Source organism: Streptomyces sp. NPDC008238, from assembly GCF_042956445.1.
Taxonomy (GTDB): Bacteria; Actinomycetota; Actinomycetes; order Streptomycetales; family Streptomycetaceae; genus Actinacidiphila.
Window position 1 is genome coordinate 1 of record NZ_JBIBGK010000005.1, and the last position, 378,429, is coordinate 378,429.

At 71.2% G+C, this 378,429-nt stretch carries 341 protein-coding genes, 17 pseudogenes and 1 riboswitch; of the genes and pseudogenes, 164 read left to right on the top strand and 194 right to left on the bottom strand.

Features of this window, described 5'->3' with window-relative positions; translation table 11 throughout:
• Positions 1 to 183 precede the first annotated feature (183 nt).
• Positions 184 to 393 (top strand): hypothetical protein, encoded by a 210-nt coding sequence (locus ACFZAU_RS14050; RefSeq protein WP_500552328.1) that lies wholly within the window; start codon positions 184 to 186, stop codon positions 391 to 393.
• A gap of 76 nt (positions 394 to 469) precedes the next feature.
• On the opposite strand, the gene ACFZAU_RS14055 is transcribed toward ACFZAU_RS14050, so the two are convergent.
• Entirely contained in the window at positions 470 to 2,773 is a 2,304-nt protein-coding gene (locus ACFZAU_RS14055) for a SpoIIE family protein phosphatase (protein ID WP_500552329.1), read from the bottom strand.
• 39 nt (positions 2,774 to 2,812) lie between these two features.
• On the opposite strand from ACFZAU_RS14055, the gene ACFZAU_RS14060 reads away from it, so the two are divergent.
• A complete protein-coding gene (locus ACFZAU_RS14060) occupies positions 2,813 to 3,718 on the top strand; it encodes an aminoglycoside phosphotransferase family protein (RefSeq protein WP_500552628.1) in 906 nt (301 codons plus the stop codon).
• On the opposite strand, the gene ACFZAU_RS14065 is transcribed toward ACFZAU_RS14060, so the two are convergent.
• Both ACFZAU_RS14065 and ACFZAU_RS14070 read right to left on the bottom strand, forming a co-directional pair.
• On the bottom strand, positions 3,702 to 5,666 hold the full coding sequence (locus ACFZAU_RS14065; protein ID WP_500552330.1) for a SpoIIE family protein phosphatase: 1,965 nt from the start codon (positions 5,664 to 5,666) through the stop codon (positions 3,702 to 3,704). The two genes, ACFZAU_RS14060 and ACFZAU_RS14065, sit on opposite strands and share 17 nt — an antisense overlap.
• Before the next feature lie 439 nt (positions 5,667 to 6,105).
• On the bottom strand, positions 6,106 to 7,617 hold the full coding sequence (locus ACFZAU_RS14070) for a dihydrolipoyl dehydrogenase family protein (protein WP_500552331.1): 1,512 nt from the start codon (positions 7,615 to 7,617) through the stop codon (positions 6,106 to 6,108).
• Positions 7,618 to 8,722: 1,105 nt separating this feature from the next.
• Between ACFZAU_RS14070 and ACFZAU_RS14075 the strand changes: the two genes are divergently transcribed.
• From ACFZAU_RS14075 to ACFZAU_RS14095, 5 genes and pseudogenes are all read left to right on the top strand, one after another.
• On the top strand, positions 8,723 to 9,052 hold the full coding sequence (locus ACFZAU_RS14075; RefSeq protein ID WP_500552332.1) for a hypothetical protein: 330 nt from the start codon (positions 8,723 to 8,725) through the stop codon (positions 9,050 to 9,052).
• A 95-nt stretch (positions 9,053 to 9,147) separates the two neighbouring features.
• Positions 9,148 to 9,288 (top strand): annotated as a pseudogene (locus tag ACFZAU_RS14080) (IS5/IS1182 family transposase); the annotation flags it as partial.
• Between the two features lie 136 nt (positions 9,289 to 9,424).
• Positions 9,425 to 10,597: an MFS transporter gene (locus ACFZAU_RS14085; protein ID WP_500552629.1), complete on the top strand. Its 1,173-nt coding sequence runs from the start codon at positions 9,425 to 9,427 to the stop codon at positions 10,595 to 10,597.
• 976 nt (positions 10,598 to 11,573) lie between these two features.
• The gene (locus tag ACFZAU_RS14090; RefSeq protein ID WP_499605961.1) at positions 11,574 to 11,813 is read left to right on the top strand and encodes a hypothetical protein; all 240 of its coding nucleotides are present in this window, start codon (positions 11,574 to 11,576) and stop codon (positions 11,811 to 11,813) included.
• 9 nt (positions 11,814 to 11,822) lie between these two features.
• Complete coding sequence (locus tag ACFZAU_RS14095; RefSeq protein ID WP_500552333.1) at positions 11,823 to 12,071, top strand: hypothetical protein; 249 nt, start codon at positions 11,823 to 11,825, stop codon at positions 12,069 to 12,071.
• A 257-nt stretch (positions 12,072 to 12,328) separates the two neighbouring features.
• On the opposite strand, the gene ACFZAU_RS14100 is transcribed toward ACFZAU_RS14095, so the two are convergent.
• Positions 12,329 to 12,976 (bottom strand): TetR/AcrR family transcriptional regulator, encoded by a 648-nt coding sequence (locus tag ACFZAU_RS14100; RefSeq protein WP_500552334.1) that lies wholly within the window; start codon positions 12,974 to 12,976, stop codon positions 12,329 to 12,331.
• A 297-nt stretch (positions 12,977 to 13,273) separates the two neighbouring features.
• Here ACFZAU_RS14100 and ACFZAU_RS14105 point away from each other — a divergent pair.
• The 4 genes and pseudogenes from ACFZAU_RS14105 (at position 13,274) to ACFZAU_RS14120 (ending at position 17,126) form a co-directional block, all read left to right on the top strand.
• Positions 13,274 to 14,040, top strand: a pseudogene (locus tag ACFZAU_RS14105) (oxidoreductase).
• Positions 14,041 to 14,510: 470 nt separating this feature from the next.
• Positions 14,511 to 14,810 (top strand): hypothetical protein, encoded by a 300-nt coding sequence (locus ACFZAU_RS14110; protein WP_500552335.1) that lies wholly within the window; start codon positions 14,511 to 14,513, stop codon positions 14,808 to 14,810.
• Positions 14,811 to 15,426: 616 nt separating this feature from the next.
• Entirely contained in the window at positions 15,427 to 15,948 is a 522-nt protein-coding gene (locus ACFZAU_RS14115; RefSeq protein ID WP_500552630.1) for a glycine-rich domain-containing protein, read from the top strand.
• A gap of 227 nt (positions 15,949 to 16,175) precedes the next feature.
• Positions 16,176 to 17,126: a glycine-rich domain-containing protein gene (locus tag ACFZAU_RS14120; RefSeq protein WP_500552336.1), complete on the top strand. Its 951-nt coding sequence runs from the start codon at positions 16,176 to 16,178 to the stop codon at positions 17,124 to 17,126.
• Between the two features lie 614 nt (positions 17,127 to 17,740).
• On the opposite strand, the gene ACFZAU_RS14125 is transcribed toward ACFZAU_RS14120, so the two are convergent.
• From ACFZAU_RS14125 to ACFZAU_RS14135, 3 genes are all read right to left on the bottom strand, one after another.
• On the bottom strand, positions 17,741 to 19,477 hold the full coding sequence (locus ACFZAU_RS14125) for a DMT family transporter (RefSeq protein ID WP_500552337.1): 1,737 nt from the start codon (positions 19,475 to 19,477) through the stop codon (positions 17,741 to 17,743).
• 25 nt (positions 19,478 to 19,502) lie between these two features.
• Positions 19,503 to 19,826: a PaaI family thioesterase gene (locus ACFZAU_RS14130; protein WP_500552631.1), complete on the bottom strand. Its 324-nt coding sequence runs from the start codon at positions 19,824 to 19,826 to the stop codon at positions 19,503 to 19,505.
• A 130-nt stretch (positions 19,827 to 19,956) separates the two neighbouring features.
• Positions 19,957 to 20,577: a LysE family translocator gene (locus ACFZAU_RS14135; protein WP_500552338.1), complete on the bottom strand. Its 621-nt coding sequence runs from the start codon at positions 20,575 to 20,577 to the stop codon at positions 19,957 to 19,959.
• 116 nt (positions 20,578 to 20,693) lie between these two features.
• Between ACFZAU_RS14135 and ACFZAU_RS14140 the strand changes: the two genes are divergently transcribed.
• Positions 20,694 to 21,146, top strand: a complete 453-nt coding sequence (locus tag ACFZAU_RS14140) for an Lrp/AsnC family transcriptional regulator (protein ID WP_500465856.1) — start codon at positions 20,694 to 20,696, stop codon at positions 21,144 to 21,146.
• A 260-nt stretch (positions 21,147 to 21,406) separates the two neighbouring features.
• Here the strand turns inward: ACFZAU_RS14140 and ACFZAU_RS14145 are convergent, their stop codons facing one another.
• Positions 21,407 to 21,952, bottom strand: a complete 546-nt coding sequence (locus ACFZAU_RS14145; RefSeq protein ID WP_500552339.1) for a hypothetical protein — start codon at positions 21,950 to 21,952, stop codon at positions 21,407 to 21,409.
• Between the two features lie 945 nt (positions 21,953 to 22,897).
• On the opposite strand from ACFZAU_RS14145, the gene ACFZAU_RS14150 reads away from it, so the two are divergent.
• Both ACFZAU_RS14150 and ACFZAU_RS14155 read left to right on the top strand, forming a co-directional pair.
• Positions 22,898 to 23,140, top strand: a complete 243-nt coding sequence (locus ACFZAU_RS14150) for a hypothetical protein (RefSeq protein WP_500552340.1) — start codon at positions 22,898 to 22,900, stop codon at positions 23,138 to 23,140.
• Complete coding sequence (locus ACFZAU_RS14155; protein WP_500552341.1) at positions 23,140 to 23,691, top strand: glycine-rich domain-containing protein; 552 nt, start codon at positions 23,140 to 23,142, stop codon at positions 23,689 to 23,691. Before ACFZAU_RS14150 ends, ACFZAU_RS14155 begins: the two co-directional genes overlap by 1 nt.
• A gap of 45 nt (positions 23,692 to 23,736) precedes the next feature.
• On the opposite strand, the gene ACFZAU_RS14160 is transcribed toward ACFZAU_RS14155, so the two are convergent.
• The 5 genes from ACFZAU_RS14160 to ACFZAU_RS14180 form a co-directional block, all read right to left on the bottom strand.
• The gene (locus tag ACFZAU_RS14160) at positions 23,737 to 23,901 is read right to left on the bottom strand and encodes a hypothetical protein (RefSeq protein WP_500552342.1); all 165 of its coding nucleotides are present in this window, start codon (positions 23,899 to 23,901) and stop codon (positions 23,737 to 23,739) included.
• Between the two features lie 273 nt (positions 23,902 to 24,174).
• Positions 24,175 to 24,378 carry a cold-shock protein gene (locus ACFZAU_RS14165; protein ID WP_319139601.1) on the bottom strand — a complete coding sequence of 68 codons (204 nt, stop codon included), beginning with the start codon at positions 24,376 to 24,378 and terminating at the stop codon, positions 24,175 to 24,177.
• Positions 24,379 to 24,921: 543 nt separating this feature from the next.
• Positions 24,922 to 25,257, bottom strand: a complete 336-nt coding sequence (locus tag ACFZAU_RS14170; protein WP_500552343.1) for a DUF4333 domain-containing protein — start codon at positions 25,255 to 25,257, stop codon at positions 24,922 to 24,924.
• Between the two features lie 238 nt (positions 25,258 to 25,495).
• Positions 25,496 to 27,310, bottom strand: a complete 1,815-nt coding sequence (locus ACFZAU_RS14175) for a copper resistance CopC/CopD family protein (RefSeq protein ID WP_500552344.1) — start codon at positions 27,308 to 27,310, stop codon at positions 25,496 to 25,498.
• On the bottom strand, positions 27,307 to 28,083 hold the full coding sequence (locus ACFZAU_RS14180; protein ID WP_500552345.1) for a YcnI family copper-binding membrane protein: 777 nt from the start codon (positions 28,081 to 28,083) through the stop codon (positions 27,307 to 27,309). Before ACFZAU_RS14180 ends, ACFZAU_RS14175 begins: the two co-directional genes overlap by 4 nt.
• Positions 28,084 to 28,846: 763 nt before the next feature.
• On the opposite strand from ACFZAU_RS14180, the pseudogene ACFZAU_RS14185 reads away from it, so the two are divergent.
• Positions 28,847 to 29,448, top strand: a pseudogene (locus ACFZAU_RS14185) (sigma-70 family RNA polymerase sigma factor).
• Positions 29,449 to 29,457: 9 nt separating this feature from the next.
• Complete coding sequence (locus ACFZAU_RS14190) at positions 29,458 to 30,264, top strand: anti-sigma factor family protein (protein ID WP_500552346.1); 807 nt, start codon at positions 29,458 to 29,460, stop codon at positions 30,262 to 30,264.
• A 351-nt stretch (positions 30,265 to 30,615) separates the two neighbouring features.
• Here ACFZAU_RS14190 and ACFZAU_RS14195 read toward each other — a convergent pair whose 3' ends face one another.
• The 4 genes from ACFZAU_RS14195 to ACFZAU_RS14210 all read right to left on the bottom strand — a co-directional run bounded on the left by ACFZAU_RS14195 (position 30,616) and on the right by ACFZAU_RS14210 (position 32,734).
• Positions 30,616 to 30,840 (bottom strand): hypothetical protein, encoded by a 225-nt coding sequence (locus ACFZAU_RS14195; protein ID WP_500552347.1) that lies wholly within the window; start codon positions 30,838 to 30,840, stop codon positions 30,616 to 30,618.
• Between the two features lie 132 nt (positions 30,841 to 30,972).
• Positions 30,973 to 31,428 carry a hypothetical protein gene (locus ACFZAU_RS14200; protein WP_500552348.1) on the bottom strand — a complete coding sequence of 152 codons (456 nt, stop codon included), beginning with the start codon at positions 31,426 to 31,428 and terminating at the stop codon, positions 30,973 to 30,975.
• Positions 31,425 to 32,354, bottom strand: coding sequence for a metallophosphoesterase family protein (locus ACFZAU_RS14205; RefSeq protein WP_500552349.1), 930 nt, complete (start codon positions 32,352 to 32,354; stop codon positions 31,425 to 31,427). Before ACFZAU_RS14205 ends, ACFZAU_RS14200 begins: the two co-directional genes overlap by 4 nt.
• A gap of 68 nt (positions 32,355 to 32,422) precedes the next feature.
• The gene (locus ACFZAU_RS14210; RefSeq protein WP_500552350.1) at positions 32,423 to 32,734 is read right to left on the bottom strand and encodes a cupredoxin domain-containing protein; all 312 of its coding nucleotides are present in this window, start codon (positions 32,732 to 32,734) and stop codon (positions 32,423 to 32,425) included.
• A 1,285-nt stretch (positions 32,735 to 34,019) separates the two neighbouring features.
• Here ACFZAU_RS14210 and ACFZAU_RS14215 point away from each other — a divergent pair.
• The 7 genes from ACFZAU_RS14215 (at position 34,020) to ACFZAU_RS14245 (ending at position 39,035) form a co-directional block, all read left to right on the top strand.
• A complete protein-coding gene (locus ACFZAU_RS14215; RefSeq protein WP_500552351.1) occupies positions 34,020 to 34,799 on the top strand; it encodes a zf-HC2 domain-containing protein in 780 nt (259 codons plus the stop codon).
• A 529-nt stretch (positions 34,800 to 35,328) separates the two neighbouring features.
• Entirely contained in the window at positions 35,329 to 35,757 is a 429-nt protein-coding gene (locus tag ACFZAU_RS14220; RefSeq protein ID WP_500552352.1) for an ATP-binding protein, read from the top strand.
• Positions 35,754 to 36,143, top strand: coding sequence for a hypothetical protein (locus tag ACFZAU_RS14225; protein ID WP_500552353.1), 390 nt, complete (start codon positions 35,754 to 35,756; stop codon positions 36,141 to 36,143). The genes ACFZAU_RS14220 and ACFZAU_RS14225 overlap by 4 nt, the downstream gene beginning before the upstream one ends.
• A 234-nt stretch (positions 36,144 to 36,377) precedes the next feature.
• The gene (gene tatA, locus ACFZAU_RS14230; RefSeq protein WP_500552632.1) at positions 36,378 to 36,662 is read left to right on the top strand and encodes a Sec-independent protein translocase subunit TatA; all 285 of its coding nucleotides are present in this window, start codon (positions 36,378 to 36,380) and stop codon (positions 36,660 to 36,662) included.
• Positions 36,663 to 37,025: 363 nt separating this feature from the next.
• Positions 37,026 to 37,928 carry a twin-arginine translocase subunit TatC gene (gene tatC, locus ACFZAU_RS14235; RefSeq protein WP_500552354.1) on the top strand — a complete coding sequence of 301 codons (903 nt, stop codon included), beginning with the start codon at positions 37,026 to 37,028 and terminating at the stop codon, positions 37,926 to 37,928.
• A gap of 70 nt (positions 37,929 to 37,998) precedes the next feature.
• Entirely contained in the window at positions 37,999 to 38,451 is a 453-nt protein-coding gene (locus ACFZAU_RS14240; RefSeq protein ID WP_500552355.1) for a hypothetical protein, read from the top strand.
• Positions 38,452 to 38,666: 215 nt separating this feature from the next.
• Positions 38,667 to 39,035: a profilin family protein gene (locus tag ACFZAU_RS14245; RefSeq protein WP_500552356.1), complete on the top strand. Its 369-nt coding sequence runs from the start codon at positions 38,667 to 38,669 to the stop codon at positions 39,033 to 39,035.
• A 412-nt stretch (positions 39,036 to 39,447) separates the two neighbouring features.
• Here ACFZAU_RS14245 and ACFZAU_RS14250 read toward each other — a convergent pair whose 3' ends face one another.
• Positions 39,448 to 39,828, bottom strand: coding sequence for a MerR family transcriptional regulator (locus ACFZAU_RS14250; protein ID WP_500552357.1), 381 nt, complete (start codon positions 39,826 to 39,828; stop codon positions 39,448 to 39,450).
• A gap of 76 nt (positions 39,829 to 39,904) precedes the next feature.
• Between ACFZAU_RS14250 and ACFZAU_RS14255 the strand changes: the two genes are divergently transcribed.
• Positions 39,905 to 40,633 carry an SDR family oxidoreductase gene (locus ACFZAU_RS14255; RefSeq protein ID WP_500552358.1) on the top strand — a complete coding sequence of 243 codons (729 nt, stop codon included), beginning with the start codon at positions 39,905 to 39,907 and terminating at the stop codon, positions 40,631 to 40,633.
• Between the two features lie 405 nt (positions 40,634 to 41,038).
• On the opposite strand, the gene ACFZAU_RS14260 is transcribed toward ACFZAU_RS14255, so the two are convergent.
• Positions 41,039 to 41,170 (bottom strand): hypothetical protein, encoded by a 132-nt coding sequence (locus ACFZAU_RS14260; RefSeq protein WP_500552359.1) that lies wholly within the window; start codon positions 41,168 to 41,170, stop codon positions 41,039 to 41,041.
• 250 nt (positions 41,171 to 41,420) lie between these two features.
• Here ACFZAU_RS14260 and ACFZAU_RS14265 point away from each other — a divergent pair, with 250 nt between their 5' ends.
• The gene (locus ACFZAU_RS14265) at positions 41,421 to 42,509 is read left to right on the top strand and encodes an AraC-like ligand-binding domain-containing protein (protein ID WP_500552360.1); all 1,089 of its coding nucleotides are present in this window, start codon (positions 41,421 to 41,423) and stop codon (positions 42,507 to 42,509) included.
• 111 nt (positions 42,510 to 42,620) lie between these two features.
• Here ACFZAU_RS14265 and ACFZAU_RS14270 read toward each other — a convergent pair whose 3' ends face one another.
• The 7 genes from ACFZAU_RS14270 to ACFZAU_RS14300 all read right to left on the bottom strand — a co-directional run bounded on the left by ACFZAU_RS14270 (position 42,621) and on the right by ACFZAU_RS14300 (position 53,635).
• On the bottom strand, positions 42,621 to 43,262 hold the full coding sequence (locus ACFZAU_RS14270; RefSeq protein WP_500552361.1) for a hypothetical protein: 642 nt from the start codon (positions 43,260 to 43,262) through the stop codon (positions 42,621 to 42,623).
• Positions 43,263 to 43,664: 402 nt separating this feature from the next.
• Positions 43,665 to 44,228 (bottom strand): SLATT domain-containing protein, encoded by a 564-nt coding sequence (locus tag ACFZAU_RS14275; RefSeq protein ID WP_500552362.1) that lies wholly within the window; start codon positions 44,226 to 44,228, stop codon positions 43,665 to 43,667.
• 51 nt (positions 44,229 to 44,279) lie between these two features.
• Positions 44,280 to 45,638, bottom strand: coding sequence for a hypothetical protein (locus ACFZAU_RS14280; RefSeq protein WP_500552363.1), 1,359 nt, complete (start codon positions 45,636 to 45,638; stop codon positions 44,280 to 44,282).
• Positions 45,639 to 45,664: 26 nt separating this feature from the next.
• Positions 45,665 to 46,948 carry a nucleotidyltransferase family protein gene (locus ACFZAU_RS14285; RefSeq protein ID WP_500552364.1) on the bottom strand — a complete coding sequence of 428 codons (1,284 nt, stop codon included), beginning with the start codon at positions 46,946 to 46,948 and terminating at the stop codon, positions 45,665 to 45,667.
• A complete protein-coding gene (locus ACFZAU_RS14290; protein ID WP_500552365.1) occupies positions 46,924 to 48,546 on the bottom strand; it encodes a hypothetical protein in 1,623 nt (540 codons plus the stop codon). Before ACFZAU_RS14290 ends, ACFZAU_RS14285 begins: the two co-directional genes overlap by 25 nt.
• 22 nt (positions 48,547 to 48,568) lie before the next feature.
• Positions 48,569 to 52,063, bottom strand: a complete 3,495-nt coding sequence (locus ACFZAU_RS14295) for a WD40 repeat domain-containing protein (protein WP_500552366.1) — start codon at positions 52,061 to 52,063, stop codon at positions 48,569 to 48,571.
• A gap of 870 nt (positions 52,064 to 52,933) precedes the next feature.
• Positions 52,934 to 53,635 (bottom strand): DUF6058 family natural product biosynthesis protein, encoded by a 702-nt coding sequence (locus ACFZAU_RS14300; protein WP_500552367.1) that lies wholly within the window; start codon positions 53,633 to 53,635, stop codon positions 52,934 to 52,936.
• Positions 53,636 to 54,348: 713 nt separating this feature from the next.
• Here ACFZAU_RS14300 and ACFZAU_RS14305 point away from each other — a divergent pair.
• From ACFZAU_RS14305 to ACFZAU_RS14325, 5 genes are all read left to right on the top strand, one after another.
• Positions 54,349 to 55,287 (top strand): hypothetical protein, encoded by a 939-nt coding sequence (locus ACFZAU_RS14305; RefSeq protein ID WP_500552368.1) that lies wholly within the window; start codon positions 54,349 to 54,351, stop codon positions 55,285 to 55,287.
• Positions 55,288 to 55,402: 115 nt separating this feature from the next.
• A complete protein-coding gene (locus ACFZAU_RS14310) occupies positions 55,403 to 55,849 on the top strand; it encodes a hypothetical protein (protein WP_089228656.1) in 447 nt (148 codons plus the stop codon).
• Between the two features lie 210 nt (positions 55,850 to 56,059).
• Positions 56,060 to 56,857: a helix-turn-helix domain-containing protein gene (locus ACFZAU_RS14315; RefSeq protein ID WP_500552369.1), complete on the top strand. Its 798-nt coding sequence runs from the start codon at positions 56,060 to 56,062 to the stop codon at positions 56,855 to 56,857.
• Positions 56,858 to 57,108: 251 nt separating this feature from the next.
• The gene (locus tag ACFZAU_RS14320) at positions 57,109 to 59,064 is read left to right on the top strand and encodes a WD40 repeat domain-containing protein (protein WP_500552370.1); all 1,956 of its coding nucleotides are present in this window, start codon (positions 57,109 to 57,111) and stop codon (positions 59,062 to 59,064) included.
• 151 nt (positions 59,065 to 59,215) lie between these two features.
• Complete coding sequence (locus ACFZAU_RS14325; RefSeq protein WP_500552371.1) at positions 59,216 to 60,100, top strand: C40 family peptidase; 885 nt, start codon at positions 59,216 to 59,218, stop codon at positions 60,098 to 60,100.
• 89 nt (positions 60,101 to 60,189) lie between these two features.
• Here ACFZAU_RS14325 and ACFZAU_RS14330 read toward each other — a convergent pair whose 3' ends face one another.
• Positions 60,190 to 60,831, bottom strand: coding sequence for a hypothetical protein (locus ACFZAU_RS14330; RefSeq protein ID WP_500552372.1), 642 nt, complete (start codon positions 60,829 to 60,831; stop codon positions 60,190 to 60,192).
• Between the two features lie 373 nt (positions 60,832 to 61,204).
• Positions 61,205 to 61,429: a hypothetical protein gene (locus ACFZAU_RS14335; protein WP_500552373.1), complete on the bottom strand. Its 225-nt coding sequence runs from the start codon at positions 61,427 to 61,429 to the stop codon at positions 61,205 to 61,207.
• Positions 61,430 to 61,548: 119 nt separating this feature from the next.
• On the opposite strand from ACFZAU_RS14335, the gene ACFZAU_RS14340 reads away from it, so the two are divergent.
• Positions 61,549 to 61,953: a hypothetical protein gene (locus ACFZAU_RS14340; protein WP_500552374.1), complete on the top strand. Its 405-nt coding sequence runs from the start codon at positions 61,549 to 61,551 to the stop codon at positions 61,951 to 61,953.
• A gap of 236 nt (positions 61,954 to 62,189) precedes the next feature.
• Positions 62,190 to 62,618, top strand: coding sequence for a hypothetical protein (locus ACFZAU_RS14345; RefSeq protein WP_500552375.1), 429 nt, complete (start codon positions 62,190 to 62,192; stop codon positions 62,616 to 62,618).
• Positions 62,619 to 62,826: 208 nt separating this feature from the next.
• Here the strand turns inward: ACFZAU_RS14345 and ACFZAU_RS14350 are convergent, their stop codons facing one another.
• From ACFZAU_RS14350 to ACFZAU_RS14370, 5 genes are all read right to left on the bottom strand, one after another.
• Positions 62,827 to 63,345, bottom strand: coding sequence for a hypothetical protein (locus tag ACFZAU_RS14350; RefSeq protein WP_500552376.1), 519 nt, complete (start codon positions 63,343 to 63,345; stop codon positions 62,827 to 62,829).
• 337 nt (positions 63,346 to 63,682) lie between these two features.
• A complete protein-coding gene (locus tag ACFZAU_RS14355; protein WP_500552377.1) occupies positions 63,683 to 65,776 on the bottom strand; it encodes a HEAT repeat domain-containing protein in 2,094 nt (697 codons plus the stop codon).
• A 110-nt stretch (positions 65,777 to 65,886) separates the two neighbouring features.
• Positions 65,887 to 66,990, bottom strand: coding sequence for a Gfo/Idh/MocA family protein (locus ACFZAU_RS14360; protein ID WP_500552378.1), 1,104 nt, complete (start codon positions 66,988 to 66,990; stop codon positions 65,887 to 65,889).
• 148 nt (positions 66,991 to 67,138) lie between these two features.
• On the bottom strand, positions 67,139 to 68,338 hold the full coding sequence (locus tag ACFZAU_RS14365; RefSeq protein WP_500552379.1) for a cysteine desulfurase-like protein: 1,200 nt from the start codon (positions 68,336 to 68,338) through the stop codon (positions 67,139 to 67,141).
• Between the two features lie 202 nt (positions 68,339 to 68,540).
• Positions 68,541 to 69,155, bottom strand: a complete 615-nt coding sequence (locus tag ACFZAU_RS14370) for a TetR/AcrR family transcriptional regulator (protein ID WP_500552380.1) — start codon at positions 69,153 to 69,155, stop codon at positions 68,541 to 68,543.
• Positions 69,156 to 69,254: 99 nt separating this feature from the next.
• Between ACFZAU_RS14370 and ACFZAU_RS14375 the strand changes: the two genes are divergently transcribed.
• The gene (locus ACFZAU_RS14375; protein ID WP_500552381.1) at positions 69,255 to 70,205 is read left to right on the top strand and encodes an NAD-dependent epimerase/dehydratase family protein; all 951 of its coding nucleotides are present in this window, start codon (positions 69,255 to 69,257) and stop codon (positions 70,203 to 70,205) included.
• Positions 70,206 to 70,393: 188 nt separating this feature from the next.
• On the opposite strand, the gene ACFZAU_RS14380 is transcribed toward ACFZAU_RS14375, so the two are convergent.
• Positions 70,394 to 70,684, bottom strand: coding sequence for a hypothetical protein (locus tag ACFZAU_RS14380; protein WP_499605903.1), 291 nt, complete (start codon positions 70,682 to 70,684; stop codon positions 70,394 to 70,396).
• A 309-nt stretch (positions 70,685 to 70,993) separates the two neighbouring features.
• Here ACFZAU_RS14380 and ACFZAU_RS14385 point away from each other — a divergent pair, with 309 nt between their 5' ends.
• Positions 70,994 to 71,614, top strand: a complete 621-nt coding sequence (locus tag ACFZAU_RS14385) for an SMI1/KNR4 family protein (RefSeq protein ID WP_500552382.1) — start codon at positions 70,994 to 70,996, stop codon at positions 71,612 to 71,614.
• Between the two features lie 134 nt (positions 71,615 to 71,748).
• On the opposite strand, the gene ACFZAU_RS14390 is transcribed toward ACFZAU_RS14385, so the two are convergent.
• Both ACFZAU_RS14390 and ACFZAU_RS14395 read right to left on the bottom strand, forming a co-directional pair.
• Positions 71,749 to 73,659, bottom strand: a complete 1,911-nt coding sequence (locus ACFZAU_RS14390; RefSeq protein ID WP_500552383.1) for a hypothetical protein — start codon at positions 73,657 to 73,659, stop codon at positions 71,749 to 71,751.
• Between the two features lie 403 nt (positions 73,660 to 74,062).
• Positions 74,063 to 74,862 (bottom strand): IS5 family transposase gene (locus tag ACFZAU_RS14395; protein ID WP_500552633.1). Its coding sequence is split into 2 segments (ribosomal slippage): positions 74,063 to 74,521 and positions 74,524 to 74,862, totalling 798 coding nucleotides; the frame shifts between segments, so codons are not numbered across the junction.
• Positions 74,863 to 74,918: 56 nt separating this feature from the next.
• Here ACFZAU_RS14395 and ACFZAU_RS14400 point away from each other — a divergent pair.
• Positions 74,919 to 75,203: a hypothetical protein gene (locus tag ACFZAU_RS14400; RefSeq protein ID WP_500552384.1), complete on the top strand. Its 285-nt coding sequence runs from the start codon at positions 74,919 to 74,921 to the stop codon at positions 75,201 to 75,203.
• Between the two features lie 244 nt (positions 75,204 to 75,447).
• Positions 75,448 to 75,930 (top strand): annotated as a pseudogene (locus tag ACFZAU_RS14405) (IS5 family transposase); the annotation flags it as partial.
• A gap of 9 nt (positions 75,931 to 75,939) precedes the next feature.
• On the opposite strand, the gene ACFZAU_RS14410 reads toward ACFZAU_RS14405, so the two are convergent.
• Positions 75,940 to 76,338: a hypothetical protein gene (locus ACFZAU_RS14410; protein WP_500552385.1), complete on the bottom strand. Its 399-nt coding sequence runs from the start codon at positions 76,336 to 76,338 to the stop codon at positions 75,940 to 75,942.
• 244 nt (positions 76,339 to 76,582) lie between these two features.
• Between ACFZAU_RS14410 and ACFZAU_RS14415 the strand changes: the two genes are divergently transcribed.
• From ACFZAU_RS14415 to ACFZAU_RS14465, 11 genes are all read left to right on the top strand, one after another.
• On the top strand, positions 76,583 to 77,515 hold the full coding sequence (locus tag ACFZAU_RS14415; protein WP_500552386.1) for an alpha/beta hydrolase family protein: 933 nt from the start codon (positions 76,583 to 76,585) through the stop codon (positions 77,513 to 77,515).
• Positions 77,516 to 77,853: 338 nt separating this feature from the next.
• Positions 77,854 to 78,384, top strand: coding sequence for a GNAT family N-acetyltransferase (locus ACFZAU_RS14420; RefSeq protein ID WP_500552387.1), 531 nt, complete (start codon positions 77,854 to 77,856; stop codon positions 78,382 to 78,384).
• A gap of 239 nt (positions 78,385 to 78,623) precedes the next feature.
• Positions 78,624 to 78,950 carry a CPCC family cysteine-rich protein gene (locus ACFZAU_RS14425; RefSeq protein WP_500552388.1) on the top strand — a complete coding sequence of 109 codons (327 nt, stop codon included), beginning with the start codon at positions 78,624 to 78,626 and terminating at the stop codon, positions 78,948 to 78,950.
• Between the two features lie 62 nt (positions 78,951 to 79,012).
• Complete coding sequence (locus ACFZAU_RS14430; protein WP_500552389.1) at positions 79,013 to 79,540, top strand: SMI1/KNR4 family protein; 528 nt, start codon at positions 79,013 to 79,015, stop codon at positions 79,538 to 79,540.
• An 83-nt stretch (positions 79,541 to 79,623) separates the two neighbouring features.
• Positions 79,624 to 79,842: a hypothetical protein gene (locus tag ACFZAU_RS14435; RefSeq protein WP_500552390.1), complete on the top strand. Its 219-nt coding sequence runs from the start codon at positions 79,624 to 79,626 to the stop codon at positions 79,840 to 79,842.
• A 144-nt stretch (positions 79,843 to 79,986) separates the two neighbouring features.
• On the top strand, positions 79,987 to 80,991 hold the full coding sequence (locus ACFZAU_RS14440) for an RNA polymerase subunit sigma-70 (protein WP_500552391.1): 1,005 nt from the start codon (positions 79,987 to 79,989) through the stop codon (positions 80,989 to 80,991).
• Between the two features lie 130 nt (positions 80,992 to 81,121).
• Positions 81,122 to 81,577 carry a DUF6069 family protein gene (locus tag ACFZAU_RS14445; protein WP_500552392.1) on the top strand — a complete coding sequence of 152 codons (456 nt, stop codon included), beginning with the start codon at positions 81,122 to 81,124 and terminating at the stop codon, positions 81,575 to 81,577.
• Between the two features lie 983 nt (positions 81,578 to 82,560).
• On the top strand, positions 82,561 to 83,511 hold the full coding sequence (locus tag ACFZAU_RS14450; protein ID WP_499605885.1) for a hypothetical protein: 951 nt from the start codon (positions 82,561 to 82,563) through the stop codon (positions 83,509 to 83,511).
• Positions 83,512 to 83,605: 94 nt separating this feature from the next.
• Complete coding sequence (locus ACFZAU_RS14455) at positions 83,606 to 84,574, top strand: sugar phosphate isomerase/epimerase family protein (RefSeq protein WP_500552393.1); 969 nt, start codon at positions 83,606 to 83,608, stop codon at positions 84,572 to 84,574.
• A 140-nt stretch (positions 84,575 to 84,714) separates the two neighbouring features.
• A complete protein-coding gene (locus ACFZAU_RS14460; protein ID WP_500552394.1) occupies positions 84,715 to 88,011 on the top strand; it encodes a PQQ-dependent sugar dehydrogenase in 3,297 nt (1,098 codons plus the stop codon).
• Positions 88,012 to 88,293: 282 nt separating this feature from the next.
• The gene (locus ACFZAU_RS14465; RefSeq protein WP_499605880.1) at positions 88,294 to 89,460 is read left to right on the top strand and encodes an ROK family protein; all 1,167 of its coding nucleotides are present in this window, start codon (positions 88,294 to 88,296) and stop codon (positions 89,458 to 89,460) included.
• Between the two features lie 127 nt (positions 89,461 to 89,587).
• Here the strand turns inward: ACFZAU_RS14465 and ACFZAU_RS14470 are convergent, their stop codons facing one another.
• The 3 genes from ACFZAU_RS14470 to ACFZAU_RS14480 all read right to left on the bottom strand — a co-directional run bounded on the left by ACFZAU_RS14470 (position 89,588) and on the right by ACFZAU_RS14480 (position 91,894).
• Positions 89,588 to 89,977: a hypothetical protein gene (locus tag ACFZAU_RS14470; protein WP_500552395.1), complete on the bottom strand. Its 390-nt coding sequence runs from the start codon at positions 89,975 to 89,977 to the stop codon at positions 89,588 to 89,590.
• A 125-nt stretch (positions 89,978 to 90,102) separates the two neighbouring features.
• Complete coding sequence (locus ACFZAU_RS14475) at positions 90,103 to 90,759, bottom strand: TetR/AcrR family transcriptional regulator (protein ID WP_500552396.1); 657 nt, start codon at positions 90,757 to 90,759, stop codon at positions 90,103 to 90,105.
• Between the two features lie 199 nt (positions 90,760 to 90,958).
• Positions 90,959 to 91,894, bottom strand: coding sequence for an SDR family NAD(P)-dependent oxidoreductase (locus ACFZAU_RS14480; protein WP_500552397.1), 936 nt, complete (start codon positions 91,892 to 91,894; stop codon positions 90,959 to 90,961).
• A 220-nt stretch (positions 91,895 to 92,114) separates the two neighbouring features.
• On the opposite strand from ACFZAU_RS14480, the gene ACFZAU_RS14485 reads away from it, so the two are divergent.
• Positions 92,115 to 93,254: an NADAR family protein gene (locus ACFZAU_RS14485; RefSeq protein WP_500552398.1), complete on the top strand. Its 1,140-nt coding sequence runs from the start codon at positions 92,115 to 92,117 to the stop codon at positions 93,252 to 93,254.
• Between the two features lie 92 nt (positions 93,255 to 93,346).
• Here ACFZAU_RS14485 and ACFZAU_RS14490 read toward each other — a convergent pair whose 3' ends face one another.
• The 12 genes from ACFZAU_RS14490 to ACFZAU_RS14545 all read right to left on the bottom strand — a co-directional run bounded on the left by ACFZAU_RS14490 (position 93,347) and on the right by ACFZAU_RS14545 (position 105,410).
• A complete protein-coding gene (locus tag ACFZAU_RS14490; protein ID WP_500552399.1) occupies positions 93,347 to 93,577 on the bottom strand; it encodes a hypothetical protein in 231 nt (76 codons plus the stop codon).
• Between the two features lie 130 nt (positions 93,578 to 93,707).
• Positions 93,708 to 95,093 (bottom strand): dihydrolipoyl dehydrogenase, encoded by a 1,386-nt coding sequence (lpdA, locus tag ACFZAU_RS14495; protein WP_500552400.1) that lies wholly within the window; start codon positions 95,091 to 95,093, stop codon positions 93,708 to 93,710.
• Between the two features lie 201 nt (positions 95,094 to 95,294).
• On the bottom strand, positions 95,295 to 95,942 hold the full coding sequence (locus ACFZAU_RS14500) for a nitroreductase family protein (protein WP_500552401.1): 648 nt from the start codon (positions 95,940 to 95,942) through the stop codon (positions 95,295 to 95,297).
• A 57-nt stretch (positions 95,943 to 95,999) separates the two neighbouring features.
• Positions 96,000 to 96,824 (bottom strand): isocitrate lyase/PEP mutase family protein, encoded by an 825-nt coding sequence (locus ACFZAU_RS14505; RefSeq protein ID WP_500552402.1) that lies wholly within the window; start codon positions 96,822 to 96,824, stop codon positions 96,000 to 96,002.
• Between the two features lie 114 nt (positions 96,825 to 96,938).
• Positions 96,939 to 97,493, bottom strand: coding sequence for a carboxymuconolactone decarboxylase family protein (locus ACFZAU_RS14510; RefSeq protein WP_500552403.1), 555 nt, complete (start codon positions 97,491 to 97,493; stop codon positions 96,939 to 96,941).
• A gap of 511 nt (positions 97,494 to 98,004) precedes the next feature.
• Positions 98,005 to 98,892 (bottom strand): SDR family oxidoreductase, encoded by an 888-nt coding sequence (locus ACFZAU_RS14515; protein ID WP_500552404.1) that lies wholly within the window; start codon positions 98,890 to 98,892, stop codon positions 98,005 to 98,007.
• Between the two features lie 52 nt (positions 98,893 to 98,944).
• Complete coding sequence (locus ACFZAU_RS14520) at positions 98,945 to 99,328, bottom strand: MmcQ/YjbR family DNA-binding protein (RefSeq protein WP_500552405.1); 384 nt, start codon at positions 99,326 to 99,328, stop codon at positions 98,945 to 98,947.
• A gap of 131 nt (positions 99,329 to 99,459) precedes the next feature.
• Complete coding sequence (locus ACFZAU_RS14525) at positions 99,460 to 100,377, bottom strand: NADP-dependent oxidoreductase (protein ID WP_500552634.1); 918 nt, start codon at positions 100,375 to 100,377, stop codon at positions 99,460 to 99,462.
• A gap of 115 nt (positions 100,378 to 100,492) precedes the next feature.
• Positions 100,493 to 101,116, bottom strand: a complete 624-nt coding sequence (locus ACFZAU_RS14530; RefSeq protein WP_500552406.1) for an RNA polymerase sigma factor — start codon at positions 101,114 to 101,116, stop codon at positions 100,493 to 100,495.
• Positions 101,117 to 101,418: 302 nt separating this feature from the next.
• Entirely contained in the window at positions 101,419 to 101,880 is a 462-nt protein-coding gene (locus ACFZAU_RS14535; protein WP_500552407.1) for a DUF5709 domain-containing protein, read from the bottom strand.
• A 163-nt stretch (positions 101,881 to 102,043) separates the two neighbouring features.
• A complete protein-coding gene (locus ACFZAU_RS14540) occupies positions 102,044 to 103,894 on the bottom strand; it encodes an AfsR/SARP family transcriptional regulator (protein WP_500552408.1) in 1,851 nt (616 codons plus the stop codon).
• A gap of 277 nt (positions 103,895 to 104,171) precedes the next feature.
• Positions 104,172 to 105,410, bottom strand: a complete 1,239-nt coding sequence (locus ACFZAU_RS14545) for an MFS transporter (RefSeq protein WP_500552409.1) — start codon at positions 105,408 to 105,410, stop codon at positions 104,172 to 104,174.
• Positions 105,411 to 105,941: 531 nt separating this feature from the next.
• Between ACFZAU_RS14545 and pdxR the strand changes: the two genes are divergently transcribed.
• Complete coding sequence (gene pdxR, locus ACFZAU_RS14550; protein WP_500552410.1) at positions 105,942 to 107,339, top strand: MocR-like pyridoxine biosynthesis transcription factor PdxR; 1,398 nt, start codon at positions 105,942 to 105,944, stop codon at positions 107,337 to 107,339.
• Positions 107,340 to 107,411: 72 nt separating this feature from the next.
• Here pdxR and ACFZAU_RS14555 read toward each other — a convergent pair whose 3' ends face one another.
• The 10 genes from ACFZAU_RS14555 to ACFZAU_RS14600 all read right to left on the bottom strand — a co-directional run bounded on the left by ACFZAU_RS14555 (position 107,412) and on the right by ACFZAU_RS14600 (position 114,498).
• A complete protein-coding gene (locus tag ACFZAU_RS14555; protein WP_500552411.1) occupies positions 107,412 to 107,885 on the bottom strand; it encodes a GNAT family N-acetyltransferase in 474 nt (157 codons plus the stop codon).
• A 142-nt stretch (positions 107,886 to 108,027) separates the two neighbouring features.
• The gene (locus ACFZAU_RS14560) at positions 108,028 to 108,333 is read right to left on the bottom strand and encodes a DUF427 domain-containing protein (protein WP_500464938.1); all 306 of its coding nucleotides are present in this window, start codon (positions 108,331 to 108,333) and stop codon (positions 108,028 to 108,030) included.
• A 212-nt stretch (positions 108,334 to 108,545) separates the two neighbouring features.
• Positions 108,546 to 108,914 (bottom strand): GNAT family N-acetyltransferase, encoded by a 369-nt coding sequence (locus ACFZAU_RS14565; protein WP_500552412.1) that lies wholly within the window; start codon positions 108,912 to 108,914, stop codon positions 108,546 to 108,548.
• A gap of 193 nt (positions 108,915 to 109,107) precedes the next feature.
• Positions 109,108 to 111,360: an FUSC family protein gene (locus tag ACFZAU_RS14570; RefSeq protein ID WP_500552413.1), complete on the bottom strand. Its 2,253-nt coding sequence runs from the start codon at positions 111,358 to 111,360 to the stop codon at positions 109,108 to 109,110.
• Positions 111,361 to 111,379: 19 nt separating this feature from the next.
• Positions 111,380 to 112,009 (bottom strand): cysteine hydrolase family protein, encoded by a 630-nt coding sequence (locus ACFZAU_RS14575; protein ID WP_500552414.1) that lies wholly within the window; start codon positions 112,007 to 112,009, stop codon positions 111,380 to 111,382.
• A gap of 220 nt (positions 112,010 to 112,229) precedes the next feature.
• Positions 112,230 to 112,841, bottom strand: coding sequence for an SMI1/KNR4 family protein (locus ACFZAU_RS14580; protein WP_500552415.1), 612 nt, complete (start codon positions 112,839 to 112,841; stop codon positions 112,230 to 112,232).
• Between the two features lie 113 nt (positions 112,842 to 112,954).
• Positions 112,955 to 113,392 (bottom strand): hypothetical protein, encoded by a 438-nt coding sequence (locus ACFZAU_RS14585; RefSeq protein ID WP_500552416.1) that lies wholly within the window; start codon positions 113,390 to 113,392, stop codon positions 112,955 to 112,957.
• A gap of 151 nt (positions 113,393 to 113,543) precedes the next feature.
• Positions 113,544 to 113,735 carry a hypothetical protein gene (locus ACFZAU_RS14590; protein ID WP_500552417.1) on the bottom strand — a complete coding sequence of 64 codons (192 nt, stop codon included), beginning with the start codon at positions 113,733 to 113,735 and terminating at the stop codon, positions 113,544 to 113,546.
• A gap of 189 nt (positions 113,736 to 113,924) precedes the next feature.
• The gene (locus ACFZAU_RS14595) at positions 113,925 to 114,296 is read right to left on the bottom strand and encodes a fic family toxin-antitoxin system, toxin component (RefSeq protein WP_499605835.1); all 372 of its coding nucleotides are present in this window, start codon (positions 114,294 to 114,296) and stop codon (positions 113,925 to 113,927) included.
• Complete coding sequence (locus ACFZAU_RS14600) at positions 114,280 to 114,498, bottom strand: hypothetical protein (protein ID WP_499605833.1); 219 nt, start codon at positions 114,496 to 114,498, stop codon at positions 114,280 to 114,282. The genes ACFZAU_RS14595 and ACFZAU_RS14600 overlap by 17 nt, the downstream gene beginning before the upstream one ends.
• 119 nt (positions 114,499 to 114,617) lie before the next feature.
• Between ACFZAU_RS14600 and ACFZAU_RS14605 the strand changes: the two genes are divergently transcribed.
• Positions 114,618 to 115,457 (top strand): SMI1/KNR4 family protein, encoded by an 840-nt coding sequence (locus ACFZAU_RS14605; RefSeq protein WP_500552418.1) that lies wholly within the window; start codon positions 114,618 to 114,620, stop codon positions 115,455 to 115,457.
• Between the two features lie 40 nt (positions 115,458 to 115,497).
• On the opposite strand, the gene ACFZAU_RS14610 is transcribed toward ACFZAU_RS14605, so the two are convergent.
• Positions 115,498 to 116,838 (bottom strand): helix-turn-helix domain-containing protein, encoded by a 1,341-nt coding sequence (locus ACFZAU_RS14610; protein ID WP_500552419.1) that lies wholly within the window; start codon positions 116,836 to 116,838, stop codon positions 115,498 to 115,500.
• Positions 116,839 to 117,170: 332 nt separating this feature from the next.
• On the opposite strand from ACFZAU_RS14610, the gene ACFZAU_RS14615 reads away from it, so the two are divergent.
• The 3 genes and pseudogenes from ACFZAU_RS14615 to ACFZAU_RS14625 form a co-directional block, all read left to right on the top strand.
• Positions 117,171 to 117,716, top strand: a complete 546-nt coding sequence (locus ACFZAU_RS14615) for a hypothetical protein (protein WP_500552420.1) — start codon at positions 117,171 to 117,173, stop codon at positions 117,714 to 117,716.
• Between the two features lie 445 nt (positions 117,717 to 118,161).
• On the top strand, positions 118,162 to 120,264 hold the full coding sequence (locus ACFZAU_RS14620) for a glycosyltransferase family 4 protein (protein ID WP_500552421.1): 2,103 nt from the start codon (positions 118,162 to 118,164) through the stop codon (positions 120,262 to 120,264).
• A 144-nt stretch (positions 120,265 to 120,408) separates the two neighbouring features.
• A pseudogene (locus tag ACFZAU_RS14625) lies at positions 120,409 to 120,990 on the top strand (transposase family protein); the annotation flags it as partial.
• A 91-nt stretch (positions 120,991 to 121,081) separates the two neighbouring features.
• Here ACFZAU_RS14625 and ACFZAU_RS14630 read toward each other — a convergent pair.
• A complete protein-coding gene (locus tag ACFZAU_RS14630; RefSeq protein WP_500552422.1) occupies positions 121,082 to 121,558 on the bottom strand; it encodes a nuclear transport factor 2 family protein in 477 nt (158 codons plus the stop codon).
• Positions 121,559 to 121,646: 88 nt separating this feature from the next.
• Positions 121,647 to 122,345, bottom strand: coding sequence for a DsbA family oxidoreductase (locus tag ACFZAU_RS14635; protein WP_500552423.1), 699 nt, complete (start codon positions 122,343 to 122,345; stop codon positions 121,647 to 121,649).
• Between the two features lie 269 nt (positions 122,346 to 122,614).
• Here ACFZAU_RS14635 and ACFZAU_RS14640 point away from each other — a divergent pair.
• The 6 genes and pseudogenes from ACFZAU_RS14640 to ACFZAU_RS14665 all read left to right on the top strand — a co-directional run.
• Positions 122,615 to 123,991: pseudogene (locus ACFZAU_RS14640) on the top strand (aldehyde dehydrogenase family protein); the annotation flags it as partial.
• Between the two features lie 95 nt (positions 123,992 to 124,086).
• A complete protein-coding gene (locus ACFZAU_RS14645; RefSeq protein ID WP_500552424.1) occupies positions 124,087 to 124,908 on the top strand; it encodes a helix-turn-helix transcriptional regulator in 822 nt (273 codons plus the stop codon).
• Between the two features lie 609 nt (positions 124,909 to 125,517).
• Entirely contained in the window at positions 125,518 to 126,360 is an 843-nt protein-coding gene (locus ACFZAU_RS14650) for a GNAT family N-acetyltransferase (protein WP_500552425.1), read from the top strand.
• Between the two features lie 221 nt (positions 126,361 to 126,581).
• Positions 126,582 to 127,325 carry a GNAT family N-acetyltransferase gene (locus ACFZAU_RS14655; protein WP_500552426.1) on the top strand — a complete coding sequence of 248 codons (744 nt, stop codon included), beginning with the start codon at positions 126,582 to 126,584 and terminating at the stop codon, positions 127,323 to 127,325.
• 33 nt (positions 127,326 to 127,358) lie between these two features.
• Positions 127,359 to 127,568, top strand: a pseudogene (locus ACFZAU_RS14660) (IS5/IS1182 family transposase); the annotation flags it as partial.
• Between the two features lie 115 nt (positions 127,569 to 127,683).
• Positions 127,684 to 127,914: a DUF2283 domain-containing protein gene (locus ACFZAU_RS14665; protein ID WP_500552427.1), complete on the top strand. Its 231-nt coding sequence runs from the start codon at positions 127,684 to 127,686 to the stop codon at positions 127,912 to 127,914.
• A gap of 77 nt (positions 127,915 to 127,991) precedes the next feature.
• On the opposite strand, the gene arfB is transcribed toward ACFZAU_RS14665, so the two are convergent.
• Positions 127,992 to 128,423, bottom strand: a complete 432-nt coding sequence (gene arfB / locus ACFZAU_RS14670; protein WP_500552428.1) for an alternative ribosome rescue aminoacyl-tRNA hydrolase ArfB — start codon at positions 128,421 to 128,423, stop codon at positions 127,992 to 127,994.
• Between the two features lie 178 nt (positions 128,424 to 128,601).
• Positions 128,602 to 128,778, bottom strand: coding sequence for a 50S ribosomal protein L32 (rpmF, locus tag ACFZAU_RS14675; protein ID WP_500552429.1), 177 nt, complete (start codon positions 128,776 to 128,778; stop codon positions 128,602 to 128,604).
• Positions 128,779 to 129,516: 738 nt separating this feature from the next.
• Here rpmF and ACFZAU_RS14680 point away from each other — a divergent pair.
• The 4 genes from ACFZAU_RS14680 to ACFZAU_RS14695 all read left to right on the top strand — a co-directional run bounded on the left by ACFZAU_RS14680 (position 129,517) and on the right by ACFZAU_RS14695 (position 134,302).
• The gene (locus tag ACFZAU_RS14680; RefSeq protein WP_500552430.1) at positions 129,517 to 131,151 is read left to right on the top strand and encodes an ABC-F family ATP-binding cassette domain-containing protein; all 1,635 of its coding nucleotides are present in this window, start codon (positions 129,517 to 129,519) and stop codon (positions 131,149 to 131,151) included.
• Positions 131,152 to 131,431: 280 nt separating this feature from the next.
• A complete protein-coding gene (locus ACFZAU_RS14685; RefSeq protein WP_500552431.1) occupies positions 131,432 to 132,016 on the top strand; it encodes a TetR/AcrR family transcriptional regulator in 585 nt (194 codons plus the stop codon).
• Between the two features lie 110 nt (positions 132,017 to 132,126).
• Complete coding sequence (locus ACFZAU_RS14690) at positions 132,127 to 133,476, top strand: MFS transporter (RefSeq protein WP_500552432.1); 1,350 nt, start codon at positions 132,127 to 132,129, stop codon at positions 133,474 to 133,476.
• A 67-nt stretch (positions 133,477 to 133,543) separates the two neighbouring features.
• Entirely contained in the window at positions 133,544 to 134,302 is a 759-nt protein-coding gene (locus ACFZAU_RS14695) for an SDR family NAD(P)-dependent oxidoreductase (protein WP_500552433.1), read from the top strand.
• Positions 134,303 to 134,422: 120 nt separating this feature from the next.
• Here ACFZAU_RS14695 and ACFZAU_RS14700 read toward each other — a convergent pair whose 3' ends face one another.
• Positions 134,423 to 134,695, bottom strand: coding sequence for a hypothetical protein (locus ACFZAU_RS14700; protein WP_500552434.1), 273 nt, complete (start codon positions 134,693 to 134,695; stop codon positions 134,423 to 134,425).
• Positions 134,696 to 134,910: 215 nt separating this feature from the next.
• Here ACFZAU_RS14700 and ACFZAU_RS14705 point away from each other — a divergent pair, with 215 nt between their 5' ends.
• Positions 134,911 to 135,570 (top strand): hypothetical protein, encoded by a 660-nt coding sequence (locus ACFZAU_RS14705; RefSeq protein WP_500552435.1) that lies wholly within the window; start codon positions 134,911 to 134,913, stop codon positions 135,568 to 135,570.
• Positions 135,567 to 136,562 (top strand): nucleotidyl transferase AbiEii/AbiGii toxin family protein, encoded by a 996-nt coding sequence (locus ACFZAU_RS14710; RefSeq protein ID WP_500552436.1) that lies wholly within the window; start codon positions 135,567 to 135,569, stop codon positions 136,560 to 136,562. Before ACFZAU_RS14705 ends, ACFZAU_RS14710 begins: the two co-directional genes overlap by 4 nt.
• A gap of 165 nt (positions 136,563 to 136,727) precedes the next feature.
• Here ACFZAU_RS14710 and ACFZAU_RS14715 read toward each other — a convergent pair whose 3' ends face one another.
• On the bottom strand, positions 136,728 to 137,393 hold the full coding sequence (locus ACFZAU_RS14715) for a GntR family transcriptional regulator (protein ID WP_500552437.1): 666 nt from the start codon (positions 137,391 to 137,393) through the stop codon (positions 136,728 to 136,730).
• A 358-nt stretch (positions 137,394 to 137,751) separates the two neighbouring features.
• Here ACFZAU_RS14715 and ACFZAU_RS14720 point away from each other — a divergent pair, with 358 nt between their 5' ends.
• Complete coding sequence (locus ACFZAU_RS14720) at positions 137,752 to 138,498, top strand: SDR family oxidoreductase (protein WP_500552438.1); 747 nt, start codon at positions 137,752 to 137,754, stop codon at positions 138,496 to 138,498.
• Positions 138,499 to 138,603: 105 nt separating this feature from the next.
• On the opposite strand, the gene ACFZAU_RS14725 is transcribed toward ACFZAU_RS14720, so the two are convergent.
• From ACFZAU_RS14725 to ACFZAU_RS14745, 5 genes are all read right to left on the bottom strand, one after another.
• On the bottom strand, positions 138,604 to 138,990 hold the full coding sequence (locus tag ACFZAU_RS14725) for a nuclear transport factor 2 family protein (RefSeq protein ID WP_500552439.1): 387 nt from the start codon (positions 138,988 to 138,990) through the stop codon (positions 138,604 to 138,606).
• 426 nt (positions 138,991 to 139,416) lie between these two features.
• Entirely contained in the window at positions 139,417 to 140,046 is a 630-nt protein-coding gene (locus ACFZAU_RS14730; protein ID WP_500552440.1) for a TetR/AcrR family transcriptional regulator, read from the bottom strand.
• A 13-nt stretch (positions 140,047 to 140,059) separates the two neighbouring features.
• Positions 140,060 to 140,401, bottom strand: coding sequence for a GNAT family N-acetyltransferase (locus tag ACFZAU_RS14735; RefSeq protein WP_500552441.1), 342 nt, complete (start codon positions 140,399 to 140,401; stop codon positions 140,060 to 140,062).
• Between the two features lie 99 nt (positions 140,402 to 140,500).
• Positions 140,501 to 141,415 carry an NADP-dependent oxidoreductase gene (locus tag ACFZAU_RS14740; RefSeq protein WP_500552442.1) on the bottom strand — a complete coding sequence of 305 codons (915 nt, stop codon included), beginning with the start codon at positions 141,413 to 141,415 and terminating at the stop codon, positions 140,501 to 140,503.
• Positions 141,416 to 141,703: 288 nt separating this feature from the next.
• Positions 141,704 to 142,747, bottom strand: a complete 1,044-nt coding sequence (locus ACFZAU_RS14745) for a zinc-binding dehydrogenase (RefSeq protein ID WP_500552443.1) — start codon at positions 142,745 to 142,747, stop codon at positions 141,704 to 141,706.
• Positions 142,748 to 143,271: 524 nt separating this feature from the next.
• Between ACFZAU_RS14745 and ACFZAU_RS14750 the strand changes: the two genes are divergently transcribed.
• Positions 143,272 to 143,901 carry a TetR/AcrR family transcriptional regulator gene (locus ACFZAU_RS14750; protein ID WP_500552444.1) on the top strand — a complete coding sequence of 210 codons (630 nt, stop codon included), beginning with the start codon at positions 143,272 to 143,274 and terminating at the stop codon, positions 143,899 to 143,901.
• A gap of 61 nt (positions 143,902 to 143,962) precedes the next feature.
• On the opposite strand, the gene ACFZAU_RS14755 is transcribed toward ACFZAU_RS14750, so the two are convergent.
• Complete coding sequence (locus ACFZAU_RS14755) at positions 143,963 to 144,268, bottom strand: hypothetical protein (RefSeq protein ID WP_500552445.1); 306 nt, start codon at positions 144,266 to 144,268, stop codon at positions 143,963 to 143,965.
• 426 nt (positions 144,269 to 144,694) lie between these two features.
• Between ACFZAU_RS14755 and ACFZAU_RS14760 the strand changes: the two genes are divergently transcribed.
• Positions 144,695 to 145,711 carry a PP2C family protein-serine/threonine phosphatase gene (locus ACFZAU_RS14760; protein WP_500552446.1) on the top strand — a complete coding sequence of 339 codons (1,017 nt, stop codon included), beginning with the start codon at positions 144,695 to 144,697 and terminating at the stop codon, positions 145,709 to 145,711.
• A 28-nt stretch (positions 145,712 to 145,739) separates the two neighbouring features.
• Here the strand turns inward: ACFZAU_RS14760 and ACFZAU_RS14765 are convergent, their stop codons facing one another.
• The 7 genes and pseudogenes from ACFZAU_RS14765 to ACFZAU_RS14795 all read right to left on the bottom strand — a co-directional run bounded on the left by ACFZAU_RS14765 (position 145,740) and on the right by ACFZAU_RS14795 (position 149,837).
• Positions 145,740 to 146,672, bottom strand: coding sequence for an alpha/beta fold hydrolase (locus ACFZAU_RS14765; protein WP_500552447.1), 933 nt, complete (start codon positions 146,670 to 146,672; stop codon positions 145,740 to 145,742).
• A 508-nt stretch (positions 146,673 to 147,180) separates the two neighbouring features.
• The gene (locus ACFZAU_RS14770; protein ID WP_500552448.1) at positions 147,181 to 147,504 is read right to left on the bottom strand and encodes an AMP-binding enzyme; all 324 of its coding nucleotides are present in this window, start codon (positions 147,502 to 147,504) and stop codon (positions 147,181 to 147,183) included.
• Between the two features lie 199 nt (positions 147,505 to 147,703).
• Positions 147,704 to 147,934, bottom strand: a pseudogene (locus ACFZAU_RS14775) (acyl-CoA synthetase); the annotation flags it as partial.
• On the bottom strand, positions 147,931 to 148,401 hold the full coding sequence (locus ACFZAU_RS14780; protein WP_500552449.1) for an AMP-binding protein: 471 nt from the start codon (positions 148,399 to 148,401) through the stop codon (positions 147,931 to 147,933). The gene ACFZAU_RS14780 and the pseudogene ACFZAU_RS14775, both read right to left, overlap by 4 nt.
• Positions 148,402 to 148,660: 259 nt before the next feature.
• The gene (locus tag ACFZAU_RS14785; protein ID WP_500552450.1) at positions 148,661 to 149,296 is read right to left on the bottom strand and encodes an IS3 family transposase; all 636 of its coding nucleotides are present in this window, start codon (positions 149,294 to 149,296) and stop codon (positions 148,661 to 148,663) included.
• Positions 149,242 to 149,532: pseudogene (locus ACFZAU_RS14790) on the bottom strand (IS3 family transposase); the annotation flags it as partial. The pseudogene ACFZAU_RS14790 and the gene ACFZAU_RS14785, both read right to left, overlap by 55 nt.
• Positions 149,529 to 149,837, bottom strand: a complete 309-nt coding sequence (locus ACFZAU_RS14795) for a transposase (protein ID WP_500552451.1) — start codon at positions 149,835 to 149,837, stop codon at positions 149,529 to 149,531. The pseudogene ACFZAU_RS14790 and the gene ACFZAU_RS14795, both read right to left, overlap by 4 nt.
• A gap of 1,549 nt (positions 149,838 to 151,386) precedes the next feature.
• Here ACFZAU_RS14795 and ACFZAU_RS14800 point away from each other — a divergent pair.
• Both ACFZAU_RS14800 and ACFZAU_RS14805 read left to right on the top strand, forming a co-directional pair.
• Entirely contained in the window at positions 151,387 to 152,190 is an 804-nt protein-coding gene (locus ACFZAU_RS14800; protein ID WP_500552452.1) for a histone protein, read from the top strand.
• Positions 152,191 to 152,195: 5 nt separating this feature from the next.
• The gene (locus tag ACFZAU_RS14805) at positions 152,196 to 153,188 is read left to right on the top strand and encodes an SRPBCC family protein (protein ID WP_500552453.1); all 993 of its coding nucleotides are present in this window, start codon (positions 152,196 to 152,198) and stop codon (positions 153,186 to 153,188) included.
• Positions 153,189 to 153,264: 76 nt separating this feature from the next.
• Here the strand turns inward: ACFZAU_RS14805 and ACFZAU_RS14810 are convergent, their stop codons facing one another.
• Positions 153,265 to 153,780 (bottom strand): TspO/MBR family protein, encoded by a 516-nt coding sequence (locus tag ACFZAU_RS14810; RefSeq protein ID WP_500552454.1) that lies wholly within the window; start codon positions 153,778 to 153,780, stop codon positions 153,265 to 153,267.
• 318 nt (positions 153,781 to 154,098) lie between these two features.
• On the opposite strand from ACFZAU_RS14810, the gene ACFZAU_RS14815 reads away from it, so the two are divergent.
• On the top strand, positions 154,099 to 154,695 hold the full coding sequence (locus tag ACFZAU_RS14815; protein ID WP_500552455.1) for a hypothetical protein: 597 nt from the start codon (positions 154,099 to 154,101) through the stop codon (positions 154,693 to 154,695).
• A 517-nt stretch (positions 154,696 to 155,212) separates the two neighbouring features.
• Here the strand turns inward: ACFZAU_RS14815 and ACFZAU_RS14820 are convergent.
• From ACFZAU_RS14820 to ACFZAU_RS14850, 7 genes are all read right to left on the bottom strand, one after another.
• Positions 155,213 to 155,668: an HD domain-containing protein gene (locus tag ACFZAU_RS14820; RefSeq protein WP_500552456.1), complete on the bottom strand. Its 456-nt coding sequence runs from the start codon at positions 155,666 to 155,668 to the stop codon at positions 155,213 to 155,215.
• Between the two features lie 624 nt (positions 155,669 to 156,292).
• A complete protein-coding gene (locus ACFZAU_RS14825) occupies positions 156,293 to 156,733 on the bottom strand; it encodes a CBS domain-containing protein (RefSeq protein ID WP_500552457.1) in 441 nt (146 codons plus the stop codon).
• A 522-nt stretch (positions 156,734 to 157,255) separates the two neighbouring features.
• Positions 157,256 to 157,864, bottom strand: a complete 609-nt coding sequence (locus tag ACFZAU_RS14830) for an alkaline shock response membrane anchor protein AmaP (protein WP_500552458.1) — start codon at positions 157,862 to 157,864, stop codon at positions 157,256 to 157,258.
• Positions 157,865 to 157,876: 12 nt separating this feature from the next.
• Complete coding sequence (locus tag ACFZAU_RS14835) at positions 157,877 to 158,512, bottom strand: DUF6286 domain-containing protein (RefSeq protein WP_500552459.1); 636 nt, start codon at positions 158,510 to 158,512, stop codon at positions 157,877 to 157,879.
• A 56-nt stretch (positions 158,513 to 158,568) separates the two neighbouring features.
• On the bottom strand, positions 158,569 to 158,958 hold the full coding sequence (locus ACFZAU_RS14840; RefSeq protein WP_500552460.1) for an Asp23/Gls24 family envelope stress response protein: 390 nt from the start codon (positions 158,956 to 158,958) through the stop codon (positions 158,569 to 158,571).
• A gap of 5 nt (positions 158,959 to 158,963) precedes the next feature.
• Positions 158,964 to 159,155 (bottom strand): hypothetical protein, encoded by a 192-nt coding sequence (locus tag ACFZAU_RS14845; RefSeq protein ID WP_500552461.1) that lies wholly within the window; start codon positions 159,153 to 159,155, stop codon positions 158,964 to 158,966.
• 92 nt (positions 159,156 to 159,247) lie between these two features.
• Positions 159,248 to 159,733, bottom strand: a complete 486-nt coding sequence (locus ACFZAU_RS14850; protein WP_500552462.1) for an Asp23/Gls24 family envelope stress response protein — start codon at positions 159,731 to 159,733, stop codon at positions 159,248 to 159,250.
• Between the two features lie 154 nt (positions 159,734 to 159,887).
• Between ACFZAU_RS14850 and ACFZAU_RS14855 the strand changes: the two genes are divergently transcribed.
• The 9 genes and pseudogenes from ACFZAU_RS14855 (at position 159,888) to ACFZAU_RS14895 (ending at position 166,961) form a co-directional block, all read left to right on the top strand.
• Complete coding sequence (locus ACFZAU_RS14855) at positions 159,888 to 160,511, top strand: RNA polymerase sigma factor (RefSeq protein ID WP_500552635.1); 624 nt, start codon at positions 159,888 to 159,890, stop codon at positions 160,509 to 160,511.
• Entirely contained in the window at positions 160,502 to 161,158 is a 657-nt protein-coding gene (locus ACFZAU_RS14860; protein ID WP_500552463.1) for an Asp23/Gls24 family envelope stress response protein, read from the top strand. Before ACFZAU_RS14855 ends, ACFZAU_RS14860 begins: the two co-directional genes overlap by 10 nt.
• A gap of 776 nt (positions 161,159 to 161,934) precedes the next feature.
• Positions 161,935 to 162,351, top strand: coding sequence for a hypothetical protein (locus ACFZAU_RS14865; RefSeq protein WP_500552636.1), 417 nt, complete (start codon positions 161,935 to 161,937; stop codon positions 162,349 to 162,351).
• Positions 162,352 to 162,560: 209 nt separating this feature from the next.
• Positions 162,561 to 163,163: pseudogene (locus tag ACFZAU_RS14870) on the top strand (universal stress protein); the annotation flags it as partial.
• A gap of 568 nt (positions 163,164 to 163,731) precedes the next feature.
• On the top strand, positions 163,732 to 163,872 hold the full coding sequence (locus ACFZAU_RS14875) for a hypothetical protein (protein ID WP_500552643.1): 141 nt from the start codon (positions 163,732 to 163,734) through the stop codon (positions 163,870 to 163,872).
• A 765-nt stretch (positions 163,873 to 164,637) separates the two neighbouring features.
• Positions 164,638 to 164,766, top strand: a pseudogene (locus ACFZAU_RS14880) (DUF5670 family protein).
• A 260-nt stretch (positions 164,767 to 165,026) separates the two neighbouring features.
• A complete protein-coding gene (locus ACFZAU_RS14885; RefSeq protein WP_500552464.1) occupies positions 165,027 to 165,782 on the top strand; it encodes a GvpL/GvpF family gas vesicle protein in 756 nt (251 codons plus the stop codon).
• A gap of 348 nt (positions 165,783 to 166,130) precedes the next feature.
• A complete protein-coding gene (locus tag ACFZAU_RS14890) occupies positions 166,131 to 166,463 on the top strand; it encodes a GvpL/GvpF family gas vesicle protein (RefSeq protein WP_500552465.1) in 333 nt (110 codons plus the stop codon).
• A gap of 24 nt (positions 166,464 to 166,487) precedes the next feature.
• A complete protein-coding gene (locus ACFZAU_RS14895) occupies positions 166,488 to 166,961 on the top strand; it encodes a hemerythrin domain-containing protein (protein WP_500552466.1) in 474 nt (157 codons plus the stop codon).
• Positions 166,962 to 167,124: 163 nt separating this feature from the next.
• On the opposite strand, the gene ACFZAU_RS14900 is transcribed toward ACFZAU_RS14895, so the two are convergent.
• Entirely contained in the window at positions 167,125 to 167,964 is an 840-nt protein-coding gene (locus ACFZAU_RS14900; protein WP_500552467.1) for an RNA polymerase sigma factor SigF, read from the bottom strand.
• Between the two features lie 1,009 nt (positions 167,965 to 168,973).
• On the opposite strand from ACFZAU_RS14900, the gene ACFZAU_RS14905 reads away from it, so the two are divergent.
• On the top strand, positions 168,974 to 169,921 hold the full coding sequence (locus ACFZAU_RS14905; protein WP_500552468.1) for an MIP/aquaporin family protein: 948 nt from the start codon (positions 168,974 to 168,976) through the stop codon (positions 169,919 to 169,921).
• Between the two features lie 462 nt (positions 169,922 to 170,383).
• On the opposite strand, the gene ACFZAU_RS14910 is transcribed toward ACFZAU_RS14905, so the two are convergent.
• The 3 genes from ACFZAU_RS14910 to ACFZAU_RS14920 form a co-directional block, all read right to left on the bottom strand.
• Positions 170,384 to 171,304, bottom strand: coding sequence for a MurR/RpiR family transcriptional regulator (locus ACFZAU_RS14910; protein WP_500552469.1), 921 nt, complete (start codon positions 171,302 to 171,304; stop codon positions 170,384 to 170,386).
• 62 nt (positions 171,305 to 171,366) lie between these two features.
• Positions 171,367 to 173,154 (bottom strand): serine hydrolase domain-containing protein, encoded by a 1,788-nt coding sequence (locus ACFZAU_RS14915; RefSeq protein ID WP_500552470.1) that lies wholly within the window; start codon positions 173,152 to 173,154, stop codon positions 171,367 to 171,369.
• Between the two features lie 583 nt (positions 173,155 to 173,737).
• Complete coding sequence (locus tag ACFZAU_RS14920; protein ID WP_500552471.1) at positions 173,738 to 174,727, bottom strand: helix-turn-helix transcriptional regulator; 990 nt, start codon at positions 174,725 to 174,727, stop codon at positions 173,738 to 173,740.
• A 91-nt stretch (positions 174,728 to 174,818) separates the two neighbouring features.
• Between ACFZAU_RS14920 and ACFZAU_RS14925 the strand changes: the two genes are divergently transcribed.
• Positions 174,819 to 175,217: a VOC family protein gene (locus tag ACFZAU_RS14925; RefSeq protein ID WP_500552472.1), complete on the top strand. Its 399-nt coding sequence runs from the start codon at positions 174,819 to 174,821 to the stop codon at positions 175,215 to 175,217.
• Positions 175,218 to 175,594: 377 nt separating this feature from the next.
• Here ACFZAU_RS14925 and ACFZAU_RS14930 read toward each other — a convergent pair whose 3' ends face one another.
• Both ACFZAU_RS14930 and htpG read right to left on the bottom strand, forming a co-directional pair.
• On the bottom strand, positions 175,595 to 175,951 hold the full coding sequence (locus ACFZAU_RS14930; RefSeq protein WP_499605770.1) for an STAS domain-containing protein: 357 nt from the start codon (positions 175,949 to 175,951) through the stop codon (positions 175,595 to 175,597).
• A gap of 439 nt (positions 175,952 to 176,390) precedes the next feature.
• Positions 176,391 to 178,340, bottom strand: coding sequence for a molecular chaperone HtpG (htpG, locus tag ACFZAU_RS14935; protein WP_500552473.1), 1,950 nt, complete (start codon positions 178,338 to 178,340; stop codon positions 176,391 to 176,393).
• A 440-nt stretch (positions 178,341 to 178,780) separates the two neighbouring features.
• Here htpG and ACFZAU_RS14940 point away from each other — a divergent pair, with 440 nt between their 5' ends.
• The 5 genes from ACFZAU_RS14940 to ACFZAU_RS14960 all read left to right on the top strand — a co-directional run bounded on the left by ACFZAU_RS14940 (position 178,781) and on the right by ACFZAU_RS14960 (position 185,747).
• Positions 178,781 to 179,515 (top strand): D-Ala-D-Ala carboxypeptidase family metallohydrolase, encoded by a 735-nt coding sequence (locus ACFZAU_RS14940; protein WP_500552474.1) that lies wholly within the window; start codon positions 178,781 to 178,783, stop codon positions 179,513 to 179,515.
• Positions 179,516 to 181,478: 1,963 nt separating this feature from the next.
• Positions 181,479 to 182,066: a hemerythrin domain-containing protein gene (locus ACFZAU_RS14945; RefSeq protein WP_500552475.1), complete on the top strand. Its 588-nt coding sequence runs from the start codon at positions 181,479 to 181,481 to the stop codon at positions 182,064 to 182,066.
• Positions 182,067 to 182,190: 124 nt separating this feature from the next.
• Positions 182,191 to 182,445: an acyl carrier protein gene (locus tag ACFZAU_RS14950; protein WP_499605762.1), complete on the top strand. Its 255-nt coding sequence runs from the start codon at positions 182,191 to 182,193 to the stop codon at positions 182,443 to 182,445.
• Between the two features lie 271 nt (positions 182,446 to 182,716).
• A complete protein-coding gene (locus ACFZAU_RS14955; RefSeq protein WP_500552476.1) occupies positions 182,717 to 183,559 on the top strand; it encodes an MBL fold metallo-hydrolase in 843 nt (280 codons plus the stop codon).
• A 94-nt stretch (positions 183,560 to 183,653) separates the two neighbouring features.
• Positions 183,654 to 185,747 (top strand): SpoIIE family protein phosphatase, encoded by a 2,094-nt coding sequence (locus tag ACFZAU_RS14960; RefSeq protein ID WP_500552477.1) that lies wholly within the window; start codon positions 183,654 to 183,656, stop codon positions 185,745 to 185,747.
• 498 nt (positions 185,748 to 186,245) lie between these two features.
• Here the strand turns inward: ACFZAU_RS14960 and ACFZAU_RS14965 are convergent, their stop codons facing one another.
• The 3 genes from ACFZAU_RS14965 to ACFZAU_RS14975 form a co-directional block, all read right to left on the bottom strand.
• Positions 186,246 to 186,626 (bottom strand): DUF2267 domain-containing protein, encoded by a 381-nt coding sequence (locus ACFZAU_RS14965; protein WP_500552478.1) that lies wholly within the window; start codon positions 186,624 to 186,626, stop codon positions 186,246 to 186,248.
• 121 nt (positions 186,627 to 186,747) lie between these two features.
• Positions 186,748 to 187,137, bottom strand: coding sequence for a DUF2267 domain-containing protein (locus ACFZAU_RS14970; protein WP_500552637.1), 390 nt, complete (start codon positions 187,135 to 187,137; stop codon positions 186,748 to 186,750).
• Positions 187,138 to 187,243: 106 nt separating this feature from the next.
• Positions 187,244 to 187,678, bottom strand: coding sequence for an Hsp20/alpha crystallin family protein (locus ACFZAU_RS14975; protein ID WP_500552479.1), 435 nt, complete (start codon positions 187,676 to 187,678; stop codon positions 187,244 to 187,246).
• A 126-nt stretch (positions 187,679 to 187,804) separates the two neighbouring features.
• Here ACFZAU_RS14975 and ACFZAU_RS14980 point away from each other — a divergent pair, with 126 nt between their 5' ends.
• Together ACFZAU_RS14980 and pstS are read left to right on the top strand one after the other, a co-directional pair.
• Positions 187,805 to 188,479, top strand: coding sequence for an HSP18 transcriptional regulator (locus tag ACFZAU_RS14980; RefSeq protein ID WP_500552480.1), 675 nt, complete (start codon positions 187,805 to 187,807; stop codon positions 188,477 to 188,479).
• A 724-nt stretch (positions 188,480 to 189,203) separates the two neighbouring features.
• A complete protein-coding gene (pstS, locus tag ACFZAU_RS14985) occupies positions 189,204 to 190,352 on the top strand; it encodes a phosphate ABC transporter substrate-binding protein PstS (RefSeq protein WP_500552481.1) in 1,149 nt (382 codons plus the stop codon).
• On the opposite strand, the gene ACFZAU_RS14990 is transcribed toward pstS, so the two are convergent.
• Positions 190,289 to 191,284: a hypothetical protein gene (locus ACFZAU_RS14990; protein ID WP_500552482.1), complete on the bottom strand. Its 996-nt coding sequence runs from the start codon at positions 191,282 to 191,284 to the stop codon at positions 190,289 to 190,291. The genes pstS and ACFZAU_RS14990 overlap by 64 nt on opposite strands.
• A 230-nt stretch (positions 191,285 to 191,514) precedes the next feature.
• Here ACFZAU_RS14990 and ACFZAU_RS14995 point away from each other — a divergent pair, with 230 nt between their 5' ends.
• The 9 genes from ACFZAU_RS14995 to ACFZAU_RS15035 all read left to right on the top strand — a co-directional run bounded on the left by ACFZAU_RS14995 (position 191,515) and on the right by ACFZAU_RS15035 (position 196,463).
• On the top strand, positions 191,515 to 191,847 hold the full coding sequence (locus ACFZAU_RS14995) for a DUF6233 domain-containing protein (RefSeq protein WP_500552483.1): 333 nt from the start codon (positions 191,515 to 191,517) through the stop codon (positions 191,845 to 191,847).
• Positions 191,848 to 191,993: 146 nt separating this feature from the next.
• Positions 191,994 to 192,386: a hypothetical protein gene (locus tag ACFZAU_RS15000; protein ID WP_500552484.1), complete on the top strand. Its 393-nt coding sequence runs from the start codon at positions 191,994 to 191,996 to the stop codon at positions 192,384 to 192,386.
• A gap of 78 nt (positions 192,387 to 192,464) precedes the next feature.
• The gene (locus ACFZAU_RS15005) at positions 192,465 to 192,632 is read left to right on the top strand and encodes a DUF5670 family protein (protein WP_018561957.1); all 168 of its coding nucleotides are present in this window, start codon (positions 192,465 to 192,467) and stop codon (positions 192,630 to 192,632) included.
• Between the two features lie 159 nt (positions 192,633 to 192,791).
• Positions 192,792 to 193,181 (top strand): hypothetical protein, encoded by a 390-nt coding sequence (locus ACFZAU_RS15010; protein WP_500552485.1) that lies wholly within the window; start codon positions 192,792 to 192,794, stop codon positions 193,179 to 193,181.
• Between the two features lie 190 nt (positions 193,182 to 193,371).
• Complete coding sequence (locus ACFZAU_RS15015; protein WP_500552486.1) at positions 193,372 to 194,115, top strand: alpha/beta hydrolase; 744 nt, start codon at positions 193,372 to 193,374, stop codon at positions 194,113 to 194,115.
• 234 nt (positions 194,116 to 194,349) lie between these two features.
• Entirely contained in the window at positions 194,350 to 194,931 is a 582-nt protein-coding gene (locus tag ACFZAU_RS15020; RefSeq protein ID WP_500552487.1) for a dihydrofolate reductase family protein, read from the top strand.
• A 73-nt stretch (positions 194,932 to 195,004) separates the two neighbouring features.
• Positions 195,005 to 195,568: a dihydrofolate reductase family protein gene (locus ACFZAU_RS15025; RefSeq protein WP_500552488.1), complete on the top strand. Its 564-nt coding sequence runs from the start codon at positions 195,005 to 195,007 to the stop codon at positions 195,566 to 195,568.
• A gap of 204 nt (positions 195,569 to 195,772) precedes the next feature.
• Positions 195,773 to 196,318: a hypothetical protein gene (locus ACFZAU_RS15030; RefSeq protein ID WP_500552489.1), complete on the top strand. Its 546-nt coding sequence runs from the start codon at positions 195,773 to 195,775 to the stop codon at positions 196,316 to 196,318.
• A gap of 13 nt (positions 196,319 to 196,331) precedes the next feature.
• Positions 196,332 to 196,463 (top strand): hypothetical protein, encoded by a 132-nt coding sequence (locus ACFZAU_RS15035; protein WP_500552490.1) that lies wholly within the window; start codon positions 196,332 to 196,334, stop codon positions 196,461 to 196,463.
• Between the two features lie 104 nt (positions 196,464 to 196,567).
• Here ACFZAU_RS15035 and ACFZAU_RS15040 read toward each other — a convergent pair whose 3' ends face one another.
• Both ACFZAU_RS15040 and ACFZAU_RS15045 read right to left on the bottom strand, forming a co-directional pair.
• Positions 196,568 to 196,765 (bottom strand): hypothetical protein, encoded by a 198-nt coding sequence (locus tag ACFZAU_RS15040; RefSeq protein ID WP_499605732.1) that lies wholly within the window; start codon positions 196,763 to 196,765, stop codon positions 196,568 to 196,570.
• A gap of 291 nt (positions 196,766 to 197,056) precedes the next feature.
• Positions 197,057 to 197,992 carry a LysR family transcriptional regulator gene (locus ACFZAU_RS15045; RefSeq protein ID WP_500552491.1) on the bottom strand — a complete coding sequence of 312 codons (936 nt, stop codon included), beginning with the start codon at positions 197,990 to 197,992 and terminating at the stop codon, positions 197,057 to 197,059.
• Positions 197,993 to 198,130: 138 nt separating this feature from the next.
• On the opposite strand from ACFZAU_RS15045, the gene ACFZAU_RS15050 reads away from it, so the two are divergent.
• Positions 198,131 to 199,375 (top strand): MFS transporter, encoded by a 1,245-nt coding sequence (locus tag ACFZAU_RS15050; RefSeq protein ID WP_500552492.1) that lies wholly within the window; start codon positions 198,131 to 198,133, stop codon positions 199,373 to 199,375.
• A gap of 67 nt (positions 199,376 to 199,442) precedes the next feature.
• Here the strand turns inward: ACFZAU_RS15050 and eno are convergent, their stop codons facing one another.
• The gene (gene eno / locus ACFZAU_RS15055) at positions 199,443 to 200,768 is read right to left on the bottom strand and encodes a phosphopyruvate hydratase (protein WP_500552493.1); all 1,326 of its coding nucleotides are present in this window, start codon (positions 200,766 to 200,768) and stop codon (positions 199,443 to 199,445) included.
• Positions 200,769 to 200,930: 162 nt separating this feature from the next.
• On the opposite strand from eno, the gene ACFZAU_RS15060 reads away from it, so the two are divergent.
• The 4 genes and pseudogenes from ACFZAU_RS15060 to ACFZAU_RS15075 all read left to right on the top strand — a co-directional run bounded on the left by ACFZAU_RS15060 (position 200,931) and on the right by ACFZAU_RS15075 (position 204,016).
• A complete protein-coding gene (locus ACFZAU_RS15060) occupies positions 200,931 to 201,356 on the top strand; it encodes a MarR family winged helix-turn-helix transcriptional regulator (RefSeq protein ID WP_499605725.1) in 426 nt (141 codons plus the stop codon).
• A 128-nt stretch (positions 201,357 to 201,484) separates the two neighbouring features.
• Positions 201,485 to 201,691, top strand: a pseudogene (locus ACFZAU_RS15065) (helix-turn-helix domain-containing protein); the annotation flags it as partial.
• A 195-nt stretch (positions 201,692 to 201,886) separates the two neighbouring features.
• Positions 201,887 to 203,359: a DEAD/DEAH box helicase gene (locus tag ACFZAU_RS15070; RefSeq protein WP_500552494.1), complete on the top strand. Its 1,473-nt coding sequence runs from the start codon at positions 201,887 to 201,889 to the stop codon at positions 203,357 to 203,359.
• Between the two features lie 195 nt (positions 203,360 to 203,554).
• Positions 203,555 to 204,016, top strand: a complete 462-nt coding sequence (locus ACFZAU_RS15075) for a hypothetical protein (RefSeq protein ID WP_500552495.1) — start codon at positions 203,555 to 203,557, stop codon at positions 204,014 to 204,016.
• 80 nt (positions 204,017 to 204,096) lie between these two features.
• On the opposite strand, the gene ACFZAU_RS15080 is transcribed toward ACFZAU_RS15075, so the two are convergent.
• Together ACFZAU_RS15080 and ACFZAU_RS15085 are read right to left on the bottom strand one after the other, a co-directional pair.
• Positions 204,097 to 204,660, bottom strand: coding sequence for a hypothetical protein (locus tag ACFZAU_RS15080; protein ID WP_499605723.1), 564 nt, complete (start codon positions 204,658 to 204,660; stop codon positions 204,097 to 204,099).
• 35 nt (positions 204,661 to 204,695) lie between these two features.
• A complete protein-coding gene (locus ACFZAU_RS15085; RefSeq protein ID WP_500552496.1) occupies positions 204,696 to 205,142 on the bottom strand; it encodes a hypothetical protein in 447 nt (148 codons plus the stop codon).
• Positions 205,143 to 205,491: 349 nt separating this feature from the next.
• Here ACFZAU_RS15085 and ACFZAU_RS15090 point away from each other — a divergent pair, with 349 nt between their 5' ends.
• Both ACFZAU_RS15090 and ACFZAU_RS15095 read left to right on the top strand, forming a co-directional pair.
• A complete protein-coding gene (locus ACFZAU_RS15090; RefSeq protein ID WP_500552497.1) occupies positions 205,492 to 206,085 on the top strand; it encodes a hypothetical protein in 594 nt (197 codons plus the stop codon).
• Positions 206,086 to 206,276: 191 nt separating this feature from the next.
• Positions 206,277 to 207,062 (top strand): tetratricopeptide repeat protein, encoded by a 786-nt coding sequence (locus ACFZAU_RS15095; protein WP_500552498.1) that lies wholly within the window; start codon positions 206,277 to 206,279, stop codon positions 207,060 to 207,062.
• Positions 207,063 to 207,069: 7 nt separating this feature from the next.
• On the opposite strand, the gene ACFZAU_RS15100 is transcribed toward ACFZAU_RS15095, so the two are convergent.
• Positions 207,070 to 207,627 (bottom strand): class F sortase, encoded by a 558-nt coding sequence (locus ACFZAU_RS15100; protein ID WP_500552499.1) that lies wholly within the window; start codon positions 207,625 to 207,627, stop codon positions 207,070 to 207,072.
• Positions 207,628 to 207,695: 68 nt separating this feature from the next.
• A complete protein-coding gene (locus ACFZAU_RS15105; protein ID WP_500552500.1) occupies positions 207,696 to 208,343 on the bottom strand; it encodes a DUF4142 domain-containing protein in 648 nt (215 codons plus the stop codon).
• Between the two features lie 472 nt (positions 208,344 to 208,815).
• Between ACFZAU_RS15105 and ACFZAU_RS15110 the strand changes: the two genes are divergently transcribed.
• Complete coding sequence (locus ACFZAU_RS15110; RefSeq protein ID WP_500552501.1) at positions 208,816 to 209,109, top strand: DEAD/DEAH box helicase family protein; 294 nt, start codon at positions 208,816 to 208,818, stop codon at positions 209,107 to 209,109.
• A gap of 146 nt (positions 209,110 to 209,255) precedes the next feature.
• Here ACFZAU_RS15110 and ACFZAU_RS15115 read toward each other — a convergent pair whose 3' ends face one another.
• From ACFZAU_RS15115 to ACFZAU_RS15125, 3 genes are all read right to left on the bottom strand, one after another.
• Positions 209,256 to 209,900, bottom strand: coding sequence for a dihydrofolate reductase family protein (locus ACFZAU_RS15115; RefSeq protein WP_500552638.1), 645 nt, complete (start codon positions 209,898 to 209,900; stop codon positions 209,256 to 209,258).
• A 182-nt stretch (positions 209,901 to 210,082) separates the two neighbouring features.
• On the bottom strand, positions 210,083 to 210,484 hold the full coding sequence (locus tag ACFZAU_RS15120) for a hypothetical protein (protein ID WP_500552502.1): 402 nt from the start codon (positions 210,482 to 210,484) through the stop codon (positions 210,083 to 210,085).
• 166 nt (positions 210,485 to 210,650) lie between these two features.
• Positions 210,651 to 211,940 (bottom strand): TolB-like translocation protein, encoded by a 1,290-nt coding sequence (locus ACFZAU_RS15125; RefSeq protein WP_500552503.1) that lies wholly within the window; start codon positions 211,938 to 211,940, stop codon positions 210,651 to 210,653.
• A gap of 816 nt (positions 211,941 to 212,756) precedes the next feature.
• Between ACFZAU_RS15125 and ACFZAU_RS15130 the strand changes: the two genes are divergently transcribed.
• The 4 genes from ACFZAU_RS15130 to ACFZAU_RS15145 all read left to right on the top strand — a co-directional run bounded on the left by ACFZAU_RS15130 (position 212,757) and on the right by ACFZAU_RS15145 (position 217,570).
• A complete protein-coding gene (locus ACFZAU_RS15130) occupies positions 212,757 to 214,838 on the top strand; it encodes an NPCBM/NEW2 domain-containing protein (protein ID WP_500552504.1) in 2,082 nt (693 codons plus the stop codon).
• Positions 214,839 to 215,189: 351 nt separating this feature from the next.
• Positions 215,190 to 216,479: a tachylectin-related carbohydrate-binding protein gene (locus tag ACFZAU_RS15135; RefSeq protein ID WP_500552505.1), complete on the top strand. Its 1,290-nt coding sequence runs from the start codon at positions 215,190 to 215,192 to the stop codon at positions 216,477 to 216,479.
• 182 nt (positions 216,480 to 216,661) lie between these two features.
• Positions 216,662 to 217,231: a helix-turn-helix domain-containing protein gene (locus tag ACFZAU_RS15140; protein WP_500552506.1), complete on the top strand. Its 570-nt coding sequence runs from the start codon at positions 216,662 to 216,664 to the stop codon at positions 217,229 to 217,231.
• Positions 217,232 to 217,240: 9 nt separating this feature from the next.
• The gene (locus ACFZAU_RS15145) at positions 217,241 to 217,570 is read left to right on the top strand and encodes a DUF1707 SHOCT-like domain-containing protein (RefSeq protein WP_500552507.1); all 330 of its coding nucleotides are present in this window, start codon (positions 217,241 to 217,243) and stop codon (positions 217,568 to 217,570) included.
• An 81-nt stretch (positions 217,571 to 217,651) separates the two neighbouring features.
• Here ACFZAU_RS15145 and ACFZAU_RS15150 read toward each other — a convergent pair whose 3' ends face one another.
• The 3 genes from ACFZAU_RS15150 to ACFZAU_RS15160 form a co-directional block, all read right to left on the bottom strand.
• Positions 217,652 to 218,863, bottom strand: a complete 1,212-nt coding sequence (locus tag ACFZAU_RS15150; protein ID WP_500552508.1) for an aggregation-promoting factor C-terminal-like domain-containing protein — start codon at positions 218,861 to 218,863, stop codon at positions 217,652 to 217,654.
• 69 nt (positions 218,864 to 218,932) lie between these two features.
• On the bottom strand, positions 218,933 to 219,133 hold the full coding sequence (locus ACFZAU_RS15155; protein WP_500552509.1) for a hypothetical protein: 201 nt from the start codon (positions 219,131 to 219,133) through the stop codon (positions 218,933 to 218,935).
• 173 nt (positions 219,134 to 219,306) lie between these two features.
• Positions 219,307 to 219,615, bottom strand: a complete 309-nt coding sequence (locus ACFZAU_RS15160; protein WP_500552510.1) for a hypothetical protein — start codon at positions 219,613 to 219,615, stop codon at positions 219,307 to 219,309.
• A gap of 162 nt (positions 219,616 to 219,777) precedes the next feature.
• Here ACFZAU_RS15160 and ACFZAU_RS15165 point away from each other — a divergent pair, with 162 nt between their 5' ends.
• Complete coding sequence (locus ACFZAU_RS15165; RefSeq protein WP_500552511.1) at positions 219,778 to 220,779, top strand: helix-turn-helix domain-containing protein; 1,002 nt, start codon at positions 219,778 to 219,780, stop codon at positions 220,777 to 220,779.
• Between the two features lie 144 nt (positions 220,780 to 220,923).
• On the opposite strand, the gene ACFZAU_RS15170 is transcribed toward ACFZAU_RS15165, so the two are convergent.
• Complete coding sequence (locus ACFZAU_RS15170; RefSeq protein WP_500552512.1) at positions 220,924 to 221,775, bottom strand: D-alanyl-D-alanine carboxypeptidase family protein; 852 nt, start codon at positions 221,773 to 221,775, stop codon at positions 220,924 to 220,926.
• A 353-nt stretch (positions 221,776 to 222,128) separates the two neighbouring features.
• Positions 222,129 to 222,737 (bottom strand): hypothetical protein, encoded by a 609-nt coding sequence (locus ACFZAU_RS15175; protein ID WP_500552513.1) that lies wholly within the window; start codon positions 222,735 to 222,737, stop codon positions 222,129 to 222,131.
• A 157-nt stretch (positions 222,738 to 222,894) separates the two neighbouring features.
• On the opposite strand from ACFZAU_RS15175, the gene ACFZAU_RS15180 reads away from it, so the two are divergent.
• Positions 222,895 to 223,272, top strand: coding sequence for a hypothetical protein (locus tag ACFZAU_RS15180; protein WP_500552514.1), 378 nt, complete (start codon positions 222,895 to 222,897; stop codon positions 223,270 to 223,272).
• Positions 223,273 to 223,292: 20 nt separating this feature from the next.
• Here the strand turns inward: ACFZAU_RS15180 and ACFZAU_RS15185 are convergent, their stop codons facing one another.
• The gene (locus ACFZAU_RS15185) at positions 223,293 to 224,012 is read right to left on the bottom strand and encodes a sensor domain-containing protein (protein WP_500552515.1); all 720 of its coding nucleotides are present in this window, start codon (positions 224,010 to 224,012) and stop codon (positions 223,293 to 223,295) included.
• Positions 224,013 to 224,272: 260 nt separating this feature from the next.
• Between ACFZAU_RS15185 and ACFZAU_RS15190 the strand changes: the two genes are divergently transcribed.
• Entirely contained in the window at positions 224,273 to 224,929 is a 657-nt protein-coding gene (locus ACFZAU_RS15190) for a maleylpyruvate isomerase family mycothiol-dependent enzyme (protein WP_500552516.1), read from the top strand.
• Positions 224,930 to 224,963: 34 nt separating this feature from the next.
• Here ACFZAU_RS15190 and ACFZAU_RS15195 read toward each other — a convergent pair whose 3' ends face one another.
• The 4 genes from ACFZAU_RS15195 to ACFZAU_RS15210 form a co-directional block, all read right to left on the bottom strand.
• Positions 224,964 to 225,707 (bottom strand): VOC family protein, encoded by a 744-nt coding sequence (locus tag ACFZAU_RS15195; protein WP_500552517.1) that lies wholly within the window; start codon positions 225,705 to 225,707, stop codon positions 224,964 to 224,966.
• Between the two features lie 47 nt (positions 225,708 to 225,754).
• Positions 225,755 to 226,174 (bottom strand): CoA-binding protein, encoded by a 420-nt coding sequence (locus ACFZAU_RS15200; protein ID WP_500552518.1) that lies wholly within the window; start codon positions 226,172 to 226,174, stop codon positions 225,755 to 225,757.
• Between the two features lie 187 nt (positions 226,175 to 226,361).
• Complete coding sequence (locus ACFZAU_RS15205) at positions 226,362 to 227,072, bottom strand: class I SAM-dependent DNA methyltransferase (RefSeq protein WP_500552519.1); 711 nt, start codon at positions 227,070 to 227,072, stop codon at positions 226,362 to 226,364.
• A 186-nt stretch (positions 227,073 to 227,258) separates the two neighbouring features.
• On the bottom strand, positions 227,259 to 228,899 hold the full coding sequence (locus ACFZAU_RS15210; RefSeq protein ID WP_500552520.1) for an alkaline phosphatase D family protein: 1,641 nt from the start codon (positions 228,897 to 228,899) through the stop codon (positions 227,259 to 227,261).
• Positions 228,900 to 229,210: 311 nt separating this feature from the next.
• Between ACFZAU_RS15210 and ACFZAU_RS15215 the strand changes: the two genes are divergently transcribed.
• Positions 229,211 to 229,339 carry a hypothetical protein gene (locus tag ACFZAU_RS15215; protein WP_500552521.1) on the top strand — a complete coding sequence of 43 codons (129 nt, stop codon included), beginning with the start codon at positions 229,211 to 229,213 and terminating at the stop codon, positions 229,337 to 229,339.
• Positions 229,340 to 229,430: 91 nt separating this feature from the next.
• Here the strand turns inward: ACFZAU_RS15215 and ACFZAU_RS15220 are convergent, their stop codons facing one another.
• Entirely contained in the window at positions 229,431 to 230,186 is a 756-nt protein-coding gene (locus ACFZAU_RS15220) for an SDR family NAD(P)-dependent oxidoreductase (protein WP_500552522.1), read from the bottom strand.
• Positions 230,187 to 230,408: 222 nt separating this feature from the next.
• On the opposite strand from ACFZAU_RS15220, the gene ACFZAU_RS15225 reads away from it, so the two are divergent.
• Positions 230,409 to 230,939, top strand: a complete 531-nt coding sequence (locus ACFZAU_RS15225) for a hypothetical protein (protein WP_500552523.1) — start codon at positions 230,409 to 230,411, stop codon at positions 230,937 to 230,939.
• Positions 230,940 to 231,093: 154 nt separating this feature from the next.
• Here ACFZAU_RS15225 and ACFZAU_RS15230 read toward each other — a convergent pair whose 3' ends face one another.
• Both ACFZAU_RS15230 and ACFZAU_RS15235 read right to left on the bottom strand, forming a co-directional pair.
• Complete coding sequence (locus ACFZAU_RS15230) at positions 231,094 to 235,155, bottom strand: carboxypeptidase regulatory-like domain-containing protein (protein ID WP_500552639.1); 4,062 nt, start codon at positions 235,153 to 235,155, stop codon at positions 231,094 to 231,096.
• Between the two features lie 700 nt (positions 235,156 to 235,855).
• Positions 235,856 to 236,887 (bottom strand): methyltransferase, encoded by a 1,032-nt coding sequence (locus ACFZAU_RS15235; protein ID WP_500552524.1) that lies wholly within the window; start codon positions 236,885 to 236,887, stop codon positions 235,856 to 235,858.
• A gap of 611 nt (positions 236,888 to 237,498) precedes the next feature.
• Between ACFZAU_RS15235 and ACFZAU_RS15240 the strand changes: the two genes are divergently transcribed.
• Positions 237,499 to 238,101, top strand: coding sequence for a hypothetical protein (locus ACFZAU_RS15240; protein WP_499605674.1), 603 nt, complete (start codon positions 237,499 to 237,501; stop codon positions 238,099 to 238,101).
• A gap of 84 nt (positions 238,102 to 238,185) precedes the next feature.
• Here the strand turns inward: ACFZAU_RS15240 and ACFZAU_RS15245 are convergent, their stop codons facing one another.
• Together ACFZAU_RS15245 and ACFZAU_RS15250 are read right to left on the bottom strand one after the other, a co-directional pair.
• Positions 238,186 to 238,884, bottom strand: coding sequence for an SDR family NAD(P)-dependent oxidoreductase (locus ACFZAU_RS15245; protein ID WP_500552525.1), 699 nt, complete (start codon positions 238,882 to 238,884; stop codon positions 238,186 to 238,188).
• On the bottom strand, positions 238,881 to 239,885 hold the full coding sequence (locus tag ACFZAU_RS15250) for a helix-turn-helix transcriptional regulator (RefSeq protein WP_500552526.1): 1,005 nt from the start codon (positions 239,883 to 239,885) through the stop codon (positions 238,881 to 238,883). The genes ACFZAU_RS15245 and ACFZAU_RS15250 overlap by 4 nt, the downstream gene beginning before the upstream one ends.
• A 174-nt stretch (positions 239,886 to 240,059) precedes the next feature.
• On the opposite strand from ACFZAU_RS15250, the gene ACFZAU_RS15255 reads away from it, so the two are divergent.
• Positions 240,060 to 240,497, top strand: coding sequence for a nuclear transport factor 2 family protein (locus ACFZAU_RS15255; RefSeq protein ID WP_500552527.1), 438 nt, complete (start codon positions 240,060 to 240,062; stop codon positions 240,495 to 240,497).
• Between the two features lie 20 nt (positions 240,498 to 240,517).
• Here the strand turns inward: ACFZAU_RS15255 and ACFZAU_RS15260 are convergent, their stop codons facing one another.
• From ACFZAU_RS15260 to ACFZAU_RS15290, 7 genes and pseudogenes are all read right to left on the bottom strand, one after another.
• Positions 240,518 to 241,621, bottom strand: a complete 1,104-nt coding sequence (locus ACFZAU_RS15260; RefSeq protein WP_500552528.1) for a hypothetical protein — start codon at positions 241,619 to 241,621, stop codon at positions 240,518 to 240,520.
• 81 nt (positions 241,622 to 241,702) lie between these two features.
• A pseudogene (locus tag ACFZAU_RS15265) lies at positions 241,703 to 241,867 on the bottom strand (enoyl-[acyl-carrier-protein] reductase FabV); the annotation flags it as partial.
• 27 nt (positions 241,868 to 241,894) lie between these two features.
• Entirely contained in the window at positions 241,895 to 242,548 is a 654-nt protein-coding gene (locus tag ACFZAU_RS15270) for a class I SAM-dependent methyltransferase (protein WP_500552529.1), read from the bottom strand.
• Positions 242,549 to 242,721: 173 nt separating this feature from the next.
• Positions 242,722 to 244,314 carry an MFS transporter gene (locus ACFZAU_RS15275; protein ID WP_500552530.1) on the bottom strand — a complete coding sequence of 531 codons (1,593 nt, stop codon included), beginning with the start codon at positions 244,312 to 244,314 and terminating at the stop codon, positions 242,722 to 242,724.
• 645 nt (positions 244,315 to 244,959) lie between these two features.
• Positions 244,960 to 246,075 carry a hypothetical protein gene (locus ACFZAU_RS15280; protein WP_500552531.1) on the bottom strand — a complete coding sequence of 372 codons (1,116 nt, stop codon included), beginning with the start codon at positions 246,073 to 246,075 and terminating at the stop codon, positions 244,960 to 244,962.
• Positions 246,076 to 246,088: 13 nt separating this feature from the next.
• Positions 246,089 to 247,288, bottom strand: coding sequence for a bifunctional class I SAM-dependent methyltransferase/NUDIX hydrolase (locus ACFZAU_RS15285; protein ID WP_500552532.1), 1,200 nt, complete (start codon positions 247,286 to 247,288; stop codon positions 246,089 to 246,091).
• Positions 247,289 to 247,321: 33 nt separating this feature from the next.
• Entirely contained in the window at positions 247,322 to 247,870 is a 549-nt protein-coding gene (locus ACFZAU_RS15290; RefSeq protein ID WP_500552533.1) for a hypothetical protein, read from the bottom strand.
• A 677-nt stretch (positions 247,871 to 248,547) separates the two neighbouring features.
• Between ACFZAU_RS15290 and ACFZAU_RS15295 the strand changes: the two genes are divergently transcribed.
• The 3 genes from ACFZAU_RS15295 (at position 248,548) to ACFZAU_RS15305 (ending at position 252,771) form a co-directional block, all read left to right on the top strand.
• A complete protein-coding gene (locus tag ACFZAU_RS15295; RefSeq protein ID WP_500552534.1) occupies positions 248,548 to 250,911 on the top strand; it encodes a glycosyl hydrolase family 95 catalytic domain-containing protein in 2,364 nt (787 codons plus the stop codon).
• Positions 250,912 to 251,068: 157 nt separating this feature from the next.
• The gene (locus ACFZAU_RS15300) at positions 251,069 to 252,124 is read left to right on the top strand and encodes an MBL fold metallo-hydrolase (protein ID WP_500552535.1); all 1,056 of its coding nucleotides are present in this window, start codon (positions 251,069 to 251,071) and stop codon (positions 252,122 to 252,124) included.
• A gap of 191 nt (positions 252,125 to 252,315) precedes the next feature.
• Positions 252,316 to 252,771 carry a VOC family protein gene (locus tag ACFZAU_RS15305; protein ID WP_500552536.1) on the top strand — a complete coding sequence of 152 codons (456 nt, stop codon included), beginning with the start codon at positions 252,316 to 252,318 and terminating at the stop codon, positions 252,769 to 252,771.
• A gap of 22 nt (positions 252,772 to 252,793) precedes the next feature.
• Here ACFZAU_RS15305 and ACFZAU_RS15310 read toward each other — a convergent pair whose 3' ends face one another.
• Complete coding sequence (locus ACFZAU_RS15310; RefSeq protein ID WP_500552537.1) at positions 252,794 to 254,104, bottom strand: MFS transporter; 1,311 nt, start codon at positions 254,102 to 254,104, stop codon at positions 252,794 to 252,796.
• Positions 254,105 to 254,495: 391 nt separating this feature from the next.
• Here ACFZAU_RS15310 and ACFZAU_RS15315 point away from each other — a divergent pair, with 391 nt between their 5' ends.
• Together ACFZAU_RS15315 and ACFZAU_RS15320 are read left to right on the top strand one after the other, a co-directional pair.
• Entirely contained in the window at positions 254,496 to 258,320 is a 3,825-nt protein-coding gene (locus ACFZAU_RS15315; protein ID WP_500552538.1) for a S8 family serine peptidase, read from the top strand.
• 203 nt (positions 258,321 to 258,523) lie between these two features.
• Entirely contained in the window at positions 258,524 to 261,961 is a 3,438-nt protein-coding gene (locus ACFZAU_RS15320) for a phosphocholine-specific phospholipase C (RefSeq protein ID WP_500552539.1), read from the top strand.
• Between the two features lie 108 nt (positions 261,962 to 262,069).
• Here the strand turns inward: ACFZAU_RS15320 and nhaA are convergent, their stop codons facing one another.
• The gene (gene nhaA / locus ACFZAU_RS15325; protein ID WP_500552540.1) at positions 262,070 to 263,386 is read right to left on the bottom strand and encodes a Na+/H+ antiporter NhaA; all 1,317 of its coding nucleotides are present in this window, start codon (positions 263,384 to 263,386) and stop codon (positions 262,070 to 262,072) included.
• A gap of 491 nt (positions 263,387 to 263,877) precedes the next feature.
• Between nhaA and ACFZAU_RS15330 the strand changes: the two genes are divergently transcribed.
• From ACFZAU_RS15330 to ACFZAU_RS15340, 3 genes are all read left to right on the top strand, one after another.
• Positions 263,878 to 265,185: a molybdopterin-dependent oxidoreductase gene (locus tag ACFZAU_RS15330; RefSeq protein WP_500552541.1), complete on the top strand. Its 1,308-nt coding sequence runs from the start codon at positions 263,878 to 263,880 to the stop codon at positions 265,183 to 265,185.
• Positions 265,182 to 265,685, top strand: a complete 504-nt coding sequence (locus ACFZAU_RS15335) for a hypothetical protein (RefSeq protein WP_500552542.1) — start codon at positions 265,182 to 265,184, stop codon at positions 265,683 to 265,685. The genes ACFZAU_RS15330 and ACFZAU_RS15335 overlap by 4 nt, the downstream gene beginning before the upstream one ends.
• A gap of 278 nt (positions 265,686 to 265,963) precedes the next feature.
• Entirely contained in the window at positions 265,964 to 268,078 is a 2,115-nt protein-coding gene (locus tag ACFZAU_RS15340) for a SpoIIE family protein phosphatase (protein WP_500552543.1), read from the top strand.
• Positions 268,079 to 268,112: 34 nt separating this feature from the next.
• On the opposite strand, the gene ACFZAU_RS15345 is transcribed toward ACFZAU_RS15340, so the two are convergent.
• Together ACFZAU_RS15345 and ACFZAU_RS15350 are read right to left on the bottom strand one after the other, a co-directional pair.
• Positions 268,113 to 269,570 carry a dihydrolipoyl dehydrogenase family protein gene (locus ACFZAU_RS15345; protein ID WP_500552544.1) on the bottom strand — a complete coding sequence of 486 codons (1,458 nt, stop codon included), beginning with the start codon at positions 269,568 to 269,570 and terminating at the stop codon, positions 268,113 to 268,115.
• Positions 269,571 to 269,733: 163 nt separating this feature from the next.
• On the bottom strand, positions 269,734 to 270,282 hold the full coding sequence (locus ACFZAU_RS15350; protein ID WP_500552545.1) for a carboxymuconolactone decarboxylase family protein: 549 nt from the start codon (positions 270,280 to 270,282) through the stop codon (positions 269,734 to 269,736).
• A gap of 129 nt (positions 270,283 to 270,411) precedes the next feature.
• On the opposite strand from ACFZAU_RS15350, the gene ACFZAU_RS15355 reads away from it, so the two are divergent.
• From ACFZAU_RS15355 to ACFZAU_RS15370, 4 genes are all read left to right on the top strand, one after another.
• Positions 270,412 to 271,035: a CGNR zinc finger domain-containing protein gene (locus tag ACFZAU_RS15355; RefSeq protein WP_500552546.1), complete on the top strand. Its 624-nt coding sequence runs from the start codon at positions 270,412 to 270,414 to the stop codon at positions 271,033 to 271,035.
• Positions 271,036 to 271,144: 109 nt separating this feature from the next.
• Positions 271,145 to 272,281 (top strand): molybdopterin-dependent oxidoreductase, encoded by a 1,137-nt coding sequence (locus tag ACFZAU_RS15360; protein WP_500552547.1) that lies wholly within the window; start codon positions 271,145 to 271,147, stop codon positions 272,279 to 272,281.
• Positions 272,278 to 272,679 (top strand): hypothetical protein, encoded by a 402-nt coding sequence (locus ACFZAU_RS15365; RefSeq protein WP_500552548.1) that lies wholly within the window; start codon positions 272,278 to 272,280, stop codon positions 272,677 to 272,679. The genes ACFZAU_RS15360 and ACFZAU_RS15365 overlap by 4 nt, the downstream gene beginning before the upstream one ends.
• Before the next feature lie 82 nt (positions 272,680 to 272,761).
• Complete coding sequence (locus ACFZAU_RS15370; RefSeq protein ID WP_500552549.1) at positions 272,762 to 273,814, top strand: NAD-dependent epimerase/dehydratase family protein; 1,053 nt, start codon at positions 272,762 to 272,764, stop codon at positions 273,812 to 273,814.
• Between the two features lie 53 nt (positions 273,815 to 273,867).
• On the opposite strand, the gene ACFZAU_RS15375 is transcribed toward ACFZAU_RS15370, so the two are convergent.
• Positions 273,868 to 274,983, bottom strand: a complete 1,116-nt coding sequence (locus ACFZAU_RS15375; RefSeq protein ID WP_500552550.1) for a sensor histidine kinase — start codon at positions 274,981 to 274,983, stop codon at positions 273,868 to 273,870.
• Positions 274,973 to 275,689 carry a response regulator transcription factor gene (locus ACFZAU_RS15380; protein WP_500552551.1) on the bottom strand — a complete coding sequence of 239 codons (717 nt, stop codon included), beginning with the start codon at positions 275,687 to 275,689 and terminating at the stop codon, positions 274,973 to 274,975. The genes ACFZAU_RS15375 and ACFZAU_RS15380 overlap by 11 nt, the downstream gene beginning before the upstream one ends.
• A gap of 117 nt (positions 275,690 to 275,806) precedes the next feature.
• On the opposite strand from ACFZAU_RS15380, the gene ACFZAU_RS15385 reads away from it, so the two are divergent.
• The 4 genes from ACFZAU_RS15385 to ACFZAU_RS15400 are packed head-to-tail and all read left to right on the top strand — an operon-like array spanning position 275,807 to position 279,492.
• Complete coding sequence (locus tag ACFZAU_RS15385) at positions 275,807 to 276,547, top strand: glycosyltransferase family 2 protein (protein WP_500552640.1); 741 nt, start codon at positions 275,807 to 275,809, stop codon at positions 276,545 to 276,547.
• Positions 276,544 to 277,203, top strand: a complete 660-nt coding sequence (locus ACFZAU_RS15390) for a TIGR04282 family arsenosugar biosynthesis glycosyltransferase (protein WP_500552552.1) — start codon at positions 276,544 to 276,546, stop codon at positions 277,201 to 277,203. The genes ACFZAU_RS15385 and ACFZAU_RS15390 overlap by 4 nt, the downstream gene beginning before the upstream one ends.
• Positions 277,200 to 278,045 (top strand): methyltransferase domain-containing protein, encoded by an 846-nt coding sequence (locus tag ACFZAU_RS15395; protein WP_500552553.1) that lies wholly within the window; start codon positions 277,200 to 277,202, stop codon positions 278,043 to 278,045. The genes ACFZAU_RS15390 and ACFZAU_RS15395 overlap by 4 nt, the downstream gene beginning before the upstream one ends.
• Complete coding sequence (locus ACFZAU_RS15400) at positions 278,038 to 279,492, top strand: glycosyltransferase 87 family protein (RefSeq protein ID WP_500552554.1); 1,455 nt, start codon at positions 278,038 to 278,040, stop codon at positions 279,490 to 279,492. Before ACFZAU_RS15395 ends, ACFZAU_RS15400 begins: the two co-directional genes overlap by 8 nt.
• 70 nt (positions 279,493 to 279,562) lie before the next feature.
• Here the strand turns inward: ACFZAU_RS15400 and ACFZAU_RS15405 are convergent, their stop codons facing one another.
• A complete protein-coding gene (locus tag ACFZAU_RS15405; protein ID WP_500552555.1) occupies positions 279,563 to 280,090 on the bottom strand; it encodes a hypothetical protein in 528 nt (175 codons plus the stop codon).
• Between the two features lie 211 nt (positions 280,091 to 280,301).
• Here ACFZAU_RS15405 and ACFZAU_RS15410 point away from each other — a divergent pair, with 211 nt between their 5' ends.
• On the top strand, positions 280,302 to 280,778 hold the full coding sequence (locus ACFZAU_RS15410) for a cupin domain-containing protein (protein WP_500552556.1): 477 nt from the start codon (positions 280,302 to 280,304) through the stop codon (positions 280,776 to 280,778).
• Positions 280,779 to 280,872: 94 nt separating this feature from the next.
• Here the strand turns inward: ACFZAU_RS15410 and ACFZAU_RS15415 are convergent, their stop codons facing one another.
• A complete protein-coding gene (locus ACFZAU_RS15415) occupies positions 280,873 to 283,401 on the bottom strand; it encodes a CehA/McbA family metallohydrolase (protein ID WP_500552557.1) in 2,529 nt (842 codons plus the stop codon).
• A gap of 325 nt (positions 283,402 to 283,726) precedes the next feature.
• On the opposite strand from ACFZAU_RS15415, the gene ACFZAU_RS15420 reads away from it, so the two are divergent.
• Positions 283,727 to 284,353, top strand: coding sequence for an isochorismatase family protein (locus ACFZAU_RS15420; RefSeq protein ID WP_500552558.1), 627 nt, complete (start codon positions 283,727 to 283,729; stop codon positions 284,351 to 284,353).
• 86 nt (positions 284,354 to 284,439) lie between these two features.
• Here ACFZAU_RS15420 and ACFZAU_RS15425 read toward each other — a convergent pair whose 3' ends face one another.
• Positions 284,440 to 285,615 (bottom strand): alpha/beta hydrolase family protein, encoded by a 1,176-nt coding sequence (locus ACFZAU_RS15425; RefSeq protein WP_500552559.1) that lies wholly within the window; start codon positions 285,613 to 285,615, stop codon positions 284,440 to 284,442.
• 276 nt (positions 285,616 to 285,891) lie between these two features.
• Between ACFZAU_RS15425 and ACFZAU_RS15430 the strand changes: the two genes are divergently transcribed.
• Complete coding sequence (locus ACFZAU_RS15430) at positions 285,892 to 286,368, top strand: MarR family winged helix-turn-helix transcriptional regulator (RefSeq protein ID WP_500552560.1); 477 nt, start codon at positions 285,892 to 285,894, stop codon at positions 286,366 to 286,368.
• Between the two features lie 59 nt (positions 286,369 to 286,427).
• On the opposite strand, the gene ACFZAU_RS15435 is transcribed toward ACFZAU_RS15430, so the two are convergent.
• Positions 286,428 to 287,222 carry an SDR family NAD(P)-dependent oxidoreductase gene (locus ACFZAU_RS15435; RefSeq protein ID WP_500552561.1) on the bottom strand — a complete coding sequence of 265 codons (795 nt, stop codon included), beginning with the start codon at positions 287,220 to 287,222 and terminating at the stop codon, positions 286,428 to 286,430.
• A gap of 171 nt (positions 287,223 to 287,393) precedes the next feature.
• Between ACFZAU_RS15435 and ACFZAU_RS15440 the strand changes: the two genes are divergently transcribed.
• A complete protein-coding gene (locus ACFZAU_RS15440; protein ID WP_500552562.1) occupies positions 287,394 to 287,897 on the top strand; it encodes a winged helix-turn-helix transcriptional regulator in 504 nt (167 codons plus the stop codon).
• A gap of 117 nt (positions 287,898 to 288,014) precedes the next feature.
• The gene (locus ACFZAU_RS15445) at positions 288,015 to 288,557 is read left to right on the top strand and encodes a DUF302 domain-containing protein (RefSeq protein WP_500552563.1); all 543 of its coding nucleotides are present in this window, start codon (positions 288,015 to 288,017) and stop codon (positions 288,555 to 288,557) included.
• A 52-nt stretch (positions 288,558 to 288,609) separates the two neighbouring features.
• On the opposite strand, the gene ACFZAU_RS15450 is transcribed toward ACFZAU_RS15445, so the two are convergent.
• Positions 288,610 to 290,160 carry an FGGY-family carbohydrate kinase gene (locus ACFZAU_RS15450; protein ID WP_500552564.1) on the bottom strand — a complete coding sequence of 517 codons (1,551 nt, stop codon included), beginning with the start codon at positions 290,158 to 290,160 and terminating at the stop codon, positions 288,610 to 288,612.
• Positions 290,161 to 290,507: 347 nt separating this feature from the next.
• On the opposite strand from ACFZAU_RS15450, the gene ACFZAU_RS15455 reads away from it, so the two are divergent.
• The gene (locus ACFZAU_RS15455; RefSeq protein ID WP_500552565.1) at positions 290,508 to 291,257 is read left to right on the top strand and encodes a lysophospholipid acyltransferase family protein; all 750 of its coding nucleotides are present in this window, start codon (positions 290,508 to 290,510) and stop codon (positions 291,255 to 291,257) included.
• 52 nt (positions 291,258 to 291,309) lie between these two features.
• Here the strand turns inward: ACFZAU_RS15455 and ACFZAU_RS15460 are convergent, their stop codons facing one another.
• From ACFZAU_RS15460 to ACFZAU_RS15475, 4 genes and pseudogenes are all read right to left on the bottom strand, one after another.
• Positions 291,310 to 292,293 carry a tetratricopeptide repeat protein gene (locus tag ACFZAU_RS15460; RefSeq protein WP_500552566.1) on the bottom strand — a complete coding sequence of 328 codons (984 nt, stop codon included), beginning with the start codon at positions 292,291 to 292,293 and terminating at the stop codon, positions 291,310 to 291,312.
• Between the two features lie 254 nt (positions 292,294 to 292,547).
• Entirely contained in the window at positions 292,548 to 292,979 is a 432-nt protein-coding gene (locus ACFZAU_RS15465) for a DUF5958 family protein (protein WP_500552567.1), read from the bottom strand.
• Between the two features lie 362 nt (positions 292,980 to 293,341).
• Entirely contained in the window at positions 293,342 to 293,557 is a 216-nt protein-coding gene (locus tag ACFZAU_RS15470) for a hypothetical protein (RefSeq protein WP_500552568.1), read from the bottom strand.
• Positions 293,558 to 293,912: 355 nt separating this feature from the next.
• Positions 293,913 to 294,293 (bottom strand): annotated as a pseudogene (locus tag ACFZAU_RS15475) (winged helix-turn-helix transcriptional regulator); the annotation flags it as partial.
• 38 nt (positions 294,294 to 294,331) lie between these two features.
• Between ACFZAU_RS15475 and ACFZAU_RS15480 the strand changes: the two are divergent.
• The 3 genes from ACFZAU_RS15480 (at position 294,332) to ACFZAU_RS15490 (ending at position 296,525) form a co-directional block, all read left to right on the top strand.
• Entirely contained in the window at positions 294,332 to 294,637 is a 306-nt protein-coding gene (locus tag ACFZAU_RS15480; RefSeq protein ID WP_500464585.1) for a putative quinol monooxygenase, read from the top strand.
• Positions 294,634 to 295,686, top strand: a complete 1,053-nt coding sequence (locus ACFZAU_RS15485; RefSeq protein WP_500552569.1) for an NADP-dependent oxidoreductase — start codon at positions 294,634 to 294,636, stop codon at positions 295,684 to 295,686. Before ACFZAU_RS15480 ends, ACFZAU_RS15485 begins: the two co-directional genes overlap by 4 nt.
• A gap of 71 nt (positions 295,687 to 295,757) precedes the next feature.
• Positions 295,758 to 296,525 (top strand): SDR family oxidoreductase, encoded by a 768-nt coding sequence (locus tag ACFZAU_RS15490; RefSeq protein WP_500552570.1) that lies wholly within the window; start codon positions 295,758 to 295,760, stop codon positions 296,523 to 296,525.
• A 78-nt stretch (positions 296,526 to 296,603) separates the two neighbouring features.
• On the opposite strand, the gene ACFZAU_RS15495 is transcribed toward ACFZAU_RS15490, so the two are convergent.
• From ACFZAU_RS15495 to ACFZAU_RS15520, 6 genes are all read right to left on the bottom strand, one after another.
• Positions 296,604 to 297,731: a DUF4190 domain-containing protein gene (locus tag ACFZAU_RS15495; protein WP_500552641.1), complete on the bottom strand. Its 1,128-nt coding sequence runs from the start codon at positions 297,729 to 297,731 to the stop codon at positions 296,604 to 296,606.
• Between the two features lie 262 nt (positions 297,732 to 297,993).
• Entirely contained in the window at positions 297,994 to 298,677 is a 684-nt protein-coding gene (gene thiE / locus ACFZAU_RS15500; RefSeq protein ID WP_500552571.1) for a thiamine phosphate synthase, read from the bottom strand.
• A 2-nt stretch (positions 298,678 to 298,679) separates the two neighbouring features.
• The gene (thiM, locus tag ACFZAU_RS15505; protein ID WP_500552572.1) at positions 298,680 to 299,489 is read right to left on the bottom strand and encodes a hydroxyethylthiazole kinase; all 810 of its coding nucleotides are present in this window, start codon (positions 299,487 to 299,489) and stop codon (positions 298,680 to 298,682) included.
• 97 nt (positions 299,490 to 299,586) lie between these two features.
• A complete protein-coding gene (locus ACFZAU_RS15510) occupies positions 299,587 to 300,993 on the bottom strand; it encodes a purine-cytosine permease family protein (protein WP_500552573.1) in 1,407 nt (468 codons plus the stop codon).
• Positions 300,984 to 301,076: riboswitch (TPP riboswitch) on the bottom strand. (Overlaps the previous gene by 10 nt.)
• 249 nt (positions 301,077 to 301,325) lie before the next feature.
• A complete protein-coding gene (locus tag ACFZAU_RS15515) occupies positions 301,326 to 302,351 on the bottom strand; it encodes a C40 family peptidase (RefSeq protein ID WP_500552574.1) in 1,026 nt (341 codons plus the stop codon).
• A gap of 435 nt (positions 302,352 to 302,786) precedes the next feature.
• Complete coding sequence (locus ACFZAU_RS15520) at positions 302,787 to 304,034, bottom strand: phosphodiester glycosidase family protein (RefSeq protein WP_500552575.1); 1,248 nt, start codon at positions 304,032 to 304,034, stop codon at positions 302,787 to 302,789.
• A gap of 264 nt (positions 304,035 to 304,298) precedes the next feature.
• Here ACFZAU_RS15520 and ACFZAU_RS15525 point away from each other — a divergent pair, with 264 nt between their 5' ends.
• Complete coding sequence (locus tag ACFZAU_RS15525) at positions 304,299 to 304,727, top strand: DUF6210 family protein (RefSeq protein ID WP_500552576.1); 429 nt, start codon at positions 304,299 to 304,301, stop codon at positions 304,725 to 304,727.
• Between the two features lie 17 nt (positions 304,728 to 304,744).
• Here ACFZAU_RS15525 and ACFZAU_RS15530 read toward each other — a convergent pair whose 3' ends face one another.
• The 20 genes from ACFZAU_RS15530 to ACFZAU_RS15625 form a co-directional block, all read right to left on the bottom strand.
• Entirely contained in the window at positions 304,745 to 305,719 is a 975-nt protein-coding gene (locus ACFZAU_RS15530) for a GNAT family N-acetyltransferase (RefSeq protein ID WP_500552577.1), read from the bottom strand.
• A 67-nt stretch (positions 305,720 to 305,786) separates the two neighbouring features.
• Positions 305,787 to 306,566, bottom strand: a complete 780-nt coding sequence (locus tag ACFZAU_RS15535) for a class I SAM-dependent methyltransferase (RefSeq protein ID WP_500552578.1) — start codon at positions 306,564 to 306,566, stop codon at positions 305,787 to 305,789.
• Positions 306,567 to 306,637: 71 nt separating this feature from the next.
• Complete coding sequence (locus ACFZAU_RS15540) at positions 306,638 to 307,930, bottom strand: RNA polymerase sigma factor (RefSeq protein WP_500552579.1); 1,293 nt, start codon at positions 307,928 to 307,930, stop codon at positions 306,638 to 306,640.
• Positions 307,927 to 308,274, bottom strand: coding sequence for a YciI family protein (locus tag ACFZAU_RS15545; protein WP_499606806.1), 348 nt, complete (start codon positions 308,272 to 308,274; stop codon positions 307,927 to 307,929). The genes ACFZAU_RS15540 and ACFZAU_RS15545 overlap by 4 nt, the downstream gene beginning before the upstream one ends.
• Positions 308,275 to 308,454: 180 nt before the next feature.
• On the bottom strand, positions 308,455 to 309,051 hold the full coding sequence (locus ACFZAU_RS15550) for an NADPH-dependent F420 reductase (RefSeq protein WP_500552580.1): 597 nt from the start codon (positions 309,049 to 309,051) through the stop codon (positions 308,455 to 308,457).
• Positions 309,052 to 309,226: 175 nt separating this feature from the next.
• Complete coding sequence (locus ACFZAU_RS15555) at positions 309,227 to 309,979, bottom strand: SDR family NAD(P)-dependent oxidoreductase (protein WP_500552581.1); 753 nt, start codon at positions 309,977 to 309,979, stop codon at positions 309,227 to 309,229.
• 307 nt (positions 309,980 to 310,286) lie between these two features.
• Complete coding sequence (locus ACFZAU_RS15560) at positions 310,287 to 310,880, bottom strand: TetR/AcrR family transcriptional regulator (RefSeq protein WP_500552582.1); 594 nt, start codon at positions 310,878 to 310,880, stop codon at positions 310,287 to 310,289.
• A 135-nt stretch (positions 310,881 to 311,015) separates the two neighbouring features.
• A complete protein-coding gene (locus ACFZAU_RS15565) occupies positions 311,016 to 312,245 on the bottom strand; it encodes a L,D-transpeptidase (protein WP_500552583.1) in 1,230 nt (409 codons plus the stop codon).
• A 26-nt stretch (positions 312,246 to 312,271) separates the two neighbouring features.
• A complete protein-coding gene (locus ACFZAU_RS15570) occupies positions 312,272 to 313,069 on the bottom strand; it encodes a L,D-transpeptidase family protein (protein WP_500552584.1) in 798 nt (265 codons plus the stop codon).
• 440 nt (positions 313,070 to 313,509) lie between these two features.
• Positions 313,510 to 314,739 carry a CU044_5270 family protein gene (locus ACFZAU_RS15575; protein ID WP_500552585.1) on the bottom strand — a complete coding sequence of 410 codons (1,230 nt, stop codon included), beginning with the start codon at positions 314,737 to 314,739 and terminating at the stop codon, positions 313,510 to 313,512.
• Positions 314,736 to 315,350 carry an RNA polymerase sigma factor gene (locus ACFZAU_RS15580; RefSeq protein ID WP_499606799.1) on the bottom strand — a complete coding sequence of 205 codons (615 nt, stop codon included), beginning with the start codon at positions 315,348 to 315,350 and terminating at the stop codon, positions 314,736 to 314,738. Before ACFZAU_RS15580 ends, ACFZAU_RS15575 begins: the two co-directional genes overlap by 4 nt.
• Before the next feature lie 343 nt (positions 315,351 to 315,693).
• Positions 315,694 to 316,140, bottom strand: a complete 447-nt coding sequence (locus tag ACFZAU_RS15585) for a nitroreductase family deazaflavin-dependent oxidoreductase (RefSeq protein WP_499606798.1) — start codon at positions 316,138 to 316,140, stop codon at positions 315,694 to 315,696.
• A gap of 137 nt (positions 316,141 to 316,277) precedes the next feature.
• A complete protein-coding gene (locus tag ACFZAU_RS15590; RefSeq protein ID WP_500552586.1) occupies positions 316,278 to 317,006 on the bottom strand; it encodes a helix-turn-helix domain-containing protein in 729 nt (242 codons plus the stop codon).
• Positions 317,007 to 317,125: 119 nt separating this feature from the next.
• Positions 317,126 to 318,427 carry an MDR family MFS transporter gene (locus ACFZAU_RS15595; RefSeq protein ID WP_500552587.1) on the bottom strand — a complete coding sequence of 434 codons (1,302 nt, stop codon included), beginning with the start codon at positions 318,425 to 318,427 and terminating at the stop codon, positions 317,126 to 317,128.
• Positions 318,424 to 319,575 carry a PLP-dependent cysteine synthase family protein gene (locus tag ACFZAU_RS15600; RefSeq protein WP_500552588.1) on the bottom strand — a complete coding sequence of 384 codons (1,152 nt, stop codon included), beginning with the start codon at positions 319,573 to 319,575 and terminating at the stop codon, positions 318,424 to 318,426. Before ACFZAU_RS15600 ends, ACFZAU_RS15595 begins: the two co-directional genes overlap by 4 nt.
• Positions 319,576 to 319,685: 110 nt before the next feature.
• Positions 319,686 to 320,129, bottom strand: coding sequence for a hypothetical protein (locus ACFZAU_RS15605; RefSeq protein WP_500552589.1), 444 nt, complete (start codon positions 320,127 to 320,129; stop codon positions 319,686 to 319,688).
• Between the two features lie 62 nt (positions 320,130 to 320,191).
• Entirely contained in the window at positions 320,192 to 322,591 is a 2,400-nt protein-coding gene (locus tag ACFZAU_RS15610) for a glycoside hydrolase family 65 protein (protein WP_500552590.1), read from the bottom strand.
• Positions 322,592 to 322,754: 163 nt separating this feature from the next.
• On the bottom strand, positions 322,755 to 322,988 hold the full coding sequence (locus ACFZAU_RS15615) for a ubiquitin family protein (protein WP_499606792.1): 234 nt from the start codon (positions 322,986 to 322,988) through the stop codon (positions 322,755 to 322,757).
• An 84-nt stretch (positions 322,989 to 323,072) separates the two neighbouring features.
• Positions 323,073 to 323,306, bottom strand: coding sequence for a metallothionein (locus ACFZAU_RS15620; RefSeq protein WP_500552591.1), 234 nt, complete (start codon positions 323,304 to 323,306; stop codon positions 323,073 to 323,075).
• A 236-nt stretch (positions 323,307 to 323,542) separates the two neighbouring features.
• Positions 323,543 to 324,331 carry an SAM-dependent methyltransferase gene (locus tag ACFZAU_RS15625; protein ID WP_500552592.1) on the bottom strand — a complete coding sequence of 263 codons (789 nt, stop codon included), beginning with the start codon at positions 324,329 to 324,331 and terminating at the stop codon, positions 323,543 to 323,545.
• 675 nt (positions 324,332 to 325,006) lie between these two features.
• Between ACFZAU_RS15625 and ACFZAU_RS15630 the strand changes: the two genes are divergently transcribed.
• Both ACFZAU_RS15630 and ACFZAU_RS15635 read left to right on the top strand, forming a co-directional pair.
• Positions 325,007 to 328,612: a S8 family serine peptidase gene (locus ACFZAU_RS15630; RefSeq protein WP_500552593.1), complete on the top strand. Its 3,606-nt coding sequence runs from the start codon at positions 325,007 to 325,009 to the stop codon at positions 328,610 to 328,612.
• 473 nt (positions 328,613 to 329,085) lie between these two features.
• Positions 329,086 to 332,517, top strand: coding sequence for a CARDB domain-containing protein (locus tag ACFZAU_RS15635; RefSeq protein WP_500552594.1), 3,432 nt, complete (start codon positions 329,086 to 329,088; stop codon positions 332,515 to 332,517).
• On the opposite strand, the gene ACFZAU_RS15640 is transcribed toward ACFZAU_RS15635, so the two are convergent.
• The gene (locus ACFZAU_RS15640) at positions 332,479 to 333,288 is read right to left on the bottom strand and encodes a class I SAM-dependent methyltransferase (protein WP_500552595.1); all 810 of its coding nucleotides are present in this window, start codon (positions 333,286 to 333,288) and stop codon (positions 332,479 to 332,481) included. The genes ACFZAU_RS15635 and ACFZAU_RS15640 overlap by 39 nt on opposite strands.
• 234 nt (positions 333,289 to 333,522) lie before the next feature.
• Here ACFZAU_RS15640 and ACFZAU_RS15645 point away from each other — a divergent pair, with 234 nt between their 5' ends.
• Positions 333,523 to 334,740, top strand: a complete 1,218-nt coding sequence (locus tag ACFZAU_RS15645) for a lycopene cyclase family protein (protein ID WP_500552596.1) — start codon at positions 333,523 to 333,525, stop codon at positions 334,738 to 334,740.
• Positions 334,731 to 336,302, top strand: coding sequence for an FAD-dependent oxidoreductase (locus ACFZAU_RS15650; RefSeq protein WP_500552597.1), 1,572 nt, complete (start codon positions 334,731 to 334,733; stop codon positions 336,300 to 336,302). Before ACFZAU_RS15645 ends, ACFZAU_RS15650 begins: the two co-directional genes overlap by 10 nt.
• 37 nt (positions 336,303 to 336,339) lie before the next feature.
• Here the strand turns inward: ACFZAU_RS15650 and ACFZAU_RS15655 are convergent, their stop codons facing one another.
• From ACFZAU_RS15655 to ACFZAU_RS15675, 5 genes are all read right to left on the bottom strand, one after another.
• A complete protein-coding gene (locus ACFZAU_RS15655) occupies positions 336,340 to 337,356 on the bottom strand; it encodes a Rieske (2Fe-2S) protein (RefSeq protein ID WP_500552598.1) in 1,017 nt (338 codons plus the stop codon).
• Positions 337,353 to 338,354, bottom strand: coding sequence for a phytoene/squalene synthase family protein (locus tag ACFZAU_RS15660; RefSeq protein ID WP_500552599.1), 1,002 nt, complete (start codon positions 338,352 to 338,354; stop codon positions 337,353 to 337,355). Before ACFZAU_RS15660 ends, ACFZAU_RS15655 begins: the two co-directional genes overlap by 4 nt.
• The gene (crtI, locus tag ACFZAU_RS15665; RefSeq protein ID WP_500552600.1) at positions 338,351 to 339,868 is read right to left on the bottom strand and encodes a phytoene desaturase family protein; all 1,518 of its coding nucleotides are present in this window, start codon (positions 339,866 to 339,868) and stop codon (positions 338,351 to 338,353) included. Before crtI ends, ACFZAU_RS15660 begins: the two co-directional genes overlap by 4 nt.
• 43 nt (positions 339,869 to 339,911) lie before the next feature.
• Positions 339,912 to 341,012, bottom strand: a complete 1,101-nt coding sequence (locus ACFZAU_RS15670) for a polyprenyl synthetase family protein (protein WP_500552601.1) — start codon at positions 341,010 to 341,012, stop codon at positions 339,912 to 339,914.
• Positions 341,013 to 341,376: 364 nt separating this feature from the next.
• Complete coding sequence (locus tag ACFZAU_RS15675) at positions 341,377 to 342,831, bottom strand: MFS transporter (protein WP_500552602.1); 1,455 nt, start codon at positions 342,829 to 342,831, stop codon at positions 341,377 to 341,379.
• A gap of 164 nt (positions 342,832 to 342,995) precedes the next feature.
• On the opposite strand from ACFZAU_RS15675, the gene ACFZAU_RS15680 reads away from it, so the two are divergent.
• The 6 genes and pseudogenes from ACFZAU_RS15680 to ACFZAU_RS15705 all read left to right on the top strand — a co-directional run bounded on the left by ACFZAU_RS15680 (position 342,996) and on the right by ACFZAU_RS15705 (position 348,128).
• On the top strand, positions 342,996 to 343,436 hold the full coding sequence (locus tag ACFZAU_RS15680) for a MarR family winged helix-turn-helix transcriptional regulator (protein ID WP_499606779.1): 441 nt from the start codon (positions 342,996 to 342,998) through the stop codon (positions 343,434 to 343,436).
• A gap of 175 nt (positions 343,437 to 343,611) precedes the next feature.
• The gene (locus ACFZAU_RS15685; protein ID WP_500552603.1) at positions 343,612 to 344,307 is read left to right on the top strand and encodes an SDR family oxidoreductase; all 696 of its coding nucleotides are present in this window, start codon (positions 343,612 to 343,614) and stop codon (positions 344,305 to 344,307) included.
• 110 nt (positions 344,308 to 344,417) lie between these two features.
• Positions 344,418 to 344,567, top strand: a pseudogene (locus ACFZAU_RS15690) (ClpX C4-type zinc finger protein); the annotation flags it as partial.
• Positions 344,568 to 344,955: 388 nt separating this feature from the next.
• Complete coding sequence (locus ACFZAU_RS15695) at positions 344,956 to 345,426, top strand: cation:proton antiporter regulatory subunit (protein ID WP_500552604.1); 471 nt, start codon at positions 344,956 to 344,958, stop codon at positions 345,424 to 345,426.
• A gap of 2 nt (positions 345,427 to 345,428) precedes the next feature.
• A complete protein-coding gene (locus tag ACFZAU_RS15700) occupies positions 345,429 to 346,694 on the top strand; it encodes a cation:proton antiporter (protein WP_500552605.1) in 1,266 nt (421 codons plus the stop codon).
• A gap of 210 nt (positions 346,695 to 346,904) precedes the next feature.
• Complete coding sequence (locus tag ACFZAU_RS15705) at positions 346,905 to 348,128, top strand: MFS transporter (RefSeq protein WP_500552606.1); 1,224 nt, start codon at positions 346,905 to 346,907, stop codon at positions 348,126 to 348,128.
• Between the two features lie 106 nt (positions 348,129 to 348,234).
• Here ACFZAU_RS15705 and ACFZAU_RS15710 read toward each other — a convergent pair whose 3' ends face one another.
• A complete protein-coding gene (locus ACFZAU_RS15710) occupies positions 348,235 to 349,122 on the bottom strand; it encodes a LysR family transcriptional regulator (protein ID WP_500552607.1) in 888 nt (295 codons plus the stop codon).
• A 74-nt stretch (positions 349,123 to 349,196) separates the two neighbouring features.
• Here ACFZAU_RS15710 and ACFZAU_RS15715 point away from each other — a divergent pair, with 74 nt between their 5' ends.
• The 5 genes from ACFZAU_RS15715 to ACFZAU_RS15735 all read left to right on the top strand — a co-directional run bounded on the left by ACFZAU_RS15715 (position 349,197) and on the right by ACFZAU_RS15735 (position 352,080).
• Positions 349,197 to 349,439 carry a helix-turn-helix domain-containing protein gene (locus ACFZAU_RS15715; protein WP_500552642.1) on the top strand — a complete coding sequence of 81 codons (243 nt, stop codon included), beginning with the start codon at positions 349,197 to 349,199 and terminating at the stop codon, positions 349,437 to 349,439.
• Between the two features lie 77 nt (positions 349,440 to 349,516).
• The gene (locus ACFZAU_RS15720; RefSeq protein ID WP_499606770.1) at positions 349,517 to 350,053 is read left to right on the top strand and encodes an NUDIX hydrolase family protein; all 537 of its coding nucleotides are present in this window, start codon (positions 349,517 to 349,519) and stop codon (positions 350,051 to 350,053) included.
• 170 nt (positions 350,054 to 350,223) lie between these two features.
• Positions 350,224 to 351,246, top strand: coding sequence for a baeRF2 domain-containing protein (locus tag ACFZAU_RS15725; protein WP_500552608.1), 1,023 nt, complete (start codon positions 350,224 to 350,226; stop codon positions 351,244 to 351,246).
• Positions 351,247 to 351,308: 62 nt separating this feature from the next.
• Positions 351,309 to 351,758 (top strand): ATP-binding protein, encoded by a 450-nt coding sequence (locus ACFZAU_RS15730; RefSeq protein WP_500552609.1) that lies wholly within the window; start codon positions 351,309 to 351,311, stop codon positions 351,756 to 351,758.
• A gap of 97 nt (positions 351,759 to 351,855) precedes the next feature.
• Positions 351,856 to 352,080: a DUF6479 family protein gene (locus tag ACFZAU_RS15735; RefSeq protein ID WP_500552610.1), complete on the top strand. Its 225-nt coding sequence runs from the start codon at positions 351,856 to 351,858 to the stop codon at positions 352,078 to 352,080.
• A gap of 111 nt (positions 352,081 to 352,191) precedes the next feature.
• On the opposite strand, the gene ACFZAU_RS15740 is transcribed toward ACFZAU_RS15735, so the two are convergent.
• Positions 352,192 to 352,923: an SDR family oxidoreductase gene (locus tag ACFZAU_RS15740; RefSeq protein ID WP_500552611.1), complete on the bottom strand. Its 732-nt coding sequence runs from the start codon at positions 352,921 to 352,923 to the stop codon at positions 352,192 to 352,194.
• Positions 352,924 to 353,101: 178 nt separating this feature from the next.
• Here ACFZAU_RS15740 and ACFZAU_RS15745 point away from each other — a divergent pair, with 178 nt between their 5' ends.
• Together ACFZAU_RS15745 and ACFZAU_RS15750 are read left to right on the top strand one after the other, a co-directional pair.
• Positions 353,102 to 353,947 (top strand): helix-turn-helix transcriptional regulator, encoded by an 846-nt coding sequence (locus ACFZAU_RS15745; RefSeq protein WP_500552612.1) that lies wholly within the window; start codon positions 353,102 to 353,104, stop codon positions 353,945 to 353,947.
• A 110-nt stretch (positions 353,948 to 354,057) separates the two neighbouring features.
• Positions 354,058 to 355,104, top strand: a complete 1,047-nt coding sequence (locus ACFZAU_RS15750; RefSeq protein WP_500552613.1) for a DUF4331 family protein — start codon at positions 354,058 to 354,060, stop codon at positions 355,102 to 355,104.
• Here the strand turns inward: ACFZAU_RS15750 and ACFZAU_RS15755 are convergent.
• On the bottom strand, positions 355,083 to 357,596 hold the full coding sequence (locus ACFZAU_RS15755) for a helix-turn-helix domain-containing protein (RefSeq protein ID WP_500552614.1): 2,514 nt from the start codon (positions 357,594 to 357,596) through the stop codon (positions 355,083 to 355,085). The two genes, ACFZAU_RS15750 and ACFZAU_RS15755, sit on opposite strands and share 22 nt — an antisense overlap.
• Before the next feature lie 178 nt (positions 357,597 to 357,774).
• Here ACFZAU_RS15755 and ACFZAU_RS15760 point away from each other — a divergent pair, with 178 nt between their 5' ends.
• Together ACFZAU_RS15760 and ACFZAU_RS15765 are read left to right on the top strand one after the other, a co-directional pair.
• Positions 357,775 to 358,230: a carboxymuconolactone decarboxylase family protein gene (locus ACFZAU_RS15760; protein ID WP_500552615.1), complete on the top strand. Its 456-nt coding sequence runs from the start codon at positions 357,775 to 357,777 to the stop codon at positions 358,228 to 358,230.
• Positions 358,231 to 358,435: 205 nt separating this feature from the next.
• Positions 358,436 to 358,786 carry a hypothetical protein gene (locus ACFZAU_RS15765; RefSeq protein ID WP_500552616.1) on the top strand — a complete coding sequence of 117 codons (351 nt, stop codon included), beginning with the start codon at positions 358,436 to 358,438 and terminating at the stop codon, positions 358,784 to 358,786.
• Between the two features lie 70 nt (positions 358,787 to 358,856).
• On the opposite strand, the gene ACFZAU_RS15770 is transcribed toward ACFZAU_RS15765, so the two are convergent.
• The 3 genes from ACFZAU_RS15770 to mmsA form a co-directional block, all read right to left on the bottom strand.
• Positions 358,857 to 359,975: a substrate-binding domain-containing protein gene (locus ACFZAU_RS15770; RefSeq protein ID WP_500552617.1), complete on the bottom strand. Its 1,119-nt coding sequence runs from the start codon at positions 359,973 to 359,975 to the stop codon at positions 358,857 to 358,859.
• A 79-nt stretch (positions 359,976 to 360,054) separates the two neighbouring features.
• Entirely contained in the window at positions 360,055 to 361,353 is a 1,299-nt protein-coding gene (mmsB, locus tag ACFZAU_RS15775) for a multiple monosaccharide ABC transporter permease (RefSeq protein WP_500552618.1), read from the bottom strand.
• Positions 361,350 to 362,897, bottom strand: coding sequence for a multiple monosaccharide ABC transporter ATP-binding protein (mmsA, locus tag ACFZAU_RS15780; RefSeq protein WP_499606758.1), 1,548 nt, complete (start codon positions 362,895 to 362,897; stop codon positions 361,350 to 361,352). The genes mmsB and mmsA overlap by 4 nt, the downstream gene beginning before the upstream one ends.
• 265 nt (positions 362,898 to 363,162) lie before the next feature.
• Between mmsA and ACFZAU_RS15785 the strand changes: the two genes are divergently transcribed.
• A complete protein-coding gene (locus tag ACFZAU_RS15785) occupies positions 363,163 to 364,353 on the top strand; it encodes an ROK family transcriptional regulator (protein WP_500552619.1) in 1,191 nt (396 codons plus the stop codon).
• Between the two features lie 36 nt (positions 364,354 to 364,389).
• Here ACFZAU_RS15785 and ACFZAU_RS15790 read toward each other — a convergent pair whose 3' ends face one another.
• From ACFZAU_RS15790 to ACFZAU_RS15810, 5 genes are all read right to left on the bottom strand, one after another.
• Positions 364,390 to 364,998 carry a TetR/AcrR family transcriptional regulator gene (locus ACFZAU_RS15790; RefSeq protein ID WP_500552620.1) on the bottom strand — a complete coding sequence of 203 codons (609 nt, stop codon included), beginning with the start codon at positions 364,996 to 364,998 and terminating at the stop codon, positions 364,390 to 364,392.
• Positions 364,998 to 365,882, bottom strand: a complete 885-nt coding sequence (locus tag ACFZAU_RS15795) for a class I SAM-dependent methyltransferase (protein ID WP_500552621.1) — start codon at positions 365,880 to 365,882, stop codon at positions 364,998 to 365,000. The genes ACFZAU_RS15790 and ACFZAU_RS15795 overlap by 1 nt, the downstream gene beginning before the upstream one ends.
• 103 nt (positions 365,883 to 365,985) lie before the next feature.
• Positions 365,986 to 366,825 carry an MBL fold metallo-hydrolase gene (locus ACFZAU_RS15800; protein ID WP_500552622.1) on the bottom strand — a complete coding sequence of 280 codons (840 nt, stop codon included), beginning with the start codon at positions 366,823 to 366,825 and terminating at the stop codon, positions 365,986 to 365,988.
• Positions 366,826 to 366,832: 7 nt separating this feature from the next.
• Positions 366,833 to 367,348, bottom strand: a complete 516-nt coding sequence (locus tag ACFZAU_RS15805; RefSeq protein ID WP_500552623.1) for a DUF302 domain-containing protein — start codon at positions 367,346 to 367,348, stop codon at positions 366,833 to 366,835.
• A gap of 94 nt (positions 367,349 to 367,442) precedes the next feature.
• Positions 367,443 to 368,444 (bottom strand): LuxR family transcriptional regulator, encoded by a 1,002-nt coding sequence (locus tag ACFZAU_RS15810; protein WP_500552624.1) that lies wholly within the window; start codon positions 368,442 to 368,444, stop codon positions 367,443 to 367,445.
• Positions 368,445 to 368,695: 251 nt separating this feature from the next.
• On the opposite strand from ACFZAU_RS15810, the gene ACFZAU_RS15815 reads away from it, so the two are divergent.
• On the top strand, positions 368,696 to 372,445 hold the full coding sequence (locus ACFZAU_RS15815; RefSeq protein WP_500552625.1) for a S8 family serine peptidase: 3,750 nt from the start codon (positions 368,696 to 368,698) through the stop codon (positions 372,443 to 372,445).
• A 109-nt stretch (positions 372,446 to 372,554) separates the two neighbouring features.
• On the opposite strand, the gene ACFZAU_RS15820 is transcribed toward ACFZAU_RS15815, so the two are convergent.
• From ACFZAU_RS15820 to ACFZAU_RS15835, 4 genes and pseudogenes are all read right to left on the bottom strand, one after another.
• Positions 372,555 to 375,833, bottom strand: coding sequence for a GH92 family glycosyl hydrolase (locus ACFZAU_RS15820; protein WP_500552626.1), 3,279 nt, complete (start codon positions 375,831 to 375,833; stop codon positions 372,555 to 372,557).
• Between the two features lie 306 nt (positions 375,834 to 376,139).
• Positions 376,140 to 376,639: pseudogene (locus ACFZAU_RS15825) on the bottom strand (DUF4240 domain-containing protein).
• A 384-nt stretch (positions 376,640 to 377,023) separates the two neighbouring features.
• Positions 377,024 to 377,074: pseudogene (locus tag ACFZAU_RS15830) on the bottom strand (hypothetical protein); the annotation flags it as partial.
• Positions 377,075 to 377,736: 662 nt separating this feature from the next.
• A complete protein-coding gene (locus ACFZAU_RS15835; RefSeq protein WP_500552627.1) occupies positions 377,737 to 378,249 on the bottom strand; it encodes an SUKH-4 family immunity protein in 513 nt (170 codons plus the stop codon).
• Between the last annotated feature and the right edge of the window lie 180 nt (positions 378,250 to 378,429).

Sequence of the window (378,429 nt, forward strand, 5' to 3'; positions counted from 1 at the left end):
ATAGGCCACATCCCACCCGCTGAATACGAAGCCCGCCACTACCTCACAACCACGAAACCCCAGGTCACACACAACGTCTGAGATCTCTATCGAACCCGGAACGGTTCAGTCCTTGCCGCACAACGGACGAAGTGTGCTCGCATCCGCAGCCAGAAGCGTCTGCGTGGCGTGGCTGGAACAACGGTGCCCGACCACGATCTCGACGCCGCCGTCTCCCACGCCCACCATGCCCTCGACACTGCTTTGAACACCGGCGCGGCCCGGTGCCGAGGGCTGGTCACCAGCCTGCTCCCCCGGCTGGAGGCCCACCGTGCCAGCCACACCGCGGCCAGCGCCTCTCTCGATGCAGCCCGCCACCGGCTGGCCTCGGCCGCCTGCCAGCCCACATCCTGATTTGGGTCATATGGGCACCACGTTTTCGGTGACGACCGGCGTCAGAGTTGGGCGCCGTCGGTGGCGCCGATTGTGCTCAGCACACGCCCGCCCACGACTGCGCCCCACTCAAACCGCTGACCGACACCTCTGCCCAGACAGACTTCCCGTCAGCGTGGTAGCGGGTGCCCCATCGGTCGGCGAGACTCGCGATGATGAAGAGCCCCCGCCCGGTCTCATCGCTGGTACGGGCATGCCTGACATGCGGAGAAGTCGGCGCACCGTCGCTGACCTCAAAGGTGAGGGTCTGGTCAAGGATCAAGCGGAGGCGCAGCGGGGCACTCCCATAGCGGACGGCGTTGCCGACGAATTCGCTGACGAGGAGTTCGCTGGTGTAGACGATTTCCGCGTCAAGGCCCCATGCTTCCAGCTGCCGCCGAGCCGCCGCTCGAGCGATCGGCGCCGCCTCAGGGCCCTCCGGCAGAGCAAGAGTGAGAACCCGATCCGCGGGCAGTGCCTTGGTGCGGGCAAACAGCATCGCGGTCTCGACGGGAAGTGGGCCATCTGCGAGTTGGTGAGCGAGGGTGTCTGACAAAGCCACGAGCGGTCCCGAACCAGCCGATTCCAGCAGCGGGCGCAGAGGGCCGGCCGACGTCGACACCTCGGCGGTCGTACTCATCACGATGGTGCTTCCCTCAGGCAGTGCGAAGGTCGCAGCAGGAAAGGGCGCAGTGTCGCGTGCTGCAAGCTGAGGTCCGGACTGCGCCACGAGACCGGTCGAGGTGCCGTCGGGAAAGATTGCGAAGGATTCAGGAAGTCCCGCACATGCGGTGGTGCAGGTGCGGTCCACGGGGTCGTAGATCGCAATGGCACAGCCGGCGGTGAGAGGTTCGCGATGTAGCGGATCCACAGGCGGCAATGCGGCGCGCGCGGCGACGAGACGCGCCGTTGTATCGCTCAACCGGGCGAGCAGTTCGTCGGGCTGCAGGTCCAGAGCGGCAAGGGTGTGGACGGCTGTTCGCAAAAGCCCCATGGTGATGGCCGCAGGGATGCCCTTGCCCGCCACGTCTCCGACGATCAGTGCGGTGCGCGCGCTGGGGAGTGCGATTGCATCGGACCAGGCGCCGCCACCTTCTTCGCCAGGGATGTGCAGATGGCGGACCTCGAGGGTGGCCTGGGTGTCGGGCTGTGGTGGGAGGATCCTGCTCTGGATGGTGGAGGCGATGATCCACTCGCGCATGTACCGGCGGGCGTTGTCGATGCACAGTGAGGCATGTGCGCCGATCGCAGACGCCGCGTCAAGGTCGCCTTCGTCGAAGGGTGCTTCCCCCTCGTGACGGAAGAAGGTGACCATCCCGAGCAGCTGTCCTCGAACCGTCAACGGGGCCACGATCAGAGAGTGAGCACCAGATCGCCGGATCTCGTCCGCCTGTTCCGGCTCCGCCCACGCACACGCTTCCTCGACCGACATCAGGCGGGCTTGCGGGGCGCACAGGATGCGGGCGGTGGGAGTGCCGGCAGTGAGGGAGCGAAGTGTTCTACGTGCCGAGATCCGGCCCAGTATGGCTGCTTGGCGCAGGGAAACGGCCTTCTTGACCGGCGTTCGCGGAGGGTCCTGTCCGCGAACCACCTCTTCGACCACCTCGACAGCTGCGGTCCCGGCGAAGGCGGGCACCACGGCCTCGACGAGCTCCCAGCTGACGTCCGTGACGCTCAGACGGTGTCCTACGTTCGCGCGAATCCGCTCCAGTAGGGCTCGGTGTTCCCTGGCTCTCTCTCGCTCGGTCACATCAAGCGTGCAGGCCACGAGCCCCTGCACGCCTCCGGACGAGTCTTGCAGACGGAAGTACGACACGGCGTAGATGCCGTAATCGGGCCGGCCCGACGGGTGCCTCCTGCGGACGAGTCGGTTCACCGCAGCGTCCCCGCTGTCGAGGACCCTGCGCGCCACGGCGGCTTCCTCCTCGACACCCGTGAACGCCCAGGCCTCGGGGAAAAGGGCGCCCAGCGAGCTTTCGGTGGACGTGTCGCCCACCGCTTCGGCGACCGCGCTCGTCCGGACGATGCGCAACTGCTCGTCGAGGATGTACAGCGCCACAGGCAGATGATCGAACACAGCCCTCAAGATCGCGGTGTCCCGGGTTGCCGACGGACACCCGGCTGCGAGGACCCGCCACACCACAGCCGTACCCCGCACGACGGGCTTGACCACGACCGTGGCCGCTTCCGCCGCGCCTCCGTTCCGCCCTCCCTCGTCCGTGGAGATGTCGTGCATGAGAGCAGCCACGGACCGTCCGACGGTGTCCGTTGCGGAGCGCCCAAACAGCTCCTCAGCTGCACGTTCCCACTCGATCACCCGGCCCGCCTCATCGACGAGGGCGAGCGCCTCACCGCTGGGCATGTGAGCACCTCCGACCTATACCTGCCCGCATCGCAAACGATGCAGCCGCACCAGCCGATAGCTACACCAATCGGCTCAGACCGTTTGACCGCCGCTGAAAGGCTGCGGGTCTTGGTGAAGGCGGTTGATACGTATCAGGCGCTGGTTGTCAGCCGCGCGGTGGCGCCCCGCGTATGGCGAACGAGGACGTGCTGCAGGACCAGCCTCACCTCACCGGAAGGTGGTACGGTCGGAGACACCATTCGCCGCCCCGCGCAGTCTTGGACACCGACGGTCCACGCCTTGCTCAGGCATCTGGAATCCGTGGGCTTCCCCTACGCTCCCAGGCCCCTGGGCTTCGATGAGCAGGGCAGGGAGGTGCTCACCTTCATCCACGGCGAGTCCGGACCGCAGGGTTGGGCCAAGGTGGTGGAAGACCAGGGCCTGTCCGCCTTCGCCCAGCTGCTGCGCGACTACCACGACGCGACCGCAGGATTCTCGCCCCCGGCCGAGGCAACCTGGTCCGACAGCTCAATCGCGCCCAGCGAGGGCGAGGTGATCTGCCACGGCGACTTCGGCCCGTGGAACGTCGTATGGCAAGGCAATCGCCCCGTGGAGATCATCGACTGGGACTTCGCCCGGCTGGCGCCGCGGATGCACGATGTGGCCTACGCGCTGCATTACGTCGCCGCATTTCGCGATGACGCCGAGTGTCTGCGCTGGTGGCACAGAGCCGCCCGACCGCCACCGGCGTCTGGAGCGCTTCTGCACGGCCTACGGTCTCACCACCACCGCTGGGGTCGTGGATGCAGTGATCGACAGGCAACAGGAGGACATCCATCTCGTGCACCGGCTGGCGTCCCAAGGGCGCGAGTGGCGGATTCGCCCCCACCGGGTGCGACGAGGCGTGTGGCCCGCGCAGGGCGGTCGAGCGGGAGTCGCGGAGCCGTCACGCACGCCGGATGATCAGCACAGCCGCGTCGTCGATGTGGTCTACCGCGACCATGGTGTCGAGGATTCGATCAGCGATCTCATCGGCGTTCAACCCGTCGTGGGCGGATTGCGCCGCTAGCGTCGCGACTCGCTCCAGCCCTGCTTCCAGCGTCAGGCTCGGGCCTTCGACCACACCGTCGGTAACCATGATCAGCGCGGCATTCTTGTCCAGGGTGAAGATTCCCTTGTTGTACACGGCGTCGGGTAGGACTCCGAGCACTGGGCCGCCTGGCAGTTCACGGACACTGTGCCTGCCGTCGTCGCCCACGTACAGCAACGGCACATGCCCCGCGCTGCAGCCCGTGACCTGTCCGTCGGAGGGGTCGATGTACAACATGGTGCAGCTGGCGAATCGCGCCGCGTCCATCGTGACGAGCAGGTCGTTCGTGCGCGTCAGCACGGTTGCCGGGTCCGGTTCGCAGGCGGCGATGGCACGCATGGAGGCACGCACCTGTCCCATGGCTGCGGCGGCGTTCACATCGTGCCCCTGGGCGTCGCCGATCTCGAAGGCGACCGCGCCGTCGGGCACGACGAAGGCGTCGTACCAGTCTCCGCCTATGTCCAGCCCGTCCCGGCTCGCACGGTAACGGGCGGTGACCTCCAGGCCCGGGAGGTGCTTCGGGAGCGTGGGAAGCATGGTCTCCTGGAGCGCCACGGCCAACTCCACGCGCACTTCTCGCGACCTGACGCGTCGCAGCGCCTGGCCCGCGAGGTCGGCCAGAGTGCTCATGAGGGCCCGCTCGTCCGGGGACGAGTCGTGCTCGCCGTCGTAGGTCACCGCCCAGCCCCCGAGGGGCTCACCGCCGACCGGGCTGAGGGAGGTGATCGAGACAGCGCAGCCGGATTCGAGCTGGTCGAAGTACGGCACCATGGCGCCGTCCGGCCAGCGGCGTACGTACTCCTCCTGGTTGCGCATGAACTGCGGCTCGCCGGTCCGGATCGCATGGGGCAGCGGGCTCGGATCGTCCAGCGACACGCCGTGTACAGCGGCCACCAGCCTCGGGATCCCGGCATCGGAGGAGACGCACAGGCGGCCTTCGGCAACGAGTGCCAACGCGGCGCCGGTGCCACCAAAGGTCGCGGCAAGGCGTGTCAGGAGGACCTGCTGCACCTCTTGCTCTGTCGCCGCAGTGATCAAGGCGGAGGAAAACGCCGCTATCTCGGCGGCTCGCTGCCGCGCGGCACTCAGCGCGACCAGAGCTTTGCGTCGGCGCGCTTCGCGCTTGGTGTCGTCTCGGATCAAGCCGAAGACCCGAAGCGGGCCGCCATACCCCAGTTGGACTCGACGGGCCTGGCAAGACAGCAGGTGCCAACCATCACGCTCGGTGAAGAACCTCAATCTGATCCAGGGAGACTGAGTGGAGGTCGACCGCACGAGCCGCCGTAGAGCCCCCCGGTCATCAGGGTGTACTCGCCGGACCACGCTGGACAACGGTACGGAGGCCTCCGGGAACAGCATTGCCAAGGCCGGTGCACCGCCCAGCCACTCCAGCTGCTGCTCCTGGGGTGAGTACCTGCACACACCGAGGTTGGCGGCCTTGGCCGCCAACCGGAACGGGATCACAAGGCCGCCCAGGTCGTTCCCCGCGTTCAACGAGTGCAGCCACAGCAGTTGCTCGCCGTCCGCAGGATCCCTCGTCAGTCGTGCCTCGACCAGGCAGACCAGCGGTGCCGCACCCGGCCCGGGGAACTCCAGCACTCGCATCACGACCGTCATCGTCGTGGCGGCGTGGGCCACGAGGCTTTCGACCGCAGTCAGCTGGGTCGCGGGCAACAGATCAGCCATGTTGCGACCCACGCACTGCTCCGCCGGCCTGTCCAGTGCCTTCGCCATGGCTGCGTTGAGGCTGCGGACGGCACCGTCCAGGGTCACGAGAGCCGAGGGGGTAGCCCTTCGGAGAAGCTGGTCCGAGGCGTCCATCGGTCACTTCCTGACAGATAGCGAAATCGCTTCTTCAACCAAATTCAGGTGTTTTGTTCCATGATCTCAGCAAAGGGATCCTTCGGCCGCGACGTCGAGCGACGTCAGTGAGAAACCTGCCGGGAGCGCGGCGTCACCGTGGCACTCAGCGGGAGACGACGGCCGGCAGGCCCACCACGGCGGCCGAGCGAATCGTCGGGTGACAGAGCGAGCGCCGTGACGTCTGAACCGCGGGATGCGGCCGGCTCATCATCGTGGCATTCCTCGCGATCAGCCCGGGATCGGACGGCGGTGGGACGCCCCCATGCGCACGGTCTCCCTGCGGGGGCTTGGTCGCTCTCGCCGCAGCAGACCAGTAGTAAGTAATCGAGTAGGCACAGCCCGTAGCGGCCGGGCGGCGGCGAGCAAGTCGGCACCGTTGGAGGCGAAGAGGCCCTCCTCACTGATGGGTACCACCCGCCCGTGCGCGGTCAGCGACCGCACGTTGACCCTCCCTCTCCTGATCGCGCTGGTATGCGGCGAGAAGGAAGAGCCAGATCTCGCTGACGGTCGGAAAGGAAGCGACCGCGTGCCTCAGTCGTTTGAGCGGGACCTCGCCGGCGACCGCAATGGTCGCCGAGTGCAAGAGTTCGCTGACACCGGGGCCGACAAAGGTCGCTCCGATGAGGATCTCCCGGTCGAGGTCGACGACCAGCCTGGCGTGACCCTGGTAACCGTCGGCGTAGAGCTTGGCGCCCTGGGCGACGTCAAAGTCGAGATCAACAGTCCTGATGCGATAGCCGGAGCGTTCCGCCTGCTCGGCGCTCAGGCCCACCGCGGCCGCCTCGGGGTCGCTGAAGAACACCTGGGGTACGGCGCGCTCGTCGGCGGTGGTGGCGTGGTCGCCCCAGGGCGCGTCGTCCAGCGGGCGACCCGCAGCGCGGGAACCGATCGCGTCACCGGCGGTCCGGGCTTGGTACTTACCCTGATGAGTGAGCAGGGCACGATGGTTGACGTCACCCAGGGCGTACAGCCAGTCGCCGTCGACCCCCTGCACCAGACAGGTGGTGTCCACATCGAGCCAGGCCCCGGGGGTGAGTCCGACCGTGTCCAGGCCGATGTCGTCGGTGGCGGGCGCGCGGCCCGTGGCGCACAACACCTCCTCCGCCTCCAGCTCTTCGCCGTCGTCGAGCGTAAGGGTGACCGGCCCCTCCGGGTCCGGACGGCGCAGGGCGGTCACCTGGACGCCGGTCCGGACATCCGCGCCCGCCTCTCTCAATCCCTGAGCGACCAGTTCGCCGGCGAAGGGTTCCATGCGGGGGATCAAGCGGCGCCGGACGAGCAGCGTGACCTGGGAGCCGAGGCCCTGCCAGAGAGTGGCCATCTCGATGCCGACTCCGCCGCCGCCGATGACGGCGAGGCGGGTGGGCATGCTGCTGGATTCGGTGCCCTGCCGGCTCGTCCAGGGACGGGCCTCGGCGATACCCAGGATGTCGGGCAGCGCAGGCCGGCTGCCGGTGGCGATGGCCACCGCGTGCCGGGCCGTGAGGGTCTGCCGGGTGCCGTCGTCACGGGTGACGCTGACGCGTCGAGGCCCGTCGAGACGGCCGTGGCCACGGAAGAGGTCAGCTCCCATGGACTTGAGGAACAGAGCCTGTCTGGTGTCGTCCCAGTCGCGGACAGCGCGGTTGCGACGGGCGAAAACGCCATCGGCGTCGACCCGACCGGTGACGGCCTGCCGGGCACCGTCCACGCGCCGGGCGTCGGCGATCGCAAGGACAGGACGCAGCAGCGCCTTACTGGGCACGCACGCCCAGTACGCGCAGTCACCGCCGACCAGTTCCCGTTCCACCACCGCGACGGAGAGACCGGCGGCACGGGCGCGGTCGGCGACGTTCGCACCGGCCGGGCCCGCGCCCAGCACGACCACGTCGTAACAGGCGTCTACCTGGGGGTCGCGCGATTCGCTCATGTTCTTCCTCGCATTCCTGGGAGTGCCCGACGGCGGTCGAGGGTGTGGTGGCGCGCCCGGTCGGTTGCGCCGGTCGGGCCGTCCGACAGGCGTCGGCGTGCGGGGTGACGAGCGACCGGACAGTGTCACACGGTTGGCGAGGACATGGCCGTAGGTCGTTCGGTGTCCAACGCCAGATCGCCTACGATCCCGGGGGCGCGCTGACGCCCACGGCCTTGGGACCCTTGAGCTGTGACTCGCCGATGTCGGCTCGGGCAATGCGGGGGGCCCGGGCCGGCGATGTGTCGGTGTTGGTCAGCGGGCTCCGCACGGCAGGCAACTCCCCCGCACCGGCCTTGGCGACGCACACCCCTATGCAGGTGTGGGCGGACAGGCAGTAGGTGCAATTGTTGTACTCTGCGCCGGCGATTGCCAGCCGTTCCCGGACCGAGGGCCGGAATCATGGACGCTGGTCCGCCGCGTGGGCAGCATCAGCGCGACGATCAGCACGAGTAGCCGGAGACCATCACCCAGACCGGCGGCCGGTTCGTGCCGCGTATCAGCCGACGCATCCGCTCGGCGATGTCGGCGGGCAGTACCCCGGCACCTTTTGCCGCGAAATGGTTGCCTCAGGAACCACAAGTCGCTGACTGCGAAGTCCTCCCGGCCGGTACCGACGCAACCGGGCAGGCAGCCGTTGTCCAGATGTCACAGACCGCAGTCGACACCCAGCGTAACGTCGCACTGGGCCTTCACCCGCAGTCCGCCCACCACAGCAGCACGGTAAGAGTTCGGGTGGTGCTCGACGCAAATAGAGCACAAGAAACTCCAGCACCCTCTGAGAGGTAGGCATGCCGGAGTGCAGCAAGAGCCGTTTCCCGACGGGCCCCACGCCGGCGGAGGGCTGCGGTACTCCCCCAACTCCGCCCTCCTGCGCTTCTGTTCTGGAGCAGGAGGGCTACCGCCAGTACCTGAGCGACTTCGCGGCGACGGGAGAGGCCGCGACCGAGAGCCGAATGACGGCAATCAGGGCGGGACCCCCGAGCCCGAACGGCACAGAGCCCCGTCTGCAGCACGAGGCCCAGCAAGGCCCCGCCCATACGTACACAGCAGTAAGGACCACACAGTGACCAGGGACATCGACATCCTGCACCCGGAAAACGGCGCGATCGTGCCGCCCGACCAGATCCCCACCGCTGTCACTGCGGGCCCCCTGGGCTACGGCGATGGCACGACCCAGACCTTCCGACCCGACGGAAGCACCTCCTACTTCGAGACAGGACGCCAGACGGAGGGCACCTGGTCCGTCGACGAGGGTGGCCGCTTCTGCTCCTTCTGGCCGCCCTCCTACCAAGCCTCCTACGATCTGCGATGGGTGGTGGAAGACGGAACGGTCGTCGGCCTTCGGTTCACCGACCCTAGGAGCGGCACCAGCTTCGACGGCCGTTTCCAGTAACCCCACGTTCCGCCCGAGCCGGCAAGCCCGAGAGGTGGCCGACCAGCTTGGAACGGCAGATCGCTGTGAGTCTGCTGGAGGAACTCAGCACAGCCGGGGTGAAGCCGATCGTGGACAGTCACCGAACGAGACACGACCCTCGCCGCGGCCGGTACCTCAAACCCTGGTGCCTACGTACAGACAAGGCCTACGACCGCGCTGACCTGCGCAGGTGGCTCCAGGGCAAGAGCCGCGGGAGAACGCATGACCGGAATCAAACACAGCGCGGCCACACACCGCGCACCGCAGATGCGCGTCGTCACTGCGTCGTCGTGTGCCGCAGCGGTCCCGACCCAACCTGCGGCCGCACGAGCTTCCAGCCGAACCCCTGTCATGGAGCCGGGCAGCAGGCGCGGCTGGGCGTCCGTGGGTGCCGTTGCACTCGGTGCGTTCGTAGTCGTCATGACGGAGACGCTGCCCGTGGGGCTGCTGCCAAGAATCGCCGAAGGACTGCATGTCTCGCTCGGTCTGGCGGGGCTGATGGTGCTCGTACCGGGTCTCAGTGCCGCCGTGTCGGCGCCGCTGTTCTTCCTTGGCTCCGGTCGCCTCAACCGGCGCCCGGTCATCCTCATCCTGGGTTTGACAGTGCTGGTATCGAACGCAGTCGTCGCGGTGGCCCCGAGCTTCGCCGTGGTGCTGATCGCCCGTATGCTCCTCGGCGCCACCATCGGAGCCTTCTGGACCGTGGTCTCACCGGTCGGACCCAAGTTGGTGGGGCCGGCCGGCGGCACTCGTGCCATCACCATCATCGCGGCGGGTATCTCGGGTGGCACGGTAGTGGGACTGCCTGCCGGGCAAATCCTCGGCAGTCTGATCGGCTGGCGTCTCACCTTCGCCACCGCTGCGGCGGCCACACTACTTGTCGTAGTTGCCCAGACAATCCTCCTGCCGAGCATTCCACCGGACAAGAGTACGCACGTGCGCGATCTCCTAAAGACCGTGTCACGCCGAGCCGTTCAGTTCGGGATGGCGGCAGGCGCCGTGCTGTTCATCGGTCAGTTCGCCGCGTGGACGTATATCACTCCGTTCCTGACAGGCCACACCCATCTGTCCAGTGGCGTGATTACCCTGCTGTTCGTCATCTACGGCTGCGGCGGCATCGTCGGCTCTCTCATTGCCGGATCGCTGTTCAAGCGCGGGGTGATCGGCAGCTTCGTCGGATCGACGACGGCGGTGGCCGCAATGCTCATTGGGCTGGCGAGCGCGGGAACCCTACCGTGGCTGACTGGCCTGCTGCTCGCACTCTGGGGCCTGATCTGGGGAATCGCGAACCCGGCAACCTTGGTCTGGCTACTCGACGCGGCGCCGGAAAACCAGGAGGCGGCATCGGCGGTGAATGTCACAAATTTGCAGGTCTCGCTGGCGTTGGGATCTGCGCTCGGCGCGATTCTCGTGTCAACCACAACCCTGCAAACATTGTTCTTCGTGGCGGGCTTCACCGTCCTCGGCTCTGGCATGCTCGCCGCAGTGGCGGGGCGCTTCGTGACACTCACACGGAGGAAATGAAGGGGCTTGAGCAAGACGGGGGTCAAGTGCCCGCGGACCGGGGTAAAGAATGCTCCTCGCGGCCGTATAGGGGCAATGGCATTGCGTTACGCGGGCGGTTCGATGGCGAAGGCCTGTGCTGGTGTTTGGGTAGGTTGCGGCCAGTTTCGGTGCCGGCATCCGCCGCCTGTGGCGGTCCCTGGGCCTGCCCTTCTCTCGGTCGAAGCCGCCGCGGGCTCACCCTTGTCAAGGCCCTGCCACGGCAACCAGCCTGTGCCAGGTTGTCGAGGACGGGTACTTGTCCGGCCCCCGCCGCTGACGAGATGGTCATCGCATGTGGATCTTTTGGGTACCCCTCGTACTTGTCATCGCACGTGCCTCTTGGGTCGGTTGGAGGGCACGTCGGCATGGCGAGCACCCCTTCCGGGACGGCGCCGCCATGTCGCAGGACGTCCGGGATGCTCGCCGCGACATGCGTGCCTGGAAATCGGGCTCGTTGGGGCACAGCGGCGAGGACCTGTCCTGGATGAAGAAGCGTCACTGACCGAGGTCGCCGATGCATGCACGTTACCGGCGCCGTGCGCTTCGCCTCCTGTTGCGAAGCGACTGAAGACACTCGTTCGCTGCCGCCCCCTTTCAGTCACTGCCGCGGGTACTTGATCAGCGGGTGGGACCGCTTCCGCAGCACAACCGGAACGACTTACGCGACCCGTGACAGGGAAAGCGGTGTTTCTCTGTCTGCAGGTCGGAAGCCAGCCCATGGTTCGGTCGCTTCGGTCGCTTCGGTCGCTGCGCCCGCTCCTCGGCAGGGTTTTCGAGGACGGACCACAGTACCCCTCAGGACGGGCCGCTTCGCTCGAACGGTCAGTGCGCTGGTCCCCAGCCGATGCTCCCGATACCCTCCAATGACGAATGGTCTTTCCACTCGGAGGACAGCATGAGCGCCCAGCCCGCGGACACCGGTCCTGCCCCCCAGGCCGCGCCTACGATCCGCAGCGTGCGCGCAGCCCTCCCCCCGGAGCACCGGGCCGGCTTCAACGAGCAGATCGACAACACTGAGCTTCACATGATCGGTACGGTCCTGGCCGACTGGGATGCCCGGGCTCGGGCCCTCGCGAGTCCGGCCATGCTCGCCATGGCGCGGCGCATCGCCGACGAGCGGGCCGGCAAAGCCGAAGCTCCCCCCACGGCGTCCGATGCCGAGATTCGGGCCCTCGCCCCGTCCATGCGCCCGTAGTCTGGCTCCGTGCCGTATGAGATCGACCTCAGCTCCGAGGTCGTCGCCGAATTCCAGCTTCTCCAGCCCTGGGCACGCCGTTCTCTCGAAGCGGCCCTCCTGGTGGCCTCTGGCGACCCGCACCGGCTTCCTGCCATCCCCCAGCAGTCTGAGCACGCCCGAATTCTGAGCTTCGCCGACGGTCGCGGACTGTGCATGGTGGAGATCGACGACGACACCAAGCGCCTGGCCGTCCGGCTCATCGAACCGCCCCGCTGACCGGCAACGGTCAGTGGTCGTCCTCGGATGCGGCCGACCGTGGTGCCGGCCGGTCGGACCTACTCGTCGCACACCATTCGTGGGCATCCGCGCAGCCGCGGTGTCCGTGCCGTAGTGCAGCAGCCAACCCCACGAGCGCAAGAGTCCGCTGCCGCCTCGGTCACCGTCGACTCACGGACACCGACTCGCTCGATTGCCTTGGTCAGAACTGAGGTCAGCTCGCACGGCGACCCGGGCAACTCGCCCAGGCGCTGTCGTCAGGTGAGCAGTTCGTGGTGCAGAGCCCGGGCAAGCCAGTCGCAGAATTCCTCGTACGCCCAATTCCGGTCACCGACAAGATGGCGGTGGAGACCTGGGTCGTTGTAGACCGTGATCACGTCGGCGGCGCGCTCCGGAGTGAGCCGGGGGGCGAGGGCACCGACAGTGGTGAGGAGCCCGACGATCTGTCGTGCGCCCTCACGCCGTTGGCGTCCGATATCGGCCCACAGCGCGGCGACGTCCGCGTCCAGGTCAGCGGCGGTGCGGACCACCTCGTACAGAGCCGACAGTCCCGCCATGATGCGGGCAAGGATGGCGGCGTATGCCGCGATGATCTCAGCGCCGTCGTCCAGCGATCGCATCTTCTGTGCCTCGGGCCGGTCGGCGAGGGGTACGGGGGCATCGTCGCCGATCAGGGCCTGGTCGTAGGCGGTCTTGAGCAGCCAGGGCTTCCCTCCGGCCGCAGTGAAGACGGTCGACCGGCTGACTCCGGCAGCCTCGGCGATGGCGTCGATCGAAGTGGCCGCGTATCCCCGTGCCGCGAAGAGGTCAGATGCGGCGGTGACGACGGCGCGCCGGGTCTCCTCCGCCTGCCGGGCCCGGATGCCCGAGCGGTAGGTCCCCTTGGCCGGCGGCTTCGCACTCATGCCTTGCTCCTGATCCGATCCGTGGTCGCGGCCGACCGCGTGGTGGTGCGCGCTCGCGGCGTGTCGAGCCTACCTGCCGCGGCGTTTCGCCTCGGCGGACCTGGGCTGGACGAGCGGCGCCAGGTGCTCGTGACGGTGCCGGCGATGGCTCCGCATATTTTGATCAGACTCTGAGTCTGATACTTTTGACTTCAACAACATGGGTCGAGTCGCGACCTCCACAGCTTCTGCGCGCCTGCAGAAAGGACGCCGCACCGCCCCAAGAACCCGACCAATCACCACCGGAGGAACATCTCCATGTCCGTCACACAGGCATTCATCCCGACCATCCCGATCCCGGGCGAGTTCGCAGGGCGGCGCGCCCTGGTCACCGGCGGGTCGCGCGGCATCGGCGCGGCCGTGGCACAGCAGCTCATCGACGGTGGAGCGACAGTCGTCACCAGCGCTCGCAACCGCGCCGAGGACACCCCCAAGGAGTCCACCTTCATCAGTGCCGACATCCGCAGCGCAGATGGGGCTCGTCGCCTGATGGACGAAACCCTCGACACTCTCGGCGGCCTCGACCTCCTGGTGAACAACGCGGGCGCCGCCCGCGTCCACCTCACGGGCGTTCCGGACGAGGAGTGGGAGGACTCCCTCGCGATCAACTTCTTGTCGGCGGTGCGGGTCACCTCGGCTGCCTTGCCCGCCCTGAAGCAAAGCGATCGGGCGGCCATCTCAACGTCTCTTCGGCCGTCAGCGCCAACCCTCCCGCACCCGTCCTGCACTACGGCGCGGCCAAGGCGGCACTGGAAAGCTGGTCGAAGGGCCTTGCCACCCAGCTGACGCCCTCCGGTATCCGGGTCAACACCGTCGTCCTTGGCATGGTGCTCACCCCAGGGGGCACAGAGGTGCTTGAGACGGTGGCGGGGGCCATGGGCGCCACGGCGGAGCAGGTCTACGCCTCGGTTCCGATCGGCCGAGGCGGCGACCCCCGTGACGTCGCCGAGGCAATCGCGTTCCTGCTGTCCGACCGGTCCCAATGGATCGCCGGCAGTTTCCTTCACCTCAACGGCGGGGCCTGAGGTCGCGTCTGCCGGCGCGGCGTAACGATGGCCACTCGGGATCCCTTCTCCGGGGTCAACTCGGTCACCGTGTACGGCGAGTACCGGGGACCAAGTACGAGTACGGCCAGTGGACGCCGCGGCTCTACACGGTCTGCACGGGATAGAGATCGTTGAGCAGCAGCGGCGGGACTCACGGCCACGCTCTCCGCACTACGGAAGGCCGTGGCGGCGGAGGAGCCGTTACGCCACAAGTGCGCCGCCATGCGGCGAGAGCATAAGGGCGCATGGCGTCACCAATCCCATGGTGGCCGAGCACGGGCTTCGGACCGAGGAGATCGCCCGGGAGTGCGGCGCCCCCCGAGCGCGAGCCGACCGCATCAAGGGCCGCACCCGCAGGGGTGCGGCCCTTCGTCGTACAGCGAGGGGAGCGGTTTGCCCTCCCGGTGCAGCGGTAACAACTCCGGCGCGGCAGGCGCTTCGAGGGCCGAATGCGCGTGCTCCTGCTGACCAGCGTCGAACGCGACTGCCAGGGGCGAGTGGGTCCGCTGCTGGACCAGGACCAACTACAGGGCCTCGAGACGGCCCGACCGCGGGTGGTGCGCATCACCGTCTGGGCCGTTCTCACGGCCGGGGGCGTGGTCGCTGTGTCCTTGGAGGGCATGTCCGAGAGCGCCGAGCAGATCGGCACGGGGCTCGTCGTGGTTGTCGTGGCCGCCGCGCTCTTCCAGCGCAACATCTGGCGCGTCTGGACCTCGTCGGCCTCGTCACAGGCGGGCCGTGACCGGTGACCCGGCGACGTGTAGCGCGCCGGGCAAGGTCACCCGGTCGGCTACTCAATGTGCATGAATCATTACCCACGGCGATTCTTGCTGTGGGCTCGCCGCTGTCTCCGACAGCTCTTCTCTCCTGGTGAGCGGCGTCCGCCGGGCGTTGTGGGCCCCTTGCTGTGGAGGTGACGTGTTGTCCCGAATAGCCGTACCTCGGTCGTGGTGGGCGGTGGTCGCGGGAGTGACCCTGGCGTCCAGTGCTTTGGCAAGCCCGGCGTACGCCGACGGCGGTCAGGCTGCGAATCCCGGCGTCGAAACCGGCCTCTCCAACCCGTGCTTGCTGTTCCCGTACTTCCCCGGATACTGCCCCAGCCGTCCGGGGTACCACGGCCATCCGGGACGCCCCGGGATTCCCGGACCCCCCGGGCCGCCTGGACCTCCCGGGCCACCGGGATCCCCAGGAGCGCAGGGCCCCGCCGGTCCTGCGGGGCCCGCTGGGCCTCAGGGCGAGACCGGCCCGCAGGGGCCCGCTGGGCCCGCAGGGTCTCAGGGACCCGTCGGACCCGCGGGGCCTCAGGGGCCGCCGGGCACGTCCCCGGCACACGGCCTGGTGGACTTCGACGACGCCGGGGCCTTCGTGTTCAACCCGCCTACAGGGGTGACCAGTGTGTTCGTCCAGGCATGGGGCGCCGGCGGGGGCGGAGCCGTAGGGGGCGGCGCGATCACCGGTGCCGGTGGCGGCGCCGGCGGCTTCGCCTGGTGCGTCCTCCCCGTCCAGCCGGGTACACCGGTCGCGGTGGACGTCGGCACCGGTGGCGCCGGTGGCGCCGGCGCGGCCAACGGGGCTCCGGGCGCGCCGACCGCAGTGGACAACAACCTGGGCGGCGTCGCGTCGGCCGGTGGCGGCGGGGGCGCGTCGCTGCTCATCGGGGGCAGCGGTGGCACAGGCGTCTGTCCCGGGCAGGGAACCGTCCGCACGGGCGCGGACGGTCAGGAGGGCAACCCGCTACCGGGCGCCCCGGGTCAGGGCGGTCGTCCTGCGGTGGACGGAGTCGTCCAGCCGGCGCCAACCGGTGCGGGCGAGGGCGGCGACGGCGGCGGCGACACCGACGCTCCAGGTACGGCGGGTGGCGACGGATACGTCGTCATCTGGTGGTAAACAGCGGGCTGGCCCGGCGCACACCTGGCGCGTCAGACGCCGCGTCTTCCGGCGGCTGTAGGGGCACTCGGTCGGCTACTGAAAATGCACCCCGAATTACGTAAGGCGATTCTTGCCGTGGGCTTGCTGGGGTCGACGACAGGTAGCGGCGGTTGTCCCCCATGGCGGGCCCTTTTCCTGGAGGTGATGTGTTGTCTCGAATAGCCATACCTCGTGCGTGGTGGGCGATGGCCGCGGGAGTGGCCCTGGCATCCAGTTCTCTGACGAGCCCTGCCTACGCCGTGAACGCCGACAGTGCTCAGGCTGACGCTGCGAAGCCCGGCATCGAAACCGGCTTTGCCAACCCGTGCTTGCTGTTCCCGTACCCTTCCGGGTACTGCCCCAGCCGTCCGGGGTACCACGGTCATCCGGGACGCCCCGGGATTCCCGGGCCCCCCGGGCCGCCGGGGCCTCCCGGGCCACCGGGAGCCCCAGGAGCGCAGGGCCCTGCCGGTCCAGCCGGTCCAGCCGGGCCTCAGGGCGAGACCGGCCCGCAGGGGCCCGCCGGACCTCAGGGACCCGTCGGCCAGCAGGGGCCTCAGGGGCCGCCCGGCACGTCCCCGGCACACGGCCTGGTGGACTTCGACGACGCCGGGACCTTCGTGTTCGCCCCGCCCGCAGGAGTCACCAGCGTCTTCGTCCAGGCATGGGGCGCCGGCGGGGGCGGCGGCGGATCAGACAGCACCCACACAGGAGGAGGTGGCGGCGCCGGGGGCTTCGCCTGGTGCGTCCTCGATACGACCACGGTCCCAGCGGTCACGGTAATCGTCGGTGCGGGAGGGTTTGGCGGCGCGCTCGGGGCGGGACTCGGTGGTACAGGCGGCAACACCGTTGTGGGCGACGGCGTCGATAACGTGACCGCCCTCGGTGGTGGGGGCAGCACGGGATTTACGGCCGGTGGCGCCGGCGGCATGGCCACTTGTCCTGGTCAGGGCACAGTCAGGCAAGGCGCCAACGGCGGGACCGGCACGACTGGCGTCCCGAACGCTCCGGCGACCCCCGGCGGCCGGCCGGCAGTGGACGGCGTGATCCAGCCCGCGCCGCCGAACGCGGGCACCGGCGGAGACAGCGGTCCGAGTGAGGTCCTCCTCACTGAGGGCCGGCCCGGCGGCAACGGATACGTCGTCATCTGGTGGTAGACCGCGACAAGGCCCGGCACGCGACCCGGCGCGCCGGGCCCGTCTGGTCAGGAGCCGACGGCCGCGGCGTCGGCGGTCTTGGCACCATCCTTGGGCCGGACCTCGCCGCCGGGTAGCGCTTGGTCACCATGTCGGCCGTGGCCTTGTTGCGGAGGTGAACACCACCTTCCCGTTGAAGGCGACCACCACAAGCGCCTGGCGCTTGGAGTGGCACGAGTACCGGACCGCTCGGGCCCTTCGCTGGTGATTGACAGGCCCAGCCACGAGATTGACGCCTCGGCGACCGCGGAGGTGACCGAGCGGCAAGCGACAGGGCTCGGCTGATCCAGCAGCACCCCAGCGCGCCCTCGGTTGGTCGACAGGCCCGCTGCGACTACGAACACCGGTGCCGCATCACCGGACTGCGGATCGGGTCGGTAGGCGACGGAACCGTATTCGTGGCCGAGCTGGAACTGCAGGGAGAACGTGGTGCCGTCCCGCGGAGGACCTGGTCGACCGGCAGTTTTAGCGGCTCTGCTGTTCGGCCACCAGGTCATGCCAGGTTTGTGTGGAGCCAGCGTGGAAGCGAAAGCCTCCGCCGGCACGTGATGGGCCAGGTGGTCGGGCTTTCGACGTCACCGGCCTCCCCGCTCACGGCCGTGCGAGCGGTGGTGCTCATCGGGTGCTGCCTCATCTGGGACGGCCTGCCGTCGCCTATGACCACTGAAGCCTGCCCGACGGCGGTGGCGGTCGAGGGAGGCAAGGGCTACACCAGTGACGCCCAGGAGCGTGCCGACGAGTTCCTGCCATGGGAATCCGCTGGTGCGCGGGGCGGGCCAGATCAGGTCGATGGCCAGGGCGCCGAGCAGTTGGCCGGCGATCAGCCCGAGGGAGGTCAGCAGCACGCCGAGGTGTTTGGCGAGGTAGGCGGACTGGCCGACAATGACCACGCCGAGCGGGCCGCCCAGATACAGCCACGGCTCCATGGGGGGCGCGGACCAGTCGCCGTCCGCAATGCTGCGGACGGTGACGGGGACGGCCAGGACGAGGACGCCGACGATGAAGTTGACGAGCGTCGCGGGCACGAAGTTGCCGTAGTGGGCGGTCTGGAGGCCGTTCATGACCGTCTGCACGCCGTTGGCCAGCCCCGCGGTGAATGGCAGCAGGAGCAGCAGCATCGTGCCCGTCGAACCGGTGACCGGGCCGCCAGGGGCGACGCTGAGGACGACAGCGGCGACGATCACCACCGAACCCGTGGTGCGTGGCCAGGTGATGTGCCGTCGGCCTGCCGGTCCGATGCCCCACACGTCGACGCCGATCCCGCCGATGGTCTGCCCGGCCACGAACGCGATGGTGAACAGGGCGATTCCGGTCACCCCGGCCACGACGCTCTGGGCGAAGATGAAGTAGGCGGCCGGTATGCCTGCCAGTAGCGCCCACCTGGGGAAGGCCGCTCGGCGTCGCACCGCGGCCGGGATGCGCGCCACACAGCGGCGCGCCGAGGGGACGGCCAGGGCGATCACGGCGACGAGCAGCAAGCCTGCGGTCGAGGCAAGAAGTGCGGCCTGTGGCCCGTCCTTCAGCCGCACCCCGAGAGCCCCGGTGATGCGTCCCTGCGCCGGCAGCAACATTCCGACGGCGAGAGCGGCCAGCAGGTGTACGGGCCTGGTGCCCGCGGGCGGGTCGGTGGGTCGTTGTGCGGCAGGGGACGGTGTCGTGCGGTGGTTTCTGTCCGCGAGGCGGGGTCGGCGTGCTGTACGGGGTCGCTGTCGTCGTGGGGGTCCGACGGGGATGGTCGTGGCAACCGCGACTTTTGAGGCGATCTGGGCAACGCGGTGACGGGCGCCCCTGACACGGCCGGCGGCGTGGCCGAGGGGGAAGTGCGCCCCGGCGCAGATCAGGACGTAGACGCCGCCCAGCGCGGCCATTGGCACGGCAGCGGCCGACCCGCGGTGGGTTGGGTGAGCTGCGACAGGAGGATCAGGAGGCCTTTGAGGGCCAGGGCGCTGACCCTGGCGCCCCGGGCCGGGGAGACGTCGCGTGGAGCCGGCTGGGGTGCTGCCGGTATGGACGGATACCGGTTCGGCTGGGGCGGTGGGGACGCGGACGCCGAGGTGTACCAGGTAGGAGGCGCCGCTCACGGTGAGCGCGCCGAACGCGCTGAACGCCAGGGGGTGGGCGGTGACCAGGGGGCCGACGCCGGGGACCACGATCGTGGTGATCAGGGCGTAGCCGATGGCGATGCCGCTGACCACGGGCAGGACGACGAGGTAGCGGGCGCCGGCCGCCAGAAGGTAGGCCCAGTCGTGGCTGGGCACCGCGATCAGGGTGAGAGCGATCGCCGCGCAGGCGACCGCTGCGGACAGTTCCATGGGGGCAGTTCTTTCCTCGGAGTGGTCAGTGGGCAGGAGCGGTGACGCGGATCCGAGTCCGCTGTCCGGTGGCGACGAGGGTGCGCTCACCGTCGCCTGAACGCCGCGCCTCCTGCCGGCAAACGGTCACGGTCCGCCCGGACTTCAGGACGGTGTCGATCGCTTCGATGTGGTCGCCGACGGCGGGCGCGATCGAATTGATCTTGATTTCGACGGTGAGGACCTCACTGCCCTCTCCGCACAGGGTCCGGGCCGCACGGCCGCCGGCGTTGTCGGCGATGGCGCTGCCGGCGCCGTCGTGGATGCATCCGTCCTGCCAGCAGGCCTCGGGCTGGGCGGGGAGCGCGATGTAAGGCGGGCGCCGAAGTGGGTCACCATGCCCTGCCGGCCGAAGCTCATCTCGACCCGCTGGTGGGCCGCGTTGCTCGGCTGCTGCATCTGGATCGGGGTGTTCACGGGGTTGTTCTCTTTCGGGCGGGTCAGGTGGCCACGCGTTCGGCGATCAGGAAGAGCCCGATGAGGATCATCAAGACGCCGGAGGTGCGGATGACCGCCCGGGCCACGGAGGGTCGGGTCTTGAGCACGGTGCGGGCCAGGACGGCGACGGTGAGGTAGACGGCCGCGCAGGCGGTCATGTGCAGGGTGCCGAACAGGCCGGTCTGCGCGGACACAGGCCAGCCACCGCCGGTGGTGTCGATGAACTGCGGGAACAGCGAGACGTACAGCAGCAGTGCCTTCGGGTTCAGACCGCTGATCCCGGCCCCCTTGAGCATCATCTGCATCAACGAGGTGTCGGCCGTCTCTTCGGAGGCCGCCAGCTCGGCGGGCCGGCGCAGTACGTTCGAACCCAGCCACACCAGGTAGCCGGCACCGGCGACGGTCAGCGCGGTGAGAGTGGTCGGCGAGCCGGCCACGATCACGGCCAGGCCCGCGACGGCCAGAAGCGTGTAGCCCGCGTATCCGGCGATCAGCCCGGCCACCGCAGGGAGTATCGCGCGTTCGCGCAGGCCCGCCGAGATCGCGAAGGCCCAGTCCGCGCCGGGGGTGAGCACCAGCAGAAGATCTACCGCCGCAAAGGCCACCAGCGTGGTCGTGTCCATGGAATCTGTCCTCGCCCTCTCCCATAGTTACTACGTGAGGAAGGCTAGGCCGAATTCGCCCGAAAATGTTCCCTTCTTTACCCCTGAGCCGGGGCGTCTGAGGAAGAATATTCTCCATGGATGCCACAGACCGGAAGATTCTTGCCGAGCTGCAGCAGGACGGCCGTCTCACGATCACCGAACTCGCCGCCCGCGTGCAGCTGAGCGTCTCGCCCTGCCACCGTCGGCTGCGCGACCTCGAACGTGAAGGCGCGATCCGCGGCTACCGCGCCGCCGTGGACCCAGCCGCCGTCGGGCTCAACTTCGAAACCCTTGTCTTCGCCACCCTGCGCTGGGAGGACGCCAACACCGTCGCCGCTTTCGAAGAGGCGGTCACCGCCATCCCCCACGTCCTCCAGGCTCAGCGCTTGTTCGGCGAACCCGACTACCTCCTACGGGTCGCCGCCACCGACATCACCGCCTACCAGCGCCTCTACGACGAACAGCTCGTCCGCCTGCCCGGCGTTCAGCGCCTGACCTCCACCCTCGTGATGAAAAACGTCATCGCCGACCGTCCCCTGCCCGCATAGCCACCGCACAACCGGACGTACAGGCAGCGGCCACCTGCGTCACGTCGTGTCGACGCAGCTGCACCACCTCCATGTCCCACGCCCAGGAGGCCGACCGACGCCACCACCTCACCGGCGGACGGCTCACGCAGGACGCACGCGCCCGACGTCACAATCCGGCTCCAACTCCTCGCAAGAGACCGGAATGCGCACCCGGGAACTGCTGGCGGTCCTGAGAGCGCGTCACGAGTCCGAAGGCCCTTGCCTGCATCGTCCCCGGGTCACAACACCGCCGCAGCCTCGCCTGCCACCCAGGTCTGCCAGACACGACGGGTGTTCGGAATGTCAGGACGGTCGAGGAGCCAGAGCACATACCCCGCGTGGCACCGGGCCCACGGACTGTCCGAATCGGCTGCCCGATCGAGTCTGCCCCGCAGGTCAGCGCTGTCTACAGCTCGGGCTACCCGCACGTATTCGCGGTCCTTGCAGCGATACGCCCGGTGGACGACGAGCTCGACCAGGTCGGTGAGCTTCGCCTTGAGCGCCTCCTCCTGGGGAGCACGGGCCACCTTACGGATCAGGGTCTCCTTCGTACCCCACGCCTTCGCATGCTGCGTCCACTCCAGCGGGTACCTCGCCTCCCACTCCAGGAAGAGCAACGCGTAGGGCAGCCCCGGCCACGTCGCAAGATCCCCGCCCGCAGGGCCGTTCCACACCCCGTCAGGCAGTGAACGCCTCTGGACTTGCCAATACCTCTCGAGTGCCTGTCGAAAGACCGGCTCCCGGTACTGCTCGTCCGCTCCCAGAGGCCGCGTCAGCAGCCACATCTCGTTGGACCGGTCGAGCGCGTCCCTGACCTCCCTTTGGGCCTCGGCCAGCTGGACGAGCGCTGCACCTCTCTCAGCCGGATCCTCCGCGATGAGCCCGAACGCCCAGCCCAGTCGCTCAGTTCATGCACAAGCGTCGTCCGCATCTGCACCTGCCTCTTCAGCCACGCACGGGATCATCTCCTAGCGCAATCGGCTCGCTCCACCCGACGGTGAGGGGGGAGACGCCATGGCTCCGGGACGCTCGCCGGTGGCGCCGGCGGCACGTACAGCACGTGTCCGGGCCAGGGCACAGCCAGGCAAGGCGCGAGCGGCGGGGCCGGCACAGCTGGCCCGGTTGTTCCGGTGTCCCCGGGTGGACGGCCGGCGGTGGACGGTGTGGTCCAGCCTGCGCCGCCGAACGCCGGCACCTGTGGGGACAGCGGTGCCGGTGGTGGTCTCCTCAACCCCGGGCAGGTGGCGGCAACGGATACGTCGTCATCTGGTGGTAGGCCGTGACGACGACGCCCGGCGCACCATCTGGCGCGCCGGGCCCACCCGGTCAGGCGTCAGGCGCCTCTTGGCCGAGATCACCCGGTCGGCTACTTAGTGTGCACAGTCCGACACGTAAGGCGATTCTTGCTGTGGGTCCGATGCTGTCTCCGACAGCTCTTCTCTCCCGGTGAGCGGCGTCTGACGCGCGTTGCGGGCCCCCTGCTGGAGGTGACGTGTTGTCTCGAATAGCCCTGCCTCAGGCGCCTCTGCGGCGACGCCGAGTCGGTGTGCGGATGTGGACGGTGGCCGCGAGCGTGGCCCTGACGTCCAGCGCTCTGACGGGCGCCGCGTATGCGGGAAGCGCCGAGGGTGGCGAGGCTGCCGCCTCGAAACCCGGCAATGCAACCGGTCTCGCTGACCCGTGCTTCCTCTTCCCCTACTTCCCCGGCTACTGCCCCAGCCGCCCGGGCCATGGTCACCCGGGCCGCCCCGGCATTCCCGGCCCGCCCGGACCTCCCGGCCCGCCCGGACCGCCTGGGCCTCCCGGACCGCTGGGACCTGCCGGACCTGTCGGACCTGCTGGACCCGCTGGACCCGCCGGGCCGCAGGGACTTCCAGGTGAGGCCGGCCAGCAGGGACCTGCTGGGCCCGCCGGACCTGTCGGGCCGCCCGGACCCCAGGGACCGCCCGGTGTCGCCCCGGCTCACGGCCTGATGGACTTCCAGAGCGACGGTCAATTCATGCCGCCCGCCGATGTCAGCACGGTCTTCGTGCAAGCATGGGGCGCCGGCGGGGGCGGTGAGGGAAGCGACTTCGCTCGCACCGGATCCGGTGGCGGCGCCGGGGGCTTCGCCTGGTGCGTCCTTCCTGTCCAGTCGGGTACACCGGTCGTGGTGGACCTCGGCACAGGAGGAGCAGGCGGGCTCTTGGGTGGCTTCCCCGGCACCCCCAGCATGGTGGACAACGGTCTCGGCGCCATCGTGAATGCCGGTGGCGGCGCGCCGGGGATCATATCCGGGGGCGCCGGCGGCACAGCTTCCTGCCCCGGCCAGGGCACAGTCCGCCAAGGCAACGACGGCGCAAGCGGCACGATCAGTGGTCCGGTCGGTGAGCCGGGTGGCGTGGGAGGCCGCCCGGCGGTGGACGGCATCATCCAGCCGGCTCCCCAAGGCGCTGGCATCGGCGGATCAGGCGGCGCACGCACCAATGGCCTCCCGGTCCTCGGCGACAACGGCGGCCCCGGATACGTCGTCATCTGGTGGTAGCCCCGCGTGGCCCGGCGCCCCATCCGGTGCGCCGGGCACGGTCGGTCAGGCGCCAGGCTCCTTCTCGGCCGTCCCGTCGGCCGGCGTCTTGCCCTTCTCGCGGACCTCGCTGCCCTGGTGCCGCTTGCCGACTGCTTCGGCGGTGGCCTTGTTGCCGGTCGTGAAGACGACCTTGCCGTTCGGGGTGACGACCTCGAACTGTTGCTTCATGGACTGGCACGAGCACGCCACCACTGGGCTCCTTCGATGGTGGTTGCACGACCAGCCACGAGATGGACGCCTCGGCGACCACAGACGCCGTGAGGTGGCCCCGGCCGTCCTGCCTGGTCGAGGTCACTGTGGCTGAGCACGTACCCACGTACCTGACGGGGCACCCGGGGTGTAACCCCACGCGTGGGGACGCGCCTCCTGGAAACGCGGAACGGGGCCGCCTCAACGTACAAGGCGACCCCGCTCCAACGTGCGTGCGCTGGACGCGAGGCGTCAGCCGCGGACGATGTTCTCCGCCTGCGGGCCCTTCTGCCCCTGCGTCACGTCGAACGTGACGTGCTCGCCCTCCTGGAGCTCGCGGTAGCCGTTGCCGGCGATGTTGGAGTAGTGGGCGAACACGTCCGGCCCGCCCCCGTCCTGCTCGATGAAGCCGAAGCCCTTCTCGGCGTTGAACCACTTCACGACGCCAGATGCCACTGTGTTCGTCCCTCACATACCGCTGATGCAGCGCACCCTGCAGGGCACGCCGGCAGACCGTTCTTCCGGCCGCGGGCACATACATACCCGATGAGGCGACGCCTTAGCCAGCACATTCGCCCGCGCCGGTGCCGACACCTCGTTCGGGTGGTCTCTCGCCGCGCAAGGGCCCGCGCAAACCGTGATCCTCGCTACCAAGAAGCACTGCGAAGATCAAGCAGCACCCGCTATGACGTCCGCGACTTGGTCTGGGCCGCACGCCGCGGCCACTGCCGCCACCTGGTCGTGGCGGCACGGCCTCCCCGACCACCCGCCCTTCACCGGGCCCACCCGCCGCGGCCTCCTGGGACGGCTGAGCAAGCACACACGCCGGGACCGGTGATCCGCCGCGCGGTGCCGGTGCCGGGGGCCGCCCCAACGTGAGCCGCGGCGCAGCGCCGACTCCACTCGTTGCTGGGGCAGTCCGGCAACCCTGCCCCAGACCAACACCCCCCACACCACACTCCGAACGAGGCCTCTTCCAGTCCAGATGGCGAAGCGTTGCTAGTCGGACGTCATCAAGAGCTCGCCCTGATCGCTGGTGATCTCGACATGCACAGTCGCCGGGTTGGTGTCTCCCCAGACGCGGCAGTCGAACTTGGTGCCTACCTTGACCACGACGGACACGGGGCAGGCCACGAAAGCGCCGGGATTGTTCTTCTTCATGCTGCCGACTTCACCCGCCACCCGCTTCTCCAGCGCTGTCTGGTCCAACACGCGTGGCGGTTCGACTGCGATGGGGCCAGTGGTCACCTTGATCGTCACCACCACTGCGCAGGCGGCGAGCACAGCCAAGGACAGCGCTATGACGGTACGTGCAAAGCTTCGTTGATCAGTCACCGGAGCAGTCCTACCGAACCCCAAGTCGGCTGACAAGAGGAGCAGTCAGCCAGCGGCGCGTCCTGCACCGGGCACGCTGCAGGCAGGCCTCCGCTAGGACGCTGACTCGGCAAGAGGCGCTGGCGGAGGTGGGCATCGTCTCCCGGTGTGAGGAGTGCCGCCCTGAGGCGGAGCTGCGGGCAGGGCAGTCCACTGTGCACCGGACGCAAGGGCTGTCCTCTGCGGTGCCCACGCCCCTTCAGCCGATCCTGACCCGGGCGCGCACCGTGGTCTGATCGATCTCCGACGTCCGCACGGTCACCGCCAGGTCCCAGGTGCCGGAGACGGGCACGTGGAAACCCGAGGTGGTCCAGCAGCCCTCGGACAGCCGACGCACCGGCTCCCGCAGCGGGCCGATCCCCTGGGCTTTCAGGGTCAGCGCGACCTGCACCTCGGGGACGTCGAGCATGCCCCCGCCCCGCCGGGTGACCGACATGTGCACCGCGTTCGTCCCGCTGCGGCCGGGATCCACCACGGCGGCCACGGTGCCCCGGCCGCCTGTTCCGTGCGTGTCGAAAGGCAGCTCCACGGCTGGCGGCGCGGCCGCCGCGGCGGGCCCGGCGGCCGTGATGGACTCCTGGGTGCGGGCCGGTTCGGTGGAGGTGAGGACCGCGGTGATGGCGAGTACGCACACGCCGATCAGGGTCTCGGCCGCTACCCAGCGACGCAGCGCGGACCGTCCCGGTTTGGTGACCGAGGGTGTCGGCGGGTTCTCCTGGCTGGTGGCCCGGCGGGATGCTCCGGCGCGGGCGGGGACGGCCGAGGCCATCCGGGCCAGGGCGGTCGTGGTCCGGGGGGCCGCGGGGGCCTGGGCGAGGCGGCCGGTGAGGCGCCGGGAGAAGAACGCCAGGCCCAACAGCAGCCCCACGGCGGCCACCTTGGCCGTCAGCAGGTGACCGTAGCGGGTGTCGGTCAGGGCGGTCAGGGTGCCTACCTGTCGCCAGGACTGGTAGAGACCGGTGGCCACCAGGACGGTGATGCCGGTGAACGCCAGCCGTGAGAACCGGGCCACCGACCGGGCGGGCAGCTCGGGGCTGGTGAACAGGGCCAAGGTCAACAGGGTCACACCGCCCAGCCAGACCGCGGCGGCCAGCAGGTGCACCACGTCGACCGGCACGGCCACTGCGGACTGCAGTCCCACCGAGGCGTGCTCCGCGGCCGCCCAGGTCGTGGCCAGCGCCGCGGACACGGCGGCCGCGGCCGTCGTCAGCAGCGCCCGCCGGCGCCCCGCCGGCAGCGGCCGGCTTCCACGCCAGGAGGCCCAGGCCGCTGCGCAGCCGGTCAGCAGCACCAGGCGCGCCCACAGCATCACGCCGGCTCTGGTCTGCGCGACCTCGGCCAGCCGGGAGAGGTCGGCGACCTCGCCGAAGCGGCCGGAGCCCGTGTACGCGCCGCGCAGGAGGAGCAGCGCGGCGGTGCCGGCGGTCACCAGCGCCCATCCGGTGATGACGGCGCGGCGCAGGAGGCGTCTGCTGAGACCGAGCGGCCAGCAGACCAGCAGGAAGCAGGCTCCGCCGACGAGGAGCAGCAGTCCGGCGTAGGCGCCGAAGCGGCCGGCCAGGTAGGCGTGTGCGACCGGTCCGGAGTCTGCGCTGCCGGTGCCGGCGGCGGACACCGAGGTGGTGGAGGGTGCGCCGACGGAGAAGGTGTAGGCGCCGGCCACGGGATGGCTGTCGGCGGAGACCACGTGGTAAGAGACGGTGTAGGTGCCGTGGGCCGGTGTTCCGGGCAGGCGGACGGCGTAGGCCGTGCCGCCCTGTGCGGCGGGGTGGGCGTCGTCGACGCGTTTGCCGGTGGGGTCCAGGACACGGATGGCGTCGCTCTTCAGGGCGATCTTCTCGGAGAAGACCAGGACGACCCGGGTGGGTGGCCGGGCAGTCACCGCTCCTTGCTCGGGCGTGCTGTGGGTCAGCGCGGCGTGCGCGCCGGCCGGAGCGGTGGTGCCCAGCAGCAGGCCGATGGCGGCCAGGAGCGCGAAGGCGCAGCTGCGCAGGCGTGGAGCGCTCACCGTCATCGGTACTCCCCCAGCCTGGTCAGGCGGCTGCGGCGGTGACCTGCCAGGGCGCCGAACAGGATTCCGGTGGCCCCTACGACCAGTCCCGCGATGCCCAGGCCGCAGGCCGTGCCGTTGGTGGTGTCACCTGCTGCGGGGGTCGTGTTCTTCTCAGCGTTGGCGCTTGGGGCGGTGTCGGAGTCCTTGGTGGCCGGTGCCTGGTCGGCGGCGTTGTCTTCGTGGTGGTCGGTCTGCGTGGCGGCGGCCAAGTGCAGGGTCGGGGCGGGATGCTCCGGCTCCGCCTGGCCCTCGGCCTGCGGCTCGATCCACCGCACAACCTCCTTGTTGCTGTACGTCTGCAGGACCTTGAACACCAACTTGTTAGTGTCCTTGGGCAGTTGCCCCAGCGACACGGGAAACTTGCGGTAAGCGCCGGGCGCGATGCCCTTGCCGGTGGCGGTCCAGGTCACCTTGGTGACCGCCTCGCTGACGCGGTCGCCGTGCGGCGTCCGCGGCTGGTCCGGCTTCGACTTGGTGATCTCGACGTCCCAGCCCGCGATCGCCTGCGGCCGGACCGACGCCAGCGGGTGGTCGGCGGGGAAGACGACCTCGAGCTTGGTGGTGGAGGCGTTGTCCCGCTCGTTGGGGACCTTGAAGTCCACCGCGGCGTGGCCGCCCTTGGCGGCCGGGCTCTCCGGCTGGACGGAGACATGGGCGAAGGCGGGCGTCGAGGCGAGCACGACGCCGGCGGCCGCGGCAACCGCGGCGACGCCGATACGGAGGGAAGAAGGCATGGCAGAACTCCTGTGGTGCGGGGGTGCCGCGCGCGGCGCAGTGGCGACGCGGAAGGGGACCGCAGGGGTGTGTGGGGTGGTACGCGCGGGGCGCGGTGATCGACGCGGTCCGGCCAGCGCACTGGGGGCGCGGCCGGCGGGGCGTCAGGCGGCGTCTGGCGTGGACGGCTACCTCGGCCGGAGGTCCTGGGCGTGTCAGCGCGTACGTCAGCGGCACGCCATCCCGCGGGCGGAATCCGGGGTCCGCCAGGAACGTGGGCAGCAGTCGCGTCATCGCTCGCGGGCGGCAGTCCCCTGGCGCGGGTTCGGGCACAGCTGGGTGCTCATCTGCCGCCTGTCCGTCGAAGGCAACCAGTGCACCCTCCGCTGGGACTCCAACCCCGCCCCGTAGACGTCTACGCCGCGGTCAACCACCGGCTGGACGCCGGCGCGTCTGTTGCGACGGCATAGCCGTTGTACGCGATGGCAGGAGAGCCCGGTAGGACGTGGGCGGTGCATCCGCCGTGCTCATCGAGCGCGTCGTGGAGCCGCAGCACCAGCTCGTCTTCGCATGCGCTTGGGCCGCACGGTGCGGGAGGCCCCGAGGGGCGGCGGAATCTTCTGGGTCATCTTGGCTCACTCCTTGTGGGACGGGAAAGCGATCCCGGGGGTCGGTGCTCATAGGCACTTATCGGGCTTCACGGGTGCCGGAGGTGGCATGGTTCAGTGCGTAAGCACCTTTTATGGAATTTCGATGATTTGCACGATATGGGATCCTTGTTCTATGCCGTGGAGACTTCCGAAGCGCGATCCGACGAGTCAGCCGGATCGCCCCGGGAACCGCGTCTCCGACAGGGGCAACATCTCCTCCGCGGACGAGGAACTGCTCCGCACGCTGTACGCCGAGCACGCCGGGCCGCTGTTCCACTTCGTCCTGCGACTGACCTCGGGAGACTGGCAATGGGCCGAGGACGTGGTGCAGGAGACACTGCTGCGGGCCTGGCAGCATCCCGCGGCGTTCGACCCCGAACGCGGTCCGGCCCGGGCGTGGCTGTGCACGGTTGCGCGGCATCTGGTCGTCGACGCCCACCGGGCCCGCCGGGCCAGGCCGACCGAGGTCGACGGCGAGGCGCTGGAACAGGTCGCGGAGCGGACGGCCGGGGAAGACGAGATCGAGCAGGCGCTGCAGAGCTGGGCGGTGGCCGACGCCCTCCGGACCCTGTCCCCGGACCACCGGGCCGTGCTGCTGGAGACGTACTACAGGGGCCGGACGATGGTCGAGGCGGCCAAGTGCTCAACCTACCCGTGGGCACCGTGAAGTCGCGGACGTACTACGCCTTGAAGGCACTACGGCTGGCGCTGCAGGAACGGGGCATCGAGCCGTGACAGAGCTGCATGGAGGAGGTGCAGGCCATGACTGGCGGCCATGACGCCATCCGGTTCTCCCTGGGCGGGTACGTGCTGGGCACGCTGTCCGCGGCGGAGGCGGAGCAGGTGCGCGCCCACCTCGCGGAATGCGACGAGTGCCGCGCCGAGCATGCCGAGCTGGCAGGACTGCCCGCGCTGCTCGCGACGGTCAGCGTGGCCGAGGCCGAGGCCTCGGCCGGGCCCGCGGCAAGCGAGGACCTGGCCGATCGGCTCGTACAGCGGGCCGCCGCAAGCGCACCGCCGCAGCCCGCAGCCGCTGCCGTACCGGGCACTCCGCAGCGAACCGAACGAGGGCGGCTCGACGGGTTGCTCCAGCAGGCCGCGTCCCGACGTCGTACAGCCTGGCGGAGGCAACTGGTCGGGGTCGCCGCGGCCACGACGCTCATCGCGGCGGCGGCGTCGGGTGGCACGTGGCTGGCTGTCGTCGCGTCCACCGGCAGCGAGGTGGCACAACCGGCGCCGACGTCACCGGCCCCGGTCCGCACCTTCTCCGGAACCGACCCCACCACAGGCGTGTCCGCCTCGGTGAAGGTCTCGCCCGCCGCCTGGGGCAGTGCCGTGCAGGTATCGGCGAAGGGAGCACCCCCCGGGATCACGTGCAGGCTGCAGGCGGTCGGGGCCACGGGTACCACGGCGACCGCCGCCACCTGGCAGGCCGGCGCGTACCCGGGCGGCGCCAAGATTTCCGGGACGGTACCCATGTCCCCGGGAACGATCAGTCACTTCGCCATCTACGCCGACAGCGGCGAGAAGCTTCTCACCATCTCGGAATGAGGCCTCGCCCCGGCTCGTATCTCGTGGCCGGCGGTGACCGGTCCGCCATCAGCTCGCGTTCGCCACGGCGGCCCTCGCGGAGGGGGATGTGTGCGGCTTCGACGCGGTTGGCGGTCCCGGGCCGTGCGTGCAGCTGGAAGGCACGGTTTTTGACGGCGCCTGTCGGTCATGTGCTACGCGACGGCTGGATCCGCGCCGCCGCCTGCACCTGGGGATCGCCGCCACCTGGGCCTGTCGTGACGACCCGGCGGCCGCCTTCCCCCGGCCGCCGGGTTTAGGGGCGGTCCGCGTCGGCTCAGGTGGCGGGCCGGCCCTCGGGATGCCCCGCGACCGCGCACGGCCGGCAGGACATCACCGACGCCGTCGCCCCAGCTCGGCCGGAGCCGACTGAAAAGCGGCGGCCAGGTCGTGCTCGGTGATCTCGCCGGCGGGGCGGTGGAGCGTCCAGCGGTGGACCCCGCCGTTCATGGGCAGCACCTCGACGACGGTTTCCCACGGTGGGCAACCGAGTTCACCGCAGCTGAACTGGCGGATCATGACGGCGGTGTCGTCGTCCAGGCCGAGCAGGACACGCACGGCGTCCCTCAGTTCGCACAGGTGCGGACTCGGCCAGGCGATTCCTGGGCGTGGTTCCGGATGCATGGGAGATACCCCCTTGGTTCGGGGAAGAGTGGCAGGTGGCGTGGACGGCGGGCTTCGCCGTGGTGGTCAGTCGGGTGGTGTGCGGGTGGTGGCCCGGTCCCGGACCGGGGGCGTGACGGGTGGCCCGGCAGCGTGGTGTTGCGCGGTGGCCGTCATCTGCCAGACCGCCAGGAGCAGCAGCGTTCCGGTTTCGGCGAGGAGACTGAGGACGGCCTGTGGTGCCGGCTGCAGACCGCGCTCGGTGAATCCGAACACGCCTACGGTGCGCGAGGCGATGAAGCCGCCGAGGGCCCCGAGCGCGACGCCTGCCGCGGCTGCCCTCACCAGCAGGGGTGGCGTCCCCCACAGCAGCAGGGCGGCCAGGGCGAAGGAAGCGCCGGCTTGGAGGAGGAACATCGGGCCGACGAGATGGATGAAGCGGTACTCGGCGACGTAGAGCTGGGCGTGGATGTATCCGCCGGCGGCGAGGGTCGCGGCGGTCGCACACCGCAGGACGGGGATGAGCAGCCTTCGGGTGGTCATGCCAGCCTCTGATCCTTGATGGCCAGTTCGCGGTCGCCTTGGCGGTAGCCGACGCTGCGGATGCCGAGTGCGTCCTTGAGCTGCCGGGCCGGGACGACCTGCGGGGTGGGCGCGGGCGCACGGCCCGGCTTGGGCAGGGGGTAGGCGGTGGTGGTGGCGGAGTGGAAGGTGATGTTGCCCTCCGTCTTGGTGAACAGCTGGTGCACGTGCCCGTTGAGACAGGTGACGGAGGAGAAGCGGCGCAGGAGCGCGATGACCTTGAGGGCGTCGTCGGTGCTCCAGCCCCACTGCGGGTACATCGCGAACAGCGGGATGTGGCTGAAGACCACGATGGGGGTGTCCGACGACAGTCCGGCGACGTCCTTGCGGACGAAGTCGACCTGCTCGTTGCCGAGGTGGCCGAGCTTCTCCAGACTCAGGGTGTTGACCAGGGCGATGAAGTGCACGCCGTGGGTGTCGAAGCTGTACCAGCCGTCGCCGAGCGTGCCCGTCCCGAAGGTCCGCCGGTAGGCGCGGCCCGCATCGCCGATGGAGTCGTGCTCGCCCGGTACGGTGAAGACACGGTCTGTCTTCAGTCCGGCCATCATCTGCTTGACCTGGTCGAACTGTCCGGTCGTGGACAGGTGGGTCAGATCCCCGCTGTGCATGACGAAGTCGGGCCTGAATCCGAGCAAGTTGACCTGGTTGATCGCTTCGGTGAACGAGCCGGCCACGTCCGTGTTCGCAGGGCCCTGGAACCCGATGTGGCTGTCGGAGACCTGCACGAACCGCAGCGTGCCGCTTCCCGCGGCGACGGCACCGGCACTGGCCCCGGCGTTGGTGTCCCGGGCTTCGGCGATGGAGCTGATCACCTCTCCGCCGGCCACGGTCAGTACCACCGCGCCACCGAACCATCCTGCGTGGCGCATGAGTTGCCGACGCGTCATGCCGTGTTCCGTATCGGACCGGCCGGGGTCGTGGTCCGGCGCTGTGCCGTGACTGTCGTAGTACTCGGTCATCGGGTCACCTCCACGGTGGCGGTCATGAACGGATGGATGGTGCAGAGGTAGGCGTAGGTGCCGGGTTTGGTGAACGTGTAGCGGTACGTGCCGTGGGTGGCCAGGGCGGCGGACTGCAGCGGGCCGCCCGCTCCGGCGCTGGTGACCGTGTGGGCGTCGGTGTCCTGGTTGGTCCAGGTCACCGTCGTGCCCACCTTCACCTTCAACGTGGCCGGGGAGAAGGCGAAGTTCTCGATGGCAACGGCGTTCCCGGTCACCGGCGCGGCGGCCTGCGCGCCGGCGCTCGAGTGACTCGGGGGCATGCTCATGCCGGGCATCGACGAGGCGCCGGGAGGGGTGCCCGCCGCCTTCCCCGACCCCGTGGCACCGGGCATCCCGGCCATCCGGTGCTGGCCCGGACCGGGTGTGAGGCTGCCGGCTCCGGAGGACGTGGGATGCGACGGCTGCGCGCATGAGCTGAGGAGCCCGAGCGCGCCGACGCTGGCGATGGTGGCGACGGCCAGCCCAGCCGCGACGCGTGATCGCCGGTTCGGTGTGCGGAAGTTCAGATGCATGGTGCGGGTTCCTGACTGGTCGGGCGGAGACGGGGGCTGCGACGGACGGGAGGGGCGCGGGCACCCGCGGGGATGTGTGGTGGATGCCGGGTTCCTGACCGGTCTCGACCGCTGCACGCGTCCAGCGCCGCGCAGAGCCGTCGCGTGGCGTGCGCCGGGCACGGGCCGAGGCCACACGGTGGCGCCGGTTCCGATGTGCGAGGGCACGGCCTGCGGGGGCGGCGCCAGAAACGCATGCGTCGCGTAGCTGCGTCCGGGCCGCTTCTGATCCGTCCTTTGGTACGTGGGGAAGTCATGAGGAACTGCGTGAAAATCGACTCCTGCCCGGCTCCACGGACGGCGGGGGTCCTACGGTTCGACGTATAGGCACTTTTGTGAAGTTTCTTGGCATGTCGCGGGAGCAGCCGCCGACGCATGCCCGAGGCCCTCACTGAGTGCTGTCAGCACCCGCCTGTGCGTTACAGAAGACGCTGTTCATATGCGCGGTCATCGACTTATGTCGCGGAGTTCCGAAAAGGCTTCCCGAAAACCGATCCGGATCGCACCGCGCGCCGTGTCTTAGGTACAGGGACTCCTACGGCCACGGATCGCGAAGTGCTTACGCACTGTGTACGCGGAGAACGCAGAGCCCCGGTTTCACTACGTGCTGCGACTGACCTCAGGAGATCGGCGATGGGCGGAGGACGTGGTACAGGAGACGCTGCTGCGGGTGTGACAGCGTCCCGCCGCATGCGATCCCGCACGCGACACCGCCCGGGCATGACTGTGTACGGTCGCCCGGCTTCCGTCATCGACGCCCACCAAGTCCGGCAGACCAGACCCGCCAAGGCCGGCGGCGACGTACGCGAGCGACCCACCGAGACCACACCGGGCGAGGACAGGATCGTGCAAGCTCTGCAGCTGAGTGGTCGCCGACGCCGTACGGACGTCCCGCCAGGCACCGCGAAGTCACGGCCGCGCCACGCCCTGCACGCCCCGCGGCCAGCGTTCGAGGAGCGGGGGGTCGAGCCATGACCGTCGGGTGCAGGAGGTGACGACCATGAGTGCGGAGCACTACGCCCTCCGGCTGGCGCTGGGGGGATACGTCCTGCGCACACTCCCCCCGGCAGAAACTGAACAGGTGCGCGTCCACCTCACGGAATGCGACGAATGCCGGGCCGAACTCGTCCGGCTGTCGGGACTGCCCGCGCTGCTGGCGACGGTGGCCGCGGCCGAAGCGGCGGGCCACACCGCGCCGGCGGCGGACGGGGAGCCGGCCGACCGCCTGGTGGCACGGGCAGCGAGGAGCACGCGAGGCTCTACACCGACACGGCCTGCGGTGCTGGCACCACAGGCTGGCGTCCTAGAGAGGCTGCTGGGGCAGGCCGCGGCCCGGCGCCGCAGGACCTGGCGTCTGCAGCTGGCCGGCGCCGCCGCCTCCCTGACGTTCATCGCGGCAGCGGCCGGCGGCACATGGCTGGCGGCTGTCGGATCCCTGAACAGTCAGGCGACGCCGCCCGGGCCGACCGCGCCGGCTGCCTGGCGTACGTTCTCCGGGCGCGATGCCGCCACCGGCGTCTCGGCCACGGTGAGGGTCTATCCCTCCGCGTGGGGCAGTGTCCTGCAGGTCGCCGCCAAGGGCGCGCCCGCCGGAATCACCTGCCGGCTGCAGGCGGTGGGGCCCGGTGGCGCCAGGACGGACGGCGCCACCTGGCGGGCAGGCAAGTACCCTGCCGGCACCACGATCCCCGGGGCGGTTGCCATGTCCCCGGGTGCCATCGAGCACTTCGAGATGCTCGCGGGCAACGGTCAGAAGCTGGTCACCATCCGATCGTCGTGAGGCATTGACGACCGCCGCCATCACACCGTGGCGCCGCTTCGCCCGCGCCACCTGCCATCAGGGGGAACCGTGCCGGCACCGGGGCAGTTCAGCGGCTCGGCCGCCGAGCCGTAGGCCAGCTCCCATCACGCTGCCTCCGCAGTGGCGGGCCGGCAACCCCGGGCCGGGACCTCCCGGCAGCCGGGCACCCTCACCGTTGACTCCCCCGAACCGGCCCGAGCTTGGGCCGGCTTGACGGGTCGAGTGCGCCGACGATCGTGCCAGGAGACCGAGCCACCGGTGTCCTGCCCCGGCCGGGTACGGCATCGACCAGGCCCTGACGCAGGCGCGTGGGTCCAGCCAGGCCGCCTTATTGATGCGACCCGCAAGAAATCCACCAAAAGGTGCGAATAACTCGAACCGATCGGCATGAGCCGTCCGTGGAACTGAATGAGCACGCCCCTGCAGGACCGGCCCACCGACCGCCGCGACGTTGCCGGCGGTCTCCCCCGATCCGAGCTCCACACCTCCACGGAAGAGCCACAAGACCATGTTCGTGACCGATTCCCCCCGCCCGAGTTCGCTGCCCGCCCAACCCTGCCGCCACCAGGCGTTGCTCACCCTGCCCGCACAGGAGGCGCACGTCTCCGCCGCTCGTCACTTCGCGGCCGATCTGCTCGAGACCTGGAGCGTGCCCACGAGCGAGCGGGACTCCGCCGTTCTCATCGTCGACGAACTCGCCACCAACGCCGCCCAGTACGGCCGCGAGTGCATGACCCTGGTGCTCGTCCTCGACAACGGCACTCTTCAGATCGTGGTCACCGACTCCGGCATGACCGTGGAGCGCCCTCCTCGCGACATCGCCGCCGACGAGCACGGCCGCGGCACCGGCATCGTCCAAGGCCTTGCCCAGTCGACCGAGGTCCACCAGACGCGCAGCGGCCGCGAGGTCCGCGCCTGCCTGAGGTGCTCGGCATGACCGGCCCGAGCCTTCCGTGCGAGGCGTACACCAATGCGCCCGACCTGCACCGCGAGATGCACCAAGTACTCGCCCTCGAGGCCGAACGCGACGGCCGCCAAGCACGGCCCGTCACCGGCCCCCCGGTCGACGCGACGGCCGCCGAGCGGGCCCGGCTGCTACGCCGGGCCGCCCTGATGGACCGGATGGCCCTGAACGACCCCCGCCCCGGGCCCCTCGCAGCAGCCGCGGAAACCGCCGAACAGCTCCTCCTGCACGACCGCCGCCATCCCGACCTCGTGGCGGGCCCGCACCACACCGACGCAACCACGCCCGCCCCCAGCGGCCGCTTCTACGTCCGCCAGGAGTACGCCGCCTGGACGGCCGCCGGACGCCCCGGAACGTAAATCGGCACCGACCCGACAACAAGAAGGACACATGACTCGCAACGGCATCGACACCCGGCACACCCCCGCAAGAACCGAACGGCTCCACTCGCCTCGACTCCCACGCCCGACCGCCACGCGTGAACATCGCGCCGGCCGGCGACAGGAACACTCACACCAGGGACAGCCGATGAACGCACCATGGCCGAACGCGAAGGCACACCGGGCCGACACGTTCGAAGGGACGGTGTGACGATGTTCCGCAACGCGCTGGAGCCCTGGCACCTGCTGATCCTGGTCGCGGTGGTGGTCTTGATATTCGGCCCGACGAAACTACCCGACACGGCCCGGGCGCTGGGCAAGTCCATGCGAATCCTCAAGAGCGAGACCAAGGCCATGAAAGACGACGACGCCTCCAACGAGCCTCGCCCCGAGCCTGAGCAGCCCGCACCGGGACCGCGGACAACCCGGGACGCTCCCGAAGACACCCCCTCCGCCCGCACCGCACCCACGGACAGCACGACCAGCCGCCGAGACTGAGCCCGATCGTGCACCAGCCGGCTGACCGAAGCCTTGCCGGCCGACTCACCTCTCGCGCTGCCGGGCCGCCCGCCATGATGCCTGCGGCCCCCACCGGCGTCCGGGCCGGAGCACCGTGGATTCCCGGCGCGTGACAGCGGACGGTCCGAGGACCTCGTGAACCGCCCACCCTCGCGCCAGGCAAGGCAGGTCAGACCACGGCAAGTGGTGCCGACCCGGACCAACGGCTCCCCCTGCACCGTTAACGACCGCAACCGGCGCCACGGCCAGTTGTAACGCAGGTGGTCTGCGCTCCGCCGCACGAGACTAGGACGTGGCGTGCCCCAATCTGCCCGCACCAAGGCAAAGGATCCCGAACGACGGATGTCGCTCGCGGAACACCTTCGTGAGCTCCGCAACCGGCTCGTCAAGGCCCTCCTTGCCATCCTGGCCCTCACGATCGCCGCCGCCTTCCACTACAAGGGCATCGTGAACTTCGCCGCCAAGCCGGTACTGGACTCGGTCGGCTGCCCGACGTCCTTCGCCGATCTCGCCAGGCACACCACGCACACCACCTGCGCGCGGATCACCATCAATGGTCTGCTCGCGCCCTTCACCCTGACGCTGAAGGTGTCCCTCATGGCCGGCGTCGTGCTGGCCTCGCCGGTATGGCTGTATCAGCTGTGGGCGTTCGTCGCACCCGGCCTGCACAAGCACGAGCGGAGATACGCCTACGCATTCGTCGGCGCGGGCGTCCCGCTGTTCTACGGCGGCGCCCTGTTCGCCTACAAGGTGCTGCCCACGACCGCGAAGGTACTGATCGACTTCACCCCGCACGGGGTGGACAACCTACTGCCGCTGGACGATCTGCTCGACCTCGTCACCCGCATGGTGGTCGTCTTCGGCCTCTCCTTCGAGATGCCGCTGCTGCTCGTAATGCTGAACCTCACCGGAGTGCTGTCCGGCCGGCGGATCATCGGGTGGTGGCGCGGCATGATCATGGGAATCACCGCCTTCTCGGCTGTGGCGACGCCGAGCACGGACCCGCTGACGATGCTGACGCTGGCCGCGCCGATCTGGGTGCTCTATTTCGCCGCCGCCGTCTTCTCGCTCCTCCATGACCGGCGCAGGGCCCGAAGAGAGGCAGAGGAACCCGGCGACCACGAGATCTCCGACCTCGACCTCACACCTCAGGACATCGGCAACGTGGAATCAATGTCAGCCAGTCAGGCCGCGCCTGCGCAGCCGGACGCTGCCCACGAGCGCCTCGAAGGTGACACGACGTAACCTGAGGGCCCTTCACTAGGGTCAGGGACTGCCGCGGTGACCTGTCAGAACGTTGCCCATCAGATGGGGTGTGACCGCCCTCCGATTCGCGGCGATGTTCTTCTGCACGAACACGCTTGCCGCGGGGCTGCCCGTCACACTCGACAAGCGCAAGAAGCAGTCAGCGCATCGCTTTAAGAGGAGCTGTGCAGACCGTGGTTGCGAGGGCGCCGCCTGCTCGCTCGCGGCCGTCGCACGGCTTCTGGCCATGATCAATACAGCGTGCCATCATCAGCCGGTGCACGAACATTGGATTGGATCGATCATCTATGGCCTCGGCGCTATCGGATGCGCGACAATCGCGGCCCGCGAGGCATGGACACACAACTGGATCGAGGTGGTCCAGTTCGGCTGCGGCTCGCTGGGCGCGGCCTGGATTGTCGCCGACTATGCCGGGTACGGGGTCGCCCCGCGCGGCGCCCTGTTGTTCTTCGGGATCTTCATGGCGGTGACGTTCTGGCGGGCCCACCGAGAGCGGCTCTGACATCTCGCGAGCCTACGGGGCCGTCGCGTGTGCGTGCACGACCGTGGCATGCCCGATTGACGGCGGAATCAGCGGGTCCCTTTCGTGTGCGCTGGTCACTGACCCGGAGCAGCATGCCGCGCGGGGAACTGTCTCGGGTCGCACGCTGACGGTATGCGCGAAGTCTTGGCGGCGCGTGCGACCGCCGTCGGCTCCCCATCGGAAAGGAGCGGTTCATGAGCTGGGAACCGTCCTGCGAGGGCATCGTCCGCAGCACTCCCGGCGTGGATGCGGTGTTCCTCGCCGATCCCAACGGGAGCTTCTACGGCACCAGTGACGCCGCGTATTGGCGCCCCTCGCCCCAGGAAGCCGAGGAGATCGTGCAAACGGTCCGCGATCCCGAAGCCACTCCGCGCCTCACGGTTCAGGGCGAGAACTACGCCCTCACAGCCCGACACGACGACACCGTCATCGGCAAGAACGCCGAAAAGGCAATCATCGCGGTCGCCACCAGCAAGATGGTCATCGTCGCCCGCGCCGACGAGAGCGCCGCGCCTCAAGCCCTGCGCAAACTTCGGGCCTACGCCGCCGAAAACGCCAGTTGACAGCCGGCAGCAGGGCATCAACCGTCTTCACCCGCAGACAGAGCATCGTCCCCAACTTCCAGGCTTCCTCATCCTGGGATGCGCTCTGCCGCCGACGCCTGTCACGGCCGATCCGAGCCCTCGCCCTCCCTCAGTAGCCATTCCCTGACCGAAGGCGCACGGCCGAAGAGTCTGCTGACCTGCGTGCTTCTTCGCATGAGGTCAGTCACCCGCGGCAGCGGGGAGAAATTCGTCCGAAAGCACGTCCAGCAAACTCATTACACGGTCTCCTGCACACAGAGTGATCAACAGCTCGCACCGAAGCTGACGCGGAACGTCCGGGCGGTCTGGCTGTGCGACAGGCTCGACCACAAGTAGTGGGTGCCGTCGGGCGCCGCGTTCGCTCGCACCCGACCCGGTTCCAAGCGCTGGCTCAGGCCGGGTGCGTGTCCGTGATCGCGATGACCTCGTCGAGGCGGTCCAGGGCGGCCTGCAGGTCGTCGATCTTGCCCTGGATGCGTTCGCGCTCGACGCGCAGCATGGCTCGTTGCCCGGCGTCGGTGTGCCCGGAGACCCAGCACGGAAGGAGTTCGCTGATCCTTCGGCTGGTCAGGCCGGCGGCGAACATCTGCTGGAAGAAGCGGACCAGAACGATGGCGTCCTGCCGGTACAGGCGCTGGCCGGACGGGCTGCGCTCCGCGATGAGCAGCCCCTGCTGCTCGTAGTAGCGCACGGCGCGGACCGAGACGCCGGCACCCCGTGCCACCTCGCCGATGCGGATCAGCCGCTCGGCCGCGGCCCCTGTGACGGACATGGTGATTCCTCTCACCCATGGCTCTGACGACCAGCACTTGCCTCTGACGTCAACGTCAGGTTTTAGCGTACCGGACATGGACATCAACAACTGCGTAGCCCTTGTCACCGGAGCCAACCGCGGTCTGGGCCGCGCCTTCGCCCAGCGCCTGCTCGAACGGGGTGCCCGCAAGGTCTATGCGACGGCCCGCCGACCGGAGACCGTGGGCCTGCCGGGGGTCGAGGTGCTGACCCTCGACATCGCCGATCCCGCATCCGTGAGGGCCGTCGCCGAGGCGGCCCCGGACGTCTCGCTGCTCATCAACAACGCGGGAATCTCCACGGGGACCGACCTTGTGACCGGTTCGCTGGACGTGGTGCGGCACGAACTGGAGACCAACCTGTTCGGCCACCTCGCGATGATCCGGGAGTTCGCACCGGCGCTCGCCAGGAACGGCGGGGGCGCGATCGTCAACGTCCTCTCTGCCATGTCATGGTTCGGGAGCAAGGGTGCCAATGCCTACCACCTGTCCAAGGCCGCTGCCTGGGCCATGACCAACGGCGTCCGCCTGGAGCTCGCCGAGCAGGGCACGCTGGTGACCGCGGTGCACCTCGGCTTGGCCGACACCGACATGGCCACGGGCTGGCCGGTGGACAAGATCGCGCCGTCGGACCTGGCCGATGCGGCACTCGACGGGGTTCAGGCGGATTCCGCCGAGGTCCTCGCCGACCAGTGGAGTCGGGACGTCAAGTCCCGTCTACCGCTGACGCCGGAAGAGTTCAACGCCGCGATGGACCGCGCCATGGCGGCACTGATGGCGGCCTGAGGAGCCCTTCGAGCCGCCCGGACTTCGGTCAGCTGCTTCTCGGCTTCGGCTGGCGCCGCCCTGACGTCGGGGGCGGACGCTGTCGTCCAGACCCCGGGATGTCTCCGTCACCTGGTCCTACCGGGCGCGTAGCCGTCGTTCGGCACAGCCGGCTCAGCCACTCCCCCACCGGTGGCCGGCCGCACCCCGCGTTCGCCCCAGCGCAGGTCGTCCACCGCCAGGTCCGGCTCAGGTGGATGAGCTGATGCATACCCCCGGGAGAGCTGGGCAGGCGGGTCTGTGGCCGCGCCGCTCACCCCTCCCTGGCGGCGCGGCCAGTGGCGTCACGGCCGCCGCGGCGATGGCCTCCTCTCGCACGCGGCGGCTGGTCGTCCCGCTCCACCGGGTACGTCGCCAGCGGCGTGCCTAGAGCTCGAACACCATCTGGCGGTCCGGCCCGCGCATGCGGAGCTCCGCCGGGTCCGCGAGCAGCAGCAGCGGGTGATCCTGCAGCAGAAGAAGGGGGCAAGCATCCTGGTAGCGCTGTACCGGCTGCACGTGAAATATCGCGGGGTACCGGGCCACCCGTACCCGCGGGCCGACCGTGAGCACTCATGTGCCGGATCGCGGGGATCAGAGCGAGAAGTTGCTACGGCTACGCCTGTGGGGTGCGGCCGCCGAGCCGTGACCCTCGAGGAAGTCATCTGCCGACTGGTTCAGCCGAGGCAGTGATACGAACCGGGCCAATCTATTGACATGATCACCTAATCTTTCGGAGCGGAGGGTACCCACGGCTCACAAGGGGGAAATGATGCTGGTGGTGGAGGCGCGGACGTGTGACTTGCCTGCCGACGAACGGTTCGACTATTGGTGCAACCTGACCGCCGAGTCTCTCCTGCCGAGCACGCTGTCGAGCGCGCACACGGCGAACTTTGAGGCAGAACTGCGGCTGGTGGATCTCGGCAGCGTGCAACTGACGAAACTCCGGTATCCGCCGCTGCGATCCCTACGGACCCCGCAGCTGGTCCGTAGGTCTGATCCCGAGTGCTACCAGGTCATGCTCACCCTGCGCGGAGGTCACCTGCTCACCCAAGGCGGACACGACGTCGTCGGCGCGGCAGGCGAGTTGCTGCTCTACGACACTTCGCGGCCCTGGCACGGCGCCGCCTGGTCCGACTGCGGACACATCAGCAGCATCATGCTGCAGCTGCCCCGGACGCTGCTTCCTCTACCGGAAGGGAAGGTCCGTTCCCTCAGCGCCGGGCGGCTACCGGCAGGCGACGGTGTAGGGGCACTCCTGGCCGGGTTTCTACAACAGTTGTCGGCCGATGCCCATACCTACACGGCGTCGGACGCTTCTCGGCTGGCCGCCGTCACGGTCGATCTGCTGGCAGCCGTGTGCGCCCACCACCTGGACGCTGAGACGCAGTTGCCGCCTCAGACACACCACCGAGCCCTGATGCTGCGGATCCGTGCCTTCATCGAGCAGCACTTGGCCGACCCCGGCCTGACGCCGGCCACGGTCGCCGCCGCCCACAACATCTCCACCCGACAACTGCACCGTCTCTTCCAGGCGCAGAACATGGCCGTCGCCGGGTGGATACGTCGTCGTCGGCTGGAGAACTGCCGCCGCGACCTGGTCAACCCCCGGTACGGGCAGCACACGGTTCAGGTCATCGCCGCCCGTTGGGGGTTCACGGACAAGGCACACTTCAGCCGCCTCTTCCGGGCCACCTACGGCATGCCCCCCGGAGACCTGCGCCACCTGGCCCAGCACCAGCACGGTGGACGGGCAACGTCCACAGCGGGGCACCCACGCACAATGATCCGGCGCCTCCCCGGAACCGGCACCGCGCGCGCCGGCACACCAGGACCACCCACCCATGATGAGTGGTGATCGTCGTGGCTGCCGGCGCACGGCACCCGAGGGCTGACCCTGGTGCACACGTTGCGGAGCGAGGGCAGACCTGTGGCAGGCGTGCTCAACGAACCGCGTCACGGCCTGGTGTCAGCAGGTGATGGAGTCGATGTAGACATGGTCCACGTCGAAGAGCTTGAGCCAAATGCTGCTCTTGCCCCGGCGGTCGGTGGTCTGGCCGGGCAGTCCCCAGTAGTGCCACTTCGTGACGCAGCCGCGGTAGAAGCGGACAGCATCGGTGTCGTAGTAGGAGGCGTGGTTGCTGGACCAGTCACCCGGCGGAAGTTCGACGTCGGCGGGCCATCCCGACCACGTGCCGGGCTTCGTGACGCAAGGCAACTTGTCTTCGCCCTCATGCCACCACCCGGAGGAGACTCCCCAGCACCAGTTGTTCGCGATGCGGACGTTCATACGTGAGTTGTTGCTGACCTCTCCCCCACAGCCCTGCGTGCTGCATGTTCCCGCCTGAGCGGAACCCGGCATGGCCAGCAGTGCTCCCGCCCCGAGCACTGCCGCCAGTGCGGCCCGAACGAATATCCCTGCTGTCGGCCTCATGACTGAAAACCCTCCCCGTTCACCTGAGCCTGATGAGCCCAGCGCCATCGGAATGAGGCTGCGCCGGACGCCAGCCGACGTGCTGGCGTACAGAGTCTCGGGCTTGACGGTCGCACTGTCGTTGACCGCCGGCGCCAGGCCGTTGACGATAAGTGCCCGCCCCGTGGTCTTCGCCATGCGAACGGCCGGTTGCCGTGGTCTGCCCGGTCAGTGGAGCACGTATCATCCGGGGTGGTGCTCGTGCCGGTGATCCGACCGCCGTGCCCGGCTGATCGAGTCGGTTGACGACGTCCTCCCGGCCTTGCGCGGCCTGGAGCGGCGCTGAGGACGCGTTCCCGCGCCGTTTTCGCCGTCCGCAGCCTCCACCTGACGGCCATCATCCGGCACGCGACCTCAAGGAGTCCCAGGACCCGAGCGTGAGGCCCTTACGCCATCGGCCCACGACACCGAGGCCGGGACACCCCGTACAAGGGCACCCAGAGCGGAGCCGTGGTCTGGGATCCGCCTCGCGCCTGACCTGACGGGCCGTTCTCTCTCGCTGTGTTCTCCTGCGGTGCGGGGCGTCCGGTGATGTCGGGATCAGCCGGACCCTTCGTCCACCGCGTAGGTCTGGGAACCCGCTCGCAGGTTGGCCTGCGCCCTGCGGTAGGCGCGGCGGCTGGGTACCTCTGCCTGGGTGTTCTGCGCGTCGCGGCGGGTGGTCAGTGCGGCGAGTGCCTCACGCGCCTCCCCGAGGGGCCAGTCCGGCAGGTCGATTTCGCGGTGCTGCCGTGCGGCCGTCTGGATCTCCAGGAAAGCGTTGGCGGAGGCTGCCGCCTGCCCCGCCCGCTGTGGCGCGTTGACCGTGGTGAGTACCGCGCCCAGGCCTGCCGAGACCAGCGCGAGGATGCCCGCGGGAGTGCCGCCTGTGGACTCCACCAGCGCGGTGGTTCCCGCGACCGCAGCGAGCAGGGTTGCCGGAATGCCCAGCAGCCAGTGCAGCGCCCTCCAGCGCTTGGCCTCCTCGAACTGCGTCTGGGCGCTGTACATCGCGCTCTCCTCCAGGCGCCGGAACTCCGCTTCGAACGCGCGGCGGCGGGCGTCGCCACCGGCGGTCACGTCCGTACCGGAGGGGGGATCTGGTTGAGCGTCAGCGGTGTCCACCTGTCCACGGTAGCCGCCTGGCCCGGTCCCCCGAAGCCCGTACGCCACGGCCTATGTGGGGAGTTCGGCGTCGTACGCGGCGAGCGCCGCGTGCGCGGGGTGGTGCCGGTGCAGTCCGTCGATCATCTCGTGCCAACGGGTGGTCCCGATCAGCTCGTTGGCGTGCAGCGAAGCCCGGAGTTCCGCGGCTGGGACCCGGTCGAGGAAGGGCAGGGCGAGGGGCGGCGCGTCCAGGCCGATGTCGAACTGCCCGTCCGGGACGGGCACGGTGAGGAAACCGTTCCAGCCGGAGCCGACCCGGTCAAGCACCATCCAGTACCGGGAGGGGGCGCCCGCCCCGGCGGTTCCCCGGACGGGGCTTACCCGCACCGGGTAGCAGAGCGGCCCGTCCTGCGCCGCGGATCGGGCGGTCGCCCTCCCGTCGTCCTCGATCGCCAGCTCGACGTCCACCATGCCGTCGCGCGTCACCGCCACCTCAGCGGCCAGCGGTCGTTCGTGCAGGGTGACCACCCCCTCGTCCTCCTCCCCCGAGGAGGCGAGCAGGACGAACTCGGAGTCGAGACGCGCCGTCAGGGACAGATCCACGAGGACCGTCGAAGGGCCGGGGGTGGGGCTGGTCAGCCGGGTCCGGGCCAGCCGGGCGCCGTGACGGAGCACCGGGTCGGCGCCGAGCCGTTCGGCCAGCGCGGCAAGCGCGGACCTGGCGGAGGCCGGGAGGCGCGCCGGGTCCGCCGTGAGCAGCCCGGTGAGCAGCGCAGCCGCCTCGCGCCCGAACCAGAGGTCGTCCCGGTCGCCGCGCAGTCCGGCTTCGAGCACCGAGAGCGGACCGGCGAGCGAGGTGGCGGCCGGCGTGAACCAGTGGCGCAGCTCCCCCGCCTGCGGCGACCCCACGACGCCGGTCGCGGACGAGCGCGGGGTCCCCGCGGGATCAAGGAGCGCGGCGGCGGAGTGTGCGGCGGCCTCGACCCGGCCCCAGGGCAGGCAGTGGAAGAGGGCTGCGGGGGCCGCGGTCTCCCGGTCGAGGCGGTGCAGCAGGAAGTAGCGCAGCTCCAGGCTCTCCGCCCGCAGCCGTTCCACGGTCCGGGGATCGGCCGGGACGGCGGTCCAGGACTCCTCGAGTGCCGCGACCAGGCCCACGCCGTCCTCGGTGACGGACAGCGGCCTGCCGAAGTCGTCGAGTTCGACCACCAGGGACCCGTCCGGAGCCCGCAGGGCGAGGGCCGGGACGGGTGGTCCGTACCGGCCGACGGTGACGCTCGTCCGCGTCCAGGCGGCGGTACGGAACCGGCTCATCTCCCGGGCGTCGGCCCGCTCGTTGCCGTCGTTGATCCGTCCCAGGGACGCGGGGGCGCCCGGCGCACCCGGTACGAGGCGAGCGATCCAGCTGCTCAGTGGACGGTGCACGGCCATCACGCCCTCCTCCTGGGCCGCGCCCATCATGCTCCGGGCCCGGTGATCCGCGCGAGCAGCTCGGCGACGACCGGCCCGTAGGCGCGGACCGACTCGGCGGGGAGGCTGTCCGACCCGCCGGGAAGACACGTGCCGGCCTGCTCCCGCAGACGCTCCCAGGCGAACTCCCCGCGCTCGTCCAGCCGTGCCACGAGGTCCGCGGGGAGGGATACGGCCCAGGCCCGCACGGCGCTGTCGTCCAGGCCGTGTTCTTCCTCAGCGCCGCGGTCCAGGAGGGGCCCGCCCTGCCGTCGGGCCGTGCGTTCATCGCCAGGCCGCTGCCAGCGCAGCAGGAACTTCAGCGCGCGCAGCAGCAGTTCCGCGCAGGTCTCGGGGTCCTCCGGCGCACCGGCGAGAACGAGTCGGCGGGGTCCATCGCCTCCATGCGGGAGGTCGCGGAGCGCCCGCCCGAGCGGATCGACGACGACGCGGTGCAGCGGGTCGTACAGCAGGGTGTTGACGGTGAGGTCGCGCTGCCGGCCGTCCTGGTCCAGGTCCGTACCGGTGGCGGGGTAGGGCAGCCCGCGCACGCCGAGGCCCCGGTAGTCCAGGACGCGGACGTCGCGCTGCGGGGTGAGGACGGAGCAGACCAGGCTGTCGGGGCTGAACCGCGGGGGGCACTCGGCGCTGAACCCGTCCCGTTCGAGGACGTCTTCGGCGAGGTCGCAGAAGGCACCGGCCGGGGCGGTGCCCGTGGCGTCCAGGTCGCCCACCTCGTCCGGGCGGAAACCCGACAGGAGGTCGCGCGGGGCGCCCCCGGCCAGCCAGAAGCCGTGCCCGGACGCGGCGAACCGGTCGATGAGGGGCGCGAGGAAGCGGGGGCCGCGCACGCCGTGGATCAGCTCGTCGAAGGCTCGGGTCAGGCCGGGAGCGAGGTCGTCGACGCAGTGGATCCGGTCCCGCTGCAGCCGTGCGTAAGGGAGGTGGCCGACGCGCTCCAGCGCCGGGTGCCGGGCGGGGTCGGTGCTGCGTGACGGCGGCTCGCTGTGCTCGTCGCCTTCGAGGAGCAGCCGGTCGTCGGCGGAGGTCGGCGCGGCGGGGGCCACGCAGCCGAAGCCGACGACCCGCCTGCCGTCGAGGACGTCCCCCGTCATGATCGGGCCGTCGGCGGCCCGCGCGTCGGCACCGAGCCGTGCCGCGGCCCCCGGGTCAGCGCCGGCTCCGTCGTCCGGCGACGCGTCGCCGGCCCGGCACGGCGGGATCTCGTGTTCCGTGCCCGCCTGGGATCCGGCGGCTCCAGGGCCGGTCATCCGGCGGCCAGTCCGGTCCATCGTGCCTCCCCGTTCTCCATGCGCATGATCAGCGGCACGGGCACGGACTCCCACACCGAGTACGTCGACCCGTAGTAGTCGGTGTCGGAGCGGTCCGGTTTCAGGCCCAGTACGGCGATGTCGTGCAGTTGCTCCGGGGTGCAGGTGATGTCCTGCTCCGGCTCGTCCACACACATGGTGAGACCCGGATACATCAGCCCCTGGGGCCCGTTCTTGCCGGGGTGGGCGCGGATCGCCCGGAGGATCTCCGACGGCGCCTCGCTGCGCCGGACCCACTGCAGCACTCCCTCGCCGCAGCCGGCGCAGAGCCGTACCAGTGCCTCGGTGTCGCCGTCGGCGGCGGCTCGCTCGATGCGGCGGGCCAGCCGGACCATCGCCTCGGGCAGCGCCTTCCCGTGGTTGTCGACCTCCGTCACCGCCGCACCGGGGGGTTGCGGCCGGGCGGCGGGCGCGGCCGCGGCGGCGCTCTCCGCCGGGGTGAAGACGAAGGTGGAGACACCGTCCGCCAGTACGCGTTCCCCGGCGCCGGAGGTGAGGCTCAGGGCACCGGTGGGCAGGCTCATCCCGTTGGCGACGTGGGCGTCGCCGCGCAGCCGCGCGACCCGTCCGTCCGCCCCGAGAGCCAGTCCGAGCAGGCCGGATCCGAGGTAGGTCCACTTCCCGTCGCGTACGTAGTAGGTGACGGACCGGCCGGGGTACCGGGCCTGGCAGCTCTCGATGCCCGCGTAGGTCACGGTCAGTCCCGCGCCCGCCCAGGCGGCCGAGGCGATCGAGCGCTGGTCCCCGATCAGCGCCTGACGGAACGCGGTGTCGCTCGGCAGCAGGCGCGTCGGCCGGCCGGACGTGCCGGAGTGCTCGAAGAGCGTGGAGACCGTCCAGCAGGCCCCGCCGCTGTCCGCGCTGCCCCAGGCCACGCCCTTGCCGTCGGGTGCCCGCCACGCCTGGGTGAGGGTGGACGGCTGCTTCGGCGGCAGGAGCGGGCGGACGCGTCCCCGCCGGTCGACGGCGTCGAGTGTGCCCTGGCCACGGAAGACCCCCGGACCTTCGGGCAGAGGGGTGAACAGGGTGACGTCCTCGGCCCCTCCGGTGACGAGACTGGCGAACGGTCCCTTGGACCGGCTCAGTGCGATCCGCTGCGGATCGCCGGTGGCCGGGAACACCAGCAGCGCGCTGCCGTCGCTCGCGAGACTCACGGCGTCCTCACCGAGGAAACCGGCCCCGCTGCAAGGGCAGCCGTGGGAGACCTTCTTGCCGGTGGTGACGTCGAGGACGTGCAGCCGTCCGGTGGTGTCACCGTCCTTCGCCGGGTCCGTCCAGACCAGCCGGCGGCCGTCCGGTGACCAGGTGAGCCGGTCCGGTACGAGTGCTCCGGTACGGTCCGCCTGCCAGGTACGGCCGGCGGCGTCGGCCACCATCACCGCCTGTTGCTTCGGCCGGACGTAGGCGAGAACGGGCCGTTGACGATCCGCCGCCGAGGAGGAGGGGCCGGTGCCCCGGGCACCCGCGGCCTTGTCGTCGGTGTCCGCCGAGCACGCGGCGGTGGCCACCAGGGCGGCCGACAGGAGGAGGGCCGCCAGGGTGCGGACACGGAAAGGCATGGATAAGGGAGTCATGCGTCGGTCACTTCTCCTCGGCGCACAGATCGATGTACGGATGGCGGTCGCCTACGTGCTTGGCCCACTCCTCGCGGGAGAGCCCCTTTCCGCCGGTCCATCGGCAGATGCTCCGTTGCCAGTCGATGCCGCCCACCTTCCAGAGGTTCAGCGGCCCGGCGGCGTTGTCGGTACGGAACGAACGGGTGACACCGACCAGCATGCGGTCGTCCGGCGACCAGTACAGGTGGATGATGTCCCCGGCACCGTTCCGGTGCAGGGCGGGCATCGACAGCAGTCCTGTCGCGGTGTTGTGGACGAGGACCTGGTCGGCGAAGCCGACGGCCGTCCGGCTCCCGTCGGGTGACAGGGCCACCGTCCTCGCCCCGGTGCCGACGTCGGGCACGCGCAGTGGGGACCCGGTGGCCCGCAGCTCCGCGTCCAGGTACCGGACGCTGTCGCCGTCGACGAGGAGGGCGAGGCGGGAGCCGTCCTGGCTCCAGTCCAGCCGGTACGCGCCGGGCGTCCTCACCGTCCGGGTGGTGGCGTCCCGCGGCGTGGTCAGGTCGATGGCGACGAGCCGGGCATCGTCCTCGCCCGGCCGTTCCAGGACGACCGCACGGGTCCCGTGCACCCGCAGGTCGATGCCGTCGGCGAGGGGAACGGTGTCCAGTTCCTTCCAGGTCCGGGTGGACCAGACGGTCACGGGGCCGGTGACGTGCCGGGCGATCAACAGGTGGGCCTCGGGCACGAACGCGACGTCGGTGACGATCCGCTCGGCGCTGGGACGGTCCGTCTCGTCGACGCCGGAAGGCCGCAGGTCCCGCAGCCAGGTGCCGTTCCGCCGCCACACGGCGATCGTGCCCCGCCCGTTGAACTGTCCGGCGCCGGCAACGTACTCCGCGCTCATCGCGACGTCGTTGACGAAGAACGTGGCGGAGCGGTAGGTGGTCTCGTGCGGCCAGTCCGTCCGGGCGGAGAGGGAGGGGTTGTCTCCGGTTTCCGGACGCACCGTGTACAGCCCCTCGGCGGCGTGCACGAGGTCCGAGAACGAGGAGAGGAGCAGCCGTCCGTCCGTACCGAAGGCGGCGGCGGTGGTCTGCGATGCCGTGCTGCGGCCCAGCGGTCCGGGCTGCTCGTCAAGGACGTTGACGCGACCCCCGAGCCCCGCGGAGACCACCGTGAAGTCAGCCCCCACGGCCACGGCGGTCGCCGCACCTCCGCGGGGCTCGTCGAGGCCCCGGCTCGCGGCGGCGTCGTCCCCGGCGCCGACCGGTACGAGAGCGGTGCCCGCGTCGCCGGCGATCGCCACGCTGCCGCTGTGCTCGACCATGGCGCGGGGGGCCGTGGGCAGATTGCCCACCGCGAAGGTGAGCTGACGGCGCCGGGCCCGGTCCCATGCCTGAACGCCCTTTGGGCTGGCGAGGACGATCAGCTCGTCGGTCGCCCCGATGTGCGTCGGCGTGTCCTGGACGTCCTCCTGATCGATCTCCACCGCCACCTTGTGACTGTCGAGGCCGACGGAAACCACGCGGTTGTTCGTCAGCAGCAGGACCACCCGCTCCTCGGCGGGCTCCCGGTCGGCGCGCTGATTGGGGCTGGTGGCCACCGAGGCGTCCACCACCACGCGCAGGCCGCCGGGCAGCCCCGGGACACTCATCGAGCCGAGCCGCCGGCAGTCGGTCTGCTGACGGGTGGTGGTGTCGTACTGGGCCATCGTGCCGTCGTCCCGCACTTCGACGAGCCGCACTCCCCGGTCGGTGAAGGCGATCGCCGCGGTCCGGCTCTCCGCCCGTGCACAGGTCGGCACCGGCAAGGTGCCCCGCAGGACGGGTTCGTCGTCCAGCACCTCGTACAAGGAGACGACCGAGGAGCCGCGGGCGGCGAGCAACCCGCTCACGTCGTTGAGCACCAGGCCGCCCACCTCGCCGGGCGCCTTCCCCAGGAGCTTCCCCGTGCGCAGGTCCCAGGACTTGACGCCCGAGTCGTTGCCCGTGGTGTAGACGCGGTCGCGTTTGTCGTCCACGGCGACGCTGTCCACCCGGGTGGGGCTGGCCTGCCAGGACAGCCGTACGCCGGAGTTGGTGTCGAGCACGTCGCGCATCGCCTGGACGGCCCGCGGGGTGTCCGGTGCGATACGGCTTCCGGCGAGGCCGAGCAGGCCCGCGAGACGGGGGTCGGTCTGCCGGAGTGACAGGGCCTCCGCGGCGAGATCCGCCGCGAGCGCCTTGTCCGCCTCCTGCTCGCCCGCCTTGGCCAGGAAGACCGCCAGGCCCGTGACCATCGCGAGGACGACCAGGAGGGCGGGCCCGGTCACCTTGGCCCAGCGGGCCAGGGCCGGCCCGTCCCACGTCCGGGCCAGGCGGGCGGCCTCGGAGACGGTGGAGGCGACCAGCAGGTTCGCGGACCTGTCGCCGTGCCACGCCTGACGTGCCTCGTCCTCGTCGGTCTTCGGGACGATCACGTTCTGTCCGTTGTCCGCCGCCTTCAACTTGCTCGCGTAGCCGCCCACGCTGACGAGTCCGCCCGCCCGCGTCCCGTCGAGCCCACCGACCAGCGCCGTACGGGAGTTGAGACGACGCAACGCCGGCAAGGAGAGCCGTTCCCTGAGGCTCCTGGAGGAAGGTGGGCCGGACCGGTTGCCGGAGCGGCGACCCGCCTCGCCGATGAGCACGCCGAAAGCACAGCCCAGCGACCGGTCGGCCACCATCCCCACGACCCCGTCCGCGCCGGTGAGGGACCACAGCACCGTCCCGGTCGCCTCGTGCCCGGCCGCCGTCCAGGCGTCCCGGAGGGACTGCTGGAACCGCGCGTCGGCACGGAAGCCGGACATCGTCCGGGGGTCGGGCACCAGCGCGGGCGGCCCCTCGGGCAGCACAGCGACCGTGAGGATTCCGCGTGCTCCGCCCCGCCCGGCGTCGAACAGCACGCCTGCCTCGGTGGCCTTCTGCGGCTCGGGCAGCGCCCCGTCCAGAGTCAGCAGCCACAGCAGGACCGGCAGGGCGAGGTCCCGCTCGTCCTCGCCGAGTCCCGCCGTCAGCCGTTTGATCCGTGCCGCGTGTCCGGGTGCCGCCCGCTCCAGCAGGCTCGTCGTCTCCAGCCCGTCGAGCGGAAGGTGCGCCTGGCAGTGCCGCAGCCACAGCATCCCGGTCCGTAACTGACCCGGCGCCTCCTCCGCGTCGCCGACCAGAGCGAGTGCCATGGCGGCGGAGGCCCGCAGGGCCTGGGCGGCGGCCGGTTCGTCCGCGCGGTAGGGGCCGTGACCCGCCAGGGCCCGGACGCTGGTCGCAGCCGCGGCTCTGGGGGCCAGCAGCCGGTGGACGGCCGTATCCGCGTCGCGGAGGGTACGCAGGACGTCGGTGTCCTCGGCGGCGACGCGTTCCTGCAGGTAGGTGAGGGCGGGCTGCTCAGGTGAGAGCAGGGCGTGCCGCACGCGCCGGGCCGTTGTCCGGTCGGTGACCGACAGCTCCGACGTCAGTAACGCGCGGACGTCCAACGCGGCTGAAGGCTCGTCGGCCACCATGTCTCCCCATGCCCCCGCCGGCGGAAGCGTGCGGTCCGCCGGTCCATCGGCACATGATGGCAGCCGCGACGTCAGGAGAGGGGGGACTTGGGGAGATCCAGACGCTCTTGTCGGTTCTTCCCATCACCTTCACAATCGCTGTCGCGTCCCGGCCGTTGGGTCGCCGAACGTACGGTCGATGCCGAGTGGGGCAGCCGCACCGCCCAGTCGCGGAAGCCGTTGACCACAGCGCCCGGGCCACGTTCCGTCGTCGACGCCCGCCCGGCGCATCCGTTTCCACAGCCTCATCGGACGGACTCCGAAGTCGGCGGCCAACCGCTCGACCGTCGCACTCCAGTCACGCGGTTCCTCGAGGCACCGCTCGGTGGCCGCGGCGGGAGACGCCCGAGCGGACGTCGGTATTCCCTCCCCCGGGCTGCTCGGCTGACGTCGGCTCCCCCGCCGCGTTCCCCCACCTCGCCCGGTTTCCCGGAACGGCAACCGGTGAGCAACGGGAAATGAGACGTGCGCTCATGTCGTTGTGCGCGGTGAGCGCGCTCGGCACCGCAGCGGGAACCGGCTGCGGTGACGACGCTGGCGACGCCCGCGGCTCGAGCGGTGAAAAGCCGGCCGGCGGCGTGCACTCGTAGCGGACTCGCCGACCGCCTCAAGGGCCAGCCCACCGACATTCGAACTGCGATCAAACACTGTGCGCCGGGCAGCCTCCCGGCTTCCGACGGCATTTCTTGCGGTCGCAGCGACGACGGCCTCCGTCCTTCGCGCCCCGTCGTATCCGCACACCGCCCGGACACGTCCGTAGGCGAGTGATCGTCAAGACGTGTCGATCATCCCTGTTCGCTCTGTCTGGGAGGCCGCGGAGCCAGCACTGGGTCAGGTTGTCATTCCGGTGCGAACCGTGAAGGCCTGCGGGAAGTACGCACGCAGGTAGGCGCCGTACCACTGCGGTGACATCGGGCCGCCCCAGCGCGGAGGATCCAAGGGCGAGCCGGGCCGCTCGATGGCGGCCAGCGCGTCCACGGCGGAACGAAGCTGCTCGGACCAGGACGCGTCGTCCGGCTGGGGGCTGACGAGAAGACGATCGATCGTGGTGATGTACAGAGCCTTTTCGGCGATCGACTCCGGCGTGGCCTGCAGCAGGCAAACCCCGTAGCCGCCGGAGAGGTATGTGGTCCACTGCTCGTCTGCCTCGGCAGGGCCGTCGGATAGGCCCAGATGGCGCGCGGCCTGCAGGTAGCGGTCGCGGAACCACTCCGGCAGCGCCTCGACCCCGCCTGCGGCATCGACCGGAGCGAAGAAGTCGACGGCGACCATGTCAGTACCGTCGTCCAGCCGATAGGCGGGTTGGGGTAGCCGACCATCGGCTATCAGCTTCCGCGCGGTTTCCGCACCTTCCTCCCGAGAGGCGGCCAGTTCGTCGAGTTCGACGAACTGGGTGCGGATGTAATGCTCGTCCAGCTCGGCCAACCGGCGTGCGAGGTCAATTGGACCGGTCAGGCGCGGGCATGGCCGTCCGGCGAGGTCGGTAACGTGCTGATCTGCAGCCGCAGCCGAATACGTCGTGGGATAGGGCATGCCCGGAACTATCCCAGGTGGCACTGACATTGACGCGGAGCTGGCGGCAAGGAGCGAGGCTCCAGCTGTCGGACGACGCGAGCTTCGGGACGTTCGACAAGTCGTCGAGGTTGGAAGCGCGCGCCGGCCGGAATAGGTGGGGCGGTGTGCTCACCGCGCGCCACCGGTACTGGGCGGACTCCACGATCTCGAGGGCTATCACCAGGACGGCCGTGCGGGAGCCGACGCCCTTGGTGGCCCTGGTCCGCGGGCGTCTCGCCTGGCTGCACCACCAGGCGGGACGCAATCCTGCAGGCTTTGATCGCCCCCGTTTGACACGTAGAGGTGCAGTTCCTCTTGCAGTGCCCTCGATCCGCACCGGAGGCCCTACGAGCGCAGTGCGCGGGAACCGTGGTCCGCGCGCTTGAGGCACCGCCCGGTGGCCGCAGCGGGAGGCACCTGAGCGGACGTCGGCACTCCCCCCAGCTGCTCGGCTGACGTTGACTCCCCCGCCGCGTTCCCCCACCTCGCCCCCGGTTTCCCCGTCCGGCAGCCGGTGGGCAACGGGAAACCCGTCGACGCCGGCCGGGCGGCGCCACAAGTCTGTGTCCCGTCGGCACACGGCACGACCGTGGCCGGCGGCAACCGAAGGGGGCGCCCTCTCCGGTACCGCACGGGGAACCGGGCGGCACCGGGGATCCAGGGCCATGAGGCGGCAGGGGGAATCGGGGTCCATGAGACGTGCGCTCATGTCGTTGTATGCGGTGACCGCACTCGCCACCGCCGTGGTGACCGGCTGCGGCGACGGCGGTGACGACTCCGGCGACGCCGGCGGACAGACGCGCCAGGACACCGGCGTGCGCACACCGGCGCTGACCTGGCGGCAGGAGCTCCGCGTCAACGACGCCCTCCAGCGGCTGACCAGCCGGTGCATGGAGCGCCAGGGCTTCACCTACCAGGAGGAGCGCGAGTTGACGCTCCAGGAGAACCGGCCCGTGCGCTTCGTCCAGGACGACCCGGCGTGGGCGCGGACCTACGGCTACGGCAGCCGCATCGAGGCGAAGAGCACGAGGCTGCACGAGCGCAACGTCAACGGGACCTACCGCCAGGAACTGCCCGCCACGCGCCGAGCCCTGTTCGACGAGGCCCTGGACGGCGGCGACGGCGCCCGCTTGCTCACCGCCCCCATGCCGAACGGCGGCGAGATCCGCAAGCGCATCGGCGGCTGCACCGAGGAGGCCGAGCGCACGCTCTACGGCGATCCCGCCGAGTGGTTCCGCACCAGCAAGATCGCGCTGAGCGCCAACGCCCTCTACGCCGGGCAGCTGATGAAGGACCCGCAGCTCACCGCGACCGTCCGGGCGTGGTCCGCGTGCATGCGCGAGGCGGGCGAACCCTACCCCGACCCCCGGGCCGCCCAGGACGGCGTGCGGGCCGCGGCCGTGCGGCTGGGCGCGGCACGCGCCGACGAGGCCTTCGCCGCCGAGCGCAGGACCGCCGTCGCGGACGCCGACTGCGCGCGGCGCACCTCCCTGCGGGCCGTGGCCACGGCCCGGGAGAAGCACTACCTGGACCGCCTGCCCGACCGGTACGTCAAGGACATCGACACCTACCGCCGTCTCGGCCGGCAGGCCTACGACCGGGCGGTGCGCATCGTTCCGGAGCGCGACTGACCATCGCGCGCACGGAAGCGCCCCGTCCACCGGCGCGGGCACACCACGGGCACCCGACGCCCCGCCCCGCCGACGCACCACCACCGGGCACCATCGAGAAACGAGGGAAACCACCATGCGCAAGCTCACCGTCTCCGCAGCGCTCATCGGGCTCACCGCCCTGGGCGTGGCCGTCCCGGCCGCCACCTCGCAGGCCGCTGAGAGCAGCGCCGCCGGCGCCGTGTGCGACAGCAAGTGGGGGGCGCGCAACGGCAACATGTACGCCTGGGACGGCTACGACTGCAACGGCAGCCCGATCATGGTCGCCTCCGGCGACAGCTCCAACTGGGGCGCCGCGAACGACCGGGCGTCCTCAGTGATGAACCGGGGCTTCACGGGCAACCTGTCCATCGTGAAGTTCTTCTACTGGCAGGACCACCAGCTCGGCCACACCTGCCTGTACCCCGGCGAGCTGTACGCCGACAACCTGTCGGACAACTACTTCACCGACGGCAACGTCGTGGACAACAACATCCGGTCGCACCAGTGGGTCAACGGCGGCTGTGGGGCCACCCTGACCTGATCCGCCCGGCCGGCCGACTGCCCGCGGGCCACCGCCCTCACCTGGGGACACGCCCCGCCCGGGCACCGCAGCGACGCACGTCCGGAGCCGTCGACCCGGCTCCGGACGTGCGTCTTTGCGCCACAGCGCACGAACGCCGGGATGTCCCAGCCGTCCCCCCAGTAGCCTTGACGTGCGCCGTTGCACGGCCGTACCGCCCGGGGGGACAACGTGGTCAACCCACACCACGCGACCGAAGCAGACCACCACGACGCGGGGAAACCGGATGCGCCGACCACGCACTCGTTCCCCGAGCGATTACGACGACTCCGGCAAGAACGCGGCCTGTCGCTCGCCGACCTGGCCCGCAGGACCCACTACAGCAAGGGCTACCTGAGCAAGATCGAGACCGGCGCGAAGCGGGCGACCGTCGACGTCGCCCGGCTCTGCGACCAGGTACTCGGCGCCGAAGGGAAGTTGCTCGAGCTCGTCGAGCGCGCGCCGCAACGGCCGCCGGGGTCGCGCGAGGAGGCGGACGGCACCGGCGCGCAGTCCCAGGGAGCGTGTCCCTACCGGGGGCTGTCGGCGTTCGGTCCGCAGGACTCGGCGTGGTTCTTCGGCCGGGAGCGGGCGACCGCCGTGCTGATCGAGCGGATCTTCGAACGGCTCGGCAGCGGGCCGCTGATGCTCGTCGCGCCGTCCGGCGCGGGGAAGTCGTCCCTGCTGCACGCCGGTCTCGTCCCGGCGCTGCGGCGCGGTGACTTCCCGATGCCGGGGGCCGACCAGTGGCCGATGGTGAGCCTCACCCCGATCGCGCGGCCGCTCGAGGAACTGCTGGAGCGCACCTCCAAGGCCCTGGGCGAGGACCTCGGTGTCACCGCCGAGCAGCTCCGGCGCGAGCCCAGCAACTCGCCCACGCAGCCGGCGCATGGGAGAGCGAGGGCCACGACCCCTCCGCGCTGTACCGCGGGACCCGGCTGGACGTCGTACGCACCTGGGCCGACGAATCGGACGGATGGAGCCGCCTGAATCCGGGCGAGGCGGAGTTCCTGCGGGCGAGCCAGGCCGCCGAGGACAGCCACCGCCGGCAGCTCGGACGCCAGGCCCGGCTGCGGCAATATCTGCTGGCCACCCTCGCCGTCCTGCTCGGGCTCGCGGTCACCGCCGGAGGCCTCGCCTACCAGCAGCGCGAGAGTGCCCGCAGCCAGGAACGCGTCGCGCACTCCCAGGCCCTCGCCGTCCGCTCGGCCTCCCTCGCCGGCGGCCGCCCCGAGGCGTCGATGCTGCTGGCGGAGCAGGCCTTCCGCACCCACGACACCCCCGAGGCGCGCGGCGCCCTGCTGAGCACCCAGTCCCAGCCGTTCGCCGCCCGGCTCGACGAACACCGCGGCCCCGTCAACACGGTGGCCTTCGCCCCGGGCGACAAACTGCTGGCGACGGGGAGCACGGACGGCACGGTGATCCTGCGCAGCGTCCCCGGACACCGCACCGTCGCCGTGCTGCCGGTGCGCGGGCCGGTGCGGTCCCTCGCCTTCAGCCCCGACGGCCGCACCCTCGCGGCGACGTCGACGAGCGGACCCGTCCAGCTCTGGGACGTCACCCGCCGCCGCATGACGGCGACCCTCCCCGCAGCCACCCGGGCCGCCCGCGCGGTGGCGTTCGCCCCGCACGGCCGCGAGGTGGCCGTCGCCACCTCGGGCGGCACGATTGAGGTGCGCCGGAGCACGGGCGCCCACCGCGTCACCGCCTCGATGCCCGGTCACCGGGGGACCGTGCACGCGCTGTCCTACGCCCCCGACGGCCGCACCCTCGCCTCCGCCGGCACCGACCGCACCGTACGCCTGTGGGACCTGCGCCGCGCCCGCTCCCTCGACGTGCTGCGCGGCCACACCGACGGGGTGCTGGGCGTGGCGTTCTCCCCGGACGGCCGCGCAGTGGTGTCCGGCGGCATCGACCGGACGGTGCGGCTGTGGGACGTGCGCACCGGCCGCCTCACCGCGACGCTGTCCGGCAGCAGCGACGACATCAACGCCGTCGCCTGGACGCCCGACGGCGCCACGGTCGCCGGCGCGGTCGGCGACGGGACGACCCGACTGTGGGACGTGCACAGCGGGCGCCAGACGGGCGTGCTCGCCGGCCACACCGACTACGCGCTCGGCGTCGCCGTCACCTCCGACGGCGCCCTGCTCGCCACGGCCGGCTTCGACCAGTCCGTGGTGCTGTGGAACCTCGCCGGCCGGACGCTCACGGCCCGCCCGTTCACCGAGGTGTGGCAGGCCCAGTACAGCCCCGACGGCAGCCTGCTGGCCACCGCCGACACCGACCACACCGTGCGGCTGTGGGACGCGGGCCGGCGCCGGCTGGCGGCGACCTTGCGCGGCCACACCGAGACGGTCTTCTCGGTGGCCTTCGCGCCCGACGGCCGCACCCTCGCCTCCGCCGGCTCCGACGGCACCGTCCGGCTGTGGGACGTGGCCGGGCACCGACTGCTGGACACCCTGCCGGGCCACACCGGGCAGGTCTTCGCCGTCGCCTTCGCGCCCGACGGCCGCACCCTCGCCTCCGCCGGCAGCGACCGCACGGTCCGGCTCTGGGACACCGCGGACGGCCGCCCGCTGGCCGTGTTTACCGGCCACGAGGACTACGCCAACGACGTCACCTTCAGCCCCGACGGACGCCTCCTCGCCAGCGCGGGCGACGACCTGACCGTCCGGCTGTGGAACGTCACCAGCCACCGCCGGCTGGCCACCCTCACCGGCCACACCGGCGCGGTGCGCGGCGTCACCTTCGCGCCGGACGGCCGCACCCTGGCCAGCAGCGGCAACGACGGCACCGTCCGGCTGTGGGACGTACGCCGCCACCGCACCGAAGCGACCCTGACCGGCCACGTCGGCTCGGTGCGCGGGGTGGCCTTCTCCCCCGACGGCCGCACCCTCGCCAGCAGCGGCAACGACCGCACCGTGCGCCTGTGGGACGTCGACGGTCGCAGGGCGTGGGCGACCCTGACCGGGCACACCAACTCGGTGTGGAGCGTGGTCTTCGCCCCCGACGGCCGCACCCTCGCCAGCAGCAGCACCGACGGCACCCTCCGGCTGTGGGACCTCGACCCGCAGGCCCGGCTGGCCGCGATCTGCCGACTGCGCGCGGGCCTGGACACCCGCGAACTCGCCGCCCTGCTGCCCGGTGTCCCCACGTCCGAACTGCCGCGGACGGCCGCCTGCCCCCGCCAGGGGTGACGGCCGCCTCTCCAGGTGGGCGCGGGTTTCCCGAAGGTTTCCCGTTGCCCACCGCAACGGGGCGACGCCCGCACCTCGACGGGCCCGGGGCGCGGCCCACAGGCTGCTGTCCGACCAGTTCCGCACACCACCAGAAAACGGGGATCCCGGCATGGCCTACCGGACCAGAGTCGTCCACACACTGATCGCCTTGCTCGCCCTTCTCCTCGCCGCGCCGGCCGCGACCGCCGCCGCCGGCCCGCCGAACGCTTCGGGGCGGGAAGCCGCCGCGTGCGGCGCCCTCGCCCCGGGGGCCTCCGCGGCCGCCGAAGCCGCCATCGCCGCCGCATGCGCCGAGGTGACGGCCGGCACCTGGTACACCTGGGGCGGCGGCCACGGCGCCCAACCCGGCGCCACCTACGGCCAGATCGACCCGACCGACCCCGACAGCGCGCACGACCCCGAGCGGCTCGGCTTCGACTGCTCCGGCCTCGTCCGCCACGCCTACGCCCGTGCCGCCGGCTCGGACATCCTCAACGGCACCGCCAGCACGCAGTACTACACCCACCGGGCGGCGAACCGCTTCACCGCCGCCCAGGGCCTGGCCCCGCTGCTCCCCGGCGACCTGCTGGCCTGGGGCCGCTCCGACGACCTGCACCACATCGCCATCTACCTCGGAGCGGGCAAGATGGTCGAGGCCAAGGAGTCCGGCACCCGCCTCATGGTCAGCGATGTCCGCCTGGGCGGCGACTACTACGGCGCCGTCCGCGTCAACACCGGTACGGTGACCGGCAACATCCACCGCACCTGGGGCAGCGGCGTGTGGACCAAGCAGGCGCCCTCGCTCAGCGCCGGCCGCGTCTACGCCTTCCCCGGCCCGACCACCATCCGCGTGCAGTGCCAGAAGCACGCCGAACGCGTCGATGCCGAGGGCTACTCCAACGACGTCTGGGCCTACCTGCCCGACTACAAGGCCTGGATGACCAACATCTACATCCAGGGACCCGCCTGGCTCGTCGGGGTCCCCGACTGCAACACCGCACCGCCCAAGCCGTGACGCACCGGGCGCCGGTGGCCGCTGCCAAGCGGCCACCGGCGCCCGCACCGTCGTGCGCCCGCTCGTGGTCGCTTGCTCGCGTTCCGAGGTCAGGTGGCCGGGACCGGCACGGCCACCGGTTCGTCCTGGCCTTCCCAGGTCACCCAGACCTGCGCCGGGATCCGGCTGCCGGCCACGCCGGCCATGATGAACTCGGTGGCCTCGCCGGGGTGCACGACGGCGTCCTCCGGAACGTTTCGCACGATCCGGTTCATCCGCGCACGGTCCATACGGACGCCTGTCGCGATGGCTGTGCCGGTGTTACGGAGCCGGTACAGCGACTTCCCGACCTGCTCGACCTGCCACGCGACGTCCTGGCCTTCAGAACGGGTGCGCCGCGGTGGGACCACGATGCCGCCGGGGACGCCACCCCCAGGCCGGCCACCCGGTCGGCCTCCGGGGCGGCCGCGGCCGTCCCGGCTCTCATACCCGCCGCCGGGCCGCACGGCCATCTGCCGCACGATCTCCTCGATGGCGTCCGCCCGGCGCTCGGCCGCGGCCGCACGGCGTTCCGCGGCCTCGGCGGCCCGCTGGCTGATCTGCGCGGACTCTTCGTTGAGCGCCGCCTGCTGGGCGGCCTCCGCCGCTTGCCTTCGGTCGCGGCGCTTGGCGTCCAAGACGGCGTACGCGGTTCCCAGGACCGAGATGAGGATGGCCGCCCAGGCCGGGGCGTCGCCCCAGTCAATGCTCATGGCCGGAGCGTATCTTTCGGAACGGACACGTACGGGGGCCGGGGCACGCTGAGCTGCCCACGGCCTCGAGCGCCCCGCAGGCCCGGCTCTCGTGCAGGTGGGCGCCGAATTCCGTTTCACCGGGTGAAAAGGTGCGGATCAGTGTCTGCCGGCCCCGTCGAGGGTGCTTGGGGAGTAGCCGTTCAGTCGCCAGGGTCCGCTGCTTGCTGCCAGCAGGTGCGAGCTCGCTCGGTGTCACCCTGATCGTGCAGGAGCGCGGTCAATCCGGTGGGGATTCCGGCGTTGGCCGGCCCCACCCTCAAGCCCCGGCGACGACGGCGTGACTCTTCACCTCACCCCCCGCCATCGCCTTCCCGGCGGCGACGGAACAGGATCAACGATGTTGCCGCATTGCTTCCTCGACCCTTCTCCTGGCCCGCCGCATCGCCCATGGGCCGGCCATCAGGCCCGCAAGAGCAATCACACCCGCACTGACCAAGGTTTCGGTCCACGGTGTCCCGCTCTGCCTGCACACCACGATCGTCGACGTAGCAACCACAGCATTGAGCCCGAGCAGGATCGCCCAGAGGCGCACCTTAGGCGTGGACATATCAGACATAGGCCGTACCTTAGAACTCGAACACGATCATGCGGCCCGGTCACCATAGTCCTGTCGTGGTGGGACCTGGGAGCGTGGCCCTGGATCACGGGCGACGGCTCGTGTGGGGAGGGGGCACGATGAGCGTGATGTGGGCGGCTACAACGTCGGAATCTGGACTGTTCCATCCGGAAGAGAGACGTTCAGAGGTGCAGGATCTGTCGGATCGCTTCAACAACCTGCGTTCCCGTGGCCAGGGCTACCTCGAGGTTCGGTCGCCGAACACGGAGTTCCCGGTGCTGACATTGGCCTTCCGAGGCAACCACGCGGTCGTCCACCTGATGAGTGACCCCGAGCGGATGTCTCTGCTCGTAGGAGACGGCACTGCGCCCTCGAGTGCCGAGGTCGAAGTCCCGATCATGGACGACCTCGGACTGTTCACGGGGCACTTTGTCCTGGACATCGATCGCGCGTGGGAGCTGGTACACGACTTCACGCACACGTGGGGGGCGGCCGATCCTGTGGGCGAGTGGTGTGAGTTGTAGCTTGTTGATTCTGCGTCTGACGATGTTGTGGGGTTCGTAGGCCCTGCGGTCGAGGGCTGGTGGTCTGCCGCCGTGGCTGCCCTGCCATGTGCGGTGGGCGGCCTGGTCGGTGGTTGTGGGATCACCGCCCGGATCCCGCGCCGCCACAGATGCGAGCGGATCGCCTTCGATGAGCCGGGCTGCCGGTCACCGCCAGCGGGTCGTACTCCCTCTGCGGCGCCAGCTACGCTCCGGTCATGACCAGCAACAACAGCGAGATCACGGCGGGCGATCCAGTGGGCGGCCGCCCGTGGGATGTGGCTGCCGAGACGGCTTCACTTCAGCTCGTCTATCTCGTTCCCTTGGGACTTTTGCTACTCGTTGCGTGGTTCTTCGGCCAGCTCCACGACGCTCTCAAGCCGCTCACCATGGTGGTGGTTGTGGGAGCGAGCCAGCCGGTAGTTGACCTGTGCCGGAAGCGCCCCCGTGGCTGGCGCTCGGGCATCGCCACAGTCTTCGCCATCGTGGTGGGCCTGTCGGTGCTCGGCAGCATGCTCGGGGCACAGATCTCGACAAGCGGCGAAGATTTCGGAGACAGCCTGGGCTCCATGGCAGGTCTACCCATCGGGGCCGCTGTTCTCGCGTGGAGGGTGAACCGCGCCAGCACAACTCCCTCGGGGGCATGACACAGCCCCGTGGGGCCACGATCCACACGACGGCGCTCGTATCACCGGTGGCGTCGTTCTTGCCGCGCAAGCAGGCGGGGCGGAAGCCGCCGGTAACCAAGAGACGAACACCCCGGCCGCTGCCCTCGATTGCCGCGCAGCATGGCAATCCGACATCCCCCGTCGGCGCCGGCACAAACCGGAACCAGCGAACGAGGATGGCGGCCAGTCAGCTGCGGGGGCCGCGGGCGTCGTGGTAGCCGAGTTCGAGGTAGCGGGTGCGAGTGCTCCAGGAGCCGAGGTCGGGCGTATTCGCCAGGACGTCGTGCCAGGGCTCGGTGCCGGGAACGGCCGCCCCCCTGGAGCCCGCAACCTTGCCCGGGGCCGCCTTACCGGAAGCGCCCCTCTCCGCGTTCGCGGGGAGCAAATGTGCGGGACGCCCGGCCCAGAGCCGCAGTCTGGACCGGGCCCTGGACTCCGGAACCGGCTCCCACAGACCCGCCGAGAACATGCCGGCGAGCTGGTTTATCGCGATGAAGCTGGCCAGGCCCCCCTCGGGGTCGGTGCGGTCCGGGCGCTCGGTCAGGGCGTGCCACAGGATGTACAGGTTCGGTATCCGCACCTCGGGCTGGAATCGGTACACCAGCCGCTCCAGCCTGATCGAGCCGATTCGCGGCAGCGGTACCTTGGTGAGCGGGACCACCTCGCGCTCGCCGCCGGTCCAGGTCAGCGTCTCGTTGCGCCCCATAAAACCGGGCTCGGCGAAGACCGTGACACGGAGGTGCTCCCGGCGATCAGGCCTGCGGTTGTGCAACACGCCCGCGCCAACGACCGCGCCACTCACGGTGGCCAGACCGGCCAAGAACATTCTGGTCTTACGGTTCATGGCGACGGGGCACCTCCCTCTCGGCAACACAGCCGCCTCAATCATGCGCCATGCATGTTGTGTTGAGCTACCGTCAAGTTCACTACCACGGAAGAGCGTTCCTCATCGATGACCGCACCCGCAGGGATGAGTACCGGCTGCCGGACTGGGGCGCGAGGTCCCTCACCGGCCACCAGGCACCGGCGGTAAGGCCTGAGGGTCAGGCGAGGCGCATGACGACGGCGCGGCAAAGGCGCTGCAGTTCCTCGTCTTTGGCGACACCTGTCAAACGGCGGGACAGTGCCAGTTCCGCCCGGATGCGCGGCAGGGCTGGTGCGGTAGCCGGCCCCATCCGGTTCAGACAGCGCAGAACGTGGTTCGAGGTCGCGCCGTTCTTCTCCCAAGCAGCCAGCAGCGTCGGCACGACGACGCCGGCCTCGGCCTCGCCTGCGATGTCCCACAGCGCCGCCGCGGCGTGGATGCGGGTCCACTCGTATCCGCTGTGCAGCATCTCCCTCAGGCGCGGCACCGCGGGCCGGGCGGGCGGACCGATCCGGCCGAGGACATCGGCCGCCTCGTGGCAGCGGTGACTGTCGAGCAGGGCTTCCAGGTGTGGCAGGACGCCGGCCGCGTCCCCTTCCAACTCCCACACAGCGGCGGTGGCCGCTGTTCGCAATGCCACGTCCTGCGCGTCGGTCAGCGGGCGGACCACATCCAGCGCCGATGCGGCCTCAGGGCCGAAGGACGCGAGCGCCTCCACCGCGGAGACGGCGACAGGCCACTGCTCGTGTCGGACCGCGGCAGTGACAGCGTCCGTGAGTGCCGGAACGGCAGCCGAATCGCCCAGTTCGGCCATGGCGGACATCAGGGCGCCGGTGCTCATGCCGGACCACTCACCCGAGAAGTCCGTGTCGGTCAGGCGCCGGGTCAGCCGAGGCACCAGCTCGGCGGCCCCGGAACGCAGATCGCCTGCTACCTGTATGACACGCCAGGCGTCGCTGTCGGTGTCCAGCGCCGTCAACAGGTCCGGCAGGGCCCGCACGTCTCCCATTCGCGCGAGCGCCATGACGGCTTCCTGGTGGGCGCGGCGCAGCAAAGGATTGGGCGTCGCCCATACGTCGGGTCCGTGAACGGTGCGTTGTGCGATGACATATGCGGCGAGGGCTTCGCGGGCCGGCTCCGAGACGGGCAACATGCCTGCCAGGCTCTCCGCCGCTGCGGCGGCGGTGTACGGGTCCTCAGGCAGCAGACACTCTGCGATGAGCATGACGAGGCCGGCGTGGTCTCCTCTGAAGGAGCCGACCAGCTCCTCGGCCATGCGAATCGCGTCGTAGCGGGTGGCGGGATCCGGGTTGCGCAGCTGTTCGCCGAGCAGGGCCATGCGCTCGGGCAGACGCTCGTCCAGTATCCTGTGGAAGCTGCTCAGCAGGGATGTGGTGGGCGCGTGGGTGCGGTTGTGCCGTTCGAGGTCGGCGAATGCGGCGGCTATCTGCGGTGGGACGTCCTGGGCTGCCACAGTATCGGCAGTACACGCGCAGGCCCCGGAACCGGTTCGGCATCTTGCGTCATCAGTCCCGGTGCGCGGTGCGGGGGTGAGCCGGCGCAGCAGATCGATCACCGTGGAAATGGTGCTGTCGGTGATGCCCGCCGGGGCGAGGCGGGCCCGGTAAACGAGGCCCGCAAGACGGATGTCGGGGGCCCCGCTCGTGTCGTCGGCCAGGGTGTCGAGCCATGCCGTGACGGAGTCCAGTGTGGCGGGCAGGCGCCGCGCAAGATGTGCCATGGTCCGGACGACCAGCACCCGCTCGGCCATCCCGCTTTCCGCCCGCAACCGGTCCCGCAGGATCGCGACCGCGCGGTGGGCGTCGTCCAGGAAAAGACCCAGGCCCTCGATCGCTGCCTGCCGCACGCGCGGATCCGGATCGGACGCGTAGGTGACGAAGGCGCCCGCGCGTTCACGCATCATCGCCGCAGCGTCCTCGCAGGCCGTCGACGCGGTGCCGTCCGGCGCGATGCGGATGCCTTCGCCGCGGTCGAGGGCTTCTCGGCCGATGCTGAGCAACAACTCGACGACCGAGGCACGGTCGGGAGTCGCGGGGTCATCGGCCATGTCGAACAGGAACGGCAGGCTCGCGACCGTACACGGATACACGTCCCCCTGGTGGTGGGCCGCGCTGTAGAAGGCGCCGAACGCCTTCTCCCTGACCTCGGGATCGGGCGAGGTCATCTCCCGAAGCCACACCGGAACATCACCGGCCGACCCGTAGGCGGTGCCCATCGACGACCAGTCGACGCTGTCCAAATCGTTGATCATGACCGGCACTATGCCCGAGCGCACTGACACCGGGCCCTCGTGAACGAGGCTGGTTGCCATCGGTCAGTGCGCCGTGGGCGGGCGCGAAGGGAGCGGGGCGCCCGGCGGGATCAGCGGGCCGCCCACGCCTCCACCGCGGTCGTCACCGGCGCCCCCGTGAGCGCCGACTCCTCGACGGCCAGTGCCAGCAGATGGTCCTGGCAGGCCTCGGCCAGCGGATACGGTTCCGGGCCGGCGTCCCGGACCCATGCGCCCGTCCGGCACAGCAGGTCCACCACGGCGAGGTCGTCCTCGGACAGGCTCGCGCCCAGATAGTCGTTGCGCCACACCACCCGTCCGTCGAACGAGATGTGGTGCACCTCCGCCCCTTCGAGGTTGAGGTCGGTGCCGGTGCGGCGCCGCAGCAGCGGGGACTCCACCGGCGTACGCGGATCGGCCATCCGCACCACCGTGTCGTCCACGATCTCGCCGAGCGAACCGCGCACCACCATCCGGCGCGCGCGCAGCGGATTCCACCACTGGTTGTCCGTGAAGTCGTACAGGCCCGTGCGGGCCCCGCCGAAGTCCAGGAGGGCGAGCGTGGTGACGGCGTCCTTGGGCGTGAGGTCGTCCGACCAGCCGCCCGGGGACAGCGGGTCGGCGAGCGGGGCGGTGAAGGCCCGGGCCGTCACCGTCACGGGCCCGAAACCGACGCCCAGAGTGTGCCGGAGCAGCGACATCGCGTGGTACATGTGCGTCGAGGACACCTGGACGGACGTGACCTCGCCGATCACCCCTTCTTTCGCGAGGGCGATACGGGCGGCGTGGCCGGGCATCAGCGTGTACTGCTCGGCGACCTGGACGAGTGCGCCGCCTCCGGCGCGCGTCGCGCCTCCCACGGCATCCCACAGACTCCGAAGCCCGTTCACGTCGGGCGCCGGCGGTGTCTCCGCGAGGACCGGCACCCCGTGCTCGACGAGTTCCCGTACGACCTGGGGCGTGACGTCCCACGGCACCGACGGGATCACGAACTCCGGTCCGCTGCCGCACAGTTCGGCGACCGTCCGGAACGCGGGCACCCCCCACTCCGCCTCCACCTGGGCGGCTCGTTCGGACGAGCGCGTCACCACGCCGGCCACCGCCAGCCGTTCGGGCAGCGCCTTCGCCAGCCGGGTGAAGAACTCGGCCCGCCATCCACTGCCGACGATGCCGAACCGTATGGGTGCTGCGCTCACGTGTCCGCTCCTTCGCGCGTCCGGGGCGCGAGTCTAACCCGGCGACCTGTACCACGCGCCCCCGTGGCCCCGCACCTGCCCAAGGCGTACGGGACCCGGGTACTCCGGTCCACGGGGACTGTGCTGCCCCGGGCCAGCACCCCACCGTTCAGCCGGCCAACTCCGCGACACCGTCGATCAGCCGCTGCACGTCCTCGCCGTCGACGTACACGGCGAGCCCCGCACGCACCGCGCCGGTGTCGCCGAGCCCCAGCAGCCGCGATGCCTCCAGCGCGTAGAAGTTGCCCGCGGGGGCGTTCACACCGCGCCGCGCCAGCCGCTCGTAGACCTCCCGGCCGGGCACCCCCTCCACGGAGAAGAACACCGTCGGCGTACGGCGTGCCGGCGCGCCGTACAGCCGCACCCCGCCGATGCCCGACAGCCCCTCCAGCAGCCGCCCCAGCAGCTCCTGCTCGTATGCCTCGACCGCTCGCATCGACTCCAGCACCCGGCTGCGCCGGTCGCCCGCGGAGGACGCCAGTGAGGCGATGTAGTCCACGGCCGCGGTGGTGCCGGCGAGCATCTCGTACGGCAGGGTGCCCAGCTCGAAACGTTCCGGCACGGCATCGCTGGAAGGCAGCAGCTTGTCCGGTCGCAGCTCCTCCCACAGTCCGGGATCGGCGACCACGACACCGTGGTGGGGGCCGAAGAACTTGTACGGCGAGCACGAGAAGAAGTCGGCGCCCAGGGTGGCCAGGTCGACCGGCGCGTGCGGCGTCAGGTGCACCCCGTCGACGTACAGCAGGGCTCCGACCTCGTGGACGGCCGCGGCGATCGCCGTAACGTCGGGGCGTGTGCCCAGCAGGTTCGACGCCCCGGTGACGGCCACCAGCCGGGTCCGGCCGGACAGCTGTTCCCGCACGGCGTCGACGTTCAACTCACCGCTCCGGGGGTCGAACGCGACCCACCGCACCACGGCACCGGCGGACTCCGCGGCCTGGATCCACGGCCGGATGTTGGCGTCATGGTCCAGGCGGGTGACGACCACCTCGTCACCGGCCGTCCACTGCCGCGCCAGGGCACGGGAGACGTCGTACGCCGCCTGCGTCGCCGACCGGGTGAAGACGACGCCGCGCGGCTCGCAGCCGAGAAGGTCCGCCATGGCCTGCCGCGCTTCCTTCACGACCTGCTCGGCACGGCGCTCCGCGGCTGTCACCGCCCCCCGGTTGGAGATGCCCGAGCACATCACCGCGGCCATCGCCTCGGCGACCTGGCGGGGCACCTGTGAGCCACCCGGCCCGTCGAAGTGGGCCACCTTTTCCCTCAGCGCGGGGAAGTCGTCACGGATTCGCAGGACGTCGAGATGCATGCACCTATCCTGCCGGAGCGCGGATCCCACATGGGGCCGGGTCGCACGGGACGGAACCGACCCCGGGGCAACCGGCTGCATCTGCGCCTGGCGCATGGGCGCCTCGAACTCCAAAACCGGCAGCAGCTGAGCCCTCCCGGGCGCGAGAGCATGTGCCGCTGCGACAGGTGCCGTGGCTGCGGCCATGGGTACGTCAGGGTCGTCACGGTCCGTCGGTGGTGGGGGGTTGGCGGCAGCCACGCAAGTTGTTCTCCAGGGCGATGCGCCAGTGGTGGTCGGCCTGCTGAGCCGTTCCCAGCGCCCCACGCAATTCCAGGCTCGCCAGGCCGTGGACCAGGGCATTGAGCTGGACGGCGATGTCGTACGGGTCGGCCGGGATGAACCGGCCAGCCTCCATGCACCGGGCTACGGCACGGGTCAGGGTTTCGAAGGTGCCCTCAATTTGGGCCAGGGCGGCCTCGTCGGGCCGGAAGTCCGCCACGGGCCGACTGAACATGAGTTCGTACAGGTGCGGATTGGCCTTGGCGGCGGCCCGGTAGGCGTACCCGAGTGCCATGAGCTCGGCTTCCGGATCGCCGTCGGAGGGCACCCCGGCAAACGCTTCGGCCAGCCTGGCGAACCCCTCCAGGAACATCGCCTGCAGCAGGCCCGCCTTGTCGCCGAAGAGGTTGTAGACGGCAGTCGTCGAAACGCCCACCTCCTGCGCGACCCGCCTGGTACTCAGGGCTTGCGGACCCTCTTCTGCAAGCAGGTGGCCCGCCGCGTCCAACAGGTGTCGGCGAAGCTCGTCGTAGTCGCGGATGCGTGGGCGGCCCATGTTGACAAGGGTAACGCAACGATGTTTCATAACACCGTTACTAAATATCCTGTCTCCCTGGCGAAACCGAGCCAGGAGGGCGAGAACAGGAGGGGCTTCATGTCCGCGGGATCCGAACTGCACGTCGTTCTCGGCGCCAGTGGCGCCGTAGGCGGCACCGTCGTCAAGGAACTCATCGCAAGAGGCCGCCGTGTCCGTGCGGTGAACCGCAGCGGCCGGCTCGCCGTGCCGGACGGCGTCGAGGTCAGGCGCAGCGACATCGCTTCGGTCGACGGAGCGGCGACAGCGTGCGCCGGCGCCTCCGTCGTGTACCACTGCGCCGCGCCACCCTACGACCGGTGGGGTCACGAGTTCGCGGCACTGACCGACACGGTCCGCAAAGGCGCGGCGGCTGCGGACGCCAAGCTGGTGTTCGCGGACAACCTGTACATGTACGGACCCGTGACCACACCCATGACCGAGGAGATGCCGTACGCGGCCGGCAACCCCAGAGGGCGCGTCCGCGCCGAGATGGCGAACTCGCTGCTGGCCGCTCATCAGGCGGGCGAACTTCGCGTCGCACTGGGCCGGGCCTCCGACTACTACGGTCCTGGCGGCGAGAACAGCATTACGGGCACGAACGTGTTCGCCGCAGCCCTGCAGGGCAAGGTCGCACGCTGGGTGGGTTCCCTGGACCAGCCCCACTCGCTCAGCTACCTGCCCGACTTCGCCAAGGGCCTGGTGACCCTTGGCGACGATGCGCGGGCCGACGGCCTGGCCTGGCACATCCCCACGGCGGACCCCCTGACGGGCCGCCAGTTCCTGGAGCTTGTCTTCGCGCAAGCGGGCCTGCCCGAGAAGTTCGCCGCCGTCAGCCGCACGATGCAACGAGGTCTTGGCCTGGTGAACCCGACCGTCCGTGCCCTCGGAGAATCCTGGTACCAGCGCGACCGTCCCTTCGTGAGCGACGCCACCAGGTTCACGGACATCTTCGGCCCACTGCCGGCGACGCCCCACCCACAGGCCATCGACGCCACCCTCGCCTGGTTCCGGACCACGCTGGACCGCTGACACCCGTCTTCATGAGCACGGCCCAGCACCAGGGGCAGCCACCGGACGCACGGGATGTGGTGGGTCACCGCATTCCGGCAGCACGGCCACCTGTGGCCTGCCTGGTCGGCGCCGCCGACCAGGCAGGCCACACCAGTCCATGGGTCGGCCACGAGACGACCCGGGCGCAGGAGGCTTCATGAGCATCCTCAGTGCTCACGGATCCTCGACCACCACCAACCGCCCACCGTGAACGCGTTCATCGGAGCAGGATTCGGCAAGGTGCGACGCTCGAACTCGTCATCAATGCGGGCAACCAGCCGACCGAGGTCGCGCCGGGCACCGCAGGGGAGGTGAAGCATGACCTCTTCCAAGTCATCGCGGGCATACTCCACCTCCAGTCCGGGCTGCCAGACCTGGGACGCCTTCAGATAACGGCCGGTTTGCCTGAACGCCCACTCGAAACGGGCGAGCGCATCAGCAACTGCACCAGGCCACATCCGCTCATCCTCGACACGGCGGACAGCTGCACGAGTCCTCGCGGAAACGCCCCGAATCCGCCGAACCACAACGTGTCTGCGAGGCCGCCACCGCTCAGCGCGGACGGCCCCCGGGCGCTTACGCGGCATCGCCCTTTCTGATCAACATGCCGTCATCCTGCCACGCACGAGGCCGGCCCCGCAGGCACCATCGAGACCCCGCTACCCGGAGGCGCTCCTGTGCCCTCCGGCAGCCGTTCTACCCACCCTCGGATGTGGCTCGGCGGGCCCGATGGGTAGGGTCTCGGAGACGAGAGAAGAGATCCTCCGATGGACTCCCGCATACGCCGCATACGCTCCGAGCTGGCGAAGATGCCGTACCAGGCACGCCGTAGTCACTCTGTCTTCGAGGAACGGCACCAGTTCCGCCTCGGCCGGCGCATCAGCCCTTCAGAAGCCGAGGCCTTCGAGACCGAGCACCACGTTGTGCTGCCGGCGGCCTACCGGGCGTTCCTCATCGAACTCGGGGGCAGTGGTGCCGGCCCCTTCTACGGTCTTCTTCCGCTCGAGAGGTGCAGGCTGTTCACGATGAACCCTAAGCCTACGGGTGGCGGCCCTCGCGGATTCACCCATGCGGACCGCTCCGACCCGATGCACGGTGACCTGTTCCTCCACATCATCGAGATGGGCTGCAGCGATCTGTGCCTCATCGCGGTGACCGGTCCCCTTGCCGGCCGTGTGGTCACCGGCAACGCGGACGGCTTCTGGCCTCCGAACGTCTCCTCGGCACCGGACTTCCTCAGCTGGTACGAACGCTCGCTCAACCACATGCGGGATGGCAAGGACAACGCCGCGCTGGGGCTGGCCTCCCCCGGGATCGTCGCGAGCGCCCCATGGGGCCCCCGGGCCACAGCCCAGAAGGTTCCGCGTTCGCGCACGCCGGGTCGTTGACGGCACGCCGACGCAGCGCCCGGACCACCACACCCCGCACGTACAGGTCATACGCGAGCGCTCGGCCGGCAGACCCGCGCACGGCCATGGCAAGGGCATCGGACCGGCATGGCCTGCGTGCGGGGCGCCGGTGTTCAGCGCCGGGCTGCCGCGGCCATGGCAAGGATGCGGTACAGGACGGGGACCGGGATCGCCGGGTTGGTGACCGCCTCGCTCGCCGTGTCGCGGTCGTGCAGCAGCCCGGCCAAGACGCGGGCCGGCAGCCGCGGACTGCGCACCGCCGCGCCGCGGACGTAGCCTTCCGGGTCGTTCAGCAGCCGCACCGCGTCGGCCGGTGACAGCCGGGGGTCCTCAGCCGCGCGGCGGCGCACCTCGGCCTCGGGGTCCCGGGCCAGGCGTGCGACGTCGGCCGGTGTCGACTCCGGATCGTCCAGGGCCAGGCGGCGCATCCGCGCGCTGGGGTCGGTGATGTGGCGCAGCAGGCCCGTACGGGGGAAGTTGGGGTGGCTGCGGGGCGGGCCGGGGTGGCTGAAGCTGCCGTCCCACCAGCGCCAGACCTCCAGCAGCAGGTCGGCCGGCGCGTCCTCGCACGATTCGGCGAGGAACAGGCGGACCACCCGGTCCTCGTCCTGCGCCAGGCGCGCCAGGACGTCCGGCGGGAGGTGCCGGGCTCGGGCCACGCTGCGCCGGACCAGCGGGTGGGACGACGCGGCGAGGCGGCGCATCGCGTCGGCGTCACCGTGCAGGTCTGCCACCCAGGGCAGGGTGTGCGACAGCAACGCCGGGCCGAAGTCGTGGCGTACCGCGGCACGTTGCTCCTCGGCGAGGTCGGGGCGCACTGCCACCGCGGAGCGGATGTCGTCCTGCGGATCCTCTGCCAGCAGGGCGACGCCGCGCGCGCTCAGGCCCGGGTTGGCGGCCAGCGCCCGGCGTACCTCCGCGTCCCCGTCCCGGATCAGCTCCGCCTCCAGTCCGGGCGCCAGGCGGCACCGTTCGAGTGCGCGTCGCGGGTCGGGCAGGTCGGCCAGGACCTCACGAGGCATGGGTACGCCCGTGTGGTGGGCGAGCAGCGCGGCCGTTCGCACCACGGAGTCGGTGTCAGCCAGGAGCCGCTCCCGCAACGGCACAGCGAGGTCCTTCCACCGGGCACAGGCCGCCGCCCGCACCCGGGGATCGGCGTCGGTCACCAGGCCGGGAAGGTGTCGTGCGGGAAACCCCGGGAGTTCGGCGGCTCCCGCGCGGGACGGGCCGGCGAGGAAGTCGTCGTACAGGTCCTCGGGGAGTTCGGCGCCCCAGACGCAGGCGTGCTCCGCCCAGAGCACGCGCCGGTTCGGCGACGGCTCGGCGCGAATCAGGCGTACCCACTGGTCGGAGGTGAGCTTGGGCCGGAAGGTGTCGGCGGGCCTTGACCGCACCCGCGGATCGGGGTGCGCCACGGCGGCGTCGAGGACGGCGGGCCGGTCGCATCCGAGCAGGAAGCCCTCTTCCACATCCAGCAGCCGGATCAGCAGGTCGTCCGTCGCGGCCGGATTGGACCCCATCCGCTCCGCCCAGTGCAGCGGCCACGCAGGCCGGCCGGGCACCGCCGCCCACACCTCGGCGCGCTCGGCCTCCGTCTCCAGCCCGGCGACCACGGCGGCCTCCTCCAGCCGCTCCGGCAGCCGGTCAAGGGCGGTCACCCGAGGCCCTTCCTCGCCTGGAACCTCCGCCAGCAGAACCTGCCCGTCGAGGGAGAGCGCCACGAACCCGGGGTCACCGGTCAAGCCCGGCACGCCGCTCCCGGCGTGCCGGACCCGCGTCCACCAGGAGTCGTTGCCGCCGATCCGGTGCCTGAGGACGGCCACCAGGAACTCACCGTCGGCGTCGCGAAGACGGCGCCACCACGCGGCATCGAGTGCTTCGCGGGCCCCTGCGTCCGGCACCACGATCCCTCGCGCGATCCGCCAGCAGGCCTCCGGCGGGAACAAGCTGCCCGGGCGCACGTCCTCAACGACCGTGAGTCCGGCGCGTACGAGCAGATCGTGGAGTTCCTCCTGTCGTTGCACCCGGTCATGATCCCCGCCCACTCCCGGCGAGACAAGGTCCCCACCCTCGGGCCCAGCCCGCCCGCGTCCACCCACAAGTCACCGACCGCGAGTTCGTTCCACGGGCCCCGCCCGAGCAGCCGGATCCGGACCACCTCGAGCACCGGCGGCCCTCCCGAAAGAGGCGAACCACCCAGAGGTCCTCGCGCCGGCAGACCCATTCCAAGATCCGCAGCGCGGGCCGCGTGGGGACGGTGATCGACCAGGCCTCCTCGCCGGGGCTTGCCTCCGTGGCGGCGTCGCGGACCGGGTGGGCAGGACTGTCGTTCATGAAGCGGGTGCTCCTTCCCGGTCGGGGCCGACGCGAGGTGCCCGTCGGCAAGGTGGTGGCATCACAGTCACGGGGATCGGATAAGAAGTCGTCTCATTTGGTGAGTCTGCGGTAGCAGATGAGGGTGCAGGCGATGCTGGTGAAGGCCAGGAAGTGGTCGGCTGAGCGTTCGTAGCGGCGGTGGAGACGGCGGCATCCGGCGAGCCAGGCCATGGTGTGTTCGATCTTCCAGCGATGCCGGCCCAGGCGTGCGGAGGACTCGATGCCCTTGCGGGCGATGCGGTGGGCGATGCCTCGTTGCCGTAACCATCGTCGCAGGTGAGCGGAGTCATAGGCTTTGTCCGCGTAGAGCTTGGAGGGCTTGCGTCGGCGTGGTCCGCGGCGGGAGCGGATCGGAGGTATGCCGCGGATCAGGGGTATCAGGGCCTGGCTGTCGTGGGTGTTCGCTCCCGAGATCCCGATGGAGACGGGCAGACCGGAGCCTTCGGTGATCAAGTGAATCTTCGACCCTTTCTTGCCCCGGTCGACAGGATTCGGGCCTGTCAGGTCCCCCCTTTCAGGGCCCGCGTGTTCACGGAGTCGATCGCGCACCGGCTCCAGTCCAGCTCACCGCGTGCGCCTAGCTCGTCGAGCACCAGGCGGTGCAGCTTCGCCCACACCCGAGCCTTGGTCCATTCCGTGAACCTGCGATGGGCGGTCGCTCCAGACGGTCCGAACGATGGCGCGGGCAGCTGCTGCCACGTGCACCCCGACGTCGCCACGAACACGATGGCCGCCAGCACTTCCCGGTCCCCGTGCCGTCGCCGGCCACCGCCTTGCGGCCTCGTCGGCGCAGGCGGCACCACTCGCTGGAACAAGGCCCACAACTCATCCGGCACAAGCCGCTCAACGATCCCCACGGCCGCAGCCGACCGAACCGGCCAATTGAGATGACTTCTAAGTTGCCCCGATGAGTGACACGGACCCGCTGGTGCCCGTCCTTGCCGGACTCGTCGTCGACGTCGTCTGGTTCCTCGACAGTTGCGAGGACGACGAAGTCGACCCCGACTCCGCCGTGAAGATGATGGAGAGCGTGAGCTGGGTGCTGGGGCAGCTGCCGCCGGACCAGCGCGATCGCTTCCTGAAGGTGCTCGCCGACCTGGCCGAGGCCGAGCAGGACCCGGGCCGGAGGGAGTTCTTGGATGCTTTCCCCTTCGCCAGCGGCCTGGTCGGCGACCAGGACGACTCAGGTTGAGCCGAAACCTGACCAGGTAAAGGTGCCGGGTTGAAGGCCCTGGACCTCGCCGCGGCGAACCGGTTCCTCCCGGTAGTGCTCGCCCTTGTGCTCCAGAGCCCAGAGAAGGTCACCCTCGGCGAACCGTCCGACCGTCGCCGCGGTGCGCATCGCGCGGGCGAGGTCGGCGGCCCTGTGAGGCTTGGCGAGCGCGACCGCGTCGGCCGTCTTCGGCCTGAACCGGTGGCCCCCACTCGCTGCGGACGACCAGGGCCTCGGGCGTTCACGCGGAGGACTGACCACCAAAATCCATGTCGCGGTCGAGCAGGCACAAAGGCCGATGCCCCTGGTCGTCACCTCCGGGCAGCGCGGGGACTCTCCGCAGTTCCAGGCTGTCCTGGGCCGCATCCGAGTGCCCCGGCTCGGCCTGGGACGGCCACGCACCAAGCCGGACAAGGTCCGTGCGGACAAGGCCTACGGCTCCCGGGCGAACCGTGCTTACCCGCGGCGACGCGGCATCCGATCCGCGATCCCGGAGAAGCGCGACCAGATCGCCAACCGCAAGAAGCGCGGCTCACGCGGAGGGCGAGCACCGAAGTTCGACAAGGACGACTACAAGGAGCGCCACGCGATGGAGTGCGGGATCAACCGCCTCAAGCGCCACCGCGCGGTGGCCACCAGGTACGAGAAGCTCTCCGTCCGCTACGAGGCAACCGTGCCGGTGGCGGCTGTCAACGAGTGGCTGTGACCCTCGGCGCTACGGGAAGACCGGATTCCCGTCAGCACCGATCCATGCGGGCTGATCCGGCTCGCGGCCGACGGCTTGCCAGACCGAGTGTGCCGCAGCGAACTTCACGTCGCCCGGCCCTGTGTCTGCTGGCGCCGTAACGATCTCGAGGACGGAAACGAGCACTTCACGGGCCGATTCGGGAAGTCGCATGAGCGCGTACCAAGCACCCTCCCGTGCTTCGGCCTGGCTCTGTTCATCACCGACGCGGCCGGCGCACACCGCGGTGCCATAGGACCGGTCGCGCCATCCGAACACATCGGCGCCCATCCTGACGTCCGGCTCGCCGGCCACGGCTACGTGAACCGTGACCTGGGCAAACCGTGCCCACTGACTTGTCTGGCGTTGCAGCCTGTACTGCCCCTCCACAGTCCACATTCTCCCAGCACGCACCCCTGGATCGCGACGCCGCAGAGATCACTTTCACAACACGCCCTGGCCTGACCGGCGCCCGGCGGAGCGAGAGCGACGCCGTGTCCCTTGATGAAGGAGGCCGTGTCCTCCGTCACATCCTCCAACCTCATGGCGGCTCCGGCGTCTCTAGGCATGAACGGGTCACCGAGCCCGCGGACAACGCGTCCGCAGAACGACATCGCACCCTCAGGAGGACTCCTTGCCCTGGAATCGCCGCGCCCGTCATCGCATCGCAGCGCTGCCGCTGATTGCTGCTGCCGCGGCAATCGGCGGTTGCGCCTCGACTGCCCCAGTGCCGGCGGCGGACAGGAGCCCTTCCCCATCGGAGTCCGTCGTCGTGCACCCGCAGGCACCTCGGGCCGCCGTCACCGAGAAGCCCGCCGTCACCGAGAAGCCGGTGCAGTACCCGGCATCGGCCCCCGAGTTCACCGTACGAACGCGGTCAGGGCATCTCGTCAACGACTGTGTTCCCAAGCGCCTGCACCAGTACGTCACCACACTGACCACGAAGGACGGCAAGCATCTCTCCACCCTGATCCTGGGAAAGGGGCCCGACGCCGTCTACTTCGGGCACCAGTACGGAGGTCAGATCTGCAACTTCCTCGACCTCGCCGAGGAGTTCGCCGGGCGCGGCTACCGGGTGATGCTTCCGGAGTTCCGCAACCATGTGGCCTCCGAGAAGTCCGCCGCTTCCAGCTCCCTGGACGCGAAGGCCGCCTTCGACAAGCTGAAGGCCCTCGGAACGAAGCGCGTCTTCCTGGCGGGAGCCTCCTGCGGCGGAACCACCGCGGCCACGCAGGGTGTGGCAAGCGGCATTCCCATCGTCGGCCTGACTCTGCTCTCCTCACCTGCACGTTGCGACGGCGACGCCGTGGCGGCGGTGAAGAAGATCAAGAAACCCTCCCTGTTCATGGTCGCGCACGACGACATGCAAGGAGGGCACGAGCGGCAGATCCGGGAACTCTACGAGGCATCCGCCGCACCGCAGAAGCGCCTCGTCGCGATCGACGGCGAAGAGCACGGCACGTTGATGCTGTACGGATCCAAGGAAGACGACCAGCGGCGCACCTTGGTCATCGACTTCATCGTGAACGCCTACGCGGCCGATGACGAGGCCGACGTACACGACTGACACGCCAACTCCCGGCACTGGCCGTACGGGACCTCACCGGACTCCCCCGTCGCCACTCGCGTCGCACGCCAGGAAGGCCCGACCGTACGATGCGCACCAGAGCGAGCGGTGAGCGACGGGGAGCCCCGGGTGGTGGCCTCAGATGAGCGATCCGGCCGCGGATGCACCTCGACGGGCGGGCCGGACCCTGACCTGGGACGCTGCACGGCTGAGCACGCGGGCGAGTAGGCCCGCAAACCGTCGTGCGCGATCACCGGAGCCCACCTGGTCGCCCTGGTCCGCTCCGGCGCGGAGTTCGAGAACGGCGTCCTGGTCGAGCGTTCTGAGAGGATCGCCGCATGACCGGCCAACGCCACACCGCCACCGAATCCCACCAGCCCTCTGCTGAACCGGTCCGGCTCGACCTGTCCGATCCCGACACCCTGCGTCATCTGTGGGAACTTCAGCGGGCCTCCTACGCGGTCGAAGCCCGGCTCATCGGCTTCGACGGCATACCGCCCCTGCACGAGACCCTTGAGCAGTTGCGGGCATGTGACGAGTCCTTCCTCGGGGTTCGCGACGAGTTGAGGCTTGTCGGAGCGGTCGCCTGGACCCGCTTGCCGAACGGTGCTCTGGACATCTCCCGTCTCGTGGTCCATCCAGTCGCGCATCGCCGCGGCGTGGCAACGGCACTGCTCGACGCTCTGGACTCGATCGAGCCCGCGGAACTGACCGTCGTCTCCACCGGAACCGCCAACCTGCCTGCGGTCGCGCTCTATCGTCGGCGCGGATTCGTACCTGTCGGCGAGCGCCAGGTCGCGCCCGGCGTGACGGTCACGTTGCTGGAACGCAAGAACCCGTCAGCATCTCAGTCACTCCACGATCTTTGACGGTTGCTCAACTTGCCGCCCGCCGGCACGCCGAGTGCGAAGAACACCTCAACGTGCCCCGCACCCGAGATCGAGACCGCCGGGGGCACCGACGGCACCCGCAGCATTACCCGCTCAGCGTGGCGGACGCGTCGGCCTCACCTCAGAGCGGGGCGCCGGCCTCTCCGTACTCGCATACAAGTGATGGTTTCAGAATGAGGTTCGCAGGACGCGACCAGCCCAGAGTGTCCTCGCGGATCATGCAACACTCGAGCGTGACAACACCCGAAGAACCACCCAGAGCAGTCCCGCCCGGCGGTCCGTATGCCTGTCCCTGCTGCAAGCTACTGACGCTGGAAGCCCGCGGACACTTCCAGATTTGTGACGAGTGCAGCTGGGAGGACGACGGGCAGGACGACCCGGACGCCGACGAGGTCCGGGGCGGCCCCAACGGGGCGGATAGCCTGACCGACGCACGTCGTCGCTACGCGCAGTACGTCACCACGACGAGGGCAACAGATCCGAGATCGGCAGCCAATGGCGGCCCCGGCAGGTGGCGTTCGCGCCCGAAGCGTCGTCGTAGCTGACTGCTTTGTCCACGATCAGTAAGTGGGCAGAGGTGTCCGCGAGGCGTGGCATGATCCGCCCCATGAGTGAGCGTTCGCTGTCGCCGCGCTGGGTCTCGTCATGGGCCAGCACCGTCTCAGATGCCCTCACCCAGGTGACGGAAGGCTTCGAACGCAGGCACGGCTGTCCTCCCGGCCTCAATCTGGTGCGGCCGGCTGACCACGACGACCGCGAGGCAGCGCGCGCACTGGCCCGTGGGATACAGGCGCCCGATGATCTGATCACCTTCTACAACACCGTAGGCGAGGTCGTGTGGGACGACGTCGTAAACGGCTACTTCATCCACCCCGCCCCGGAGGCCCTCCAGATGCTGACGGCGTACGGGACCATCCCCGTCGGCAACAATCCCCAACCCGGGCTCGTGTTCGGCAGCGACGGCGGCGGCCGCAGCTACGTCACCAACCGCGAAGGCGCCATCTGGCGTACCCGGACGGCGACCCTGGACGAGCCCGAACTCGACCACGTCGCAGACGACCTACAGCACTTCCTCGAACAACTCGCAGAGATCCTGGCACGGTTCATCGACACCGGCGAACCAGGTCGCTTCTGACCCGTGGGGAGCGGCTCTTGGCCGCCTGCCCTCTGCACGCCTTACGATCGTCCACTGTGCTGCGACGGTCGGCGGGGGGCTCGATGAGGCAGAAGCTTGTGAAGCGCATTCGAGCCTGGACCACACAGCGCAAGATCACGGTCTATCTGATCGCGCAGGCGATTCTGCTCATCCTGATCATCACGGCCGTCCGAACCTGGGACGTCGATGTCCCCGCCCTCGCCTACCTCGCTCCATGGCTCAGCACAGCCACCGGCGGACTGATCGGCATCATCCTCGGAACGAAGAAGTCATCCCCGTAACCGGGGCATCCCTCTGGAACAGGATGACCGCAGCGGCCCGCTCGTCGAGGACGGCATCCCTTCCCGGGCGGCCCTGGTGATGAGTTGTCGCGCCCGTACCCGTCACACCTACAGCGGGACTCCACGAGACGGAAGGATCACGTGATGGGTGCGGACATACGGCCTCAGGAGCCGGGCGGGAGCAGTCTGCTCGGCGAGGCCGACACGGAGCCGGCGTTCTCAGGGCTGGCGGAGCGGCACCGGCGGGAGCTGCACGTGCACTGCTACCGGATGCTCGGGTCGCTCGAGGACGCCGAGGACACCGTGCAGGAGACGTTCCTGCGTGCCTGGCGGGGGCGGGCGACCTTCGAGGGGCGGTCGACGTTCCGCGCCTGGCTGTACCGGATCGCCACCAACGCCTGCCTGGACCTGCTCGCCAAGCGCCGGCCGGAGCCCGCGACCGGCGGCGAGGTGCCGTGGCTTCAGCCCTACCCGGACCGGCTGCTCGACGAGTTGCCCGCGGCCGGCGCCGACGAGCCGGAGGCCGTCGCCGTCGCCAGGGAGACGATCGAGCTGGCGTACCTCGTCGCCGTCCAGCACCTCGCGCCACGCCCGCGCGCCGTACTCATCCTGCGCGACGTGCTCGACTGGCCGGCGAAAGAGGTCGCGGAGCTCCTCGGTGACTCCGTCCACTCCGTCAACAGCGCGCTGCAGCGGGCCCGCGCCGGCATGCGGGAACACCTGCCCGCCGAGCGGCAGGACTGGAGCGGCGGCATCGAGGACTCCGGGACGCGCGAGCTGGTGCGCCGATTCACCGACGCCAGTGTCGCCACGGACGTGGCCCGGCTCGCCGGCATGCTCCGTGACGACGTCCGCTGCTCGATGCCGCCCACGCCGGGCCTGTCCGTGGGGCGCGACGCGGTGGTGACCGGCTGGATCGAGGACGGCTTCGAGGGCATGCAGGGACTGCGCGGCGTGCCCACGTCGGTCAACCGGCAGCCCGCCGTCGCCTTCTACCTCTGGAACGAGCGCGAGAGCGCCTTCCTGCCGTTGACCCTCGACGTCCTGCGCATCACCGGCGGGCTGATCACCGAGATCGTCATCTTCCACGCCGACCGGTTCCCCCACCTCGCACTGCCGGACCGCCTGCCGGCGGACGGCACGCGGTAGCACCGGGTCAGACGCCGCCACGGTGACGCTTGTGTCGCCGTGGTACCGACTCCCGCGCCCTGCGCAGCCCAACCGTCACATGCCGGTCAGCACACGCCGTAGGCCACTCACCGGATGAGGGAGAAGCGAGTTGAACGACGCCCAGGACACCGGGGCCGTCACAGGCCGGGCACCCGGCCGGACCAGCCGCACCCGTCGGCTCTGCAAGCTCGCCCGAACCGGCCTCATCGCCACACTCGCGGCAACGGTGGCCACCACGCTCGCCGCTGCGCTCGCCCGGGCCGCCGGCGTCGACTTCGAGGTCCCCGACGGAGGCCAGGCAATCCCCCTGCCCGGGTTCGCCGTGGTGACCGGCTTCTTCTCCGCCGTGGGCGTCGTGCTGGCCGCCGCTCTTCTTCGCTGGAGCGCCCGCCCCGCCAAGCGGTTCGCGTGGACGACAGCGTCGCTGACCGCGATCTCCCTGGCCCCACCCCTGCTGTCCGGGGCGGACACCGCCACCGCCACCGCCCTCCTCGGGCTCCACCTCGTCCCCGCGGCGGTGATGATCCCCACCCTGGCACGGACCCTCCACGCCCGGACGGATTGACGGACCGGCAACACGACAACGCACGGCACAAGGCACACGCGAGCGCGCCTACACCCGCCGGCGCGAGTAACCGGGGTCTGCATGACCCGGGTCCGCACGCTGTTCAGGGGGCGGCGGGCTCTCACCCCAGCGGGTCCGGCCGATGCCGCCGCGATGCGTCCACGCCGCGCCGGCAGCTGCGCCGGCACCCGTCCAGCGACCCGACTCACGACGAGCCATACGGGTCCGCGGGTCGCGAACAGGATCGTCCGCCGACCGCACTGAAGGCCGCAAGCGGCGGCACGACAGGGGCTTCGCACGGTCCGGTCATCCCCTACGGAGGCCGCCGGGCGCGGATCGGCTACGCCGAAGCCGCCCACGACCAGGTCGGACCAGCCAGGAAGGCCCGCATCGGCGGAGGGGAGGCCCGGTCGCGCCTCCGGTGGGTGCGGCCGGTCCGGCTTGCACACCCGAACAGGCCGGCAGTCGCCGTGGTGGCGACGCAGCCACGGGCGCCCGTCATCCACACTGCGGTCGGCATGCGCGCTCCTGTCAGGGATGACGGTGGTGCGTCGTGGATCCGCTCGCCGCGTGGCGAAGCGTCACGAGCGTGGTGCAGAGCGTCACCCCTGTCAAGGTGCTATCCACCTTTCATTGGATTCAATTCGCGAATGACGGCGATCTTTTGACGGTTCGCCAAAAAGATTTTGGTGACTGCGTCCAAAGCTCTGGACACCACTGGGGACCCCGGTTTAGCGTTCCAGCCGATCGACACGATGTTGCGCCGATGTAACGACAGTGCGGCCTTGCAACCCACCCGCCCCGCACGCCGGGGCCATACGTGACGCGTCCTCACCTCCGACGAGCAGCCGACCTCCACCCGCCCGCGAGCGGCGGCCTTCCCTCGTCACAGATGTCCCGCACTCCGCAGCACCCCGCCCTGGCGGGGGTTCCCGGCCGCGGCATGTCGCCGTGGCCGTAACCGCAGCAGAAAGGGAAGCCCCATGAAGATCCGTTCGTACCTCGTCGCAGCCTCGCTGGTGGCCTCGGGCGGGCTGGTCACGATTGCGGCGCCCGCGCAGGCGGCGCTCACGACCACCTGTGTGGGAGAAGGCGGGGCCGTCACCGTGAGCGGCGCCCTCGTGGTGCCGGCCGGTGCGTCCTGCACGCTGACCGGTACGAAGGTCAAGGGCACGGTGACGATCGAGGCCGGCGCCGACCTCGTCGCGAAGGGCGTCACCTTCAGCAGCACCGTCGCCGTCGGGAACAACGCCTACCTGGACATCACCGACAGCAGCGTCAAGGGCGCGGTGACCCAGCAGGGAGCCTTCGGCGTGCACGTGCAGAACACCACGGCGAGCGGCGGCATCTCAGCCGTCGACGGCTTCCTCTACAGCGTCGACGCCACGGTCAAGGGAGACATCAGAGCATCGTCCGGCGAGCTGTACATCTCGGGCACCACCGTCTCCGGCGCCGTCGCCGGTGACGCGAACCTCTACACCGACGTGTACGACACCACGGTCGGCAAGACGCTCACGGTGAGCGCCAACACGCTCGGCGGTGTCCTGTGCGCCAGCGAGGTCGAGGGCGACACGGTGTACAAGGACAACTCCGACAACCTGCAGCTCGGCGGCGACGGCCCGCTCAGCTCCTGTGCGCAGGCCACCTACCTCGGCGGCGACCTCGCGGTCACCGGCAACAACGCGAACGCGGTCCTGGACAACACCATCGTCCGCGGCAAGCTCACCGCCACCGACAACAGCCCCGCACTCCAGGTGGGCCCGCTGGCCCGCGTGCGCGGCGGCATCGCCGCGACCACCACCGCCCCCTCGGCGTCGCTCGCCCGGGCCGCCAAGGCGGCCCCGCAGGACCGCGGCGCCGACCTCGCCGCGAAGGTGGCGGAGCGTACCGCGCAGGCGAAGACCGAGGCGGCCGCCGCGGGCAGCGGGCTGTGATCCCGGCCCGTCCACGGACGACCAGCGCTCGGCAGCGTCACCACAGCACACCTCACACCCCACTCTTCTTCGCCGCATCCCCCAAGGAGTGACCGTGGGCCACCTGGACAAATCCTTCGACCGCAGAGACTTCCTGCGGGCCACCGCCGGCGCCACCGTGGCGCTCGCCGCCGCCTCCGTCGTCGGCGCCGCGACGGCGTCGTCCGCCGCCGCCGCGCCCAGCATCCTGTCCATCCCGAAGGACCGCATCTCCCTGCAGCTCTACAGCGTCCGCGACAAGGTCACCTCGCTGGGCTTCCGGGTCGTCCTGGAGGAGATGGCACGCATCGGCTACAAGGAGATCGAGTTCGCGGGATACACCCAGAACACCTCGATCCTCGGCCGGCAGATCACTCTCCAGGAGATCCGTCAGCTGCTCGACGACAACGGCCTGAAGGCGATCGGCAGCCACGTCGGCATCGGGGACTTCCGCTCCAACCTCCAGGGCCAGCTCGACGCGGCGCAGATCCTGGGCATGCCGCACGTCGGCACCGCCAACGCACCGTCGAACTCCAACACGGTCTCCGGCTACCTCGCCGCCGCGGAGGAGTTCAACACCTGGGGGCAGGCCGCCGCCGCCCGCGGTCTGAAGCTGTACCAGCACAACCACGCCGGCGAGTTCGCCTTCGCCACCGACCAGCCGTCGGTCCGGCTGTACGACGTCTTCCTGCGCAACACCGACCCGCGCTACGTCTACTTGGAGATGGACGTGTACTGGGCCTACGTGGGCCAGCACCGCTGGCCGGGCTTCGACCCCGCGGCCTACGTGCGCAACCAGCCCTACCGGTACCCGCTGTTCCACATGAAGGACGGCGCCGCCAACTCGAGCGCGGACGGCTACTCCATCGTCGAGTTCGGCGCCGGCGTCCTGCCGTACCAGCAGTTCATCCGGGACATCGGGGCCCGCGGCAGCCACGTCGGCATCTGGGAGCAGGACACCGCGCCCAACACCCAGCCCAACCCGCCGGGTTCGTTCGGCGCCGCGCAGCGCAGCTTCACCGCGCTGAATCAGCTGCTGGCCTGATCGCAGGCACCCCACCGGGCCCGGCCCGCCGGTGACGCGCCGCTCCCACGGCGCAACCGGCGGGCCGGCCCGGCCGCGCACCTCCTGACCGGCACAGACCAAGGAGACGCATCACTGTGTACCGTACCCTGAGAGGCCTCATGGCCGGGGTGCTCCTCGCATCGCTGCCCATGCTGAGCGGTCTCGCCTTGGCACCGGCCGCGCAGGCGCACCCGGACGACGCGCTCGCGACCGCGGCTGCCGACCCCGCCGTGGACTGGTCGAACTACGAGAAGGTCACGCTCAGCAAGAACACCGGCGAGCCGATCGACCTCGCCGTGCTGCCCGATCTGCGCGTCCTGCACACCGCCCGCAACGGCGACCTGCGGATGACGGACCCCGGCACCGGGATCACCAAGGTCGTGAACCACCTCGACGTCTACCAGAACTCAGAGATGGGTCTGCAGACCGTCACCCTCGACCCGGACTTCGCCACCAACCACTGGGTCTACCTCTACTACTCGCCGCCGCTGAGCACTCCCACCGGTTCGGCCCCCGAGCGGCTGCCGGCCGGGCAGACCGACGCCTACTGGAAGCAGTGGGAGGGCTACGACACCCTCACCCGCTTCAAGTGGACCGGTGACCAGCTCGACCTGTCCACCGCCCAGGAGATCATCCGCGTCACCACCAACCGCGGCCAGTGCTGCCACGTCGCCGGCGACGTCGACTTCGACGCGCAGGGCAACCTCTACCTGTCCACCGGCGGCAACACCCCCGCGTCCGGGCCCAATGTGAACGGCTACACGCCGATCAACGACGCGGCCACCTACAACCCCGGCCTCGACGAGCGCCGCGGCTCCGGCAACACCAACGACCTGCGCGGCAAGATCCTGCGCATCCACGTCCAGGACGACGGGTCCTACACGATCCCGTCGGGCAACCTGTTCCCCGTCGGCACGGCCAAGACCCGTCCCGAGATCTTCGTGATGGGCCTGCGCAATCCGTACCGGATGACGGTGGACAAGGCCACGGGCGCCGTGATGTGGGGCGACTACGGCCCCGACGCCGGCAACGCCGACGCCAACCGCGGGCCGATGGGATACGTCGAGTGGGACACCACCACCACGGCCATGAACAGCGGCTGGCCGTTCTGCACCGGTGACAACACCCGTCCCTACCGGGACTTCGACTTCGCCACCCTCACCCCCGGCCCCGCCTTCGACTGCGCCGCGCCGGTCAACGACTCCCGCTGGAACACCGGCCTCACCGAGCTGCCCCCGGCGAGGGCGGCCACCTTGTGGTACGGCGACCGCGACACCGACCAGCCCTGGCCGGAACTGACCGCCTTCCGCGGTCCCGGCGGCCCCGGCGGCCAGGCCCCGATGGGCGGCCCGGTCTACCACTACGACGCGTCCAACCCCGCTCCGGGCAAGTTCCCGGCCTACTGGGACGGCAAGGCCTTCTTCGGGGAGTTCTCCCAGGACTACGTCGCCGCGCTGACCCTGGCCGGCCCGGACGGACCGGTCACCAAGCTGGAGAACGTCCTGCCCAACAGCGAACGTTCCGCCAACGGCATCCCGCAGTGGGACAACCCGATGGACCTGGAGTTCGGCCCCGACGGCGCGCTCTACGTCCTCGACTACGGCGACGGCTTCTTCCGGCAGAACCCCGACGCGGGCCTCTACCGGATCGACTACGCGGAGGGCAACAAGGCCCCCACCGCGGTGATCAGCGCCAGTCCCTCCTCGGGCCAGGCGCCGCTGACCGTCTCCTTCAGCGCCACGGGTTCCAGCGACCCGGAGGGCAGCACCCTCACCTACCAATGGGACCTCGACGGCAACGGCACGTTCGAGACCACCGGCCCGACGGCCAGCCGCACGTACCCCGACAACGGGCAGCTCCAGGCCCGCCTCAAGGTCACCGACCCCGAGGGCAAGACCGGCCTGACCAGCAAGCAGATCACCGTGGGCAACACCGCCCCGACGGTCACGTTCACCTCCCCGCCCAACGGTGGCTTCTTCACCTGGGGCGACGTGGTGCCGTACGCCACCCGGATCGACGATCCGGAGGACGGCACCAACGTCGACTGCACCAAGGCCGCCTGGACCCTCGGCCTCGGCCACAACCAGCACGGCCACCCGGTGACCAGCGGGACCGGCTGTTCGGGGGCGATCACCACCCCGGCCGACGCCGGCCACGGTGACACGGAGAACGTCTTCGGCGTCCTCGGTCTCACCTACACCGACCGGGGTGCCGGCAGTGTGCCCCCTGCCACCAGCGACGCCCAGGTCGTCCTCAACCCCGCGCTCATGCAGGGCGAGCACTACGACTCGGCCCAGGGCGTCACGATCACCGATGACACCACCGCCTCCGGACAGCGCAAGCTGACCGCCTTCGACGCCGGAGACTGGATCGGCTACGACCCGGTGTCCTTCTCCGGCATCACCGGGGTGCAGACCCGCGCCACCGGTGCCGGCACTCTGTCGCTGCGCTGGGGCACGCCGCGGTCCGACCCGTTCGCCACGATCACGGTCCCGGCGGGCGACGGCTGGCAGACGGTCAACACGGCGCTGGGTTCGGCTCCCACCGGCACAGGGCAGCTGTTCGTCACCTCCTCGGGCGGTGTCGACGTGGACTCCTTCACCTTCCAGGGGTCCGGTATCGCCGACAGGACCCCGCCGACGGTGACGGCCACCCTCAACCCGGCCCAGCCAGGCGGCAGCAACGGCTGGTACACCGGCAACGTGTCGCTGACCGTCAACGCCACCGACAACGGGGCCATCAAGAGCCGGGAGTACTCGCTCAACGGCGGAACGACCTGGCTGAGCGCGAACAGCACGGTCACCCTCTCCACGGAGGGCATGAGTTCCATCCGGTACCGGGCGACGGACACCGCCAACAACATCTCCGCCGTGGGCACCGTCGCCGTTCGCATCGACAAGACCGGACCCGCGGTGACGGTCACCGGTGTGACGGCCGACACCGCCTACGGGGACTCCCAGCGCCCGACGCCGGTGGTCTCGGTCACGGACGCCGTCTCCGGTGGGCCGACCGCGACGGCGACGCTGGACGGTACGGCGGTCACCCCGGGGCAGCCCCTGCTGCTGTGGCGGTTGCCGCTGGGCGGCCACGACCTGGTGGTCACCGGTCGTGACGCGGCGGGCAACACCACCACCCGCACCGTGCACTTCACCACCACCACCTCCTTCGACGAACTGGACACGCTGATCACCCAGCTGCGTGCGGAGAACCGGCTCACCGAGCAGGGCCGGCAGCGCCTGACGGTCCGGCTCGACCACGCCCGGGCGCACGCCGACGCGGGCCGCACCAACCAGGCGGCCGCCGTCCTGGACCAGGTCGCGCAACTGGCGGCGGACACCAAGCTGGTGACCGACGCGACCGCGCGGACCGCGCTGGCCCGCGATGCCCTCGCCGTGAAGGGAGGCCTGGCCGGCTGATGCGAGGGGGTGCTGCCCGGCCGTCACGGCGCCGGGCAGCACCCCGCCGGTGGCTCCAGGGCTCTCCGGTGGCCGTCGCGGGACGGCGGCCGCCCGCCCTGGAGTTCGTCCACATGCCCGGCCGTCCCAACTGGGGTTCCCATCGGGCGTCTTCCCGGCACACCGGCGCTTTCTTCGTTTCGGATTTAACTTTCGGCGATTCGCGTGAAAGCCATTGACGCTTATTAAGTGACGCCTCTAACGTTTTGTCATACATTCGGCCGATACCCAGGAAGTGGGCCCGTGAGCATCCAGTACCGCGTGCTGAGCCTGTTGCGCGACCTCGGGCCGCTGTCGCGCGCACAGCTGTCCGACGAGCTGGAAGTGGCGAGGCCGAGGCTACTGGCGGAACTCGAAGCCCTGATCGCCGCCGGAAAGGTGCTCGAGGCAGGGCGGGCCACCTCTCGCGGCGGCCGGCCTTCCACCCTCGTCCAACTCGATCCCGACATCCGCTTCGCGGCGGTGGACCTCGGGGCCAGTTCGATCGACATCGAGATCACCGACGGAGGGCTGAACCCGATCGCCTCCTACGCCGAGGCCGCCGACATCCGCAAGGGCCCGCGTGCGGTCCTGGACAGGGTCAACGAACTCCTGAACAAGATGGCGGACCAGGCCGGTTGCGCGCGGTTCAACTCCATAGGCATCGGGCTGCCCGGGCCGGTCAGCTTCAAGGAGGGGATCTCGGTCTCCCCGCCGATCATGCCGGGCTGGGACCGCTTCCCCGTCCGGAACACCCTCACCCGCGCGCACGGCTGCCCGGTCGTGGTGGACAACGACGTGAACGTGATGGCCCTCGGCGAGGGGTACGCCGGCGTCGCCAAGGCCGTCGACAACCTGCTGTTCGTCAAGATCGGCAGCGGCATAGGCTGCGGCGTCCAGGTCCACGGCCACATCTACCGCGGGTCGGAGGGATCCGCGGGCGACATCGGCCACATCCAGGTCGAGGCCGAGGGACCGGCGTGCGCGTGCGGCAAGACCGGCTGTCTGGAGGCCTTCTTCGGCGGTGTGGCCCTCGCCCGGGACGCCACCGCCGCCGCCCGTTCGGGGCAGTCGCCTGCGCTGGCCGAACGCCTCGCCGCGGAGGGCCTCCTCACCGCGGTGGACGTGGCGGAGTGCGCGGCCGGCGGCGACGTCACGTGCGTCAACCTGATCCGGGACGGCGGCCACCGGGTGGGACAGGTCCTCGCCACGCTGGTCAGCTTCATCAACCCGTCGATGATCGTGATCGGCGGGGGCGTCTCCGGGCTCGGCCACCTGCTGCTCGCCGAGATCCGCAGCGTCGTCTACAAGGGCTCGCTACCACTCGCCACGGGGAACCTGCAGATCGTGCTGTCCGAACTCGGCCCGCGGGCCGGAGTGGCCGGCGCGGCATTGCTGGCCAGCGAACTCGACTTCGAGAACCATCTCTGACGACCGGGGCGAGTCCGTCGGCCACCCCACGGGGAACACGAACTGCCCGCGGCGGGAGGCCGACGAGCGGGGGTGCCCGGCAGCCAGGCCAGTGCCCTACCCACTGCCCATCCGGCGCAGCGGTCGGTCAGACGTCAGGGTCGACTTCGGGGTGCGTGAACCGCACGGGCTTGCCCAGCGACCGGGCGTAGGCGATTTCGGCCCGGGTGCTGTCTCCGATGTAGTCGCCGACCACGAGCACCTCGTCAGCGAGCCGGATCTTCGCCCGGTGCAGATCGTCGAGTCGGACCTTCAGCGCCTCGGCCTCGACAGGATCGGACCACAGTTCGTGCGGCGACTTCACGTCACAGCCCGGTTTGACGACGATCCTTCCGGCCGCGGTCTCGCGCAGGTCGGCCTCGGTCATCTCGGCCATGAAGCGGGTGGAGCCGCAGATCACCACGATACGCGGGAGGCTCAACAGCTCCTTCGCGTCGGCGAGTGTCTCCTCGGGGGTCAGCCGTTGCGGGTATGACACCGGTTCCTCCTGGTCGTGTGGTCCGAGGGGTGCCTGCGGAGAAGAGGACGAGGATCTCCAGGATCGATTTGCGACGAATGACGCGGCGCCCCTCGCGCCGGCACCCTATGTGACGCTTCTGTACTTCAGTCGGGCCGCGTGCCGTGTCCGCCTTGGGCGGGGCGGCGGTAGGCGCCGTACCACCAGATCCGGGCGAGTTCCCGGGCGAAGGCGGCGTCACGGCTGCCGTCGTCGACGCTGATGTGGTGTGCGATCGCCTGGGAGCCGCCCCAGACGATGATCCGGCTCGCGGCGCCAGCGTCGACGTCGGCCGGCGTCGTGCCGGCGGCCTGCTCGGACAGTACGGTGCGCAGCGTGGTCTCCTCGAACCCTTCGAGGTTGGCCGTGTAGAAGTCGCCCACCGCGGAGTCGTAGGCCGCCGCCTCCCGGACCGCGGTGAGCACGCCCTGATGGGTGCGGTGGATCCTGATGACTTCCTCGAAGAACCGGGCGAAACGGTCGGCCCCGTCCTCGCCGGCGGCGGGGTCCCACTGCCGTGCCAGCGCGAGCAGTGACTCCCGCAGACCGTCGGCAAGCCGCACCAGGACGTCCGACTTGCTCGGGAAGTGTGCGTAGAACGTGGCGCGGGACACACCCGCCTCTTCCAGGAGCCTCTGGACGCTGATGTCGGAGAAGGCCGTGCCGGAAGCGAGCATGCGCTCCAGGGTGGACGTCACCTGCGCCCGGGTCGCGGCCGAACGCGCAGCGTAACTGTCGGCCTGGCGGCGGGTCATGGGTCGCATCAGGCGTCCTCCAGTGTGTGTCGTGCCTCGCATCCACCGGGCTCGTGCGAAAGAGGTCCGCGATGGTGACAGGGATCCCCCCACAACTGCTCGCCCCCACCTTCCCCGAGGTGGAAGCGGACCCGTGCCGATGGGGGGCCTGCCGGCGGCTTCGTGCTGCCGCGAGGCCGGCCCCCCATTGTGCCCGGAGGTTTCCTGATCAGCGCACCACGGGCAGGGCGTAGTCCCACAGCCGGTCCGCGGCGGCCGGGTCCACCGACCACTTCGCGACGCCCGCCATCACCTCGGGGCCCCCGTCGACGACGGGCGATTCCTGGTTGTCCTCGAAGTACCGCCCTGTCACACCGTCCAGGAGCGGGGAGGCGGCCAGCAGCACCGTGGTGGCTGCTCCCTGGGCCGGGGTCTTGAAGTAGTCGGGGGTGACCAGGTTGCCGTCCGCGTCCATGGCACCGAGGGCCTGCATGGTCGCCTGGTCCATGTGGCGAGTCAGGTTGGTGTGGATCCACCCCGGCGCGCAGGCGTTGGCGGTGATGCCGTGTTCCGCCCACCGGCGGCTGATCCCGACGGCGAGCAGCACGTCCGCGGTCTTCGACTGCGCGTAGGCGACGAACGCGTCGTAGGGGTGTCGCTCGAACTGGGGGTCGTCGAAGTCGAACCCGGCCCGCAGCTGGGCACCGGAGCTGAGCACGACCACGCGCGGCTTCTCGGCGGCCCGCAGGGCGTTGTGCAGACCGACCGCGAGGGCGAAGTGGCCGAGGTAGTTGGTGGCGAGCTGCATCTCCCACCCCTGTGCGTTGACCTGATGCGTGGGGAGCATCATCACGCCGGCGTTGGCGATGAGGCCGTCGAGCGGCCCGCTCCAGTCGTCGCAGAAGGCGCGGACGGAAGCCAGGTCGGCAAGGTCGACTGCCACGGCCCGGGTGCCCGGCAGCTCCTTGACCAGCGGCTCCGCGTCAGCGGGGTTCCGCGTGGCGATCGTGACCTCCGCTCCCGCGCCGGCCAGCGCGCGCACCGTCTCGACACCGAGACCGGACGCCCCTCCGGTCACGATCATCCGGCGCCCGCTGAGATCGACTCCCTCAAGTACCTCAGCAGCGGTGGCCCGCATGCCGAACGACGTGGTTGTCAGTGTCATGGCTGTGCCCTGCCTTCACGAAGAGCTGGTTCCTTGCCCGGCCGGTGGGGTCCCCCACGGCTTCGGCCGAGGCATCACGACCAAAACCATACATGGTGTTCAGACTCGCGTTCTGGTCCGGCAGGGGCGGGCGGCACGCGGTCCGGACCCCCCTGACGTGATCCGCGTCACACGGCGGTCCGCCCGATCGGGTGAAGATCGATCGGGCTACGCTGCGGGGATGGCATGGACGAGGCCGACGTACCGCTTGGTGGACGGGGAACGGGTCGACGGGGCGTGGTGCCACGTGTGGACCACGTCGTACGGGGGCTACCACCTGGCTGATCTCTTCGTCTACGCCGACGGCGCGATCCGCTGCGGGGGCCAGATGGATGTGCAGGGACTCCGGGAGCGGCTGGCGTCCGGATCGATCGCTCTGAGCGACCCCGAGCGTCCGGCCCCAGCGCCGACCCGGGAGGGTCCCCGGTGGTCCGCCCGCTATCCGGAACCGCTGACGGACGAGGGCTTCGTCGGCGAGGTGCGGGACGAGATCGAGTCGCTGAGCGGGCGGCCGACCAGTTCGGACCGGTGCTGGGAGGCGATCAGGCGCTACCAGCAGGAGCCCACCGAGGACAACCGGAAGGGTGTCCGGGCGGCGTATCTGACCATTCCGGCGCATCGGCGGGTCTACGTACTGGGCGACATGGACCGGCAGGACATCCCCTTGCGGCAGCTGGTCACTGATCTCGGCGAGCCCGTCGGCGGCGACGGCCCGATCGCCACGGCGGAGATGCACCGCGAGGTGCTGGAGTACTTCCGGGCCGGCGACCGGGGCGAGGAACGAAGCCGTGAGCTGCGCGGGGTGCTGCATGCCGATGATGCGCAAGAGGCGGGGACTCCCGCGATCACGTCGAACGAACGGGGCAACCCACCGAGCGAGCCGCCCGAACGACTGGACCTGTTCGTCCTGCGCAACGAGTTCCCGGCGCCGTTCCTCTACCGAGGGCAGCGATATCCGACGGTGCTGCACGGCTACTGGGCCCTGGCTGCGGCCGACCGCTCCGACCACGATGCCATCCGCGATGCGACCACGGTCGGCGAGGCTCACGAGACCGGCGGCCGCATCCCACTACGGGCCGAGTGGGCCCTCGTCCGCACCGCCATGATGGCCGCGCTGTTGCGCGCGAAGTTCACCCAGCACCCCGAACTCGCCGAGGTGCTGCTGTCCACGGGCGACGCCCGGATCAGCTACACCGGCATCTCGGAGTCGCCGCACTGGACCGACCGCGGTCCGCGGGAAGGCCGGAACTGGGTGGGTCGCCTGCTCGAACTCACCCGAGCGGAACTCCTGGCGGATCGGGTGGTCGACGAGGGAGAGTAACCACACCCCGGCGACCGCGCAGGCATCATCGGGGCGGGCGTGCCGATGCGGTGAACCCTGGGCGGACGCCCGCACGGCGGCACGATATGTGACTATGCTTCGGAAAGTCCCGGCCACTCGTCCGGCCCACCCCCCTGCCACTCGATGAGGTCACTCTCCTCGACCGCCATCCGGTCGAGGTCGGCGAGTCGCAGGATCTCGATGACGTCATCCAGGTGGGAGGCGATGCCCACGATCACGTCCCCGTTGGTGACCCGGCGGGAGCCGTCCAGTGCCGGGCTGTGCACCACGATGTGCGGACGCCTGGGTGATGGCTGCGGCATGACTGACCTCGCGGTATCTGTTGTCCACGGCAGCCGGGAATGGTCTGCCTGCCTGTGACGGTGGCCTTGCGAAGGCGACGCCATCCGCCGGGCCGGCGGGGCCCCAGGACCTGTTACGCCCCGTCCGGCTTCAGTCGTGCGTGAAGAGGGGCTTCCCGGCCAGGGCAAGGTGGGCCTCGCCGAGCGCCTGGTTCTGCGTCGGGTGGGCGTGGATGAGGTGGGCGACCTCGGCCGGCAGCGCCTCCCAGTTGTAGATCAGCTGTGCCTCGCCGACCTGCTCGCCCATGCGGTCGCCGACCATGTGGACGCCGACCACGGCTCCGTCCTCGACCTGGACGAGCTTGATCTCACCCGCGGTCCTCAGAATCCGGCTCTTGCCGTTCCTGCCGAGCGGGACCTTCGTCGAGACGACCTTGTCCGCGCCGTAGACCTCCTTGGCCCTGGCTTCGGTGAGGCCCACGGAAGCGACCTCGGGGTGGCAGTAGGTCACCCGCGGCACACCGTCGTAGTCGATCGGAACGACGTTCAGGCCGGCCAGACGCTCCGCCACCAGGATGCCCTCGGCGAAGCCGACGTGTGCGAGCTGGAGCGTGGGGACCAGGTCGCCGACGGCGGATATGGTCGGGACGTTCGTCCGCATGTACTCGTCGACCAGGACATGACCCCGTTCCATGGCGACGCCCTGCTCCTCGTAGCCCAGGCCACGCGAGACCGGGCCGCGGCCGACGGCCACGAGCAGGATCTCCGCCTCGAACTCCTTGCCGTCGGCGAGGGTGACCTTGACACCCTCGTCGGTGTACTCGGCCTTCGAGAAGAAGGTGCCCAGGTTGAACTTGATGCCGCGCTCGCGGAACGCGCGCTCGAGGAGGTCCGAGGAGTTCTCGTCCTCGAGCGGCACGAGGTGTCCGAGCCCCTCGACGACCGTGACGTCGGCTCCGAAGGACTTCCAGGCGGAGGCGAACTCGACACCGATGACGCCGCCCCCCAGGATGATCGCCGACTTCGGCACCCGGTCCAGGACGAGGGCGTGATCCGAGGAGATGATCCGGTCGCCGTCGATCTCCAGGCCCGGCAGGGACTTCGGTACGGACCCGGTCGCCAGCACGATGTGGCGGCCCTCGATGCGCCGGCCGTTGACGTCGACGGAGGTAGGCGAGGACAGGCGGCCCTCGCCCTCGATGTAGGTGATGTCGCGCGCCTTCACCAGTCCTGTCAGGCCCCGGCAGAGGCCGTCGACCGTCTCGTCCTTGAAGCGCTGCACGGCCGCCATGTCGATGCCCGCGTAAGAGACCTTCACCCCGAACGACTCTGCGTCGCGGGCCTGGTCGGCGATCTCGCCCGCGTGCAGGAGGGCCTTGGTGGGGATGCACCCGTTGTGCAGGCAGGTGCCGCCCAGCTTGTGTCTCTCGACCATCGCCGTGCGCAGGCCGAGCTGGGCACCGCGAAGAGCGGCGGCGTAGCCCGCGCTGCCGCCGCCGAGGACGACGAGATCGAAACTTTCGGTGGCTCCCGACATGAGGGCCCTCCCTTTCGCATTGACTGTGTGGATGGAGCCGACCACTGCGCGGCATGTCACGGCCCGCCCGGTCACGGGCGGGTCGTCATGACCGGCGGCCCCGGTCGGCGGCCCGGTGGTCCGGGGCAGGCCGGCATGAACGACCGAGGTGTCCGCGGGTCTTCGCACGTCGGCCACGGCAGGTCCGGTGGCCGGGGCTGATCAGACGAAGGTGAACAGCTGGTCGTGCTCGAACCGGGAGACCGGGCTGGTGTACACCTTTGCCGGATCGGGGTAGCCGAGCGCCATCAGCACGGTCGTGGTGTGCCCGGTCTCACGGATCTTGAAGGCCTTGTCGACACTGGTCGGGTCGAACCCTTCGAGCGGCATGGCTTCGACGCCGAGCTCGGCGGCCGCCATCATGGTCAGACCCATCGCCAGGTAGGTCTGCTTCTCCATCCAGTGGTTCAGGTCCTTGTAGCCGTAGTTGCGCAGGTTGAGGAAGTCGCGGGTCATCGACTCCCACATCGCCTGCTTCGCCGGGTCGGGGAACCGTCCGTCGCCCCGCTCCTTGGCGAACACCGCCTCGAGGTGGCTTTCGGGAAGATCAGCCCTGGTGGTGAGGATGACGGTGTGTGAGGCGTTCAGGATCTTCTCGCCGTTGTCCTGGAACCGTTCTCCCAGGTTGGCCGCCAGCCGCTCCTTTCCTTCGGGCGTCGCGAGGACGTAGAAGTGGTTGGGCTGCACATTCGTCGACGACGGCGTCGAACGCAGGAACCTCAGCAGTTGCTGGAGGGTCTCCTCCGGGATGGTCCTGCTGGGGTCGAAGTACCTGGTGAGGTGCTTGTTCATGAGCTTGTCGAGATCCATTGCGACGTTCCTTCTTCTTGTGAGCGTGGGCGAGGAGCCGGTGACTGTGCGGGTGGGTTAGTTCGTGGTGCCGGAGAGCAGTTCCTGGATGCGGTCGAAGCTCATGCCTGTCGTGGCCGAGGCGAGGTCGCCCGCGACCAGCGCCTTGGTGGCCTGTTCGAGTGCTCCCATGGCGTGGGCGTAGAGCGCCGGTCCCAGGCTGATGCGCTTCACCCCGGCCTTCCGCAGTTCGGCGACGGTCAGCACCGCGTCGGACGGTGAGACGAGGACGTTGACCGGTGTCGGCGCGACCGCGGTGACGATCGCGACGAGTGCGTCGAGGTCGGGCGGGTACGGGGCGTAGAGCACATCGGCGCCGGCGTCGGCGAAGGCGGTCAACCGACGGATGGTGTCGTCGAGGTCGGGCCGGCCCTGGATGAAGTTGTCGGTGCGGCCGGTGACGACGATCCGCCTCTTGGCCGCGACGACGGCGCTGCGTACGCGACTGACCGCTTCGTCGAAGTCACGGATGGGCTGTTCGGGACGGCCCGAGGTGTCCTCAATCCCGATACCGGCCAGTCCGGACGCCACGGCGGCCTCAACGGTGGCGGCGACGTCTTCGGGCGAGTCGCCGTAACCGTCCTCGAAGTCTCCGTTGACGGGCAGTCGCGTGAGTCGGCCGAGCAGCCGCGCGTGCTCGAGGTGCTCGTCGCGGGTGACTTCGTGACGCCCGTCGAGGCGGCCGAGTGAGAAGGCGAGCGCCGCCGACGATGTGGCGATCGCCTCGAAGCCGGCGTCGGCCAGCATCAGCGCCGAGAGGCCGTCCCAGGCGTTCGGCATGACGAGACCACCGTCGCGGGTGTGCAACGCCATGAAGTTCTCGTAGAGTTCGGAGCCCGTCATGTCGAGCCTTCCTGAATCATCGTCGAGTCGGTGAGGGATCTGCCGACCGGGTGGGCGGGGTGAATCGCGCCCCCGCCTGCCGTGTCGGGCGTCGTCCGCGCCGGGTGCGGGTGTTCACGGCGCCACGGCCGTGCCGACCGAGTCGACGGTGGGGATGTCGAGGTCGGTCTGGTTGACGTTGTTGATGAAGTTCGTGAGCAGGAATTGCACCGCCACAGCGACGATCGCCAGGATCTGGGAGTCGGTGTACCCGGCGCCTCGCACCTCCTCGAGCTCGGCATCGCTGACTCGCCCGCGGCTGTCGACCACCCGCTGCGCGAAGCGAGCGGCTGCGGCGCGCCGGGGATCGACCGAGCTGCCGCTGCGCCCGAGCTCGATGTCGGCGCCTGACATGCCGCCGAACGCGGTCGCGACGTGGCTGTGAATCGCCAGGCAGTAGTCGCAGCCGTTGGCCTGGGACACGGCAAGCGCGATGCTGTGCCGGGTCTTCGCGTCCAGAACCCGGCTCAAGGTGCCTTGCAGGTTCGTGACGCCCTCGAGAACGGTCGGGTTCGACGCGATGGCCTGGAACATGTTCGGGACGAAGCCGAGTTGCGCACCGACGTTGTCGAGTATCCGCTGCGCGCCGGCAGGGACGTCCTCTGGTGCGGGAGCTTTCAGTCGTGACACGGCGAACCGACCTCCGGTCGGGGTGTGAGTAGTCGTTGTCGAGTCCACGTCGGGCTCGGAGGGCTTCCCCCGCTCCGTCGCGGGGCCTCTCCTGCACCGGCCGTGACGTGGCCGGTTGCGCCGAGCGCCGGGCGACCTGACGTGTGAGGGATGACGCTGTCGGCCTCGCGTTCCGGATCGCCTCACCCGGGACACCGCCCTAAGAAGGACTATACAGTCCAATAATTACGGCGCCAAACCCCCCCGACGAGTCGGGCAGACCGCGCCGACTACACCTGGGTCGACGTCGCACCGCAACAAGAATGTGCAGCTAATCGCCGTAATTCGACCGCACCGTGAACTGATCGATCAGTAGGGGCGAGCGACGCTCGCGCCGCATGGAGCCAGGGATGCCTCCGTTGCGATCAACCGCTCACATGGTCTCTTTGGTCCACTCTTCAGATGGGAGACGCTGCAACCCCGGACAGCGCCTTGCGACTCCCCCGCGTCCGGGCCACCCGGGCCCCGGCCCTCAGCCCAGTGCCGGGTAGTCGCCGGCAGCGAGGTCGTCGATCAGGCTCGGGTGGGTGGGCTTCCAGTCGAACCTTGCCCGGGTCAAGGCACTCGACGACGCCATGTCGAGGGCGAACACCTGTCCGATGAGGCCGAAGCGCTCCGCCGGCACCGATTCGACCGGCACCTCCAGAACGCCGCCGATGGCGTCGGCCAGCGACCTCATGGTGTCGCCCTCGTCGGCCACCGCGTGCAGGACCGTGCCCGGCGCGGCGTCCTCGAGTGCGCTGCGGAACAGCGGGGCGGCGTCGAGCAGGTTGACCGCCGGCCATCGCTGGGTGCCGTCGCCGACGTACGCGGACACGCCCGTCTCCTGCGCGGCGGCGATGAGCACCGAGCAGAAGCCGTACGTCGTCCCGCGCTGGTGCACGGAGCGCGGCAGTCGCACGACGGAGGACCGGATGTCCTGGGCGGCCAGGCTCAGCACCTCCTGGGAGGTCCGGCCGCGGCCGCCGACCGGACCGTGGGTGGTGTCGGGGTCGTCCTCGGTGGAGGTGTGGCCCGGCTGCATCGGCGTGAGGCCGGCGTGCACGAACGGCTTGCCACTGCCCGCGAGTACGGCGGCGAGGGTCTTGACGGCGCGTGCCTCCTCCTCGATGCCCGGCTCGATGTTGCTCCAGTCGTTGCTGAAGGCCAGGTTGATGACGCCGTCGGCCTGCGTGGCGCCGGCGCGGAGGCTGTCGAGATCGGTGAGGTCGCCGCGGAGCGGCGTCCCGCCGACGGCGGCGACGGCCGTGGCCGCGGCGTCGGAGCGGACGAGACCGAGCACCTCGTGACCTGCGGCGATGAGTTCGGGAACGACGACCGAGCCGACGGTGCCACTGGCTCCGGTGACGAAAACGCGCATGGGAGGCTCCAATACTCCTGTGACGCTGCGTCGCAGGATGGCAGGCCGAGGGTCAGGCCTGCCGGTTGTAGGTGTGTGGGTCCACGGGTTGCCTGGACTTGGGAAGCCCGCCGACCACCAGCCGGTAGGAGTCGGTCACGAGTTCCTTCACCAGCTTGTCGTCGACGGCGTCCCCGCCTTCGACGGTGATCCAGTGCCTCTTGTTCATGTGGTAGCCCGCGGTGATGCCCGCGTACTGCTCGCGCAGGGCTGTGGCGTCGTCCGGATCGGCCTTCAGGATCACGACGGGGCGGCCGGGCATGTCGGTCATGAGCATGAAGACCTTGCCGCCCACCTTGTGCAGCTCCCAGTCGGGGCCGAAACGAAGCTCCTGGTCGGTGCCGGGGAGTTCCGCGGTGCAGTCGCGGGCGATCTTCTGCACTTCCTGTCCATCCAAGGTGATCAACTCCTCTGCCGGTCCGGGTGTCCGGCGTGTGTCGGTTCGGGTCCTTGCGCCGGTCGGTGGCCGATCGCCGTGGCGTGGACCGGGACCACGACCTGCGGGGTCGGACGGTGACCGTCCACTGCCTACGGGACGACGCGGATGACGGTCTTCCCGAGGCGTCGCGTGGTCGGGTTGAGGGCACCGACGGCATCGTCGAGGCTCGCGACGTCACCGATGTTGGTCCGCAGCCGTCCGTCCCGCACTCGCTGCACGATCTCACCGAGCGCGGCGCGATCGGCTTCGACGACGAAGTCGACGGCCAGACCGTCGGTTGGCCGTGCTTCCACCGGGCCGACGACGGAGACCAGTGTTCCTCCGGCCTTGATCAGGGCGGCGGACTGCTTCTGCACGTCGCCGCCGATGACGTCGAGGACGAGGTCGACGCCGCCGACGTCCTTCAGCGAGTCGTTCACGAGGTCGACGAACTCGTGCGCGCCGAAGTCGAGCGCCTTCTCGCGGTCGGCGGCACGTCCGGTACCGACGACGTAGGCGCCGGCCTCACGGGCGAGCTGGGTCACCATCGTCCCGACCGCGCCGGCCGCGCCATGGGCGAGGACGGTCTGGCCGGCCTGGAGGCGGCCGTGCTGGAACAGGCCCTGCCAAGCGGTCAGCCCTGAGATCGGCAGGGACGCGCCCACCGTGAAGTCGACGTCGCCTGGCAGCGGTGCGAGGTTGCGCGCCTCGATCGCCACGTACTCCGCAAGGGTGCCGTCGCGGTGCCAGTCGGCGAGGCCGAACACCCGCTGTCCGACCGTGAGCCCCGTCGTTCCGTAGCCGAGGGCGGTGACCACTCCGGCCAGCTCGTGCCCGGGGATCGACGGTGTCTTGTCACGGCCGGCGCGATCGGCCCAGGTGGACGGCCACTCCATCTCCGTGGGGACGAAGCCCGACGCATGGATCCGGACGATGACGTCGTTGATGGCCGCGAGCGGCTCGGGCCGCTCCGTCAGCGTCATTCCGGACGTTCCGGCGGCCTGGTCGGTGACCACAATGGCTTTCATCGACATGCCTCTTCCTCGTAGGTGTGGGGGTTGTGGCGACCGGGCTCCGGTGACCGGGTGGGTGTGCCACGCCCGTCCGAGCCCCCCTGGTCAGCGGGCCGCCGTCGCCGCTGCGTCAGCCCGCGGCGTTCAGATGCCCGCCGGCTATCAGTTGAGCCCGCAGTTTCTTGCGGGCGTCGAACATCGTCTTGTAGAGCGCGTTGCGATTCGTCTCCAGCTCGCCGGCCAGCGTCTCCAGGGGGACCCCGTTGACGACGGCGGTGAAGACCTGCCGCTGGCGGGCGGTCAGCGCTGTCTCGACCGCCCGGCGCGCGGCTTCGACCAGCTCCCGCGCCTGCCAGTGGCTGACAGGGTCGCTACCGGAGCGGTCGGGCACGTGCGCCAATTCGTCGACGTCGAACCCGGTATGTGAGACACGCCAGAACTGGCGGCCCAGCGCGTTGGAAACCTCGAGCACGACGAATCGGAACGCCCACGTCGTGAACCTGGCATCGCCTCGGAATTGCCGAATCTTCTTCGTAATCCTCATCAGCGCGTCGGCTGCCGCCTGGTGGGCGAGATCGTTCAGCTCAGGCCCGGTAATTCGGTAACGAGGGCCCCGGCGGAACACTTCGTCCAGGGCAATCCGCACCAGCAGTTCGTGCAGCCGCGTGCAGGCCAGCTCGTACTGGGGCCCGCGGCCGCCCTCGAGTGCATCGACCCAGGCGGCGGACTCCGGGTCGAGTTGCCCCCGGATCACGGCGGGTGCTGCTGCCGGGGCACTTCCGCTGGTTCCGGCCTGTTCATTCAGGGCCGGGCGGCACGTTTTTCCAACATCTGCACAGCGCATGGTTCTCAGTCCCCAGGTTATCTCGTGTGAACAATCCCAGCACGAGACCATCTACCGGCCGTCTACGCGAAGTCGCTGTTTTCTCTCTTGCCGGGCCCCTCATCCCCGGGAGTTCCGGGACGGGGTCCCCGCGGATTCCGGCAAGCGACCCATGCGCCGCCGGGGGTGCCGTTCCGTCGAGGCTTCCCGGCCCGGGCGGTGCCCGCGGTCCCTCAGAAGCCTTCCTGGGTGTCGGGCACCACGTGGACGGCCGCCTCCTCGGCGGAGGCGGCGCCGTTGTCGATGCCCACGTCCCGCGCCCAGTAGTCGTCGCCGTCGTATCCGGCGGTGAGAACGTCCGTGTCCCAGCCGACGAGGCGTCCCGCCCGCTCGTCGCCGACCTGGTCGTCGATGAGCTCTCCGTCCGTGCCGATCGTGTCGCCCAGTCCGTCGCCCTCCTCCGGTGCGCTGACGTCCGGCAGCTCGCGCCTGAGCCGATGGGCGAGGTCCTCGTGGGAGGCGCCCTCTCTCGCGGTGACGCCCCAGTCGTTGACAGCGAGGGGCGCGTCGGCGGGTGAATAGCCCTGGTCCAGCACGTCCTCTCCCAGCTCGTCCTCGTCGTACTCCTCCTGCGAGCGCAGGGGATTGGATTCGGCCAGGTCTTCGTAGGACGGGAAATCATCTGGTGAAGTCATCACGGCCTCCATGCCGTCGGATCCCACGGCATCTCGGTGCCGGCGCCTCGACGGCGCGGCGGGTGACGACCATCCAAGCGGCCGGGTGTCGACTCGGCGTCTATCCGGCGTGGTCTCCCGGCAGGCACGTCGTCGGCCCCGGCCGACGCCGGCCCTGCTCGCGCTACAACCGGGCCGGATTGCCCTGGTCCAGGAACCATTGCCCCGCCTGCTCCACCGCGTATGCGGCCACCAGCCGGTTCCAGCTGTACCGACCGGGGCCGATCTCCGAGACGAGGTGCGATCGGGTGAGGCGCGACAAGACCTGCCGGACGCGGCCCTCGGGCCGTCCGGCCAGGTCCGCGACCTGCGATGCCGCGAACATGGGGTCCGGACAGGCGCTCAGGTCGCGAAAGAGCGCGGCTGTCTCCGTGTCGAGGAGGCGGTACGAGCGCGTGATGGACTCGCGGACGTCGAGCGCCTGGTCCTCCTCGCTCGCGAAGGCGTCGAGAGTGCTGTGTTCCGGCACCTCGTACTCGTCGGCCAGGCCCGCCAGACGCAGCTGCGGACGATACGCCGCGCGGGCGGCGACGTTGGCCAGGGCCAGGGGGAGCTGCCCGGCCAAGCGGATGATGCGGTCGACGGCCTCCGGTTCGGCTGCCGTCCTCGCCGCGCCGAGCCGGTGCGCGAGGAGGGTGCGTGCGTCGGACACGCTCAGGGGCATGAGTGTGAGAGGAAGTGCCTGGTAGGCCGCGACGAGCGCGTGCAGTTGCATGCGGCTGGTGACCAGGGCCATGGAGCCGGCGCTTCCGGGGAGGAGATGCTTCAGCTGCTCCGTGCTCGACGCGTTGTCGAGCACGACAAGCACGCGCCGCTTGGCCAGCAGGCCGCGGAACATCAGACCCCGTGCCTGCGCGGTCTCGGGCATGTCCTCGAGGCGGACCCCCAAGGCCTGCAGGAAGTCCTCGAGCACGTGCGCCGGGTCCCTCGGCTCCGGCTCCGGTCCGACTCCCTGCAGGTCCGCGAAGAGCTGGCCGTCGGGGAAGCGGTCGGCCAGCCGGTGGGCGACGGTGATGGCGAAAGCCGTCTTCCCCACCCCGGCCAGCCCGCCGACCGTGCAGATGGCCACGGAGGACGACGCCTCCGCCTCGGCGGCCAGGCGTTCGACCTGTGCCTGCTCGCTGCCGCGACCGACGAGGCTCGGCAGGGCAGCCGGGAGCTGAGCCGGGACGTGAGGCCGAGGGGTGCGTGCCGTGTCCTTCGGGCGCTCGGTGCTCCGTGGGAGCTGGAACCGCCCGGAGAGGATGCGTTCGTGGACCTGCTGCAGTTCCGTCGACGGGCTGACGCCGAGGCGCTGACGCAGCAGGTGGCTGGTCGTGTGGTAGATCGTCAAGGCCTCGGACTGCCGTCCGGCACCGTAGAGCGCGGTCATGAGGAGGCCGCACACGCGCTCCCGAAGCGGGTGCTCCGCCAGCAGGGCGGACAGTTCCGCGGCCGCCTCGGTGTAGCGCCCTCTCTCCACCTCGCACGCGAGCTGCTCCTCCGCACAGGCGAGGCGCAGCTCGCCGAGGACGCTGCGTTGCTGGTCCGCGAACGGCCCCGGGACCCCCGCGAGGGCCGCTCCCTTCCACATCTCGAGGCCCTTCGCCAGCAGGCTCGCCGCGACCTCCAGGTCGCCGGTGCGGCGGGCCTCCCTCGCCTTCGCCATCGTCTCCTTGAACCTGTTCAGGTCCAGGGCGTCCGGTGGTATGCGCAGCAGGTAGCCCCCGTCGACCCGGCTCACGGAGCTGTCGCTCTTCTCCCCCAGGGCCTGCCTGAGCCGGTAGACGTAGGTGCGCACGGAGCCCACGGCCGACGGTGGGGCGTCGTCGCCCCACACGTCCTCCACCAGCCTCGAAAGGCTCACGGGCTTGCCCGCCCTGAGCAGCAGCGAAGCGAGCACGGCGCACTGCCTCGGCTGGCCGGCTGCGGCCTCGACGCCCTCTTTGTGGAGCCGGACCGGGCCGAGCACGGAGAACTCGACGCCTGCATGCATGGTGCCTACCGCCTTGGAGATCCTTGTGACGCTTGCGTGGCTGTCCGCGGGGAACTGCCTTCCTCAAACGTACCTCAGATCGACCACTTTTCAGGACCAAATAGTCCTCGCATGCCCTGGCCGGGAGATGTGACTTCCGTGCAGGTGATGGTCGCGTGCGGCGACCGCGCGCTTACGAAATTGGACGAAGTCGTCCTCCCGCGGTTAACGCACCCCACTGGGCCGCCATCGCCCGTCTGGGGCAGCCGCTCCGCAGTGACGGTGGGCCCGCAGGTGATCACACCATGTGTTCCGTGTTCGGGGTCGTGCCGGTGCGCGGGTTGCGTGCAGCGAGGACGGTGAACACGGTGGCGACGAGAGCGAGTGCGCCGTACCCGAGGGCGATGTCCGGTAGCGCGAAGGCGTTCGAGAGTTGGCCGGAGATGAGACTGGGGAAGGCGGCGCCGCTATAGCAGAGGAGGTAGATCGCGCTGAAGATCGGCGCCCGGTCGGCCAGGGCGCTGTCGTGCAGCAGGCCGCGGGTGGCGGCACTGATCGCGATGCCCTGACCGCCGCCTGCGACGATGGTCGCGGCGATGAACAACGCCAGACCGCCGATGGTGATCGCCGTCATGATGCCGATCCATCCGGCCAGGAAGATCGTCATGCCGATGCGCTGGGCCGCCGCGGAGGTGAACCGGCCGCCGATGGGGGCGCCGAGAACGCTGGGGGCCATGTAGGCGGCGAACACCAGCCCGAGGACGAGCGGGCTGTGGGTCCGGAGTCGGTCTGCGACCAGTGCGGGCATGAAGGCCTGGTAGAACGCCCCGGTCGCCCACGTGGCCAGGTACAGCGCGGCGGCGACCGGGAGCAGGTGCCTGACCCGGGCGGGTACGCGGACGCGGGGTATCAGTGATCGCCAAGCGCCCGGCGTCGGCTTCGCGGTCTCCGGGCTGATGCCGATGAGTGCGGCGGACAGTACGAGGAGACCGGCACACACCAGGTAGACGAGGTCGCGGGGCCAGGGGCCGAACTGGACCAGGGCGCCGGAGGTGACGGCGCCGAGCGTGAGGCCGAGCATGGGCCCCTGGCTGGAGGCGACGGAGGCCAACCACTCCGGCCTGGCCGGTGCGGTGTCGACGATGTAGGAGGTGAGGCTGCTGCTGGCCAAGCCCGCGCCCACGCCCATCAGCAGCCGACCGGCCATCAGGGCTCCGATGTCGTGCACCTTCAGCAGCAGCAGGCAACCCAGCAGAAGCATGCCCAGGCTGGCGATCGCGGTGGGCCGTCGACCCAGATGGTTGGACAGCCGGCCCAGGGTCAGCAGTGCGGCGATCGTGCCGAAGGAGTACGAAACCACGGCCAGCGAGACGCCGGCGTTGGTGAACCCGTCCTCGGCCCGGTAGGTGTTGAACAGGGGGATCGGTGCGGCCGACGCGGCGAACGAGGCCACCAGGGAGACCACCGCGGAGGGGAATGCGGGCCTGAGCGACCTGCCCCGGCGGGCGAGCTGGGTCACCGGTGCCACGTCGTGCATCGAGCAGTACCTTTCCATCGTTCTGGATCACCAGGAGGTTCCTGGGTGTCCTGTCCGGGCTGGGACTCCGCGCAAGGGGCCGACCCCGAGCAGGGGCAGGCCGGCGCACCCGGTCACACGGCGCAGCAGGCGACACGTGTCAGGGAGGAGGCACAACAGTGCCCCGCTGCGTGTGATTAGCGGCGCTCAGCGGCGCCGCCTTACCAACGCGGCCTCCCCTGTTCCTCGTCGCCGTCCCGCTCGACGTCTTGCCACGCTGATCCACAGGCGTGAGGGCCGCGAGGAACAACCGCGACAGCGTGATGTCGGTAAGACGGCACAACGGATCGACGCACATAAGACAGGTGCAACCGCCATCCGATAGGCCTGGTGCGCCATGGGGCGACGGAGAGCCCATCCCGCACATCCCCGAAGGGAACCCGAAACCATGCCAGTTGGGCTTGTCGGCACGACCGCACCGATCACTGGCTCTGCCCGCTCGTGATGCCGGCCCGTGACGACCACCGCGGTTCGCAAGCACTGCACACGCCCATGTCGGTGTTCTGGGCTGCTTCGGGTATCGCCCCTGGTGCGATACGAGCGGGACGAGGTGTGCGCCGTTCGGTGGTCGAAGGCGTACGCGAAGCTGTCCGCACCGGCCGCCTGGCACCAGGAACGCGGCTGCCCTCCTCCCGCCGGCTCGCGGGCGACCTCGGACTCGCCCGCAACCCGGTGGCCGACGCCTATGCCGACCTCGTCGCGGAGGGATGGCTCACCGCCCGCAGGGGCTCGGGCACGGTGGTTGCCGACAGGATGGTCACCCGGCCGATCGTGGCGCGCCCGGCCGTCGATCAGTCCGACAGACCTCGTCACGACCTGATCCCGGGTAACCCCGACCTCGCCGCCTTTCCCCGCGCGGCGTGGCTGAAGGCCGCACGCCGCGCCTTGGCCGCGGCCCCCGACGACGCGCTCGGCTACGGCGACCCCCGCGGCCGGCCGGAACTACGGGCCGCACTCGCCGAGCATCTCGCACGGACCCGCGGGGTGTTCGTGAGTCCGGAGCACATACTGATCTGCGCCGGCGTCTCTCACGGCCTGCGGATCCTGAGCCGAGTGATGACCGGGCGTGGGGCGTCGGACGTCGGCGTCGAGTCCTACGGCCTGCCCCGGTACTGGGACCTGCTCACGGCGGCCGGGCTGGAGACCCGGCCGCTTCCCTTCGATGCCGACGGGACGAAGCCGGTACCGCCGGCGGGCACGGACGCGGTCCTGCTCACCCCGGCACACCCGTTCCCTGTCGGCACGGCGCTGCGCGGCGATCGCCGGACAGCCGTCGTGGACTGGGCCGAACGGACCGGCGGGCTGGTCCTGGAGAACGACGACGACGGTGAGTTCCGGTTCGACCGCCAGTCCGTCGGCGCGCTCCAGGGACTCGACCCCGACTGCGTGGTCTACCTGGGTGCCGCCGGCAAGACCCTGGCTCCCGGCCTGCGGCTGGGGTGGATGGCGATGCCTCCCGCACTCGCCGAGGAAGCCGTGGCGGCCAAGGGGCAGATCGACTCGTGCGAGGTACTCAGCCAGCTGACGATGGCGGAATTCCTCACCTCCGGCGCCTACGACCGTCACGTACGCGCTGTCCGCCGGCGCTACCGCGATCGACGGGAGACCCTCGTGACGGCCCTGGCCCAGCATGCCCCAACGGTGCGCGTCATGGGAGCGGCGGCCGGCCTGCACACCGTGCTGGGTCTGCCACCCGGAGCCGAGCAGCGGGTCCTTCAGGAGGCTGCCCGGCAGGGCGTCGCGGTGACCGGTCTGTCGCGATACCGCCACGAGCGGTCCCCGAACGCCCTGGCCGATGCCCTCGTCGTGGGATACGGGGTGCCCACCGACGCCGCGTGGCCTCAGGCACTGTCGGCACTCGTGGGGATCCTTTCCCGGCACTCGGACTGATCCCTTGGTGAGTCCGGCGCCCCCTCACGCCCGGTCTCGTGCCGAGTGACCCGTGTCCGGGATGCCGGAGAACTACGCCAAGTCGTGCTCGATCGCGGTGATCTCGCGTTCGTGACGGTCTTTCACGGGCTGGTGCCCGGGGTACGCGCCGACGCCAGGATGGACCTCGTCGATCAGGTCGGCGTACTCGCGGTTGCGGTCGATGAACTCACCCACCACCGGGCAGATGACGGTGATCTTCTTCCCGCTCTCGCGGATCTCGTCCAGCACACGAGAGATGAGCTCCGTGGCCACCCGGTTCTTGCGGTAGGCGGGGTCGACCCAGGTCGTCAACAGCACGACGCGGCCGCCCACGAACCGGTACGAGAGTTCGGCGATCCCCACATCGCCGAGCGCGGCGACCCAACGGCCGTGCTCCGCGTCGTTGAGGACGTCGAGCACCCAGCGGGACTCCGCCTCGCCCGGGCTTGCCTCGTCGAACGCAGCGATGAGCGCGGCGTTGTTCTCTTCACGGGCGGACGCCTCGGCCTCGAAATCGAACGTCATTGTCACACTTTCTGTTGTGGACATCGCATGGGAGGACCGCGCCGCCGGCCGTCCGGTGGCGGTGGGCCTGGCGTCCGCCGGGCCGGCGGCCCTCATGCGTTGCGACCTTCATCTGTCCTGTCAGGTGCGATCGGTGACCGCGTCAGACCTCGATCCGGACCTGGCGTGCGTCGAAGGCGACGTAACCGCTGAAGTCGCGACCGACACGGCTCACCGCCGACTCCTTGATGTCCGGGTAGGACCAGGCCCCGTCCCGAACCTCGGTCTCACCGGCCACGACGTCGTGATACTGCGCCCGCCCCTTCCAGGGACAGGTGTAGGGGGTCGGGCTCTCCCGGAGCGCGCCGGCCGCGATCGAGTCCGGAGGGAAGTAGACGTTTCCCTCGATGCGGATGACCGCCTCACTCTCGGCCTCGGCCACGACGGTCTCCCCAACCACTGCCTTCATCGGTCTTTCCCCTCGTCGATCCCTTTGACTGGGCCTGATCCGCCCTCGGGTCCGCCCGAAAGCACATCCGTCGCGCGCCGTGACGTCACGTCGGTGCGGTCAGCCGGCTCGCGCATACGGCCAGAGGTTGGCGTCGGGCGCGACCCGCTCCTTACCAGTGTGCGCTCATCGGTGTTGGCCGGCCGCGCGCCGTTTCGCCTGGCCTGATCGTCTCAACCGCCGGCCGCTGTCAGCGCCGCCTCGGCAGTGGCACGATCGGAGTAGCCCGGGTGGCGGGCGTCGACCAGATCGGCATGGGCGGTCGTCCGCGAGAGGTAGTCGACCACGAACGGGCAGATCGCGGTGATCGTGCCTCCGCGGGCGCGAACCTCGTCGAACACCCGCCGCACCAGCGCGCCCCCCACGCCCTGGTGCTGATGACCCGCCTCGACCTCGGTGTGCCGGAGCGCGTACCGGTTGGGCTTCAGGCGGGTGTAGTAGAGCCAGCCGGCCAGCCCGCCGTCACGGCAGAGCTCGAAGCGGCCCAGTTCGATGTTGTCGATCAGCTGCTCAGTCGCCGGCACGTGCTCTTCGCTGCTCATCGCTGCACCTCTCCAACTGTCGTCACGTCGAGTATGCGAACAAGAAACATTGGACCTTATAGTCCGGAATACCGCCATCTCCCAATGGGACGCACGGCAAGTTGGACTATACAGTCCCTTCTCGTGTGGACGTTGAGTACCGGCAGCAGCGCGCTGCGGCCGGCCCTACCGGACGGCCACCGCAGCGCCCGCGTCAGGCGGTCTCGCGGACGGGCAGGTCAAGGGTCCGACCGAGGTTCTGGATGCCCTCGTCCACGTGTCGCAGGTGCCGGAGCACACGGCGCGTCATGTGGACGTCCACGGCACGCGCCCCGCCGGGACCCACCGCGAGCTCGGTGGGAACGCCCCGACCGCGCTCGAGGGGGGTGTCGTCCTCGCCTCCGACCTGGCCGATCAGGGCCGCCACGTTGCGGTCGATCCGACCGACCTCGTGCACGAGGTCCGGATCGGTGCCGATGCGCACGCCCGCCGGCATCGCTTCCACCGTGACGGCCAGGCTGCGCGTGTGAAGGGCCACCGTCTCCAGCAGCCCCAGCACGCGAAGCGCGTCGCGCCGCCGGGAACGCAACGGGCTGAGCGGGGTGATCAGCGGCTGCACCGACAGGCGCAGCCCGTCCACGGCCGAATCCAGCGCACGGGCCTGACCGAGGAGGTCGCGGCCCGGCTCGCCGCTCAGCCGCGCCAGCGACTGGGAGAGCAGCGCGCGCAGGCGCTCCAGCGCGTCCCGCAGCAACTGGTCCGTGCGTTCCCCGGTCCGCACCGGAAGGACGAGCAGAGCGGCGGCCAGCCCGCAGGCGATCCCGAGTGCGGTCTCCTCGATCCGCACGATCAGCACACCCGGGGTGAGGGCGTGGAGCAGCGAGTACAACATGCCGATCATGGTGGTGACGAAGAAGGACATCAGCATGTAGGACACCGCGGTCGTGTAGTACATGCCGAAAACGCTGAGGATCGCGAAGGTGAAGGCAAGCACAGGGTCGTCGCCGATCAGGGCGGCGAGCGCGAGACCGGCGACGACGCCCACCACCGTGCCGACCAGCCGCCGGTAGCCCCTGACCAGGACCTCGCCGGTGGAGGTGGTGCTGATGAAGACCACCCAGCACGTGAACACCGCCCAGTACCAGCGTTGCGGCGACAACAGTTCACCACCGACGACGGCCAGTGCCGACCCGGTCGCCACCTGCAGCGCCGTCCTCGTGGTGGGCCGGATACGGGGGCCGTCCCGCAGGGGTGCACTGTCCTCCGGCGGGCCGGAGCGCTCAGCCGTCGGTTCCTCCCGCGATGCGGCCTCGACGGTGCCCTGCGATGTGGGGGTGTTCCCGTCCAGTGCCTGGCGCAGGCCGAAGAGGGCGCCGGCGAAGTCCCCGGCGGAGCGGAAGACGTCCAGCATCGCCGGGGACGCCTCGGGCAGGTCCTCGTCGTCGCGGTAGCCGAGCAGCCGGTCGCGCGTCTCAGGGTCGGCACCCGCCGGCCGGAGCCGGTCCGGGCCGATCACCGTGCGCAGTGCGCGCAGCTCCGAGACCAGTACGGGAAGCGTCATCGCGTCGCGGGGGTCCTTGAGGGGTCCCGAACGCCGGAGCTTCGTCAGATGGGGGGTGAGGCTGTCGACGCCGGCACCGGGCCACAGGACCCGCAGCACGAGGACAGCCAGCCGTTCCACGGCCGTCTCGGCTTCCGCGACGCGTCGCTGGATCGCGCCGGCGGTGGGCTCGTCGGGCGTTCCGGTTCCGAGCCGGGTCTGGATCATCAACGCGGCCGTGTGCAGGCGGGCCACGTACCGGCGCAGATCGTCGACCGTCCGCTCGGCCCGTGGAGCCGGCGGTCCTGCCTCGGCCACCTCGATCAGCGCGTCGAGCACCAGCACCAGACGCAGCCGGAAAGACCGCAGCAGCCGTTCCCACGTACGCTCCAGCGGCGTGCGCAGGACGACGAACCGGACCAGGGCGCAGCTGCCGAACGCCACCAGAACGGCCAGGGACAGCTGCGGCAGCTGCTCCACGCGGGTTTCGGCGAACTGGGTCACGAAGAAGAGCTGGAAGGCGAAGATGCCCAACGTGGTCGCGCGCCGGCCCAGCCGCCGGATGTAGATGGCGCAGAAGATCAACAGCACGAACACCACGTCGGCCGCGATCCGGTACGGCGTCAGCGCACTGCCGACCGCCATGGTCGCCAGCGTGACGGGCACTCCGGCCGCCAGGGTCAGCGCCTGGTCGTGCGGCCGGGACTCGGTGACCGCCACCGTGCTGACGATCGCGGTCAGGGCACCCGTCACCAGGACGGGAACGGGGGCGTGCAGGGCCGCGAGGACACCGAGCGTCAGCAGCACCGCGCAGACCGTACTCAGCGCGGACACCAGCCGGATCAGTCCGGGGTCGGATGCCGCGAACCGGTCCCGGACATCCGCGAAGGCCGTACGGGCCCGCTGCATCCCGGCTGCCCTCCTCATCGCACGGATGGTGGGAGGCTCAGTGGCCCAGGGCGTCGAGCGCGGACACGAACTCGTCGACGCCGACCACACTGTGCGAGATCATGTTCAGGCCGCGCATCATCGCCTGGTACGTGACCAGGCCACCGGGAGCGGCGATCGCGTCGGTGAACGTCGTGACGTGGAAGGCGCGCTCCATCGCGGTGCGAGCCGTCGACTCCACGGCCATGATCCCGGAGACGCCGGCGATCGCCAGGTACTCGACGCCGCGCTTGCGCAACAGGAACTCGAGGTCGGTGTGAAGGAGGACGTCGAGGCCCTTGTGCGGGGCGAGGACCACGTCTCCCGGCCGGGGCGCCAGATCCTCGTAGAAGTCGGTGTTCCAGGTCCCGGCTTCGAACATCCGGCGGTCGAACATCGCCCGGTGCACCCCGCAGACGTGCTTCCACGTCGAGTAGTCCTCGCCGGTGAACGCCGTCGTCGAGTAGAAGACGGGCACGTCCTTGTGCCGTCGCACCCCGTCGATGAGTCTGGCCAGGGCGTCGATCGTGCCCAGCCTCTCGTATTCCGGCGCGTAGATGGCATAGGCCTTGCCGTCCCTCGCGAAGTTCTCGTTGACGAGGTCGATGAGAAGCAGTCCCACTCGGCCGCGTTCATAGCTGCTCGCCATGATCAACCTCCAACGCAGAGGTCATCGATCGCCGGACCCCGGATCCCGAAACCACGGCCCCGGACCACGGACCCGCGGTTTCCACGATGCGCCCCGTCCGACCGCACAGCGCGTCGAACGGCCGGCCAGGGGCCCGGCGACCTCGCCACCACGTCCTCACCGCGCCAGGCGCGCCATAGCCTCGGGAATGATGACGGACGTTCCTCGGCAGGGGCGTGTGCTACTGGCGTTCTGCCGCATTCCAGTCCAGATCGCCTGCGTCGTCCACGGCGGCGACGCAGGCTTCTACGGTCCCGCCGAGTGAAGCGTGCCGGAGCAGGGCCGGCGTCCCCGACTCGAGAGCAACGGCGACGTCCCGGAGCATGTCGGCCACCGAACTCCACAGCTCCGTTCCAAGGACCCAGGTCTCGTGGTCCCACAGGAACACTGCGCCGTACGAATCGCCAGGCCGCAGGTCGACGATGAGATTGTCACCGCCGGGGCTCATCGCGATCGGCAGGAACGACGGCAGGAAACGCTCTTCCGGCTCGTCGTTCACGTCCGATGGGCCCCCTTCCTGTTCCGCGACCAGCAACAAGATCTCTCTCGTCTTCAGAGCTTCGTCCCAGCACATCGGTGCGAACGCCCCGGGAATCCAGTAGTCCGCACGGACTCGGTCCAGGGTCCACCACGCGAACACGTCAACGGGAAGTGTCACCGCGAGCTCCGCCTCGGCCGCGCGCAGTCGGCCCAAGTCCGCAGCCGGTCTTGCGGGGGTCTTGTGGAGATGGTCCTGGAACCAGGCATCGATGCGGTCCCACAACCGGTGCACTTCATGATCAGTCGAGGTCATGCCCGTGAGTCTGTCAAGGTGACGCCGATCCGGTCGACGGGGGGAGGCAAGTCGACCACCTGGTCCACCACGCACAGGTCCTCACGCTCCCCGGAGACGTCCGCCGGGGGCTGTCACAGCGTCCACCAGCAGTAGAGGCGCAGGTCCGCGGCGCGAGCCCGCCGGGCCAGGCCGACCAGGGCCTCCAGGACCACCGCTGCCATGGGCGCGTCGAGTCCGACGACCCCACCGGCCCCGGACCAAGCCTCGGCCGCGGCCACGACGTCATCCCCGGAGGCGGAGACCAGGGCATCGCACAGCGTGTCCGACACGGTCAGGACGAACGGATTGTCGAGGTCCTCAGAGGACAGCAACTGTCCCACTCTCGGGCGCCGGCTCGCCTCTTGGTGACCGCAGCCGGTCATCACCGCCTCGACCTGGGCGATGGCATCGACCGGATCGATGTCCTTGAGGAAGATCACGTCCAGCCCGGCACGCGACGGGCCGCCGGCCTCGATCACGGCAACGGCGGACTCATCATCGGCGGCAGAGAAGTAATCGGCGTCCGCCACGCCACGGATTCTGACATCCGCCACCGACGATGGCCCTCAGTGGGTCACTTCCCGCCAGGGACATAGAGGGCCGAGCAGGCTTGTCATTCCACGCGTCCGGGCCGGCGGTGGTACGACCGCGGTCCCGGGGTTCCATCGCGTCCGGGGACTCCTAGTCGTCGCCGCCAGCCTGGCTCATGCTCCGGCGCCGGCTCCTGTCCGACCGGCGGAGCAACTCGCCCGCGGCAAGCGTCACGGTCGCGACGACGCGGGCCCAGCGGGGCCCGCCGCGTTCCGCCCACACCACGCATACGCACCCACCGACGACGAGCGCCAGCACGCCGAGCAGCACCAGAACGACCATGTCTCTCCTTCTCCGGAAACCGAGGGGCCCGCCGACCCGTCATCTGGCGGACGCGCCTCACGAGCTGCCGGTTCCCGACGGCGCCCCGGCCGCGGGCCCGCGGGCTCCCGCGTGACCGTCGCTTCGTATCACGACAAAAGGCAGAGGACCCCGGCCTTCTCTGGGGCCGGGGTCCTCTGCAGGGCTACGTCAGGCCGGCCAGGCGCGCAGCACCGCCGCGATGCTCTGTACCGTGCACGCCTCGTCGCGCAGCTCGTCGACCAGGGCCCGCACCTCGTCCCAGGTCGGTTTCACCTGGCGGCCGGCGGCCTGCAGATACGCCACGGTCACCGCCACGGCGACCGTCATGTTGGACCGCTCCAGCCATCGCAGCCGCCCGAGCGAGTGCGCCAGCGCGGCCGCGCGCGCCACCGGCCCGTCGTAGACGTCCCGCTCGAACAGCTGGGCCTTGTGCCGCTCCACCGCCGACAGGGGCACCCCGAAGTCGTCCGGGGCCGGATCGTCCTCCCCCGCCTGAGCCGCGACGCTCAGGATCCAGCTGAGGTCAACCGCGAGGTTCACGCACGTGCTCCTCGATGAGGTCCCCGAACTCCTCGATCACGTTCGTCGCGGACGCGAGGAACGTGTTCCGAATGGGATCGGTGTCGGACCGGACCAGGTGCTCGATGTACTCCTGCAGGGACATGTGCCGGTTGCCCGCCGCCTGGCGGGCCGCCTCCACCGTGTCCTCGTCCAGGCGGACGTTCAGCTGTGTCTTGGCCATGCAGCGATGCTAGCCCTCGCTAGCCGCTGATGGGTAGTGGTTCCCACCGAGGGACGGGCTGCTGCCCGCTCGGCACGCGTTGGCAGCCGACCTTCCCGGCGCTCGATAGCCTCTCGGCCATGACGCCGATCGACGACCTGGTGCGCCTGGTCCCGCCACCCCCGGCCCCCGTCGACGCAACCGGGGACTGGCATCAGGTCGAAGCCGCCCTCGGTTTGGCGCTCCCCTCCGATTTCAAGGCGCTCATCGAGCACTACGGGCTGGGTCAGTTCGTCGACTTCATCACTCCGCTGACCCCGTTCGGCACCCGTGACCTGCTGGTCCGGTCCGCCCGACGGCTCCTCGACGGTGAGCGCGCCTTCCGTGATCAGCACCCGGACGAGAGCCCTTACCGTTACTACCCGGAGCCCGGCGGGCTGCTCGAATGGGCCGGAACCGACAACGGCGACCGCCTCTGCTGGGTGACCGAAGGACAACCGGACGACTGGACCGTCGTCGTATGGAACCCACGCGGGTGGCATTACGACGCCCACGGGGTGGGTGCGGTCGAGTTCCTCGTGCGCTGGCTGAGCGGTCGGCTCACGACCACGGTCTTCTCCGACAACACGTACGGCACCGCACCGTGGTTCGAGCCGTTCCGCGATCTCCAGCACGTCTCCATTAAGCTGACCGACGGCGAACTGCCGTACCCCGAGCGCTTGCAGATCTTGCGCGAGGCGCTCGCTCCGACCGCCGATCGAGGCGGGTACGCCAGAGGAGATCGGCGGAAGGACCATTTCGCCGCCACAGCCCACGGCTGGAGGCTCACCTACGAGACGGCCCGCGGGCACCGGATCCGGGTCGCCTTCCCGCACGCGGACGAGGACCAGGTCCGCTCGACCCTCCTGGACGCGGTCCGACGGATGGGCTGCGACGTGCTCTCCACCACGACACACCCTGGGCGACCCGTGACGACCTGAGCGGCCTCGAAGGGGGCCTGCCTTCTTGGCGGTCGCGACACTACGCGCTGTAGGCGACCCAGGCACGCTCCCCCGCGTCGTTGGTGCCGTACCAGTAGTGCGGCACGGCCGTGATGCCGGTGGTGCGGAACGGGCGGCCGTGGTCGTCGATGCGGATCGTGCCGGTGCGGCCCTGGGAGGACCAGTCGAGTTCCAGGTACCAGCGGGCGTCGTGGGTCAGTGTCGTAGCGTCGACCAGCAGCACCTCCGGGTCCCCGGCGGAGACGCGGTACGGGAAGTGCGCGGCAGGGATGACGTGATCGGCGTCGGCGCCGTCCTTCGGGCGCGTGACCGGGCGGTCGACGTCGAGGTCCACGGCGAAACGGCGGGGGGTGAGGTCGCTCCCGCAGCCCTGGCCCATGGCGTACGCATTCCCGGCGGCCGGGCCGCCACGGCTGACGATGCGGACGTGGAGCGCCTCGAGGACCACCGCCGTGTCCGAGCGCCCCTGTACCGAGATCTGCACCCTCGTCTGCCGCCCGTCCACCGCGCCCTGCGTCGCCGCCCACGCCCGGGCGTCCTGCTCCACCGGCGGCGCGGGTACCTGGGCGGACGGCTTGGCGATGACGTAGTCGTGGCCGCAGCCCTTGTCCCAGACCAGGGAGTCGGCGCTCCAGGCGAGGGGCAGGCCGGTGGTCTGCCGCCCGGCCGCGGCGGGACCGCTGCCGGTGGCGGACGGGGCGGGGTCCTTGCCACGGCGGCCAGGCGACGCGGCGCTCCCAGAAGGGGAGGGGAATGCGGTGGCCGGCGTCGCCGAGCGGTGGGGTGCGCCGGGGGCGGTCGTCCGCGAGCCCGCGCTGCGGGAGGTGTCCGCCTCGGAGGAGTGCCTGCCCGACAGGGCGGAGGTGGTGCTCACGGCGGCGACCAGCACGCAGGCGGCGGCGAGGTACGCCAGAACCCGTCGGCGGTGCCAAGGACGGGGAGCGGGCTCGTCCGGGGCCGGGCCGTCCCCCGACTGCTCCGCGGGGCTGCCCTCCTCGACGTACGTCCCGTCCCCGCCCCCGTCCCCCTCCGGAGCCGGTGCCGCCGCCTGCGCTGACCCGGCGGTACGCCCGTCCTGCCGAGCGGCCGTCGCCGACAACCACAATCGGTGCAACTCGAGCCGCTCCTGCGGTCCCGCCCCGCAGAAGGCCGCGAGCCGCTCCACGGGTGCGAAGTCCTGCGGTAGCGCTTCGCCCGCGCAGTACCGGTGCAACGTGGAGGTGTTCATGTTGATGCGGCGGGCCAGAGAGGCGTAGCTGCGGTCCGTGCGGTCCTTCAGCCGGCGCAACAGCGCCGCGAACTCCTCGCCGTCGTCGCGCATCGACACCGCTCCCCCGTCGTCCGACCGCTGGTCCTGCATCCCAGGCACCCATATCCCTGCACGTCAGATGGGCCGGGATGGTTCCACCGTCGCCAGACGGGCGCGGGTCATTGCCCCGCACTCTGGTGACCGCCGATGCTCTTCGTATCGCACCCCGCCAGGGCCGGACGGCCGGGCGGCGGCTGCGGCTCATCCACTCACCGCAATCACCGCACTCACGGGGGACACCCATGCCCGAAAGCACGGCTGCACCAAGGACGTGACGTCCTGCGCGGCGCAGCAGGGCCCGGCCGACACGGGCGGGCACGTGGCCGGCACCGACGACCCCAGCACCGTCACACCGCTCGATCACTCGTCAAAGGAGAACCGACATGAACAGCAGGACCCGCACCGCCCTGACCGCCGGCGTCCTCGCCACCGCACTCGGGCTCGGCGCCACCATCCAGGCCACCGCCCAGACCCCGAGCGGGATCAGTGGCAAGCCGACCGCGTCGGCACAGGCCGCCGTCCACGCCTCCGCGAAGGCGTCCACCGCCGCGGTGCAGTCGGTCAGCGGCACGCCCGGCCACGTGGTGACCCGGGTCGCCGACTTCTACGGCGCGTACATCGACGCCAAGGGCGACTACGCGGACCCGGACGCCGCGCTGGCCACGGCCCTGCGCAAGCACTACCTGACGGCGGACTTCGCCCTGCGGCTGGAGGCCTGGGAGGAGGAGAACGGGGCGGACGGCGTCCTGCGCGCCCAGAACGTCCCGGCGCAGTGGAAGGTGACCGACAACGGCGCCGTGGGACACAGCCGTGAGGTCATCGTCACCCTGACCTTCGGCAGCGGGGAGACGACGCAGAAGATCAAGCTCTATGTGCTGGTCGAGCGGTACGACCACATCGTCGACATCGAGACGACGAGCGCCCGCTGACGGCGGAGCACGACCGCCCACGAGCAGACCGCCGGCAGGGCCGCGGCCGGCCCTCGGGCGGCCGCGACCCCGCCGGCCCGGCCGGCGGGGTCACCGGCCGGCGCAGTCCGGGACCCGTGATGACCTCGCCCTGCCGGCCAAGGCCGTCCGCGCGGAATCAGGGGACCACCTTCACCGCGACCTGGGGTATCCGGTTCGCTACCCGAAGTAGCTGCGACGGGGCCGCGAAGACCCTCGTCACGACCCTCGGGAACGCCGCCCGCCACGTGACGCCGCCCAGGTGAGGCCGCTGCGCCCGGATCCACGTTCCGAAGTCGTTCGGAAATGCCAATGTGGGCCTCTTCGTGGAGCGATGCTCTACTCTTTGACAGCTCCCGAATGGCCATGGACTCGTGGCCCGGCGTTCACGGACCGTTTGGTGCGGGGCAGCGACAAGGGTGGACGGATGAAGATCTCGTTTCTGATCAACAACGCGTACGGCATCGGCGGCACCATCCGCTCGACCGCGAACCTCTCGGCCGGCCTCGCCGACCGGCACGAGGTGGAGGTCGTGAGCGTCCACCGCGTCCTGGACGAACCGCCGCTCGCCCTCGACCCGCGGGTCAGGCTCGAGTCGCTCATCGACATGCGGCTGGACAGTCCGACGTACGAGGGCGAGCACGAGCTCACCCACCAGCCGAACAGCATGTTCCCGGAGTCGGGGGTGGACTTCGGGCGGCTCCGCTACACCGGGCTGCACGACCGGCGAATAGCCGAGTACCTGGCGCGGACCGACGCCGACGTGGTGGTGGCCACCCGCCCGATCCTCAACGGGTACCTGTCCCGCTACGGGCAGGGCCACTACCTCAAGGTGGGACAGGAGCACCTGACCCTCCACTCCCACAGCGATCAGCTGCGCAACGACCAGAACGCCGCGATATCCGGCCTCGACGCCTTCGTGACCGTCTCCGAAGCCGACGCCGCCGACTACCGCACCGCCCTCCCGGAGCTGGCCGACCGCGTCCTGTGCGTCCCCAACGGAGTGCCGGCACCCGCTGTCGAGGCGTCCGCCCTGGACAGCAAGATGATCATCGCGGCGGGTCGGCTGGTGCGGGTCAAGCGCTACGACCGGCTGATCGACGCCTTCGCGAAGGTGACAGCCGAGCGCCCGGAGTGGACGCTGCGAATATACGGGCGCGGCCCGATGCGGGCCGCGCTGCGTGAGCAGATCGACGCACTCGGCCTCTACAACCGCATCTTCCTGATGGGCCCGGTCTCCCCCATCGAGACCGAGTGGGCCAAGGGCGCGATCGCGGCCGTCTCCTCCGACAGCGAGTCCTTCGGCATGACCATCGTCGAGGCCATGCACTGCGGGGTCCCGGTGGTCGCGACGGACTGCCCGCACGGCCCGGGAGAGATCATCACCGATGGCCAGGACGGGCTGCTGGTGCCGCTGGACGGCGGCCCCGACGCGTACTCCCGGGCCCTGCTTCGCCTCATCACCGACTCCGACCTGCGCGGGCGGATGGGCAGCGCCGCGCAGGCGAAGGCCGCGACCTACGCCCCGGCCGTGATCGCCGGACGCTACGAGGAACTCTTCGAGCGTCTCCAGCGCGAGCGCCGCGGCCGGGGCTCGCTCGCCACCCGGCTGCGCAGCTCGCTTCGATCCCTCGTCCCGTCCGGGGGCAGGAAGGACAAGCCGCAGCCGGCCGACGTCGAGCGGCCCCCCGTCCCCCGCGGCCACGCGGCCGCGACGGCGGACGGCGGATTCGTGGTCCGGCTCGACCTCGACACCATCCCCCGCACCAAGCCGCTGGACTTCGTCGCACGCCTGCGCCGCGACCCCGAGCGCCGGCAGATCCGGGTACCGCTGGAGCTCGCCGCCACGGGCGAGCAGCACGCGACCACACTCGTCCAGCGTGCCGCCCACCAACTGCCCGAGGGCCGGTGGGACTGCTACGTACGCGTCCGCGGCACCAAGGAGCGCCACCGCATCACCGCCGACCTCGTCGAACAGGCCCGGCTGATCCCGCTCGCGCCGGTGGTCGGCACCGACGGCGTCTCCTCGTGGATCCCCTACACCACCAGTGACGGCTTCCTCGCGGTGCGGAGCTGGCTGCGCCCGGCACACGGCGAGGTGGAGTCGGTCGCCATCGGTGAGAACCAGGCCACCGTCACGGTCCGGCTGCTGGGCGACGCGGGGCTCGCGGACACCGCCGCCGCCACCGTCCGCGCCGTCTCCCGGGAGAACACCGACCACAGCTTCGAGGTACCGGTGCACCCGCTGGACGACGTCCGCTTCGAGTTCGTCCTGCCGTACGGCGAGACCATGGAACGGCGCAGCGCCGAACACGACGTGTGGGACCTGCAGCTGAAGCTGGCCGACCGGAGCGTGCCGATCGGGCGGATCACGGGCGACATCGTCGAACGCAAGAAGACCGACGCGTTCCCGCCGGTCCTGCTCGACCACGCCGAGCGCGGCAGCACCCGCATCAAGCCGTTCTTCACCGTCAACAACGACCTGGCGCTGAGCGTGAGGGACGCCGCCGCCGAGAACGCGGATGCCTGAGAGGTCGTCGCACCGGTGAGCTTCCGGTAGCCGGAGAGGGCTGCCGCCGTGCGGGAGTCCAGCCGGCAGGCAGGCCATGACGCGGTTCCTCGACCACGCGCAGCACGGGCATCGAGTCCTCCTCCAGGGTCGGGCGGGCTGGCCATGCGGTCAGTGAGCCTTTTCAGCGGGGCCACCGATCGGGTGGTTGAGTGGGTGCCGATGCTGATCATCACCCAGGAGGCTGACCGCCGCTGCAAACTCCGTCCCTCGCAGCGGGCCCTGGTCGCGCTGGAGTATCTACGCAAGCACGACACCCTCGCGCAGATCGCGGCCGGCTTCCGGATCAGCGTGGGCACCGCCCACTCCTACGTGCACGCGATCATCGACCTCCTGACCCTCCGCTCGCCGGGCCTGCCTGACCCCCACCCTGCGCGAGGCGGACACGGAGTACGTACTCGTGGACGGCACCCTCGCCGAGCGCGACCGGGTCGGCGACCAACGCGCCGACTACTCCGACAAGCACCGCCGCCACGGCGTGCACCTGCAGATCATCACCGACCGGCGAGGGGAGACCGTATAGATCTCCCGCGCTCTACCCGGCCGCACTCACGACCTCACCGCGGCCCGCACCCATCGCATCATTGCCACCTGCGTCCGCCTCGGCATCCCCGCCCTGGCAGACCTGGCCACCTCGGCGCCGGCGGCACCTTCGCCACCCCGACCCGGCGCCCACCCCGCAAGGAACACTCCGCCCGGCACGACCGGTGGGTACTGGCCCGTCGCAGCTTGGCCCGCCCCGACGAGATCGCCTACTACCTCGAGTTCCGCCGAGCCCCTACTTCTGTGTTCTGCCGCTTCTGATGTCTGCCAGCATATTGGCGTTTCCGGTGTTGTGGACGCTGGCGAGGCGTGTCGACGTTATCTTCCATATTCCCGCCGTGCGCTGAAGGTGAAATTCCCCTCGCCCGTAAAGAGTCCATGTGTTGACGTCCTCTCTTTTTCCGAGAGCGGGGTGGTAGTGGAGGGCCTGGAGATAGAACGCCACGTCGGCGTCGTCGTCCAGGACCGTCACCGTGTGACTGGTCAGCATGTGTTGCGTGAGCTCCATCGACCCGATCAGCCGCTCCCAACTCTCGGCCAGTGCGTCTGCTCTGACCGTTCCTTCGATGTCCGGCGCAATGCCACCCAGGTCGACAGTCAGCTCATCTGCCCATAGAGAGCGCGCTGATGCGAAGTCCTTGATGTCTGAGTACTGGAAATGCTTATGAACAATGTTCAAAACATCGATGTAGTCCTGGCTGCTCGTAGACATCGAACTGCTCCGTTTCGCCTTGGACAGAAAAACCTGCACAAAGGTTTATAGACCTGACATCCATTGACTCAAGTCATAAATGACTCGCCTAGACGGCGCAGGCTCCACCGGGTCCGCACTGATCGCCTTCTCCGAAAGGCATGCTCAGAGCTGGATGGTTCTCGTCCCAGACCTGCCGCATGGCGCGGACGAAGGTCGCCTTGTCAACGCCGCCACCGATAGCGTACTTCTCGTCGATCACGACAAACGGGGTTCCGTGGGCTCCCATGCGCTGACCTCGCGCTTGCTCCTGCTCGACCTGATGCTTGTAGCGGCGCGAGCCCAGCACTTCACGAGCATCATCCGCATCCAGGCCAATCTCGCGGGCGAACTCGACGAGTTGCTCAAGTGTCCAGAGCTGTCTGTTGGCCCTGAAGTGAGCGTTGAACATCGCAGTCCATGCCTCGTGGTGCCTGCCCTGGTCAGTAGCGTAGGCAAGCAACTCATGGGTTAGATCGGTCGGACCCAGAGTGCGGTCAATAGCATGGTAGCCGCCGAACCCCTCCTCGTCCGCCGCGATCTCTACGGGACGCAGAATCGAGTTCATCTGCTTTCTGGTCATGCCCGCGTTAAGGCTCAGTTGGGTCTGGGTGATGCCCTCTGGCGCAATCCCGGGGTGCACTTGGAAGGATCGGTGGATGACCTCGACCTCATCCGCGTGCTCGAATTCTGCCACTGCGTTGCGTAGGCGCAGCTGAGTCATCCCACAGATAGGGCAGATGATGTCCGACCACATCTCGATTTGCATGCCTCTCCTCTCTTACAACTTGTCTGTGACCCAATCTTGCGTCAGAGACAGAGGCTCTGCAAAAGGCACATTGGTGTGCGTAAGAAGGCTGACTGAGCGTGCACTTGCCCGCAGGGAGGCAGGCGCTGGCTCACTTTGTGATGCCGCATTGCCCGGGCCACCCGCAGGTGGGGACAGCCCGGGCAGGCTCCCCCGTGCCGGTGGAGTGACGCGGATCATGGGTATCGCCGGGCATGGTTGCCGTGCCGCGGCCGCTGTTTCCTGGCGGCATGAACGAAAACCCCGATGTTCCCTTCCCCGCCCCGACGCACTGGATCGCGGGCCGCGCGGTCCCCGGCTCCGGGCCGCTGCTCGACGTCGTGAACCCCGCGGACGACTCCGTGGTCGCCTCCGTGGCCCAGGGCACGCCTGAGGACGTCGACCAGGCCGTGGGGGCGGCGCTGGCCGCGTTCCCCGCCTGGTCGGCGACCTCACCGGAGGACCGCATCGCCGTACTGCGACGGGTGGCCGAGGGCATGGCGAAGCACGCCGAGGAGATCGCGGCGACGATCACCGTGGAGATGGGCGCCCCGATCTCCTTCTCGCGCCAGGCTCAGGCCGGCTTCCCGTTGGCCGCGACCGAGGCCGCGATCGTCGCGGCCGAACGGTTCCAGTGGACCGAGACGGTGGAGAACTCGCTGGTCGTTCGGGAGCCCATCGGCGTCGTGGGCGCCATCACACCCTGGAACTTCCCTCTCCAGCAGGTCGTGACGAAGGTCGTCCCGGCCCTGCTGGCCGGCAACACGGTGGTGCTGAAGCCCTCGGAGCTCTCCCCGCTCAGCGCCCGGATGTTCGCGGAGATCGCTTCCGAGGCCGGGCTCCCGGACGGTGTGCTGAACGTCGTGCAGGGCACCGGCCCGGTGGTCGGCGAGGTCCTCTCCCGCCATCCGAAGATCGACATGGTGTCGTTCACCGGCTCCACGGCCGCCGGCAGGCGCGTCTCGGCGGCGGCGTCCGGGACCGTCAAGCGGGTCGCCCTGGAACTCGGCGGCAAGGCAGCCCACATCGTCCTTCCCGACGCCGACCTCGACTTCGCCGTCAACCGCGGCCTGGGTTACGCGTGGGCGAACGGCGGCCAGGCGTGCGGCGCCTACACGCGGTTGCTGGTGCCCGACCACCTCCAGGAGACGGTCGTCGAGAAGCTGCGCGTCGCCGCCTCGGCCTACGCCGTCGGCGACCCGGCCGACGAGGCCACACGCATCGGCCCCCTCGTCTCCGAGACCCAGCGGCAGCGCGTGGACGGCTACATCCGGCGCGGCATCGCCGACGGCGCCACCCTCGTCGTCGGTGGCGCAGGCCGCCCGGACGGATTCGAGGCCGGCGCGTACGTCAGGCCAACGATCTTCTGCGACGTCGACCCGGACTCGGTCATCGCGCAGGAGGAGATCTTCGGCCCCGTCCTCGTGGTGATCCCGTACACCGACGACGACCACGCCGTCGAGATCGCAAACGGCACGATCTACGGCCTCAACGCCGCCGTCACCGGTGACGAGGAGCACGCCATGGCCATCGCCCGGCGCCTGCGGGTCGGCCAGGTCGACGTCAACGGAGGGCCGCACAACTTCCAGGCCCCGTTCGGCGGCTACAAGCAGTCCGGCAGCTGGCGGCGCGGAGTTACCCTGCCCAACGGGGGTGACCCGCGCCGCCGGGCCGGTCCCGGGCGGCCGGAACCCCGGAACACAGACACGAGAGGACGGAACGGATGGCGGACCGAGCCGGGCTGGCGGCCTTCCTCCGGGCACGCCGACAGGCACTGCAGCCGGAGGACATCGGGCTCCCGCGCGGACGGCGCAGACGTACCGACGGACTGCGCCGCGAAGAGGTGGCGGCCCTGTGCGACATGTCGGTCGACTACTACAGCCGGCTGGAGCAGCCCAAGGGCCCTCACCCCTCGGAGCAGATGCTCGCCGCGATCGCCCGCGGCCTGCGCCTGTCGCTGGAGGAACGCGACCACCTCTTCCGGCTCGCCGGGCACGCCCTGCCCCACCGGGTGCGGCGCGGCGACCACATCAACCCCGGCATGATGCGCATCCTGGACCGCCTGGAGGACACACCCGCCCAGGTGATGAACCACCTGGGCGAGACGCTGCGGCAGACCCGCCCGGCCGTGGCGTTGCTCGGCGACCAGACCGCCCACACCGGGTGGGCCCGCAGCGCGCACTACCGCTGGTTCACCGACCCGGCCTCCCGCCTCGTGCCCGACAGCGACGCCCCGGAGCAGAGCCGGCTCATGGCAGCGGACCTGTACGGCACGTACACCCGCGACGGAGCCGACTCCCGCACCGGCGAACTCGTGGAGGAACTTCTCCGGGTCAGCCCCGAGTTCGCGGCGCTGTGGCGCGAACACCCGGTACTCGGCCCTGCCTGCGCGCCCAAACGGTTCCACCACCCGCAGGTCGGGCTGCTCGAGCTGCACTGCCAGACGCTTGTCGACCCCGACCAGTCCCAACGACTCCTCGTCTACACCGCGGTACCCGGCACAAACAGCCACACCAGCCTCCAGCTCCTCTCCGTACTCGGTTAGTACTCGGCGACCGGCGTCACACCCCATGGGCCCGTCAGCCCTTCCGTCCGGCACCAGAGGTACTGCGCGAGGGCATGGGGTGACGCCAGGCAGCGGATCTTCTTAGGGACGCCGAACAATCCCGGAGTCTGCTCGGTCAGCCGCCCCCGCGCTGCCAGGCGCCTGGCTTTCGACCGCACTCCTTCGACCTTCGCCGGCACCGGCCTGCGGTCGCCTGGCTCCGCCAGGACCCGTCCGGCTCTCACGGGCGATCACGAACCGCTCCCGCCCGGCCTTCGCCCCCCGCCACTCGGCGCGCAGCACCTCGACCCGCTGCCGGTCGAACCACGGGTACGCCCAACACCCGCCCACAAAGCCGAGCCGGCCGCTGGAAGAACCGGCGGACTGCCACACATGAGCGTGGTTGAACAGCGCGGAATATGTTGCACGGACAGGCAATTCGGCAGGCGAATCCTTGCACGGATGAGCAAGATGACGATCACTGTGCTGCGCACCGTGAACTAGAGTGATCCTCGACGCCATTGGGCGGAATCCCGGTCCCACATCCTGGAACACCCTGATGCGTTGTGCATTTCTACCGCGCCCCGGGCGAGCAGGAGACAGATTCTCGTGACCTGGTTCATCACGGACGAACCTGAAGTGTTTCGTTCCAAGGCGGGGGCGTTTCTCGCCGCCCGGCCCGACTGGCACACCATGCTGCTGTCCGGTCTCGACACGATCGAGCGACTGCGGTCCGAGGGCAAGACCCCGCCCACGGTGCTGGGCTGGTGGCGCGAAGCGGACGGGACGGCGACGACGGCCGCGTTCGTGTGGATGCCACCGCACCTGCTGGCAGCGAGCCGTCTGTCCCAGGACGCGGCGGCACAGCTGGCCGATGTCCTGTCCACCGGAACCCAGCCGTTCACACAGCTCGTGGCCGACGACTCCTCGGCCCGTGCCTTCTCCGAAGCGTGGCAGACGACCACCGGCTCCCAGCCGAAGAGCGGGCCTCACCTGCGCCTCTACCGCCTTGACGGGCTTGTACGCCCTGCCCTCGCACCACCGGGGGCACCGCGGACGGCCACCGACGACGACCGGGTGCTCCTCCACGACTGGTGTACTCGCTTCGTCACCGAAGCCGGCTCGCTCGGGGCCGATCTCGACGCATTCATCGACGAGCGGCTGAGCCGGGGCGGCTGGCGGTTGTGGATGGTGGAGGACGAACCGGTGGCCATGGCCGCCATGACGTCGGTGGTGGCCGGCGCGGCTCGCCTCACCCCCGTCTACACGTTGCCGGAACAACGCGGCCGGGGCTACGGCGCCGCTGTCACCGCAGCCGTCTCCCAAGCGGCGCGTGACGCCGGTGCGGAGCACGTGCTCCTCTTCACCGACCTCGCCAATCCGACGAGCAACAGCGTGTACCGACGCGTCGGATACCGCACCGTCTCGGACTTCCGCATCGTGCTGTCCTGACACCGCAGATCCTGCGCCGTCGACGGCCGCAGGCAACGGCCGGGCGCGGAGACAACGACCCGACGGCTGGATCACACGGTGGGAAAAGCGTGCCTGTGAAACCGGCCCGACAAGCAGAGGTAACATCCATGACGAACGTACCAAGCGGAGTCGGCGAACCGTCCGTGGCAGGCCCGATGCCGGGCAAGCGCGAACCGCATGGCCTTTGGCATCCCGGGAGCATGGCCGACGTGACCGCGAACTTCCGCCAGTACTTGACCGGATGGGGCGTGGCGGAACCCAGTGACAGTGACACCGACTGGTTCCGCAGTGGGCTGGCGCAACCGCAGTTCAACGGAGTGGTGAGGGTGCGCTCCTTGGACAGGGTCGAGCAGATCACTGCCACCGCGCGAGAACACCTCGCCGGAGTGGCCTGGTGGTGGTGGGTCGGCCCGGACAGCCCTACGGGCACGTCGGCAGCCCTCGCCGAGCACGGCGCGGAGGAGCTCACGACGATCCCGGTGATGGTCAGACCGCTCGACCAGGTGGTGGAGCCGGTGGAACCGTCGCCCGCCCTGCGGATCGAAGTGGTGACCGGTGACGACCGCTTGCGGGAGCTGGTCCGCACCTACAGCGCCTCGATGGGTGTCGCCCCGGGCCTCGAGTCCGACATCGTTCGGATCGAGTCACAACGTCGGGACAACGCGGACATCGTCCGCCTGGCGGCGGTCCTCGAGGACCGTGTCGTCGGGACGACCGTGGTGATCACGGCCCACGACGTGGCCGGGATCTTCATCGTCCATGTGGCCGAGACGCACCGCCGACTCGGCATCGGCACGGCGTTGACCGCGGCGGCGCTCCGCGTGGGACAGGATCGTGGGATGCGGCTGGCAGCACTTGCCGCGAGCCCGGCCGGCGAACCGCTGTACCGGCGATTCGGCTTCGTCGAGGTTTCGCAGTACCGCCTCTTCACCTGTCCCGTTTAGCGTGACTGCCCCTGCACGGAAGAGCAACAGTGGTACCAGGCAGCACCGGGGACGATCCGGGTGCCCTATCTGGGCCGATGGAGCGCGCGCCAAACCGGCAAGCAGGCGGTGACCTCCTCCCGTGCCAAGGTCCGCGCCGTCGGCGAGCGGGCCGACGCCGCCCCGGAGAGTTGGCGGCTCCTTAGCGAACTCCGTTGCAGCGCCACCCACATCACCGACATCATCAGGGCCGTCCCGGCCGTCCTGGCCCTACGCTTCCGCCCCGTCAGCCTGCGCAGGGTGCGGCCTGGAGCCCTCGTCCAGGACAGCGCCGCCAGTAAGCGACAGCAAGGGAGTTCCTCGCGTGGCAGATGTCAGAGTGACCTACGACAAGACCGTGAACGCAGCGTACGTGTACCTCACCGAACCGCGGGCCCGCGTGAAGTCCGCGCGCATGTATCCCTGCGATCCGCTGGACGTCGACGGCATGATCAACCTCGACTTCGACGAACAGGGTCGCCTCATTGGCATCGAGGTACTGGCAGCCAGTTCGAAATTGCCCGCGTACCTGCTCCAGTCCGCGGAGCGGCTGGACGCCGAAGGCTCCTGAACAGGCTGGTACCGCCCTGGCGGGGACCGCGGTGCGAATGGCGGCAGGTCGAGCCACAGCAGCTTCCGGAGGGCGCGTCAGATCCAGTCGCTTCCTGTGCGGCCGCGCTTCGTCGCGCCGCGTCGCTTCTTCTGCAGCAGTCGGCGCTCATTGACCTCCGCCGGTACCTTCACCGTCCGGCGCGGTGGCGGTGGCGGGGCCGTCGCCACCGTGAGCAGGGCCGCGAGCCGCTTGGCCGCAGTCTCCCGGTTGCGCCATTGAGAACGTTGCTCCTGCGAGCGCACCGATATCACCCCGTTGATGAGCCTGCCCGCGAGTCGCTCCAGGGCCAGCGCCTTCCACTCCGGTGGGAGCGCCTCAGTCCTGGCGAGGTCGAAGCGCAGTTCCACCTTCGTGTCGCTGCAGTTGACGTGCGCTCCCCCGGGGCCTGAGGAATGAGAGAACCTCCACACAAGTTCGTCCTCCGGAAGAAGCACCGAACCGCGGATGGCATAAGGATGTCTGGTCATGTATCCGTAGCCGTTCTTTCCAGCCTTCTCGTCATTCGTTTCCCGCCGCGGATCACCACCGGTGAAAGGAACGCCACCACCGCGAAAACCCCGACCGATGCGGTGACCAGGTCAGGCGGTGGGGTGGACGCCGTCGAGGGCACGGCGTCCACCCAGGATCCGATCACGTCATGGGCGATCAGTCCGTCGGGCGACAGACCTCTCGCCCGCGGTAGAAGCCGCAGTGCCGGCAAGCCTGATGCGGTGGGGTGGGCTTGGCGCACTCGGGATTCGTGCAGGGTGCGAGTACCGGCAAGGCGGCTTTCCAGTGGGCACGACGGTGACGGGCCCGGGAACGTGAAGTGCGGTGCTGCATGGCCTGAGGGCCTTTCGTGAAGGGTTGTGGACGCCGGCGGCGCTGACGGGACAACCGACCACGGACCGTGGGGAGACGCGTCGAGGGGTGCGGTACGACGCACCGAGCGGGCCTGCTCGCGACACCACGGCCAGGCGGCCACAGGCAGAAGCGCGCGGTGGCAGGCGAAGGCACGGCGAGGCGGGAAGGAACGCGGAGGACCGAGGTCGGTACGGTACGAACGTGCCGATGAGGGCACGTAGAGCGATCAGCACCCCACAGGATGGATTCGTGCCCTACGCGAGACAGACGGCTGGTCACCGATGCGGGCCATGGCCCATCCGGCTGAAAGCCACCGGCAGTTCGGTGGCTAGAGTCTGTCGACCTCGATCATGTCGCCCACCCTAGCAGCATCGATTTATCACGCACGCACCAACTGTCGCTTCGGCAACAAGCGCACCGCACGGCAAGCCGCGAGCGATAACAGCGACATGAGCGCCGGTCGCGATCACGGGGAGGGCGACGGTGGACAGAAGGCGCGAGCGTGTTGTTAAGCTGATCGGTGACCGAGGAACGTATCCAGAGGAGTCATAGACGTGGTGGGTGAAGACGACATCTCCGGGTGAGATCCGGATCTGACGGCCGCCGGCCTGCGCTCGGGAGCGCTGCCGATGTGGCCCTTTTCGTCGTCCCCTCTTCTTCCATGTCTGCCCAGGGCAGAGGTCTACCCTCTGCCCTCAGCACTCCGAGGTTTCTCCCATGTCCGACGCTGCCGTCGTTTGCTCGAACGTCTCTTTCGCCTGGCCCGACGACACCCCGGTCTTCAACGACCTGTCCTTCTCCGTGACCCCCGGCCGGACCGGCCTGGTCGCACCCAACGGCTCCGGCAAGAGCACCCTGCTCAAGCTGATCTCCGGCGAGCTGAAGCCCGTCGCCGGCTCGGTGTCGGTGAACGGCACGCTCGGCTACCTCCCCCAGACCCTGCCCCTGACCGGCGACCTCACCGTCGCCGAGGTGCTCGGCGTCGCCGCAGTGATCCGCGCCCTGGACGCCGTGGAATCCGGGGACGTCGACGAGAAGCACTTCGCCACCATCGGCGACGACTGGGACATCGAGGAGCGCACCCGCGCCCAACTCGACCGTCTCGGCCTGGCCGACCTGACTCTGGACCGCACCCTGAGCACGCTCAGCGGCGGGCAGGTCGTCTCCCTCGGCCTCGCCGCCCAGTTGCTCAAGCGTCCCGACGTCCTCCTGCTCGACGAGCCGACCAACAACCTCGACCTCCAGGCCCGGCACAAGCTCTATGACGTGCTGTCGGACTTCAACGGCTGCCTGCTCCTGGTCAGCCACGACCGTGCGCTGCTCGACCGCATGGAACGGATCGCCGCACTCGGCAGCGACGAACTACGCCTGTACGGCGGTAACTTCAGCGAGTACGAGGAGGCCGTCCGCGCCGAGCAGGAGGTCGCCGAGAAGAACGTCCGCAACGCCGAGCAGGAGCTGAAGCGGGAGAAGCGGGAGCTGCAGCAGGCACGAGAACGTGCCGAGCGCCGGGCGAGCAACGCCGCCAAGAACCTGAAGAACGCCGGTCTGCCCAAGATCTTCGCGGGCAACATGAAGCGCGGCGCGCAGGAGGCCGCGGGCAAGTCCGGCACGATGCACGCTTCCCGCGTCAGCGAGGCCAAGGCACGCCTCGACGAGGCCGGACGGGCGCTGCGCGAGGAGCAGCGCCTCACGCTGGAACTGCCCGGCACCCAGGTGCCCGCCGGCCGCAACCTGTTCCTGGGCACAGGCATGCAGGCCCGCCTCGGTGACAGGGACGTGTTCGCGGCGGGCGGCGTCGACCTCAGTGTCCGCGGTCCCGAACGCATCGCGCTGACCGGTCCGAACGGCGCGGGCAAGACCACGCTGATGCGGCTGGTCACCGGTGATCTCACCCTGCTCGACGGGGAGATCAAGCGCAATGACGGCAGGATCGCCTACCTGTCACAGCGTCTGGACCTGCTGGACCTGGACCGCACCGTGGCGGAGAACTTCGCCGCGTTCGCGCCGGAGCGGCCCGAGGCGGAGCGGATGAACCTGCTCGCCCGGTTCCTCTTCCGAGGCCCCAGGGCCCATCTGCCGGTGGGTGTGCTTTCCGGCGGCGAACGGCTGCGCGCCACCCTGGCCTGCGTCCTGTGCGCGGAGCCGGCCCCGCATCTGCTGCTGCTCGACGAGCCCACCAACAACCTCGACCTGGTCAGCGCGGGGCAACTGGAGAGCGCGCTCAACTCGTACCAGGGCGCCTTCATGGTGGTCAGCCACGACGAGCGATTCCTCGCCGAGATCGGGATCAACCGTTGGTTGCGGCTGGCCGACGGGGCGCTCGAAGAGACGGCGGCACCGGCGGTGTGAACCGCCACCGCGTGAAGCGGCTCCGTCACCGAGGCCGTGCGCCGAGCAGGTCAGGCACCCATGCACGAGCAAGAATCCCCTTCGCCCGCCCCTTGGGTTGGGCGAAGGGGTTCGGGGCGCGGCCGCACGGCGCGCCGGAAAACTCCCGCAGCGGAGGTGGAGCCAAGTGCCTGGCCCACCGTCCCCGATCCTGAGGTCGAGCGCTCACGGCGGTCCCGCCAGATCCAGTCACCACCCCAGCTATTTGACCGATCGTTCCAGACAGGTCTACTTTCGGAGTGTGGGAAGGACCAAGGAATTCGATCCGGACGCCGTGCTGCAGTCGGCTCTTGAGCTGTTCTGGAGTCGCGGCTACGAAGCGACGTCGATGGCCGACCTGGTCGAGCATCTCGGCATCGGCCGCGCGAGCATCTACGCGACCTTCGGCAGCAAGCACGAGCTGTACCTGAAGGCGTTGGACCGGTACGTCGAGATGCGCGACCCGCCGGTCATCGAGGAGCTGTCCCAGCCGGGGCCGGCGTTGCCGGCGGTGCGCGCCGTGGTGCGCCGATTCGCCGCGGAAGCCACCTCACCGGAAGTACGGCTGACCGGCTGCTTCGTGACCAACACTGCCGCAGAACTGGCCCCGCGCGATCCCGCGGCCGCCCGCCGGGTGGAGATCAGCTGGGAGCACGTGGAGACCACGCTGTACTCCGCCCTCGTACGGGCCCGGGCCCAGGGCGAGCTCCCGGAGGACCGTGATCCGCGCGCACTGGCCCGGATGCTGCTCGTCCTGATGCAGGGCATGCGGGTCGTCGGCAAGGCGTCGAACGATCACACGCGGGTGCAGAGCGCGGCCGAACAGGCGTTGACGCTGTTGGACTAGGTCGACCCGGGTCGAGTGCGTCAGGACGGTCCGTCGCCGAACGTGTCGCCCGACTCGTTCGACGCACGCCCGCAAATTGAACCGATCGGTCAAATATTCAGGGAAGATCCATGAGCGCCCCCAGCACCTCCCGCGCCCCCGCCTCGTGGAACCGACGAGCCTTCGTGCTCCTGGCCGGCGCGCAGACCACGCTGATATACACGCTCTCCGCCATCGCCGTGCCCCTGCCCGAGATCGGCCGCGAGTTCGGCCTCGGTCACGCCGACCTGATCCTGCTGAGCGCCGCCTACGGGTTGTCCTTCGCGGGACTGGTCCTCTTCGGCGGAAACCTCGCCGGCCGCTACGGCGGGCGGCGTGCTCTCACCGCGGGACTCGTCCTCTTCACCGCGGCCTCCGCCGTCGCCCCGCTCGCCCAGAACGTCGGGGTCCTGCTCGTCGCCCGCTTCGCCCAGGGCGCGGGCGCCGCGATCGTCGCGCCGGCCGCCATGGCCGTGCTGCGCACCATCTTCCCCGCACCCACCGCCTACGGCAGGGCCATGGCGACCTGGGGCGGGCTGTCCGTGCTCGGGGCGACGGCGGGCAACCTGCTCTCCGGCGTCATCGCGTCCCAGCTCTCGTGGCGCTGGGCCCTGGGCGTGCCCCTCGTGGTGGCGGTCGCGGCGCTCGCCCTCGTCCCCAAGCTGCTGCCGGGCAACACACCGAACCTCGGCACGGCGCTCGACCTGCCGGGCGCGCTGCTCGCCACCGCCGGGATCACCCTCGCCAGCTACGGATTCGTCGTCACCGACGCCCGGCCCTGGCTGTCGGCGGGTGTCCTGGGGCCGCTGCTGGGCGGGACCGCGCTGGTGACCGCGTTCTGGTACGTCGAGCACCGGGCCCGGAACCCGCTGCTGCCCCCTGGCTTCCTCCTCGACCGCCGGCGGGCGCTGGCTCTGACGGCCACCGCGCTCAGTGCGTGCGGCACCGGCATGACGTTCGTGGTCCTCTCCTTGCACCTGCAGCAGGACCGAGGATGGTCGCAGCTGCAGACCTCCGCCGCCTTCGTGCCGTTCGCCGTGGCGCTGATCGCCTCGGGACGCGCGGCACGTCCGCTGATCAACCGGTACGGGCCCCGAACCGTCGCGGCCGCCGGTCTCGGCACAGCCGCGGCCGGGCTCGTCCTCCTCGCCCTCACCGGGTTCGAGGTGCACGCTCCGTACGCATACGGACTGCTGCCCGGCCTCATCCTGCTGCCGCTCGGGGCTGCCGCCTCTTTCGCCGGATCCGCCGTGCTCGCCACCGACGGTGTCCCTCACCAGCAGAGCGGACTCGCGGGCGGCGTCCTGAACACCGCGATGGAACTGGGCCCCACCGTCCTGTTCGCCGTCCTGCTCACCCTCCGCACCGACGCACTGTCCCTGGCCGCGACCGGCGCCCTGCTGGCCGTCGTGGCCCTCCTGCACCACCACCGCACCATGTAGCCGTTCGAACGAGCCACCCACCCCTCACCCACGACCCTGTGTCCTCACATCCCAAGGAGTCACCGAAATGAGCCGCTTCACCGGCAAGACCGTCCTCGTCACCGGCGCGGGCTCCGGCCTCGGCCGGGCGATCGCGATCGCCTTCGCCGCCGAAGGCGCGTCCGTGGTCGCCGCGGGCCGCACCGCGGCCTCCCTCGACGAGACGGTCGGCCTCGTCGAGGCCGCAGGCGGCACCGCCGCCGCCATCACCACCGACGTCACCGACTCGACGCAGCTCCGGGACCTCGTACGCGAGACCGTCGCCCGCTTCGGCAGTCTGGACGTCGCGGTCAACAACGCCGGCACCTTCCGCGGCGCCGTACCCGCCGGCGACATCGAGGAAGACGACTGGGAAGCCGTCCTGCGCACCAACGTCACCGGCGTGTGGCTGGCCATGAAGCACGAGATGGCCCACATGAAGGACAACGGAGGCGGCGCCATCGTCAACATCTCCGCCAACCTGGGCGCACACCGGAGGATCCCGAACGCCGCCGCCTACATCGCCTCGAAGGCAGCGGTCTCCGCGCTCACCCGCGCCGCCGCCCTCGACCACATCCACCAGAACATCCGCATCAACGCGGTCAGCCCGGGCGCCTCCGACGCGCCCATGTCCCTGCGCCCCGGCGAGACCGAGGCCGGCCGCGCGGAACGGATGAAGACGGAGAACCCCCTCGGCCGGCTCGCGGAAGCCGATGAAGTGGCGGCCGCGGTGCTCTACCTCGCCTCCCCCGCCGCCGGCTCGGTCGTGGGCAGCGACCTGGTCATCGACAGCGGAGCCTCGGCCTGACGAACATTCGCCCGTCGACGCCCGGCCACGGCAACGACGCTCCACGCCACTCGGTCGGGCGTACGGACTCTGGACGTCCCTGCGGCTGCACCCACTTTGGCGGAAACACCCCATCAATGGTCACTCGTATCCGAGAACTTCTTCGGACTGCAGGCGCCACCCGCCGTCCCGCTTGACCAGGACGAAGGCGGTGCGCTCAAAAACGTCGTAGTACCCGGAGTCCGGAGCGTGGCCATAGGCGAACCAGAGCGCCTCGATCCGCGCCGTGTCCGGCGTTTCGCTGACGACGGTCACCTCTTCCAGTGTGGACACGGCGCCGGATTCATCGGTTCTGTCGCGGTCGTGCGCTCTGGCGTATGCGGCGCAAAAGTCAGCAGGGCTCTGGTAGAGCATCTGAACCTCTTGGGTACACGTCGCGGCCGGTTCGTGTGAACGACCGTACTGGGAAAAGCCCCACCTGGATCCCCCGACGCGGATGCGGCCGCCGAAGCAGGCCGGCACTCGTCGGCGGTGACCGGCTCCAGTCGTGTCCGGCCGGAACCCGGGGTCCCAGGTCCGCCCCACCGCATCCGCCGGGCGCCGTCGGCTGACCGCCCCGGGAAACGCGGATGCCGCGCACGGCCACGGTCTGGCAGGATCCGTGGGTGTCCGCTTCCCTGTACGAATCGCATGTGACGGTCCGCTGCGCCAACCCCGACGAGTGGGTACGGCTGCGCCGGTGGGCGGCTTCGGGTGGCCTGAAACTGACGCACATCGTGCTGGCGCGCGGCCGGATGCGCGAGCAGCCCATGCTCACGCTGTCCGGTTCCTCGTCGTACGTCGAGCAGACGGCGCGCATACGCGACGTCGTGGCAGCGCTGCGAGCGGACGGCTTCGAACCGGTCCGGGTGAAGACCGAGTCGACGCCGTGGGCCGCGGAGGTACCGGCGCGGCTCGCCGAGGACGACGAACGGTACTTCGAGCACCATGTGAAGCTGCTGCTCGACGCCGACACCGACCTGGCGGCGCTCGCGGCGCAGGTGGTGCCGCACGGCGCCCATCTGTCGTGGAACGCCCTGCGGGTGCGGGACGGCGCGCGGCACGAGCGGTTCGTGACGCAGCGCTGCCGCTCGGTGGGTGCCGAGGCGGCCGGGCAGGCGCTGGAGCGGTTGCTGACGGAACTGGACGCCTTCGTCGTGCTGAGCGTGGAGCGGGAGTTCGTCCTCCACGACAGCGACCTGTCCGTGGACGACGGTTGGATCGAGGAGCCTGTGAGGGCACGGACATGAGCGGGACGGCATGGGACGGATTCGGCTGGCAGAGCACCGAGTTGCCCCGCGAACCCTTGGACGAGGCCACCCGCATAGCCGAGGACCTGCCGAAGACGCTCGCCTGGGTGCCGGGAGACGACGTGGTGCAGCGTCCCGTCTTCGACCCGTCGCTGAAGCACCACCAAAACGCCTACCGCGCGACCGACCCGCGGTTCACGGATCCGACGCGGGGCCAGGCCTGGCGGGCGGCCCGGCGTGAGGCCCTGCACCTCGTGCTCGACGCGATCACTTCATCGCCGTGGGTGGACGCCCTGGTGCTGCGGGGCAGCGTGCTGATGTCGCTCTGGTTCCCGGACGCCGCCCGCGAGCCCGGCGACCTGGACTTCGTCGTCGTCCCAGACACCCGGCGCATCGACGACGGCCGCACGGACCGGATGCTGCTCGGCATCGCCGCGGCGGCGCAGTCGCTGGCCGACGCACGCGGCCGTGAGGTCGGGATCTCGGCACGGGGCACGGTCGTCGAGGACATGTGGACCTACGAGCGGGTACCGGGCCGCCGCATGGTGCTGCCGTGGGGCTCACCCGGGCTGCCCGGCGGCCACGTCCAGCTCGACTTCGTCTTCAACGAGCACCTGCCCCAGCCACCCGAGCCGACCGAACTGCCCGGCGGGGCCGTCGTGCAGGCGGCCACACCGGAACTCTCGCTGGCCTGGAAACTGATGTGGCTGATCAACGACATGCACGCCCAAGGCAAAGACCTCTACGACGCCGTACTCCTGGCCGAACGCCACCCGCTGCCCTACGAACTCCTCCACGAAGTGTTCCGGCTGTCCGGCGAATGGCCGTACCACCGCGACACCATCCGCCTCGAAGACGTCACCGAGGCCGTCGGGTACGTGGAGTGGAGACACTTCGTCACCGAACACCCGCAGTACAAGAACGCCGAACGAGAATACGCGGACCGGCTCGTCCGCGCTGTCACGCGCACCTTCGACAGGGCCACCGGCTGAGAGCCCGCCCGGGCGGTGGACCCCAATCCGAGACAGCGTGTCACCGGACCGTGACGGACCGCTGCGGGGTACCGGGTGTACGGCGCGGACGCCGTGGAGCGTCTGGCATTCATCTCCTCGGCGAAGCTGCCGGCCTTGGCGCTGGAGGGGCAGGGACCCTCTTCGTCAGCGGACCGGCCGCGGGGGGAAGCGGATCCTGGCGTCCTCGGTGTGGGCACGCATGACCTGCTGGGCGCGGGTGTCGTCGCGGGCGGCGATGGCCGCGATCAGTTCCCGGTGCTCCGCCCAGGCCTGATGGACGACGGGCGTGTAGTAGCGGCGCACCTTGTTCTCGACGCGTGCCGCCAGTTCCGCGAGGACCGCGTTCCCTGCCAGTTCCATGACACAGGCGTGGAACGTGGCATTCGCGGCGACCACCCCCTCCACGTCGTCGGCGGCGACAGCCGCCTCGCCCGTCGTACACAGGTCGTCGAGCCGCTCGAGCCCGTCGGCGGACGAGCCGACCGCGGCCAAGCGTGCCCCTTCGGTCTCCAGCAGGGCACGGACGACGAAGAGCTGGTCGGTCTCCGCGCCGGTCGGCTCGTGGACGAAGGCACCCTGCGCGGGGCGAAGGTCCACCCACCCTTCGGTGTTCAGCCGTTGCAGCACCTCGTGCACGGGCTGCCGGGAGACCCCGAGACGGGCCGCGAGCTCGCTCTCCACCAAGTGCTGGCCCGGATGCAGCGACCGTGAGCTGACCAGCTCCAGCAGCGCCTGGTACACCTGCTCCCGCAAGGGCCCGGGGCGCTGCAGCCTGGGTACGGATCCTTGCGGCAGCCCGTTGAACGGCATCTCGGCCTCCACTGGTTCCCTGGACGCTCCTACTGCGTCGACCTCACCGGACGTTGGGCAGAGTATCGACCTGTCGGCGACACGTGAGAAGTGGATCCGGCCCGCTTCCATCTCACCGTCGTCCCAAGCACGGGCCGCTGAGTGGCTCGGCGCACCGTCGGTGGACATGCGCCGCCGTACGTCTGCCACCAGGATGAGGGGACGGTGGACGGGGTTTCGGCAGCGTGCACAGCGGTGCTCCCACCAGGGCGGCGCAGTGGCCATGAGGAACGGGCTTCCCCCCGGCGGCCCGCGTTACCGACCGTTGACCGTGCGGGGCCGCCGGCGGCCCCGCACAGGAACGAGAGGCAAGCACGTCATGAGTGAGACAGGACAAGGCGCGGGCCGCGTGGTCGTCGTCACCGGTGGTACGCGTGGCATGGGCCGGGAGACGGCGGGCTACCTCGCCCGTCTCGGCTACCAGGTCGTGGTGAACTACGCCGGGAACGAGGCGCAGGCGAACGAGACCGTCGAGGAGATCGCCGCCAGTGGCGGGACGGTCGTGGCGAAGCGCGCGGACGTCGCGGACGAGGTCGCGGTCGCGGCCATGTTCGACGAGGTGGAGACCGAGTTCGGCGGCGTCGACGTCCTGGTCCACGCGGCAGGGATCATGCCGGTCGGCCCGATGGTCGACTTCGACCTCGACCAGCTCGACCGGCTGCTGCGCGTCAACCTCCGCGGTACCTACGTGGTGAACCAGCAGGCCGCGAAACGGCTACGCTCCGGCGGCGCGATCATCAACTTCTCCAGCTCCATCACCAGGTTCAGCCGGCCCGGCTACACCGCGTACGCAGCGACCAAGGGCGCGGTCCAGGCCATGGCCCTGATCCTCGCGCGCGAGCTGCGGGGGCAAGACATCACCGTCAACGTCGTGGCCCCCGGCCCCATCGCCACGCCGCTGTTCTTCGAGGGCAAGAGCCAGGAGGTGGTCGACCGGATCTCCGCCGAGCCGCCGCTCGGGCGTCTCGGTGAGCCGGACGACGTCTCCGGGGCGGTCGCCTTCCTCGCCGGGCCCGGCCGCTGGATCAACGGCCAGACCCTCTTCATCAACGGCGGAGCGATCTGACGGCATCGCCGGCAGCTGTCGAACCGCAGCGCGACGCCGGCGTGACCCTGCCGGCGGAGCCGGTGCGGCAGGTTGCCTCGCGACAGCCTCGACCGCGTAGTCGGCTCAGGTGCCCGGGGCGATCGCACAGGCGGAGACGCAGACCCAGCCGCCCTCACGCTTCTGGTACGTGTCGGTGTAGAGGGCTTCCTGAGCCGCTCCGTCGGTGAGCATGGTGTACGTGGCGCGGCCGTGGATCAGGGCGACGTCGCTGAGGATGCGGATCTTGACGTCGTGGACGGCGAGGTCCTTGAAGGGCCGCGGCTCGGCGATGTAGTCGAGGAACTCGGCACGGTTGCGCGTGACACCCGGGGTCTGCACAACGAAGTCCTCGGCGAGCAGCTCACTGAAGCGCTGGACGTCGTTGAACTGGTCGGAGTGGACGTAGTCGTCGTTGAGCTGCTCGAGGATCGCCAGATCCTCACTGGACTGCTTGATGTCGGTGTAATTCACTTTCTTGTTCCTTCTCTGCGTGTTGCGGCGTTCGCTGCAGGTGGGCTGCTGCTCTAATGCCGTGTACGCGCTGTCGGCGAACGAGGCCATCAGAGGGAGCACCGCACGTGGGAACGCTTCGCGTTCGCCGTGGAATGCAACAGCCGTCGCGATCTGAACAAGTGGGTAGCCGGCATTCGACTGCCGCCACACGGGGGCCCGGACGCCGGGAATCAGCCGGGCAGCTCCCGCTCCGGGCGAAAGCCACCCATTACGGCCGAACTCCCATCAAGCCTCGCAAGCAGGAACGGGACTGTCAAGTCCTCTTAAGATGGATTTGTGAATAGCGAGACGACCGCGGTCGGCATACCCCCTGCGTGGCTGCCCCGGCGCCTTTGCCGTGCTGGGACCACGACCGAACGGGGCCGGCGAGTCGACGGGCTCGCATCAGCCCACGGTGTACGTCTTCACGTGAGCCAACGCCATGTCCATGGCGATCCGCATGGGTTCGACGTCGCGTGCCATCTGGGCGAGCAAGTAACTTCCTTGCAGCGCCGCCATCACGGACAGTGCGAGCTTCGCGGGATCGGCTTCCTCCTTGAGCGAACCGTTCTCCTGCATACGGCGCAGGCCGGCGGCGATCAACTCCTGCCATTCGCCGAACTTCTCGGCGAGCAGGTCTCGGGCCGCGGGATCTTGAGCCGCGCGGGATCCGACAAGTGCGCCCAGAGCGCATCCGTAGGCCCCGTCCTGGAGGGAATTGAAGCGGATGATCGAATCGCTCCAGCGTTCCAGGGCAGGGAAGGAGTTCATCCGTTCCAAGTACTGTCGGTCGCGTTCGAGAATCTGTTGGGCACGCAACTCGATCACACTGTGCACAAGCTCGTCCTTGTCTGCGAAATGACGGTAGAACTGGGACTTGCTGGTCCCGCTCACCGCTCGCACGTCGTCCAAGGTCACCGAGTTGACACCCTTGACGTAGAAGAGGTCTGCGGCGGCCTGGATCAAGCGATCACGTGTTACCGCTCCGCGCGCCGTGAGGCGCCTCTTCGGCAGAGCGTTGTCATCTTCGGCCATAGGCTCGGGCGCCTCACTCGTGGACGTCGTCGACGGCCTGCCGCCCGCGGTCGAGCAGCTCGCAGAACTGGGGGTGCTTCGCGATGAAGCGATCCACGACGGGGCAGCGGTTGGTGACTGCCGCGTGCTCCTTCACCAGGTCGCACAGTGCCTCACGGATCAACGCGGTTCCCAGGCCGCGGCCACGGTAACCCTCCTGGACGTACGTGTGCGTCAGGCTGTACTGGGTGCCCTTGCGCTCGTAGGCGAGCAGCCCCGCGTAGTCGCCGTCCTCTTGAACCTCGTAGAACCTGTTGTCGCCGTCCTTGAGGACTCTGATCGAGCCGCTCGCGTCGGTCCACAGCACCTTGGGCATCGCCGTTCCTGTCACCTTGTGCCGGCCCCGCCTGGTCGACGGGGCACTCCTCTCGCTCACCAGTGGACCAGATCGTCCTCTTTGAGGGCTGGTGAGCCTTCAGCGGACGCGGATGACGGTCTTTCCCTTGACCCGCTCCGTCGGATTGAAGGCCGCGACGGCGTCATCGAGCGTCGCCACGTGGCCGATGACCGTGCGCAGCCGCCCGTCCCGCACCCGCTGGACCAGCTCGCGCAGTTGGACGCGATCAGCCTCGACGACGAAGTCGATGGCCAGACCATCCGCAGGTCGCGCATGGGGCGGGCCGGCGATGGTCACCAGCGTTCCTCCGGCGCGGACCAGGCTCGCGGACCGCTTCCCGATGTCGCCGCCGATGACGTCGAACACCAGATCCACTCCTCCGACGTCTTCCAGCGTGTCGCCGTCCAGGTCGACGAACTCCGTCGCACCGAGGTCGAGCGCCGCCGGACGATCGGCGGCACGACCTGTGCCGATGACGTAAGCACCCGCCTCGCGGGCGAGCTGCGTCACGATCGATCCGACGCCACCGGCCGCGCCGTGCACGAGGACGCTCTGCCCCGGCTGGACCCGACCGTGCTCGAACAGCCCCTGCCACGCCGTCAGGCCCGAGATCGGCAGACTCGCGCCGACCGTGAAGTCGACATCGCCGGGCAGCGGCGCGAGGTTGCGTGCTTCGACGACCGCGTACTCCGCCAGTGTGCCGTCGCGGGTCCAGTCCGTGAGGCCGAAGACTCGCTGCCCCACGGACAGTCCTCTCGTTCCGTAACCCAGGGCACTGACCACTCCGGCGAGCTCATGGCCGGGGATCGACGGTGTGCGGTCGCGGCCGAGCCGGTCCGTCCAGTTCGAGGGCCACGTCAGCTCCCCCGGGGTGAATCCGGACGCGTGAACCTCGACCAGCACATCGTTCCCCGCCGCCTCGGGTGTGGGGCGCTCCGCCAGCCTCATCCCGGCCGTCCCCGCGGCCTGATCGGTCACAACGATCGCCTTCATCGGGTTACCTCCCTGCATCTCGTCGTCGAACGCTCCGCATGCGGGCGCTGAGAGCTTTCAAAAGTGAACTTAATAGTCCATAATATGGTTGCCATCTTGCACTCCAACAGCATACTCAAGCCATCGACTGGACGAGATGGTCCCCTACTGTTCTCTGCGTTCGTCATCCCAGGAGAGGGCCGGCCACTCCGGCGTCTGCAGATGGGCCTCCGGGACGCGGGTGATGACGGACCGTCCTTCCAGGAGGTGGGGTGGCGGACGGGCCACACCCCACCCCCGTAGTCCGGGTCAGGGCCTGATGAGCACCTTCAGGCTCCTGCGGTCGGCCATGTCCTGGTAGCCGGTCGGGACGCCGTCGAGGTCGGTGGTGGCGTCGAAGACCTTCCCGGGTTCAATGGCGCCGCCGAGGACGTCGGGCAGAAGGTCTTCGATGTAGGCGCGCGCCGGTGAGGGGCCGCCGGCAAGGCGGATGTTGTGGCGGAAGAGGCTGGCGATGCCGATGGGGGCTTCCTCGTACTGAGGGGCGCCCACGCGGCTGATGACCCCGCCCGGTCGGATGATGCCAAGGGCTTGGTCGTAGGCGGGCCTGGTGCCGACGGCCTCCAGGACCACGTGCGGGCCGTACCCGCCGGTGAGCTCACGGACCGTTTCGACACCTTCTGCCCCGCGGGCGGAGACGACATCGGTCGCACCGAACTCACGGCCGAGGTCGGTGCGCGCCTGATGGCGGCCCATGAGGACGATCTGCTCGGCGCCCAGCCGCTTGGCGGACAGGACCGCCAACAGACCGACGGCGCCGTCGCCGATCACGGTGACACGGGTTCGCTCATCGACTCCGCCCGACACGGCAGCGTGGTGGCCGGTGCAGAAGACGTCGGAGAGCGTCAGCAGGGAGGGAATGAGCGCCGAGTCCGCGGCGACGGGGAGCTTGACGAGGGTGCCGTCGGCCAGAGGGACGCGGATGGCCTCGGCCTGGGCGCCCTCCTCCGCCTCGCCGTCCCAGAAGTTCGCCTGTGGGTGGATGCAGGAGCTGGACAGACCTTGACGGCAGAACTCGCAGGTGTTGTCGGAGGTACTCCAGGGTGAGACGACCAGGTCGCCACGCTCGACGGTGGTCACCTCCGCGCCGGTGTCCTCGACGATGCCGATGAACTCGTGGCCCATCCGTGCTGGACCGTCCTCGGGCTTCAGCGAGGCGTACGGCCACAGATCCGTGCCGCAGACGCAGGATGCGGTGATCCGCACCAGGGCGTCGGTCGGGTGCTTGATGACGGAGTCGGGCACGTCCTCGACGCGGACGTCGCCGGCGCCGTACATGAGTGCTGCACGCATCGTGATACTCCCTTTCCAGGTGGCGCCGGCGGGAATGACAGTGCGTATCGGGCGGCCATGCAGCGCCACCGCGTCACGCACAGTGGAAGCGCCGATTGCGGAAACAGAGCCGTTCGGTGTTCCGACTGATGTCGCGGCCGGGCTTCTCGACGCGCACTTGTCGGTGTCGGAGTGCCACCGTTGATCGCCGGTTATTTGCTGCATCAGACGTGGAGCAAGCGTCTCCTTCCGTAATAGCACATATGAAGGGACCATGTAGTCCATATGGTGGTCCCCTACGGATGTCGCCATCGTTAAGGTCCTCACCGTGCTCACGGGAACCCGATGCGGCGCGGGCCGCCACCCCAGAAGTCGTGGCGGTGGTTCACGTGACAGGCGAGTCACGCGCACCCGCGAAGGCCACGCCTCATGCGCTCGACGCCCGCGCGGGCAGGGGGCAGTCGACTCATCCGCCCAGGCGCGGGGCGGCACCGCTCTGCGACACTCCGACAGCCGCGGTGATCGCGCGTAGTAATATCGGCTACATGTCCGTAGATGATGCTCCCAGGCAAGAGCGGCGCCTGACCTTGCGTGGGGCTGTCACCCGCGACCGCATTGTTCAGGCCGCTGCCGACCTGTTCTACGTGAGGGGCGTCGACGCGGTCTCCCTCGACGACGTGCGAGCGACAAGCGGGACGAGTAAATCCCAGCTCTATCGCCACTTCGCGGACAAGGACCAGCTTGTCCACAGTGTCATCGCGCTGCGGACCGATCAGGTCCTGAACCGTGATCGCCAAATGCTGGAGCGGATGAATTCCCTTCGCGCGCTCGAACGATGGAGCGACAAGCTCATCCAGCTCAACTCCCTGCAGAACGGCGCCTACGGGTGCGCGCTGGGTTCGCTGGTCAGCGCGCGGGCGGCACAGGACCCGACGTCGAGGAGCAAGCTCGCCGACACGTTCGCCGAGTGGCAGCAGCTCATCTCGGCAGGGTTGAAGCGCATGCAGGAGAACGGCTCGCTGCGCGAGGACGCCGACCCGGAGCAGCTCGCCACTGCCGTCATGGCCGCCTTGCAGGGCGGCTACCTGCTCGCGCAGACCGCGCAGAACGTCGAGCCGATGCGCCTCTCCATGCAGATGGCGCTGACCTACGTACGCTCCTTCGTCGTGGACTGAGCCGGCTCCGCGGCTCGATGCCTCACCACGCGGGCGGACAGGCGGGCAGGCGGCCGGTTGGTCAGCTCCATGAGGGCGAGAGCCAGGTACCTGAATATTTCGCGTCGACCAGGTCGATGTATTCGGATTCTTGCGGATGAACCCGTCGACGATCGGACGGTAATTTGAAATGCTGTTTCCGTTGATGCACAGAAAGTCCAGAATGCTCTTGATGGGGACGCTGAAAAGACCGCGCCCCCGGAAAGCGTCGCAGATGACCGTGTAGATCGATACGTGCCGAAACGCCAATCACCCGATGACCCATACGGCCGGTCGCCTCACCGGCAACGGATATCTCGTGCCGACGCTCCTTCTCGTTGTTGCTCACCACCACTGACGATTCCGTGCCTGAGAATATGCACGTCGGCTGCCGTCAAGAGGTTTCGGCCACCCGCAGATTCGGCGTGAACACCCGCCGGCCCCGGCCCCGGCTTCGGGCGCGGCACGTTCAGACGAAGTGGACGAAACAGTCCAGCGAGAGTCGCTCGCCATCCTGAACGCACACACTGTGACCCGCAAGGGAGAATCGTGGGTGCGCGGACTGTGGACGCGCGACCCGCCCCATGACAGATAGGATTGTTACGTCTATCGGGGTCATATCGCTCGATGACGGTCAGGGAGCGGCAGATGGACGCCTCGGACGAACTCCTGCAGAGGGCCACGCCGTCGGCACTTCTGGCCCTGGACGGTGTCATCCGTTCTCTCAACTCCGCGATGACCTCAGCGCTGGGCCGGCCCGCGGACCTTGTTCGGGATGTCGCTGGACGAGGACCGGCCGTTGCCCTGTGCCATCCGTACGGGTCAGCCGCAATTCATCGCCAACCAGGAGGAGTTCGCACGGTGTTGGCTGAGTGACACCAGTGTCGTCCAGGCACCCTCCGGACCCGATGTCGCCATGTCGATCACTCCTCTCAGCCCGCCGGGCGACCGGCCACTCGGGGCCTGGGCAGTGACGCACGACTGTGAACGCCCTCCATCCCTGGAGAAGCGCGCCTTCATGACCACTCTGGCCGATCTGGCCGGCCAGGCCCTCAGGCGCATCAGGTTGCAGCAGGCGCACGTCGAGCTGTCCACCGCGGTCCAGCAGAGCATGCTCCCCACGCTGCCCGAGCGTCTGCCGGGCCTGGAGGTAGCCGTCCGCTACCAGCCCAGCAGGGACGGGCTGGACATCGGCGGAGACTGGTACGACGCGTTCTTCCTGCCCGACGGCGCGGTCGCCCTGGAGATCGGCGACGCCCAGGGGCACGACGTCGACGCAGCGGTCTTCATGGGTCAGGTGCGCTCGTCCATGCGCGCGATCGCCGCCCACGAACCCGCGCCAGGAACAGTGCTGACACGCACCAACACGTTGCTGAACACAATGGACGCACAACGCTTCGCCAGCTGCACCATGCTCCATATCGATCCGCGCGACGGTCAGGTCATCGGTACCAGCGCGGGCCACGTCCCGCTGCTCCACGCACGCGACGACGGCAGCCACTGCATCCGCACGCTACCCGGTGGGCCGGTCCTCGGAGTCCTGCCCGATGTCGACTACCCGGAGGAGACTTTCACCCTGGAAGAGGGCACCGCGCTGGTCATGGTCACCGACGGTGTGGTCGAAGGGCCGGGCCTGACACTGGAAGCCGGACTGGAACGAGCGGGAACGCTGGCGGGCCGCGCCCTCCACGACCGGCTCGACGCCGAGGCGATGGCGGACGTCATCCTCGACGCCGTCGTCGCCGTGGACCACCTCGACGACGTGGCCGTGCTGGTCATCCGGCGCGCGTGATCGCACGACGTCTTCCGGCTCGAGAAAGCTACACCTGCAGGAAGGATTGCAGCATGGCTGTCACTTCCTGTGCCTTCTCCTCCGTCACGAAGTGTCCCGAATTCTTCAGGACTCGTCCGTCCACGTTCTCGGCGTAATCACGCCATTGGTCGACGACTATTCCACCGAAGGAATCCTGCGCGCCGACGGCGAGGACGGGCATCTTCAGTTTGCCGCGGGCCAGGAATTCCTTGTTCTGCTGAATGTTCGCACGGAACTCACGGTATACGCTCATCCAGGCCTCCGTGCGACCGGGCTCCTTGAGGAAGTGGGCGTAGTAGTCGAAGTCCGACGGCGTGAACGGTGACTCGTTGCCCACCAGGTACGCGGTGATCATCTCCTCGACGAAGACACGCTCGTGACCGGCGATGAGATGCTCGGCGAGAGGCATCTGGAACATGCCCCAGTGCCACGGTGAGGGCCGCTTCGGGTCAGGGCTCAGGGCGGGGAAGCTGTAGGCACCGCCATCCGCGATGGGGGCTTCCATCACCGCCATGCGACGCACCTCCGACGGCCACTGCGCCGCGTACGCGTAGGCGACCCACACGCCGACATCGTGGCTGACCACCTGGATGCCGTCGTTGATCCCCAGCTGCTTCAGCAGTTCGTGCACGTCCTGAGCCAGTTGCACGGCCTGGTAACCACTCTTCGTGACCTGTGACTCGCCGGTGCCACGCAGGTCGACGGCGATCACGGTGTGAATCCGGGAGAGCGGGCCCATCTGCTGCCGCCACTCGGCCCAGGTCTGCGGGAATCCGTGGATCATCACCACGGGCGAGCCATTACCGCCCTGCACGTAGTGCATACGGAAGTCATTTACTTCCGCGTACTTCGAATGAAAGCCGGCGGGTGGTTGAGATTGCGGATAATTCGACGGCGCCGGCTCCACCCTCGAGCTGCTCTTTCCTGTTCCGATGCCCATTGATGCACCTACTCGGAGTCGCGCTCTCGTCATTCCACACTAGACGTGCGGGTACGGCGAGGCCACCCATCTGTCCGGCAGCACGCCTTCATGACCACTCTGGCCGATCCGGCCGGCCAGGCCCTCAGGCGCATCAGGTTGCAGCAGCCGCGCGTCGAGCTGTGACCCAGCAGCCCGCCGCCCGCGCCCTGTCTCCCCTCTTGGACGCGCAGTTGAAAGACCTGATGCGGACCACCACTGTGCGCGGGACGGCCGCACAGGTCATGGCGAACCTCGACGGAGGTGCCAAAACCGGGACCGCAGAGGTCGGAACCGTCGCGGACAGCTGGTTCACTGCGTATGCCGTTGATGTCGCAGCCGCGGCCATGGTCGAGGGCGGCGGGCACGGTGCAGACACCGCCGGTCCGGCGGTGCGTGCCGTTCTGACCGCTGGACGACCCTAGTCATCAGTCCCACCCCCGGCGGGCCCGAGCGCCGGAGGACCCCCGTCACCCGGCGCCTGCGCCGCTCATCGCTGTTCAGCCGGCCGTCCGGTCGTGAGCGACTCCCGGAGCGCACGCTTGTCGGCTTTGCCGAGGCTCGTCGTGGGGATCTTTGATACGAAGTAGACGTGCTGGGGAGCTTGCCGGTCGCCCTTCCGCTCCGGGACGTACTGCGTCAGGGTCTCGGCGTCAGCGGTCGCCCCGCGGTGCAGAACTACGGCCGCATTGACCGCCTCGCCCGTAACCGAGTCGGGCGTACCGAACACCGCCGCGTGGGAAACGGCCGGGTGCTCGGAGAGGACATCCTCTGCACCGCGCGAGAAGACGTTCGAGCCGTTCGTGATGATCATGTCTTCTTGCGGTCGACGATGAAGAGGTATCCGCGATCGTCGAGCCTGCCGATGTCCCCGGTGTGGAGCCATCCGCCGGCCAGAGCTTCTTCCGTAAGGCCTGGCCGACGGTGATATCCGTGCATGACGAGCGGGCTGCGGACACAGATCTCCCCGACTCATCATCCACGATGGCCACATCGCACGCCGAAACGGGTCTTCCTACAGAGGTCAGCAGTTCCGGTCTGCGCGTGTTGTGATCGGCGCGGCGAAGCAGCGAGATGGGGTAGCACTCCGTTTGGCCGTAGAACTGGGGGAAGACACCACCCATGCGATTGAGCCCTTCAATGAGGCGGTCAGGGGTGATGGCGGAGGCGCCGTACAAAAGCAGTTCCAAGGAGGACAGGTCGGCGGTGCGCAGAGCGGCGTCATCGAGGAGCGAGTAGATCATTGTGGAGCCAGTAGGGCGACATTGACCCGTTCCCGCTCGATCGCCGCGAGAACAGCCTCCGGGGAGAAGCCCTCGAGAAGGTGCACCGTGCCGCCGCGAGAGAAGGTCGGCACAATATTCGAGCCCGCAACATGGCTGATGGGACCGACTTCCAAGTACCGCGGCCGATCCGGCAGCTCGCGACCAGCACTGTCCGCGGCGGCGTCGTTCAACTGGTGGACATGATCTTCCAGGGATGACAGGGGGTGCAGCCAGGTGATGATGGTGAGCCCGAAGGCTTGTGCGGCAACGGCTGCGCACCAATTTTCAGCCCGGTTGCCGAACAGTAGCGCCGCGCACTGTCCGGGCCGTAGACCGTAAGCAGCGAACACGGCCTGCATCCTGCCGATCAGATCGAGGACGCCCGCATACGTCAGCGATCCGCCGTCCCAGCTGAACGCGATGCGATGCGGGTACCGGCGCAGCACCCGCAGAACGAATCCGCCAGCGGTTGGTCTACCTACTGCGACATTGCGCATAGCCGTCGGGCCCCGTGTGCGCCCGGACCGCCACACCTCGGCATCGCGTACGACCTCGGTGACCTGATGGGGTTCATGCGGCGCACTCGCCTGAACCCCGATTTGTTCCACCTGGACGACGAGCTGTTCGACTGGGGGGTGCCGGCCCGACGGTGCGGTGAACGATCGTGAGCTTGCTCCGCTTTGACGGACACGTTCGGTGTGTTGATCAAGCTGCCAGGGCGGCCTCGAACTCGGCGGGGCTGCGGTAGCCGAGGCTGCTGTGGAGCCTACGTATGTTGTACCAGCCCTCGATCCACTCGAAGATTGCGGAGTGGGCTGCCGCCCGGCTGGGCCAGGACCGGTCGTCGATCAACTCGCGCTTGATGGTTGCGAAGAACGACTCGGCGAGGGCGTTGTCCCAGCACTGGCCGGTGCGGCCGACCGACAGGTTGATGCCCAACTCGCTTGCGAGAGTGGCGAAATCGCGGCTGGTGTACTGGCATCCGCGGTCCGAGTGAAAGATCACCGGGCCCCCGGGTCGGCGGCTGCGGCAGGCTGCTCGCAGGGCCTCGGCGACCAGTTCGGTGCGCAGGTGGTCGGCGGTGGCCCAGCCCACCACGCGCCGGGAGGCGATGTCGATCACGGTGGCCAGGTAGAGCCAGCCCTCTTCGGTCGGGATGTAGGTGACGTCGCCGCACCAGCGCACATCGAGTTTGGCAGGGTTGGGCTGGAAGTCGCGCAGGACGAGGTCGGGCCGCACGGCCGCGCGCGGGTCGGGGATGGTGGTGCGCTGGCGCGTCGTCGGTGTTGCCCCTGAAGGCCGCGTTGACGCATGAGGCGGGCAACGCGACGCCGGCCGCACCGCTCGCCCTCGCGCTGGAGGGCGGCGTGGATGCGCGGGGCGCCGTAGCTGCCGCGTGAGACTGCGTGGACCTCGGTGATCTTCTCGGTCAGCTCGGCGTCGCGGACCGCGCGGGGCCCCGGAGCGTCGGTGCGGCGGGCGTAGAAGGCGGCACGGGAGACCTGCAGCAGCTCACAGGCGCGCTTGACGCTGTGGCCGCCCTGCTTCTCCGCCTCGATGAACGGGTCCACCGTCACCGGGTCTCCTTCGCGAAGAAAGCCGTGGCACGCTTGAGGATCTCCACGTCCTCGCGCAGGCGGCGGTTCTCCCGCCGCAGGCGGGCCAGCTCTTCTCGTTCGTCGCTGGTCAGGCCGTCCCGCTCGCCGGAATCGACCTCGGCCTGCTTGACCCAGTCCCGCACCGCGGTCTCGGTCAGGTCGAAGTCCTTGGCGACCTGACCGACCGAGCGGTCACCGCGACGGCACAGCTCGACGATCTCGGCCTTGAACTCCGGCGTGAACGAGCGGCGAGGACGCGGCTTCTTCTTCCCCATGCTCTCCATGACAGACATCTTCCTTCCGGGGCGCAAACCCCTGATCTCAGGTGTCCGTCAAAGAGGATCAAGCCCATCGCAGCGTGCGCATCGGCCGTATGCTGAAGAGCCCTCGCCGGCGGATCCGGCGGGGCTGCCTCAGGCCCGAAGGCATACGGAGCAGGTCGAAGCTCTCGGGCGCACAGGGCAGCATCGCGCTTAGTCGCCTGATCTTCAAGCTGGGGGCGCATTCGAGTGACGGGCGGCCCCACCACAAGTCAGGGAAGGACGGTGGCGAGGCCGCGCATCCAGCATGCGCCACGCGTCGTCATGAGGTGGCGCGCATCCTGGAGACGCGGCCCGCCTGAATCTTTCTTAGCTCTGACCGGGGGGCCGCTCAAGCGCCTGCCTGGCCGTCCAGGGCCGATTTCGGCTGGGCGGGCCCACGGACGCGGCCCCGTCGATCCTGCCGCACACAGTCGACGGGGCCGCTTGGAACACAAGAGGAGGGCCCCGTGTCGCAAGCGGGGCCCGGTGCTGCGAGCTGACAGCAGCACGAGCGTATGTACGCGCAGGCGTCACCGGGGAGCGACGCGCCACAACGTCACCCGGCTGCACCGCTGACTGGTAGCCGCCGCACTGGTTGGGACACGTAGGCGGCGCTTGTGATGTGTGCGCACCACTCAATTTGGACCGCCGGCTGGGTGATGGCGCCCCGTCGGAGTGAGCCTGGCCGCAGTGCATGAGGGGGCCGTCCACCCCCCGACGCCCCTGGCATGCGCTGGCCCCCGCTGCGGCCCTGTGGCGGGGCCTCGCCATGCTCCGGCCGCAGGCGCATGCTGGAGGTGTGGCCCTGTCCACCGCTTGCCAAAGCTGCCCCCAGGGCAGGGCCACGCGTCTGCCCGTCCGGCCATGCGAGTGGTCCACGCGGCTGGCCGGATGGGCTCACCTCGGTCCTTGGGTCGCGGACAGACAACCATGTAGGTCTCACTGAAACAAGCATGATCGGTTAAGAGGCCGACGCGCGCTGGGCGCAGGCCGCGGCGGGTCGGCAAGGGTCAACCGATACACCCACCTACGCACCCAGGACAGGTCGCAGGGCTTCGACGGGACTGTACAAAGAACGGCGCTGGACCATGCGCTGGAAACCCGCACTCCAAGCCTTCGACATCGCCTTCGACGGCCGACTCACCGCCGGCTGCCGATAACCCACCCGAGTTACACCGTTCGATGGACAACCACCACCAGCCGGAACGTCGTCCGCCGGCTGACCCCACAACAGCGGAGATCAATCGCCCACCAGGGACATCCATTGTTTCCCAGTGGGGAGGTCAACTGTCCGCCCTCGGGGAGGCCCTACTGTCCCTTGCGGCGCCGAGGGCTGCGGCGGCCACTCGTCGTTCCGCCCTCCCGAATGCGCCTGCTGACACCACCACCCAGACTTGAAGGAGGGGAACTATCAGCGCGGCAACTGCACGCTACCGCAGCCGGCCGCTTCGCCATACGAGCGAACGCCACCATTCGGGACGGGGGGCACATCCGGGCGTGTGCTCGGGAGCCCTTCCAGAAGGGAGTTCTGATGGCTGATGTACCTAAGATCGCTCTAGGAACCGCGGTCCTCGGCGGGTATGTCCTGGGCCGGACGAAGAAGGGACGGGTCGCCTTCGCGATGGCGACCTACCTGGCCGGCCGTCGGTTCGGACTGGAACCACAACAGCTGCTGGCCGAGGGGTTCAAGAGGTTGCGCGAGCTTCCTCAGTTCGCCGACCTCAACGAGCAGCTTCGCGGGCAGGCCCTCGATGCAGGGCGCAAGGCGCTGAGCGCGGTGGCAGACCGCAAACTCGCCGATCTGGCCGACTCCCTGCATCAGCGCACGGAGCGCATAGGCAAGGGCAAGGAGGAGCCACAGGACGAAGACGAAGAGCCGGAGGACGAGTATGAGGAAGAGGAGGAGCCGGAGGAGGAAGAACGAGACGAAGAGGGGGAGGAACCTGAAGACGAGCACGAAGAGGACGAGGAAGGAGAACCTGAAGAGGAGCAGATAGAGGAAGAGGAGCCGGAGGACGAACAGGAACAAGAAGAGGAAGAGCCTGAAAAGCCAGCGTCCCGTCGCCGAGGTGCGGCCCGGAAACCGGACGAGGACCAAGATGCGGGGGCCCGGCGCGGACGCGGACGTGAACGTCGTCCCGAGAAGGCCACTGCTCGCAAGGCACCTGCTAAGAAGGCGGCTCCCGCCAGGAAGACGGCGGCGAAGAAGACAGTACCGGCGAAGAAGACATCAGCGGCCAGGAAGTCCGCGGCTCCGCCGAAGCGGACCGCCGCGAAGAAGACCGCAGCCAAGAAGACGACGGCACATCGGGCATCTCCCCGGCGGCAGAGGTAAGAACCATGACCAACACAGCGCCTGACACCGGAACCAAACAGGGCTCAGGACTTGACCAGCTGCGCGGCGCGTTCAAGGGCTTTCTGGGCGCGCAGGCAGAGCACCTGGCCGACAAGGCCGGCGGCAAAGTGAGCGACGTCACCAGCGGACTTACGGGCGTGGCGGAGAACGGCGGCGTGCTTCCCAAGGCAGGGCTGCGGATCCTCCAAGGCGACACGCCGGCCAAAGCGTTGATCGGTGAGAAGACGAAAAGTGTCAAGGACAGCGTCGTCGGCAAGGTCAAGGGGGTATTCGGCGGCGGACGCGGGAAGGGCCGCAAGTCCGGCACCCCCAAGGTCATGAACATCGTCGAAGTGCTGGATGTCGGTGTGCCGCTGCGCTTCGCCTATGACCACTGGACCCAGTACGAGAAGTTCAGCAGCTTCACCAAGGGCGTTCGCAGTGCGTCACGTGGCGAAGACACGGACAGCGACTGGAAAGTCAAAGTGGGCCCGTCGACCCGCGGGTGGAAGGCAACCACGCAGGAGCAGGTGCCGGACGAACGCATCATCTGGACCTCAGAGGGCGCCAAGGGCACCACACGCGGATGTGTCAGCTTTCACGAACTGGCACCCAGCCTCACCCGCATCGTGCTCTTGGTCGAGTACTACCCCTCCGGCTTCTTCGAAAAGACCGGCAACCTCTGGCGCGCCCAAGGGCGTCGGCTGCGACTCGACTTCAAGCACTTCCAGCGTTACGTGACTCTCACCGACGAGGAACCGGACGGATGGCGCGGCGAAATCCGCGACGGCGAAGTGGTCCGCAGCCACGAGGACGCCATAGAGGAAGAGGAGCAGGCCGCCGAAGAGGAAGACTCGGAGGAGCCCGACGAGTACGAAGAGGAGGACGAGTACACCGAAGAGGAGGGGGGCGACGCAAAGGAAGGCGAGTACGACGAGGAGGACGAGGAATACCCAGAGGAGGAAGGCTACGAAGAGGACCAGGAGGAGAGGGCGTGATCGCTCCTCCCGGCCAGAACCGCAGCCACGGTAACCCTCCCCTGCTTCTCGTGTAACCGCAGACGCGTCGGCACTTTCAAAGGCGCGGGTTGAGGTGAACGATCTCGGCGTTGAGTGCTGTGGCAAACCAGCACCATGCCGCGTAGGGCAAGAGCCCGGTGGCCGCACAAGGATCGCTGCTGGACGCGCGACGAATGAGGTGCAGGTTGCTGACATTGAGGAGTGCAGTCCCAGCCAATCCGGCACGTGGGCTGCGGGCAGCGAAGAACAGCCAACTCCAAGCTGCGTTCAGACAAAGGTTCACCGCAAGTGCGGTCGCCAATTTGCTGCGTTCCCCGTCGTCGGCCTGGCTCCAAGCTCGACCCACCGACCAGGCGAGGCTTGCGTACAAAGGTGTCCACGAGGCACCGAACACCCACGGCGGGGGCTGCCACCGCGGCTTGGACAGCTGTCGGTACCACGTGCTCCGGGAGTCCGTTGCCGCACTCCCTAGGGCGGCAGCCGCCGCGACCACCGCCGCAGCACCGGCGTAGGGCTGCCACCGGATCCGAGCCTGCCCGCCACGTTCGCTGATCAGCCTCACCCCAACCATCCTTCCCCGAGCGGCTCACTGCGGCATCTCGCGCCGGCCCAGCAGCACCGTGGTCGCCCGTTCCGTGAGTGTCTGACCGGTGGTCCTGCCCTGTGACCAGGTCCGGCGTCAGGCGGAGCCTGCCAGACGGGTGCCTATGAGCACCGTTGCTCGGCCGGTCGGCCAAGGTCTGGGTCCCATGAGCACGCCAGGCGCATGGATAGCTCGCTTGCGTGGCCCGTTCGTACTACCTGGAATGGCAGAAGAGATCTCCAGCGGGAACGGTGGGATACACCAGCTGGCCTTCCGAGCCCTGCACCTTCACCGAGGAGTCGAGCGATGCCCGAACGCAATACCGTGCTGCGCAGCCTGCATGACCTGGGCCTTGCCGCTTGGTTCGGTGGTTCCCTGATGGGCGCGGTCGGGCTGAACGGCGCGGCTCGCTCGGAGGGCAGTACGTGGGAGTCGACCACCCGGATCGCCTCTTCCGGCTGGTCCAACTGGAGCCCGGTGAACGCCACGGCGATCGGCACCCACCTCGTCGGCAGCAGTGGCTTGCTAGCAGTCAACGCTGCCCGGGTCGTGGCACAGCAGGGGGTAGCCGCTTCGACCCTGGCCAAGACCGTCCTGACCGGAGCGGCACTGGCGGCCACGGTCTACAGCCGCGTCCTGGGCAAGAAACTGGAACTTGCCTGCTCCGACCGTCCCGAAGATGCGGAGAAGGCGGCCAAGCACCCCATCGAAGTCGACAAGGCACAGCGGCATCTCGCTCTGATGCAATGGGCGGTCCCGGCCCTGACGGGAGGACTCCTGGTCCTCAACGCCGTACACAACGAACAACAGCGCCCCGCCCAGCAAATCCAGGGAATGTGGCAACGCGCCCTATCGCTTGCTCCCCACCTGCCCGCCACCCCGGACTGGCACCTGCATCACTGACGGAGACCGCAGCCAATGGCTAGGCGGCCGCCGGCCCTGTTCACGAGACAGACAGGGGGCTCGCGGCACGCGAGTCTGCCGTGCGAGCGCCCGGCTGAACTTGGGTACGGGCAGCCGAACCTTCCGAACTCATGTGCATCGGTGCGGCGTAGGGCCGGCCACGACGGCAGTTCGCGGCACAGCCTCTGTGCTTGGCGTGGCGGATGCCACTCGACCACAGGTGTCGCCCTTCTTGTACCGTCGGATCCGGGTGGCCGTCCGCCGCATGAGCCTTCGCGCTGGCGGGCGATCTTCTCAGGGATGCCGTGTCGGATGCCTTCGGGGACACCACGATGCGTGACTGGGTCAAGGAAGCCAAGGTCGTCGACACGGGCCGGCGAGACGGCCTGACCAGCAGCGAACGAGAGGAACTGGCCGCGCTGCGGCGGGAGAACCGCCGGCTGCGAGAGGACGTAGCGGTCCTCAAGCGGGCTACGGCCTTCTTCGCTAGTCACGTGGATCGGGCGGACAAAACCAATCAGACATCACCCGCGGTAAGGCCTAGCAGCCGCCTCAGCCTCGCGTACTTGTCACTGAGCTGGCGCCGGGTGGGTTCGTCGATCAGGGCGAGCCGGTCTGGATCAGCGTTGTGCGCGAGGTCGGCTTCCTTGATGAGGCGAGCACCCGACACTGCGAGGATCCGCTGCGTGTAGGCTTCGTCGCTTTCCCCCGGTCGCTTGGTCATGGCATCGACCAAGTCCTTCACATGCTGAGGAAGCTCCGCAGAGGCAAGCCATCCCCACGAGAGCTTCTCATCTTCGATCGTGTCGTGCAGCCAGGCGGCGGCGATTTGCTCTTCCGAGCCGCCCCGCTCCCTGACTCCGGCGACCACCGCCTGCACATGTTCCACATAGGGCCGTCCCGACTTGTCCTTCTGCTGAGCGTGGGCTTTGCGGGCGATCCCCTCGATCTGCTCGAGCGTAAGGTCCGGCATATGTTCGACTCTACGAGCACCGGGCCAGGGATGCCCGAGGACAACCCGCCCGCCTATCCTTCGCCCAACGGCATGTGAATCTGTACGTGCCGGTTTGCGAGCTTCTTTTGGACCGTCTACCACGGCCTTCTCCAGTAGTCGGCACTCAGCGCTACCATCGATTACGCAACGGGGTCGATCGTTGGCCCTGCACGTTCCCAAGGGTGCCTATGCAGGACATGTGGTGCGGCTTGCCCTCCCAAGTTCCTCGGGCATCGCAGAAGCCCCCGCCGCGGCGAAGCGACGGGGGCCTGCCTCTTTCCTCCGGCCGGTGCGCCCGCTTCACTGGAGGGGGCCTTCCTCCGTGGCTGCTCGGGCACTGCGGTCACCGCTCATCGAAGGCGGTAGGAGAATCATTCGACTCCCCCAGGATGTCCCGGCTCGGTCCAAGTCGCACCTTGAGCAGGTGGCTTCGAGGCTCGTATCCACACACCCACGAGGCTGGGCACAGCCGGGGTCCGAGCGCTGACTCACACGCCGGCGTGACCCGCACGGCAGCCAGCCTTGACGCTGGCGTGCCCCTCCCCCCAGGGCGATCCACTCGGGGACTTCGAAGGTCCAGTGCGGAGTCAGCGGCCGCCCGCTTCAGGAGTGGACGTACACCCGGGTCACAAATTCGGCTATCTGGGTGTCCGTGAGGTTACGTGCGAGGTCGGCTTCGCTGATCATGCCGACCAGTTGATGGCCCTGCTCAGTGTCGATCACTGGCAGGCGCTTGATCTGATGCTGTTCCATCAACTGCAGTGCCTCATCGGCACCGGCGCTGGCGTCGATCCACTGCAGGTCACCGGCAAGTGTCCCTGCTTGTACCGTGGCGGGGTCGATGCCTTCTGCGTCGCACTGGACTACGATGTCGCGATCGGTGATCAGTCCAGTGAGCCTGTTGTCGTCCCCGCAAATGGGCAGACATCCGACGTTCAGATCGCGCATCATCACAGCCGCCTCCTTGAGCGACTGGTGCGCGCCAACGCACTGGACTCCGCTCGACATGATGTCCCTCGCCGTGAGTTGGTCGTTGCTCGTCATAGATTCTCTCCTTCACCTGCTGGCGGCCCGTGCTTCGGGCTGGACGTGCCTGCGGTCTGCGGTTCTGGCTGCCGGGTCGGGTGTGAGAGCGAATGCTTGCGAGGGTGCCGAGAGACTCGTCGATCGTTTCGGCGCCCCAGCGTGTACCTGGCCCGTTGCGACCTGTCTTTGTTGCAAAGTGCGCCCTATAGGGCGTCCCCCTCTATCCAGGATCGGCTTCGTACCCGCGGCCCGCATCTACAGGAGGTGCCGGGGACGTCCGGCCGTCAGCCGTACAGGATGCCCGTCTCTGCATCTCGCCGTCGTCAAGCCGGGCGTGGACGCGGCAGAGCGGCCTTCGCCGGCCGAGGGTCCCTTGCTGCGGCTGCAGCCCGACTTTGCAGTCGGCCGGGTAGGTCGCTGGGAACGCCACCGCCCATTACTCGTTCGACCCTACAAATATCCGACGGAACTGCGACGGCGATAGCGATCTTGGGTGCGTCAACCGTCAGTTCATCCGCACAGTTTCGACAGCGCTTGGGTCTAGGTGACGCGGCGTGCCTTGTGGCGATCGACGTCCATGCGCGCGCGGGTAGGCAGGTGAGTCAGGCCGGTGCAGTCGCGGGCGTGCGCAAGAGGGCCGTGACACAGAGCGCGCAGTACGGGGGCGGGCTTGGCGTCGGCGCTCAGCTTGAGGGCCATGTGGAGGCAGGGGTGGGCGGGTCGTCCGGTGATGTGTGCGCTCGCTTCCGCGATGCCGGGCACCGTGCGTACTTCGGCGGCCACCGCGTCACTGAGGGCGCCGGCCCGCAGTTCGACATCGTCGGGTGGGGGCGTTCCACCCAAGTGCACCGTGCGGGTGCGGTGGCGACGCGCCTGGGTGACCAGCCAGAGCAGTGCGAGGACGGTCGCCAAGGTCAGTGCGGCGATGACAGCGGGCCACCACCACCAGCCTTGGCCGCTCCAGCGGATGCGGTCGCTGTTGCTCAGCAGGACATCGTGCGGTGTGGTGAGCGGCCAGTCGGCGGGCGGGTCGAGGTTGAGCCGGCGGTAGAAATCGAATCCGGCGGTCAGGATCAGCAGTCCGCCAACCACTAGCACCAGGCCTGTGACGGCCAGCAGGATGCGGTTGAGGGTGGATCGGCCGTTCATGGCGTGCTCCGGTCAGCGGGAGTGGTGTCGGGCTCGGACGGTCAGTCGTGGGGCGCGGGCAAGCGCGAGCTGGCGGCACTGGTCGTGCAGAGCGCTGGTGAGGTCGTCGCGGACGGTCTCGGGGTCCCGGAAGTGGACGTCCGCGTGGACGGTGATGCGACGGCGTCCGACGGTGGCTCGGGCACGGCCGACACCAGGTACCCGTATCGCTGCGTCGCGCAGTAGCAGTTCGGCGCCACGGCGATTGAGCCAGACTTTCGTGTCGGGGCAGTCGGCAGGCGCCTTGAGCGGTAGCAGTCGGCGTCGGCCGGGGGTAAGGGCGAGGATGAGCAGCCACAGGCCGAGAATGACGGCGACGGCACTGCCAACCACCATCCACAGGTCGTCGAGTGGGCGGGTGGCCATCTCCTCGGCGAGGCGAGTGCGCCACGCCCCGGCCCTGCGTCCGGCGCGTACCACGATGATGTCGTAGAGCAGCGCTCCGCTGACGCAGAGTGTGACCAGGGCGACCGCAGCGGCGGCAACGCGGCGGTCCGACCAGAGGCGGTGGGTTTTGCCCTCGTGGTCGCCGTGGGGCTGGGGCGGGGGCTGGGAAGCGCGTACTTCGGGTCGGCGCGCTTGGGAGGCTTCCTCAGTCTTGGACGTCATGGCTGCCGTCCTTCGTGGCGATGCGGTGGCAGGGCTGATGGTTGTGACTGGAGGGATCACTTGACGCGGAGCGGCCTGCCGGTGGTCGTCAAGCGCCTGATGGTCAGCGTGACGGCGCTGATGTCCAGTCCGGTCAGCCGGGCCACACGTTCGCTGATCTCGCGTTGAAGCTGTTGACACGTAGCGGCGATGTCCGTGGGGTAGGGAAGGTCCACTGACAGCGCCAGCGAAGCCGCTCCGCCATGCCTGGTCGCGCGGGCGTCGGTTGCCGCCAGGTGCTCGAGCGGGTGGTTGAGCCGTTGGAGAGCCGTTCCAGCGGCCCGCGCGGCGATGCGCGCCACGACGCGGTCCGGTATGACCGTCACGCCGCGCTCGGCGGGGGCCAGGGGGCGCCGGGTTCCGTTCGCGTCGCGGCGGGCGTGCTCCGGTGATGCGGTGCCCGGCATCGATATCACCGTTGCCGCCGAGCGGAGACGTCCTGCTGCCGCTTGTGGAACAACTCCACGTCGCCTTGGAGCACAAGTCCGGCTACCAGGCCCACCGCTCCCAGGACCGCGACGAGGAGAAAGGCCCAGAATCCTCCGAAGTAGCCGGCGAATCCCAAGGCGATCCCGGCTGCCAGACCGACTATTGCTGCATTCATCGCTCATTCACCTGTCTCACGGGAGGGTCCATGGCGGCGCGGGTGACGCACTCCGCCCGTGCCGGAGGGAACACTGCCCTTGCCGCCGATGGTCATCGGACGCGGCCTTCGGCCGGCTCGGTCTCGTCTTCCTCATCAGGCAGGTTCACGTCATCGACGACGAGGTTCACCTCGACGACTTCCAGCCCGGTCATACGTTCCACGGCAGAGATGACGTTGACGCGGACCTCTGCCGCCACCTCGACGATGGGGTAGCCGTACTCGACGACGACGTCGAGATCCAAGGCGGCCTGGCTTTCGCCCACCTCGACCTTCACGCCACGGCTGACGCCGGTTCCTCCCCCGGGGACGCGTTCGCGCATCGCGCCGATGGCACGGGCCATGCCCGCGCCGAGGTTGTGAATGCCAGGTACCTCGCGGGCGGCCATTCCCGCGATCTTGGCGACGACACCGTCCGCGATGGTGGTCTGACCCCGCGTTTCAGGGCTGGTGTCGGCGCCCGTCGGTCCCTTCAGCAGGGTCCCGGTCCTGTCGGAGCCGTCCTGTCCAGTGGAGGGACGGTCAGTGGTGTCCGTCATGGCAGTCGCCTCGATCGGTTGCTGCGGACACCCGCACGGTGCCCGTCACAAGTTGGACACACCCGCAGGGGACATCGTCACGCCTCTTCGCGAATGTGCATCAGAGTGCACATATGGGGCACATGTAAGACCGCAGGGAGGAGGCGTGGCCATCATGCACAGCACCAGCGCTTCCCCGCACCGAGAAGCAAGCCCGGACCTTGGACCTGGTTTCCCGGACCCCGCCGACGGCCTGCCGTCGGCGCCGGACGATCTGCTGGCGACACGTGCCAGCGAAGGCGACGAGGAAGCCTTTTCCATCCTGGTCCGACGCCACAGCGGCCCCTTGCTGGCCCTGGCCTTCCACACATTGGGCAACGTCCAGGACGCCGAGGACGCCGTTCAGGACGCGTTCATCAGCGCCTGGAGGCGGCTGCCGGAATTCCGTCACGCCTCGTCGTTCAGCACATGGATCTACCGCATCACCGTCAACCGCTGCCTGAACCTTCTGCGCCACCGGCCGGCGCCGGTACCGTTGAACTCGGTGGCCGAACCCGCGGCTGCGGGCATAGGCAGCTCTCCCGCGCGGGCTGCCGAACAGGACGCCTTGTCCGGCGCCCTCGTGATCGCGCTCGGCGCCCTGGAACCGCAGCAGCGGGTCTGCTGGATTCTGCGTGAACTGCACGGACTGCCTTACGCACAGATCGCCACCGTGACCGGCGCCACCGAGCAGACGGTCCGCGGAAGGCTGTACCGGGCACGGCGAACCCTGAAGGAGGCGATGGGCCCATGGCGCTAGACGGCCACACGCCCCCGCCTCCCGAGCCCGGCTGCAGCCTCGACGCGGTCCGCCGGTACACCGGCGACGAAGTACTCACGTGCGGGCGCACCCTGAGCTACGCCTGGGAACAGGCTCGGGACACCGCCCCGAACGGCGACCTCCACCTCGCCGCCTGCCCCTACTGCCGGGAGGCAGTCGAAGGCCTGGCCGCTCTGAACGCAGCGACGAAGGCCCTTCGGGGAACGGAGCCCCCGAGCACGCATGACCTGGTTTCCCGAGTCATGGACATCGTCCGGAACGAGGTACGTCTTGGTCCCATGCTCCCGCTGAACGATCCGGCACGTGCCCTTCAGATCGCGGAGAACACCGCGGCCGCCGTCCTGCGGCGCGCGGCCGACTCGATACCCGGCGTCACCACCGCAAGCTGCCGCCTGAGCCGTTCCGACGGCCCGGCGGGCATACGCGTGAGCGTCACCATGGCGGCAAGTCTGCTCCGGCCTCTGCCGGAAACAGCCGAACTTGTGCGCTGCGCGATAGAAAGCGCCGCCAACCGCGCCTTGGGACTGGAGCTGACTGCCGTGGACGTCACCGTGATCGAGATACAGGAAGCGGTTGGCGCGCCGCCCGCTGCTGTCACCGACGGCAGGCAGGCAGGCATCCCATGACCGCCTGCGCTCCCGCCGACATCCGCCGCACCGCCGCAGAGGCCGCCCTCGGCGTCAGCGGGATACTCACCCTCCAGCCCACCCTCGCCAGCCGTCTCGCTCACGCCGCCTCACGCCCAGTTACCAGCCTTGCAACCGACAGTTGCGACGCACTGCTGTCCGGCATCCGTGTTGCCCGCCAGCCAGGAGACGCCGGCTGGCACGTGGAGCTGCGCTGCGTCATGGCCCAAGGGCATCGAGCACTCGACGTCGCCCGCACCGTGCACGACCGGACGACAGAAAGCCTCCGAGCAGTCCTGACAACCCGCGAGTCGCAGGCGTTGAGCGTGACCGTCACGATCACTCGCATCGTGCAGCACCTGGCTACCAAACCGCCCGCCGCAGTGGCACACGGCCGGCCAGCGGTCGGTTGGTCCTGACGGTGAGCTGACAACCCGCAGGCTTCGCTGTGATGGCCGTGGCGCTGTGCATACTGGCGGCCGCCGAGTCGCTGCTCGGTGCGGGCGACGCCTTCTGCCCATGGTTTCGGGGGCTTCGCACTGCTCGGCACCTCCATGAGCCGGGCCCAGCGCACTGGCTTTCATCGCCACGTGGACATTCCGCATCGAGCCCCGCGGCTGCTCCCTCGAGGCCCTCCGGCGCCTCAACGGCAACGATCGCACCGCGTGTCATCCCGCCATGACGCCCAAGGCGCCAGGGCGACGGAACCTCCTTGTTCCACCGCTCAGCTTGTTCAGCTCCGCTTTTCGGGGCAGTACACATACGAGGTGAGAAAGATGGGCGAAAGCGGATGTAATAAATCCTCTGCCGTGAAGGAGATGGTGACGCATCCCCTGGACACCATGAGCTCCACGGCGCAGCGACTGCCCGGAGCCGGCGCGATCAAGGGGGCCTTCGACAGCGTGCTGGACACTGTAGGCGTGGTCTCGCCGCGCACACGACGGGTGGCCGCCTACACCGGAGCCGGTCTCCTGGGCATCACCGGAGTCGTCGACTGGCCGGTGGCAGTAGCCGGGGCAGCCGCAGCGTGGCTGACACAGCAGCGGCCTGAGGCGAAGCAGACCCAGGCAGTCCATGATCAAGCCGAGGCACCGACGCCCCCGGCGACGGGCATGGCCGGGCGGGAGGCACCGGAGACCGCGGGCTCGATGGTTCCGCCGGAGACGCAGGTACCGGCCGCGCCGAACAAGTAGAAACCGGCGCCCGCGCCGCTGACACGGCGTGCATCCATGACCGAAGGGGACAGCAAGAAGCCACGGCGGATGAGCCTCCGAGTCCCGAGACCGGTCACAACGACACGAAGCTCGAGGAGAAGACAGAAAGAGCTGAGCAGCTTGACGGTGCGGAGGTCGCCGGCGCCGAGGTCGCGGCGCGAACTCCGCGTCTAAGGGAACCGCAGCAGATGGGCCGTTGCGGTACGAGACACGGAAACGTTGCCAGCAGCGTAAACCCACCACCGCCGCTTTCCAGAGAGGCATCTGTGCGCCTCTTCACGCGCCCAGAGTGCCTCGGCTGCGTAGTGGACGCATCCTGGAACCCTCGGCCGCAAAGCCATCGAGTACCGGCTGCTTCCCTGCTGCCGGCCCCTGACGCGCCCTGCCTGGAGGGGGCAGCGAAGTCGACCTGGCCGCCGCCCAGTGTGCGAGGAGTTGTCGTGCCGCAACCCGTCGTCGTCGGAATCGACAGTACGTCCGACAGTCTGCTCGCGGCCGACTGGGCGGCCGCTGAGGCACGACGGCACGGGGCACCGCTGGTCCTGCTGCACGGTTATGTTCCGGTGTCCGGGACTCCCCGGCTGCTCCTCGGCGACATCGACCGAGAACACCGAGCGGCCGAGCAACTGCTCAACAACGTGCTGGCCTGGGTTCGCGAGCACTACGGCGACCTCGAGTTGAGCGCCGACCTGGCTGTGCAGCCGGAGGCAGACCTGCTCTCCGAACGCGGCGCCAACGCCCGGATGATCGTGCTCGGCTCCCGCCGGCCGGGGCCGGTGACCGGTTTCCTTCTCGGATCGGTCGGACTGCGCGTTCTGAGCCGGGCCGTCTGCCCGGTTGTGATGATCCGCGGCGACACCGTCAGCCGCCGCCCCCAAAACGGTGAGGTCGTAGCCGGCGTCCCCCGGCACAGGGAAGAAGCCGAGGCGATTCTGAACTTCGCCTTCGGGGCTGCCGCCGCACGCGGCGTCCCGCTGAGGGCCGCGCGCGCCTGGAACCTGCCCACCCTGTTGACCTACGAGCCCGGACTGGTGCGCCGCTCGGACGAATACGGCGGGCTGGAGGAAGTCCACCGGCATGACCTGCGCACCCTTCTGGAGCCGTGGCGTCTGCGTCATCCCGAGGTGAAGGTCATCGAGCACATCGAGCTGGGGCCGGCCGGCCTCGGAAATGCTGGTGACCCTGGCCGCTTCGGCCGAGCTCCTGGTGGTCGGCCGCCGCAGCAAGCCCGGCAGCCGCTATATCGGGCACATCGCCCACGCAACACTCCACTTTGCCGACGCCCCCATCGCTCTCGTCCCCACCCGATAGCGCACAGGCCGCAAACAGGCTCAGCGTCCTTCCCCATCCGCCGCACCAGTGACACCGGCTCAGTTCCGCGAGGCGGCCCGCATCGCCGCGCGGCTGCGGATGCCCGGCACGCGGCCCGCCGACGAACTCGGATACCGCCCCTACGCCGCGGCCCGGGGCATGCGCGGCCAGACGTACAAGGTGGGGTGATGCTGCCCCACATCCGCAACCCCTTCTTCCCGAGATCCTCGACGGGATCACCGACGCCCTGTGGGACTCCGACTACCAGGTCCTCATGGCCCCGGGACGCAAGGAGAGGAGGCGGAAGCGAAAGTCACCGAAGCCATGATCGACCACGGAATGGACGGCATGATCCTCGTCGCACGCGTCTCAACGCATACCCACCTCGAGCACGGTGCCGACCGTGGTCGTCGGCCGCCACGGCCAGTCCGCCGCCTACGACACCGTCTCCGACGACGACCTGGCCGGCGCCGCCCTCATCGTCGACCTCGGACACCGACGTATCGCGCACATCGAACATGACGAGACCGACCCCCGCCGCATCGCGGAGATGCCAAACGCCATCCGCGCCGACGGCTACCGGCGTGCCATGCGGGCCCGCGGCCTCGAGAACGAGCTCGACATCGTCTCCACCACCTACCCCCAGCAGGGCGGCAACCTCGGCGCCCGGCAACTACTCGCCCACACCCCGCGCCCCACCGCAATCTTCGCCGGGCGCGGACATCGTTGCCATGGGCGTCCTCCAAGCCGTCTCCGAAGCCGGCCTCAAGGTCCCCGACGTCGCAGGCTACGACAACACCAGCTTCGCCGCCCTCGGACCCATCTCACTGACCAGCGTCGACCAAGCCGGAGAAAACGCCCCGTGAGTGGCGGTCCGGTATCGCCACAGCCTTTCACCATCGTGGTGGGCCTCTCCGGGCTCGGCGGCACGCTCGTGGCGCAGATCCGGGATCCCTGTTCGGAGCCGGGTTGGCTCTCAAGGCGCGGTGACGTATCGCCATCATCGTGCTGGTGGTGTGGCTCCTCGGCTTCCTGTTCCACAGCGCCGAAGGCAGCGGACGCCGCCGCTGGTACCGAAGGTGACCTGACCTCTCCCCCACCCCGCGCAAGGGCGGGGGTCGTGCCGCCCCAAGGCCCGCGAACCCCCACCCTTCGCACTGCCCGCACCCATACCGGGTAGACGCCACCATAGGCGGCTCGCCGGCGACGCGTTCGGCACCGACGCGGGACCTCACCGGCGTACCGCCACCCTTACCCGGCTCAGCGCACGCGCCATGACAGGGAGCTGGAGGGGGCCCAGACGCGGCATCACTCGAGGGGAGCCCGGGTCGTTGAGTACCGTCTTGTACAGCTACGCCGTGCTGCTGCCCTTCCCCGGGCAGGACAAGGCCCTGCAGCATCTTCGCGGCATAGCCGGTCGCCGCGTGCGCATCGTCCACACCACGGACCTGGCGGTCGCCGTGAGCAAGGTGCCGCGAACCGAATACAACCCCAAAGCGCTCCGGCGACGTCTGGAAGACCTTTCCTGGCTTGAAGCGACCGCTCGCATCCACCGCAGCACCGTGGATGCCTTGGCGCGGCACACCAGCGTGCTGCCACTGAAGTTCGCCACCGTCCACCAGAACCAAGAACGGCTCGCGGCGAAGGTCGCCGAGCACCATCAGCACTACACCGACGCGCTGACCTCACTGGCCGGCCTCCAGGAATGGGAAGTGACCGTTTACGCGATGCCCCCCGAGCACGCGTCCACGCCGATGTCCCACCAAGGCACTGGCCTCAACGGTACCTTCCTGCCGGTGCACGCTCAGTTCGCCGAGGCCGGGGACAACCAGCACGATGCGCTGAAGGTGGCCGGCCGGCTCCACGAGGCTCTGACAGCAGTGGCCACAGCCTCACACCAGTACCCGCGACGCAGCACACGACTCACCGCCGAACCCGGAACGACCGTTACCAGCACCGCCTACCTGGTGCCCTGCGACGAGGCAGAAGTCTTCACGCAACTGGTCAAGAACGCCGCAGCCGGAATGCCCGGAGTTCAGATCGAGCTCACAGGGCCCGGCGCCTGCTACTCCTTCGACCCGACCGCGGAATTTTCCTGACCCAGCCGCAGGAGCGCACCCCCTGGCGATCAATCCACGTTCGCAGCGCAAGCAACGGTCATCGCCGCATTCTGACCTGTCACACGAGACTGGCGGGCGAGCTTCTCAAGGCTGTGCAGCGGACGCGAGCGAACGAGTCGTTGTGCATCGAACCGGCACTTGACTGGGCCGCACCCAGCGCCCCGTGACGGTTCGGCCGCCCCCGAAGAAGACGAAGACCTCCAGAAGGGCCGGCCGAGTGAACGGGCCCGACGAGCCGAGGAGCGACCGGTGTCATGACGCAGCCCAGGCCGCCGACCTGTTCGAGGGCGCTGCCGAGGGTGGCGGGGACGACGTCCACGCCCCGCAGTGCCGCCCGCCACGGCAGCGACCTACGTCTTCGCCATCTGCCGCCACGTGGACGAGGACGTCCTCTCCCGGTTGCCAGGGATCACCACCGCTCCTGTGCGGGCGTTGCCATTCGAGCAGTTGGACGCCGTCGTCCAAGAGGTGCCGGCGGCCGAGGCCGACCGCGACTCCTGGACCGAGCGACTGTCCGACCCCTATGAGCGGGACGGCTTCCCCGCCCGCGGGTCACATGCGCGTGGGGCGCGCCTGTTCGGGTGCTGTCGCGGCCCTGGCGTACATGAAGGCTTCGGGGCGGGTAATCCGGAGAAGGCAGGCACCCGCCGGTGCCCATGAGCACCGCGACATCGAGGAGGCGCCGTGGATGGCATTGTGCTGCTCCGGGAAGACCACAAGACGGTCGAGAAACTGTTCAAACGCTTCGAAAAACTCGCCGAGGACGCCTACGCCGAAAAGCGCGCAATCGCCGATGAGGTGATCGAGGAGCTCACGAGCCACGCGTGGATCGAAGAGCAGATCTTCTACCCCGCCGCCCGGGAAGCCGCCCCCGACACCAGCGACCACGTCCTGGAAAGCGTGGAGGAGCACCACGTCGTGGTGTGGATGCTGTCGGAACTGAAGGACCTCGACCCCCACGACGAACGCTTCACGGCCAAGATGACCGTGCTGATGGAGAACGTCCGCCACCACGTGGAGGAGGAAGAGCAGGACTGGTTCCCCGAGGTCCGCAAAGCCATGGGCCGCAACCGACTGACCGAACTGGGCGCACGGATGCAAAAGGCCAAGGAGGAGGCCCCACGGGACCCCTTGAAGATTCCCTCAGCCACCAAGTAGCCGCCGAGGGCGGCGGGCCGCAAACACTCGCCCAGCACTGCTGGTGGGCCGCGGCCCGGTCGGGACGCGTGGCAAGGGTGCGGCGCAGTGTCCTCACCGTCGCCCAGACCCGACAACTGCGTGCGGCCCCCACAGGAGGTCAGCGCGCTTGCTTGCGGTGGCATCAGTCCTGCGGCACGAGCTGGGCCCGCAGACGTGTCAGGATGCGCGACAGCAGCCGTGAGACGTGCATCTGGGACACGCCCAGCTCCCGGCCGATCTGGGCTTGTGTCATCTCCTGTCCGAAGCGCATGTCGATGATCCTGCGGTCGCGTTCGGGCAGCTCGCTCAGCAGGGGCTTCAGAGCATGCAAGTCCTCGACCTTGCCGTAACGGGATTCCTCGTAGCCGAAACGGTCGGTCCAGGCCGTGCCGGAACCGGCACTCTCCTGCGGGGGCGGCGCGTCCAGCGAGGCAGCGGAGTATGCGTTGGCGGCCACCAGCGCCTCCCGCACATCATGCTCCCCGAGGTCCAGGTGCTCGGCCAGCTCCGTGACGGTCGGGTCGCGGCCGAGTTCGGCAGCCAGCGCGTCCGAGGCCTTCGCCACGTCGATGCGCCACTCCTGCAGTCGGCGCGGCACATGCACCGACCAACTCGTGTCACGGAAGAACCGCTTCATCTCCCCCACGATGGTGGGCACCGCAAAGGTGACGAACTCCGCCCCGTAGTCCGGATCGAACCGGTCGATCGCCTTGATCAGCCCGATCGTGCCGACCTGCAGGATGTCCTCCATCTGCTCAGAACGCTGGGAGAACCTCCGCGCCGCGAACCGCACCAGCGAGGTGTTCATCTCGATCAGCGTGTTGCGGACGTACTGGTACTCCTCTGTGCCCTCCTCCAGCACCGCCAGCCGGGCGAACAACGCCGTGGAGACCTGCCGGAGCTCCGCCGTCGAAGTACCTTCCACCACGGACTGCGGCCCCGGCCCGGCAACCAGCCTGTCTGCGACCTGTGCGACCGTCATGTCAGCGTCCCTTCACTCAACCAAGCAAGCAGAGTTCGGTCCGCCTACCCGGGCTCATGCGACACATGGGCCGGCGTCGGCAAAGAAAACCCCGGGAGGGCAAAGCCGGACGAGCGCGCGCCCTTGCGTCCGGGGGTCCCGCTACGGCGTCGCGCTCACTCAGAGGATCCGGCGTGGTTCTTCGCAGCTCCGACCGCACTCACGACCGTCCTGGAGACGACAAGACGGGTCACGCCCACCAGCACAAACGCAGCTACCGCCCGAGAGTCAGTTGGGCCGCATGCCCTGTTCGCCCTGGGTGGGGCGACGGTAGGCGCCGTACCACCAGATCCGGGCGAGTTCCCGGGCGAAGGCGGCGTCAAAAGAAGCTGGTTCCTTGCCCGGCCGGTGGGGTCTCCCACGACTTGGCCGAGCAAGAAACCATACATCATGTTCAAACTCGCATTCTGCGGCGGGCAGGCGGCTTGCGACGCAGCCTCGCCACGACGCGGCGGCCCTGAGGGTGGTCGTGAGCGGTGGTGTCGACGTACAGGGGTGAGGCAGCAGTCAGTGGCGTGGCGCCGTGGTGTGGCACACGAGCCGGACCGGGACGGGCGGCACGCCGCGGTCCTGGTGAAGGTGACGTTTCTCTGAGGGAACCCTGACGCGATCGGAGTCATTCGGGGCCGATCACTGGCGCGCAGCAGCACCCGGCGCGGTGGACCGCCCCGGGCTGCTCCCCTCGGCCGGCGAGGAGCACGGCACGGGCTTCCAGCAGGTGCACGCACCGACGGCTCCAGAGCAGGCACCGGAGGGTGCGCGAGAGGGAGGAGGTGGAGGTCCCGCAGTCGAGATCGTGCAGAGCGTGGAGCGTCCGGACGGCCGTACCGTCGAGCTGACAGGCACGACGTCCGGCCATGGGTGACGGTCCGGGCGGTCCGGGCGCCCAGACGTGGCTTGCGGGGGGTGCATGAGTCGGGCCACCACGGAAAGAGGAGGAGAAGGAGGAAAACCTAAGGGGGCCAGCACCATGGCCACGGATATTTCCCCTCTCATCAAGGGTTCCCGGCTGAAGAGCCGCGGCGGGCTGTGGGGGGAATGCCTCGCAGAATTCCTGGGGACCTTCGTTCTGATCGCCTTCGGCTGCGGTGTCGTCGCCACGGCCGTCGCCGCGCTGCCCGGGTCCGGACGCGCGCAGACTCCGACGACCATCTTCCTCGCCGCCGGCGACTGGTTGCTGATCACCTGGGGGTGGGGGCTGGCGGTGGTGCTCGGCATCTACGTCGCGGGGGGCGTGAGCGGGGCGCACATCAACCCCGCGGTGACCCTCGCGTTCGCCGTCCGCCGCAAGTTCGCGTGGTACAAGGTGTTGCCGTACTGGATATCGCAGGTGGCGGGCGCGTTTGCCGGAGCTGCCCTGGTCTACCTCGTCTACCACGACGCGATCTCGGCGTTCGACGCCGCCAGCAAGGGACCCAAGACCAACGGGCACACGGTCGCCTCGCTCTCGATCTTCGCCACGTTCCCCGCGCCCTACTTCCACGGTGGTGTCTGGGGGCCGCTCATCGATCAGATCGTGGGCACCGCCTTCCTGGGCATGCTGATCGTCGCCGTCATCGACCTGCGCAACACCGCCGTCAAAGCGAATCTCGGGCCCCTGGTGATCGGCTTCGTCGTGGCCGCCATCGGCATGTCGTACGGTGCCAACGCCGGCTACGCGATCAACCCGGCACGGGACTTCGGCCCGCGCCTGTTCACCTGGATCGCCGGCTGGGGAGAGCTGGCGCTACCCGGCAGCTCACCGGGTGCCTTCAGCGGCTACTTCTGGATACCGATCGTGGGCCCACTCATCGGGGGCGTGATCGGGGTGCTGGTCTACGACCTGTTCATCGGCGACGTACTCCACATCCGCGCGCAGGAGGGGGCGGTGCGGGAAGTCGGACGGGCCCGGCCCACGAACCAGGACCACAAGGGGTAGCTGCGGTCATGCAAGGGGGCGGTCGCTCCAGCCACGCGCGATCTCCGAATGCGGCATTGCGGCATCCTCAAGCCGCACGCGCGGCTGGCTGATGCGGGCGTGCACCTCGTAGAAGCCGGCACCGTGCTCTTCGGTCGCGGAGTCGCGGAGTAGAGCTGCGTGTGGATCGTGACCAGTCGTAGCCGATGTAGCCGGTCCGGAGCGGGCGCATAGGCCGGCGTGCGACGCGGGGCCCTGAGCGCGCATCCTGGAGATGTGGCGCGCCCGAAGCGGAGGGTTCAGCCCTCTCGGGCGGCGCCGCCCACGAACGCGGCCCCGCCTTGATCCCCTCGGCTCTGGACGGGCGGGGCCGCTTCACGCAAGAGAAGGCCCCGTGTCGCCGGCGGGTCCCGATGGTTGCCGCCTCGAGAGGCGCGTTCGCTGCGCACCGGAGCCGCGGTCCCTTTCATCGTGGCCGCGGGTTCAGCCCGGCCGCCTGCCTCCTGGCGGGCGGGCGCCGAGACGCTGCCCGCTGACGGCCTCGTACGTCGCCGCCAGGGCCTTCCCCGACTGCTCCGGATGCCGCTGGGCGATGCCGATGAACAGGCAGTCGATGACGGTCAGCTGTGCGATGCGGCTGGCCATCGCGCCCGAGCGGAACGTGGTCTCGCGCGCGGCGGTGGTCAGCACGAAGTCGGAAACCTCGGTGATGGGCGAGCGGGGAAAGTTGGTCAGGGACACCGTGGTGGCACCGTGCCGCCGGGCCACGCGCAGCGCCTCGACCGTGTCGGCGGTGGCGCCGGTGTGGGAGAGGCCGAAGGCGATGTCCCCGGGGTGCAGCACCGCCGCCGACGTCAGCATGATCTGCGTGTCGCTCCAGGCGAAGCCGACGCGTCCGATCCGGTGGAGCTTCTGCTGGAAGTCAGCGGCCACGAAGGCGCTCGCGCCCACTCCGTACACGTCGATGCGTCCCGCGGCCGCCATCGCGTCGACCACGTCGCCGAGGACCGCCACGTCCAGCTGCGCGCCGGTCTCCTCCACCGCGCGGGCGTCGGCGAAGGCGACCTTGCCGACGATGCCGGCCAGGTCGTCGGCAGGGGTGATGTCGTCGCCCAGGTGGCTCTCGGCGCGCGTCCCGGCGCGGGCGGCCTCGGCGGCCATCGCGATCCGCAGTGCGGGGTAGCCGTCCAGGCCGATCGACTTGCAGAACCGGATCACCGTGGTCTCGCTGGTGCCCGCCGCCGCGGCCACCTCGGAGATGCTGCGGCGGGCCGTCCGGGCGGGGCCGTCCAGCACCGCCCGGGCGACCCGCTGCTCCGCCCGGGCGAGGCCGGGCAGGAGCGAGCGGATGCGCACCAGGAGGGCGCTGTCCTGCAGGTCGTCGGCCGTGTTCTCGGTCACCACGCGGGAAACCTACTGAGGGCCTTGCCGCAGGTCAACGTGGAGCCGGCGCCCCGGCGCGGGGATCAGTGCCCGCCGCCCGCCGGGAGTTCCCGCCAGCCGGCCGAGGTCAGTGGGGCGTCCTGCTTGTCGCCGTTGACCAGGACGTGCCTGCCGTCGGTGATCCGCAGCCCGCTGAGGTTGACCCCACGCCCCTCGTAGACCGAGTCGGTGGTGTAGCGCCAGCGCAGCTCGAGACCGGACGCCGCGTTCGGGACCTCGGCGTGCACCCGCCACCAGGCGCGTACGGCCTGTCCGGACAACGAGGTGACGCCGTCGGCGGGCGCGCCGGTACCGGTGACGTGGAGCGCCACGGGCTGCCAGGTGGCACCGCCGTCCGAGCTGGACTCGAGGCGGAGACGATCCGTCGACTCGGTGTTGACGAAGGACCTGAAGTCGACGTCGACCGTCCCGGAGGCGTCCAGCGGACCGGTGGTCAGCGTGCTGGTGGCACCGCCGCCCTGTCCCGAGAACCACGAGCGGCCGCCGCCCGGTGCCTTGACCGGCATCGCCTGGGCGAGGGCCCCGGCGATGCCCCGCCGGGCGGGGTTGGTGGAGGGGGTGGTGCGCGTGGCGTGGACCCGGTTGGTCAGCAGGATGGCGAACGACCGCGACTCGGGGTCGATGACCAGGGACGTGCCCGTGAAGCCGGTGTGGCCCAGCGTGCGCGGGCCGGACAGACCGCTCATGTACCAGATCTGGTCCAGCTCAAAGCCGAGGCCGTGGGAGTCGCCGGGGAAGGCCTGGTTGAAGTTCTCCTCCAGGAGCGAGACACCGTGCCGGCTCAGGATCCGGTGGCCGCGGTAGGTCCCGCCGTTGAGGATGGCCTGGGCCAGTACGGCGAGGTCGTCGACGGTGGAGAAGACGCCCGCGTGCCCGGCGACGCCGCCCATGGCCCAGGCGTTCTCGTCGTGCACCTGACCGTGCACCAGGCCCCGTGCCGGGGTGGCCTCGTACTCGGTCGCGGCGATCCGCGGCAGCTTCGAGGCCGGCGGGTTGTATCCGGTGTCCGTCATGTGCAGGGGCGCGGTGACGTCCTCGCGGACGAGGGTGTCCAGGCTGCGCCCGGTCACCTTCTCCAGCACCAACTGCAGGGTGAGCATGTTGAGGTCGGAGTAGGTGTAGGTGGTCCCCGCCGGGTTCACCGGCGTGGTGTCCAGGATGGCCTTCACCCGTGACGGGATGTCGGGGTAGCCCTGCCACAGCGCGGGCTCGGGGTCGGGCGCGAGCCCGGAGGTGTGGGTGAGCAACTGCCGGACGGTGATGGCGCCCTTGCCGTTCACCGCGAACTCGGGCAGGTAGTCGGCGACCGGGCTGTCGAGCCCGATCCTTCCCGCCTCCAGTTGCTGCACGGCCACCAGGGAGGTGAACAGCTTCGACAGCGAGGCCAGGTCGTAGATGGTGTCGGTCCGCGCGGGCGTCCACTGGTCCCTGGGCAACTCGGTCTGCGGGGCGGAGTACCGCGTGGCGTAGCCGGTGGCGCTGCGCTCGACGACCCTGCCCTCGTGGACCATCAGACTGGTCGCACCGGGGAAGAGGTAGCCGGCGCCGCTCGCCGGGTCCGTCCACGCGGCGACCTGTTCCTCGAAGGCGGCGATCGGCTCCGGGGCGAGCCCGGCGGCTCGCGGGGATGACGGCCGCAGGACAGTGCCCGCGGGCGCGAACCCGGTGTACGGCTGGTCGAAGCGGCGGCCGCCGCCGTCGGTTCCGGCGGTGCCCGAGGTCGTGGCCGTGGCGGCCGTGGCTCCGGCCGGCAGGACGAGGGCGGCCACCATGGCCGACGCCGCGGTGAGTGCGAGTACAGGAATCCGCATGGGTACCTCGTGGGTGAGGAGTTGGTTTCGCTGCTCGGCACGTCTCCGTCCTGGCCGCGTCGCGTGGACGGCGGACGGTCAGGCGGCGGAGCCGTGGTCGCCCGCCAAGCCGGCGGAGAGATCCGACCCCCGGGAGTCGAAAATCCTTAACCAACTTGGGGCGACGTCCGTAAGTTAGTAACCGAACGGTGGTCGTCAACATGCTGATCGATGTCGGCGGCCGGACACACGGTCACCGACCGTTCGCGCCCGCCGACTTCACGCGATGCGTGCACCGTCCATACCTGACGGGCCGTCGGCAACGATTGCCGCCTTCGGCCACGGTCGGCGCTGCGACCCGGCCCCTACAGGCCACCCGCGGCGATCCCGGTGCCTCGGAACCCGGTACTCACACGGTGCGGGGTTGCAGACCGCGTCGATTGAGTGCGTACGGCGAGGCACTGGCATGACGGGAGGAGGGGGCTGTGGGGCCTCGTGACATGGCCGGCGAAAATACCTCAGATGTCCTGGAGGCCGTGCTTCCTGCCGTGATCCTGGAGATCGCGTAGCCGGCGAAGTCGGCGGACACATGGGTTCGCCGCTGTCAGACCTGACGGGCGTAGGCCGTGAGGCGATCGGCGAGCGCGGTGACGAGGTCGCGCAGCTCGGCGGGTCGTTCGATGACGAACGGCCGGTCGAGTGAGGCGAGTACCGGGGGCAGCCAGTCGAGCCGCTCCGCCCGCAGCTCGACGCGCAGCCAGCGCTCGCCCGCCTGGTCCTCGCCTGCCACGGGTGAGTACTCCTCCAGGCTCGCGACACTCGCGGGAAGGCGGGCGCGGATCTGCGCGACCGTGCCGTGGATCCGCAGGGTCACCTGGTGCCGGTACTCGGCGGTGGCGAACGCCGACAGCACGCGCTGTGCCGGATCCGGGCCCTCCGGTGCTTCGAATGAACCGGGCAGGGCCCGCGCGTCCGCGATGCGGTCGAGGCGGAGGGTTCGGTCCTCGTCGATCAGGGCGTCCTTGCCCGTGACGTACCACCGGCCCGCATGGGCGACGATCCCGTAGGCGTGCAGGGTGCGTTCGCTGCGCCGGCCGTCGCGGTCGGTGTAACGGATCGAGACCGGCCGGAGGTGGCGCACCGCGTCGGCGAGGGTGAGCAGGACCTCGGCGTCCGGGGTGTCGAACTCGCCGGGCTGATCCGTGAACGCGAGGGCTTCGAGGAGCGTGTCGAGCCGGTGGGCGATGTGCTGGGGCAGCACCCGGCGGATCTTGGCCGACGCCGTCTCGCCGGCCGTGCGCTCCGTCGTCGTCAGCCCTGCCCGGCGGCCGGCGACCAGGCCGAGCAGCACGGCCAGCGCTTCGTCGTCGCTGAGCATGAGTGGAGGCATCCGGTACCCGGGGGCGAGCCGGTACCCGCCGTAGCGGCCGCGCACCGATTCCACGGGCACGTCCAGGTCGAGCAACTGGTCCACGTACCGCCGCACCGTGCGCCCTTCGACGCCGAGCCGGTCGGCGAGCTCCGCCACGGTTCGGGTGCCGCCCGACTGCAGCAGCTCCAGGAGGGTCAGCACGCGGACGGTGGGGCGGGACATGTCCACAGCCTAACGCGAATACGGGACCGATTCTGTCCTCTATTTCTCCTAGCCTGCGACGTGCACGCCCAGCACAGCCAAGGAGATTCCCATGGACTTCGTCTCGATCCGCATCATCACCGGCGACGTCGCTCGCCTCGTCGCGTTCTACGAGCGGGCCACCGGGGTGCGGGCGACCTGGGCCACCGACGACTTCGCCGAGCTCACGACCTCGGGTGCCACCCTCGCCATCGCCGGCACCCGAACCGTCCCGCTCTTCGCCCCGGGCTCGGCCCGACCGGCGGACAACCACAGCGTGATCACCGAGTTCCTCGTCGACGACGTGGACCGCGTCCACCAGAACCTGACCGGCTTCGTCATCGACTTCGTCGCCGGGCCCACCACCATGCCGTGGGGCAACCGGTCACTGCTGTTCCGCGACCCCGATGGCAACCTCGTCAACTTCTTCACCCCCGTCACCCCGGCAGCCGTCGCGAAATTCGCACGCTGACACCGCGCCCACGGCCCCTCCCCGGCGAACGCCGCCACCATTGATGCACGGCGGGCGGCACTGCGGAGGGGTCCACGCCGAGACGGCGATGGCCACCAGGGAACGTTCGCGCCGTAGGATGCGGTCGATCAGCACCGCGCGGTACATGAGGAACCGTTCCCGCATCAGGTCGCGTACGCAGGCGGTCCCCGTCACGTCCAGGGGCCGGGCCGTGCCCACGGTGACGGCTGCGCCGGCGGGGACCGTGCCGTTCATGCCGCGGGGCGCGAGAGTGACATGAGGGTTGTTGCGGATCCGCTTGACCCTGCGACGGCGCACCGAGGTACGGATGACCGCGCTGGGCCGCCGCCCCGTATGACGGGGTGCAGGCGCTCGGCTCAGCCGTCGGAGCCGACGAGCCTGATGGAAGGTACCGGCGGCACGCAAGGCCGGATCCGGAAGAGTGGGCGGGCGCCGGTAAGCGCGAGAACGCGTTCGGCCTGGTGCTGCAGACCGGTGAGTTCCAGGGTGCCTTCCTCCACTTCCGCTCGCTGACGGAGGCGGAGCAGCAGGTTGAGGAAGGTTGATCCCATGAAGGTGACCTCTGAGAGGTCGATGCAAAGGGTCCTGCCGCGCAACTGGAAAGCGTCGGTGACCTCGGCGACCGGGGGGCACGTCTCAAGATCCAGTTCGCCCGTCAGCTCGATCGTCGTGAGGCCGGGCGCTTCGCTGACACGTATGCCTATCTTCTGCACGGGACATCACCGTTCGGGTTCATAGCCCCTCACGGTCAGCTGCCGGATCGGAAGCGGCCGTAAACCGGGCGACATCGCGTCGCCCGCAGTCGAGTAAGACCACCCGCACCTCCCGCCGGCCACGAAGCGTGACCACTTGGTAGCGCGGGGTCCCTCGCCAGACCAGGCTGGTTGGTTAAACCGTTGCACAAATACGTCCGGCGCGCCAGCCCCTCCGCCCCGTCCTGCCAGGCGAGAGCGGGGCGCGTCCGAGGACGACCGTACGGGGCTCAGCGGGCCTCGGCGGCGCCTGCGAAGGGGATTTGCGCCGAGGGAGCCGCCCGCATGCCAAGGGTGTGTTGCCAACGTACCGGGGTGGGAGCGCACCGTGTGCCGTGGTCGGTGGGCCGCGACGCGTCGTCGCGCGCGGGTCACGGCCCACCGACCAGGTGCGGCCTGCTCAGACGGCGAGGTGGTCCGCCATCAGCTTGGCGAAACGTGCCGGGTCCTTCAGCGCCCCGCCCTCGGCGATCAGAGCCATGCCGTAAAGGAGCTCGGCGATTCCCGCGAGGCCGGTACCGGCGTCGTCGCCGCGTTCGGCGTGGGCCTTGTTGAGGCTGCCGACGAGCGCGTGACCGGGGTTGAGTTCCAGGATGCGCTTGGTGTGCGGGACGTCCTGACCCATGGCCCGGTACAAGTTCTCCAGGGCCGGCGTGATGTCGTGGGTGTCGGAGACGAGACAGGCCGGCGAGACCGTCAGGCGGGCGGACAGCCGGACCTCCTTCACGTCGGCGGCGAGCACCTCGGTCATCCACGCCAGCAGGTTCGTGTACTCCTTCTGCCGGCTCTCGCGCTCGCCGCCGGTCTCGGCGTCCTGATCGCCGTCCTCCAGGTCGACCGTGCCCTTGGCCACCGACCGCAGCTGCTTGCCGTCGAACTCCGGCACGGTGGTGACCCAGACCTCGTCGACGGGGTCGGTCAGGAGCAGCACCTCGATCCCCTTCGCGCGGAAGGCCTCCATGTGCGGGGAATTCTCGATGGCCTCCCGGGAGTCGCCGGTCAGGTAGTAGATCTCCTCCTGCCCGTCCTTCATCCGCTCCACATACTGCGCCAGCGTCGTCAGCCCGTCCGCGTCGTGCGTGGAGGCGAAGGACGACAGGCCCAGCAGGGTGTCGCGGTTGCCGCCGTCGTCCAGCAGGCCTTCCTTCAGGGCGGGGCCGAACTCCCGCCAGACGGTGGCGTAGCGGTCGGGAGCACTGGTCATGAGGTCCTTGATGGTGGTGAGGACCTTCTTGGTCAGGCGCCGGTGGATCATCTGGATCTGGCGGTCCTGCTGCAGGATCTCGCGGGAGACGTTCAGCGAGAGGTCCTGGGAGTCGACGACGCCCTTGACGAAGCGCAGGTAAGGGGGCAGGAGCTCTTCGCAGTCGTCCATGATGTGGACGCGCTTGACGTACAGCTGCAGGCCGCGCCGGTGGTCGCGGGTGAACAGGTCGTGCGGGGCGTGGGAGGGGATGAACAGCAGGGCCTGGTACTCGAAGGTTCCTTCCGCCTGCAGCCGGATGGTCTCCAGCGGGTCGAGCCAGTCGTGAGCCAGGTGCTTGTACAGCTCGTGGTACTCCTCGTCCGTCACCTCCTCCCGCGACCGCGCCCACAGCGCCTTCATCGAGTTCACCGTCTCCAGGGCCGCCGGAGCCTGCCCGGTGCCCTCGCCCTCGTCGGCGGTGTCCGTGTCGCTGCCGGCCGCCGGCGTCGTGGCGCGCGCGGGCATGCGGATGGGCCAGGTGATGAAGTCCGAGTACCGCTTGACGATCTCCCGGAGCTGCCGGCCGTCGGTGTAGTCGTGCAGCTGGTTCTCGACGTCGACAGGCTTGAGGTGAAGCGTCACCGCCGTGCCCTGGGGCGCCTGGTCGACGCCCTCGACCGAGTACGTGCCCTCACCGCGCGAGGTCCAGCGGGTGCCGTGGCTCTCACCGGCCCGCCGGGTCACCACGGTGACCTCGTCGGCGACCATGAACGCGGAGTAGAACCCGACGCCGAACTGGCCGATCAGGCCGGCCGCCACGTCCGCGTCCTTGGTGTCCTTCAGCTCCTGCAGGAGCCTCGCCGTCCCGGAGCTGGCGATCGTGCCGATGAGTGCGACGACCTCCTCGCGCGACATGCCGACGCCGTTGTCCCGCACCGTCAGCGTGCGCGCCTGGGTGTCCGCCTCCAGAGCGATGTGCAGATCGGACACGTCCGCCCCGAGCGCGTCGTTGCGCAGCGCTTCCAGGCGCAGCTTGTCCAGCGCGTCGGAGGCATTGGAGATCAGCTCCCGGAGGAACACATCCTTGTTCGAGTAGATCGAATGGATCATCAGCTGCAACAACTGACGGGCTTCCACCTGGAACTCGTGGACCTCAGCCGACATGACGAGCGAACCCTCCAAAGATCAGATAGCCGACTACCGGATGCACTCTAAACCGATCGCCGCAGGCCGCCGGCAGGCCCCGCCACCGAACCCGCAGATGTTCAAGCGCCCGGCTCGGCCGACTACGAGGACCGTCCGTGGATACCCGTATCGCCCCGCCACTGCCACAACAGGATCCCGCCTCGGCGCATCACCAACAACCCCAGCTCACACCCCTGATCGCCCCTCCAGAGCCACTGCACCCGGCGCCTCACCGAGGCGGCGGCACACAAGCACGGCCAGTCCCGCGCGCCAACCAGGCCCCGCCTGGCTTCACGGGGACAACCTTTCGTCACCCCAGCGTGGTTGACGCGCGTAGCGGACGGGCGCCACCCTGGGTGCGCCCGCTGTTCCAACGGCGGCGCCACCCCCCATTCGATCCAACGGGCCGGGAGGTCGGAATGATCCGACGTACAGCACGAATGCTCGTCGGGATTGTCATGCTCATGGCGGGCGTCCTTGTCGGAATGGGCGCCACCTCGGGCACCGCTCATGCCGACGAGTGCTACACCTGGAGCCGCACCCTTTCCCAGGGCTCCTCAGGCGCCGATGTGACGCAGCTGCAGATCCGCGTCGCCGGCTGGGTGGCCTCGGGCGAACGGCTGTCGTACGACGGCGCCTACGGCGCGCGGACCACCGCCGCGGTCAAAAAGTTCCAGTCCGCATATGGCCTGCCGGCCGACGGCGTGGCGGGCTCGCAGACCTTCAGCAAGATCTACGCGCTGCAGGACGCGGATTGCACACCGATCCACTTCGCCTACTCCGAGCTGAACAAGTGCAACTCCGACTGGTCCGGCGGTGCCGTCTCGGCCGCCACCGCCAAGGCGAACGCTCTGAAGACCATGTGGAAGCTGGAAGCGATGCGGCACGCCCTCGGTGACGTGCCGATCACCATCTCGAGCGGCTTCCGCTCCTACGCCTGCAACAGTGCAGTGGGCGGCGCCTCCACCAGCCGCCACCTGTACGGCGACGCCGCCGACCTGACCGGCTCACCGAGCCTCTGCACGCTCGCCCAGCAGGCGCGAGTGCACGGCTTCTCGGAAATCCTCGGTCCGGGCTACCCCGACCACAACGACCACGCCCACGTGGCCCTCGACCCGTCGCCGTACTGGTCCGCACCCAACTGCGGGATCTGACGACGGACAGCGGGCCGCACAGCCGGGCGGACGGGGTCCCTCACTGAACCGCCCCGGGTCGATGGAGGGGCGCGCGTACGGAAACACGTCGTGGCGCGGCCCTCCCCACCTTGCCCGCGACGGCCGGAGAGCCGTCCCGGGGGACTCACGGGTGCGCGGCGCCCCCTCCCATGTGGGCGGCCCCGCGGGACGCAGGGGGGGAGTACGTCGGGCGGGGCCTCCTTTTCAGTCTGCTCGTGAAACTCCTGCCGCGCGCGCTGAAGCAAGCACCACTGGTACAACAGCGGCGGCCGAGTCGGGGCATGACCGCGTCCGTACGCCCCCTGCCGCAGCCTTCGCCCAGCAGCAGTCAGCAGCCGGGGAAGCGTTCGGTGATCTCCTGAAGGCAGGTCGACGTAGCCGCGTACATGGGCCCGCCCGACGGGTCCCGTACCACGGAAGAATCGCCGGGCGAGCGCTTCTTGGCCAACGGTGTCTCACGGACGGTTACCGGATGACGACGATCACGTCGTTGTTGTCGTATCCGTAGCCGCAACCGTAGTAGCCACCGTGGCCGCAGCCGCCCTGGGCAGGGTAGCCCCAGCCGTAACCTCAGTTCCCGTAGCCCCAGCAGCATCGTGGTCGATGACGGACTGCCGCGAGGCGGGGGCGGTCTGTGGCGGCGCGGCGGCGGTCGTGCCGGCCCCGAGGATCGCGAGGACGGGCCGGCGGCGACGACGCGGCGGACGGTGATGCTGTCGATCTGCACGGTCATTCCCTGGGTGTGGCGGTCCCGCCCGGCCGCAGCTTCGCCCCGCACGGCCAGGCGGGCGTCTGGGTGGTCCTACGGACTCCGCTCCGCGTGAGCGGGTGCCAAGAGGTTCCAGCCGATTCCGGAGCAATCTCGCGGGACGGGCGGGAAGGTGTGGCCCAGCACGTCGCTGCTGGTGAAGCGGTGCCCTTGACCGCAGGTGCACTCGTAGATGCCGATGACCGGGACCTCTTCTCCGGGCCGGTGCATACGACTCTGTTCATCCATGACGATCTCCTCGGCGGACGGAGCCCGAGGAGGGCTCCGGCATACAAGGCTGATCGCGAGGGCCGGTAGTTCCTCGGAAGCCGCCGGAACCACTGCTGTGGAGTGCGGCGGCTCGTGAGGTCACCTACCCCCCGGCGCACCGCCGGAACCAGCGAAGGAGTGGCTGGACGCGAAGCTTGGGCCCGCCCGGCTGGGGCCCGGGCCTCGTGGGTGATTCACACGACCAGTCGGGCGGACGTACAGCGGCCTCGACCCGCTTCAGGGACGGCGACGAGGCCGCACTTCCATGGTGCGCCCACTCCAGGAATGGGGCGAGTTCCGCCACGCAGCCCACGGACCGTGTGGACTTCTCGCCCGGACGACCAGCAGATGTGTCGAGGCGCATCGACACGACACATGCAGGACGCACGTCTGGAGCGCGCGTCGGTGCTTGTCCTTCCGCCGTCGACAAGCGTTGCCGGGACATACGGCGGGGCCGGGAGTGGCCTTCCGACGCCTCCTTCGGCGCGTCGGGCTGGACACCGCGCGACCGGAAAATACACTCGCACCGTTGTCTGTGGCCACCTCTGCGGACACGGCCCGAGGGCCCCGTCGGCGACGCGGGGCCCTTCTTCGTCGGCTGGGGTGATCCGCCCCGGTCGAGCGGCGAAGCGCTTGACCGGGGCCGACAGACGATCACGTTCGAGTCCGCGAGCACCGGCGCATCCTGAAGGACCTCCCGCAGGTCGCAGCTGGTCACGATGCCGGCCGACAGACATCAGTCCGCTGACTGACGGTGGCGAGGGCGGGGGCGCGGGCGATGGTCGCAGGGCGCCCGCTCTCCAGCTTGATCGCAGCCGAGGGCGCTCCGGGCGGGGCGTTTCGTTTGGGGCGGCCCGTCACGGTCAGGTGCTCCATCGGGTGGGTTCGAACGATGGACCGACGTCGGGTAAGCGGGTGGAAACCATGGGTGACGCGAAGACCGAACGCGAACAAGCCGACGAGCTGCCGGGAGGCGATGTCGTACGCATCCTGTTGCAGCAGCACGCTCACATCAGGGATCTGTTCTCGAACGTCAAGAAGACGCGGGGCCATGAGAGGCAGCACTGGTTCGACGAGCTGCGGGCCACACTCGCCGTCCACGAGACCGCGGAGGAGATGATCCTGCGGCCGGTCGCCAAACGCACCGCCGGTGAGGCCGAGGCCGAGGCACGCAATCTCGAGGAGAAGTTCGCCAGTGAGACTCTGGCCGAGCTCGAGAGGATGGATGTCGACAGCGACGAGTTCGACACGAAGTTCGGCTACTTCGAACGAGCCGTCATCACGCATGCCGAACGCGAGGAGCAGCTGGAGTTCCCCGCCGTGCTTGCGGGTTGTGACCGGGACCAGTTGAGGACCATGGGCTACCACCTGCAGTCGGTCCTCTCGATGGCGCCCACACATCCGCATCCGAAGGTCGCCGGATCGACTACGGCGCAATGGACGGTGGGCCCGTTCGCCGCACTCCTGGACCGGGTCAAGGACGCGGTCGAAGCGTCCCGCAGCCGTCACTGAAGGAGCGTGCCGAGGCGTGCCGCTCCACCCTGGCAGACCGACCGACGGAGCGGGAGGGAGTGGACTGTTTGTGCCGTTTTCGCACGGGCAGGCGTGGGGTGTCCTCACGAAACGGAGGAAAACCATGGCGACAGGTGAGACAGGATTCAAGGACGTCGCCTACGACCTGGTCTCGGTCCAGTACCACTCACTGAAGTCGGGACACGACTACGGTCAGTACGTCCGGGACGCGATGAACGCCGGGGAGACCGAGATCGCCGACTTCTTCCAGGGCGTGATGCGCGAGGACTCCGAACGGGCCGCACGCTGCCACGACTTCCTGGGCGAACTGGCGAAGAAGGGCGACATCGGCCCGGCAGCCTCCCGACCGACACCCTGAGACCGCGGCTGCGATGTCCGGGAAGGGCCCCACGCGACGTCGCGGGGGCCCGTTCCCCGTTCCCACAGCTCGGGGACCTGTGGTTCGGCACGAGCGGAGAGACCATGGAGCACGCCGGCCGTAGGGGCCGCACGCCGATCTGGTGGCCCACCAAAGCACGGACGCCCTCAGCGGCTACGCCGACCGGTCACAGCCGAAGCCGAAACACAAGCGCGCACGGCGATCGAGGCACATCGCGTCGCGCGGCACCGCCTCGCGCAAAGGAGGCACCATGACGCTGCCCTCCGACACATCACTCCACGTGCACTTCATCGGCAACGCGACCGTCCTGCTCACGTACCAGGGGCTGACGGTCCTCACCGACCCAAATTTCCTGCACCGCGGGCAGTACGCCTACCTCGGCTACGGGCTGTTCACGCGCCGCCTCACGGAACCCGCCGTGGACCCGAACCACCTTCCGGCCGACATCGACGCCGTGGTGCTCTCCCATCTCCATGGTGACCACTGGGACCGGGTGGCCCGACGGCGTCTGCGCAGGTCGCTGCCGGTCCTCACCACACCGCACGCCTCGAGGCGCCTGCGCGTGCTGCACGGTTTCCCCCGGGCCCTGGGCCTGCGCACGTGGCAGGACCACACCGTGACCACCCGCGAGACCCAGGTACGGGTCACCGCCCTGCCCGGCAGGCACGGACGCGGTGCGCTGGGGCGGCTGCTTCCCCCGGTGATGGGCAGCCTGCTCGAGTTCGGCCCGAAGTCGGGGCCGCCGGACCTGCGCCTCTACATCTCGGGAGACACCTTGATGGTCGACTCCTTGGAGGAGATAGGGCGGCGCTACCCCGACGTGGACCTGGCCCTGCTGCACCTCGGCGGGACGACCCTGCCGGGCGGCTTCCTGGCGACGATGGACGGTGCCCAGGGAGCCGAACTCGCCGCACGCATCCGTCCACGCCTGGTCATGCCGATCCACTACGACGACTACACGGTGATGAAGTCGCCGCTGGCCGGGTTCCTGTCGGAAGCAGGCAAGCGCGGCCTTTCCGAGCGCGTCGTGCACTGCCACCGCGGCCAGGAGGCGATCGTCCCGGCGGCCGGCCGGCCCGTCACAGTCGTGTGATGACGTCGAGTCGCCGAATCGGCCGCCGAAACGGTGCGCGCGAAGGGAGTGACGAGCGGTGCAGCCGTCGCCGCGTTCCGAAGGCACTCGGGGCTTGAGGGAGCTCGAGCGCCTGTTCGGGCATGCGATGCGCGACAGCGGAGCGTCGGTGGGCATGGTGTACCTGATGCCGCCGCGGGAGCGGGTGCTGCAACTTGCCGTTCTGTCGGGCGTGCCGCAGAAGATGGCGGCGCCTTGGGCACGGCTGACGCTTGAGGACCCGATGCCACTGGCGGAGGCGGCACGCCGGCGGTGCCTGGTATGGGTGGCCAGCCAGGAGGAGATGGCTCGCCGCTTTCCCCGGCTGGGGTTCGTCGTGCCGTACGACTTCATGCTCGCGGCCGCCCCCCTTGCCCACGGCGGAGCCGTATGCGGCGGACTGGTACTTCTGTGGCCGGTGTGGCATCCGCCCACACTGAGCGTCAGCGAGCGGGACGTGATCGACGCCTTCTGCCATCGTGCCGGGTTGCTGCTGCAGGAAGCCGCCGACGCCGGCGCTCCGGTGCTGCCGGAACGCGAACCGCGGACGCTGGCGCCGCCCCGGCCACAGATCCCCGACCGGACCGCGGCCCTTGCGGCGCACGACTTCACGGAACGGCTGCCCATAGGCTGCTGCTCCCTCGATCTCGACGGCCGCGTGACCTACCTCAACGCGGCAGCAGCAGAACTCCTGGATGTCGGCGCCGCCCGGCTGGTGGGTGCAAGGCCCTGGGAAGTGCTGCTGTGGCTGGACCAGCCCGCTTTCGAGGACCGCTACCGCGCCGCGGTCATCAGCCGCCGGCCGACTTCGTTCACCGCCTTGCGCCCACCGGAGACGTGGCTGTCCTTCCAGCTGTACCCCAGCGCTTCCGGAGTCAGCGTCCACATCAGCGCTGTCCCGCGGGAGCTCCACGGCGCCGGCACGGACCCCGCGGCGCAGGCACCGCGGGGGTCGGCAGAGCCCCCAGGCGTCAGCACGCTCTACCACTTGATGCACATGGCGGCGACCCTCAGTGAAGCGGTAGGGGTCAAGGACGTGGTCGACCGCGTAGCCGACCAGCTCGTACCGGCCTTCGGGGCTCAGGGCCTGGCGCTGATGCTGGCGGAAGAAGGGCGACTGCACATCGCCGGCCACCGCGGCTACAGTTCCGAGTTCATGGCCCGCTTCGACGGCCGGCCCCTCAGCGACCCGACTCCTCCCGTCCGAGCCCTGACCAGTGGCTCCCCCGGCTTCTACTCCAGCTTCGCCGACTTCCGGAACGCCTACCCTCACGCTCCGCGTTACGAGCAGCGAGACGCCTGGGCATTCCTCCCCTTGATCGCCTCCGGCCGCCCCATCGGCCTGCTCACCCTGTCCTACGACCGCCCCCGCGCCTTCTCCACTGCCGAGCGCGCCGTCCTCACCTCACTGGCGGGACTGATCGCCCAGGTCTTGGACCGCGCCCGGCTGTACGACGCCAACCTCAACCTCGCCCGCACTCTGCAAAGCGGCCTGCTCCCGCAGGCCCTGCCCGACATCCCCGGCCTTCAGGTCGCCGCCCGCTACCTGCCCGCCGGCCACGGAACGGACATCGGCGGAGACTTCTACGACCTCATCCGCTGCGGCCAGCACTGCGCAGCCGTCACCATCGGCGACGTCCAGGGCCACAACGTGCAAGCTGCCGCTCTCATGGGCCAAGTCCGTACGGCCGTTCACGCCCACGCCACCGCCCACACCGCACCCGGCGCCGTTCTCGCCCGGACCAACCGTCTGGTAACCGACCTCAACCCCGGCCTCTTCACCAGCTGCCTGTACGGCCACCTCGACATGGTCCGCCACCAGGCAAGGCTGGCCACCGCCGGCCATCCCCCACCCCTGGTCCGCCACCCCGACGGCCACACGGAAAGCCTGTCCGTGCCCGTCGGCATCCCGCTGGGCATCACACCCGACGCCCGCTACCCCAGCACCGACAGCCCCCTGCCGCCCGGCACCGTCATGGCTCTCTACACCGACGGACTCGTCGAAGCCCCCGGCACCGACATCGAGCACGCCACCGCGCGCCTGGCGGAACACTTCAGCGAAGCGGGAGACGAGGACGCCGACGACCTGGCCGACGTACTCCTGCATCACGCGATGCAGACGGGTCCCGGCACCGACGACATCGCGCTCGTCCTGGTCCGAGTCCTGTAGCCACAGCGAATCAAGACATGCCGCGCAGTCGCTGACGCCCTACTTCGCGTGTGGGCCGATCGGTCGAGCAAACCCGCAAGCACCGGGTGCCTCGAGCGCAGCAGGGGCGCTGATTTCACCTCGCCATCGAGGACGACGACCGTTCGCGCCGTCGGCGAACGAGGCCAGACGCATCCGCATGCCGCGACACCCCACCCTGCGGCACGGGCGAACAACCCGGTGGTGCGTGAGCAGCCGGACGACAGGCACCGACAGGTGTACTCCCGGTTCGCCGCAAGGGAGCGGGGCGTGGGCCCCTCTTGCCTGAAGGCCGCTGGCCCCGCTCCCTGTAACGGCCGACCCGCACGGACATCGGTGCCGTGACCGGCTGCTCGGCGATCTCTTTCTCCGTGCTGCTCACCATGCCCGTTGCGGATGCCTGACGGCACGGAACTTCCGCCCGGCGCCTGCACCACCTGGCGGGCCGGATCCGCCCGGTGCTCGCACGGATGGCCGCCTCTAGCCGGTCGGCGCCAGTTCGGCCCGGCCGAAGAGCAAGGCGTACCCGCTGGGCAGTTGTGTGAGCACCCTGCTGATCAGGTCCTCCCCGGCCAAGCGCCCGAGTACCGCGAAGACGGTCCCGGCGTCCCAGCGGGCGGTGGCCGGTGTTCCGCCGGTGCGGACGGCCAGGTCGCTGACGAAGGCGAAACCGGTGAGCGGTTGCCGGCAGGGAATCTGGGCGGTGAACTCGAGAGCGGCCTCGACGGGAAGCCGGGCGGCGAGGGCGACGCGTTCTTCGCCGACGAGCTGGCGGCCGAGGCCGGCCAGCACCTCACGAACGGCCTGTTCGGCCCGGTCCCGGTTCGGATAGGCGCCTTCGTAGCGAACGTGCTCGACCATCGCGTCGAATGTCGTCGCCGTGGTGTGGGAGTCGTCCACTTGGCGCTGCGGGGACATCGTCGTGCCTTTCTCTCTGTGTTGTGCTGCGGGCGGGGTGCTCCCCGCCCCTCGGTCGCGAAGGTCAGGCCGGCGCGAGGTTGCCGAACAGCAGGTCGTAGCCGGGCGGCAGCTGCAGGAGCAGCCGTTGCAAGATGTCCGGTCCGGCCGCGTCTGCCGCCACGCTGAGGACCGCGCCGACGTCCCAGCGCGCCGTCGCTTCGGTCGCGCCTTCGATCCAGGCGGCGGTGGCTCGCACGAACCGCTCCGCGTCCAGCGGCTCGACGGCCTGGAGTGGGTTGAGCAGGATGAGTGCGTAGGTCTCGGGCAGCCGGGCGGCCAGTTCGACGCGTTCCTGGCCGACCACGTGTGCGCCGAGCAGTCCGAGCACCACACGGGCTGCCCGGTCCGCCTCCTGCGGTGTGGGGTATTCGCCGCGTTCCTGTACACGCGCCAGGAACGCCTCAGGTCGCATAGCCACAGTTCCCCCTTGGGTGATGCGGAGGACGGAACCGAGGAGGGAGGGGAACGGTGTCCGTCCTCCGCCGCCGGCACGCCGGGTGTGTCGCCCGGCTCGGGGCTCAGCCGCTGATCTGCCTGCGGTCGCCGGTGGACGTGATCTCGATCTTGCGGGGCTTGGCCCGCTCGGCGATCGGGATGCGCAGGGTGAGGACACCTGCGTCGTAGTCGGCCTCGATGTGTTCGGTGTCCAGCGTGTCAGCGAGCACGAGCTGCCGTGAGAAGACACCCAGGGGTCGCTCGGACAGCTCCATCTGCACATCGTCGGCCTTGGCCACGGGCCGGCGTTCGGCCCTGACCGTGAGCATGTTGCGCTCGACGTCGATGTCGATCGCGTCCGGCGTCACGCCGGGCATGTCGAGGGCGATCACGTAGTGCTCGCCCTCTCGGTAGGCGTCCATGGGCATCGCCTGGGGCCTCGACCAGGTGCCGGACGTCCCCAGCAGCTGCTGGGTCAGCCGGTCCAGCTCACGGAACGGGTCGGTGCGCATCAACATCGTGAAACACCTCCAAGGGTTCGGGCAGTGACTGCCAATGCGCTTCACCTGGTTCCCTTGTAGCATGTCGTCGAAGCGATGACAAATCTTGAGTCGTCAATCGGATGACGGAGAGGATTGGCCGCCATGGATGCCGCCGAGCCGGCCGCGCAGATGAGTGCCGATGACGGGCCCGTACCGCTTCTGGCTGCGGCCACTGCTCTCGGGGCAATCGAGCAGGCCTTGCGCGAGGCCCGTGCCGCAGTCACGAGCGCGGCACCTGTTTCCGACGACGCGGAAGACGCGCTCGCCTCCCTGGTACTCCTGAGGGAGGTGCGCGAGCAGCTCGCCGGCTGGGAGAGGGGCCTGATCGAACGCGCCCGAGCCGCCGGTACCAGCTGGGCCGACCTCGCCGGCCCTCTGGGGGTCGCCAGTCGTCAAGCTGCCGAACGTCGCTACCTTCGGCTCCAACCGGGAGCAGCGGGCAGCACCGGCGAGGAGCGCGTGAAGGCAACTCGCGACCGCCGTGCCGCCGACCGCACCGTCACCGCCTGGGCACGCGACAACGCCGCCGACCTGCGCCGCCTGGCCGCCCATGTCACGGGGCTCACCGACCTCCCTCCCGGCGCCCGCTCAGCCATCGCCGACATCGACGAAGCCCTCGCCCACGACGACGCGGCGCTCCTGATGGCCCCCCTCGAAGCCACCCGCAACCATCTGCAGCCGGGCCACCCGGAGGTCGCCGCACGCGTCGAGGCCCTCACCCGGCACGCCGAGCAGCTGCGGCAGGACAGCAACGAGCAACGACGCGGCGGCGATTGACTCTCATGAGCCGGCAGCGATCCACGCCGTCTCCGCGGGCCGGTCGGCGGCCCGGTCCTTGCACTCCTCGGTGTGGGCGCCAACGACAGCGCCGTGTCCAGCCCCGTCCGACGAGCTGTTAACCCGCCCGTCGGCGGGCCGAGACCCTTCTGTTACCCGACACCAACAGTCGCGGGTAAGATTCCAGTTGCTCGCTCACCTGAAGAGTGCCTTCGGCCGGCTTGGTGGACACTGTTGTGCCGGCCGGGGGCACTCTTCGCATCGCTGACCACCTACGGACGCCCGGTCGCGTGAGAGCCTTACCCCCCGTGCAGGCCCTGAAGTCCCGCCTGCGGCAGGGGTACGCAGAGCATGTGCCCTCGCGTCGGCGCGCACGGACGGCATCACCGTGCGAACCGTCAGTCCAACGCGTAACCCAGTGGGCGGACGACAGAGGGCTCCTTCGCCCCCAACCGCGAGGTCGACCGGAGGGTCCGGCTGCCGCCGACCGCCTCGGGCAACGGGCATGTGACCCCGCCACGCTGAGACGTACGCCACTCGGTATGGGCTACAGCACCGCACTGATATGCGAGGTTCACCCCGCATTTACCATCGGCCTTCGACCACTTCACCTGATCTGCCTAATTTCGGCCGTACCGGTGAGCGAGGAGCCGCCGGATGGATGCAGAAATCCATACCTCTGCTTCGCCGTCCACCGGCGGGCTTCAGGAAGGAATCACCAAAGGTGAAGCTTCAGCTTCAGCGTAAGAGCGGGCTCCGCGCCCTGGCCGTCGGCGCGATCGCGGTCTCCGGTGCCCTCATGCTCACTGCGTGCGGTTCGGACGACAACACCAACGCCGGCGGCGACAGCAGCAAGGCGCCCTCCACGTCGTCCAGCAGCATCAAGTGCGCGGACAAGGGCGGCCAGCTCCTCGCTTCCGGCTCCTCGGCGCAGCAGAACGCCATGGACGCCTGGGTCCAGAACTACCAGCAGGCCTGCTCCGGCGCCCAGATCAACTACAAGGCGTCGTCCTCGGGCGAGGGCATCATCGACTTCAACAACGGCACGGACGGCTTCGCCGGCTCCGACTCGCCGCTGAAGCCCGAAGAGGTCGAGGCCTCCAAGAAGATCTGCGCCACCGGCACCGGCATCAGCATCCCGATGGTCGGCGGCCCGATCGCCATCGGCTACAACGTCTCCGGCGTGGACAACCTGGTCCTGGACGCCCCGACGCTGGCCAAGATCTTCGACTCGAAGATCACCAACTGGGACGACGCGGCCATCAAGAAGCTGAACCCGGACGCCAAGCTCCCCAGCAGCAAGATCCAGACCTTCCACCGTCAGGACGAGTCCGGCACCACGGACAACCTCACCAAGTACTTCAACGGTGCCGCCAAGGACGCGTGGCCGTACGAGCACGCCAAGGCGTGGGCGGGCAAGGGCGGCCAGTCCGCCGCCAAGTCCGCCGGTGTCGCGGCCCAGGTCAAGCAGGTCAACGGTTCGATCGGCTACTTCGAGCTCTCCTACGCGACCGCCAACAGCATCAAGACGGTGAAGATCGACACCGGCGCCTCCGCCCCCGTCGAGGCCACCGCCGACAACGCCTCCGCCGGCATCGCGCAGGCCAAGGTCGTCGGCACCGGCGCCGACCTGTCCCTGGACATGTCCGCCGCGTACACCACCAAGGCCGACAACGCCTACCCGATCGTCCTGGTGACCTACGAGATCGCCTGCGACAAGGGCAACAAGGCCGAGACCCTCCCGCTGGTCAAGTCCTTCCTGGGCTACACCGCCTCCGAGGAGGGCCAGGCGATCCTGTCCGAGGCCGGCTACGCGCCGCTCCCGGCCGAGATCGCCACGAAGGTCCGCTCCACCGTGGACGCCCTGTCCTGACCCGGTCGACCGGCCCCGCGACACACGTCGCGGGGCCGTCCGTCGTCCGCGTGCCGATCGCATGCGGTCGTGAGTTCGCCCTTCCCGAGCCGAGGGCTGCGGGGTCGGCGGTTGCCCTTGCGTAAGGCTGCCGTCGGAGTGGCAACTGAACTTGCGGGCCGTCTGCCGGACGACCCCTCACCCCTCTGCGGCAGCTCCTGCAACGCAGGGACCGTGCGGCCACCGCGGAGTACGGGGAGTCCCCGCACCATCCGGTCGATCATGCGGTCGTAGAGCAGACCCCCGTCCGCGAGGTGCAGATCCTCACCGGGGGCGTCGCCGTCACCAAGGAGGACTTCCGGCACCAGCAGGCCGGACAGGCCCGCGAGTGGCGCCGGATCCTCGACCGCGAGGCCACAGCCGTCGAGGTCGACGTAGTCGGGCACCAGGGCCCGCCCGCGCAGGCGTCCGCCGACCTCGGGCAGGAACTCGTCCCACATGATCGCCAGCCCGGCACGGAGGTCACCGAGGACCTCGACGTGTTGTTCGGTGGAGTTGCCGACGAAGGTCTCCACCTCGATGTCGCCGTGAACCAGTAGGTGTGAGGTGCCGGTGAGCACGAGGTTTGCGGCCTTCAGATCGCCGAGGACGATCAGCGACGGGCTGCCGTAGTCCAGGTTGAGGACGTTGCCGTCCACGTGAAGGTCGCCGTCGATCACGTATCCGGTGACCGCGCCGTCCACTCCCTCGTACTCGGGTCGTCCACCCGCGTTGATCCAGGGATTCCGATGCCGGTACTGGTGATCGTCCAGCCAGAGCGAACCGGGCAGTGCTGCGGGCCCCGGGTGCAGGATGTACTCCTCCTCGACCAGATTGCCGTAGGTCTCCCGCGGGAAGCCGCGACGCTCGAACAGAGCGACGGTCTCGGCCCATGTCTGGTAGATCGTCTCCATTGCCGACACAGTAGGCGTCTCCGCCGACAGGGCACCGGGAAAACCCGCGAAGGCCGGTCGCGGTCTACGCGGATGCGGTCCCGTCCCGGGCCCGGGCCCGGGCCCGGTCGCGCCTGCGTTCGCGGCCCGAGCCGCGGAGGGGCCGCCCGTGTCCTGTCGGCGCTGTCCTGCGGCCCTCGGTCGTTCCCGCCCGCTGGCCCGGCACTCCCACTCGCCGTAAAGTCGATCATGTGGGCGACCTGCCTCCGGATCTGGATCGGCTACAGGTGATCCGCCTCTACCTGCAGCTGCAGCTCGACGCTGTCGACGCCAAGATCCGCGAGAGTACGGAGGAGGCGGCCAAGGGCGTCGCCCCCGCGTCACCGCAGCCGGAGCCCTCCGCTGACAGCGGCACCGGCTTCCGCCTGCAACACGTGCCCAGGGGCGGGACCCTACGTGCTGTGGTCCACCGTGGCGACTGCCCGGACGCAGCGGGCGGCTGGATCAGCCGGCACGAGCTGGACATCGCGCTCCGTATGCCTGAAGTCACGCCGTGCCCGCGCTGTCACCCCGGCCCTGATTGACGGCAGGGTGGTGTCACCGACCATCCCCCGACGGCCCGCCCACATGGGGTAACAGAGGGTACGCCGGAAGCTCGGGGTGGCATGACCACAAGGTGAGCGAAGAACCTCAGCAGCCGCCGGACGCCGGTCATCGGCGTCCCCCGGGGGTGAGCGATCGGACGGTCGAGGCTCTGGGCTCCTTGTCCAAGGCGCTGGAGACCACCGAGCGCGCCCGCGGCCACCTGTACGCCTTCCACCAGCTGACGGGAACCGCCGACCTAGAACTGGACCGCACCGTACGTCTGCTCCGGGAGGCCGGTCACGCGTCACACGCCGACACCGTCGAACGGGAGATCGTGGGACGCGACGTCATCCCCGGGCATTGGACGTTCCAGATCGTCGAGGCGTACGACCGGACGTACTACCGGCCCTTCGCGGACCTGGAACGCAGCCTGGTCGACGACCTCGCCGGGGGCCGGGACCATCTCTACGAAGCCGAACTGAAGGAGGCCCGCCGCTCCCCCGCTCGCCCCGACCGGAGCGCCGACGACGACTCCTGAACGCCGAGCGATCCGGTCACGCCGGTCCCGCATGTCGTGGAATCCCCGGGGCAGACGCGTGGTCAGGAGGTATACACGATGGTTCCCTTGCTTCTGGTCCTGCTGCTGGCGCTGATCCTGTTCGGCGCCGGGTTCGCCCTCAAGGCTCTGTGGTGGATCGCCATCATCGTGCTGGTGGTGTGGCTCCTCGGGTTCGTCTTCCGGGCCGCCGAAGGCGGCGGACGCCGCCGCTGGTACCGATGGTGACCTGAGACCTCTCCCCTACCTCGAGCCGGCTGGGGTCCGCGATGCCGGAGGGCCGCGGACCCCACCCTTCGTACATCAAGCATCATCTGCCCGAGGTGGCTGGGGAAAGGTAGCGTGATCGTCCTGCGGTGAGGACGAGTACGGGAACGGGCTGGGCGGATGTCGGAGCAGGCGGTGAGGCCGAGCGAACTCTTGGCCTCAGGTGAGATCCGGCTGCTGCGACGAGCCCTCCTGGAATGGGGCGGGCCGGCGCGGTGCAGCGACCAACTCGCCGTCGGTATGGGGTTCGCGGACGCTCAGGATCTGCTCGATCAGTGCTTCGTCCTCCGCGACGCCCTGGGCAACGACGTTCCGCTCAGGCCGGTCGATTGGGCGCGGACTCTTCTGGCCGTGGAGATCGTCTTCGTCAGCGACCTCGCCGGCTCAGGCGTCGAGTGGCCCACGACCACGGGCTTCAGTGACGAGGCCACCATCAGAGTTCTCAGGGCGATCCAGCGGAAGCTGGTCAGAACCGTGAGCGCCTACTACGGAAAGAGCCCGAGCGCCTAGCGGAGCTCCATGGACACGGACTCCGGGCGCGGCGGATCTCGGCTCGCGGCGCGTGGGACGCTTCGAGATGCGCCGCGGCGAGCCGCACACCATGATCGACGAAAGGGCGCCGTTTTCAGACGGCCTGGATTCCGTCCCCTCTCACGGGGCTCCGGAAACCACTTTCCGCAGGTTACGTGCAGGAATGAGCATGACCGACACCTTCCAGTCCAGCGAGGAGTGGATCGCAGGGGGCGGTCGCCAGTCCCTGCCCGGATTCCCGCATGCGGTGTTCGTGCGACAGGACGGTCCCGCTGCCGGTCGTCCCGTGACGCTGCTGCACGGGTTCCCCACGTCCTCGCACGACTGGGCCGCCGTCATCCCCTACCTCGTGGCCGCCGGGTGCCGTGTGACGACGGCGGATTTCCTCGGGTTCGGTGAGAGCGACAAGCCGTATCCCCATGAGTACTCGGTTCTTGAGCAGGCCGACCTCATCGAAGCCGTCTGGCGGTTCACCGGCTGTGGGGCGACTGCGCTGGTCGCCCACGACTACGGGGTGTCCGTCGGGCAGGAACTACTGGCCCGGAATCCGGCCAGGGTGACGTCCATGACGTGGTGCAACGGAAATATCTGGCCCGACCTGCATCATCCGATCCCCGAGCAGCAGATCCTCTCCAGGCCGGGCAGTGCGGAGGTGGCACGCCACGTGGACGAGGAGAAGTTCACGGCCGCCATCGACCGCCTCATCGGCGAACGGCCCCTTCCGGCCGGTCTGCTGCACGACATGTGGCTCGGAGCACGCTCACGTGAAGGCCTCAGGGTCCTGCCCTCGCTGCTGCACTACATGGAGGAACGCAGGGAGAACAGCGCCCGCTGGACCGGGACACTGCGCACCTACGAGGGCGAGCAGCACTTCATCTGGGACCGGCCGACCCCGTCAGCGGCGCACATGTGATTCCCCGGATCCGCGAGGTCGTGCCTCACGCGACGCTCACCGTCCTGGACGAAGCTCCCGCGGTCGGCCACTTCCCCCAGGCGGAAGCGCCAGACATGGTCGGCCCGCTCCTCGCCGGCTCGCTGGGAGCCGACGCGTGAGCGTGCGTCGCCAGGAGCCGCCCGTGTTCGACGTCGAAAGCACGCGGCCCACGACACGCTAATTTGGGGGCTCCCCGAAGCAGAGGAGAGCCCCGTGGGCAAGGTGGTCATGTACGGCTCGGTTTCGGTGGACGGCTTCGTCGCGGACGAGAACGACCAGCCCGGACCCCTGTTCGACTGGCTGTCCGGCGGTGACGTCCCGTTGGACGAGAGCGGCGAACTGAAGGTGTCGCAGGCGTCCTACGACCACACCCGGCCGTACTGGGACCGGATCGGGGTGACGGTCGTCGGCCGCCACGTCTTCGACATGACGGACGGCTGGGACGGGAAGCCCCCGGGCGGGATCGACCACGTCGTCGTCGTGTCCCACCGGGGCAGGCCCGAGGGCTGGCACCCCGAGGCTCCGTTCCACTTCGTCGACGGCGTCGAGGCAGCCGTGGCCACGGCGCAAGGGCTCGCGGGTGACCGCGTGGTCGAGGTCGCCGCCGGCGACGTCGGCGGCCAGGTGCTTGCCGCGGGCCTGGTCGACGAGGTTCGCATGGACGTCGTACCCGTGGTGTTCGGGTCCGGCAAGCGCTACTTCGGGTCGGTCCACGCGCAGCACCTGTTGGAGGATCCCGACGTGGTGATCCAGGGCGACCGGGTGCTTCACCTGTGCTACCGGGTGCGCCGTTGACCGTGCGCACCGATGAGTTTCCCACGCCGCGCCGGTCCTTACGCGTGAGACCGACTCACGGAAGGCCGACGCCATGCGGAAACTGATCTACGGCATGAACCTGAGCCTGGACGGCTTCATCGCCGCGCCCGGCGACGACATCGGCTGGAGCGTGCCGAGCGACGAGCTGTTCCAGTTCTGGTCCGACCAGTTGCCGGCGACCGACCTGTCGCTGTACGGGCGCAAGTTGTGGCAGACGATGAGCTCCCACTGGCCGACCGCCGACCAGCAGCCCGACGCCACCCCGGCGCAGATCGAGTTCGCGCACCGCTGGCGGGACATGTCGAAGGTGGTGTTCTCCTCGACGATCGACAAGGTCGACTGGAACTCCCGCCTGGTCACCGGCGACGCGGTCGCCGAGATCGCCCGGCTCAAGGCCGAGGACGGCGGCCCGATGGCCATCGGCGGCGCGACGCTCGCCGGCGCGGCCATGCGGGCCGGGCTGATCGACGAGTACGTGCTGCTCACCGCGCCGGTCCTGGTGGGCGGCGGCACGCCGTTCTTCACCGTGCTGGACAGCTGGGTGAACCTGAACCTGCTGGAGACGCGGACGCTTCCGCACGGCGTGATCCTGACCAGGTACGAGACGAGGCGCTGAGCACCCGTCAGCCGAGTCATGGCCTTGGGCGAGTTCGCGGCCGACGGTCGCATCCGGTCCGTCCGGTTCGCGCTCGACCCCGGCCGTCACGGGGCATGACGACCCGCCGGGCCCGAGGCCTCGCCCGCGGTCGCCGTTGGACCGTGATCGCCTTGACCGGGGTGCGACGGCCGGGCCCGTTGTGTTGGTGTGGGGGAACTCGTCATGCGACGTCTGGTGCGTCATCTTGTCCCGGTGGCCCTGACGGCGGCTGTGGCGATATGTGCGGGCTGCGACGACCAGGCGGCCGTGGCGACGTCCGCCGACCTCAAGCCGTTGACCGAGGAAGAGCTGTCGAAGGCGCTGCTGCGGGACTCGGACGTTCCGGGACTCACCGCCGACGTCGGGCCGGGTCTGCCTCTGTTCGACCAGGACGACGTCGTGACGGCGTCGCCGCGGGAGTGCCAGCCGCTGGCGGACCTGATGAGCGTGCGTCCTCGCCATGCACGGAAGGCGCTGGTGTGGGAGGTGCTGGACGGTGTGCGCGACGGCGCGGGTGAGACGTCGGGGAGTCTGGCGCTGAGCAGCCACACCCCGGCCGAGGCACTGGCGTGGGTCGCGGACCTCAAGGGCGCGCTGCCCGGATGCGCGCGTTTCCAGGCCATGTCCGCCGCCGGCTGGGACCACGGGTTCAGCGTGAAGGAACTCGCCCCGGTGAAGGCGGGCGACGAGGCGGTTGCCTACCTCATCACCAACCTGAGCGCGCGGTAGGGGGAAGGGCAACGTGGAGTCGGTGGTCCGCACGGGCGGGACCCTGTCCGTGTATCTGCTCGCGCAAGGCCCCGGCGAGCCGACGCCCGTGCCCGAGGGCGTCGCGCGCAAGCAGCACGAGCGATTGCGGGACGCCCGCCGCTGAACCCCGCCCTTACCCCCGGCGGACTCCACCGGGTGTCGCGCGCCCATGCGGGCGACGGCGACCGGGCGTCGGGGGGACTCCGACGGCGAGCCTCCCCCTGTGCCTCACTTCGAGTACTGGTCGGTGTACTGCGGTCCGTCCGACTGGGCCTTGCAGCCCTCACCGTTCGCCGGCATGCCATGGGAGATCACCAGAGCGTAGGACTGCGGGACGAAGTCGCAGCCCTTGCCGGACCACTGGGACGCGAGAAACGTCCACCCGGCAGCAGCGATCGCGAGCGTGTACTTGGTCTTGGAGTTCATACGAATGACCGTGCCTCGGATCCGCCGGGCCACCACGACCCGGCTTCGGATTTACGTGTCAGTATGAGCGGATTGCGATCATATGCGCGACTCGTCCAGGTATGGCTACACGCCGCGGAGCCATCGGCACAGGCGGCCTGCGACAGCATCACCGCAGGTCATGGCAGGCAACGGCGCGAGCTGACGACATCACCGGGAAGGCGGGTGTGAACGCGTCAGCGAACCTCGAACTCCTGCACGGTTAGGGGCCCTCCGGCCGCCCGGGGCAGCGGCGGACTGCCCCGTCGAACGTCAGCGCGGAATCACCCAGCTCGGAACCCAGGTACCGGCGGCGTCCTCGCCTGCGGTCGTGGCGGCCAAGTGGGTGCGAAGGGCGGCCAGTGCGGGGTGGGGGTTGTCCCGGTGCCACAGGAGCGAGTGCGGGTACACGGGCGTCGGGTCGGTCACCTGGATGCGGCGCAGGCCGTGGTCGGCGGGCCAGATGAGGCGGCTGTGCTCACCCATGAAGGTGGCCAGGGCAGGGGTGTCGGAGATGGTGTCGAGGAGCGCGTCCGAGCCGAAGTTGGGGCCGGTCGCCTCGATCGTGAGGCCGAACTCGGCGACGAGGTCGTCGTAGTAGGCGCCCCACTCGGTCCCGGGGGCGATGCCGGGCATCCAGATCCGGTGCCCGACGAGCTGCGCGACGGTCACCGACCGGGCGTCCGCGAGCGCGTGGGCGGGGCCGGTCAGGAGCTGGAGCGGCTCGTCGAGCACCCGGACGGACTCGATGTCCTCGGGGAGGGGCCGGCCGGGCGCGGCGACGGCGCGGAAGGACGCGTCGATCGCACCGGAGCGAAGGGCGGCGACGGCCGTCTCGATGTCGAACAGCATCATCACATCGAGCTCGATCCCGGCGTGCGCGCGGTGGAAGCCGCGCATCAGGCCCGACTGCGCGCTGCGCGAGGCGATGACGTCCACGCGCAGCGGACGGCGGCCGGGGCGCACGGACGCGCGGGCTCGCTCGGCGACACGCAGGAACTCGTGGGCGTGGGGCATGAACGCCTGCCCGTCGATGGTGAGCTCTGCGCCGCGTGCGGCACGGGTGAACAACCGCACCCCGAGGGTGCGCTCCAGCATGGCGATGCGTTTGGAGACGGCCTGCTGGGTGATCGACAGGTCGACGGCGGCTTTCTGGAACTGGCCCGCGTCCGCGACGGCGACGAAGGTCCGCACTGCTTCGAAGTCCACGCCGCCCCACCTTAGTGAACAACCGATGGTTGTGGACGGCCGGCGGTCCGGTTGTTTGACCTGCTGTTGTCCTGGCCGCTTGGCTCTCCGGGTCAACACCGGTTTGTGCGGGTGGACCTCGAGGAGAGCACGCGGATCATGGTGGGCGGAAGAGCGCTGGGCCGGCAGTTCGGCTGGCTGTGGGCGGCGTACGCCGTGAGCGCCTACGGGTCCGGGCTGGGGTTCGGCGCGCTGCCGCTGCTCGCGGTGCTGGTGGTGCACGCGGGGCCCGCGGAGGTGTCCGCGCTGTCCGCGGTGGGGCCTGCGGTCGGTGCGCTGATCGCGGTGCCGCTCGCGCCGTGGGTGGAGTTCCAGCGCAAGCGGCCAGTGATGATCATGATGGACCTGGCCCGGTTCGCGGCCATGGCGACGATCCCGCTCGCCTACGCTCTCGGCCGGCTCGGCTTCGTCCACCTGCTCCTGGTCTCGGTCGTGGTCGCCGCAGCCAAGATCGCGTTCAACGCGGCCGGCGGCGCCTACCTCAAGGCCCTCGTCCGGCCGGACGACCTGCTCGTCGCCAACGCCCGGTTCGAGTCGACGAACTGGAGCTCCATCGCGGTGGGGCCGCCGCTGGGCGGGGCCGCGATCGGCCTGTTCGGGCCGGTCACCACCGTGGTGGCCGACGCGCTCAGCTACCTGCTCTCCGCGCTTTTCCTCACCGTGATCCGCGGGGAGGAAGAAGCGCCGCGCACAGCCGGGAAGAGCCCGTTGCGGGCCGGCGCCGCGCTCGAGGGCTGGCGGCACATCATGGGCCATCCCGGTCTGCGGGCGCTCTACCTGAACCAGATGCTCGTCGCCGGTCTGATCATGGCCACCGAGCCGCTGCTGGCGGTCCTCCTGCTGCGCGAGCTCGCGTTCGCGCCCTGGCAGTACGGCCTCGCCTTCGCCGTCCCCTGCCTCGGCGGACTCATCGGGTCGCGGCTGGCCCCCCGTGTCGTGTCCCGCTTCGGCAGGAACCGGGTCTTCCGGACCGTCGGAACCCTGCGCGCCGTCTGGCTGATCGACCTGGCCTTCGTCCGTCCCGGTGTCCTCGGCCTCGTCACCGTGATGGCGGTCGAGCTGGCGATCATCATCAACATGAGCCTGTACAGCCCGGTGCTCGCCACCTACCGGCTCGAACACACCCCCCGGCACCTCGTCGCCCGCACCCTGTCGGCCTGGTCGATCGGCCAGCAGGCTTCCATCGCCGTCCTGACCGCGCTCGCCGGACTGCTCGCCGCCGCCACCGGCCCGCGTACCGCTCTCACGGTCGCGGGACTGCTGATCCTGGCCACCCCGCTCCTGCTCCCCCGGCATGAGCAGACGTCGCGAGACGAGCCGGAACCCGCCCGCGACCACTCATGACGCACCGGCCGCCTCGTTCACCGCCGTGCCGGCCCCCCGACCGTGATCGGGGGGCCGGGGGTGGCCGCTACTCCTGCCCGCCGTTCACGCCCGCCGACAGGGCGGAACGGCCCGCGAAGCGCGCCATGTCGCCCAACTCCTCCTCGATCCGGATCAGTTGGTTGTACTTCGCCGTACGGTCCGAGCGGGAGAGCGAGCCGGTCTTGATCTGACCGCAGCCGGTCGCCACCGCCAGGTCCGCGATGGTGGTGTCCTCCGTCTCGCCCGAGCGGTGCGACATGACGGCCGTCCAGCCCGCCCGGTGGGCCATGTCCACCGCGGCCAGCGCCTCGGTCAGGGTCCCGATCTGGTTGACCTTGATCAGGACCGAGTTGCCGACGCCGGACCGAATGCCCTCCCGCAGCAGCGTCGCATTGGTGCAGAACACGTCGTCGCCGGTGAGCTGACAGCGGTCGCCGACGCGGGCGGTCAGCTCGCGCCAGCCGTCCAGGTCGTTCTCCGCCATCGGGTCCTCGATGGACACGACCGGGTAGCCGTCGATGAGTCGGGCCAGGTAGTCGGCGTGCTCGGCGGGGGTGCGGCGCACCCCCTCGCCCACGTAGTCGTACACGCCGTCGCGGAAGAACTCCGACGACGCCGGGTCCATGACCAGGGCGATGTCCTCGCCGGGGCGGTAGCCGGTGCGCTCGATGGCGGCCGTCACGAAGTCGAGCGCCTCCTCGGCGGTCCGCAGCTCGGGGGCGAAGCCGCCCTCGTCGCCGACGCCCGTGGAATGGCCGGCGGCCAGCAGATCGCGGCGCAGGGTGTGGAAGACCTCGCTGCCCATGCGGACGGCTTCGGCGAAGGTGTCGGCGCCCACCGGCGCGATCATGAACTCCTGGAAGTCCAGCGGGTTGTCGGCGTGGGCGCCCCCGTTGACGATGTTCATCATCGGCAGCGGCAGGAGGCGGGCGCCGGCGCCACCGAGGTAGCGGTAGAGGGGTTCGCGGCGGGCCGCGGCGGCGGCCTTGGCGGCGGCGAGGGAGACGCCGAGGATCGCGTTGGCGCCGAGCCGGGACTTCGTGGCGGTGCCGTCGAGGGCGACCAGCGCCGCGTCGAGTGCCGCCTGGTCCCCGGCGTCCCGGCCGCGCACGGCGGCCGCGATCTCCCCGTTGACGTGGGCCACCGCGCGGTCGACCCCCTTGCCGTGCCAGCGCGAGGGGTCGTCGTCGCGCAGTTCCACGGCCTCCCGGGCGCCGGTGGAGGCGCCCGAGGGGACAGCCGCGCGCCCCAGGGAGCCGTCCGCCAGGACGACGTCGACCTCGACCGTGGGGTTGCCACGGCTGTCGATGATCCGGCGGGCGGTGACGGTTTCGATGACGGCGTTGACGGTTCCGACTGCCGTGGCGGTCATGGGTGGTCCTTCCCGTTGTCGTGTGCCGGGGCCCCGGCTGCGACAACGCTGGCGCTGAGCCCGACGACCAGAACCATACAGCAATGCTGTGCAGTTTGGCTGTACAGCATTGCTGCGCAGGTGCGATGCTCAGCCTTGCTGAGCAACGGGGTAAAGTGCCCTATGCCCACCCCGGAAGCCGCCGCCATCGCCGCCGACCTGCGCACCGCGATGGGCAAGCTCACCCGACGCGTCAAGAACGAGGACCGCATCCCGCTCGGCCAGGTCGCCGTACTCGGAGCACTCGACCGCAACGGCGCCATGACCACCAGCGACCTCGCCGTCGATCAGCGCGTACGCCCCCAGTCGATGGCCCGGGCGGTGGGTCTGCTCATGGAGCAGGACCTGATCACGCGACGGGCGCACCCCACGGACGGCCGCAAGTCGCTGGTCGAGTTGTCGGACGCCGGCCGGACCGCGCTCGAAGCGGAGCGGGGCCGCAGGGCCGGGTGGCTCGCACAGGCCATCGAGGCCGAACTCACGGACGAGGAGCGGGCATTGCTGGCCCAGAGCGCCGCCCTGCTGGAGCGACTCGCCACCCGCCACTAGCCAGTACGGCAACGGGTGGGGGACGGCTTCGTCGCGCCGTGACCCCGCGGAGGGGCGACTTCCCGCCGGGCCTTGAACGGCCCCGCGCATCGCCCTCACGGGGTCAGCCGTGACACCGCTCGCGTGCCACGCTCGACCGGCGCTTCACCGCCGCGACCGCCGAATCGCCGGGCGCGTACCTCACCCGCCGGCGGAGAGACCTCGCCGCCCGGCGCCGGCGTGACACCGGCCACAGCCTCGACGCGGTCGCCGCGTCCGTCGGCTACGCCTTGCGCCGGGCCTTCCGCCGCGTGCGCGGCCGCGGACTCGCCGGGGGAAGGGGAGCGGGCGGGTAAACTCGCCGGGAAGTGCGATCCCGCGGACGTCCGTACCCGGCGTCGGCACGCACGACGCAGCCGGGCCCCGCGCCGTACGGACGGGAGGGCCCGCTGCCGGTCTCCGTCTTGTCTTCGGCTCGTTCCGGTGACTTCCCGGCCGCACCGTCCGCCGGGGACTCCCTCGATGCGTGCCCCGTCGAGGAAGGTTCGCCCATGGACCGTTCGCCCCGCAACGACGACCGCTCCGGTCCGGCCGGCCGTACCCGCGCGCGGGTTCCCGGCAGCTCCGGCGGCAAGGGGCGCCCCGTCGCCCCGCGGGGCGATTTCGCGGCACCCGAGACGGTGACCCCGGCCCTTCCGCCCGTGACGGCGTTCTCGCAGCTCCCCCTCCCGCCGGCCCTGCTGAAGACCCTCACCGACCTCGGTGTCCACGAACCGTTCCCCATCCAGTCCGCCACGCTGCCGGACGCCCTGGCCGGCCGGGACGTGCTCGGCCGGGGACGCACCGGCTCGGGCAAGACCCTGGCCTTCGGCCTGCCGCTGCTCGCGCGTACCGCCGCGGGACGACGTGCCGAACCCAAGCGGCCCCGGGCGCTGGTCCTGGTGCCCACCCGTGAACTGGCGCAGCAGGTCACGGAGGCGCTCGCCCCCTACGCCGGGGCGCTGGACCTGAGGCTCGCCACCGTGGTCGGCGGCCTCTCGATCGGCCGGCAGGTCGCGGCGGTCCGGGCGGGGGCGGAGGTCGTCGTCGCCACGCCGGGGCGCCTGAGCGACCTCGTCGCGCGCCGTGACTGCCACCTGGACCACGTGCGGATCGCGGTCCTGGACGAGGCGGACCAGATGGCCGACCTGGGGTTCCTGCCGCAGGTCACCGAGCTGCTGGACCAGGTGCGCGCGGGCGGCCAGCGGATGCTGTTCTCGGCCACCCTCGACGACAACATCGACCTCCTCGTCCGCCGTTATCTGAGCGATCCGGTGGTCCATTCGGTCGACCCCTCGGCGGCGACCGTGGACGCCATGGAGCACCACGTGCTGTACGTCCACGCCGCCGACAAGTACGCCACCGCCACCGAGATCGCCGCCCGCGAGGGCCGGGTGATCATGTTCCTGGACACCAAGCACGCGGTCGACCGGTTCACCCGGCACTTGGAGGCCTCGGGAGTTCCGGCGGCGGGCCTACACAGTGGCAAGTCGCAGCCGCAGCGCACCCGGGCGCTCGCCCGGTTCAGGACCGGAGCGGTGACGACCCTGGTGGCGACCGACGTCGCCGCCCGCGGAATCCACGTCGACGACCTGGACCTCGTGGTCAACGTCGATCCCCCCGGCGACTCCAAGGACTACCTCCACCGTGGCGGACGGACCGCGCGGGCCGGCCGGTCCGGCACGGTGGTGACCCTCGTGACCACCGGCCAGCGCAGCGACGTGGCCAAGCTCATGTCGGACGCGGGCATCCGGCCCACGATCACCCAGGTGCGTTCGGGCGAGGCGGCGCTGAGCCGGATCACCGGGGCCCAGGCCCCCTCGGGCGTCCCTGTCGACGGAGCGCCGGCCGCCGGCGCGCCGGCCCGCGGTGGTGCCCCGTTCCGCGGCTTGGGCACCCGTCCCGGGCGCGAGTCGCGCAAGCAGGCCGAGGCCCGCCAGATGGCCGCGGCCCGCGAGGCCGCTCGCGTCCGCCGCTCCAACTGAGCCCCCGGACCGCGCCGCGCGCCGCCTATCCGAGGGGAAGCGCGCGGGTGCGGGCCCTCGCGGGGGAACGGGGAAGGCACCGTGGATCGTGGTGCGCTCGGCCCCGTACTTCCCGCGAGGGGGCGCCCCGGCATTGACGTGGCAGGTTCCTGTCAGAAGAATCGGCGCGTCGAAACGACACCACAGGGGGAGAATTTGATCAAGAACAAGCTCCGCATCGCGGCCGTCGCCCTCCTCATGCTGGGGGCGAACGCCCTCACCCTGGCGGGCCCGGTCTCCACCGCCCACGCCGGTGCGTTCGGAACGGTGGAGAACAGGCTGCCGTCGAACTACACCGTCAAGACCGCCCGTTTCCTGAGTGAGGGCGCCAGCAGGTGCAACCTGTGGAACCCCAGCGGCGGTAACGACGGCAGCGCCAATGTCGTCCGGGCCACCTGGAACTGCAACACCCGGTGGCTGCCGTCGGGCAAGTCCAGCGACAGTGAGTTCGGCTGGCTCTACGACGCGGACGGCGTCATGGTCGAATCGAACTACATCTACCAGGACGGCAGTTGGGCGCAGTCCCCCACGGCCTTCATGTGGACACGCTTCCACGACTACGACCGGGTCATCTGCGCGCTCAACTCCAACGGGCAGCCCCACTGCTACACCGCATAGCCGCGAACGCCCCGGTCGAGCCGGCCGGCGAGGGACGGGGGGACGGGCCGAGAACGGCGCCCGTCCCCCGGTCCATGCGTTCACCGCTGTTGCGCGACGTCCTTGACCGAGGTCGGGCCCAACTGCTTCGCGCTGGCGTACTCCGGCATCGTCATGGGCTTGTCGAAGAGGAAGAACGACTGGTTCGTACCGACCGTGAACTCCATGTACGCGTTGGTCGTGGCGTCGAACCCGTAGTAGGCGTTGCAGGTGGAGCCGGTCGTGTACGTGCCGTCCATGCCGGGCTGCGCCAGGACCGCGAGCCCTTCGGAGGAGGACTCCACCCTCTCCGTCGGGGTGAGCATCTTGCAGCGCGGCACCGGCAGCCCCTTCATGACGAAGTAGCCGTACTCGCCGTTGGCGTTCTGGATGTAGACGTAGGAGAGCTTGCCGCGCTTCCCCCACGTCGTGATCCACTGGTTGATCGCCTCACGCGTCGGCGAGTACTCCATGCGGCCCGCCGGCTGCTGGGCCACGAGGCGGTCGTAGTTGTCCTGCTTGGCCTTGTTCTCCTTGTCCTGGCTGGACTCGGTGCAGGACGCCAGAACGAGGCCCAGGACGAGCGCGACAACGGCCGCCAGGGACATGCGTGCGAACTTCTTCATGCGGGGCTGTCCTCTTCTCCGGAACGTGGCGGGGATCAGTTGGCGCACGTCGTGTGCTCGGCGGTGACGTCAAGCCGGTACGGCAGGTCCTTGTCGTGGAACGGCGCGCGGTGCTCCTGGGCGGCCTTGGAGTTGTAGGTGTTGACCGACTCGATCCGCGTGGCTTTCAGCGCGGTGATCGACTGGTCGATCTGCGCGGTACGGACCTCCGAAGCCGTCTTGCGTTCCTCCTGCAGCGCCTGGATCGTCCCCTCGGCGTTCTGCGCGGCCGTGCACAGGTCGAAGAACTCCTCGTACGTCGTCTGCCGGAACTCGCCGGAGGCGACGGTGTTCTCGCGCTCCTCCACCTCACCGCGGAACGGGGCGGTGATCCACGCCGCCTTGCCGAAGGCGAATGCCCCGATCACATACAGCACCGCCAGGAAGACCACCCCGACAACCGCCCAGGTCCCTATCCGTGCCCCCTCACGTACCTCGCCCATCGCCCTCTCCCTTCACACGTGGATCCGCCGCACGGACCACATGTGAAGGAGGACACGGCGCCCGATGAAACGGTTCCCCCTTGACGCCCGCGTCCGGAACGGGCGGAACGTCCGTGGCGGTCAACGGTGTTGTGACACCCGTTGCGCGGGTGTGCCGCCCGTCGTCCCGTCAAGCGCCCTCCGGCCGGGCCGGTTTGGGGCGGGTCGGCTGCACAGCGGGCCGGAATCTGCCATAGGGTTCGGCGCGGACCGGCTCGCTCGATCAGTTGCGATACAGAGCAGTTCAGTTCACGTCAGATCAGGTCACCGTCAGGCAGTCGTGCGACAGGCACGTGCAGGGGAGCACAGCGTGAGTCTCATCAAGAAGGCATTCGAAGTCATCGAGAAGGGCTTTGACGCGGGCGGCGACGCCATCCACGACTTCACCGTCAACCGTCGCACGGCCGAGCTCTTCCTGAAGCTGGGTGTCGCGGTCTACGCCGAGCAGCGCCTGGGTGGCTCGCACGAGCCGGTGGAGAGGATGTTCGAGGCCCTGGAGGGCCACGTCGCCGAGAACGGCGAGGTGGAACTCGACCACCTCAAGGAGGCCCGCGAGGTCCTGGGCGAGGCGTTCGTCGCCAAGCACACCGCGGAGATCGAGGCCGAGGAAGCCGCCGAGGCGAAGGCCGCGGAGGAGGCCGTGGCCGCCGCGGCCGCCGCTGCGGCTGCGGCCGCCGCCGTGACGCCCGCCGCGCCCGTGGCGGCGCCGGTGGCTCCGGTGGCCCCCGCGCCCGTGGCGGCGCCCGCGGCTCCCGCAGTGCCGCCGGTTCCCGCGCAGGCCCCCGCGGCCCCGGTCGAGGCCGCCGCCCCTGCCGCTCCCGTCGAGCAGGCCGTCGCCCCCGCCGCCCCGGCGGAGGCCCCCGCGCCCGCCACGGCTCCGGCGGAGACCACCCCCGCCGGCTGACCCACCCGCGAAGGCCCGGCGGCGTCACTCGACGTGCCGGGCCTTCGGCGTTCACAGGATGCTTCCGCCATCAGTACGCGCGGGGCCCTGGGCCCCACGGGCCGAGCGAACCCGTAAGTTCTCGGCGCGTGGAGTTGATACCGAGGAACAGCGAAATCCCCCGTGCGCAGGCGACAGCCTTGCGGGGTCTCATGGAACGGTTCGCGGCCGGCGAGTACGAAGAGGTCGAGGCCCGAGCACGGGCTGTCGTCGAACGGCGCCGGCGCATCTGGGCCCGAAGGCCCGAGCCGGTGTGGCTGGCAAGGACGATCGCCCTCACGGCCGCGGTGCAGCATGGGCGCCGGGAGCACGTGCTGCCCGAGATACTGGCGCTGCAAGCGGAGCTGCAGCAGACCAGCGGCACTTATCGCACCGTCCTGTTGGTCGTGCGGGTCAATCACGCGGTACTCCTCCTCGGCGAAGAGCAGCACGCAGAGGCGGAGTCCGAGGCTGCCGGCGTCCTCAGTGAGGTGACCCATCTGGCGCATCACACCCAGGTGGCGGACATCGAGCTGTCCGCTCTGGCGTGTCTGGCAGAAGCCTTGTGCGGACAGGGCCGGTACGCGGAGGCGGAAGCGGTCGCGCGCGGCAATCTGCCCCGCGCGACGGGGAACAGAGCCGCCTCCTTGAGGTCTCTCCTGATCCGCAGCCTCAACGGGCAGGGCCGGCACGAAGAGGCCCTCACCGAGTCCCGACAGCCGACGCCGCCCGCGTCGCGCGCCGGCAGCGGGCAGGCGGCCATGGCCCTCGCCGGGGCCCTGCACGGTCTGGGTCGCAGTGACGAAGCCGAGACGGTCGCCCGGAAGGCGGTGAACGAGTGCGAGCAGTACCTTCATCCCAGCCATCCCCGCATCCGCGAGGCGCGCGAAGCGCTGGCCCGCATCATCGCGGGGGACCCTCCGCGTGACACCCCGGACGAGGGCGCCGGATCCTCGTAGGGCCCGGTCAGGCACGCGAGTGGTGCGTATCCGGGGTGGCGTACACGACGAGCGTGCTGTCGTACCCGCCCTTGGCCCGGTTGTAGGCCCCGGTGCAGGTGACCAGCGCCAGGCGGGGCGGGCCGTCGCGCGTGAAGAGCGCGGCGGGCAGACCTCCCTGCGCATAGGTGCGCCGGGCCACGACGACGTAGTGATAGACGTGGCCGCCGGCGGTGGTCACGTCGATGCCGGCTCCCGGTTCGAGCGTGAGGAGAGCCGCGAAGGCACCGATTCCTTCCCGCCGGGTGTCCACGTGCCCGGCGATCAGTGTCGTGCCCCCGGCAGAACCCGTCGCCGCGCCCAGGGCCCACCAGCCGCCGACACGCCCGGACTTGGGAAGTTTCAGCACGCCGTTCAACGCCGCCGCCACGGGCACCACGGTGGCGTCGAAGCCCGCAGGTCCGCGGATCGCGACCGGAGGCGAGGGGGTGAAGCCGTCGGTTGCGGCAGCTTTCGGCGATTGCGGCAGGCTGCCCACGTCACCGGCAGGAGCGGGTCCCCCGAGCAGGGCCCAGCCCGTCATCATGGCCGCCGCACCCGCAGCAGTCCCCAGGGCGGCCAGTGCAGTGGCAGCGCGGGGCGCAGGGGATGGTGTCAACGGTTGGTGGCGCTCCGGCGCCGCAGCCGTACGAGCCATCCGGCGCTGAGGCCGGCCAGCAGCGCACCGCCGGCGAGACCGACGAGCGCAGGGGTGCCGAGGGAGGCGTCGCGGGCCGCGGCAACCTGCCCGCCGTTGCCGGCGTGGATGGTGCCCGCCTCCATGCCCGCGTGGCAGGTGCCGCCCTCCACCATCTTCAGGTGCATCGCCACGACCGGCCGGGCCGCCTGAGCTGCGGCCACGACCTCGGCGTTGGCACCGGATTTCACTTCCTGGTCGATCAGCGCGAGTGTCTTGACGTGGCCGGCCTCCCCCATCTTCAGCCACGCGGCGTCGTACGCCGACGAGCCCGCCTTCGCCTGTACGGAGGCCAGCTCCTGCTTCTGCATGGCGCTGGGGCCGGCGGGCAGTGCGATGCCGAGTTTCCCGGCGAGGGCCTTCAGGTCCGCGTCGAGCTTGGTGTGGTCTCGGACGAGTACTTCGCCGACCTCCTTCACACAAGCTGTCGTCGCGTGTGCCTGTGCGTCCTGCCCGGCTGCGATCTCCGCGAGGTTGCCCTGGTGGGCGGCCTTCACGAAAGCGGTGTCCTGGTCGCCGACCGACGCGGCCGAGGCCTGCGGGGCCGCCATCACGCTGATCGCCACCGCGAGAGCGGCTGCCGGAACCCTGCCCAGACGTATCACTGCGTACTCCCTTCGCCCTCAGTACGGAGCCCTGAGGGAACATGGAAAGCGAAGGCCGTGCAGCCTTCGCCTAACCATTGATCGCATAGGACATCTGGGGCCGCATGGGGGCGGCTCCAAGTTCACTGCCTTGGCCGCGCCCGGCTTGAATCCTTCGTCCATGGTCATCGGACGACGGCTCTTCGCCAGGTGGGAGGGCAACTTCTGTTGCATCGCGGCCGCCGATCGGGTGACCGCCCTGGACCCGCCACCGCCGGCGCCGCTCGGGGCACCGGGTTCCGACGCTGGGCCTGCCCGGATGCATCGGCTCGCCCCAGGGCGTCACCCATCGTGCGGGACGATTTGTCCGCCGGCTGGTGCCCGCTCAGCCCATCCGGCGGCCGCGGGACCGCAGGAACCGAGGAACCGCAGGAACCGCAGGAGAGGTTCGCTCATGCCAGGAACGCAGCTCCGGGAACACCAGGTGGACGCGACCGCGCGCATCCGCGCGTGGGTGGGCTTCCCGGAACGGTCGGCCGTGCCCGCCGAGGGGGCACGGGCCACGCTGGTGTCCGCGACCGGCTCCGGGAAGACCATCACGGCCGCCGCGGCCGCCCTCGACCTGCGCGGAGGCGTCCCGCACCGTCGCGCCGCCTCGCCCTCTCCGCTTCCGTACCGGCACGGCCGGCCCTCTCTCTGTGAGGGGACCGGCCGCGCCGCCGTCAGCAACCCGGGGCCCGCGGGGTGATGACGCCCGCGGTCACGGTCAGCGCTTTCCGTCGGAACGCTTGCGCCGGCCATCCGGTTTTGGCGCCGGCTGGGCGTCGGCGCTGCGCCGATGGACCGGCTCGGCCGCGCGAGGGACGTCCGCCGGGGCGGACGCCCCCCGTCGTGTCACCTGCGCCAGAACAGGTGGTGCCGCACGCCGCTCGCGCTGGGCACGACCTCCAGGTGGAAGCGGTCCAGCAGTTCGTCGGGCGACTCCCACAGCCGCAGCCCGGACCCGAGCTCCACGGGCGCGACCGCCACGTGCAGGGTGTCGACGAGGCCGGCGTCCAGGAACTGCCGGACGGTGGTGACCCCGCCGCCGAGCCGGACGTCCTTGCCCTGCGCCGCTTCGCGCGCCCGTTCCAGAACCGTGGCCGGATCGCCGTCGACGAAGTGGAACGTGGTGTCGGAGAGCGTGAACGAAGGACGCGTGTGGTGGGTCATGACGAACACCGGCGTGCGGAACGGCGGCTCCGCTCCCCACCAGCCACGCCACTCGTGGTCCTGCCAGGCCCCCCGTTGCGGCCCGAACTTGTTGCGGCCCATGATCTCGGCCCCGATATTGCGGGCGAAGTCCCGTGTGAAGTAGTCGTCCAGACCCCGGCTCCCGCCGGGATCGGTGCGCATCGGCCAGCTCGCCGTCGCGCCGGCCCAGCCGAACAGCCGCTCGGGACGGTCACAGCCGAACGGCCTGTCCAGGCTCTGCTCCTCGCCGGCTCCGATGCCGTCACTCGAGACGTTGAAGTTCATCACTCTCAGCAGTTGTTGCACGTGCTTCCCCATCGGGTCCTGTCGCGTCGTCGTACGGCGGAGCGCCGCACACCATCACGTCGAACACGACCTGCCCGGATCGACAGCCGCCCGCCACCCATTTCCGTGACGTCCCCGCGGCGCCGTCCGCGGAGCCGCAGGGAACTCCGGACCGCGCCGGCACGTGGCAGTCCCGGTCGTCCTCAGTCACCCACGACAGGTTTCGAGCCGATGGACGCGCAGGCCGCCTCGTCCGTCGGGAAGCCGTCCGCCGGATAGACGACGGGCGCGCCGAACCGCGCACGCCCGTCGGATCCGGAGGACACACCGCGATCGGTCTGCGCGTTCGGCAGGTAGCACGCCGCGAACCGGGCCGGCTGCGGCGTGCCCTGCCACATCTGCAGCCAGGTGGCCGCGCAGGTACGCGTGGCGTCCTGTACGTCGAAGTCCTTCGTGACCTCGACGGGCGGTTCGCTGAGGTCTGCCCCGGCGGTCAACGTGTGAGCGCACATGGCCCTGTTCCCGTCCTCTGCCTGCGCTCCGGACGTCACGACGGCTGCCGTGGTGATGCCGGCGCACAGTGCGGCCGTGATGCCGGCCACCACGAACAGCCGTCGCCGTCGCACAGGCCGGCCGGGGCGCTTGCTCATGTTGACTCCCGTGGAGCGAAGTAGGGTGCCGATCCGTGCCGATGAGGCTGAGTGCGTGGTCTGCGTCCCGACGCAGGAGCACATTTCTATCGCATCCGCGATCACGACGGACCGGGGTCGGTCAGCCGGCACCGTCGTACGAGCCTCTTGCCTGCTCGCTGTCCGCTTGGTTGATGGCCGCTCGGAGCCGGAGCCATGTGGGATCCTGTGCCGAGGCGGTGTCCACCGCGGCCAGGTCGTCCGCGTTCCAGGTCCGGTCTCCGTCGGTGAGGACGAGGTGCTCGTCCAGGTCGCCGCCGTCGGGAACGTCGCAGGTGGCCTCGAGGAACTCCGCGACGGCCGACGCAGCAGTGTCGTGTGCGGCAAGGGTGTTCCCGGGGCCGGACCGCACGGACAGGAGGACGAGTTCGCCGTCGGCCCGCGCCAGGACGAGTTCTCCCGCCGCCGTGGCGGCGAGCGCGGACACCGGTGATCCGGCCACGTCGTCGTGCTCGACCGCGCTCAGGGTCTCGACGTCGACCTCGACCAGGGCCCCGGTGGGGGTCCCGACCCAGAGCACGCCGGGCCGGGCTGCGAACGCGATGTTCTGCCGCGACCAGGCGCGCTTCTGATCGAGCCATTCCTGCGGACAGGGATGATCGGGGCGCGGCTCGCCGAGGGTCGTCGCGAGGACGCGTTGCAGCGAGGGGAACGCGAACACCTCGAGCGTGTTCCCGTAGGCGTTGCCGCGGATCGCGAAATGCCGGCCGTCCGCGCTGAACAGCGGTGCCCCGTAACCGTCGACGTCCAGGATCAGGGCCCGCCGCAGCCGACGCATGGCACCGGACCCGGCCTCGGAATGGACCCGTGCGAACAGGACGTACGTCGCGCCTTGGTCGCTGGCCAGCGTGGACACGAGTGAGCCGCCCGGGTGGTGTTCCACGCCGGTGTCCCATCGCGGGCCCGAGCCGACGGTCCCCGATGCCATGTCGATGACGTCCGAGCTCTCCCAGGCGTCGTCCGCGCCGCTTGACGACGGCGAAGCCCACAGAGTGCCGCCGTCCGGGCTGAATGCCACCCTGCGGTAGGCGGCCGCCGGGGGAACGCCGTTCACCGGGGAAAGCCCGGCAGGCGTCCACTCCACCACGCCGCACTCCCTGCCCGCCACCACGAGCCGCGGCTCGTCCTGATGCCAGGCCAGTGCGGGCGTCCGCTTGATGCGTTCCCAGCCTCGGGTGTCCCCGTAGCGCTCGGACTCGGCGACGACAGAGCCGACTTCGCGCAATCGGCCCCCTTCGCAGCTCCATACGTGGACCGCCGGACGCTCCTCGTCCAGGCCGGCCACCAGTGGCAGGCGCGGGTGGCACACCAGGCGCTCGACAGGGCATCCGCCGTCGACGCGCGCACGCGCCACGACCTCGAGATCAGTCACGCCCCGACCGTAGCCGCGGGTGCCGACACTACACCTGGGCGGACGGCCTGAAGGTCACGGTGACCGAGGCGCGGATCTTCACCGACTTCACGGACGAAGAGGGTCCGGCCGACCCGAGGAGCCATCAGTTCCGGGCGAAGCTGCGGTTCACCAACGACGGCGACACGGCGGCCGACCTGGGCGAGGTCTCCACGCTCGTCATGAGCGCAAGGAACAGGCGGCCATCGCCACACCTGGCACGTTCCGCAACGGGGCCGCGCCTCTCGCGGGCAGCCTCGCGCCCGGGGCGACCGCGACGAAGACCGACGACGCGGTGATCGACCGGAAGCACGGCCGGAAGATCCTCGTCGTCGTGCGACGTGCCGGCAGCATCGCGGCACCGGAGTTCATCGGCAGCATCCGCGGGTAGGACCGCAGGCCGGCGGCGGTGCCATGTGGCCCATCGGACGCCGGGCGCAGACCGCCCTCGCGGGGCCTTTGTTCACCCGGCGCTCAGGGCCGGTACCTGCTCCGTGGAGGCTGCTCGGACGCGGGACGGATCCCGCGTAGCCGCTCATGTGTCATGTCGGGGGCCAAAGCGCGCGGTTCGTGACAGACGGCATCGAGGCAGCCCGCTCAACCCGAGGAGTAACTCTTAATTTAGGAATTATTATTGACACCGGCCCTCAACCGCTCCAGGATCCTGCCAACAAGATCGCAGGCATCTGGCCACGGACCCGTCCTGGAACCGGCCGCCGCCCCTCCCCGGGGGCAGCACCGGACCCACGACCGGGACGGGTCCGCGTGCCTGCGCGATCGGACAGCGAAGGATCCGATGTGAAAAGACGTCTCACCGCTCTCCTCGCCCTCGCGACCGGCCTGCTGGCCGTCCAGGCGCCCGCCCAGGCGGCCCCGGCGACCGCCACCGCCGGCGTGAAGGCACCGGCAGCTGCCGAGGTGCTGAGCCCGACTCCGTACATGGGCTGGAACACCTACTACGCGTTCGGTGGCGACCCGACCGACGCCGAGATCAGGTCGACGGCCGACTTCCTGGTCAGCAGTGGCCTGCGCGACGCCGGCTACGAGTACGTGTGGATCGACGGCAACTGGGCGGCGCCCACCCCGCGCAGCGCGGCCGGCGACCTGACGCCCAACCCCGCCCAGTTCCCGGACGGGCTGCAGCCGCTCGTCGACTACATCCACTCCAAGGGCCTGAAGGCCGGCATCTACACCGACGCCGGCCCGTACATCCCGGGCAAGTGCGGGCTGGGCAGCGGGGGTCACTACCAGCGTGATGCCGACCAGTTCGCGGCGTGGAAGTTCGACGCGGTCAAGGTGGACTACCTCTGCGGGATCGCGGCGGACCTCGACCCGAAGACCGTCTACACCGAGTTCGCGCAGGCGCTGCGGAACAACGCCGCCAAGCGCCCCATGATCTTCAACCTCTGCAACCCGGTGACCTCCCCGGACTGGGGCAACTACCCGGAGGAGCAGCAGTCGACGTACTCCTGGTCCTACGCGCCGAAGATCGCGCAGTCCTGGCGGACGTACACCGACGTGGGCTTCGTCGACGAGATCAAGTTCAAGGACGTGCTGCGCAACTACGACGCGAACGCGCGGCACCCCGAGGCCGCGGGCCCCGGGCACTTCAACGACCCTGACTACCTCGGTCCCGAACACGGGATGTCCGACGAGGAGTTCCGTACCCAGATGACGCTCTGGTCGGTGGCGGCCGCCCCGCTGATCATCGGCAGCGACGTCACCAAGCTGGGCAAGACCTCGATCAGCACTCTCTCCGACCCCGACGTACTCGCGATCAACCAGGACCCCGCCGTCGTCCAGGCCGTGCGTGTCGGCCCCGCCGGCACCACGGAGACCTGGGTGAAGCGGCTGGCCAACGGTGACCGCGCCGTGGTCCTGCTGAACCGGGGCGACAGCCCGGCGACCCTCACCACGAAGGCGTCGTCGGTCGGGCTCACCGGCAACCGGTTCACCCTGAAGAACGCCTGGACGAACCAGGTCACCGAGAGCGCCGGCACCATCAGTGCCGCCGTCCCGGCCCACGGCGCGGCCCTGATCCGGGTCGGCCGGGCCACCGGCAAGCTCGGCCTTCCGCACGTCGTCGCCGGTCTGCCGCAGGTCACGCAGGTCGGTTCGGACGCGGTGCCGGCCGGAAGCGCTCCCCTGGTCGCCGGTGGCGACCAGGCCCGGGTCGAGGTCACCGTCCGCAACGACGGCACGCAGCCGGTCCTGACCCCGCGTGTCGAGCTGACCGTGCCCACCGGGTGGACCGCCCGTCCGGTCGGCAAGGCGCCGTTGCTGCTGGCCACCAACCACTCCGCGACCCTCGCCTTCACGGTCACCCTGCCGGGGACGGCGGCGCCGGGCAGCGCCACGCTGACCGCCGCGACGTCGTACGAGGTGGTCGGTAAGGGACGGCAGCGGCAGGACACATCCACCGCGCTGGTCGTCGCACCGGCGGCTCCGCACGGTGACGTCGCCCTCTCGCACCACCAGTGGATCAGCGCCACCAGCGGCTGGATGAGCCCCACGGTCGACCTGAGCGTCGGCGGCTGGTCCCCGATCAGCATGCTCAGCAAGGTCTACCCGACCGGCGTCGGGGTCGCCTCGCCCTCCACCATCCGCTACTACCTCGGCGACCAGTGCAGCCGGCTCACCACGACCGTCGGCATCGACGACGCGGTGCGCAACGTCGGCCCGGAAGGCGGCACCTCGACCTTCCAGGTGATCGGTGACGGCAAGGTGCTGTTCGACAGCGGTGTGCTGAACCGCGACGACGTCCGCGACGCCGACGTCGACCTGACCGGCGTCCGGGTGCTCGACCTCGTGGTCGGCGACGCCGGCGACGGCGGCTACAACGACCGCGCGAACTGGGCGGGTCTGAACGCCACCTGCTGATGCCCCACCGGCCGCACCCGGGTCTCCCCGCCCGGGTGCGGCCACACCACGACAGCCGCACGACGCCGTGTCGCGACTCCCGCGCCACGGCGTCGTGTCGTCGTACCCCGACCACGGCCGAGCACACGGTGCGGGCGGGCGCCCGGAGGCTCGAAAGGGCCGTCAGGACGCAACAGGCCAAGGACCCTTGCGTCCATCCGGCTCCTCTTCCCACCCGCGTGACCTGCGACGAGAGTGGTTCCTGCCACCGGGCGTCACACCCCCGACATCCCTCACAGCTGCACCTGCAGGGCAGCTGTCCGGGCCAGGGGTGTGCCGTCACCGCCCGAACCACCCACCGCAGGAGAAGTCATGAAGCTGAGCCATGCCGTCCGCCGTACCGCCGCCGCCGTGGTCGCCGTCAGCGCGATGTCCTTCGGCCTGGTCGCCACCACCGCCGGAACCGCGGCCGCCGCCGCGTCGTGCACCGGTGACGTGTCGATGTACGGCACGCTGTCCGACGGCCGTCTGACGTACACGCAGATCGAGCCGAACACCGGCGACCGCGTCAAGACGCTCATCGGCCCGAACCTCGGCTTCACGCCCAAGACGATGGCGGCCCTCAACTTCAACACGGTCCTGGTCACCTCGACCGCCGGCGACCTCTACCGGGTCGACGTGCAGACGAACAACACATCCCTCACGCTCGCGGGCGTCGTCAAGATCTGGGACGGCGGCTGGACCTTCGACAAGCTGGTCTACGACGGCGCCGGTCACCTCTACGGGACCGTCGAAGGCCAGCTCCACCAGTACCTGGTGTCGCAGGCCAAGCCCTCGGGGTCGGCCCACATAGGCCAGCACGTCGTGATCGACACCGGCTTCGTCCTCAAGACGCTCGCCGCCGCGGGCGACGACCGGATCGTCGCCTCGACCGCGGACGGTCGGCTGCTCAGCTACAAGATCAACGGCGTGAACGACTGGGACAGTTCCGTCCTGAAGTCGAGCGGCTGGTCGGCCGTGGACTCGCTCTCCTCCCCCGGCGGGGGCCTCTACTACGGCCGGACCAACGGCGGCATGTACTGGTACCACGACGTGGACCCCACCGACGGTGACGGCAGCGACATCGCCTACCACTCCGACGACCCGGTGGACGCGTCCGGCTGGACCGAGAGCCTGCTGTCGGCCTACGCCAACAACTGCGCCTACGTGGCGCCGGCCCCGCCGAAGTCCGTGCAGGGCGGCACCATCTACCGCAACGAGGTCATCGCCCGGGCCAAGGACTGGTACAACCGCAACATCCAGTACAGCCAGAGCGCCTACGCCACGGACGTCGACGGCGACCACACGTACCGCACCGACTGCTCCGGCTTCGTCTCCATGACCTGGCACCTCACCAGCTCGCTGACGACCGAGACCCTGCCCAACGTCAGCACGCAGATCAGCAAGGCGGACCTCAGGCCCGGTGACGCCCTGAACGACTTCTCCGACCACGCCGTCCTCTTCGCGGGCTGGAAGAACCAGGACGAGGGCACCTTCTACTACTACGCCGAGGGCAGCACCTCCACGGACATGAACTACTCCACCGCCAACGTCTACAGCGGCAACATCGGCGGCCACCCGGCCTCGAACTACGTCGCCCTGCGCTACAAGAAGATCGCCTGACGCCCCACCCCCATACGTTCGCGAAGGCCCCGCCGAGGATCGGCGGGGCCTTCGCCACGTCCTCGACCTGGAAGAAGATTTCCTGCCCGATCGGCATCGTCAGCGCCAACCGGTCGTACGCCACGCGCGGTTGTAAATTTGTCCAACCAGTGAAGAATGATGCAGTGAAGGAGGGGGGCTCGATGAGCTCACAGGACTCCGGCCCATCGAGCCGGCGGTGGCACGGTGTACACAAGGCGCTCGCCGATCCGCTGCGCATCCGGCTCCTGGAGGCGCTGTGGGAGACACCGCTGTCCGCACGCGAACTCGCCGTACACGTCGGCCTTCCGGCCGACCGGATCTACTACCACCTCAACCAGCTCGAACGGGCCGGGCTCATCGAGATCGCCGAGTACCGCCCGCTGGCCCGCGGCAAGGTCGAGCGGGTCTACACCCCCGCGGTCGCGGAACCACCCGGCGACGCCGCGGGGCCGGAGGAGATGGCCGAGTTCCTCGGCTCGATGCTGGAGGCCACACGGGCCGACATCAACGCCGCCCACCGGTCCCGGCAGGCCGGTGCCCGCCGGGAGGTCGACCTGCACCGTGGCGCACTGCGACTGACCGACGAGGGCCTGGCGGAACTCCGCGCCCACATCGGGCGACTCGCCGCCCGCTTCGGGGACCGCGACGCCCCCGGGGTGTGGACGCGTGTCGTCGTCGCGGTCGTCGACCTGCAGGACCGCCCGTCCCCGGATGCCGCCACCCCCGACTGAGAGGCCGCCATGCACGACAGCGAGGAACACAGCACCGGCCCTGCCCTTCGCGCTTCGGACGCCGAACGCGACCGGGCCCAGGCGCAACTGCAACACCACTACGCGATCGGCCGGCTGACCCTCCCCGAACTCGACGAACGCGTTGGCGCGGCCTGTCAGGCGGGCACCCGCGCGCAGCTCGACGCCCTCTTGCACGACCTGCCCCGCGAGCCGGAACAGCCCCCGGCACACACCCCCATGGTCGATTCCCGACTGCTGATCGTCCTGCTGTGCGTCTCGCCCCCTGCGGCGCTCGTCTACTGGCTCATGTGCCGAAGCGCGGCCGGTCGGAGGGGCTGACGGCCCGGTCACCCGACCCACGCCGAAAGGGCGGCGCCCCCTCGGTTCGAGGGGGCGCCGCCCATGGCACGTCCGGTGGCGTCAGTACCAGTTGTTCGCCTGCCAGAAGCTCCACGCGCCGCACGGGGAGCCGTAGCGGCCGTCGATGTAGCTCAGACCCCACTTGATCTGGGTCAGGGGGTTGTCCCTCCAGTCGTCGCCCGCGACGTCCATCTTGGTCCCGGGCAGCGCCTGCGGGATGCCGTAGGCACCGGAGGAGGGGTTCGTCGCGTTCCAGCGCCAGCCGCTCTCGTGGTCCCAGAGCGTCTCCAGGCAGGCCCACTGCGCGGAGGTGGCCCAGGCGGCGTCCTTGGTGTTCATCATCTGCCGGCCCGCGGCCTTGACCTCGGCGATGTCGTTGCGGTCGACCGTCTGCGTGCTGGTGGTGCAGGTATAGGTGCCGGGCTGGGCGGACAGCAGGCTCTGCGTCCAGCCGCCGGTGTTGACCGGGTCGTCGAGGTGGTACGAGATGTCGGAGCCGGAACCGTCGGTCGGGTCGGCGTCCTTGTACCAGTACATCGCACCGGTGGACAGGCGGCCGAAGTACAGGCCGGCGCCGGGCGAGACGAGCTGGTTGAAGCCGGACCAGCCGGAGGACTTGAGGGTGTTGCTCTTCCACGAGCCCGCACCCGTGACGGAGTAGTCGAGCAGCCGTCCGTCCGTGGTGGTGGCGCCGAGGCGGTCGTCGCCGGTGGCGGTGAGCGTCTTCAGGACGAATCCGGTGTCGATCTCGGTGCGCACGCCGATGTGCTGCGGGCCCGCGGGCTTGTCCTCGGTGACGTTGTAGCGCAGCAGCAGGCCGGAGGCGGTGGTGCCGTAGAGGTGGCCGTGACCGTCGTAGGTGAGCTTGTCGTGGGTCCAGCCGCTGTCGGCGATCCTCACCGGTGCGTTCAGCAGTGCGAGGCTGGTGTTGTTGGTCTTGATGTCGACGCGGTACAGCGCGCCGGAGGTCGACGTCACCAGGATCGTGTTGAAGTTGAGGGTCGCCATGGCCTTCGGCTCGAAGCCGAGGTCGGGCCCGACGAGGACCTTGGCGAGGTCACCGGTGGCCGGGTTGATCTGGCTGTACGTCACTCGGCCGTCGGCGAGCACGCCGTAGATGCTGACCCCGCCCGAGCAGGTGGTGGCCGCTTCGGCGCTCGGCGCGGTCACGGTGAGGAGTGCGGTGCCGAGGGCTCCGGCCGTCAGCAGGCCCGCGATGCGCCGGCTGTTCCTGCGGGTGGTGTCGCGGATGGTCGTGCGGATGGTCTTCACTTCTGGAGTCCCCCGAGGTGGTGGTGGCGGGTCAGGCGGTGTCGGTCGGCGGTGCCGGCGGCGGACGGCCTACTGCCAGCCGGCGTCCTGCGGGGTGACCTGCCAGCCCGCGTCGGCCGGGATGACCTGCCAGCCGGCGTCTGCAACGAGGACGGAGGAGGACGGAACCGCGTCCGCCGCGGAGCCTGGTGCGACCAGCGGGGCGGCCAGAGCCGCGGTGACGACGAGGGAGGAGACCGCGGCGACCTTGGCGATTCGGTTGCGAAGCATGCCTGTTTCCGTTCCTTCCGGAGGTGGGTTGCGGTGCCGGGCCCGGTTCCTCGCGTCCCGCGGTGACGCTCGGCCCGGCCGGTGAGCAATAGGTTCGTCGCAGCTCAGGCCCGTGAGAAGGGTTCAGGGATGGACGGAAAGGGCCTTGGACCGATGCGTCCACCCGGGCCGGTTCAGTCCACCGCCTGGGGCACGAAGGCCAGCGGCACCAGTGGCACCCCCACGCCGGTCAGCCGCGCCGCGGCCAGCTCCGCCACGTCGCGCAGCAGCCGGCGGCAGACGCGCAGGGCCCGTTCCTCCGCCTCGTCGAGACCGGCGGCCAGCACGTAGAAGCCGAGCGTGAGTTCGCCGGCGGACGTCGGGTGCACGGCAACGTGCTCGACGCCGTCGCCAGGGATGATCGCCGACCGCACCAACGCCCTCACGTCCTGCGGCAGTGCCTCGTCGGAGGGCAGTTCGAGGTGCGCGTGGACCAGGTACATGCGCTCCAGAGTCTCAACCGAAGCCGTGCACAAGTCCCCTTGTGCACTGGACCGTTGGGGCCGTGGCCGGTTCCGTCCTGACTCTGTGACGATCGCCCGCCCCTCTGCGAAGATCCCCGTCGGACAGGGGATGCTGTGTGCAGGAAACCAGGGGGGAAGCGGATGCTGACAGTTCTCGGACTCGACTCCGTCGCGGAGAAGGTCTACCGCGCCATGCTCAGAGAACCGGCCGCCGGGGTCGCGGCCCTCGCCCGCAGCGTGGGGCTCTCAGGGGAGGAGGTGGGCGACGCCCTCGACACGCTGAGCGAGCTGGCGCTGGTGCGCCCCGCCGCCGGGGACGTGGGCCGCCTCCGGGCCGTCTCACCGGACGTCGGCATGGAGATACTGATGGGCCGGCAACAGGCACAGCTGGCGGCGCAGCAGCAACGCCTCGAAGCCTCGCGCGCCGCCGCGGCCCAGCTCATCTCCGAGTACGCCGAGCTCCGTCCGGCCACCAGCCATCCCGGGGTCGAGCAACTGGTGGGCCTGGACCACATACGCGACCGGCTGACGGTGCTCACCCGCGAAGTGCGCGAGGAGTTCTTGACGTTCGCCCCGGGCGGCCCGCAGACCGCGGAGAACATGGCCGCTTCGCGGCCGCTCAACCAGGACCTGCTCGACCGCGGGGTTCGCATGCGCACGATCTACCTCGACAGCGTCCGCGCCCACCGACCGACCGTCGAGCACGCCACCTGGCTGGCCGGACTGGGCGGTCGTATCCGCACGGCCCCGTCCCTGCCGACCCGGATGATCATCATGGACCGCCTGACCGCCATGATCCCGGTGAGCAGCGACGACACCGCCGCGGGTGCCGTCCTGCTGACCGGCCAGGGCACGCTCACCGCGCTGTGCGCCCTCTTCGAGACCACCTGGGAGGCGGCCCAGCCGCTGGGCGAGAGCGTCCCCACGCACCCGAACGGGCTCACCGGTCAGCAGGCGACCGCCGTGCGGCTCCTGGCGGAGGGCCACACCGACGAGGCGATCGCCAAGCGGCTCGGGGTGTCGCACCGTACGGCCCGGCGGATCGCCTCCGAGCTGATGGACCGCCTGGACGCACGCAGTCGTTTCGAGGCCGGCGTGCGCGCCGTGCAGCGGGGCTGGCTCCCGACCGCTTCCGAAGGCTGACGAGGAGCCGGGTCACGGGACGGCCGGGGCCCGTAGCGGCTGCCCGCGGCCCGGGTGCCCCGTACCGAACCGCGGTGGTCAACGGCGAAGGGCCTGCCCCCGACCGTGCGGTCGCGGGCAGGCCCTCCGTCATGACGGACGCGCCTACTTCTTGAAGCTGTAGTTCATCAGCTTCGTGGCGTCACTGGTGCGGCTGGTCGCCGAGGAGGAGGCGAGAACGGCACCGATGACCGTCTTGCCGTTCCGGGTCGCGGCGAACACCAGGCAGTACTTGGCGAGCGAACCGGAGCCGGTCTTGACCCCGATCGTTCCCGAGTAGCTGCCCAGCAGCGTGTTGGTGTTGGTCCACGACATGGTGCGGTAGCCACCGCTCTTCGTGGTCACCTTCTGCTTCGTCGACTTCGTCTTCACGACGCTGCGGAAGGTGGAGTACTTCATCGCGCTGCTCGCGAGCTTGGTCAGGTCCCGGGGCGTCGAGTAGTTCGACCCGTTGCTGATGCCGTCGAACGAGTCGAAGTGGGTGTTCTTCAGACCCAGGCTCTTGGCCGTCGAGTTCATCTTGCCGATGAAGGACTTGACGCGAGCGGCCCGCGTGGAGCCGGTGCCGAACTTGTCGGCGAGGGCGTACGCCGCGTCGCAGCCGGACGGGAGCATCAACCCGTACAGCAGCTGGCGGACGGTCACCTTGTCGCCGACGATCAGGCGTGCCGAGGAGGCGCCCTTGGAGACGATGTAGTCGCTGTACGCCTTCTGGATCGTGACCTTGGCGTCGAGATTCAGATGCGGCTGGGCGAGCACGACACGGGCGGTCATGATCTTGGTGGTGGAGCCCGTGGGACGACGGGTGTCGGCGGCCTTCGTGAAGAGGGTCTTGCCGGTCCCGTTGTTCATCACGTAGCCGCCCTTGGCGGCGATCGTGGGCACGGCCAGGGTGGCTGCCTGGGCCGGGACGGTGAGCGCCCCCGCGGACACCACCGCTCCCGCGGTGATGGACACCGCTACCACACGAGTTGTGATTTTTATGCCGGTTTTCAAAATGTATACCCTAAATGTCGCTATGGGTTGACGGCACGAAGATGCCGCCAGCCCCTAGGACATCCGGCAGGGGCAAAAAGATGTACCTCCCGCCGACAAATCTCGGGAATTCTTCGGCTCCGCCGCGCGGCCGAGGAGGGCGTGCGCCGGCGAGCCGGGAGCCGCCCGCCCGGGCGCGTGGATACGGTGCGGCCGGCTTCGATCCGGCACGTTGCCGAACACATCACCCAACCGCGGCGGGCGCCGGACGCAGGGAGAAGCCATGCGCCGTCAGCCGCGCGGTGCGTATCCCGTCCACGTACCGCCTGAGCCGCTCACGGCTGGGCGACGAGCCCGGCAACCACGCATGCCACGGCCGACAGAGCGAGCAGATCACCCACCGGGGTCCAGGTGAACCGGCGGACCAGCGCGGCAGAGGACGGCTCGTGCTGCTTGCTTCCGGGCCGGCGCGTATGCGCCGTCATCGCGTCCACGCACACCGCCGAGAAGTCGTACAGCACATCCCAGAGCGACCTGTCGAACCAGAAGTCGACCTCCTCGCCCGCATGCGTCTCCAGGACCAGCCCGCCGCGCCAGGAGTCGCGGTGCAGACGACGCACAGCGCCCGCGGGAATGACCACATTGCGGAAGACGTAGTAGCGGACGATCTCGCCCGGACGGAGCACGACACGGATCAAGGAGCAGCGCCAGCAGTACGCCGCACAGGCCAAGGGCAGTGCGGCGACGAAAAGCCTTTCCTCCTGGCCGGTGGACAGCACAACCACCGCCGCGGCGACCGCGCAGACGGCGAACACGCGCAGCAGCACCACCCGCAGCCAGCGCCGCAACACCAGCCTGCCGCGCCTGTCCGGCCGGTAGGACCGCAGCCGCCGCACCCACGGCGTCGCCGGCCCGTACCACGCGTTCTCCCCCGCCTGCCCCAACCCCGAAGATATGCGCCGACCCTACGTCGCGGCCTGACCGGCGACATTGCCTGCTCCCGGCAGTCAATCACCCCGCTCGCCGCACCGAGGAACGGGCCCGCCCCCGGGCGTCGTCCGGCCGCACCTCGGTGGCCCCGGGCGTGAGATCGTCGGGCATGTGAGTGAGTCCTGGGTGATCGATGACGGCAGCGCCGCCCCCGTGTCGTCCGGGGCGGTGCTGGAGATCCTGCGGGCGAGGGTCGGCAGAGGACTGCTCGAGACGTGGCTGACCGGTTCGTCCGGACGATCCCTGGCCTTCGTGACGAACACCGAGCGGGCCATGGTGATGCTGCTCCGCGACGAGGACGATCCCGGCGAGCATGCGGTGGATCCGGGAGCGGACGGATCGAGCGACGGGTTCGTTCTCTCCGGCGGGCAGCACGACACCTACCGGGACCAGGACACCGTGCCCGTGGACGAGGCCTTCAGGCTGGTGGAGCACATCGTCCGCACGGGGTCGTGGCCCGCGGACGGGCACTGGGTCGTCGACCGCTGACGGCCTCGGTGCCGCTGGTGTCAGCGCAGTTTCCCGAGCTGCGTGGCGATGACGTTCGCGGGCAGCTGGGGATCGTCGCCGGGGAAGCCGTGCACCATGAACCAGGCGATGACGGATCCCTTGCGCACGACGAGGTGGCGGAAGGGGGCACGGGTCACGCCCTCGTCCCCGTCGATCTTCTGCGTGATGGTGTACTCGACGGCCTCGTCACCCAGGTGCGGGTCCGGCAGCAGCCGGGGGTGCTCGAAGTGCTCCTCCATGACCTGGAGCGGCATGGCGAACGACCGGCAGCGGGCGAGCGCCGCCCTCAGGTCGGCCACCGCCTTGTGCGCGTCGCCCGCAGCGTAGGCGACCAGGGCCACCTCGACGTAGTCCCCGTGGCCCGACACGAGGGCGTCGGTACGTGCGTACTGCCGGTAGGCGCTGGCCTGCTGGGTGTTGTCGTAGCCGGGCTGGCACTGCTCCGGTTCGACCCGGGGCATGTCACCCGTGAACAGACGCACCGGCACCCGGGCGTCCTCACCGCGGCCCGCCAGCGTCTGGATCGTGTAACCCGGCACGTCCTCGCGGTGAAGCGCAAAGGATTCGGCCTCGCGCTGACTCACCAGACGGGAACCGCCGCCGCCCGCCTTCCCGTCGCCGGCTGCCGGCTTCACGGCGGCGCCGTCGTCGCCGGCGCTCCCGCATCCCGTCAACGCGCCCAGCGCCACAGCCGCGCAGAGCGCCGGCACCGCACGCATGACCCAACTTCTCGACTTCGGCATTCCCACCCCTGATACGGATCCGACGAGGTCATTGAACACCGCTCCCGCATGCCGGCCGCCACCGGATTTCCGCGGGTGGGAGCGGCGGGGTCGGGGCTCGGAGGATTCGTGGGCCAGGGGCGATGAGTTCGCTGCCGGGCGGGAGTCTTCCCCTGTGCACGCCCTCGTGCCGGACGCCGGTCCGGGACGGGCCGCGTGCAGGTGGAGCAGCACCCCGGGACAGGAGACCTTCCGTGATGACCGATACAGCAGAGCGCGGCAACGGCAGCGGGGTCTGGCCGCTGATCCGCGCGGAGCGGGCGGCGCTGGCGGCCGACCTCGGGGATCTGACCGACGAACGCTGGGCGACGCCGTCGCTGTGCGCGGGTCTGACGGTGCGAGAGGTGCTGGCGCACCTCACGGCGTCCGCGAGCCTCAACGCCGTGCGCTGGATGGCGGGGGTGATCCGGTGCAGGTTCGACTTCGACAAGCAGGTGGCCGTGCGGCTGGCGGAGCAGTTGGGCGCGTCCCCGGCGGAGACCCTCGAGCGGTTCCGGCGCGTCGTGCCCAGCACCACGAAGCCGCCCTTGCCCGCCGTCGCCATGCTGGGCGAGACGGTCGTGCACGGGCAGGACATCCGGCGCCCACTGGGTGCCCGTCACGAGCACCCGATCGAGGTCCTCACGCGGGTGGCCGAGTACTTCCCGGGGTCGGACCTCGTGGTGCTCGGCAAGGGACGCGTCCGCGGCCTGAGGCTCGTCGCGGACGACGGCCCCTTCACGACCGGTTCCGGGCCGCTCGTGTCCGGCTCCACCCTCGCGCTGATCATGGCCACCACGGGGCGCGCGGCCTACTGCGAGGAACTCGAAGGCGAGGGTGTGGAACTCCTCCGCAGCCGCTGCGCGACAGGGTGACCCAGGGGTCCCGGCACCCCGGGCGGCTCCGGTGTCAGGACGCGGCGAGGACGCAGAACTCGTGGCCCTCCGGGTCGGTCAGGCACGTCCACGGGACGTCGCCCTGGCCGAGGTCGAGGTCGGTGGCGCCGAGGGTCCGCAGCCGGGCCACCTCCGCCTCCTTGTCGTCACCGGGGTACGGCAGCAGGTCGAGGTGGACGCGGTCCGGGGCGGTCTTCACGCCGGGCGTGCGGACGAACTCCAGGTACGGGCCGGCGCCCTCGGCGGAGCGGAACACCGCGTGATCGCCGGTCACCTCGTACGGGGTCCAGTCCGTCGCCTCGCCCCAGAACCGGGCCATCGCGCGCGGATCGGCGCAGTCGACGACGACGCGGGCGACCGGGCCCGTGTCCCGGTACGCCTCCCGGGGCTCCAGCACGCAGAACTCGTTGCCCTCGGGGTCGGCGAGGACCGTCCACGGGACGTCGTCCCCCTGGCCCACGTGGGCGGGTGTGGCGCCGAGAGCCCGCAGGCGCGCGACCAGTTCCGCCTGATGTGCCGCGGAGGTGGTGGCGAGGTCGAGGTGCAGCCGGTTCTTCGTCACCGCCCCGGGTTCCGGGACGGGGACGACGTCGATGACGACGGCCACCGGGTCCGGCCAGACGAGGTCACGGCCGGGTCCAACGTAGGTGGTTGCACCGGGGCTGTGGGCGCTCCAGCCGAGTGCCTCCGCCCAGAACCGGCCGACCGCCGTGCTGTCGAGTGCCTTGATGTTCACCTGCACGGGACGCAGTGCCATGCCGGCGATCGTACGCACCCCGTCACCGGGCGGGGGCGCCCGGCGGGTCAGCCCAGGCCCAGCCGGGGGATCTCCCGTCCCGGGGAGCGGTCCATCACCATCAGCAGGCCGGCTTCGCGCGTCCTGTCGTAGGCGGCCTCGTCGATGACGCCCACCTGGAACCAGACCGCCTTGGCGCCGATCTCCACGGCCCGGTCGGCGACCTCTCCGGCCAGGGCGGAGTTGACGAACACGTCGACCACGTCCACCGCGAAGGGGATCTCCGTGAGGGACGCGTAGCCCTGCTCACCGTGCACGGTCTCGGCCTTGGGGTGGACGGGCACCACCTTCTTGCCGAGCCGCTGCAGCTTCTCGGCCACGCGGTACGCGGCCCGTTCGGGGTTGTCGGACAGGCCCACCACGGCCCAGGTGTCGCCGGCGTCGGTCAGTATCCGCCGGATCGTCTCGTCGTCGCCGTAGGTCGTCATGCCCGGCACCCCCGTGCGCACACGGGTTCCGCACCGGTCAGGAGGTCCGGGTTCTGGGGTTTCGTCTGGCGCATGGCACCCGACCCTACCCGGTTCGAATACTGTATGCAATGCATCGCGACGGAGAACCCAGCCGCCCAACCGGTCGGCTGCGCCTAAGCGTTCGGTGCCGGTGCCGGCCCTGCGGTCACGCCCTGTGGGCCAGGACCAGACGCGCGTACGGGGCGCCGTCCGGACGACGGCCGAAGTCGGGCAGTGCCGCCGTCCGCACCGTGAAGCCCGCCGCCGTCAGCTCGGAACGCACCGCGCGGAGCGGGAAGGTGCGGCAGTACATGACGAACGGCGGGCGCCAGACCGCGTTCCGTATCCGCATGGCCGCGTCGAACCCGGCGGGCACCCAGTAGCGCCGGGAGGAGATGCGGGCCGGCGCGAACACCGGGAAGGCGAAGAGCCCGCCGGGCCGCAGGGCGCGGTGCACCCCGGCGAACAGGGCCGGGCGGTCGGCGGCCAGGAAGTGCCCGAAGGCCCCGAAGCTGACGGCCAGGTCGAACTCCGCGGTGAAGCTCGGCGTCCGCGCGTCCGCACGTGTCCATTCCGCGTCCGGGTGGGCACGGCGCGCCTCGGCGAGCATGCCGGCGCTGAAGTCCACTCCCGCGACCCGGTCCCGGCACAGCGGCCGCAGGACCCGCAGGCCCGCTCCCGTCCCGCAGCACACGTCGAGCCCGTCGGCGAAGGGGCCGAGCGGGCGCAGGGCGGCGGCGGTCGCGTCGAGGATGCGGTCGGAGGTGCGGAACGGCGTGTGGTCGAACCTGGGTGCCAGCAGGTCGTAGCCGTGCTCGACGGAGGAGAGAGCCTGCACGGCCAGTTCGCGCAGCGAGGGCCCTTGGGGTGAGAACACCCCTCCAGGGTAGAGCCGTTGACGTCCTGTGGGCGGCGACCCCGACGGAGGAGGGACCGCCCCGGCCGTACTGTCCCGGCCGTACTGCCCCGCCCGGCCGCCGCGGGCGCGCCCACGCCGCCGGGGCCCCGGGGACGGCCCCGGGGCCTCGGCGCGTGCCGCGAGCGGTACGGCGCGGAACGGCGGTCAGGCGGGCGTGAGCCCCGGGTTGCCGGCCTCGGTGACGAAGGAGCCGGCCGTGGTGACCGGGGCGCCCGGCGTGGTCACCGCGGACACCGTCTTGAAGTCGGCGCGCGCCGCGTCCTTGCCGAGGGTCACCAGCGCGTAGCCGCGACGGCCGTTGTAGAACTTCAGGTGCGGGTTGGCCTGCATGTAGGTGGGCCAGTTGGACGGCTTGTCGGAACCGTCCTTGCCGCTGCTGATCGAGCTGGTGACGATCTCGGTGCCGAGGGTCCTGGACGCCGGGTCGTCGAAGTCCTTCTTGAGGTCGAAGCCGTAGTGGACGTGGACGTCACCGGTCAGCACGACCAGGTTGTCCCGGCCGGCGGCCTCCCAGCCGTCCAGCAGGCGCTTACGGGACGCCGGGTAGCCGTCCCAGGAGTCCATGGAGACCTTGAAGTCGGGCGTCGAGCGGTCCTTGCGCTGGGCGAAGGTGACCTGCTGGGGGACGACGTTCCAGGTCGCCTTCGAAGCGCGCCAGCCGTCGAGGAGCCAGCGCTCCTGGGTGGCGCCCGTCATCGTGCGGGCCGGGTCCTGCGACTCGGGGCCCGGCACCTGCCAGCCGTCGCCGTAGGCCTGGTCGGAGCGGTACTGGCGGGTGTCGAGGATGTCGAACTGGGCGAGCCGCCCGAACTGCAGCCGGCGGTAGAGCTGGGCGTCGGGGCCGTGCGGGAGCTGGCGGCGGCGCAGCGGCTGGTTCTCCCAGTAGGCGCGGTAGGCGGAGGCGCGCCGCAGGAGGAACTCCTCGGCGGGCACGTCGTTCTCGGGGACGTCGTCCGCGTAGTTGTTCTCCGTCTCGTGGTCGTCCCAGGTGACCACGAACGGGTGCGCCGCGTGGGCCGCCATCAGGTCGGGGTCCGACTTGTACAGGGCGTACCGGAGCCGGTAGTCCTCCAGCGTGAGCGTCTCGCGGTTGAAGTGCGAGGGCAGCACGCGGTCGGTGTAGGCGCGGGCTCCGCCGGTGGCGGTCACCGCGTACTCGTAGAGGTAGTCGCCGAGGTGGAAGACCGCGTCGAGGTCCTCGTCGGCGAGGTGACGGTAGGCGGTGAAGTAGCCGTCGTGGTACGCCTGGCAGGACACGGCCGCCAGGCGCAGCTCGGTCAGGCGGGCGTTCTTCGCGGGGGCGGTGCGGGTGCGGCCCACGGGGCTGATCCACTGGCCCACGCGGAAGCGGTAGTACAGGACGCGGTCGGCGTCGAGGCCGTCCACCTCCACGTGCACGGCGTGGTTGTACTCGGGGTGTGCGTCGACGCTTCCACGCCGGATGACGCGGGTGAACCGCTCGTCGTGGGCGAGCTCCCAGCGCACGTTGAAGCGCTTCTGGGGCAGGCCGCTGCCGCTCTCGTAGGGGCGGGGGGCGAGCCGGGTCCACAGCAGGACGGAGCCGGGCAACGGGTCGCCCGAGGCCACGCCCAGCGTGAAGGGGTTCTCGGTGATCTGCGCGGCACTCGCCTCGGCCGCCGCGGCGGTCCCGCCGAGCGGGATGTTCACGGCGAACGCCAGCGTCGCCGCGGCCCCGGTGACGGTCAGGAAACGGCGCCGGTCCACGTGGCGTACGGCGTCACGCAGTTCGGCGGAGTGCCCGGTCGAAGATGCTGAAGGCTTCATGTGTGTGCGCGATCCCTGACGTGAGAAGTGCGGCCGTACGGCCCGGTCGGTCTTTGCCAGGGCATTGCAATGGCGCAGTGCGGCACACAGCCGCCGAAAAGTTGGCGCGTACATGTATGGAGGGTGACCGTTGACCCCGTGGGCGGCACGAGGCCCGTCCCTTCACGACTCCCCCACGAACCCGCCACTCCCGAGGGGCAGTTCGTTCCACGGCCCGCCGCCCGCACCGGCTTGTGCGGAACGGACCGCCGGCCGGGCGACCGCGAGCCGGCTCGGCGGCGATGTCGGTCACGCGGCTTAGGGTGCCCCTCGTGAACATCGATGATCTTGAATGGCAGCGGGAACGGTACGGCGGCGTTCGGCCGCGGATCGTGGCCGAGGTCCTCGAACGCGGCGGCCAGGAACGGCGCTCCCGGTCCGCGGCATGGGGGTGGGCCTGAGGGCGGTGGAGGCGGCCCCGGCGGCGGGGCTCCGGTGCCGGCCGTCGCCGTCCGGACCGGAGCACCGGGCACGCCGGGGTGCTCTCCCGCGTCAGACGCTGGATCCGCCGTCGACGGTCAGCCGTGCGCCCGTGATGTACGCGGCGTCCTCGCTCGCGAGGAACGCGACGGCCTTGCCGATGTCGGCGGCGGTGCCGAAACGCCCGAGGGGCGTCATGGCCACCTGGGCCGCCGCGTTCGGCCCGTCGGCGGGGTTCATGTCGGTGTCGAGGGCCCCCGGCTGCACGACGTTGACGGTGATGCCGCGCGGACCGAAGTCGCGGGCCCACCCGCGACCGAGCTGGTCGATCGCCGCCTTGCTCGCCGCGTACTCCGCGACGCCGGGGCTGGGGATGCGGTGGGCGACGATGCTGCCCACCAGGATGACGCGTCCGCCGTCGGGCAGGAAACGCGACGCGGAATGCGTCGTGACGACGGTGCCGAGGACGTTCGTGGCCATCATGTGCTGGACGCCGTCGAGGAGTTCCAGGTCCAGCTGGTCGACGGTGCCCAGGACGGCGACACCGGCGGAGTTCACCAGCACGTCGATCCGGCCGCCCAGGAACTCGGCGGCCTGTTCGACCGCGGTCGACGCCTCGTGGGGAACGGACTGGTCGGCCTGCACGGCGAACGCCTTCGCGCCGAGGGCGCCCAGTTCGGCGACGACCTCCTCGGCCTGCTCGCGCGACTTCCGGTAGGTGATGACGACGCTCGCACCCTCGCGGGCCAGTTCACGGGCGATCCCCGCACCGATACCCCGCGACCCTCCGGTCACGAGCGCGGTCCTTCCGGTCAGAGCCTTGGGCATGACAGATCTCCTGGCAATGGTCAGGTGACTTCCGCTTACTCGCCCGAAGCTAAAGATTGACACTAGTGTGAAGGTCAAGCGCGGCAGCGTTCCGCGGCGATCGATCCGCCGCATAATCCGTGTCGGCCTGTCGACAGCGCGTGACATACTCCTCGCTGATCATGGGGGTGAACGGCCCCTGACCTGGGAGGGGACGCTGTGCGCAGGACTTGTTGGGCAGCCGTGGCGGTCGCTGCCATGGCGCTGGGCGGCGCGGGCTGCCGTACCGGCGACGCCGGCACGGAGGCGTCCACGTCCTCGAAGCCGGCGGCGCCACAGCCGCGGCCCGCGGGTACCGGGCCGCTCACGAAGGAGTTCGTGCTGGCGGACCTCGACGGTTCGGCGGCGGACGCGGGCGTCCCGGCGAACGCGCCGGAATGGGGCGGAATGAACGAGGACACCGAGCCGGGCACGCCGCGATCGTGCGGCGTCGGCTTCAAGGGCTTCGCCACCAAGACCGCCAAGGTCGACGTCGCCCGCTGGGAAGCGGTGGTGCACGAGCTGCGTGAGCGTGAGTGGGAGCAGGACGGGAAGCCGGAGAGGCTCACCGGAGACAGTTCCGGGGTGGTCTTCGAGGTCCGTGTGGCGCTCAAGCAGCGCGGCTGGACCGTGGTCGCGAGCTGGGTGGACCTCCACGACGGCACGATCACCCTCAGCGCCTTCGACGACGCGTGCATGAAAACGGTGGACGTCGACGCGAGCCCGGGCGGCTGACCGGCCGGTCCTCCAGCCTCGGGCCGCACAGGGCCGGGCCGGCCCCTGGGAGGGACCGGCCCGGCCGCGTTCGTGTCCGGGGTCCGGCCGGGGGTGCGCCGACGGCCCGTACGCGTACGCGGACCGTCGGCGCCGTTCCCCGGCGCGTACCCGGTTACTTGCGCTTGAGGGTGAAGTTGGCGGTGACCGTCGCTCCCTTCGTCAGCTTCACCGTCGTGACGGTCGGCTGGTAGCCGTCCTTGGCGACGATGACGGTGAGCGGGTTGTTGCGCACGTCGAGCCACAGGGCGTAGGTGCCGTCCGAGGCCGTGGTGAGCGTGTAGCTCGCGGCCCAGCTGTCGAGCTGCACGGTCGCCCCGGCCAGCGGTGCGCTGCCGCCGGTGGCCTTGTTGCCCAGGACGACGCCGGTGATCTTGCCCCAGGTCTTGGGCGGGTTGACGTGCAGGCTCACCGGGACGGGCGCCGTGGAGTACGGCGTGTCGGTGCCCACGCTCAGGCTCGCGGTGAGGTCGCCGGGCTGGGTCACCGAGGCGGCCTTCGCGTCCAGCGTGACGGAGACGGTCGCGCTCGCGCCGGGCTGCAGCGTGAGCTCCTGGACGCTCTCGCTCAGCCAGTCGACGTCGCCCGCGCCGCCCTGGTCGTAGCCGGGCAGCACCTCGACCTTGCTGATCGGCCTGCCGGGGGCGTTGCCGCCGCCGACCTTGTAGAAGCCGGGCGCGCCGCCGCCGCGGTAGGTGGCGACGTTGGCGTTGGGGAGGGTGCCCCAGGTGCCGGACTGCGGGTCGAAGGCCTGGCCGCGGTTGGTGAGGGCGTTGTTGCCGACGCCGCCGACCATCAGCAGACGGCCGTTGGCCGCGGCGTAGGAGGTACCCCACTGCGCTGCCGGGACGTCCGCGAGCTGCGACCAGCTGTCGGTGCCCGGGTCGTAGGCGTAGGAGTGGACGACGTCGTTCTCGCTGGCGCCCAGTCCGCCGGCGCAGTAGATCTGGCCGTCGATGGCGCCGCAGGCCTCCCACGAGATGGGCTCGGGGTAGGCGGCGATCTGGGACCAGCTGTCGGAGCCCGCGTCGTAGACGCCGGCGTCGGTCGTGCCGCAGAAGTCCGCGCCGCAACCGCCGATCATGTACAGCTTGCCGTCCAGGACGGCGGTGCCGGAGCCCGCGTACGGCTTGGGCGCGGACGCACCGGTGGTCCAGCTGTCCGACTGCGGGTCGTAGATCTCCAGCTTGGCGTCCGGGGCGCCCGAGGGGCCCCAGCCGCCGACGGCGTAGAGCTTGCCGTCGATGAACCCGTGCGCGGGGTCCTCACGGGTGTCGGACGCGGAGGCCAGCTTCGTCCAGCTGCCGGCGACCGGGTCGAGGACGTAGAGGTCCTTGACGTCGGCCGAACCGTTGTAGCCGAAGGCCGAGTAGACCTTGCCGTCCAGCGAGTCGACGGCGTTGTCCATGAGGGCGCCCGGCAGGTCCGGGGCCGTCTGCCAGGTGTCGTCGGCCGGGGCCGCCGCCGGGCCGGCCTTGGCGCCCGCCGCGTGGGCCTTGCTGGACAGCGGGTTGAAGTCACCCTTGACGGTCTGCAGGGCGGCGCCCTTGGCCTGTTGGGTGAACCCGCCGGACTGCTCGCCGAGCTTGACCGTGGCGGCGGCGCCGCCGGTGTTCTTGACGGTCAGGTTCTGCGTCTTGGAACCGCCCCAGGCGACGGTGGCGGAGACCGAGGCCGGAGTGATGGTGACCTTGCCGGCCTTGAGCTTGAAGTTCGCCTGGACGGCGCTGTCGGCCCCGACCTTGACGTTCTTGCTCAGGGAGGTGTACTTCGCCTTGGCCGCCGTGAAGGGGTGGCTGCCGAAGGCGGTCGAGATGAACGAGTAGAAGCCGTCGGAGAGGTTCGGGTCCTCGGGCGTGGCCGTCGTGGTGGTCTTCTCGGACGGCTTGTCCTGGCTGGTGACGGTGGCACCCACGACGCCCGTACCGGTGTTGGCGTCGGTCACGGTGCCCACGACCAGGCCGGCGGGGACCGCGGTCAGCTGCCGGTCGCCGACGAAGACGTCGTCGACCGCCCACCACCAGCCGAAGCTGCCGGCGAAGTGGAAGCGCAGCTGGACCTCGGACTTGCCGGCGAAGTCGGCCAGGGAGGCCTCGATGCGGTCGCCGGTGACGTCCGCGCCGGGCGACCAGACCTTGGTCCAGTGCTCGCCGCCGTCCGAGGTCGCCTCGAGGGCCGCGGACTGGCCGCTGTACTGCTTGTACTCGGTGCTGAAGGCGACCTCGGGGTCGTTCTTGCCGGTGAAGTCGTACACCGGGCTGAGCAGCGAGCTGTCCTGGACGGCGCCGCCGCCGAAGTGGTCGCTGTCGATGACGGCGAACGCGCCTTCACCGCCGGTGTGGTTACCGCGGTCACCGGGGTCGTCGAACTGCCAGCCACCGGTGGTGTCGTCGGCGTTGACCACCTTCCAGCCGGCCGGCGGGGCGTCGGTGGCGTCGAACGGCTCGGTGGTGCCGGTCACGTCGACGCGGTATCCGGGCGTGTTCGCCGTCCAGGAGTCGGCCGGGACCGCGAGGCCGACCGTCTGCGGGGAGTCGCCGACGGTGATCTTCTTGCTGACGGTCTTGTAGCCGGGCGTCGCCGAGGCGACGTGCAGCGTGTAGGAGTGCCCCTGGGGCAGGTCCATGCTGTACGAGCCGGTCGCGGGGTCGGTCCAGACCGTTCCGGGCACGCCGTCCGCGGTGATCTTGGCGTAGAGCGGCCAGCCGTGGCCGGAGCCGTCGCTGACCTTGCCTGCGACGGTCTGGCTCGGCACCGGGGAGAGGGTGAAGTTCTTGGTGACCGTGGCGTCGTCGTCGACCACGACCCCGTCGGCCGAGCCCCCGGCGTAGCCGAACGCCTCGACGGAGACGTCGTAGGTGCCGGTGGGCACGGTCAGGGTGTAGGAGCCGGCGGCGTCGGTGTGGGTGATGCCGGTGCCCGCCGTGACCGTGGCACCGCTGACGGCCTTGCCGGTGGTGCCGTCGGTGACGGTTCCGGAGATCACGCCGTGCGCGCCGGTGCGGAACGCGGTCAGGCCGGCGGGCGTGCCCAGGCCGGTCGGGCCGTCGAAGCCCTCCGCGCCGTTGCACAGGTACGACGGGGAGCAACTGCCGTTGCTGCCGGTGGTGATGTCGTTGATCCCGGTCCCGGCCGCGTACGGGTACGCGTTCGGGTACGAGCCGGCGGCGGGGGTGCCGGCGGCCGCGTACACCGAGGCGATGATGGGCGACGAGACGCTGGTGCCGCCGTAGACCGCCCAGCCGCCGTGGCCGTAGGTCTGGTAGACCGCCACGTCCTCGGCGACGGCCGAGACGTCGGCCAGCGCACGGTTGTCACAGCCGGTGTCGTGCTGGAAGGCGGGCTTGGGCTCGTACAGCGAGCAGCCCGAACCGGCCAGGCTCCAGGCGGACTCGGTCCATCCGCGCGTGGTGGACGGGGCGCGGGTCAGCGTGGTGCCGCCGACCGCGGTCACGTACTGCGAGGCCGCCGGGTAGCTGACGCCGTAGCCGTAGTCACCGGTGGACGCGGTGATCGCGACGCCGGGGTGGTTGTAGTGGGCGTCGAGCACGGTGGTCTCGGACGGGTCCTCGCCGTTCCCGCCGCGGTAGTCGGTGCCGTAGGAGTTCGACACGTACTTCGCGCCCATCGCGACCGCCTGGTCCACGGCGGCGGAGAGGTTCTCGAAGCTGTTGTCGTCGGCCTCGACCAGCAGGATGTGCGCGTTGGGCGCGGCCGCCGACACCATGTCGACGTCGAGCGAGATCTCACCGGCCCAGCCCGGGTCCGGCTCGGGGTAGTCGGTGCCGCCGCGCTGGTCGACCTTGCGGAAGCAGCCGTTGTCCGTGGTGCAGGCCGGCAGCCCGAACTGGGCACGGTAGACGGCGAGGTCGGATTCCGCGGTCGGGTCGTCGAAGGCGTCCACGATCGCGACGGTCTGTCCGGCGCCGCCGTCGGCCGGCAGGTTGTAGGCGCTCTGCAGGTCGGCCGCTCCGTAGCCGGACGGTGTGTCCGCGGCCGGCACCAGGCCCTTGACCGGCTTCACGTCGGTGCGCCGCAGGGCGAAGCAGCTGAAGTGGCCGGGCTTGGCCGTGTCGCAGGTGGGTTCGAAGGAGCGGCGGACGCCGTTGGCCGCGGCGGAGTTCGCTCCCGCGGCACCCGCGGCTAACGCCGGTGCCTGTATGCCGAGCACCGCCATGGCGGCGGCACCGAGGACCGCGAGGCCTCTGTTCACCGTCCGGCGGAGGGGGTGGGGGGTACTTGCTGGTCTGCGCAACGTGACTCCCATGCGTGCTTGCAGGGATCGCGAGCCGTGTACGGCTCCTGGCGGCGGCGAACGTCCGAGCATTCGCCGGAGCCCATTAGCGTGTTGGGTTCTGTTCATGTCAATAAGGAGCCTGAGGCGACGAATGTGACCCAACGTCACAACGCGAGTGCGCAATGTGCGCGACGCGTAGCGGCTTTTTGATGTTTTGGGCGAAACGGATGTTCCTTTCGTGTTCGTTGAGTGAACGCCGCGCTTCCCGTGTTCGAAACTGTTCACTGGGCGTATCGGGGGCGTGAATACGACACGCGACGCAAAGCCGCCAGCACCAGCAGAGCCCCGGAACAGCCGCCCCGACGGGCATCCGCGCTGGTCAGCCCGGCCCTGCGGGAGCAACTCGGCGACGCGGGGGCCCCGCTGGGCCGCGAAGCACCTTTGCCGGCCCTTGACCTGCCCGTCCTCCCCCTCCCCCACCCGTCGGGGGCTCCGGCGGCGTCCCGCCAACCGGCCGGGTACGGGTGAGGAACGCGGACGCCGCGTCGGGACCCCACCCCTCCCCGGCGCGGCTGAGCGGCTCTCCCGCCGCCCTCGCGGGACCCCCGCAACCGACGTGGCCGCCCCTCACTCGCCAGGATCAAATCGCCTCGAGCTCGATGATCTTGAACTGGAGTCCCGTGGCGGTGACGGCCGTGCGCCGCCACCCGGACGCGGCGAACAGCGCGTCGAACTCGGGGAGATCGCGCTCCTGCCCCGGCAGCATCGCGAGCATGTGCATGTCCGCAAGGGGCTCGAAGCCGGGTGCCCCGATCTCCCCGATCACGTTCTCCACCACCACCGCCCGCGCGCCCGGCCGCGCGGAGGCGCGACAGTTGCTGAGGATCGTGACGCAGTCGGCGTCGTTCCAGTCGTGCAGGACCATCTTGAGGAGGTACAGGTCGGCCGGCGGGACGGACTCGAAGAAGTCGCCGGTGACCGCCGTGAAGCGGTCGGCCAGTCCCTGCTTCTCGGCGGAGGCCAGGGCGGTGGCGGTGGCGTGGGGCAGGTCGAGGCTCTCCCCGCGCAGTTCCGGGTTCGCCAGCATGAGGCCCTGCACCAGCGCCCCGGTGCCGCCGCCGACGTCGACCGCGACCGCGCTGCCGGTGGTGTCGAGCGCCCGGGCGAGGTCGCGGTTCAGCTGCTCCGACATGCCGGACATGGCGACCGAGAAGAGTTCCGCCTCGGCGGGGTGGTCGCCGAGGTAGGTGAAGAAGTCCGTGCCCAGCGCGCTTTCGATCTGCGTGCCGCCCTTGCGGACAGCCTCGGGAAAACGCTCCCAGGCACGCCAGTGGGAGGGCCCCGCCCACGTCAGGGCCACCTCCCGCAGCGTGTTCGGCACCCCGGTAAGGAGCAGCTCGCTCAGGGGGGTGCCGGAGAACCGGCGCCCGCCCTGGTGGGCCACCAGGCCGAGCGAAGCGCAGGCGCGCAGGAGCCGGTAGGTCGTCGCGGGGTCGCTGGCCTCCCGTTCCGCGATCTCCCCGGCGTCCAGGGGTCCGTCGGCCAGGTGGTCGGGGAGGGAGAGGTCGACGGCGGCCCGGACGATCTGGGTGACCCAGTAGCCGCTGAGCATCTGCATCAGGACACCGGCGTTCGCGGCCTCGGTGGGCGGGTTCTGGGGATTCTCGGTCATCGGCAAGCACACCCATCGGCAATGGATTGGTTCAACGGTCAACCAAATGTAACCCGGTCCGGGTCGCCGAACGCGTGCCCGGTACATCAAAAGGGCCTGGTGCCGGACCGTTCAGCGCCGCGTCGGTGAAACGTCCCCGGCGGTTCACCGGCAGGTCCTGCGCGGACGTCCCGGCACGGGGGCCGGACACGGTGGCCGGCGACCGGCAGGGGCACCCGCCGGGTACCTCGGCGGGCCGGAGGAAAGCGGGGGCGGCGCTGTCCCCGTGGTGCCGCGAACGGCCGGGCGGCGTGCCACGAGGCCCGGTGCGACGGGCCCCGACGGCCAGTGCGACAGGCCCCGACGGCCCCTCCAGGCAGCCGAGATGGCGGCGTTGTCAGACCGCCGCACTACACTCACGGCGCGTGGTTCCTCCTGCCCACCGTGCCGCCGTTGCGCGTTCGGGCGCGGGGAGCCGGACACCTCTGCGTCCCCTCCGGGGGCGGCGATGCCGGAACACCCACCGCTCGGCCATGTGACGTGACGTCACCACCGGTCGGCCGGTGGGCCGTGGCCACGCCGCCGCCGCGGGTCGCCGAACTGTCCGTGGTTACACGAAGAAGGGAAAGAAAGTGAACACCGAGAAGGTTGCAGCCCGACGTCTCACGGCCGAGGAGGTTTCGGAGCTGGGCCTCCAGGACGAGATCTTCGTCCAGGCGGAGATGGAAGAGCTTCGGCTCGACTGCTTCGCACCGGCGACGCTCACCAAGTCGGGCAAGAATTTCGAGGGCGGATCCTTCACCGCGAGGACCGTCTTCGGCGACGAGGTCCACGTGCTGCCGGACGACGCCGAAGAGCGCGGCATATGGGTCGCGGACAAGGCGGGTGAGGAGATAGAGGTCCTGCAGAGGGCCGGCGTCCTCCTCAACCTCGCCCTCTTCGTGCCCAACGGGAACGCGGAGTCCCTGGCGTCGCTCTACGCCGCCGCCCGGGAGGCGTTCGGCGCGGGGATCGTCCAGCGCTGGAACGAGGAAGTCGTCGCGGTACCGGACGTCAAGGTCGACCTCTTCGAGGAGCCGGCCCGCGGGCGGAAGGGGGGCACGGGCGGCCAGAACCGCGACCGCCGCGCCCTGGACATCCACCCGACCCGCGTGCGCTTCATGGAGGCCAGCGCAGGCTGGAAGTTCGTCCTCGAGGTGCACAAGGAGCACGTCGACGACACGCCGACGATCTGACGACGGCACAGCACAACGCCCCCTCCCGCCGGAGGGGGCCCCGTCGTGCGCGGAGCCCCCGTCGTGCGCGGAGCCCCCGTGGCGTCAGGCGATGCCGCCGTTCAGCGTGAGGTCGATGGCGTTGGCCAGCGGGTTCTCCAGCAGGAAGACGCAGCCGTCGACGACGTCCGCCATGGTGCCGAGCCGACCGGTGAGCGTCATCTTCCGCGCCGTGTCCTGCAGGTGCTCGTTGTCCACGACGAAGGGGCTGTCCACGATGGCCCACGGGTGCAGCGAGTTCACCCGCACCGGGGCCAGTTCGACGCTCAGCGTCCGCACCAGGCCCTGCACGGCGGCGTTGACCGCGGTCAGCGTCGTCGAGCCCGGGTACGGAACGTCCTTGGCCATGCCGCCGAACAGCAGGACCGAGGCGTCGGCGGACATCCGGGGGTGCAGCGCGGCGACCACCGCCGTGTAACCGACGATCTTCGTCGTGGCCAGGGTCGTCGCCTTCACCACGTCGTAGGCACCGGTGGTGTTCATGTCGCGGACCATGCCGACCAGGGCCAGGCGGTCCACCTGGCGCACCGGTTCGAGCGCGGCGGCGATGCCGGCCGGACGGCTCAGGTCCAGCGCGAGGCCCGTGACCGTACCGCCGGTCTCCTTCGCGAGTTCCGCCGCCACCGTCGTGGCACGCTCCTCGGTGCGTCCGGTGATCAGGACGTCCGCGCCCCGCCGCGCGTACTCCGCGGCCAGTGCCCGCCCCGTGCCCTGCGTGGCTCCGACGACGACTACCGTGCTCATCTCTGCTCCCCTTGCGGTCTGCGAGAGCCGCCTGCTCTCACACCACCCAGACGCTCGCCGGCCCCCGCAGGTTCTGCGCCCGCGGCGACCGGCCTCGTGTTCCCGCCCGGGCCCGCGCCGGGGAGGCCGCCCGCGCCCTCGGCCCGCTGCTCAGGTCCGCCGCCCGTCGCCGGCCGGCCGGCGAGCAGTCTCAGGGCGTCCTCGGCGGCGGTCCCCGGGGGCGCGCTGTAGACGACGACGCTCAGGCCGCTGCCGTCCGGCAGGCCCATGGTCTCCTGGTCGAGTTCCACGTCGCCGACGAGCGGGTGGTGGAGGCGCTTCGTGCTCTCGCGGAAGACGTGGACGTCGTGGGACCCCCACAGCACGCGGAAGGAGTCGCTACGGGTGGAGAGTTCGCCGATCAGGTTCGTCAGTTCGCGGTCATGGGGGTGCCTGCCGGCCTCGACGCGCAGCGCGCCCACGGCGAAGCGGGCCATGCGCTCCCAGTCGGCGTAGAACCGCCTGGCCTCGGAGCTGAGGAAGGCGAACCGGGCGACGTTGGCCCCGCAGGCCGGGTCGGCGTACATCGGCGCGTACAGGGCGCGGCCCAGCGCGTTGGCGGCCAGGGTGTCGAGGCGGTCGTTCATCACGAACGCCGGCATGCCCGGCATCCCCTCGACGATGCGGGCGACGCTCGGCCGCACCGCCGGCCGTGCCTCGCGACGGCGCGCCGCGGGCGCCGGGCCGGCGGCGCGGGCGAGGTCGTACAGGTACATCCGCTCCGTGTCGTCGAGCCGCAGCGCCCGGGCGAGGGCGTCCAGCACGCTGTCGGAGACGCCTTTGAGGTTGCCGCGCTCCAGACGCGTGTAGTACTCGACGCTCACCCCGGCGAGCGTGGCGACCTCTCCCCTGCGCAGCCCGGGCACCCGGCGCTGCCCGTACGTCGGCAGACCCGCCTGCTCCGGAGTCATCCTGTCCCGTCGGGAGCGGAGGAAGTCGCCGACTGCGTCCCGGTTGTCCATGGGAACAGCGTAGGCACGCCGGGCTGGGCGTGGGGATCCCTGCCGGTACCCCTCACGGCGGGGACTCCCCCGTCCCGGCCGTCCGTCGTTGCATGGTGTCCGCCCGGATCCCCCGGGAGCCGGACCCGGCAGGGGCCCGGCCGCAGGACGAGCACGAGCGAGAGGACACACGAGATGAGCAACGGCAGCGACACGACGGCGCAGGGCCCCGCGGACGTCGTGCGGGGGCTGTACGACGCGTTGGGCAAGGGCGATGTGGCGGGTGTCCTGGCCCGGCTCGCCCCCGATGTGGTCGTCGACGAGCCGGCCCAGCTCCCCTACGGCGGTGTGCACCGGGGACGCGAGGCGTTCGCCCGGTCCGTCCTCGGCGTGATGGCGGGCCACGCCGTCGTCGCCATCAGCGCCGCCGAGGTGTTCGAGGGCCCGGCGGGCGTCGTGGGCACGCTCACCGGAACGCTCACGGCCCACACCACCGGTGAGGTGTTCCCGCTCACCATGGTCGAGATCCACCAGGTCGAGGACGGCACGGTCCGCGGGATCGACGTCTACACCAAGAACCCCCACGAACTCGCCGCGTTCTACGCGCGGGCCGCGGCGGGCACCCCCCGCTGACGAACGCCGCCCCGGCAGGGTCAGGGGCGCGACCACACCTGCAGCGGGGCCCCGTCGTCGGCGGTGGTGCACCAGGTGCCGTCACCGAGCGCGGTGGGGAGGCCGGTCACCGGCACGGAGTACGTGACGTGCCGGGGAGCGCGTGCCCCCGAGGTGTCGGTCAGCCAGTGCCGGCCCTCTCCCCACTCCTCGTCGCTCTCCACGGTGGAGGTGATGACGTCGGTCTCGTCGAGGAAGCCGCCCGCGTAGTCCCAGTAGGGCTCGGCCTCGTCGTTGTCGGGCTCGGTGCCGGGATGGCGCGCGACGGCCGACGCGGCGTCCAGTTCCGAGAGGACGGAGCCGTCCGCGGCGTCGAGGACCACGAGGAGGTCCTGGTCGTGGGTGACCGTCAGCAGACGACCGCCGGAGGGGCTGACGCCGGTCAGCACCAGGTCCCGGCCGCCGAAGTCGTCCAGCGTCAACCGCCGCCCGTCCCAGCGGCCCCAGCGCAGCGGCGCACCGTCCTGTCCCTCGCCGATGCTCAGGCCCATCTGCGCCGGGTCGGGGTGGGGCACGTGCACGCTGCCGGCGGCCGCCGCCCGGGCGTCGGCGCGGGCCAGCACCGTCCCGTCGTGGGGGTCGAGCACCAGCCATTCGTCCAGGGTGTCCGCGTCCGGCACGCCCGGGGCGAGCGGTCCCCGCACATGGGCCCAGAGCAGCTTCCCGTCCGCGGAGAAGCCCGCCGAACCGCTCTCGGGGTGACGGTGGTCCCGCTCGCCGGCGTACTCGTCGAACGACCGGTGCATCTCCAGGCAGGCCCCGTACCAGCAACCGTGGCGCACCTCCCACCGGACGCCTCCCCCGGGCTCCACGGCCCGCACGGCGTGCGTCCCGGTGAAGACGGCCAAGCTCCCGTCCGGTGCCACCGTCGACGATCCGAAGCGGCGCGGCCACGGTGCGGGGAAGCGGGCCGTCTCGCCCCCGATCCGGACGGGGTCGTCCTCCAGGGCGTGGACGACGAGTTCGTCCTCGCGGCGCTGCAGGAGCATGCGGCGGCCCGGCACGCCGAGCACCTCCAGGGCGTCGGCGCGGTCTGCCGGATAGGGGACGGCGAGCGTGGCGACAAGGCGGGCCTGCAAGGACATCGGGTCCTCCTGTACGGCGGTGAGGTTCCGCGAACCCTATGTCACACCGCCGACAGGGAGTCCGCGCCGGCGCCCCCGGGCTCAGGGGGCGGCGGGCCAGGGGACGTCGGTGGCCACCGGGGCGGTGTAGTCGACGCCCGGCACGGAGAACCCGTAGAGGCGCCGGACTTCGTCGTGGAACCAGTCGAGGTCGGCGAGGCCGGGGATCGCGCCGGTGGCCCGCCAGCGTTCGGCCACGGCCGCCTGGCCATGTCCGCCGGGCCTCTCGCCGCTCTACGGGCCGTGCAGCGCCACGGCCAGGACGGCCGGGTCCCGCCTCCCCGGCAGCGGGACGAAGCCGTGCCGGGCCAGGTCGGCGGTCGTCTCCGCCCTGGTGGCGGGCCACATCCAGAACGTCTCGGTGTGCTCGCGCAGCACCCGCCGCGGCTCGCGCACCCAGTAGTCGAAGCGGGTGCGGATGCGGTTCCCCTCGGCCGACATCACCAGCCGGCCGCCGTAGAGGTGGCCTCCCATGCGCTGTTCGGGGTAGACGCGCACGACGTCACGGACGGGGAGCCGCGCGGGGGGCAGTTGGAGGATCAGGGTGCCGCCCGGCACGAGGGCCCGGGCGACGGCCGGCCACAGTTCGCGCCGGGCCGCGGGCGGCACGGCGGCGACCGTGTTGTGGCACACCGCCACGTCCGCCACCGACCGCAGCCCCGCCTGCCGGAGCGTGCTCGGGTGCACGGAGACCCTTGCCCGCAGTTCGGCAGGCAGCATGGCCAGCCGCGTCATCAGGGGCCCGCGCATGGCGCGGGCGGGCTCGACGGCGTGCACCCGCACACCCGACTCGGCGAGGCTCATCACCGTCACACGGCCGGTGCCGGCGCCGATGTCCAGGACGCCCAGGCGGGCGCCGGCCACGTCCCGGGCGTAGAGGCGGTGCACCCACCGTTCGTCCTGCCGGGCCTGGAGGACGTCGTAGAACTCGGCGCTGACCGCGTAGTCGTCGTCCCCAGCGGCCGGGGCCGGCGGGGCGTCCGCAGGCGCCGCGGAGGACCTCTCGGCAACCAGGGTGAACCTCTCCTTCGACGGGGCGTGTTCCTGGGGGTGGTCGGGGGTCAGTCGGTGGCGCGGCGGTGGGCGAGGCGCGGAACCTGCGGGGGCTCGGTCAGCCAGCCGTGCACCCGCGCGTGCAGGTGGTGCGGGGCCGCCGCGGTCCGCCGCAACGTGCCGAAGGCCAGCGCGGCGCCGACGGCCAGCAGGCCGGCGCACAGGGGCATCGCCCTGCTGTACGACGCGTCGAAGGCCGCGGCCGAGCGGTAGGCGTCCGGGCCCATCCCCGCCAGCAGCGGCAGCGCCGCCACGGCGACCAGCCCGGAGGCCCTGGCAGCGGTGTTGTTGACGCCGCTGGCCAGCCCGGCGTCCGCGGACCCGACCGAGGACAGCAGCGTCACGGTCAGCGGGGCGACCAGGACGACCATGCCGGCGCCCATGACCAGCAGGGCGGGCAGGACGTCCCGGACGTACGAGGCTCCGGGGCCGACCCGCAGCATCATCAGCATGGCCGCACCGCAGACCAGCGGACCCACCGTCAGCGGGAGCCGCGGTCCCAGCCGCTTGGCGAGCGCCCCGGAGGAGGACGAGAACGCCAGCATCACCACCGTGTTCGGCAGCATGGCCGCACCGGCCGCCGGCGCCGAGTACCCGACGACGATCTGCAGGTGCAGGGCGGTCAGGAAGAAGAAGCCGCCCATGGCCGCGTAGACGCACACGGTGATCAGGTTGACCGAGGTGAACTGCCGCGAGGAGAAGATCGACAGGGGCATCATCGGGTTGTCGCTGCGCCGCTCGACGAGGACGAAGGCGGCACCCGCCAGGACGCTTCCCGCGGCCGCGGCGACGGCCGCGGGACCGCCGTCGCGCGCCTCGGTCAGCGCGTAGGTGGCGAGGGCGAGCGTGAGGGCGCCCAGGGCCGCACCCGGCACGTCGAAGCCGAGGTGACGGCGCGCTGGGGCACCGGCGGTGGCGGCCGGCCGCACCGCCCTGCCCACCGACTCCGGTACGTGGCGCAGCGCGACCGGCGCGCACAGAACAGCCAGCGGAACGGTCAGCAGGAACGTCCAGCGCCAGCCGGGACCGTCCACCAGCCAGCCGCCCAGGAACGGGCCGAGGGCCGCGCCGATGCCGCCGAAACCCGACCACAGGCCGACGGCGCGGGGCTGGTCGTCGGGGTGGAAGGAGGCCTCGATGATCGCCAGCGACCCGGGGGTGAGCAGGGCCCCGCCGACGCCTTGCAGGGCGCGGGCGGCGATGAGCGTGCCGGTGCCGGGGGCCAGACCGCACAGCAGGGAGGCGACCGCGAACCACACGGCGCCCAGGACGAAGATCCGGCGCCGCCCGAAACGGTCCCCGAGGGAGCCGCCGAGCAGGATCAGCCCCGCGAGGGTGAGCATGTAGCCGTTCACCGTCCACTGCAGGGCAGGCAGTTCGGCGTCGAAGTCGGCGCCGATGCGGGGCAGTGCGACGTTGGTGACCGTCGAGCCGAGCTGGACCACGCCGGTGCCCAGCACGGTGGCGAGCAGGATCCACCGGCCCCGGGCACTGGATGTGCGGATGGCGGGCTGGGCGTCGACGGGTGGGGTGGGGGCGGCGGTGCGTGCCGTGGCGTCTCCTCGCGTCGGCCGCGGGCGTGGACGCGGGCGGTCCGTCATCGAGGTCCTCCGGGTGCGGTGCGTGGGGGGCGGTGGGCGCCGTGACCGGCCGGGACGGGGCGGGGCGCGGTAGCTATGACCGCGCGGTGCCCCGGGGTGTGACACCGCCACGGCGCGGGGTCGCGGGGACCTGCCGGACGCCGCGGGGCTTCCCACGGCCGCTGTCGCCGGGCCCTTCGGGCGCATCGCGTGAACCGCCCCGGCCGCCCTCGTCCAGCGGGGCGGCGGTTCGGCATCCCGGCGCGGGAGCCCGGGCCGGCCCGGATCGCCGAGCGGGAAGGCCCTGTGCGCCCCGGGGCCGCGATCCGCGTCGTCGGCCATGGTCGGCGCATCGTCGGGGCGACCGGGGTGAGGCCCGCTGCGCCGCGTACGGCAGGCAGCTCCGGGGCTCCACCGCGACGGGTGGGCGTGACCGCCGTGCCACGGCCGGTTGCGCCGGGTCAGGGGACCGGCGTGGCCGCCGAGGTACTGCCGGGGCCTGCCCTCACGGGTCGTGGGCCCGCTCCTGGACGCGGAAGTCGCCGCCTCGTCCGTGCCCATTGCGGCCCCCGAGGAAAGCGGGCCCGGTCCGTGCCACGGCGGTGAACGGGTCCGGCGTGACGCCGCCGGGCCCGTTCTCGGCCTCACCGGGTGGTCGGCCGGTCGTCACCCGCCGCTGCGGCCCCAGCGGGCGGCGCCGTCACCGTTGTCCTGCAGCCTGCCGTTCGCGGCCTTGGCGACGGCGGTGCCGCGCGCGAGCTGGAAGGCGGCGACCGGGTCGGGCTTGCCGGTCCACGGTTCCGCGCCGCACCAGGGGCCGATGAGCCGGAACTGCTCGAGCGCGGCGTCGTAGTCGCCGTTCTCGCCCAGGTAGTGCGCGAGCAGGTGGCGCAGGGGAGGCAGTTCGCGGGCGTCCCCGGGCACCTGGCCGAGCGACCGGGTGACCTCCGCCAGGAAGCGCTTGACCTTGGCCGTGGTCACGGACGCCATGGCGCCGTGGCGTTCGGTCAGTTCGGACAGGGCGTGCAGGTAGATGCCGGCGAGGGGGCTGCCTTCAGGGGCGCTGCGCACGGCACGCTCGGCGAAGTCCATCATCTGCTTGTCGGTGCCGCACCACTTGGCGCACCAGTACTGCAGGGCCTGCCAGTGGCCCGCGTAGTGGTGCGGGGCGCGCTCGACGAGGCCCTCCCACAGCGGCTGGAACTGCATGCCGCGGTACTTCAGGGCGCGCGCGGTGGTGATCATGACGACCCACGGCCCGGGGTCGCGGGGCGCGAGCCCGGCGGCGTGCCGCGCGGCCTCCATGGCGGCGGGCAGCATCTGCTTGAAGCGGCGCATGCGGTAGGACGGGACCTGGTTCGCGTACCCGGCTCCCCGGGTCTCCCAGGCACGGTGCACGAGCAGTTGTGCGTGGAGGGTGGCGGCGTCCCCGTTGTCCGGGTCGTTGCGGCGCCACTCGTCCAGCCAGTCGTCGTCCTCCCCGGCGATCTCCTGCAGCAGTTCCAGCCGGTGCCAGCGCTCGTCCCACTCCTCGCCCGCGCGGTCGACGTAGGCGGCCGCCGTGCGCCAGTCGCCGCCCCACGCGGCGTCCGCGACCGCCTGCATCTCGTCGATCCGGTGAGCGGGCAGGTGCGGCCCGGCCCGCCGGGCGTCGAGCATCGCGACGGGCACCATCCCGTACTCGGTGGGGTCGAACCGGGTGCGGACCCACCGCTCGAGGCGGGCCTTGTGGACGGGGGCGAGGAGGTTCATCACACCGGAGATCATGCGGACGGCGGTCACCTGGGGCAACCCCTTAACCCCCGGCCCCGGCGGGCTCGTCGCCGCGTGCCCGGAGGCGGTGGAGACGGGCGGGCGGATGCTCGACCGGCAGGCCGGGGCGCCAGGTGGTCAGGCACTGGGCACTGGGGACGAACAGGCCGTCGGGAAGCCGGTCGAGCGGCCACCACCGCCAGTCGCCCACGCTCTCGCCGGGCTGGTCACCCGGCTCGCCCTCCCACGCGGTGACTACCGCGACGGCCGTCGCCCGTACCGTGCCCTGGACCTCGTCGAGGAGCAGCCCGAGCAACTCGACGTCCTCCTCGCGCACGACGCAGCCGGTCTCCTCCCGCACCTCGCGGACGGCGGTGCCCGCCAGCGACTCGCCCGGCTCCACCGAACCCCCGGGCAGCTCCCACGTACCCAGCCGGTGCCTGCCGAGCAGCAGACCGCGGGGGCCGTGGAGGATCGCCCCCACACCGAGGGCGGTGTTCGGCGGCGGCGGACCGGCCGTGCGGGGACGGCTGGTGACCTGGGTGCGCCGGCGCGCGTGGTAGAGGCGGCAGGAGGTGGGGACGTCCTCCTCCGGCGCGTCCAGGGTGTCGATCCGCTCGACGACCAGGCCGTGCTCCTCCAGCAGGTCGCGCCACAACTCCGGGGCCAGGACCCACATCCGGACGGTCAGTCGTCCGCCGCCCGCCAGCGGCAGGATCTGCGGGCGTGCCGTGACGGTGTCCGAGGGGCCTCGGCCGTCGGAGTCGGTGTGCAGGACCGAGAACACGAGCCTGCCGCCCGGGAGCAGCGCGTCCGCGACGGCGGGCAGCAGCCGGCGCGGGTCGATGTAGGCGAAGCCGTGGACGGAGTAGAGGACTTCGTAGGGATCGGCCCGGCGCAGGTGGTCGACGGCGTCCGCCAGGACCAGGCGCAGTCCCGGCACGCCGGCGTGGCGTGCGGTGGCGCGCTCGTGCTGGGTGGGCGAGGCCTCGACGGCGTCGACGAGGGCACCGTGCGCGAGGGCGAGATGGGCGGCGTGCCGGCCCAGGCCCGAGCCGAGGTCGGCGACGCGCCGGCCCCGTACGTCGCCCAGGACACCGGCGCTGTGGGCGTCCGCGCCGTGGGCGTCCGGCCAGAACCCCCAGGAGATGCCCTGCGCGTCGGGGACCTCGGTGGCCCTCGCCAGGTGGTGGGTTCCGTAGTCGGTCCAGGCACGCGCGTTCGTCGCTTCGGGATGGTCCACGGTGGAGTCCTTCCCCCTCGCGGGGGACGTCGATCAGGGAACGGTGCCCTCCGGATCCACCGCGGGGGCGAGGGCCCGTTCCAGCAGGTCGTGCAGGGACGGAAGCCGTTCGATCCAGTCCGGTGCCCGCGACACCCTGGCGAACTCCGCCGATGCCTGCCGGGCCCCCAGCGCGTCGAGCCAGCGGCTCTGCGCGGCGAGGATCCGGCGGGCCTCGGTGGCCGCCGGGTCCGGGTCCGAGGGGACCGCCGGGCGGATCAGGGGCACGAGTTCCTCCACGGCCTCCCACATCATCGGCAACACATCCGGCGCCGTCGCGGCGTCGGGCGGCTCGACGCCCTCGACCAGTCCCGTCACCGTCCGGACGAACCGCGTGCGGTGATCCGACCAGAGCTCCCCGCGCCAGGCGCGGTAGAGGCCTGCGCGCCGCGCCTGGTTCGCCTCCTCCAGGTCGCCGATGAGCGCCATGGCCGCGCCGTAGCGGCTGAACCCTTCCGCGACGGCCACGGGTCCGACGTCGCCGTCGTACCGGAACCTCCGGTAGGCCTCGATCGCCCTCCCCTTGGCCCGTGCGACCTCCACGTGGCCCCCGCGTGCAGTTCGCACTGGAGCAGGCGCATGAGCGGGACCTCCAGCGGCCCCGGGTCCTCGCGCCGTGCGCAGAGGACGATCGCGGCCTGCGCGTCGTCGATCGCGTGGCCGGGTTGCCGAGTTGCTCGTGGATGCAGGCCCGCCAGCGGTACCGGTCGACGGCCGCCGCGAGGGCACGCTGGTCGTCGGGCATGCGCCGGAGGATCTGCCGCGTGAGCAGGACGCTCCGGTCCACCGCCACCAACGCGTCGTGGTAACGGCCGTCGAGGTAGGCCCTCCCCGCCAGCTCACCCGCCCAGTTGGCCTCCTCGATCGTCCACATCAGGCGCCTGTCCATGCGGGCCATTCGACACCGCGCCGCACCCCACCGTCGATGGGTGTGCGTCCGGACCCGCGTGGTCGGGCGGTTCCGGCGGGGAGCGCACCTTTCCGGCAGCCTCGGAGCCTCCGCCACCCAACGCCCCAAGACATCCGACCTACTTGAGCCACATGACCCCGAACTCCCCACCACCGATGCCGAAATCACGAACCAAAAGGGCATAAGTGCAACAGGGGCAAGGGCAAAGGTCGGGTTAATCTGGTCGCAGCCGTTGACGCGGACGAAACAAGTTGATTATTTATGAATACTTTTTGTGGGCTCCTGCAACCCCCGGAAGGGAACCCTTGCCGTGTCCGCTTCTTCCCGCCGTGACTTCCTCCGCATCGCCGGCGCCACCAGCGGAGGTCTCGCCCTCTGGGGCGGTCTCCCGGCGTTCGCCGCGCACGCCGCTCCCGCCCGCCCGTCCAGCGTGGACTTCGTCCCGGAGGGCAAGGCCACGTCGCTCTGGTACCGGACGCCGGCCGACGAGGCGCACATCATCCAGGAGGCCCTGCCCGTCGGCAACGGCCGGCTGGGTGCCCTCGTCGGCTGCGATCCGGCGGACGACTTCCTCTACCTGACCGACGGCGCGTTCTGGACCGGCGGCCGCAACGACACCCTCACCGACGACGGCCAGCTCAACTACGGCCCCGACGACTTCGGCAGCTTCGGCCTGCTGGCCAAACTGCGCATCGCGCTGCCCGGCCACACCGCCGGGAAGGTGAGCGCGTACCGCCGCCAGTTGGACCTGAGCAACGGCGTGGTCTCCGCGACCTACCGGCACGAGGGCCATACCTACCGCCGCGAGGTGTACGCCAGCCACCCGGACGACGTGGTCGTCGTCCGGCTCACCGGCGGCCCGCACACCGGCACCGTCTCGCTGGCCGGTACCCACGGCGAGACCACCACGGGCGGGGGCGGGCAGCTCTCCTTCGCCGGGAAGCTCAAGAACGGCCTGCGCTACGCCGCCGCGGTCACCGCGGTCGGCAGCACCGGCCGGGTGAGCGTGGACGGCGACAAGCTGTCCTTCGCCGGTTGCCGTGAACTGCTGATCGTGGTCTGCGGCGGCACCGACTACTCCCCCGACGCGGCCAAGGACTTCCGCGAGCCGGGCACCGATCCCCTCGCCGTGGCCCGCACCAAGATCGCCGCCGCGGCGAAGGTGCCGGGGAGCGAGCTGCTGAAGACGCACGTCTCCGACTACCACCGGCTCTACAACCGGTTCACCATCGACCTGGGCGAGTCCTCCGCGCTGCAGCGGTCGCTGGACTCCTGGTCGCGCATAGCCGTGCGGTACACCGACGACTCCACGCCGGACCCGGAACTGGAGGCGGCCTACGTCCAGTACGGGCGCTACCTGACGATCACCGGCTCCCGCGACTGGCTGCCGATGAACCTGCAGGGCATCTGGGTGCACAACAACAACCCGGACTGGTACGCCGACTACCACACCGACATCAACGTCCAGATGAACTACTGGCTCGCCGACCCGGCGGGCCTCGGCGAGAACTCCCTGGCCCTCGCCCGCTACTGCGTGTCCCAGCTGCCCGTGTGGACCGACGTCACCAAGCGGCTCTTCAACAGCGACCGCAACCGGTTCCGCAACAGCTCGGGGAAGATCGCCGGGTGGGCGGTCGCGTTCTCCACCAACATCCACGGCGGCAGCGGTTGGGCCTGGCACCCCTCCGGCAACGCATGGCTGTGCAACTCGCTGTGGCGGCACTACGAGTACAGCCAGGACCGGGAGTACCTGGAGCTGATCTACCCCGTCCTCAAGGGCGCGGCGGAGTTCTGGCAGGCGCGGCTGATCACGACCACCGTCAAGGACGAGGACGGGACGTCGCGCGAGGTCCTGATCGACGACACCTCCTGGTCGCCCGAGCACGGCCCGGACGGGAAGGGCAACACCTACGGCCAGGAACTGGCGTGGGAGCTCTTCGAGGAGTTCAAGACCGCCTCCCGCGTGCTGCACCGGGACACCGGGATGGCCGCCGAGCTGGACGCCATGCAGGCCAGGCTCTACCTGCCCCGGGTGAGCCCGAAGACCGGCTGGCTCGAGGAGTGGATGACCCCCGACAACCTCGGCGAGGTGACGCACCGTCACCTGTCCCCGCTCATCGGCTTCTACCCGGGCGACCGGATCGCCGCCGACACCAGCTCGCCGGCGCTGCTCGAGGGCGTCCGCGCGCTGCTCACCGCCCGCGGCATGGACAGTTACGGGTGGGCGTGCGCGTGGCGCTCACTGTGCTGGTCCCGGCTGAAGGACGCCGAGAAGGCCTACCAGCTCTACCTGACGGTGCTGCGGCCGTCCATCACCAACAGCAACGGGACCTCGGCCAACTGGTTCGACATGTACAGCCAGGGCAGCTACACGATCTTCCAGATCGACGCGAACCTGGGCGGGGCCGCCGCCGCGCTGGAGATGATCCTCTACTCGCGGCCCGGCGTCATCGAGCTCCTGCCCGCGCTCCCCGAGGCCTGGGCGCCCAGGGGTTCCGTGACGGGCGTCGGCGCCCGCGGCGGCTTCGAGGTCGACCTCTCCTGGCGCGACGGCAAGGTGACCGAGGCGACCGTGCGCAGCACCGGCGGCACCACGACCGAACTGCGCGCGGGCGGCTTCCGCAAGCAGCTCACGCTCAAGCCGGGCAAGTCCGTGACGGTACGGATCCCCTAGCTCAGTCTCGTGCGGGTGCCGCGCTCCGGGAGCCCGGGGCGCGGCCCCCTCGCGGGTGCGTTTGCGAGGGCGGGAGGAGCGGAGGAGCATCGGTCTGGAGCCGTCTTGACCGGCGCCGTCGGCCCACGCCCGCGGCGCGAACGGACCGGGGACCGCCATGTGCGACACCACCCACGCAACCGCCGAGGACGCGGCTCTCTCCGCCCCGCGGCAGGCACCCGGCCGCGCCGTGGACCCGATCGCCCTCGAGCCCGTAGACGAGGTGCGGGTCACGATCCTGGTGGACAACACCTTCGACGCCCTGCTCGTCGGCGACGAACACACCACCAGGGCGGGAATGGGCCCCGCCTCCACCCCGGCCGGCCAGTTCGAGACGGGCCACACCGCCGTGGGCCTGATCGCCGAGCACGGCTTCTCCGCCCTGGTCACCGTCCGCCGCGGCGAGCGCGAGACCGTGCTGCTCTTCGACGCCGGCCTGTCGCCGTCGGGCCTGGTCACCAACGCCGACCGGCTCGCGGTCGACCTGGGGAGCCTGCGGGGCGTCGTCCTCAGCCACGGGCACTTCGACCACGCGGGCGGTCTCGCCGCCCTCGCCGGCCGGCTCGGCTCCCGCAGGATGCCCATGGTCGTCCACCCGCACGCCTGGACCCGGCGCCGCCTCCACACCCCGCAGAGCACCTTCGACATGCCCACCCTGAGCAAGAAGGCCCTCGCGGCGGAGGGGTTCGAGGTCGTCGAACGCACCCTGCCCTCCCTCCTCGTCGACGACAGCGTGCTCCTGACCGGAGAGGTCGACCGCACCACCGACTTCGAGCACGGCATGCCGGCCGCGCACCAGGCATGGCGCGGTGACCACTGGGAGCACGACCCGCAGGTCATCGACGACCAGGCGCTCGTGGTGCACCTCAGGGGCCGCGGCCTGGTCGTGCTGACCGGCTGCGGTCACGCCGGAGTCGTCAACATCGTCCGCCACGCACGGCGGCTCACCGGCGTGCCCTCCGTCCACGCCGTGCTGGGCGGCTTCCATCTGACCGGCCCCGCCTTCGAACCCGTCGTCCCTCCCACCGTCCGGGCGCTCACGGACCTCGGCCCGCACCTGATCGCCCCCGGGCACTGCACGGGCTGGCGCGCCCAGCACGCCCTCGCCGCGGCCATGCCCGACGCATGGGCCGCGAGCAGCAGCGGCACCACGCACCGCCTCACCGCGGCCTGACCCCGACCGGGCGGCGGCGCACCGCGACGGGAGGGCCGTGTGTCACACACCCCCGGCCACGCCGGTCGAACCTTGCGCAACGGTACGCGTCCCGGGCCGGCCCACCCGCCCGTGCGCCGCCCACGCGGTCCGGCCCCGTGCCGGACGCGCGGCCCGGGAACGCGCCTCACGTCGACGAAGGGTGACCAACGATGACGGCATCGCCCGCCGATCTCCCCGTGCCCGAGCACGGCCTGCTCCTCACGCACTTCCTGACCGTCCGGGACGTCGCGGTCTCCCGCCGTTTCTACACGGACGTCTTCGGCGGCGAGGTGGTGATGGAGGAGAACCCGGCGATCGTCAAGGTCGCCAACAGCTGGCTCATCATGAACCCCGGCGGCGGCCCCACCCCCGACAAGCCGGACGTGACCCTGGAGGTGCCGCAGAGCACCGAGCGGGTGTCCGGCTTCGTGAACGTGCGGGTCGCCGACATCGCCGCCTTCCACGCGCACGCCGTCGCCAAGGGCGCCCGCTTCCTGACCGAGCCCCTGGACCGCGGGTCCGAGCTGCGCTGCTACCTGCGCGACCCCGACGGTTACCTGATCGAGGTGGGTCAGTCCACGGGCCTGCTGCGCGGCGTCCTCGCCGAGCCGCCCGCGGGATCCTGACCCGGCCCGTCCCCCGCGCGCCTCACGGCACGGCCGTCTCCGGGGCGGCGCGGGGGACGGAGCCGTCCGCGGCGTCCGGGGACGCCGGCAGGCGCCGTACGGCCGGGACGCACAGCAGGGCGAGGGCGGCGGGCACCCCGATGACCGTCATCGCGTACAGCGTGGGCCGTACGCCGACCGCCTCGGAGACCGGGCCGGCGAGGGCGAGGCCCAGCGGCATGAGTCCGCTCGACAGCAGGTAGTCGTACGAACTCACGCGGGACAGGGCGGCCTCCGGCACGTGGGTCTGCAGCGCGGTCTCCCACAGGACGAAGAAGAGCGAGACGGCGATTCCGGTGACCGCTTCGAGGGCCGCGATCAGGGCGATCGACCCGCCGCTGCCGATGACGACCGCCTGGCAGGAGGCCACGGCGAGCGCCGCGGCGCCCAGGGCCAGCGGACGCGAGATCCGCAGGCGGTAGGCGCACACGTCCCCGGCGACGGCGCCGATGCCGAAGGCCGCGACCACCACCGACCAGCTCGCCGCGCCGCCCCACTCGTCCTCGGCGAGGACCGGGCCGAGCACGAACACCGACGGCAGCACGACGACGTGGTACACCGCGATGGCCGCCATGCCGGACCACACCCAGCTACGGCTGCGCACCTGCGCCCAGCCCTCGCGCAGTTGGGTGAGGAACGTCGCCGCGGCGGCGGCCGGCGCGGCCCCGGACCCCTCCGCCCCGGACCCCTCCGCCCCGGGCTCGGTCCCGCGAGGTCTGAGCCGGGCCAGGAACGCCGCGCTGACGGCGAAGGTGAGGGCGTCCAGGGCGAGTGCGCCGCCCGGTCCCACCAGGGCGATCAGACCGCCGGCCAGGGCGGGACCGACGACCAGCGAGGACGACTGGACGAATCCCCGCAGGGCGTTCGCCTCCCGCAGCCGGCCGGGCGCCACGACCAGCGGCAGCAGCCCGGTGGAGGCGGGCATGAAGAACGCGTCCGCCGTGCCGAAGACGGCCAGCAGCAGGACGAGGTACGGCACTTCGGCGGCGCCGGTCAGCAGCAGCGCGGCGATGACGGCCTGGGCGGCACAGCGCACGAGGTCGGAGAGGAGCATGATGCGGTGCCGCCGGAAGCGGTCCGCCCACACGCCGCCCACCAGGGTGAACAGCAGCGTCGGCACGAGCGCCGCGGCGGTCACCACTCCGACGTCGGAGGCGGATCCGCCCGCCGAGAGCACGGCGAAGGGCACCGCGACGAACGACACCCGGTCGCCCAGCACGGACAGGGACTGCCCGATGAACAGGCGGGCGAACTGCGGCTCGTCGCGCAGCACGCCGGGGACGAGGGATTTCACGCGACGACCGATCAGGGGCAGCGGGCGGACATGACGGGCAGCGCCCGATCGTAGGCAACCACGGCCCGCCGGTCACCTGAATTTCCCGAGGTCGCGGGCCGTGTCCCGGCGGACACCCGGCCGAAGTCTGTCGCCCTTGTGACATGGCCCAGTTGTGCCACGCGGGATCGCTGACAGCGCCTCCCGGTACGCCGGATGATTCCGAACGGCTCATGAACCGCGGTGGTACGAGGGGCCCTCGGCACGTCCGTGCGGGCCTTCGCCCCCATGGGCGCCCCGGCCCGCAGTCCCGACACCGTCGACCGCGGTGGGCGTCACGACGGCAGGTCATGACACCCGCTCACGAACCCGCTTCCCGGGTGCCGGGACGACAGAAAGGATGCAGACACCGATGAGACGGATCCGCCTCTGGGCGGCGATATCCCTGTCGGCGGTGGTCGCGTCGGGTGCTGTCGCGCCCGCCTCCGCCCAGGCCCCCTCGGGGTCCACCGCGCCGACGCCCGCGCCGCAGGACCGTACGGCCACCGTGCGGTTGATCACCGGCGACCTGGTCACCCTCAGCGACGCGCCGGGCGGCAGGAAGACCGCTTCGGTCACGCGCGCTCCGGGCCGCGAGCACGTCTTCTTCCAGACCACCGAGAGGGACGGCGCGCTGACGGTGCTGCCCTCCGACGCGGCGGCGCTGGTCCGCACGGGACGGCTGGACGCCGGGCTCTTCGACGTGACGGCCCTGGTCGCCCAGGGGTACGACGAGGCGCACGCCGACGCCCTGCCGCTGATCGTGTCCACGCCGGGAGGTTCGGCGCGGGCGGCGGCGAAGAAGGCGGACGCGCTCGCGAGGTTCCACGAGGGCTCCGCCGGACCGCGGCGGCTGTCGAGCATCGACGCCCAGGCGCTGCGCGTGGGCGACGGGGATCTCGCCGCGTTCTGGAAGCAGCTCGCGCCCGCCGAGGGCGCCTCCGTGGCGAGCGCCGCGGCGACGACCCCGAAGGTCTGGCTGGACCACAAGGTGCGTCCCACGCTGGACCGCAGCACGGCGCAGATCAACGCGCCGGCCGCGTGGGCGGCCGGCTACCACGGTGAGGGCGTCAAGGTCGCGGTACTGGACACCGGCGCCGACCAGACGCACCCGGACCTGGCGGGCCGGGTGAGCGTGGCGAAGGACTTCAGCGACAGCGGTTCGACCGAGGACCACTTCGGTCACGGCACGCATGTCGCCGCCACCGCCGCCGGCAGCGGCGCGGCCTCCGACGGCCTGCGCAAGGGCGTCGCGCCGAACGCCGACCTGCTCATCGGCAAGGTCCTCGGCGACGACGGCTCCGGCAGCGAGTCGCAGGTCATCGCGGGCATGGAGTGGGCCGCCGGGCAGGGCGCCAGGGTCGTCAACATGAGCCTGGGCGCGGACATGCAGACCGACGGCACCGACCCCATGAGCCTGGCGGTGGACGAGATCTCCCGCAGCAGCGGCGCGCTGTTCGTCGTCGCCGCGGGCAACACCGGTGAGCTCGGCGAGATGACGGTGGGCTCGCCCGGCGCGGCCGACGCCGCCCTCACGGTCGGTGCCGTCGACCGTGACGACTCGCTGGCCTCCTTCTCCAGCCGTGGCCCGCGTTTCGGTGACAAGGCCGCCAAGCCCGACATCACGGCGCCGGGCGTCGGGATCGTGGCCGCGCGCGCCGCGGGGACGTCGATGGGCGTCCCGGTCGACGACCGCTACACCTCGGCGAGCGGCACGTCCATGGCGACGCCCCATGTGGCGGGCGCTGCGGCACTGCTGGCCGGGAAGCACCCCGACTGGACGGGTGAGCAGCTCAAGGACGCGCTGATCAGCACGTCCCACACGGTGTCCGGGCAGCTGCCGACCGAGCAGGGCGGCGGCCGTGTCGACGTCAAGGCGGCGTTCACCTCCCCCGTGACCGCCACCGGGACGATCGTCCTGGGCCCGTTCGAGCGGGACGGGTCGCCGGTGCAGCGGGCCGGCGCGGTGCGCTACACCAACCACGGCGACGCCGAGGTGTCGCTGGACCTGCGGTCGGCGCTGACGGCCAAGGGCGGCAAGCAACTGCCCGCGGGGGCGCTGACGCTGGGTCAGGACACCGTCCGCGTCGCCCCCGGCGCGACCGTCGAGGTGCCGGTCGCCGTCGACCCGTCGAAGGCCGGCCGCGGCTCGTACCACGGCTGGGTCACCGCGACGTCCGCCGGCGGGGCCTCGGTGCACACCACCCTCAGCCTGTGGGTGCGCGCCCCGCTGCACAAGCTCACCACCCGGTCCTTCGGGCCCGACGGTCAGCCCACCGCGTGGTCCCTACTGGACGTCTTCGGCGGGGACGCCGAGGTCACCTTCACCGACCTGGGGGTCGCCGAGGTCGAGGAGGGCACCTACCTCGTCGGCGGCACCCTGGCCGAGGACACCAGCGACGGCGTGCGCGTGATCCAGGTCGTCGAGCCCGAGGTGAAGGTCACCAAGGACACGACCGTCACCCTGGACGCGCGCAAGGCCAAGCAGGTGCGGGTGCGCACGCCCGAGCCCGCCGAGCGCCGCAACAACGTGACGTACCAGATGTACCGGAAGATCGACGGCGTCGAGCAGACCATGGGCATCTACTACGAGGACGGCGGCGGGTTCGTGGACCTCTACGCGAACCCCACGTCCAAGGTCACCGAGGGCGCCTTCGAGTTCAACGCCCGCTTCGAGATGACCGCTCCCGAGCTGAGGACCGAGGTCCGCGGCGCGGGCCTCGCCCTGAGGCCGTTCTACGCCAAGCAGTCCACGCCGTTCGACCCCCGGGGCGAGCGGCTGGTCGCCGTGGACGCGGGGACGCGGGACAAGCCCGACCTGCGGCCGTCCACCGTGCGGGGCAAGCTCGCCGTGATCCGCGACGAGTACGCGATGGAGGGCTACGACCTGGCGGAGACGGCCGCGAAGGCCGGTGCCAAGGGCATCGTGGTCGTCCTGCCCGAGGGCATCCTCGCCTGGACCCGCTGGAAGCCGATGGACACCCGTTCCGCCGTGCCCGTCGTCCGGATGACGGCCGCCGACGGCGCCGCGCTGCTGCAGTACATGAAGCGGCACACGGCCGTCGTCGACGTCTCCGGGACGGTCGAGAGCCCGTACCTGTACGACATCACCACGCAGTGGCAGCAGATCCCGCAGGACGTCACGTACACCGTCTCGGACCGCAACACCGCGCGGGTGAAGGCGTCCTACGCGAACAACGGCCCGCTGCACTGGACCAGCGAGCAGCGCTTCGGCTGGCGCCCCTACACCGACGTCGCCTGGGAGACCTCCCGCTGGGCGCCGACGGGCAAGTCCCGCACCGAGTACGTCACTTCCGGCGACACCCGGTGGATGCACGACGTGGACTTCATGACGGGCCCGGATCTGTTCCTCGCGGGGGCCCTGCAGTCCGGCCTGCGCGACACCCCGCGCACCTTCGCGGCGGGCGAGAAGGCCGGCGAGGAGTGGTACCGGGCGGTGGTGCGGCCGTCCATCCCGCGTGGCTGGAGCCGGCCCGCCGTCCGCGACGGTGACGTCCTCAGCCTGGCGATCCCGGAGTACACCGACGCGGTGGCCGGCCACTGGGGCCGCCGGCAGGTCGCCTCGCTCGGGGGCGGCATCGGCGGGAGGTCCGGGGCGCCCGGGACGATGGACGACCCCTCCTACATGAAGGGCGACACCGTGGCGGCGGTCCTCTACCGGGACGGCCGGAAGGTGGGCGAAGGCGACGACGCCTGGCGGGAGTTCCCCGTCCCCGCCGGAACGGCCGGCTACCGCCTGGACCTGACGACCGCGCGCGACACCGAGTACTGGCAGACCGGCACGCGGACCAGCACCTCCTGGACCTTCCGCTCCGGCACGGCGGCGCAGAAGACGCTGCTGCCGCTGCTCCAGGTCGACTACGGCGTCCCCGCGGACCTGGGGAACTCGGTGGGCGGCGGCAAGCGGCACGACCTGGACCTGACGGTCAGGAACCAGGACGGGCTCGCCGCCCCCACCGGGGTCAGGCTCCAGGTCGAGGCCTCCTTCGACGACGGCAAGAGCTGGACGGGCCAGGTCCGCGTCAAGGACCGCGGCCACAACCGGTTCACCGCCACCGTCGAGCGGCCGGGCGACCACCGGCAGGGCGCGTACGTGACCCTGCGCGTCACCGCGACCGACAAGGCGGGCAACTCCGTCCGGCAGACGGTCGAGCGCGCCTACCGGATCGGCTCGTAGCGGCGTCGGCCATCTGACGGCACCGCGGGTGCCGGGGGTCCTGCCCCCGGCACCCGCTCCGTCACCGCCCAACCATGTTCGTGCCCCGTACAGTTAGGCGGGGCGGGCCGACAGGGGAACGTCCGGTGCCGCCGGGTGAACGGTCGAGGAAGATCGGTCACCCAGGGTTACGTCACGGGGTGGGGCCGACCTAGCCTCCGGGCATGTCTGACGTCTCCCGCCGAAAGGTCCTCGGCGCCCTCGCCGGAGGAACCGCCCTCTCCTTCCTGCCCCCTTCGCTGCACCAGGCGATGGCCGCTCCCCTGCCGCGCGGCGGCATGCGCGCCATCGAGCACGTCATCGTCCTGATGCAGGAGAACCGTTCCTTCGACAACTACTTCGGAACCCTCAGGGGCGTCCGCGGATTCGGTGACCGCACCCCGCTGCGACTGCCCACCGGAGGAACCGTCTTCGAGCAGCCGAAGGCCGGCGGAGGCCGGGTCCTGCCGTTCTCGGCCCGCCGGGCAGCGGTCGACGCGGGCCGTCCGGAGAGCGACATCCAGTACCTCGGGTCGCTCGCGCACGGGTTCTCCGACGCCACCCAGGCCCGGGGGAACGGCTGGTGGAACGACTGGATCGCCGCCAAGAGCCAGAGCACCATGGCCTTCTACGACCGGCACGACATCCCGCTGCAGTACGAACTGGCCGACCGCTTCACCCTCTGCGACGCCTACTTCTGCTCCGTCTACGGCTCGACCAACCCCAACCGCAACTACCTGTGGACCGGCACGACCGGTTACGAGCCGGACGGCGTCAACCGGGCCGTCACCAACGCCGCGTACGACTACGACCACGCGGGCTACGACTGGACGACCTACCCCGAGCGCCTGGAGGCCGCGGGCGTCTCCTGGCAGATCTACCAGGAGTGGGACAACTTCACCGACAACGCGGTGGAGTACTTCCGTCCCTGGAAGGAGATCGGCCGCAAAATCCTGGCCGGGGTCAGCGGTGGGTACGCCACCACCGAGCAGTTCTACGACAGCCTCTGGGACCGGACGGCGGATCAGCGCAAGGCCGCGCTCGCGGAGTTCCAGCGGGGCGTCGACGCGCTGACCGAGGCCGAGCGGCGGCTGTTCCTGCGCGGCGCCTACCGTTCGGAGCCGGACACCCTGATCCAGCGGCTCACCGCGGACATCAAGAAGGGGACGCTGCCCCAGGTCAGCTGGATCGTTCCGACGGCCGCCCTGTCCGAGCACCCCGGCAGCTCCACCCCGGTCGGCAGCGCCAACCTCGTCTACGACCTCCTCGACGCCATCGCCCGCGACCCGAAGACCTGGTCGAAGACGGCGCTGTTCATCAACTTCGACGAGAACGACGGCTACTTCGACCACGTCCCCGCCCCGGTCGCGCCGAAGCCGGCCTCCGGCAACGGCGACGACTGGTTCAAGGGCAGCCCGGTCGGTCCCGGCCCGCGCGTGCCCATGACGGTCGTGTCGCCGTGGACGGTGGGCGGTTTCGTCAGCTCGGAGGCCTTCGACCACACCTCGGTCATCCGGTTCCTGGAGAAGTGGACCGGCGTCCACGAGCCCAACATCAGCGCCTGGCGCCGCACCGTCTTCGGCGACCTGACGTCCGCCTTCGACTTCGACCGCACGCACCCGCAGCCCGAGGTGGACCGGCCCGCCGGGGTCCCGGCCCCCGTCGGCCGGTGGAACCCCGTACCGCCCGCGGAGCAGGCGCTCCCGGAGCAGGAGTCCGGCACCCGCCGCACCCGCCGCTCCCCGTACCGGCTGTCCCTGCGTACGGAGACCGGCCGCTCCACCGTGCAACTGCGGCTCGGCAACGAGGGCGGCACCGGCGCCGCCTTCACCGCCTACCCCGGCGACGGCACCGCCCCGCGGGCGTGGACGGTACCGGCGGGCAGCCACGCCACCGAGACCGTGGAGTACGGCGCCGAGGGCTACGACCTGCAGGTCCACGGCCCCGGGTGGTCGGTGTGGGAGCTGCGCGGCAGCGGCGTCGGCGGCGAGGCCCACCTCGTCGAGCACCGCGCCGCCGGCCAGGTGGCGGTGGTGTGCTCCAACCCCTCCGCCACCACGCGCACGTTCCTCGTCGGCGAGTCGGTGTACTCCCGGGCGCACGGCGACCGCGTGGAGACCGTCACCCTGAAGCCCGGCCGGTCCCACACGGTGCACCTGCGCCTCGCGGACCACGGCTGGTACGACGTGGTGGTCGTCGACCGGGACGACCCGTCCTTCCTGCGCCGCATGACCGGCCGTCTGGCCGACGGGGAGCCCGGCGTCACCGACCCGGAGACCGGCACGGCCCCCGCGCTCGCGGCGGCGATCGGACTCCCGGCGGCGCTGCCGTCCCTGGACACGCCGTTCGCGCAGGGCAACCCCACCGACGTCGTGGTCACCGTGCGGAACCGGGGCCGCCGGCGGCTCGACGCCCTCTCCGTCGCCCTGCTCGCCCCCGCCGGCTGGACGGTCCACCGCGAGGGCGCGACACCGGCCACGCTCCGGGCCGGCGACTCCGCCGACGTGCGCTTCGCCGTCACCCCCTCCCGCGACGCGACCGCCGGGCAACTGGCCGTCGCCGCGTACGCCGACGGCGACGGGCTGCTCAAGATCGCCGACGCGCGCGTCCGCACGAAGGTCGCCCCGGCCATGAGCGTCGCACTGACCGGTCCGGCGAGCTCCCCCGGAACGGACGGCACGGTGCTCTCGCCGGGCAGGCCCGTCACCGTGACCGCCACCGTCACCAACGCCGGCACCACGCCGCTCACCGGCCTCGCGGCCACGCTCACCCTCCCCGACGGCTGGACGGCCACCGCGAAGGGCGGCACGCCGGTGTCGGTTCCGGCCCGCTCGTCGGCCGCCCTGGCCTGGGACGTCGTCGCGCCCGCCGGCGCGGCGCGTGTCTCCGGCAGCCTCAAGGCGACCATGACGGCGAAGCTGAACGGCGACGCCACCGAGGCGTCGGCGTCCCTGTCCGCGAAGACCGGGCCCGTCATGACCGGCCACCTGCTCGCGGAGGACTTCGAGTCCGTCGCCCCGGCGCTCGCCGCGGCGGCCGACCTCAGCCGGCCCGGCCTGCTCGGATGGACCCGGACCGCCCCGGAGGGCTGGACGGTCGCCAACGCCGCGGCCATGCCGCAGGGCACGCGGGAACTGCAGGGCTGGAGCTTCCTGTCCAAGCAGTTCTGGTTCCCCGCCGGACAGGACCGGCCGAACTTCGGCCGGGCCCTCGGCGTGGTGGCCGTGGCCGACCCCGACGACTGGGACGACACCGGCAGCCCGTCCGGCCGGGGCCGGTTCGACTCGACCCTCACCAGCCCGGCGGTGGCGATCCCCGCGGGGACCCCCACCCTCCACCTGGGCTTCGACTCCCACTACCGTCAGGAGAGCCCGCAGGAGGCCGAGGTCACCGTCACCTTCGACACCGCCGAGCCGGTCCGGCTGCTCCACTACAGCAGCGCGACGTCCGGGAACACCAACCTGGGCCAGGACCAGGAGAACCGGCTCGTCCTGCTGTCCTGCCCCGTCCCCGAGGGCGCGACGACGGCGAAGGTCGCCTTCCGCATCTTCAACGCGGGCAACAACTGGTTCTGGGCGATCGACAACGTCCGTCTGGGCACCCGCCCGATCGCCGACGCCTGACCGGCCGCGCGCCGACCGGCTCCTCGGCGGGGCGGCGGGGCGGCGGGCTCCGGCCCGCCGCCCTCCCCCGGGGCACACCGGCAGGCGCCGGGCCCCATAACCCGGCGTTCAGTCCGGCTGTTCGGCCGCCGCGGTCCTCCCGGCGCCTCGCTGGTAGATATCGGGAACGCCGTCGCCGTCGGCGTCGGCGTCCTCCTCCGCGCACAGCCGCCGGTACAGCCGGTTCCGCCGATGGAGGAGCAGCGAGGCGAGGCAGGCCGACGCCAGCGAGGCGACGAGGACGGCCGCTTTGACGTGCTCGCCCTCGCCCGGTGGGAAGGCCAGTTCGCCGATCAGCAGGGCGACGGTGAAGCCGATGCCGCCCAGGGTGGCGAGGCTGAAGACGTCCGCCCAGGCCAGGTCCGGGTTGAGACAGGCACGGGTGAAGCGGGCGGCGAGGTAGGTGCCCGCGAAGATGCCGATGATCTTGCCGCAGAGCAGGGCCACGACGACGCCCAGCGGCTCCGGGTCGCTGAACACCTCGCCGAGAGCGCCGCCCGAGACCGTGACGCCCGCCGCGAACAGGGCGAAGAGGGGAACCGCGATGCCGGCGGACAGCGGGTGCAGCAGGTATCCGGTCCGCTCGGCGGGCGAGGCGAGCTCGTCGTCGTCCCGGGTGGTGCGCAGGATCAGGCCCATGGCGACGCCGGCGACGGTGGCGTGCACGCCACCGTTGTACATCAGGGCCCAGATCGCCAGGCCCAGCGGCACGTACCACCACCAGCCGGTGACCCGCAGCCGCTGCAGCCCGTAGAAGACCGCGAGCCCGGCCACCGCCCCCGCCAGCGCCCACGGGTTCAGGTCGGAGGTGAAGAACACCGCGATCACCAGGATCGCGCCCAGGTCGTCCACCACGGCGAGGGTCAGGAGGAAGGCCCGCAGGGCCGCCGGCAGGTGGGTGGAGATGACCGCCAGCACGGCCAGTGCGAAGGCGATGTCGGTGGCCATGGGCACGGCCCAGCCCCGCAGGCTCCCGCCCCCGAGCGCGGCGACCGTCACGTACAGCCCCGCGGGGACCACCATCCCGCACACCGCCGCGATGACCGGCAGCGCGGCAGTCGCCGGAGTGCGCAGTTCCCCGACGACGAGCTCACGCTTCAGCTCGATCCCGGCCACCAGGAAGAAGACCGTCAGCAGCCCGTCCGCGGCCCAGTGCCCCACCGACATGTCCAGCCCGAGGGCGGGGACTCCGAAACGGACGTCGCGCACGGCCTCGTAGGCTCCGCCCCACGGGCTGTTCGCCCACACCAGGGCCACCACCGCGGCCGCGAGCAGAACCAGCCCACCGACCGTCTCCGTCCGCAGGGCGCGGGCGACGGCCCGCCGCTCAGGCCACGGGAGCACGCCGAGGAACGTGGAAGGCCGGGAAGGCGGGGTGGCGGCCACGAGGGCGAACCTCCAGGGTGTCGGCGACGAAGGGCACACGGCCCCTGACTCGCCGACCAGACTTCCCGGCACACCGGGCGCCTTTTCTTGACGCCTTACTGACACCCTAGCGGGGGCACCGGAGTGGCCGGGCCCCGGGCGAGGAGGTCCGTGGTCCCCGTCCGACCGCTGTGCCGCCCTGTCCGCGAGGGGCCGTGGAGCCGCCGTGCCCTCGCCGTGCCGCCGACTGCCGACCTGTCACCCGCTTGGCGTGATCACACCCCCTTTCGGTCGGTGTTTGGTGTTCCCCGGCGGCGGCGGGACAGCCTCCGGCGCAGGCCGGGATATGTGTGGGTGGCTGGATCACGGCCACTGTCCTGCCCGGGGCACGCCCTGACGCTGGAGGGTGGTTCATGAGCGGCAGCGGACAGCCGTCGCCGGCCGGTCGGCCGGATGGTCCGGACGACGCCCGCGCGGCCCGGCGCGGACGCCGTCGGAGGTTCGTCCCGGCCGTGACCGCCCATGCGCGAGGGGTCGGGCGGCGGATCGGTTCGGCGCCCGCACCCCCGGGCCCGTTCCGGCCCGAGTTCTGGCGCAGCCCGATCCGGGGGCCGTGGCTGACGTCGGTCTTCGGTCTCGTCCTGCTGTTCGGCATCCCGGTCATGTTCGTGACGGGCCTGCTCTCCTACGCCGCCTACAACCCGGGGTTGGGGCCGCTCAACGACCAGACGCCGGACAAGGGCCTGCTCGGGTTCTACCTCTTCGACTGGCCGACCCGGCCCTCCTGGCTCTACCGGCTGACCCAGGGCGTCCACGTGACGCTGGGGGTGGTGCTCGTGCCGGTGGTGCTGGCGAAACTGTGGTCGGTGATCCCGAAACTGTTCGTGTGGCCGCCGCTGCGGTCCGCCGCCCACGCCCTCGAGCGCCTGTCACTGCTCCTGCTGGTGGGCGGCGCCGTCTTCGAGTTCGTGACCGGGATCTTCAACGTCCAGCTCTTCTACGTCTTCCCCGGTTCCTTCTACACCCTGCACTTCTACGGCGCCTGGGTGTTCGTCGCCGCGTTCGTCGCCCACGTGGGCCTCAGGCTCGGCCGGATGACGCGCGCCCTGCGCAGTCGCGATCCGTTCCGGGAACTGCGCACCGGAGTCTCCGGCACCCGTCCCGAGCCTCCCGACGCGGACGGCCTCGTGCCCGTGGCGCCGGCCGCCGCGACCATGAGCCGTCGCGGCGCGGTGGGGATGGTCGGCGCCGGATCGCTGCTGCTGCTGGTCGTCACCGCCGGGCAGAGCATCGGCGGCCGGCTGCGCGGCACCGCGCTGCTCGCACCGCACGGTCGCGATCCGGGCAGCGGACCGAACGGCTTCCAGATCAACAAGACGGCCGCGTCGGTCGGCGTCACCCCCGAGCTCGTCGGTCCGGCCTGGCGGCTCGAAGTACAGGGCGCCGGACGGCCCCTGGTGCTCACACGTGAGCAGTTGCTGGCGATGCCGCGCTACACCGCGGCCCTGCCGATCGCGTGCGTCGAGGGCTGGTCCACCGATGACCAGCACTGGGAGGGTCTACGGCTGTCCGACCTCGCGGCGCTCGGCGGACTGCGCGGGGCAGGGAGCGTGCTGGTCGAGTCCGTCCAGCCACCGGGCCCCTACAGCTCCGTGCTGCTCCGCGGAAACCAGATCCACGACCCGCGGGCCCTGCTCGCCCTGCGGGTCAACGGGGCGGACCTGTCCCTGGACCACGGCTTCCCGGCGCGTGTCATCGTGCCGGCCAATCCGGGGGTCAACAACACCAAGTGGGTGCACCGACTCACCTTCCGGACGTGATCAATAGCCGATTCCCGCGCTGGTACGGCGCCGGTCCCCTCCACCTGCTCGTCCTCGTCTGCTCCTTCGCCGTCACCGGCTACGCCTGCGTCCGCCTGTTCGCGCTGCGGCCCGTCGAGGTGGCGATCTGGCTGGTGGGCGCGGCCGTCCTGCACGACCTCGTCCTGCTGCCGCTGTACTCGCTCGCCGACCTGAAGGCCCGCTCCGTACTCCGTCACCGCGTCCCGAAGGGGCCGACGCCGTCGTGGATCAACTACCTGCGGGTGCCGGCTTTCCTGTCCGGCGTCCTGCTCCTGGTCTGGTTCCCCCTGATCTTCCGTCTGTCCCGTCCGTACCGAGGAGCGACGGGGCTCACCGACACCGTCCACCTCGGCCGATGGCTGGCCGTCACCGCCGTGCTGTTCGGTCTGTCCGCCGTGCTCTTCGCCCTGAAACTGGGCCGGATCCGCCGGCAGGCGCGCGACGACGATCAACCCCCGCCGAACGCCTCCCCCCGCTGATCCGGCTTGCGGCGGCCCCGGCAGGCCATCCCGTCCTCGAAGGAGCCGCTCCCCTCCCGCGGGAGTCACCACAGGGTCATCGGGTAGGCGTCCCCATCGGAGGACCCCGCACCGCAGGCGCGAAAGCGCAGGTCCCAGCCCCTCCCAGACGGCGTCCGACCGAGCGGGAGTGCGGGCCGGGTTCCACGCGAACCCGAGCGGCACCGGGCGACCGTGCCCTTGGTGGACGGGACGGCCTGGCACATGCAGGTCCTTCCACTCGAAAGGAGGTGCCAGTCGTGACCCGTCCGACAACCGCTGCCAGTGGCCTGGAGCAGCTCGAGGGATCCTTCGCCGGGGTCGTGCAGGCGACCGGCGCTTCCGTCGGCCTGTTCTACCTGGTGCTTCCCGGGGGGCGGGTACAGCAGCTGGCCATGGTCTCCGGGGCTTCCCGGCGGATCGTCGCCCCCTGGACGCGGGTCGCGCTCGACACCTCCACACCGGTGACGGACGCCATCCGCGAGCGCCGCCTGGTGTGGCTGAGCAGCCAGGAGGACATGGCCCGCCACTACCCGAACGTCGGGTTGGTGGTGCCGTACGACTTCATGCTTGCGGCCGCCCCGATCACCCAGGACACCACCGACTGGGGTGGGATCGCGCTGCTGTGGCCCTTGTGGCACCCGCCGCAGCTCAGCCGGCGCGAACAGGACGCGATCAGCGCCTTCTGCAGCCACACCGGCCTCCTGCTCCAGCAGGCCTCCGACCGCGGCGAGCCGATCCTGCCCCGCAGCGAACCGCAGGTGCTGACGCCGGCACGCCGCTTCACCCGGACCGAGGCCGAGGCCCTGGCTGCCGCGGAGTTCTCCGAGCGCCTTCCCATCGGCTGCTGCGCACTGGACATGGACGGGCGGGTCACGTACGTCAACGCCGCCGCGGCCGATCTGCTCGGTGCCGACGCGGCCGACCTGATGGGCAGCCGGCTTTGGGAGGTGCTGGCGTGGCTGGACCATCCCGTCTACGAGGACCGCTACCGCGCCGCTGTCCTGGGCCGTGAGCCCACGTCCTTCACCGCGCTCCGTCCGCCGGACCGCTGGCTGCGCTTCCAGCTCTACCCGGACGCCTGCGGGATCAGCGTCCACATCACTCCCTCACGGCTCGAGCCGGCGGCGACCGGCGATTCCGGACGACAGGCGTCGGCGGAGTCCGCCACCGTGGCCGAGCAGTACCAGCTGATGCACCTGGCGGCGACCCTGACGCAGGCCGTCGGCACGCAGGACGTCGTCGATCTCGTCGCCGACCAGCTGGTACCCGCCTTCGGGCCCGAGGGCCTGGTCCTGATGATGATGGAAGAGGGCCGGCTGCGCGTCATCGGGCACCGCGGGTACAGCACCGGCTTCGTCAACCGCTACGACGGGGCGCCGTGGACAGCCATCACACCACCCGGAAAGGCCCTGGTCAGCGGTATTCCGAGCTTCTTCACCAGTTTCGCGGACTTCCAGCGGGCCTATCCCGAAGCCGTCCGCTACCGGTCCCGTGACGCCTGGGCCTTCCTGCCCCTGATCACCTCGGGACACCCCGTCGGAACCCTCGTCCTGTCCTATGACCGGCCCAAGCCCTTCCCCCCGGCGGAACGCGCCGTCCTGACCGCCTTGGCCGGACTCATCGCCCAGGCACTGGATCGCGCCCGCCTCTACGACACGCAGCAACAGCTCGCCCACAGTCTCCAGACCGGGCTGCTGCCAAGGAGCCTGCCGAACGTCCCCGGTCTGGAAGTGGCGGCCAGGTACCGGCAGGCCGGCCGGGGCATGGAGATCGGCGGTGACTTCTACGATCTCATCCGCTGCGAGACCGCCGGTGCCGCCGCCGCTGTCATCGGTGACGTCCAGGGACACAGCATCAGCGCCGCCGCCCTCATGGGACAGGTCCGCGCCGCCGTCCACTCCCATGCCACAGCGGGCCCACGCCCGCACGAGGTCCTCACCTGCACCAACCGCCTCCTGATCGACCTCGACCCGGGCCTCTTCACGAGCTGCCTCTACACGCACCTCGACCTGGCCCGGCACCGCGCCCACCTGTCCACCGCCGGCCACCTCCCGCCGCTCGTTGGTCACCCCGACGGCCGCACCGATGTCCTCCGCCTGCCGCCCGGTCTGCTCCTGGGCATCCAGGAGCAGACCGTCTACACCACCGCGGAGATCCCGCTCCCTCCCGGCACCACGCTCGTCCTCTACACCGACGGACTCGTCGAATCCCCCGGCACCGACATCGACGAGGCGATCGGCGAGCTCGCCCGCCGGGTCGGCCGGACCCCGGACGAGCCCGTCGACACCCTCGCCGACGACCTCGTCCACCACGCCGTCCGGACCACGCCCGGCACCGACGACATGGCCCTGCTGCTGCTCCGCACGGCGTGAGGTACGACGCCGACCGAGGCCCGGCCGGATCGACTCACGCACCACCGCGGTGGTAGGCGGCGATCAGGAAGGTCCAGATCTCGCTGACGGTGGGGAAACAGGCGACGGCGTGCCGCAGGCGCTTGAGGGGGACCTCTCCGGCGACGGCGACGGTGGCGGAGTGCAGCAGTTCACTGATCCCCGGGCCGACGAAGGTCACGCCGACCAGGACCTCCCGGTCGGTGTCGACGACCATACGGGCGTGACCCCGGTAGCCGTCGGCGTAGAGCCTGGCGCCCTGGGCGGCGGTGAAGTCCAGGTCGACGACCCTGACGGGCAGGCCGGCCTCCTCGGCCTCCGCCGCGGACAGGCCCACCGCGCCCGCTTCCGGGTCGGTGAAGAAGACCTGCGGAACGGCGTGCTGGTCGGCGGTGGTGGCGTGGTCGCCCCAAGGGGCGTCGTCCAGCGGACGGCCGGCGGCACGCGCGGCGATGGCGTCGCCAGCGGTGCGCCCCTGGTACTTGCCCTGGTGGGTCAGGAGGGCGCGGTGGTTGACGTCGCCGAGCGCGTAGAGCCATGCGCCGTCGACCCCGCGGACCAGGCAGGTGGTGTCGACGTCGAGCCAGGTGCCGGGGGCGAGGCCCACGGTGTCCAGGCCGATGTCGTCGGTCAGCGGGGCGCGTCCGGTGGCGAACATGACCTCGTCCGCCTCGAGTTCACTGCCGTCGTCGAGGACGCAGGTGACCGGCCCTCCGGGCACGGGGCGGCGCAGCGCCGTCACGTGGACGCCGACGCGTACCTCTGCGCCGGCGTCGGTCAGTCCGCGTGCGACGAGTTCGCCGGCGAAGGGCTCCAGCCGCGAGAGCAGGGGACGCCTGGCCACGAGGGTGACCTGGGCGCCCAGGCCCTGCCAGAGGGTCGCCATCTCCACCCCGACCCCGCCGCCGCCGACGATGACCAGGCGGCCAGGGACCGTGCTGGAGTCGGTGCCGTGGCGGTTGGTCCACGGCCGGGCCTCCTCGATGCCCTCGATGTCGGGCAGCAGCGGGCGGCTGCCGGTGGCGACGGCGACCGCGTGCCGCGCCGCAAGGGTGTGCCGGATGCCGTTGCCAGAGGTGACGGTCACCTTCCGCGGCCCGTCGAGCCGCCCGTGGCCGCGGAAGAGGTCCGCGCCGATGGACTTCACCCAGCCCGCCTGGCCGCTGTCGTCCCAGTCGGTCACGTAGTGGTCCCGGCGGGCGAAGACCCGGCCGGTGTCCAGCGGCCCCGTCACGGCCTGCCGGGCTCCGTCCACCCGCCGCGCGTCGGCGACGGCGATGACCGGCCGCAGCAGCGCCTTGCTGGGCACGCACGCCCAGTACGAGCACTCCCCGCCGACCAGTTCCCGTTCCACCACGGCCACCGAAAGTCCCGCCGCGCGGGCGTGTTCGGCGACGTTCTGTCCGACGGGGCCGGCTCCCAGCACGATCACGTCGTACCCGTCCTGACCCTGGGTCCTGGATTCCTCGGTCATCGATGCTTCCTCATTCCGTCCTCGTGGCTGGTCTGCGGGCTGTCGTCAGGTCCCGGGAGGCGGGTGGAGAACGCCTCTTGCAAGCCTGCTGCCGGCGGCTCGCGGATGGCGCGGAACGTTGGGCCGCACAGGCGCCGGGACGTCGCCCGAACGGCTGATGTCGTCAGAGCTGCTGATGCGGCACGACGACGGGGAACTCGTTGTCCGCGTCGGCGACGAGGTTGAAGTAGTTCGTCAGGATGTTGAGGGCGAGGTTGCCCACGACTTCGGCGATCTCGGCGTCGGTGACGCCGGCGGCGCGGGCCGTCTCGAGGGTGGCCGGGTCGATCGCGCCGCGACCCCGGAGGATGGCGTCGGACAGGGTGAGCAGGGCCGCCACGTAGGGTTCGGCGGACTCCGCGTGCCTGGCGCGGTCGATCTCGAGGTCCTCGACCTTGGCGACGTTCCTGCTCAGGAAGGTGTGGGCGGACAGGCAATAGGTGCAGCGGTTGTACTCGGCAGTCGCCAGCGCCAGGCGCTCCCGGATCGCCGCGGGCAGCACGCCGCCGGCGAGTGCGCCGGACAGGCTCATCCAGCCCTTCAGCAGGGCCGGGCTGTTCGCCATCGCCTTCGCCATGTTCGGCACGGACCCGACGGTCCGTTTCAGCTCGGAGAGCAGGATCGCGGCGTCGCCGGTGGCCTCGGCGGGGTCGATGAGGGGCAGTACGGACACGACGGACTCCTTCCACGAGGAACTAACGTTTGCTGTTTTTGTAACCATTAGGAGCCTCACGCGCTCGCTCCGTGGAGTCAAATGGAAAATACGAATGCCAACCATTAGAAAAGCGATAGAGTGGACAGCATGAGGACCGAGGAAGCGACCACGAGCGCGGTGCTGCTGGGGGAACCGCTGCCCATCGAACTCATGAACACCGTCGCCGTCGGGAGCAGCGGCATCCGCGACGCCCTCGCCGACGACGCCGGCGTCGCGGCCTGGCTGCACGCGGTTGCCGGACGGCTCCCGTCCGGGACCGGGATCCGTCCCGGCCAACTCGGTGCGGACGACGTACGCCAAGTCGCCGCGTCCCTGCGGACGCTGCGCGACGCTTTGCGACGGCTGGCTGCGGAGACGACCGGAGACCCGCGCCCGCCCGCCACCGCGCCGAAGCTGGAGCGGCAGAAGGCGATCAGCGCCCTGAACGCCCTTGCCCACGCCTGGCCGGAACTGCGGTGGCCCGCCGACGGGCAGACCTCACGGGTCTACCGCGGCGACAGGTCGCCCGCACGCCTCGCCGTACAGCTCATCGCGCACCAGGCCGTCGAGCTCTTCAGCGGGCCGGACCGCGATCGCCTGCGCCCCTGCCTGGCGCCCAACTGCCTGCTGTTCTTCCTCAAGGATCACCCGCGCCGCCAGTGGTGTTCCCCCGCGTGCGGCAACCGCGAACGCGTCGCCCGCCACTACCGGCGCCACCACGCCGCGCGGTGACCGGCCCCGTGGTACGTGCGCGACGACCGCCCGACCGGGGCTCGAACGTCCTTGTTCCGTAAGGGGCCCGGCTGTTCCGCGACGCCCTGGTGACGGCTCAGATGGACGCATGAGATCACGCTTGTTCCCGCCACGGTTCGACGCCCCGCTGCACGACGCCCGAACGGCGACATCGATCGGACGGTGGCTCGGGATCGCCTTCGCGGTGTGCTTCGCCACCGGTCTGATCAGCCATCTGCTGCAGCATCCGCCCGGCTGGGCGGCAGGCGACCTGCCGAGCCGTCCGGTGTGGGGTTACCGGGTGACGCAGGGGCTGCACGTCGCTTCGGGCATCGCCGCGGTCCCGCTGCTGCTGGCGAAGTTGTGGACGGTGTACCCGCGGTTGTTCTCCTGGCCACCGGTGAGGTCGTTGCGGCACGCCCTGGAACGTGTGTCGGTGGCCGTGCTGGTGGCCGCCGCCCTGTTCGAACTCGGCACCGGCCTCCTGAACATCGCGCAGTGGTATCCGTGGCCGTTCTCCTTCGTACCGGTCCACTACGCCGTGGCCTGGCTGGCGGCCGGATCGGTACTGCTGCACGTCGCGGTCAAGGCGCCGGAGATCCGGGACCACTGGAGCCGGCGGTCTCCGGGAACCGTGGCCCTGCCCGAGGAGGACGGTCCCGGCCGGCGCTCGCTGCTCGCCGCGGTGGCGACGGCGGTCGGCGCGGTCACCGTGACCACCGTGGGACAGTCCTTCACCCCGCTGAAGGGTCTCGTCCTGCTGGCACCACGCCATCCGGACCATGGCCCGCAGGGCCTGCCGGTCAACCGCACCGCCGTCGCGGCCGGAGTCGGACCGGTCACGGCCGACCGCTATCGCCTGACGGTCGTCGGGCCGCGGCCGTACACGCTGACACTCGACGAGCTGAGGGGCCTGCGGCAGCACGAGGCCGAGCTGCCGATCGCCTGTGTGGAGGGCTGGAGCAAGTCGGCCCGCTGGACGGGCGTGCGGATCGCGGACCTCCTGGACCTCGCGGGTGCCCCGCCGCACGCCGGGGTACGGGTGGTTTCCCTGGAACGCCGGGGCGGCTACCGCGTCTCCGAGATGGGACACACCTACGCGCGCGACCCGCTGACCCTGCTCGCCCTGCGCCTGAACGGTGCGGAGCTCACCCCGGACCACGGCTACCCCGCCCGCCTGATCGCCCCGAACCGGCCGGGCGTGCTGCAGACCAAGTGGGTCGGCCGGCTGGAGGTGCTGGCGTGAGCGCGGGGGTTACACGGTGGCTCACCGGCGCGGTCGGTGTGCTGCTCGCCGGCGTGGGCGTCCGCCAGCTGACGGGAGTGACCGACCTGCCCGGCGTCCTGATCTGGCTCGGCGGCGCGGTGGTGCTGCACGACGCGCTGGTCGCACCGCTGGTGCTGCTGATCGGCTGGGCGCTGGTCCGTGGGGGCCCTCGCGGGCCCGTCCGCGCGGCGTTGCTGGTCGGCGGCGCCCTGACCGTGGTCGCCCTGCCGGTGATGCTGCGCCCGGGGCAGCCGGCCAACTCATCGGTCCTGCCGCTGGACTACCCGCGCGACTGGCTGGTCACGCTCGCTGCCGTGGCAGTGGTCAGGATCCTCGTGGTCACCGTGCGGGGTGCCCGCCGCGGCCGTCGGCGGTGAATGGCGGCGGGAAGGCTTACGAAAGGCTGACGTGACGGCGTCGCTCGGCCGCACGGCCGGTCGTCGGCCGTACGGTCGGGTCATGTTGATCCTGGTCACCGGAGGTGCGGGCTTCATCGGCTCGCACGTCGTCACCGCCCTCACCGGCGCCGGGCACGAGGTGCGCGTGCTCGACGCGCTGCTGCCCGCCGCGCACCGCACGCCCCCGCCGGTCCCCGCGGGGGTGGACTGGCGGCACGCGGACGTCCGCGACGCGGAGGCGGTGTCCGACGCCCTGCGGGGCGTGGACGCCGTCTGCCACCAGGCGGCGATGGTCGGCCTCGGCAAGGACTTCGCCGACGCCCCCGCCTATGTGGGCTGCAACGACCTGGGCACCGCGGTGCTCCTGGCCGGCATGGCCGAGGCCGGAATCGGGTCGCTGCTGCTGGCGAGTTCGATGGTGGTCTACGGCGAGGGACGGTACGAGTGCCCGTCGCACGGCGTCGTGGGCGCCGGACCGCGCAAGGTGGCGGACCTGCGCGCGGGACGCTTCGAACCACCGTGTCCGCGGTGCGGCGAACCACTGGCACCCGGGCTGGTGGCCGAGGACGCCCCGCTCGACCCCCGCAACGTGTACGCCGCCACCAAGCTGACGCAGGAGCACCTCGCCTCGGCATGGGCGCGCGCGGTGGGCGGACGCGTCACGGCGTTGCGGTACCACAACGTGTACGGGCCGGGGATGCCGCGCGACACCCCGTACGCGGGGGTCGCCTCGCTGTTCCGGTCTGCGCTGGAACGCGGTGAGGCGCCGCGGGTGTTCGAGGACGGCGGCCAGCGGCGTGACTTCGTCCACGTCCGGGACGTGGCCGGGGCCAACCTCGCCGCCCTGGAGCAACTGCCGGAGCTGCCCGAGGGGGCCGCCCGAACGTACAACGTCGGCAGCGGTGAGCCGCACACGGTCGGGGAGATGGCCGCCGCCCTGGCCGAGGCACACGGCACTAAGACACCGGTGGTCACGGGCGAGTACCGGCTCGGCGACGTCCGCCACATCACCGCCTCCTCGCGCAGGCTGCGCGAGGACCTGGGCTGGCAGCCGCGGGTCGTGTTCGCGCAGGGGATGGCGGAGTTCGCGACGGCGCCGCTGCGGCACGGCTGACCCGTCCGGACGGGGTCCCGGGGCAGGGCGGGGCCCGGGCCGTGGCGGGCGTCTCAGGGCGCCGAGGCGGGCAGGCGGACCTCGAACCGGCAGCCGCCGGGGACGTTGCGCACCGCCGCCCTGCCCTTGTGCGCCTCCACGATCCCGCGCACGATCGCCAGGCCCAGCCCCGCTCCGGCGGGCGGGGTCCGTGCGTCGGTGCCGCGCCAGCCGGTGTCGAAGACCCGGGGCAGGTCCTCCACGGGAATGCCGCCGCAGCCGTCCGTCACCGACACCACGACGCTGTCCGCCTCCCGGCGCGCGGAGACCGCGATCGTGCCGTCGGCAGGGGTCCGGTGGATCGCGTTGACGAGCAGGTTGGCCAGCACCCTGGACATCTCGCGGCCGTCGACCTCGACCGGGACCGGTTCGACGCCGTCCCCGACGATCCGCACGCCGCGCTCCTTCGCCAGTGCGGCCGCGCCCGCGAGCGCGTCGCCGACGAGGTCGTAGACCGACACGCGGGTGGTGTGCAGCGCGAGGACGCCGGCTTGGATGCGGGAGAGCTCGAAGAGGTCGCCGACCATGCCGCTCATGCGTTCGACCTCCGTGCGGATGCGGGCGTGGTAGACGGCCGGGTCGTCGACCATGCCGTCCTCCAGGGCTTCGGTCATGGCCTGCAGTCCGGCCAGCGGCGTGCGAAGGTCGTGGGAGATCCAGGCGACCAGTTCGCGGCGGGAGTCCTCCAGGGCCCTCTCGCGCTCCCTGGACGCCGCGAGCTTCGCGCTGGTGGCGGCCAGTTCACGACCGAGTTCGGCCAGTTCGGCGGTGGGCGCGGCGGCGGGCGGGGTGAAACCGCCGCCGTCGCCGAGGGCGCGGGTGGCCTCGGCCAGGGCCCGGCTGCCGCGGACCACACCGCGTCCGAGCGTCAGTGCCACCACCAGTGAGACCGCCGCGGCGATCGAGCAGACCATGGTCACGACCCACAGGTCGTGGTCGGACAGGAACATGGCCCAGGACACCAGCATGGTTCCGGCGAGCATCGCCGCGACCGTGACGACGGCCACCACCGCCAGCGACAGGGCGACCGAGCGGTTGCGCAGCAGCCGGAGGACGCCCGTGCCCAGCAGGCCCGCACCGGCTGCGCCGATGGACGCGTAGACCACGATGAGAAGGGTGTCATGCACCATCGCGGGCCCCCTCGTCCGCCGGCGGCGGGTCGAACCGGTAGCCGACGCCCCACACCGTGCTGATCAGGAGGGGGTGTGCGGGATCGCTCTCGACCTTCTCCCGCAGCCGTCGCACGTGGACGGTGACGGTCGACAGGTCCCCGAACTCCCAGCCCCACACGCGGCGCATCAGCTCCTCCCGGCTCGTCGCGCGGCCGGGATTGCGCAGGAAGAACTCCAGCAGGTCGAACTCACGGATCGTCAGGGAGAGTTCGGCGCCGTGGCGGACGACGCGGCGGGCGCCGGGATCCAGGACGAGGGGACCGGCGCGCAGCCCTGATCCGTCCGGGGCCCGGGTCGTCCGGTCTCCCGTACGGCGCAGTACCGACTCCACCCTGAGCACGAGTTCCCGGGGGCTGAAGGGCTTCGTGACGTAGTCGTCGGCGCCGACTTCCAGGCCGAGGACCCGGTCCTCCTCGTCGCCGCGCGCCGTCAGCATGATCACGGGGACCGGCCCTTCGTCGCGGATGCGGCGGCAGACCTCCAGGCCGTCCATGCCGGGGAGCATGAGGTCCAGGACCACGAGGTCGGGCGGTCGCGCGGCGGCCCGGGCCACGGCGGAGGGTCCGTCGGGGGCCACGTCCACGCCGAAGCCCGCGCGGTTCAGGTAGCCGGCCACGACCTCGGCCACGGTGGCGTCGTCGTCCACGACGAGTACGTGCTTCACGTCGTCGAGTCTCGCACCCGGTCCTCGGCCGGCCGCGGGAGCGCCGGCGGACGTCAGCGATCCGTAAGACAGCGGAATCCCTTTTGTGGCTTTTGCGCCCGTAGGGTGAGTCGGGTGATCGAGACATCCCCTTCTCCCTCCGTCCCGGTGGACGTGGTACTGCCGTGCCTCGACGAGGCCGAGGCCCTGCCGTGGGTGCTGGACCGCATCCCCGAGGGCTGGCGCGCGATCGTCGTCGACAACGGCTCCACCGACGGCTCGGCTGACATCGCCCGGGCCCTCGGGGCCCGCGTCGTCCACGCGCCACGGCGTGGTTTCGGTGCCGCGTGTCATGCGGGACTCACCGCTGCGACGGCCGACGTTGTCTGCTTCTGCGACTGCGACGCCTCCCTCGACCCCTCGTTGCTGCCCTCCGTCACCGGACCCGTCCTGGCAGGCACCGCCGACCTCGTCCTCGGCCGGCGCAGGCCGGTCACGCGAGGCGCGTGGCCCCTGCACGCCCGGCTGGCCAACCTGGAACTGGCCCGGCTGGTCCGCCGGCGCACCGGCCTGCGCCTCCACGACCTCGGACCGATGCGCGCCGCCCGCCGCGAGTCCCTGCTCGCCCTGGACCTGACCGACCGCCGCTCCGGCTACCCCCTGCAGATGGTGGTCCGTGCCGCCGACGCGGGATGGCGGGTGGAGGAGACGGACGTGCCGTACCTTCCGCGTACGGGCCGCTCCAAGGTCACCGGCACCTGGCGCGGCACCTGGCAGGCGGTCCGGGACATGCGTTCCGTGCTCGCCGAACCTCCCGCAAGCGAACCTCCCGCCGCCGGACCGGCGACCGCGGAAACCGCACGGGGGACGGCACGATGAGCCCCCGTCAGCCGGCCGCGGGCCGCGCCACGCTGCTGGTCATCGCCAAGGAACCCGTGCCGGGACGGGTCAAGACACGGCTCACTCCCCCGTACACGGCCCAGGAAGCCGCCGCACTCGCCGAGGCGGCCCTCACCGACACGCTGCGCACGGTGCTCAGGGCCCCTGCCCGCCGCCGGGTCCTCGTCCTCGACGGTGCTCCCGGTCCGTGGCTGCCGCCCGGCATCGACGTCGTCCGCCAGGAGAGCGGCGGCCTGGACGAGAGGATCGCCGCCGCCTTCGCCCTCTGCGACGGCGGACCGGCCCTCCTCGTCGGCATGGACACCCCGCAACTGACCGTGGAACTCCTCGCGGAGGCCGGGCAGGACGGTCACGACGCCTGGTTCGGCCCCGCCGAGGACGGCGGCGGCTTCTGGGCGCTGGGCTTCGCCGAACCGGGGCGCGCCGCGGCCCTCGTGCGCGGCGTGCCGATGTCCACGGACCGCACCGGTGCGACGCAGCGGCGCCGGCTCGTCGAGGCCGGGCTCAGCGTGCGCGACCTGCCGGTGCTGCGTGACGTGGACACAGCCGCGGACACGGCCGAGGTCGCCGCCTGCTGCCCGCCCGGCTCGCACTTCGCCACGACGCTGAACTCGCTCGCGGTGGCGGGCCGATGAGCGGGACGGCAGGCAGCCCGGACCCCGTCCTCGCCGAACCGGCGACGCGAACAGCGGGCCGCTGGAGAACCCGCAAGCCGGAGCGCCCCGGCGGCCTCCCCGTACGGGCCCGTCCGGTCGGGCAGCAGCCGGGCGAGCCGTGGACGGACGACCCCTACGCCCACGCCCTGCGCACCGGCCGGGGCCCGCTCTTCCTGCGCCACCTGTCGGCCCCCGGCGCACCGGACGGCACTGCGGGGGCAGGGCAACTGCTGCCGCTGGACGTCGAGCGCTGGTGTGGCCCCGCCGACGCCGCCGACACCACCGTGCTGGACCGGTGCACCGGCCCCGTCCTCGACGTCGGCTGCGGACCGGGACGCCTGGTCGCCGCCCTCGCCGCGCGCCGGGTGCGGGCGCTCGGCGTGGACGTGAGCCAGGCCGCCGTGGCCCGGACCCGGCAGCACGGCGGGTCCGCCGTACGCCGTTCCGTCTTCGACCGCCTGCCCGGGGAGGGCCGCTGGGGCAGCGTCCTGCTGATGGACGGCAACATCGGCATCGGCGGCGACCCGCCCGCCCTCCTCACCCGCCTGCACGCCCTGGTCGCGCCCGGTGGGCGTCTGCTGGCGGAGGCCGCGCCGCACGACCGGGACGAGCGCCTCACCGTACGGGTCGAGGACGCCGGAGGCCGGCACGGCCGTCCGTTTCCCTGGGCCCGCCTCGGCACCACGGCGCTGCTGCGCACCGCCCGGGCGACGGGCTGGGTCCCGGCCGCCCGGTGGACCTGCGAGGACCGCCCGTTCGTGGAACTGCGCCGCCCCGGCGGGGCCCCAAGGACCACCGGGAGGCCCGACGCGCATGAGTGACGCCACCGCCGCACACCACCGGTCCCCTCAGCCGCCGACCGTCCCGCCCGTCGCATCCGTGGAGCGCGCGCCGGCCCGCGTGCGCACCATCGCCGTCGCGGTGCTCCTCGCCGCACTGACCGCCGTCGTCGTCGGCACCCTGCGCGTGGGCGACAGCCGGAGCGACCCGGGCCTGATACTGGCCGGATACGCCGTCGCCTGGACGCTGTTCGCCGCCTCGGCGTGGGCCGTCCGCAAGGTCCCGGCACGCGCCGCCACCGCGCTCGTCCTCGCCGGGGCGGCCGCCGTGGCACTGGCCGGACTGGCCGCGCCACCCCGTACCAGCACCGACATGTACCGCTACGCATGGGACGGCCGTGTCCAGGCCGCCGGGGTCTCCCCGTACGCCCGTCCTCCAGCCGCGCGCGAACTCGCCGGGCTGCGTGACGACTGGCTGTTCCCCACCACGGGTTCCTGCCGGGGCTGGGGGCTGACCCGGACGGACAGCGGCTCGTGCACCCGCATCAACCGGCCCGACGTGCCGACCGTCTACCCGCCCGTGGCCGAAGGCTGGTTCGCCGCCGTCCATCTCCTCTCGCCGTCCGGCAGCCGCCACAAGCCGCTCCAAGCGGGCGGTGCCGTACTGGCGTTCACCACCACCGTCGCCCTGCTGGCGGTGCTGCGCCGGCGCGGTGACCCCCGCCGGGCCCCGGCACTCGCCGCCCTGTGGGCGTGGTGCCCGGCCGTCCCCTTCGAAGCGGTGAACAACGCCCACATCGACGCCCTCGGTGTCCTGCTCACCGTGCTCGCCCTCGGCACCGCCGGCGCCGGGGCCCGGCGCGGCGCGCTCCTCGGTGCCGCCGTCGCCGTGAAGGTGCTGCCCCTGCTGACCCTGCCCGGCGCGCTGTCCGGGGAGCGCGGTCCGGCCCGCATCCTGCGCACGGTGACGGCGACGGTCGCGGTGGTCGCCTTCGCCTACCTCCCCTACGTCGCCGGGTCCGGCGCGGGCGTCCTGGGCTATCTGCCCGGCTACCTGCGGGAGGAGGGCTACGAACCCGGTGACGTGCACCGCTTCGCCCTGTTGCGTCTGCTGCTGCCGGACTCCGCCGCGGGAGTGGTCGTCCTCGTGCTGCTGGCCCTGCTGGCCCTGCAGGTGTGGTGGCGCGGCGACCCGGCCCGCCCGTGGCGCGGTGCGCTCGCGCTGACCGGTACCGCACTGCTGCTGGTGTCGCCCAACTACCCCTGGTACTCGCTGCTCGTCGTCGGCCTCGTCGCGCTGGACGGCCGCTGGGAGTGGCTGTCCGTCACCCTCGCCGGCACCCTCCTCTACCTCGGGGGCGGCCTGCTGCCCGGCATCCCCCTTCAGACCTGCGCGTACGGTGCGGCCGCCGTGTGCATCGTGGCCGGAGCCTGGCTGCGCGCCGCCCCGGGGCGACGGTTCCCGCACGGACGTCGGTCGCGCGCCTGACGTCCGTCGGCCCACGGCCGGCGACGAGGTCGTCACCACCGTCCGACGGCGCACACCGGCGAGGCCGCGCTCAAGCCCCCGGGACCCGTCCCGGGGGTGCGGTGTCCCCCGGCCACGTCACCGTCAGCGAACCCCCCACTGGCAGGGCGTGCCAGCGGTCGGCGTGGGCGTCGAACGCCACCACGATCCGGTCGACCACCGCGGGAACGCCGGCGGCCGCCATGTACGCGGGGAGCTCACGTGCGTGGCCGCGCCGGACCTCCCACACCCGCAGGGCGACGTCGGCCAGCTGCTCCGAACGGGCCATGTCCGCCTGGGCCCGCGGCGAGGGCTTCACCGGCCTGGACTTGCGGCGCCGGGCGGCCTTGGCGCGCTCCTCGGGGTCGGCGGGCCAGAACAGGCCGTTGTCCCCGGCGGCCAGCCGTCCGTAGACGCCCAGCCCGATGCCCGCCTCCGTCTCGACCAGGAAGTGCACCAGGTCGTGCGGGAGGTACGGATGCCCACCGGGCCCGTTGCGCGGGGCGAGTGCGGCCCCGGTCTCGCGGTGCACGGCGATGCCGTAGCTCGTACCGGGGCCCTTGGTGAAGACGACGCGCATGCCCGGAACGATAGGAGCCGGCCGTGGCCGGGCGCACCCGGATTTCCACCGGGGGGCGAGTGCTGCCCGGGCGGACGGGCGGATTCCGCTTTAGGCTCCTCGATGGGTCCGGCTGCGACGTGCAGGCACGGACCGGAATCCGTCCATGCCGTTCCGGGCCGCTCTGCGCGCGCACATCGGAGCATGCGAAACAGGACAGGAGAGCGCCCCCATGACCCGAATGGCGTTCCGTCGAGGCCTTCTCGCCCTGGGCCTCACCATGGCGGCGCTCGCCGCCTGCGGCCCCTCCGCGCAGGACGTCAGCGGAGAGGCGCCGGCCGCCGCGGTCTCGCCGGGACCGTCGACGAGGCCGAACGACAAGCTGTCCATCCAGTTCGAACAGGCACTGCCCGACGTCAAGGGCAAGTCGTTCACCTCGGCGATCGTCGACTACCCGCCGAACGGGACCACGCCCCCGCACCGTCACGGGGACGCCTTCGTCTACGCCTACGTACTCAAGGGCACTGTGCGCAGCCAGCTCGCCGGCGAGCCGGTCCACACCTACCGGCAGGGCCAGTTCTGGGTCGAGCCGCCGGGCGCCCACCACGTGCTGTCGGAGAACGCCAGCCGCACGGAGCCGGCGCAACTGCTGGTCGTCTTCATCAGCAACACGGGCGAGGCGCTCAAGACCGACGACCCGTCGAGTTAGCGCGACCCCGCCACCGCGAACGGCCGGGCCTCGCCCGGACGGGTCAGGCGCTGCCTGACGATCCGAACGAGGCCCGGGAGCGGGGCGGGGCGGCTCAGACGAGCTTCACGCGGAAGACCTGGTGCGTCTCGTCGCGCTGCGCACGGGTCGCGCCGCGGTCGCTGGTGAAGACCACGACACCGCGGTGCAGGGCGGGCCAGGTGTTGTTGCCCCGGTGGCTCACCTGGACGGCCGCGGACCAGCCCTTCGCGCGGTCGAGGGTGGCGGTGAAGACCTTCCACCGCCAGTCGGCCGAGCGGGAGTCGTACCAGACCGCGCGGACCGTGCCGTCGGGGTCGACGCCGAGCCTGGCCCGCTGGCTCATCGCGTCGGCGTCGAGGGCCACGTTCTCGAACGCCGTCCACGTGGTGCCGCCGTCGGTGGAGCGGCTCGCCCGCAGCTGGAGGTTGGAGCCGGAGCTCTGCAGCGCGCCGCTCTCCCAGATCGCGACGAAGGTGCCGTCCTCGTCCACGGTCAGGCCCGGGTGCCGGTCGGAGCGGTCACTGACCCGGCTGACCTGGACCGGGTTGCCCCAGGCGCGGCCCGGTGCCTTGCGCACCGACGCCAGGAGCTGCCAGTTGTCGGGATCCGTGCCGCCGCCGGCCGGCTGACCGGCGGGCGGGGTGTGGCCGGTCCACAGCGGGTCCGGGTCGTAGCGGTCGTCCTGCCAGGTGACCACGGCGTGGCGGCCGTCGTGGACGGCGATCGCCGGGAACAGCGAGGCCGGGTAGCGCGGGGAGCGCGCGTCGCCGGGAACGCCGGGGCTGGTGGCCTTGCCCGCCGAGGAGACGTTGACCGCGGCCCTGTCGACGCCGACGATCTGCGCGTACACGTCGAACGCGCCGCCGCTGTTGTCGGACCAGGCGACCAGCGGACGCCCGTCGACCAGGGCCAGCGCCGGGTGGACGGCACGCCCCTTGCCCTTGCTGATCTTGTCCGGGGCCTTGAACGACCTGCCGCCGTCGGCGCTGTGGGCCAGCAGGATCACCGGTCGGTGCGGCTGCTCCTTGCCCAGCTCGTCCTGCCAGACCACCCATACGCGGTCGGACGCGGCGGCTATGCGCGGGAACCGCGCGGTGGCCGAACGGCCGGAGAGCGTGAGGGACTTGGTCACCCTGCCCTTGGCGTCGACCCGGCGGTAGACCACCTTGCTCGCGTGGTCCTCGTGCACCTCCGCCACGACGTGCGTGATGTCGCCGACGACCGCGACGTCTGAGAAGCCGGTGAACGTGCCCGCCTCGCCGGTGACGAGTTCCGCCGCGTCACCGGCGGTGTCGGCGGCCGGGAGCGGGATCTCGGGCCGCGGCGCGGCCGGCGCGCCGACGGAGACGAAGACCGGCGAGGTGGCGCCGCGGAGCTGGTCCGGCAGGTTCGGGTCGGCGTCGGAACCGGAGGGGTCGCCGGGGGAACGGGCCTCGGCACGGAACCAGCCGTGGTCCGTGCCCTTGAGCACGAGCGGCAGCTCGTAGCTCTCGTTGGCCCGCTGCGGCCGGTAGGTCGCGACGGGCCCCGCCGAGCGGCCGGGAGCGGCGTACACGTGGACGGTGGTCCCCTTGCCGCCCTTCACCTTCACGCGCAGGGTGGCCTTCTTGGGCAGCTTGCGGTCGGCCACGACCACCTCGTCGCCGCCGATCGCCTCGAACACGCCGTCGCCGTCGACGTCGGCCTCGATCGTCAGGAACGGCCCCGCGGTGTTCTGCGCGACCGTGGTGCGGCCGCTGCGGAAGCCGTCGAGGACGCCGAGGACGGAACGCTCCGCCGCGAAGACGTGGGTGGTGGGCGTCCCCGGGGAGTCGATGTCCCACAGCTCGCGGAAGTGGCAGTCGCTGGCCGCCGCCACGCCGAAGCGGAAACCCGCGTTCCAGCGGTTCTCCGCGTACTCGACCTGCTCGTCCGGGCCGGTGGAGACGTTGAGGACCTCGACGAGGTCCGCGCCCTGGACGCTGGCGTTGGCGTTCGGGCCCGCGGCCGGCGTGTACTCGCCGTCGTCGGGGTGGGCCTGCGACCACACCGCGCCCTGCGCGTGGGCGTCCCAGACGGACTGCTGCACGTGGCGGAAGGCCGCGGAGCCGGGCGGGTTGGCGCCGTCCACGATCACGTCCACGTTGCCCAGCACGATGGCGTGCGGCGAGCCGTTCGCCTCCTCGCCCGGGATCAGCAGCAGTTCGGACGACTTCCACTGCGGGTCCCAGACCTGGTCGTACGTCCGGTGGTCGGTCAGCGGCATGAAGTCGAGGCCGGCCTTCTCGCCCTGCGCGATCTGGTCGCCGACGGGGAGGTTGCCGGGCAGTGTCTGGTGCGAGGTCTGGCGGGGGCCGCTGCCGTCCGAGGAGTGGTCGTCGTGGACGTGGGTGTCACCCGCGAGCCACTTCCCCTTGGGCGCCTTGTTCCGCTTGGAGGCGGAGACCCCGGCCGCCGGCTTGACCTTGCCGCTCGACCCGGAGGCGGGCCCCGAGGCGGCTTGGGCGGTGCCCGCGCCGATGCCGACCGCCACGACGGCGGAACCCGCCAGGACGACGAACTTCCGCCGGCTGAGGGCCTCGGACCCGCGGTCCGGCTCTTCGGCCCCTGTTGCTGTTTCCATCTGCTGCGCCTTTGTGCGAGACGAACGAGTGACGCGGCATGCGCTCGTGCGCGCTGCATGCCCCTGCTTGCGTCACGCTGCCAGCCGGTCCGGGTGCCGCGCATGGGTCAAACACCCCTAAGCCGCGACCGCCGCCAGGGTCAAACGCCCCGGGGCACCGCACGGGCCCGCGCGCCACCCTCACCCGCGGCGCCGTCCCGCGGGTTGCGGCGGCTCCGGGGCCGCCCTGCGCTTGCACACGGCGAGGGTGCGGGTTAGCGTCGAAAGAAGTCACCTATTTTGACTATTTTGGACGGTGTCATCCCCGACTGCAGGAGTGTGCAGCATGTCGGACAGCAAGTTCCACGAGTTCCTGACCCCCGACAACAGCGCGCTGGTCCTCGTCGACCACCAGGTGTGCCTCTACAGCGGTGTCCGGGACACCGACCTGCTGGAGCTCAAGCACAACGTGGTGGCCCTGGCGAAGGCGGCACAGGTCCTCCACGTCCCGACCGTCGTCACCACGACCTCCGCGGAGAGCCTGTGGGGCCCGCTGATCGGCGAACTGGCCGAGGTGCTCCCCGACACGGTCAAGGTGATCGACCGGAGCACGGTCAACGCCTGGCACGACGACCGGGTCCGCGAGGCCATCACCTCCACCGGGCGCCGCAAGCTCGTCTTCACGGGCATCTCCCTGGAGGTGTGCGCCTCGCTGCCGGCCATCGCGGCCGCCGCCGAGGGGTACGACACGTACGTGGCGCTCGACGCGTCCGGGACGTTCTCGAACGCCAAGCGGGAAGCGGGCCTGATCCGGCTCCAGCAGGCGGGGGTCATCGTCAGCGACTACGCGACCCTCATGGTCGAGATCCTCGGCGACAACGCCGCGCCCGAGGCCGGGGCGGTGTACGCGGCCCTCGACATGCCGTTCGCCGTCCTCGTCGGCCAGATCTCCGCCGCGTACGGCGGCACGTGACGGCTCCTCCCCCGCGCCGGGGCCGCCGCCGGGGCCGCACCGGCGGCCCCGGCACCGGGCGGTCGCGCCTCCCGGATCCGGCCCGGTCAGTCGCCGCCCGGCAGTGCGCCCCTCGACAGCCGCAGCCGCTCGTCCAGCCAGGCGCGGGTGACGCCCCAGGCGTGCCCGTCCGGGTCGATCACGTCGAAGTGGTCCGAGCCGGGCGACATCACGAGCGTGACGTCCGCCCCCTTGGCCGTGGCGGCACGGGCGTAGGTCTGCGCGTAGACCGGCGGGATCACCTCGTCGGCCGAGCCGTGGACCACCAGCATCGGGACCGGGACCCCGCCCCCGGCGAGTTCGACGGGGGACGCGACGGCGTACCGGTCCCCGTGTTCCGCGACGCTCCCGCCCAGCAGCAGGCGGGTGATGCCGCGCCCGGCCCGCGCCGCGACCGCGGGCCACACGTCGGGGTGGGAGGGCGGCGGCGCGTTGGACGGGACGTCGCCGTCGAAGTCGGTCAGGCCCTCGCCGAGCGCGACCGAGTCGGCGTGGACCAGGTCGAGCACCCCGGCCAGCGTCACCACGCCGATGGGCTTGACCGCGGGACGCGCGCCCGGGGCGCCGTCCGGCAGGGCGGAGCGGTGCGCGACCCAGGCGGCCAGGTGACCGCCGGCCGAGTGCCCGACGACCAGGACACGGCCGGCGTCGACCGCCGGGTCGAGGTGCGCGACGGCGTCCACGGCCGCCGCCATGTCCTCGAACGTCCCCGGCCAGCCGCCACCGGGTTCGCCGATCCTGCGGTACTCCACGTTCCAGACGGCGTAGCCGCGGGACACCAGGTCCTCGGCGAGCGGTACGACCTGCCGGCGGTCGAACATGGCCGTCCACCATCCGCCGTGCACCAGGACCACGACGGGGAAGGGCCCCTCGCCCTCGGGGAGGTAGAGCTCTCCGACCTGGGAGGGCTCGCTTCCGTAGGCGATGGTCCGCACCGGCCGGGAGCCGTCGGCGTCGTCGTCGTAGCGCACACCGCTCTCGGCGCTGACGAGGTGGTCGATCGTGGCGAAGAACGCGCCGATCTCGGGGAGGTTGGCCCCCTTGGCGCGCGACTCGTCGAAGGCCAGGGCGTCCGTCCATTCGACGACGTCCAGCCAGGTGTCGTCGGCGACGCGTACGAGGCGCGCGGCGACGAAGCCCCGGCGGTCCTTGCGGAACGCCGACAGCATGTCCGACGTCCTGTCCGGTGCGACCACGAAGGTGGTCAGCTCGATCACAGACATCCACAGCTCCTGACGGGTGGTGCGCGGAACGCATTTGGTGAGCAAAATTGATAGTCACTGATCTTGACTATTCACTCTAGGCGTCCACGGGAACGGCTGCAAGCTCGAACGACGACGCGGCGGGACGGCGCGACGGAACACGGACGCGAACGCGGACGCGGGCGTGAAGTCGGCGGCCGGGGGCGGCACACGGAGAGGCCGCGCCACTACGATCGACCCCAGTGAATTCCACGGGACGCGGAAGGGCGGCCGGACGTGCGGCGCAGTGAACGGAAAGTGACGGATCCCGACGTGGGGATCATGTCCGCGCGCCTGCTCTTCTCCGTCCAGAAGGAACTCTTCGAGAAGCTCGCCGAGCAGGGCCACCCCGAGCTGCGCCCCCAGCACGGTGCCGTCCTGGGGTACATCGACGAGGACGGCAGCCGGGCGACGGAGCTGTCGCGGCTGTCGGGCACCCACAAGCAGGTCATCGGCAACCTGATCGACGAACTCGAAGCCCTCGACTACGTGGAGCGCCGCCCGGATCCGAGCGACAGGCGCGCGAAGCTGATCGTGCCCACCGCCCTGGGACGCGACCAGATGCGCAAGTCCGACGCCATCATGGCCGGCATCGAGCAGCGTCACGCCGCAGAGCTCGGCGAGCGGGAGTACGCGCGCTTCAAGGCCGCCTTCCGGCGGATCACCACGCTGCAGACGGAGCGGTCCGAGGAGTCCGCCACGCCCCGCAGGCGCCGCTCCACGACCGGCGGCTGACGGACCGGAAGGGCCTGCCGGGACCCGGGCCGCCGCCCCCGGCCGTCCCGGGTCACGCACTACAGGCGGGCGGTCATCCCGCCGTCGATGGCGAGCGCGGCGCCAGTGATGAACCCCGTCTCGTCGCTCAGCAGGAAAGCCGCGAACGCGGCGATCTCCTCCGGCCGGGCCATCCGCCCCAGCGGGTGCATCGCCTCGGCCGTGCGCCAGGAGTCCTCCGGCGACTCGTCGGGGTCGGTCAGGTTGGGGTCGGTCAGCGCGAGGGCGCGCGACAGGGGAGTGTCGACGCCGCCGGTGATCAGGGCGTTGACCCGGATGCCGGCCAGGGCGACGTCCAGCGCCGCCGACTGCGTGAGCCCTATGACACCGTGCTTGGCGGCGTTGTAGGAGGCCCGGTTCGGGTAGGCGGCCACCCCGCAGACGGAGGCGTTGTTCAGGATCGCGCCGCCGCCGCTCTCCCGGAGGGCGGGGATCTCGTGCTTGAGCGCGTAGAAGACGCTGGTGAGGTTCACCGCCATGTCCGCGTGCCAGGCACTGCTGTCTATCTCGGTGACGGGGCCGTCCGCGGTGGGTGCGCCCGCGTTGTTGAAGGCGCCGTCGAGCCTGCCGTAGCGGCCCAGGGCCACGCGGACCGCCTCCGCCACGTCGGCCTCCACGGTCACGTCGGCGCGCACGAAGACGGCCTCGCCGCCGAAGGCGCGGATGTCGGCCGCCAGCGCCTCGCCCACCTCACGGCCGCGGGCCGCGAGGACGAGCTTCCCACCCTCGTCGGCGACGCGCTCCGCGGTCGCCCAGCCCATGCCGGAGGTGGCTCCGGTGATGAGGATGACTTTCCCTGCGAAACGTGCGTTCACGATCACTCCCATGCCCGGACCGCGGTGCGACGCCCCGGCGGCCCGCCCTCGCGCGAGGGGAAAAGGGTGGTACTAAGTCTTGATTGTCCCGATTCTTACCAATGAGGGTAAGCGGCCTCGCGCCGAGCGGCAAAGGTCTAGGCTTGCTTTGAGCAAGTCTGGAGGTGCGACATGCCAGGCCCTCGTCGTGGAACCGCCGACGGCCCGTGCCCGATCGGCCGGGCCGCCGACGTCCTGGGCGACCGGTGGACCCTGCTGATCATGCGCAACGCCACCGCCGGGATGACGCGTTTCGACGAGTTCAAGGCCGAACTGGACATCGCCGACAACGTCCTGTCCAGCCGGCTGCGGCAACTCGTCGAGTCGGGGCTGCTCGCACGCGTCCCCTACCGGCCCGAGGGCGGCGGCCGGACCCGCGACGAGTACCGGCTGACGCGGGCGGGCGAGGACCTGCTGCCGGTGCTGCACGCCATGATGGTCTGGGGCGACGCGCACAGCGAGCCCGCGGCCCCGACGCGGCCGATGCGTCTCGTGCACAGCACGTGCGGGGAGTCGATCGAACCCGGCCGGCGCTGCCCGCGCTGCCGGAAGCGCGTGCCGCGCTCCGAGACCGCCTGGGTCAGGCCCTGGCGGGGTGACGTCACCCAGGTCCTGGGCGCCGCCTCGACCCCCTGACCCGCCCCGGGATCGCCACGCACGACGTCGACGATGCCCGTTTTCTGGCTTTTGTTGCGAAAGCCTGTCGCGCGCCCTAGCCTGGCTGGTGTAAGGCAAGCCAGAAGGGAGCAGATCATGGTCCACGACACCACGACGACGCACCCCGCGATCCGCGCACTCCCCCGTTCCGTCACACGGCTGGAGATCCCCGTCGGGGCGGACTACGAGCAGTTCCGGACCCGCTTCGAGCAGGCCGTCCCCCCGATCGACTACCGGCACACCTTCGAGCTGGTCACTGAACGGGCTCCTTGGAGTGCCGTGCGCCGGCTCGCCGACGAGGGAGCCCCGCACGGCTTCATGATCTACTGGAAGTTCGACGCCCAGCCGCTGTTCGGCGTGGCCGGCGACGCGGCCCGCTGCACCGAGTACCTGATGGGCAACCACACCATCGCCGAGCGCATGTACCGGCACGACGCCGGTGCCCTGATGTACGCGCCCCTGCGCACCACGATCCACGAATCCCCCTCCGGCGAGGCGGTGTTCGCGATCGACCGGCCCAGCGACACGGTCGCCGCGCTCGGCCGGCCGGAGATCACGGAAGTGGGCCGCGAGCTGGACCGCAAGGTCGGCGTGCTCCTCGCCCACCTCGGCGTCCCCGTACCCGACGAGCTGACCTGACCGGACGGCGAGGCCCCAGGCGTCCGGCCCGAAGCATCCACGGACCCGCGCTTCACCCACCCGCCGTGCGGGTCGCCCCGGAGGACGTCCGGCCGGACCCCGTACCCGCGATGCCCGCGGCCTCACGCTGGAACCGGGCGAGGGCGTGGACCGCGTCACGCGTCGCCGGGTACAGCTCCCGGTACAGGGCGTGCAGCCCGTCGTACGCGGCGCTCGCGGCCGGGTCGGGCACGCACCGGTCACGTACCGGGTTCCAGTGCGCGGTCGCCGCCTCGTCCGCCCGCCGTGCGGCGAGCCGGGCGGCACCGTAGGCGGCGCCGACGGTGACGGTGGGGATGTCCTGGGGCAGCCCGGTGACGTCGGAGACGATCCGGGTCCACAGCCCGCCCCGCGTGCCTCCGCCGACCGCGACGACCCGCTCGACGGCGGCGCCCGCCTGCTCCATGGCCTCGACGTTGTGGCGTACGCCGTGCGCGGTGGCCTCCAGCGCCGCCCGGTACAGATCCCCCCGGGTGTGCTCGACGGTGAGGCCGGCGATCACCCCGCGGGCGTCGGGGTCGGCGATCGGGGTGCGCTCGCCCGCGAAGTACGGGAGCATCGCGAGCCCCCGCGCGCCGGGGCCGCTGTCCGCGGCCTCCGCGAGCAGCGCCGCGCGGTCGGGGGCACCGAAGAGACCGCGCAGCCACTCGGTGACGGCACCGGAGGTGGCCATGCCACCGGCGAGGGAACGCGTCCCGGGACAGGCGCCGACGGTGCTCCACAACTCCGGCACGCGCACCTGCCCGGTGACGGTCGCGATGAGGAACATCGTCGTGCCGTACATGAGCATCAGGTCCCCCGGCCGGGTCGCGTCCACACTGACGGCCTCGGCCCAGGCGTCGACGGTGCCGGTCAGGACGGGCGTACCGGGCGCGAGCCCGGTCGCGGCCGCCGCCCCGGCGGTGACCGTCCCGGCCTCGTCCCCGGGCCAGCGCAGCTCGGGCAGCTCCGCGTGCGGCCACACCGCGTCCACCCAGGGGCGGTACCACTCCTGCGCCCGGGTGTCGTAGAAGGGGACGGACTGGCTGGCCGAATGATGGTCCAGCACGTAGGCGCCGGTGAGCCGGTGGACGAGGAAGGACGACGGCATGAACAGCCGCCGCGCCGCCGCGAACACCTCCGGTTCGTGCTCGGCCACCCACGCCACCTTCGGGCCCACCGCCTGCGTCGACAGCACGCTGCCGCACCGGTCGAGCACGGCCTCGCGGCCGAGTTCGGCGTCCAGCCGGGCGATCTGCGCGACGGCCCGGGTGTCCACACCGTAGAGCACGGCCGGGCGCAACGGCCGGTTCGCGGCGTCGGCCAGCGCGACGCACGGGCCCATGCCGCTCACGCCGACGGCCTCCACGTGCACCGGCCGTGCCGCCCGTCCACCGCCGGACAGCAACTCGCGGACGATCCCGCAGAACTCGCCCCACCACACCTCGGGGTCCATCTCGACGTGTCCCGGCGCCGGGCGGGAGACGGCGTGCTCGCGCACCGCCGTCGCGATCACCGTGCCCGAGGCGTCGACCAGGACGCCCTTGCTGCTGGATGTGCCGATGTCGACACCGAGGAAGGCCATGACTGCATGTCACCACACGCCTGCCCCGCGGCGCCGGACAAGCGGTTCGCCGAGGGCGCCGAGACGCCCCCACGGCCGGGCCCGCGCTCAGTGGTTCCAGCGGTTCACGCTGCCCTCGTCCCGGCAGTGGATCGTGCGGCCGTTGCCGGCGTGCTCCCCGGAGCCGGGGCGAGTTGATCGTTGCCCCATGCAGCAATTAGGCTCTTGCATGGTCAAGTACATTGTCGGCCATCCTGAACGGAGACCGCCCGACGAGGACGCCTGACCCGCGACCGGTCTGCCACGTACCGGGCAACGACACGACGAGCGGCGCCCATCGACGCCGCCCGAGCAGAGGAGGACCCGGGGTGACCGGCAGATCGCGCAATCCCTACGGATTCTGGTACCGGCTGGCCGCGGCCATCGCCAAGCCCGTGCTGTTCGTGCTCGTCAGACACCGGTGGCGCGGGCACGAGCACATGCCGGCCGAGGGCGGCTTCGTCACCGCCGTCAACCACATCTCGTACTTCGACCCGCTCACCTACGGGCACTACCAGTACAACAGCGGCCGGCCGGCCCGCCTCCTCGCCAAGGCCTCCCTCTTCAAGATCCCCTTCGTCGGGATGGTGCTGCACGGAAGCGGCCAGATACCCGTCCACCGCGGGACCGCCGACGCCGCGCACGCGCTCCGGGACGCGATCGCCGCGGTGAACGCGGGCGAGTGCGTCGCGGTCTACCCCGAGGGCACGGTCACCCGTGACCCGGAGCTGTGGCCGATGGCCGCCAAGACCGGCGCGGCGCGCATCGCGCTGACGACCGGCGCGCCCGTCATCCCCGTCGCCCAGTGGGGCGCCCACCGCATAGCGCCGCCGTACGCGCGCGGGGGCCGGGGCGACCGCCGGGTGTGGCTGGTGCCCCGCCAGACGGTCCACGTCGTGGCCGGGCCGCCGGTCGACCTCAGCCGCCACCACGGCAAGGACCTCACCCCCGACGTCCTCAAGGGCGCCACCGAGGACATCATGGCCGCCATCACCGCGCTCCTCGCCGACATCCGCGGCGAGCAGCCGCCCGCCGAGCCGCACTCCCTGCGGCGTCCGGCACGTCAGCCCGCGAAGTAGCCGGGCCACCGCGTCGCCTCGCGGTCGGGCGCCGGTGCGCACGACGGCCCGTTCAGCCCTCCCGCATGCCGCGCGCCTCGGCCACGAGTGTCCGGGGCAGTTCCGGCCTCGCACACGCGCAGTCGATCAGCAGGTTCCGGTAGGCGGTGTTCGCCAGCCGCGGCGCCAGGGCGATCAGGGCCCTCAGGTCGTCGGACGAGCCGGTCAGGCGCGTGCGGTAGGCCGCGCCGGCGGCGCGCAGGGAGACCTCGTCGGGTGCGTGCTCCAGGCCCCGTTCGACGAGGCTCACGGCCGCGGAGAAGTCGCCCTGCCCGGCACGCACGTCCGCCAGGTCCAGGTAGAGGGACCAGTTGGCGGGGTCCAGGACCAGGGCGCGTTCGAAGGCGGCCGCGGCCTGGTCGGGTTCGCCCATGACGCGCCAGGTGGCCGCTCGCGCGACCGCGGTCCACATGACCGGGGCGACGGCGTCGGCGCGGTCGCACAGCGCGAAGGTCAGCTCGTACCGGCCGCAGGCACGGGGCAGCCGGGCCATGGCGGCCAGCGACTCCGGGACGGGCGCGCGCGCCGACACCACGTCGAGGGCGTGGAACCAGGGCGCGAACCGCTCGCGCATCCCGTCGGTGTCCAGGTCGTGGCCGTGGTCCAGGACGCGCAGGCACGCCTCGGCCAGCGCCTGGGCACTCACCCCGTCGAGGAAGCGCGCGTCGCCGAACCAGGGTGCGGCGCCCCATGCCACGTCGGGCCGCGCGCCCGTGACCGAGCCGAGGGTCATCACCGCGTCGTCCAGGTCCCCTTCGAGGAAGAAGAAGTACCCCTGCGCCAGCACGGCGCTCAGGGAACCGTCCTCTTCGAGCCTCTTCCTCAGCTCCGGGGGCCGGTCCCGCCACAACTCGGCGAGGGCCTCGTGGGGTTCCGGAGCCGCGGGGGCCGCGGCTATCGCCCCCACGAGGAGTTCCACGGCCTGGACGGGGTTTCCGCCGCAATGCGCCATCACCCGGGCGAGACCGACTCCCGCCGCCACTGAACGATTCGACATCGTCCGAGAATAGTCGTGACCAGGGGCCACCTGCGGCCGCCGGTGTCAGCCCGCGGCACCGGTGTCCTCACGCCGCGGTCGCGTCACCGACCCGCCGAAGGTGTGTTGACTGCACCTTCGTTGGCTCGTTGCGCTGGATGACGTTGGTCCGGTCAAGGAGGCATGTGTGACCGAGTCGCTGCATCATCAGCTCAGCGAGGGGCGTATCAAGCTCCCCAGGGATAGTCGCATGGGGTCGTGAGAGAAGGCCGATGCTACGGCTGCTCGGCCGCTGCCGGCAGGTTGTGCCAAGCATGTCCGCAAGCGCCTTTGCAGTACGTATCGCGGCGGCGAGTGTCGGCAACGGCGAACACGGAGACGAGGACGCGGAAAGCCTTGACGTGTTCGGCGGCGGGGAGGCCCGCGAACCCATGGCGGGGCGGGTCCATGCAGATCATTACCGCGGGGTTGGCCGTGGGCTTCACACCGGACCGCGCCACCCCCGCACGGCCGTCCGCAGTCGTGATGTGCGCCTGCATCGCATAGCCGGCGACTTCCTGCAGTACCTCCTGTTGAGTGGTCGGGGCGAGGCCGGAGAACCAGCCGACACCGGCATCCAACGTGCGGAGCCCCTGGGCGATTTCGTTGACGATCCGCTCTGTCTCGCGCCGGAAGGTGCGGCCGTCGTCGCTGCTCGGTTCGGTCATCGCTTGACGATTTCACAACGCCGGTTCCCGGAGAAGGTCGGTATCCGCACCCGATAACCACCCAGGCGGGAACCAGGAACAGTCGGCTCCCGCGACCTGGCAGCGCCGCAGGACTGCCACTCAGCGGCTCGCCGGACGCCTCCGCAGCACATGAGTGACATCGAAAGCCGCCGACATCGATCATCAGGGCTCGCCGCCGAACGACTCCCGAAGAACCAGGCACAGCGACCAGTTCGTGGAGACGGTATCGCTGCCCGTTTGAGTGAAGTGCGGAGAAGGCGCACGGGACCGGCCCGGTGAACGGGGCTGCCGAGGACGGCTCCGGCGTCGCGATACGCCGCCCCCTGGAACCGGGCGGACGGCTATCCGAGCCACGAACCGATCCCGTCCCACGCGGCCTCCAGCTCGCGTGCGTGCACCCGGCCGAGTCGGGCCCGCACCAGGTGGTGGGCGTCGAGCATCTCCTGCTTCCCGCCCATCCCGTCCAGCTCGGCTCCGATCTCCCGGGTCCGCGGGTCCTTCTCCCCCTCCAGGGTCAGAAACCCGTGGAAGAGGCCGATCGCACAGAGCTCGTCCACGAGGCGGTCGGTACGGTCGTCGTCGTCACCGGCGGACGCCCCCAGGCGCAGCCACAGTGCCGGCTCCGCGGCCGGGCCGGCTGCGTCGACCGGAGGGCCCCCCTCCCTGCGCGCCTGAAGGCGACGCCGGACGTGATCAGGGTAGGACCGCTCCCGAAGCGCACGGCGCCGGCTCTCACGTGCCGCGACGAAGACGCCCGCCAAGGCCACCGACGCGACGGCCAGAACGAGCAGCGCGGCCGGAACCATGTCGCCTCCCCACGTGACGTCGCTCGGCCGATGCGGCCATCCGGTGCTCTACCCCACGGATCGCCGTCGACCCCTCCCGCCGCCGCACTGCACGCGAACGGGGTCCTCAGCCGCGCCCCCGGCCCTGGGCGGGCGTGCGCGAGGTGACGATGGGCTCGAGCAGCCGTCGCGGGGTGTTGATCGCGCCCGAGACGGGATCGGCGTCCCGTCCTGAGGGACGGTAGCCCGGTCCGGGTTCGGAGCGGATGTCCTGGACCGGGACGACCGCGCCGCATTCCCGGCAGCGCCCGTCATGATCGAGGTGTCCCCCGTCGAGGTCGTGGCTCAGGAGGCGCTTGACGCCGTTCGGGGAGTAGAAGGACTCCCCCCAGTTCATCAGGGAGTGCACGACCGGCCACAGGGCGATGCCCTTGTCCGTCAGCCGGTACTCGACGCCGCCCGCCGTGTCGTCCTCGCGCGAGAGCACGCCTTCCTGCACCAGCGCCTTGAGCCGGCTGCCCGCATTGTTCTTGGGAGCGTTTCCGCATGTACCAGTTCCTCGTCTCCTTCACCGTCCGACCCGAGCACCGCGACGACTTCGTGCGGGCGGCCCGCAAGGCGGCACGGGACTCCCTCGCCAACGAACCCGGCTCCCACCGGTTCGAGGTCATCGCCGACGAGGAGGACCCCGACGTCTTCTACCTCAACGAGGTCTACGCGGACGTCGAGGCCTTCAACGTCCACGCCGGCGGACCGTACTTCGCGGAGTTCTTCGCCGCGGCCGGCGGTTACGCCCAGGGCCCGACCTGGCTCATGAGGGGCAACCACGTCGGCGACACGGCGTCCGCGTGACCCGGGGCGAGCGGGACACGACGGCGCCCGGCAGCGCGACACGAACGCGCCGGTACGTTCTCGCCGAGCGGCCCGCCTCACCGGTCGGCCCGCTGCGGGAGGGCGTCCTGCGCTACGAGGAGGACGTGCCCGTGCCGGGGCTCGGGGCCGGACAGGTACGGGTGGGGGTCGAGTGGGTCTCGCTGGACCCCGCCACCAGGAGCTGGATGAACGACACCCCGGGCTCCCTGCCGCCCTCCCCCGTGGGTGAGGTCATGCGCGCGCTGGGTGCGGGCACGGTGGGCGCGTCCAGGCACCCGGACTTCGCCGTCGGGGATCGGGTCTGCGGGCTGCTCGGGCTGCAGGAGGACGCCGTCGCGGAGGGCGCCGTCCTGCGGCGCGTCCCGGACGGGGTGCCCCTGCAGGCCTCGCTGAACACCCTGGGCATCGCGGGACAGACCGCCTGGCTGGGGCTGCGCGACATCGGGCGGCCCCGGCGGGGCGAGACCGTCGTCGTCACCGCGGCGGCCGGCGCCGTCGGATCGGTCGCCGTCCAGCTCGCGGTCGCCGCCGGCGCACGGGTGATCGGTGTCGCCGGCACACCGGAGAAGTGCGCGTGGGTACGGGAGATCGGTGCCGCGGAGTGCGTCGACTACCGGGCGGAGGACGTGTCGTCGGCGTGCGCGCGCCTGTGCCCTGACGGGGTCGACGTCGTGTTCGACAACGTCGGCGGGGCGACGCTCGACGCCCTCCTCCCGCACCTGGCGGCCGACGCCCGGGTCGTCCTGTGCGGGGCGATCTCCCGCCACCAGAAAGGACGCGGCCCGGATCCCCTGCGCAACTGGTTCCAAATGCTGCCCGCCAGGGCCCGGATGCAGGGCTTCATCTACATGGACCACCAGGACCGTTTCGACGAGATCGAAGCCGACCTGCTGCCCCGGGTGCGCCGAGGCGAGTTGCGCAGCCGCGAGCACGTGGTCGAAGGACTGACGGCGGCACCCGCGGCACTGCACACCCTCTTCGACGGCACGAACACCGGCAAGCTCCTCGTGCGCGTCGCCCGTTCCTGACCCGTGCCCGCCGTACACGGGCCGCCCGGTGGGGCCCGGCAGACATCACCACACGAAAGAGGAGTCCCAGCATGTCGTCCGTACTCATCACCGGAGCGTCCAAGGGCATCGGCCGGGCCGTCGCCGTGGAATTGGCGGCCCGCGGGCACCGCGTGATCGCCACCGCCCGACGCCCGGAGGCGCTGGCGGACCTCCCCGTCGACCGGCGCCTGCGCCTGGACGTCACCGATCAGGAGAGCGTCGACCAGGCCGTGCGCGACGCCGGAGACGTCGACGTACTCGTCAGCAACGCGGGGGAGACCGTGCGCGCGCCCCTGGAGAGCATCCCGCTCCCGGAGGTCGAGCGGCTCTTCCGGCTCAACACGGTGGGTGCGTTGCGGGTGGCGCAGGCCGTGCTGCCCGCGATGCGCGAGAGGGGCGCGGGCCGGCTCGTCTTCGTCTCCAGCATCCAGGGGCGCCTGGTGCTGCCGATGATCGGTGCGTACGGTGCGAGCAAGTGGGCGCTGGAGGCGCTGGCCGAGACCCTCGCCATTGAGGCGGGCCACTTCGGGGTCAAGGTGAGTGTCGTGCAGCCCGGCGCCGTCTCCACCGGTGGCGGTGCGCGGGCGAAGGTGTTCCTGAAGGAGGACGACCCGTACACCCCGCTCTACGAGGCCCTGCCCGCCCTCCGGGGCGAGGTCATCACCCCCGAGGAGGTGGCCGCGGCGGTGGCCGACACGATCGAACGGCCCGCGCCCCCGCTGCGCGTGCCGGTCGGCGCCCCCGCCGAGCAGGTCCTGCGCGCCCGCAAGGACGCCCCGGAGGCCGAGCCCTTCCTCGCGGCGCGGATCGACTGGTGACCCGGCCCGTCCCCGGCCGCTGACCACCGGCGCCGAGGCCGGTCGCACGGCCGGCGCGACACACCCCGGCCCACGGGCTCAGACGACCGACTCCGGCATGTCGTCCGAGGTGTTCAGGTTCAGCGCCTCACGCACCTTGATCGCCTGCTCGTGGCCGGGCCGGTGCAGGGCCGCCTCGTAGTGGTCGTAGAACGTTCCCACGTCCCCCGCGTCGGCGGCCTTCGCCCAGTGCGGGCGGGCGGCCTCGATCTCCCTCTGGAGGGCCGCGATGTGCCGCTCCGCACCGGCGGGCCATTCGTGGCCGCGCAGGATGCGCGCCTGCTCGTCGAGGGCGAGTGCGACCTCGTGCGCCCAGTCCCGGTAGCCCGCGAAGTCGTCCTTGACGTACTCGGCTTCCGGTTCGAGGCTGAACCTGACGTCGTTGATGACGTTGGCGGCCTTCAGGTAGGCCACCTGGTGCTCGTCGAGCACGGTCTCGTCCCTGCGGACCGATCCCTCGAGGGGACCTGCGGGGTCCCTGTAGAAGAGGCACGTCACCTGGCGGTCGCCGTCCGCCCAGGTGTCCCGGTCGGGCGTGTAGTAGGTCATAGAGAGCTCCGTCGGCAGCGCCCAGGAGTCCATCGCGTAGGCGTTGCTCAGGTCCCAGCACCGGCTGTCGGCCTGCTCGCCGATCGCGTCGTCGCCGGGGAAGGCGTAGCCGTCGGCGATCTCGAAGACCCCGTACACCTCGGCCGTGTGCTCGCCCGCACACGGCACGAGGGAGAACTCCAGGAACTCGTAGGCCGGCCGGTCGTCGGCGGTCTCGATGCAGTCGCCCTTGCGGAGGGAGAAGTAGTCGTCGTCGTAGTGCGCCGCCTCGGCGGCCTCCTCGCCCAGGCCCTCGGGGATCCGGTATGTGCCCAGAGCCAGGGTGACGGCGATGACCAGCGTGCTCAGCGACGACAGCACCAGCCCCGTCGTGGCCATGCCCCTGCCGCGCTCGCCCCGCTTCTCGATCCGGCTCAGCGCCAGCGCACCCAGGACGACGCCGAGCAGCGGCAGACCCAGCAGCAGCCCGGACACCAGCGCCGCGACGGCGAGCCGGTTGAGCGGCGGCCGCGCCGGCGCGGAGAGCGGGGCGGGGCGGGGGACGGCGGGATCGTCGGGTGCGGCGAGTCCACGGAACAGCGCTCCTCGTCGGAGGGTCAGGCGAACGGTTGCGCGAATATATCCGGTTCCTTGACCGCGTCCCGCACCGATGTCCCGATGTGTCCGGCAGGCGGCAGTGAGGTGAATCGGTGCCCAACAGGCCCTGGCGGAGCGGGAGTCGCCGTCACACGGACATGCCCGTGGCCGCGGGCACCACGTTCCTCCGGGTCCTTCCGGGCCCGGTGCGATCATGCGGATGTGAACCGGCTCGGCACACGTGTCCGCACACCGGGACGCTGCGCTGGACGGCCTCCGGGCCCCCGCGCTTCCTGCCGGGTCGTCAGGCGGGGTCGGTCGCACGGCTCCGGGGCTGCGTGCGGTGCCAGGCGGCGGCGTACTCACGGGCCGCGGCACCGGGGTCGTCGGCCGCGCAGATGCCGGACACGACGGCTGCCCCCGCCGCCCCGGCCTCGCGCAGGCGCGGCAGGTCGGCGGGCTCCACGCCGCCGATGGCCACGGCCGGCAGCGCGCTGAGCCGGGCGAGGCGGGCGAAGCCGTCGTGGCCGAGGGAGGGCGGCGCGTCCGCCTTGGTCCGGGTGGCGTGCAGCGCGCCGATGACGACGTGGTGGACGCCCGCCGGGTCCCGTGCGGCGGCGAGCAGTTCGGCGGGGGTCGCGGCGCTCAGGCCCAGAACGGCGTCCGGGCCGATCAGTTCGCGTACGTCGGCCGGGGGCAGGTCCGACTGTCCCACGTGGACGCCCGTCACGTGGACGCCCCGGGCGCGGGCGGCCAGGAACACGTCCACGCGGTCGTTGACGATCAGCGCCACGCGCCGCGGGAGGACCGCCGCCACCTCCGTGACCGTGCGCAGGAAGTCACCGCCGTCGGCGTGCTTCTCGCGGATCTGCACCGCGGTGACGCCGCCCGCCACCGCCCGGGCGACGGTCTCGGCCACACCGCGGCCCCGGGCCCGGCACTGGGCCGCGTCCGTGACCAGGTAGACCGACAGATCGACCGGTGCCACCGTCACGCCACCGCCGCCCGCCCGGCGACGTCGGACTCCCGCAACGCGGCGAGCGCGTCCAGGAACTCCACGGCGAAACTGCCGGGCCCCGCGGCCTTCTTCGCGGCGAGTTCGGCAGCGACCGCGTACCCGGCGACGGCCGCCACCGTCGAGGCGAACCGGTCGTCGTCCACCGCCGCGTAGGCGGCCATCACGGCGCCCAGCGCGCAGCCCCCGCCCGTCACCCGGGTGAGCAGCGCGTCACCGTTGGCGACACGCGCCACCCGTGTCCCGTCGGTGACGAGGTCCACGGGTCCGGAGACGGCCACCACGGCGCCGGTCGCGCCGGCCAGTGCCCGTGCCGCTTCCCCGGCCGCCTCGACACCGTGGGAGGAGTCCACCCCGCGGCCGCCGCCGCCCGCCCCCACCAGCGCGATGATCTCGGAGGCGTTGCCCCGTACGACCGTCGGCCGCAGTTCCAGGAGCTCGCGCGCCAGCGCGGTGCGCACCGGGAGCGCGCCGACCGCCACCGGGTCGAGCACCCAGGGAGTGCCGGCCGCGGTGGCGGCCCGGGCGGCCTCGACCATGGCGGAGCGCTGCTCGGCGTGCGGGGTGCCGAGGTTGACCAGGACCCCCGAGGCGACCCCGGCGAACGGTCCGGCCTCCCCCGGGATGTCGACCATGGCCGGTGCCGCGCCCAGCGCCAGCAGGACGTTGGCGGTGAACCCCGTCACCACCGAGTTGGTCAGGCACTGCACGAGTGGGGAGTGGTCCCGCACGCGCGAGAGCGCCTGCGCGGCGAGGGCGGCGTGATCGGCGGAGGTCGGGGACATGCGGTTCGCTCCTCGGGTGACGGACGGTGTGTGCGGTCGCCCGCGGCCGGTGCCGTACGGCCGGGGCACGGACGGACCGGGGCACGGGCGCGGCGGCTCAGGGCCGCGGGCGGTGGCGCAGACGCAGCGGGGTGTACACCGCGAGGGCCACGAGGAACGCCACGTAGTACGAGAGGTCGGCGCCGTGCAGGGCCTCCGCCACCGGGCCGACGTACAGGGTGGTGTCCATGAACGGCACGGCGGCGGCGAAGGCGGCCACGAAAGCGACCCCGGCGGGCCAGCCGGGCTGCGGCCGGCCGGTCTCGGCGGCGAGGTCGATCTCGGCGCCCCCGCGTGCCCGGGCCCGGGCGAACCAGTCGACGACGACGATGGCCACGAAGCCGGGGATCCAGTAGCCGACGAACAGCAGCACGTTCTGGAAGCGGGCGGTGGTGTCGGCGGCGTGCATCCACAGCACCAGGGGGAAACCCAGCACGGCGGCGAAGGCGGCCGCCGCCGGGCGCGGCACGCGCACACCGACCGTCTGCAGGGCCAGGGATCCGCTGTAGTCGTTCATGGCGTTGCTGCACAGCGCGGCCAGGGCGACGGCGAGCAGTCCGAACGCCCCGAGCGGCCCACCGCCCAGCAGTTCGGCCACGCCTGCGGCGGTCTGGTCGGTCAGGACGGACGCGCCCCACAGTCCGAGCGCCTGGACGGCCACGAAGGACACCACCAGGCCCGCCAGGGTGAACCAGAACATGCGCGAGCGGGAGGTGTTCCGCGGCAGGTAGCGGCTGAAGTCGCTGGCGTACGGGGCCCAGGACAGGGTCAGGCTCAACGCGATGGTGCTGGTCAGGACGAACGCGCCGCCCCGGTCGGCCCCGTGGGCCGAGCCGGTGGCGACGGGGTCGACGCCGTCGAGCAGCTTCCAGGCGATCAGCGCGAAGGCCGCGGCGAGCACGAAGGTCATGACGATCTGCAGCCGGTGGATGGCCTCGTAGCCCAGGACTCCGAGGGCGCCCTGCGCGACCATCATCACCAGGACCCCGAGCCAGAAGGGCAGACCGCACAGCCGGGCCAGCGCGTCACCGCCGAAGAGCCCGATCAGCGCGTCCCAGGCGACCGAGGACAGCCACTGCAGGACGCCGGGCACCGCGACGGCCCGGCCGAAGGCGAGCCGGGCCAGCGGGAGCTGCCCGGCGCCGGTCCGGCTCCCCCAGGTGCCCAGGTAGGCGGTGGGCACGGCGCCGATCACGGTGCCGAGCACCACGGCCGCGAGCGCGGTGGCGAAGTCCAGGCCCAGGGCGATGCCGATGGTGCCGGTGAACACGCCGGTCATGGTCAGGTTGGGGGCGAACCACACGGTGAACAGGCGCCCCGGCCCTCCGTAGCGGTTGCTCTCGGGCACCGGCTGTATGCCGTGTGCCTCGATCCGGAGATCGCCCGCGGCGGCCGGCATGCGGCCGTCGAACACGGTGGGCCGGCCGTCTGCGGGCAGACCGCCGGAAACATGCGCCAATGGCATGGAGACATCCCTCCGCCAGTACGAACTGGTTCAGGTTCGACGGGTGTGATCTCAGCCCCGGTGGGGCACCCCGTGTCCGGTACGAGGGACAGGGTAACCCGACGGCGCCGGCCCGCGGGGACGGCCCCCACCTCGGCCTTCGCGGGTGCGTCGGGTGGCGTCGGGAGCCGTCGGTGCCGCGGACCGGCGGGCGTGTGTGCGGGGGATGTCGTGGCGTGGCGGCCGGCACCGAGCGGGAACGACCACCCGGCGCGCCCCGCTCGGCGGGGCCCATTATTTGACGGGACGTCAGTGCCCGGCTGGGACGGGCCTGTTGCGGCCCGGTCCGCAGGTCAGATGCGGACGCCGAACTGGAACGGCATGTTGTTGATGGACTCGTACCGCACGAACGTGCCGGTGCGCGGCGCGTGCAGGACCATGCCGTTGCCCGCGTAGAGGCCGACGTGGTGCAGGTCGCCGTAGAAGAGCACGAGGTCGCCGGGCATCAGCTGGCTCATCGACAGCCGCGTGCCGGCGTTGGCCTGCCCCTGGGAGGGCCGCGGTATGTAGGTACCGGCCTGGGCATAGGCCCAGGAGGTGAGGCCGGAGCAGTCGAAGGAGCCCGGACCGGACGCACCGAAGACGTACGGCGAGCCGAGCTTGGTCTTCGCCGCGGCGAGGGCGGCGGCGGCCAGCGAGGAGGCGGGCGTGTCGTTGCCGAGGTCCACGCGCTCGTTGGTGCGGTCGGCGCGGCCGTCGGCGGCGGCCAGGGAGGCGCGCTGGGCGGCGGTCAGCGAGTTGAGGAGCTGCCGCGCCTCGGCCAGCTTCGCCTGGACTTCCTTCTTCTTGCTGCCCAGTTCGGTGCGGGTCTCGTCGAGCTCGCCGAGCTTGCTCGCCGCCTCCGCCTTCTGCTGGTCCAGGGTGCGCTTCTTCTCCGCGATCTGACGGAGCGCCTCGGCCTGCCTGGTGCTCAGCTGGTCGAGGGCGGACGCCTTGTCGAGGTAGGTGTCCGGGTCGGAGGAGAGGAAGAGCTGGAGCGACGGGTCGATGCCGCCGCTGCGGTACTGCGCGCTGGCCAGGGTACCCAGGTCGTCCCGGAGGTCGTTGAGCTCGGCCTGGCGGCGGGCCACCTCGTCCTGGGCGTCCTCGACCTGCTTCTGCAGCCTCTCCTGCTTCTCCTTGGCGCCGTTGAACTTCTCGGTCGCCTGCTCGGCCTGCTCGTAGAGGCCGTCCACCTTCGCCTTGACGCTCTTGACGGACGGCTTCGCGGGAGCGGCCTGGGCCGCCTGCGCGGACAGGGCGACGGCTGCGGCGGCGGTCGCGGTGAGCACGGTGACACGTGTGCGGCCGGCCTGCTTGGGACGACGGTGGGACGCCACTGGCGCGAGCTCCTTCTTCCTCCAGCCGCCTGCCGCGCGCGCCGGGAACTGCGTTCCCATGACACGCAGGGCATTTCGGATCGGCGGGAACTCCGCAGCCATCCGGAATGGATGATCGACCGGGCGGAGGTTCGGTGAATGACCTTAATCATCACCACGCGCGTGAATCAAACCCCTGACGGGAAAAGGCAGTCCACGCACCGTTTCTTTACCCGTCCCGGCACTTCCGCGCCCGTGTGGCGCAGGTCACACCTCGAAAAGTTGCCTCATATCCCGGCGGGTTTCAGCCGAATCCGCTTGGCGCCCGTGCCGCATATTCCAATACTCAGAGGCGAATTCCCCGTATTCGGCGCGGCATGAATTGGCGATGCTTTTCCGGGGCCGGCGCGGGCCCGCGCACCCGGGCGGCGGGGCCGCCGCCCGGGTGCGGCCGGGTCAGGCGCGGGAGAAGAGCCCGATGCCTTCGGGGACCGGGCGCTCGGCGCCGCCGGTGGGGTGGTTCCGGACGACCGGCGCACCGGACACGGCGTCGCGGGTCACGAGGGTGGAGGAGCCGCCGCCGTCCAGGTTGACCCCGTCCTCGGCGCCCACGGCCTGGAATACGCCCGCCAGTTCGGCGACCGTCAGGCCGGCACCCGCCTCGGCGCTTCCGTCCAGCACGAGCAGGTGCAGCAGCCGGCCGCCGTCGCCGATCGCGGCCCCGGTCCTGGTCGCCACGGCCTTGTCGTCCAGGCCCGGCAGGGGCGCGCCGTCACGCAGGACGGGGTAGCCGCCGACGGCGAACTCCAGGCGCTTGCCGCTCGCGCTCCTCAACTTCTCCGAGACGCGGACGCGTTCGCCCACCTGGAGCGTACGCAGCTCCGCGGCCCCGGCCTCACGGCCGACCAGGACCACCGTGCCGGGTTCGATGGCGCCGGCGCCGATGGTGTCGGAGCCCGAGACCACTCGGCCGTCCCGCACGCTCACCTCGTAGGCGTCCGTGGTGCACGCGCCGGCGCGCAGGGTGTCGGTGCCGCAGACGGCACGCTGCCGTGACACCTCGCCCCACCGGGAGTCGAAGGCCCCGATGCCGCCCTCCGCGACGGCGTACTGGTTCAGCCCCTCGAGGTCGAACCGCTTGCCCTTGCGGGCCCGGACCGTGCCGTCGAGGGTGAGCTCGTCCAGCCGCGCCTTGTGGTCGTAGCCCACGCCGATGACGTCGCGGGTCGACGTGCCGGGCGGCAGACCGGGGCCGAAGCGCTGGCCGTTCGGCACGGCCGCCTTCAGTGCCACGCCGTCCGAGACCGCCGGCCCGACCGCGGAACCGGTCGCCTGGACGCCGGGGTGCTGCGTCTCGTCGATGTTGAAGAAGTCGGCGTTGATTCCGGCCACCGCACCCTGCGCCGCGACGAGCTGCGAGAGCTTGGCGCGGGCCGCGACCTTCCCCGGTGAGAGCAGGCCCACCGAGACGTGCCGGTCGCGCAGGTCGGAGGTCACCACATGTCCGGTGACCGTGCCGTGCGACGCGGTCACCGAGAAGGACTGGTAGGTGATGCCGGGCGCGACCGTCACGCCGTCCGCCACCCGCACCCGCCCGACGGCGTCGGCCTGGCCGGCCCCCGCGCCGAGCATCATCATCGTCGTCGTCATCACCGCCGCCGCGGACACGGCTGCCGCGCGGACCCGACCGATCGGTCTCGTCATCTGATGTCCTGTCGTCTTGCGTGCATGACGCACGAGTACTGGCCGCAGCCATCAGAAAGGGCCCAGGGGAAGGGCTGGTGGCAGTTTCCTGACAGGTCAACGAATCCTGGCGGACCGAGGGGCGGTCGTCCCGCCCGGCACGGGGACGCCGAACGGTTTTCGGGCACTCCGTTGCCCGCCGCGAAGTCCACGAACCGCCACGGGGAAGTCGGTTCAGGTCCTGTGCCGTTGAACTCGGGGCCAGGTGCCCGGAAGAGTGGCGCCATGGTCCCTCCCCGCTTCGTCTTCCTCGATCCCGACGGCACCGGCGCCGGAGGATGGCTGTACGCGGTGGTCGAGGCGAGGACGGGGGCCGTCTACCAGCAGCAGTACGGCGGAACGGCCTGCCGGCAGGGTCAGGTCGAGGGCTTCCTGGTTCCGCTGGCCGGCCCGGACGGGCTCGCCGCGCTCCGCGAGCTGTTCGAGGGGGACTTCCGTGGTGCCGGCACCTGGAACCACACGTGGCCGGACGACGAACGGGACCGCCTCCGCTTCGCCGTCCGTGCCGTCCGCTACTGGGCGTCCGACGGCACCACGGAGCAGCCCCACGCCCTGCGCCTGGACGAGAGCCGCATCCGTGAGGCGGACGAGGCCTGGGTACCAGTGATCACGCCGGACGGCCCCGCGGTGCTGGTGTGGTCCAACTCTGACTGAGCCCCGGCGAACGCCGGCTACGCGTTGAGGCCGTAGCGGACCTCGGTGCGGGCGGCGGTGAATCCGGCCCGTTCGTACAGACTGTGCCCGCCGGTCGGGCTGTCGGAGTCCACTTCGATGCTCGCCCGGTCGAAGCCGTCCGCCTGTGCGGAGCGCAGCGCGTGGCTGATGAGTGCACCGGCGACGCCCCGCTTGCGGTACGCACGGCGGGTCGCAAGGGTCATGACGTGGGCGTCGCGGACGCCGGTCGCCTCGGTGTCCGCGTCCCACGAGAAGGTCAGCAGCATGCCGGCAGCGGTGCCGCTGTCCGCGTCGCGCAGCAGGAAGCTGAGGCCGGGGCGGAAGGCCGGCCAGCCGAGCGATGCGCGCCACTGCTCCTCCGACGCCGGGGACCCGGCCCAGCGGTCGAGGAAGGCCTCGTTCCTGATGGCGAGGAACTCGGCGTCGTTGTCGGCGGAATGGCCCTCGAAGACGAGGCCTTCCGGCGTCGGAACGTCGACGACGGCGGCGCCGAGCGGATGCCGTAGGTGCGCGTACCAGCGCACGGGCGTCATGCCGGCGGCCCGGTAGCAGGCGCGCGCGCCGTCGTTGCGCGCGTTGTTCTGGACGTCGACGGCAAGTGGCAGGCCGGGGTGGTGGATCGCGTGCAGCGCCTTCGCGCTCGCGATCCCCGCGGACAGCAGCTCCGCGCCGAGCCCGCGGCGCCGGCAGTCCGGGTGCACGCCTCCGCTGACCATTACCCGGTGCACCCCTTTCGCGCGCGGCCTGTGCGCGGCAGAGGAGTAACCGACCATGGCGTCGCCGTCGAAGACACCGACCGTGCCACGGCCGAGGTCCAGCAGCGGGGCGTTGATCTGGTCGGCGGCGTCCTCCTCGGAGTAGTACTCACCGAAGGTGTCGACTGCCTCGATCGCGTTGAGGAGTGCGGCCAGGGCGGCGGCGTCCGCCGGGGCGATCGGACGGCGGGTGAGACGCGCGAGGTCAAGGGTCATGGCCCGACGCTAGGCACACCGGATCACGGTGTCATCCCGGTTTCCGTCACCGCCGCCCGCGCGACCACTACTCCGCTTGCAGGACGAAGAACAGGAAGCACAGGAACCGCGGCTTGGCCGCGAGGGCTTCGGGGAAGAGTTCGCGGGCGGCGGGGTCGGGGTCCGGCTCGCTGACGGCCGCGATGCGGAAGCCCGCCGCGGTGAAGGCGTCGGTCATCGCGTGGAGCGGCCGGTGCCAGAGGCTCATCAGGGCGGTCCGGTCCCCGAAGGTCCACTCGTCGGTCCAGTTGGTGGTGTCGAGGTAGTGATGCTCGTCCCCCCGGCCGGCCTCCCGGTGCATGGTGGCGATGACGAAGGGATGGTCGACGGACGCGATCAGCCGGCCGCCGGGCTTGAGCACGCGCCGCAACTCGGCCAGGGCGGGCCCCCAGTCCTCCAGGTAGTGCAACACCAGGGACGCGACGACGTCGTCGAACGTGTCGTCGGCGTAGGGGAGCGGGCTCCCGAGGTCGGCCAGCCGGAGGTCCGCCCCCTCACCGAGGCGGCGCCGCGCCAGCTCCAGCATCCCCTCGCTCACGTCGAAGCCGCTCACGACGGCGCCCCGGTCGCGCAGCGCCGCGGACAGGGGCCCGGCGCCGCATCCGGCGTCGAGGATGCGCCGCCCGGTGACGTCCCCGGCGAGGGCCAGCATCGCGGGGCGCTCGTAGTGGGCGTTGATGAGGTTGGTCTCGTTCTCGCCGGAGTACGCCTCGGCGAAGCTGGTGTAGTCGTTGACCTTCGGCGGGTCGACGGTCACGGCGGTGCGCCCGGGGTGGCTCTCGTGCCCTTGCTGCTCGTCAGAAGTCACGGTGCGAGGGACGTCACCCGCATCGGTGCGGTTCCTGGCCGGGCCCGGAGCCGCGACCGGTCCCCGTCAACTCACGCGGGACCGCTCTCCAGTTCGGTGAGGCGCGCGGTGAGGAACATGCGCTCGGCCTCGTTGCCGGTCAACTCCAGGGCCCGCCGGTACGCGGCCGCCGCTTCGCCCGAACGGCCGAGGCGCCGCAGCAGGTCCGCCTTCACGGCGGGCAGGTACTGGTACCGGGCGAGCCGGCCCTCCTGCTCCAGCGCCTCGACCTGGGCCAGCGCCACCGCCGGTCCGTGGGCCATCGACACCGGCACGGTCCGGTTCAGTGCGACGACCGGTGAGGGCCAGAGCGACAGCAGCCTGTCGTAGAGCGCCACGATCTGCGGCCAGTCCGTCTCCTCGTACGCCGGGGCTTCGGCGTACAGCGAGGCGATCGCCGCCTGCAGGAGGTAGCGTCCCGCGCGGCCACCGCGCAGCCCGCTCACGATCAGCTCGTATGCCTCGGCCAGCGCGGTACGGTCCCACAGCGAGCGGTCCTGCTCGGCGAGGCGCAACAGCCGGCCGTCGGCGCCGGTCCGGGTGGCGCGTCGGGCGTCGGTGACCAGGAGCAGTGCCAGCAGCCCGCGGACCTCGGGCTCGTCGGGCATGAGGTTCCGCAGGGTGCGGGCCAGGTGCAGCGCGTGATCGGCCAGGTCGGTGCGCATGAGCGTCGGGCCCGAGGGGGCCGTGTGTCCGCTGGTGAACAGCAGGTGGAGTACGCCGAGCACGGCCGTGAGCCGGTCGGGCAACTCCGCCGGCCGCGGCACCCGGTAGGGAATGCGGGCGACGGAGATCTTCTTCTTCGCCCGGGTGATCCGCGCGGCCATCGTCCGTTCCGACACCAGCAGTGCCCGGGCGACGTCCGGTGTCGGCAGCCCGCACACCAACCGGAGCGTGAGCGCGAGTTGCGCCTCTGGCGCGAGGGCGGGATGGCAGCAGGTGAAGATGAGGCGCAGCCGTTCGTCGGGTACGGCGTCCTCCAGGTCCCGGGTGCCGCTCCCATCGGGTCGGCCGAGCTCGTCCAGGGCGAGTTCGTCGACGGCCTCTTCGGGTTCGACCAGCAGGGGCAGCTTCGAGCGGAACGTCCGCTCGCGGCGGATCACGTCCATCGCCCGGCGCTTGGCCGCCGTGGTGAGCCAGGCCGCGGGATTGTCCGGGATCCCGTCGCGTTCCCAGACCGACAGCGCCGCGGCGTACGCCTCCTGCACGCATTCCTCGGCCAGGTCCAGGTCGCGGGCGACGCGCACCGTCGCGGCGAGCACGAAGGCCCACTCGCTCCGGTGCGCGTCGGCGACCGTTCGTCCTGCGGTCGTCGCAGGTGTCATCGGGCGACGGGCGCGATGCCGCCGGCGACGGGCCGCACCTCGACACCGCCGCGACCCCACCGGACCGCGGGGTTGCGGCGCGCCAGTTCCAGTGCGGCGTCGAGGTCGGGAGCCTCGATCACAAGGAAGCCGGCGACGACTTCCTTGGAGTCGATGAAGGGGCCGTCGGTGACGACGTCGCCGCGCAGCGAGGTGGCGGTGTCGGCGGACTGCAGGGCGTACGCCGTGATCATGGCACCGGAGTCGACGAGGTCGTCGGCGTGCCGCTTGCTCGCCGCCTGCTGCTCGGGGGTGTAGTCGCCGGCCGCGGGGTCGTCGAAGATGAGGATCGCGTACTGGGCCACGAGGGGTCTCCTTGGGTGTGTGTCCGCTCGGTACGCCTCTACGTCGGACGGGCGGCGCTGATTCGACAGCACCGTACGCGAAACTTCCTCCGACGCCCCGAGCCGGTTCCGGCGAAGGTCCGAGGTGGACAGCCCCGTCCGTTGCGGGGTACGCGGTTGCCGGGCGGCGCCAGGGCCGCCCTAGAACCGTACGAGGTCGAGCGCGGGGAGCGGTCCGCCCGGGAACTGCTGGAGCGCGCCGCCGGTGGAGAGGCCACCGAGGTCGATCACCGCGAAACCGGCGGACTCCAGGAGCCGGCTCACGACCGCCCGGGCCTCCGGTGCGTCGCCGGAGACGAACTGGACGCGCCTGCCGCCCTCGCGGTGCGGGTCGGCGGCAAGGAGCGCGGGTGACCAGCTGTTGAGCGTCTTCACCACCCTGGCGCCCGGGAGGAGGTCCTGGACGACCTCGCTGGACGTCCTGCCGTTCAGGTTCGCCGGGACGAAATCCGGGGCCTGCAAGGGGTTGTTCGTGTCGATGACGATCCGGTCGTCCCACGGCCCGAGCCCCGCGACCGCATCCGGGACGGAACGCCAGGGCACGGAGAGCACCACCACGTCGTGCCGGGCGGCCTCGGCCACGGTGCCGGCCGAGGACCGGGGGCCGAAGTGCGCGACGAGCGGTGCAAGGGACGCCGGGCCCCTGGTGTTGCTGAAGACGACCTCGTGGCCGCCGCGGAGGAAGGCGATGGCGGCGGCCTGGGCGATGGCGCCCGCGCCGATGAAACCGATGCGCATGGGAGTTCCCGTTCTGCCGGTCGGTCCCGGCCCGGCGCCCGGAACAGCGCGGGCCGGTGTGTCGTGTGTGGGGGGCCGGGCCGGCGAGAACCGGCTCCGTGGTTCGCTGCGCCATGGCCGGCTCCCGCCGGGTGGGTGTGTACGCCCGGCCGTAAGCCGTCGTCCGGCGCCGTGTTCACGCCGCGAAGCCACCGTCGACGAGCAGCGTCGCGCCCGTGACGAAGGTGGCGTCCGGCCCGACGAGGAAGGAGATCGCTCCCGCGACCTCCTCGGGCCGTCCGAACCGGCCCAGGGCGTTCATGGAGCGCTGGACGTCGGCGAACGCGCCGGTGTCGGGGTTCATGTCGGTGCCGACGGAGCTGATCTGGACGGCGTTGACGGTGATGCCGCGCGGGCCGAGGTCCCTGGACCAGCCGCGGGTGTACGCGTCCACGGCGGCCTTCGTCGCACCGTAGTCGCCGAGTCCGGGGAACGGCGAGCTGCCGGAGGCCGTGGAACTCATCGAGACGATCCGGCCGCCTCCGCCCATCACCCGTACCGCGGCGCGCGTGGTGGCGGCGACGCCCTGGACGTTGACGGCGAACTGGCGGTCGAACGCGGGCACGTCCGCGTCCGGGGCGTCGACCTGGCCGGTCACGAACACACCGGCGTTGTTGACGAGGATGTCGAGACGCCCCAAGGCGCCGACCACCGAGTCGACGAGGCGGGCGGCCTGTTGGGGGTCGGCCTGATCCGCGGCGAAGGCGGCGCCGCGCACGCCGTGCGCCTGGATAGCCTCCACCACCTCCTGGGCCTTCGCGGCGGACGACTGGTAGCTGATGGCGACGTCCGCGCCCTCGCGGGCGAGCCGGACGGCGGTGGCGGCGCCGATCCCGCGGGATCCGCCCGTGATGAGTGCGACCTTGCCGGTGAGTGCTCTTTCGGTCATGGGTGTTCCAGTCCCTGGCCGCGCGACGGCCAGCTGCAGGGGGTGGATGGGGCCGGCTGCGTCGCCGGTGGGAAGCGGGCGCCGACGAGTGAGCGCCGACGCGCCGGGCACGTGCGCTTTCCGGCCGCTGTCGCGACGGGTTGCGCAGGCGGCCCGGAACCCTTTATTGAGTGCTTGCTCAATATATAGCCACCGTGGACGGGCCTGTCAAACCTCCGGCGGAGGGCCGTTCGGGCGCGCACGCACCGCACCCCCCGACCCGGAGCCGGATCGAGGGGTGCGGTGGACGTGCGCGTGGCCCTGCGGCTCACGCCTCCCAGGGCAGGCGGCGCATGGCGAGGTCGACGAGGCCCATCAGCGTTTCGCGGTCGGCTCCGGACGCCGCCTCGACCGTGATGCCCTCCGCGAGCGTGACCACGTACCTGGCGGCGACGCGCGTGTCGACGTCCGCCGGGATCTCCCCGCCGGCCTGGGCCACGTCGAGCCGCTCGGCGAGCATGATCTGCGCGGCCTTGCGGCGCGAGCAGAGGTCCTCCGCCACCTCGCGGGAATCGTCGCCCGTGGCGAGCGCCCCCTGCACCAGCAGGCAGCCGGCCGGGGTGTTCTCACCGGTGGCGCTCCGCGCGGCTCCGGTGAGCCAGCTGCGGACGACCTCCCGGGCGGTGTCGGCCTTGAGGCCGCTCGGGCCGTAGGAGAAGACGGTGTCGACGTACCGGTCGACGACCTGCTTGAACAGTCCCGCCTTCGAGCCGAACGCGGCGTAGACGCTGCCGGGCTTCAGACCGGTCGCCTCGGTGAGGTCGGCCATGGTCGTGCCCTCGTAGCCCTTGGCCCAGAAGACGTTCAGCGCCGCTTGCAGCACGTCGTCGACCTCGAACTGGCGGGGTCGCCCCCTGGCCATGGCCCACCTCCGAATACTGAAACGACCATTCAATATAACGCGTGCCGCACGCACCGGACGATCGGCGGGGGCGGCCCGCCGGGCCGCCCCCGCCGCACGGCGCACTGCGCACGGCGCACGGCGCACGGCGCACGCCTACGACAGCGCCGATCCCGCCTTCCACTGGTCCCACGACATGTTCCAGCCGTTGAGCCCGTTGTCGGGGGCGATCGTGTGGTCGTGGGAGTGCTTGACGACGACCACGTCGCCGATGAGGGAGTTGGTGTAGAACCACGCCGCGTTCTGCCCGGGGTCGCCGCCGCCGCGGACGTCGTTGAGGCCCACGCAGCCGTGGCTCACGTTGGAGTGCCCGAAGACGGAGTCCGGTGCCCAGTAGTTGCCGTGGATGAAGGTGCCGGAGGTGGACAGCCGCATGGCGTGCGGGACGTCGGGGATGTCGTACTCCCCCGCGTAGCCGACCGTGGCGCCGTCCATGCGGGTGGTGATGAGCTTCTGCGAGATCACCATCTGCCCGTTGTACGTGGTGCTTCCCGGTGCGCCGGAGGTGATCGGGATCGTGCGGACGGTGGCGCCGTCGCGTTCGACCCGCATCCTGTGCGTGCCGGCGTCGACGGTGGAGACCTGGCGGCGGCCGACGGTGAAGCGGACGGTCTTGTCCTGGGTGCCGTAGGCGTTCGCGGCGCCCTTCACGCCGTCCAGGCGCAGGCTCAGCGTGACGTGGCTGTGCGCCTTCCAGTACGTCTCGGGGCGCAGGTCCAGGCGCTGGTCGCCGAACCAGTGGCCGACGACCTCCTGGCCGCTGTCGCTGGTGACGCGTATGCCGCGTTCCACGGCCTCCTTGTCGGTGACCGGCTTGTTGAAGGTCAGCGAGACGGGCATGCCGACGCCGACGGTCGAGCCGTCCTCGGGGGTGAAGGTGCCGACGAGGCGGTCGTCCTTCGCGAGGGTGGTGAAGGACAGGGTGCGGGTCTGCTTGCCGCCCGCCTCGTCCGAGGCGTGGACGACGAGACGGTACGAGGTGCCGTAGGCCAGGGCGGCGTCCGGAGACCAGCGGTGGTGGTCGCCGGCCACGGTCCCGCGCACCGGCCGGCCGGCAGCGGTGGTGAGGGTGACGGACGAGATCGTGCCGCCGGAGACCTCGACGTCGCCCGCGCCGCGGACGGAGGCGTGCCGGTCGCCGTCGTCGGCGCCCGTGCCGAGCCGGAAGGCGGCCGCCACGGCCCGGGGTTCGGACGAGGCGGCCTTGGCGGACGCCGTGCCGTGCGCGTCGGGAGTGGTGGCGGGCTCCTGGCCCGCGCAGGCCGTGAGCACCGAGGCCCCGACGACGGCGAGGGCGATCACGGTGAGGCGGGGAAGGGACGGCACGCTTGCTCCTGTTGGCCGCGGAAATGTCATCGGGCGAGGGAGGCCGCGTCGCCCATGACGACGACGGGGTGGGCGGCGGGGTCCAGGGTCCGCAGCAACTGCTTCATGTGCGCCTTGGCGATGCTGACGCAGGCGTGGGTGGGGCCGCCGTGGTCGACGTGGATCCATATGCCGCTGCCGCGGTTCGGGCCCATGGGCTGGGCGCCGTTCATCGGTGACGTACCGGGCTGCCGGTTGTAGTTGATGGCGATGACGTAGTCGAAGGAACCGGCGAGCGACTCACCCAGGAAGCCTCTGGCGTCGGTGGAGAACCCGTTGGAGCGGTGGTAGGTCAGCCTGGTGCCGGGGTCGGCCAGGAGTCCTCCCGCGTCGGTGAGACCGAACACCCCGATGGGGCTGTGCAGATCGCCCGCGTAGTGCTCGTCGGTCCAGCCCTTGTAGCCGTTGTGGGCGTCCCACACTGCTCCGGGACGCCAGCCGCCGTCGACGCGCTCGTAGAACACGACCTTCGACTTCGGGGACTTCTTGCCGGCCCCGGTGACCAGGACGACCTGCCGGGTGGCGGCCGGGATCCGCGCGAGGGTCTTGGGGCCGAGCCCCGGCAGCAACTCGGGGTACTGCGGTTTCGGCGGGGCCGACGTCCGCGGCGCGGCGGGCGCGTCGGCAGGCTGCCCGGACGCCGGCGACGCGGCGTCCTGAACGACCGCCGCCGTCTCGGGGGCCGCGGCGGGGTTCTTCTCGGGCAGGTGCTGGTAGGCGGCGATCCCCAGTGAGGAGACGACCACGGCGGCGGCCGCGGATATGTAGGGCCTGTGGAGGCGCATGGGCGCGGGCTTTCTCGGGAGGAAGGGAGTTCGGGGGCAGACCCGTGGCGGGGCTCACGGATCCGTAGGACCGGGTGGTGACCGTGGGCGGTGCGGCACGTGTCGCGTGGCGGCCCGTGCCGTGGGGGCGGCCCGGGGCCGCGGGGGTGGTCTCACACCCGTTCAACCGGGCGGACGCCGGATCGGGTTGCCCGGCCGCCGGGGACGATCGGGGCCGGGGCGGTGCGGCCCGCGGGCAGGGTCGTACAAGCCCCTGGGCAGGGTCGTCGAGGCCGGTGGCCGCAGAGGGCGGCGCCGGGCAGCGGCCGGGCACGCCGGCCGTCGCCCGGAGATCCGCGACGTCGCGTCAGCGGCGGATCCCCGGGGCCGTGGGGCGGGGCTCGCGGGGGCGAGTCACCGTCGTGCGTGTGCCGTCCGGGCCGCGTCGCGCGGCCCCGGGGTCACTTGCGGGCGTTCTTCGGCACGGTGATCTGCTGCTCCCCCCAGCTCATCCGGGTGGTCGCGTTGTAGTTCACCGTCGTGCCGGCGGCGAGTCCGGCCTCCGCGGCCCGGGCGGACGGCGTGACCAGCACGAGTTCGTCGCTGAGCATGGCGCCGGTGGCCGGGTCGACGATCAGCCGCTGCCGCGTGGTCCCCAGCGGTCCGCGGTAGGTGACGGGGAAGTCGACGGCCACGCCTTCACGGCCGAGGGGGTCGGCGACTCCCCCGGTGACCTTGACCCCGGGCAGTTCCGCCATCACCCGGTACGCGGCAGCCCGGACACCGGGCTTCACGGGCATGGTGGCGAGGTTGCCCGCCTGGCGCAGCATCCAGGAGGTGCGGCCGGAGCCGCCGGTGTCGGCGCCGTTGTCCTGCGCGTACAGCCGCTCCAGGGAACGGCGCAGTTCCCCGCTGGTGGCGGGCAGTGCGCGCAGGTCCTTGTAGGTGACGTTGCGGGGGCCGACGGCGTAGATCTTGTCGTCGACGTTGGTCCGCATGACCATCGGCCGCCGCGTGCCCATCGTGTAGGCGATCCTGCCGGTTCCGGTCGCCTTGCCGATCTCGGCCGACACCGTGCCCGGGGAGCCCGCGGCGCGCCAGCGCGCCTCGTCCTGCGCCGTCAGGGGCGCGGTCACGGCGTCCAGACCGGAGACCATCAGGCTCCCGGTGCCCGGGCGCACGCCCACCGACCACTCCTCGGTGGAGGAGCTGCGCACGGCGAACAGGTGCCCCTCCTCGCCGCCGACGTCCACGTTCTGCGAGCGGGTGGTGGTCTGCCAGTACGTTCCCTCGGCGGCCGATACCTCCGCCTGCCGGGCCGCGCTGAGCAGCTGGATGTGGCCGTCGACGCGGAGGTCGGAGCCGTCGTCCGGTGCGCTCGTCACGGCGGCGGACGGCGGCTGTGCGGCCGGCCGGCCGGCGGGCTGCTGCCCGTCCAGGGTGCTCACGACCACGACGGACGCCGCCGCGGCCGCGATCGCCACGGCTCCCACCGGGCGGAACACGCTTCTGCGGCGCGGGGCGAGGAAGCGGGCCGCGGGGCCGTCCGTCGCCCCGGCGGTGATGCGTGCCAGGTCCTGGCGCTGCCGCACGGGGTCCACCAGCCGGGACGGGTCCAGTTCCTCGGGTCGTGCGTCGGCGAGCACCTTCAGGACGTCTGGCCGCCCGGACGGCTCGGGGGTCTTCTTCACGCGGGTGCTCCTTCGCGGTGGGTGGGGTACGGGGCGTCTGCGGGAGGTGCGGGCGCGGGCTCCGTCCCGGGGGGCGGGCGCTCCGTCGCGGAAGGTGCGGGCGGGTGTTCCGTGGCGGGGGTCGCCCCCAGGGCCTTCTCGAGCCGGCGGCGGGCCCGGTACAGCCGGACGGTGAGCGTCGCGGTGCTGCAGTCCAGGACCTGTGCGGCCTCCTTGGCGCTCAGCCCGTGCCACGCGATCAGCGTGAGCAGCTCCCGGTCGGCCTCCGGCAGACCCGCGAGGGCCTGCAGCGCGTCGTGCCGGCCCGCGACCTCGGCCGCGACGTCACCGGCGGCGGCGCCGGCGCCGCTGCTGATGCGCCGTGCCTCCTCGGCGGCGAGGAGGTACTGGTGCGCGTCCCTGCGGCGCAGTTCGCGCACCAGGTTGCGGGCCACACCCAGCAGCCACGGCAGGGCCGGGTCCGGGACGTCCCGCACCCGCCGCCAGGCGACGGTGAACGTCTCGCTGGCGATGTCCTCCCCTACCTGCCGACCGACCAGGCCGGTGGCGTAGGCAAGGACCCGCGGGTAGCACTCCTCGTAGACGTCCCGGAAGCGTTGGGCATGTGTCACGCGCCGTCCCCTCATCTCGCACTCTCACCATGGAGTGAGCGCGGCGGCCCGTTTCTTACACGCCGGGGCGAGAATTCCCGCGGATGTGGTCCACATCACGTCGCGGAAGCTCCGGAGCTCCGGGCACGCGCCGGGCGCGACGCCGGCGGGCTCGCCCGGCGGTGCTGCGCCCAGGTCACCGGCGTACCGGCACCGGGAGAGCTTACGAAAGGCCGCCTCGGCGGCGTCACCCAAGGGGGGCGGCGGGCTGCGCACGGCCGCGGCCTGGCGAGCGGGACGGGTCGCGTGGAACGACGGACGGCCGCCGCCCCTGCGCGGGGCGGCGGCCGTCACGGTGGGCCGGTCAGTGGGGCGCGGCCGCCGGCTCCAGCACGAAGACCGGGATCTCACGGTCGGTGTTCTTCTGGTACTCGGCGTAGTCGGGCCACGCCTCCACCGCGCGGTCCCACCACCGCGTCCGCTCCTCCCCCGTGACCTCACGGGCCGTCATGTCCTGGCGCACGGGACCGTCCTGCAGTTCCACCCGGGGGTCGGCGACCAGGTTGTGGTACCAGACCGGGTGCCTGGGGGCGCCGCCCTTGGACGCGACCACCGCGTAGCGGCCGTCGTGCTCCACGCGCATCAGCGGCGTCTTGCGGATCCTGCCGGACCTGGCGCCCAGCGTCGTCAGGACGATCACGGGCCTGCCGCGCAGCGTGGTCCCGTCGGTTCCCCCGGAACCCTCGTACAGCTCGACCTGGTCACGGACCCACTGCTCGGGGCTCGGCTGGTACTCGCCCACCAAAGGCACGTCGTTCTCCCGTCTCGGCATACGGCATCGGCATCGGCAACCTCGACATCCTCACGCACCTGCCGCCTTCCCGCCGGCAGGCCCGCCACGCGCCGCCGGTCACCGGGCGGATTCCGGCGCCCTCGCGCCGTGTGCCGCTACCCCGGGTGCCCCGGCCCCGCGTCCCCTGCCGGGGGCAGCGACCGGATGGCCCGGCCGCTCACCTCGCCCGGCACGACGCGGATCCACAGGTCGCGCGTCCCCCCGGCCCAGGGTTCGCCGCCGGGCCGTCGGCCGAGGGCGTCCGAGACGGCGCTGTCGCCGATCCGCTCGGCGGTGCCCGTCACCAGGACGCTCCAGCCGAGACGGTGCTGCTCGTCGACGAAGTCGGCCTCGAAGGCGAGCCTGGTGCCGGGACCGACCGCCGCCGCGCCGGCCGGATCCGTCCGGTAGACGACGGTGTTCCCGTCCACGAGGAAGTTGACGGGCAGCAGGACGGGAGCCTCGTCGCCCCGGCCCGCCGTGTGGGCCACGCGGCCGATGCCGTGCGTGCCCAGCCGTTCCCAGCACTCGCCCTCGGTCAGGCGCTGCAGCACCGGCCGGGTCGCGGGGCCGCCGCGTCCCGGCGGCGCCTCGCGGGGGCCCGCGGCCAGCTCCTCGTACGTCGTTCCCAGCACGTGGGCGATCCGCCGCAGGGCCGCTGCGTCGAACCGGGGGCCCAGCTCCTCGACCTGCCGCAGGTAGGCCGTCGACATCCCGGCCCGGACGGCGAGCTCCTCGCGGGACATGCCCAGCCGCTCCCGCCGCACGGCGATGCGGCCGGCCACGTCCTCGCCGTCGAAGGAGCCCGCTCCCGCCGCGCCGCCCTGGTCCTGACCACCCTGCACGCCGCTCACCTCCCGCGTCACGTCTCCCTTCAGCGCAGCAGACCCGCCGCCGCCCCGCCAGTCCGCAGCCCGCGGGCGCGGTCGGGCGGGCGCGGCCGGGCGGGTGCCCGCGCCGGAGGTCAGGCGAGGGCCGGTTCGCGTGCGACGGCGGCGAGGCCCCCGGCGCGGGACAGCAGATGGACGCAGCCGGCGCACAGCAGGCCGGTCGCCGTCAGCGCGAGCCAGGGCAGCCAGGGCCTGTGGCCGCTGTCCGCGACGTCCCAGAGGGCGCCGGTGGCCAGGTTGCCCACGGTGATGCCCAGGCCGGAGACGGTGTTGTACCAGCCGTAGTGCGTGGCGACGAGGCGTTCTCCGGAGAGCGTGACGATGGTGTCCATCTCGAAGGGGTAGACCACCGCGCTGCCCACCGCGAGCACCGCGACGGCGATCACAAGCAGGGCGACCGCGACGACGGCGTTCGGCGTCCCGCCGGACGGGTCGGGGCTCGCCGCGAGGGGGGCGAAGGCCAGGCCCATGAGCAGGATCCCGCCGACGATCGCCTGCGGCCCGCTCCAGCGGGCCCGGACCCAGCCGGTGATGCGCAGCTGGCCGAGGACCGCCACGACGGCCGAGACGATGAACAGGCCGCTGGTCACGGCCTGTCCGCCGCTGCCCAGCAGCCGGTGGGCCTGCAGGGGCAGCGCCAGGTAGACCTGGAAGGTCAGCACGTAGGAGCCGATCATGGCCAGCGAGAACAGCATGAACGGCCGGTTGCCCAGCACCTGCCGCCAGGAGCCGAGGACGCCGGCCGCCGCGCCGGGGCCGGTGCCGGAGGCGCTGCTGCTGCCGTGGCCGGGGTCGTCGGCCGGCCGCCGGTCGGGCAGGGCCCGGGACTGCAGGACGGTGAGCACCGCGAAGACGGCCGCGGCCGTCAGGCACACCGCCCGGAAGTCCCACGCGAGCAGGGCCAGGCCGACGAGCGGACCGATCAGGACGCCCGCCTGGTAGAAGACGTTGAACAGGGCGAAGCCCTCGACGCGCCGCTCGCCCGCCTCCACGGCCAGGTAGGCGCGGACCGCGGGGTTGAACAGCGCGCCCGCGAACCCCGCGGCGGCCGAGGCGGCGACCAGCGCGGGCAGGGAGTCGACCAGGCCCAGCAGCGCGAAGCCCGCGGTGCGCAGGGTGCAGCCGATGACGATGGGCGTCTTGTAGCCGAAGCGGTCGGCGATGGTGCCGCCGAGCACGAACATGCCCTGCTGGGAGAAGTTCCGTACGCCCAGAACGAGGCCGACGGCCCAGGCGGCCAGGCCGAGGCCGCCGGCGAGGTGGTCGGCCAGGTAGGGCATGAGCATGAAGAAGCCCAGGTTGATGGCGAACTGGTTGGCCATCAGCAGCCGGGCCGGGGTGTCGAAGGAGCGGACCTGCCGCCACAGGCCCTTCACCGGGCGGCCTCGAAGGACGTGCCGTCGGGACGGAGGTCCGGCGCTCCGGCGAGCGGGTCCCGGACGGTGGTGCAGCGGGTCCAACGGTCGACCACGGTCTCGCCCGGGTGGGCGATCTCCTCGGGCTCCTCGGACGGTTCGTGGTCCAGCAGGCCGTGGGACCGGCAGTACGGGTCGTCGAAGACGGTGCCGAGGTAGCGTTGCGGGCCGTCGGGGAAGACGGTCACGACCCGGGTCTCGGCCGGCAGCGTACGGGCCAGCCAGCGGGAGACCAGGGCGACCGCGCCCACGCTCCAGCCGCCGGTGGCGTAGTGGTCGCGCGCGAGGCGGCGGCAGGCCCACACCGCCTCCGCGGCGGCCACCCAGTGCACCTCGTCGAACGCCGGGTAGTCGACGTTGCGGGGGTGGATGCTGCTGCCCAGGCCGCGCATGAGCCGGGCGGCCGGCGGCTGGCCGAAGATCGTCGACCCGGTCGTGTCGACGCCGACCAGCCGCAGGTGCGGGAAGAACGCGCGCAGCGGGCCGCTGACCCCGGCCGAGTGCCCGCCGGTGCCCACGCTCGCGACGAGGACGTCGATGCGGCCGAGCTGGGCGACGAGTTCGTGGGCGAGGACGGCGTAGGCGGCGACGTTGTCCGGGTTGTGGTACTGGTCCGGGCACCATGCGGCCGGGTCCTCGGCCAGGAGTTCGCGCACCCGGTCGCGGCGGGCCTGCTGCCAGCCGCCGACGGGGTGTGGTGCGGTGACGGCCTCGACGGTCGCCCCGTAGGCGGTGAGCAGGGCGACCAGGGGCGGTTCCATGCCGGGGTCGGTGACCACCGTGACCGCGTGCCCGTGCACGGCGCCCGCGAGAGCCAGCCCGAGGCCGAGCGTGCCGCTGGTCGACTCCACGATCCTCGCGCCGGGCAGGAGTTCGCCGCGGGCGCGGGCGGCCTCGATCATGTACAGCGCGGAGCGGTCCTTGATGCCGCCGGGGTTGAAGCCCTCGAGCTTGGCCCAGAAGCCGCGGCCGTCGGGGACGAAGGGCGATCCGACCCACAGGACGGGTGTGTTGCCGACCAGTCCGGCCGGGGTGCGGCGCGGGGGCGCCGTGCCGGCCGGGAGTTCGGCCGGTGAGGCGGGTGTGCCGGGGCGGGGGAGGGTGCTCATACGTGTCTCTCCTGCGGCCGTCGCCTTGGCGCGGCCGCTGCTCGTACGGATCGAGGGGCGCGGGCGGCCGGGCCCTTCGCACGGTGCGGGGAGGGCGGGCCGGTGACCTGTCAGGTCCGCGATACGCAGAGCAGGCTCAGTGTTCCGGGGCCGGACCGTTGCGGGGCGCAGGGACGGCCGGCGCTTTCGGGTGCGGCGCGGTACGGGTGGGGCGCGGATGCCGCTGCCGGCGGTACGCCCTCGGGGCCGGGGCCCGTGGGAGCGCCGGCGGGCCGGGGGCGGGGGTCGGGCAGCCGGTCGAGGGCGACCCCGCACAGCGCGTGGTGGTCGTCCCGCGGCCTGCCGCCACGGGCCGCGTCCTGCCCGGGCGGCGGCGCGGCGTCGTCCGCGGGCCGGCAGGCGGCCGGGGACGTCGGGGCGGCGGTGAGGGTGTCGTTGCCGGCGCGTTCCGGGCCGTGCGCGCAGGCCACCAGGTGGATGCCGGTGAACACGAGCGTGGTCAGGAGCAGGAGCACCCCGCGCGGGGAGACGCGCTGACCCGCTCGCCACATCATGCGACGCACAGTAGTCGATCAGTCACGTCACGCGGTGGACGGCCCGCTGCCGCGCGGCCGTGTCACCGGGCCGGCAGGTCGAGCACCCGGAAGCGGCCCGGGGGGACGGACCAGGTCCGGCCGCCGAGGCGGACCCGGACGGGCCCCGCCGCGGAGGCGGGGACGGCGATGCTGACGTGCTCCCCGTCGACGTGGACGCGGACGCCCCAGTGGCCCCGGTAGCGCACCGTGAAGGCGAACGTCGACAGCTGCGGCATCGGCACCGGATCGAGCCACAGGGCGTCGTCGCGGGCCTCCAGGCCGGTCAGGCCGCGCTGCACGAGGTCGAGGGTGCCGGCCATGGCCCCCAGATGGATGCCTTCCTCGGTGGTGCCGCCCTGGACGTCGGTGACGTCGCCCAGCAGGGCCTCCTGGGCGCAGGACCAGGCGTCGGACCGGTCGGCCCGGGCCAGCACCCAGGCGTGCACCAGTCCGCTGAGGGTGGACCCGTGGCTGGTGCGCCGCAGGTAGTAGTCGACCGTCGACCGCCATCTGGCGTCGTCCAGCGGGTACCCCAGCCGCTCGAAGACGCGCTGCAGTTCGGTGGGCGGGAAGAGGTAGCCCAGCATGAGCACGTCGGCCTGCTTGGAGGCCTGGTAGCGGTTGACGGAGTCCCCCTCCGCCTCCAGGATCCGGTCCAGCCGGCGGATGTCGCCGTGCCGGGCGCGGCAGCCCTCCCAGTCCAGCTCCTCCAGCTCGCCGTAGCCGGCGAACTGGCTGATCACACCGGCGTGCCGGGGGACGTACAGCTTGCGCGAGACGTCCTCCCAGCGGTCCGTCTCCTCCGGCCCGAGGCCCGTGCGCTCGCGGAGTTCCTCGCGGCGCGGCGCCGGGAGGGCGCGCCACAGTTCCAGGGTGCGGTCCATCACCCAGGCCGCGGTGACGTTGGTGTAGGTGTTGTCGTCGACACCGGGTGTCGGGGAGCCCGGGTAGGCGTCGTGGTACTCGTCCGGTCCCACGACACCGCGGATGCGGTAGCGGCCGCCGTCCTCGCAGTCGGGGTCCCAGGTGGCGAGGCAGGCCCAGAAGCGGGCGATCTGCAGGAGCATCTCGGCGCCCTTGGTGTAGAGGAACTCCGTGTCGCCGGTGGCCTGGCCGTACCGCCAGACGTTGTAGGCCACGGCGGAGCCGACGTGGTGCTGGAGTCTGGTGTGGTCGGGCAGCCAGCGTCCGGAGCGCGGGTTGAGGTGGAGGGTCTGGCTCTCCTCCCGCCCGTCGCTGCCGCTCTGCCACGGGTACATCGCGCCGGTGCAGCCCACCTGTTCGGCCGCCCGGCACGCCTCCTCCAGACGGCGGTGGCGGTACTCCAGCAGCGACCGGGACACCTCGGGGAAGTGCAGGTCCAGGTAGGGCAGCACGAACAACTCGTCCCAGAAGACGTGTCCGCGGTAGGCCTCTCCGTGCAGGCCCCTGGCGGGCACGCCGACGTCCAGCTCGGCGGTGTGCGGGGAGAGAGTCTGCAGGACGTGGAAGGCGTGCAGCCGCAGGATCCGTCCGGCCGCGCCGGGGACGTCCAGCCCTGCGCGGCGCCACAGCCGCTCCCAGGCGGCGGCGTGCGAGTCGAGGAGGCCGGAGAAGTCCGGGGCCCGTTCGGCACGGTCGAGTGCGGCGTGCAGCGGGTCGCTGATGGCCCGGTCCCGGGACGTGTGCAGGGCGACGGTCTTCTCGACGACGGCCGGCCGGTACGGCTCCACGGGGACGGTCAGCCGGTGGACGGCGGTGCGCTCCCCGGCCTCCAGTGACCGGGCGGCCGCCGGATGCGGGGTGGCGCGGGTGCGGGCGGCGAGCGCGACGGCCAGGTCGGAGACGGTCGTACGGCACCGCAGCCAGACCGTGTCGGGTGGCGAGGTCCCGGTCTGCGTTCCGGTGAGGTGACGCCCGTTCAGGTCCTGGTAGCGGGGGACGCCCGCGTTGTGGACGTCGCCGTCCAGTGCGGACTCCACCTCCAGTTCCCCTGACCAGCCGCCCTCGGCGTGGAAGACGGTGCGCAGGGCGGCGAGGTGCGGGTCCTGCATGTGCACCAGCCTGGTCTGTTCGACGGCGAGGGTCCGCCCGCGCGAGTCACGCAGCCGGAACGTCCGGGTCAGGGTGGCGTGTTGGAGGTCGAGGCACTGCCGGTGCTCGAGCAGTGTGCCGTCGTCGGGGGTGAACCACATCCCGCCTTCCCTGATCCTGAACCGCAGGGGCAGCCAGTTGGGCAGGTTGACCAGGTCCTCGTTCTCGACCTTCCGCCCGGCGACGGCCGAGTGGAGACGGTTGTAGCAGCCCGCGACGTAGGTGCCGGGGTAGTGGTGGGGACCGGCGACCGTCTCCGGGGCGGCGCCGCGGGTGGCGAAGTAGCCGTTGCCCAGGGTGCACAGTGCCTCGCGCAGGCGTTCCCGGGCGGGGTCGTAGCCCTCGTACGACCAGGTCCACTCCCCCATCGCCGCCCCTCTCCGGGATCCCGCCGGCGGGCTCCTTCCCTCCAGTCTCCCCCGGATGCACCTGCCCCGCCCGTGGGCGGACGGGGTGCACGGCCCCGGCCCGCGGACCGGCGACGACGGGCACGGGGGGCCGGCGCGGCCCGGCCGAGCCGTCTCCTTCGGGTCATGCGGGCACGACGTCGATGACGTCGCCGTCCACAAGGCCCAGAGTGGCGGGCGTTTCCGTGGCGCTGCAGGGTGCGCCTCTGACGAGGAAACCGAGCCCCTTGCGGGACCGTCCCGTCTTGGCGCAGTAGGTGTCCATCAACTGCTTGAGGGACGTGTGCTCACGGATCTCGAAGATCGTCTCTCCGGTGTCGTCCTTGACCCGCAAGGTGATGTCGTGTTCGTCGCTCATGACCACATCCTCCGTCGGCGTTCGCCGTCCGTCGTACGCCCCCGGGGCCCGCTCCGCACGGAGCTGAGGCGGGGCCCCGGGGGATCAGGCGTGGTCGACGAGTTCGGCGTGGCCCTGCTGACGTGCACAGTGGGCGCAGCAGAAGAACCGGCCGTCGGACTGGAGGCCGTGCCCCAGGATCCGGCACTGGCAGTTCTCACAGATCGGGGCGATCTTCTGCGCCGCGCACTCCAGGCTGTCGAAGATGTGGAGCGCGCCTGCCGCGCGGACCTCGAAGGCCATCTCGTAATCGTTACCGCAGACTTCGCATACGGGCACCGGGAGACTCCTGACGCTGCGTGTCGTGGACAGCCGGACGCTCCGAGGCTGGACCGGGCCCCTTGCGGAGGCAAGGCGACCGGCTGCAGGAGCGAGTGCGATCACCCGCCTGGCCGCGGTGCGCGTGCGGGCACGGGCACAGGCCCGCGTCGACGGGAGCACGACACACCTCTCGAGCAGTCACCGGTTCCACCCGGCCCGCGGCCGGTCCTCGCCGGTCCGGGCCTCTGCGGGCGTCAGGGGACGCGGGCGACTCCGGCGTAGATTCCGCTGTCCTCAGGGGCCGGCGCCTGCGGCGGCCTGAACCACTCCGGGGCCGTCACCAGGCCGGGGGCGACCATGTCCAGCCCGTCGAAGAAGCGGGCGACCTCCGGACGGGTGCGGAAGGCGAGGCGGATGCCGCCCTTGGCGTACTCGGCGGTGACGTGCGCCGCGAGCTCCGGCTGGAGGTCCGACGCGGCGTGCGACAGGACGAGGTGGCTGCCCGGGGCCAGGGCGGACAGCAGGGTGCGCACGATGGCGTGGGCGTCCTGTTCGCCGGGAACGAAGTGCAGCAGCGCGACGAGCGAGAGCGCGACGGGTCGTGTGAGGTCCAGGACGCCGCGGGCGTGCTCCACGATCTCCTCCGGCCGGCGGACGTCGGCCTGGAGGAAGTCCGTGACGCCTTCGGGACGGCCGGCCAGCAGCGCCTGTGCGTGGTGCAGCACCAGGGGGTCGTTGTCGGTGTAGACGACCTTCGCCGCCGGCGTCACGCGCTGGACGATCTGGTGCAGGTTGGGTTCGGTGGGGATGCCCGAGCCGATGTCGAGGAACTGGTCGACGCCCTGCGCGGCGAGCCAGGCGGCGGCCCGCTGCATGAACTGCCGGTTCTGCCGCGCCGCGTCACGCGCCTCGGGCGGCAGCTTCCCGCCCACGGCCTCGTCGGCGGGGTAGTTGTCGCTGCCGCCCAGCAGCCAGTCGTAGACGCGTGCCGGGTGGGCCCGGCCGGTGTCGATCCGCGGAGGATGGGGGGTGCCGGTCGTCATGACGGACTCCGTCGCGCGAGGGGGGCCGGTCGTGCTGTCGGTCCCGGCAGTCTCGCACACCAACCAGCCTGCGGACCGGGCAGTTGACGCGTACGGCCGGGTCCGCCCGGGTCTTTGGCCCCACAAATGGCGACATCTTCGGGCGCTCCCGAATTCACGCCACATCGGCGCGATCATTGATTTCCGCGCACAGCGGTCCCGTCGAAACTTTCGCTGAGGGCGGGACCCGCCCCCCACCGCACGCCGCATTCCTTTGTTTCCGGCGAGTGAACTGCCCGGGCGCTCTTCCACACGCCGGCCGGGGCAATATCCGTTGGGTATACCAGCAGGTGAACGGGGTTCCTGAGCTCACGTCAGAATACGTCTCGGCAATCGACGCCATCCGCCTGGAAAGCACAGAAGGCTACAGTCCGTTAGTGCGGAGTTCAAGTGCTTTACACGGCCTCTTCGTTGGTGATCAGATTCCTCCGATCATCCACTCTGGAGGGCAATGTGAGACCCCGTTTCCCCCGAAGATACGCAGCGGCGACAGCCACCGCTCTCGTCGCCGCTCTCGTGAGCCCTGGAGCCGCGCACAGCGCCTCCCCCTCCGCGACGGACACCGCGACATCCGCGGCGGCCACGGACCGACGCCCGCCCGCGACGGTCACGTTGATCACCGGCGACAAGGTGACGGTGGCTCAGGCACCCCAGGGCAACGCCCCGGCGGTACAGGTCGAGCGCGCACCGGGGGCCACCGGCTCCGTGCGGGTCGCCACGGAGGGCGGGGACACCTATGTGTACCCGGACGAGGCGTTGGCGTACATCGCCGCCGGACGCCTCGACAAGCAGCTGTTCAACGTCACACAGCTGGTTGCCCAGGGCTACGACGACGGGCACCTGAGCGCGCTGCCCCTCATCGTCACGCGCGCCGAGGGCTCCGCCGCCCTCAAGGCCCGCGCCGAACTGCCCGGGGCGCGGACCACACTCAGCCTTCCTTCCGTCGGCGGCGAGGCGGTGCGCGCCGAGCGGTCGAAGGCCGCCGGCTTCTGGGCGGCACTCACCGGCTCCGGACGGGACGGCGGGCAGTCGTCGGCACGGCCGGCCCCGCAGCCCGAGGGCGCCGCGGCGGAGCCGCGCTTCTCGGCCGGCGTCGACCAGGTGTGGCTGGACGGCCGGGCGAAGGCGACGCTGGCCGACACCACGGCGCAGGTCGGCGCGCCCGCCGCCTGGGCCGCGGGCGGCACGGGGGCGGGGGTGCGGGTCGCCGTCCTGGACAGCGGGGTGGACGCCGGCCATCCCGACCTGGTGGACCGCGTCGTGGCGACCCGCAGCTTCGTGGGGGGTGACGGCGTCGTCGACCGGAACGGGCACGGCACCCACACGGCGTCCACCGTGGCCGGCACCGGCGCCGCCTCGGACGGCAAGGAGCAGGGGGTCGCCCCCGGCGCCGACCTGGTCGTCGGCAAGGTCCTCGGCGACAACGGATCGGGGACCGTGTCCGGGATCATCGCCGGCATGGAGTGGGCGGTGCGGACCGAGCACGCCAAGGTCGTCAGCATGAGCCTGGGCGTCAGCGGCTGGCACACCCAGGACGATCCGATGAGCCAGGCCGTGAACCGGCTGAGCGCCGAGACCGGTGCGCTCTTCGTCGTCGCCGCGGGGAACGACGGGCCCGCGGCCTACAGCCTCGCCGCGCCGGGGACGGCCGACGCCGCGCTCACCGTGGGCGCGGTCGACGCGTCCGACCACCTCGCCGAGTTCTCCAGCGCCGGCCCGCGCATGAACGGCGACGCCCTCAAGCCCGACATGACCGCCCCCGGCGTGGACGTGCTGGCGGCTCGCTCGCAGTACATGGAGTGGGGCGAGGGCTACTACCGGGTCGACAGCGGCACCTCCATGGCCACGCCCCACGTCGCCGGGGCGGCCGTGCTCCTGGCGCAGAAGCACCCGCTCTGGACGGGACAGCGGATCAAGGACGCCCTGATGGGCACCAGCGTCCCGACCCCCGGCTACAGCCCCTACCAGGCCGGGACCGGCCGGCTGGACGTGGCCGCCGCGTACACCGAGGACGCGGTCGTGGCGACCGGATCGGTCGACGCGGGGCTCGTCCGGTGGGCGCCCGGTGCGCAGCGGCCGCCGGTCAAGCGGAAGATCACCTACACCAACACCACCGCCCGCCCCGTCACGTTGCGGCTCTCCGTCGACCGCGGCGACTCCCCGGCGGGGGTGTTCGCGCTCTCCGGCGACCGGATCACGGTGCCGGCGAACGGCACGGCCACGGCCGAGGTCGTGGCGAACGCCCAGGGCCTGGCGGCGGGCCAGTACGCCGCGCTCGTCACCGCACGCCACGCGGGCGGTGAGCTGCACACAGCGGCGGGGATCTCCGTCGAGTCCGAAAAGCACGACCTTACGGTCCGGCTGAAGGACCGTGACGGCCGTCCCGTGAGCGGCGAGATCGAGGTCAGGAGCGCGGACGGCACGTCCACCTACCTGTGGGTCCCCGACGGATCGCTCACCAGCCGCTGGGCGCCGGGCACCTACATGGTCTCGTCGCTGGCGGACGTACGGGGCCTGGGCGGACGCCACTCCCTCGGCCTCGCGGTGCTGACGGCCCCCGAGGTCGAGCTCACCGGCGACCGCGTCGTGGAACTGGACGCCTCGCGCGCCCGCCAGGTGAAGGTGGCGACGCCCCGGCCGACCGGCGTCGTGAGCAGCAGGATCGACCTGTACCGGTCCTTCACCTCCGCCACCCCCACGCCCGGTGACGCCAACGCGCTGCGCGAGCGGATCTGGCCCTCGGCCGTCTACGACAGCCTGTGGGCGCTGCCGACCAAGGACACGGTGCGCAAGGGCAGTTTCGCCTTCACCACCCGCATCCGCGCCGAGCAGACGCCGCTGGCGATCACCTACCGGGGCCGGCACCTCGACGACGCCCTCGTGCAGCCCGGCTCCCGGCCGATGCGGGACGGCACCTCGCACCTGGACGCCGTCTTCGCCGGCACCGGCTCACAGGCCGAGTACGCCGGGGTGTCCGCACGCGGCCGGGCCGTGGTGGTCCGCGGCAGCGACGCCGTGGCCCCCGCCGACCAGGCGGCCGCGGCGCAGGCCGCCGGTGCGGCGCTGCTCGTGGTGGTCAACGACCGCGAGGGGCGCAAGAGCGACTGGTACGGGGACCCGGACCAGGTGACGACCGGACAGGTCCCGGTCGCGTCCCTGACCCTGGACGAGGGCGAGGAGCTGATCGGGGAGATCGCCGGAGCGGGCGGGAAGGGCGTACGGCTCGCCGTCGAGGCGCATCCCGCGCCGGCGTACCTGTACGACCTGGTCGACCAGCACCTCGGCAAGGTGCCCGCGGACCCGTCCGCCAGGACGGACGCCCGGAGTCTCGCCCGCGTCGACGTCGACTTCACCCCGCCCCCGGGGCGGCGGGTCGTCGAGTCTCGGCTGGACTTCCCCTCCTACGACTACCCGCCGTACAAGGGGTTCTCGCCCAACGCGCTCCCCGCCGAGACGGCCGCCCCCGGGCGCCGCACCGAGTGGGTCACCGCGGGCGTCCAGTGGCAGCAGAACGCCGCACTGGACGGCTGGGGCAGTTCGTCCACCGACCTGGTGACCTACCGGCCGGGCAGCGTGCACGAGGACCGCTGGTACGGGCCGATCACGCGGCCCCGCATGATCACCTCCGATCTCCCCTACCGCGGCGAGAACGCGATGAGCGCCTACATCCAGGGCTTCGGCGACGCGGGTTCGGCGCACAGCGGCGGATCGGGCATGTACCAGGCGATCTCGTTCTACCAGGGCGACCGGGAGCTGTCCCGGATGGAGGGCTACCCCTGGTTCGGCGTCGGTGACCTGGCGCCGGAGCCGCTCCCCTACCGGCTGGTCGTCGACACCAAGGGCGACCCCGGGCTCAGCCCGTACTCGACAGCCACCCGCACCGAGTGGCGCTTCACCTCGGGCGCCCCTAAGGACGTCCAGGCCGTCCCCCTGGTGCAGTTGGACTACGGCACGGAGCTGGACGCCGAGGGCAGGGCGGAGCGCGGGTCGGAACTCGCCGTCACCCCGGTGGTCCTCGGGAGCTCGGCCGCGGCGGACGCGGTCTCCTCCGTCCGGCTCGACGTCTCCTACGACGACGGGGTCACCTGGGTGCGGCAGGCACTGAAGGAGAAGAAGGGAACCTGGCGCGCGGCTCTCGACGCGCCGGGCCGGGCCGGCTACGTGTCGATCCGCGTCACCGCGGAGCAGCGCAACGGCGGCGGCGTCACCCAGACCGTCACCCGGGCCTTCGGCCTGCGGTGACGTCCTGACGGGCCGGTGCCCGGCACGACCACGTGCCGGGTACCGGCCTTTCGCATGCCCGAAGCCAGCGATCTTGCGTAGAGCACTCAATAAATTGCGTTGCGCTCGCGGACGCGATGCCCCGAAGCCGCGCCTCGGCACGGCACCTTGGCGGATCTGCCAGGATCGACGCCGCCACCGCGCACGCTCCGTCGTACGCAAGCGCTCCGCAAGCGACGCAAACGCCAACGGATGCCAACTGCGCCCGGATTACAAGCTGTTGACAAATCCGAGACGCCCGAGAAACCTAATGACGCGCTTTCCGCAAGAAGTTGACTTCCTGACTCAATTGGCGTGCATGGCCGGCTCTCCCGACGGAGCGGCCCTCCCCGGTCACTCCTTCCCCTGCTCCCGCTGCACCTCGCGCTCTCCCCGGTTCCTCCTCGCCCGCCGCCCGCCGCGCGCCCCGCCCCCCCCACGGAATAGAGGACCCCATGCGTTGGAGACCCCTCGGCCGACGGTCGCTGTCCGCCGCCGCCCTGGCCGGGCTCACGACCCTCGCGCTGCTGCCGCTGTCCGCCCCCGCGGCGGCTGCCCCCACCGCCTCGGACGTCGCCGCCGCCGACGTCAACCTCGCGCTCGGCCGCCCCGCGACCGCGGGCGGCTCCCACGGCGAGTACCCGGCCGGGAACACCACCGACGGCACCCAGGCCTCCTACTGGGAGGGCCCGGCCGGCTCCTTCCCCCAGTGGGTGCAGGTCGACCTCGGCGCGACCCGCGGCGTCGACCGGATCGTGCTGAAGCTGCCCTCCGGATGGGAGACCCGGACCGAGACGCTGTCCCTGCAGGGCAGCACCAACGGCACCTCGTTCAGCACGCTCGCCGCCTCGGCGGGGCGGGTGTTCAACCCGGCGCAGGCCAACACCGTCGCGGTGGACCTGGCCTCGCCCACCGACGCCCGCTACGTCCGTGTGAACGTCACCGGCAACACCGGCTGGAACGCCGCCCAGTTGTCGGAGCTGGAGGTGTACGGCGAGGACGGCGGCCCGACCGACCCTCCGCCCACCGGCACCAACCTGGCGCGCAACAAACCCGTCGAGGCGACCTCCTCGGTGCAGAACTTCGTCGCCGCCAACGCCACCGACGACTCCACGTCCACCTACTGGGAGGCGGCCGGCCACCCGGCGGACCTCACCGTCAAGCTCGGCTCGGCCGCGGACGTCACCGGTGTCGTGGTCAAGCTCAACCCCGACCCGGTGTGGGCGGCCCGCACCCAGGCCGTCCAGGTGCTGGGCCGCGCGCCGTCCGCGACCGGCTTCACCTCGCTGCGCGACCGCGCCGACTACACCTTCAACCCCGGCAGCGGCAACTCGGTGACCATCCCGGTCAGCGGCCGCTGGGAGGACGTACGGCTGCGGTTCTCCGCCAACTCCGGCGCGCCCGGCGGTCAGGTGGCGGAGTTCCAGGTCGTCGGCACCGCAGCTCCCGCGCCCGACCTCACCGTGACGGGCCTGAGCTGGACGCCCGCCACCCCGTCCGAGCGCGACGCGGTCACCGTGAACGCCGGGGTCCGCAACGCCGGCACCGCGCGCTCGGCGGCGACGACCGTGGACGTGAACGTGGAGGGCACGCTCGCCGGGTCCGCCGCGGTACCTGCCCTCGACCCGGGCGAGTCCGCCGGCGTCGCCGTCGCCACCGGCACCCGCGCGGCCGGCAGCTACGCGGTCTCCGCGGTCGTCGACCCGCGCAACACCGTGGCCGAGCTGGACGACAGCAACAACAGCCGCAACGCCGCGGACCGGCTGGTCGTCGGCCAGGCCCCCGGACCGGACCTCGAGGTCACCGGCATCACCACCAACCCGGCCAATCCGGCGGTGGGTTCGGCCGTATCCTTCACCGTCGCCGTGCACAACCGCGGCACGACCGCCGCGGCGGCCGGCTCTGTGACCCGGCTGCAGGCCGGCTCCACCACGCTGAACGGCACGACCGGCCAGGTCACGGCGGGAGCGACGGTGAACGTGGCGATCAGCGGCACCTGGACGGCGACCGCGGGCGGCGCCACCCTCACGGCCACCGCGGACGCCACCGGCGCGGTCGCCGAGACGAACGAGAACAACAACGTGCTCGCCAAGCCCCTCGTCGTCGGGCGCGGCGCGGCCGTGCCGTACACCGAGTACGAGGCGGAGAACGGCCGCTACCAGGGCACCCTGCTCACGGCGGACGCCAAGCGGACCTTCGGGCACACCAACTTCGCCACCGAGTCATCCGGCCGCAGGTCCGTCCGCCTCGACTCCGGCGGCCAGTACGTCGAGTTCACCTCCACCACGCCCACCAACTCCATCGTGGTGCGCAACTCCGTCCCCGACGCCCCGGGCGGCGGCGGATCGGACGCCACGATCAGCCTCTACGCCGATGGCACGTTCGTGCAGAAGCTGTCCCTGTCCTCCAAGCACAGCTGGCTGTACGGCAGCACCGACGACCCGGAGGGGCTCACCAACCGGCCCGGCGGCGACGCACGGCGGCTGTTCGACGAGTCGCACGCGCTGCTGTCGCGCAGCTACCCGCAGGGCACCACCTTCCGCCTGCAGCGTGACGCGGGCGACTCGGCGGCCTACTACGTCATCGACCTGATCGACCTGGAGCAGGTCGCCGCCCCGCTGAGCAAGCCGGCCAACTGCACGTCGATCACCGAGTACGGCGCCGTCCCCGGCGACGGGCTCGACGACACCGACGCCATCCAGCGGGCGGTCACCGCCGACCAGAACGGCCAGATCACCTGCGTGTGGATCCCGGCCGGGCAGTGGCGCCAGGAGCAGAAGATCCTCACCGACGACCCGCTCAACCGCGGCCAGTACAACCAGGTCGGCATCAGGGACGTCACCATCCGCGGCGCGGGCATGTGGCACTCCCAGCTCTACACCCTGACCCCGCCGCAGAACGCGGGCGGCATCAACCACCCGCACGAGGGCAACTTCGGCTTCGACATCGACGACAACACCCAGATCTCCGACATCGCCATCTTCGGCTCGGGCACGATCCGCGGCGGCGACGGCAACGCCGAGGGCGGCGTCGGCCTCAACGGGCGCTTCGGCAAGGACACGAAGATCACCAACGTGTGGATCGAGCACGCCAACGTGGGCGTCTGGGCCGGCCGCGACTACTCCAACATCCCCGAGCTGTGGGGCCCCGGCGACGGGCTGGAGTTCTCCGGGGTGCGGATCCGCGACACCTACGCCGACGGCATCAACTTCGCCAACGGCACCCGCAACTCCACCGTCTTCAACTCCTCCTTCCGCAACACCGGCGACGACGCGCTGGCGGTCTGGGCCAGCAAGTACGTCAAGGACACCTCCGTCGACGTCGGCCACGACAACCACTTCAGGAACAACACCGTCCAACTGCCCTGGCGTGCCAACGGCATCGCGGTCTACGGCGGCTACGGCAACACCATCGAGAACAACATCGTCTCCGACACGATGAACTACCCGGGCATCATGCTCGCCACCGACCACGACCCGATCCCGTTCTCCGGGCAGACGCTCATCTCGGGCAACGCCCTGTACCGGGCCGGCGGCGCGTTCTGGGGCGAGGCGCAGGAGTTCGGCGCCATCACGCTCTTCGCCCAGGGCACGGACATCCCGGGCGTGACCATCCGGGACACCGAGATCCACGACTCGACCTACGACGGCATCCAGTTCAAGACCGGCGGCGGCACGATGCCCGGCGTCAAGGTCACCGACGTCCGCATCGACAACTCCGTGAACGGCTCCGGCATCCTCGCGATGAGCGGCGCCCGCGGCAGTGCCACCCTGACCAACGTCACGATCACGAACTCGGCCCAGGGCAGCGTACTGATCGAGCCCGGCTCCCAGTTCACGATCAGCGGCTCACCGAACGGCGCGGCCTCCGCGCGCAGGTCCCTCTGAGAGCGGCGGGGTCCCCGGCTCCCCCGGAGCCGGGGACCCCGCCCGGTGCCGGACCGGCCCGGCGACCGGCGCCCGCGCCACGAACGTGTGCACGACGCCGGTCTGCCAGCCGGGCAGGGGCAGCACCCGGACCTGCGTGAATCCCGCCCGCCGCAGCCGTTCGGCGAAGACGTTGGCGGTGTCGAAGGCGAGGACGCTGCGCCACAGGTGCTCGTACAGGGAGCGGTCCCCGGTCAGCCGGGCGACGGGCAGCAGCAGCCCCCGGCACACCGCCGTCCACACCGCGCGATGGCGCGGCCTGCCGCTGAGGGTGTACTCGTGGATCGCGATGCGCCCGCCGGGGGCCAGCGCGTCCCGCACCCGGGCGAGGACCAGATCGGTGTCGGCCACGTTGCGGAAGAGGTAGGCGGCGAACACCGCGTCGAAAGGACCGGCGGCCCCGGCTTCCGCCAGCCGCTCGGCAGGGGCGTGGACGAACGTCACGCCGGGACCCCACCGTTTGGCGGCCGCCATCCGGAGCATGCCCGCCGAGGCGTCGACCGCGGTGATCCGGGCCCGCGGGGCCGCGGTGAGCAGCGCCGCGGTGGACGCGCCGGTGCCGCACCCCAGGTCCAGCAGCCGCATCCCCGACCCGCCGGCGGGCAGTCGCAGCCGCCGGGCCGACCGCCGCAGATGGGCGTGGTAGCCCGGATTGGCGGCGACCATCCGGTCGTAGAGCGTGGCCGCGTGGTCGAACGCGGACGCGAGTTCACCATCGTGCATCACGGTCATGACGGGCTCCTGCGCTGCCGGGACTGCCGGACGGGACTGCGGGACGGGACGGACGCGCTCCGCGCCCGGCCGCTGCCCATCCCACCCCGCCCCACCGCGCCGCGCACCCCGGCGCGGCCCGTCCACGGACGGGTCAACAACCGCGTGTCCGGCCCGGCCGTCGTCCCCGCGGGCCGCGGGAGCGGCGATCATCGCCACAACCGCTGCGCACGCACCACCGTCCGGGAGGATCCGTTGACCGAGGCCGGAGTCCGCGGCGCCGCCGACGTCGTGATCGTCGGGGCGGGCGCCGCCGGACTGTCCCTGGCGCACCGTCTGACGACCGCGCCGGGCCCGGACGGCCGCCCCGCGTCGATCGTGCTCGTCGAGCCCCCGGCGGGCTCCCCCGTGCTCTCGCCGGCACGCACCTGGTGCTCCTGGGCGGACGGGCGGGACGAATTCGACGACCTGGTCGCCGCCCGCTGGCACCGGCTGCGGATCACCGCCAGGGACGGGCGCCGCGTGTCGTTCACGTCCCCGCGCGCGTACCGCATGATCCGTTCGGCCGACTTCCTCCACGGGGTCGGCGCGCTGCTCGCCGGCCGGCCCGGCGTACGCAGGGTCGAGGCGACCGTGGACGAGGTGCGCGACGTGCCGGGCGGCGCCGAGGTCCTCGGCCGCGACGCCGAGGGCCGTCCGGTCCGGCTGCGTGCCCGCTGGGCCTTCGACTCGCGGCCCCCGGGCGAACTGCCGCCCGCCCGCACCACGCTCCTGCAGCACTTCAGGGGCTGGTTCGTCACCACCGGCAGCGACCGCTTCGAGCCCGGCGTGGCCGACCTGATGGACTTCCGCACCCCCCAGCCCGCGCACGGCCTGTCCTTCGCCTACGTGCTGCCCTTCACACCGCGCGAGGCACTGGTGGAGTACACCGAGTTCTCCGCCGCGCCGCTGACCGGGCCCGCCTACGACGCGGCGCTGGAGGAGTACGTGCACCGCGTGTGGCGGCCGGACGGCCATGTGGTCACCGCGGTCGAGCAGGGGGTCATCCCCATGACGGACGGCCGGTTCCCCCGGTCCGCGGGAGAGAGCGTGTTCCGCATCGGGGTGGCCGGTGGCGCCACCCGGCCCTCCACGGGCTACGCCTTCGCGGCCATCCAGCGGCAGTCGGCCGCGGTGGCCGCCGCCTGGCACGCCGGCCGGAACCCGCGGCCACCGGTGCCGCACGCGGGCCGCCACCGCCTCATGGACGCCGTCATGCTGCGCGCCCTGGCGACCGGCCGGGCCGGCGGGGCGGCGTTCTTCGAGGGCCTGTTCCGGCGCAATCCCCCGGAGCGGGTCCTGCGCTTCCTCGACGGCACGTCGACCCTGCGCGACGAATGGGCCATCGGCATGGGCACGCCGGTGCCCGCCATGCTGCGCTCGCTGCTGGAACTCCCGCTGGTCCCGCGACGAAAGGCCACCGCATGCCCATGAACCCCCCGTGCCAGCCGACCCGTCCCGGCCGCGACCGCAGGGCCGTGCTGTGGCCGGCGCGAGGCGGTGCCGCCCGGGTGCCCGCGCCCGCTCCCCGCGCGGCCGTGGTGGGCGGCGGGATCGCCGGGATCGCGGCCGCCGTCGCGCTCGCCGAACGCGGTGTGCGCGTCGACCTGCTGGAACGGGAGGAGACCCTCGGCGGCCGGGCGGCCGGATGGCGGACCGCTCTGGCCGACGGCCGGCAGGTCACGATGAGCCGGGGCTTCCACGCCTTCTTCCGCCAGTACTACAACCTCCGCGCGTTGCTCCGCCGGGCCGACCCGGGCCTTCACCGGCTGCGGCCGCTCGCCGACTACCCGCTGCAGCGCGCCACCGGCGCCCGCGACGGCTTCCGCCACGTGCCGCGCACACCGCCCTGGAGCGTGCTGGGCTTCGTCGCGCTCAGCCCCGCCTTCGGGTGGTCGAGCCTGCCCCGGATGAACCCGCGGGCCGCCCTGCCGCTGCTCGACGTACGCGTGCCCGAGGTGTACGAGCGGCTCGACGGGGTGAGCGCGTCCGCCTTCCTTGACGAGGTCCGGTTCCCGGAGGACGCCCGCGACCTCGCCTTCGAGGTGTTCTCCCGCAGCTTCTTCGCCGATCCGAAGGAGCTGTCCGCCGCGGAACTGGTGCTGATGTTCCACATCTACTTCCTGGGATCCTCCGAAGGACTGCTGTTCGACGTGCCCGGCGAGCCCTACCCGCAGGCGCTCTGGGAACCGCTGGCCGCGCACCTGTCCGGCCTCGGGGCCCGCGTCCGCACCGGCAGCACCGTCCTGGCCGTGCGCCCCGACGACGAGGGCTTCCGCCTGGCGGTCGCCGCCACCGGTACGCCGTCCCCGGCGCCGGAGGAGCACCGCTACGACGCGGTCGTCCTCGCCCTCGACACGGCCGGCCTGCAGGCCGTGGCCGCGGCGTCGCCCGGTGTGGGGACCGGCGCCTGGCGCGCGGGGGTCGAACGGCTGCGCCAGGCACCGCCGTTCCTGGTCTCGCGCTACTGGCTGGACCGCCCCGTGCAGCAGGACCGGCCGGGGTTCCTGGGGACGAGCGGTTACGGCCCGGTCGACAACGTCAGCGTCCTCAGCCACTGGGAGGGAGAGGCGGCCCGCTGGGCGGCGGCGACCGGCGGCTCGGTCGTGGAACTCCACGCCTACGCGGTCGGCCCGGCCGCCGACCGCGGCTCCGTCCAGGACGCGATGCACCGCGAACTGTCGCGGATCTACCCCGAGTGCGGCGCAGCGGCCGTGGTCGACAGCCGCCACGAATGGCGGTGCGACTGCCCGCTGTTCGCCGTGGGCGGCTACCGGGACCGGCCCACCGTCCGCACGTCCCACCCCCGGCTGGTGCTGGCCGGCGACCACGTGCGGACCGCGCTCCCCGTCGCCCTGATGGAACGGGCGGCCACCACGGGCATGGAGGCGGCGAACGCCCTCCTGGCCACCTGGGGGGTGCGCGGCCACCCGCTGTGGTCGGTCCCGGTCGGTGGCCGCAATCCCGTCATGCGCGCGCTGGCACGCCGGGGCTGACCGCTCCGCGCCGCCCCCGCCGCGCGCCGGCGGGGTCTCAGCCGGGGAACCGGCCCTGGCCGCGCAGGGCGTAGCGGCGCTCGGCGTAGGCGAGGTCGTCGCGCCACAGGCGGGCCGCGGTGCGCCGCAGCAACGGCCGCAGCAACGGTGCGGCGCGGCGCGCGAGGGTGAAGCCGGGACGCGGTGAGTGGGCGACGACAGCCTCCGTCACGGCGGTGCGCGGCCGTCCGTCGCCGCCGGGGCCGAGCGGGGTGGCGTGGGTCTCGACGACGCTGCCGGCGCCCTCCCCCGAGACGATCCGCATCACCACGGTGCGCGGCCCGGGTGCGGTGAACTCGGCCCGTACCGGGACGCCGAGACGTCCGCGGACCCGGAAGGACACGTCGACCAGGAAGCGGTCCGCTGCGGCGCCGGAGGCGTCCGTGCCGTGGGCGGCGGGCGCCTCGACGACGGTGAGGTCGGCGAAGGAGTGCGAGTGGAACCAGGCTCCGTGCCACGGGTCGAGCCGGTTGGCGACGACGTCCTCGGGCTCGCACCGCCCGGCGACGGTCATGACGGCCGCCAGGGAGGCCGCGGGGGCGGGCCGCACGGGGACGGACGGCGCCGCCGAGGGTTCCTCACCACCGGCGGCGTCGAGGCGCACCCACACCAGCAGGCCGTCGTCGTGGGCCGGGTAGGGCTCCCACCCCGGGTGTCCCGAGGGCTTCAGCGCGAGGCCGTGCCAGTGGCAGACGATCGTGCCGTCCCGTACGAAGCTCTCGCACAGCGGGGCCCCCAGGTGCGGGCAGGCGCCGGGCGCCGCCCGGACCCGCCCCCGCCGGTCGCGCCACAGCACCACTTCGAGCCCCGCCACGGTCCTCCCGGTGACGCGCCGGTCGAGGACCTCGGTACTGGCGGCCACCACGTACCAGTTGCCGGACGGACGCGCCTGGGCGCGCTTGAGCGCGGACGCGATCAGGGCGGGCCTGGCCTCCCGCCAGGTCGGCGGCTGGTCCTGCCACGCGCCGCCGGAGAGCAGGGACAGCGGATGGAACGGGCGGCCGGGGCGGCTCATACGGTCGACTCCTCGGGCGTGTCGGATGCGGTACCGCACGCCACCGTCCGCGGGGACGCCCGGTGGGTGACGCGGCTGGAGACGACGCCGGCGAGACCGCGGGCGGCCTCGCGGACGCGGCGGTGCCGGGGCACGGCCACGCGACGGTGCAGCACCGGGTAGTCCGCGGCCTCGATCTCGTCGAGGATGCCCCGGTAGAGCACCAGGGCCGTCCGGACGCAGGGGCGTGAGACGGGGGCGAGCAGAGGGATGCCTACGGCGGCCCGCAGGTACATCGCCCGGGTGAGGGCGGCGGTCTCCCGCAGGGCGCCGCGGACCCGCGGGTCGGTGGTGCCGCGCCCGCGGCACCAGGTCAGCAGGGCGCGGTCGGCCCCGTGGGCGGCCAAGATGTCGCCGGGGATGTAGACGCGGCCGCGGTCCAGGTCCTCCCCCACGTCGCGCAGGAAGTTGGTGAGCTGGAAGGCGACCCCGAGGGCCGCCGCCGCCGGCGCGGCCTCCTCCCGGGCGGTGACCGTGCCCAGCACCGGCAGCACCTGCAGGCCGATCACCGCCGCCGAACCGTGCATGTAGGCGGCGAGATCGGCGTAGGTGGGGTACGCGGTGACGGTCAGGTCCATCCGCATGGCGGCCATGAAGTCGGTGAACAGCGCGTGGTCGAGCCGGTGCCGGCGGACGGTGTCGGCGAGCGCGGTGACGACCGGGTGGTCCGCCCGGCCGCTGCGCAGCCCGTCCAGCAGCACCGTCTCCAGCGCGGCGAGGTCCCGCGCCCGGGACGCGGGCGCGTCGGCGCGGTGGCCGTCCTCGGCGTCGACGATGTCGTCGGCCCAGCGGGCGAAGCCGTAGAGGGCGTGGACGAAGGGGCGGCGGTCCGGGGTGAGCAGCCGGGTGGCCAGGAAGTAGGTCTTGCCGTGCCGCGCGTTCAGCGCGCGGCAGCGCGTGTAGGCGTCCCGTGTCGCGGGCTCGGTGATCCCGGCGGCGTCGAGTTCGCGGGTGGTCACAGGACGGCCCTCCGCGGCCGCCGCCGTGCCACCGCTCGGTCCCCGGCGATGCGGGCGGCGGCGAGCTTCCCGGAGATCAGCACGGTGGGCACTCCGACGCCCGGCACGGTCCCGCAGCCGGCCAGGACGACGTTCCCGGCGCCGGGGACGAGGTTGCGGGAGCGGAAGGGGCCCGTCTGGGCGAAGGTGTGGGCGGCGGAGAAGGGCGTGCCCGCCGCGTGCCCCGCGGCCGCCCAGTCGGCGGGCGACACCGTGCGCAGGGTCTCGACGGAGGCCTCGAACCCCTCCAGCCCGCGCTTGTCCAGTTCTTCCATCAGGCGGTCCCGGTAGACGGGAGCCAGATGGTCCCAGTCGACGGGGCCGGTGGCCAGGTTGGGGCAGGGGGCGAGGACGTAGTGCAGGTGCCGGCCCTCGGGTGCGAGGGACGGGTCGGTGGTCGTGGGGCGGGTGATCAGGAGCGAGGGGTCGCTCATGAGGCGTCCGAGACGGGTCAGTTCGTCGAAGGTCCGGGTCCAGGCGGCGCCGAAGGAGAGGGTGTGGTGCGCCAGTTGCGGCCAGGTGCGGCGGGTCCCGGCGTGCAGCACGAACGCGGACGGGGACCAGCGCAGCCGTACCGGGCGCCGGGGGACGCGCCCCAGGAGCCGGTGCGCCACCGGCAGGTCGGGCGTGAGCACCACGGCGTCGCAGGGGATGCGTTCGCCCTCGCGGGTGCGGACGGCCGTCACCCTGCCGCCGTGACCGCGTTCGAGGGCGGCGACCTCGCAGCCGTAGCGGAGGTCGGCCCCGGCGTCGGTGGCCTCGGCGGCGAGCCCGCGGGCGACCGCGTGCATGCCGCCGCGCGGGAAGTACACGCCGGCGACGGTGTCCATGTAGGCGATGACGGCGTAGGCGGCCAGTGCCCGGGCGGGCGGCACCCCGGCGTACAGCGCCTGGAAGGAGAACACCCGCTGCAGGCGCTCGTCCCGGACGAAGCGCGCGATGCGCGGCTGGAGCCGGCCGAATCCGCCGAGCGCCGCCAGCCGGGCCAGGTCGGGGGTGAGCAGGGACAGGGGCGAGTCGAAGTTGACGTCGATGAAGCTGCGCATCTGGACCCGGTACAGCTCGCCCAGCCAGGACCGCAGCCGCCGGTACCCCTGTGCCTCGCGCCCGCCCGCGAACCGGGCGACCTCGGCCTCCATCACGTCCGGGTCGGTGTGGACGTCGAGGGCGGAGCCGTCGGCGAACCGCGCGCGGTAGGCGGGCTGCAGCGCCCGCAGTTCCACGCGCGAGGCGAGGGTGCCACCGGTGGCCGCGAACGCCTCTTCGAGGAGGTCGGGCATGGTCAGGACGGTCGGTCCCGTGTCGATGCGGTAGCCCCGCAGTTCGAGCAGGCCCGCGCGGCCCCCGGGTCCCGCGGCGCGTTCCAGTACGGTCACCCGGCGCCCGGCGCCCAGCAGGTGGAGGGTGGCCGCGAGACCGGACAGCCCGGCGCCGACGACGACCACGTGGTCGGTGCGGCCCTGGACGGTCCTCATCGGCGGGCCTCCTCGCGTCCGGGCGCCCGGTGGACGGCGGGCGTCATGCGAGGGCCACCGCGCCGATGCGGCGGGCCAGCCCGGCCAGCGGGCGGATGCCCCGCGGCGCGAGGAGACCGGTCGTCAGGAGGGCCGCGGCCTCGTCGGCCAGCGCGGCGATCCTGGCCTCCACCGCCTGCACCGCGCCCAGTTCCCGCAACAGCCCGCGGAACGCCTTCACCTCCGTCTCGTCCGCGAGGGGGTTGCCGAGCGTGGCACGGACCCGGGCTTCGGCTCCGGGCGAGCCGGACCTGCGGGCCAGTTGCACCGCCACGGCGGTCAGGTAGGTGGGCTTCCCCGATCGGATGTCGTCGCCCGACGGCTTGCCGGTCTCCGCGGGGTCGCCGTAGAGGCCCAACAGGTCGTCACGGAGCTGGAAGGCCAGGCCGGTCCGGCGGCCGAACTCGTGCAGGACCTCGGTGGTGCGGTCGTCCGCGCCTGCGGCGACGGCGCCCACGGCCAGGGGGCGGGCGACGCTGTAGAGGGCGGACTTCAGCTCGGCGGTCCGCAGCGCCGCCTGCGGGTCGTCGGAGCGCTCCGCCTGCAGGCGCAGCTCCATGTGCTGGCCCACCACCATCTCCGAGCGCATGGCCTGCCACAGTTCCTCGACGCGGCGCCGTACGACGGAGTCCATCGGCACCGTCCGGAGCAGGTCTTCGGCCCACACCAGGGCCAGGTCCCCGGCCAGCACCGCCTGGGCGAACCCGTAGGCGGCCGCGTCACCGGACCAGCCGGCCACGCGGTGCTCACCGGCGAAGTGGGCGTGCACCGCGGGCCCGCCGCGCCGGGTGTCCGAACGGTCCATCACGTCGTCGTGGATCAGCGCGCAGGCCTGCAGCAGCTCCAGCGCCGCCCCCAGCCGCACCGGCACCGCGATCCCCTCCCCGGAGGGCGGCCCGCCGGCGCAGAGCCAGCCCCACCACACGCATCGTGCGCGCAGCCGGGCCCCGCCCCGTGAGACGAACTCCGCGAGGACGCCGGCCAGGGCGGCGTCGGCGGGCAGCACACCCGATCCGGTGAGGCGCCGCTCGGCCATGTAGGCGGACAGTTCGGCCTCGACCGCCGCCACCACCTCGGTGTCCGCTCCCGCATCCGAGCTTCCCACGTCGGCCTCTCGGTCGGTGTCCCGGGCGGCCGTGCTCCGCGTGCGAAGACGGCTCCCACTGGCGACCGCTTCCGGCCCCCGCGGCCTCGGAGCCGCGTGCCCGCCGGGAGGACGTCCCCACGGCGGCGCGCGGACACCCCACGGCCCACGGGGATGCGCGGTCGCTCCCGACTCTGGCACCGGCCCCGCTACCGCGCATCCGGGGGCCGTCCGGGTGGGGCCCCGCTCCGGCCGCACGCCCCGCACCCGCGAACCGGCGGAGCGCGGCGCATGACGCCGCGTCGGGCCGCACGCCCGGCGCCGGGCGTGCGAACGTCCGCCCTGCCGCGCGTCGGGGGACGCGCGGCGGGGTGCGGACGGACGGTCAGCCGTCGAGGGCCGCCTTGTGGAGCTCGGGGGCCGGGGCGGCCGCCGCGTCGCCGGACGCGGCGCGGGCGGCCGGGATGGCCGCGGCGACGAGCGCGGCGAGCAGGGCGATGCCGCAGCCGATCACCAGACCGGTGCGGAAGCCGTTCTCGGAGGTGAAGGTGTAGCCGCCCACGGTCGTGGTCATCTGGGAGAGGACGACACCGATGACGGCGGCGCCCACCGAGGTGCCGAGCGAGCGCATCAGGGCGTTGAAGCCGTTGGCCGCGGCGGTCTCCGAGAGCGGGACGGAACCCATGATGAGGGCGGGCATCGACCCGTACGCGAGTCCCACGCCGCTGTTGACGACCATGACCGCCAGCATCAGGCCCCAGGCGGTGCCCGTCAGCAGCAGCGACACACCGTACCCGGCGGCGAGCACCACGGCGCCGCAGATCAGGGTGAACTTGGGGCCGCGGGCGTTGGTCAGCTTTCCGCCGAGGGGGGAGACGATCATCATCATGATGCCGCCCGGCAGGAGCCACAGGCCCGCCGCGAGCATCGACTGGCCGAGGCCGTAGCCGGTCGCCTTCGGGAACTGCAGCAACTGCGGGACGACCAGCATCCCGGCGTACATGCCGAAGCCCACGAAGACCGAGGCGAGGTTGGTGATCAGGACCCGGGGCCGGGCCGTGGTGCGCAGGTCGACCAGCGGGTCGCGGGTGCGCAACTCCCACCAGCCCCAGCCGGCCAGTACGACGACGGCGGCACCGAACAGGCCCAGCGTGGTGCCCGAACCCCAGCCCCAGTCGGCGCCCTTGGACACGGCCAGCAGCAGGCAGACCAGTCCGGCGCCCAGACCGAGCGCGCCGGGCACGTCGAAGCGCTGGCCCTTGGCGCCGGCGGGAACCTCGGGGATGAAGAACCAGATCAGCACCGCGACGACGGCGGCCAGGCCCGCGGACCCCCAGAACAGCACCCGCCAGTCGGCGTACTGGGCGATGGCGGCCGCGATCGGCAGGCCGAGGCCGCCGCCGATGCCCATGGACGCGCTGACCAGGGCGATGGAGGAGCTGAGCTTCTCCGCGGGGACCACGTCGCGGAGCAGGGCGATGCCGAGCGGCACCATGCCCATGCCCATGCCCTGCAGACCCCGTCCGACGATCATCGGCACGACGGAGGACGACAGGGCGCAGACCACCGAGCCGACCACGAGCGGCACCGAACAGACCACCAGCATGGGCCGCTTGCCGACCAGGTCGCCGAGGCGCCCGAAGACGGGCACGCACACGGCCGCCACCAGGAGGGTGGCGGTGATCACCCAGGCGGCGTTCGAGGACGAGGTGTGCAGGATCTGCGGCAGCTCCCCCAGCAGCGGGGTGACCAGCGTCTGCATGATCGCGGCGGTGATGCCGGCGAGGGCCAGCGTGGCGACCACGCCCCCCGTACGGGCTGTGGGTTGTGGGGCGTTCATGACGGCACTCCTCGCCTGGCGGTCGTACGTTCGGGTCGATATGCATCGTACATAGGAAGTGCATCACACACATGATGTGGCTGGTGCACGCCCTGTGCGAGGATGGCAGCGGGCGCCGCAGACGCACAGCGGCGGCCGGGTGAACGGCAGGAGGCGGAAGCGACATGGGCAGGTCCACCCACGAGGTCGAGTACGAGCAGATGCTCCTCAGCCGCCACGAACTGCTGCGCCACAGGTCCGGAACCCTGGACCGCAGCGCCTACATCCTCCTCAGCCGGATCCGGGTCCAGGGGCCGATGTCGATCGGCGAGCTGAGCGAGGCCTTCGCGCTCGACACCTCCACCCTCAACCGGCAGACCGCCGCGGCCATGCGCGCCGGCCTGGTGGAGCGCATCCCCGACCCCGAGGGCGGCATGGCCCGCAAGTTCCGCATCACCGCGCGGGGCGCCGGCCTGCTCGACGAGGAGCGGGACGCCATCATCGGCGGCCTGGACAAGGTCATGGCCGACTGGTCGGACCAGGACATCGCCGCCTTCGCCGGGTACCTCAGGCGCTTCAACACCGACATCGAACGCCTCGCCGGACGGCCCTGGCCCCGCCCCTGACCCGCCGGGCGGCGGGCCGCACCCGCTCGTCGACCCGCACCCGGCCCCCCTTCCCCACAGCTCTGACTTTCATAAATAAATCCAGGTGTTAGCCTGGTTGCGCGGGCGTTCGGGAACCCGCGCTGTCGAGCCGTGTACGAGCCCTGCCGAGCGGGCGTGTCGCAAAGAAGGCCGAATGGACATCAAGGGATCAGTCGCCCTGGTGACGGGAGCCAACCGAGGGATCGGGCACGCGTTCGCCCGGGCGCTCCTGGAGCACGGCGCGGCGAAGGTCTACGCCGGCGTCCGGGACCCGAGGAGCGTGACCGATCCGGACCTCGTCCCGCTGCGGCTGGACGTGACGGACGAGGCGCAGGTGGCCGCGGCGGCCGAGGCCGCGGGCGACGTCTCCGTACTGGTCAACAACGCCGGCATCGGCGGTGCCACGAGCGGGCTCCTCTCGGGCGGCCTCGACGGCGCCCGCCAGGCCATGGACGTCAACTACTTCGGCACGTGGGCGGTCTCGCGGGCCTTCGCGCCGGTGCTGGCCCGCAACGGCGGCGGGGCACTGGTGAACATGCTGTCGCTGGCCTCCTGGGTCGGACAGCCGCAGTTCCCCGGCTACGCCGCGTCCAAGGCCGCGCAGTGGTCGCTGACGGACGCGCTGCGCAAGGGCCTGCACGCCCAGGGCACCCTCGTCGTCGGCGTGCACTGCGGCTTTGTGGACACCGAGCTGAGCGCCTGGACGGACGCGCCGAAGATCAGTGCCGCGAGCGTGGCGGAGCTGACCCTGGAGGCACTGGCCCACGACCGCCTCGAGGTCCTCGCCGACGAGCAGACGCGGAACGTCAAGGCGGCCCTCTCCCAGCCCCCCGCCGTACCCGCCGCCTGACCCGGCGCGCGCCGAACGGAGCGGACCCGGACGCCGGCTTGGCAGGGTTGTCAGGGTCGTCCTGACAACCCTAGGCTGTCAGGACGACCCTGACGCCATGGGAGTGAAACGTGACGCCCTCCGCCACCCGGGAAGAATTCGCCCACTGCTCCTTCTGCGGCAAGCCGGACCGCGAGGTCCAGAAGCTGATCGCGGGCCCCGGGGTGCAGATCTGCGACGAATGCGTGGCGCTGTCCACCTCGATCATCGACGGCACCCTGGGGACCGCGGCCCTGCCGCCCGCACCCCTGTGGGCGTCGCTCACGGACGCGGAGATGCTGGACCACATCCCGCGCGTCGCGGCGCACATCGACCGGGCCGAGGCCGATCTGCGGTCATGGGTGCTGGAGTTGCGGCGCCGCGGCGTCACCTGGACCCGGATCGGCGAGGCCCTCGGCATCACCCGCCAGTCCGCGTGGGAACGGTTCTCCGGCGAGGAGTGACCTGTCGGCAGCCCGCCGCCCGTTCCCGCAGCCGGCGGCCCCCGGCCCGCGTCTCTGCGTCGTCCCGCCGGAATAGAACCGTCCGGTTGAACGTAATACGGACGTAAAAGCCGCTGGTCGGAGCACCCCACCGGCGGCGCGCGCGGGCTCGCCCGGGAGGCAGGACATGGGCATACGTCGGACCACACTTCCGGGCATCGGAACGCAGTACGACGTGACCACGCGCGCCGGACGGAACCTGTCGGTGGTGGTGCACCAGGACGGACGACGGTTCCTCGGCTTCTACGAGGCCGACGATCCCGACGCCTGCAGGATGTCGGTCCCGCTGGAGGCCGAGGAGGCCGCCGGGCTGGCCCGGTTGCTGGACCCGACCCCGCTGGAGGCCGTGCGGACGGACGGCATCGGGCTGGTCACCGAGCAGATCCCGGTCGACTCGAGGTCACCGTACGCGGGACGGCCGCTGGGCGACACCCGGGCCCGGACGCTGACCGGGGCCTCCGTCGTGGCGGTGCTGCGGCGGACGAGCGCGCACCCCTCACCGGGCCCGGACTTCCGGCTGGCCATCGGGGACGTCCTCGTGGCGGTCGGCACGCGTGAGGGCGTGGACGCCCTGGCCGCGATCGTGGCGGGGCGCTGAGGATGCACCACACCACCGCGCTGCTCGTCGAACTCGGGGCCGTCATCCTCGGACTCGGCGTCATCGGGCGCCTCGCGGGCCGGATCGGGCTGTCGCCCGTACCGCTGTACCTGCTGGCCGGTCTCGCCTTCGGGCACGGCGGCGTCGTGCCGCTGTCGGCGAGCGAGGACTTCATCTCGGTGGGGGCCGAGATCGGCGTGGTCCTGCTGCTCCTGCTGCTCGGCCTGGAGTACAGCGCCTCGGAGCTGGTCGGCAACCTGCGCGCCCAATACCCCTCGGGATTGGTGGACTTCGTCCTGAACGCGGTGCCGGGCGCGGTGGCGGCGCTGCTGCTGGGCTGGGGACCGGTGGCCGCGGTCGCGCTGGCCGGGGTCACCTGGATCTCGTCGTCGGGCGTCGCCGCGAAGGTCCTCACGGACCTCGGCCGGCTCGGCAACCGCGAGACGCCCGTGGTGCTCGGCGTCCTGGTCATCGAGGACCTGGCGATGGCGGTGTACCTGCCGCTGCTGACGACGTTGCTGGCCGGCCTCGGCTTCGCGGCCGGCGGCGTGACGCTGGCGATCGCCCTCGGCACCGTGGGCACGGTGCTGTACCTGGCGTTGCGGCACGGACGGCTGATCAGCAGGGCGGTCTCGTCCGACAACCCCGAGATGCTGCTGCTGGTCGTGCTCGGACTGGCGCTGGTGGTGGCGGGCATCTCCCAGAAGCTGCAGGTGTCGGCGGCCGTCGGCGCGTTCCTGGTGGGCATCGCCCTGTCCGGTGAGGTGGCGGAGGGCGCGGGACGTCTGCTCACGCCGCTGCGCGACCTGTTCGCCGCCGTCTTCTTCGTGTTCTTCGGGCTCTCGACCGATCCGGCGGCCGTCCCGCCGGTGCTGCTGCCGGCGCTGGCCCTGGCGGTGGTCACCGCGGGAACCAAGATCGTGACCGGTTGGTACGCCGCCCGGCGGGCGGGCGTCCACGCGCGGGGCCGGCTGCGGGCGGGCGGCGCGCTCGTCGCGCGCGGGGAGTTCTCGATCGTCATCGCGGGCCTGGCCGTGGCCGTGGAACCGCGCATCGGACCGCTGGCCACCGCGTACGTCCTGATCCTGGTCGTCGTCGGGCCCCTGGCGGCCCGGTACGCCGAGCCCGCGGTCATCGGGGCGGCCCGGCTGCTACGGCGGGACGCGTTCGCGCAGCCGGCGGTTGCGGCGGCGGGCGCGGCCGACGGCCTCCTCGCCGTCGACGCCTTCGAGGTGGCGCCGCCCGGGGACCAACCCGCGGGCCGGTGAGGCCGTCATCTCCGCCGGAGATGACAGACATCGTGATCCATCTCCGTCGCCGGGGAAGCAATCGGCGGGCGCGGACGCTGGAGCAGTCATCCGGGCAGCACGAGCAGTCGCCCGCCCGCCGCTCCTCCCGTCCGAACCGCACCGCCGGTTCCCGTCACGAGAAGGACCCTCGTGTCCCGTCCCCGCATGGCCCGTTGCGCACGGCGTCCTATGGCCACCGAGACCGCCGAGGCCGCCCACGGCGTTCCCGGGTGGCTGGTGGCCCTGCTGGCCGTCGCTTCCGGCATGACCGTGGCGAACCTCTACTACGCCCAGCCGCTGCTGGCGTCGCTGAGCCGGGTCTTCCACCTGGGCACGGCGACGGCCGGCGCGCTGATCACCGTGACCCAGATCGGCTACGTGGCGGGGATGGTCCTCCTGGTCCCGCTCGGCGACCGGCTGGAGAAGCGCCGGCTGGTCACGGTCCTGCTGGCCGTCACCACGGTCGCCCTGGCGGTGGCGGGGACCGCCGGCGCCTTCCCGGTGCTGCTCGTCGCGTCCCTGGTCAGCGGTGCCACCTCCGTCGTGGCACAGATCCTGGTGCCGTTCGCGGCGGGCCTCGCGCCCGACCACGCCCGCGGGCGCGTCGTGGGCCGCGTGATGAGCGGGCTGCTCGCCGGCATCCTGCTGTCGCGTACCGTCAGCAGCCTGGTCTCCGACCTCGCCGGCTGGCGCTACGTCTACCTCGGCTCAGCGGTCCTGATGGCGCTGCTGGCCCTGGCGCTGCGCGCCGCCCTGCCGCAGCACGCCCCCACGACCTCCCTGCCCTACGCCCAGGTACTGCGCTCCACGGCACGGCTGGTGCGGACGCACCCGGCCCTGCGCCGCCGGGCGGTGTACCAGGCGGCCCTGTTCGGCGCGTTCAGCGCCTTCTGGACCACCGTCTCCTTCCTCCTCACCGGCCCGTTCCACTACTCGCAGATCGGCGTCGCGGTCTTCGCGCTCGTCGGCGCGGCGGGCGCCGCGGTGGCCCCGCTGGCGGGCCGCTGGGCCGACCGCAAGCTGGTCCGCCCCGTCACGGGGACCGCCCTCGGCGGCGCGGCCGTGGCCTTCGCCGTGGCGGGCTTTGGGCAGCACAGCATCGTCCTGGTCGCACTCGCCGCGGTCCTGATCGACGTGGCCGTGCAGACGACGCTCATCCTCGGGCAGCACACCGTGTACCAGTTGGACGCCGCCGCGCGGTCGCGGCTGAACAGCGCCTTCATCGCCCTCTTCTTCGTGGGCGGCGCGCTCGGGTCGCAGCTCGGCTCGGTGGCCTACCACGCGGCCGGGTGGATGGCGGTGTGCGCCCTGGGGGCGGCGCTTCCCCTGATCGGCCTCGGCTACTGGGCGACGGAGTGGCGGGCCGGCCGCAAGGACCCGGGGGACCCGGCCCCGCGGCAGCCCTCGGGCTGACCGCCCGTACCGCATCGCCCGGCCCTGTCCGTTGCGCTGCGCCCCGGGCAGGGCGGGCGGTCGCGCGCGGCCCAGCGGGAGCACCCGGCCCGGACCGCGCGCCCGGTCACCCGTGTCCCGCGGTGGCCGTGCCGGGGGCGATGTGCCGCAGCAGCGCCTCCACGGCGGGTGCCGGTTCCCCTCCCGGCCGCACCACCATGACCTTCCATGACGGCGCGTGCCGCTCGAACCGGCGTCCGGCGAGGTCGGGGAAACGGGCGGCGATCGAGGCGGGCATGATGCACACCCCCAGGTCGTGCCGGACCAGCTCGGCCGCGGCGACGATGTCGTTGACCTCGAACACCTGGGTCCGCTCGACGGCGGCGGCCCGGAAGACCCGGTCCACCTCGGCGCGGATCGCCCATCCGGGCGGGAAGTCGACGAAGGGCAGACGGCGGACCTCCTCGAAGGTCACCACGTCGTCCGCCGCGAAGCCGCGCCCCGGCCGGGAGACCAGGAGCATCCGCTCGCGCGACAGCAGACGTGTCACCAGCCCCCGTTGCTGCTGCCGGTCGAGTGCCACCACGGCCAGGTCCACCGTGCCCTCGCGGAGCGCCTGCCGGATGTCGGCCACGGCCGCCTGCCGCAGGCGGACGGTCACCCCGGGGTGTTCCGCGCGCAGCCGGCCCAGGGCCTGGTGGAGTCCGGCCCAGACCCCCTGCATCATGCCGACGGTCACCAGCCCACGCAGTTCGCCCCGGACCGCGTCGACCGCCGCACGCGCCTCCTCGGCCGCGCGCAGCGCCGCACGGGCGGCGGGCACGAACGCCTCCCCCGCCGGGGTCAGCGACACCCGGTGCGTGGTCCTCTCGAAGAGCGCGCTGCCCAGTTCCCGCTCCAGCGCGCGTACAGTGCCGGACACCGCGGACTGCACGACGTGCAGCCGGTGGGCGGCCGCCGTGAACCCGCCCTCCTCGGCGACCGCGACGACCACTTCCATCTGCCGCAGGTCCATGCGCAGCCGGCCGCCTTTCCCTCGGCCGGCCGCGGGCCGGCTCTCTCCGCGGGCGATGATCCACCGCTTCCAGCATCGCACCGCCGGGCCGGCCGGCGGCCGACCCGCGCGGCACGGGTTCCGGCAACGCCGCCCGGGGCCGCCCCGCCGACCGCCTGGACCGCACGGACCGCCTCGCCGTCCTCGGCGAACTCGAACGGGCCGGGGTCTTCGCGAGGCGCGGCGCCGTGCCCGTCGTCGCCGGCGCCTTCGGGACGTCCCGCTCGACCCTCTACGCGCTGCTCGCCGAGCTCAGGGCGGAGGGCGAACGGGCCTGACGGGGCGCGTCGGACGGGTCGGCGGCGCACGCCGTCGATCACTCCCACGTGGCGTTCTCTCCGCGTACGATCACCCGATGGCCGACATGACCGAAACCACGCCCGGCTGGCTCTCCACGGACGAGCTGGAGCTGACCCGCGCACGCATGCCGATCCTCTACGTCGACGCCGTGCCCGTGCGGGTCGACGACAGCGGGGAGGTGACCCACATCGGTCTCCTCCTGCGCATCGGACCCGACGGGAGCGTCAGCCGCGCCCTCGTCTCCGGGCGGGTGCTCCACCACGAGCGGGTCCGCGAGGCGCTCGTCCGTCACCTGGAGAAGGACCTCGGGCCGATGGCGCTGCCCCGCATCCCGGTCTCCCCGCAGCCCTTCACCATCGCGGAGTACTTCCCGACGCAGGGCGTGACCCCCTTCCACGACCCCCGGCAGCACGCGGTGTCGCTGGCCTACGTCGTCCCCGTCGCGGGCGACTGCCACCCGCGGCAGGACGCCCTCGACCTGGTGTGGTTCACCCCGCAGGAGGCGTCGTCGCCGCAGTTGCAGCAGGAGATGCAGGGCGGTCAGGGCGTACTGCTCCGGCAGGCCCTCGCACACGTCGGCTGCCTCTCCTGAGCCGCGTGGCGGCCCGGGCGGCCCGCTGTCCGCGCCGCCACGCTTAAGGGATCACGGCCCGGGTACGGGGACGCTCGAGGGGTCCGGCACACCGGTAGCCGGCGCACCCTCCGATCGCACGGGCCCCGCACGCCTCCCGGCCGCGGGCGCCCGTCCCGGGAGGCACCCTGATGAAGCTGTCGTTCCTGCAACCGCTGTTCGACCGGCCGGGCCCGTGGGCGAGCGCCTACCTGGACACCTCCCGCGACGTCGAGGACCCGGACCGGGTCATCGCACGGCGCTGGCGGCATCTGCGCGACGACCTCACCGCCCACGGAGCCGACCCCGCCACCGTCCACGCCCTGCACGCCGCGGTGGGGATCGACGACGACCTCCCCGGACGGCACGGCCAGGCCCTGTTCGCCACGCGCGGGGAACTGGTCCTGGCGGAGGAACTGCCCGAGCCGCCGGTACGCGACCGGGCCGAGCTCGACGCCCTGCCGGACGCCCTGCCGCTGGTGGTGCAGCGCGCGCCGGACATCCCGTACCTGGCGCTGTTCGTCGGCCGCACCGGGGACGGGGACGGCATCCGGGTCACCGCCCGGACCGGACGCTGGCCGGCCGGACGCCCCGACACGGATCCCGCCGTCCGGCAGACCGTGCCGGCGCAGGACTGGCCCCAGGCCGCGCCGCCGCTCGCCGGTGACCTGGCCGACCTCGCCGAACGCGGCGCCGCCGAAGTGCTCGTGCTGAGCCGCGACCCCGATGACCCGCGGACCGCGGACCTGCTGGCCGGCCTCATGCCGGAGCGCCTCAGGAGCGCGACGGTCACGGTCGCCGGCGAACCCGGCGGCACACCCGACGAAGCCGTGCTGGAAGAACACCTCGCCCGCGCGCTGAGCGGCCGGCTCAACGCCGCCGACCAGGCCCGGCTGGAGGCGTACCTCGCGCAGCGGACCCGGGACCGCACCGCCTGCGAGGGCACCGCGGCCGTCGTCGCGGCCCTGCGGGGCGCGCGGGCCGCAGCCGTCCTCGTCAACGACCCGCTCCCGCTCCCCGGGCAGCTGTGGGCGGGGCCGGAGGAACCCGCGGGAGCCGCCCTGCTGCGCGCCGCGGCACGCACCGGTGCGGAACTCGTGGTGGTGCCCCGGGCGACCCTCGCCCTGGACGACGGCGTCGGTGTCCTGCTGCGCCCGCCCGACCCCGGCGCGTAGCCTCCGGCCTGCGGAATCGGCGGCACCCCCGCCTTGTTGTACCCACAGGTACAACGAGAGGGATGGGGATGGACACCGTCGAAGCGGATCAGCTGCCGGGCCGGCACTCCCTGCCGGCCCAGGAAGAAGGCTGGACGCTCTCCTACCGGGCCGACGCCCCCGCGCAGGCCCGCAGGCTCACCAAGGAAACCCTGCAGCGCTGGAAGGTGCCGGCGGCCACCACCGACGAGGCGCTGCTCGTCGTCTCGGAACTCGTCACCAACGCCGTCGAATACGCCCGGCCCCCGATCGTGCTCCGGTTGGACCACGGACGCGGCAACGGGCAGGTCCGCGTCGAGGTCAGCGACGGCGGACCGGCCGCCTCCATCGGGGAGTGGGCCGCCAGCTGCAGCGACAGCGAACACGGCCGGGGCCTGACCATCGTGGACCAGGTCGCCGCGGCGCACGGCGACCGCTGCGAGTGCGCGACCGGTCGCGCCACGCACTGGGCCGAGCTCGCCCCCGCGGCCTGACCGCCGCGGAGGTCACGCGCTCGTCATCGGCGCCAACGTGAGGCACCCGGGCGACGACGGCATGCGTTCATCCGGAGCCGCGGGGTAGCCGCGTCCCATGTGGACGGAACGGATGCCCCTGGCCCTGACCCATGACCACCTCGTCGGCACGGTGCCGCTCGTCGTCGGCATCGTGCTGGTGGTGGTGCTCGTCGCGGCGGTGACCTTCGGACGCCGGGTACGCCGGCGGCAGCCGCCACCGGAGGCGCGGCCGCAGCCTCGTGCCGGGTCCTGGCGCACCCGTGACGAGCACGACGCCGGGGACCCGCACCGGCGTGGCTGAGCCCCGGCGGACCGCCCGGCCGTGCGCTCACGCGCGCCGCGACGGGAAGGAACGCCGGTCCGGCGCCCGCCCCGCCCGGTGACGGGCGGGGCGGCGTGGACGGCATCCCGCTCACCCCTGGGCGGTGGGACGTACGACGAGTTCGTTCACGTCGACGTCCGCGGGCCGGTCGATCGCGAAGGCGATGGCGTCGGCGATGGCCGACGCCGGGATCGCGAGCTGCCGGGCGGCCGCGTGGGCGGCGGCCCGGGCTTCCTCCGAGCCGCCCCGCTCGGTCAGCTCGCTCTGCGTGAAGCCGGGGCTGACGACGGTCACCCGCACGTCCCGGCTCTCCTGGCGCAGGCCCTCGGAGAGTGCGGCCACGGCGAACTTGGTGGCGCTGTAGACGGCCGCCGTCGGGTCGACCCGGTGGCCGGACACCGACGACACGTTAACGATGTGCCCGGCCCCCTGCCGCCTCATCACGGGCAGTGCCGCGGCGATGCCGTGGAGCACGCCGCGGAGGTTGACGTCGATCATCTGCTCCCACTCGTCGACGCGCAGGTCGGCGAGGAGCGAGAGGGACATCACGCCGGCGTTGTTGACCAGCACGTCGACGCGGCCGTACTCCTCCACGGCGGCGGCGGTGAAGGCACGCACCGAGTCGAGGCTGGTGACCTCCAGCTCGCGGTACGCGGCCCGCGCGCCGGCGGCACGCAACTCGTCGGTGATCGCGGCCAGGCGCGCGGTGCGCCGGGCGCCGAGGAGCACCGTGTGGCCCTGGCGCGCGAGACGGCGGGCGGTGGCCTCGCCGATCCCGCTGGCGGCACCGGTGATCAGGACGGTCTTCGGGTTCGTCGACATGGTGGTTCCTGCTTCTCGAAGGTGTGGTCACGGCGGCGACCCGCCGCGCCCTCCATCCGACCGCGCTGACGGAACAGGAGGAAGGGTCCGTGAACCTGGGTGCCGCACACCCACCCGGCCGGCACCCCCACGCCGCCCGTCCCCGGCTCCACCGGCGCGCGCGGTTAGCATCGAGGGCATGACACCACCGCGCGACAACGAGCTCGGCGCCTTCCTGCGCGCGAGCCGGGCGCGCCTGGAGCCGGCCGCCGCGGGACTGGCCGCGGGGGGCTCCGGGCGACGCGTCCGCGGACTGCGGCGTGAGGAGGTCGCCGTGCTCTCGGGGGTGAGCGCGGACTACTACGCCCGCCTCGAACAGGGCCGCGAACGCAACCCCTCCGCCCAGGTCGTCGACGCGCTCGGCCGGGCACTGAAGCTCACGCCGGACGCCCGCGGCCACCTCCACCAGCTGGCGGGACTCGCCCCCCGGCTCGTGGGCGACGACCTCCCCGGGCGCGTGCACCCCGCACTGCTGCAACTGCTCGGGGCGTTCCCGCACGCCGCGGCCTACGTCCTCGGCCCGGCCTTCGACGTCCTCGCCGCGAATCCGGTCGCCGAGGCGCTGCTCGCGCCGTTCGGGGCCGAACGGAACATGCCCCGGATCCTGTTCGGGCACCCGCGCGGCTGGGAGGTGTTCACGGACCGGGAACTGCTGCGGCGCAGCACCGTGTACGCGCTGCGACTGAACGCCGGGCGGTTCCCGGACGACCCCGGCATCACCGGTCTGGTCGCCGAACTGACCCAGTCCTCACCCGAGTTCGCGGCACTGTGGGAGGACCGGACCGTGGGCGGCCTGCCCCGGGCCTTCAAGGTGTTCGTCCACCCCGCGCTGGGGCGGGTCGAGCTGACCTACCAGACATTCGAGGTGGTCGACGCCCCCGGGCAACTGCTGCACGTGGGAACCCCCGAGCCGGGGAGCCCCAGCGAGGCCGCGCTCGCCTCCCTCGCCTCCGCCTCCCCCGCCTCCCCCGACGGGCCGCGCTGACCGGCCGCGGCGGCGCCCTCACGCCCCGGTTGCCGCGCCTTCGCGCGGCTCGCATGGTGGAAGGGACCGGCCGCCATGCGCACGGCCCCACAGCCGACCGGGAGCGCCGTATGTCCCACCACCTCGACTGCCCCCTCGCCCGGCAGGACCCCCGTCTGGACATCACCGACCTGTACGTCTTCCGGGGCGTGGGCGGGACCGTCTTCGTGACGAACCACAGCCACTCCCTCGGGGGTGAGGACGTCCCCCGCGGGTTCCACCCCGAGGGACGGTACGAGATCAAGATCGACGGCAACGGCGACGCCGTCGAGGACCTCACGTACCGGTTCGTCTTCGCCGAACGCGAGGGCAGGGACACGGCCGACGGGGCGCAGACCTACGAGGTGCGCCGGCTTGCCGGTCCCGAAGCGCGCGACCCCTCCGCCGAAGGCACCGTGATCGCCCGGGGCCGCACCGGCGGGACGGTCGGCACGGAGGAGGGCGGACGCGTGTGGTGCGGCAAGGCGGGCGACCCGTTCTGGATCGAGCCGGACGTGCTGCACGCCGTGGGGCGCGCCTTCAAGGAGGGGACGACCCTCGACCTGTCGGGCTGGAGCCGTGAAGGGGCGAAGAACCTGTTCGCGGGCCACACCGTGTACTCCGTCGTCCTGGAGGTCCCCGACGAGGAGTTGCTGCCCGTCGCCGGCGAGGAGCGGCGGATCGGGGTGTGGGGCCTGGACTCACTGGCCACCGACGCGGGTGGCTGGCGCCCGGTCAACCGGGCCGGACTGCCCATGATCCACCCGTTGTTCGCTCAGTTCGACGAGGAACTCGGCAACCGGCTCAACCAGAACGCCCCCGCCGACGACCTCCGGCTCCACGGCGAGGCCGTCGTCGACGCGGTCGCCGGCGTGGTCCGCGCCTACGGCACAGCCCAGGACCCCGAGGCGTACGCCCGGTTCGTCGTCGGTTGCTTCTGCCCCAACATGCTGCCGTACACGATCGGCACGCCCGCGTCCTTCGGCTTCGCTCGGTGGAACGGCCGGTCGCTGACCGACAACGCGCCGGACGTGATGTTCTCCTTCGCCGCCGACACGCCCGTCACGCTGGGCATCGGCAGGGAGTCCGTCACGTCGAAGCCGTCCTCGGCCTTCCCCTACGTCCCCGCAGCGGGCTGAGGCACCGCGGTCCGGACGTCCGGGCCGGCGTCCCTCAGGAGGGCCCGGCCCGCGGCGCGGTGCTCCGCGGCGGCGGACGGATCCGTGGCGTCGAGGACGGCCGCGATCCCTTCGTGGGCCTTCGCCTCCTCGGAGCGGTACCCCAGCCGGGGGGCGAGGCCGAGCGCCTGGCGGTGGAGCCGCAGGGCCTCCTCCGGCAGGCCCGCGAGCCGGCAGGTCTCCGCGTACCCGTTGAGGAAGTGGATCTTCCACTGCTCCTCGAAGAGTTCGTCGAGCAGCGCGAACGCCTCGCGGTGGCCGGCCAGCGCCTCCTCGTAGCGGCCCATGCGGCGCAGGGCGACTCCGAGGCAGTTCAGGCACCATGCCTCGTTGTGCCGGTGCCCGTCCTCGCGGGCCAGGGCGAGGGCGTGGTGCAGATGGCCGGAGGCGGCCTCGGGTTCCTCGTCTGCCACGGCCACCCCGAGGGTGATGAGCGCGGTGAGGGCGGGCGCCCACGCGGGGTCGTCGTGCGGGACCTCCAGCGCCCGGCGGGCCAGTAGCGCCGCTTCCTCGCGGTGCCCCGACTGCAGCACGGCCCAGGCCTCGTAGGCGGTGGCGTGGGCCGTGCCCATCGGGCTGCCGGCGTCCGCGTAGAGCTTCCCCGCCAGCCGGAACAGCTCCAGCGGCTCCTCCACGTACCCCTGGTCCCAGCCCAGGTAGCCGCGCCGCATGGCGAGTTCGGCCTCGGCCGCGACGTCCCCCGTCTCCGCCACGAGCACGGCGGCCGCCTCGTACGCGGCGGCGGCCTCCGCCATCCGTCCCGCGTTGTAGCGCGCGAAGCCCAGGTCGCTGTGCGCCTCGCCCAGTTGCCGCGGATCGCCCAGGCGCCGGGCGGCGGCGAGGGAGCCCTCGAAGAGGACGTTGAGCTGTGTGGTGCCGCAGCGCCGCGCGAAGTACGAGCGCATGAAGCGCGGCAGTTCGCACACGTGCGCGTCGGCCCCGGCGGCGAGGGCGGCCTCGAAGGCGGCCAGCAGGTTGGGGTACTCGGTGCCGAACCAGGCCATGGCGCTGTTCTTGCCGCTGAACCGCGGCAGTTCCGCGGGGGCGGGGCCCGCGCCGGGCACGCGGCTGCGGGACAGCAGGGGCATGGTGGCGTCGGCAGCGGCCGCGGCGTGCACGTAGTAGTCGAGCACCCGGCGCAGCGCCCGTTCCCGCTCGGCCGCCGGGTCCTGCTCGGTGGTGGCCCGCAGCGCGTGGCGGTGCACCAGGTCGTGCAGCCGGTAGCGGCCGGGCGCCGGCTGCTGGACCAGGTGCGCGTCGAGCAGGTCCTCGAGCACCGCCCGGACGTCGCGCAGCGGTGTGTCCGCGAGGGCGGCCGCCACGTACTCGTCGAAGCTCGCCCCCGGAAGGAGGCTCAGCAGCCGGAACAGCCGGCGCTGGGTGCGGTCCAGCTGGTTCACGGACATCGCGAACGCCGTGTCGAACTCGGTCGGGCCCTCCGCCATCCGCTCGACGAGGACGCCCACGGTCCAGCCCGGCCGGTGGCGCAGCCGTGCCGCCGCCAGGCGCAGGGCCAGCGGCAGGTTGCCGCACAGCCGCAGCACCTCGGCCGCCGCCCGCGGGTCGCGGGCCAGCCGTCCCTCGGTGCCGGCGGGCTCGCCGCTGGCACGGGCGAGCAGTTCGGCGCTGTCCTGCGCCGTCAGCACGTCCAGCGAGACCGGCGGCACCTCCTCCAGGCCCACCAGCCGGTTGCGGCTGGTGATCAGGGCGACGGAGGAGCCCGCGCCGGGCAGCAGGGGGCGGACCTGGTCGGCGTCGGCGGCGTTGTCCAGGACGACGACGGCCCGCCGGAGGGCCAGTTCCGACCGCCAGCAGGCGGCCAGTTGCTCGACGCCCTCCTGCGGGACGCGCTCCGAGGGGACGTCGAGGGCGGCGAGCAGCGCCCGCAGCGCGGGGTCGGGGTCGAGCGGCCGGCGGCCCTCGGTGAAGCCGTGCAGGTCCAGGTAGAGCTGGGCGTCGGGGTAGTCGGCGGCGAGGCGGTGCGCGGCGTGCACGGCGAGGCAGGTCTTGCCGACGCCGGCCATGCCGTCCACGGCGACCACCCGGCTGCCGCCGACCGCGTCGAGCACGGCGGCGAGTTCGGACCGGCGTCCGGTGAAGTCGGGCGCGTCGCGCGGCAGGTCGTTGCGGGGCGGGCGCGGGGCCGACGCGAGCGGCGTCGGGGGGTGGACCTGGCGGCTGGTCCTCGGGGGCGCCGGCAGGGGGTTGGAGGACCGTTCCCACAGGGGGTGCAGGGGCCGCGGGTCGCGCTTGACGAGGCGGCAGAGGGCCACGACGGCCGGCCAGGGCGGCACGGTCCGGCCGGCGAGGTAGCGCGACAGCGACGACGAGCTCAGGCCCGTGTCCCGCGCCAGGGCGCGGACCCCGCGCCCGGACAGCTCCTGGAGCATGCGCAGCCGCGCGGCCAGCTCCTCCGGTGCGTCGTCCTCCGTCGTCCGCCGCTGTGCGACCACCCGTCCCCCGCCTTCCTGTCCCACCCCGGACCAACCCGTCGCAGCCGCATCGCCGCTGTACACGGCGGTGCGGGGTGTCCCACGGTGTCCCACCGCCGTCGCCATGGCAAGTCCCGGGCGCTGTCATGGAGTCACGCCCCGGGGAACGGGGCGCCGAACCGGAAGAGGGAGAACCACGATGCAGTCCCGTATGCAGAACCCGGCCATGGTCCTGTCCGGCGCGATGCAGCCCATCCAGGAACTGATCAAGGCCACGCACTCCGGCGGGGTCGACGCGCAGACGCTGGAGCTGGTGCACCTGCGGGTGAGCCAGATCAACGGTTGCAGCGCCTGCGTCGACGGCGGCGCCAAGACGGCCCGCAAGGCGGGGGTGGACGACGAGCGCCTGGCCACGGTCGCGGCCTGGCGGGAGGCCCCGTACTTCAGCGAGGAGGAGCGGGCGGCGCTCGCGCTGGCCGAGGCCGCGACGCGGCTGGCCGACCGCCCCGACGCGGTCGGTGACGAGGTGTGGGACACGGCCGCCACCTACTTCGACGAGAAGCAGCTGGCCGCGATCGTGCTGATGATCGGCGTGACCAACCTGTTCAACCGGCTCAACGCGACGACCCGGCAGATCGCCGGCGCCTGGGGATGAGGGCGCGCCGTCCGGTCCCGGGCCGCGTCCACGACGCGCCGCCCGGGGCCGGCGTGCCCGGCACGGCAGCACGGACGGGGCGCCCCCTACGCCGCCTCGCCCACGGCACCTGTCACACCGCGGGGGCCTGTCCGGTCAAGTGGTAGACGGCTCAACTTCTTCTCGTGTGCCACCCGGGCACGACCGATGTCTGAGGAGGCGCGCGATGCTGCACATCGTCAGGGCCGCGTCCGGGCTCGGGCAAGCACCCGGACACGACCATGTGGGGTGCTCCCTCGCGCCACGGTGCCCGGACATCTCGGCGTGCCGCGCCACCCCGGCGGACAAGTGGCTGGTGGGGTTCCGGGTCTGCGCCCGGGGACCGATCGCCACCTGGCTCTACTACGTGGTGGACCGCGCGAACGACGCGATGGAGGCGAAGCGGATCGCCATCTCCCTGGCCGGCGACGAGATCGACGCCTCGTGCCTGAGCGGGTACGACGGCATGGCCGACACCGAGATCCGGCTCATCCACGACGACGGGATCGGGCCGCGCCGTCTCCTGCGCTGCTCGTGACGGCGCGGACGCGGCAGCCGCCGGTGCCCCGGACGTGGTCCGGGGCACCGGCGGCTGCGGTCGTGCGGGACTACTTCGTGAGCGGGGAGAGCTTGGGGTCGTTGGCGTAGGCCTCGGCCGCGTTCTCCTTGGTCACGATGACCGGCGGGAGCAGGTAGGACGGGACGACCTTGCTGCCGTTGTTGTACGACTTGGTGTCGTTGATCGTCGGCTTGTCGCCCTTCTGCAAGGACTGGACCATCTTGATGGTCTCGGCGACGAGCTTGCGGGTGTCCTTGTTGATGGTGGAGTACTGCTCACCCGCCATGATGGACTTCACCGACTCGACCTCGGAGTCCTGGCCGGTCACGACCGGGACCGGCTTGCCGGCGCCCTTCACCGAGGTGATGATCGCGCGGGCGAGGGTGTCGTTCGGCGAGAGCACGCCGTCGAGCGTCTTCTTGCCGGTGTAGGTGGAGTTCAGCAGCGAGTCCATGCGGCTCTGGGCGTTCTCCGCCTTCCAGCCCTGGGTCGCGGTCTGCTTGATGTCGGTCTGACCGGAACCGACAACGATGTCGCCCTTGTCGATGGCGGGCTTCAGGACCTCCATCGCACCGTCGAAGAAGACCTTCGAGTTGTTGTCGTCCGGCGAACCGGAGAACAGCTCGATCGTGTAGGGCCCCTTGGCCTTCTTCGCCTTCATGCCGTCCAGCAGCGCCTGGCCCTGGAGCTGGCCGACCTTGAAGTTGTCGAACGCGATGTAGTAGTCGACGTCCTTCGTGTTGGTGATGAGCCGGTCGTAGGCGATGACGGTGGCGCCGGCCTGCTTGGCCTGCGCGACCTGGGTGGACAGCTGCGCGGCGTCGGTCGCGCCGATGACGATGACCTTCGCACCCTTGGTGACCATGGAGGAGATCTGCGCCTGCTGGTCCGCGACGGTGGTCGAGGCACCCGCGTACTGGACGTCGGCCTTGAAGCCGGCGTCCTTCAGGCCGTTGGTGAACAGGTCACCGGCGAGCACCCAGTTCTCCGAGGTCTTCGCGGGGAGCGCGACACCGACCAGGGCGTCCTGCGCGAAGCCGCCCTTGGCGTCGCTGGTGTCCTTGCCGGTGGAGCCGGAGCCCTCGCGTTCGTTGGAGCACGCCGTGCCCAGGGCGAGCAGCGCGGCGGCGCCGATCACGGCGATGCCTCTGGTGATGGTTCTGCGCATGTGGGTTGTGCCCTTTCCTGGTGATGCGGGGAGAGACGAGCGCCGCCCTGATTGCGGCACCCTGGGTACTGCCGGTCGGTCAGCCCGCGACCGGAGCCTTGTCGGGGTCGGAGGCCGGTTTCGGCGGGTCGACCGGTGTGGACGTCTCGTTCCGGTTGAACGGACGCATCAGGGTGCCGATGATCGAGAAGCGACCCTGGCTCTTGCTGTAGACGTCGAACGCGACGGCGAGGAGGAGGACCAGGCCCTTGATGATCTGGACCATGTCCGAGCCCACGCCCTCCAGTTGGAGACCGTTGTTGAGCAGCGCCATGACGAGACCGCCGACGATGGAGCCGCTGATCGTCCCGAGACCACCGGAGACGGCGGCGCCGCCGATGAAGACGGCCGCGATGGCGTCGAGCTCCCAGCTCAGACCGTCCTGCGGGCCGGAGGCCGCGGAACGGGCCACGAAGATCATGCCGGCGAGGGCGGCCAGCACGGACATGTTCATCATGACCAGGAAGTTGACGCGGCGGAGCTTGACGCCGGACAGTTCGGCCGCGCGGGAGTTGCCTCCGACGGCGTAGATGTGCCGGCCTCCGATGGTGTTGCGGGTGTAGTACGAGTACGCCAGCACCAGGGCGATCAGGATGATGCCCGAGATCGGGAAGCTGGTGCCGACGCGGCCGCCGGCGAAGCGCAGCGTCGTGAAGATGATGATGCCCACCATCACGACCAGGCGGATCCCGGTGACCCACAGCGGCGCGGTGTCGGCGTCCATGGCGCGCCGGGTCTGCCGTGCCTGCCACTCGCGCCAGACCACGCCCGCGCAGGCGAGCAGGCCGAGCAGCAGCGTCAGGTTGTTGTAGCCGGTGTCCGGGCCCACCTCGGGCAGGAAGCCGGCGCCGATGTCGCGGAACCCGGTGGGCACCGGCACGGTGTCGGCGTTGCCGATGTACTGGTTGCCGCCGCGGAACAGGAGCATGCCGGCCAGGGTGACGATGAAGGCCGGCACCCCCACGTAGGCGACCCAGAAGCCCTGCCAGGCGCCGATCGCCGCGCCGACGAGCAGGCCGAGCAGGATGCCCAGCGGCCAGGGGAGCGAGTGCTCCTGCATCGTCTTGGCGACCACGATCCCGGTGAAGGCGGCCACCGAGCCGACCGACAGGTCGATGTGCCCGGCGACGATCACCATCAGCATGCCGATGGCCAGGATCAGGATGTAGGAGTACTGGCTGACCACGGCGATGAGGTTGCCGGAGGTCAGGGTCAGGCCCCCCGTCCAGATCTGGAACAGGAGCACGATCGCGACGAGCGTGGCGATCATGCCGAACTGGCGGGCGTTGGAGGCCGTGCCCCCGAAGAGGTTCTTCTGCAGGTCTGAGATGCGGCTCATGGGCTCGGTGTCTTCTTCATAGAGGTCATCTGTTTCATGAGGAGTTCCGGGTTCGCGTCGCGGCGCGTCACCTCACCGGTGATGGCGCCTTCGAACACCGTGTAGATGCGGTCGCACAGTCCGATGAGCTCGGGCAGCTCCGAGGAGATGACGATGACGCCCTTGCCCTCGCCCACCAGCCGCTGGATGATCCCGTAGATCTCGTACTTGGCACCCACGTCGATGCCGCGGGTGGGCTCGTCGAGGATGAGCAGGTCGGGGTCGGTGAACATCCACTTGGCGAGGACGACCTTCTGCTGGTTGCCGCCGGAGAGCTTGACGACCTCCTCGTCCACGCCGGGAGTCTTGATCCTCAGGTTCTGCCGGTACTCCTCGGCGATCGAGTGCTCGCGCACCGGGTCGATGACCTGGTGGCGGGAGATCTTCGAGAGCTTGGCGGCGACCATCGAGGTCTTGATGTCGTCCAGCAGGTTGAGGCCGATCGACTTGCGGTCCTCGCTGACGTAGGCGAGGCCCTGCCGGATGGCCTCCGACACCGTCTTGAGGTGGATCTCCTTGCCGTCCTTGAAGACCCGCCCCGACAGGAAGGTGCCGTAGGAGCGGCCGAACAGGCTCATCGCGAGTTCGGTGCGCCCGGCGCCCATGAGGCCGGCGAAGCCGACGATCTCACCGCGCCGCACCGTGAAGCTGGAGCCCTTGCACACGAGGCGTTCGTCGGACGCGGGGTGCCGCACGGTCCAGTCGCGGACCTCGAAGAACACCTCGCCGATGTCGGGCGTGTGGTCCGGGAACCGGCTGTCGAGCTCCCGGCCGACCATGCCGCGCACGATGCGGTCCTCGTTCACGCCGTCGGCCTCGACGTCCAGGCTCTCGATCGTCCGGCCGTCGCGGAGGATGGTGATGGTGTCGGCGACCGCCTCGATCTCGTTCAGCTTGTGGGAGATCATGATCGAGGTGATGCCGCGGTCCCGGAAGCCGCGCAGCAGGTCGAGCAGGTGCTGCGAGTCGGCCTCGTTGAGGGCCGCGGTCGGCTCGTCGAGGATCAGCAGCCGCACGTCCTTGGCGAACGCCTTGGCGATCTCGACAAGTTGCTGCTTGCCGACGCCGATGTCCTTGACGAGCGTGTCGGGGTCCTCCTTGAGGCCGACCTGCTCCATCAGCTCCAGCGCCCGGTGCTGCGCGGCCTTCCAGTCGATCCCGCCACGTTTGCGCGGCTCGTTGCCGAGGAAGATGTTCTCCGTGATCGACATGCCGGGGACCAGCGCCAGTTCCTGGTGGATGATGACGATGCCGGCCTGCTCGCTGGCCCGGATGTCGTGGAACCGGACGGTGTCGCCCCGGTAGACGATCTCACCGGTGTAACTGCCGTGCGGGTGGACTCCGCTCAGCACCTTCATGAGGGTGGACTTGCCTGCGCCGTTCTCGCCGCAGATCGCGTGGATCTCCCCCTCCTTCACCACCAGGTTGACGTCGGCGAGCGCGGTCACGCCCGGGAACGTCTTGGTGATGGACCGCATCTCCAGCAGCATCGGGGCGCGGCTCATGCGCGCAGCTCCACGCTGCGGGTCCCGCGACGATCACGCGGGCCCGCCTCCCCTGGGATGCGACATTTCGTGGACATCAACTTGCCTCCGATGACACTGCGCCGTGCCTCCATGCCGGACCTGTTACGGCTTGGGCACCGGACTTTAAATCCATTTGTTTTACTAAGTCAACGCCCAGGAGCGGTATCGTCATTGCGGCAAGAGAGGAACGCGTGTGCGGCAAGCAGGAACAAACCTCCCCAAAGTCGGGCGGTACAACCGGGCGGTGGTCCTGGACCAGATCCAACTCGCGGACGGGATCAGCCGGGTCGAGATCGCCCAGAAGACGGGCCTGACCCCGCAGACCGTCTCGGGGATCGTGCGCCGTCTGCTGGACGAGGGGATCGTGCGCGAGGACGGCGCGAGCCGCGGCGCCGGCGGCGGCAAGCCCCGCACCACCCTGCGGGTCAACGCGGACGCCGGCAACGCCGTCGGCCTCGTCTTCGACCCGGTCGAACTCACCTGTTCCGTGGTCGACCTGCTCGGCCGGCCGCTGGTCGTCAAGCGGCGCCCCACTCCCCCCGGCACCGATCCCACACACGTGGTGGCCGCCATGGCCGACCTGGTCGCCGAGGTGCTGGCCGAGGCCGACGTGCCGCGCGGGAACGTCCTGGGGCTGGGCCTGGCCACCCCCGGCCCGATCGACCAGCGCAACGGCATGATCGTCGCCCCGCCGCAGCTCGCGCACTGGACCCGGGTACCGCTGCAGCAGATGCTCAGCGACGCCACCGGGCTCCCGGTGACCCTCGACAACGACGCCACCGCCGCCGCGGTCGGGGAGCGGTGGTCCGGCGCGGGCCGCGGCGTGGCGAACTTCGCCTACCTGTTCTTCGGCACCGGCATCGGCGGCGGCCTGGTCCTCAACCACCAGGTCTACCGGGGCGGTTCGCTCAACGCCGGCGAGTTCGGCCACTCCACGGTGGTGTCGGACGGCCCGGAGTGCTACTGCGGCAACCGGGGCTGCCTGGAAGGGCTGGCGAACCCGTCGGCGATCGTGGCCGAGGCGCACCGCCGTCTCGCCGAGAAGCCCGGGGCGAGCCTGCTCTCACCGGCTTACGACCGCGACCCGGCCTCCGTCGACCACGCCGCCGTCCAGCTCGCGGCGGGAGCCGGCGACCAGGTCGCGGCCGCCGTCGTCGACGAGGCCGCGCGGCACGTCGGCACGGTCGCCGTGTCGATCGCCAACTTCATCGACGTGGACCTCATCATCCTCGGCGGCCACGGCATCCAGCACGTGGAGTCCCGGTACGTCGACGCCGTCGCCTCCGCGCTGGCTTCCAGACCCCTGGCCCGGCACATCCGCGTGGTCCAGGTCGCGGCCTCCCCGCTCGGCTCCGACGCGGCCGTCGTGGGCAGCGCCGCACTCGTGCTGCACGCCACCTACTCGCCGCAGTTGTCGTCGCTCGTACTGGACTGACGGAGGGCGGATGACGCGGGGTGAAGAGCGGTGCCGTCAGCGTGCGAGCGCGCCAACCAGGCGCTCGACCGCCGCGACGTAACCGGTGTTGTCCAGCCCGGGATCCCAGGCGGTCTGCAGCGCCAGCCCCTGATAGATCGCGACGAACACCCTGGCCAGGCCGTCGGCCGGCCACGCGGCGTCCAACTCGCCGCGCTCCTGGGCCGCCCGGACCAGTTCGCCGACGACGGCGCGGGGACGGTCCACTCCCTCCCGCGCCACCGCGTGCACCTGCGGGGCCCGCAGCGCCTCGGCCCAGATCTGGACGCCGAGTTGCACGCGCTTCCGCTCGCCGGGCTCGGCGAGCGAGCGCAGGAGTTCCAGGAAGCCCCGGGCGACGTCACCGAGGGCGTCGGCGGTGTTCCCGGCGGGTTCGTCCAGGTGCAGCCGGCGGGCCTGCTGGTAGTGCCACCGGTCCGCGATGGCCACGACCATGGCGTCCTTGTCGGTGAAGTAGCGGTACACCAGACCCGCGCTGGCACCGGCCTCGGCCGCGATGTCCTGGATGGTGGTGCGGTGGAAGCCGGACCGGGCGAAGCAGCGGGCGGCGGCGTCGAGGATCTGTTCGCGCCGTGCCCGCAGGTGCTCCTCACTGACCTTGGGCATCACTTCACCTCGGCCTGGGCGACGCGGTAGAAGGGCGCGGCCGGTTCGTGCCGCCCCAGGGGCTCCAGGTACCGCGCGGCGGCCTCCCTCGCCGACTCGTCCAGGGTGAGCTCCAGTCCGCGTGCGGCCAGGTACGCCGGGAGTTCGCCGGGCAGGAAGCCGAAGGTGAAGGGCTCCCCGGCGGTGCGCACGGTGTCCGCCCAGGCGGCGACGCCCTCGAAGTCCCCGGTCCCGTCCAGGGCCCGCCGGTCCATGTAGGTGAGGACGATCCGGCTCCCGGGCGCCAGCACGGCGGCGAGCGCCGTGAGCGTGGCGTGCACCGACGCCGCGTCGAGGTAGTTCGTCACGCCCTCCCAGACCACCACCGCGCGCTCGCCGCCCAGCCCCGCTCCGCGCAACGCGTCGCCGAGGTCCTCCCGCATCAGGTCCGCCGCGACGAACCTCACGTCCTCACCCGGCCGGCCCGCGCGGGCGGACCAGGCCCCGGCCAGCGTGCGCTTGACCGCCTGCGTCGCCGGGTGGTCGACCTCCACGACACCGGCGGCGCGCGCCGCCTCCAGCCGGAAGGCCCGGCTGTCGTACCCCGCGCCCAGCAGGACGAGTCGCCGGGCGCCGCCCTCCAGGGCGTCCACGACCAGGTCGTCGATCAGCCGGGTGCGGACCACCGCCGACGCGCGCGGACCCGCGGGCCAGCGCCGGTCGATCCGGCGCTCGAGGAACCGTGCCATCCCCGGGCACCGGGCGATCGTCACGGCCAGGCGGTAGCCGCGGCCGAGGCACGAGGCGGCGTACGGGTCGGTGAACAGGCGCGGCCCCCGGCGCACCGACTCCAGTGCCCGGAAGAGCGCGACGTGCTGCGCGGTGCGGCTGGGTGTGCTCTGCATGGCGCCATCATAATGAATGGACGTCCATTTTTTATCGGGGGCCGGAGCCGGGGCCGGAGCCGGGGCCGCGGCCGCCGCTCCGCTTCCCGCCGCGGGCAGGGCGTCAGGGCAGCAGGGCGAGGGCGCTGTACCAGACCGGGCCCGGGTTGAGGCGGTCCGGGTGGCGCCGGAGCATCCGGTCGTAGAAGGTGCGGGGGCGCGGTTCCTCCGCCAGCAGGCGTTGCGCGTCGAGCAGGTAGTCGCGGGTCTGCTCCAGGATCACGGGGTCGTCCGGCAGGGCCCTGTTCTTGTGGCCGGCCACGACCGCGTGCGGGCCGAGCGCGAGGACGGTGCCAAGCGCGGCGAGCCACTTGTTGATCCCGCCGCCGGCGCTTTCCCGCAGGTATTGGTGGACGCCGTTGTAGGCCACGTCCCCCGCGACCACGAGACCGATCGACGGGACGTGGAGGACCGTCGTGTCGTCGGTGTCGGTGTGACCGGTCTCCACCGGGCGCAGCGCATGCCCTTCCAGCGTGAACCCCTCGTCCGGGACCACCCGGTAGACCACGGGACTGTCGGGGACGAGCCCGGGGAAGTCCACGTCCCACCGGGTCCGCCGGCCCACCGTGGCCTGCTGGTGCATCAGCGCGATGGTGCCCTCGGTCGCGTACGGCACCGCCCCGGGGAAGCGCCGCAGCAGCAGATCGGTGCCGAACCAGTGGTCACCGTGGCCGTGGGTGGCGTACACGTGGGTGAGCCGACGGCCGGAGCGTTCGATCCAGTCGCCGACGGCGCGCACCTGGTCGCGGGTGAACGGCGGGTCGACCAGGACCGCTTCGGCTTCGCCGAGGATCAGCGTCGACGTCAGCGGCGAGGAGTGGATGGCGCCTCCGTCGGGCAGCCGGGGGCCCTTCGCGCGGCGCAACCCGTCGCACACGTGGGTGTCGTACCGGAGATCGGTCATGGCCGCCTCAGCCGAGCCCGGCGGGCACCGGCGCCTCCATCAACGTGAGCAGGCGGGCGACCTTGTGGTCCCGTTCCAGGCCCACCCGGGCGATCTCCTCGCTGCCGTAGCTGCCGAAGTGGGAGCTCGGCCGGTCGATCACGAAGCGCGGGGCGTCGGCGCCCCGGTAGATCTCGGTGCGCAGCGGCGCGTGCATCATGGCGGCGGGGTCGTGGCGAAACATCCGCTCGGCGATGGCGTAGTTGCCCATCAGGTACATCACGAACGGCGTCGGGTCGCCGGCGAGGGTCATCAGCGCCGTCCCGGAGTCCTTCCAGAAGATCATGAATCCGTGGGGCGCGTTGCCCGCCGCCTCGGCGAGGGCGCCCTCCCACGAGCCGCCGGAACGGATGAGGTCCCGGATCCCCTCCGCACGGTAGCGGGGCACCAGGGACTCGTAACGCCGCACGGCCTCCTCGAACGTTCCCAGCAGGGGGACGTCGAACCTGGTGACGCCGTAGTCGACCGCTCGCACCTCGGGCACCTGGACCACCTCGGACGGCGCGGCGCACCGCCGCGCCCTCCTCCCATCGTCCCCCGGCGGCACGCCGGCGCAACTCCGCGCCCGTACGCGGTGCTCACACCCAGTTGCGCCGGGCCGCCGCGACGCCGGCGCCGAAGCGGTTGGTGGTGCCCAGTTCCGCGTAGAGGTCCTGGATCCGCCGGCGCAGGGTCCGGGTCGACATGCCGAACTGCCGGGCGATGGCGTCGTCCTTGACGCCGGCGGCGAACAGGGCGAGCAGGTTCCGTTCCTCGTCGGTGGGTTCGCGCACCCGCTCGCTCGGGGCGGACGGCGGCGCCGCCGGCGGGGGGTGGGAGCCCGGTCCGCTCAGCGAGGCCGCGCCGGCCCAGTAGCGCTCGAAGAGCTCGGTCAGGGCTTCCAGCAGGGGCGGGGCCTCGGTGTAGAGGGTGTCGGTGCCGTCGGGGCCGAGGCTCAGCGACACCATGGCCGCCGAACGGTCCGCCATGGTCAGCTTGACCGGCAGCGAGGACACGACCCTGGCCTCCTCGCCGCGCGACACGAGGCTGTCCAGCTCCTGCCCCCCGCCGTCCTCGTCGAAGCTGGCGGCCGCGTAGACGACCCGTACCCGTACGCCGCGCCGCACGGCGGCCTCGTCGAGCGGCCCGTTCGGGGAGAAGAGGAAGGGGGGCCGGGCCAGTCCGCAGATCTCGTACGTGGCGCTCTGGTGCAACCGGTAGTAGCAGTCCCCGACTTCCTCCGGGCCGCTGATCGTCCGTGTGGCGGGCTGGCCGGCGCTGGACCGCCTGGCCTCGTCGAACAGCGCGCCAAGCGGCCCGGTGGCGTCGCGTACGGCGGCCAGTTGGCGTTCCCGGGACTCCACCAGGGCCCGCAGGGCGTGCCGCGGGTCGACCGTCAGGTACTCCCCCGAGGAACGGCGGCTGAGCAGGCCGGAGTGGTGCAGGCGTTCCAGCAGTTCCAGCGCCGGTGCGGCGCCCAGCCCGGACGCCGCCGTGACGTCGTCGAGCGTCCCGCCACCGCGTGCCAGCAGGTCGCGGTAGACGGCCTCCGCCGCCGCGTCGAGTCCGACCAGCTCAAAGGGCGCGTCGGCGTCCGTCATCGTTCTCCATCTCCGGCCTGTGTGCGGTGGGCGAGCTGACGCTACGTCAGCAACGTGTGACACGTGTTCCGCTACGCGGCGGACGCCCACACCGTGCAGTGTGTCTTGCTTGCCGATCATTGCGCCGCTTTGCGCCGTGTCCACTTGGTGACATGGCACAGAAGTGCCAAAGGGCCGCCTTTACACGGATGCGAACGGATGGCTGACTGCGTTCAACCCCAGCCCATCGAGTCCACGAGGTTCCCTTGCGCATGCCTCCGTCCCGCAGACGCGGGTTGACAGCCGCCGTCGCCGCCCTGGTGGTGCTGACGGCCACGGGTCCGGTCGCGTCGGCCGACCCTTCGGCGACGTCCCCCTCCCCCGCCGCGACCGGTGCCGCTCCCGCCACCGTGCGCACCGTCACCCTGATCACCGGTGACCAGGTCACCGTGACCGGGAACGGCCGCTCCGCGTCCGTCACGTCGGTCACCGACCCGAAGGGCCGGGCCGGTGGAGCCCACGTGATGTCGGTGGGCTCCGACACTTACGTCTACCCCGACGCCGCGGTGCCCTACATCGCCTCGGGAGCCCTGGACGAGGGGCTCTTCAACGTCACCTCGCTGCTCGCGGACGGCTACGACGACGCCCGCAGCGACCGGCTGCCGCTCATCGTCACGTACACCGACGCCGCCGCCCGCTCCCGCAGCGCCAAGACCCCGGACGGCGCGCGCAAGTCCCTGACCCTCAGCAGCATCCAGGGCGCGGCGATCTCCGCCGAACACGGGCGGGCGGCCGACTTCTGGTCCTCCCTGACCGGCGCCACCGCCAAAAGCGCGGCCGGCGAACAGCCCTCCGGACGGCTGGCCGGCGGCATCGCCAAGGTGTGGCTGGACGGCAAGGTCAAGGCGACGCTGTCCGACACGACGGCGCAGATCGGCGCCCCCGAGGTCTGGGACGGCGGGGACACCGGGCAGGGCGTGGACGTCGCCGTCCTGGACACCGGCATCGACGCCGCCCACCCGGACTTCGCCGGCCGCATAGCGGCGACGCAGAGCTTCGTACCCGACCAGGACGTCACCGACCGGCACGGTCACGGCACCCACGTAGCCTCCACCGTCGCCGGGACCGGCGCCGCCTCCGGCGGCACGGAGAAGGGTGTCGCCCCCGGCGCGTCCCTGCACATCGGCAAGGTCCTGGACAACTTCGGCAGCGGTCAGGACTCCTGGATCCTCGCCGGCATGGAATGGGCCGCCCGCGACCAGCACGCCAAGGTCATCAGCATGAGCCTGGGCGGCGACCCCACCGACGGCACCGACCCGCTCAGCGAGGCCGTGAACCGGCTCAGCGAGGAGACCGGGGCGCTGTTCGTCGTCGCGGCGGGCAACTCCGGCCCTGCGCCGTACAGCGTGAGCGCCCCCGGTGCCGCCGACGCCGCGCTGACGGTGGGCGCGGTCCGTGGCCCGGGCAAGGGCGTGAACGAACTCGCGGAGTTCTCCAGCCGCGGCCCCCGCGTGGGCGACAACGCCGTCAAGCCCGAACTGACGGGTCCCGGTGTGGACGTGCTCGCGGCGCGCTCGCAGTACGCGCCCGAGGGCGAGGGCGCCTACCAGACGATGAGCGGCACCTCGATGGCGACGCCGCACGTGGCGGGCGCCGCGGCCCTGCTGGCCGCCAAGCACCCGGACTGGACGGGGCAGCAGCTCAAGGACGCCCTGATCAGCACCACGGCGAGCACCATCGACCGGTTCAGCCCCTTCGAGTCCGGCAGCGGGCGCGTGGACGCCGCCGCCGCCGTGAAGGCCACGCTGCTCGCCTCCGGCGACGCCTACGCGCAGACCCACTACCCGTACACGCCGGGTCAGACGGTCCGCAAGGACGTCACCTACACCAACTCGGGCGCCGAGCCCGTCACCCTGGACCTGGCGCTGCGCCCGGGTCAGCTGCCCGAGGGACTGTTCACCCTCACCGACCCGCGGCTGACCGTTCCCGCGCACGGCACCGCCTCCGTCGGGGTGATCACCCACCTCGACGCCGCCGAGGACAACGGCGCCTACGCCACCCGCCTCGTCGCCACCGGCGCCGACGGCACGACCCTGGCCCGCACCACGGTCGGGGTGAACAAGGAGGGCCGCCGGACCATGCTGACGGTCACCGCGAAGGACCGGCACGGCAAGGCCCTGCCCGGCACCCTCATCCTCAAGGACGTGAAGCGCAACACCGCGCCCAAGGCGTTCGCCGTCGACGCCTCGGGCCGCATCGACCTGCGCCTGCCCCCGAGCACCTACTCGGCGTGGGTGAACAGCGACGTGCCCGGCATCGACGGCACGCACACGCTGGGCTTCGCGATGTTCTCGGCGCCGCAGATCGACCTCGACGCCGACCGCACCGTCCGCTTCGACGCGGCGGACCTCCGCAAGGCGGCCGCCGTCACGCCGCAGGCGACCGCCAACCAGTTCATGCGGGTCGACCAGTACCGCACCAACGGCGACCTGTACCCGTTCCTCGACAGCTACATGCCCGAGTACTGGCGGTACGACAGCCTCTGGGTCACCCCGACCCCCAAGGTGACCGAGGGCTCGTACCACTTCGCGACCCGCTGGCGGCAGATCCAGCCGCCGCTGACGTTCTCCGCGGGCTCGCAGACCTACGACGACGTCACGATCCAGAGCCTGTCCCCCAAGCTGCCCGACGGCACGGGGACGTACCGGGCGGTCTGGGCGGGTGACGGCTCGGCCGCCGACTACCGCAAGCTCCCGGTGCGCGGCCAGGTGGCCGTCGTCCGCCGCAGCGACATCGTGTCCGCCCCGGACCAGGCCGCTGCCGCGGCGAAGGCCGGCGCGCGCCAGCTGCTGATCCTGAACGACGGCTACGGCACCTACGACCCGTGGGCCGACCTGCCCGAAGGCGCCCCGCTGCCGGTGGCCTCGCTCGGCACCGACGACGGCGCGCGGCTGCTGAGCCGGCTCCGGGGGCACGGCACGACGACGCTGAAGGTCGTCTCGCACCCGTACCCGCGCTACGCCTACGACCTGATCCGGCACAGCGACGGCGCGGTCCCGAAGGACCCGTCCTACCGCCCCGGCCCCGGCGAACTGGCCCGCATCGACGAGTCGTTCCGCAACACCACGCAGGGCAGGGCGGTGGCGTACCGCGAGGACGTCTCGCTGGTCTTCAACCGGCCCGCGCTCATCGACCCGACGCAGGTCGCGGCCCAGGGCACCCTCACCTCGTGGGTCACGGCGGGCGACGGCGCCCGCTGGATCTCCTCGGCCGCCATGCCCGACCTCGGCCAGCGCGGCGTCGTGCGCACGTACAAGCCGCGCAGCACCAGCAGCGAGACGTGGTTCGCGCCGGTCCAGCACCCGCGGGCGCTCAACGACGGCATCAGCTGGACGGCCCCCTACCGGGTCGGCGACATCATCAGCACGTCCAGCCTGCCGGCCTGGGGTGACTCCGGCGGTCACGCGGGCGTCACGTGGGCCGACGGCGACACGTCGAAGACCTCGCTCTACCAGGGCGACCAGCTGCTCGGCGAGGACTACAACGAGCGCATCGTCACCGCCGAGGGGATGTCGCCCGACCCGCAGCCCTACCGGATCGTCGTGGAGGGCAAGCGGAACCTGCCGGACCGGCCGTACTCGACCCGCACCCGCACCGAGTGGGGCTTCACCTCGAGCACGACGGACTACTCGGTCCTCACCCCCCTGCCGCTGGTGCAGCTCGACTACGCCGTGGCGACCGACCTGTCCGGCAAGGCCGGCCGCCGGACCTGCCTGACGGTCACCGCCTCGCACCTGAAGGGCGCGGCGGGCGCCGGGACGATCCGCACCGTGACCGTGGAGGTGTCGTACGACGACGGCGCCACCTGGCGCAGGACGACCCTGCGGCAGTCTGGCGGCGGCTGGAAGGCGCAGCTCGACGCGCCGTCGCGGGCCCGCTTCGCGAGCCTGCGGACGACCGCCCGGGACACGAAGGGCAACAGCGTCAGCCAGACCCTGATCCGCGCCTTCGGCGTCAAGTAGCCGGACGGCACGGCGGACGAAGGGCCCTTGTCCCCGGTGACGCACCGGGGGCAAGGGCCCTTCCGCGGGCGCGGAGCCGGCTCCGCGCCCGCGCCCGGGTGGCTCCGCGTCAGTCCACCGCGAGGGTGAAGACGTGGAGGTCCGTGTTCTGCGGGAGCTTCACGCTCGTGATGGCCCTGCCCTCCGGTGCCTCGAAGGGCGTGGTGGCGAAGACGTACGTGGCCACCGGGTCCTTGTCCGCCCCCGCGACGTTGCGGTAGGCGGTCTTGGCGACGACCTCGTTGCCGAAGCGGACGCTGCCGCCACCGCCTCCCACGGTCCAGTCGGTGAAGGACAGGTCGACGGCCTCGGTGCCGCCGTCGGCGTAGGTGACCGTCGCCGTCGTCTGCTGGTCGCCGTTGACAGCGCTGCCGACGAACGACAACCGTGAAGCCGGGGTGGCCAGTTGGATGGTCTGGCCGGTCGCGGAGGCGTTGTCGGGACGGCCCGCGGGCGAATCCGGCCAGGTGAAGGCGAGGCCGCCGGCGACCGTGCCCTGCGTGCCGCCGCTCAGGCCCGCCGCGGCGAGGGCCTGACGGGAGTAGCTCCAGCCACCGCCGTCGTAGTCCGCCTCGTCGTGGTCACCGGAGTCGTCGGAGACGCCCGTGCTGTTGTACGCCGCGATGAGGGAACCCGGAGCGGCCACCGTCAGGGACACCGGCTGCTCGTACGAGGTGTCCCCGTAGCTCACCGCGATCCTGGCGTCGTAGAAGCCCTGCTTGACGTCCCCGGCGGTCGACAGGGTGATCTCCTGGGACCCGTCCGTGAACGTCCCCTCCGCGGGGGACGCCGTGACGCCGTCCGGCACCTCCACGCGGAAGCGCACCGGCGGCGCCTGGCCGCCGCGCAGCGACAGGGCCCGGATGCCGACCTTGCTGCCGCCGCCCGGGGCGATCGTCGCCGCGGTCGGGCCGACGCCCACCTGGTACGGCTGCTCGCCCTCCCGGAAGGAGGGCGGCGCGTCCTCGGCGTCCGCTCCCCAGCCACGGTCGGCGGTGCGCGACAGCGTGTAGTCCAGCCTGCCGCCGTCCTCGACGAAGGAGGCGGGCAGCCACGGCCGGTCACTGGTGCGGCCGTCGACCTTCAGCGACCGGACGTACGGCGCGTCGGCCGCCGCGCCGGTGGCGCGGATGGAGATGTCGTTGCCGGCCGGGCGGTCGATCTCGATGCGTGGGAACAGCGGCGAGGCCAGGACGAGTTCGGCGCGCGAGGGCACCTGCGGGTACATGCCGAGCGCCGAGAAGACGTACCAGGACGACATCGCCCCGAGGTCGTCGTTGCCGGGGATGCCGCCGGGCTTCGTGGACCACAGCGCGCCCATCGCGGCCCGTACCGTCTCCTGCGTCCTGTAGGGCTCGCCGGCGTAGGCGTACAGGTACGGGACGTTGGTCGACGGCTCGTTGTCCATCTCCGACTTGTCGCCGCCGCTGCCGGTGAACGCCCAGCTCCCGTCCGCCTTGTGGAAGAAGGCGTCCAACCGCTCGCGGGCCTCGTCCCGCCCGCCCATCGCGGCGAAGAGGCCGGCCGGGTCGTGCTGCACCATCCAGGTGTACTGGGCGGCCGTGCCCTCGACGAAGCCGTTGCCGGTGGCCGGCGTGAACCCGGTCACCCAGCTTCCGTCGGCGTCGCGGTTGGCGATGTAGCCGCCGCCCGGGTCGGCGGCGAGGTTGAAGTTGTTCTGCCACCACTGGGAGCGCCGGGCGAAGTCGGCGGCGGTGCGCTTGTCCCCGGCGGCCGTGGCGAGCTGGGAGAGGGCGAAGTCGGCGCCCGACATCTCCAGCGTCTCGGCCGCGCCGCCCCAGGCGTTGGAGACGGACGGCATGTAGTGCAGCTTCAGGTACTTGTCCAGCGAGGGGCGCTGGCCCACGGAGAGGATGGGCTTGCCCGCGGGCGACAGGTCCGCCTCCGTCGGCACGGTCGCCGCCTTCGCCAGGGAGTCCAGGGCGCCGCGCAGGTCGAAGTCCGTGCCGCCGAAGGCCCGGATCCCGGCGAGGGCGGCGGGCGACGGGTCGCCGTTCATGACGTGGGTGCCGGCGGCGCCGTGCAGCCAGCGGTCCCAGACGCCGCCGTTCTGCCGGGCGAGTTCGTACAGCGACTGGGCGATGTCGGAGCCGGTGCGCGGGCTCAGCAGGGTGAGCAGCTGGACCTGGGAGCGGTAGACGTCCCAGCCGGAGAAGGTGCCGTACTGGGCCCGGTGACCGCGGGCCACCGTGTGGACCTCGCCGTCGGCGCCCCGGTATCTGCGGTCGCTGTCGTTGATGACGTTGGGGTGCATCATCGCGTGGTACAGCGCGGTGTAGAAGGTGGTGCGCTCGGCGTCGGTGCCGCCGCCGACCTTGATCGCGCCGAGGCGGTCGCGCCAGGCACGGCGGGCCGCGTCCCGCACCGAGTCGAAAGAGCGCCGCGGGGGGTTCTCCGCGGCGAGGTTGGCGTCGGCGCCGGCCTGGCTGACGTACGAGATGCCGACCTTGACGTTCACCGGTCCGCCGCCGGGCGCGAACTCCACCCAGCCGCCCGCGCCCTTGCCCGCGACGGGGTTACCACCGGCCGCGAAGCCGCCGGTGCCGCCCGAGACGCCGGTGGAACCGGGGTTCACCTTGTCGTCCTGCCAGGTGCCGGTCGCGGTGAAGGCGCGGTCGAAGCGGGCGGTGAAGTAGAGGGTGTAGTAGGCGCGCCGGCCCTCGGGGTCGAGGTAGCCGCAGAAGTTCCCCGAGGTGACCGAACCGGAGACGGTACGGGTCTTCGGGTCGATGGTCACGGTCGAGTCCGTGGAACCGACCTCGGAGTTGGCGGTGCGGATCAGGAGGGAGGCGGGCTTGTCCGCGGGGTAGGTGAAGCGGCCGGAGCCCGTGCGGGTGGTGGCCGTCAGGTCCGCGGTGACGCCGGAGGACAGGCCCACCTTGTAGTGGCCGGGCTCGGCGGTCTCGTCGGAGTGCGCGAAGTCGGCCGCGTACACCGCGTCCTTGGTGTCCGCGGCGGGCGAGGTGGTGACCGCGCCGGCGTAGGGGAGGAACGGGATGTCCCCGCTGCCGCCCGCGCAGCCGGTGCCCGACATGTGGGTGAGGCTGAAGCCCCGGATGCGGGTGGCGTCGTAGTGGTAGCCGCCGGGCGCCGTGGTGCGGGTGGCGTCGCCGCGGGTGGTCTCGGGGCTCCAGGACAGCATGCCCTGCGGCATGACGGCGCCGGGGAAGACGTTGCCGCCGTTCGTGGTGCCGATCAGCGGGTCGACGTAGGCGGTGGGGTCCTGTACGAGATCGGGTGGCGGCGCGGCGGGCGCCGCGAGGGCGGGGGTGGCACCGCCGACCGCCAGGACGGCGGCCAGCAGCACGGACGTCGGACGCAAGCGCATGACGCGGCCCTTCTTCTCACGGACGGGCGCGCACCACGGGTCACACAAGCCGCGGGGACAGTAGCGCGCCCCACCGGTGTCCCGGTAGACCGCCTCCGGTGCACGTCAACTCCCTTGACAACGTTGCCCATCCGGGCGGTATAGTCATGCCCGGTTCAAGTTGACAACGTTGTCGCGCACCACGGTTCCGCCACAAGCCCCCCACGCACGCACCGGCACCGCGCTCCCCCGTCCCCCTTTGCCGTCCTCATGGCCCGTCAAGGGGCAACCTGCTCTCGGGCCCGGCATGGCCCCGGGCCGGGCAGGTCAATTCAGGTAGAGAGCGGCCAGGCGCGGCAGTCTGCGCGCCATTTGGGCCCGGTCATCGAAGTCCCACGCAGGGCCCAGCTCCGGGTAGCGGATGGTGAAAGCGTCCGCTGGTAGCTGCTCACCGGTCGCCGCGATATGTACGTTCATGCGATGCTCAGCGTGTCCTCCCCCTCGAGCTCCTGTCCTGAGGCTGCCGAGGCCTGCACGACGGGCAGTTCCGCGAGGGCATCGGGATCGGCGACCACGCGCTCGAAGACATCGCGGCCCTGCGCGATCAGCCGGCCACGGAAGTAGTCGAAGCCGTCGTCGGAGCATCCGCCGTTGATGACGTACGCGGCCGCCCACATGGGGTTCCTGTAGGAGTCGGCCATGAGGTCCCACAGCACCTGCTGAGCGGCGACGATCTCCCCGGCCGGGCGGGTGGCCAGCAGTGCGGTCGTCTTGTGGTCAACCGATTCGCTCGCGTCCGGGTCGGCCGATACGGTGCGGTGATGCAGAAGATCAGTGTCCACAACGGCAACCCGGGCATGCTCTGCCTTTTTGTGGAGCCCTGGGGCACCGATCACTGGATGAAGCCCGGCGAGACGCTCGTGGTCGCGGCCGCAGGGGATCCGACGGTCTGGCCCTTCGAGGTCGTTGTCCATCCTGACGGTGTCAGTGTGAACGTGAACGACCACTACCTGCCCGAGGTGACCGACGAGGCCGGAGCGCCGGCTCCGTGCGGCCATCAGCGCCCCGAGAAAGGGTAACGGTGCGCCTCCGGCCGGGACGTCCCGGCGCGGATCGCCGAACTGGCGGCGTGGATCGCCCGGTCGTGTGCCGAGGTGACCGGGACGGACGTCGACCGGCAGCTTGAGCACGAACGTATCCAGGTCTGTGAGCTGCTTCTCCAGGAACAGCAGGTAAGGGACGGGGACCTGCGCGAGCGGCACTCGTCGGCACGTGGGCGCAGTACCACGCCCGCTTGGCGCCTGCTCGCTCCGCTTCCGTGCCCGTCCGGAGATACTCGAGCAGTGCCGTCATGACCCGACGGCGTCCGAATGCGTAAACCGCCGGCTCGACGAACCAGCGACAGAAGCTGGGGTCCGGGTCGTAGACAGCTGCGGCCATGAGCGGCGCGAAGAGCTCCTCGGGCAGGCCGGCGCTCTCCAGCAGCGGCTTGCGGACCGCATGGGCCAGGTGCCGAGCACGTCGATCTTCCGGGACGTCGGTCCGGGCCCCCAGGTCCAGCAGTCGAGCCACTTCGGCTGCGCAGGACAGGAACGTGCGTGGTCCCGCCGCACGGCGGTCGTCTTCGGCCATGACACGATTCTGGACTGGTCAACGCTTATGTGATGCTGGCGCGTTGGTTGCTGCTGCGTAGTCTGCAGCCTGTCGTGACCTGCTTCTCCCCAAATGAAACGATCACGTCGTGGCTGGTGCGATCACGGCCGTCGGTGCCGTCCTGGACAGAGCCCTTTGCGGGGTTGACCGCGCACTGCTTCGCCAAGCTCGTGGCCGAGGTAGGACACGAGCAAGTTGCAGATCAACGGCGGGCGTCCCTGGAGTTTGCCGCCTCACAACCACCGGCCTGACCCTGGAGGCCTGAGGTGACTCAGTCCCCTTCCCAGTTGGCGTAGTCGCCCATCGCCACGTCCTCGCACATGGTCTCCCACAACCCGTTGTGTGCGAGCGCGGTGTCATCGAGGGTGGCGAGGAGCTGGCGAAGCTCGTCCGCCACCTCCTGGAATCTGTCCTCCTCGCCTTCTTCGTAGAACGGGAAACGGGCGATGATGGCTGCGACGCACTGGTGAAAGGTTCCGAGGTCCCTGTTCACATGCCAGGCGGTCGCGGACTCGATCTTGGAGATGTGCACGACGCGAAGCGAAGCCACATCGATGCCGAGCCGCCCGTACAGGCCGCTGGTCCCAAAGACGACCGCCCCGCTCTCCCCGACCCCGCTCAGCAGCGTCGCCTCGGTCAGGGGTTGGTACTCATAGCCGATGAGCCCGGCTGGGATGCCGATCTGCCGCAGGTCGCCGGCGATCTCGGCGGGCACCTCTGGCGAACAGCCGATCCGGACCACGGCGTACTGGGGCAACGGCAACAGCGGGAAGTCTTCGATCACGCGAACATCATCCCCGCGCCCCGACCGTACCGGGAAGGCGCGAGCCGGGCCTCCGGTCCCCGCTGCGAGTCCCGACATCGCTCATTGAGCCTTTCCCGGTAATGGATCATGACGCTGCGTGATCGTTTAGACGGTTCGGTCGTACTCGAGCTGGAGCAGGATGAGGGCCGCAGCGGCGAT

Excerpts from the sequence above, each read along its gene's own strand:
- ACFZAU_RS14055 (WP_500552329.1), bottom strand. The coding sequence starts at position 2,773 with ATGCCCAGCGGTGAGGCGCTCGCCCTCGTCGATGAGGCGGGCCGGGTG.
- ACFZAU_RS14060 (WP_500552628.1), top strand. The coding sequence starts at position 2,813 with ATGCAGCCGCACCAGCCGATAGCTACACCAATCGGCTCAGACCGTTTG.
- ACFZAU_RS14065 (WP_500552330.1), bottom strand. The coding sequence starts at position 5,666 with ATGGACGCCTCGGACCAGCTTCTCCGAAGGGCTACCCCCTCGGCTCTC.
- ACFZAU_RS14070 (WP_500552331.1), bottom strand. The coding sequence starts at position 7,617 with ATGAGCGAATCGCGCGACCCCCAGGTAGACGCCTGTTACGACGTGGTC.
- ACFZAU_RS14085 (WP_500552629.1), top strand. The coding sequence starts at position 9,425 with ATGGAGCCGGGCAGCAGGCGCGGCTGGGCGTCCGTGGGTGCCGTTGCA.
- ACFZAU_RS14100 (WP_500552334.1), bottom strand. The coding sequence starts at position 12,976 with ATGAGTGCGAAGCCGCCGGCCAAGGGGACCTACCGCTCGGGCATCCGG.
- ACFZAU_RS14110 (WP_500552335.1), top strand. The coding sequence starts at position 14,511 with ATGCGCGTGCTCCTGCTGACCAGCGTCGAACGCGACTGCCAGGGGCGA.
- ACFZAU_RS14120 (WP_500552336.1), top strand. The coding sequence starts at position 16,176 with ATGGCCGCGGGAGTGGCCCTGGCATCCAGTTCTCTGACGAGCCCTGCC.
- ACFZAU_RS14125 (WP_500552337.1), bottom strand. The coding sequence starts at position 19,477 with ATGGAACTGTCCGCAGCGGTCGCCTGCGCGGCGATCGCTCTCACCCTG.
- ACFZAU_RS14135 (WP_500552338.1), bottom strand. The coding sequence starts at position 20,577 with ATGGACACGACCACGCTGGTGGCCTTTGCGGCGGTAGATCTTCTGCTG.
- ACFZAU_RS14140 (WP_500465856.1), top strand. The coding sequence starts at position 20,694 with ATGGATGCCACAGACCGGAAGATTCTTGCCGAGCTGCAGCAGGACGGC.
- ACFZAU_RS14145 (WP_500552339.1), bottom strand. The coding sequence starts at position 21,952 with ATGTGGCTGCTGACGCGGCCTCTGGGAGCGGACGAGCAGTACCGGGAG.
- ACFZAU_RS14150 (WP_500552340.1), top strand. The coding sequence starts at position 22,898 with ATGGTCACCCGGGCCGCCCCGGCATTCCCGGCCCGCCCGGACCTCCCG.
- ACFZAU_RS14155 (WP_500552341.1), top strand. The coding sequence starts at position 23,140 with ATGGACTTCCAGAGCGACGGTCAATTCATGCCGCCCGCCGATGTCAGC.
- ACFZAU_RS14160 (WP_500552342.1), bottom strand. The coding sequence starts at position 23,901 with ATGAAGCAACAGTTCGAGGTCGTCACCCCGAACGGCAAGGTCGTCTTC.
- ACFZAU_RS14175 (WP_500552344.1), bottom strand. The coding sequence starts at position 27,310 with ATGACGGTGAGCGCTCCACGCCTGCGCAGCTGCGCCTTCGCGCTCCTG.
- ACFZAU_RS14180 (WP_500552345.1), bottom strand. The coding sequence starts at position 28,083 with ATGCCTTCTTCCCTCCGTATCGGCGTCGCCGCGGTTGCCGCGGCCGCC.
- ACFZAU_RS14190 (WP_500552346.1), top strand. The coding sequence starts at position 29,458 with ATGGAGGAGGTGCAGGCCATGACTGGCGGCCATGACGCCATCCGGTTC.
- ACFZAU_RS14200 (WP_500552348.1), bottom strand. The coding sequence starts at position 31,428 with ATGACCACCCGAAGGCTGCTCATCCCCGTCCTGCGGTGTGCGACCGCC.
- ACFZAU_RS14205 (WP_500552349.1), bottom strand. The coding sequence starts at position 32,354 with ATGACGCGTCGGCAACTCATGCGCCACGCAGGATGGTTCGGTGGCGCG.
- ACFZAU_RS14210 (WP_500552350.1), bottom strand. The coding sequence starts at position 32,734 with ATGAGCATGCCCCCGAGTCACTCGAGCGCCGGCGCGCAGGCCGCCGCG.
- ACFZAU_RS14215 (WP_500552351.1), top strand. The coding sequence starts at position 34,020 with ATGAGTGCGGAGCACTACGCCCTCCGGCTGGCGCTGGGGGGATACGTC.
- ACFZAU_RS14220 (WP_500552352.1), top strand. The coding sequence starts at position 35,329 with ATGTTCGTGACCGATTCCCCCCGCCCGAGTTCGCTGCCCGCCCAACCC.
- ACFZAU_RS14225 (WP_500552353.1), top strand. The coding sequence starts at position 35,754 with ATGACCGGCCCGAGCCTTCCGTGCGAGGCGTACACCAATGCGCCCGAC.
- tatA (WP_500552632.1), top strand. The coding sequence starts at position 36,378 with ATGTTCCGCAACGCGCTGGAGCCCTGGCACCTGCTGATCCTGGTCGCG.
- tatC (WP_500552354.1), top strand. The coding sequence starts at position 37,026 with ATGTCGCTCGCGGAACACCTTCGTGAGCTCCGCAACCGGCTCGTCAAG.
- ACFZAU_RS14245 (WP_500552356.1), top strand. The coding sequence starts at position 38,667 with ATGAGCTGGGAACCGTCCTGCGAGGGCATCGTCCGCAGCACTCCCGGC.
- ACFZAU_RS14250 (WP_500552357.1), bottom strand. The coding sequence starts at position 39,828 with ATGTCCGTCACAGGGGCCGCGGCCGAGCGGCTGATCCGCATCGGCGAG.
- ACFZAU_RS14255 (WP_500552358.1), top strand. The coding sequence starts at position 39,905 with ATGGACATCAACAACTGCGTAGCCCTTGTCACCGGAGCCAACCGCGGT.
- ACFZAU_RS14265 (WP_500552360.1), top strand. The coding sequence starts at position 41,421 with ATGATGCTGGTGGTGGAGGCGCGGACGTGTGACTTGCCTGCCGACGAA.
- ACFZAU_RS14270 (WP_500552361.1), bottom strand. The coding sequence starts at position 43,262 with ATGGCGAAGACCACGGGGCGGGCACTTATCGTCAACGGCCTGGCGCCG.
- ACFZAU_RS14280 (WP_500552363.1), bottom strand. The coding sequence starts at position 45,638 with ATGGCCGTGCACCGTCCACTGAGCAGCTGGATCGCTCGCCTCGTACCG.
- ACFZAU_RS14285 (WP_500552364.1), bottom strand. The coding sequence starts at position 46,948 with ATGGACCGGACTGGCCGCCGGATGACCGGCCCTGGAGCCGCCGGATCC.
- ACFZAU_RS14290 (WP_500552365.1), bottom strand. The coding sequence starts at position 48,546 with ATGCCTTTCCGTGTCCGCACCCTGGCGGCCCTCCTCCTGTCGGCCGCC.
- ACFZAU_RS14295 (WP_500552366.1), bottom strand. The coding sequence starts at position 52,063 with ATGGTGGCCGACGAGCCTTCAGCCGCGTTGGACGTCCGCGCGTTACTG.
- ACFZAU_RS14300 (WP_500552367.1), bottom strand. The coding sequence starts at position 53,635 with ATGCCCTATCCCACGACGTATTCGGCTGCGGCTGCAGATCAGCACGTT.
- ACFZAU_RS14305 (WP_500552368.1), top strand. The coding sequence starts at position 54,349 with ATGAGACGTGCGCTCATGTCGTTGTATGCGGTGACCGCACTCGCCACC.
- ACFZAU_RS14310 (WP_089228656.1), top strand. The coding sequence starts at position 55,403 with ATGCGCAAGCTCACCGTCTCCGCAGCGCTCATCGGGCTCACCGCCCTG.
- ACFZAU_RS14320 (WP_500552370.1), top strand. The coding sequence starts at position 57,109 with ATGCTGCTGGCGGAGCAGGCCTTCCGCACCCACGACACCCCCGAGGCG.
- ACFZAU_RS14325 (WP_500552371.1), top strand. The coding sequence starts at position 59,216 with ATGGCCTACCGGACCAGAGTCGTCCACACACTGATCGCCTTGCTCGCC.
- ACFZAU_RS14330 (WP_500552372.1), bottom strand. The coding sequence starts at position 60,831 with ATGAGCATTGACTGGGGCGACGCCCCGGCCTGGGCGGCCATCCTCATC.
- ACFZAU_RS14335 (WP_500552373.1), bottom strand. The coding sequence starts at position 61,429 with ATGTCTGATATGTCCACGCCTAAGGTGCGCCTCTGGGCGATCCTGCTC.
- ACFZAU_RS14340 (WP_500552374.1), top strand. The coding sequence starts at position 61,549 with ATGAGCGTGATGTGGGCGGCTACAACGTCGGAATCTGGACTGTTCCAT.
- ACFZAU_RS14345 (WP_500552375.1), top strand. The coding sequence starts at position 62,190 with ATGACCAGCAACAACAGCGAGATCACGGCGGGCGATCCAGTGGGCGGC.
- ACFZAU_RS14350 (WP_500552376.1), bottom strand. The coding sequence starts at position 63,345 with ATGGGGCGCAACGAGACGCTGACCTGGACCGGCGGCGAGCGCGAGGTG.
- ACFZAU_RS14355 (WP_500552377.1), bottom strand. The coding sequence starts at position 65,776 with ATGATCAACGATTTGGACAGCGTCGACTGGTCGTCGATGGGCACCGCC.
- ACFZAU_RS14365 (WP_500552379.1), bottom strand. The coding sequence starts at position 68,338 with ATGCATCTCGACGTCCTGCGAATCCGTGACGACTTCCCCGCGCTGAGG.
- ACFZAU_RS14370 (WP_500552380.1), bottom strand. The coding sequence starts at position 69,155 with ATGGGCCGCCCACGCATCCGCGACTACGACGAGCTTCGCCGACACCTG.
- ACFZAU_RS14375 (WP_500552381.1), top strand. The coding sequence starts at position 69,255 with ATGTCCGCGGGATCCGAACTGCACGTCGTTCTCGGCGCCAGTGGCGCC.
- ACFZAU_RS14380 (WP_499605903.1), bottom strand. The coding sequence starts at position 70,684 with ATGTGGCCTGGTGCAGTTGCTGATGCGCTCGCCCGTTTCGAGTGGGCG.
- ACFZAU_RS14385 (WP_500552382.1), top strand. The coding sequence starts at position 70,994 with ATGGACTCCCGCATACGCCGCATACGCTCCGAGCTGGCGAAGATGCCG.
- ACFZAU_RS14400 (WP_500552384.1), top strand. The coding sequence starts at position 74,919 with ATGAGTGACACGGACCCGCTGGTGCCCGTCCTTGCCGGACTCGTCGTC.
- ACFZAU_RS14420 (WP_500552387.1), top strand. The coding sequence starts at position 77,854 with ATGACCGGCCAACGCCACACCGCCACCGAATCCCACCAGCCCTCTGCT.
- ACFZAU_RS14425 (WP_500552388.1), top strand. The coding sequence starts at position 78,624 with ATGCAACACTCGAGCGTGACAACACCCGAAGAACCACCCAGAGCAGTC.
- ACFZAU_RS14430 (WP_500552389.1), top strand. The coding sequence starts at position 79,013 with ATGAGTGAGCGTTCGCTGTCGCCGCGCTGGGTCTCGTCATGGGCCAGC.
- ACFZAU_RS14435 (WP_500552390.1), top strand. The coding sequence starts at position 79,624 with ATGAGGCAGAAGCTTGTGAAGCGCATTCGAGCCTGGACCACACAGCGC.
- ACFZAU_RS14440 (WP_500552391.1), top strand. The coding sequence starts at position 79,987 with ATGGGTGCGGACATACGGCCTCAGGAGCCGGGCGGGAGCAGTCTGCTC.
- ACFZAU_RS14450 (WP_499605885.1), top strand. The coding sequence starts at position 82,561 with ATGAAGATCCGTTCGTACCTCGTCGCAGCCTCGCTGGTGGCCTCGGGC.
- ACFZAU_RS14460 (WP_500552394.1), top strand. The coding sequence starts at position 84,715 with ATGGCCGGGGTGCTCCTCGCATCGCTGCCCATGCTGAGCGGTCTCGCC.
- ACFZAU_RS14475 (WP_500552396.1), bottom strand. The coding sequence starts at position 90,759 with ATGCGACCCATGACCCGCCGCCAGGCCGACAGTTACGCTGCGCGTTCG.
- ACFZAU_RS14480 (WP_500552397.1), bottom strand. The coding sequence starts at position 91,894 with ATGACACTGACAACCACGTCGTTCGGCATGCGGGCCACCGCTGCTGAG.
- ACFZAU_RS14485 (WP_500552398.1), top strand. The coding sequence starts at position 92,115 with ATGGCATGGACGAGGCCGACGTACCGCTTGGTGGACGGGGAACGGGTC.
- ACFZAU_RS14490 (WP_500552399.1), bottom strand. The coding sequence starts at position 93,577 with ATGCCGCAGCCATCACCCAGGCGTCCGCACATCGTGGTGCACAGCCCG.
- lpdA (WP_500552400.1), bottom strand. The coding sequence starts at position 95,093 with ATGTCGGGAGCCACCGAAAGTTTCGATCTCGTCGTCCTCGGCGGCGGC.
- ACFZAU_RS14500 (WP_500552401.1), bottom strand. The coding sequence starts at position 95,942 with ATGGATCTCGACAAGCTCATGAACAAGCACCTCACCAGGTACTTCGAC.
- ACFZAU_RS14505 (WP_500552402.1), bottom strand. The coding sequence starts at position 96,824 with ATGACGGGCTCCGAACTCTACGAGAACTTCATGGCGTTGCACACCCGC.
- ACFZAU_RS14515 (WP_500552404.1), bottom strand. The coding sequence starts at position 98,892 with ATGCGCGTTTTCGTCACCGGAGCCAGTGGCACCGTCGGCTCGGTCGTC.
- ACFZAU_RS14525 (WP_500552634.1), bottom strand. The coding sequence starts at position 100,377 with ATGAAAGCCATTGTGGTCACCGACCAGGCCGCCGGAACGTCCGGAATG.
- ACFZAU_RS14535 (WP_500552407.1), bottom strand. The coding sequence starts at position 101,880 with ATGACTTCACCAGATGATTTCCCGTCCTACGAAGACCTGGCCGAATCC.
- ACFZAU_RS14540 (WP_500552408.1), bottom strand. The coding sequence starts at position 103,894 with ATGCATGCAGGCGTCGAGTTCTCCGTGCTCGGCCCGGTCCGGCTCCAC.
- ACFZAU_RS14545 (WP_500552409.1), bottom strand. The coding sequence starts at position 105,410 with ATGCACGACGTGGCACCGGTGACCCAGCTCGCCCGCCGGGGCAGGTCG.
- pdxR (WP_500552410.1), top strand. The coding sequence starts at position 105,942 with ATGTCGGTGTTCTGGGCTGCTTCGGGTATCGCCCCTGGTGCGATACGA.
- ACFZAU_RS14555 (WP_500552411.1), bottom strand. The coding sequence starts at position 107,885 with ATGACGTTCGATTTCGAGGCCGAGGCGTCCGCCCGTGAAGAGAACAAC.
- ACFZAU_RS14560 (WP_500464938.1), bottom strand. The coding sequence starts at position 108,333 with ATGAAGGCAGTGGTTGGGGAGACCGTCGTGGCCGAGGCCGAGAGTGAG.
- ACFZAU_RS14565 (WP_500552412.1), bottom strand. The coding sequence starts at position 108,914 with ATGAGCAGCGAAGAGCACGTGCCGGCGACTGAGCAGCTGATCGACAAC.
- ACFZAU_RS14570 (WP_500552413.1), bottom strand. The coding sequence starts at position 111,360 with ATGAGGAGGGCAGCCGGGATGCAGCGGGCCCGTACGGCCTTCGCGGAT.
- ACFZAU_RS14575 (WP_500552414.1), bottom strand. The coding sequence starts at position 112,009 with ATGGCGAGCAGCTATGAACGCGGCCGAGTGGGACTGCTTCTCATCGAC.
- ACFZAU_RS14580 (WP_500552415.1), bottom strand. The coding sequence starts at position 112,841 with ATGACCTCGACTGATCATGAAGTGCACCGGTTGTGGGACCGCATCGAT.
- ACFZAU_RS14590 (WP_500552417.1), bottom strand. The coding sequence starts at position 113,735 with ATGGTCGTTCTGGTGCTGCTCGGCGTGCTGGCGCTCGTCGTCGGTGGG.
- ACFZAU_RS14600 (WP_499605833.1), bottom strand. The coding sequence starts at position 114,498 with ATGGCCAAGACACAGCTGAACGTCCGCCTGGACGAGGACACGGTGGAG.
- ACFZAU_RS14605 (WP_500552418.1), top strand. The coding sequence starts at position 114,618 with ATGACGCCGATCGACGACCTGGTGCGCCTGGTCCCGCCACCCCCGGCC.
- ACFZAU_RS14610 (WP_500552419.1), bottom strand. The coding sequence starts at position 116,838 with ATGCAGGACCAGCGGTCGGACGACGGGGGAGCGGTGTCGATGCGCGAC.
- ACFZAU_RS14615 (WP_500552420.1), top strand. The coding sequence starts at position 117,171 with ATGAACAGCAGGACCCGCACCGCCCTGACCGCCGGCGTCCTCGCCACC.
- ACFZAU_RS14620 (WP_500552421.1), top strand. The coding sequence starts at position 118,162 with ATGAAGATCTCGTTTCTGATCAACAACGCGTACGGCATCGGCGGCACC.
- ACFZAU_RS14630 (WP_500552422.1), bottom strand. The coding sequence starts at position 121,558 with ATGTCTACGAGCAGCCAGGACTACATCGATGTTTTGAACATTGTTCAT.
- ACFZAU_RS14635 (WP_500552423.1), bottom strand. The coding sequence starts at position 122,345 with ATGCAAATCGAGATGTGGTCGGACATCATCTGCCCTATCTGTGGGATG.
- ACFZAU_RS14645 (WP_500552424.1), top strand. The coding sequence starts at position 124,087 with ATGGCGGACCGAGCCGGGCTGGCGGCCTTCCTCCGGGCACGCCGACAG.
- ACFZAU_RS14655 (WP_500552426.1), top strand. The coding sequence starts at position 126,582 with ATGGCCGACGTGACCGCGAACTTCCGCCAGTACTTGACCGGATGGGGC.
- arfB (WP_500552428.1), bottom strand. The coding sequence starts at position 128,423 with ATGACCAGACATCCTTATGCCATCCGCGGTTCGGTGCTTCTTCCGGAG.
- rpmF (WP_500552429.1), bottom strand. The coding sequence starts at position 128,778 with ATGCAGCACCGCACTTCACGTTCCCGGGCCCGTCACCGTCGTGCCCAC.
- ACFZAU_RS14680 (WP_500552430.1), top strand. The coding sequence starts at position 129,517 with ATGTCCGACGCTGCCGTCGTTTGCTCGAACGTCTCTTTCGCCTGGCCC.
- ACFZAU_RS14690 (WP_500552432.1), top strand. The coding sequence starts at position 132,127 with ATGAGCGCCCCCAGCACCTCCCGCGCCCCCGCCTCGTGGAACCGACGA.
- ACFZAU_RS14695 (WP_500552433.1), top strand. The coding sequence starts at position 133,544 with ATGAGCCGCTTCACCGGCAAGACCGTCCTCGTCACCGGCGCGGGCTCC.
- ACFZAU_RS14700 (WP_500552434.1), bottom strand. The coding sequence starts at position 134,695 with ATGCTCTACCAGAGCCCTGCTGACTTTTGCGCCGCATACGCCAGAGCG.
- ACFZAU_RS14705 (WP_500552435.1), top strand. The coding sequence starts at position 134,911 with ATGCCGCGCACGGCCACGGTCTGGCAGGATCCGTGGGTGTCCGCTTCC.
- ACFZAU_RS14710 (WP_500552436.1), top strand. The coding sequence starts at position 135,567 with ATGAGCGGGACGGCATGGGACGGATTCGGCTGGCAGAGCACCGAGTTG.
- ACFZAU_RS14715 (WP_500552437.1), bottom strand. The coding sequence starts at position 137,393 with ATGCCGTTCAACGGGCTGCCGCAAGGATCCGTACCCAGGCTGCAGCGC.
- ACFZAU_RS14720 (WP_500552438.1), top strand. The coding sequence starts at position 137,752 with ATGAGTGAGACAGGACAAGGCGCGGGCCGCGTGGTCGTCGTCACCGGT.
- ACFZAU_RS14730 (WP_500552440.1), bottom strand. The coding sequence starts at position 140,046 with ATGGCCGAAGATGACAACGCTCTGCCGAAGAGGCGCCTCACGGCGCGC.
- ACFZAU_RS14735 (WP_500552441.1), bottom strand. The coding sequence starts at position 140,401 with ATGCCCAAGGTGCTGTGGACCGACGCGAGCGGCTCGATCAGAGTCCTC.
- ACFZAU_RS14740 (WP_500552442.1), bottom strand. The coding sequence starts at position 141,415 with ATGAAGGCGATCGTTGTGACCGATCAGGCCGCGGGGACGGCCGGGATG.
- ACFZAU_RS14745 (WP_500552443.1), bottom strand. The coding sequence starts at position 142,747 with ATGCGTGCAGCACTCATGTACGGCGCCGGCGACGTCCGCGTCGAGGAC.
- ACFZAU_RS14750 (WP_500552444.1), top strand. The coding sequence starts at position 143,272 with ATGTCCGTAGATGATGCTCCCAGGCAAGAGCGGCGCCTGACCTTGCGT.
- ACFZAU_RS14760 (WP_500552446.1), top strand. The coding sequence starts at position 144,695 with ATGTCGCTGGACGAGGACCGGCCGTTGCCCTGTGCCATCCGTACGGGT.
- ACFZAU_RS14765 (WP_500552447.1), bottom strand. The coding sequence starts at position 146,672 with ATGGGCATCGGAACAGGAAAGAGCAGCTCGAGGGTGGAGCCGGCGCCG.
- ACFZAU_RS14770 (WP_500552448.1), bottom strand. The coding sequence starts at position 147,504 with ATGATCATCACGAACGGCTCGAACGTCTTCTCGCGCGGTGCAGAGGAT.
- ACFZAU_RS14795 (WP_500552451.1), bottom strand. The coding sequence starts at position 149,837 with ATGGAGAGCATGGGGAAGAAGAAGCCGCGTCCTCGCCGCTCGTTCACG.
- ACFZAU_RS14800 (WP_500552452.1), top strand. The coding sequence starts at position 151,387 with ATGGCTGATGTACCTAAGATCGCTCTAGGAACCGCGGTCCTCGGCGGG.
- ACFZAU_RS14805 (WP_500552453.1), top strand. The coding sequence starts at position 152,196 with ATGACCAACACAGCGCCTGACACCGGAACCAAACAGGGCTCAGGACTT.
- ACFZAU_RS14810 (WP_500552454.1), bottom strand. The coding sequence starts at position 153,780 with ATGGTTGGGGTGAGGCTGATCAGCGAACGTGGCGGGCAGGCTCGGATC.
- ACFZAU_RS14815 (WP_500552455.1), top strand. The coding sequence starts at position 154,099 with ATGCCCGAACGCAATACCGTGCTGCGCAGCCTGCATGACCTGGGCCTT.
- ACFZAU_RS14820 (WP_500552456.1), bottom strand. The coding sequence starts at position 155,668 with ATGCCGGACCTTACGCTCGAGCAGATCGAGGGGATCGCCCGCAAAGCC.
- ACFZAU_RS14825 (WP_500552457.1), bottom strand. The coding sequence starts at position 156,733 with ATGACGAGCAACGACCAACTCACGGCGAGGGACATCATGTCGAGCGGA.
- ACFZAU_RS14830 (WP_500552458.1), bottom strand. The coding sequence starts at position 157,864 with ATGAACGGCCGATCCACCCTCAACCGCATCCTGCTGGCCGTCACAGGC.
- ACFZAU_RS14835 (WP_500552459.1), bottom strand. The coding sequence starts at position 158,512 with ATGACGTCCAAGACTGAGGAAGCCTCCCAAGCGCGCCGACCCGAAGTA.
- ACFZAU_RS14840 (WP_500552460.1), bottom strand. The coding sequence starts at position 158,958 with ATGCCGGGCACCGCATCACCGGAGCACGCCCGCCGCGACGCGAACGGA.
- ACFZAU_RS14845 (WP_500552461.1), bottom strand. The coding sequence starts at position 159,155 with ATGAATGCAGCAATAGTCGGTCTGGCAGCCGGGATCGCCTTGGGATTC.
- ACFZAU_RS14850 (WP_500552462.1), bottom strand. The coding sequence starts at position 159,733 with ATGACGGACACCACTGACCGTCCCTCCACTGGACAGGACGGCTCCGAC.
- ACFZAU_RS14855 (WP_500552635.1), top strand. The coding sequence starts at position 159,888 with ATGCACAGCACCAGCGCTTCCCCGCACCGAGAAGCAAGCCCGGACCTT.
- ACFZAU_RS14860 (WP_500552463.1), top strand. The coding sequence starts at position 160,502 with ATGGCGCTAGACGGCCACACGCCCCCGCCTCCCGAGCCCGGCTGCAGC.
- ACFZAU_RS14865 (WP_500552636.1), top strand. The coding sequence starts at position 161,935 with ATGGGCGAAAGCGGATGTAATAAATCCTCTGCCGTGAAGGAGATGGTG.
- ACFZAU_RS14900 (WP_500552467.1), bottom strand. The coding sequence starts at position 167,964 with ATGACGGTCGCACAGGTCGCAGACAGGCTGGTTGCCGGGCCGGGGCCG.
- ACFZAU_RS14905 (WP_500552468.1), top strand. The coding sequence starts at position 168,974 with ATGGCCACGGATATTTCCCCTCTCATCAAGGGTTCCCGGCTGAAGAGC.
- ACFZAU_RS14915 (WP_500552470.1), bottom strand. The coding sequence starts at position 173,154 with ATGCGGATTCCTGTACTCGCACTCACCGCGGCGTCGGCCATGGTGGCC.
- ACFZAU_RS14920 (WP_500552471.1), bottom strand. The coding sequence starts at position 174,727 with ATGTCCCGCCCCACCGTCCGCGTGCTGACCCTCCTGGAGCTGCTGCAG.
- ACFZAU_RS14925 (WP_500552472.1), top strand. The coding sequence starts at position 174,819 with ATGGACTTCGTCTCGATCCGCATCATCACCGGCGACGTCGCTCGCCTC.
- htpG (WP_500552473.1), bottom strand. The coding sequence starts at position 178,340 with ATGTCGGCTGAGGTCCACGAGTTCCAGGTGGAAGCCCGTCAGTTGTTG.
- ACFZAU_RS14940 (WP_500552474.1), top strand. The coding sequence starts at position 178,781 with ATGATCCGACGTACAGCACGAATGCTCGTCGGGATTGTCATGCTCATG.
- ACFZAU_RS14945 (WP_500552475.1), top strand. The coding sequence starts at position 181,479 with ATGGGTGACGCGAAGACCGAACGCGAACAAGCCGACGAGCTGCCGGGA.
- ACFZAU_RS14950 (WP_499605762.1), top strand. The coding sequence starts at position 182,191 with ATGGCGACAGGTGAGACAGGATTCAAGGACGTCGCCTACGACCTGGTC.
- ACFZAU_RS14955 (WP_500552476.1), top strand. The coding sequence starts at position 182,717 with ATGACGCTGCCCTCCGACACATCACTCCACGTGCACTTCATCGGCAAC.
- ACFZAU_RS14965 (WP_500552478.1), bottom strand. The coding sequence starts at position 186,626 with ATGGTCGAGCACGTTCGCTACGAAGGCGCCTATCCGAACCGGGACCGG.
- ACFZAU_RS14970 (WP_500552637.1), bottom strand. The coding sequence starts at position 187,137 with ATGCGACCTGAGGCGTTCCTGGCGCGTGTACAGGAACGCGGCGAATAC.
- ACFZAU_RS14975 (WP_500552479.1), bottom strand. The coding sequence starts at position 187,678 with ATGTTGATGCGCACCGACCCGTTCCGTGAGCTGGACCGGCTGACCCAG.
- ACFZAU_RS14980 (WP_500552480.1), top strand. The coding sequence starts at position 187,805 with ATGGATGCCGCCGAGCCGGCCGCGCAGATGAGTGCCGATGACGGGCCC.
- ACFZAU_RS14990 (WP_500552482.1), bottom strand. The coding sequence starts at position 191,284 with ATGGAGACGATCTACCAGACATGGGCCGAGACCGTCGCTCTGTTCGAG.
- ACFZAU_RS15005 (WP_018561957.1), top strand. The coding sequence starts at position 192,465 with ATGGTTCCCTTGCTTCTGGTCCTGCTGCTGGCGCTGATCCTGTTCGGC.
- ACFZAU_RS15010 (WP_500552485.1), top strand. The coding sequence starts at position 192,792 with ATGTCGGAGCAGGCGGTGAGGCCGAGCGAACTCTTGGCCTCAGGTGAG.
- ACFZAU_RS15015 (WP_500552486.1), top strand. The coding sequence starts at position 193,372 with ATGACCGACACCTTCCAGTCCAGCGAGGAGTGGATCGCAGGGGGCGGT.
- ACFZAU_RS15025 (WP_500552488.1), top strand. The coding sequence starts at position 195,005 with ATGCGGAAACTGATCTACGGCATGAACCTGAGCCTGGACGGCTTCATC.
- ACFZAU_RS15030 (WP_500552489.1), top strand. The coding sequence starts at position 195,773 with ATGCGACGTCTGGTGCGTCATCTTGTCCCGGTGGCCCTGACGGCGGCT.
- ACFZAU_RS15040 (WP_499605732.1), bottom strand. The coding sequence starts at position 196,765 with ATGAACTCCAAGACCAAGTACACGCTCGCGATCGCTGCTGCCGGGTGG.
- ACFZAU_RS15050 (WP_500552492.1), top strand. The coding sequence starts at position 198,131 with ATGGTGGGCGGAAGAGCGCTGGGCCGGCAGTTCGGCTGGCTGTGGGCG.
- eno (WP_500552493.1), bottom strand. The coding sequence starts at position 200,768 with ATGACCGCCACGGCAGTCGGAACCGTCAACGCCGTCATCGAAACCGTC.
- ACFZAU_RS15060 (WP_499605725.1), top strand. The coding sequence starts at position 200,931 with ATGCCCACCCCGGAAGCCGCCGCCATCGCCGCCGACCTGCGCACCGCG.
- ACFZAU_RS15070 (WP_500552494.1), top strand. The coding sequence starts at position 201,887 with ATGGACCGTTCGCCCCGCAACGACGACCGCTCCGGTCCGGCCGGCCGT.
- ACFZAU_RS15080 (WP_499605723.1), bottom strand. The coding sequence starts at position 204,660 with ATGAAGAAGTTCGCACGCATGTCCCTGGCGGCCGTTGTCGCGCTCGTC.
- ACFZAU_RS15085 (WP_500552496.1), bottom strand. The coding sequence starts at position 205,142 with ATGGGCGAGGTACGTGAGGGGGCACGGATAGGGACCTGGGCGGTTGTC.
- ACFZAU_RS15095 (WP_500552498.1), top strand. The coding sequence starts at position 206,277 with ATGGAACGGTTCGCGGCCGGCGAGTACGAAGAGGTCGAGGCCCGAGCA.
- ACFZAU_RS15100 (WP_500552499.1), bottom strand. The coding sequence starts at position 207,627 with ATGATGACGGGCTGGGCCCTGCTCGGGGGACCCGCTCCTGCCGGTGAC.
- ACFZAU_RS15110 (WP_500552501.1), top strand. The coding sequence starts at position 208,816 with ATGCCAGGAACGCAGCTCCGGGAACACCAGGTGGACGCGACCGCGCGC.
- ACFZAU_RS15135 (WP_500552505.1), top strand. The coding sequence starts at position 215,190 with ATGAAGCTGAGCCATGCCGTCCGCCGTACCGCCGCCGCCGTGGTCGCC.
- ACFZAU_RS15140 (WP_500552506.1), top strand. The coding sequence starts at position 216,662 with ATGAGCTCACAGGACTCCGGCCCATCGAGCCGGCGGTGGCACGGTGTA.
- ACFZAU_RS15145 (WP_500552507.1), top strand. The coding sequence starts at position 217,241 with ATGCACGACAGCGAGGAACACAGCACCGGCCCTGCCCTTCGCGCTTCG.
- ACFZAU_RS15155 (WP_500552509.1), bottom strand. The coding sequence starts at position 219,133 with ATGCTTCGCAACCGAATCGCCAAGGTCGCCGCGGTCTCCTCCCTCGTC.
- ACFZAU_RS15160 (WP_500552510.1), bottom strand. The coding sequence starts at position 219,615 with ATGTACCTGGTCCACGCGCACCTCGAACTGCCCTCCGACGAGGCACTG.
- ACFZAU_RS15165 (WP_500552511.1), top strand. The coding sequence starts at position 219,778 with ATGCTGACAGTTCTCGGACTCGACTCCGTCGCGGAGAAGGTCTACCGC.
- ACFZAU_RS15185 (WP_500552515.1), bottom strand. The coding sequence starts at position 224,012 with ATGCGTGCGGTGCCGGCGCTCTGCGCGGCTGTGGCGCTGGGCGCGTTG.
- ACFZAU_RS15190 (WP_500552516.1), top strand. The coding sequence starts at position 224,273 with ATGACCGATACAGCAGAGCGCGGCAACGGCAGCGGGGTCTGGCCGCTG.
- ACFZAU_RS15195 (WP_500552517.1), bottom strand. The coding sequence starts at position 225,707 with ATGGCACTGCGTCCCGTGCAGGTGAACATCAAGGCACTCGACAGCACG.
- ACFZAU_RS15200 (WP_500552518.1), bottom strand. The coding sequence starts at position 226,174 with ATGACGACCTACGGCGACGACGAGACGATCCGGCGGATACTGACCGAC.
- ACFZAU_RS15210 (WP_500552520.1), bottom strand. The coding sequence starts at position 228,899 with ATGAAGCCTTCAGCATCTTCGACCGGGCACTCCGCCGAACTGCGTGAC.
- ACFZAU_RS15220 (WP_500552522.1), bottom strand. The coding sequence starts at position 230,186 with ATGCCCAAGGCTCTGACCGGAAGGACCGCGCTCGTGACCGGAGGGTCG.
- ACFZAU_RS15230 (WP_500552639.1), bottom strand. The coding sequence starts at position 235,155 with ATGGCGGTGCTCGGCATACAGGCACCGGCGTTAGCCGCGGGTGCCGCG.
- ACFZAU_RS15235 (WP_500552524.1), bottom strand. The coding sequence starts at position 236,887 with ATGACCGAGAATCCCCAGAACCCGCCCACCGAGGCCGCGAACGCCGGT.
- ACFZAU_RS15245 (WP_500552525.1), bottom strand. The coding sequence starts at position 238,884 with ATGAGCACGGTAGTCGTCGTCGGAGCCACGCAGGGCACGGGGCGGGCA.
- ACFZAU_RS15250 (WP_500552526.1), bottom strand. The coding sequence starts at position 239,885 with ATGGACAACCGGGACGCAGTCGGCGACTTCCTCCGCTCCCGACGGGAC.
- ACFZAU_RS15255 (WP_500552527.1), top strand. The coding sequence starts at position 240,060 with ATGAGCAACGGCAGCGACACGACGGCGCAGGGCCCCGCGGACGTCGTG.
- ACFZAU_RS15260 (WP_500552528.1), bottom strand. The coding sequence starts at position 241,621 with ATGTCCTTGCAGGCCCGCCTTGTCGCCACGCTCGCCGTCCCCTATCCG.
- ACFZAU_RS15275 (WP_500552530.1), bottom strand. The coding sequence starts at position 244,314 with ATGACGGACCGCCCGCGTCCACGCCCGCGGCCGACGCGAGGAGACGCC.
- ACFZAU_RS15300 (WP_500552535.1), top strand. The coding sequence starts at position 251,069 with ATGTGCGACACCACCCACGCAACCGCCGAGGACGCGGCTCTCTCCGCC.
- ACFZAU_RS15305 (WP_500552536.1), top strand. The coding sequence starts at position 252,316 with ATGACGGCATCGCCCGCCGATCTCCCCGTGCCCGAGCACGGCCTGCTC.
- ACFZAU_RS15315 (WP_500552538.1), top strand. The coding sequence starts at position 254,496 with ATGAGACGGATCCGCCTCTGGGCGGCGATATCCCTGTCGGCGGTGGTC.
- ACFZAU_RS15320 (WP_500552539.1), top strand. The coding sequence starts at position 258,524 with ATGTCTGACGTCTCCCGCCGAAAGGTCCTCGGCGCCCTCGCCGGAGGA.
- ACFZAU_RS15345 (WP_500552544.1), bottom strand. The coding sequence starts at position 269,570 with ATGACCGAGGAATCCAGGACCCAGGGTCAGGACGGGTACGACGTGATC.
- ACFZAU_RS15355 (WP_500552546.1), top strand. The coding sequence starts at position 270,412 with ATGAGGACCGAGGAAGCGACCACGAGCGCGGTGCTGCTGGGGGAACCG.
- ACFZAU_RS15360 (WP_500552547.1), top strand. The coding sequence starts at position 271,145 with ATGAGATCACGCTTGTTCCCGCCACGGTTCGACGCCCCGCTGCACGAC.
- ACFZAU_RS15370 (WP_500552549.1), top strand. The coding sequence starts at position 272,762 with ATGTTGATCCTGGTCACCGGAGGTGCGGGCTTCATCGGCTCGCACGTC.
- ACFZAU_RS15375 (WP_500552550.1), bottom strand. The coding sequence starts at position 274,983 with ATGGTGCATGACACCCTTCTCATCGTGGTCTACGCGTCCATCGGCGCA.
- ACFZAU_RS15390 (WP_500552552.1), top strand. The coding sequence starts at position 276,544 with ATGAGCCCCCGTCAGCCGGCCGCGGGCCGCGCCACGCTGCTGGTCATC.
- ACFZAU_RS15395 (WP_500552553.1), top strand. The coding sequence starts at position 277,200 with ATGAGCGGGACGGCAGGCAGCCCGGACCCCGTCCTCGCCGAACCGGCG.
- ACFZAU_RS15400 (WP_500552554.1), top strand. The coding sequence starts at position 278,038 with ATGAGTGACGCCACCGCCGCACACCACCGGTCCCCTCAGCCGCCGACC.
- ACFZAU_RS15405 (WP_500552555.1), bottom strand. The coding sequence starts at position 280,090 with ATGCGCGTCGTCTTCACCAAGGGCCCCGGTACGAGCTACGGCATCGCC.
- ACFZAU_RS15410 (WP_500552556.1), top strand. The coding sequence starts at position 280,302 with ATGACCCGAATGGCGTTCCGTCGAGGCCTTCTCGCCCTGGGCCTCACC.
- ACFZAU_RS15415 (WP_500552557.1), bottom strand. The coding sequence starts at position 283,401 with ATGGAAACAGCAACAGGGGCCGAAGAGCCGGACCGCGGGTCCGAGGCC.
- ACFZAU_RS15420 (WP_500552558.1), top strand. The coding sequence starts at position 283,727 with ATGTCGGACAGCAAGTTCCACGAGTTCCTGACCCCCGACAACAGCGCG.
- ACFZAU_RS15425 (WP_500552559.1), bottom strand. The coding sequence starts at position 285,615 with ATGTCTGTGATCGAGCTGACCACCTTCGTGGTCGCACCGGACAGGACG.
- ACFZAU_RS15440 (WP_500552562.1), top strand. The coding sequence starts at position 287,394 with ATGCCAGGCCCTCGTCGTGGAACCGCCGACGGCCCGTGCCCGATCGGC.
- ACFZAU_RS15445 (WP_500552563.1), top strand. The coding sequence starts at position 288,015 with ATGGTCCACGACACCACGACGACGCACCCCGCGATCCGCGCACTCCCC.
- ACFZAU_RS15450 (WP_500552564.1), bottom strand. The coding sequence starts at position 290,160 with ATGGCCTTCCTCGGTGTCGACATCGGCACATCCAGCAGCAAGGGCGTC.
- ACFZAU_RS15460 (WP_500552566.1), bottom strand. The coding sequence starts at position 292,293 with ATGTCGAATCGTTCAGTGGCGGCGGGAGTCGGTCTCGCCCGGGTGATG.
- ACFZAU_RS15465 (WP_500552567.1), bottom strand. The coding sequence starts at position 292,979 with ATGACCGAACCGAGCAGCGACGACGGCCGCACCTTCCGGCGCGAGACA.
- ACFZAU_RS15480 (WP_500464585.1), top strand. The coding sequence starts at position 294,332 with ATGTACCAGTTCCTCGTCTCCTTCACCGTCCGACCCGAGCACCGCGAC.
- ACFZAU_RS15490 (WP_500552570.1), top strand. The coding sequence starts at position 295,758 with ATGTCGTCCGTACTCATCACCGGAGCGTCCAAGGGCATCGGCCGGGCC.
- thiM (WP_500552572.1), bottom strand. The coding sequence starts at position 299,489 with ATGTCCCCGACCTCCGCCGATCACGCCGCCCTCGCCGCGCAGGCGCTC.
- ACFZAU_RS15510 (WP_500552573.1), bottom strand. The coding sequence starts at position 300,993 with ATGCCATTGGCGCATGTTTCCGGCGGTCTGCCCGCAGACGGCCGGCCC.
- ACFZAU_RS15520 (WP_500552575.1), bottom strand. The coding sequence starts at position 304,034 with ATGACGAGACCGATCGGTCGGGTCCGCGCGGCAGCCGTGTCCGCGGCG.
- ACFZAU_RS15525 (WP_500552576.1), top strand. The coding sequence starts at position 304,299 with ATGGTCCCTCCCCGCTTCGTCTTCCTCGATCCCGACGGCACCGGCGCC.
- ACFZAU_RS15530 (WP_500552577.1), bottom strand. The coding sequence starts at position 305,719 with ATGACCCTTGACCTCGCGCGTCTCACCCGCCGTCCGATCGCCCCGGCG.
- ACFZAU_RS15540 (WP_500552579.1), bottom strand. The coding sequence starts at position 307,930 with ATGACACCTGCGACGACCGCAGGACGAACGGTCGCCGACGCGCACCGG.
- ACFZAU_RS15550 (WP_500552580.1), bottom strand. The coding sequence starts at position 309,051 with ATGCGCATCGGTTTCATCGGCGCGGGCGCCATCGCCCAGGCCGCCGCC.
- ACFZAU_RS15555 (WP_500552581.1), bottom strand. The coding sequence starts at position 309,979 with ATGACCGAAAGAGCACTCACCGGCAAGGTCGCACTCATCACGGGCGGA.
- ACFZAU_RS15560 (WP_500552582.1), bottom strand. The coding sequence starts at position 310,880 with ATGGCCAGGGGGCGACCCCGCCAGTTCGAGGTCGACGACGTGCTGCAA.
- ACFZAU_RS15570 (WP_500552584.1), bottom strand. The coding sequence starts at position 313,069 with ATGCGCCTCCACAGGCCCTACATATCCGCGGCCGCCGCCGTGGTCGTC.
- ACFZAU_RS15600 (WP_500552588.1), bottom strand. The coding sequence starts at position 319,575 with ATGAGCACCCTCCCCCGCCCCGGCACACCCGCCTCACCGGCCGAACTC.
- ACFZAU_RS15605 (WP_500552589.1), bottom strand. The coding sequence starts at position 320,129 with ATGATGTGGCGAGCGGGTCAGCGCGTCTCCCCGCGCGGGGTGCTCCTG.
- ACFZAU_RS15610 (WP_500552590.1), bottom strand. The coding sequence starts at position 322,591 with ATGGGGGAGTGGACCTGGTCGTACGAGGGCTACGACCCCGCCCGGGAA.
- ACFZAU_RS15615 (WP_499606792.1), bottom strand. The coding sequence starts at position 322,988 with ATGAGCGACGAACACGACATCACCTTGCGGGTCAAGGACGACACCGGA.
- ACFZAU_RS15625 (WP_500552592.1), bottom strand. The coding sequence starts at position 324,331 with ATGACGACCGGCACCCCCCATCCTCCGCGGATCGACACCGGCCGGGCC.
- ACFZAU_RS15635 (WP_500552594.1), top strand. The coding sequence starts at position 329,086 with ATGCGTTGGAGACCCCTCGGCCGACGGTCGCTGTCCGCCGCCGCCCTG.
- ACFZAU_RS15640 (WP_500552595.1), bottom strand. The coding sequence starts at position 333,288 with ATGACCGTGATGCACGATGGTGAACTCGCGTCCGCGTTCGACCACGCG.
- ACFZAU_RS15650 (WP_500552597.1), top strand. The coding sequence starts at position 334,731 with ATGCCCATGAACCCCCCGTGCCAGCCGACCCGTCCCGGCCGCGACCGC.
- ACFZAU_RS15655 (WP_500552598.1), bottom strand. The coding sequence starts at position 337,356 with ATGAGCCGCCCCGGCCGCCCGTTCCATCCGCTGTCCCTGCTCTCCGGC.
- crtI (WP_500552600.1), bottom strand. The coding sequence starts at position 339,868 with ATGAGGACCGTCCAGGGCCGCACCGACCACGTGGTCGTCGTCGGCGCC.
- ACFZAU_RS15675 (WP_500552602.1), bottom strand. The coding sequence starts at position 342,831 with ATGAACGCCCCACAACCCACAGCCCGTACGGGGGGCGTGGTCGCCACG.
- ACFZAU_RS15680 (WP_499606779.1), top strand. The coding sequence starts at position 342,996 with ATGGGCAGGTCCACCCACGAGGTCGAGTACGAGCAGATGCTCCTCAGC.
- ACFZAU_RS15685 (WP_500552603.1), top strand. The coding sequence starts at position 343,612 with ATGGACATCAAGGGATCAGTCGCCCTGGTGACGGGAGCCAACCGAGGG.
- ACFZAU_RS15695 (WP_500552604.1), top strand. The coding sequence starts at position 344,956 with ATGGGCATACGTCGGACCACACTTCCGGGCATCGGAACGCAGTACGAC.
- ACFZAU_RS15700 (WP_500552605.1), top strand. The coding sequence starts at position 345,429 with ATGCACCACACCACCGCGCTGCTCGTCGAACTCGGGGCCGTCATCCTC.
- ACFZAU_RS15705 (WP_500552606.1), top strand. The coding sequence starts at position 346,905 with ATGGCCACCGAGACCGCCGAGGCCGCCCACGGCGTTCCCGGGTGGCTG.
- ACFZAU_RS15710 (WP_500552607.1), bottom strand. The coding sequence starts at position 349,122 with ATGGACCTGCGGCAGATGGAAGTGGTCGTCGCGGTCGCCGAGGAGGGC.
- ACFZAU_RS15720 (WP_499606770.1), top strand. The coding sequence starts at position 349,517 with ATGGCCGACATGACCGAAACCACGCCCGGCTGGCTCTCCACGGACGAG.
- ACFZAU_RS15725 (WP_500552608.1), top strand. The coding sequence starts at position 350,224 with ATGAAGCTGTCGTTCCTGCAACCGCTGTTCGACCGGCCGGGCCCGTGG.
- ACFZAU_RS15730 (WP_500552609.1), top strand. The coding sequence starts at position 351,309 with ATGGGGATGGACACCGTCGAAGCGGATCAGCTGCCGGGCCGGCACTCC.
- ACFZAU_RS15735 (WP_500552610.1), top strand. The coding sequence starts at position 351,856 with ATGTGGACGGAACGGATGCCCCTGGCCCTGACCCATGACCACCTCGTC.
- ACFZAU_RS15740 (WP_500552611.1), bottom strand. The coding sequence starts at position 352,923 with ATGTCGACGAACCCGAAGACCGTCCTGATCACCGGTGCCGCCAGCGGG.
- ACFZAU_RS15745 (WP_500552612.1), top strand. The coding sequence starts at position 353,102 with ATGACACCACCGCGCGACAACGAGCTCGGCGCCTTCCTGCGCGCGAGC.
- ACFZAU_RS15750 (WP_500552613.1), top strand. The coding sequence starts at position 354,058 with ATGTCCCACCACCTCGACTGCCCCCTCGCCCGGCAGGACCCCCGTCTG.
- ACFZAU_RS15760 (WP_500552615.1), top strand. The coding sequence starts at position 357,775 with ATGCAGTCCCGTATGCAGAACCCGGCCATGGTCCTGTCCGGCGCGATG.
- ACFZAU_RS15765 (WP_500552616.1), top strand. The coding sequence starts at position 358,436 with ATGCTGCACATCGTCAGGGCCGCGTCCGGGCTCGGGCAAGCACCCGGA.
- ACFZAU_RS15770 (WP_500552617.1), bottom strand. The coding sequence starts at position 359,975 with ATGCGCAGAACCATCACCAGAGGCATCGCCGTGATCGGCGCCGCCGCG.
- mmsB (WP_500552618.1), bottom strand. The coding sequence starts at position 361,353 with ATGAGCCGCATCTCAGACCTGCAGAAGAACCTCTTCGGGGGCACGGCC.
- mmsA (WP_499606758.1), bottom strand. The coding sequence starts at position 362,897 with ATGAGCCGCGCCCCGATGCTGCTGGAGATGCGGTCCATCACCAAGACG.
- ACFZAU_RS15790 (WP_500552620.1), bottom strand. The coding sequence starts at position 364,998 with ATGCCCAAGGTCAGTGAGGAGCACCTGCGGGCACGGCGCGAACAGATC.
- ACFZAU_RS15795 (WP_500552621.1), bottom strand. The coding sequence starts at position 365,882 with ATGCAGAGCACACCCAGCCGCACCGCGCAGCACGTCGCGCTCTTCCGG.
- ACFZAU_RS15800 (WP_500552622.1), bottom strand. The coding sequence starts at position 366,825 with ATGACCGATCTCCGGTACGACACCCACGTGTGCGACGGGTTGCGCCGC.
- ACFZAU_RS15810 (WP_500552624.1), bottom strand. The coding sequence starts at position 368,444 with ATGACGGACGCCGACGCGCCCTTTGAGCTGGTCGGACTCGACGCGGCG.
- ACFZAU_RS15815 (WP_500552625.1), top strand. The coding sequence starts at position 368,696 with ATGCCTCCGTCCCGCAGACGCGGGTTGACAGCCGCCGTCGCCGCCCTG.
- ACFZAU_RS15820 (WP_500552626.1), bottom strand. The coding sequence starts at position 375,833 with ATGCGCTTGCGTCCGACGTCCGTGCTGCTGGCCGCCGTCCTGGCGGTC.